Genomic DNA, 458,199 nt, shown 5'->3' on the forward strand with positions numbered 1-458,199 from the left:
ATGTCGCTGACCGCGCTCGGCATCGACTCGATGCTGCCCGCGCTGCCGGCGATCGGCGACTCGCTCGGCGTCGCGTCGGAGAACAGCCGCCAGTTCGTCGTGACCGCGTTCGTGATCGGCTTCGGCGTCGCGCAGCTCGTCCACGGTCCGCTCGCGGATCGCTTCGGGCGGCGGACGGTGCTGCTCTGGTCGCTGGTGCTCTACATCATCGCCAACGTCGCCTGCGCCACCGCGGGAAGTTTCACGTTGCTGCTGGTGGCGCGGGTATTCGGCGGCGCGGTGATCGCCGCCGCGCGCGTCGCGACGATCGCGCTGGTTCGCGACTGCTATCACGGGCGGGCGATGGCGCGGGTGATGTCGATCGCGTTCATGGTCTTCATGATCGTCCCGATCCTGGCGCCGACGTTCGGCTGGACGGTGCTCCAGTTCGGCGACTGGCGTGCGATCTTCTGGACGGTCGCGGTGCTGACGCTGGGCGTGCTGGTGTGGTTCTACCTGCGGATGCCGGAGACGCTGGCGCCCGAGAACGTCCTGCCGATCACGCCGGGACGGATCCTGAGCGACTGGCGCCAGACGCTCGTCGATCGCCACTCGCTCGGGTACACGCTCGCGTCGACCGCGTTGATGGGCGCGCTGTACGGCTATCTCAATTCGATCCAGCAGATCATGGCGGACGTGTTCCACAAGCCGACGCTGCTCGCGCTGATCTTCGCGACGACGTCGGTGACGATGGCGGCGTGCAACCTGCTCAACTCGCGGATCGTGATGCGGCTGGGGACTCGGCTGATCAGCCACGGCGCGCTGTCGGTGCTGATCCTGGTGTCGCTCGTCCACCTGTTCGCGATCGAGATCGGGTTCGAGACGCTGGTCAGCTTTGCGGTCTTCCAGGCGCTGACGCTCGGCTGTTTCGGACTGGCGACGTCGAACTTCTCGGCGATGGCGATGGAGAATACGGGGCGGATCGCCGGTACCGCGTCGAGCGTGCAGGGATTCCTGAGCGTGACCGTCGGCGCGGTGATCGGTGCGCTCATCGGCCAGGCGTTCAACGGCACGACCGTGCCGCTGGTCGCGGGGTTCCTCGGCGCAGGGTTGGCGGCATTGCTGGCGATCCTGGTCACCGAACGGGGTCGCTTGTTCCGGCCGGCGTCGACCGCGCCCAAGCGCGCTTGAAGGAACCACCGCGCACGTCCACCGTTCGCATCGGGTAAGCCCGTGACACGCGGGCGTCCTGGAACGAGGAGTGTGACCATGGGCGGACATCAGGTGCCGAGTGCCGGTTCGGGCGACGACGGTTATGACGAAGAGGGCTATGACGAGAGCCAGCGCGCCGAGATCCTCGAGGCCACGCGTAACGGGCCGAGCGACGGCATCATCCTGACCGATCTCGAACCCGACCTGGGCGAAGACGACACGGACGACGAGTCGATCGACGAGACCAAGATGGACTCCGAAGAGGCCGGCGAGACCGACGCCTCCGTCACGATGGACGAGGACGACATGGACGAGGACGACGTCCAGGACGAACTCGACGATGGCAGCATCGAAGACGACGAAGACCTGGACGATGCCGACGACGTCGCGTTGAAGCCCTGATCCGTCCGCGACGCGCTCAAGGTGAGCGCGTCGCTATCCGCCCGCGTTCGCCAGCACGGCGAGATCGCGGGCGTCGAACGCCGCGCCGGTTGCGTCGGTCGGTTGCGTGGCAGGCATTCCCGACGGTGCGTTCGTCGGCGGTTCAGGGGCATCGGTGGCTACGTCATAGGCGGTCCACAGGATCCCTGCCGACCAGAACAGCGCTGCCCAGCGGCTGCGGAAAAGACGCGAAAATCCCATTCATGCTGCATTGCACACAGAGTCTTGCCGCTCCGTGATCGGATAGGCTTAACGCAGGCCCCGGCTGCTTTTTGCCACTTTTCCGCTGTATTTTGACAGTCTGGCCGCCATGATTGACATGGTTCGTTCATCCAAATGACAGGAACCGTTGCTGTAACGCAACACCCGGGAACAGTTCCCTGAATGTGACATTTTTTGTGCAACCATGTGCCCGCCGGCCTGTTTCGACTTGCCTGGACCAAACCGACGCACCGTGCAGTCGGGGATCCACGCAACACACGAGATAAGGTCAAATTCACATGCGTAAGCTTTCCTGGCAATCGCCCTCGCCGCTGCAACGGTCGCAGTTCCCGCCTTCGCGCAGGACATGTCGGCACCGGCCCCCACCGACAACAGTGCGCAGCCCGGCGAGGCAGCTGCTCCGGACGGCTCGAAGGCATTCGGCATCGAGCCGTACTTCGGCGTCATGGGCGGTTGGGAGCAGTTCGACAACGAGCGCGGCCACGGCATCCCGCAGGCGCTGAACGCCGACAACTCGCTGCGTCGCGGCTACAAGCCCTCGGGCTCGCTGGTTCAGGGCGTCCTCGGCGTGAACGTGCCGCTCGGCCCGGTTTTCGTCGGTGCTGAAGGCAACGTCATCAAGGGCATCGAAGGCAACATCGATTGGGAATATGGCGCAGCAGGCCGTTTCGGCTTCCGCGCTGGCGACAGCGGCCTGATCTACGGCAAGGTCGGCTACCAGTGGGTGAACTTCGACAAGTTCTCGGCACGTTCGACCAACGGTGGCGACACCGGTCGTGACTACAGCGCGATCACCTACGGCATCGGCGCAGAAGTCGGTCCGCAGAGCATCGGCCTGAAGGGCATCACCGGCAACGCAGGCTTCCGCATCCGCGCCGAGGTCAACACCTTCGGCGACGCGCAGAGCTTCCGTCCGATGCTCGGCATCATCACGCACTTCTAAGCCTTTGCCTCGCAAGAGGTATAAGCTGGATGCGTAACGGGGCGGGGAGTGGCTAGGGCCATTTCCCGCCCTTCGTGTGTCTGGCGTTTGCGGCGTGTCGAGTCGGTGACGTGTCCGGAGTATGGCCGCTCGCACGGTTCCGGGCATGGGTCCCCGAGCATGGCGCCCCGAACATGGGACTGCGAGCATGGCGGTGCTTGCGGCGGGATCGATGACGGGTGCGATTTTCGGCACCGCGTCGGCCGGGATGTGCGGGAGCGGTGCCGCGGGCCGATCCGGGCCTGACCGACGCATGCAGGACAACGAGTTCGCCGTATCCGGTCGGTACTGCCCAGCATCGACCCGCTAGCTGGCTCGCGCCCGTTGGATTGGCACATGAGAGAGTGGGCAGATAGTTCGGTACTTGCCGGGCATTTGGCAGACTAACCGACCGGTTTGACGGTCCCCCGGTGTGCGCGCCTGATGTTTCGGGACGGAAAGTTTACCGCGTCTCACGGTCGGCAACTTCATCCGGCACCTGGCGAACATCGGCATCGGGTAGGCAGCGCGGAACCGTCCTCGGCCAGCTTGCGTCGGGTGAGAGATGTTCACGATGCGTTCGCCTTGTTTCCGACTCCGCTTACCGCAACCCACCCTGCGACTAGGGTGACATCGTCGCGCGCGCGCGTACGCGCGAGGGACGATGGAGTATGTGTTTGATTTCATGCGGTTGCTGAGCGGCGATCGTGCAGCCGCCCCGCGCCGCGGTGGGGCGGCGCGCCGTCCAGCGCCCGGAGTCCTGCTGCAACTCCGTCTGGTGTTCTATGGCGTGCTGCTCGGGCTGATGATGCCGGTGATCCGCCAGATCGACTGGTCCGCGCTCGTGCCGCCGGGGCTGAAGGTCGAATGGCCGACCGGGTTCGGCATCGCCTGGCCCGCCGGGCATTTCCGCGTGCCCGGAGGCTGGGGTTGGGCCGAGGATGGTGCCAAGGCGGAGGCGCCGTCCGCAGCGGCGGCTGCCGGCGCTGCGGCCAACGCCGGTGGCGCGACCGCCGCTACCGGCACTCTCGCCACCGCAGCGGGCATCGCCAGCGCGGCGTCGACCGCCGCCGCATCTGCACTATCGGGCGGCAAGCCCGTATCGGCACGCTTCACGATCTGCGGCCATGCCAAGCGGATCGACTGCATGGTCGACGGCGACACCTTCTGGATGGCCGGAACCAAGATCCGCATCGCCGACATCGACACCCCGGAAACCCACCCACCCCGCTGCGCCCGCGAAGCGCGTCTGGGCAAGGCCGCGACGCTGAAGATGCAGGCGATGCTCAACGCCGGCCCCTTCACGCTGACCCTGATCAAGCGCGACGTCGACCGCTACGGCCGCAAACCCGCATCGTCGAGAGGGGCGGCGTGTCGCTGGGCGCGGTCCTGGTCCGCCACGGCCTCGCGCGGCGCTACGGCGGCGGGAAGCGCTCGCCTTGGTGTGGATAGGGTTGGGCTTACCGGAACGCCGGTAATGCGTTATGCTCGATCCATGGCCACACACGTCGACGAGTTCGAAAAGCTGGAAGCCGATCATGGTGCGGTCGACCATGGCTATGAAAGCTGGAAACGCGCGAAGATCGAGCGTGGCCTGAGGCAGGCGCAGGATCGGTCGTCGATGATCTCGGTCGAACAGGTGCTACGCGACCTGACGATTGACGGTTAACTTCACGCCGCAAGCGCGGGATGACCTTCGCGCCATTCGTGACTGGATCGCTGAAAATGACTCCAGAGCCGCGGAGCGAGTCGTTGTCCGCATCGTCCAGACGGCGATGATGTTCGGGCAATTCCCGCTTCTGGGTCGTTCCGGGCAGGTCAGTGGAACGCGGGAGTTCTCGGTCGTCGGATTACCGTATCTGATCGTGTACGCGCTTGCCGCCGATGGCGATGTCGACGTGCTGACCGTGCTGCATGCGCGCCGGCGGTATCCTGCCGATTGAAAGAATGGGGTCTCTATAGGGGGCAGGCGGCGGAAAGGGCCTGTTCGTCTGTCAGGCCCAGTCGACGATGGAGACTGTCAGCAGACATTTCGAACCCGTTGGGCCAGGCGAGCGCGCCGCTTTCGATGAAGGCGCGGGCGAAGTAGGCGGGGTCGGAAAGAGGGCGCGTCATGACCGTGTCGCGTGCGATGAGATCGGCGGCCGACCAGAGTGCCGCAGCGCCATCCGAGAATACGAGTTGCAGGGCGTCGTCGCCTTCTACGGTTACGCGGACGAGTTTAATCATCGAGGTCTGCACCGGCGATCATCTCCAGCGGCAACAGGTTGATCCGGCATCTGGCATGGGATCACGCTGCCTTTGCGGTCAGTTTGAGACCTAGCGCCTTGAGCGTTCGGATGACTGAGTCGAGCGGAATATCGGGCCGGGGCTTGGGCTGTTCGGCGATACCGCGGACCTTAGCTACGTCGGCGAGTGCGGCGGCGATCAACGCGGGGTCGCCGTCTTCGAAGACCGCTTCGAGATAGGCGAGAATCGCGGCGTCGCTGTTGAGATGATCGGTGACGTTCCAGTCGGTGGTTTCGACGGCCATCAGTCAGACTCCTCACACGTTACGTTCAGGCTGTTCTGTTGTGCTGCTTTGACGTGTATTGAGCATTGAGTGCGGACACTGCATTCGGGAGATCGCCCGGGATGCTTGTAAGAAACGCCAATAGAAAATCACTAGCGGCGGCAAATAATCCATCAATCTGGTCGTCGGTGAAAGTGGGATCGGCTACATCGAGCTGAATATGTGAACTGAGTGGGATAAGGTCGTGGGTAAAGCTGTTTCTGCTTACGATCAAAATATCAATTAATTCAGAATTTTTCGGCGGTGCAAAGCTTGGGAAGAAGCATTGGATCATATAGATGAAGCGTGACGAGCGGGTAGGGAGTCTCGAAAAAGCTTTCTTCCCATGATCTTATGGCTTGTTTCAGATCGCCTGTTGCATCGGATCTCTTTTTGTAACCAGTCAGCGACTTGAGATCAATGCCAACAGGGTCCAAATGATCTAAGCAGCTTGCCAAAGTGATTTCCATAGCGGCTTCGACTATGTCGGCCAATACGATTACCGTACGACGTTTTGTTCTTTGGTAATCGCGAGTCGCTTCGTTGCTTGCCGAAATAAGGGTGGTTTTCACCCACTCTATCCACCTAGATAACGACTCCTTTTCTTGAACGGTAAATTCCGTCATCTTATCCTGATAAAATGACGGAATCATTTGTGCATAAGGATCAATCATGCTGATTGCCCGATAGCAAAGGGCATGATGCTCCTGCTCGTCTACAATCAACGTGATGGCCTCTCCCAGTGCTTTTTGAAGCCTGTTAAGTAGGGTTCGGCGGTTATTGTCTACAGCGTCTGTAACGTGCTCACTCCGCCGCAACCGAATCGCTGAACATGTCCCGAACTTCGCTCAGGTCCACGTTCGCAGCCGGCCCCTTCTTCGCGGTCTGGCGCTTGTCGAAGCTATCCCAGACGTCGTTCCACTGGCCCTTGGTCGCGGCCTTCGAATATTCGGTGGCGCGCTGTTCGAAGAAGTTGGCGTGCTCGACGCCGTTGAGCATCGGCGCGAGCCAGGGCAGCGGGTGCTCGTCGATCATGTAGATCGGCTTCAGGCCGAGCTGCGTCATGCGCCAGTCGGCGATGAAGCGGATGTACTTCTTGATCTCCTTGGGGGTCATGCCGTTGACCGGGCCCATCTCGAAGGCGAGGTCGATGAAATTGTCCTCGAGGCGGATCGTCGTCTGGCAGACGTCGGCGATGTCGTCCTTGATCGCCTTGGTCAGGCACTGGCGCTCCTGACAGAAGGTGTGGAACATCTTGATGATGCCCTCGCAGTGGAGGCTCTCGTCGCGGATCGACCAGGTGACGATCTGGCCCATGCCCTTCATCTTGTTGAAGCGCGGGAAGTTCATCAGCATCGCGAACGACGCGAACAGCTGGACGCCCTCGGTGAAGCCGCCAAACATGGCGAGCGTGCGGGCGATGTCCTCGTCGTTGTCGACGGTGAACTTCTGCATGTAATCATGCTTTTCCTTCATCTCGGCATATTCGAGGAAGGCGCCGTACTCGCTCTCGGGCATGCCGATGGTGTCGAGCAGATGGCTGTAGGCGGCGATGTGGACCGTCTCCATGTTGCTGAACGAGGTCAGCATCATCTTGATCTCGGTCGGCTTGAACACGCGGCCGTACTTCTCGTGGTAGCAATCCTGCACCTCGACATCGGCCTGCGTGAAGAAGCGGAAGATCTGCGTGAGCAGGTTGCGCTCGTGGTCGCTGAGCTTCTGCGCCCAATCGCGGCAATCCTCGCCCAGGGGCACTTCCTCGGGGAGCCAGTGGAGCTGCTGCTGGCGCTTCCAGAACTCGAACGCCCAGGGGTATTCGAACGGCTTGTACTGCTTGGAGGCGTGAAGGAGGGACATGGGGTAAGCCTTTCGGGAATTGGTTTTAAATCTGGAAACTGGTTGGATCAGGTCGCGTGTTTCATGTCTCGGTGCTCCATTGCCACATCGCGGCGGCGGACATGGCGAGGACGATCGCGCCCGAGGTGAGCATGATGCCGATCATGCGGAACGCGTAGGTTTGTTGCTCGGTGATGCTCGGGCTGCGCAGACGGAGCAGCATCGCGGTGCCGACGATTCCGAGCACGCCCGCGACCACGAACATGATAGCTGAACCATATGTCATGCGGCGAACTCGCATGACGTGCGTTGAGATGCCGAGCCCCGTATCGGGGAACCCACCACAGGAGAACGACCATGGTCGATGCAACCCAGATCCAGGAACATGCCGAAGTCATCGGCGCGGACGGCGTCCATGTCGGCACCGTCGACAAGGTCGAAGGCAACCGCATCAAGCTGACCAAGAAGGACTCGGGCGCCCAGGTCGTCGAGGGCAAGGGCCGCCATGAAGGGCATCATCACTTCATCTCGCTCGGGCTGGTTGCGGATATCGAGGACGGCAAGGTCCGGCTTTCCGCCAACGCCGACGTGGCGGTGACGTTCGAAGAAGAGGCCTGAACTCTTAGCGGCGCGTGTCGTACGCGCCGTCGAGACTGCCCGAACCCCGGTCCCGCTTCGCGCGGGCCGGGGTTTTGCGTCAGGCGCCCCCGGTCCGTGTTTCACGGGCCAGGGTCACGCTTGAGCGCCGGGGCGCCTTACTGGCAGGCAAGGCACTCATCGTAATCCTTCGACTCGACGTCGATCTGGCGCAGGTCGATGGTGTTGTCGGCCTCGACCCCGCCGGCAAAGCCCGCGCGCTGGACCGATTTCGAGCGGAGGTAATAGAGCGACTTGATGCCGAGCTCCCACGCGCGGAAGTGGAGCATCAGCAGGTCCCACTTCTCGACGTCCGCCGGGATGAACAGGTTCAGCGACTGCGCCTGGTCGATGTACGGCGTGCGATCCGCCGCTAGCTCGAGCAGCCAGCGCTGGTCGATCTCGAACGACGTCTTGTAGCAGTCCTTTTCCTCGGTCGAGAGGAAGTCGAGATGCTGGACCGAGCCGCCCTGTTCGAGGATCGAGTTCCAGACCGCGTCCGAGTTCTTCGACTTCTCGCTCAGCATCTTTTCAAGATACGGGTTCTTGATCGAGAAGCTGCCCGACAGCGTCTTGTGCGTGTAGATGTTCGCCGGGATCGGCTCGATGCACGCGCTGGTGCCGCCGCAGATGATCGAGATCGACGCGGTCGGGGCGATCGCCATCTTGCAGCTGAACTGCTCCATCGCGCCGACATCGGCGGCGTCGGGGCAGGGGCCGCGCTCGATCGCGAGCTGCATCGAGGCTTCGTTCGCCTGGCTGCTGATGTGCTTGAACATGCGCAGGTTCCACGACTTCGCCATCGCGCCCTCGAACGGGATGCCGCGTGCCTGGAGGAACGAGTGGAAGCCCATCACGCCGAGACCGACCGACCGCTCGCGGCCCGCGCTGTAGGCGGCGCGCTCCATGCCGGGTTCGTGGCGGTCGATGTAATCCTGCAGGACGTTGTCGAGGAAGCGCATGACGTCCTCGATCAGGCCCTTCTCGTCCTTCCACTGATCCCAGGTTTCGAGGTTCAGCGACGACAGGCAGCAGACCGCGGTCCGCTCGTTGCCGAGGTGATCCTTGCCGGTCGGCAGCGTGATCTCCGAGCACAGGTTCGAGGTCGAGACCTTGAGGCCGAGTTCGCGGTGATGCTTGGGCATTGCCTTGTTCACGTGATCGGCGAAGACGATGTACGGCTCGCCGGTCTGGAGACGAGTCTCGACGAGCTTCTGGAACAGCGAGCGCGCGTCGACGGTGGCGCGGATCGCCTGGTCCTTCGGCGAGCGGAGATGCCACTCGTCACCGTTGCGGACGGCTTCCATGAAGTCGTCGGTGATCAGCACGCCGTGGTGGAGGTTCAGCGCCTTGCGGTTGAAATCGCCCGAGGGTTTGCGGATTTCGAGGAATTCCTCGATCTCGGGGTGCGAGACGTCGAGATAGACCGCGGCCGACCCACGGCGGAGCGAGCCCTGGCTGATCGCGAGCGTGAGCGAATCCATGACGCGGACGAACGGGATGATGCCGCTGGTCTTGCCGTTGAGGCCGACCGGCTCGCCGATGCCGCGGACGTTGCCCCAATAGGTGCCGATGCCGCCGCCGCGCGAGGCGAGCCAGACATTCTCGTTCCAGGTGTCGACGATGCCGCCGAGGCTGTCGGGAACCGAGTTGAGGTAGCACGAGATCGGCAGGCCGCGGCCGGTGCCGCCGTTCGACAGAACGGGGGTGGCGGGCATGAACCAGAGCTTCGAGATGGCGTCGTACAGCCGCTGCGCGTGGCCGGCGTCGTCGGCGTAGGCGGAGGCGACGCGGACGAACAGGTCCTGATAGCTCTCGCCCGGCAGGAGGTAGCGATCCTTGAGCGTGTCCTTGCCGAATTCGGTCAGCAGCGCGTCGCGGCTGTGATCGACCTCGACCGGGTAGATCTGCGCGCGCACGGAGTGGCTGTCCTGTGCCTGGCGGGGGCCTTCGGAGCCTCGGCTTCGTTGGCTGCAGTGGTCTGTTCGATCGTGTCTGTGGTCATGTCGCTATCCCGGCTGCTGTCTCTGAAATCCATCGAAACCGCTCCTAGTGTTCTGTATTCGTTCGAATCGGTCGCCTGTTGCCATGCTACCATCGGGCGAGCGCAAACGGGAGAACAAAAAGTGACCATCGCGGCGGTGGAAGGCGCGCTTACGGTCATGTTGCATATGGTTATGCAAGGGTTGTTCTACCAGCGATTGGGTCCGCCCCCGAACGCAACCCCAAGAGATTGTGCCAAAGCGCGAAGAGACGCAAGGGGTGTGGTGGTGGTCGGGGGCTCGGTTCGTCGCGTTCGTCGCGGGGCTGGGCAAGCGGGGATTCGCGACGCGTGGACTTCTGCGGGGTTCGCGATGTGCAAGGGAACGGGGCGGGAACGAAAAATTATTTCGGGGGTCGAAGTGGCAAATGTTGCTTTGGTTTTGGGGGAGGGTGGGGGACCGTTACGATCCTCCCCCGCCAGGGGAGGTGGCGCCGAAGGTGACGGAGGGGGAGGACGCGCAACGTATGTGATCGCTTTCCTCCCCTCCGTCTGGCAAGCGCCAGCCACCTCCCTGGCGGGGAGGATCGAAATCTGGTTGGCGATTTATCGAGGCCTTGCTCGACGGTACCACCCCGGCGGAGGCCGGGGTCCAATTGGGGGACGTTGCCGACTGAGCGTGGCGCGTCGTTACTCCGACCTTGCCAACTGGGCCCGGCCTTCGCCGGGGTGGTGGCAATCGTGAGGTGGTGGTGAGCGTTGGAGTGGGACGTGGGCAGGGCCGCGCGTAGCGGGACGCTAGCCCTCGATGATCGTCCGGATCTGCGTCGCGAGGGCCTCCATCGCGAACGGCTTGGTGATCATCGACATGCCGGGCTCCAGGAAACCCGCCGCGAGCGCTGCGTTTTCCGCGTAGCCGGTCATGAACAGCACGCGGAGCCCGGGTCGCATCGCGCGGCCGGCGTCGGCAACCTGGCGGCCGTTCAACCCCGGCAGGCCGATATCGGTGACGAGCAGGTCGATCCGCTCCATCGTCCGCAGCCGTTCGAGACCGGTCGGGCCGTCATGCGCCTCGACCGCCTGATAGCCGAGCTCGCCCAGCACCTCGACGATCAGCGACCGGACGACGGCATCGTCCTCGACCACCAGCACGATCTCGCCTGCGTCGGTGACGTGGTCCTGCGTCAGTCCGGGAAGCGGCTCGTCCTGCTCCGCGTCGCCGTAATGGCGGGGAGGTACAGCTTGACCGTCGTGCCTTGGCCGACTTCGCTGTAGATCTTCGCATAGCCCTCGGACTGGCGGGCGAAGCCGTAGATCATCGACAGGCCCAGCCCGGTGCCCTGGCCGATCGGCTTGGTCGTGAAGAACGGTTCGAACGCCTTCGATATGGTGTCCGCGGACATGCCGGTGCCGGTGTCCGAGACGCAGATGCAGACATAATGGCCGGGCCGCACGTCGCGCTGGCTGGCGGCAAAGTGATCGTCGAGATGCGCGTTGCAGGTCTCGATCGTCAGCTTGCCACCGTGCGGCATCGCGTCGCGCGCGTTGATGACGAGATTGAGCAACGAGTTTTCGAGCTGGTTGGGATCGCACAGCGTCGTCCACAGGCCGGCGCCGAGCACCATCTCGAACTCTATCCGTTCGCCGATCGTGCGGCGGAGCAGATCCTCCAGCGAAGCGACCAGCGGGTTGGCCTTGACCGGGCGCGGATCGAGCGGCTGGCGGCGCGAGAAGGCGAGCAGGCGGTGGGTGAGCGAGGCGGCGCGGTTGGCTGCGGTGGTGGCGCCGGTGATGAAGCGATCGAGTTCGCCGACCCGCCCCTGCGCGACGCGGCGCTGGACGATCTCGAGGCTGCCGGTGATGCCTTGCAGCAGATTGTTGAAGTCGTGCGCAATGCCGCCGGTGAGCTGGCCGACCGCCTCCATCTTCTGCGCCTGGCGCAACGCCTCCTGCGCCTCGACCAGTTCCTGCGTGCGATCGCGGACGCGCTGTTCGAGGTCGGCATTGAGCGCCTGCAGGTCGCGCTCCAGCATCTTGCGATCGGTGACGTCGGCGCCCTCGACGAAGATCCCGACGACCGCCCCGTTCGCGTCGCGGATCGGCTGATAGACGAAATCGAGATAGCGATCGTCGACCGGGCCGCCCGGTGCGGCCTGTACCGCGTAGAGCATGCCGGACGCGGTGAACGGCTCGCCGGTCGCGTAGACATGGTCGAGCAATTCGAGAAAACCCTGTTCGACCGCATCGGGCAGGGCCTCGGCGACGGTACGGCCGAGCACGGGACGGTGGCCGACCAGCTTGTCATAGCCCGGATTGGTGAGCTCGAAGCGGTGCTCGGGCCCGCGCAGCATCGCCATGAAGGTCGGCGCCTGGGCGAACATCTGGCCCATCCGCTCACGCTCGTCACGAAGCGCGCGTTCGATCAGGACTCGCTCGGTGCTTTCGTAGGTCGAGCAGAACATGCCGGCGACCGCGCCGCTCTCGTCGCGCACCGGCGAATAGGAGAAGGTGAACCAGGTCTGCTCGTCATAGCCCTTGCGATTGGTGACCAGCGGCAGGTTTTCGAAGAACGACGCCTTGCCGGCGAGCGCGCGGTCGACCAGCGGGCCGATATCGGACCAGAGTTCCGACCATATGACATCCAGCCGACCGCCGAGCGCGGCGGGGTGCTTGTCGTAGAGGATCCGCGCGTAATGATCGTTGTAGAGGAAGCCGAGTTCGGGGCCCCAGGCGACGCACATCGCAAATTCCGAGGCGAGCATGAGCGACACGATCGAGCGTAGCGATTGCGGCCATTGCTCGATCGGGCCGAGCGGCGACGACGACCAGTCATGCGTGCGGATCATCGCCGCCATCTCGCCGCCGCCGGTGAGAAAGTCGGCTACCGCGGTCGGCTGTCCCGCCGGGGTCTTCGCGTCTGTCGTCATTTCAGAGTCCTGCCGGGTCGCACACCAGGCCGAAGTATACTCCGATATCGGGTCGATACCGGCTCGGGGCGCCATAATCCACCGCTCGCACGGCACCGGCCGCCACGGGTCGGCGGGTCATCGGCAAAGCTCGTCGGCAAGTCGGGTCAGGCTGTCGACGCTGAACTCCCAGTCCTGAGCGTCGTCGGCATCGGGTGCGCGGCGGCCGCCATATTCCAGCGGGCGGTCGACAAAGGCGGTCTGCAATCCGGCCGCGCGGGCGGCGGCGAGGTCGCTATGGTGCGCGGCGACGAGGCAGAGTTCGGCGGGGTCGACCGCGAGCATGCGCGCAGTGGCGAGGTAGGATTCGGGGAGCGGCTTGTAGACGCGGCTGACTTCGGCGCCGAGGATCGCGTCCCAGGGTAGGTGCGCGCGGCGAGCCATGTCGAGCATCAGCGCTATGTTGCCGTTGCTGAGCGTGACGATGGGGTAGCGGGCCTTGAGGCGGGTGAGGCCGTCGACCGAGTCCGGCCAGGGATCGAGGCGGTGCCAGGCGTGGGTAAGGTCGACGAGCGTGTCTTCGTCGAGTGTCGCGGGATCGATGGCCTGGTGGCGGAGCAGGTCTTCGAGCGCCTCGCGGTGGAGCGTGTCGAGGATGACGAACTGCCGCCGTCCGCTGCGGACTTGCTCCAGCGCAGGCTGATAGCGTTTGCGCCAGCCGTCGGCGAAGGCATGCGGGTCGATATCGCTGCGACCGAGCCGCGCGAGAACGGGCGCAGCGTCGCGGGCTATGCCGGAGCGCCAATCGACCACGGTGCCGAATACGTCGAAGGCGAGGGCCTTGATGGGAGTGCGCTGGGGCATGGGGGAGAGACGGTATTGGGGGGCGGTTGGTTCCGAGCGGGGGCGTAAGTGCGTCCTTATGTACCACTTCGGGCTAGCTACCACCCCAGCGGAGGCTACCACCCCGGCGGAGGCTACCACCCCGGCGGAGGCCGGGGCCCAAGTGGGGGCGGTGCATTGGCGTATGCTGCGCGCGCTTACCTGGACCTTGCCGATTGGGCCCCGGCCTTCGCCGGGGTGGTTGGTGGGGTTTGCGACCTGCTCTCTCACCGCGGCCCGCTGCCGCCGACGATTCGTCACCCAACAAAGTTCGTCACCCCAGCGAAAGCTGGGGTCTTCCGGTGGTCGCGCGTGAGCTTGCCGCACGAGACCCCAGCTTTCGCTGGGGTGACGGTAGAGGAGTGGGGATGACGGAAAGAGAGGAAAGGCATGAAAGGAAGTGGGGCGGAGGGGCGCGAACTACGTAGCCGGCACCATCCTGCACTTGGACCGGAACGACAGTCGATCGGCACTCAACACGCCCCCCGTCATCCCACCCGGCGGATGCGAGCCGCCTGGCCGGGGTTCAACCGGTCCAGATTGAACGCCTCGTGGAACTCGATCCCCGCCTTGCCGCCGCGCGCCCAGCGGACCCGGGCGGGGGTCATCTGGTTTTCGAGGAGTTCGATCTGGATCTCGACGCCGTCGGGGTTTCCGTCGATCTTCAAGCCGTCGAGCATCGCACCCGAGGTCGATATGTCGCGGATCCGGACGTCGCCGTGGATGCCGTCGAGCAGGATGCGGGCGGAGCGGAGCATCTTGTGGCGGCGGGCGCGGCTGACCTTGAAGCCGCTGGCGGTCGCCGCACCGTTCTCGACACCCAATTGTCGCAGCGCCTCTTCCGCGCGGACCGGGCGGCCATAGACATAGCCCTGGATGTGGCTGCAGCCGAGATCGCGCAACAGGTCGATCTCGTCCTGCACCTCGACCCCCTCGGCGGTCGTCTCCATCCCGAGCGTGTCGGCGAGCGTGACGATCGCCTTGATGATCGCGGCGTTGCGGTTGCCCGGCTCGGCGGCACCCTTCACGAACGACTGGTCGATCTTGATCTTGTCGAACGGCGCGTTGCGTAGATAGCCGAGCGACGAATAGCCGGTGCCGAAATCGTCGAGCGCGAGCCGCACGCCTACTCCCTTGAGCGCCCTGAACATCTGTTCGGACGAGCGGGTCTCGTCGAGGAACACGCCCTCGGTGATCTCGAGTTCGAGCCGGCCGGGGGCGATCCCCGACTGCGCCAGCGCGCTGGTGACGAGCGCGGGGAGGATCGGGTTGGCGAACTGGATCGGCGAGACGTTGACCGCAACGCGGATCGTGTCGGGCCAGCGCGCCGCCTCGCTGCACGCGGTACGCAGGACCCATTCGCCGATCGCCTCGATCAGCCCGCATTCCTCCGCCACCGGTATGAAGTCGGCGGGCGAGACCAGCCCTCGCGTCGGGTGGTTCCAGCGGATCAGCGCCTCGTAGCCGACGATCCGGACCGAGTCGGTGCTGACGACCGGCTGGTAGCAGAGGTGGAACGCGCCCTCCGACACGGCGACGCGCAGGTCGTCCTCGAGCAGCTTGCGCGTCCGCGCGCCCGCCAGCATCTCGTCCGCGAAGAACCGGTGGACGCCGCGGCCGTCGCCCTTGGCGGCGTACAGCGCGAGATCGGCGTTGCGGACCAAAGTCTCGGAATCCTCGCCGTCGTCGGGCGCGATGGCGATGCCGATCGAACAGCCGATCGTGACCGCGGTGCCGCTGATGAAATAGGGCTGCGACAGCGACGCAATCAGGTCGCGCGCCAGATCGGCCAGCGTGTCGCGATTGTCGATGCCGGGCAGCACGACCTTGAACTCGTCGCCGCCGAGCCGCCCGACCAGCCCGGTGCCGCCGACCCCGCGCTGGAGCCGTTGCGCGACCTGCTTCAGCAACGCGTCGCCGGCCTGGTGACCCAGCGTATCGTTGACCGCCTTGAACCGATCGAGGTCCATCAGGAACAGCGAGGTCGCGCGGTACGGCCCGGTGTTCTGCGCGAGCGTCTTTTCGAGCGAGATTCTGCATCCGCTGGCGGTTTGCGAGCCCGGTGAGGCCGTCGAACAGCGCCAGCCGGGTGATCTCCGCCTCAGACTTGCGCTGTTCGGTCAGGTCGCTGCCCGAGCCGATGAAGCCCTGGAACCGGCCGAGGTCGTCGACCACCGGGCGGCCTCGAGATCGACCACCAGCGGTCGCTGTCCGACGCGGCGGCGCAGACCGAATAGTCCGAGAACGACGTCCGCGACGAGATGTGGAAGGCCAGCGTGCGTTCGGTGCCGGGCGTGTCGCTGTCCATCTGGAACAGGTCGGTGAGGGACTGGCCGATCGCGCTGCCGGAGGAGACGAGATCGCGCGCGACCTTGGCCGAGAGATAGGTCACGCGGCCCTGGCGGTCGGCTTCCCAGAACCAGCCGGCGCCGTGCTGTTCGAACTCTGCGATCATCTTGACCGCGACGCAGCCTGCGTTCGAGGCCGCCGCGCGATCGAGTTCGCGCGCGTGGTCGATCCGCGCGAGGCGCAGCGTCGCTGCGATCAGGCAGCCGAGGAACAGCAAGGCGATCGCCACCGGGATGCCGGGCCCGGCGAGGACCGCCAGCGTCAGCACCAGCCCGCCGCCGAAGCCGAGCGACGCGGCGCGGACCGGGTGGAGGCTGACCGCGGTGATGCCGATCGTTCCCGCCACCGCGACCGCGTCGGTGAACCGGATCGGACCATCGGGCGCCGATGTGATGACCCACAGCAGCGCGGTCATCATGGCCGCCATCGTCGCAGCGCAGAGCGTCACGATCCGGTTGCGCTTGTACGGCGCCAGCGCGACCAGCGCCGGCAGGCGGACGGTCGCGAAGATCGACAGCGAGGCGGCGAGGAGGATCGCGGACTGCGCCGCGATCCCGATGAGGCTAACCTGCGTATCGACCTGGGCATTATCTGCGCCGAATGCGGCCAGGCCGATCAGCAACGCGCAGGCGATGCCCTGGATCGCCAGCGTGAACGGCCAGACCGCGGCGACCTGCGCGAGCTTCGGCACGAACAGATCGGTCACCTGATCGCGGTCGTCCTCGCTCAGCCCGAACAGACCGCGCAGGGCAAGGCCGTGCGGGCGGCTCTGCGCACGGCGATCGGCGGTGGGAAGCGGCGCGTACATCGGGGGTATCCTGCGGATTCGAGACGATCCGGGCATGTGCGGCGACGCAGGCCCCATGGTTGGAGCGAACGCGGTCGTGATGCCCGGTCGTCCACCAATCGACCCGAAGTGGTTTTTAAGCGTAAACAGGAAGTTTGGTTCTGGGGATAGCTATGCGCGCTGTCGCGTTGAGGGTCCGAACCCATATCTGCGAGGCATTCCCCATGAGCGTCGTTTCCAACATCACCTCCGCCCTCGGACTGGGCAAGAAGAAGGTCCGCTACGCGATCGTCGGACTTGGCGATATCTCGCAGGCATCGATGATGCCCGGCGTCGCGCATACCGGCAATTCCGAGATCACCGCGCTGGTCACCGACGATCCGGTCAAGGCGCGCGAGCTCGGCAAGGCATATGGCGTCGAGGCGACCTATCGCTATGACCAGTTCGACGAGCTGCTTGCTTCAGGGCTGATCGATGCGGTCTATCTCGGGACGCCAAACTGGCGGCATGCCGAGTTCGCGATCCCCGCGCTGAAGGCGGGCATCCACGTGCTGTCCGAAAAGCCGCTCGAGATTTCGGTTGAGAAGGCCGAGGCGATCCGCGATGCCGAGCGCGCATCGTCCGCCAAGCTGATGACCGCGTACCGGCTGCATTTCGAGCCGTCCACGCTCGACGCGATCCGGCGGATTCGCAGCGGCGAGCTAGGCGAGCTGATCGCGTTCACCTCTTGCTTCACGCAGAAGGTCGATCCGGCCAATCACCGCGTGAAGAACGGCGTGCAGGCCGGGCCGCTGTTCGACATGGGTCCGTACCCGATCAACGCGACCCGCTATCTGTTCGGGGCGGAGCCGACCGAAGTGGTCTCGGCCGTCGCTACGCGGCATCCCGAATTGGGGCTAGGAGATCTCGACGACACGTTCGCGGTGACGTTGCGGTTTCCCGGCAACCGGCTCGCGCAGTTCACCGTCTCCTATGCGGCCAACAACGTCGACAGCCTGACGATCTCGGGCACCGAGGGCAGCATCCACATGGACCCGGCCTACGGCTTCGGCGACGCGATGGAACAGCGCGTGACGATCGGCGAGAAGAAGAGCCACGAGAGCTTCAAGCCGACCGACCAGTTCGGCGGCGAGATGCGCTATTTCTCCGACTGCATCCTCGAGGATCGCGATCCCGAGCCCGATGCGGAGGAAGGACTTGCCGATCTGCGCGTGATCGAGGGTGTGCTGGAGGCGCTGAAGACACGTGGGCCAGTGACGCTGCCGCCGTTCGTGCGTTCGCGCCGGATTTCGGCGGAGCAGGAGCAGACCCTGTCGCCGATCAAGGAGCCCAAGCTCGTCCACGCCGCCAGCCCGACCGGCTGAGCGGCATGCTCGCCTTCCTCGATTTCGAAGCGTCGTCGCTGGGGAAGAAGAGCTACCCGATCGAGGTGGCGTGGGTGTTTGAGGATGGTGCGTCGGAGAGCCATCCGATCAGGCCTGCGCCCGAGTGGACCGACTGGGATCCGGCGGCGCAGGCCATCCACGGGATCGAGCGGCGTGCGTTGGAGGAGCGGGGCGAGGACCACCGGCTCGTTGCTGCGCGGATGGTCGAGGCTTTGGTCGGCCATGACCTGCTGGCCAGCGCGCCGTCCTGGGATGGGAAATGGCTGAGCACGTTGTTGCGGGCTGGCGGGCAGCCGAAGCGGGTGCTGCGGTTGCGCGATACGGACGCGGCGCAGTTGGAGGCGGCGCGGGCGTGCCTGGCGGGTGTGGAGCCGGCGGCGGTACGGGAGGCTCTTGCGCGGGAGGTGGTCGGCGAGGTGTTGCAGCGGCGTAACGGGCGCGTGCCGGATCACCGGGCGCTTGCGGATGCGGAGGCTGAGTTGGCGCAGTGGCGGGAGGTGCGAGTCGAGGCCCAGAGGCGGGCGGCGGGGTTTTTCGCTGCGGACTGACGCTCGGTGGAGCGCAACCATGGAGAGCCCTCCCGGCGGAGGCCGGGGTCCAGTTGGGAGCGGTCGATAAACACGGGTTGCGCATCGTTACTGCGACCTTTCCACCTGGGCCCCGGCCTTCGCCGGGGAGGGTGTGCTTGTGCGATGCCTAGGCTAACACACAGGAAAAGCGTGTTTCCCCGCGAAGGCGGGGACCCAGACTGGGCTCCCGCCTTCGCGGGAGAACAAGGCGACGGGAGCTGTCCGGAGCGGTGGCATGCCAACCGGTCTCCATCCGACACCCCAGCTTTCGTCGGGATGACGGTGGGCGCGTTCAGTCCGTTTCCGCGCGCGGCGCACCGCTCTGCGTCACCGGTTGCGGCCCGTTTGCGGTTGCTTCCAGCGTCGAATCCCCACCCAGCACGCGGTACAGCGTCACGCGGTTGCTGGCGCCGACCAGCTGCGTCGCCACCAGATTGCGTTGCGCGGTGTAGAGCGAGCGTTGCGCGTCGAGCGAGCTCAGGAACGTGTCGATTCCGCCGCGATAACGCGCGTCGGTGAGGCGGTACGTGTCCTGCGCCGCGGCCGAGAAGTTCTGGTTCGCCTTCAGCTGGTCGGCGATCGTGCCCTGGCGCGCGAGCGCGTCGGCGGTTTCCTGGAAAGCGGTCTGGATCGTCTTTTCGTAGGTTGCGAGCGCGGCGTCGCGTTGGGCCTTCGAATAGGCGACCCCGGCGATCCCGGCACCGGCGCGGAAGATCGGGTAGCTGACCGAGGGCGCGACCGAATAATTGAACGCGCCGCCGCTGAACAGCGAGGTCAGCGACGTGCTCGCGAACCCGAGGATCCCGGTCAGCGAGATCCGCGGGAACAGTTCCGCGCGCGCCGCGCCGATCTCGGCGTTGGTGGCGCGCAGTTCATACTCGGACTGCACGACGTCCGGACGTCGCAGGAGGATGCTGCTGTCGAGCCCCGCCGGCAGCGTGGCGACGGTCGGCAGCGCCTGCTCGATCGACTCGGGCAGAAGCGCGGCGTCGACCGGCGCACCGACGAGCAATTGCAGTGCGTTCACGTCCTGCGCGAGCGCAGTGCGTTGCTGCGCGAGGTCGGACTGCGCGGTGAACAGGATCTGCTGCGCCTGCCGGAGATCGGTGCGCGGGCGACGCCGCCGCGCAGCCGCGCGTTGGTCAGCGTGACGCTGCGCTGCGAACTGGCGACGGTATCCTGCGCGATCTTGAGCAGGCTGCGGTCGGAGGCATAGGTGAGCCACGCGTCGGCGATGTCGCCGACCAGCGTGAGGCGGGTCGCGCGGGCGGCGGCCTCGGTCGAGAAATAGCGATCGAGCGCGGCGCCGGTCAGCGAGCGGATCCGGCCGAACAGGTCGAGTTCGAACGCGGTGGTGCCGAGATCGACCGAGAAGGCACTGTTCGAGCTGGACGAACTGACCACCGATCCGGTGCCCGTTCCGACGCCGCCCGTGCCGGTCCCCGTTCCACCGGTGCCCGTACCCGTTCCGCCCGTACCGGTTCCGCCCGTACCCGTGCCGGTGTTGCCACCCGTGCCGCTCGTGACGGTATTGCGGGTGCCGTTGCCGCCGCCCGAATAGGTGTAGCGGCCGCTGGCATCGACCTGCGGCAACAGGTCGGCGCGCTGGATGCGGTACTGCGCGCGGGTCGCGGCGATGTTGGCCGCGGCGACGCGGAGATCGCGATTGTTCGCCAGTGCCTGGACGATGATCTGTTGCAGCCGCGGATCGCGGAACACGTCGCGGTAGGTGATTGCCGGCAGCGTCGCCTCGGACTGGCGCAGATACGCGTCGCCGACCGGGAGCGACGGCGGCACGGGGAGTTCGGTCCGCGCGTATTTGGGCGCGAACGAGCAACCGGCGAGCGCGGTCGACGCGGCGAGGATCAGGACTAGCGAGCGCATCATGCGGGCTCCGGCCGGTGGGGGCCCTGTGGTTCGGGCGGGCCCAACGGTTCATTGTGATCGCCGTCGTTTCCGTCATGTTCGCCACCCTGATGACCGGTCGGGCGACCGCGCAGCTTGGCGATGCCGTCGCGCGCGCCGCGGCGGACGAGGACGAAGAACAGCGGGATGTAGAAGATCGCGAGGATCGTCGCGGTCAGCATGCCGCCGACCACCGCGGTGCCGATCGCGATGCGGCTGTTCGCGCCCGCACCGGTCGACAGCGCCAGCGGCAACACGCCGAGGATAAACGCGAACGACGTCATCAGGATCGGGCGCAGACGAATCTTCGCCGCGGACATCGCCGCCTCGATGACGCGCTTGCCCTTCTTCTCTTCCTGCTCGGCGAACTCGATCATCAGGATCGCGTTCTTCGCCGCCAGCCCCATCGTCGTCAGCAGGCCGATCTGGAGATAGACGTCGTTGATGAGGCCACGCAGCGTCACCGCGAGAATCGCACCGACCAGGCCGAGCGGAATGACGAGCAGCACGGCGATCGGGATCGTCCAGCTCTCGTAGAGCGCGGCGAGGCACAGGAAGACCACGAGCAGCGACAGGCCGTAGAGGATCGGCGCCTGACCCGAGGACAGTCGCTCCTGATAGGACAACCCCGCCCATGCGATCGACGTGCCGGGAATCTGGCCGGCGAGTTCGGCGATCCTGGTCATCGCGTCGCCCGAACTGACGCCCGGCGCGCCGGCCCCTGGATCTCGTAGGACGAGATGCCGTTGAAGCGCGACAGCGTCGTCGGCGCCTGGCCCCAGCTGGTTTTGGCGAAGGACGAGAACGGCGCCATCTGGCCGTTCGAACCGCGCACGAACCACTGGCTGAGATCGGACGGCTGTGCGCGGAACTGTGCGTCGCCCTGGACATAGACGCGCTTCACGCGGCCGCGGTCGATGAAGTCGTTCACATATTGCCCGCCCCAGGCGGTCGACAGCGTCGAGTTCACGTTCGCCTGCGTCAGCCCGAGCGCGGACAGTTTCTGCTGATCCGCATCGACGCGCAACGTCGCGACGTCGGGCAGTTCGGTGAGCCGGATCGCGGTCAGCGACGGATCGGCGCGGGCGAGCGCGAGCAGCTTGTCGCGCGCGGCGTTGAATTCGGTCTGGGTGAGGCTGCCGCTGTTCTGCAACTCCATCGTGAAGCCGTTCGACGAACCGAGGCCGCGGATCGCGGGCGGAACGAGCGAATAGACCTGCGCGTCGCGGAAGCCGGCAAACGCCTGCGAGGCGCGACCGGTGATCGCGTCGGCGGTGTTTTCCTTGCCCTTGCGCTCGTCCCAGGGCGCGAACGAGATGAAGCCCTGGCCGGTGTTCTGGCCGCTCGCGCCGCCGCCGCCGCCGCCGCTGACGGTGAACATCGTGCCGACGTTCGCCTTCTCGTTGGTCAGGTAGTATTGCTCGATCTGCTTCTGCAGCGCGAAGGTGCGGCCTTGCGTGGCGCCGGCGGGAAGCTGGAACTGGACGATCCCGGTACCCTGGTCCTCGGTCGGCAGGAAGCCCGTCGGAAGGCGCAGGAACAGCACCGCCAGCAAGGCCACGGTCCCCGCGTAGATCAGCAGGAACAGCCATTTGCGGTCGATCACCGACTGCACCCCACGGGTGTATTTCTGCGTGCCCTTCTCGAACGTCGAATTGAACTTGTCGCCGGCGCGCGTGAAGAAATGCGACACCTTCGGGAATTTGCGTTCGCCCCAGCTCTTCTCGTGGTTGCCCTCCGCGTCCTTCTTTTTCTGCTTGAGCAGGGTCGCGGTGAGCGCGGGCGAGAGGATCAGCGCGACCAGCACCGACAGCACCATCGCCGACACCATCGTCAGCGAGAACTGGCGGTAGATCACGCCGGTCGAGCCGCCGAAGAACGCCATCGGCAGGAACACCGCCGACAGCACCAACGCGATCGCGACCAGCGCGACGGTGATCTCGTTCATCGATCTCGATCGTTGCCTCCCGAGGCGTCATCTCGGGATTCTCTTCCATCAGGCGTTCGACATTCTCGACCACGACGATCGCGTCATCCACGAGAAGCCCGATCGCGAGCACGAGCCCGAACAGCGTCAACGTGTTGATCGAGAATCCGGCGAGATAGAAGATACCGAACGTGCCGAGCAGCACGACGGGGACCGCGATCGTCGGGATCAGCGTCGCACGCCAGCTTTGCAGGAACACGAACATCACGATGACGACGAGGATGACCGCCTCGATCAGCGTCTCGACGACCTCGTCGATCGACAGCTTGATGAAGTTCGTGGTGTCGTTGGCATAGGCGTATTTTAGCCCGGGCGGGAAGCGCTTAGACGCGTCGGCGACATAGGCCTTGACCAGCTCGGCGGTCTTGAGCGCGTCGGCGCCGGGCGCGAGCAGCACCGCGATGCCGGCACCGGGATGCGCGTTGATGCGGCTGCGCGCGTTGTAGTTCTCGGCGCCCAGCTCGATCCGGGCGACGTCGCGCAGCTTCACGGTGGCGCCGTCGTTGGTGGTCTTCAGGATGATGTTGGCGAACTGCTCGGGCGTCTGGAGACGCGACTGCGCGGTCACGGTCGCGTTGAGCATCTGCGTGTCGGGCTGGGGCTGGCCGCCGAGTTCGCCGGCGGCGACCTCGGTGTTCTGCGCCTGGATCGCGGTCGTCACGTCGCTCGGGATCAGCTGGAAGCTCGCCAGCTTGTTCGGGTTCAGCCAGATCCGCATCGCGTACTGCGCGCCGAACACGTTGCTGTCGCCGATGCCGGGAATGCGGCCGAGCGGATCCTGCAGGTTCGAGACGAGATAGTCGGACACGTCCTGGTTGGTCAGCTTGTCGGTCTCGTCATAGACGCCGACGATCAGGAGGTTGTCCGGGTTCGACTTGCGGACGACGAGGCCTTGTTGCTGGACCTGTTGCGGCAGGCGGGAGATCGTCTGCTGGACCTGGTTCTGGACCTGGACCTGCGCGATGTCCGGATCGGTGCCCTTTTCGAACGTCACGGTGATCGACACCGAGCCGCGCGACGACGAGGACGAGCTGAAATAGATCAGCCCGTCGATCCGGTCAGCGATTGCTCGACGACCTGCGTGACGCTGTTCTGGATCGTCTGTGCGTTGGCGCCGGGGAAGCTGGCGCGGATCGAGACCTGCGGCGGCGCGACGTCCGGATATTGCGCGATCGGCAGCGCCATGATCGCACCGATGCCGCCAAGCATCACGATGATCGCGAGCACCCAGGCGAAGATCGGGCGATCGATGAAGACACGAGACAACATAAGGGCTTAGCCGGCCTTTTTCTGGCTGGATTGGCCGCCTGAGGTGTCACCCTTGGGCGCTTCGATCTTTTGCGCGGTGTTTTCAGGGACCGGCTTCACGTCTTGGTTCGGGGCGATCTTCGATAGCCCCTGGGTGATGATCTTGTCGCCGGGGTTGAGCCCGCCGGTGACCACCCAGAACGCGCCCTGCGTGCGGTCCGCCCTGATATTCTTCTGCACCGCCTTGTTGTTCGCATCGACGACATAGACCGTCGCATTGCCCTTCGCGTCGCGCGACACGCCCGCCTGCGGCACGAGGAAGGCACGCTGGTTGATCGCCTGCGCGAACTTAGCCTGGACGAACATGCCGGGCAGCAACAGCCCCTGCGGATTGGGGAAGCGCGCGCGCAGCGTCACGGTGCCGGTCTCGGTGTTGACGAGCGCCTCGGCGAACTGGACGGTGCCGGTCGCGCCATATTCGCTGCCGTCCTCAAGCGTGAGGCGGACTTCGGCGCGGGTCGCGACGATGCCGTTCCGGCCGAGCGACCGGCGCAGCGCGAGCAGGTCGCCGGAGGATTGCTGGATATCGACGAACATCGGATCGAGTCGCTGGATCTGCGCGAGCGGATCGGTCTGCGTGGCGGACACGAGCGCGCCGACCGTGAACAGCGAACGGCCGATACGCCCGGTGATCGGCGCGGGGACGGTCGTGAACTTGAGGTTGATCTGCGCGGTTTCGAGCGCAGCGCGGGTCTGCGCGACCGAGGCCGTCGCCTGGCGCGAGGTGGCGAGCGCGTTGGTGTAATCCTGCTTGCTGATCGCCTCCATCTCGGCGAGCGGCTTGTAGCGCTGGGCGAGAATATTCTGCGCCTGCTGGTTGGCGCGCGCGCTCTGGAGGTTGGCCTGCGCTTCGTTGGTGGCCGCGCGGTAGAGGCGCGGGTCGATCTCGTAGAGCGGCTGGCCCTTCTTGACGAGCGTACCCTCGGTGAAGAAGCGGCGGCGGATGATGCCGGTCACCTGGGGCCGGACGTCCGAGCTTTCGAACGCGGCGGTGCGGCCGCTGAGCTCGGTGGTCATCGCGACGCTGGTCGGCTGGACGACGACATAGCCGACGGTCGGCGTGCCCTGGCCGGGCTGGCCGCCCTTGCCCTTGCCTTGCGCCTTTTCGCCGCCGCCCGAACAGGCAGCGAGCGCCAGCGCGGGTACGAGCAGGATGGCGCGCTGCCGCGTCGAAAATCGTGTGGCTATCAAGTTTGGTATCCGCTCGCGATCGGTGGGGCAGGTGTTGGTTTGGCTAAACCACGAGGATGTACCAGAAGTATGTCAGTTGAAAAGCGGGTGTGCGAAATAGGGTAGAAAGAGTAACCTGTTTGACTGGTCGGGGTGAAACGCCCGCCAGACCAACAAGATTGTTTCCCCGCGAAGGCGGGGACCCAGACTGGACTCCCGCCTTCGCGGGAGAGCAACCCCTTCGCAGCAGAACAAGACGAGAAGCGCTCCGAGCCCATAGCTACCACCCGGCGGAGGCCGGGGCCCAGTTGGGGGACGTTGCTGATGCAGCGCAGTCCGTCGTTACTGCGACCTTTCCAACTGGGCCCCGGCCTTCGCCGGGGTGGCGGTGGTGATCCGGACCGATTTCGTGCCCTCCGTCATCCTGACGAACGTCAGGACCCAGAGCCGTGAGGGGATCGTTTGTGGCTCTGGGTCCTGACGTTCGTCAGGATGACGGACGGATGTTTTCGGGCGGTTGCGATGATCGATGACGACAAGAAGGTGGCGGCAGTCGCTGCCGTGCAAGAAGTTCATGCCGGGATGCTCGTCGGACTTGGCACCGGCTCCACCGCGGCGTTCGCGATTCATGCGCTCGGCGAGCGGGTCGCCGAGGGACTCATCATCCGCGCGGTCGTCACCTCCGAAGCGTCCGGCAACTCGCCCGCGAGGTCGGCATCGAGATCCTCGACTTCGCCACCGTCGCGCGCGTCGACCTCACGATCGACGGCGCGGACGAGGTCGACTCGCGCTGTTTCGCGATCAAGGGCGCGGGCGGGGCGATGTTGCGGGAGAAGATCGTCGCCGCAAGCTCGGCACGGATGGTCGTGATCGCGGACGGCTCCAAGCGGGTCGAGCGGATCGGCGCGGCCAAGCTGCCGGTCGAGGTGCTGCCGTTCGCCAACGCGTATGTCATGCGCGTGCTGACCGACATGGGTGCCGCCCCCATCATCCGCGACAACTACCGGACGGACCAAGGCAATCTCGTTATTGATTGCCACTTCGCCAGCCTCGAAGACCCCCGCGCAACTGCCGCCACCCTCTCCGCAATCCCCGGCATTCTCGGCCACGGGCTGTTCCTCGACGAGGTTTCCGCCGCGTATATTGCAACGAATGGCGTCGTTACGCGACTGGAACGGACGGGTGCATCCGCCTAAAGGCTCCCTATCTTGGCAACCAGATCGGATGCGCGGCGTTCGGTCACAGTCCAGAGCGAGGCTTTTCCATGACCGATACCGCAACCGCCGCCCCCAAGGCGGACCCCAATCTGCACGAGGACGGCTCCCCGAGCGTCTCGCGATCGATACCATCCGCACGCTGTCGATGGACGCGGTGCAGAAGGCCAATTCGGGCCATCCCGGCACACCGATGGCGCTGGCACCGGTCGGCTACACGCTCTGGTCGAAGTTCCTGCGTTACGATCCCAAGCATGCCGACTGGCCCAACCGCGACCGCTTCGTGCTGTCGGTCGGCCATGCGTCGATGCTGCTCTATGCGCTGATCCACCTCGCCAAGATCGAAGAGATCGGCGCGGACGGCGAGAAGAGCGGCAAGGAAGCGGTCAGCCTCGAGGACATCAAGCAGTTCCGCCAGCTATCGTCCAAGACCCCCGGCCACCCCGAATATCGCCACACCACCGGCGTCGAGACCACCACGGGTCCGCTCGGCCAGGGCTGCGGCAACTCGGTCGGCATGGCGATCGCCGAGCGCTGGCTTGCGGCGCGTTACAACAAGGACGGCTTCACGCTGTTCGACCATGACGTCTACACGCTGTGCGGCGACGGCGACATGATGGAGGGCGTCTCGGCCGAGGCGGCGAGCCTTGCCGGGCATCTGAAGCTCAGCAACCTCTGCTGGATCTACGACAGCAACCATATCTCGATCGAAGGCGCGACCGATCTCGCGTTCGACGAGGATGTCGGGCTTCGGTTCGACGCGTATGGCTGGAACGTCATCCACGTCGACGACGCCAACGACACCGCCGCGCTGACCCGCGCGATCGAGACGTTCAAGGCCACCACCGACAAGCCGACCTTCATCGTCGTGCATTCGGTGATCGGTTACGGCAGCCCCAAGGCGGGCAGCGAGAAGGCGCACGGCGAGCCGCTCGGCGACGAGAATATCCGCCTCACCAAGCAGGCTTACGGTTGGCCCGAGGACAAGTCGTTCTACGTACCCGACGGCGTGATCGAGCATTTCAACGGCGTGATCGCCGAGCGTGGCGCCAAGCTGCGCGACGAGTGGGTTGCGCTCACCGACAAGTATCGTGATGCCTATCCCGAGCTGTCGGCCGAACTTGATCTGCTACTCAAGGACGAGCTTCCCGAGGGCTGGGATGCCGACATCCCGACCTTCGAGGCGGATGCGAAGGGCGTCGCAAGCCGCGACTCCGGCGGCAAGGTCCTCAACGCGATCGCGGCGAAGGTGCCGTGGCTGATAGGTGGTTCGGCCGATCTGGCGCCGTCGACCAAGACCGACATCAAGGGCCAGCCATCGTTCGAGGGCGACAACTACGCCGGCCGGAACTTCCACTTCGGCATTCGCGAACATGGCATGGGCGCGATCGTCAACGGCATGGCGCTGTCGCACCTGCGCTCCTACGGCTCCACCTTCCTGGTGTTCGTCGATTACATGCGCGCACCGGTGCGCCTGTCGGCGATCATGGAAGTCGGCGCGATCTGGGTGTTCACGCACGACTCGATCGGCGTCGGCGAGGATGGTCCGACGCACCAGCCGATCGAGCATCTCGCCACGCTGCGCGCGATCCCTGGCCTCGACACGATCCGTCCGAGCGACGCGAACGAAGTCGTCGCTGCCTGGAAGGCAGTCCTGAAGGATGCCAGCACGCCAGCCGCGCTGATCATGTCGCGACAGGCGCTGCCGACGCTCGACCGGACCAAGTACGCGAGTGCCGACGGGCTCGAGAAGGGCGGCTATATTCTCGCGGACAGTGACGGCACGCCCGACGTGATCCTGATCGCGACCGGCAGCGAAGTGTCGCTCGCGGTCGACGCGCACGAGAAGCTGAAGGCGGACGGCGTGAAGAGCCGGGTCGTCTCGATGCCGAGCTGGTATCGCTACGAACTGCAGGACGCCGCGTACAAAGAGAGCGTGCTGCCGAAGGCAGTGCGGGCACGCGTTGCGATCGAGATGGCCGGGTCGATCGGTTGGGACCGCTATGTCGGCCTCGACGGCGCGACCGTGACGATGTCGACCTTCGGGGCCTCGGCACCGCTCGCCAAGTTGCAGGACAAGTTCGGGTTCACCGTCGACAATGTCGTCAAGGTCGCCCGCCAGGTTATGGAGACCAAGTGATGGGTGCGCTCAACGATCTCGAAGGCTTCGGCCAGGCGGTTTGGCTCGATTTCGTCGACCGGAAGTTCCTGGAGGCCGGTGGTCTCCAGAAGCTGGTCGACGAGGACGGCCTCACCGGCGTCACGTCGAACCCGTCGATCTTCGAAAAGGCGATGGGGCATGGCGACGCCTATGATCTCGACGCTGGCGAAGTACGACAAGGAGAACCCCGGCGCGGCGACGATCGACCGTTACGAGCATCTGGCCATCCAGGACATCAAGGCTGCGGCGGAGACGCTGAAGCCGGTCTACGACAAGCTCGACGCGAAGGACGGTTACGTCAGCCTGGAGGTGTCGCCGTACATTTCGGACGATACCGATGCGACGATCGCCGAGGCCAAGAAGCTGTGGGCTGCGGTCGATCGGCCGAACCTGATGATCAAGATCCCGGGGACGCTCGCGGGCGGTCCGGCGATCTCGTCGACGATCGCTAGCGGGATCAACGTCAACGTCACGCTGCTGTTCGCGCTCGACGCGTATATCCGCGTCGCCGAGGCGTATGCGGCGGGGCTCGAGGAGCGCGTCAAGCAGGGGCAGCCGATCAACAAGATCGCCAGCGTCGCCAGCTTCTTCGTCAGCCGGATCGATTCGTCGATCGACAAGGAGATCGATGCGCGTCTTGAGAAGGGCGATGCCGAGGCCGAGGCGCTGAAGGCGGTGCGCGGCAAGGTCGCGATCGCCAACGCCAAGATGGCGTATCAATGGTATCTCGATTTCCTGAAGTCGGACCGCTGGCAGGCGCTCGCGGCCAAGGGTGCGCAGCCGCAGCGCCTGTTGTGGGCGTCGACCGGCGTGAAGGACCCGAGCTATCCCGATACGCTGTATATCGACACGCTGATCGGCAAGGATACGGTCAACACGATGCCGCCAAAGACGATGGACGCGTTTCGCGACCACGGCACTGCCGCGGAGACGATCACGCAGGACGTCGATGCGGCCAAGCATGCGCTGGCGGAAGCCGAGCGGCTTGGCCTCGATCTCAACGGCGTGACCGGCAAGCTGGTCGAAGAGGGCGTCGCGTCGTTCGTGAAGGCGTTCGACGACCTGCTCGGCGCGATCGCGAAGAAGCAGCCCGCGACGGCGTAGCGTCTGCTCCTCTCCCCTGCGGGGAGAGGGTTGGGGTGAGGGCTGCCACGAGCGCCTCCGCCCGGAACTGCCCCTCACCCCGACCCTCTCCCCGGAGGGGAGAGGGAGAAGACAAGGATTTCACCATGAAGATCGGACTGATCGGCCTCGGCCGGATGGGCGGCAATATCGCGCGCCGGTTGATGAAGAACGGCCATGAGGTCGTCGCCTATGACCGCGACGCCGAGGCCGTGAAGAAGCTCGCCGCCGATGGCGCGATCGGCGCGGAGTCGCTCGACGACATGCGCGCCAAGCTCGACACGCCGGCGATCTGGTGGGTCATGGTGCCCGCGGGCGAGCCAACCGAGAGCACCGTCCAGGCGATCGCAGCGAAGGCGAACGACGGCGACATCATCATCGACGGCGGCAACAGCTTCTACAAGGACGACGTCCGCCGCGCGAAGGAACTGGCCGAGAAGGGCATCCACTATGTCGACGTCGGCACGTCCGGCGGCGTCTGGGGCTGGAGCGCGGCTATTGCATGATGATCGGCGGCGACAAGGAAACGGTCGATTACCTCGATCCGATCTTCGAGACGCTCGCACCGGGCATGGGCGACATCGTCCGCACGCCGGGTCGCGTCGAGGGCCAGGCCGATCCGCGCGCCGAGAAGGGCTATATCCACGCAGGCCCATCGGGCGCCGGGCACTTCGTCAAGATGGTGCATAACGGCATCGAATACGGCCTGATGCAGGCCTATGCCGAGGGCTTCGACATCCTCAAGGGCAAGTCGGGCGAGCATGTCGCGGAGGAGGAGCGCTTCGATATTAACCTGACCGACGTCGCCGAAGTCTGGCGCCGGGGCAGCGTGATCTCGTCATGGCTGCTCGACCTGTCGGCGATCGCGCTGGCAAAGGACGGCAAGCTCGATGCGTTCAGCGGCAGCGTCGCGGATTCTGGCGAAGGCCAGTGGACGATAGATGCGGCGATGGAGGAGAAGGTGCCCGCCAACGTGCTGACCGCCGCGCTGTATGCGCGCTATCGCAGCCGCGTCGACCATACGTTCGGCGACAAGCTGTTGTCGGCGATGCGCTATGGCTTTGGTGGCCATGTCGAGATGCCCCAGTGAGCGGTGGCATGAGTTCGGGTATCAAGCTGCTCGTCTCCGATGTCGACGGGACGCTCGTCGACAAGGAGAAGAAGGTCGCGCCCGCGACCGTCGATGCGGTCGAGCGGCTGAAGGCGGCGGGCCTCGGTTTCACGATCATCAGCGCACGGCCGCGTTCGGGGATGATGCCGATCGCCGAACTGCTGGGCATCGACGAGCCGATGGGGGCTTTCAACGGCGGGATCGTGTTCAAGCGCGACGGCACCGTGATCGAGCATCACATGATCGACGTGGACGTCGTGCGGGGCGCTATGGAGATCGTCGGCGATGCGCCCGTGGATACGTGGTTCTTCGCGGACGACGTCTGGTATGCCAGCACCGATCAGGGCGGGCATGTCGGCAGCGAGCGTAAGGCGTCGGCACAGAGATCCGGTGATCGTTTCCGACTTTTCCGATCTGCTGGCCAAGGCGGACAAGGTCACCTTCGTCAGCGATGACGAGGATCTGTTGCGCGACCTGCATGCCAAGGTTGCGGCGAAGTTCGACACCAAGGCGACGATCGTCCAGTCGCAGACCTATTATCTCGACATCACGCCCGTCGCCGGCAACAAGGGCAGCGGGATCGAGGAACTGGCGGACGCGTTCGGCATCAGCTTGACGCAGACCGCGGCGATCGGCGATCAGGCCAACGACATCGCGATGCTCAAGCGCGCGGGCCTCGCCATCGCGATGGGCAACGCGCCGCAGAATGTCCGCGACGTCGTCCATCAGATTACCAGCGCGAACGACGCCGACGGCGTCGCGCACGCGATCGACAATTTTATCCTTACTGGAGTTTCCGCATGAAAGAGTTGGTTGCCTTCGACCTCGATGGAACGCTGGCCGAGAGCAAGCAGCCCTTGCAGGAGCCGATGGGCGAGGCGCTGGCGAACCTGCTCGACGTCGCGCATGTCGCGGTGATCTCGGGCGGCGACTGGCCGCAGTTCGAGAAGCAGGTCGCGTCGCGCCTGCCCGAGCGCGCGGATCGTACCAAGCTGTGGCTGATGCCGACGACGGGTACGAAGCTGTACCGGTTCGATGGCGAATGGCGCGCGGTGTATGCCGAGTTGTTCGAGGAGGACGAGAAGCAGAAGATCCTGAAGGCGTTCGACGAGTCTCTGGAGGCGACCGGCTTCGTGCCGGAGAAGACCTGGGGCGAGCGGATCGAGGATCGTGGCAGCCAGATCACGTTCTCTGCCTTGGGTCAGGAAGCGCCGATCGATGCCAAGCACAGCTGGGATCCGGATTTCGCCAAGCGGAAAGTGATCCAGGCCGATTTGCGCAAGCGCCTGCCGGGGTTGTCGATCAACATGGGCGGCGCGACCTCGATCGACATTACGCGCGAGGGTGTCGACAAGGCGTATGGGCTGAAGAAGCTCAACGAGGCGAGCGGCATCGCGCTCGACAAGATGATGTTCATCGGCGACGCGATCTTCCCGGGCGGGAATGATTATCCGGCGGAGCAGCTTGGGCTCGACGTGGTGAAGGTCAAGAACGTCGACGGCACGCTGGCGGCGATCGCCGGGATCGTCGCATGCCTGAAGTGATCTTGTGAGCGTCGCCTTCCGTCGCGAGAGTGACGAGGAACATCTCGAACCGAAGTTCGAACAGCCGATCGCGCCGGGGCCAGATCTGGTCACGGCGCGTGGGTTGCGGCTGATCGGCGAGCGGGTCGTGGAGATCGAGGCGGCGGTTGCAGCGGAGACGGACGAGGAGGCGCGGAAGCTTCTGCTACGGGATTTGCGGTACTGGCATACGCGTCAGACGACCGCCGAGATCGCACCGTCGCCGGAAGAGGACGAGGTCGGGATCGGCTCGCGGGTTCGCGTTCGGATGAACGGGGCGGAGCGGGTGATTTCGATCGTCGGTGGTGACGAGGCCGAGCCTGGTGATGATCGGCTGGCGTTCTCGGCGCCGTTGGCGCGTGCGTTGATGGGGGCTGCCGTCGGCGAGACGGTCGCGTTTGCGGGCAAAGCGGATGCGATCGAGGTGCTGGCGATCGACAAGGATGACGGATGATGGCTGAGGCGAAATTCGAGCGGCATCGTCAGGCGTGGACGCAGGACGAGATCCAGAAGCTGCACACGCTCGCCAAGAAGGGCATGGCGCTGAAGGCGATCGCCAAGGCGCTGACACGGAGCGAGGAGTCGGTGAAGGTGCGGGCGAAGGAGGATTCGCTGAATATCGCGAAGCTGCGGTAGGTTTATGAGGCGAGAAGCCCTCTCCCCTCCGCGGAGAGGGTTGGGTGAGGGGCTGTTCCGGGTGGCGCATTGCTTGGCGGCCCCTCACCCCGGCCCTCTCCCCGGAGGGGAGAGAGTAAGCGGGCTGGCGCTCGCTACGCTATGTTCCACGATGCAGTCGGAGACTGTCGCCCCACACGCCGCCACGCAGATGCCACCACCCCGGCGAAGGCCGGGGCCCAGTTGGAAAGGTCGCTGTAACGAGGGGCAACCTGCGCCACTGCTGGCCCCCAACTGGGCCCCGGCCTTCGCCGGGGTGGGGCGACTCCGTGCGCGGCATTGGTGGACGTGTGAGCAGGTCACCACCTATGGGGCTGATCTGGAACGCGCTACAGCGGCTACCCCTTACTTGTTCTCCCGCGAAGGCGGGAGCCCAGTCTGGATCCCCGCCTTCGCGGGGAAACATTCTTGACTAGCGGCTCGTCCAAATAAGCCGCACGGAGCTACACTTGTCCGAATACGACGCGATCATCCTCGGAGCAGGCGCCGCCGGCCTCATGTGCGCCGCCGTCGCCGGCCAGCGCGGGCGTAAGATCCTGCTGGTCGATCACGCCGACCAGGCCGGCAAGAAAATCCTCATTTCCGGTGGTGGCCGCTGCAATTTCACCAACGTCCACACTGCCGCCGACCGCTACATCTCCGCCAATCCGCATTTCGCCAAGTCCGCGCTCGGCCGCTACACCGCGCAGGATTTCATCGCGCTCGTCGAGTCCTACGGCATCGCCTGGCACGAGAAGACGCTGGGACAGCTGTTTTGCGACGGCTCGGCGAAACAGATCGTCGAGATGCTGCTCGACGAATGCGACAAGGGACACGTCGACCTGTCGCTCGGACGCAGCATCACCGGAGTCGAACACGCAGACGGGCACTACCGCGTATCGCTCGACGGTCATACCGTCACCGCCCCCGCGCTGGTCATCGCGACCGGAGGCCCGTCGATCCCGAAGATGGGCGCGACCGGGTTCGCCTATGATCTCGCGCGCCAGTTCGGGTTGAAGGTCGTCGAGCCCCGCCCCGCGCTCGTGCCGCTGACGCTGGGCGGCGACGAAATCCTGTTCCGCGAATTGTCGGGCGTTGCCGCGGACGTGGTCGCGACCGCCGGCAAAACCGCGTTTCGCGAAGCCGCGCTCTTCACGCACCGCGGCTTATCGGGTCCGGCGATCCTCCAAGCATCGTCCTATTGGCGCAATGGCCAGCCCATCGGGATCGATTTCCTCCCCGATCGCGAGTCCGGCTGGCTGCCGGCCGCCAAGCGTACCACGCCGCGCGCGACTCTCCGGAAACTGCTCGGAAGCACGCTCCCGGACCGACTCGCGGAGACTTTGAGCGAGCGTTTGGGCATGACGAACGAGATTTCCACGCTCACCGACCGCAAGCTCCAGGACGCCGAACGCGCGCTAAGCTATTGGCAATTCACGCCGAATGGCTCCGAAGGCTATGCCAAGGCCGAGGTCACCGCTGGCGGAATCAGCACTGCGGATCTATCTTCGCAAACAATGCAAGCCAAACGCGTACCAATGTTGTATGCGGTCGGCGAAGCGGTCGATGTCACAGGGTGGCTCGGCGGCTACAACTTCCAATGGGCATGGGCGAGCGGGTGGGCCGCGGGCCAAGTCCTGTAGGGACCACCACGCCAGTGCTTTGCCGTAGCGTCAAGCCGGCCACCAATTAGGACGTACATGCCTTTTACAAATATTCCGTCGCTTCTTTCCGAGGCGCTCGAAGCGCGCGGCTATACCGCGCTCACCCCCGTCCAGGCTCATGTGATCGAGGACAATGCGATCGGTCGCGATCTCGTCGTGTCGGCGCAGACCGGCTCGGGCAAGACCGTCGCGTTCGGCCTGGCGATGGCCGGCGAGCTGCTCGGTGAAGCCGGCGAGGACGGCGTCCAGCGCCTGCCTTCGCCGCACAAGCCTCTCGTGCTCTGCATCGCGCCGACTCGTGAATTGGCGCTCCAGGTCAGCCGCGAGCTGATGTGGCTCTATGCCAAGGCCGGCGCGCGCATCTCGACCTGCGTCGGCGGTATGGACGCCTCGAAGGAGCGTCGTTCGCTCGCACACGGCGCGCATATCGTCGTCGGGACGCCGGGCCGTCTGCGCGATCATCTCGAGCGTGGCGCGCTCGACCTGTCGGCCTTGAAGGTCGCGGTGCTCGACGAGGCCGACGAGATGCTCGACATGGGCTTCCGCGAGGACCTCGAGCAGATCCTCGACGCGTCGCCTGAAGCGCGTCGCACTTTGCTGTTCTCGGCGACGATGCCGCGGCCGATCGTCGCGCTCGCCAAGCGCTACCAGAAGGACGCGCTGCGGATTTCCACCGTCGGCGAGGATCGCGGTCATGGCGATATCTCGTACCAGGCCGTCACCGTCTCGCCGTCCGAGATCGAGCATGCGGTGATCAACCTGCTGCGCTTCCACGAGGCGGAGACGGCGATGCTGTTCTGCGCGACTCGCGACAATGTGCGTCATCTGCACGCCAGCCTGGTCGAGCGTGGCTTTGCCGCGGTCGCGCTGTCGGGCGAGCATTCGCAGAACGAGCGTAACGCGGCTCTTCAGGCCCTGCGCGATCGTCGTGCGCGCGTCTGCGTTGCCACGGACGTTGCGGCTCGCGGGATCGATCTGCCGACGCTGTCGCTGGTCGTTCATGTCGAGCTGCCGCGCGATGCCGAGACGCTCCAGCATCGCTCGGGTCGTACCGGCCGTGCGGGCAAGAAGGGCACCGCCGTCCTGATCGTGCCGTTCCCGCGTCGCCGTCGCGTCGAGATGATGCTCCGTGGTGCCAAGATCAACGCGGAGTGGGTCAACGCCCCGACCGCGGAGGACATCCGCAAGAACGATCACGAGCGCCTGATCGGCATGCTGTTGCAGCCGGTCGAGGTCGAGGAGGAGGATCGCGCACTCGCCGTCCGCCTGATGGCCGAGAAGACGCCGGAGGATATCGCCGCCGCGCTGGTACACATGCACCGTGCGACGATGCCGCAGGCCGAGGATCTGATCGACCAGAGCAAGCAGCCGACTCAGGACGAGCGTTCGCAGGGGCCGCGCGCGGGCTTCGAGGACACGGTCTGGTTCCGGATGGACATCGGTCGTCGCCAGAACGCCGATCCGCGCTGGATCCTGCCGTTGATCTGCCGTCGCGGGCACATCACGAAGTCCGAGATCGGTGCGATCCGCATCGGCCCGAACGAGACCGCGTTCGAGATTCCCCGCGCGGTGGCGTCGCGGTTCTCGGCGGCGATCCAGCGGACGGCGCAGGCGGGCGAGGAAGAGAGCGGCGTTGCCATCGAGGCGATGCAGGGCGCGCCCGAGAGCGGTGCGCGGCATGACGGCGGCGGCGGTGGTCGCAGCAACGCGAGCGGTCCCCGCTCGACGCTGCACCGTGCGGCCCCGCGTGGCGGTCCAGCTCCGACGCGGAAGCCGCCGTATCGTGGGAATCGCGAGCGGAGCTGAGGGCTCTCGCGCCATTCTCGTGAGGGAATGGCGCATGCCCCAGGACTCCGTTTTCCTGACGAAAGTCAGGATCCAGAGTAACGAACGCCGCCCTGCTTGGTCCTGGATCCTGACTTTCGTCAGGATGACGGGAGCGGGTGGGGCGGTTTGGGATGTGTACGATGACGAACGTATCTTCCAGCACGATCCGGATCCTCGTCGACGCGGACGCGTGCCCGGTGAAAGATGAGATCTACAAGGTCGCGTGGCGTCACGAAGTCCCCGTGACGATCGTCGCCAACAGCCATTTCCGCATCCCCATCCACCCGCTGATCTCCCGCGTGGTGGTCAGCGACGGGTTCGACGCGGCCGATGACTGGATCGCCGAACAGGCCGATGCGAAGTCGGTCGTGATCACCGCCGACATTCTGCTCGCCGATCGCTGCGTGAAGGCCGGTGCGACCGTGCTCGCCAATACCGGCAAGCCCTTCACCACCAGCTCGATCGGCGGCGCCATCGCGACGCGTGCGATCATGGCGGACTTGCGCGCGGGCGGCGACATCATCGGCGGTCCGGCACCGTTTTCGAAGGCGGATCGATCGAGTTTTCTGTCGGCGCTCGATGCGGCGCTGGTGCGGTTGAAGCGCGGCTGAGATTGCGCGCCGATCCTCCCCTATGAGGGGAGGTGGCAGGCCGCAGGCCTGACGGAGGGTAGCCCGCTATCGAGGCAGGCCTGACGGAGGGGTAGCCCGCTATCGAGAACGCGATACCCCTCCGTCTGGCAAGCGCCAGCCACCTCCCCTTGCAGGGGAGGATCTAGATACGGTTTTACCGCCCGCCGAAGCACGCACGGGGTTGCCATCCTGTGCCCCGCATCGCCATAGGCGCGCGTTCATACAAGGACGACGCATGCAGATGGACGCTGGCGGCCCCGCGCTGGGGCTGGATTTCGGCACGACCAACAGCGTCGTGGCGCTCGGGACCAAAGACGGCACGCCCGAGCTGGTGACCTTCGCGGCGCCAGCAGAGACGAGCCCGGTATTCCGCTCGGCGTTATGCTTCTGGCAGGACGACAGCGGCAAGGGGCTCGCGTCGGATGCGGGGCCGTGGGCGATCGCCGAATATATGGAATATCCGCTCGACAGCCGGTTCATCCAGTCGTTCAAATCGGTCGCGGCGATGAAGACGTTCGAGCAGGCTTCGGTGTTCGACAAGCGCTATCGCTTCGAAGAGATGGGCCAGCTGTTCCTAGAAAAGCTGATCGCGCATGCGGGTGGCAAGCTCGATACGCGGCCGCACCGGATCGTCGTCGGGCGGCCGGTGGAATATGCCGGTGCGCGGCCCGACGAGGCGCTCGCCCGCACCCGCTACGACGCGATGTTCAAGGGCTTCGGCGCGGAGATTCATTACGTCTATGAGCCGCTCGGGGCGGCGTACAGCTACGCGACGCGGCTGACCGAGCCGGCGACGATCCTGGTGGCGGATTTCGGCGGCGGTACGAGCGACTTTTCGGTGGTGCGCGTCGCTGAGCCGGGCGCGGCGCGTCGGTGTACGCCGCTGGGGCATGCGGGCGTCGGGATTGCGGGGGATCGGTTCGATTACCGGATCCTCGACCGGCTGGTGTTGCCGATGCTGGGCAAGGGCGGTGCGTACAAGTCGTTCGGCAAGGAGCTTGAAATCCCGCGCGCGTATTTCGCCGACTTCGCGGACTGGTCGCGGCTGGCGCTGATGCGCAATCGTAAGACGATGACGGAGCTGGAGCGTTTACAGAAGACGGCGGTCGATCCGGACGCGATCGGGCGGATGATCGCGGTGATCGAGAATGAGCTGGGGTATCCGCTGTACGATGCGGTTGGGTCTTTGAAGCGTGCGTTGTCGAGTGGTGAGGACGCGCATTTCCACTTCGCGGGCGCGGGGCTGGAGATCGAGGCGGACGTGACGCGCGCGCAGTTCGAGGGCTGGATCGCCGACGACGTCGTGCGGATCGAGGCGGCGGTCGACCGGGCGCTCGAGGTGGCTAACGTCGGCGGTGGTGAGATCGACCGGGTGTTCCTGACCGGTGGATCGTCGCTGATTCCGCGCATCCGGCGGATCTTCGTCGAGCGGTTCGGCGAGGCGGCGATTATGAGCGGCGGCGAACTGACCTCGATCGCGCACGGCCTCGCGCTGATCGGCGAGCAGGACGATATCGCGGCGTGGTCGGCCTGATGGTGCCGCGGGTTCTATTGGGGACGGCGCAGGTGCCGGGTGGGGGTGAACTCCGCTTGCTCCAGCGTGGTGCCGAGTTCTCGATCATGCTTGGCGCGAACGAGTTGATGAACAGCCGGCTTAGTGGGTCGGAAGAGGCGCTGGCGGAGCAGGCGTGCGACCGGATCGGTGCGCGGCCCGGCGTGCGGATGCTGATCGGTGGGCTCGGGATGGGGTTCACGCTGCGCGCGGCGCTGGGGCGGCTCGGGTCCGATGCGGAGGTGGCGGTCGCGGAGATCGTGCCGGCGGTAATCGAGTGGGCGCGAGGGCCGATGGCGGCGCTCCACGGCGAGAGCCTGACCGATCCGCGGACCCGCGTCTTCGAGGGCGACGTTGCCGCGGCGATTGCCGAGGGGAGTGGGACGCGATCCTGCTTGATGTCGACAACGGTCCGGACGGGATCTCGCGGCCAGGGAACGATCGGCTTTACGGAGCCCGCGGATTGTCTTTGGCGCGGGCGGCTTTGCGGCCGGGCGGCGTGCTTGCCGTATGGTCTTCTGCGCCGAGCAAGCCGTTCGCCACACGCCTTGCTGAAGCCGGTTTTGCAGTCGACGAAGTGATCGCGCGGGCGACGCGGAAGGGCGGCGCGCGGCACACGATCTGGTTCGCTACCAGGGCATGATCTGGCGCTGGGCCGTCTTGATCGCGCTGTCGGCGGTGATTGCGGGTCTGCTGGAGGTCGTCGGGCTGCCTGCGGGGTTGCTGCTCGGGCCGATGGTAGCTGCGGTCGTACTGGCGGTGCGCGGGTGGTCGCTGACCGTGCCGACGTCGGCGTTTCGCGGCGCGCAGGCGGCGGTGGGGACGCTGATCGCGGGATCGATCACCCCGGGAATCGTCGCGACGGTGGCGGATCATTGGCCGGTGTTCCTGATGGTCAATTTCGTCACGCTCGCGGCCAGCAGCGTGCTCGGGTATCTGCTGAGCCGCTGGCAGGTGTTGCCGGGTACGGTCGCGGTGTGGGGATCGACGCCCGGTGCGGCGAGCGCGATGGTGCTGATGGCGCAGGCGTACGGCGCGGATTCGCGGCTGGTCGCGGTGATGACCTATACGCGGGTCGTGAGCGTGGCGGTGGTCGCGTCGGTGCTGGCGGCAGTGATGGTCGGCGGGGGAGCGGGCATCATGTCGCGGGGGCGTGGTTTGCACCCGTAGACCCGGTCGCCGTGCTGCGGACGATCGCGATTGCCGGTATTGGTGCGGGGGTGGGTGTCGCGTTGAAGCTTCCTGCCGGCGCCCTGCTTGGGTCGCTGATCGCGGGGGCGGCGCTCAATGTTACCGGCGTTGCGCAGCCGGTGTTGCCGCAGTGGCTGCTCGCTATCAGCTATGCGGTGGTCGGGTGGCGGATCGGGCTGTCGTTTACGCGCGATACGCTGCGGGTGGCGGGGAAGGCGATGCCGCGGATCCTGTTGTCGGTGGCGTTGCTGATTGCGTTCTGCGGGGGAATCGCGGCGGTGTTGACGCGGTGGTGGGGGATCGATCCGGTTACCGCGTATCTGGCGACGAGTCCTGGCGGGATGGACTCGGTCGCGATCATCGCCGCGTCTAGCCCGGTGGATGTGCCGTTCGTGATGGCGTTGCAGGTGCTGCGGTTTCTGGGGGTGTTGCTGATCGGGCCGCCGCTCGCGAAGTTCGTGGCGACGCGGCAAGGTGGAGTGCCTCCGCCGGTAATCCCGACTTAGCGCTGCTCGGGCCTCGCATACTGCCGTCATCCTGACGAAGTCAGGACCCAGGGTTACAGGGGATAGCGGTCGTGGCTCTGGGTCCTGACTTTCGTCAAGATGACGGGGGAGGTTTGGTCGGGCGATACGCCTCGACGTCGATCTCGTGGCGCTTGAGCTTGTCGTAGAACGTCTTGCGCGGGATGCCGAGCGCCGCCAGCGCGGAGCGGACGTCGCCGTTGACCTGTTGCAGGGTCGCGCGGATCGTGGCTTCCTCGAACTTATCGACGCGGGCGGGGAGGGGATTTCGCTGTCCTCGTCGACCGGCTCGTCGGCCTCGACGCGCAGGACGAGGCGCTTAGCGAGGTTGTCGAGTTCACGGACGTTGCCGGGCCAGTCGTGCTGGCTGAGATAGGCGAGCGTGGCGGTATCGATGGTCGGCACCAGGCGGCCGAACCGTTCTGCCGCCTGGTGCAGCAGGTGGCCGAACAGCAGCGGTATGTCGTCGCGGCGTTCCCTCAGCGGCGGGATGCGCAGGCGCACGGCGTCGAGGCGGAACAGGAGATCGGCGCGGAAGCGGCCTTCCTCGACGGCGTGGTCAAGGCCGGGTTTGGCGGCGGCGATCACGCGGAGGTCGAGTGCGCGGGGAGGTCGCCGCCGACCGGCATCACCTCGCGCTCCTCCAGCACGCGGAGCAGTTTCGCCTGGAATGCCGGCAGCGTGCTCTCGATCTCGTCGAGGAACAGCGTGCCGCGGTTCGAGGCTTCGATCCGGCCGGTGCGCGGCAGGCGCGGAGTCGCCGTCGTGGCCGAACAGTTCGATCTCCGCGACCGCCTCGGGCAATGCGGCGCAGTTGACCGCGACGAATGGGCGTGACCGCCGGTTGCTCCAGCGATGGAGGAGGACGGCGACGAGTTCCTTGCCGGTGCCGGTCTCGCCTTCGACCAGCACGTCGATGTCGGCTTGCGCGATCTGGCGCATCGTTTCGCGGAGGCGGACCATCACCGGTGTCTCGCCGATCAGGGGTTCGGCGCCGATCGTTTCCTCGGCAGCGGCGCGGGAGGCGGCGGTTGTCGAGGACCAGGCGGCGCATTTCGAGCGCACGCCTCGCCCCCGCGATGAGGTGGTCGGTCGCGAACGGCTTCGGGATGAAGTCGAACGCGCCGTTCTTTAGCGCGGCGACCGCCATCGCGACGTCGCCGTGGCCGGTCATCAGCAGCACCGGGATCTCGTGGTCGATCGCGGCGATCCGGCGGAAGAGTTCGAGGCCGTCCATCTTCGGCATACGGATGTCGGACACCACCGCGCCGTCGAACCCGGCGGTCACGCGGGCCAGCGCGACGGTCGGATCGCGCTCGGCAATCACCGCGATCCCCGCGAGTTCGAACGATTGCTCCAGCGCACCGCGCAACACGTCGTCGTCGTCGACGAGCAATACCGCTTGCTCGCTCATGCCTTCACCAGGATCATACGGAAAATCGCGCCTTCGGGAGCTGGGACGAGGTCGAGCGTGCCGCCGAACTCGGTCATGATGTCGCGCGCGATGCCGAGGCCGAGCCCGAGGCCGTCCTTCTTGCTGGTCGCGAACGGGGTGAAGAGGTGGTCGGCGATCGCCGCGTCGATGCCGGGACCGTTGTCGGCGACGGTCAGCACGACGTCGCGGCCTTTCCTGCCGACGGTGACGCTCACGCGGGCGTCGCGGCGATCAGCGACGGCGTCGAGCGCGTTCTGGAGGAGGTTGACCAGGACCTGCTCCAAGCGGACGCGGCCGGCGATGACCGTCAGCCGCGCCTCGGGCCCGGTGGGGAGGTCGAGCGTCACGCCCTTCGCGCGGAAGCGGTCGCCGATCAGCAGGCGGACGCCGTCGATCGCCTCGTCGAGCGCCACGGGGCCGATCGAGCCTGCGCCCCGTCTCGCATAACGCCTGAGCCCAGCGGTGATCGTGCCGATCCGGCTGGTGAGATCGACGATCGACTGGAGGTTGGTTGCCGCGCGCGCTGGTTCGTTGCGGGCGAGGAACGCGGCGGCATTGTCGGCGAAGGTGCAGATCGCGGCGACCGGCTGATTGATCTCGTGCGCGACGCTGGCGGTGATCGTGCCGATCGAGCCGACCCGGTTGGCGTGCGCCAGTTCCTCGCGCGCCTGGCGGAAGCGCTGGTCGGACGCCTCGCGTTGCTCGACCTCGATCTGGAGGCGGTCGGCGGTGGCGCGGAGCTCGGCGGTGCGGCGCGCGACCTCCGCCTCGAGTTCGGCGCGCGCACCCGCATTGCGCTTGCGACGTTCGTAGAGCCACCACGCGGCCAGCATCGCCGCGACCGTCGCCAATGCCGCGATCGCGGTCGCCCAGCGCGTTCGGGCGGCGGCAGTGCGCAGCGCGGCGTCAAGCGGCTCCATGTGCACCAGTCGCCAGCCCGCGATCGGCACCGGCAGCGAAACCGTCACCGCCGGCGTCCCGTCCGCAAGACGCGCGCGATCATCGTCGAGCAGCAGCGGTGCGGGCGCGAGCGAGGAGTATCCAAACTGGCGGGTGGCGATCAGCGCGGCACGGCGCGCGGGCGCAAGCGGGCGCGTGGTGCGGAATTGCAGCGCCGGGTCGCTGGAGATCAGGATGATGCCGTCCGCATCGGTGACGAAGGTCGCCATGAGATCCTGAATCCACGCCCGCGCGATCTTGCCGAACTCGACCTTGACCACGACCACGCCGAGCGGCCGTCCGTCACGGTCGATGCGTCGCGAGAGATACAGGCCGGGGCGCCCGCTGACGCTGCCGAGCGCGAAGAACTCGGTCGCGCCCGATGCCATCGCCTTGGTGAAATACTCGCGGAACCGATAGTCGTGGCCGAGGAAGCTGTCGGGCCGCGCGGCGTTCGATGCGGCGATCGTCATGCCCTGCGTGTCGAGCGCGTAGATCACCGGCGCGCCGGTCCGCTCCGCCAGCATCGCCAGCTTTTCGTTGAGCGCCGGGTCGACTTGTCCCGATGCGAGCGCGGCGCGCACCGCGGGATATTCGCCGAGCATGACCGGCAGCAGGCGATAGGTCTGCAACTCGGCTTCGAGCAGGCGGAGGTTGCTTCGCGTCTGCTGCACCGCGCGCATCCGGACGCTGGCCGTGACGTCGGCGACGGCGCGCGCACCATAGATCGAGGCGACTCCGGCGACGATCACACCGAGCGCGGCGAACGCCAGCAATACCGTCAGTGCGGTGATGAACAGGGGGATCGGAGCCGCGCCATTTGTGCGGATTATCACACACAAACGGGGTTCGCCATCACCGAAACACGGCATTTTTCACACATCTGAAAAATCGGTATGCCGACAAAGCGCGCAAAACCAACGTTTTATGCCGAATGCTGCGCGGTCTTGTAGTCCTCGGTTCGGGCCGGCATTACCGTCGCCATAAACGTCCCGTGGCAGTGGACGAGGTTTTCAGGAGGCGATGTTGACCCTACCATCCCAGACATATGGCGTCGCGGAAACGCCCGCGCGCAAGCGCTGGAGCGGCCAGTTGTATATCCAGGTGCTGATCGCGATCGCGCTCGGCGCGGCGCTCGGGCATTTCTATCCGACCTATGGCGCAGCGCTGAAGCCGCTCGGCGATGCGTTCATCAAGCTGGTGAAGATGATCATCGCACCGGTGATCTTCCTGACGCTCGTCACCGGGATCGCCGGGATGAAGGAGCTCGGTTCGGTCGGGCGCGTCGCGGGAAAGCGTTCGCGTACTTCCTGTTCTTCTCGACGCTCGCGCTGATCGTCGGGCTCATCGTCGCCAACGTCGTCCAGCCGGGTGCGGGGATGAACATCGACGCCGCCACGCTCGATACCAAGGGCATCGCCGACTACACCGTGAAGGCGCACGAGACGACGATCACCGGGTTCCTGATGAGCATCATCCCGGACACGATGGTCAGCGCGTTCACCGAAGGCAACATCCTCCAGATCCTGCTCGTCGCGATCCTGTTCGGCATCTCGCTGAGCCTGGTCGGCGAGCCTGCCAAGCCGGTGCTGAACTTCCTCGAGCGCCTCAGCCTGATCGTCTTCAAGCTGGTCGGCATCCTGATGCGCGCGGCCCCGCTGGTGCGTTCGGTGCGATCGCGTTTACGATCGGCAAATACGGGATCGGCAGCCTCGCCAATCTTGGCGCGCTGGTCGCGACCTTTTACCTGACCGCGGCGCTGTTCGTGGTCGTCATCCTCGGCACCGTCGCGCGGCTTACCGGCTTCTCTATCTTCAAGCTGATCAAGTATTTGAAGGCCGAGCTGTTGCTGGTGCTCGGCACGTCGTCGTCGGAAGCGGCATTGCCGAACCTGATCCAGAAGATGGAGGCGGCAGGCTGCGAGAAGTCGGTCGTCGGGCTGGTCGTGCCGACGGGGTATTCGTTCAATCTGGACGGCACCAACATCTACATGACGCTGGCGGCGCTGTTCATCGCGCAGGCGACAAACACGCACCTGACGCTCGGCCAGGAACTGCTGTTGCTCGTCGTGGCGATGATCTCGTCGAAGGGCGCGGCTGGCGTTACCGGAGCGGGCTTCATCACGCTGGCGGCCACGCTGTCGATCGTGCCGACCGTGCCGATCGCCGGCATGGCGCTGATCCTCGGCGTCGATCGCTTCATGAGCGAGTGCCGCAGCCTGACCAACTTCATCGGCAACGCGGTCGCGACGATCGTCGTGGCGCGCTGGGAAGGTGCCCTCGACCGCGACAAGCTCGACGCCGCCTTGTCGGGCAAGCTGCCCGAGCTGGCGCCGGCGCAGACGTCCGCGCCTATGACGGCCCCCACAACGGCTGGGCCTGCAATCGTTTAAAATGAGGGTGGCGTTTGCCCGGCAGCGGGCAGCCACCCCAGCAGTTCGAGGTGCTTTTATGATCCGTCCGTCCATCGGTGGAGCGCTGTGCGCGCTCGCCTCCTCCTTGCTCGCGTCCACCGCTATCGCCCAGACGGCTGGAGTTCAGACCGCGCCGGCAACCGATCCCGTGGCGGCGGAGCCCGCGGCCGATCCCGTCCCTCTCTCCGATGGCGTCTCCGCAGGCGCGCCCGCAACGGCCCCGCGCCAGCTGCGGGCGCGGCGCAATCCTGTTTCGAAGGACCAGTCGGCCAGCGCTGCGTCGTCGCCGATCGCCGAGAGCTATCCCAACGCCGCGATCGGCGACGGGACGACCGCGAGGTGGCTACAACCAGTCGCGCTGGGCGGAGGATTGGTCGAAGCTGCGCGATCCGGCCAAGCGCAAGGACATCGTCGACCAGCTGAAGTTCATCCCGATCGCCGCGGACGGCGAGGTGTATCTGACGCTGTCGGGTGAGGCGCGGTTGCGCGTCAACCAGACCACCAACCCCAATCTGCGCGATGCCGAAGCGCAGCGGCAGGATATCCTCCGTCTGTTCGGCGGTGCCGATCTGCATGTCGGCGAGCATTTCCGGTTCTACGGGGAATTGGCGCACGGCACGCTGGAGGGGCAAGATCTCGGCACCGCATTGCCCAATCTGCGCAACAAGCTGGCGGTGCAGCAGGCGTTCGTCGACGTGACCGGGACGGTCGCCGATGTCGATCTGGGCGTGCGCTATGGTCGCCAGACGTTCGCCGACGGGCCGAACCTGCTGGTCGTGCCGCGCGATAACAACACGCTGTATTTCGGGTTCAACGGCTTCCGCGCCTGGGCGCGAACGGCCGGAGTCCGCGCCGACGTGTTCGATTTCAAGCCGACCGCGTATGGCAATGGCGGAACACAGGACGACAATGCCGAGAGCGATCGGCGGTTCACGGGCATCTCGACCGGCGTCGTCGTGCCCGAATCGCTGTTCGGCGGATCGAAGCTGTACGTCGATCCCTTCCTCTGGCGGCTGCGCGATCGCTCGGCGACGTGGGGCACCGGCACGGCGCGCGAGGTGCGCAACTTCTATGGCCTGCACATCTGGGGCGATGCGGGGCCGGTCAACCTCGACTGGACGATCAACTATCAGGGCGGCAGTTACGACAACCGCTCGATCAAGGCGTGGCTGTTGCTGGCGGGGCAGACCTATCGGCTCGGCAAGGGCAAGAATGCGCCGCGCGTCGGCTTCCATGCGGATTATGCGAGCGGCGGCGGTGCCTATGGCACCGGCACGCTGCGCAACTCGCTCGCGCCGTTCGGCAACAACATCTATTACAGCTATCAGCTGTTCGCGACGCCGACCAATCTGATCGCGGTCGCGCCGAACTTCAGCTTCACCACGCTCGGCAAGCTGCGGCTGACCGCAGAATACCAACTGTCGTGGCGCGATACGACGAGCGATGCTGTGTACCGGGCGAACGGGTCCGCGTTCGCCGGCACGCAGAATTTCGGGGGCAAGAAGATCGCCGATACGATCCGGTTCCAGGCGGTGTATCCGATCAGCTCGCGGCTGTCGTTCACCGGGCGCTACGAGCATCTGATCGCGGGGCCGGCGCTGACGAACGCGGGGTATAAGAACTCCGACTTCCTGGCCGGGTGGATCAGCTACCGGTTCTGATGCCCTATCGATCCTCCCCTTGAGGGGAGGTGGCGCCCGCAGGGCTGACGGAGGGGTAGCGCGCCATCGAGAGCGTGACACCCCTCCGTCTGGCAAGAGCCAGCCACCTCCCTGCCAGGGGAGGATCAAGGCGCGGCGATACCGCCTGAATTAACCTGCGTCGCTCGGCACAACAAATTCCGCCGTTCGGACCATACCGGTCCTTCAATTCCGTGATCGACTGTGGCACATGGACTCCAACATCAGGAGCACATGGCCATGGATCTCAGCTTCACGCCCGAGGAAGAATCGTTCCGCGACGAAGTCCGCGCGTTCTTCCGCGACAAACTCCCCGCGCGTCTCTCGAGGCTGGTCCGCGAAGGCAAGCGCCTCCGCAAATCGGATATGGAGGAATGGCACGCGATCCTGAACGAGCGCGGCTGGCTGGCGAACCACTGGCCCGAGGAATGGGGCGGCCCAGGCTGGAGCGTGATCCAGCGCTTCATCTTCGACAATGAGTCCGCGCTCGCGCACGCGCCTCGCGTCGTCCCGTTCGGGGTGAACATGCTCGGCCCGGTGCTGATCAAATACGGCTCCGAGGAGCAGAAGAAGCACTGGCTGCCGCGTATTCTCGATGGCTCCGACTGGTGGTGCCAGGGCTATTCCGAGCCGGGCGCGGGCTCCGATCTCGCGGGTCTGAAGACGACGGCCGTTCGCAAGGGCGACGTCTATGTCGTCAACGGCCAGAAGACCTGGACGACGCTCGGCCAGCATGCCGACATGATCTTCTGCCTCGTCCGCACCGATCCGGCGGCGAAGAAGCAGGAGGGCATCTCATTCCTGCTGATCGATATGAAGTCGCCCGGCATCGAAGTCCGCCCGATCACGCTGATCGACGGCGAGCAGGAGGTGAACGAGGTGTTCTTCACTGATGTCGAGGTGCCGGTCGCCAACCTCGTCGGCGAGGAAAACCAGGGCTGGACCTACGCCAAGTACCTGCTGACCTATGAGCGCACCAATATCGCCGGCGTCGGCTTCTCGATCGCGTCGTTCGAGCGGCTGAAGGAAGTCGCGCAGATGCAGAAGAAGGGCGGGCGTGCACTCGCTGACGATCCGTTGTTCGCGGCGCGGATGGCGCGGGTCGAGATCGATCTGGCCAACATGCAGACGACCAACCTTCGCGTACTGGCGGCGGTCGCGGGCGGCGGTGCGCCGGGCGCGGAGAGTTCGATGCTCAAGATCAAGGGCACCGAGATCCGCCAGGAGATCACCTCGCTGACCCGCCGCGCGTATGGATCGTACGCGGCGCCGTACATACCCGAGGCTCTGGAAGCCGGGTGGAATGGCGAGGATGTCGGCCCGGAGGACGCGGCGATGGCGGCGCCGAGCTATTTCAACAATCGGAAACTGTCGATCTTCGGCGGGTCGAACGAGATCCAGAAGAACATCATCTCCAAAGCCATCCTGGGTCTGTGATACCATGAACTTCGAACACACCGACGACCGCCGCATGCTCGCCGACACGCTCGTTCGGGCGCTGCGCGATGGCTATGCGATCGATACGCGCAATGCGGGGGCGTATGGCGAGGCAGGGTACGACCCGGCGGTCTGGACGCAGTTGAACGAGTTGGGGATCGTCTCGGCCTTGTTCGACGAGGCGGCGGGTGGTTTCGGCGGCAGCGGGTTCGACATCATGGTGGTGTTCGAGGCGCTCGGTCGTGCGCTGGTGGTCGAGCCGTTCCTCGGTGCGCTGATGGCCGGGCGGGCGTTGGCGAAGGCCGGCGGACAGGACGAAATGCTGTCCGGGATCGTGTCAGGCGAGACGATCGCCGCTTTCGCACTCGATGACGGCGCCACGCCGGTGACCGCGACGAAGAGCGGTGATGGCTGGACGCTCAGCGGGACGAAGGCGGTCGTGCCGCAGGCCGGTGCGGCGTCGGTGTTCGTCGTGGTGGTCGAGCAGGACGGCGATCCGCTGGTGCTGGTCGTGCCCGCGGACACGGCGGGCGTGTCGGTGCGAAGCTACAACACCGTCGAGGGCGGCGCGGCCGGCGATGTGACGTTCGATGGCGTGACGCTGGAGGCTGAGGCGCTGCTTGGCGGCGACGGGCAGGGGCAGGCGATCGTGGACGCGGCGGTAGGGGCGGGGCTGCTTGCGCTGTCGGCCGAAGCGGTGGGCGCGATGGAGTTCGTCAAGGAAGCCACGCTCGGCTATCTCCGCGACCGGAAGCAGTTCGGTGTGCCGATCGGCAAGTTCCAGGCGCTCCAGCACCGCATGGCGACCGTTCTGCTCGAGATCGAACAGGCGCAGTCGGCTGTGATCAATGCGGCGTCGGCGTTCGACGGCGACGACGCGAAGGCGCGCGAACGTGCTTTGTCGGCAGCGAAATACACGATCGGGCGGACCGGGGCGCTGGTCGCCGAAGAGTCGATCCAGCTGCACGGCGGGATCGGCATGACGTGGGAATACGCCGTGTCGCACTATGCCAAGCGGCTGGTGATGATCGACCACCAACTGGGCGACGAGGATTATCACCTCCAACGATACATCGCGCTGGGCTGACGAACCCTCGACCACAACGCGTTCCCTTCCCTGAAAGGGAGGGGCTAGGGGTGGGTCGGCCGCTTGGGATACCGAGCCGTTCGCCAACCGGCCTACCCACCCCCAACCCCTCCCTTTCAGGGAGGGAGCAGGTCAGCGATCCTCTCGACCGTTCCTCACTCGCTACCGCCGACGCTTGCCGATCATCGGCCGCAGTCGGACTCCGACGCAGATCACCGTCGGCCACAGCAGCGTGTTGACGATATCGAGCGAGGTATCCTCCCACCGCCACGACCCGAAGGTCATGCGGTCCATGATCTCGTTGAACGCCTCGCCCGCGACGACGACCCACCACGGGATGAACGTGCCGAACGAGCGGCGCGTGATCAGCCGCGCGATCATCAGCAGCAGCATCCCGGCATGGATGTGCAGGATCGTGTCGGGCAGCCCGGTGCCGTCGCCGATCCAGTCGATCATCTTGTGGTAGAGGGTCGGGATCACGCTGTTCCTCCGGACGAACAGGATGTCGCCGCGGCGCGCGCTATACGGGGCTCACTGCGGCGCGGCAATCGATGGGCCGGTCGGCTTGGGAGCGGTACCCAGCATCAGCGGCTTCAACTCGCCTATGGTCGCGTCCAGCCAGGCGATGAACCGGTCGATCCGCGCGATCCGGCGGACGTCGCGGTGGACGACGAGCCAGAACGAGCGCGCGATGTCCACCGCTTCGGGCAGCACCCGCACCAGTCCCGGCACCCGGTCGCCGATGAAGCACGGCAATATCCCGCACCCCGCCCCCGCTGCGATCAGTTCGGCCTGTGCGACGATGCTCGAACTGCGGATCGACGCGTCGAGGCGGCCGTCGATCTCCGCCAGATAGCGGAGTTCGGGCGCGTAGATCATGTCGGGGACATACCCGATCAATCGGTGCCGTATCAGGTCCGCGGTGGTCGCGATCGGCCCGGTCCGCGCGAGGTGATCCGGATGCGCGTAGAGGCCGAGATGATAGTCGGTGAGTTTCCGCGTCACCAGCGGCCCGCTTTTGGGTCGTGCGAGCATCACCGCAATATCCGCCTCGCGCCGCGACGGGTTGAGGAACCCGGTCGAGGCGATCAGGTCGATCGCGATCCGCGGATGCTGGTTGGTGAACGACGCGAGGCGGGGCGCGAGGATACGGCTGCCGAAGCCTTCCGAGACGCTCAACCGGATCGGTCCCGCGAGCACGCCGGCATCGTTGCCGACGACTTCCTGGATGCCGAGGGCGGACGCTTCCATCGTCTCGGCATGCTCGAGCAGCGCCGAGCCGCGTTCGGTCAGCGCGTAACCCGCGACGGTCTGTTCGAACAACGTCGTCTGGAGTCGCCGCTCTAGCCGTTGCAGCCGTCGCGAAACCGTCGTCGCGTCCTGCCCCAGCATTTTCGCCGCGGGTCCAAGTCGGTGCGTACGCGCCAAAGCGAGGAAATACCGAACGTCGTCCCAGTCCATGAACGCTTCGTCCCATGCTGCATATCTGCAGAGCGAATCTGCAAACAGCCCCACTTGGCTGCGAAACGCTTATGGCGGACGATGCGCGTGATTAGAAGAGGATGCCCATGCGGACGATCGAGAATTTCGTGAGCGGTGCGGCCAGCAAAGCCGAGCGCTTCGGGGACGTGTTCGACCCGAATTCGGGCGACGTACAGGCGCGGGTTCGCTTGTCGGGTGCGGTCGACCTCAATGCAGCGGTCGCGGCGGCGCAGAAGGCGCAGCCGGCCTGGGCGGCGACCAATCCGCAGCGTCGCGCTCGCGTGATGTTCGAGTTCAAGCGACTCGTCGAGGCGAACATGGACGAACTCGCGCGGCTGCTGTCCTCCGAACACGGCAAGGTGATCGCGGATTCGAAGGGCGATATCCAGCGCGGGCTCGAGGTGATCGAGTTCTGCTGCGGCATCCCACACATCCTCAAAGGCGAATACACGCAGGGCGCGGGCCCGGGGATCGACGTCTATTCGATGCGCCAGCCATTAGGCATCGGTGCGGGGATCACGCCGTTCAATTTCCCGGCGATGATCCCGCTGTGGATGTCGGGCGTCGCGATCGCCACGGGCAACGCGTTCATCCTCAAGCCGTCCGAACGTGATCCGTCGGTGCCGGTGCGGCTCGGCGAGTTGTTCGTCGAGGCGGGGCTGCCCGAGGGCATCTTCCAGGTCGTCCACGGCGACAAGGAGATGGTCGACGCGATCCTCGATCATCCGGCGATCTCGGCGGTGAGCTTCGTCGGGTCGTCCGACATCGCGCATTACGTGTACCGGCGCGGCGTCGAGGCGGGCAAGCGGGTGCAGGCGATGGGTGGCGCGAAGAACCACGGCATCGTCATGCCCGACGCCGACCTCGACCAGGTCGTTGCCGACCTGTCGGGCGCGGCGTTCGGATCGGCGGGCGAGCGCTGCATGGCGCTGCCGGTGGTGGTGCCGGTCGGCGAGAAGACCGCGATTGCGTTGCGCGAGAAACTGATTCCGGCGATCGCGGCTTTGCGCGTGGGCGTGTCGACCGACAATGACGCGCATTACGGGCCGGTGGTGAACGCGGCGCATCGCACGCGGATCGAGAACTGGATCCAGACCGGCGTCGACGAGGGCGCGGAACTGGTCGTCGATGGGCGCGGGTTTGCATTGCAGGGGCATGAGAAGGGCTTCTTCATCGGCCCGTCGCTGTTCGATCACGTCACCACGGAGATGTCGGCATACAAGGAGGAGATCTTCGGGCCGGTGCTCCAGATCGTCCGCGCCGCCGATTTCGAGGAGGCGGTGCGGCTGCCGAGCGAGCATCAATACGGCAACGGCGTCGCGATCTTCACGCGCAACAGGCACGCCGCGCGCGAATTCGCGGCGCGGGTCAATGTCGGCATGGTCGGCATCAACGTGCCGATTCCGGTGCCGGTGGCGTATCATACGTTCGGCGGGTGGAAGCGCTCGGCGTTCGGCGACACCAACCAGCACGGCATGGAGGGCGTGAAGTTCTGGACCAAGGTCAAGACGATCACGCAGCGGTGGCCGGATGGGTCCGCACTGCCGGCGATGGCCGAGGATGGCGGTCCGGCGCGGAACAACGACGCGTTCGTCATTCCGACGATGGGGTGAGTGGGGTGGGCGCTCCCAATCCCGTCATCCTGACGAAAGTCAGGATCCAGGGCCACGAGCGTAAGGGCTCGTGGCTCTGGGTCCCGGGTCAAGCCCGGATGACGGCTGGGGAGCGGATCGAAGCCCCAATCCTCTGCCAGATCGCGCCAAGCAGGGTTGCCGGCCTCGATCAATTCGATCTTGCACGGCGCCAGTTCTTCAATTGCTTCTCGCGTCCGATAGCGCCCTCCATCGTGTCGGCCATCTCGAACCAGACAAGCCGTTTGACGCCGTACATTCGGGTAAACCCGCCAAAGGATCCGGCACGATGCTGAACGATCCGCGCCATCAGATCGGACGTCACGCCGATATACAGCGTTCCGTTGCGCCAGCTTGCGAGGATGTAGACAGCCGGTTGCCGATCCACGTCATTTCCCCCAATCGTCATCTTGACACACGTCAGGACCCAGAGCCACGAACACCGGCGTCCGTGGCCCTGGGTGCCGGGTCAAGCCCGGCATGACGGAGATAGGACCACGATGAACCAGTTCACCTCCAACCAGTTCGACCTCACCGACGACCAGCGCGAGATCCAGGAGCTCGCTCGCCGCTTTACCGCCGACCGGATCACGCCGCATGCGGCCGAGTGGGACGAGAAGCACATCTTTCCGCGCGACACGATCAAGGCGGCGGCCGAACTCGGCTTCGCGGCGATCTATGTCAGCGAGGAGAGCGGCGGGATCGCGCTCGGGCGGCTCGAAGCAGCGCTGATCATGGAGGCGATGTCGTATGGATGCCCTTCGACGTCCGCGTTCATCAGCATCCATAATATGGCGGCGTGGATGATCGACCGGTTCGGGTCGGCGGCGGTGAAGGACAAGTATCTCCCCGATCTGGTGACGATGGACCGGCTGGCGAGCTATTGCCTGACCGAGCCGGGCTCGGGCTCCGACGCGGCTGCGCTCAAGACGCGCGCCGTGCGCGACGGCGACGACTGGATCGTGACGGGCTCGAAGCAGTTCATTTCGGGTGCCGGCGAGAACGAGGTGTACGTCACCATGGTCCGCACCGGTGAGGACGGGCCGAAGGGCATCTCGTGCCTGGTGATCGAGAAGGACATGCCGGGCGTGTCGTTCGGGGCGAACGAGAAGAAGCTCGGCTGGCATTCGCAGCCGACCCGGCAGGTGATCTTCGACGGCGTCCGCGTACCGGCGGCGAACATGGTCGGCGGGGAGGGCGAGGGCTTTCGGATCGCGATGATGGGGCTCGACGGCGGGCGGCTGAACATCGGCGCTTGCTCGCTCGGCGGCGCGCAGCGGTGTCTCGACGAGGCGATCGCGTATACGCGGGACCGCAAGCAGTTCGGCAAGCCAATCGCGGATTTCCAGAACACGCAGTTCATGTTGGCGGACATGGCGACCGAATTGGAGGCGGCGCGCGCGCTGCTGTACATGGCGGCGGCGAAGGTGACGGCGAACGCGCCCGACAAGACCAAGTTCGCGGCGATGGCGAAGCGGCTGGCGACGGATACGGGGTCTTCGGTGGTGGATCGCGCGTTGCAGCTGCACGGCGGGTACGGGTATCTGCAGGACTACCCGATCGAACGCTTCTGGCGCGACCTGCGCGTGCATTCGATCCTCGAGGGGACGAACCAGGTCATGCGTATGATCGTCGGCCGCGAACTGACGCGGCAATGAGTCCGCGCAGCACTTTCATCCCTCATCTCTGCGTCCTCTGCGCCTCTGCGCGCAAAAATTTTTCGCGCGGAGGCGCAGAGAGCGCAGAGATTTTGCCCGAAAGGCTTGTGTCGTGACCGACCTGATCGTTGAGCGTGAAGGGCCTGTCGGCCGTATTCGTTTGAACCGGCCCAAAGCGCTGCACGCGCTCAATCTCGGCATGTGCCAAGGCGTGCTCGAAGCGCTGGAAGCTTGGCGTGGCGATGCGGCGGTCGAGGCGATCGTGGTCGATCATGCCGAGGGGCGTGGGTTCTGTGCTGGCGGTGATATCCGGATGCTCGCCGCCTCGGGGGCGACCGACGGCGTTGAAGCGCGGGCGTTTTTCATGCCGAGTATCGGATGAACCATCGGCTGTTCACCTATGCCAAGCCGATCGTCGCGTTCATGGACGGGATCACGATGGGCGGCGGCGTCGGGCTTGCCTTACCGTGCCGGTTTCGCGTCGCCACGGAGAATACGAAATTCGCGATGCCGGAGACGGGGATCGGGTTGTTCCCGGATGTCGGCGGCGGCTGGTATCTGTCGCGGTTGCCGGGACGGATCGGGCAGTATCTCGCGCTGACCGGGCATCGGCTCGATGGCGCGGAGTGTCTCGCGCTGGGGCTGGCGACGCATTTCCTGACTAGCGATACGCTTGATACCGCCAAGGCGCGGATCGCCGCGACGCCGCAGGAGATTGCCGGCGTGCTGGACGCGTTGGCGACTGCGGCTCCCGAGGCGAAGATCCTCGCGCGCAAGGACGACATCGACCGGCTGTTCGCGTCGGACGTGCTGGAGGACATCTACGCCGCGCTCGACGCCGATGGTGGCGAGTGGGCGACGCAGACGCTCGAGACTCTCAAGACCAAGTCGCCGCAGACGATGAAGGTGTCGTTGCGGCTGCTCCACGAGGGTGTGGCGATGGCGAGTTTCGCGGACGAGATGAAGCAGGAATATGCGGTCGGCGCGCATGTCGTGCAGCGGCATGACTTCATCGAGGGCGTGCGCGCGGTGATCGTCGACAAGGACAACGCGCCGCGTTGGGATCCGGCGACGCCCGAGGATGTGACCGATCATGTGATCGACCAGATCTTCCGCGCCGTTGCCCGAGCATGAGGCATGGACGCCGGGCTGATACGCCTAAATGTTCTCCCGCGAAGGCGGGAGCCCGAACTGGGTCCCCGCCTTCGCGGGGATACAAGGAGTAAGTGAATGACCTACGAAACGATCCTCGTCGAGCAGCGCGACGGCGTCACGCTCGTGACGCTGAACCGGCCTCAGGCGCTGAATGCGCTAAACTCGCAGGTGCTGGCGGACCTGATCGCCGCGTTTGCCGCGTTCGATGCGGATGCATCGCAGGGCTGCGCGGTGCTGACCGGGTCGCCCAAGGCGTTCGCGGCGGGGGCGGACATCAAGGAGATGCAGTCGCAGGGGTTCGCGGACATGTATGCGAGCAACTTCTTCGCGGGCTGGGAGAATTTCACGCGGACGCGCAAACCGGTGATCGCGGCGGTGGCGGGCTATGCGCTCGGCGGCGGGTGCGAACTGGCGATGATGTGCGACTTCATCCTCGCCGCCGATACCGCGAAGTTCGGCCAGCCCGAGATCAAGCTCGCCGTATCGCCGGGCATGGGCGGATCGCAGCGCCTCACGCGCGCAGTCGGCAAAGCGAAGGCGATGGAGATGTGCCTGACCGGGCGGATGATGGACGCCGCCGAAGCCGAGCGCGCGGGGCTCGTGTCGCGGATCGTGGCCGCCGACGATCTGGTCGAGGAGGCGGTGAAGACCGCCGCGACGATCGCGGCGATGGCGCCGCTGGCGGCGCTGGCGAACAAGGAAATGGTCAACGCCGCGTTCGAGACGGGGCTCGCGATGGGCGTGCAGTTCGAGCGGCGGCTGTTCCACGGGCTGTTCGGGACCGCGGACCAGAGCGAGGGGATGGCGGCGTTTGTGGAGAAGCGTCCAGGAGCTGGACGGGGAAGTAGCTAATTTCCTCCCGCTTGCGGGAGGGGTCAGGGAGGGGCGTGCCCGGATTGCCGACGATGTGATTGCGGCACTGCCCTCCCCAACCCCTCCCGTGAACGGGAGGGAGCAGAAGTAGGAGAGAGCATGGCACGGATCGCATTTATCGGGCTCGGCAACATGGGCGGCGGGATGGCGGCGAACCTCGCCAAGAAGGGCCACGACGTTCGTGCGTTCGACTTGAGCGCGGACGCGCTGGACAAGGCGAAGACCGCTGGCTGCCTCCCCGTCGCATCCGCTGCCGAGGCTGCGGACGGCGCCGAGGCGATCGTGACGATGCTGCCGGCGGGCAAGCATGTCGCCGAGGTCTATGATGCGCTGTTCGGCGTCGGCCCGGCGTCCGCGATCCTGATCGACTGTTCGACGATCGACGTCGCCACCGCCAAGCAGGTCGCCGAAGCCGCGCAGGCCAAGGGACTTGTCGCGGTGGATGCGCCGGTGTCGGGTGGCATCGGCGCGGCCAATGCGGGCACGCTCACCTTCATGGTCGGTGGTTCGGCCGAGGCGTTCGACCGGGCACAGGCGATCCTCGCGGACATGGGCAAGGCCGTCATCCATGCAGGGGCGAACGGCGCAGGGCAGGCGGCGAAGATCTGCAACAACATGATCCTCGGCGCGACGATGATCGCGACCTGCGAGGCGTTCGTGCTGGCGGAGAAGCTGGGGCTCGATGCGCAGGCGTTCTACGACATCGCGAGCGTGTCGTCGGGCCAGAGCTGGTCGATGACCACCTATGCGCCGCTGCCGGGGATCGGTCCCGATACGCCTGCCGATCACGACTATCAGGGCGGCTTCGCGGCGGCGCTGATGTTGAAGGACCTGCGGCTCGCGATGGCGGCGGCGAAGGATGTCGGCGCGGATACGCCGATGGGCGCGAAGGCCGCCGAGCGCTACGAGGCGTTTGCCGGCGAAGGGCAGGGAAGCCTCGACTTCTCGGCGATCATCCGCACGCTTTGAGACAAGCCGGGGCGAGGCTGACCCTCAGAGGAAGCGGATCAGCATCAGCAGCAGGCCGAGGATCGACACCATCCAGCACAGGCTGCGAATATATTTGATTCCGAACAGGTACAGCGGGATGTAGGCGATCCGCGCGCCGAACCAGAGCCACGCACCGATCGCACCGATGCCGCCGGTGCGATCGGTGACGGCCAGCCCCAGCGCGAGCGCGACGAAGACCGGGTAGGTCTCCTGGAAATTCTTCAGCGCGCGCTCGGCGCGGCCTGCCATCTCGCCGAGCGGCTTCTGCTCGCCGTCGCGCGGCCCGGCATTCCAGTCTAGCCCGCGGTCGTGCGTCGCGGTCTGGCCCTGGATCATCACATAGGCGAATAGCAGGACCGTCGACCAGCCGAGCAGCAGCAATTCGGTAGGCAGCGTCATGATCGATCTCCGCAGGGGCCAGCGGATCTCGCCAGCGGATCTTGAACGCCGCTATGCCAGCGAGGTTGCGCTGGGTTGGACGGGATTGGCAAGCTGGCGTGCATCGCGGGCGCGGTGGAACGCGCGGTCGGCATCGTCGATCGCACAGAGCAGGCTGCCGAAGCACGGCACCTCGTCGATCGGATAGACCCGCGACAGGTCGTGGCCGAGCGCGAAAACGTCGCGCTGCGTGAGCAACCCGATCGCGACGATGCGGTCTTGATCAGGCATATGTCAGGCTCCAGTGGTGTAACACACGTTAACACGTCTGAGCTGCTATGTATCAGTAATATCGGATAAAGAGGCCAAGCGAGCCTTAGCCGAGGCCAAGTCGTTCGCGCGCCTGCCACCGGGCGATCATCAGCACCGAAACCACTGCCAGTCCGGCTGCCAGCCCTGTCCAGATGCCGACCCCGCCCCAGTCGCGCCCGAACGCGAGCCATGCGCCGACACCGATGCCGATCCCCCAATAGCCGATAGCGGCGAAGATCATCGGCACCTTGGTATCGCCCAGCCCGCGCAACATGCCCGCGCCGATCACCTGCGCGCCGTCGACCACCTGGAACACCGCGGCGACCGCGAGCAGCGAGATCGCCAGCGCGACGACCGGCGCATTGGCGGGTGCATCGACGTCGAGGATGATGCCGATCAGCAGTTGCGGGGCGAGCACGAGCAAAGCCGCCGTCAGCACCATCGAATCCTTCGCCGATCGCGAACGCGGCCCAGCCTGCGCGTCCTATGCCGGCACGGTCGCCGCGTCCGAGGCGAGCCCGACGCGGACGGTTGCGGCCTGGGCGATGCCGAGCGGGACCATGAAGGTGACGCTGGCGATCTGGATCGCGATCGCATGGGCTGCGAGTGGCACCGTGCCGAGCAATCCCATCAGGAAGACGGCGGCGATGAATACGGTGGATTCGAACCCGAGCGTGATCGCGATCGGCAGGCCGAGCGTCCAGACCGCGCGGTATCGCGGCCAGTCGGCGCGCCAGAACCGGCCGAGCAGGCGATAGCGGCGGAACGGCCTTGCGTAGACGACGACGGCGGCCATCGCGACGAAGCTGAGGCCGTTGGCGATGCTGCTCGCCATCCCCGAGCCGAGCAAGCCGAGCGCGGGGAGGCCCGCGTGGCCGAAGATGAGCAGCCAGTTGAGCGCGGCGTTGACCACCAGCAGCCCGACCATCACCACCAGCGACCAACCCGGCCGCTCGAGCGCGGCGACGAACGCGCGCAGGACGAGGAACGCGAGGCTCGGCAGCATCCCCCACATCACCGCGCGCACGAACCGCGCCGCGTCGTGCGCGAGCAGCGGATCCTGATCGAGCAGGTGCACGAGGATCGCCTCGGCATTCCAGAGAATGATCCAGGACGGGAGGCAGAGCGTGGCCGCGACCCAGATCGTCTGCCGCACGGTCCGCCGGATATCGCGCACCGCATGCGGCCGCGCACCCCGCTCGCGCGCGATCATCGGGACCGCGGCGGTGGTGAGGCCCATGCCGAAGACGAGGAACACGAGGTAGAGGTTCAGCCCCAGCGTCGCCGCCGCCAGCGTGTCGGGGCCGAGCCGCCCGAGCATCGCCACGTCGGTCGCGCCGACCAGCGCCTGCGCGAGATCTCGTCGCGACCAGCGGCCAGGCGAGTTTCAGCGTGGCCGCGAATTCGGTGCGCCAGGGGCGGGGCGGGGTGGACGTCATGCGCTGGCTTTAGCCGGGTTCACGAGCAAGTCGATTATTCCTGCTCACCCTCCCTGTCTGGGGAGGTGTCGCCGCAGGCGACGGAGGGGTGACCCGCTATCGAAAGGGGCGATACCCCTCCGTCTGGCAAGAGCCAGCCACCCCCTGCCAGGGAGGATTGATGTGGCGTGAGCCGCCGAGGCAACGCACCGGGACGTCGCGCGACGGTTTCGCAACCATCCCGTGATTCCGCAACCATCCCGTGTTTTTCCAGCCACTCCGTCATCCTGACGAAAGTCAGGACCCAGAGCCACACAAGACACCGCTGTTACTCTGGGTCCTGACTTTCGTCAGGATGACGATGGGGTGTTTGGCGCGCACTCAACTCCCCACCCTCCGGCATCCTACCGCATCAATCCGGCAGCGCGGAGGGCGTTTTCGATCGTCGCCTGGATCCCCGTAGGCGCCTCGGCGCGAGGCTTCGACGCAGGCTTCGACGAGACCGGGATCGCGATCTTCGCGACGCGTTCGACCGGCGCCGGCTTGGCCGCAGTCTCCGCCTTCGCCGCCGGAACCAGCCCCCAGGACTTGGCAATAACTGCCGTACTAGAAATCCCGACGTCCAGCATGAACGGCCCAGCGGCGCCCAGTCGCTCGCCTCGCAACGGGTCGATCGGCGTCCCATGGCCCATGCCCGGCACGGTCCAGTCCTCGACGACGTCACGTCCCTCGGCATCCGACCAGATTCGGTGGACCGCGGTGCCGACCCGCTCCGTGCGTACCGCGGTCGCGTCGACGCCGTGGATGCCGCGCCATTGCCGCGCGATCGTGTCCGCATTCGCCACGCTGACCGTCGCGTCGGCGCCGCCGTGCCAGATCGCCAGCGTCGGCCAGCGCCCGTCATGCCCGCGCGAGCCGCTGCGGACCGCGTCGGCCAGCGCGACGTCGCTGGTGTCGCCATGCCCGCGCATCCGATCGAGCGCCTGCGATACGCCAGTCGCGGTGCCGTAAGCCAGCCCGCCGATCACCGCGCCGCCCGCGAACAGGTCCGGCCGCGTGGCCAGCATCGCCACCGTCATCGCGCCGCCCGCCGACAAGCCGGTGACGTACACGCGGCTGCGGTCGAGGCCGTGGCGGGCGATCATCGTCTCGGTCATCTGCGCGATCGATTCCGCCTCGCCGCCAGCCTGCGCGGTGTCCTCCGACGCGAACCAGTTGAAGCAGAGGTTGGGATTGTTCGCGCGGGTCTGCTCGGAAACAGCAGCGCGAAGCCGGCACGGTCCGCGAGCTTCGACCAGCCCGACCCGTGGTCATAGCCTGCCGCGGTCTGCGTGCAGCCGTGCAGGACGACGACCAAAGCCGCGCCCGCTGGCAGGTTCTTGGGCACGTAGCTGTGCCCAAGCAGCGCGCCGGGGTTAGTCCCGAACTCGATCAGCGGCGTCAGGCGGCTCGGCGCGATGTCGCGCGGCGTCGGTGCCCCGGCACGCGCCATGCGGGCGATGGTATCGGCGATGTTTCTCACGTGAATCGAGCCTTTCGTCGCAAGCGTACTCAGCCGCGATCCTATCTCAACGTCGCACCTACATCATTTGTTGCTGCAGTGCAGCAAGAACGTCAGCCTCAGTGTCGGATCTCATCGCACGCTTCGCCGATCGCAGCGTAGATCCGATCGAGATCGGCGTCGTCGATGCAGTAGGGCGGCATGATGTAGACGGTGTTGCCCAGCGGGCGGAGCAGCAGGTCGCGGTCGCGGAAGAAGGCGAGCAGGCGCGGCCCGATCTGCGAGAGATAGCCGTCCTCGCCGCGGAGCTCGACCGCGGTGATGGTGCCGATCTGGCGCGCATTGGCGATGCGGGGATGCCGGGCAAGCGCCTCCAGCCTTGATGCCTGGCGTGCGGCGAGATCGGCGATCCGATCGCGCACCGGTTCGTCGCGCCAGATCGCGAGGTTCGCATTGGCGGCGGCGCAGGCGATCGGGTTGGCGGTGTAGCTCGACGAGTGGAAGAACATCCGCGCGCGGTCGGTGCCGTAATGCGCCTGGTAGATCGCCTCGGTCGCCATCGTCGCTGCGAGCGGGACCGCGCCGCCGGTGAGCCCCTTCGACAGGCACAGGATGTCGGGCACCACGCCCGCCTGTTCGCAGGCGAGCAGGTGCCGGTGCGGCCCCAGCCGGTCATCACCTCGTCGGCGATGAACAGGACGTCGTAGCGGGCGCAAATGCGGCGCATCTCGGCGAGGATGTGCGCGGGATAGATGTGCATCCCGCCCGCGCCGAGCAGCAGCGGCTCGACGATGAACGCGGCGGGGTGTGCGGCGCAGGCCCTCTCCAGCGCGTCGAGTGTAACCTGTTCTTGGCCGGCGACGGGGAAGGAATCGTGCCGACGTCGAACAGCAGCGGTGAATAGGCGCGGTTGTAGACGCCGCGCGCACCGACCGACATCGCGCCGATCGTATCGCCGTGATAGCCGTGCTCCATCACCAGGATGCGATGGCGGTCCTCACCGCGATCGAGCCAATAGCCGAGCGCCATCTTCACGCGCACTCGACGCTGGTAGAGCCTGAGTCCGAGAAGAAGACTCGCGTAAGGTCCGGCGGCATGATCGCGATCAGGCCGCGCGCAAGGTCTTCGGCGGGTTGGTGCGTCCAGCCGGCGAAGATGATCTGGTCGAGCTTGCCAGCCTGTTCTGCGATCGCCGCCATGATCCTGGGGTTGGCGTGGCCATGCGTGGTGACCCACCAGGACGAGATCGCATCGACGATCCGCCGGCCGTCCGAGGTGTACAGTGCCGCGCCGTCGGCATGCGTGACGAGGGAATTGGCTCGCGCAGGCCGTGCTGCGTGAAGGGATGCCAGACGGGCGAGTCGGTCACCGGAACGGCTCCAGGTCGAAGTTCGCGGCGAACGCCTCGGCCAGCGTGGCGGCGTTGAGCAGATCGAGGCGAGGCAGGCGACCGAGCCTTCGGACCTTGCCGAGTGCGGTGATGGTCGCCTCGCTATCCTCGACCGCGTCGCCGACGAAGGCGATGCCGAGGATCGGTACGCCGCGGCTGCGCAACGCCTCGATCGACAACAGGCTGTGGTTGATCGTGCCGAGCCCGGTGCGCGCGACGAGCACGACCGGCTTGCCCCACCGTGCGAACAGGTTGGCGAAGATCAGGTCGCGCGTGACCGGCACCATCACGCCGCCCGCGCCTTCGACCACCAATGGGCCCTCGACTTGGGGCAGCGCGAGCCGGTCGGGATCGATCGTCACCCCATCAATTTCGGCGGCGAGATGCGGCGAGCACGGCGTGGTCAGCCGATACGCTTCGGGCAGGACGTGGTCTGCAGGAACACCCAGGGTCACGACCGAAGCCGCATCGCTGCCGTCCGCGAGTCCGGCCTGCACCGGCTTCCAGTAGCGCGCGCCGAGCGCCGCGGTCAGGCCCGCGGCGAACACGGTCTTGCCGATATCGGTGTCCGTTCCGGTGACCACGATCGTCATTGCAGCGCCTCTCCCAATACCGTTCCCAAAGCCTCGATATCCGCCGCAGTGGCGTTCAGCGTCAACGATATCCGCAACCGCGACGTACCGTCGGGCACGGTCGGCGGACGAATGCCACGCACGTCGAACCCGGCCCCCTGAATAGCGGCGGCGACGTGCATCGTCCGCGCGGCATCGCCGAGTATCAGCGGCAGGATCTGCGACCCGGTCGCTGCGACGCCGTACGGCGCCAGCACCCGCTCCGCCGTTGCGACGAGATCCCAGAGCCGCTCCCGCCGCCCCGGTTCGTCCGCCACGATCCGCAACGCCTCGCCAACCGCCAGCGCCATTAGTGGCGACGGCGCGGTCGAGAAGATGAACCCGCGCCCGCGATTGACGATGAATTTGCGCATGACCGCCGGCCCGCAGAGCAATGCGCCCTCGCAACCGAGCGCCTTGCCGCACGTCCGCAAGGTGATGACGTTGTCGCGTCCGTCGAGCCCTTCGGCGAGGCCACGGCCGTCGGTGCCGAACACCCCGGTCGCGTGCGCCTCGTCGATCAGCAGGATGGCGTCATGGCGGTCCGCTACCCGCGCGAGATCGGCGAGCGGCGCGCGGTCGCCATCCATGCTGTAGAGGCTCTCGACCGCGATCCACACGCGGCCCTTGCCGCCAGCCTTGCGCCAGGTGGCGATCACGTCCTCGAACGCACCGGCGTCGTTATGTGCCGCGCTCACACAGGTCGCACGTGTCAGCCGCATGCCTTCGTGCGCGCTCGCATGGATCAGCGCGTCATGCACGATCAGGTCATCGCGCTGCGGCAGCGTCGCGAACAGGATCGTGTTGGCGATGTAACCGCTGGCGAAGAACAGCGCCGCCTCGGTGCCGAAAAACCGCGCGGCATCCGCCTCCAGCGCCTCATGCTCGGGCGCATTTCCGCGCAACAACCGCGAGCCGCCCGAGCCGACTGGCACGCCGCGCGCCAAGGCCTCGATCATCGCAGCCCGCAGACGATCCGATCCGGCGAGCCCGAGATAGTCGTTCGAGGCGAAGTCGACGCCGGTACGCGGTCGGAGCGATCGGTACCGGTCGGCGGCGGCCAGCGTGGCGAGGTCTCGTTCCTGGTCGGCGAACATCATCGCGCCGCCCTAACCTCAACGCGGCACGATGACGATGGCGGGTCGATCACGAGCCCCAATCGGTCACCCGGATCGGTCACACCAATCCCTCACGCCCCAATCCGTCACCCCAGCGAAAGCTGAGGTATCCCAGTTAGCGGGCGGGCGACCCGCACCAGGAGACCCCAGCTTTCGCTGGGGTGACGAGGCGGGGTTCGTGGGATATCTGGTTGCGGTTGTGGTTGCGGTTGCGGTCCTGGCGGAGTCCCGGAAGCCCGAGAGCTTAAGAACAGCAGAGTCTCAGAGCCAGCGGCGCCCCCGACGGCCGGGGCCAGCTCTGGTAACCCTTTGATTACGCCTGCAACGCGTCGATAAATCCGCGAGCCCGTGCGCCGACGTCCGCCGCGGTCATCCCCGGCGCATACAACGCCGAGCCCAGACCGAACCCCGCCGCACCTGCCTTGCGCCACTCGGCCATGATCTCCGGCACGACGCCACCGACGGGTAGCACGCGCGTATCCTTGGGAAGGACGGCGCGCATCGCCTTCAGTACCGCTGGGCTCGCCGCCTCGGCGGGGAACAGCTTCAGCGCCGCCGCGCCCGCCTCCAGCGCCGCGAACGCCTCGGTCGGGGTCGCGATGCCGGGGAGGGCGACATAACCGCGCTCGGCCGCAGCCGCGATCACCCGTACGTTCGCGTTGGGGGCGATGATCAGCGTCCCACCCGCCGCGCCGACCGCCGCCACGTCCTCGACGCGCAGCACCGTACCCGCACCGACGACCGCGCGGCCCTTCAGTGCGCGAGCCAGCCGGGCGATGCTGTCGAGTGGGTCGGGCGAGTTCATCGGCACTTCGAGGATCGTGAAGCCCACCTCGACCAGCGCCTCGCCGATCGCCTCGACCTCATCGGGCTTCACGCCGCGCAGGATCGCGATCAGCGGACACTTTGCGAAGGCGTCGTCGAAGGCTTGGCGGTGGGTTGTGGGGGAAGTCATGCTGCAAGATCCTGGATGCGGGTGATGCCAGCCACGAATCCGGCCTGGCTGTCGATATGGTGCGAGGTGCCGCCCAGCGCATCGATCGCGCCGGCATAGAGCGCACCCAGCGCGGGATCGGCGAGGATGTGCACCGCGGCACCCGGCTCGATCCGCGCGACCGTATCCGCACCGATCAGCAGCCCGCTCGCGAACGACGCTGCGTGCGCGTCGTCGGCAATCCCGAGCACGCCGCGCGCGCGGATCGCGAACAGGCTGGCGGCGAGATCGCGCCGCGCGCCCTCGGCGACGCCTTTGAGAAACGCGGAGCCCAGTTCGACCGGGTGGCCAAGCTGTCGCGACAGCACGCCGTGCGCGCGGAGCAGCGCGAAGAGTTCGCCCGTCATCGCAGTCGTGAAGCGGGTGATCGCGCCGCCCTCGACGGTCGCCCATTTGCAATGCGTACCGGGCTGGCAGAGCATCGCGTCGGCGGGCACCAGCCCGGCAGCGACCGCGCCGAGCAACTGCACCTCCTCGCCGCGCATCACGTCGGCGTGCAGCCCGTCGCGGTACGACAGCCCCGGCACGATCGCGGTGCGGTCGTCGATCCGCTCGAGCCCCGCGGCGATCTCGGCAAGACCCGCGGGCGCCGCGACATAGGGCACGCTGCGCCAGCCGATGTTCGATCCGACCATCCCGGCGAGCAGCATCGGCAGGTCGCCGAGCCGCGCGCGGATGCCGGCGACCTCCGCCTCATAGTCTTCCGCAGCGACATTGGCCGCGCCGCGATCGTCCCGCTCGGACGCGACGACGCTGCCGTCCTCGATCCGGAACGCGCGCCTGTTGGTCGTGCCCCAATCGACTGCAATAAAATCGCTCATCTCATCACCCTCGGGCTCGTCGCCTGTGCCGCAATAGGATCGCTCGCGCGCGGTGGCGACGATCGAACTGCCCGGTTTATATGACAATTACGGAATGTTTGTCATGCACGATCGCGCAACACGTATTTTAGACCTTTTGACGGGTGACAGTATCGCACGCTTGCGTCAGAACCTTGCCGATGGCGATCGATATGACAGAAGGCGAGAGTGGTCCGACGGTAACCGCGTTGGGGCGTAACCTTACGCATGGGATGCTCGATACGCTCGGCCGTGCGATCGTCACGGGGCGGTACGAACATCGTCCGTTCCCGACCGAGGCGGAGATCGCCAAGACGCACGGGGTGAGCCGGTCGGTGACGCGCGAAGCGGTCAAGATGCTGACGGCAAAGGGCTTGGTCAGCGCGCGCCCGCGACAGGGCACCATCGTGCAGCCGGCAAGTGCGTGGAACCTGTTCGATACCGACGTCTTGCGCTGGACGCTGGAGCGGAAATTCTCGGTCGATCTGCTTCGGCATTTCAACCAGTTGCGGGTCGCGATCGAACCGGAGGCGGCGGCGTTGGCGGCACGGTTCGGCGACGCCGCCGATTTCCTGACGATCCGTGCCGGGCTGGAGCAGATGGAGGCGGGCGAGGCGGGGCTGACCGATCCGCTCGAGGCGGATATCGCGTTCCACATGGCGATCCTGCGGGCGTCGAAGAATCCCTTCTACGCGCAATTCCAGTCGGTGGTATCGACCGCGCTACGCACGTCGATCCGGTTCACCAACCGGATCAAGGGACGGTCTGCCAACATCGCCGATCATGCGGCGGTGGCCGATGCGATCATCGCGCGCGATCCGGGCGCCGCGCGGGTCGCGATGAGGCGGATCATCGGCGATGTGCTGACGCTGATCGGCGAAGAGTAGCGCCCGGCGGCGTAGCCTTTTCGGACTGTGCCGTTCATCCCCGCAATCGAACGAACATCCTGATCCAGGATAGGATCACCGGAACGTGCATCTCGGGGCTCACGTTGAGCGCCTAAAGAAGGATGCGTATCGGTGCTTCAGGTCAGTCAGCAGGTCGTCAACGAGCGTGTCATCCCTCTTGCCGCGGGACCGATAGCGGTCGCGGTCGTCGAAGGGCTGGAAAAGGGCGACGTGATCTGCGTTGCCGCCGACGATCAGCGCGCGACGGAGATTGCCGGAATCGCGGCGGCGTTCGCGCCGGACGCGCTGGTGGTGCACCTGCCGTCGAGCGACGCGTTGCCGGGGACGACGCGCCTGCATCGCCCGCCAATGTCGGCCGTCGGGTTGCAGCCCTGCGCCAGTTGCGTGCGGCGACGGAAGCCAAGGCGCATCCTATCCTGCTCGTAACGACGGCGGAGGCGACTGCGGTTCGGTATCCGGCGCCGGCAATGTTCGATGCGGCGCCGCCTCGGCTTGCGGTCGGCGACGGGATCGACGTCGATGCCTTTGCCGAAATCGCGGCGGAGATCGGGTATATCGTCGACGACCGGGTTGACGAGCCGGGCGAGATCGCGTTGCGCGGCGGTGTGATCGACGTCTTTCCGGCGGACCGCGAGCATCCCGTGCGGATCGAGTTCGCCGACGGCGTCATCACCGGGCTTCGCAACTACGACCCGGTGTCGCAGCTGGCGAGGGCGATATCGATCGCGTCGAGATCGGTAGGGCGACCGAGCCGTCGGTCGAGGATGGCGTCTCCGTTCTCGCGCATCTGCCGGATTCCGCGATCGCGTTCGACCAAGGCGCCGAGCGCCGCCGGACTCGCTTTCTGGCGATCGCCGCAGATGGCCTGCCGCGCCGCAAGGCTGCCGCCGATCTGGTCGACGACAAGACGTGGCAGGCTGCGGCGGCCGAGCGCGATGTGCTGGCGATCGAAGGCAGCGATGCGCAACCGCCGCGTTTCGTCGAGCGGCGCGATCCGGCGCGCGCATTCGCCCGGTTCGCAAAGGATAGTCTGGCCGATGGGCGGCTGTTGATCGTCGGCTCGCCGCGCGATCTCCGGTTCCTGCAACCCAGGCTCGAACGCGCGGCGAAGATCGCCTTCGTGCAGGTCGAGCGCTGGTCCGACGCGCATGCGGCAAAGCCCGGCAGCGCGATGATGCTAGCCGCCCCGATCGACCGGGGGTTCGTCGTCGGCGGCATGACCGTGGTCGCGGGCGCGGACCTGCTCGGTGGGCGTGCGCGCGCAGACGAGATCGCGGGCAGCGGCGCGGGAGCGATCGCTGCGCTGGCGAGTGAACTGCGGTGCGGCGACGTGATCGTCCATGAGGAGTTCGGCATCGGTGTCGTTCGTGGGCTGGAAATGCTGCCGGGAACGGACGGCGATGCGATTGTCCTGGAATATGCCAAGGGCGGGCGTCGTCTGGTGCCGGTCGCCGAGGCCGACCGGATCTGGCGTTACGGGGCCGAGGTGGACGCCGTGACGCTCGACGCGCTGGACGGATCGTCGTGGCAGAAGCGGCGCGGCGCGATCGATTCGGCGATAGCCGAGAGCGCGCGCGATCTCGCCGCGATCGCTGCCGAGCGCGGGGCGCTGACGACCGATCCGATCGTACCGGACCGGGCGGCGTATGAGCGTTTCGCTGCCGGGTTCGCCTTCACCGAGACGCCCGATCAGGCCCGCGCGATCACTACCACGCTTGCCGATCTGGCGAGCGGCAAGCCGATGGATCGGCTGGTGATCGGCGATGTCGGCTATGGCAAGACCGAGGTTGCGCTGCGTGCCGCCGCCGCAGCGGCGCTGGCGGGACGCCAGGTCGCGATCGCTGCGCCGACGACGGTCCTCGTCCGCCAGCATATCGAGACTTTCACGCGCCGGTTCGAGGGCAGCGGTATCGTCGTTGCCGGGCTGTCGCGTCTGTCGAGCACGGCCGAGAAGGCGCGGGTCAAGGCCGGGCTTGCCGACGGATCGATCCAGGTCGTGATCGGCACCGGGGCGATCGCCGGCAAGGGCGTCGCCTACAAGGATTTGGCGCTGGTGGTGATCGACGAGGAGCAGCGCTTCGGTGCGGCCGACAAGACGAAGCTGCATGCGCTTGGCGTGGGCCACGTCCTTACACTCAGCGCGACACCAATCCCGCGAACGTTGCAATCGGCGATGATCGGTTTGCAGGGACTGTCGGTGATCGCGACTCCGCCTGCGCGCCGCCAGCCGATCCGGACCGCGGTGGCGCATTTCGATGACGCCGCCGTCCGTGCCGCGCTGCGCCGCGAACGTGCCCGTGGCGGCCAGAGCTTCGTGGTCGTGCCGCGAATCGACGACCTAGCGCCACTCTGCGCTCGGCTTGCCAAGCTCGTTCCGGAACTCGGCCTCGTCCAGGCGCATGGCAAGATGCCCGCAGCGGAGATCGACGAGGCGATGGTCTCGTTCGCGGCGGGCGACGGCGACATCCTGCTCGCGACCAACATCATCGAGGCGGGGCTCGACGTGCCGCGCGCCAACACGATGATCGTCCACCATGCCGACCGTTTCGGCCTGTCGCAGCTTCACCAGTTGCGCGGACGGGTGGGGCGCAGCGGGCGGCGCGGGCAGGTGATGCTGCTGACCGATGGCGATGCGACGATCGGCGAGGCTACGTTGAAGCGCCTGCGGACCTTGCAGGCGTTCGATCGGCTCGGCGCGGGCTTTGCGATCAGTGCGCGCGACCTCGATCTGCGCGGTGCGGGCGATCTGGTCGGCGAGGCGCAGGCCGGCCACATGAAGCTGATCGGCATCGATCTGTACCAGCATCTGTTTGGCCGGGCATTGCGCAAGGCACGGCTCGAACGGGAGGGGATACGCTGGTCGACGACTGGATCCCGGAACTGCATCTGGAACTCGGCGGATGCCTGCCCGAGGAGTGGATCCCAGAGACCGAGGTACGACTGGCTTTGTACGCCCGGCTTGCGCGACTTGACGGTGTCGCCGCGCTCGATCAGTTCGAGGCTGAACTCGACGATCGTTTCGGCGCAATGCCCGATCAGGCGCGGCGTCTTCTCCAGGTCGCGCGGATTCGAACCTTGGCAAGGGCTGCGGATATTCGGCGGATCGATGCCGGGCCTGCCGCGATTGCGCTCACGCCCTATGACCGGCGGACTGCAAAACCCGTGGGCGACTTGGTCGAGAAGAACGGTCGCTGGATCGCCGGTGAAAGCATCGCGGATCCGATCGAACGGGCCAACCGGATCGAGGAACTGCTCGACGCGCTCGTCGCGTAGCGCCTATTCCGCGGCCTGTGCTAGCGGGGGCGACAGCGCCTCGTCGGTGAGCGCGACCAGGATGGCGCGTACCAGATCGACGACGCGGGCAAAGCCGGCGCCCGGTGCGTGGAGTTTGCGATCGAGATAGAGTGTGCGGTCGAGTTCGAGCTGGACCGCATGGATGTTCGCACCCGGACGGGCGTGCCGTTCGAGGATGTGCCCGCCGGCATAGGGGTGTTGATCGCGGTCGAGAAGCCCCGCGCGGTGCATTCGGTCTCGACCCGCGTCACGAACCGCGCCGCCGCAGCGTGACCGAATCGATCGCCCAGCACGATCCGCGTGCCGCCGGGGCCTAGTGGCGGCATCGAGTGCAGGTCGAGCAGCACCGCCACGCCGAACTGCGTCTTTGCCGCCTGAAGCGCACTGGAGATCGCCGCATGATAGGGACGATGATCCTGCGCAATGCGGGCGGTGACGTCGGCATCGGTGAACCGCCGCGCCCAGAGATCGCCCGCGCCCGACACGCGCCGTGGCACCAGCCCCAGCCCGCTGCGCAGCTTGGCGGACTGCTGTGCCGGTGCCACCGATGCGGCGCCCTCGTCGAGCAGCGGATCGCGTTCGTCCTCGCTACGGTTGAGGTCGATCCACGCGCGCGCCCGCGTCTGGACGATCGTCGTCTGGTTCGTCCGTGCGGCGCGCGCGACCGCATCGACCAGGCGGTCTTCGAGCGGCAGCAACGCTGCGAGCGGTACGCGGAGCGCGGTCTTCAGCGCCAGCGGATATTCCCGACCGGCATGCGGCACCGACAGCACCACCGGGCTGATCGGCGGCATCGCGCCGAGGCGTTCGAAGGGGAGGGGGCATCGCCCTACGCTAGGGCCGTGAGGCCATCGGGGCAATCGACCTCCCGCGCAACCCGGTCTCCCGTCGCGCTTCATGGTCAATGAACTGGAAATATTAACCGCTTTGCGCGTAGGGCGAGGGCTTAAATGTATGAGTGAAAACGGGGCGTTAGATCGATGTTGCGAATTCTGCTGGCCGAAGACGATCAGGTGATGCGCGAATATCTGACGCGTGCGCTCGAGCGCTCCGGCTACGACGTGACGGCGGTCGATCGCGGTACGGCGGCGATTCCGTTGCTCGAAACCGAAAAATTCGACCTGCTGCTGACCGATATCGTGATGCCCGAGATGGACGGGATCGAGCTGGCGCAGAAGGCTGGCGAGATGTGCGCGGACCTGCGCGTGATGTTCATCACGGGCTTTGCTGCAGTGACGCTGAAGGCGGGCCGGGCGATGCCGCACGCCCGCGTCTTGTCCAAGCCGTTCCATCTGCGCGACCTCGTCGCGGAGGTCGATCGCCTGTTCGAGATGGATAATATGACCGGCGTGCATTGAGCGCTTGCACGCCGCGATAACCGCGGCTAGTGGAGCCCTCCGGCGGGCGTGTAGCTCAGTGGTAGAGCACTGTGTTGACATCGCAGGGGTCGCAAGTTCAATCCTTGCCACGCCCACCATTGAATTGGCTCTATCCGGTCATTTTCACCTCCCGAGGGAAAATGCCGGATAGAGACAGTTCGGCGCAGTTTCGGCGCAGAGCGCCTGGCGAGCGCATCTCAATCTCCCCCAAAATGTCTTCGAGAGCCCGGAAAACGGTGTCGAATCGGCCGATCGCGTACGTCTCGGTCGAGCCGCTGACGTCGTGACCCATGAAGCCCTCGAGATCCCACTTCGCTACGCCACGGTTGCGCACGATCGTCGCAAGACTGTGGCGGAGCAGGTACGGCTTCCATTCGCGGCCCTCGGGCAGCTTCAGGTTGCGCAGCATCGTCTTCCACGCCGTGTCGACGTCGAGGACGGAGCGCCCGTAATAGTTGACCAGGTAGCCGGCACCCTTGCGGGCGGACTTGTCGAGCTTCTGGTAGTCGACCAGCTCGGCGCGAAGCCACTGCTCGAGCACAGGCAGGACCGGGATCGCCGGCCTGTATTTATTCGTCTGCGCGCGGCCGAACGGATTGAGGTCCAGCGTAGGCGAACCAGGAAACCACTGCTCGCGATCGGGGCGACGCAGATATCGACAACCGAGATCGGGGCGCGCGATCGTGCAGAGCGATGCGACGATGAAGGCGTGAAGCGACGCCCGCTTCTCATTCTGCTCTGCCGCGTAGGCGAGCATGTCCGCCAAGACCGGGACGTCGACGCGATGCCGACGCGGCCGCGAAACCTGTTTGCGCGGACGCGGCTTGTAGACCGGCCGCTTTTCCGACCGCGGAGGATCCGCGTTCACGGCGTGATTCAGCGCCGCTGCCACCTGCAGAACAGACTCTTCGGTCGTCGCGGCCGCGCGCGGCTTCGAGACCGTGATCGCGCCAGCCTTGTTCCGCCACACGACGGGTTGCTCGGCCGACCAGGCGCGAAAGGCAGCGATGAACACGTTGCCCGCCGCGGCCGCGCAGCTGGTCTCAACTCCGAACACGCCGCCCGTCCGCGAGATCCTCAGCGTCGAGGAAGTCGAGCACGTGCTTCAACCGCGCCTGGATGCTGTCGGCCGACGAGGCGAGGTCGCCCTTCTCCAGCCGGTAGTCCGCGATCGCGTCGACGAGCAGATACGCCTCGGCCGACGCGGTCGGCTGGCCGCATGCGTGACAGAATGCCGGCGCTTCGCCGCGATCGGCTAGATAGCGGCGGTCGAGGGCGACGATGGCTTCGTCGTCGACTTCCGTGCCCGTAGAGACGCTTGCTTCGCGTCGCGCGGTGGGATCGTACCAGAAGATGTACCAACGAGGCGAACGCTCGGTCCCGTCTTCCCTCCGGAGTTTGTCGAGCCAGTATTTCCCCCGGCGATAGAGTGGCGTTTCGCGACCCGGCATCTTGTCTGTTCCTCGAGAAATTCTGTTTTGGCCTGGTGCAGCAAGTCGATCAGCCCGAGGCTGACAAGAAGATCGAGGTCGGCGGCGGTCAGATCGATGCCGCGGCCGACCTCGGAGGCTCGGCTGATCTTGCGATCGATCCGAACGATGGAGGGAGGTTCGGCGGCGCGCGCACGGCCGTTCATGGCGATGCTCATGCGATCATCTCCTCTGCAGTTGAAAGGCATTCGGGCGGGAGGCCAGCGCACTCGCATCGCGTTGCGAGAAGGCAAATGCCCGCGTCGTTATGGTAGCCCTCGTGATGACCGCAGGGGCAGGCCTTCGGTCCGCGGGGGTAGCACCACGACGGCACATACGGACTATCATCCGGCGGGCCGCGGTAACTTTCGCTGATAGGACCCGGCATCACTCGACGCCCTCGAGCTGGCGCACGGCGATCGCGTACAAGTTGCCCGCTTGATGACGAACTACCTGCCAGCCTCCTGACGCGTGGACGTCCTCGACGGCGTAAGCGCCGTCGCGAGACACTGCGCGAGCTATGTAGCCTAGCAACAGGATGGCGTTGCCAGTGACGCCCATATCCTCATCGACGGATGGAGGGGCAGGCATAGCGCGGAAGTGCGTCACCTTGCCGTGCTGCATCTCCTCGATGGGGCTGTCGTGGTATTCCCCCGCTGGTTTGAGCCCACCACCACGCGCCACCGTAGTGCTCGGGGTCGTAGTAAGCTTCGCCAACAACCGGTTCGCGATCCCCGCCCGTGACCGCGACAATGACGGGATTGCTCTTGCCGGTAGGTTGCCCGTCGAATTTCGCGATAACTTGCCAGCGATCAGATGTAGATGCTTCAATCGCCAGCCGGCGCCGCGCAAAGTGCATCTGGATGCCCGTTCGCATGTATTCGGGGATCGACTGCCAATAGTCTTCCGGCAGCCAGTCCACGTCTGCAGCGGTTAACACGATATCGCGGATCATACGTTCCCCCGAGTCGTAATCATCTGGTCGACGTGCGAGATCGCCGCCTTGCGATGCGCCGGAACCTGATCGGCCGGCACGAAAATCTGCGCACTGAGCATGAAGCCCTCGACGCCGGCGATCGTCGCGGCGAACTGGCGATCGCTGTTCGCCTCGGGCCAGAAGACGCGGCCCTCGAACGGCGTTCCAGCGAACGGACCGACAGCGAGCCGGCGAGACCAACGGATGATCTCGCGCTCGCGATACGCGGCCGCGTCGCGCTCCCGATCGGCGGCGACGTCAACCAACACGGGCCGATCGATCGCGCCCTTCTGCGCGATCGGCACGAACGCGTACCGAGGATCCGCGATCAACTGGCCATCGGCATTGATGCCGACGACGACGTGCACGTTGAAGCCGTTGTTCCGAACCGTCCGCCAGAGCTTGGGATGGTCGGCCCGCTGGATCATGACGAACCCGACCGGCGGGCGCAGCTTCTCGATCGTCCCGAAGGCGTGCAGCCGCAGAGTGGGGACCTTCACATAGCCGACGATCGTTAGCGCCCATGCATCGTCCGCCTTCAGCTCCTCGAGCAAACGCATGGCCTGAAAGTCGACCATCGCATTTGCAGCCGTCTCGAGCACGAACGGCTGCGCGAGAACGCGATCCTTGCCCGGTTCGTTGAACAGGTCGTCTTCGTACGTACCGCCGTCCCGGGCGTAGATGTCGGGCCCAACGAAGCGGAACAGCGGATCGGCGGTGTCCAAGCCCTTCATCCGGAGCGAGTGGCGGATGCTTGCGGGATCGTGCGCGGTGCGGCCGCGCTTGGCCTGGTTCTCGAACACCTCGAGCTGCAGCACGGGATCCTGGCTGGTGGCGTACGCCATGGCCGCGTCCAGCGTGATCTGACGCTCGGCCAGGGCGTTGAGCACTTCCGGGACTAGCTCGGCCAAGCGCAATCGCTGTTTCACGACGCGCTCCGAAAAACCGAACCGCTTTGCCAGATCTGCCGGGGAGCTGGAGCCGCCCTCCATCAACTTGGCGAACGCGAGGAACTCGTCGACGGGGGACATCGTGCGCTGCTGCAGGTTCTCCGCGAGCGACAGCTCAACCGCCTCGTCAATGCCGCGGATCAGAACGGGCACGAGGAAGCTATCGTCGACCAGGCCGCGCTGCTTGACGATCCGAAGCGATTTCAAACGCCGGCCTCCACCCACGATCTCGACGCGTCCGCCATCCTCGTAGCCGATCAACGACTGCAGCAGGCCGTGCGCCTGGATGTCGTCGGCAAGCTGCTCGCAACCTTCCTCGATGCGCGTATGGCGAACGTTCTCCGCTGCGCGCATGAGCCGGCCGAGGGGAACAGCTGCGGAGCGGACGGAACAAGCCGGGTCACCGGCCCCGTCACCGCCTTCGCGGCCGGCTTAGTTCCTAGCGTCAGGATTTCGCGGCCGGCGCGGGGCGCTCGGGGCTTCTCAACGGTCAGTGCTTTCGTCATGGTGCATGGATCTCCGGCTTTGCGGCCGTGAGCGCATGTTTCGACGAGCGGCCTTGAGGTGCGCTCACACCGGCGGCGGGAACCGTCGGCGCGTCGTTACCGGGGAGGGGGCGCAACCCGGCGCGTCCCCGAACTGGCGGACGCGATCGCATCCTCGATATCGGTCTGGCGATCGTCGACCGGGTATTCGCCGTAGCGCACCGCCATGTAGACATCAGTCCACGTCTGATGTTTGGTCGCGTCGTGGTGTCGCGCCGCAACGCCCTGCGCATGCCCGCCGATCCACATCGGATCGCTACCGCCGCAGACGAAACACCCGGCGCGAACATCGCGGCTGGTAAACGTCGGACGGTCAGCAAAGGGCATGCGCTTGCCCATCAGCGGCGAGCCTTGACCCGCCAGTTTGCAAACGCGAACACGCCGAGGCAGAGCAAACCCGCCACGACGATCGCGATCACGAAACCGACCAAGATCCAGAACCAGGGAGCCATCAGGCCTGCACCTCGTTCGACTGGTTTCGAGCGCGGCGCGGGGTCACCGGCTACGCTCCGATTCACGCGCCGCACGGGCGGCAATGACGCGCTCTTCAGTCGCCAGATCACGGATTGTACCAGCTGCAGCTTTCAACGCGGCGACCTGAAGTTCTGGCTCGACGGCCAGGCGCTTGATCTCAGCGAGCAACGAATCCGAAATGAGACCCGGCTTTACGGACTTCAGCAGTGCAGCGACGATCGTCAGATGCGCTGCGTTCGTATCGAGTACCTTGGCGGCGACTTCGAACGCGTCGGCCTTGTTGAGCACGATTGTCGGCGGATTGTCGCGGAACTGCCTTTCCAGGCGGCGAAGGACTTCGTCCGGCATCGTCACAGCCCCACCATCGCGCCAAGTCCTGGACCGCCCGCGATAAGGTCGACCAGCCATGTGATGACAACGCCGAGGGGCAGGCTGACGGCAATCAGCATGCCCGTGTGACGCGCCTCAGCCGCAAGGGCTTCCGCTTCCTCGTCGTCGAGTTGGCCTTCGACGTCGACCAACGAATGATCGAGACGCAGCGGTGCAGGTTGAGTTGTGGGGTCGAACCCTACCCATGTCCCGCGGCGCGGCTGCGTCTCGCGGACTGTGCCGTTGATGTTCATCGACGGTCATCCTTTCGCAGATGGTGACGGAGGGCGGTGCAGGCGATCGCCACAGCGAGGCCGACGAACACGACGCCAGCAGCGGCATGCCCGGTGAGCCCGGCGCCGATCCCGGCGCCGGCCGTCATGATCGCGGCGGTCACGACGGCGATGGGACTACGCAGCATCTGTGCGCGCTCCTTCGGAATTGCTGACGGCAGCAGCCCTGATGATCGCGAGGCGATCGGCTGGCTCGTGTGTGAGGCATGCGCTGCATAGGTCGGTGTCGACCCAAGAGCATGGTCCAGCGTAGCCAACGCAGGGATCCGCCTCACTGCAGGCGCATACGACGCATAGGCGGGGAGCATCGACACCCTCCGCTGAAAGAGCGACGAGCACGCCGAGGTCGAACTTCATCACTTGGTAAAGCACAACGATCGTGTTGAACGACGCAGGCATCTGGTCGCTCTCGATCTGAGCGAGCCAGCCGCGACGTAGGTGTTGCGCCCATCGCGGAACGGTCGAGATCCGCTCTGCGACGTCAGCGATCGATAGCCCTGCCGCCTCGCGACGTTTCTTAAGGTACTGACCGGGGTGAGCGTCATGATGCGACCCGCTGATGGGCAGGCGCACCCGCGGCGACGTCGACGTAGTCGATAGCGTCAAGCAGCAGTCGCAGACCTTGCGGGATGTCGTGATCGCTAGCCAGATTCAGCGCCTGAAGCACGTGAGCCTGCTCCCGAAGGGCTTTCGATATGTTCGTGAGGGCTTCGCGTCGGTCAGGCATGAGAAGGTGTCCTGGCAGCAGAAAACCGTTCCCGGTCGCAGGATGACGCGGCAGGATCGGCAGGTTGGCAGTACGGAGCGCGGCGATCGCCGCGGGACGTCAGATCACGGCGGGGGCTCGGGAAGGGGATCGCCAGTCGCGAGAAGTGCGATCGTCGTGGTCGACTCGCGTACGACGTCCTCAAGCTCACGGATCGCGTGCGCGCGCTGAGCAGGACCAGCGGAAGGCATGCTTGCGAGGACGATCGCCTCGTTTGCCTGGGCGCCTTCGCGAATCTGAATGCATGCACGCTGGGCAAGTGCGATGCCGCCAGCAAACGCCCTTTCGCGAGCCACCTTCACCTGCAAAGCGAACGTCTCGAATAGCGGGCTGCCTTCGCCACCCTCGCTCTGATAGGCGATATCGAGGGCGATCGCGGCCGGCATTGGCATCTGCTGGTCCGGCTTGCCGTCATAGCCCCAGGCACGAACGGTAGACTCGTGCCGATCGACGATCCGCGCGAGATCCTTGTAGCCGTTCGGGAACTGACCAGCGATCCGCGCGAGTGCGGCGTCGATCGACATCGGAGCTTTGACGATCGTCATGCCGTCACCGCGAAAAGTTGGCGCCGATCGTTGGGGACGATCGGCGCCGGGACGTGCACTTCAGGGAGTAGCAGACAAAGGGCTGTCGCCTGGTCGTGTCGAATGACCAAGCGCGAGTTCCGACCGGTCTGCGAGCGGCCGAAAAGGTGGAATGGTGACGTCGACGACACTTGCGGGTGGGAATGCCGTCGACGCTCGCCGCCAAGCTGGCGGGCAAGAGAAACTGATGGACCAGCCGACGTCATCGCGCCGGCTCCAACGGTACCGAAGCATCGACAGGAGCCTGTGGCGTCGAATCGTCATGCGGGTACACATCGGGGTTAAGGAGATGACGGGATACGGCTGTCGCGGCCTCAGCCTTCAGCACGTACTTCGCCGAAAGTGGCTTTCCATGCTTCAGGCAAAGCCAGATCGTGCCTTGGGTGCAGCCTACGATACGAGCAAGCGCCGACTGGCCGCCAGCGATCTTGACCGCCCTGCGCAAAGCTTCCGTCGGAGATTCGCTGCTGCTCATTCGTATGAGCTATGAGCAAAATCGTACCTTCGCAAGAGCAAACTCCAAGAGCTAACTATTTTGCTCGTGGTAGACACCTCGCTGTGAGCACCGTCGCTGATCGCCTTAGACAGGCTATGGACCTACGAGGGGTGGATCAATCCGCCCTGGCGCGGTCCATTGGCGTGACTCAGGGGGCCATCAGTCTGATACTCCTGGGTAAGACCCGGCATTCTAAGTATCTGCCTGCCATCGCGATCGAACTGAACGTAGCATACGAATGGCTGATCGGTCGGGCGGAGGACATGGAGGGGATGCGCCCATCGAACACCTCCTAACGCCCGACGAACTTTCTATGATCGAGCAGATCCGTAACCTTCCAAGCCTCGATCGATTAGCGGTTCGGCGTGTAGTGAATGGGGTGGCTAGTCTTGCTAGCCCCGCCCATGGGAGCGCATCGCTTCCTCCGGAAGCCGCTCTTGTACAGATGTTTAAGGCGTTACTCGCGGGGATCGACCCGAAGGCGTCGCAGGACGAGCAAGCTCTGCTGCTTGCACAGCGACTTCCCATCGGGCTGTCGCAGCTGCGAGATCTGCTTCCTGACTCGGCGACCGCGATGCCACACCGCCAGGGACGACCAGCAGTCGATGCAGCTCGCGCCACGCCGCATCCCGAACCGACACGGTGACCGAACACATGATGTCGCATCGCGGGCAGTTATCGATGCATCCCGGGTTTGCTTTGAAGTATGCGGCGACCACTGTTGGCCGACTAACCCATTTCTGGGTTCGGTCGCGAATAGTTACGTTCAAAATTGATCTATCATACGTCGCGCCGGCCTGCGTCCCGCGGGCATAGGGCCGGCAATGGATAAGCTTTCGCCTCGGCAGCATGCATGCCTGAAATTGGTCTGGGAGAAGCAGGCGACCTCCAAGGAGATCGCGGCCGAACTTGGCATCTCCAAGACGACCGTGGACGGCTACGTCGCCGAGGCTGTCGCGGCGCTGGGGGCACGCGATCGGCGAGAGGCCGCGGCGATCGCCTTCGGTGAGAGGCCCCGTACAGCGTCAGGGGTGATACAGCACGGGTGGTTAGCGAGGCTGAGCTGGTGCCATCAGCGACCGCGTCGACGGAAGGGTTTCTGGCGTCACGGCCTTGGCGTTCGTCGAGCCAACCGAGGAATACGTTATCGCTTGCGCAAACGCTGGGCTGGATCGCGATCATCGCGATCGGGTCGCTCGCTGCGCTTTCGCTGGCTGCTTCGATTGGCAACGGACTGCCCCTGGTCGCGAAACCGGTGATCCATGCCGTCCGCACTCTGACACACTAGCGGGGGCCAACCCTGCGAAAAGGGGCCATATGCTGAAGCAACGTCGTGATGAAGTCTCCCGCACCGTAACTGCCGCGCTGATCGACGTCGAAAGCAACATCGACAACGCGCTCGTTTCTCACGGCCATCTGCAGATCGCGGTTATCCAGGGCCGTCGATCGGCGAACCTACCGCTCGACGCAGGGCAGCCTGGTATCGATAAGATGGCAGAAGCGGTCGGCCATCTGATTGCCGCTCGCAAGGCTATCCACGAGGCACATTACGCCTTCCGGCAGGCACGCACCGACTTGCGTATGCCCGTGACCTCGTACGGCGACTTCGGCGATACGCCGGACATGGCCACCCTTCAGGCAGAGCCCGCCGCCTTGACGCTCGTGCAGGCAGCGTGACGTGCCATGGTTGACGCACGGGGCAGGGTCGGGCGAGGGAGCGCGGCGTGAGCCTTATTCTCTTCCTAGTCTTGCTCGTGTGTTGCTGCGGCTACTCGCTCATACGGGGCGGTGCACCGGAGCGGATCGGGGCGGGCCTGCAGGTCGGCGCGTTCGCGCTCAACCTCCCGGTGCACTTCCTTCTGGACGCCAGCGGTTACCGCTCGGCCATCGTCGGTACGGCCGTAATCGACGTCTTGCTGCTGGTCGCCCTGATCGTACTGGCTTGGCGATCAACGCGCTTCTGGCCGTTATGGGTGTCGGGCTGGCAGCTCGCCGCGATCGTGGCCCATCTGGCGAAGGGGCTCGATCCTGGCATGCTCCCGGCCGGTTACGCCATCCAGGCGCAGATCTGGGCCTACCCGATGCTGTTGGCGACCGCGGCCGGTACGTTTCGGCATCGACGCCGCGTGGCGGCGGGCGATCCGGATCCGGCATGGAAGTCGATGCCGGCATAAGCAGCCGAGGAATGCGATGACGCCGGCGCACAAAGCAGCTGCCGAGTTGCTCTACACTTCCAGACGTACCCGAGACAAAGTCTTCGGCGCAGACCGTGAAGGGTTCGGCGAGCCTGGCTGGGATATGCTTCTCGCACTTGCCGCGTTCGGTCCGATGGTTGCCGTCAACCTCTTCCACCGCGCTGCCGGCCCGAACCCGGGGACGTATCTCAACTGGCTGATATCGCGCGAGCTGGTGGCTTTGACCGAACGGGACACCGTCGAGATAGCCGAGCGGGGGCGGGCGCTCCTGGTGCAGTATCTCGATCATGAAATGCCGGCGAAACCGTAGGGGTATCGCCGGGGTACATTGCGAAGCGGAGCAGCCAAAAACGGCCAATTTCCGCGCGTTTGAGAGGGCTGCGGCGGAGGGTGTATCCGCCGCGAGGTTGATCAATTCACAATCAAAGGACGGGATATTATGGCTGACGGCTTGATAGGATCGATGGAACGCCTCCGTAAATTTCGGTCGACCTTCAACGAAGGCGACATCGTTGACGAGGAAAGCGGTCTTACGGCAGATGACCTCACCGCCGTTATCGACGAGATGGCGGTCGTCACGCGCGACGTTATCCACATTCGCTCGCCAGGTACCTCAGTGCAGGACACGTCCGACACAGCAGACCTTGCCGAAGTAGTTCTTTCGCTTTCGGATGCGATGGCGCGAATGGGTTTGCTGTTCAACGCTCGCATTGCGAACGAGCCTCTAGCGATAATAAATCCGCTGATTGCAGACTGGAATGAATCTCTTGGACGTCACTTGCGCGCGCGCGAGAGCTTCACCAGACGATAACAGGAGAGGTACGAGGGGGCGGACAGCGAGCGGACCATTCTACTCACCGCTACCCTCGTGCATTTCGCCGCGATTCGCCCTATGTTCCGCCTGGGGATCTGGGGGAACGATGGAGGCATATTCAGCGGTGTTACCGGCCCGAGCGAGCAGAAAGCAGCAGGCCCTCGATTTCATTTCCCACTACATCCTCAAGCACGGCCGTAGTCCCGCAATGCGCGAGATCGCGCTGGCGCTGGACGTCAGCGACACTCGCGCGAAGGCGTTGGTCAAGAAGCTGGCATTCGAGAAGATGATCGAGCGCGCAGCCGGCGCGCAACGCGCGATCACCGTTCCCGGTTTGCTCGAGCGGCAGCTGCTCGATCGCATGCGTCAGATGGGCGTCGTCGTGAACGAGGATATCGCCAGCGCCGATCGCGTGCTGCCGTTACCACAAGGTCATCTCCCGCTCGTGGCGATCCTAGAGCATATCCCTGACGTCGACGCCGGGGATCCTCATGCCACACCTACCTACTGACGAAGCGTTCTCGCTCGCTGGATCCCTTGAGCGCGAGGGGCAACGCGTTGCGCACCTGGTGCTTGGCGAACCGCGTCCGAAACCGAAGGGCGCGAACCGGCTCAAGAAGGGCAAGACGCCGGCGATCGTCACGCTCGAGCCCGGCATCGAGGAGCGCGTCCAGTTGCGCGAGCGCTGGTCGCACAAGACGAATGGTACGGCGGAGACGCACGAGCACGCTGCGGTGCAGGCCCGACGCGAGGGTGCGCTTGCCCGCCTCGTCGCTACCGGCGCGATCGACGCGCACCAGCTTGCGGCGGCGGACCAGATCGCGGAAGCGTATCATTCGATCACGGCCGAAGTTGCGGTGCGCACTGCGAACTTGGAGCCGCGCAGTTCAGGCGGCGGTCCGCACAGCGCTTCGTACGCGCCAATCGCTGCCGTGATTCGGGAGCGCGCATACGCCCATTGGCGCGAGGCGGTGGCTCCGCATGGCGCGATGCTGCTCGCCATCATCGTCGACGACATGGCGTTGACGACGGCCGCGCGGGACTGGCGCCTTTCCAATCGGCGGGCGCGATCGATCCTGGTGTCAGCGCTGGACAGCTGGAAGCGCTGCTAGGGGTTACCTTTGGGGAACTTCCCACAAGGACACCTGCCCAAACGGTCACGTAACTCGCAAATCGACCCCGCCACAGTTGTATCCGCATGGCGCCGCTCTTCCCCCTTTGAGCGTGCGTCAGACGTGAAGGGAGATCTGGCATGCGTCACGATGGTCCCCGATCCGGTGCACGGCCTGCCCAGCCGAACTCGAACCTGGCCGATCAGCTCGAACGCATTACACCGCGGTTCGATGAGCTGACCCAACGAGCGCGGCTGGGCATTGAATCAACTGACCTCTACAACGAGCTTGAGGAATTGGCGCAAGGTATCGCGCGCGACATCGTCGCGCCCTTCCGTGGTGTTCCTAGCACCGTCGAGCGTCCGCCCTCTACGTCAGCCGCGACGGCACAAAGGCAATTTGGTGATGGCTATCCCGCGCGAGGCAATCCGGCGTGCCGTCGATGCTGGTCATCCCGACACCGCACTGATCGGCGTGCCGGTCAGCCTGATGCGCGAGATCCTGAAGTTCCTGCCGGTCGAAACGATCGTCGCCATCACCGCGCCGATCGTGTCGCAGGGGACGCCGGCATGACCACCAAGCCGCACCCCGCTGCGATCGACGTCGCCGGCAACCCGTACCTCCGGGACGCCAAAGGCAGCCTGGTCCCGCTCGCCGCGGTCAAGCCGGTCGACCTGCTCATGGACGAGACGGTGCGGGAGATCCTCACCGATGCGCGCGAACTGTCCGCCCTCATCGCCGCGTTCAAGGTCCGGACCTTCGAGCGCGTTGGTGCCTTTCAGGCGCTGCTGGCGCAGGAGTACGGCACGACCGTCGGCGGGAAGAAGGGCAATATCACGCTGCTCACCTTCGACGGGCGCGAGCGGGCTCAGGTGCAGGTCGCTGACCTTCTCGAGTTCGGGCCCGAGCTTCAGGCCGCCAAGGTCCTGATCGACGAGTGCCTCATGGGTTGGGCAGGCGGCTCGCCAGTCGAGCTGCAGGCGATCGTCAACGGCGTCTTCCAGGTAGACAAGGAAGGCCAGATCAACCGGGCCGAACTGTTCCGCCTTCTCCGCCTCGACTTCGACGACGCGCGGTGGCTGCGCGCGATGGAGGCGATCAAGGACTCGATCCGCGTCATCGGCTCGCGCACCTACGTCCGCTTCTACGACCGGCCCGCGCACGACGCACCGTGGCATCCGGTCACGATTGATCTAGCATCGGCATGACTGACCCGACCATGATCGAGGTCGAGGTCGACATGCAGCGTGAACTGCACGCCTTCATCGTCGTGGATAAGGTCACGGGCAAGCGTCGGGCGCTGATCCGGCTCTGGATCGCCTGCCATCTACTTGGCCTGGCGACGGCAATCCTCGGCAGTGGTTTGGAGATCGAGCTGAAGGTCGACGGCAAGCCCCATGGGTAAGCTGAAGGCCATCGGCAGCACGCTCACCAGGCTGAAGCCGACGATGGGCTCCCTAGCCCCCGTTGAGCGTACTGCCGACGCCGATCGCCGTCTCTTCAAGCCATGGCACAAGTGGTACAAGTCGGCGCGCTGGCGTGCCCTGCGCATCACCGTGTTCATCCGGGACCTCTACACCTGCCAGTGGCCTGGCTGCGGCTTTACGTCGGCCGACACGTCGCTCCTGGTCGCTGACCACTGCGACCCGCATCGCGGTGACGAGCGCCTGTTCTGGTTGCTGGCCAACCTGCAGACGCTCTGCAAGCGGTGCCATGATAGCCGCAAGCAGCGTGCCGAGCGTGGAGCCATGCGGTGATCGACGCGTACGCCTTCGCCGGTCCCCGTAGAGAGGGTGAGAACTCGCTAGCGCGCCACGATCGCATGATCGCGGCGCTGCCGGCGTCTGGCGGCACGATCGTCGTCGTCACCGGGCAGATCGGCCGCTACCTCATGAAGTGCCTACGTCACTCCCGCGGCTTCGCCGTGCGGAAGGCATGGCGCTTCGAGATCGTCTGTCACTGGGCTGACTGCGCTAGGCTGGAAGGTCTGCGTGGCCAGGTCATCGTGGACTGGACGGTCGTCGGCCATGCCAAGCCGCACGTGCAGGACCGTCTCAAGCAGATCGTCGCGGACGCCGCAGCCATGCACGCCTGATCGCGCGGGGGCAGGGGGTGGGTCGATCCCTGCGGGGGCCGACCCCCTGGACCCCTATGGCTCCCATGCGGAGATTATTTCCTCCTGGGCGTTCCCGGGTGCGTACTTTGGGTTGGGGGTGCTGTTCGATGGCAACCCGGAAAACCCATAAAGAGTGGTCGCGTATTCAGAGCGAATACTTGGAAGGCGAAGACTCGATCAGGGAAATAGCTGATCGGCATGAGATTTCCGAAGCGGCTATTCGTAAGCACGCGAAGGCAAAGGCTGGGAACGGCCGGTGCGCGTGCGCAAACCGGTGCGCACTTTGCTTCCGGCGCCGCGGCTGGCGATCGCCGAGCCGCTCGAGGTCCGCGAGCCGGTCGACGCCGGCACGATCGCCGAGAACGCCCGCCAGTTGGCTGCGCGAATGCTCGACGAGCTGGACGCGGTAACGAGCTTCCAGGGCGAACTCGAGGAGTCGATCGAGATCCTAACCGCCAACGACGAGAACGACCAACGGCGTGACGCGATGATGAAGGCGGTCTCGCTGCCGGCGCGGTCGCAGATCCTGAAGAACCTCGCCGCGTCGCTGAAGGTCATCAACGAGACGGCTGCACCTACGAAGGGCAAGAAGGCGCAGGCGCAGGATCGCGCAACGGCCGTCGGTCGCAAATTTGGTGCGATCGGTGCGCCGACCAGGACGATCAATTGATTGATCCGACCTGGTCGACCGCGTGCCTCGACTGGAAGCGACGGATCCGCGATCGGCGCACGCTGATCCCGTTCACGCCCCTGTTTCCCGCCTCGGCCGAGGCGAAGATGGCGGTCTTTACAGCGCTCAAGATTGCCGACCTTGGTATCAACCCCCATACCGACGAGACTTGGACGATCGGAGAGAGCGCGGACGAATGGCTGCTCGATTTCGCAGCCGCGATCTTCGGGGCCTATAACGCCGAGACGGGCGAGCAGTTGATCCGCGAGGGCCTGCTGCTGGTGTCGAAGAAGAACACCAAGTCGACGATCGCGGCCGGCATCATGCTGACCGAATTGATTTGCGGCTGGCGCCCGTCGGACGAGAACCTGATCCTGGCGCCGACGATCGAGGTGGCGGGCAACAGTTTCAAGCCGGCGTGCGACATGATCCGGGCGGACGAGGAGCTGGCGGATCTGCTCCACATCCAGGAGCATGTCCGGCTCATCACCAACCGCGACACCAAGGCGACGCTGAAGGTCGTCGCGGCCGATGCGGCGACGGTGTCGGGCAAGAAGGCCAGCCGGGTGCTCGTCGACGAGCTATGGCTCTTCGGCAAGAAGGCCAACGCGGACTCGATGCTGCGCGAGGCGGCCGGCGGTCAGGTGTCGCGTCCGGAGGGCTATACGCTCTACCTCACGACGCAATCCGACGAGCCACCCGCGGGCGTCTTCAAGGAGAAGCTGGCCTACGCTCGCGACGTCCGCGACGGGAAGGTCGTCGACAAAGAGTTTCTGCCGGTCCTGTACGAATTCCCGGAAGAGATGCTTGCCAATGACGAGCATCTCAACCCGGCAAACTTCTACATCACCAACCCGAACCTCGGCCGATCGGTCAGCCAGTCGTGGCTCGAGGCGCAGTTCCGCAAGATCGAGAACGCCGAGGACGGCACGAAGCAGGTCTTCTACGCCAAGCACCTGAACGTCGAGATCGGCGTCGGTCTGCGGCACGATGCCTGGATCGGCGCGGTCTATTGGGCCCAGGCGAAAGCCGCGGTCGAATTGTGGGACGGTTCGCTCGATCAGTTTCTCGCGCTGGTGGAGGTTGCCGTCGCCGGCATCGATGGCGGCGGTCTCGACGATCTGTTCGGCCTGGCGCTGCTCGGCCGGCTGAAGTCGGATCCGCGCACCTGGCTGATGTGGAACCGGGCTTGGGCACATCTCGACGTGTTCAATCGGCGCAAGGACATCGTCAGCAAGCTCACCGACTTCATGGCGGAGGGCACGCTGATCCGCTGTGAGGATCCGACGCAGGACCTGGTCGAAGTCGCGGATCTCCTCGAGCTGGTGAAAGACGCCGGGCTGTTTCCCGACGAGGCGGCGATCGGGCTAGATCCGCAAGGTGTCGCCGCCCTGGTCGACGAGCTATCCGGCCGTGGTTTTACGGCGGACCAGCTGGTCGCGGTACCGCAGGGCTTTCGTCTTACCGGCGCGATCAAGGGCACCGAGCGCAAGCTCAAGGACGGCACGATGAAGCATGCCGGCCAGCTGCTCATGAACTGGTGCGTCGGTAACGCGAAGGTCGAACCGCGCGGCAGCGCGATCCTGATCACGAAGCAGATGTCGGGCGTGGCGAAGATCGATCCGCTGCTGGCCGGCTTCAATGCCGTGCAGCTGATGACGCGGAACCCGCGCACCAACACCTTCGAATATACGGGGATCTGAGCATGTCGATCAGCGGATATCAGCTGTCGCCACGTGCGGCAGAAGCCGAGGCCCGTCGCCGCGGTACCACGTCAGACGATTCAGCCGCGGTAACCGTACAGGCCAGCGCTGACGGCCTGAACGATACGAGCGGCTTTACGTTCTTCAATCTGCTCGGCGGGTCGCGTGGCGGCTCGATCGGCGAGCAGGCGGCGTTGTCGTCGCCGGCGGTACTGCGCGCGCTCGAGGTCTTGACCGGGCTCTTCGCTATGGCGCCGCTGATTTATTACCGCGAGGAGGACGGCGGCAAGGTTCGGGTCGAAGACGCCCCGCCGGCGATGATGCTCCGGACGCGCACGAACGACGTCCAAAACGCCTTCCTGTTCAAAGAGCTGATGCTCGGCGATCTGATCATGACCGGTAAGTTTGCCGGCTACATTCATCGTGACGGTCTCTACCGCGCCAGCAAATTGACACGCGTCAATCCGCACGGCGTCTCGCCGGTATCGAGCTGGGACAAGGCCGACGGGCTCGAGGTGTTCTACGATACGCACTTGCCCGACGGCACGTTCGAGCGGCTGACCCGGAACGACCTTTGGTTCATTCCCGGGTTCTCGCGCGACGGCCTGGTCGGCATCGATCGGCTGAAGCTGCTGCAGGACACCCTGCAGGCAGCCGCGGCGACGTCGGCGTTTGCCGCGCGCTTCTGGGAGAACAACGCGCAGCCGTCGACGATCCTGACCTCCAAGGCGAAGATGGAGCCGGGTGACAAGACCAAGCTGAAAACGGATTGGCAGAGCCGCTTCTCTGGACCGAAGAACGCCGGAGCAGTCGCGGTTCTCGATCAGGAGATGGACGCCAAGTTCCTCGCGCACGACAACGCGAAGAGCCAATACGTCGAGGTCCGCGGCTTCTACGTTGTCGAGATCGCGCGCGCGTTCGGTGTGCCCCCGCATATCGTCTTCGAGCTTAGCCGTGCGACCTTCTCAAACATCGAGCAGCAAAGCCTCGAGCTGATCCTGTATTCGATGATGGGTCACTTCGAGCGCGTCGCTGCTGCGGCGACGCACCAGTTCGCCGAGCCCGGGCACTTCTTCGAATTCCTGCCTGACGCTCTCCTGAAGGGCGACATCAAAAGCCGGTACGAGGCGTATTCGATCGCGATCGACAAGGGCGTGCTCAATCCGAACGAGGTTCGCACTCTCGAGAACCGGAACAAGCGACCAGGCGGCGAGAAATACCGCGTCGGGTCGGGCTCGCAGATCGAAGGCGAGCAGCAGCCGGCGCCGGCACCGTCGCCCGCACCTGAAAAAGACGAGGATCCAGCATGAGCGATCGTATTCTGGCGGCCATCCGGTCCGTGCCCTGGGCGATCATGCCTGGCTATCTCGAGGCGATCGAAGCGATGGCGATGCGCGCTCTCGATCATCCGGCCGTCGCGGCGGTGAAGGAGGATGGCCATATCGAGCGCCACCTCGAGGCGGTCGCTCAGATGGGCGAGCGCGTTGCCGGCACACGCTCGGCCGCGATCCGCGACGGCGTCGGTGCACTGCCGATCTTCGGTCCGATCCTGCCGCGCGCCGCGATGATCAGCCCGTCGGGCGGCGGTGCCGTCGCGCTCGATCTGCTCGCGGCCGACTTCCGGGTGCTGCAGGCCGACCCCGCGGTGCGCAAGATCCTGCTCGCAGTCGACAGCCCGGGCGGCGTGACGACCGATATCTCGCAATTCGCGCGCCTGGTCGCGCAGTCGACGAAGCCAGTCGTCGCGCACGTAAGCGGCATGGGCTGTTCTGCTGCCTACTGGATCATTAGCCAGGTGAGCGAGATCTCGATCGACGCGACCGCGATGGTCGGCTCGATCGGCGTGATGATGGGCGGCAGCGTTCAGGAGAACCCCGACCAGGCCGGACGGCGTGACGTCGCGATCGTCAGCAAAAGCGCACCGAACAAGCGCCCGGATCTGACGACCGAGGACGGCCGCGCAGTCATCCAGGCCATGATCGATTCGATCGAGGACGTGTTCATCGGCGCAGTCGCGCGCGGCCGCGGTGTCACCGAGGCCGTCGTGCGCAGCGATTTCGGCCAGGGCGGCACGCTCGCCGGTGCCTCGGCCGTCAAAGCCCGCATGGCCGACCGCGTCGAAGCGGACGGCCTGGACGGAGCGATCCGACGCCTTGCGACCCGCAACCCCTCCACCCGGCGCACGTCCGCGGAGAACACCCTGAAGCTCGCGCACGCCCGCGCCGGCCTCTAACACCCCCAGGAGACCTACCTATGCGCATCACCGCGCTCAAGACGAGCCTTGCCGGCGTCCTCGCGGCAGCCGAGCTGATCATGACCACCGCGGCATCCGACGGCGATCGCGACCTGTCGGCTGAGGAACAGCTCGAATTCGACGCCAAGATGGCCGAGGCGACCGGCCTGCAGACGAAGATCGGCCGCGAAGAGCAGGTCCTGAAGCTGAAGGCATCGACGGCAGCTCCGATCGTCGTCGGCGCTCCCGGTGGCACGCCTGCCGGTACCGTACCGGCAACGGCTGCAGCGCAGCTTCCGGCCGGCACGATGTTCACCCGCATCACCATGTCGCTTGCAGCCTGCAACATGGACCAGCGCGCCGCGGCCGACCATGCCGAGCAGCTTTGGGGAACCGAGACCGGCCAGATCGTCGCCAACCAGGAGCAGTCGACCAACGTCAAGGGCGGCTTCCTGGTCAACCCGGTCTACAGCGCCGATTTCATCGACCTGCTTCGGCCGCGCGTCGTCGTGCGCGCACTCGGCGCGCGCTCGATCCCGATGCCGGACGGCAACCTTACCATGCGCAACAAGACGAAGGGCACGACGGCCGGCTATGTCGGCGAACGCACGCCGGCGCCTGTAACCGACGTGGAGGTCGGCCAGATGTCGATGTCCGCGAAGACGCTGCGCGCGTTGGTGCCGATCACGAACCAGCTGATCCGCCGCGCCTCGATCGGCGTGGTCCAGATGGTGCGCGACGATCTCCTCGAGGGCGTTGCTGTCAAGGAGGACGCCGTGTTCATCCGCAGCGCCGGCGACGCCGTTACGCCGAAGGGCCTTGCGGCTCTGATGCCTGTCGGCAACAAGATCGCGGTCAGCGCCGAAACCACGCTGAAGACGGTCACGGCGGATCTCGCGAAGCTTCGCCTGAAGGTCATCAATTCGAACGTGCCGATGATCAGCTGCGGCTGGATCATGACGCCGCGCTCGAAGATGTTCCTCGAGACGCTGCGCGACGGCAACGGCAACATCGCCTTCCCGGAAGTGGCATCGGGCAAGCTCTATGGCTACCCGATCGGCATGACGACGTCGGTGCCGGATAACCTTGGCGTAGGCGGCAACGAGTCGGAAATCTACTTCGGCGACTTCTCGCAGCTGCTGATCGGCGACACCGAGGCGGTGACGATCGCCAGCTCCGACACCGCGGCATACGATGACAACGGCACGATCCGTTCGGCGTTCTCGAACGACGAGACGGTGGTCCGCCTCATCGCCGAGCACGACACTGGCACGCGCTACGCCGTTGCGTTCGCCATGCTCACCGGCGTCACCTGGGCACCCGGCGACGACTAAGCCGGTCCGCGGCCAGCCGGCCGCTGATCAATCGACACCTGCAAACGGGCGGCTTCGGTCGCCCGTTTGCGCATCCGGAGACTATCATGGCCGTTAAGTTGCTCATGGCCCACACGCACGGGTCGCTGTTCGTGAAGGGCGATATCGCCAAGTTCGACGCCGAGACCGAAAAGGATCTGGTCGAGCGCAAGATCGCCGAGACCTACAAGGCGCCCGCCAAGTCGGCACCGGCCGCCTGATATGGTCGACGTAGCGGCGATCGATGGCGGCGTGCTGACGATCGCCGCTGCGCGCGACTTCCTGAAGCTCGGCGCCAGCGCTGACGCTCAGGTGTCGCCCCTCATTCCCGCGGCGATCGGCCGCATCGAGAGCTATCTCGGTCGCGAGCTGGTCGGCGACGCTGGCTGGCCATCGGCCGACAAGGTGCCGGCGATCGTCGTGCACGCCGTCAAGCTCGCGCTTTCCGACTTCTACATCAACCGCGAAGCACCCGAGCTGACCGACGCGCAGCTGATGCCGATGATCGGCCGGTACATGGCAACCTCGATCGCATGATCGTCGTACGCCCCGGCGAACTCGAGCACCTGGTGCGGCTCGAGCGCAAAGTTAAAAGCACCGAGTTCGCCAGCGCCGGTGAGGACGAGTGGGCGCTGGTCGATGAAATATGGGTCGGCATCCAGGACAAGCTCCCGAGCCGCGGCGAGCGTGACCAGGGCGGTTTCACCACCAGCACCAGGCCGGCGCGGATCCGCATGTATCATCGTGACGACGTCGACCCGGGCATGCGCCTGGTGCTCGGCAACCGGATTATGCAGATCGTCTCCGCACCCGCCGAACTCGGCCGCAAGGGCGGGCTCGAGCTGATGGTCGAAGACTACGACCCGCGGGCCGCTACCTGATGGCGACGACCCGGGGCGGTTCGGAGGTGCGCCGCTTCATTTCGCAGTTGCCCTCGAAGCTAGAAAAACAGGTCCTGCGCGGCGCCGCGCGCGCCGGCGGCAAGATCATCGAGGCGGAAGCGAAAGAGCGCTCGATCTCGAGCGACGTCGACGAGGCGATCGTCATGCGTACGAAGCTCGAGGCCGGTCGCATCACGGTCAAGATCACCGTGCGAAAGGGCTGGGGCCGCGCGATCGCCAACTGGCTCGAGTATGGCACAGACGCCCATTTCATCACGATTGCGAAGGACGAGAGCGGCGGAAAGAGCGTCGCGCGATTCAACGCAACCACGAAACGCTCGATGGTCATCGGTGGCAAGTTCGTCGGCGAGACGATCTTCCATCCGGGCGCGAAGCCGCATCCGTTCCTGCGCCCATCGCTCGACATCAAGGGCGCCGAGGCGATCGCCGCGGCACAGAGCTACATCAACGCGCACGTCACCCGTTCGGGGATCGTCGCCAGCGCCGAACCGGAAGGCGATGACGGATGACCGGTGTCGATATCATTGGCGCGCTGCTTTGCGACGATCAGGCGGTCCTGGACATGCACACGGCCGAACGGATCAAGGCCGGCGCATTGCCCGACGGCGTTGTCCTGCCGGCGTTGTTGGTTCGCCTGGTCAGCAGCGTCGAGCGTCAGTCGCTGAAGCGCGGCGGATCGGTCCGGACCGTCGACCGGATCGCGGTCACCGTTCGCGCCAAGACTTATGACCAGCAGACGACGGCCATCCGCCTCGTGCGCAAAGCATGCGCCGGCCGCACCGGCGACGTCGGCGAAGCGAAGAGCGTGTCCGTCCTGACCGCCGGCGCCGGCCCCGATGCGCGCGGCCCCGGCAACAGCTTCGAACAGACCCAAGACTTCCGCGTCAGTTTCGACGCTCCCGCCTGAAGGAGACCACCATGTCCGACACCAAGACCAAGCGCGCCAAGATCGTTCGTAACTTCAAGGACGCCGGCACCGAGACCCAGTTCACTGCCGGCGAAACCGTCGACGTGAGCGAGGGCGCGTTCGCGAATTATCACGCGGCCGGCCTGGTCGAAGAGGTTGAGGCCGAGGCCGCGCCGGCACCGACCGAGGGCGACCCCGCCAAGGTCGGCCGCACCCGCAGCTGACCCGCACTTCCGCCGATCGGCGGAGGATCCACGCCGGCCGAGCCGGCTCGCCTTCTGAGAGGTAAATTATGAAGACCATGACTGCGGCGGGCTCGACGCTCGCCATCGCTGCCGCTTCCCCGCCACGAATGACGCGGCCGGCTTTGCCGCGCTGACGCTGGTCGAGGTCGGCAACGTCGAGAAGCTCGGCACCCTCGGCGCGACGTTCGCCAAGGTGGAGTTCCAGCCGCTGAAGGGTGGCAAGCAGAAGTATAAGGGCTCGCCCGATTACGGCGCCCTGCAGCCCAGCATGGCGCTCGACACGGACGACGCCGGCCAGACCCTCATGCAGGTGTCGGCCGACGACGAGACGCAGAAGCTCTACTCGTTCAAGGTTACCTACCAGGATGGCTCGAAGCGCTACTTCCAGGGTCGCGTGTTCGGCATGCCCGAGACGGCCGACGGCGCGGACTCGATGCTGATGGCAGCGCCGACGATCGAGATCTGCACCAAGCCGGTGAAGGTCGCAGCCGCCTAACTTTTCCTCTTCCGGCGCCCGCGACGCCGGCTCCCTATGCATCAACTCGCCCCGCTATCGCGGGTGCGGGACGAGTTGATGCACCATCCTCCCGCGAAGGATAAACCATGAAGCTCAACATCGCATTGCTCGCTTGCACCGCTACCGCTGCCCTCCACGTCAAGGGGCCGGGCGGCGAGCCGCTCTTCGCCGACGACAAGCGCGAAAAGCCGGTCCTCATTCATCTGCACGGCCCGGGCAGCAAGGCATACGGCGTCGTCGAGTCCCGCCAGTCGGCACGCGCGCTGAAGCGCATGCAGGACAACGACGGCAAGATCACTGCGGCAACGCCAGAGGAGCGCGTCGCCGAGACCGCCGAGGATCTCGCCGCGATCACATCGGGTTTCGAGAACTTCGAATATCAGCCGGACGGTTCGGCCGAGCCGGTCACCGGTGAGGATCTGTTCCGCTCGGTCTATGCCAACCAGGGCCTCGGCTTCATCACGCGCCAGGTGACGAAGTTCGTCGGCGACTGGGGAAACTTCAGCGCCGTCTCGAAGGCGGCCTGACCCTCTACGTCCGGCAAATGGCGTGGCTCCATGCCACGCCAAAGCCGGACGCTCGCAGCCGGCGCGGGCGAGATGAGCCTGCCGAGACCAGGCTCAGCCGGATCGACGATCTGAAGCGGAAGAAGATCCTTCCGTCGATGCCCCCGAATCCCGCGCCGCACATCACCGACTGGCTCATCGAGATGGGCCTGACGGAAGCGGCCGGGATGGGCACGGCAGCGATCAGCTCGCGCGAGCTTGCCGCCTGGCAGGACAATACCGGCATAAGGCTCGAGCCTTGGGTCGGTCGGCTGATCCGTAAGCTATCGAAAGCATACATCGCCGAGGGTCGTCTCGCTGAAAGCGAGAACTGTCCGGCGCCATGGCGTGCGCCTGTGTCTCAGCGTGAAGTCGACATCGAGGACGCTCAGTTGCGCAAGCTGCTGGGCTGACCGGGGAGGAATTTACCCATGGACGATTCCTCCCCAGCGCTCGAAGTCGGCTTTATCATCGACACCGGCGGTTCCTTCAGCGAGTTGCTTCAGCTGCAGGCCGCGATGGGCTCAACCGAAGCCAAGGTGCACGCCGATGCCACCCGCATCGAGCGTGCCACCAAGGGCATGGTCGATGTCTCAGCCGGCACATCGAACATTATCGCCTTCGGGAACGCCACCACCCGCGAGATGGCCGCTAGCCGTCAGGCGATGGCGCAAGTCGAAAAGGCCGGCGAAGCCCTGGTGCGTTCGCTCGAGCGTGAGGCCGCGGCTTATGGCAAAACCCGCGAGCAGCTGCGCGAGGCCCGGGTCGCCGAGCTCGCGCTGGCAAATAGCAAGCAGGGCAATGCGGATCTGTCCGCCCGGCTGGTCGCCGCAGAGGCTGCGCTGTACGATAAGCGCTTCGCCGCGACGCGTAAGGCTCGTTTCGAGACCGAGGCGCTCGCCCAGGCGCAGGATCTGGCCGCCAGTCAGGCGGTAGCGGCAGCCGAACGACAGGCGCAGGCATTGCGCTCAGCCGCGTTCGCCCACGACCTTTTCGAGTCGGCTGCGCGGCGCGGCATCGCCGCCATGCGCGAAATGGAGGCCGCGGAGAAGGTCGCGGCCGCGACGGCAGAAGCAACCCGGATCCGCGAAGCTGCGCACGCATACGACCTGTTCGAGGCGGCGGCACGCAAGGGTGCCTCAGCACAACGTGAATTCGACGCAGCTCAGGCAGCTGGTGCACGCGATGACGAGGCGCAGCGCCTCCGCTCGGCCGCGTTCGCCCATAATCAATTTGAGGCCGCAGCGCGCCGCGGTGCCGAGGCGCTACGCGCGGAAGAGGCAGCTGCTGCAAGCGACGCTGCGGCGCTCGCTCGCCTGCGCGCGATGATCGATCCGGCAGCAGCCTCTCAGAACCGATTGAACGCTGAACTGGCGGAAGCCCGGCGCGTGATGACGGCGGCCGGCGCGTCGGCGGCCGAGCTGGGCCGCGCTGAAGCCGTTCTGATCGAACGTACCAATGTTGCCGCACAGCGTCATGACCAGATGGCCGAATCAGCGCGCAGGAGCGGCGGCGCGTTGAAGAACATCGCGGTCCAGCTGCCGGATATCACGCAGGGCTTGCTCACCGGTCAGAAGCCGTTTCAGGTGTTCATCCAGCAGGGTGCGCAGATCTTCCAGGTCGCGCAGATGAGCGAAGGCGGGTTACGCGGTTTCGGCAAGGAAGTCGGCGCTCTCGCCCTCCGCTTCGCGCCCCTCCTGATCGGCTTTGCGGCCGTCGGCGCGGGGTTCGCCCTATTCAATCGGTGGGTCAACGAAGGCGTAAAGTCCGACCAGCTGACGCGCGACCTCGGAAAGATCACTGGCGGCGCCAATGCGACCAAGCAGGAACTCTACAAGCTGAAGGACGAGACGGTCACTTGGGCGGACACGTCGAAGGCGCTGTTCAGTGTCGTCGGCAAGGACATCTCGGACTATTTCGTCGGTGACATGAAGGGCATGTCGAAGGGCGTGAAGGGCGTTCTCGACGACCTCACCGGCTATATGCGCCAAGCCATGGCGGGCATCTATGCCGGCGTCGCCGGCACCAAAGCCTATCTCGGCGAGATCGAGAAGGGTGGCGTCGTCGGCCTCGGCAAGATGCTGATCGGGCAGGGTGATCCGAAGCTCCTCGAGAAGACCTACGGCGCCGCATACACCGCGGCGGACCAGTATCTGACGAAGCTCGGCAAGCGCGTGAAGGTCGCCGCCATCGAAAACGCGCGCGAGCGCATCGCTAAGTCGATCGGCTATAATAACATTCCGAAGCCGACGACGGACAAGCATGCCGAGCAGCTCGCGCGCGACGCCGAGGCGACCGAGGCGCAGATCCGCAACCTCTACAAGTTGGCAGAAGCCTATGGCGTGTCCGGTGCCGCGGCGCTGATCGCCGAGGCGCGCGTGAAGGCCGAGAGCAAGGCGATCAAGCAGCAGGCCGATATCGAAGCGGCTGTGAACCGTCAGATTCGGCTCGAGATCGCTCAGCGGGTTTCCGACTCCGCGAAGTCGGCTGCCTCGATGCGTGACCAGGCGCGCGTCCAGGCTGAGGTCAATGCGCTGATCGCTGCCGGCAACGTGCCGGCAGAGCGCGCCGCTGAATTGGTTCAGGATCGTATCGCCGATCTTCCGCTCCTGGCGGCGATCGAGGTCGCGCAGCAGCGCGGATTGAAGGAAGAGGCCGACAAGGCAACCGCAGCTCTGAAGGCACAGCAAGATGCCCGCGGCGCTGTTAAAGCGGCGGAGATCGGCACATTCTACGCCGGCTCCGATCAGCAAGCCGATCGCCAGTTGGCGCTGCAGCGCGAGGAACTGCGGCTCGTCGGTGCAACGGATATGGCTCGCGCACAGGCCATGGCGAAGCTCCAAGCGGAGCAAACGCTACAGGCGAAAGGCTACGAGCTGGGCACCGCCTATGCGGACAATTACGTCGGCAAGCAGGTTGAGATTGCGACCGGTGCCGAGACCAACCGGCAGGCGCAGGACGCCTGGAACGCCTCGCTGACCGCTACGGCAGACCTGTTCGACACGATCGATCAGACCGCGCAGCGGGCAGCCCAGGGGATGGCGGACGCCTTCGGCAACGTCGGTACGGCGATCGGCGACGCGCTGAGCGTGATGACCGGTTATTACGCCGACCAGGCGAAGCTTCAGGAAGCGCACGACGCCGCGATCCGGGCGGCCGGCGAGGATCAGCAGCGGATCGATCGCGAGAACCGGCTGTTCTCGCTCCGGTCGTCGTCGCAGCAGATCGGCGCGTTTGGCGATATGGCATCGGCTGCCAAGGGCTTCTTCAAGGAAGGCTCGGAGGGATACAAAACCCTCGAGACGGCCGAGAAGGCATTCCGCCTGGTGCAGTTCGCTCTATCGGTCCGCGCGATCGCGCAGGATGCGATCGAGACGGGTACCAAGATCGCCAACAGCGTCGCGCGTATCGCGGTCGGCGCGACCGAGGCGGTGGTCAATGCCATCAAGAGCCTGCCGTTCCCGCTCAACATCGCTGCCGGCGCCGCGACCGTCGCCGCACTGGCGTCGATCGGCGTCTCGATTGCGGGCTCGTTCGGTGGCGGCAACAAGAACACGCTGGCGCCGACGAACTCCGGCACCGGTACCGTGCTCGGCGATACCGCGGCGAAGTCGGACAGCATCAAGAACGCCATCGATGCGCTGAAGGAGGTCGACACCGTGACCAATACCTTCGCGCGCGAGATGGCCGCTTCCTCAAGTCGATCGACAGCCAGATCGGTGGCGTCGCCAGCCTGGTCGTGCGCTCCGGCAACATCGACGCGTCGGCCGGCGTAACCGAGGGCTTCAAGGCGAACGCCATCGGATCCGTGTTGAGCAAGATCCCGGTCATCGGCGGGATCCTCGGCGGGCTGTTCGGGTCGAAGACCAGCGTCATCGGCAGCGGTCTGTATGGTGGCGCGCAGTCGGTCGGCGATATCCTGGGCGGCGGCTTCGATGCTTCGTACTATTCGGATATCGAAAAGAAGAAGAAGCTCTTCGGACTTACGACCAGCAAGAAATACTCGACGCAATACGGTGGCGCAGACGCTGGCCTCGAGAATCAGTTCACGCTCATCTTGAAGTCGTTCAACGACGCGATCGCGTCGGCGGCCGGTCCGCTCGGCGTTGCCACCGGTGAAGTGCAAGCGCGCCTCAATGGCTTCATCGTCGACATCGGCAAGATCGATCTGAAGGGCCTCACCGGCGCGGAGATCGAGGAGAAGCTGTCGGCCGTGTTCGGCGCCGCGGCCGACGGCATGGCTGCGGCGGCGTTTACCGGCCTCGAGCAGTTCCAGAAGGTCGGCGAGGGCGTGTTCGAGACGCTGGTGCGGGTCGCGTCCACCGTCGAAGCAGTCGGGACGTCGCTCACCCTGCTCGGCACGAACTCGCAGGCCATGGGGATCGGCGTAAAGCTCGCATTGGCGGATCAGTTCGACAGCGTCTCGGCGCTGACCGACGCGGCCGGCGCGTACTTCGACACGTTCTATTCGAAGGAAGAGCAGGCGGCCGCCAAGACCGCGCAGATGAGCGGCGTGTTCGCCAGCCTCGGTGTCTCGATGCCGGCAACGCTGTCGGCATTCCGCCAGCTCGTTGAGGCGCAGGATCTGACGACGTCGGCCGGCCAGTCGACCTATGCCACGCTGCTGAAGCTTGCGCCGGCCTTCGCCGATCTGCAGGCATCGATGGAGGGCGCAAAGAGCGCGGCCGATATCGCCAGCGAGCGGCAGGACCTCCAGCGCCAGCTGCTCGAGCTGCAGGGAGACACCGCGGCGATCCGCGCGCTCGATCTGGCAAAGCTCGATGCGAGCAACCGCGCGCTTCAGCAGCAGATCTACGCGATCCAGGATGCGCAGGCAGCTGCCACGGCCGCCAAGGCTCTGTCGGACGCATGGACGTCGGTCGGCGACAGCATCATGGACGAGGTGAAGCGGATCCGCGGCCTCACCGACGTCGCCGGCGGCAATAGCTTCGCCAGCCTGCAGGGTCAGTTCAACGCGGCGACGTCGGCCGCGCGCGGTGGCGATCAGGATGCCGCGAAGAACCTGCCGGCGCTTAGCCAGGCGCTGCTCACCGCGGCGGCCGAGCAGGCGACCAGTCGGCAGGAGCTGGCGCGCGTCCAGGCACAGACGGCCGCCAGCCTCGAGGCGACCTACGGCGTCGTCACCGCCCTCTCGAAGGGCAGCGCATCGTCCAAGGCGATCATCAGCACTGACGATCTGATCGCCTCGATCAGCGACGCGCAGACGTCGTCGACGCCGGCGGCCGCCAACGATGATCTGTTGAGCGAGATTAAGTCGCTCCGCGAAGAAGTGACCGCCATGCGGAACGAGAATAATTCCGGCCAGGCGGCGATCGCCGGCAGCGCGGCGCGCATGGATCGTCGTCTCGAGGCGGTCACTTCGGCGAGCGGCGGCGACGCGATCAGCGTGGTGAAGGCCGCATGAGGGTCGTCACGCCCACCGGCGAAGCGATCGAGCTCGGCACGGTCGAGACGTCGCCGACGATCGGCATCATCGACTATAGCCGTCGCGTCACCGATGACTTCGGTGTCACGACGGTGGTCGAACGCGGGTTCGCGCGTCGCATGTCGGTCCGCCTCGCCGTACCGTTCACCGATACAGGCGCGCTTCAGCGCCGGCTTGCCGCCCTGCGAGCAACGCCGGCGACCTGGATCGCCGACGATCGGTTCGCCAGCCTATCGGTGCGAGGGTTCTATAAGGACTTCGAGGTCGACCAGGCGGTACCGCCGCTCAGCTACTGCACGCTGACGGTCGAGGGCCTGGCCGAAACCGCGCCGATCGCGGACGCCGGCGGCGATCCGGCTATCGGCGGCAAGTCGACCTTGCAGCTGCTGCAACCGGTCATCATCACCACCCCGCAGCTGATCGCCAGCAGCGTTCCCGAGGCAGACGCGGCCGAATGGTCCGCCCAGGCAACGTATGCGCTCGGGGCGCGCGTGATGAAGGCCGCAACGCATCGCGTCTACGAGGCCGCGATCGGCGCCAACGCCGGCAATGATCCGGCGGGCGCGTCGGGCAAATGGCTCGACGTCGGGCCGACCAACCGGTGGGCGATGTTCGACCAGGCGCTCGGCTCGCTGACGTCGGCCGCAAACTCGATCGCCGTGACGCTCGATGCGCCGGCGATCCAGGCGGTCGCGCTGCTGGACGTCACCGCAGCAGCAGTGCGGCTTCAGGCGGTCGGCTATGACCGCACGGTACCGGCCGGCGCCGGCAGCATTACGTTCCTCGACCTGCCGGCCGGTACCACCCGCGTTACCGTGACGATCACCGGCAGTGCCGTGTCGGTCGGTACGCTGCTGATCGGCAAGCTGGTCGGGCTGGGCGTCACCGAAGCATCGCCGACGTCGGGCATCACCGACTATAGCCGCAAGGACGTCGACCAGTTCGGCGCGGTGACGATCGTCGAGCGCGCCTGGTCGAAGCGCATGGCGGCAAAGTCGCTGATCGATACCGCGGCGATCGACGTCGTCGCCAACCGGATCGCAGCGGTCCGCGCGACGCCGGCGTTATGGATTGGCCTCGACGGGCTCGACAGCCTCACGGTCTATGGCTTCTTCAAGGAGTTCTCGATCGAGGCCGGCGAAACGACTAGTAAGCTGTCGATCTCGATCGAGGGTCTGAGCAAAGCCGCCAATGTCGAGCCGCTCGACGAGGCGGTGAACTGGGAAGACGTTGCGGATCCTTCCGGCACCAAGCCGACGAACAACGCCGACAAGACGAGCGACAACACCGCAAAGGATACGCATGCCGTTGGCGGCAGGCCTGCTGCGGCCGTGCTCGGTCAGATCGCCGGGAACACGTACAATCACGTCGTCGCAACGGCTGAAGCTGAAGTGGCTCGCCTTCGTACCCGGGCGCTTAGCTTCCTCGGTCCTCTCGGCGAAGATAGCTATACGCTGATCCGACGCGAAACGACCGAGCGCAAGGGTGCCGATGGCGTCTTCGCCGAAACCTTCGAAATCCTTGGCGCCGTGACGCCGGACGGAACGGCTTTCGTCATCAACACGTCGACTGTGCAGATCGGGCCGGACGAGTCGATGGCGCAGAGGTTCGACGCGATCGCCGCGACGTTCGAAGACAACGCCGCCAGCATCGAGCATATCGATCAGGTCCTGGTCGGGCCCGACGGCGCGAGTGCTCGAGCATTAGTGAAGCTCGACGTCGGCGGCCGGATAATCGGCACTGCGTTGACCAATGACGGGTCCGAGGGCGCGTTCGTGGTCTCGGCAGACAACTTTCGTATCGAGGATCCTGACACCGGCAATCCGTATTTCTACGCCGACGATACTGGCAAGGTCGTGATGCACGACGTCGAGGTCGATACGCTTAAAGTCGGCGCAATGGACCCAGAGTTTCTGGCAAACCAGTCGGCGTTCGACGGCGCCGAGGGCTCTCAAATGTTGCCCGGTGGCGTCATTATGAAATGGGGAAGGTTCCGCGCCCAGATCGACACTGAGGTGCAGTTGACGACCGTGTTCGAAAAGCCATTCCCGAACGCTTGTGATTCCTTCGTCCCGACCCCGTACCTGAACACCTTCAGCAAGTTCAAGGATTTGTGGCTTCAGGTCGTCGGCGAGCCCAGCCGCCTCGGTGCAACAGTCGCGACCCAGGCGGCAACCGGGGACGACCAACGTTTAGATGGTTTCAATTGGCTGGCCTTCGGTCGGTAATCAAGGGTGCGAAGACATGGCTGATATGGAAGCGATCGCAGCGTCCCTGAACGCGCTGCTGACAACTTATGGCGTCACCCGTGACCAGCTCGCGGATTTGTTGGGTGGGTCCGCAGATGGCGGGCCGAACGGGGATGGCAGCTATCCCGTAACACTCGCGTCGGGGAGTATTGTGCTCGTGCCATCTCCCCGCCGGTTGGCAGCACTCAGCGGCGACGTAGATAGCGCGGTGGCGGCTCTCCAGCCAATACTCGATGCGGCAAAGGCTGAGGCCGCGAAGGCATTAACCGGAGCCGAGCGGTCCGAGGCTGCTGTCACCATCGTCTCGGACGCTATCGACGACGCTCGCGTCAGCGCCGAGAGCGCAGCTGCATCAGCTGCATCGATCTTCGCACTCAGGCAGAAAGCCGACCTGTTCATCGTCTTCGGGCAGTCGCTGACGATGCCCCAAACGCCGATGATGACATCGGCGAATGCGATCGTAGCCACGCTGTTCACCTTCAACGGTGGATCCGAAGCGCCATACGTAACGAGCCCGCCTCCGCTTAATCCTGACGGCATCCCGATTGACCCTGCCAACATGGCGCAGATGGTCGGCTTCATTCCATCCGGCCAAGCCGAAAGCTGGGGTCCTGGCCTCGGTTACCAATCTGCGAAAGCCGGGGTGCCCCGCGCGTTCTTTTGGGCGCCGGGCCAAGGCTCGATGTCGCTAAAGATGCTCCACGGCGCACATATCCAAAACCTGCGCCACGGGGTCCGTCGCGCAGTACTGCTCCTTCGTAACGCCGGTTACGAACCAGTTATCCGTTACATCTTCGTGCATGGTCACGCGGATGCGGATCAGCTGTCCGATGGCAATAATCCGGGCACTCCGCCCACCAGCACGGCGGACTACATACTCGGTGCTCGCAAGCTATTCGCAACGATGCGGCTCACGGCCACTCAGGCGCTCGGTTACACGTTCACCGATCCAATTTGGGTGACACCGCTGCTAACGCAGAATGCCGTTGTCTCCTACAATGCTCGCCGGGACATCGTCATGGCGCAGCTGGCGATGCCTTCTACCATTCCAGGGGTACGGCTGTTGCCCCCGCACTCACAGTTCGCCAACCTGTTCAAAACCGATCTGGTGCATCCGGGCGGGCCGGCCATTGACTACTATGCCGAACTGGCCGCGGCCTATATCTATTCAGGCCTCACACCGCCGATGATTGTGCGCATTGCCGTCGCGGACGGCAAGGTCGTCGCGACGTTCGATCGGCCCGTCAAATACATGGCCACGCCGGACGCCATCTATCCGGGCAACAGCAAGGATGGCTTCAACGTCGTCGATAACACCGGCGCCGAGGTGCCGGTCACCGCGACTACGATCAGCGGGGCCATGGTGACGCTGACAGTGGCGTCGACAGCCAACCTCACCGGCGATTGGCGGGTGCGCAACGGGCTTCAGCAGATGTCGCCGCTCGGCAACCTCGGTATCCCGGATCAGGTGATGCCCCGCACGCGGGTAGCCGGCCTCGTCGACGCTGGCGTCGCTCAGGACGGTACGCCTCTTCAGAATCTCTCCGTCACCCAGGAGTTTGGCGCATGAGCCTCGCATCACGAGCTGGTCAATTGATTAGCCACTATCGCGGTTCTGCCGACGGGTACGATGCCACCAACGGGCGCTTACTCGACCGGTCGGGCAAAGGGATGCATCTTCCGAAATTGGCAGGTGCACCGGCGTTCGCGACATACTCAGGCGCGCAGGCCCTCACCATGCGCGGAGACGTTCCCTTCGGCTGTCCGATCGTTGACACGGTGCCAGTCTACCCATTCCCGACGAGCTATACTCAGATCTTCGTGGCCTGGGCCAATCTGGTGGGCACGGATAACTACTCCCCGGTCGCCGGTATGATGCGCGATACCGCCGATACAGACCCCGCGTGGAAGACGCCCACGACAGCGTTCGAGAGCAGCGCGAGGGACGGCTTTGCTAACCGTCTGTTCTTCTCTGGCAACGGTTCATCGGTTCGCGGCGGATCGAACAACTTCGAAGCTTCGGACACCTATGTATCTGGTGCTTGGAATGTAGTGCAGTTCGTTGTGGACCCTGATGCCTGCCAATATCGGCTGCGTGTTGGCACCGGGCAGTGGCAAGTAGGTGCTATCCCCGGGGCCTATGCGGTGTCCGCTACGGATGACTTCCGGCTTGGCTATCGGCCGGTGCCAATCGATACCGCAGGCGGTCGCGACTTCGCATTCGGCCAACTGATCACGCTGGCGGGTGACCCGGCGAACGAGAACGGCGATGCGTACAACGCGCTGATCGCTTCTCTCAAGGCTGACCCAACGGCCTAACCAGGCACCTGTAGGCAGCTGGCTGCCGCCTCATTCTCAATAAGGGCTCGCCTTATGAAAAACTGCACCCTCGCGCGCCTTGGCGCCGCGGGACGGATCCTCGCGTGACCGACGCCCCGCAGCAGCGCCTAGCGCTGAAGGATATCGTGATGCTGTGTTGCGCGGTGGTCGCGCCGCTGGCTGTCGTCGGTGGCATGTTCCGCGCCGACGGCAATCGCTCGGCGCAGATCGATACCAACACTCGCCGGATCGAGGTTCTCGAGGCAGCCAACCAGGCCAAGACCGATCTGCTGACCAAGATCGACGGGCGCACGATCCGGATCGAGACCAAGCTGGAGATGATGGCGCCGGCACCGAAGATCGCCGCGCGATGATCGACGGTCCGGTCCTCATGATCCTGGTCGGGGCTGCGATCCAGGCGGTGCCTCCGGCGCTCGCCCTGCTGATCCATTTCCGACGTCGGCCGTGCGCCGCGTCGACGCTGGGCGCACCCGCCCGCATCTGATCCCGCCGGCGGCCGGCTGCCGCCTCTCACAGGAGATACCGATGAACCTCGACGCAATGCGCCGGGTCCGTAGCCTATGGCTGCGCGCCTGGCCGCTGTGGTCCGTGCGCATGTCCGCGCTCGGTGCCCTGCTCACTGGCTTTGCCGCAGCCACCCCCGACACGCTGCTTCAGATCTGGAACGCGCTACCCGACGAAGTTCGCGGCGCGTTTCCCGAATCGGTTGCGCACTTCGTACCTACGCTGTTGTTTGTCGCGACGATCGTCGTTCGCCTGATGACGCAGGCACCGGCCGGCGAACGTAAGAGCCTGTGGAAGTCGGTCAGCGGTAAGGTCGCGCCAAAGGCCGCCGGCGGCATCGCCGCGGCCGCGATCGCGATGATCGCCAGCGTAATCGCCGTCGAGGGCGGATACGTGAACCACCCGGCCGACCCCGGCGGTGAGACGAACATGGGCATCACCAAGAAGGTGGCCGTCGCGAATGGCTATGTCGGTCCGATGCGCTCGATGCCGCGCAGCGTCCCGGAAAGCATCTATTACGACCAGTACCTGGTGCGCCCGGGCTACGCGCCATTGATCTCGATCGATGCCGCGGTGACCGAGGAGCTGTTCGACACCAGCGTCAACATGGGCCCGTCGCGGCCGTCGACGTGGTTCCAGCGCTCGACCAACGCGCTGTGCGGTACCACGCTGACGATCGACGGCCGGCTTGGGCCTAGCTCGATCGCCGCGTACCGGACGTGCCAGGGAAAGATCGGTCCAGCACCGCTATGCGTCGCGACGCTCGGGATCCTCGATGCGTGGCAGAGCGGCGAGTACGCACGGCTGATCGGTGCGAACCCCAAGCTGCAGGTGTTCCAGAAGGGGTGGATTGCCAACCGCGTCGGCAACGTCGATCGCCGCAAGTGCGCCGCGGTGAAGGCATGACGCGGGTCCGCATCATCATCGCGATCGTCATCGCGCTGGCGATCGTCGCCGGCGTCGCGATGATCCGCCGCGGCGGCGAGACCGCCGGCGCGGCAAAGGTCACCGCCAAGAACGACCGGGCGCATACCGAGCACGTCGTCGAGGCGCGTGCCGACGAGCGCGCGGCCGCCACCGTCACCCAGTCGATCGCCGCGCGCACCGTCCGGATCGACGCGCAGACCGACGCCTATGTCCAAGCCACGATCGAGGATCTCCGCAATGCGCTCGCCAATGTTCCGCCTGCAGCTGCTGACGCTGCTCTGCCTGCCGCTCCTGTCGACAGCCTGCGCGACAGCCTCAACGCGGGGATCACTCGCGCGAACCGAGCGGCCGGCGATGCCGACGCTGCCGGAGGAGCTGGTCAAGACTGAGCGCCTGGCGCCGATCGCCGGCAAGACGTCGGGCGAGCTGGTGTCGATCGACAAGGGCGTGCTCGCCGAGATCGTCGAACGGTTCGCCCAGGCGGCCGGCGCGATCGAGCGCGGCAACAACCGCGCCGGCGGTGTCCGGAAGCTCTGGACGTGCGTGGACGCGATCATGCGCACCGGCGTTACGCCGGCCGGGTGCGCGACCACCTCGCGCTGATTGCGGGTTGCTTGGACGCGTGGCATAGTTCGAGCGCTGCTCCGAGCTTAGCCGCGAAGACAGCCCGCGCGCGCGGTAGCTCCCGGGTTCCGGTTCGCCGGGTGGCCCGCGGAATAGAATACCCTCCGGGAATACGCGGGGCGTAGTTCCTGGGAGCCTGCGCGGCTAACCACCCGGTCCGTCCGGACGGTCAGCCGCGCAGGGACTCTCTCTCCAGTTTTGCGATGATCATCGCACCATCCATCCCGCGGCCGACCGGCCGGGGCTCCGCCGATCGCGTCGATCGGCGGCCATCATGGCGCGCGTAGCCCGTGCCTCGTCATGAAGGTCAAACCTCTACCATGCATGCTGCTATCATCGCTCGCCCGCCCGCTCCGTACATGGGCGGCAAGCGCAACCTCGCGACGCGCCTATGCGCGCTGATCGATGCCACCCCGCACAAAGCCTATATCGAGCCGTTCGTCGGCATGGGCGGCGTCTTCCTCCGCCGATCGCGCCGGCCGGGGGTCGAGATCATCAACGACCTGTCCGGCGACGTCGCCAACCTGTTTCGCGTCGTGCGCCGTCATTACGAGCCATTCGTCCAGGAGCTGCGCTGGCTGATCGCCAGCCGAGCGGAATTCGACCGGCAGAAGGCGACCAATCCGAACACGCTCACCGATATCGAGCGCGCGGTCCGCTTCCTCTACCTTCAGCGCCTGGCGTTCGGGGGTAAGGTCGTCGGCCGCCACTTCGGCGTCGATCGCAAGTCGCCGTCGCGGTTCAACCTCGGCAAGCTGCGCGCCGAGCTGAAACTGCTCAGCCGGCGCCTCGAGCCCGTCCAGGTCGAGCAGCTCGGCTATGCCGAGGTCATCCGGCGATACGATCATGCCGATGCGCTGTTCTATCTCGACCCGCCGTATGACGAGACCAGCGGCTACGGCACCGGGTTCGGCCGCGACGACTATGTCGCGATAGCCGCGCAGCTGGCGACGATCGCCGGCCGCTTCATCATGTCGATCAACGACACCCTGTTCGTCCGCGAGGCATTCGCCGCGTTCGATATTCAGGAGGTCGAGACGACCTGGACGATCGGCACCAAAGCAACCGGTGCCGGCGCGAAGGTGACCGAGCTGATCATTCGCAGCAAGCCAGCCTGATTGCCTTCGTGCTTTCGAGTATCAATTCGCTGTTGGGGTAGGGGTATCACCTACCCCAAAGCGAGGTACACGCCGCGCTGAAACCCGCGCAAAAGCGTCATTGCGGCGGAGGACTTATCCGCCGTCAGTGAATGTCCGGAATGGGAAGGAAGGCGGACCGTCCGCTTTCGAGAAGAAGAACCTGATCTCTGTCTAACCCATGGCTTGGCTCGGCGTGCGCCCGCGAAAGCGCCAGCCTGCTGGGTCGTTCGCCGTTGTCGGTCGATGTGCGTACTACGGCGATCGGACCGAAATGACAAAGCGTTAGTAAGCGCGACGTTTCTTATCCCTTCAAGTTCAGGTAGCGGCTGTTAAAGCCCGCCGCTTGTACTAAACGTTCCCAGCTTGGAATAGTGATACTATACCTGGAGCGAGCAATAAGACCATCTCGAACAAGGCCCTTGAACGTCCTATTGATATGCACTGCAGTTAAGCCAAGAGCATCACCCAACTGATCCTGCGTCATCGGCAGTTCGTAGCTTATACCATCAGGCACGCCATTATTGTTTAGCCGCAACGCAATTTCGCACAGAAGATGCGCGACGCGTGCTCGCGCGTCGCGACGGCCAATACTCAACATCCATTCTCGAGACATGGACAATTCAACTAAGGTGGTTGCGAAAAACGCACGTGCGATAGACGGTCGTTGAGTGACTAGACGCCGCAACTCAACGTGCGATATGAATGAAATTTGACATTCGGTCAGGGCCTGAACATTATTGTCTGCCTCATCAAGGTAAAGCTGCTGAAGATTAATTACTTCACCAGGTATGCAAATTGAGACGATCTGTCGAAGCCCTTCCGCGCTGACCTTATGCCGATATGCAATCCCAGAAACCAAAATTGCGCAATCATTTTTTATCTCACCGTCACGGAGTAGGTAGGTTCCTGCCTCAAATTGCCGCGAGGAGTAGGGTAGTTCGTAGAGGGATACGCGATCTTCTGAGGAGATCGGATCATGAAGGGCGATTTTGTCAATCAACTGCTTAATTGGATTAAGGTTTGGACTATTCATTGCACCCTCTCGAATGGGATCGAAACCGGGACAGCGCCATATTTGAGCTTTTCCGTCCGATACAGTAAATCTACCATACTCACAGCTGACTAACTAAGGTTAATGTCAATCTCCTACCGGCCACCGGAATGGGCGTTTCCGGTCAGGGTACCGACAGCGGTAAATTGGGGTACGGGCAGGACGCACGCCCGCGGAAAAGCGTCACTGCGGCGGAGGGTATCTCCGCCGCTATTGACCTCTCGGCATGGCAATGTGCTGGAATAGCATGCCGTTGCTCAGACTGGTTTGCGGGTCGCGGGTTCGGATGATGAGTATTTTCTGGCTGGTGAAAGCGGCCTGCAGGATCTCTGCTTCGGACATTCGCAGCTCCGCCATCAGATGGATGATCGTCCGCTGACCAGTATCGATCGCATAGCGTCGACCAGGGCGCTCGTTGGATAGATATTTCTCGAGCAACCGCCGCTTCTTCCAGCTGCCAAACCTATACGCTGCGAAGGCCCATACCGCGACGATCGCGGTCGCGATCGCTGCAACGTGATCAAGCGTGTCCAACATTTCATATCCCCTTCGGAGGACATTATGCTGACCAACGCCGCGGTGAAAGCCGCGCGGCCGAAAGCGGCCGCCTATAAGCTGTTCGACCAGGGCGGCCTGCACCTCTACGTTGCGCCGACTGGCCGTAAGTCGTTCCGCATGAAGTACCGCCTCGGCCGCAAGGAGCAGCTGCTGACGATCGGCGCGGTACCCGAGGTGACGCTCGATGCCGCCCGGGCCCGGTGCGACCAGGTGCGCGAGCAGCTCGGCCGCGGCGAGGATCCGCGAACTTGCGAAATTGCGCAAACCGGCAAGGCACGTGCTTTCGAAAACGTCGCTCGCCAGTGGCACGCGCACATGCGCCGGCGCTGGACGGATGTGCATGCCGGCGACGTCCTCGCAAGTCTCGAGCGCGACGTGTTCCCGGCGATCGGCGCCATGCCGATCGGCGCGGTCACCGTACCTGTGATCCTGAACGCGCTGCGCGTCATCGAGGAGCGCGGCAGCCTAGTCACGGCGAGCCGCGTTCGCCAGCGGATCTCGGCCGTATTTGCCTATGCAATGGCGGAGGACCTGGTCGACCAAGATCCCGCGGCGATCGTCAGCCGCGCGCTCACCCCGCCGGCGCCGGCACAGCATCATCCCGCGCTGCTCGAGATCCAGGACGCGCGCGACCTGCTCGCGGCGGCCGAGCTGGTCGACGTCGCGGCGGTGGTGAAACGCGCTTCGCGATTCCTGGCGCTAACTGCTGTCCGCTTCGCCGCGGTACGCGGCGCGCGCTGGGAGGAGATCGAGGATCTCGACGGGGCCGCGCCGCTCTGGCGGGTACCGGCCGCGCGGATGAAGCTCGCGGCAGCGAAGAAGCTCGATGCGAAGAACGATCACCTGGTGCCGCTGTCGCGCCAGGCAGTCGCGCTGCTGCGCGAGATCCGCGCGGATATGCATCAGGACGATGCAAATTTGCATGATTTGATCTTCGATCGCGGCGCTGGCCGCGCGATCGGCGAGAAGTCGATCGGCGCGCTGTACGACCGCGCGGGTTTCGAGGGCGTCATGTGCCGCACGGTTGGCGCGCGTCGTTCTCGACGGTGATGAATGAACGGAACGCGGACGATGCCGACATCGAGCGGGCGCTGGCGCATACGCCGAAGGACAAGGTCAAGGCTGCGTACGATCGAAGCGAGCGCCTTCAGCGTCAGCGCGACCTGTTCCAGGAGTGGGCGGATCTGTTGGTCGTTCTCTGATCCAGCGCCGCATACTCGACGCAAGAAAAGAACAACGACTTTCGTTCACTCCCCCATCGACAGCCCGGGGCGGCGCAAGCCGCCGCGTTCCGACAGCCGGGTCTTGGCGGTCGGGTCCTTGGGGCATGCCGTTTCGGCCTTGGGGAGATCAAACTGGCGTCGGCTCCGCGTTCAGCGGAGACGTTCCTCATTCAATATAGATCTGGATGCTTCATACTCAGGCAAGATGTCCGTCTGAGGCAAGAAGAGAGGCGCCGAAGCCGGCAATCGTGCGGCGTAGTTCAGCGACATCCTTCGACGGAGGGGTCTGCACGGGTTGCTCAGGCTTAGCGGCGGGCTTGGGGATGCCGAACCGCAGGTGTCGGCGATCGCGCAGCTGAACAAAGCGCTGATAAACCCGCTCTGCCATTCGTTTCTTGAGGTCGAGGAAGTAGGCGCTGGACGTCTGCACTCGTTTTTCCTTCGCCGGATCGATCCGCGGCGAGTTGCGGGTGCTACGTGTGACCCAGGCCAAAAGCCCGTGGTGCTTGAGACGCTTTAGCGCTCGATCAACAGTCTTTTCGCAGCAGTTCGCTGCGCGTGCGATCTTTGCCCAAGATGGAAACCAACGCCCGGAGCCGGCGAAGTCTAAGAAATTAAATATAGCTTCATAGACCGCGACATCGGCGCGAGTGATCCCCATAGAATGCTTGGCCAGAGCGGCCGCAATTTGCTCGAGCGCGATCCGGATCGTAGCGGGGCGGCCGACTGGACGATCCGCAGGGGGCGAGCCATCAACTCGTCCAACTCGGCCGTCAGCACCTGCCGGTCCTCCTCGAGCTGTTTCTTGCTGCCGCGGCGAAACTCTGCGGCATGCTCCGCCTGAAGCTCTTTCGCGACCACAACGAGCGATTCAACCGTAGCTATGCGCTCGGCGGTCGAGGCGAACCGGTTGCGGTCCCAAGGCTGCGCCTCAGGTGCAGTTTCGTCGATGCACCCGCGGCGCACGCGGCGGTCAGGTCCTCGATCTGCGGCTTTGGCGATCTGTCCAGCGATGTGGCCGAACGTCTTTAGAGTGGGCGTAGAAGAGAAGGTATTCAGCATCGTTTCGGCCCCCGGGGCGAAGTCGATGGGACGCACGAAGCCGCCGGCTGTCCGAGGGTGGACAGCCGTGCGGCTCGCAAATGAGGTCAGCGCGATCGCGCCGGGGGCGTGGTTGGGGAGGGTGGGGTGCTTCGGCGCAGGTTCGGCGTGAGCCAGCGCGAAGCACGGTTTTCTGCGGGTCTGAAGGCGAAGGCCGGTTTCGATTAAGTCGAAAAACTGGCAGTTTTCTGCGCTAGCGCCTTCGTTGACATCGCAGGGGTCGCAAGTTCAATCCTTGCCACGCCCACCATTGAAAACCCCGCTAGCCCTTTGGCTAGCGGGGTTTTTTAACGTTATGGGGTCGGTCGCATCGCCCCGTTACCGCGCGAAGCAGCTACAGGGTCGGGGTGATTTCAGTTCGGACGAACGGCGTCCGGCATGAGGGTCCTGTGGGAACGAGGGCGCGGCGGGGCTCGGAGCTGGGCTTTATGCCGCGGTGGGAGCCGGGCGGTATCCCGATCACTCGCACGCCGCGGGCTTCGGCGCCCGCCGACTTCCCCGCGATAGGGCGGGGCGGCATTGCTGATGCGTGCCGTCCGTTTCATGCCCCAGTACCGCCAGCCGTACCGTCAGCCCGCCGCGTCGACCTGATCGAGATAGGCGGCATAGCCCTGCGCCTCCATCTCGTCGCGCGGCACGAACCGCAGCGACGCGGAGTTGATGCAGTAGCGCAAGCCCCCTGATCCTGCGGGCCGTCCTCGAACACATGGCCGAGATGGCTGTCGGCACCGGCCGAGCGGATTTCGGTGCGGACCATGCCGTGGCTGCGATCGTGCAGTTCGGTCACGTGGACCGGCGAGATCGGCCGGGTGAAGCTGGGCCAGCCGCAATGCGAGATCGAACTTGTCGGCGGACGCGAACAGCGGCTCGCCGGAGACGATATCGACGTACAGGCCAGGTTCGCGGGTGTTCAGATATTCGCCCGTTCCCGGCCGTTCGGTGCCGCTCTGCTGCGTCACGTGGAACTGCTCGGGGGTGAGCTTGGCGATCGCCTCGTCGGTCTTCTTATACTCGGTCATGGTATGTCCCATCAGCGTGAACGCAGGCCTCCACCGATATCGAACGCTCGCATCGATGGGGTTTCCGCCAATATAGGGCGTCTTGGCGCTGGCCCAATGCGCGCGGTCGCTGGCCCGTCGGCGATATATTCCCGCGCATCCTCCGTCCGGCTTTTCAGGCGAGGACAAAAGCTGTCATGCGGGGCCGATGATTCGCACCCCGCTGTCCGCGCTCGCCTGCATCCTGTTCTCCTCGGGAAGCGTCCTCGCCCAATCGACCGCGGTCCCGACCGAGCCTGCGCCCGACATCGTCGTCACCGGGCGCGGGCTGGCGGATGCGCCCGGTGATCGCGCCTATGATATCGTCACGATCGATCGAAACCGGATCCAGGCGAATGCGAGCAATCGGCTTGAGGCGTGCTCGCCGACGTCGCCGGGTTGCAGCAGTTTCGCCGGTCGGACTCGCGGAGTGCCAATCCGACCAGCCAAGGCATTTCGCTGCGCGGGATCGGCGGCAATGCCTCCAGTCGCGCGCTGCTGATCTTCGACGGGGTGCCGCAGGCGGATCCGTTCGGCGGCTGGGTCGCGTTTCCGGCCTATGCGACCGGGCGGCTTGGGCGCATCCGCGTAACGCGCGGTGGCGGCAGCGGGTATCAGGGGCCGGGTGCGCTGGCCGGAACGGTCGAGCTGGAAAGCGCGACGCCCGATCAACTGACGCCGTTCCAGGGCGGCGTCGCCTATGGCAGCCGCGATTCGGTCGATGCGCAGGGCTCGGCGGCGCTGGTACGCGGATCGGGGTTCGCCACCCTGTCGGGGGCGTACGCGCGCGGGGACGGCTTCACGCCGACCGTCGAGGAAAGCCGCGGGATCGTGGATCGCGCCGCCCCCTATGAGCAGGCTTCGGGTGCGCTGCGGACCGTCGTCGGGATCGACGCGAAGACCGAATTGCAGATGAATGCGAGCGCGTTCACCGACACGCGCGACCGCGGAAGCGACTTCACCGCCAACACAAGCGAGGGGGCCGACGCGAGCATCCGGCTGATCGGGCGGGGCGCGTGGGGCTATTCGGCGCTGGCGTATCTGCAGACGCGCGCGTTCGCGAGCAGCTTCAACAGCATCAATGCCGCGCGGACGACCGCGATCCAGTCGCTGAACCAGTATAATACGCCAGCCACCGGGCTTGGCGGGCGGATCGAGATCGCGCCGCCGCTAGGCGAGAGCATCACGCTCAGGTTGGGGGCGGATATCCGCGACGTGAGCGGCAAGACGCAGGAACTCTATACGTTCGTCAACGCAGCGCCCACGCGACGGCGCGAGGCTGGCGGGAGTACGACGACGACCGGCGTGTTCGCCGATGGGAGCCTGGTCGCGGGCGACTTCACGTTCAGTCTTGGAGGACGGGTCGACTGGTGGTCGATCGACGGCGGCTATCTGTCCGAGCGCCCGCTGGCGACCGGCGCGGCGCTGACCGACCTGCGCTATGCAGACCGCGACGGCAGCGAGACGACCGGGCGGGCGGGCGTGGCATACCAGCCGATCGAGACGATCACGCTGCGTGTCGCCGGGTATCGCGGGTGGCGCCTGCCGACGCTCAACGAACTGTACCGCCCGTTCCGGGTTGGCAACGACGCGACCGCGGCGAATGCGTTGTTGTCGCCGGAGCGGCTGACCGGGGTCGAAGGTGGCGTCACGCTGACGCCTGCGCCGGGCGTGAGCATCGCCGCGACCTATTTCTACAACCGGCTGAAGAACGCGATAGCCAACGTCACGACGACCAACCCGCCGCAGGTGCTGCCGGGGGTCGCCACCTACCGCGTCCGCCAGAATCTCGATGCGATCCGCGCGCATGGCTTCGAACTGGATGCGTCGTATCGGCCGGGTCCGCTGGGCGTGCAAGCATCGTGGTCGCACACGAACTCGAAGGTCGAGGGTTCGGGGATCACCGCCGCTTTGGACGGCTTGCGGCCGGCGCAGACCCCGCGCGACCAGGTGTCGGGAACGGTCGACTGGCGGCAGGACGCGGCGGCGCTGTCGCTGACCGTGCGGCATATCGGGCGGCAGTTCGACGACGACCAGAATACGCGGGTGCTTGGGGCCGCGACGATGCTCGATGCCTACGCGGCGCTGCCGATCATGCGCTCGTTGGTCGCGGAGGTGCGGGGGAGAACCTGTTCGACGAGCGCGTCGAGGCGGGGATCAGCGGCGCCAACATCGTCGAGCGCGCGACACCGCGGACGATCTGGGTCGGGCTGCGCTACGGCGGGCGGTGAGTCCGAACGATCCTCCCCCGCCAGGGAGAGGATCAGTAGGCCCGCGTTGACCCGTGCATGGCGCGCGACTAATGCCACCCTTGTGAAGGGTTCCCGGCGACGGGATCAAAGGGAAGTCGGTGCGCGGGCCGGGTCGTCAGGATCCAAATCCGCAAGACCGGCGCTGTACCCGCAACTGTGACCGGATAGCGGCCACCCCGATTATGCCACTGGGTTCCGGCCCGGGAAGGCGGGGTGGAGGCGGTGACCCGGAAGCCAGGAGACCTGCCTCTCACGGTCGATCCACTGCGCGGGCGGGTGTCCGGCGCGGACGAGTGCTCCGGTGCAGCCGGGTTTCCTCGAGCGAGGACGTCTGCCGTCCCCGAATGGTCGTGGGCGGTTCTGCCAGGACGTGCCCATGACGAAATTCTTCCTGCTCCTGAGCGCCGCGGTGATCGCAGTGCCGGCCTACGCGCAGGACATCCCCGATACCGACGCCCCCGAAGTCGTCGTCACCGCGAGCCGCGTCGCACAGCCAGCGAGCGAGATCGGGCAGGCGGTGACCGTGATCGACCGCGCCGAGATCGAACGCCGCCAGACCGTCGTTGTATCCGATCTGCTCGCAACCACGCCCGGCGTCACCGTCACGCGCAACGGCACGCTCGGCGCGCTGACCGGCGTGCGGATCCGCGGTGCCGAATCCGACCAGACCCTGGTCGTGATCGACGAGTACGCGTCAACGATCCCGCCTCGACTGGCGGCGGTTTCGATTTCGGTAACCTCCTATCGAGTTCGGTCGAGAGGATCGAAGTGTTGCGCGGGCCGAACTCGGTGCCATGGGGCAGCCAGGCGATCGGTGGCGTCGTCAACATCATCACCGCCGCACCGACCGAAGGCATGCAGGCGCGCGCCAACGCCGAATATGGCTATGCCGACAGCATGTTCGCGAGCGCGGGCGTGTCGGGCAAGTCCGGACCGGTGTCGGGCTCGCTGACCGGCGGCTATCTGAAGACCGACGGCATTTCGTCCGCGGCCAGCGGTACCGAGCGCGACGGCTATCGCCAATATGGCGCCACCGGACGGCTGGGTGTCGAGTTCGCGCCCGGGATCGGTCTCGATCTGCGCGGCTATTTCGCGGACAGCAAGGTCGAGATCGACGATGGTTTCAATCCGGAAACCTTCGTGGTCGCGGACAGCCTTGCCTATGGGACCACGCAGGAACTCTACGGCTATGCCGGCCTGCACGCGAACTTCGCCGACGGCCGGTTCAACAACCGCGTCGCGTTCACGATCGCCGACATCAACCGCGACAATTTCTCGCAGCCCGGCGGCGACGTGTCGTTCATCGGCCGCGGTCGCAGCGAACGCTATGAATATCAGGGCGATTTCCGTCCGCTCGACGAGGTCCGCGTCGTCGCGGGCGTCGAGCGCGAGAACAGCCGCTTCAACGACGGCTTCACCTTCGCGGATACCGGCATCACCAGCGTCTATGGCCAGCTGATCGTCAAGCCGCTCGACATCCTCACGATCACCGGCGGCGTGCGCAACGACGACCATGAGGATTTCGGCAGCCACACGACGTTCGGCGCAAATGCGGCGCTGGCGTTGCGCACCGGTACCACCATCCGCGCCAGCTATGGCGAAGGCTTCAAGGCGCCGACCTTGTACCAGCTCTTTTCCGCCTACGGGAACCGCGACCTCGATCCCGAGACCGCACGGAACTTCGATATCGGCATCGAGCAGGCGTTTCTCGGCGACCGGGTCCGCGCGGGAGTGACGTATTTCAACCGCCGCACGCGCAACCAGATCGACTTCCGCAATTGCAGCCCGACGGAGCAGGCGACGGCCGGTTCGATCTGCGTCGATCGCCCGTTCGGCGTGTACGACAATGTCGCGCGTGCCGAAGCGGACGGCGTCGAGTTTACGCTCGCGCTGCGTCCGGTCGATGCGCTGACGCTGACCGCCAACTACAGCTATATCCACACCGAGAACCGCGCGATCGGCGCCAATTTCGGCAACGACCTCGCGCGTCGCCCGAAGCAGACCGCCAGCGTCAACGCCGACTACCGGTTCGTGTTCGGGCTGTCGGTCGGTGGCACCGTGACGATGGTCGGCGACAGCTTCGACGACGCCGGCAACACCGTGCGGCTCGACGGCTATGCGCTGGCGGGCATCCGCGCCGAAATGCCGATCAACGACCGGATCGCGCTGTACGGCCGCGTCGATAACCTGACCGACGCGCGGTACGAGACGGTCGCGGGTTACGGCAATTACGGTCGCGCGGCGTATGGCGGCGTGCGGTTGCGGCTGAAGTGAGGCGCGGGTCGATCCTCTTCGCGCTCCTGCTCGGGGGCTGCGCGCAATCCCTGGCGCGGGCGGCGGCGGCGGGAGATCGTCTCGACCAATCCGTGCGTGGATTCGGTGCTGGTCCGGATCCTGCCCGCATCGCGGATCGCGGGGATCAGCCATTATTCGCAGGACCCGTCGGCGACCTCGATCCCGCTCGCCGTCGCGCGGCAGTTTCGCGGCATCGCCGGGACCGCTGAGGAGGTGATCGCGCTCCACCCCGATCTCGTCATCGCCAGCACCTACACCCCGCCTGCGACTCAGGCGGCCTACGCCCGTGCCGGCCTGAAGACGCTGCTGCTGGGCATTCCGGACTCGATCGCCGAGAGCAAGGCGCAGGTAAAGCAGATTGCCGACGCGGTCGGTGCGCCCGCGGGTGGCGCGCGGATCAACGCCGATATCGATCGTGCGGTGACGCGCTGGAGCCACAAAGATGGCGAGTCGCCCAGCGCTCTGCTCTATATCAGCGGCGATCTCGCGACCGGGGGAGCACGTTGCTGAATGAGATGATGACCCGCGTCGGCTTCCGCAACGCCGCCGCCAGCTACGGCCTTAGGCATACCGGCACGCTCTCGGCCGAGACGATCGTGACGCGGCCCCCGGCCATCGTGATCGCCCCCGAAAGTGCCAGCCGCGGCGCCGCGCTGCGCCGCCGCTTGCTGCCGACCACGCCGCAAGCCGTCTTCCCCCGCGTCCTGATCAACTGCGGCGGCCCGACCATTCCGCCCGCGCTCGAACGCCTAGCCGCGATAAGGGCGGGGCTGTGATGCGAGGTTCGAGCACTGGGGACCCTATCCCTGAACGCCACCCCGGCGGAGGCCGGGCCCAGTTGGCAAGGTCGGCGTGATGGAGTTCCGCCCACAATTACGATCGTCCCCCAACTGGGCCCCGGCCTTCGCCGGGGAAGTGGTTATGTGTAGAGCGCGCGCAGATGAGGAAATGGCGGGATGACCCGCACGCCCAAACTCATCGCCCTCGGCCTGCTCGTCATCCTTCTGTTCGGCCTGTCACTCGGCTGCGGCAAGGTCTGGGTGCCGCTCCACGCCTGGTTATCGAGCGATCCGCGCTGGTGGATCATCCTCGAACTCCGCCTGCCCCGCGCGGTGCTCGGCCTCGCGCTCGGCGCGACGCTCGGGCTGTCGGGTGCGGTCCTGCAAGGCTATCTCCGCAACCCGCTCGCCGACCCCGCGGTCGTCGGCGTGTCGTCGGTCGCAGCACTCGGCGCGGTCGCTGCGATTATCTTCGGGGCCGGTTCGGGACCCGCGATCTTCGCCGCCGCGATGCTCGGCGCAGGGGCGCGGTCGCGTTGCTCGCCGCGCTGACGTGGCGGTCCCCGAGCGCGATCACCTTCATCCTCGCCGGCACCGTGCTCGCCAGCCTCGCCGGTGCGCTGACCGCGTTCCTGATCTCGATCGCGCCGAACCCCTATGCGGTCGCCGAGGTGATCGATTGGATCATGGGCGCCCTCACCGATCGCGGCTGGGACGACATCACGCTCGCCCTGCCGCCGATGCTGCTCGGCGGTGTCCTGCTCATGCTCACCGGCCGATCGCTCGACGCGCTGTCGCTGGGCGAGGCGGCGGCGCGGTCGCTCGGCATGAGGATGGGCCGCGTCCGCTGGCTGGTCGTGCTCGGCACCGGGCTAGTGGTCGGCGCAGGCGTTGCCGTAACCGGCGTGATCGGCTTCGTCGGCCTTGTCGTGCCGCATTTGCTGCGCCCGATCTTCGGCCACCGCCCGAGCGCGCTATTGCTCCCGTCGGCGCTCGGTGGAGCCGCGCTCGTGCTCGCCGCCGACAGCCTCGTCCGCCTCGCCCCCGGCGCAGGCGAAGTCCGGCTCGGCGTCGCGATGGCGCTGATCGGCGCGCCGTTCTTCCTCGGGTTGCTGGTCAAGGAACGGGGCCGCGCATGGATCTGATCGTCGACGCGCTCAGCGTGAAGCTCGGCAAGCGTACCGTCCTCCACGACGTGTCGGCACACCTGCGCCCTGGCCGTGTCACCGCAATCCTCGGCCCCAACGGCGCCGGCAAGAGCACGCTCGTCAAGGCCGCCGCCGCGCTCGTCGATCGTAGCGCAGGCAGCGTCCGGCTCGACACGCAGGACGTCGCGACGATGGACCCGCGCGCCCGCGCCCGAGCGATCGGCTACCTGCCGCAGGACGCGACGGTCCACTGGAACATCGTCGCACGCGATGTCGTCGCGCTCGGCCGCCTGCCGCACCTCGGCGCACATGCCGCGCCGTCGCCCGAAGACCGCGCCGCCGTCGACCGCGCCATGCACGATACCGAAACCACGCACCTCGCCGATCGCCCGGTCGGCGAACTCTCCGAGGGTGAGCGCGCCCGCGTCCTGCTCGCGCGCGTGTTCGCCGGCGAACCCGCTGGCTACTCGCCGACGAACCGCTCGCCAGCCTCGACCCCTCGCACCAGATCGACCTGCTCGCCCGCCTGCGCGCCTACGCAGCCGGCGGGGCAGGGGTCGCGATCGTGCTCCACGATCTCGTCCAGGCGCAGCGCGCGGCGGACGACGCGCTGCTGATCGCCGACGGTCGGATCGTTGCGTTCGGTCCGGTCGCCGAGGTGATGACCGCGGACACGCTCGCGCGCGTGTTCGGCGTCCGCGTAGCGCCGCTCGACGATGGCGGCCGCCGGTTGCTGGTGCCGGTCGGGCGCATCAAGGTCGGCTAGACCGAGCGACACGCCCGATGGATCGGGGCCGCGCCGTGGTGAGGCGGGGGGCCGGCAGGGTGAAAGATCATCGACGCGCCGCGCCCGCGGCACTATCCCGCGCCGGGTGATCGATATTCCCGCTCCCCTCCGCCTGCGCCTAGACGGCGACGCCCTCGTCCAGAACTGGCGCACGCTCGACCGCATGAGCGGCACCGCAGCATGCGGCGCCGCGGTCAAGGCGAACGGCTACGGCCTCGGCGCGATCGAGGTCGCCCGCCGCCTCGCTGCCGCAGGGTGCCGCGATTTCTTCGTCTCGAACTGGCAGGAAGCCGCCGAACTCGCGCCTTTGGGCCTGACCGTGTCCGTCCTTCACGGCGTCCGCGAGGAGGACATGTCCGCCGCCACCGCCGGCTTCGCCCGCCCGGTCCTCAACACGCCCCCCAGGTCGCCCGCTGGAAAGCGGCGGGCGGCGGCCCCTGCGACGTGATGGTCGACACCGGCATGAACCGCCTCGGCGTGTCGGCGGACGACATCGCCGGCGGCTTGCTGGACGGCCTCGCGATCGAAACGCTGATGAGCCACTTGGCGTGCGCCGATGAAGACTCGCCGATGAACGCGGTGCAACGCGACCGCTTCGCCGCGCTGGCCGGCACGACATCCGCACGACGCCTGAGCCTAGCCAACTCTGCCGGCATCGCGCTCAAGGGCTATGCGTTCGACCTGACCCGCCCGGGCCTGGCGCTTTACGGCGGCATCCCGCGCGCGGATCTGGCTGCAGCGATCCGGCCGACGGTGACGCTCGAAGCGCAGATCCTTCAGCGTCGCCAGGTCAGCGCCGGTCAAACGGTAGGCTACAACGCAACCTGGACCGCGCCCGCCGACACCGAGGTGGCGATCGTCAACCTGGGCTATGCCGACGGCTATTTCCGCGGATTTTCGAACTGCGGAACGGCATCGGTAGGTGGCATTGCGATGCCCGTGATCGGCCGCGTATCGATGGATCTCGTGGCGATCGACGTGACCAAGATGCCGGCGGCTTCCGAAGGAGCATGGCTCACGCTCGACTTCGCCTTGCCCGAAGCGGCTGCGTTATCGGGGATGTCGCAATACGAACTGCTGACAAGTCTCGGGCGCCGCTATTCGCGCATGTGGAACTGACGCGAGGACTACGGCGCACCACGGTGCCGCTAATATCGTTATCGTATCAAGTAAAAAAGGCCGCCCCGTGAGGAGCGGCCTTTGTCAGTTGGTAGATCGCTAGATCAGAACTTGGCTTCGAAGCCTGCGTACATGAAGCGGCCGACATTCTCGTAGATGCCCTGCGCACCGGTAGTGCCAGTGATGTCGTAGGGTGGCTGGCGATCGAACACGTTGTCCATGCCGGCATAGAAGCGGAACTTGTCCGTGACGTCCGCGCCGACGCGGAGGTTGTGGTAGGTCACGTCCGGGTAGAAGGTGAACGGGAACGCATCGGGATCGCGGGCCGGGCGACCCTGGACCGAGTTCTGCGTCTCATACTCGACAGCGACCGTCTGCTTGCCGACGTAACGAAAGTTGTAGTTCAGGTCGAACACGCCGAAGTCGACATTGGCCGTGAACGAACCCGACCATTCCGGATCCCCGACTTCGAACTTCTGCTGGTCGATGAAGCTTGGGGTGTTGATGTCCGTATAGTTGTCGCGGTTGATCAGGTAGCTGACGATACCACGCAACGTTACCTTCGCACCGCCAACATTATGGCTGTAGCTCAGATCGGCATCGACACCGGATGTCTTCTGCTTGGCAAAGTTGAATGGACCCGACAGGAACGACTGTCCGGTCGCGGGGAATGAGATCTGCGCGCCACCATTGGTGACACCGGTCTGCCCGGCGAAGGTGCCGTTGGGGTTACGCGTCAATGCCGCGCAATACTGATTGTTGATGCCGCTTGGGCTGTCGTAGCACTGGTTGATGATCGTCTGTGGTGCCAGCGCGAAGATCACGTTGGTGATCTTGATGTTGTAGTAGTCGACCGACAGCGTAAGGCCCGGGATCATGCTGGGCTGCAGGATGAAACCGCCAGTAAAGCTGTCTGCGGTTTCCTCGCGCAGATTGGGATTGCTGCCGTTCAGACCGCTGATGCCGGAGGTCGGAACGTTGGTGAACGGCTCCGTGATGCCATTGAACGTCTGGGTCGTCGGAACGCCTGCGGCTGCGCAGTTAGCCGCACGGTTCGGGCCGTTGCGAATATTGTTCTGGCTGCAGGGATCGACCAGGCCGTTGAGGAAGGTCTGGCTCGGTGCCGAGAACAGATCCCCCTGCGTCGGTGCCCGAACCGAGCGGGCATAGCTGCCGCGAACGCGAATGTCGCGGACTGGCGACCAGGTCAGGCCGGCGTTGTACGAATACACCGTGCCGGTTGCGCCGATGTTGTAGTCCGAAACGCGGCCTGCACCATCGATCGTCAGTTCCTGGAAGAACGGCACGTTCTTGAGCAGCGGAATGCGGATTTCGCCGTACGCTTCCTTCACGACCTGCGCTGGCGGATCGAAGATCGGAATGGCGTTCAGGAAGGTCGCACCGCTCCGCGTCACGTCGTCGAATGCCGAATAGGAGGTCTCGCGACGATATTCGCCACCGATCGAGAACGCGATCGGACCGCCCGGTAGTTCGAACAGCTGCGAAAGATCGCCCGATACGAACGCGGTCGCATCATACTGGTCGGCCTTCTGGCGGCGGGTCGAGTTCACGACGAAATAGTTCAGCGCCGAGGCGCTCGGTGCACCCTGACCGAACAGGTTGACGGGAACGCAGCTTGCGTCGTCATTGGCCGTGCTCGCGTCGGCGTTGATGCCGCAGACGATGTTGCCACCAGCGTTGCGGACCGCATCCTGCGAATTCCTGAATTTCTGGATGTTTACGTTGCCCTGGGTCGCGTAGAACGTATCGAGGTGACCGTAGTTGAACGCGACCTCATAGCGCCAGTCGCTGTTGAATGTGCCCTCGACGCCTGCAACGATACGATAGGTTTCGCGGCGATGGTTTTCGCCACGCGCACCGAAGTCGACGTTGATGCGCTGCGCCTGGAACGTGGTCGCCCCGGGTGCCAGCGTCTGGGCGAGCACCGAGCGAGCTTGGGCATTCAGGAACGGATTGTTGACGTTGTAGATCGCGGGCAGCGTGCCCTGCAGGAAGGTCGGCTGGCCTTCCTGAATCGCGTCGACGCGGACATATTTTGCCTCGACGAACGGACGGAACGCGTCCGAGACGTCGTAATGCGCCAGGAGGTTTGCCGAATAGCGCTTGATGCCCGGCTGCAACTGGCCGGTCAGGCGCTGCGAGGACCCGAGGCCACCGATCGCATTGCCCGAACCGAACGGACGGAAGTCCTTTACGACGTTGTTCGGCACGAGGTTGCCCGAATTGTCGAACACGAACACGCGACCCAGCGGGGCGCCCGTGTTGCTGTTCTCGCCGGTGCAGTTGAAGGCACGGCGGGCAGCGACGGCAGCGTTGCCGGCCACAGCGGCCGGGCATGCCGACGTGATAGCGCCGCCTTCCGAAATGGCGATGTTGCGGACGTTGGTCAGGAAGGTCGTATCGGGAACGCCGTTGCCGATACCCGGCTCGTTCAATACGTTCTCGGTCAGGTTGAACTGGCGACGGCCGGTCGTGCTATAGCGGCTGCGATCGGTGAAATAGAGCGCGTCCGATTCACTGTATTCGACCGATGCGGCAATGTTGCCGCGACCTTCCCCGAAGTTCTTGCCGCCCGTCAGGCTGCCGAAATACGAAGGGCGATCGCCGCGCGACGTGACACCGCTCTGGCCACGAAGACGCAGGCCTTCAAAGTCACGCTTCAGGACGAAGTTCACGGCGCCTGCGACGGCATCGGAACCATAGACCGCCGAGTTGCCGCCGGTCACGACGTCGACGCGCTCGGTCAGGTCGACCGGAATCGTGTTGACATCGACACGGCTCTCACCAGGAGTCGAGGTCACGTGACGGCGGCCGTTGACTAGCACGAGCGTCCGGTTTGTACCCAGGCCGCGCAGATCGAGTGCGTTGATACCGGCCGTGCCGATGAAGCGCGTCGAGTTCGATCCGCTGAACGTCGCCCGCAGCGACGGCAGCTTGTTCAACGTATCGCCAAGCGAGACTTCGCCGGTCTGCGTCAACTCCTGGATGCTGAGGGAGGTGATCGGCGAGGGCGAATCGAGGTTCGGACGGGCAATGCGCGACCCGGTCACGACGATCGCATCGTTTTCAGCCGCAGCGGCCGCTTCTGCTGCGACTTGCGTGCCCGTCTCCATGACCGTGCCGTCAGTGGCCGAAGGCGCAGTCTGCGCAAAGGCCACCGTCGGCAGCATTACCGCGCCGGTTGCCAGGATCGTCGCGGATAGAAAGTCCCGTGTTCTAGACAATTATAGTCCCCCGTTATCGGCAATTTTGCCGTTATGGGGAACATACAGCCGTTAATAGCGGCGACTGGCAAGCCTGCGTTCAGGTCCATGCACGTCGCGGTATCGAATTATTACTCAACGTGACAAAACTGTCACAATTCGGAAAGCTCGCCATTATATGTATTATAATCCGTGACTTAACATGGGTTATCGCTCGATGCACATCGCAATCCCCATGCCGCCGCCGATGCACAGCGTCGCCAGTCCCTTCTTCGCGTCGCGCTTCTGCATCTCGTAGATGAGCGTCGTCAGGACGCGCGCGCCGCTCGCGCCGATCGGGTGACCGATCGCGATCGCGCCGCCGTTGACGTTGACCTTGCTCGCGTCCCAGCCGAGTTCCTTGCCGACCGACAGCGCCTGCGCGGCGAAGGCTTCGTTGGCTTCGATCAGGTCGAGATCGGCGAGCGTCCAGCCGGCCTTCTCCAGCGCGCGCTTGGTGGCGGGGACAGGGCCGATGCCCATCACCGACGGGTCGACGCCGGCCGAGGCCCAGCTCCTGATCGTCGCGAGGATCGGCGAGCCGCGGCGTTCGGCTTCGTCCCGGCGCATCATGACGAGCGCGGCGGCCCCGTCGTTGAGGCCGCTCGCGTTCGCCGCGGTGACCGTGCCGTCCTTCTTGAACGCCGGCTTCACGCCCGAGACGCTTTCGATCGTTGCACCGGCGCGGATGTATTCGTCGTCGGCGACGACGGTGTCGCCCTTGCGACCCTTGATCGTGACGGGTGCGATCTCGTCCTTGAAGCGCCCTGAGCCGCGCGCGGCCTCGGCCTTGTTCTGCGAGGCGACCGAGAAGGCGTCCTGTTCGCCGCGCGTGACCTGGTATTGCTCGGCGAGATTCTCGGCGGTGATGCCCATGTGATAGCCGTTGAAGACGTCAGTCAGGCCGTCGCTGACCATCGTGTCGACGAGGCTGAGATTGCCCATCTTCTGGCCGCCGCGGATCGACTGCGCGTGTGCGGAGAGCGACATCGATTCCTGGCCGCCGGCGACGACGATGGTCGCGTCGCCGGTCTGGATCGCCTGGGCTGCGAGTGCGACCGCACGTAGGCCGGAGCCGCAGACCTGGTTGACGCCCCAGGCCGGGATTTCCTTCGGTACGCCGGCCGCCATCGACGCCTGGCGCGCGGGGTTCTGGCCTTGCGCGGCGGTGAGGACCTGGCCGAGGATCACTTCGGAGACGTCTTCGCCCACGACGCCTGCCTGGGCGAGCGCGGCTTCGATCGCAATGCGGCCGAGCTCGTGCGCCGGCGTGGTGGCGAATGCGCCGAGAAAGCTGCCGACGGGGGTGCGCTTGGCAGCGGTGATGACGACGTCGGTGGGGCGGGTGGTCATGTCGGGATCCTCTATGTTTGGACCCCATGTAGGTCAGCCGAGCGCGGCGATCCAGTTGGCGAGCGGTTCCCAGAGGCGCGCGCGCGCGGAGCGGCCGACGATCATGCCGACATGACCGGCCCCGAGATCGCGGCGGTCGGCGAGCCCGATCGCGGTGGCGGCGGGGACTATTCGGTCGCTAAGCGAGACGAACTCGACGGTCGGGCAGGCGAGTGCGAGCGGGTCGACCACGGTACCGGCGATGGCCCAGCGGCCTTTGCCGGGAAGGTCGTTGGCGATGCAGTCCTCGAACAACGAGGCCGCCGCTGCGTAGGGAAGCGGCGCGCCCGCGTTCGCCCAATCCTCGAGTCGGACGAACGCGCGCGCCGCGTCGCTGTCCAGGGCGAGGTCGGCGAACGCCTCGTATTTTGCGATCGTACGCGCGGGATCGAGTTGCCAGAAGCCGGCTTGCAGGACTTCCATCGGCAGGAGGCCGAGCATCGCCGCGGCGGGCTGGACTGCTGCCCAGGTGGCGGCAAGCGCGGACCGACCCTCGCCATAGCCCGCGAAGTGCCACGGCGCGGCGATCGTCGCGACCCCCGCAACGGGGTAATCGCAGCGGCACCGAGCGCGAGCGTGCCGCCGAGGCAATAGCCGACCAGCACCGGCGGTTCGTCCAGCGCCCGTAGCAACGGCACCAGCAGCCGCTCGACATGCGCCGCGAGATCGAGGTCGCGGTCGGCGCTGCCGGGCGATCCCCAGTCGACCAGCCACGCATGGAATCCCTGCTCCGCGATCCACCGCAACAGCGAAGACTCGGGCGAATGATCGAGGATATCGGGGGATTTATCAGCGATGGAACGAACACCACGGGTCGTCCACCGCCGCCATAGTCGCGCAACGACACCCGTCCCGCACGGTGGACCGCAGGCATCGGATCCGCCCGCTGCTCTCGTGATGCACCCTGATACGCGCGCAATCCAACTAGTGCGCGGGCCATCCGTTCGGGCGATGCCGCGGTCTCGCTGCGCAGCACGCTGAGGAACAAGGGTAAGGGCCTCGGACCTTGTTGCGGTGCGTCATCAAAGACTGTAGCCTCCGTTTCAAACATAAGACGGGGGATCCATGAAGAAGCAACCGGCTGCCGACGGAATCGTCATCATCAAGAAATACGCCAATCGGCGGCTCTATAACACCGAGACGTCATCCTACATCACGCTCGATCATCTCGCGACGATGACCCGCGAGGGCCGCGACTTCAAGGTGGTCGACGCGAAGACGGATGAAGACATCACGCACAACGTCCTAACCCAGATCATCATGGAGGAGGAGAGTCGCGGCGAGACGATGATGCCGGTGAATTTCCTGCGCCAGCTGATCTCGATGTACGGCGACTCGATGCAGACGATGGTGCCGGGCTATCTCGAGGCGTCGATGGACAGCTTCCGTCGCAACCACGACCAGTTCAAGTCCGCGGTCGAGGGTGCGTTCGCCAATTCGCCGTTCGCCGATCTCGCCAAGCGCAATCTCGCGATGTTCGACGTCGCCGCGCAGGCGATGAACCCGGCCACGCCCGCACCCGCCGCCAGCAAGGACGACGAGATCGCGGCCCTGCGCACCGAACTCGCCAAATTGCAGGAAAAGGTCGAGAAGCTCGGCTGACGGATCGGGCTGAACGATGGGGCCGGTGTTGTGGAGTGCGAGCGGCGGCCTGGCCGCGTTGGCGGTCGTCGCCGGGCTCGGCGAGCGACGCCGACGACGGCGGCGCGATCCGGATTCGGTCGGCTGGGTCGACTGGCCGACCGTCCAGATGCTCGCGCTGATCGCATTGGCCGTCACGGTCGGGCTGGCGTTCAAGACCTGAGCTTCCAGCGCCGTCAGCGGGGAACGTCCGTCCGCAGGCGATAGACGCTCTGCGGCAACTCGCCGATCTTCACCGAGCCCACCAGCCGATAGCGCGCGGCGATCGCGCGAACGACCAGCGCCTGGGTCGCCAGGTTCGTGCTCGGTTTGGGCGCGCGCACGACGATCACGCCGGGACGGGCCGCGAGCAGGCGCGTGACTTCGGCGACCGGATCGATCCCCGTACCATGCGTCTCGGTCGTCTGGCCGAGATGGCTGCGAAAGATATAGGGCGTCGGCAGGCAGGATCGGGTGAGGAAGTAGAGGATCGGTTCGCTGCCATAGGCGAACATGCAGCCGCGTGGATGCTGGCCGATCAGGTGGACGAGTTGGGCTATCTGCCGTGCGTTGCCGCGCCGTCCGACACGGATGCTCGTCAGGATGGTCGCGGCGAGAGCACCGAACGCTAGTATTGCGGCAAGGCGAAATATGGTCGTGCGGACGGTCGGCCCGGCAAGTCCGGTGCCCGCAGCGACCGACAGCGGCAGCGCGAGTGGCAGCATGTAGAGCAGCTCGAACGTGTGCATGATCAGGATCGCGATCACCGCGGCGGCGACCCATCCGAGCGCGAAGCTGCCGGCCCGTCTGCCGCGCCACGCCAGCCAGGCGAGCGGCAAGCTGAGGCCGATCCCGCCAAGCAGCTTCAGGATATTGGACTGGAGCGTGTCGTCGTCCTGCTGGCCAAAGATCGAAAGGAAATTGGCGAAGACGAAGGCATCGCCGTGGCCGGCTGCGGCATAGACGGCCCAGGCGAGCGCGGTCGGCAGCAGCGCGGCGCCGATCCACAGGCCGGCGTCGGCGGCCAGCCGGCCGATCGATCGGCCATCGCGGTGTGCGGTCCACAGCAGCGTCAGGCCGAAGAAGATCCCCTCGAACATCGCGGTGTATTTGATCTGCATCGCGATGCCGATCAGCAGCATCGCCCCGGCGCCGCGCAGGCTGATATGCCGCTGGTCGCGCGTCGTATCGAGCACCACCAGCGCAGCCGCCGCCATCAGGGCGTTGCCCCATATTGCGGACTGGCCGCCCGCACCGTCGAACACGATGATCCAGACGAGATAGATCACCCCTGCGCCCAGGCTTGCGATCGGGCTGGCGCTGTCGGGGGTGAGGCGGTCGACGATCCGACCGACGAGCCATGCGGTGCCCGCGGCGACCAGCGTTGCGGCGAGCTGGTACATCAGCACGCCGTCGCCGCCGACGCTGCGGATAGCGGCAAAGATCAGGAACAGCCCGACCGGCTTGCGATCGAAGATGTCGACGAACGGCCATGCGCCCTGCAGCAGGCGATCGCCGACCAGCAGGTAGAATTGCTCGTCGCTATGGATCACCGGGTTGCCGAAGAACGGGCTGCGGATCGCGAAGGCGACGAGCAGCAGGACGAGCGCACCCGACCAGCGATGGCGCGTCATCAGTAGAAGGTCTTGAGCGTCAGGGGCCGCGTCGTTCCGTCGCACAGGCCTAGCGCGACGACGCGGCCGGGGCGCCAGCCGACCATGACGTAAGCGGGCTCGTGGGATAGTCGGCCGGGATCGGTACGCCGTCGATCGCGCAGATCATGTCGCCATCCTTCCAGCCCGAGGCTTCGGCGGGGCCGCCGCGCATGACGTGCAGGACTTTCAGCCGATCCGGTTCGGCCCCAACGAGCAGCCCGCTGGTCGAGCGGAGCGGCGGCGTGTCGGCCTTCGGGCCGCGGCTGAGCACCATGCGGCGTGCGCCGGGATCGAGCAGCACGCGGTAATTCTGTAAGAAGCCCGATCCGATCCGGCCGGCGGTGCCGATCGCCTGCGAGAAGCCGCCTGCGGGTTCGATCCGGACTTCGGTGGCGCGCGCGGTCATCGTGCCGACGCGGAGATCGGGAACGATCGCGAGGCCGCTCACCGCTGGTCCCGCGAGCCCGAACGCGATCGCGGTGGTGACGCGCACGTCTTTCAGACCGGCCGCCTGCCAGCCGGCAGCGGTGACGGTGACCGAGGACCCGTCGCCGGTATCGACGACCACGGGCGCGAGCCGCCGGTTGCCCAGCGTGAGCGCGCTTTCGTAGACGCTGCGTTCGGTGGAGACGCGCAAGGGTGCTGTCTCGCCCTTGAACGGGAGGCGGCCCGAGCGGATCAGGCGGAAGCGCTTGGCGGCATAGTCGATGTCGAGCGCATGACCGGCGAGCATGTCGGCGCCGACGAGCAGGTCGACCGCGGATGCGCTGCCGGTGGCGATCGCGGGCAGGTCGGCGACCGTCACGCCGCCGCCGGTCCGCGCGAGACCGCCAAGCGCGACGCTGCGGGTCGGCATCCAGCCTAAGGCGACCGATCCGCCGATCGCGGTCGCGCTGCCGCCGGCGACCAGCTTGGCGGTGTCGACCGCGGGGAGGCCTTGGCGAGCAACGTATAGCTGACGCCGGTATCGAGGATCGCGGTGACGTTGCGGCCGTCGATCTGCATCGTGAAGCGGATCTGGTTGCCGGGCGTCAGGTCGAACGGGATCCAGCGGGCTTCGGCGTCGGTCGCGAGATGATAGACGCCGCGGTCGCGCGCGGCAGGAGAGACGCCGTTGGAATCGGCGTTAGAATTGGCGGCGGAATCGGCTGGCGCCGGTGCAGGCGCAGGCTCGCGCGCGGAAACGAACAGGACCGCGATCAGCGGGACGAGGACGAAAAGGGCACGGCGCATGTGCGGTGGTCCCTAGCGGGTCGCGGGGGCTGTACAAGCCGGCGCGTCGCCGAACCGGGCCCGAGACCCGACGAAGATCGCCCTCAATCTTGCCCGAGGCGTGAGTTGGAGGCGGGAAGGGGCCTGTAAACAAGGGCCGTCGCTTACCGCCCCTCCCGTGGGCAAGCGCGAGCGCGCCCGCCCAAGAGGAATAGCACGATCCGATGCCCCAAGATCCGATGCCCGTCGTGTCGATCCCCAGAGACCCGCACCCACGCCGCTCTCCCGCGAACGCGGTAGTCTAGGGTTGCGGGGGTAGCGGTCGTGGCTTCTGGCCCCCGCGTTCGCGAGGGAACGGTAGGTGGGCAAGCTGGCTGAAACCCAGCCCTAGCCTGACAGCCGCTTACTCTGCTCCCGTCGCGCCCGCTACAATCACGCAGCGCCCACAAGATGCCCCACCCCGGCGAAGGCCGGGGCCCAGTTGGGGGACGGTGATACCGTCGGACGGCTCTCCGTTATTGCCACCTTTCCAACTGGGCCCCGGCCTCCGCCGGGGTGGTGGCGTTATGCATGCTGTCAACTGTTGCGAGTGAGGCCCCTACAGACACGCCTCAAGATACGCCTGATCGAACCCGAACTGCTTCGCCTTTTCCAGCGTATACGGCCTGAGCCCCATCGAGCGGTATTCGCCGAGAATCTTCCCGTCCGCGGACTCGTCCATATATTCGAACTTGAACAGCTCCTGCGTGACGATCACCGGCCCCTCCATGCCGATCACCTCGGTGATGTTGGTCACCCGTCGCGAGCCGTCGCGTAGGCGCTTCACCTGGATGATCAGTTCGACCGAATCGGCGATCTGGCGCGAGATCGCTTCCTTCGGCACCTTGATGTCGGACATCATCACCATGTTCTCCATGCGGGCCAAGGCCTCGCGCGGGGAGTTGGCGTGGAGCGTGCACATCGAGCCGTCGTGACCGGTATTCATGGCGGCGAGCATGTCGAAACACTCGGACCCGCGAATTTCGCCCAGGATGATCCGGTCCGGCCGCATACGCAGCGCGTTCTTGACGAGATCGCGGATCGAGATCTCACCCTGACCCTCCAGATTGGCCGGTCGCGTTTCGAGCGGGAGCCAGTGCGGCTGTTGCAGGCGAAGCTCGGCGGCGTCCTCGATCGTCAGGACGCGCTCGCCGGGGTCGATCATCTTCGACAGCGCGTTGAGCATCGTCGTCTTGCCCGAGCCGGTACCGCCCGAGATCACCACATTGAACCGCGACGCCCCCGCGATCTTCAGCGCAGTCGCCATCTTTGGGCTCATCGATCCGAACCCCGCCATCATGTCGAGCGTGATCGGCTTGGCGGAGAATTTACGGATCGAGATCGCGGTGCCGCGCAGCGATAGCGGCGGCACGATCACGTTGACGCGGCTGCCGTCCTTGAGGCGCGCATCGGCCAGCGGCGAGGTCTGGTCGACGCGACGGCCGACCGAGTTCACGATCCGCTGCGCGATCTGGAACAGATGCTCCTCGTCGCGGAACTGGATCGGCGCGAGCTCGAGCTTGCCCTTGCGCTCGACATAGGTCTGTTCGGGGCCGTTCACCATGATGTCAGTGATGTTCGGATCCGCCAGCAGCTCCTCGAGCGGCCCCAGCCCGAGCAGCTCGTCGACCAGCACCTTCTCCAGCGCGAACTGTTCGCGGCGGTTGAGCGTCAGCTTCAGCTCGGCGAGCACTTCGCCGATGATCGGGCGGAATTCCTCCGCGAGTTCGTCCTTGCCGAGCGTCGCCGCGGCTTCCGGATCGACGCGTTCGAGCAGGCGCGGGAGGACCTGTTCCTTGATCTTGTGGATCGACTGTTCGAAGCCCTCGACGCGGCTGTTGCCGGCCTCTCCGCTAGCATTTTGGCGGTCCGACAGGCGCTGCATCGCGTCCATCTGCGCGCCGGGCATCGTGCCGGGGCCGAAACCGTCGGTCTCGCCCGGCATCGGCAACGAGTCGATCGGGGAAACTGCGATCCGCCCTCGGGTTCGGGACGCGGCGCCGCGCTGCCCCTTGCATGGGGCCGCCTTGCATAGGCCGTGCGACGCCGAATGCGGGCCGGGCCGCTTGCCCCCGCTGATGCCATTACGACGCCCGAATGCGCTCATGCCCAAATCCCTGGATGATTGCCCAAGGGGTTAGGCACCAAGACTTGATAATTCGCTAACCAAACCGGATTGGCAGGAGTCTTCCGATAAGAGCCGAGGGTTGATCGCCGCCGCGAACTCCCCGAAGGCTGGTGCATGATCCGCCTGCTGCTCCTCCTCGCGCTGACTTTCGGGTTGGCCAGCTCCGCGTCGGCCGACGACATCGCCGCCGCCGGGCGCGGCGTGGTGCGCGTCGTGACGATCGCCGTGGTCGATGATCAGGTGGTCGGATTCGGCCATGGCAGCGGCTTCGCGATCGCGCCCAACCGGATCGTCACCAACGCGCACGTCGTCGATCTCGCCGAACGCTATCCCGACAACGTGGTCGTCGGCATCGTGCCCACCGAGGGCGACAAATCTTACCAGGGCAAGGTGATCGCGTATGATTCGCAGCGCGACCTGGCGCTGATCGAGTTCACCGGCGCGCGCCTGCCGCCGAGCCCGCTCTATACCGGCCCGATGAGCGAGGGCGATGCGGTGGTGTCGCTCGGCTTCCCCGGCAATGTCGACCTCGCGACGGCGCGGTCGGCGGCGGATTATATCCGGCCGATGACGCCGGTGCGGTCGGAGGGCGTGCTCTCGGGCCGCCGCGCGCTGAGCAACGTCGAGGTGTTGCTGCATACGGCGAGTATTGCGCGTGGTAATTCGGGTGGTCCTCTGCTCGACCGCTGCGGGCGGGTGATCGGGGTGAATTCTGCCATCACGCGTGGGGAGGAGGGCGACTCGACGTTCGGGTTCGCGATCGCGGATACGGAGCTGGCCGGGTTCCTGCGCGAGGCGAAACAGCCCTATGCGTCGATCGGGACGGGATGTACCTCGATCGAGGATCGCTTGCGGCAGGACGCCGACGCGGATGCGCGAGCGACGGCGGATGCTGCGTCAGCCAAGCGCGACGCCGCCACACAGGATGCGATGACCCGCGAGGTGGCGCTGGAGAAGGCCCGGACCGAAGCGTCGCGCAGTCGCGAGAACGTGATGGCGATCGCCGGGCTGCTGCTGGTCGCTGGCGCGCTCGTGATCGGCAGCGCGGGGCTGCTCGAATCGCGTGGCCAGCGGCGCCAGGCGATCTGGGCGGTGTCGGTCGGCGGCGTCAGCGTGCTGGTCGCCATCATCGTGTTCGTGCTGCGACCCTCGGGCGAGGTCGACGTCCCCTTGTCGGCGCTCCCGAAGACCCGCATCTCGACGCCCGACGCCGCGCTCGGCAAGCTGATCTGCACGCTGATCCCCGAACGCAGCCGGATCACGATCTCGTCCAGCGATGACGTGTCGATCGACTGGGGCGCCAAGGGCTGCGTGAACGGCAAGACGCAATATGTCGGTGCGCAAAACGGCAATGGGGGCGGCCGCTTCGACCGCGTACTCGTGCCCGACGACGAGCAGACCGTCTCCGTCCTGTCGTTCGATCCGGCAACGCGCGTCTATTCGAACACGCGCTATCTGCTGTCGGCGGCGGGGATGACCGCCGCGCGGACCGCGCGGGGTGTCGTGCCGAACGTCTGCAACATGGACGACGCCGCGCTGGGTCGGCTCGCCGGTCAGCAGGCGGCGATCCGCGCGGTGTTGCCACCGCTGCCGAACGAGAAGCTCGTCTATTCCTGCCAATCGGCAAAATGATCGGCATCGGACGGAACGGATAGATTACCGCCCCGGAATCTGCTCGGTTGCGCCAAAGAACGAAGCGTCGGCATGACGCTCGGCAAAGGGGCGTGACGATGCGTGTTTCGGGATGGGTTCGCGGTATCGCGGTGCTCGCAGCGGCGAGTGCGGCCTGCATCTCGGCCGCGTCGGAGGCCAAGTGGTTGCGGGCCACCTCGGATCATTTCGTTGTCTACTCAAGCGTCGGCGAGGCGGCATTGCGCAAGACCGCGACGCAACTCGAACAGTTCGATGGCGTGATGCGTATCCTGCACCGGGCCAACACCCCGCCCGCCGAGCCGGGCACGAACCGGGTGACCGTCTATGTCGTCAACACGGCGAGCGATGTCCGCAAATTGATGGGCAAGGGTAGCGGCAACGTCGCCGGGTTCTATGTGCCGCGCGTGAACGGATCGATCGCCTTTACGCCCCGCTCCAGCGGCGGGGATGGCGATTTGCAGCCGCAGATCGTGCTGTTCCACGAATACGCGCATCATTTCCTGCTCGGCACGTTTGCCGCCGCCTATCCCGCCTGGTTCTCCGAAGGCTATGCCGAGTTCGTCTCGACCGCACGGTTCGAAAAGGACGGTGTCATGGTCGGCGTGGCGGCGCAGCACCGGGCATACAGCCTGTTCAATACGCGTGGACTGTCGGCCGAGCGCCTGTTCGATACCGGATCGCGCCGGTTGTCAGACGAGGAGCGTGGCTCGCTCTACGCACGCGGCTGGCTGCTGACGCACTATATCATGTTCGATCCGGCACGCGGTGCGACGTTCCGGCGCTATCTCGATGCGTTGAACACGGGCGTGCCCAGCGTCACGGCGGCACGGACCGCGTTCGGCGACCTGCGCGCGCTCGATCGGTCGCTCGACGCCTATCTCGCGCAATCGAGGATCCCCGGCATCAAGATCGCCTATTCGCGACTCCCCGATCCGAAGATCACCGTCGAACCCGTGAGTGCGGGCGCCGAAGCGTTGATGGCCCTTCGCATGGAGTCCGAGCGCGGCGTGAACAACAAGACGGCGCAACCGATCTACACCCGGGCCAAGGCGATCGCGGCGACCTATCCGACCGATCCCGTGGCGCAGGGCTGGTTCGCCGAGATGGCCTATGACGCGGTTCAGGACGACGATGCCGAAGCGGCCGTGGACCGCGCACTCGCCGCCGACCCCAAGATGGCGCAGGCGCTGCTCTACAAGGCGAGGATCCACCTTCGCCGGGCAAGTGCCGCGTCCACCAAGGATGCCGACGTGTGGAAGAAAGCGCGGATCTGGGTCGTCAAGGCCAACCGCCTCGCCCCCGACGATGCCGAAGCGTTGTCGCTATATTATGACAGCTTCGGCGCGGAACGTACGCCGCCGACCAAGATTGCGATCGATGGCGTCAAGCGCGCGCTCGAACTCGTGCCGCAAGATCCCGAGTTGCGGTTCAAGGTCGCCGCGCAGGAGATACGCGACGGCGATGCGGAGGACGCCAAGCGGACCTTGCGTCCGCTCGCCTTCGACCCGCATATGCCGGCGGACAATCCCGCCGCGCGGCTGATCAGGATCCTGGAATCCGGCAAGATCGGGCCCGAGGCGTTGCGGTTGCTCGGACCGGGACAGGACGGGGTTGCCGAGACGCCTCCGGCCGGGTGACGCCTAACCCCTTTCGCGTTCGATCAACGCGCGTTTGCGGTCCAGCCCGTACGCATAACCGCCGAGCGCGCCGCCGATCCGTTGCGCGCGGTGGCAGGGGATGACTATCGACACTGGGTTCTGTCCGCACGCGGTGCCGGCGGCGCGCACTGCCGCGGGGCGGCCGGCGAGCGCGGCGAGTTCGCTATAGGTGCGGGTTTCGCCGATCGGGATGGTGCGCAACGCCTGCCAGATCGCTTCCTGGAACGCGGTGCCGCGGACATCCAGCGGGAGATCGTGGTCGCGATCGGGGGATTCGACGGCGGCGACGACCTGCGCGGCGAGGTTGGCTAGCGCTGCGTCGCCCGGTTCGATTCTGGCGTTCGGAAAGCGACGGCGGAGGTCTTCGGCATCCTCGTCGAACGACACGCGGCAGAGGCCCTTGTCGGTGGCGGCGACGAACAGTGCGCCGAGGCTCGTGTCCGCCGTGGTCCAGCGGATCGTCACGCCTTCGCCGCCGCGCGCCCAGGCGCTGGGGGCCATGCCGAGCCGTTTCGCATCCGCCTCGTAGAAGCGGCTGGGGGCGGAATAGCCGGCGTCGTAGATCGCTTCGGTCACGGTCGAGTCCTCCGATAGGGCGTTTGCCGCACGGCCGGTGCGGAGCGCGCGGGCATAGGCGGCAGGGGTGACTCCGGTGGCGCGCTTGAACAGGCGGTGGAAATGGTGCGGCGCGTAGCCGACCTTGGCCGCGACTTGGTCCAGCGAGAGTCGGTCTTCGGCTGCTTCCAGCAGGGCGATGGCGGCGGCGACAGCGATACGGTCGCGACCGACTTCGTCCGGTGTGCAGCGCAGGCAGGCGCGGAAGCCGGCGGCGCGGGCGCTGGCGGGGTCTGGGTGGAAGGTGACGTTCTCGCGTTTCGGGTGGCGCGCGGGGCAACTCGGCTTGCAGTAGATGCCGGTGGTCTTCACGCCGACGACGAACCGGCCGTCCCACGCGCGATCGCGGGCTTCGAACGCGGTCCAGGCGGTGTCGTCGTCAGGGGCAGTGCTCATTGGATCGGTATAGCCGGTCGCGACGCGTGCGCATCCCGCGGCTTGCGATCAAAGCGGACCCGAATGGACGGTCCGGCCGTTCTCTACCCATACCCCCTAACGAAAGATGTCTCATGGCCTCCGACACGCCCGTCTGGTTCATATCCGGCTGCTCGACCGGTTTCGGTCGCGAACTCGCCAAGCTCGTGCTCGCGCGCGGTTGGCGTGCAGTGGTTACCGCGCGCGATGCGAGGCGGGTGGCCGACCTTGCCAAGGGTGCCGAGGACCGTGCGCTCGCGCTGTCGCTCGACGTGACCGATCAGGCGCAGATCGACGATGCGGTCGCGCAGGCGCAGGCCAAGTTCGGGCGGATCGACGTGCTCGTGAACAATGCGGGCTATGGCTATCAGGCGTCGATCGAGGAGGGCGAGGACTCGAAATCCGTGCTCAGTTCGATGCGAACGTGTTCGGGTTGTTTGCTTTGACGCGCGCGGTGCTGCCGATCATGCGCGGGCAGAAGAGCGGGCATGTGATCAACATCACGTCGGTTGCCGGGTTGGTCGGGTTTCCGGGCTCGGGTTATTACGCCGCGTCGAAGCATGCGGTCGAGGGCTGGTCGGACTCGCTGCTCGCCGAGATGAAGCCGCTCGGGATCGCCGTGACGTGCGTCGAGCCGGGGCCGTTCCGGACGGATTGGGCGGGGCGGTCGCTGAAGCAGACGCCGGTGAAGATTGCGGACTATGCGGACACGGCGGGCAAGCGGCTCGACAGCACGCGGGATATCAGCGGGACGCAGGCCGGCGATCCGCTGCGGGCCGGCGAGGCGATGATCGCGCTGACCGAGGGGCGAACCCGCCGCGGCATCTGGTACTGGGGCGCTGGGGGTATGATGCGGTCGTCGAGAAGATGGCCGGGCGGTTGAAGGAGATCGAGGCGCATAAGGCGGATAGCTTGGGGGCGGATTTTCCGGCGGAGTGAGTAGCGCTTACTGCTCCCCGGAAGGGACGGGTTAGCGGTACTTGCTCCCTCCCTGGAAGGGAGGGGCTGGGGTGGGTTGGCCGGCTTTGGTCGCAACCGCTCGGATATGCGGAAACCGACCCACTCCCAACCCCTCCCTTTCAGGGAGGGGCGCAGAAGTAAGAGCGCTCAGCCGCCATTCGCGCGGAACAGCTCCAGCGTTCGCGCCTTCGCCAGGTCCGCACTCGGCTCGTGATAATCCTTCCGGCGGTCCGAGTTGAACCCGTGGCCAGCCTCGTAGACATACACCGTCGCGTTCGGCCAATCCTTGGCGATGACCTGCTCGACCCCTCCATCGGGATACCGTGGTCGTGGCGACCGAAGTGCAGGATCACCGGCACCTTCGGCTCCTCGTCCGCCGCGGCTGGGATCATGCTGCCGTAATAGCCGCTCGCCGCCGCGACGCCGGTGAGCTTGGTCGACGCGAACCACGCGACCGAGCCGCCATAGCAATAGCCCACCACGAACACCGGCCCGGCGGGGGCGAGCGTGTCGATGCAGGTCTGGACGTCCTTCAGCGATAGATCGAACGGGTGGAGCTGGCGCGCGAGTTCGACGCCGCGGGCGAGGCCGTCGCCCGAATAATCCGCTTCGAAGCCGGGGTGCTCGCGGTCGAACAGGGCCGGCGCGAGAACCTCATAACCGTCGGCGGCGTATTCTTCGCAGAGGTCGCGGATGTGGTCGGTCACGCCGAAGATTTCCTGCACCAGTACGAGGCCGCCGCGACGCTCGCCGGCCGGTTGCGCGTGATAGACCGCGACGGTCGCGCCGTCGGACATCGTCATCGTTTCCATCGTGCCGGTCATTCTCTCGTCCTCGTCGTGTGATCCAGTTCGTCACCATTATCGTCATTCCCGCGGAGGCGCGGAACCCATAGTGGCAGGCCGTGCGGTGAAAGCGCCGGGTCCGGAGGATATGGATCCCCGCCTTCGCGGGGATGACATGGGAAGGGTGATCGCCCCGAGGCGAATGACAAAACAGTCACAAACCCGTCCCTCCGACCGTCCGGCCGGGTTGCCAATCCGGGAACCCGATGCTACCCGCGCCGCGTCCCATGAGAGGTGCTTTCGCGCCCTCTTCCCCGTGGGGCGGCACTATTTCGGTTTCATGCGAGGATTGACAGGTCCGTGGAGACATCCGGCGGTATTCAGGCGAGCTTAGGCGGGCGTTATGCGCTGGCCCTGTTCGAACTCGCGCGTGACGCGAAGACGATCGATGCGGTCGAGTCGAGCCTGGCGAATGTGCGCGACGCGCTCGCGCAGTCCGAGGACTTCCGCAACCTGACGGTCAGCCCGATGGTGTCGCGTGGCGCCGCCGTGAAGGCGGTCTCCGCGGTCGCCGACGAACTCGGCGTCGATGCGACCACCAAGAGCTTCCTGGGGGTCCTCGCCGAGAACCACCGGCTCGGCGCGCTGCCGAAGATCATCAAGGCATTCCGGGCACTTGCCGCGCAGCATCGCGGTGAAGTCGCTGCCGAAGTCGTCTCCGCGCATCCGCTGACCGACGAGCAGGTGATCGAGCTGAAGCATCAGCTCCGCCAGCGGGTCGGCCGTGAAGTTTCCGTCGACCTCAGCGTCGACCCATCGTTGCTGGGTGGACTCGTCGTCCGCGTCGGCAGCCAGATGATCGATTCGTCGATCAAGACGCGTCTCAACACTCTCGCGCACGCGATGAAGGGCTAAGCTAATGGATATCCGCGCCGCAGAAATCTCGAAGATCATCAAGGATCAGATCGCCAATTTCGGCACCGAGGCCCAGGTCAGCGAGACCGGCCAGGTGCTGAGCGTCGGCGACGGCATCGCGCGCATCTTCGGCCTCGACAACGTCCAGGCCGGCGAGATGGTCGAATTCTCGAACGGCGTGCAGGGCATGGCGCTCAACCTCGAGGCCGATAACGTCGGCGTCGTGATCTTCGAGAGCGATTCCGAGATCAAGGAAGGCGACATCGTCAAGCGCACCGGCACGATCGTCGACGTGCCGATCGGCAAGGAGCTGCTCGGCCGCGTGGTCGACGGCCTCGGCAACCCGATCGACGGCAAGGGCCCGATCCACACGACCGAGCGCAGCCGCGTCGAGGTGAAGGCACCGGGCATCATCCCGCGCCAGTCGGTCAGCGAGCCGGTCCAGACCGGCCTCAAGGCGATCGACGCACTCGTTCCCGTCGGTCGTGGCCAGCGCGAGCTGATCATCGGCGATCGCCAGACCGGCAAGTCTGCCGTCGCGATCGACGCGTTCATCAACCAGAAGATCGCCAACGCCGGCGACGACGAGTCGAAGAAGCTGTATTGCGTCTATGTCGCGATCGGCCAGAAGCGCTCGACCGTCGCGCAGCTCGTCAAGACGCTCGAAGAGAACGGCGCGATGGAATATACCATCGTCATCGCCGCGACCGCGTCGGACCCCGCACCGCTCCAGTATCTGGCACCCTACACCGGTGTCGCGATGGGCGAGTATTTCCGCGATCGCGGCATGCACGCGCTGATCTGCTACGACGATCTGTCCAAGCAGGCGGTCGCGTATCGCCAGATGTCGCTGCTGCTTCGTCGTCCTCCGGGCCGTGAAGCGTATCCGGGCGACGTGTTCTATCTCCACAGCCGTCTGCTCGAGCGTGCGGCGAAGATGTCGGACGCGAATGGCGGCGGCTCGCTGACCGCGCTGCCGATCATCGAGACGCAGGCGGGCGACGTTTCAGCGTACATTCCGACCAACGTGATCTCGATCACCGACGGCCAGATCTTCCTGGAGACAGACCTGTTCTTCTCGGGCGTGCGTCCGGCGATCAACGTCGGCCTGTCGGTGAGTCGCGTCGGTTCGGCCGCGCAGACCAAGGCGATGAAGAAGGTGTCGGGCTCGATCAAGCTCGAGCTGGCGCAGTACCGCGAAATGGCAGCGTTCGCGCAGTTCGGGTCGGATCTCGATGCGTCGACGCAGAAGCTGCTGAATCGTGGTGCTCGTTTGACCGAGCTGCTCAAGCAGGCACAGTTCTCGCCGCTGCCGTTCGAAGAGCAGACCGTGTCGATCTTCGCCGGCACCAGCGGCTATCTCGACAAGGTGCCGGTCGCCGACGTCACGCGCTACGAGCAGGCGCTGCTGGCCGACATGCGCGCGAACCATGCCGACGTGCTGAAGCTGATCCGCGATACCCGCGACCTGGGTAACGAGGCGAAGGACAAGCTGAAGGCAGCGCTCGAAGCGTTCGCGAAGACTTTCGCCTAAGTAACTCCCTCTCCCCGCTGGGGAGAGGGTCGGGGTGAGGGTAGTACCGCGAGGTGCCGCTCCGTGGCAACCCCTCACCCCAACCCTCTCCCCGGAGGGAGAGGAGCAGGAAGAGAAGATGGCATCACTTAAGGCCCTCAAGATCCGCATCGGCTCGGTGAAGTCGACGCAGAAGATCACCAAGGCGATGAAGATGGTCGCCGCTGCGAAGCTGCGCCGTGCGCAGGACGCGGCGGTCGCCGGGCGGCCCTATGCCGAGCGTCTCGAAGCGGTGATGGCGAGCCTCGCGGGGCGCGTCGGCATCGCGCCGGGCGCATCGCCGCTGCTCGCGGGCACCGGCAAGGACCAGGTCCACCTGATCGTCATCGCGACGTCGGAGCGTGGCCTAGCGGGCGCGTTCAACACCAACATCGTCCGTGCGGCGCGTCGCAAGGCCGAGGAGCTGATCGCGGCCGGCAAGACCGTGAAGTTCTATGTCGCCGGCAAGAAGGGGCGCGTGATCAAGCGCTTCTTCCCGAACGACATCCTCGCCGATCACGAGATGGGCCAGATCAAGAAGCTCGCGTTCAGCGATGCCCAGGAAATCTCCGAGGACCTGATCAAGCGCTTCGGCGAAGGCCAGTTCGACGTCGCGCATCTGTTCTACGCGAAGTTCGTGTCGCCACTCGTGCAGCTTCCGACCGGTATCCAGATCATCCCGATTCCGCTGTCGACGATCCCGGGTGCGGAAGCAAAGCCCGGTGCGCCTGCCGAAGCCGTGGTCGAGTACGAGCCCGACGAGGAAGCGATCCTCGCCGATCTGCTGCCGCGCAACGTCGCGATCCAGATTTTCCGCGCGCTGCTCGAAAACGCGGCGTCGGAGCAGGGTTCGCGCATGAACGCGATGGACAACGCCACGCGCAACGCCGGCGACATGATCACGCGTCTGTCGATCCAGTATAACCGCACGCGTCAGGCCGCGATTACGACCGAGCTGGTCGAGATCATCTCGGGTGCCGAAGCGCTGAAATGAAGTTCGCGGTCGCCTTGACCCTGACTGTGATGCTCGCCGGCTGTGGCAAGCCGGCACCGTCCGTGCGCGAGCAGGAGGCGGCGCAGACCGCGTCCGTCGCGACGCTGTCGGGCTGGGACCGGCTGTTCGGCGCGCCGCAGGAGACGATCGGCGCGATCAACCAGGCGGGCTTTGCTCTCAGCAAGTATTCGCTAGCCAACGAAGATGATTTTTCTCCGCAAGGGCAGATTTACGTCTCAACGGGCCAGCCGCGGATGTTCTCCAATTCCAACGCGGCCAAGCCCAACACGACCTCGGTCGCTGTTACGGGCAAGACCGCCGCGGCGATCGATACCGTGGCCTATACGCTGATGCTGACCGATCCGGTCGACGCGACCACCGCACGGATGCGGCTCGCGCAGACCGTCGGCGAGTTTCTCGGCCGCTTCAAGATCAAGGCGTCGCCCGACCTCTTGCGGGCGATCCGCCTCGGCCAGCCGCTCGATGCGGCGCCCGCCAAGGTCGTTATCGTACCTTCGACCAACGGTGCGCCTCAGCGCATCGGCGTGACTTTACCCGTTCACCGGCTACCAACCCGGCCAACAACAAGACCCAAGGATAGTGTGATGGCAACCGCCGCTGAAGACATCCGCCCGACCGAGGGCAGCTCGAAGGCCACGAACAATACCGGCCGCATCTCGCAGGTGATCGGTGCCGTCGTCGACGTGCATTTCCCCGACAACCTGCCCGCCATTCTGTCGGCGCTCGAAACCGACAATAACGGCAACCGGCTCGTGCTCGAAGTCGCGCAGCATCTCGGCGAGAACACTGTTCGCACGATCGCGATGGACGCCACCGAGGGTCTGACCCGCGGCCAGACCGTCACCGATACCGGCTCGCAGATCCGCGTGCCGGTCGGCCCGAAGACGCTCGGCCGCATCCTCAACGTCATCGGCGAGCCGATCGACGAGCGTGGTCCGGTCGGCGCAGAGACGACCGCCCCGATCCACGCCTCGGCGCCGCTGTTCGTCGACCAGTCGACCGAGAGCGCGATCCTGGTCACGGGCATCAAGGTCATCGACCTGCTCGCGCCCTATGCGAAGGGCGGCAAGATCGGTCTGTTCGGTGGCGCCGGCGTCGGCAAGACCGTGCTGATCCAGGAGCTGATCAATAACATCGCCAAGGGTCACGGCGGCACCTCGGTGTTCGCAGGCGTTGGCGAGCGTACCCGCGAGGGTAACGATCTGTACCACGAGTTCCTCGACGCAGGCGTCATCGCCAAGGATGCCGACGGCAATCCGCAGTCGGAGGGCTCGAAGGTCGCGCTGGTGTTCGGCCAGATGAACGAGCCGCCAGGCGCACGTGCCCGCGTCGCGCTGTCGGGCCTGACGATCGCCGAGTATTTCCGCGACGTCGAAGGCCAGGACGTGCTGTTCTTCGTCGACAACATCTTCCGCTTCACGCAGGCGGGCGCAGAGGTGTCGGCACTGCTCGGCCGTATCCCGTCGGCGGTGGGCTATCAGCCGACGCTGTCGACCGACATGGGCGCGCTGCAGGAGCGCATCACGTCCACGAACAAGGGCTCGATCACTTCGGTGCAGGCCGTGTACGTGCCGGCCGACGATCTTACCGATCCGGCGCCGGCAACGTCGTTCGCTCACTTGGACGCCACGACCAACCTCAACCGCGCGATTTCGGAGCTGGGCATCTACCCGGCAGTCGATCCGCTCGATTCGACCTCGCGTCTGCTCGAGCCACGGGTCGTCGGCCAGGAGCATTACGACACCGCGCGTGCCGTCCAGTCGACGCTGCAGAAGTACAAGTCGCTGCAGGACATCATCGCGATTCTCGGCATGGACGAGCTGTCGGAAGAGGATAAGCTCACCGTCCAGCGTGCGCGTAAGATCCAGAAGTTCCTGAGCCAGCCGTTCCACGTCGCAGAGGTCTTCACCGGCATCAGCGGCAAGTTCGTCCAGCTCGAGGATACGGTCCGGTCGTTCAAGGCTGTGGTCGAGGGCGAGTATGATCACCTCCCCGAGGCGGCGTTCTACATGGTCGGCGGCATCGACGAAGCCGTCGCCAAGGCCGAGAAGATGGCCGCGGAAGCGTAAGCTTAGCTCCTCCCTTCAAGGGGAGGGTTGGGGTGGGGCCTGACCGCGAGCGTCGCGCCTGCCGCACTCCCCACCCCAACCCTCCCCTAAAGGGAGGGAGTGAGAAGATAGACATGCTGCATTTCGAACTCGTCACGCCAGAAAAGCTCGTCCGCTCGGAGGAGGTCTACATGGTCGTCGTCCCCGGCACCGAAGGCGATTTCGGCGTCCTGGAAGGCCACGCGCCCTTCATGTCGACGGTCCGCGACGGCGGCGTGCAGGTGTATCGCACGCAGAACGGCACCCCCGAGATCATCGCGATCAAGGGCGGTTTCGCCGAGGTCAACGCCAAGGGCCTGACGGTGCTTGCCGAGCACGCCGGCGAATAAGCGTACGAACTGACCTTGAGGTTGTGTCCCCGCGAAGGCGGGGACCCAGTCTGGGCACCCGCCTTCGCGGGTGAACAAGTCTTCTGCTGTACTAAACTTTCTACCACCCCGGCGAAGGCCGGGGCCCAGGTGGAAAGGTCGAGGTGGCGAAGCGCCACGCATATCACCCCTGCCTCCCAAGTGGGCCCCGGCCTTCGCCGGGGTGGCGATATTCGCCGAGATGGTGGTACTAGCTGCGGCGGTGGTGCGCGCTCAGGGTGAAAGCACCGCCTTTACAGGAAGTTATACGGGTCGACGTCCACCGTCACCCGCACCTTGGACGGCCAGTCCAGCTTCCCCAACCATTCCCGGATGACATCCTGCACATCCAACGCCCGCCGCGCATGGACCAATAGCCGATACCGGTGCCGCCCCCGCAACATCGCCAACGGCGCTGGCGCAGGGCCATAGACGTGCATCCCCTCGACCTCGGGTGCACTCCGCCCCACCAGCTTCGCCGTATCATGCGCGCAGGACTGGTCCTCGGACGACACCACGATCGCCGCGTATCGTCCGAACGGCGGCGCCCCCGCATCCTTCCGTGCGTCCGTCTCCGCCGCGTAGAACGCATCCGCGTCGCCGGTGATCAGCGCCTGCATCACCTGCGCGCCCGGGCTATGGGTCTGAATGAACACATGGCCCGGCTTCTCGCCACGCCCGGCGCGACCCGATACCTGCCGAATCTGCTGGAACGTGCGCTCCGCCGCTCGGAGGTCGCCGCCATCTAGACCCAGGTCCGCGTCGACCACGCCGACCAGCGTCAGGTTCGGGAAGTGATACCCTTCGTCACGAGCTGCGTACCGACGACGATGTCGATATCGCCCGCCTCCATCCGCCCGACGAACTCGGCCGCCTTGGCCGGCGACCAGATCGTGTCCGACGTGACCACGGCGGTCTTCGCCTCGGGGAACAGCGCCGTCACCTCGTCGGCGATTCGCTCGACACCCGGCCCGCAGGCAACGAGCGTGTCCTCGCCCTTGCACTCCGGACACACGCGCGGCGTCGGTTCGATGTGGCCGCAATGATGGCAGGCGAGCCTGCGCGTCAGTCGATGCTCGACCATCCACGCGGTACAATTCGGGCATTGAAACCGATGCCCGCAGGTCCGGCACAAGGTCAGCGGCGCATAGCCGCGCCGGTTGAGGAACAGCAACGACTGCTCGCGCCGCTCCAGCGTCTCCTGCATCGCCTTGACCAGACGCGGTGCCAGCCAGCGACCGCGCTCGGGCGGCTCCTTGATCAGATCGATCGGCTCGATCGTCGGCATTTCCGCCGCACCGAACCGGCCCGGCAGCTTCAGTTCCGCATAGCGTCCGGTCACGACCTGTTGCCGCGTCTCGATCGCCGGCGTCGCGGAGGCGAGGATCACCGGGCACCCTTCGAACTTGCCGCGCATCACCGCGACGTCGCGCGCATGATAATGCACGCCCTCTTCCTGCTTGAAGCTGGTCTCGTGCGCCTCGTCGACGACGATCAGGCCGAGATCGCGATAGGGCAGGAACAACGCGGACCGCGCCCCCACCGTCACCAATGCCTCGCCGCTCGCGATCGCCCGCCAGGCCCTGCGTCGCTGGGTCGAGCGCAGCCCCGAATGCCACGCGATTGGCTCGCACCCGAACCGGTCGTGGAAGCGCTTCAGGAACGGCTCGGTCAGCGCGATCTCGGGGAGCAACACCAGAGTCTGGCGCCCGTCGCGGATCGCCTGCGCCACCGCCTCGAAATACACCTCCGTCTTGCCCGATCCCGTGACCCCGTCGAGCAACGTCGGGTGGAACGCGTGCTCGGCCACCCCGCAACCAGAGCATCCGCCGCCGCCCGCTGGTCCTCGGACAAGGTCGGCTCGTGATGCGAGGATCTGGAACAGGGTAAGGGCTGTCCAGACTGACCTCGACCGCTTCGATCGCACCGACCTTCACCAGCCCACGGATCACCGCATCGCTGACATCGGCGGTCGTCGCCAACTCGCGGATGAGGCCCTGGCGATCACCGATCCGCTCCAGCGCCTGTTCGCGCTGCGGCGTGAGGCGAGGCGGCACGACGCCGGTGGACCGGTACTCGACGGCGGTCCGCGCGCCCTCCAGCGCCGAGGTCGAGGCGAGCGTCATCCGCAACACCGACGCCGGTGGCGCGAGGTAATAATCCGCAGTCCATTCGACCAGCCGGCGTAGCGGTGCCCCCAGTGGCGGTACTTCGGCGACCGCGAGCAGGTTGCGCAACCGGTTGTCGCCGACCTCCGCATCGGACGGCATCCGCTCCGCCTCCACACCACGCCGAGCAACTGCCTTGGCCCGAGCGGCGCGACCACGATCGAGCCCGGCCCCACGTCCATGCCGGCCGGCACGCGGTAGTCGAGCGGCCCGAGGGCGGCGTTAAGGATCAGGACACGGGCGCGGGACGACATCGTGTCCGTATATGGGGCCGGATCGCTCCTGCGTGAACCGCTTTACGCGGCGTCGCGCCGGTCGGACCGCCGACGTTCGCCGACGCGCCCGCGCTTCTCCTTGTAAAGGACGGTATCGGCGCGGTGGACGAAGTCGCGGACGGTGAGGCAATCGGGCTCCAACGCGGCGATCCCGACCGTCCCGGCGCTGACCATCGCCAGTCCGTTGAGCGCGATCGGGAAACGCAGCGCTTCCTGCAACCGCGCGCAGACTTGGCTCGGCACTGCGGTCAGCGCGGGATGCTCGACCAGCACCGCGAACTCGTCGCCGCCCAGCCTCGCCACGAAGCTGCCCTTGAGCCAGGGTTCGCGCAACACCCGGCCGACGCCGCGCAGCACGTCGTCGCCCGCGGTGTGGCCGAGCGTGTCGTTGATCGCCTTGAACCCGTCGAGATCGAGCAGCGCGAGCAGCAGCGGCGTCGCATCGGCCCGCGACCGTGCCATCGCCGCGTCGAGCGCGCGGTCGAACGCCGCGCGATTGGCGATCCCGGTGAGCAGATCGGTGTCGGCTGAGCGGCGCAGCGTGGTTTCGAGCGCGTGGCGTTCGGTCACGTCCTGGAACACGCCGACCAGCGCGACCGGGGTGTCGTCGACGCACTCGCGTTCGCCGAGGACACGGACCCGGCGCGGCTCGCCCTGGACGGTGGTGAAGTCGACTTCGAGGTCGAAGGGCGCGCCGCTCTCGATCGTGCGGTCGAGCGCGACGGACAGGGCGTCGCGTGCGTGCGCCGGATAGAATTCCATCGCGCCCGACATGTCGGGCAGGTCGCCGATCGGCAGGCCGTAGATGTGATAGACGCCGTCGGACCATTCGAGGTGATTGTCCTCCAGCGAGACGCGCCACGATCCGATCGCCGCCATCCGCTCGGCCTGGCGGAAGATCCGGTCCTGCCGGACGAGCGCCGCGGCCTGCCGGTCGGCGGTGGTGGCGATCGCGATCGCGCGGTTGGCGGCAGACCTTGCGGCGATGGTCGTCTCGGCCAATGTCGCGAGATGGGCCAGGGCACGGCGGCCTGCGTCGTTAAGGCTGCGTGGCACCGTATCGATGACGCATATCGTGCCGATAGCATGACGCTCACCCGAAGCATCCACCGCGCGGATCGCCGCACCCGCATAAAATCGGGCGCCCCGTTCCGCCATGACCAGCGGGTTTTGTGCGAACCGCGGATCGGCATCGAGGTCTTCGATGACGAGCGGGTCCTCGTTTTGGATCGTATAGGCGCACATCCCGATATCGCGGCTGATCTCCCCGCGTTCGCCGCCCGCCGCGGCCTTGATCCAGAGCCGATCGCTATCGACGAGGGTCATCAAGGCGGTCGGGCACCTCAGCATCTCTGCCGCCAACGCCACCAGCGCATCGAATTCGCGCTCCGGCTCGCTGTCGAGCAGTGCCAGCGCATGGAGCGCCGCCACGCGTCGGGTTTCATCGGCAAACATATCAGAGATCAAGTCAGCGGGGGACATGGCGTTCAATACCGCAAGGGGAGTTAATTTTCTTTGTCGATGGAACGCGTTACTGTCCGATTATGGAGTGTAACGAAGACCTGCCGCCGTCGATGCTTTGGGCCGACCATCTCGCGCGCGACCGTCGGCGATCGGTGCACACGGTACGCGCCTACCGCGCGGCGGCCGAGCGGCTGACCGCATTCCTGATCGGCCATTGGGGCGAGGCGATCGACCGCGCGGCGCTGGCGCGGGTGACGGCGACGGACCTGCGCGCGTATCTGGCGCAGCGTCGCGAGTCGGGACTCGGCAACGCCTCGGCCGCGCGCGAATTGTCGGCGGTGCGCGGGTTTCTCGCCTGGGCGAACGAAGCCGCCGAGCAACCGCGGATGCGGGGACCGCGCGTCAAGACCGGCGTGCCACGGCCGATCTCGCCGGCCGAGGCAGTCGCGCTGGCGGAGGAGGTGGCCGACGATGCGGCCGAGCCGTGGATCGGCGCGCGCGACTGGGCGGTACTGATGCTGTTGTACGGCGCAGGGCTGCGGATCGGCGAGGCGCTGACGTTGCGGGGCGAGATCCTGCCGCTCGGCGAGACGATCCGGGTGACGGGCAAGCGCGACAAGACCCGCGTCGTGCCGCTGTTGCCGCAGGTCCGCGCGGCGATCGAGGCTTATGTCGCGCAGACGCCGTGGCCGATCGCGCGCGACGCGCCGCTGTTCCGGGGCGCGAAGGGCGGGGCGTTGTCGCCGGTGATGATCCGGCGCGGGGTGCAGGCCGCGCGCGCACGGCTCGGGCTCGGCGACCGGACCACGCCGCACGCGCTGCGCCACAGTTTCGCGACGCATCTGCTGGGGCGGGGGGCGGATCTGCGTGCGCTACAGGAGTTGCTCGGCCATGCCAGTCTCAGTTCGACGCAGGTCTATACGCAGGTCGACGCCGCGCATCTGATGGATGTGTACCGCAATGCGCATCCGCGCGCCTGAGATCAGGCTGAGCCCTTCGGCTTCCACGTGACGACGCGCCAGACATAGCCGATGATGATGACGACGAACGTCGCGACGGCCACCGGCCCGACATAGCGGTCGAGCTCCTCGAAATGCGATCCGAGCAGGATTCCGGCATAGGCCAGCACGGTGTTCCAGATCGCACTGCCGGCCGCGGTCCAGATCACGAACTGCCAGATCGGCATGCACGTCATGCCCGCGGGCAGCGAGATGACTGTGCGGAAGGTCGGCATGAAGCGGAACACGAAGATGACCCAGCCGCCGCGCTTGACGAAGAAACGGTGGATCTTCTCGACGTCGGACCATTCCATCGTCAGCCAGCGGCCGTTGCGCGCGATGAACGGACGGAAGCGCTCGTAGCCGATGTTGCGGCCGATATAATACCAGAAATAGTTGCCGACGACCGAGCCCGCGGTGCCCCAGGCGATCAGCGGCACGACGCTCATGTTGCCGCGCGCGACCGCCATGCCGCCAAGCCCCATGATCACTTCGGACGGCACGGGCGGCACGATATTCTCGAGCGCCATCAGCAGGAAGATACCGAAATATCCGCCCCAGGCGATGAGATCGAGGATGAATTCGGTCATGGGTATGAGATACTGCCGGGACGCCGGATGGGTTCCGCGAGGCGGCTATTCCGTGATCAACTGAACAGGTGCCCTACCACCCCGGCGGAGGCCGGGGCCCAATTGGGGGACGGTTATGACGGAGGACGGCGCTCCCTTACTGCGACCTTTCCAATTGGGCCCCGGCCTTCCCCGGGGTGGTGATCTTCTGATAGTTCGGCGTACCAGCACCACCTCGCGCCGAAATTACCGCGCCGCGACCTTTGCCTCGATCGCGTCCCAGATCATGCCGGCGACATCGGTCCCGTCGAACTTCTCGATCGCGACGATCCCCGTCGGCGAGGTCACGTTGATTTCGGTCAGCCACGTGCCCCGATCACGTCGATGCCGACGAACAGCAACCCGCGCTTTTTCAGTTCCGGCCCGAGCACCGCGCAGATCTCGCGCTCCTTGTCGGTCAGTTCCGACTTCTCCGCCGAACCGCCGACCGCGAGGTTCGAGCGGATCTCGCCTTCGCCCGGCAGGCGGTTGATCGCGCCCGCTACCTCGCCGTCGATCAGCACGATCCGCTTGTCGCCCTTCGCCACGTCGGGGAGGAACGCCTGGACCATGTGCGGCTCGCGCCACGTCATGTTGAAGACCTCCATCAGCGCCGACAGGTTCGCGCCGTCCGACTCGACCTTGAAGATCGCCTTGCCGCCATTGCCGTGGAGCGGCTTGATGACGATCGCGCCGTGCTCGGCGAGGAATTTCCGGGCTTCGTCGAGCGAGCGGGTGACCAAAGTCGGCGGCATGAACTGCGGGTAATCGAGCACGAACACCTTTTCGGGCGCGTTCCGGACCTGCGCGGGATCGTTCACGACGAGCGTCTTGTCGGCGATCCGCTCGAGCAGATGTGTCGCGGTGATGTAGCCGAGATCGAACGGGGGATCCTGCCGCATGAGTACGACATCGGCCTCGTCGCCGAGATCGAGATTCACCGGCTCGCCGACGCTGAAGTGATCGCCGACGACGCGTTGCACGGTGACTGGGTGTGCCTTCGCCCAGACGCGGCCATCACGGTAGTTCAGGTCCTCGGCCGAGTAATGGAAGAGCGTATGGCCACGATCCTGCGCCGATAGCATCAGCGCGAACGTCGAATCGCCGGCGATGTTGATGCTGTCGAGCGGGTCCATCTGGACGGCGACGGTGAGGCTCATGCGTCTTCCTTCTGTTCGGTGGAGCGCATGTAGGCGCGGGGGATGCGAAGTCATCGGGTGACGTCGTTTCAATCAGCCCCGTCATCCTGACGAAAGTCAGGGCCCAGAGCCATGAAGGATGCCCTCAATTACCCTGGGTCCTGACTTTCGTCAGGATGACGGAATGTTGCGGGTTGCTACCCGATCCACGCATTCTCGATGTGCCGCAGCCGCGTACCCGGTGCGAGCAGGATGACGTCGACGCGGATGTCGTCGCCTGGCCCGGCATAGCGCGGCATCAGATATTCCGCCGCTGCCGCGACCCGGGCGAGGCGGCGTTCGTCGATCGCGAAGTCGAGTTCGGCGGCGGTGGCGCGCGTCTTGACCTCGACGAAGGCGATCAGGTTTCCTTTCGTGCGACGAGATCCACTTCGCCTGCGGGAGTCCGCACGCGGCGATCAAGGATGCTCCAGCCCTTCAGTCGTAGCCACCACCCTGCCAAGCGCTCGCCGCGACGGCCGGCCGCCTCCGCAACCTGTCGGTCCTGCGTGTTCCCCTTCCGCTTGCGGGAGGGGTTAGGAGAGGAAGGGCGGCACGTCCGTGGCATGCCCTCCCCGACCCCTCCCGCAAGCGGGAGGGAGATCAGCCCTCCGCCTTCAGTTCCAGCGCCCGCGCGTAGAGGGTCTTGCGGTCGAGGCCGAGTTTCTTCGCGACTTCGCTTGCGGCTTGGCCAGTCGACAGGCGAGTGAGCGCTTCGGTCAACGCCGTGTCGCCATCCTCCGCACTGGCCGGCGGAGCCTCGCCCGGCGGCGCGACGACGATCACGATCTCCCCACGCGGCGGCGAGTCCGCATAGCGTTCGGCCAAAGTCGAGAGCGTCCCCGTCACCGCTTCCTCGAACTTCTTGCTGATCTCCCGCGTCACCGCCGCCTCGCGGTCATCGAGCCCTTCCGCCAACGCGGCGAGGCATGCCCCCAGGCGCGGCCCCGATTCATACATCACGAGCGTCGCGCGGATCGTCGCGATCTCGGCGATCGCCTCTGCGCGCGCGTGCATCTTCGACGGGAGGAAGCCGACGAACAGGAACCGGTCGGTCGGCAGCCCCGCCAGCGTCAGTGCCGCCACCGCCGCGCACGGTCCGGGGATCGTCACCACCAGATGCCCCGCCGCGCGCGCGTCGCGCACCAGCTTGAACCCCGGATCCGAAATCAGCGGCGTCCCCGCATCCGACACCAGCGCAACCGCCTGCGTCGCCATCCGCGCGATCAGCGCCGGCCGCACGCCCTCCGCGCTGTGGTCGTGATACGGCACCATCGGCGTCTTCGTGCCGACATGGCGGAGCAGGCCGGCGGTGACGCGGCTGTCCTCGACCGCGATCACGTCGGCGCGGCGGAGGATGTCGGCGGCGCGCGGCGACAGATCGCCAAGATTGCCGATCGGGGTCGCGACGATGTAGAGGCCGGGATCGAGAAGAGATTCAGGGTTCATGGGGATGGTCATGGCAGACGCGACGACGATAGGGCAATCCGGCCCGCTTTCGATGGGCACATTCGGGCGATGGGCGACGCTTGTCGCGGCGTGCCTGCTCGGCGCGTGCCAGACGATCGTCCCGCGTGGTCCCGTCGAGCCGTCGCGACAGCGCCCGACCACGCGTCCCCTCGATCGTCCCGACATCGGCGTCGAGACCGGCATCCCGCGCGATGCCGAGCGTAACCGCGTCGCGCTGCTCGTGCCGCTGTCGGGCAGCAACGCCGGCGTCGGCACCTCGATCGCCAACGCGACGATGCTGGCGTTGCTCGATACGCAGAACCAGCGCGTCCGGATCACCAACTACGACACCGCGACCGGGGCTGCCGCCGCCGCGCAGCGCGCGATCGCCGAGGGCGCACAGCTGATCCTGGGGCCGCTGCTCGCCGACGATGTCCGTGCCGTCGCGCCGATCGCGCGCGCCGCGAACATCCCGGTACTCAGCTTCTCCAACGATCTCGGCGTGGCCGGCAACGGCGCGTACCTGATGGGCTATGTTCCAACCCAGTCGATCGCGCGTGTCGTCGATTTCGCCCGGACACGCGGCGTCAGCAATTTCGCCGGCCTCGTCCCCAATGGCCTGTACGGCGAACGCGCCTCGACCGCGTTCCTCCGCGCGGTCGAAGGCGCGGGTGGCCAGGTCGTCTCGCTCCAGACCTACGCGCGCGGTCCCGGTGGCGTTTCCGGTGCGGTCACGCGGCTCGCGGCGAAGGCGCCTTACGATGCGGTCCTGATCGCCGATGGCGGCGCGACCGCAGCCTCGGCTGCGGCGATGGTCAAGCGCGGCGGCGGCGCGTCGACGCGCATCCTCGGCACCGAACTCTGGAATTCGGACTCGGGCATTGCCGCGAAGCCTGCGCTGTCGGGTGCGTGGTACGCCAGCGTCTCGGACACCCTGTACCGTCAATACGCCGCCAAATACCGTGCTCGGTTCGGGGCGGGGCCTTACCGCCTGTCGAGCCTCGGCTATGATTCGGTCCTGCTGACCGTTCGCATCGCCCGCGATTGGAAGCCCGGCACGCCGTTCCCGGTCAACCGCCTGCGCGACGGCGACGGCTTTGCCGGCATCGACGGCGCGTTCCGCTTCGGCAAGGACAATGTTGCCGAGCGTGCGCTCGAGGTGAAGGAAATCCGTGGCGGCACGACGACGGTAGTCTCGCCCGCGCCGGCTGGGTTCGGGAAGTAGCATCTTCCCCCTCCCTGGAAGGGAGGGGTAGAGGTGGGTTGGTTTGGGGCGGGTGCATCGATAGCCAACTGGCCTACCCACTCCGACCCCTCCCTTTCAGGGAGGGGGAAGAGCGATGGCTTTGCGGGCATCGATGGCGCGTTCCGCTTCGGCAAGGACAATGTTGCCGAGCGTGCGCTCGAGGTGAAGGAAATCCGTGGCGGCACGACGACGGTAGTCTCGCCCGCGCCGGCTGGGTTCGGGAAGTAGCATCTTCGCCCCTCCCTGGAAGGGAGGGGTAGGGAGTGGGTCGGTTTGGGGCGGGTGCATCGATAGCCAACTGGCCTACCCACCTCCAACCCCTCCCTTTCAGGGAGGGGAAGAGTAAGGCAGCCGCCTAGGCGGTGACTATTTCCGGTAGGATTGCGTCGAGCAAGAGCGCGCCGGCTTCGGTGACTCGCAGACGCCCCGGCGTGTGTGCGATCAGTCCGAGGTTTTCGAGCCGCGCCACGGCCGCCAAGTCCACCGGGACCACACCCGCGTTCAGCGCGGTAATCCGGTCCAGATCGACCCCTTCGGCCAGCCGCAACCCCATCAGCAACGCCTCGGTGGCCCGCGTGGAGGGCGTCAGCGGATCCTCGACTTCCATCCCGTGGCCATTCCGCTCGATCGCCGACAGCCAGTTCTCCGGCTTCTTGCGCCGCACCGTCGCCAACCCGCCGCGCCGGCCATGCGCACCCGGCCCGATCCCGGCATAATCCTGGTACCGCCAGTAAGCGAGGTTGTGGCGGCTCTCCGACCCCGGGCGCGCGTGGTTCGACGTCTCGTATGCGGGCAAGCCGGCCGCGGCGGTGTCGGCACGCGTCGCCTCGAACAGGTCCGCCGCCGAGTCGCCGTCCGGGATCACGATCCGCCCCGCGAGCGCCTCGGTCGCGAACCGCGTGCCGGCCTCGATCGTCAGCTGATACAGCGAGAGATGTTCCGTCCCCAGGCTCAGCGCGCGGGCGAGCTCGGCACGCCAATCGTCGAGCCGCTGGCCGGGGAGCGCATAGATCAGGTCGAAACTGACGCGGGGAAAGACGCTCTGCGCGGTCGCGAGCGCGGCTTGGCCCTCGTTCACGTCATGCGCGCGGCCGAGGAACTTCAGCGCCTGATCGTCGAGGGATTGCAGCCCGAGCGACACCCGGTTCACGCCTGCGCTGGCCAGATCGGCGAACCTTGCGGCCTCGACCGAGGACGGGTTCGCCTCCAGCGTGATCTCAATCCCCTCGGCGAACCCCACGCCGTCTCCGCCGCATTCAGCACGGCCGCGACGGTCTCGGGCGGCATCAGCGACGGCGTGCCACCACCGAAGAAGATCGACTGCAACTTCCGTCCCGGCAGCACGCGCGCTTCATGGGCGAGGTCGGTCAGCAGCGCGGCGCGCCAGGCTGCCTGGTCCACCTCGTCGCGGACATGGCTGTTGAAGTCGCAATACGGGCATTTCGACACGCAGAACGGCCAATGGACGTAGAGCGCGAGATCGCCCGCTTGATGGGGGCTGGGGCTTGGTGTTTCGAAGACGGGCATTATCTCGCGCATATGGTCGCACGGGGCGGCCGAAGGAAGCGCAATGACGGCACGGATGGGTTTGGCGATCGCCGGGGCGTTGTTGCTGGCAGGTTGCGCGCAGGGGCCCGAGCGAGTCGTCGAGCCGCGCGAATCGATGGCGCCGGCCCCGCGTGGTGCGAGCCTGCTCAAGGCAGCGATGATCGACGGCCACAATGCCGCGCGCGCCGCGGTGGGCGTGGCGCCGCTAACCTGGAGCGATACGCTGGCGACCACCGCGCGCGCCTATGCCGAGGAAATGGCGCGCACGCGGAAATTCGCGCACGCCCCGCAGCCTCAGGGCATGAGCCGCGAGGGCGAGAATTTGTGGACCGGCACGCGCTATGCCTATGCCTATCCCGAGATGATCGGCCACTGGGTCGCCGAGAAGCGCGACTTCATCAACATGCCGACCCCGGGTTCAGCCGCACCGGCAAGGTCGACGACGTCGCGCACTACACGCAGATCGTCTGGCGCGGCTCGACGCAGGTTGGCTGCGCGATGGCGAGCAACAAGACCGACGATTATCTGGTGTGCCGCTATTCGCCGCCCGGCAACGTCTTCGGCGAACGCGCATATTGATCTGGAGCAAGCCGGTAGTTTCGGGACAGTGGTACTTTCTTAAGTGGTTTCCGCCTAACCTACTTTAATGAAACCAGTACCCCAACCCGATGTCCCCCGTATCGGTTGCGTCGGATGTCGTGACGGCGCCGGCCTGTCGTTCGACTTTTCGATGGCGTTCCAGCCGATCGTCGACGTCGAGACGGAGACGGTCTTCGCATACGAAGCGCTGGTGCGCGGTCCCGAGGGGCAGTCGGCGGCGAGCGTGCTGGGCCAGGTCGATGCGGCCAACCTGTATGCGTTCGACCAGCAATGCCGAGTTCGCGCGATCGAGGCGTCGGTGAAGGCCGGGCTGCTCGATACGCCCGCGCGGCTGTCGATCAACTTCCTCCCGAACGCGGTGTATTCGCCGGCGGCGTGCATCCAGTTGACGCTGAAGACCGCGGGCGCGGTGGGGATGCCGACCGACCGGCTGATCTTCGAGTTCACCGAGAACGAGGAGATGCTCGATCCCGCGCATGTCGCGAACATCATCGCCACGTATCAGAAGATGGGCTTCGGCACCGCGCTCGACGATTTCGGGGCGGGACATGCGGGATTGAACCTGCTCGCGCGGTTCCAGCCGGACATCATCAAGCTCGACATGGAGCTTATCCGCGACATCGACACGAGCCTCCCGCGGCGGATGATCGTCGAGGGGATGCTGCGGATGTGTGCGGGGTTGGGGATCTCGGTGATCGCCGAGGGGTCGAGACCGAGGGCGAGTACGACGCTCTGCGGGCGCTGGGCGTGCGGTACATCCAGGGGTATCTGCTGGCGAAACCGGCGTTCGAGGCCTTGCCGGCGGTGAATTGGCCCAGGAAGCAGCTGATCGCCGTTTGAGCGACGCTCGGGATTTTGCGATCCTCCCCTGGCGGGGAGGATCGATACAAATCAGAACACCGCGGCTTCGAGCAGCTTGAATGCCTCGTTGCGGTGGCTGATCGCGTTCTTCGTTTCGTGCGGGAGTTCGGCGTAGGTCTGGTCGTAGCCGAGCGGCACGAAGACGGGATCGTAGCCGAAGCCGACATTGCCGCGCGGCGGCCAGGTCAGCGTACCCTCGGCACGGCCCTCGAACCATTCGACGTGACCATCGGGCCATGCGAGCGCGAGCACGCTGACGAAATGCGCGCCGCGCGTTGCGTCCGGACCCTTGGCGACGACCGCGTCCTCGACCTTTTGCATCGCCATCATCCAGTCGCGACCGTTCGGGGTTTCCGCCCAATCCGCCGTGTAGACGCCCGGGTCACCACCCAGCGCATCGACGCAGAGCCCGCTATCGTCGGCGAGCGCGGGGTAGCCCGACAGGTCCGCCGCCGAGCGTGCCTTCAGTTCGGCGTTCGCGAAGAAGGTGGTGCCCGTCTCGATCGGTTCCGGCAGGTCGAGCTCGGCGGCCGAGACGACTTCGAGGCCCCGTCCTTCGAGCAACGCGGCGATCTCGCGCACCTTGCCCTTGTTGTGGCTGGCGATGACCAGCTTGCCCGGTGCGAGCTTGCGGATCGCCTGCGGCTCCTTGCCCTCGCCGCTCACTTGGCGACTGCCTTGGCCTGGGCCGCGAAGATGTCCGTGCAGCCGATCCGCGCGAGGCGGAGCAGGCGGAGCAGCGCTTCCTCGTCATACGTCGCGCCCTCGGCGGTCGCCTGTGCCTCGGCGATGTTGCCGTTCTCCAGCAAAACGAAGTTCGCATCCGCGTCCGCGCCCGAATCCTCGATATAGTCTAGGTCGAGCACCGGATTACCCTGGTAGATGCCGCAGCTGATCGCCGCGACCTTCTGCGTCAGCGGGTCGGCGGTGAGCTTGCCGCTGGCGAGCAGCCCGTCGATCGCGAGCCTGAGCGCGACCCAGCCGCCGGAGATCGACGCGGTGCGCGTGCCGCCGTCCGCCTGGATCACGTCGCAGTCGATCACGATCTGGCGCTCGCCGAGCAGCTTCAGGTCGACGACCGCGCGGAGCGACCGCCCGATCAGGCGCTGGATTTCCTGCGTGCGGCCCGACTGCTTGCCCTTGGCGGCCTCGCGGTTGTTGCGCGTGTTGGTGGCGCGCGGGAGCATGCCGTATTCGGCGGTCACCCAGCCTTCGCCCTTGCCGCGCATGAACGGCGGGACCTTCTCCTCGACGCTGGCGGTGACGAGCACTTTGGTGTCGCCGAAGCCGATCAGGACGGAGCCTTCGGCATGCTTGGTGAAGCGCGGCTCGATCGTGATCGCACGCATCTGGTCTGGGGCGCGGCCGGATGGGCGCATAGTCGGTGTCCTAACGGAAGTGAGTGGTTGCCCGCTGCCTAGCCTTTCGTTTCCGTGCTCGCCAGTCCAACCACCGCCGTCATCCTGACGAAAGTCAGGACCCAGAGCCACGCGGGACACCGTTCGGTTACCCTGGGTCCTGACTTTCGTCAGGATGACGGGTGGAGAGGGTGCATTCCCCCTTTGTCCGCCCGTCGATCCGCCCTAGATCAAAGCGATGGCCACGCCCCCCGTCACCGAACTGACCGATCGCGCGCGCGACATTTTCGTGCGGTGGTCGACAGCTATCTCGCTAGCGGCACGCCGGTCGGGTCGAAGACGATCGCGCAGCTGACCGGCCTCAGCCTTTCGCCCGCCTCGATACGCGGTGTGATGGGCGAACTCGAAGGTCTCGGCCTGCTCGCCAGCCCGCATACCAGCGCCGGCCGGATGCCGACCGACCGGGGGCTTCGACTGTTTGTCGACGGTATGATGCAGGCGATGGAGCCGTCGATCGAGGAACGCCAGACGATCGAGGCGCGCGCCGGCGTCGGTGGCCCGGTCGAGGAGGCGCTCGCCGCGACCACGCTCGCGCTGTCGGGACTCTCAGCCTGTGCGGGACTGGTGATGGTGCCCAAGCGCGAGCTGAAACTCCGCCAGATCGCGTTCGTCGCGCTGTCGCCGGAGCAGGCGCTGGCGGTGCTGGTCAGCGAGGACGGCTCGGTCGAGAATCGCGTGATCTCGCTGCCCAAGGGCATGTCGGCATCCGCGTTGATCGAGGCGGGCAATTACATGTCGGCGACACTTGGCGGCCTGACGCTGGCCGAGGCGCGGGGCCGGATCGAGCGTGAGCTGACGGACGGGCAGGCGGCACTGGACGGTGCGGCGCGGACGCTGGTCGAGCGCGGGATCGCGGTGTGGAGCGAGGATGCGGACCGTCGCCCGGTGCTGATCGTGCGCGGGCAGGGGCGGCTGATCGATGCCGCCGCCGCCGCCGATCTCGACCGGGTCCGCGACCTGCTCGACGATCTCGAGGGAAAGCAGGAAGTCGCATCGCTTCTCGACAGTGCGCGGGCGGGCGATTCGACCCGGATTTTCATCGGTGCGGAGACCAAATTGTTCGCGTTGTCAGGGTCTTCGGTGATCGCGCGACCGTTCCGCGGGCTGGACGGACGGGTGGTCGGCGTGGTCGGCGTGATCGGCCCGACGCGGTTGAACTATGCGCGCGTCGTGCCCATGGTGGATTTCACGGCTGCAACGCTCGCCCGGTTGATGGGTTGAGCCGGCCAATTTTATAGGGAAAGCAATGTCCGAGATCGACCAGAACACGCCTGCAGACCTGCGCGAAGAAACCGCTGAAGACGCGCCGGAAGTGGCCGCGAACGACCGCGTCGCCGAGCTCGAGAACCAGCTCGCCGAAGCCAAGCAGAACGTCCTGTATGCGCAGGCCGAGATCCAGAACGTCCGCCGCCGCGCCGAGAAGGAAGCGCAGGACGCGCGCGCCTATGCCGCGACGGCGTTCGCGCGCGACGTGCTGTCGGTTGCCGACAACCTCGCGCGCGGGCTGTCGGCGATCCCGGCGGAGCTGCGTTCGGACGAGAAGATGAAGGGCTCGTTACCGGCCTCGAAGCGACCGGTCGCGAGCTGGAGAGCGTGTTCCAGCGCCACGGCATCACCAAGATCGCCGCGGAGGGCCAAATGCTCGACCCGAACAAGCACCAGGCGATGATGGAAATCCCGAGCGACCAGCCGCCGGGCACGATCGTCCAGGAGATGCAGGTCGGCTACATGATCAAGGACCGCCTGCTGCGCCCGGCGATGGTCGGCGTCGCCAAGGCTGGCTGACACTGTCTCGCTCCCCTCCCTGGAAGGGAGGGGCTGAAGTGGGTCGGCCGGTTGGCTGTCGGCGTGCCCGCCCAGACCGACCCACCTCGACCCCTCCCTTCCAGGAGGGGAGAGCAGTCCATGAACCAGAACCTCACCACCGATCGCCAGACCTTCGTCACGCATCTCGAATGCTCGATCACCGGCGAGCGGTATGAGGCGGACCAGCTTCATGGGCTTTCGCGTGCGGGGCGGCCGTTGCTGGTGCGCTACGACCTCGACGCGGTGCGGTCTGCGATCTCGCGCGACACGATCGAGGCGCGGCCGACCGATCTGTGGCGGTGGCGGGAGCTGCTTCCGGTTCGGCACACGGACAACATCGTCAGCCTTGGCGAGATCGAGACGCCACTCGTGCCGCTGACCAAGTCCGGCGGCCCCAACGTGCTGGTCAAGGACGAAGGTCGCCTTCCGACCGGATCGTTCAAGGCGCGCGGGCTCGTCATGGCCGTCGCGATGGCGAAGGAACTCGGCGTCACCAAGATCGCGATGCCGACCAACGGCAATGCGGGTGCGGCGCTGGCGGCGTATGCGACGCGCTGCGGGATCGAAACGATCGTGTTCTGCCCCGACGACACCCCCGAGATCAACGTCCGCGAGATTGCGATGCAGGGCGCGCGCGTCTGGCGGGTCAACGGCCTGATCGACGATTGCGGCGCGATCGTCGGCAAGGGCGCCGCGGAAGGCCGCTGGTTCGATTTCTCGACCTTGAAGGAGCCCTATCGGATCGAGGGCAAGAAGACGATGGGGCTCGAACTCGCCGCGCAGTTCGGCTGGAAACTGCCGGACGCGATCTTCTATCCGACCGGCGGCGGCACCGGCCTGATCGGGATGTGGAAGGCGTTCGACGAACTCGAAAAGCTCGGCTGGATCGGCTCCGAGCGGCCGAAAATGTTCGCGGTGCAGGCGAGCGGCTGCGCGCCGATCGTGCGCGCGTTCGAGGCGGGCGAGGAGCATGCCGAGCGCTGGGAGGATGCGAGCACCGTCGCGGCGGGCATTCGCGTGCCGAAGGCGGTCGGCGACTTCCTGATTCTCCGCGCCGTACGCGAGAGCGGCGGGCAGGCGCTCGCGGTCGGCGATCCCGCGATCCTGAAGGCGGTCGAAGCCGCGGCCAAGCAGGACGGGCTGCTGCTGTGCCCCGAGGGCGGCGCGACTTTGGCTGCGTATCATCAGGCGCTGAACACCGGGCTGGTCGACGAGGATGACAAGGTCGTTCTTTTCAACTGCGCGACCGGACTGAAATATCCGATGCCGGAAGCACCGCAAGCGCTTGATCGGACACGACCTATCGATTTCGACGCGCTGTAAGCGACGGATTTCGGCCGACCGAGTGGATCGCGATCTACCAGATCGGTGGTTGAAATTGATCCATCTTGTCTGCAACGGGGCGCCCTTCTTTACAAAAGGCGTCTTCAATGCAGAAAATCGTTCAGGTCGTTTGCGTCGTGCTCATCGCGGCGGCGGTGATGTTCGGCGGGCGTTGGTACATGTACGTCGCACGCGGCTCGAGCCCGTATGACGAGGTCGGCATCGCGCTGAACGGCTATGCGCCGGGGCCGATGCGGGCATGGGGTTGCCACAAGATGCAGGCGCGCTTCCGGGGCAGTTGCCGCCTTACGGGTGTGGCGGAGCGGATGGCCGTAGCTGGCTTTGATTACCGTCGTCATTGGGTGACGGGTGGAGGCGGGGACGGAAGCAATCCTGGGGCGCGACCTTTATTCCTAAAAGGGGAGGTGGCAGCGCGGAGCGCTGACGGAGGGGTGATGCGCTCTCGATAGGGCGATACCCCTCCGTCGCTTCGCGCCACCTCCCCTTGCAGAGGAGGATTAACGGGCTCAGGCCAAAACCTGCGGCGTGAACGGCAGCACCGTCTCGTATTGCTCGAGCGGCGGTGCGCCTGCCACCTTCGCCCCGGCACGCAGCAGGAACGCATGCCGCACGATCTCGCCCTGTTGCTCGATCCCGTAGCGATGCAGCGCCACCCCGGCCGGAACGCATAGTCGTACCGGCACCAGGGATGCCGCGCCAACGGCAGGAACACCTCGCGTTGGTGCTGCCAGATGTGGGTCATCTCGTGGATGAACAGCCCTTGCAGCGTCAGGTGCGCATGCGCGAAATCGTCGCACCACAGGTCGCCCTTGGGATGGAAGTGGATGCAGCCGCGCGGTGCCATCACCGTGTCGCGCGGCTGGAAGAACGCCCATTTGCGCCGCGTCAGGCTGACCTGGGAATAGTCGATCGCGCTTCCGAACACCGATGCCGCCAGCGCCGTCTCCCCGCGGTCAGCGCGCGCCTTGCGTCTCTACGCGTCACTTCCCCGCCGGAATCCCCGTCGCAGTCCCCGCAGCCACGACGTTCGCGTTGTACAGGATCCGCGTCCCGTCGGCGAACGCGAAGGTCAGCATCGCCCGCGCGCCCGGCTTGATCCCCGGGTTCATGTTGAACAGCATCACGTGCCGCCCGCCCGGCGCGAACGCGACGTCGGTGTTCGCCGGGATCTCCAGGCGCGTGAATGGCGCCATCGAGGTCACGCCGTTCTTGGCCATCGTCTCGTGCATCTCGGCCTTGATCGCGACGTCGGTGGTGACCGAGATCAGCGTCGCCGGGGTCGGCCCGCCGTGCACCGTGAAATACGCCGCCGCCGGGCGTCCCGTCACCGCGCCCAGCCGGATGTAGGCGCCGTCGACCGACAACTCCTTAGGCTGCGAACACGACGCCAGTGCCATCGCGGCAACACCCAGTCCGAAAACGATACGCATAGGTTACTTTTCTCCGGGCCAGACCACTTGCGCATCCTATGACCGGTACAATCTTGCGGCAAGCGCGAGGCCACCTATATCGCGCCCATCATCAGAAAGGTTCCACTGCCGTAACGGGGTGGAACCGGTTTCGTATTTTCGTTTCAAGTGAGGGGCTAATCAGAACTCATGGCTAAAGTAATCGGTATCGATCTCGGCACGACCAACAGCTGCGTTTCCGTCATGGAAGGCGGCAAGCCCAAGGTCATCGAGAATTCCGAGGGCGCGCGCACCACGCCGTCGATCGTCGCCTTCGCCAAGGATGGCGAGCGGCTGGTCGGCCAGCCGGCCAAGCGTCAGGCAGTGACGAACGGCGACAACACCATCTTCGCGGTGAAGCGCCTGATCGGCCGTCGCTTCGACGATCCGATCACCAAGAAGGACACCGAGTTGGTCCCGTACAAGATCTCGCGCGGGCCGAACGGCGACGCATGGGTCTCGGCCGGCGGCAAGGATTACTCGCCGTCGCAGATCTCGGCGTTCACGCTGCAGAAGATGAAGGAAACCGCGGAGTCGTATCTCGGCGAGACGGTCACGCAGGCGGTCATCACCGTTCCCGCGTACTTCAACGACGCACAGCGCCAGGCGACCAAGGACGCCGGCCAGATCGCAGGCCTCGAAGTGCTGCGCATCATCAACGAGCCGACCGCGGCGGCGCTGGCCTACGGCCTCGACAAGCAGGACGGCAAGACGATCGCGGTCTACGATCTCGGCGGCGGCACGTTCGACATCTCGGTGCTGGAAATCGGCGACGGCGTGTTCGAGGTGAAGGCCACCAACGGCGACACCTTCCTCGGCGGTGAGGATTTCGACAACAAGATCGTCCAGTACCTCGCCGACGAGTTCAAGAAGGCCGAGGGCATCGACCTCGCCAAGGACAAGCTCGCGCTGCAGCGTCTGAAGGAAGCGGCCGAGAAGGCGAAGATCGAACTCAGCTCGGCACAGTCGACCGAGGTCAACCTGCCCTTCATCACCGCGGACCAGAACGGCCCGAAGCATCTGGTGAAGTCGATCACCCGCGCCGATCTGGAGCGGATGGTCGAGGACCTCGTCAAGCGTACGCTCGAGCCGTGCCGCAAGGCGCTCGCCGACGGCGGCCTGAAGCCCGAGGATATCTCGGAAGTCGTGCTTGTCGGCGGCATGACGCGCATGCCGCGCGTCCGTGAAGTCGTGAAGCAGTTCTTCGGCAAGGAGCCGCACACCGGCGTCAACCCGGACGAGGTCGTCGCGATGGGCGCTGCGATCCAGGCCGGCGTGCTGCAGGGCGACGTCAAGGACGTGCTGCTGCTCGACGTGACGCCGCTGTCGCTCGGTATTGAGACGCTGGGTGGCGTGTTCACCCGGATGATCGATCGCAACACGACGATCCCGACCAAGAAGTCGCAGACCTATTCGACCGCCGACGACAACCAGGGCGCGGTGACGATCCGCGTGTTCCAGGGCGAGCGCGAGATGGCGGCCGACAACAAGATGCTCGGCAATTTCGATCTCGTGGGCATCCCGCCCGCACCGCGCGGCGTGCCGCAGATCGAGGTCACGTTCGACATCGATGCCAACGGTCTCGTCAGCGTCTCGGCCAAGGACAAGGGCACCGGCAAGGAGCAGCAGATCCGCATCCAGGCGTCAGGTGGTCTGTCGGACAACGACATCGAGCAGATGGTCCGCGACGCAGAGACCTTCGCCGAGGAGGATAAGAAGCGTCGTGCCGGCGCCGAGGCGAAGAACAACGCCGAGTCGCTGATCCACACCACCGAGCGCCAGCTTGCCGACAATGGCGACAAGGTCGACGACGCGCTCAAGACCGAGATTCAGGCCGCGATCGACGCGACCAAGGCTGCGGTCGAGAACGGCGATGCGGACGCGATGACCGAGAAGAGCACCGCGCTCGCCCAGGTCGCGATGAAGCTCGGCCAGGCGATCTACGAGAAGCAGGCCCAGGCGGACGCCTCGCCGTCGGCTGACGGCGACGCGGCGAAGAAGGACGACGACGTCGTCGACGCTGAGTTCTCGGAAGTCGACGACAACCCGAAGGCGTAAAACTACTGCTCCCTCTCCCCTACGGGGAGAGGTCGAGGTGAGGGCAGGCGCCTCGCAGAGACGCACTCTCGGTGAGACATCGCCCTCACCCAACCCTCTCCCCGGAGGGAGAGGGCTAAGAGGCACCGCAATGGCTACCCAAACAGACTATTACGAACTGCTCGAATGCGAGCGGACCGCGGATGCGGGGACGATCAAGTCGTCCTACCGCAAGCTCGCGATGAAGTATCACCCGGACAAGAATGCCGGCTGCAAGGATTCCGAGGCGCAGTTCAAGGCGGTCAGCGAGGCATACGACTGCCTCAAGGACCCGCAAAAGCGCGCGGCCTATGACCGGTTCGGCCATGCCGCGTTCCAGAATGGCGGCGGCGGCGGTCACGGCGGCGGCGCGCAGGATTTCGGCGGCTTCAGCGACATCTTCGAGAGCGTCTTCGGCGAGTTCATGGGCGGCGCACAGCGCGGCGGTGGCCGGTCCGCGGCCCGACGCGGCGCGGATCTGCGCTACGACATGGAAGTCAGCCTGGAGGAAGCGTTCCACGGCAAGACGACCGAGATCACGATCGACGTCTCCGCGCTCTGCGATACCTGCGACGGCTCGGGTGCCAAGGTCGGAACGCGTGCGAAAACCTGCCAGCATTGCGGCGGTCACGGAAAAGTCCGTGCGCAGCAAGGCTTCTTCGTGGTCGAGCGCGCATGCCCGGTCTGCAACGGCGCCGGCGAGGTCATCGCCGACCCATGCCCCGATTGCCGCGGCGAAGGCCGTGTCGAGAAGACCAAGACGCTGTCGATCAACGTTCCCCGGGTGTCGACGAAGGCACGCGCATCCGCATGTCCGGCGAGGGCGAGGCGGGCGCACGCGGTGCGCCGGCGGGCGATCTCTACATCTTCCTGCACGTGACCAAGCACAATCTGTTCGAGCGCGAAGGCACGACGCTGTTCGCGCGCGCCCCGATCAGCTTCACGGTCGCGTCGCTCGGCGGGTCGCTGTCGATCCCCGGCCTCGACGGCCGCACGCACGAGGTGAAGATCCCGGCCGGTATCCAGTCGGGCAAGCAGCTCCGCCAGCGCGGCGCCGGCATGCCCGTGTTGCAGGGCCGCGGCTTCGGCGACCTCGTCGTCCAGATCGACGTCGAGACGCCGACGCGTCTCAGCAATCGCCAGAAAGAACTGCTCGAGATGTTCCGCGAGACGGAGACGGGTGACGAATGCCCGGCGAGCCAGGGCTTCTTCGCCAAGCTCAAGGGCGTGTTCGCGGGGGAATAAGCCAGGTACGATACCGAACAGGAGGGGTGCGCGATGTTGGCATGTTGTTTCACGATGATCGCCTGTTGGCTGGTCATGGTCGCCGCCCCCGAAACCGCGATCGGCAAGGCCATGCGGCGCATGGTGATCGATCGCCCGGCGGCTCGCCTGACGCGCTTCTCCCGCGGTGACGCCGCCGTGATGTTTCTGCTGATGCTGACGGCTGCGATGGTCACTCTCGTCGGCGAGAGCGACGGCATCCGGTTGCTCACGCTGGCCGCACCCGACGTCGCGATCTGGATCACCACCTTTGAAGTATCGGCGTATCTCGACATCGTCATGGCGCTGGCCGCTACGATCTCCAGCCTCCGTGTTCGTGGAGTGTTGGCGCGGTATCTGGGAGCCTTTGGTCGACGCCCGGCGGGAAAAGCTCACAAGCGCGCGATCCGTTCGCGGAAAGCGGGGCCGACCGCTGCCGATAACGACGATGACAGACGCCAGTTCGAGATTGCGGCCTGAGATCGCGGCCTGATCTGGGGCGGGGCGAGTTCGAGCTTGCCTGATCCGCGGCTTCCGCCAGAATGATACCGAACATCGAGGAATGACATGCGCGGACAGGTTTTAGGCGTCGATCCCCGCACTGGCGAAGGGATCGTCGCGGGGCAGGACGGACAACGCTATCGGTTTGCGCCGGAGGATTGGGCGCATCGCGGCGAACCGGCGATCGGCATCGAGGTCGATTTCGAAGCCGCCAACGATCGTGCGCTCAGCGTATTCCCGATGCCGACCGCGCCGGGCCCGCGCCGTGCGGTGCCGCCTGCTCCCGTCGCCGCGCCGGCCAACGATCGCAACAAATACGTCGCCGCGGTGATGGCGTTCGTGATCGGGACGCTCGGCATCCACCGCTTCTACCTCGGGCGGACGGGCTCGGGGATCGTCATGCTGGTGCTGAGCATCACCGTGGTGGGACTGGTCATCAGCGCACCCTGGGCGTTGATCGACATGATCCGCTATCTGATGATGTCGGACGAGGAATTCGCGGCACGCTATCCGCGGACGCGGTAAACGCCGTCGATCTCGTTTTTAGGCGAGGCGAGAGCAAGCTCCTCAGTGGCGGTCCTAAATCCTCACCCGCCAGGGGAGGTGGCCGGCTCTTGCCGGACGGAGGGGAGGTAAGCGATAATCTCGGCTCCGTGTCCTCCCCTCCGTCACCTTCGGTGACACTCCCCTTGCGGGGGAGGATCGATAGAGCCGCCGTTTGCTTGGTCGGACTGGCCGCCGCCGTCACTTGGTGCGGATGATGACGCCGCGTGCGCTCCACTCGGACCGGGTCTCGCAGATCGTCTCGGGCAGCGTCTTGTCGACTTTGCGACCCAGAATGGTGCGCGGCATGCAGACGCGGCTGGTGTCGTCCTTGAAGACGCTGGCGGGCATCGTGACGGAAATCGGCTTGTCGCCGGCGGCGAATGCGGGTGCGGAGGCGCCACCGAGCGCGACGATGCTCGCGACAAGCAGAGCGGCTGGGCGGAACGAGTGGATCTGGAACATGGAATGCCTTTCACAGAAGATGACGCTCAACTGCGCCACATCTGTGTCACTGCATTAATGATGCCAAACACCTAAGAACCTGAGATCGCAGTGTTTGACTGGAATGGCCAGGTTTTCTGACAAGGCCGGCAAGCCAAAATGCAGGGCAGGCTACCAGATATTGGCGGATCTCGCGCTGCTCCGACGGCTTAGCCGCGCCCCTCGGAAGGGGCGGGCGGGCCGATGGATCAGAAGGCGGTGACGACCACCCCGACCACCAGCGCTTGAGCCGCGATCGCCAGCATGGTGCTGGTCACGGTTTCGAACATGCGCATGGGTAGGTCTCCGATGCCAGAAAAATATCCGGCAAGGGCAATATGGCTATAGTTGCGCGTTGTCGCAATTTTGTAACACGTAATCGCAATTGCGTTGCGTGCATCTTGAGGGTCGCTGGGACACTATATTTGCCCGAACACGACGTTCTCCCTCCCTGGAAGGGAGGAGCAGGGGTGGGTCGGCTTCCGCGAGCTCCAGACGTGGTGGCTCAAGCGGGCCTACCCACTCCAACCCCTCCCTTTCAGGAGGGGAGCAACGTTTGCCCAGTCCTCAGGCCGCGCCGAAGACCCGGGCGAAGATCGTGTCGACGTGCTTCAGGTGATAGCCGAGGTCGAACTTGTCCTCCAGTTCCGCATCCGACAGCGTCACTTCCGGGTCGGCCTTCAGCAGTTCCAGCAGCGACAACGCGCCATCCGAATCCCACACCTTCATCGCGTTGCGCTGGACGAGGCGATACGCATCCTCGCGGCTCACGCCCGCCTGGGTCAGCGCCAGCAACACGCGCTGTGAGTGGACGAGCCCACCCATCTTGTTGAGGTTCTTTAACATCCGCTCGGGGTACACGACCAGCTTGTCCATCACGCCCGTCAGCCGCGCCAGCGCGAAGTCGAGCGTGATCGTCGCATCGGGGCCGATGTACCGCTCGACCGACGAGTGCGAGATGTCGCGCTCATGCCACAGCGCGACGTTCTCCATCGCGGGCGTGACGTAGCCGCGGACCATGCGCGCGAGGCCGGTGAGGTTCTCGGTCAGCACCGGATTGCGCTTGTGCGGCATTGCCGACGAGCCCTTCTGGCCGGGCGAGAAGAACTCCTCCGCTTCGAGCACTTCGGTGCGCTGCAGATGCCGGATCTCGGTCGCGAGCCGCTCGATCGAGCTGGCGATCACGCCCAGCGTCGCGAAGAACATCGCGTGGCGATCGCGCGGGATGACTTGGGTCGAGACCGGCTCGACCGACAGGCCGAGCTTGCCCGCGACATATTCCTCGACGAACGGATCGATGTTCGCGAACGTGCCGACCGCGCCCGAGATCGCACAGGTCGCGACGTCCTCGCGCGCCGCCACCAGCCGCGCGCGGTTGCGCGCGAACTCGGCATGCGCCTGCGCAAGCTTCAGCCCGAACGTGACAGGCTCGGCGTGGATGCCGTGGCTGCGGCCGATCGTCGGCGTCATCTTGTGCTCGCGCGCACGGCGTTCGAGCACCACCAGCAGCGCGTCGAGATCGGCGATCAGGATGTCGCTCGCCTTGGCCAGCTGTACCGCGAGGCAGGTGTCGAGCACGTCCGACGAGGTCATGCCCTGGTGCATGAAGCGCGCCTCGGGGCCGACATGCTCGGCGACGTTGGTCAGGAAGGCGATGACGTCGTGCTTGGTCTCGCGCTCGATCTCGTCGATCCGGTCGACCTCGAACGCACCCTTTTCCCAGATCGCGGCGGCGGCTTCCTTGGGCACGACGCCGAGTTCGGCGAGCGCGTCGGTGGCGTGCGCCTCGATCTCGAACCAGATCTTGAAGCGCGCTTCGGGCGTCCAGATCGCGACCATGTCGGGGCGGGAATAGCGGGGGACCATGGGTTTCCTCGGGGCTGGTGAATGGCACGGTTCGTCGCGTGCTCCCTCGGGAGACGCCTGCGGAGCGCCTAGCAGGCCATCGACGGGGTACAAACGGCAATGCGTTCGGCCTATATCCGCCTTCGACGGTCGGTGTGCCGCAGTATCCGCCCAGTATCCCCGGGGCTGCTGCGGTGATCGTCCAGTAACGATTTCGATTAGCCGATGGAGAATGGCAATGCTCAAATATGCTCTGCTCGCAGGCGCGATGACGATTGCTGCGCCGGCGCTCGCGCAATCCACCATGACATCGCCGCAGACTGCGCCTACGGCGACGACGGGCGCGGCCGATCCTTCGATGTCGCCCGCCCAGACCGCGCCGGGCCAGACGCCACCAACCCAGTCTGCGCCCGCCCAGTCGGCACAGACCGCACAGGCGACGCAACCCGCCAGCAGCGATCAGGTCGCGCAGGTCATCGACACCGAATTCCCGACCTACGACAAGAACGGCGACGGCAAGCTCAGCGCGGCCGAGTTCGGGGATTGGATGGTCGCGCTGAAGACCAAGACCGATCCGGCGACGAAGCCCGGCACGCCCGAGACGAAGAAGTGGGTCGCCGCAGCGTTCGCACAGGCCGATACCGACAAGAACAAGTCGCTGTCCAAGCCGGAGCTGACCAGCTTCCTCTCACAGGGCTGATCTTCCACGCTTCACGCACATGCATGGCCGTCGGGTTCGCCCGGCGGCGTTTCCCGTGATTGGCTCAGATTGCCCCGGTCTGCATGATCGACGGGACGCTCGCGTGGCTGCGCTCAGCCGGCCTTCCGCGTGGCCTGTTCCTTGTCGGCGAGCGTCTTGGACAAGATCTGGCCCTGCGCTTCGACGGCGGCTTCCAAGAGGCGGTCGGATGTCTCGACGGCGGCATCGAGGTCAGCGATACCGCAACGCCATCCGGCCCATCGACCAGAACCTGACCATGCTCGGCGGTTACGGTCGAGGCTTGGTCGTGTAGCTTGTTGTCCACATGGAATTCCTTCGACCGGACAACGAAGGCGCGGGGCAAACGTCGCGTGCTTTGACGGAACTATTGGGTTGCCTCAGATCAACCCCTGCGCGCGCAGGCTGACATGGCCACTGGTGCCCATCACGATGTGATCGTGCACGGTGATGCCCAGGCGTTTGCCCGCCTCGGCGATGGTGCGCGTGATCTCGATGTCGGCGCGGCTGGGGAGGGGTCTCCGCTCGGGTGATTGTGGACGAGGATGATCGACGCCGAGCCGAGGTCGATCGCGCGGCGGATGACTTCGCGGACATACACCGCAGCCTGGTCGATCGAGCCCTTGCTCATCACCTCGTCGCGGATCAGCATATTCTTCGTGTTGAGGTGGAGCACGCGGAACCGCTCGATCGCGTGGTGCGCCATGTCCGCGCGGAGATAATCGAGCAGCGCCTGCCAGTTGGCGAGCACCGGGCGGTCGCTGACGTGCGACTGGAGCAGGCGGATCGCGGCGGCATGCGCGATCTTGATCGCCGCGGTCGAGATTTCCCCATGCCCTTCACCCGGCCGAGCGCCTCGGCATCCGCGGTGAGGACGCCGCCGATCCCGCCGAACTCGCGCATCAGGGCCTTGGCGAGCGCCTTGGTATCGCCGCGGGGAATCGCGATCGCGAGGAGATATTCGATGAGTTCGTGATCGAGCAGCGCGTCGCTGCCGCCTTCGAACAAGCGTTTGCGGAGGCGCCCTCTATGGCCTTTAAGGTTGTCGATTGCGTCATCTGCATCGGCCATCACGCGAAGCTAGCACGAATATCCACTCCGAACGATCCTCCCCGCAAGGGGAGGTGGCTGGCACTTGCCAGACGGAGGGGAGGCAGGAGCAACCTCCGTTTCGTGTCCTCCCCTCCGTCGCCTGACGGCGCCACCTCCCCTTGCGGGGAGGATCGTAGAATGTCGATCCTTGGCACTGCGCAACCGGCTGTGCGCAATTGCGTGTCGACCCCGCACCCGCCTATGCAGGGACCAGTTGCGTGGCGGAGTAGGCGGTTGAGCGAGGCGAGCGATACAGGGGCAACCCCCGCCTTCGGCTCCCGCGGAAGGTGCGGTGGCTCGGCGGTATCGCGCTGGTTCTGCTTGCCGGGGTGATCGCGCTGTGGCTCGCGCGCAAGCCGATCGCGGAAGGGTTCATCGATCGCGAACTGGCGAAGGCCGGGGTGCCTGCGCGGTACGAGATCGCCAACCTCGCGCTGGGCGGCCAGCGGCTAACGAACGTCGTGCTGGGCGATCCGGCGCATCCGGATCTGGTCGCAGACTGGGTCGAGACGCGGACTGGAGTCGGGCTGTCGGGGCCGTATCTGGAAGGCGTGCGCGCGGGGAAGGTTCGGCTGCGCGGTCGGTTGGTCGACGGGAAAGTCTCGCTCGGCGCGATCGACAGATTGCTGCCGGCCTCGACGAGCAAGCCGTTCTCGCTGCCCGCGCTCGACGTGGCGGTCGCCGATGGTCGGATGCGGCTGGAGACTCCGCAGGGTGTCGTCGGACTGAAGCTCGCCGGATCGGGCAAGCTCGACGACGGTTTCCGTGGCACCCTGGCGGCGATCAGCGAGCGGCTCGATGTCGGCGGGTGCGCGATCGACCGGCTGGCGGCTACGGTGAAGCTGAGGATCGACGCGGCGAAACCGACGATTACCGGGCCGGTACGCGTGTCGCGACTCGCCTGCGGGACGACTCGGGCCGACCACATCGTTGCGGACCTCGACGTCGGGCTCTCGGCCGCGCTCGACCGCTGGCAGGGCACGGCGACGCTCAAGACCGGGGCGGCACGCGCACCGGGGATCGCGCTGGCCGGGGCGGGAGGCGCGATCGATTTCACCGGCAGCGCGGCCGCGACCAGCGGCAAGGCGGATATCGCCGCCGATACCGTCCGGACCGTGGAAGGCCGAGCACGACGCGTTTCGATCGCGGGCGCATATCGGATCGGCAAGCAGATCTTATTCGACGGACGCGTGCGGGCGAGCGGTGCCGCGGTGGCGCAGGCGCGGCTCGCCAGCGTCGGCGGCCTGGGCAGCGTGGCGGTGGGAACGCCGGTCGCACCCCTCGCGGTCGCCATGACTCAGGCCATTGAGCGTGCGGGCCGTGGTTTCGCGGCGGACGGCGAGGTTTCGGTGCGGCTCGCGGACGGACGCGGTTCGGCCGTGCTGTCCCGCCTCGCGCTCGCTTCGGCCAGCGGCGCGCGCGTGGCGCTTGGCGGCGGGAGCAGGGTCGCGATCGGTTGGCCGAAGGGCGGCGTGAGGCTCGACACGACTCTGGCGCTGCAGGGCGGTGGCCTGCCGGAGGCGCGTGTGTCGCTCGCGCAGGCAAAACCCGGCGCAGCGATCCGCGGCGTGGCGCGCATCGCCCCTTATGCGGCGGGCGGCGCTCGGCTGGCACTGACCCCGGTGACGTTCAGCGCGACGCCCGGCGGCGCGACGTCGATTACCACGCAGGCAACGCTCGACGGGCCGATCGCGAACGGTCGCGTGGACGGTCTGTCGATGCCGGTCGCTGCGCTTTGGGACGGTCGTGGGCGGCTCGTCGTCAACACCGGCTGCGCCCCGCTCGCGATCCGGCGGCTCGCGATATCCGGACTCGTGCTCGATCCGTCGCGGCTGACCCTGTGCCCCGTCGATGGTGCACTGGTGCAGGTCGATGGCGGGCGGATCAGCGGCGGCGCGACGATCGCTGCGGCGAAGCTGGGTGGGCGACTCGGCATTACGCCAATCACGCTCGCGACCGCCGGGGCGACCGTGCGGCTCGCCGATCGCGGCTTCCGGATCGAGGGGTGCAGACGCGGATCGGCGCGCCCGAGCGTGTTGCGCGACTCGATTTCGGCACCATCACCGGCCGCATGACGGGGCCGGGCGTGGCTGGCGCGTTCACCGACGGCTCGGGGCAGATCGCCAATGTCCCGCTGCTGCTCGGCGATGCGGCGGGCGAGTGGACGCTGGTCGGCGGCGCGCTCAACCTCACCGGCGCGATGGGCGTATCCGATGCCGCGCCGACGCCTCGGTTCAAGCCTCTCGCGGCGCGCACCGTCACGCTGGCGCTGGTGAACGGCACGATCACCGCCGCTGGCACGCTGTTCGAGCCGACCACCAGCACGAAGGTCGCCGACGTAACGCTGGACCACGCACTCGCGAGGGGACGGGCAAGGCCGACCTGAACGTGCCCGCGATCGCCTTCGCCAAGGACAGGCTGCAACCCGACGCGCTCACCCCGCTCACCTTCGGCGTGATCGCCGACGTCAACGGATCGGTCAGCGGCGAGGGCACATCGCCTGGAACCCCGACGGCGTGACGAGCAACGGCGTGTTTCGCACCGCCGGCACCGATCTCGCCGCCGCGTTTGGGCCGGTCACGGAATCGCCACCGAAATTCGTTTCACCGACCTGCTCAACCTCCAGAGCGCGCCGGGGCAGGTGGCGACGATCCGCACGCTCAATCCCGGCATCCCGGTCACCGACGGCACGATCCGCTACCAGACGCTGCCCGGTGCCCGCGTGCAGGTCGAGGGTGGCTCCTGGCCGTTCGCCGGCGGATCTTTGACGCTCGACCCGACATTGCTCGATTTCTCCGCGCCGAAAGAGCGCCGGATGACGTTCCACATCGCCAACATGGCCGCCGACCAGTTCCTGCAGCAGTTCGATTTCAAGAACCTCGACGCGACCGGGATCTTCGACGGTGTCCTGCCGATGATCTTCGACGAGAGCGGCGGACGCATCGAAGGGGCGACCTGCGCGTCCGGCCCGGTGGCGGCACGCTCGCCTATGTCGGCGATCTCAGCCAGAAGGATCTCGGCATCTGGGCGAACATCGCGTTCCAGGCGCTGAAGTCGCTCCGCTACCAGTCGCTGCGCGTCGGCATGAACGGGCCGCTCGCGGGCGAGATGGTGACCGACGTCCGCTTCGCCGGGATCAGCCAGGGCGAGGGGGCGAAGGCGAACTTCATCGTCCGCCGCCTGCAAAAGCTGCCGTTCGTGTTCAATATCCGCATCAAGGCGCCGTTCCGCGGGCTGCTCGACACCGCGCAGAGCTTCTACGATCCGAAGCGGCTGATCGAGCGCAACCTGCCCGCGCTGATCCAGCAGCAGTCGGCGCCGCCATCTCCGCCGAAACCTCCAACCATTCAGCCCACGGAAAGCAGTATCGTGCCATGACCGAAACAGGATTGAAGAAGCTGGAGCAAAGGCCGATCTTGCAGGTGATGAGGACGATCGCTTTTCTGGTGACGACCGCCGCCGCCCTGCCGGGCTGCATCAGCGTGTCGGCCCCCGACAAGCCGATCGAGATCAACCTCAACATCAATGTGACGCAGGAAGTGGTCTATCGTCTCGATGGCGAGGCGAAGTCGCTGATCCAGCAGAATCCGGGGATATTCTAAGATGAAAAAGGTCCTTGTCATGATTGCCGCAGCCGCGGTTCTCGGCGGCCTTTCGGTGGCGGCGTCCGCGCAGCGCGATCCGGCCTATGCCGCGGCGCGTGCCGGCGGCGAGGTCGGCGAGCAGCCCGACGGGTATCTGGGCCTCGTCGGCGCGGCGAGTGCGGACCTTCGCGCGCTGGTCAACAACATCAATATCCAGCGCAAGTCGGCCTACACGCAGAAGGCGCAGGCGAGCGGTGCGACGGTCGAGCAGCTGGCGTTCACCAGCGGTTGCAACCTGATCGCCGCGACGAATCCGGGCGAGAAGTACAAGACACCCAACGGTGTCTGGAAGACCCGCACAGCCGGCGCCCCCGAACGCGATTCGCGCTGCGTTTGAGGCTACTCGGCTCCCCTCCCTGACAAGGAGGGGCTAGAGTGGGTAGGCCGCTTGGGATCCGTATCGCCAGCCAACCGGCCGACCCACCCCGACCTTCCCTTCCAGGGAGGGGGAAGAATTTGGCTTTCGCCGGGATGACGAAGAGCGTGGCTGTTCCGACGTGAAATCCTCCCCCGCCAGGGGGAGGTGGCTAGCTCTTGCCAGACGGAGGGGGAGGAGGCGAAACCCCTGCTCCGTGTCCTCCCCTCCGTCACCTGCGGTGCCACCTCCCCTGGCGGGGAGGATCGCACGGCCCCATTAATGACGCGCATGTCACACCGGTTGACTTGCACCCCCTTTTCTAAACGGACCGCGCCTTGGCGGGATCGCTCGTCGCTGCTTGCTTCCTCCCCGATGCGAAATCAGGTGGAGGAACGTGCGTGGCGGAGATCGAACCCGGACAGGACCCCCAGGGTGTTGACGATCCGCGACTTTCCGCGCTCGATGAGCGATTGCGAGAGGCGCAGCATCGGGAAACGCTCGCAAAGGGGCAGAAGGGGCCGGACGCCGAGCGAGGATACTCGCAAGGCAATCGCGTCATTTCCGCTCTTATCGGGAGTCTCGTCGGCAGTGCGCTGATCGGGTGGTTGATAGACCATTGGTTCGGCACTGGCCCTTGGGGCCTGATCGTGCTGCTGTTCCTCGGGATAGCGGTCGCGTTCAGGCAGATCATTCGAATTTCAGGCGAACGCCCGGAGTAACCGGGCGTTTGTCGTATCAAGACGGCAGGGATTCCACGTGGCGGCAGAACAGGGCGGCAAGATCGATCCGATGCACCAGTTCCTGATCGAGCCGGCGTTCGGCTCGCACTGGATCGTAGGTGGCTATGACCTGTCGTTCACCAACTCCGCATTGTGGATGGTGGTGACGCTGGTCGCGCTTTGGGCGTTCATGATCGGTGGCATGAAGCGTGAGCTCGTGCCCGGTCGCTGGCAGATGGCGGTCGAGGGTTTCACCGGCTTCATCTCGGGCATGCTCGAGCAGAATGTCGGCCCAGGCGGCAAGCGCTTCGTGCCTTACGTCTTCTCGCTGTTCATGTTCATCCTGTTCGCGAACATCATCGGCCTGCTGCCGTTCGGCATCGTCCCCGGCGTGCATCCGTTCACCGTGACCAGCCACATGACCGTCACCGGCGTGCTGGCGCTGATCAGCTTCGCGATCGTGCTGCTCGTCGGCTTCGGCAAGCACGGCTTCCACTTCTTCTCGCTGTTCGTGCCGAGCGGTACGCCCGCGCTGATGATTCCGCTGATCTTCGTGGTCGAGCTGATGTCGTTCCTGGTGCGTCCGTTCTCGCTCGGTCTGCGACTGTTCGTGGCGATGACCGCGGGCCATATCCTGCTCAAGGTGCTCGCCGCGTTCGTGATCAACGGTCTGAACCTCGGCGGGATGTATATCGGTCTGGTGACCGCGCCGAGCATGCTGCTGATGATCGGCATCACGCTGCTCGAGCTGCTGGTCGCCGCGATCCAGGCATATGTGTTCGCGTTGCTGACGTCGGTCTATCTGAACGACGCGGTCAATCTTCACTAAGTTTTCCATTACCTAACTGATTTTCAAAGGGAATTTATCATGGACGTCAACGCAGCAAAGATGATCGGCGCCGGCCTCGCAGCGATCGGCATGGGCCTCGCAGCCCTCGGCGTGGGCAACGTGTTCGCACAGTTCCTCGCCGGCGCTCTCCGTAACCCGGGCGCAGCCGACAGCCAGCAGGGCCGTCTGTTCATCGGTTTCGCAGCAGCCGAGCTTCTCGGTCTGCTCGCCTTCGTCACCATGATCATCCTGGTGTTCGTCGCCTAACCACTCGGTGATTTGGCCGGGCAACCGTGCCCGGCCGGATTAACGCAGGACAGACCAATGCCCCAGATTGCCCAGATAGCCGCTACCTACGCCTCGCAGATCTTCTGGCTGCTCCTCACCTTCGGCATCCTGTATTTCGGGATCGGCAAGGGCATGGTGCCAAAGATCGTGTCCAACGTGGACTCGCGCGAAGGCCGGATCGCCGGCGATCTGGCGGCGGCGGTCGCTGCCCGTGCGCAGGCCGATACGGTCCAGGCGAACTGGCAGGCCGAAATGGACGCGGCACGTACCGCGGCGCAGGCCGAGACGGCTGCCGCTGCGAAGCGTGCGGCGACCGCGTTCGAGCAGCAGGTCCATGCGGCCGACGCCGAACTCGCCGAGCGTCTGGGTCATCATGATCTGGCGGTAGCGAACGCGAAGGCCGAGGCTCTCGCGAACCTTCAGGGTGTCGCCGCCGAGGCAGCACAGCAATTGGCCGCCAAGGTTGCCGGGCTCCAGGTTAGCCTGGACGCGGCGAGCGACGCGGTACGCAGGACGACGGCGCATGGCTAATCCAGATTCGGCCGCAAAGGTCATCCACGAAGAGGGCATGGCGCCCGAAGGTGCGATCGACAACCAGGGCATCCAGGGCCACACCACCGCACCTGGTGGGGTCGAGCATGTCGCCGATCCGACCGCGCTCGGCCTGACCTCGACCGGCTGGGTCGCGGTGGCGATGATCGTCGTGATCCTGCTGATGATCTGGAAGAAGGTTCCAGGGATGATCGGCAAGATGCTCGACGCGCGCATCGCCGGCATCCGCACGCAGCTCGACGAAGCCAAGGCGCTCCGTGCCGAAGCCGAAGCGATCCGCACCGAATACGAGGCGAAGGCCAAGACCGCGCACGTCGAAGCCGAAGCCATGAAGGCCCACGCACACCACGAAGCTGCGGCGATCATCGCCAAGGCGAAGGCTGGCGCCGAGGACCTGATGGCCCGCCGCGCGAAATGGCCGAGGACAAGATCGCCGCCGCCGAACGCGCCGCGATCGCCGAAGTCCGCGCCCGCGCTGCCGATGCTGCCGCAAAGGCCGCCGGCATCCTGATCGCCGAGAACCACGACGCCGCCGCCGACCGCGCCATGGTCGACCGCTCGATCTCGGGCCTCAGCCGCCTGAACTAAGTCTTCTCCTCTCCCCTCGGGGAGAGGAAGGGGCCCGCTGCGAAGCAGTTGGAATGTGAGGGCACGCGTCCCTCTCGCGACACATCATTATCGACGGCCGTCTCTTCCCGGGTTTCCGGCGGCCGAGTCTCAATCTGAGCCCGTTGGAGAACAACTATGTCCTGGCTCATCCTCGCCGTCGCCGTCGTTACCGAAATCTGCTGGGCGCTCAGCCTGAAATGGGCGGCCACCATCGCCACGTGGCAGGCCTCCAGCGTCCCGATCATCCTCAGCTTCGTCAACATGGGCCTGCTCGCGCTAGCCATGCGCGGCCTACCCGCCGGCACCGCCTACGCGATCTGGACCGGCGCCGGCGCGATCGGCGTCATCATCGGGGGCGTCATCCTGTTCGGCGACAAGGTCAGCGGCATCCAGGCCTGCTTCATGGCACTCACCGTGGTAGGCATCGTCGGCACCAAGGTCTTCGCCCAAGCCTGACCCTTAGCTTTCGCCCGCAGGGCGCCGAAGATTGATCCACGCGAAGGCGCAAAGCATGTCCTGAGCTTGCCGAAGGGCGCGAAGAGAAGGTTTTGTTCGCGCAGAGGCGCAGAGAGCGCGGAGGTGTCGCGGTCCGGGTAGATGTTAGGACTGCGACCGGGATCAGAAGCCTCCGGCGGTTTGAAAGCGGATGCCGGCTCCAATCGCTCCTTCTCTCAGCGTCCTCTGCGCCTCTGCGCGAAATCAATCTTCTCTTCGCGCCCCTTCGGCAAGCTCAGGACATGCTTTGCGCCTTCGCGTGAACATCGCTGCCTTCCGCTGGCATAACCCCCTCGCACTCCCTAGATTCCGCAGCGATGTCCTCCCCCAATTCCCCCGACCGGTTCAACGAAGACAAATCCACCTTCGCCGTCCGCGGCGGCGGTGAAGCGCCCGATCTCGCGGCGGGCGTGGCGGCGATCCGTAACGTGCTCGAGACGTTGCCGATCCGCCCGGGCGTCTACCGCATGCAGGACGCCCGCGGCGACGTGCTCTACGTCGGCAAGGCGCGAGCGCTGCGGAACCGTGTCGCGAACTACGTCCAGGTCGAGCGGCTGACCAAGCGCCTCCAGCGGATGGTGTCGCAGACCCGGTCGATGACGATCGTCACCACCAACAACGAAGCCGAGGCGCTGCTGCTCGAATCGCAGCTGATCAAGCGCTATCGCCCCGCCTACAACGTGCTGCTGCGCGACGATAAGAGCTTTCCGTTCATCCTCCTGCGCGACGATCACGCCTTCCCGCGCGTCCAGAAACACCGTGGCGCGCGCCGGGCGAAGGGCAATTACTACGGGCCATTCGCGAGCGCCGGGTCGGTCAACAACACGCTCAACGCGCTTCAGAAGCTGTTCCTCTTGCGCAGTTGCACCGACAGCTTCTTCAAGACCCGCGACCGGCCGTGCCTGCTCTACCAGATCAAGCGCTGCTCCGCGCCTTGCGTCGGGCGGATCGATGAAGCGGCGTACAAGGAACTGGTCGAGGATGCGAAAGCGTTCCTCGGCGGCAAGTCGACCGGCGTGCAGGCCAAGCTCGCCGCTCAGATGCAGGCTGCCGCCGAGAACATGGACTTCGAACTCGCAGCGCTGCTCCGCGACCGTCTCCGCGCGCTCACCTTCATCCAGGGTACGCAGGCGATCAACGCAGAGGGTGTGGGCGACGCCGACATCTTCGCGATGGCGTGCAAGGACGGGCTGATCGGCATCCAGGCGTTCTTCATCCGCGGCGGCCAGAACTGGGGCCATCGCAGCTTCTTCCCGCAGCACACCAACGACGTCCCCGAGGACGAGGTGCTCACCAGCTTCCTCGGCCAGTTCTACGAGGAGGTCCCGCCCCCAAGCAGATCCTGCTCGACCGCGACCTCCCCGAGGGCGCGCTGCTGGTGGAAGCGCTCGGCGAGCGCGCGGGCTACAAGGTCGCGATCCAGGTCCCGCAGCGTGGCGATCGCCGTCGCCTGATGGACCAGGCCAAGCGCAACGCGATCGAGGCGATCGAGCGGCGCCAGGCCGAGTCGACGACGCAGGCGAAACTCCTGCGCGAAGTCGCCGACCTGTTCGACCTCGCCGAGCCCCGCAGCGTATCGAGATCTACGACAACAGCCACATCCAGGGCACCGCCGCGACCGGCGCGATGGTCGTCGCCGGACCCGAGGGCTTCCGGAAAGGCCAGTATCGAAAGTTCAACATCAAGAACAAGGATACCGCCCCGGGCGACGATTTCGCGATGATGCGCGAGGTCTTCACCCGCCGCTTCTCCCGCGCGCAGGCCGAGGACCCCGACCGTGATTCAGGCGACTGGCCGGACCTCGTACTGATCGACGGCGGCAAGGGCCAGCTCAACACCGTCAAGGCCGCGCTGGAGGAGATCGGCGTCGAGGACGTGTGCCTGGTCGGGATCGCCAAGGGACCCGAACACGGCCGCGATGGCCGCGAGGTGTTCCACATGCTCGACGGCCGCGAGTTCCAGCTCCCCGTCAACGCGCCGGTCCTGTTCTACCTCCAGCGCCTGCGCGACGAGGTTCACCGGTTCGCGATCGGCGTCCACCGCGACAAGCGCAGCAAGGCGATCGGCGCCAGCCCGCTTGACGAGGTGCCCGGCATCGGTCCCGCACGCAAAAAGGCGCTGCTGATGCACTTCGGCACCGGCCGCGCGGTCCGCAATGCGAGCTTGCAGGACCTGCAACAGGCGCCGGGCGTGTCGGCCGGGGTGGCGCAACAGGTCTACGACTTCTACCATTCGCGCTGACCGGCGGGCGCTCGGCGATACGCACGGCCGGCTATCGTAAGGAAAAGAAACCCTATCTTCATTATCCTCGGATAGAGATGACGCGGTGACTACGCCCGTCTTCCTGACCATAGACACCGAGTTCGCGTGGCGGCATCACGTCGCCGGGCTCGATTGCGACGCGATCTACGCGCGGTCGCTCGAGCCGGCCGGCGTCGGGCTCGCCTATCAATTGGCCGAACTCGCACGGCACGATCTCAAGGCGTGTTTCTTCGTCGATCCGATGCCCGCCATCACCTTCGGCCCGGCCCCATTCGTCGCATGATCGAGACGATCCTCGACGCGGGGCAGGAGGTCCAACTTCACCTTCACCCCAATTGGACGACCGCCAAGGCCGGCGATCGCGGCGCCGCGCACGATCGGTTCGCGCTGTTCGACTATAGCCTCGCCGAGCAGACCGACCTGCTCATGCGCGCCACCGAATTGCTGGTCGAGGCGGGGGCGCCGCATCCGATCGCCTTCCGTGCCGGCAGCTATGCCGCCAACGACGACACGTTGACCGCGCTCGCGGCACTCGGGTTCAGCTACGACAGCAGCCACAACGGCTCGGAGGCGCCGGGGACGAGCCGCATCTCGTTGCCCGCACAGCAGATATCGCCGGTTCGACGTGCGCAGGACAAGGGCCTGATCGAGGTTCCCGTCACCGTGATCGAGGACCGGCGCGACAAGATCCGGACCTTCCAGCTCTGCGCGCTGTCGGCTGGCGAGACGTATGACGCGCTGGAGCACGCCGCGGTGTCGGGGCATGCGGTGGTGACGATCGTCAGCCACGGTTTTGAACTGGCGAACCGGAGCGGCACGCGGCCCAATGCGGTCCATGTGCGGCGCTTCACGGCGTTATGCGGGATGCTGTCGGAGATGCGCGAGGTGTTGCCGACGCATCATTTCGCGGATCGGCCGCCGCTCGCGCTCGATCGCGCGGATACGCCGCTCGCGCCCGATCAACTGCGGACCCGCTGGCGGCAGGCCGAACAGCTCTGGTCGAACTGGGTCGAGGAACGGCCGCGGTCGCGCGGGCTGTAATGGCAGATGGTGCGGTTCGCCGCCTGCCGCTGAAGTTCCAGATCGGCGCCCGGACCCTGGCGACCATTCCCCGGCAATTGGTGCGCGTGTCGTTTTCGCTCGATGCCGTGCTCGCGGCGACGGCACCGATCCTGCCGCCGCTGCCCGACGACGCCGACGGTTATCTGGTGACGTCGTTGCCCGCAACGATGCTCGCTGGTCTCGACCACCACGGCCTGCTCGCGTTCGTTCGGCAGCGCTATGTGCGGTATCATGTCGACCTGGCGGCGGGCGAGGCAGCGTGGCTCGCCGGCCTGTCCGGCAGCGCGCGGTCGGGAATCAAGCGTAAGGCCAAGAAGCTCGCCGCGGCGAACGGCGGCGTGCTCGATATCCGGCGCTATCACGATACGGCGGCGTTCGCGGATTTCCACCCGCTCGCTCGCACAGTGTCGGCGACGACCTATCAGGAGAAACTGCTGGGATCGGGGCTGCCCGACGATGTGGCTTCGGTGCGTCATCTCGAGTCGCTCGCGGGGAGGATAGGTTGCGCGCCTGGCTGGCGTTCATCGCCGGGGTGCCGGTCGCATATCTGTGCTGCACCGCCGACGGCGAGTCGTTGTGCTACACCTATGTCGGGCATGATCCTGCGCATAACGAGCTGTCGCCGGGCGCGGTCTTGCAGGTCGAGGCGATGCGCGATCTGTTCGCGGACGGGCGTTTCGCGCGGTTCGACTTCACCGAAGGGGAAGGGCAGCACAAGCGGCAATTCTCGACCGGGGGACGGCGTGCGTCGACATGCTGTTGCTGCGGCCGACGCTGGGCAACCGCGCGACAGTGGCGGCGTTGCGCGGGTTCGACAGCGCGATAGCCCTGGCAAAGCGCGCCGCGACGCATCCGGCCCTGACGAAGCTGGCAAAGAAGATCCGCCGCTGATCTGCTCCCCTCCCTGGAAGGGAGGGGCTGGAGTGGGTAGGCCAGATTGAGCCACCAGAGTTCCAATCCGCGGAACCCGACCCACCCCAACCCCTCCCTTCCAGGGAGGGGAGAAGGCACTTTACCCTCTCCCTTCGGAGGGAGAGGCGTATAGCCCCCCATGCATCTCCGCGCAGCCGCCATCGTCGTCGCCGTCCGCCAGCACGGCGAGCACGGCGCGATCGTGCGGGCGCTGACCCGGAACGACGGCGTCCAGCCCGGCTATGTCCGTGGCGGTCGGTCGCGGGCGATGCGGCCGGTGTTGCTCCAAGCGAACGTCATCCAGGGCGAATGGCGCGCGCGGACCGGCGAGCAACTCGCCTCGCTCACCGCCGAGCTGATCCACAGCCGCGCGCAGATGCACGGCGAGCCGCTTGCCGCCGGCGCGCTCGAATGGGCCACCGCGCTGACCGCCGCCGCGCTGCCCGAAGCGCAACCCTATCCGCAGATCCACGACGCGCTGGACGGGGTGCTCGGCGCGATCGAGGCGGCGCCATCGGCCCGCGGCTGGGCGGCCGCGCTGGTCCGGTACGAATTATTGGTGCTCGCCGAACTCGGCTTCGGCCTCGACCTCGACCGCTGTGTGGCGAGCGGGGCGGAGGACGACCTTGGCTTCGTCAGTCCCCGGAGTGGCGCGGCGGTCTCGCGCGGGGCGGCGTTCGGCTATGAGGCCAAGCTGCTGCGATTGCCGCCCTTCCTTCTCACCGGCGGGGAGGCTGCGTGGCCGGACATCTTCGACGGCCTGCGACTGACCGGACATTTTCTTGCCCGCGACATCCTCGTCGACCGTCGCGCCGACCCGTTGGCGGCGCGCGACCGGCTGGTCGATCGCCTCAAAGGGCGGTTGCGTGAGCGCGCACCGCCCGGCAAGGGCCGCGCAGGAGGAACGCACATGCCCTTGATCGCGATACTGGCCGGCGACGGCATCGGACCCGAAGTCACCGCGGAAGCGCGGCGGGTGCTCGATACGCTCGGCCTCGACCTCAGCTACGAAGAGGGCCTCGTCGGCGGCGCCGCGTATAAGGCCGCCGGTCATCCGCTGCCGCCCGAGACGCTCGACCTCGCCCGCCGTGCCGATGCGATCCTGTTCGGCGCGGTCGGCGATCCCGACTGCGATGCGCTCGAACGCCAGTTCCGCCCCGAGCAAGCCATTCTCGGCCTGCGCAAGGACCTCGGCCTGTTCGCCAATTTGCGCCCTGCCAAGCTGTTCGCGGGCCTCGAGGATGCCTCCGCACTCCGTCCCGAGATCGCCCGGTCGATCGACATGGTCATCGTCCGCGAGCTCACCGGCGACGTGTATTTCGGCGCAAGGGCATCCGCACCACCGCCGATGGCCTACGCGAAGGCCATGACGAGATGCGCTACGACGAAACCGAGATCGCGCGCATTGCCCGCGTCGGCTTCGAGACCGCACGCACCCGCAAGGGCAAGCTGCTCTCGGTCGACAAGGCCAATGTGCTGGAAACCTCGCAGCTCTGGCGCGACGTCGTGATCGAGGTGTCGGCCGACTATCCCGATATCGAACTCAGCCACATGTACGTCGACAACGCGGCGATGCAGATGGTGCGCAATCCCGGCCAGTTCGACGTGATCGTCACCGGCAACCTGTTCGGCGACATCCTGTCCGACGAGGCGTCGATGTGCGCGGGCTCGATCGGCATGCTCCCGTCCGCCGCGCTCAACGACTCGAACAAGGGCATGTACGAGCCGATCCACGGCAGCGCGCCCGACATCGCCGGGCAGGGCAAGGCCAATCCGTGCGCCGCGATCCTGTCCGCGGCGATGATGCTGCGGCATTCGCTCGATCTGCCCGAAGCGGCGGATCGTATCGAGGCGGCGGTCGCGGCCGCGATCCTGGGCGGCGCGCGCACGCCCGATCTCGGCGGCACGCTGTCGACCCGTGGCATGGGCGACGCTATTCTCGCCGAACTCGGCTGAGCTTGTGATCGCCGACCTTCTCGAACTCGCGGTCGTCATTCCCACATTCAACGAGAAGGCCAATGTCCCGACGCTGATCGCCAAGCTCGACCAGGCATTGGCCGGGCGCAATTGGGAGGCGATCTTCGTCGACGACGACAGTCCCGACGCCACCGCCGATGCCGCCCGCGAAATCGCCCGGCTCGACAAGCGCGTGCGCGTGATCCAGCGGATCGGCCGCCGCGGGCTGTCGTCGGCGTGCATCGAGGGGATGTGCGCCACCGCCGCGCCAGTCGTCGCGGTGATCGACGGCGATCTCCAGCACGACGAGACGCTGTTGCCGGCGATGCTTGATTTGCTGAAGAACGAAGAGATCGACGTGGTGATCGGCTCGCGCTTCGTCAGCGGCGGCTGCACCGGCGAGTGGGACAGCGACCGCGTCGCCAAGTCGGCGCTGGCGACCAGGATGTCGCGCCGTGTTCTGAAGTGCGACCTCAACGATCCGATGAGCGGCTTTTTCATGATCCGCACCGAGATCGTCCGCCGCCTCGCGCCATCGCTGTCGGCGATCGGCTTCAAGATCCTGCTCGACTTGCTGACCGCCTCGCCGACGCCGCTGCGCTTCGTCGAGGTACCCTACACCTTCCGCTGCCGCACCGAGGGCGAGAGCAAGCTCGATCACGTCGTCGCGATGGAATATCTGATCGCGATCTACGACCGGATGTTCGGGCGGGTCGTGCCGGTGCGGTTCGCGATGTTCTCGGCGATCGGCGTGCTCGGCGTCGGTATCCACATGGCGGTGCTGACCGCGCTGTTCCTCGGGATCGGCGCGAATTTCCTGGTCGGCGAGATCGTCGCGACCTTGGCCGCGCTGACCTTCAATTTCTTCCTCAACAACGCGCTGACCTATCGCGATCGGCGCTTGAAGGGGTGGCGGCAACTGGTCGACGGCTGGGTGTCGTTCGCGGTGATCTGCTCGGTCGGTGCGGTCGCCAACGTCGGCATCGCCGCGTTCCTGTACGAGATGCGCGACGGGGCGTGGGCGGCCTCGGCGCTGAGCGGCGTGCTGGTCGGCGCGGTGTGGAACTACGCGCTGTCCTCGAAATTCGCAGGGGCGGTACTAGGGGGAACCTGCTCCCCTCCCTGGAAGGGAGAGGCTGGGGTGGGTAGGCCAGCTTTTGTCGCGACCGTTCCACGATCCGGAACCCGACCCACCCCCAACCCCTCCCTTCCAGAGAGCGGCGAACGAAGGCCCCCGACACCTGCAAGGCTTGTCATCCCGGCTCCCCCGGCAAAGCGTCGCGCATGAAGCGCAAGACCGGCCAGGATCGTTCGATCACTCAGAATTGGCGTCCCGCGACGCGCGCCATCCGCGGCGGCACCGCCCGCAGCGAATATGGCGAGACGTCGGAGGCGTTGTTCCTCACCTCGGGCTATTGCTACGACAAGGCGGGCGACGCCGCGGCGCGCTTGCCGGCGAGCAGGAGGGGATGACCTATTCCCGCCTCCAGAACCCGACCGTGCAGATGCTCGAGGAGCGGATCGCCTTGCTCGAAGGCGCCGAGGCGTGCCGGACGATGGCGACCGGCATGGCGGCGATGACCGCGGCGCTGCTCTGCCAGCTCCAGACCGGCGATCACCTCGTCGGTGGCCGCGCGGCGTTCGGCTCGTGCCGCTGGCTGACCGACACGCTGCTGCCGAAGTTCGGCATCGCGACGACGATCGTCGATGCGCGCGATCCGCAGGCGTTCCTCGACGCGGTCCGGCCTGAAACAAGGTGTTCTTCTTCGAGACCCCCGCCAACCCGACAATGGACATCGCCGACCTCAAGGCGATCTGCGACATCGCGCGCGAACGCGGCATCACGACGGTGGTCGACAACGCCTTCGCGACGCCCGCCTTGCAGCGCCCGATGGAATTCGGCGCCGACGTCACGGCGTACAGCGCGACCAAGATGATGGACGGGCAGGGCCGCGTGCTCGCCGGCGCGGTCTGCGGGACCGAGGATTTCATCACCAACACGCTGTTGCCGTTCACGCGCAACACCGGCCCGACGCTGTCGCCGTTCAACGCGTGGGTGGTGCTCAAGGGCCTCGAAACGCTCGATCTGCGAGATCCATCGCCAGTCCGAGAACGCGATGAAGGTCGGTCAATTCCTGGAAGGCCGCGTACCGCGCGTGCTGCACCCTTTCCTGCCGAGCCATCCCCAGCACGAACTGGCGATGCGCCAGATGGACGCCTGCGGCCCGATCTTCGCATTCGAGGTCGAGGGGCGCGAGCAGGCGCATGCACTGCTCGACGCGCTGGAGTTGGTCGACATCTCGAACAACATCGGCGACTCGCGCTCACTGATGACGCACCCGGCATCGACCACGCACGCCAGCGTCTCGCCCGATAAGCAGATCGAGATGGGCGTGACCGAGGGCCTTCTCCGCATCAACGTAGGGCTCGAGGATGTGCAGGACGTGATCGACGACCTCGACCAGGCGCTCAGGCAGGCCGGCCTATGAAAGCGCTGTTCCCCAACGCGGCGACGACCGATGGGGTGACGGTGCGCGTGTCGGTCAGCTACCTCCCGAACAGTCCGAGCCCGAGCGCGGCCGCTGGTTCTGGGCGTATCACATCCGCCTCGAGAACGAGGGCGCGGACACCGTCCAACTGCTCACCCGCCACTGGGTGATCACCGACGGCCGCGGCGCGCGCCATTCGGTCGAGGGCGAGGGCGTGGTCGGCGAACAGCCGGTGATCGAACCGGGCGCGAGCTTCGACTATGTCTCGGGCTGCCCGCTCGCGACGCCCTCGGGCGCGATGCAGGAGCTACCAGATGGTCCGTGAAGACGGCGCGGTGTTCGCGGTCGAGATCCCCGCTTCTCGCTGTTCGCGCCCGCGGTGCTCAATTGAAGCGCACGCATCTTCCGCTCAACGGCCTGCGCGTCCTCGACGCGGCGGCGCGGCATCTGTCGTTCACCCGTGCCGCCGACGAACTAGCGGTTACGCCAGCGGCGGTCGGGCAGCAGATTCGTGCGCTGGAGGATACGCTGGGCGTCGTCCTGTTCCGGCGTACCACGCGCGGCCTCGAACTGACGCCTGAAGCAGAGGCCGGCCTCGGCGCGCTCCGCGGCGGGTTCCTTCAGTTCGAGGAAGCCGTGCGGGCGATGCAGGCAGGGCAGTCTTCCAAGTCTCTGACGATCGCCGCGCCGCGAGACCTGACCGAGAAGTGGCTGATGCCGCGCCTCGCGCAGATCGCCGAGGCCGATCCCGAATTGCGGTTCGTGCTGATCACCGCCGACGAGAATGTCGACTTCACCGAAGCCAATCTCGATCTCGCGATCCGCTGGGGCGATGGCCCGGGCGAGCATGAGGGCGAGGCGCTCGAATCCGAGGGCATGGTGACGATCGCCAAGCCCGGCACGGATAGCGACTCGGTGATCGCGTGGTCGGGTGAGGATGGCGTAGCGCTGGTCCGCGTCACCGACGCCGGGCTCGCGATCGATGCCGCAGCGGCAGGTCTCGGCCGTGCGACGGTGCCCGAACTGCTCGCCCGCCGCGATCTCGCGCAGGCCCGCGTCCGACTGATCGGCGAGTCGCAGCCGTCAAGGGGGTACTGGCTGGTCGCGCCCTTCCGCAGTGGCGCCAGAAGAAAGTCCGCGCGCTCGTGGATGCCCTGACCGCGTGAGGCAACCCGGACGCAGACCGCGGCGGGCCGGCGTATCGCCGGTGCTGAAGACGCGACGGCTGCGGTTGCGGCCGCTCGTCGAGGGCGATGCGCCCGCATTGCACCCGATGCTCGCCGATGCGGAGCTGATGGCCTATTCCGCCGATGGCCCGCTCGGCAGCGTCGATGACGTCCGCACCTACCTCGCCGAGGAGGCCGCGCCCGGCAACCAGCGCACCTGGGCGATCACCCGCGCCGGCGACGACCGTGCGATCGGCTGGGTCTCGGGGAGCGAGGCCGATGGAGCAGGGGTGACCGAGATCGGTTTCATCCTGGCGCGAGAGGCCTGGGGGCGGGGGATCGCGCGCGAGGCGGTGTCGGCGGTGATCGATCGTCTGTTCGCGGAAGGGCGCAAACGCGTGTTCGCCGACGCGGATACCGAGAATACTGCATCGATCCTGTTGCTGGAGCGGCTGGGGTTCCGCCGCGAGCGCCTGCTGCGCGACGAATGGGAAACGCATCTGGGGTTGCGCGACAGCCTGATCTACGGACTGTGCGCGGATAGCTGGCAGGCCGCCGGGCGGGCTTAGTCGCCGCTGCCGTTTCCACGGGTCCCACCACCCCGGCGAAGGCCGGGGCCCAATTGGCAAGGTGGATATAATGGAGCGGTGTCCTCCGTTAGCAGCGTTTCCCAATTGGGCCCCGGCCTTCGCCGGGTGTGCTGATCTGAGACTTAAGCCTACCGCGCCGCCAGCAGCGCCAGCGCCCGCCCCATAAGCCCCGCGAACCGCACCTCGTTCACCGCGTCATCCGCCCGGTGCCAGTTCCCGGTGGCGGCATACCAACGCCCGTCCTTCGCCTGCACCAGGTAGTTCAAGCTCAGCACCCCGGGCTCGCCGCCGCCCTTGAACCCGACATAGCCAAACCGCTTGGCGATCGCCGGATCGACCCCCGCGTTCACCGCCAGCACCGCCCGAGTCGTTGCATCAGCGCCGCGCAACCGATCCAGCAGCCCCGCCATCGCCGAGGACTCGCGAACCACTCGACGCTGTCGATCGCCACCGGCTTGCCTGCGAACACGGTCGGATCCAGCTTAGTCGTCGCGATCTTCACCGCATTGTCGACCAGCAACGCCCGCCGCTCGTCCACCGAGCCCGCGATCCACGCCTTCATCAATGCCGGATCGCCCTTCAGCGCGAACATCTCGCGGGTGGTCATCACCGGCACGCTGCCGGCCCCCGCCTCCGCCATCGCATCGACCTTCGCGCGTCCGAGCGTGGTCAGCAGCGTATCGGTCGCGGTGTTTTCGCTGATCGAAATCATCATCGTCGCCAGCGTCTGCACCGTCGCCGGCGATCCCGCGGGCCAGGTCTGCAACACGCCGGAGGAGGGACGGCGCCCCGACCTTGACGACATCCGCCCAGTGCCGCTCGTCCGCCGCCACCTGTCGCGCCAGCTCGGCCAGCACCCACAGCTTGAATGCCGACCCTAGCGGTGCGGCGACATCGGCCCGGTATTCGAGGATCGGTTCGGGCTTGCCGTTGCCAAGCGCGTAAAGCCCGAACCCGCTGGCCCCAGGCAGCGCACGAAACTCGGCTTCGAGCTTGGCCAGGCTGTCGTCACGCGGGGCGGTGCCGGTAATCAGCAACCCGGTCGCGGCATGCGGCGCGGCAGGGTCGATCACGAGGCGGACACTCGCGGTGCCGCGCGCGTACCCGACGGTCAGATCCGCCGACCATGCCGAGGTCGCGGTCAGGGTCTCGATCTTTTGCGGCGCACCCAGCGTCGCCTTCAGCGTCTCGGCGATCGCCGCGAATTGCGCCTTCGGCACCTTCTCGCGGAAGCTTGCAGCGAAATAGGCGTCATACGCGCCGCGCCCATCGAGGATCGCAATCAGCGCGTCCGCCTTCGCCCGCAACGCCGGGTCGGCCACATTCTGCGCCGAGGCCTCCACCGGCAGTAACGCCATTAGTACCGCCATCAGCCAGAGTGCGAGCCTACGCATCAGTTCTTCAGCTTCCAACCCGTCTTCAGCAGACGATAGCATAGCACGGCCAGCGCCAGATTGATCATCAGGATGACGATCCCGCCGATCATCACCGGCGAGTCGGCGATCCCCAGGAACCCGTAGCGGAAGCCGGATATGACATAGAAGAACGGGTTCGCATGGCTGAACGCGCGGAACGCCGGCGCGAGCTTGTCGACCGAATAGAACGTCCCCGACAACAGCGACAACGGCGCGATCACGAAGTTGGTGACCGCGGCGGCATGATCGAACTTGTCCGCCCAGATCGACGTCAGCACGCCGAGCAGCGCGAGGAACACAGCGCCCAGCAATCCGAACCACACGATCGCCAGCGGCGCGTTGCGGCGTCACGTGGACGCCCGGATACAGCGCCATCGCCGCCCATACCACGCACCCGACGATGATCGCGCGGGTCACCGCACCACCGACCAGCGCGGCGAGCAACTCACCGGTCGACAGCGGCGGCTGGAGATAGTCGACGATCGTCCCCGCATCTTGCCCGCGAGCAGCGAGAAGCTCGCATTGGCGAACGCCGGGCCCATCATCCCCTGCGCGATGATCAGGCCCGGCGCGATGAAATCGGCGAATGCGACGATCTGTCCGTCGACCGGCACCGGGCTTTTCGCGCCGGTCGCGATCGTGAACACGATCAGAAACAACAGCGTCGTTATCGCCGGCGCCCACACCGTCTGAAGCTGCACCTTGAAGAACCGGCGCACCTCCTTGATATAGAGGGTTCGCAGTCCCTCCCAGTTCACGCTCTTTATGACGGGAACGCCGGGGGCGGAGTGTACCGCCGAATGGATTTCACCGATTGGGGGCTGGCTGCTCATACGGGTTGCGGGTAATCGCTGCCGCTGCCGCCCGCAACCCGGCTGACGAGACTAAGGAACGAACATGTCCTGGACCGACGAGCGTATCCAGACGCTCAAGACGATGTGGGAGGCCGGCCAGACCGCCAGCCAGATCGCCGAAGCCCTGGGTGGCGTCAGCCGCAACGCCGTGATCGGCAAGGCGCACCGCCTCGAGCTGCAGGCGCGTCCGTCGCCGGTGAAGCCGAACGATCCCGAGGCGAAGGCGGCTGCTGCGGCGGAGGCGTCGGCCTCGGTCGCGACTGCGGCGCCCGAGCCGGTCGAAGTCGAAGCACCCAAGCCCGCCCCGTCGCGCCGCCCGTCGCCGCTGCGCCGAAGCCCGCCGCACCGGTCGTGGCCGAGCCGGTCGTCGACGAGCCCGAGGACGACGAAGACGAGGATGAGGTCGCTCCGGTTGCCGCGCCCGTCCGTGCGCCGCAGCCGATCCTGCGCTCGGTCGGTCCCGGAGGCTTCCTGCGCCAGGCTCCGGGCGAACAGCAGCCCCCGAGCACGCCCGCGCCACCGCGTCGCCTCGTCCCCGCCAAGCCTTCGCCCGAAATGGCGAACAAGACGAGCCTGCTCGAGCTGAACGACCGCATCTGCAAATGGCCGTTGGGTCATCCCGGCGAGCCCGACTTCCACTTCTGCGGCAAGGCGGTGAACCCCGGCTTCCCGTACTGCGTCGATCACTGCGGCCACGCGTATCGAGGCGCAGCTGCCCCGCCGCGACCGCCGTCCGACTCCGCCACTCCCGTTCGGCGGCCCGCGGCCAGGTAAGGCGCAGGGCGGTCTGCGCCAAGCTGGCGCAGGACACGCCCAGCCCGGCCGGCGCGGCTAGCCGCGGCCGACGACATGGGCTTTGCCCATGGCTAGGGTGATATGAAAAAGGCCGCTTCCTCGGGTGAGGAAGCGGCCTTTTTCAAAACTGCTACCACCTCGATTTCAAGAGGCACCACCCCGGCGAAGGCCGGGGCCTAGTGGGAAGGTCTTGGTAATCGTGCGCTTCGCTCTGTTAGCAACGTTCCCCAATTGGGCCCCGGCCTTTGCCGGGTGGTTCCTGTGTTTGCTGGCGAGCATCTTTGCCTTGTTCTCCCGCGAAGGCGGAAGCCCAGTCTGGGTCCCCGCCTTCGCGGGGAAACACGCTCAGCGGATCAGCGGCAGACCAATGTCGCGCTGGGCAGGACGGTAGCCAAGGCATCGCGAACAAGAAAAGGCCGCTCCCTTGTCCGAGGAAGCGGCCTTTTTCATATCACGCTAGCCATGGGCAAAGCCCATGTCGTCGGACGCGGCGCGCCGCGCCGCGCCGCGCCGCGCCGGCCGGGCTTGGGCGAGTCCTGCACCAGCTTGGTGCAGGCCGCCCTGCGCCTTAGAACCTGAACGCAGCCGTGGCGCGCAGGCTGTGCCAACGGAAGTCCTGCGAGTCGCGACGGAAGTCGGTGCCCGATGCGTTGCCGCGCGTGAAGGGGCCGCCAGCGGGGCCGCCGGCTGCGCGGACGCGGTAGTCGTTGTCCTGATACTGGTGATACTGGTACTCAAGACCGACCGAGAAGTTGCGACCCAGCTTCTGCTCGATGCCGCCGCCACCGACGATGCCCCATTCCTTGCTGCCACCGTTGGTAGTGAAGGTGTTGGCGGTGTTGCCGGTCGTGAAGCTGTTATCGATGTTGGCATAGCCGACGCCGAACGTGCCGTAGAACAGCGTCGTGTTCGCCGCATAGCCCAGGCGGCCGCGTGCCGATGCTTCCCATTTCAGGTCGCGCGTCATCGTGTAGAAGGCGGGCGTGGTGCTGAACGCCGAGACGCTGTCGCTGATCTCGTTCTTGCCGAACTCACCGACCACGCCGACGACGATGTTGCCGCGCTGGTAATCCGCGCCGACCCGTGCCGAATAGCCGATGCCATCCTTGTCGCTACGGCAGCCACGGCCACCAGCGGCAGGGGCGGTGTTGCTGGTCGCGCGACCGTTGCAGAAGCCCGGCGAGAACGCGTTGGCGGCGGTCGCAGTCGAGATGGTGTCGCCGAAGACGCCATCCAGATTGCGATCGAATGCGATCGACTCGCCATTGTCGTTGGGCTGCACGTCATAGCCGAAGGAACCGCCGACATAGACACCGCTGAACGGCGCATCGTCGGTCATGTCCTGGGCGGCGGCGGGTGCCGCGAACCCCAAAGCGGCAACGCCTGCTAGCGCCACCATCATCGTCTTAGTCATATTCACTCCCGGAAACTTCATGACAGGTTTTTCATAAACGGCCGATCGCGGAAAATTATGCAGTGAGCACAACAATCTGCGTCGATGTGGCTTTCTCGCAACAGGGAGAACAAACGGAGCCTGTGGCTTTGTCCAACGCGTCCGGCTACGCTCTCGCCATGGCTGAAGATCTGTTTGCGTCCCCCTCGACGCCCGGCGCCGGCAAGACCGCCGCCAATACCTATGATGCCTCCTCGATCGAGGTGCTCGAAGGCCTCGAACCCGTCCGTCGCCGCCCCGGCATGTATGTCGGCGGCACCGACGAGCGCGCGCTACATCACCTCGCCGCGGAAGTGCTCGACAATGCGATGGACGAGGCGGTTGCCGGCCACGCGACGCGGATCGAGGTCACGCTGGAGGCGAACAATCGCCTGACGATCGTCGACAACGGCCGCGGCATTCCGGTCGACCCGCATCCGAAATTCCCCGACAAGTCCGCGCTGGAGGTGATCCTCTCGACGCTCCACTCGGGCGGCAAGTTCGCGGGGAAGGCCTATGCGACGAGCGGAGGCCTGCACGGCGTCGGTATCAGTGTGGTCAACGCGCTCTCGTCCGACACCGTCGTCGAGGTCGCGCGCGATCGCCAACTCTACCGCCAGCGCTTCGCCAAGGGCCAGACACTCGGCCCGATCGAGCATCTCGGCCCGACGCCCAACCGCCGCGGGACGAGCGTCGCGTTCACGCCCGATACCGAGATCTTCGGCAGCGAACTGAACTTCAAGCCGCAGCGACTCTACAAGCTCGTCCGCTCGAAGGCGTATCTCTTCGCGGGTGTCGAGATCCGCTGGCACTGCGCACCCGAGCTGATCGGCGACGACACGCCCCCGCAGGCCGTGTTCCAATTCCCCGGCGGCCTAGCCGATCACCTGCGCGACCAGATCGCCGGCCGCGAATGCGCGACCTCCGACTTCTTCTCGGGCTCGCAGGATTTCCCGAGCGCGAACGGCGAAACGCAGGGCCGCGTCGAATGGGCGGTCGCGTGGCCGCTGTGGAGCGACGGCTCGTACAGCTGGTATTGCAACACCATCCCGACCCCCGACGGCGGCACGCATGAGCAGGGCCTGCGCCAGGCACTCGTCCGCGGCCTGCGCGCGTTCGGCGATCTCGTCGGGAACAAGAAGACCAAGGATATCAGCGCGGACGACGTCATGGTCGGCAGCGAGCTGATGCTGTCGGTCTTCATCCGCGAACCGCAATTCCAGAGCCAGACCAAGGATCGTCTGACCAGCCCCGAAGCCGCCGGCCTCGTCGAGAAGGCGGTCCGCGACCATTTCGACCATTTCCTCAGCCACAATATGGAGCGCGGCAAGGCGCTGCTGAACTATGTGCTGGAGCGGATGGACGAACGCCTGCGCCGCAAGCAGGAACGCGACGTCAAGCGCAAGACCGCCACCTCCGCGCGCAAACTGCGCCTGCCGGGCAAGCTCACCGACTGCTCCGCCAACTCGCCCGAGGGTACGGAGCTCTTCATCGTCGAAGGCGATTCGGCAGGCGGCTCGGCGAAGCAGGCGCGTGACCGAAAAACGCAGGCGATCCTTCCGATCCGCGGCAAGATCCTCAACGTCGCGTCGGCCACCAGTGCCAAGATCTTCGCCAACCAGGAAATCGCCGACCTGACGCTGGCGCTGGGCTGCGGCACCCGGAAGGACTGCACCCCGGATACGCTCCGCTACGAACGCATCGTCATCATGACCGACGCCGACGTAGACGGCGCGCACATCGCGACGCTGCTGATGACGTTCTTCTTCCAGGAGATGCCCGAACTCGTCCGCCGCGGGCACCTCTACCTCGCCCAACCGCCACTTTACCGCCTGACCGTCGGCACCAAGAGCGTCTATGCGAGGGACGACGCCCACCGCGCCGAACTCGAACGCACCGTGTTCAAGGGCAAGAAAGTCGACGTCGGCCGCTTCAAGGGCCTCGGCGAGATGAACCCGAGCCAGCTCCGAGAAACCACGATGGACCCCGCCACCCGCGGCATGCTCCGCATCACGCTGCCCCAGGAATACGAGGAGCGCGCACAGGTAAAGGACCTGGTCGACCGCCTGATGGGCAACAACCCCGCGCATCGCTTCGCCTTCATCCAGGAAAACGCCGGCCGCATGGACGAGGAAGCGATCGACGCCTAGTGCAAATCGTATTGACAATTTGAGCCGGGGGCTAGATGGAAATCGCGTTCGATCCAGAGAAAGACGCGGCGAACATCGCCAAGCACGGGCTGTCGCTCGCCGATTTCAAAGGGTTCGAGAGCGAGCCGGAAATCCGGCTGGACGATAGATACGATTATGCAGAGATCCGGTATCGCGCATATGGCCGGATCGCTGGACGAGGCTTCTGCGTGGTTTTCACGATACGGGCGGCGACCATGCGAGTGATCAGTTTTCGCAGGGCGCACGATAAGGAGATGCGGCGCTATGAGTAAAACGCCCCCACCGGCCGATTTCGACGAGAACCCCGAATGGACCGAAGAGGATTTTGCGCGCGCCCGGCCCGCGTCCGAAATGCTGCCGCCCGAGGTCGCCGCGCTACTGGTCCGTCGCCGCGGGCCGCAGGCCGCGCCTACCAAGAAGGCCGTTACCCTACGGCTCGACCTAGATGTGCTCGACAAGTTTCGCGCCACCGGTCCCGGCTGGCAGTCGCGAATGAACGAGGCGTTGCGGCAAGCTAAAGTCTGACACGATAGCGCGTCCGCCGAGGTTGACGCGTCTCCCCTGCGTCCGTATTAGGCATTCCGGGCGGCCAGTGGGTCGCCCTTCTCGTTTCGGAAAGGAAGCGCTTGTGACCATCACCCCGCTCATGCCCGTCTACCCGCGGTGTGGCGTGCGTCCGGTCCGAGGCGAGGGCGCGTACCTCTATGGCGAGGACGGCCAGCAATATCTCGATTTCGCCAGCGGCATCGCGGTCAACGCGCTCGGCCACGCGCATCCGCATCTGACCAAGGCGATCGCCGAGCAGGCCGCGACGCTGATGCACGTGTCGAACCTGTACGGGTCGCCGCAGGGCGAGCATCTTGCGCAGCGTCTCGTCGATAACACGTTCGCCGACACCGTGTTCTTCACCAATTCGGGCGCGGAAGCTGTCGAGTGCGCGATCAAGACCGCGCGGCGCTATCATTTCGCCAACGGTAATCCGCAGCGGCACACGCTGATCACGTTCGACACCGCGTTCCACGGGCGCACGCTGGGGACGATCTCGGCCACCAACCAGGCGAAGATGCGCGACGGGTTCGAGCCACTGTTGCCGGGGTTCGCCTATGCGAACTTCAACGATCTCGAAGGCGCGCTCGCGCTGATCGACGACAACACGGCGGGCTTCCTGGTCGAGCCGATCCAGGGCGAGGGCGGCATCCGCCAGGCGAGCCACGAGTTCCTGACCGGCCTGCGGAAAGCGTGCGACGAGCACGGCCTGTTGCTGGTGCTCGACGAGGTCCAGTGCGGCTACGGCAGGACCGGCAAGTTCTTCGCGCATGAGCTGTATGGCATCACGCCCGACATCATGTCGGTTGCCAAGGGTATCGGCGGCGGCTTCCCGCTGGGCGCGTGCCTCGCGACCGAGGAAGCGGCGAAGGGTATGGTCGCCGGCACGCATGGTTCCACCTATGGCGGCAATCCGCTCGGGATGGCAGCGGGCGAGGCGATCCTCGACGTGATCCTCGAGGAGGGCTTTCTGGAGCACGTCACGGCGATGGGCGACCGGTTGCGGCAGGGGCTCGAGCAGATGATCCCGAACCACGATCACCTGTTCGACAGCGTCCGCGGCACCGGGCTGATGCTCGGGCTGAAGCTAAAGAGCGACAGTCGCGCGTTCGTCGCGTTCGCGCGCGATCACCACAATCTGCTGCTGGTATCGGCGGGCGAGAACGTCATCCGCATCCTGCCGCCGCTGGTGATCGACGAGAGCCACATCGCCGAGTGCATCGACAAGCTGTCGACCGCCGCGCGGGTGTATGTGCCGGCTGCCGACGACTGACTTAAAATCCTCCCCGCAAGCGGGGAGGGGACCATGCGAAGCATGGGGGAGGGGATCGCCTCGAAGCGCAGCGCCTGTGGAGGTCCCCTCCACCATTCGCTATGCGAACGGTCCCCCTCCCCGTGCCGGAGAGGAATTATGCGCCATTTCCTGAATCTCACCGATGCCGGAGCCGATGGCATCGCCGCGATGCTCGCCGACGCACTCGACCGCAAGGCGGCACGCGCAGGCTTCTCCAAGGGCCGCGCCGACGCTGATGCGCCGCTTGCCGGCCACACCCTCGCGATGGTGTTCGAGAAGAATTCCACCCGCACGCGCTTCTCGTTCGACATGGCGATCCGCCAGCTCGGCGGCACCTCGATCGTGTCCGACGCCGGCTCGATGCAGCTCGGGCGCGGCGAGTCGATCGCCGACACCGCGCGCATCCTGTCGGGCTATGTCGACGCGATCATGATCCGCACCGACGATCACGCCAAGATCGAGGAAATGGCGCATCACGCTTCGGTCCCGGTCATCAACGGCCTGACCGACGCGTCGCATCCGTGCCAGATCATGGCCGACCTGCTGACGATCATCGAGAGCGGCAAGTCGCTGCCCGGCCTCAAGGTCGCGTGGCTGGGGGACGGCAACAACGTGCTCGCGTCGATCGTCGAGGCCGCCGGGCTGATGCAGTTCGACATCGTCGCAGCCTGCCCGCAGGGGTATATGCCGACCGACGCCGATGTGGCGCTGGGCAAGGGCCGGGCGCGTATCGTGTCGACGCCGCGCGAGGCGGTCGAGGGGCGGACATCGTCGTCACCGACACCTGGATTTCGATGGGGCAGGCGCATGCCGACACCAAGCTCGCCGCGCTGACCCCGTATCAGGTCGACGCCGCGCTGATGGCACTGGCCAAGCCCGACGCGAAGTTCCTCCACTGCCTCCCCGCGCACCGCGGCGAAGAAGTCACGCCCGAGGTGATCGACGGCCCGCAGTCGCTGATCTGGCAGGAGGCGGAGAACCGCCTGCATGCGCAGAAGTCGGTGCTGCGTTGGTGCTTCGGTCAGATCGGCTGAGGGGGCGTGTCGGTTGAAGCCACGGGTCTAGGTCCCCATTTTCGTCATTCCCGCGGAGGCGGGAACCCATAAACGCTACCGGCTCGGCTTTCACGGTCGTTTGCCATTATGGATCCCCGCCTGCGCGAGGATGACGAAGGAACGATGGTGAACGACCCCAACATGACCGATCTCGACCGCGCGCTGGCCTTCGCGATCCCCGCTCGAAGCGCGCGCGGCCGGATCGTCCGGCTCGGCACCGCGCTCGACGAAGTGCTCGCCGCGCATGCCTATCCCCCGCGATCGAGAAGCTGCTCGCCGAGGCGCTGACGCTCGCCGCGCTGATCGGCTCGACGCTCAAGGATTCGAGCGGCCAGCTGACGATGCAGACGCGCACCGACAACGGCGTCGTCCAGCTGCTCGTCTGCGACTATCGCGGCGGCGAGGTGCGCGGCTACATCGAGTACGACGCAGACAAGCTCGCCGAAGCCCCTGCCGAGCCCTCGCTGTTCGCGCTGTTCGGTGCCGGCTATCTCGCGATCACGTTCGACATGGCGAGCAGCAACGAGCGCTATCAGGGCATTGTGCCCCTCGACGGCGATACGCTGTCGCAGGCCGCGCAGAGCTATTTCACCCAGTCCGAGCAGATCCCGACGATGATCCGCACCGGCATGGCGAAGGGCCTGGACGGTCGCTGTGTCGCCGGGGGACTGTTCCTCCAGCATCTCCCCGAGGGCGAGGATGGCCGCGAACGGCTGCACACCAAGCTCGACCATCCCGAGTGGGAGCATGTGGCGACGCTCGGCAATACGATGGGTGCGGAGGAACTGACCGACGCCACCTTGCCGCTGGAGACCTTGGTATGGCGGCTGTTCAACGAGGAAGAGGACGTCCGCATCCTCGCGGATATCCCGATCGTCCGCGGGTGCCGCTGCGATCCGGACTATATCAAGGGCGTGATCTCGAAATTTCCGTTGGAGGAACGGCGCTCGATGGCGGACGAGACCGGCTTCATCGTCGTCGACTGCGCGTTCTGCGCGAAGAAATTCCCGGTGCCGGTGGAGGGTTAAAACCCTCGCCCCTCCGGGGAGAGGGAGGGGCCCGCGCGTACTTGCGCGTGGGAGGGTGAGGGGCTTGAGGCTCGGGACACCATTCCCAACTACCCCTCACCCTTCCGCAGCCAAGCGGCTGCTCCCTCCCTCTCCCCGTAGGGGAGAGGGAAAAGACGACCGTTAACTTCCTTTTCACCCCTCTTCGCTACCCCTGATCACGTGCTTTTATTCGGCACGTTTTTCTCCCTTGTGGCGCGATCTGCGCCAACCTCAGGGCCGCTCCACCGGGCGGCCCTTTCTTTGCGCGCCGCTGGCCTAGCGCACTCCGCATCATGACATCTCCTGCTCCCTTTGCGGTCGCGCTCGTTTCGGGCGGGCTCGACTCGATGGTATCCGCCGCGATGGCGCGCGAAGCCGGCCAGCGCCTGCTCGCGCTGTCGTTCGACTATAACCAGCGCCACCGCGTCGAACTCGCCGCCGCGCGCCGGATCGCCGACGCGCTCGGCGCCGAACGCCACATCGTCCTGCCGATGGACCTTTCCGCGTTCGGCGGCTCCGCGCTGACCGCCGATATCGACGTCCCCAAGGACGGCGTGGGCACCGAAGACGGGGGCGGCATCCCCGTCACCTACGTCCCCGCGCGCAACACGATCTTCCTCAGCCTCGCGCTCGGCTGGGCCGAGGCGGCGGGCGCGCGCGACATCTATATCGGTGTCAACGCGCTCGACTATTCCGGCTATCCCGATTGCCGCCCCGAGTTCATCGCCGCCTTCGAAGGGCTAGCCGAACTCGCCACCAAGGCCGGCGTCGAGGGCGATCCGTTCCGTATCCAGGCGCCGCTCCAAAACATGACCAAGGCGGATATCGTCCGCGAAGGCACGCGCCTCGGGCTCGATCTCGGGCTGAGCTGGTCGTGCTACGACCCGGCACCGGGCTCGCTCCATTGCGGCGAGTGCGACAGCTGCCGCCTGCGCGCGCGCGGTTTCGAAGAGGCGGGGATCGCCGACCCGACCCGCTACGCCGTGCCTCCGGCATCTGGGCCGGCCTGACGCCATGAGCTACGCCGTCAAGGAGATGTTCCTGACGCTGCAGGGCGAGGGCGTGAACGCCGGCCGCCGCGCGGTGTTCGTCCGGTTCGCCGGCTGCAACCTGTGGTCGGGCCGCGAACAGGATCGTGCGACCGCGGTGTGCAAGTTCTGCGATACCGAATTCGTCGGCACCGATGGGCTCGGCGGCGGCAAGTTCGCCGATGCGCGAGGCTTGGCGGCGGCGGTTGCGGGATTCTGGGGCGAAGGCTCGAGCGACCGCTTCGTCGTCCTCACCGGTGGCGAGCCGATGCTCCAGATCGACGATGCGATCGTCGACGCGCTGCATGCCGAGGGCTTCCGGATCGCGATGGAAAGTAACGGAACGATCGCCGCGCATCCCGGTATCGACTGGGTGTGCATCAGCCCGAAGGCGGGCAGCATCGTCGTCCAGCGCACCGGCGATGAACTGAAGCTGGTCTGGCCGCAGCCGGGCACCGATATCGCCGATGTCGAGACCTGGGACTTCGCGAACTTGCTGCTCCAGCCGCTCGACGATCCACAGGCGGACGCGAACCGCGAGGCGTGCGTGGAGATGGTGATGGCGCGGCCGCAATGGCGGTTGTCGTTGCAGACGCACAAGCTGCTGGGCCTGCGCTGAGCGCTTGGGGCGGGCGTTCCTCGAGGATGTCCGCTCCCCACATCCCCCGATCCGTCATCCCAGCGAAAGCTGGGATCTCCTCGTGTGGCGCCTGTTGCCCGCCTCGCGAGATACCCCAGCTTTCGCTGGGGTGACGGATCGAAGGAGGGGCTGGTGTTCGTTCTCACCGATAGCCGTCCGCTGCCAGTTGGCCTCGGACGCTACGGCAAGACGCAGTTCGGATCGGTAACGGCTTACCGCCCGGCAATCCCCACACCCGCCGGCGGCCAATTCTGCGCGCCGCACTTCTTGGCGACCCATTCGCCCTTCTTGTTCCAGCAGATCGGGTCGAGGCGTATCATCATCGGCGCCGAGCGCTCGCTGCCGATGTATCGCGGGAAGCGCTGTTCGCCCCACGGAATCAGGCTGTTGCGCAGTTCGCGCGAACGGGCCAGCGCGACCTCGGCGAAGTGGCCGCGGGGTGCGAACACCGCGTCGCGACCGATCGAGGCGGCGGTCTGGCAGAAGCCGTATTGCGCGGCGACCGTCGCGAAGCTGGAATAGGTGCGCGTCCCGAACTGGTCGAGCGCGGCCTGCCCGGCGCGCGCGCCGGCGGCCTTGTTCACGCGCAGGAAATACTTGGTCAGCGTATCGAACGCGCCCTTCAACTCTTCGCCATGATCGGCAAGGATCGAATTATAGTTGGGCACGGTCAGCAGCGTCGGCTCGAACTGGCACTGCAGCGCGGCGACGTTCAGCGCGGCGCGCATGTGCCACACGAGGGCCGCCCGCATTTCCGCCGATGTCGCGCCCGGCAGGGCTGGCCCAGATCGGCCTCTTCGCCGGTAACGGCCGCGCCTGAAAAATCGCGCGACTGCAAAAGAACTGCGCCGACGCCGACTGCGCCACAGCGAGCCCGCTCGACGCCACGCATAGCGCGAGCGCGGTACGCAACACCTTCATTCCAACCTCCCCAGGGCACACTTCAAGTCCGCAGATCTAGAGCGTTTCCGCAAAACTCCCAAGCGATTTTAACCTTTTCCGGTGATCGGCGGAACATCGTCCGCAAGCTCTCTCTCAGCTCGATCTCGCCGTGCCCGAAACGATCCCGGCACGCGGTGCAAATCCGACCTCGAACGCGCGCCCTTGAACGCCAGTATGCGCGACAACGAAAAGGCCGCCCGGTTGCCCGGGCGGCCTTTCACAACACATAATTCCAGTCGGAGGCTGCCCGCCGAGACGGGCAATCTCCGCGGAGATTACATTGCGTTGTTGGTCATCATGGTGTCGTTCGACATCATCGTGTCGTTCGCCATCATGGTGTCGTTGGCCATCATGCCACCGTTCATCGTGCCGTCGACGGCAGTCATGTTGTCGGTCATGGTGTCCATGCCCTCGGTGGCGTTCATGTCGGTGACCATCGTGTTGTCGGTGGTCGTCTCGGTCTTCGGACCGCACGCCGAAACGGCGAGTGCTGCGCTGGCGATCAGCGAACCGGTCAGGACCTTGGAAATGAGTGCACGCATGTGGAAGCTCCCTAGATAGAGGATTTGGCTGGCTGCTCGCCCTTAATACCCAAATCGTAGTGGACATTAATCCGATAACGCTTCGTCCTCAAGCCTCGTTTTCCTGAGGACAAGAAACTGTTTCAAGGAAAGCATCGACCGTCAACGCAAGGGCGGCGTCGAAAGTTGCAAGGTCGGCCGGAATGCCGAGCGATTGCAGGCTGGTAACGCCGTACTCGGGCAGGCCGCACGGGACGATACCACCGAAGTGCGACAGGTCCGGGTCGATGTTCACCGAGAAGCCGTGAAGCGTCACCCAGCGTTTTACGCGCACGCCGATCGCCCCGATCTTTGCTTCCCGTCCCCGATCGAGCGTCCAGATGCCGACCCGGCCATCGACCGCGAACGCCTCGACGCCCAGTTCGCCGAGCGCCGCGATCACCCAGGATTCGAGCGCGTGGACGTAACAGCGCACGTCGCGCCCGCGCTTGGTGAGGTCCAGCACGACATAGCCGATCCGCTGCCCGGGCCCGTGATAGGTGTATTTGCCGCCGCGGCCGGTCGGGATCACCGGAAAGCGCGCGTCGATCAGGTCGCCCGGCTCCGCGCTGGTACCCGCGGTATAGACCGGCGGGTGCTCGAGCATCCACAGCAGCTCGCGCGCCTCGCCCGCGCCGACCGCCACCGCACGCGCCTCCATCTCCGCCAGCGCGTCGGCATAGGGGGTCAGGCCGGCACTGGTGCGCCATTCGATACCCGAGGGAGGGGCGGAGGGGGCAGGGTGGTCACGATCCCCAATTGCGCACCCGCGCGCCGACTTGCAACCTGTGGTCAAGCGCGGGGGCTTGGGCTAACTCGCGCAGAGCAGGAACCGGGGGAGCAGGGCACATGGTGAAGATGGGAACGGTCTGGGATCGCACGGTCGAGGTGCTCAACGGGCGCACCGGCATGATCGCGCCGATCGCGGTGCTCGGCATCTTGTTGCCCAGCGTCGTCCGGGACGGCTTCGTCGCCTTCTCGGCCCCGGGGACGGCGATGTTCGCGCTGGTCGGCGGCGTGCTGACGATCGTGGCACTGGTGGCGATGATCTGGGCGCAGCTCGCGATCGTCGCGATCGCGACCGATCCGGCCACCGACGCACCCGCGGCCCGGCGTCAGGCCAGCGCGCGCGTCTGGCCGGCGCTCGGCATCACGGTGATCCTGATGATCGTCGCACTGCTGTTCGTGGTGCCGCCGATCGTCGTGCTGATCCAGTCGGGCTTCGACTTCACCGCCGCCGCGAACGGGTCGAGCGTGCAGATGACCCCGCCCAGCGCCGGTGCGGCCGGGTTCGTTGGGCTGTACGGCCTCGCCTACATGATCGCCGTCATCTGGATCGGCGCGCGGCTGGTGCTGCTCAACCCGGTCGTCCTCAACGAACGTCTCGGCATCGGCGCGATCCGGCGCTCTGTCCGGCTGACCAAGGGGCTGACGTGGCGGATCATCGGCGTGATGATCCTGTTCGCGATCGTGACGCTGGTCTCCACCTGGGCCGCGCAGGCGGTCACCGGGATCCTCTTCCGCCTCGCGCTCGGCGCCGACGGGATCGCCACCGCGACCTTCCTGTCGGGGATCGCCGCGACGATCGTCACTACCGCCTTCACCGCGCTCGCCGCCGTCTTCACCGCGCAGCTCTATGTCGCCGTCAGAGAGAAATCCGTCACCCCATGAAGCTCGATTTCGCGACCGTCCTTTCCGATGCCTGGACGCTCTTCAAACGCGACCGCGACCTGTTGCTGCGGATCGCCGCACCGTTCCTGTTCCTGCCCGCGTTCGCACTCGCCCTGGTCGTGCCCGATCCGCCGATGCCGGTGGCGGGGGCCGGCGACAATGAGGCGCAGGCGATGGCCTGGGCCGACGCGGTGCAGGCTTGGGCGGGCGCGCATGGCGGCTGGTACCTGCTCGCCTATGTGACGAGCTTCTTCGGCACGTCGCTGTTCTACGCGCTGTATCTCGACCGCGATCATCTCGACCTGCGGCAGGCGTTGACGCGCTGCCTGCGGATCTTCCCGCGCTTCCTGCTGGCGATGGTGATCGTCTCGCTGCCGGCGGGGGCGGGGCTGTTGCTGTACGCGATTCCCGGTCTCTACATCCTCGGCCGGACGATGCTGACCGGTCCGGCGCTGTTCGCCGAGGCACCGCTCGGTGCACTCGGCGCGATCCGCCGCAGCTTCATGCTCAGCCGTGGTTCCGGGTTGCCGCTGATGGGGCTGGCGGCGTTCAGCTACATCAGCGGCTGGATCGCCGGCGCGCCGTTCATGATGCTGGACCGTGCCCTGCGCGAGGCGGGCGAGCCGAACCCGGTGGCGCTGGCGATCGTCGATGCGGGCGCAGCGGTGGCGGCCATGGCCGCGGGTATAGCGATGGCCCTGATCGCCATCTCCGCCTATCGCCGCCTGGCGCGGTAAGGGTCGCCTCGCCCAAGAGAAAGCACCACCCCGGCGGAGGCCGGGGCCCAATTGGAAAGGTCGCGGTAATCGGCCGCCCCGCTCAGTTAGCAAAGTCCCCCAATTGGACCCCGGCCTCCGCCGGGGAGGTAGCTGAGGTCTACCCCGCGTCCCCAGATACGGAATCTGCGGCGCCGTCTCGACCGGCAGCACCCCGTCGCCCGAGGATCGGGAAACGTCTCGATCGTCCGCTTCACCGCCACGAACCCCTGCGCCCGATAAAACCCCAGCGCGCTGGGATGATCGAGCGTGCAGGTATGCAGCCAGACCCGCTCCACCCCTTCGCCCAAGCCCGCGCGCAAGCCTCGGCCATCAGCCACCGGCCATGGCCTTGTCCCGCCAACTCCGGGATCAGCCCGAAATACGAGATCTCGCACGCGCCCGCCGCGCGGAAATCGAGTTCGAGCATCCCCACCTCGATCCCCGCCGGATCGAGCACCGCATACACTGCGATGCCGGGTTCGTGGACGATCGCCGCCAGCGCATCGTCCGCCATCACCAGCCGCGAGTACCAGAGCCATGGGCTGCCTACCCGCCGGAACAGCGCGCGATATTTCTCCAGCGCCGGCCGTTCCCACCGCACCAGCCGCAACCGCGACCCCGGGCTCGGCCGAAGCGGCGGCCGCTTGCGCATCTCCAGCGTCGTGACGATCGTCGCGAGGACGTCGTCGGCAACCGGGATCAGCGCCATATCATGACCAGGTCGCACGTGGCGGCAGGCTCATCAGGATCGCATCGATGTTGCCGCCGGTCTTGAGCCCGAACAGCGTGCCCCGGTCGTAGACGAGGTTGAACTCGGCATAGCGCCCGCGCCATTCGAGCATCTGCGCCTCGTCGGCGGCAGTGAACGGCGTATCCATCCGCCGCCGCACGATCCGCGGATAGGCATCGAGGAACGCCCCCGACATCGCGCGTGAACGCGAAATTGGTCTCGAAATCGCCGTCGAGGTGATCGAAGAAAATCCCGCCCACGCCGCGGCTGACCTTCCGGTGCGGGATATAGAAATAGGTCTCCGCCCACTCCTTGAACCGCTCGTAATAGGCCGGGTCATGCGCGTCGCACGCCGCCTTCATCGTCGCGTGGAAGTCGGCGGTGTCCTCCTCGATCGGCAGCGGCGGGTTGAGATCGCCGCCACCGCCGAACCAGCGCTTGGTGGTGTTGAGGAAGCGGCAGTTCATATGCACCGCCGGCACGTGCGGGTTGGTCATGTGCGCAACCAGGCTGATCCCGGTCGCGAAGAAACGGGGATCGTCGCCCGCACCGTGGATCGACTTGGCGAACTCGCCCTCGAACGTTCCGCCGACGGTCGAGACGTTGACGCCGACCTTCTCGAAGACCTTGCCCTTCATCACCCCGCGGACCCCGCCGCCGCCGGGTTCGCCCGACGGATCGATCCGGTCCCACGGCGTGTATTCGAACGCCGCCTCCGACCCCGCCTCCCGCTCGATCGCCTCGAATTCGGCGCAGATACGGTCGCGCAAGGATCTCGAACCAGTGGCGGGCGGCGGCTTGCTGGGGGTCGAGTTCGATCATGGGGGCGTCTTACCGCCAGCAAGCGACGCATGAAAGGCGCGACACTGCTGGCTCCCTCCCTGGAAGGGAGGGGCTGGGGTGGGTCGGGTTCCGCACATCCGAACATCGGTGGCCTAAGCAGGCCGACCCACCCCGACCCTCCCTTCCAGGGAGGGGAGCAGAAGGATCAAGCCGGCCAGCCCCCTGTCTGCCGCAAAGCCTCCGCCGCCACGATCCCCGTCGCCACCGAAATATTCATCGATCGCAACCCCGGTCGCATCGGGATCAGCACGCGCACATCGGCCCGCGCATGCACCTCGTCCGGCACGCCAGCCCCCTCGCTCCCCATCAGCAGCACGTCGTCCTCGCGAAACTCCGCCACATCCAGCCGCACGGCGCCCTTCGTCGTCAGCAACACGATCCGGCCGGTCACCTGTCCCAGGAACGCGTCCCAATCGACATGCCGCACCACGTCGACCACGCCGACATAGTCCATGCCGGAGCGCGCAACGGCCTTGTCGCTCCAGGTGAATCCCATCGGTTCGATCAGGTCGACGCCGATTCCCATGCACGCGGCGGTGCGCAGGATCGCGCCGACATTTCCGGCGATATCGGGCTGGTAGAGGGCAATACGCATGCCCGATCCCCTAGCGCAGCGGAGCTTCGGGGTAACCCAAAGCAAAATGCAGTTGGCAAACCGTCGTCCCGCCGTCTATCAGATCGCAGCCTCCGTGGGGACGGTCGGGCGGAATGGGTATGTGGTTTCGCGAAACCGAAAGCCCAGTCGGCCACGAAAAAAATAACGTGCAAGGGCGAGATGAATGGCGACAGTCGACGACATGGTTCCTCCCGGCGAGATCGCCAGAGCCGTTTCACGAAGAGGCCCATGACCCTCGCCGCCGTGATTTCATCAATATCGCAGCCGTCTCGTTCGCCGGCGTCGGCGCGGTCGCGATCGTCCTGCCTCTGATCAACCAGATGAACCCGAGCGCCGACGTGCTCGCGCAGTCGACCACCGAGATCGACCTGTCGAAGATCCTCCCCGGCCAGGCGATCAAGACCAGCTTTCGCAAGCAGCCGCTGTTCGTGCGCAACCTGACGCCGAAGGAAATCTCGAAGCCGACGCGGTCGATATCGCGACGCTGCGCGATCCGCAGACGCTCGAGGAGCGTACCAAGGCGGGCAAGAAGAACTGGCTGATCACGCTGGGCGTCTGCACGCATCTCGGCTGCGTCCCGCTCGGCGCGGGCGAGGGCGAGAACAAGGGGCCGTTCGGCGGCTATTTCTGCCCGTGCCACGGTTCGGCCTACGACACTGCCGCGCGCATCCGCAAAGGCCCCGCACCGACCAACCTCCACGTGCCGGATTACGCCTTCAACTCCGACACCGTCGTCACGGTAGGCTGAGGAAAACGACATGAGCTTTCCCTGGGCCAAGCAATACGAACCGAAGCTGCCGCTGACGCGGTGGCTGGATGAGCGGCTTCCCGTTCCCCGGCTCGTCTACAATTCACTCGGCGGCGGCTATCCCGTCCCGCGCAACCTCAACTATTTCTGGAACTTCGGCGTGCTCGCTGGCGCCGCGCTGGCGATCCAGATCATCACCGGCATCGTGCTGGCGATGCACTACGCCGCCAATGGCGCGGTCGCCTTCGATTCGGTCGAGAGCATCATGCGCGACGTCAACGCGGGCTGGTTCCTGCGCTATGCGCACGCCAACGGCGCATCGATGTTCTTCATCGTCGTCTACACGCACATCTTCCGCGGGCTGTATTATGGCTCGTACAAGGCGCCGCGCGAGATGGTTTGGCTGCTCGGCGTGGTCATCTTCCTGCTGATGATGGCGACCGCGTTCATGGGCTATGTCCTTCCCTGGGGCCAGATGAGCTTCTGGGGCGCGCAGGTCATCACCGGGTTCTTCTCGGCGATCCCGCTAGTCGGCGACACCATCCGCATCTGGCTGTTGGGCGGATTCGCGCCGGACAACGCCGCGCTCAACCGCTTCTTCTCGCTGCATTACCTGCTGCCGTTCGTGATCGCGGGCGTCATCATCCTGCACATCTGGGCGTTGCACATCCGGGCTCGAACAACCCGACCGGCGTCGACGTGAAGGGCGAGCAGGACACCGTCCCGTTCCACCCCTATTACACCGCCAAGGACGGCTTCGGGCTCGGCATCTTCCTGCTGATCTTCGCCAGCCTGTTGTTCTTCTTCCCGAATTATCTTGGCCACCCGGACAATTACATCCCGGCGAACCCGCTCTCGACGCCCGCGCACATCGTCCCCGAATGGTATTTCTGGCCGTTCTACGCGATCCTGCGCGCCTTCACCGCGGACTTCATCCTGCCGGCCAAGCTGTGGGGCGTGCTGGCGATGTTCGGCTCGATCCTGCTGCTGTTCTTCCTGCCCTGGCTCGACAGCTCGCCGGTCCGTTCGATGAACTACCGTCCCAAGGCGCGGATCGCGTTCTGGGTGCTGGTCGCGGACATCCTGGTGCTCGGCTATTGCGGCGGCGCCCCGGCGAACGCGTTCTACGTGATCCTCAGCCAGATCTGCGCGGCCTATTACTTCGCGCATTTCCTGATCATCCTGCCGATCATCTCGCGCTCCGAGCGTCCGCGGCCGCTGCCCAACTCGATCACCGAGGCCGTTCTGGCCAACCACGGTGGCACCAGCCCGGCCAAGACCGCGCTCGCGACGTCCACGACGTCGCCTGCACCGCACGCCGCGCACTGATACGAACTCGAGGACACACACATGGTTCGTCTCATCGCATCCATCGTCGGCGCGGCCTTCGTGCTGGTGCTCGGCATCGCGCTCTTCGGCAGCGTCGCGGGGTCATCACCGATCCCGTCGCGCCGACCGCCGAGAGCGTCGCGCACAAGCACCCGAAGGAACTCGAGCTCGCCTCCAACGGCGTGTTCGGCAAGTTCGACCGTCGCCAGCTGCAGCGCGGGTTCCAGGTCTACAAGGAGGTCTGCGCCGCCTGCCACTCGCTGCGGCTCGTGTCGTTCCGCGACCTGCAGAAGATCGGCTATTCGGAGCCCGAGGTTAAGGCGATCGCCAACCAGTGGGTGATCGAGCAGCCGTCGATCAATCCGGAAACGGGTGAAGCGGCAACGCGCAAGAACATCCCGTCGGATCGCTTCCCGTCGCCGTTCGCGAACGAGGTCGCCGCCCGCGCCGCCAACAACAACGCGCTGCCGCCCGATCTCTCGCTGATCACCAAGGCGCGCGAGGAGGGCACTGCGTACGTCCACTCGCTGCTGACCGGCTACACGACACAGCCCGCCGCGCTGCTGAAGGAATTCCCGGACATCAAGACGCCCGAGGGTCTCCACTACAACCCGTATTTCGCGAACCTCAACATCGCGATGCCGCCGCCGCTGACTTCGGATGGTCAGGTGACCTATGCGGACGGCACCAAGCCGACGATCGACCAGATGTCGACCGACGTTTCCGCGTTCCTGACCTGGACCGCCGAGCCCAATCTGGAGGCGCGCCACGCCGCCGGATTCGCGTCGATCATCTTCATCCTGATCTTCTGCGGCCTCGCCTGGGGCGCGTACCAGAACGTCTGGCGCGACGTTAAGCATTGATGGCGGCCGGGCTCCCGCGGTAAGGGCGCACGGATAGAGGGAGCGGCGGACGGGTGATAAGCCCGATCCGCCGCTTTCGTTTCGGCCGGGGCGCAGCGTCGCGTCTCGGCCCATCCGCCGCCGTCGTGCGGAACGAAGGGAACGATCCATGTCCGATTTCGCCGAGCAGAATGCCGACCTCAAGGCCCTGATCCGCACCATCCCGGACTTCCCCAAGCCCGGCATCCAGTTCCGCGACATCACGACGCTGTTGCTCGACCCCACGGCTGGGCGACCGCGATCGAACGCATGGTCGCGGCAGTTTCCGGCCCGTCGACCTGATCGCCGGCATCGAAGCCCGCGGCTTCCTGTTCGCCGCAGCCCTCGCCGCACCGCTCAAGGCCGGCGTCCTGCTGATCCGCAAGGACGGCAAGCTTCCCGGCGCCACGATCGCCGAAGATTACGCGCTCGAATACGGCACCGACCGCATCGCGATCCACGCCGACGCCTTCGCCCCGGCGCGCGCGTCCTGCTGGTCGACGACCTGATCGCCACCGGCGGCACCGCCCGCGCCGCCGTCCGCCTGCTTCACAAGGCCGGCGCGATCGTCACGCAGGCGCAGTTCCTAGTCGATCTCCCCGAGCTAGGCGGCGCAGACGCCCTACGCTCAGACGGCATCGAGGCCTCGGCCCTGATCCACTTCCCCGGCCACTGATCGCACTCGGCGAACCCGCCGCGCGCCCATCCTCGCCGCATGCCTCCCGCCGTAAGGCAGTCGTACGCCGCCAACTAAAGCACCCCCGGCGAAGGCCGGGGCCCAGATTGGGGAACGTCGCCAACGGAGGACGCCTCGCCGTTACCTCAGCCATTCCAATTGGGCCCCGGCCTCCGCCGGGGAAGCGTACCTCCCAAACTGTTCCCCCAAACCGTTCCCCGCGGACGCGGGAGCCCAGCTAAGTACCGCGGCGCTCCGTTACCCTGGACCCCCGCGTCCGCGAGGGAACAGTAAGGAAGGGCGTGCCGGTTCCTCTCCCAGCTCCTGCCGAACTCAAAACCCCGTCAGACCCCATTCCCACCCCCGGTACGAAATCCCGTCAGACCTCGTTCATGGAACTTGCGACATAGTGTCTCCGTTGTGCGACGAATGGCGGCGCGTTGTGTCCGCCCTCCGCGTACGGGAGAATTTCCATGTTTATGAAACGCTTCGGCATTATCGGCCTGGCCCTGGGCCTCGGATTGGGCGTCGCTGGCTGCACAGACGGTTACGGCTATGGCGGCGCTGGCCTCGGCTATGCGAGCGACCCCTATTACGGTGGCGGGTATGGCGGCGGCTATTACGGCGCAGGGTATGGCGCAGGGTATGATGGGTTCGCAGGCTATGGCGGCCTGAATTCCTATTACGGCTGGAACGGCAATTATTATTATCCCGGCTCGGGCGTCTACGTCTACGATCGCAATCGTCGCCCGTATCGCTGGAACGGCGCGCAACAGCGCTATTGGCAGGGTCGTCGCGGCAACTATCGCGGTAACGGCAACTGGGGCAATTTCGCCCGCGGCAACAATCCCGCGGCGCGCGAATATCGTCAGGATCGTCGCGAAGCCAACCGCGATTTCCGCCAAGACCGCCGCCAGGATCGCGGACAGCTCCGCAACGGCCAGATCACACCGGACCAGTTCCGCGGCGAACGTCGCGAGGCGCGCCAGCAGTATCGCGGCGAGGCCCGTCAGGACCGGCGCGAATACCGCCAGAATCGCGGAACGCAGGGCCGCAGCTTCGGCGGTGGCAACCGCGGATTTCGTGGCGGCAATCCCGGCGGCGTTCGCACGCCCCGGTAACTAGCGTAGATTGGTTCACGCGAAGGAACGAGGGCGCGAAGAGACAGAAGGTTTGTTCGCGCGGAGGCGCGGAGGCGCGGAGAGTTGTAGAATAGCGAGGGGAGGGCGACCTCCTCTCAAAAGGCACCAAAGCTCACCAAGCGGCTCGGTCATACCAAATCTTCTCCGCGCCTCCGCGCCTTCGCGTGAACAAACCTTCTGTCTAGCTTTGCGCCTTTGCGCCTTCGCGTGAATCACTACTGCATGAGAGCCAGACAGTGTTCGGGCTGACGCCCACCAGTCAGCCAGCCGGCCCTTCCGTAGGGCGCGTCGCGACCAGTCCGTTCGATACGAACGTCATCACCATCACGCCGTCCTGATTGAACACCCGCATCCGGCTCTTGAAGATCCCCATCTCCGGCCGGCTTGCCGACACGCGCTTTTCCAGAACCTCGCTCTCGCAGCGCAAGGTGTCGCCCGGATACACCGGCTTGATCCACTTCAGTTCGTCGATGCCCGGCGACCCGAGCCCCGCCTGCTCGTTCTCCTTCAGATGCGCGACCAGCATCGCCATCGTCATCGCGCACGTATGCCAGCCGCTCGCCGACAACCGCCCGAAATGCGTCTGCGCCGCCGCCTCGTCGGACAAATGAAACGGCTGCGGATCGTATTTCGCGGCGAACGCGGTCACCTCCTCGCGGGTGATGGCATAGGAGCCGAACGACGCGGTCCGACCGACCTCGATATCCTCGAAATACTGCACGCGAACCTCTCCTCTTATCGTTGCATCACCTTCTGGAAGGGAGCAGCGGTTCCGTCCAGCCCGCCTCGGCCGGCAACCCGATCAGGTCGCGCAGCAAGGGCTCGATCGCGACATTGTCGAAGCTCGGGATCGTCTTGCCGCGACCGAACGCCGGCCCGTTGGCGATGAACAGCGCGCGCATCTCCGGCGCCATGTTGTCGTATCCGTGCATCCCACCGGCCGAAGCCCGGGTCGGCGCACTCGCATCCACCCGCCAGCCGACATCGGCGAGACACAGATAGCTCGGCACCCGCGGATTGCGCCCATAATGGAAGCGCGCCGGGATCTCGCTTTTTCGCCAGCATTGCAGATGATCGTGCGGCTTCAGCAACCGCGCCTCCAGCGCCGCCTCATGCCCCGGCACCGCGAACAGGGTCGCGTACGGCCCCATCTCGACGGTGCGATAGTCCGCCTTGTCCGCGATCGTATCGAGCGCCACGACGCGCGTGCTGCTGGTCGCCGCCATGCCGTGATCCGCGACGATCACCAGGTTCGCCGGCTGCCCCAGCGCGGCCAACCCGCCGACCAGCGCGCCGATGCTCGCATCGACGTCCGCGACAGCCTGAGTCACGCCCGCGCTGTCCGGCCCGCCCGCATGACCCGCGCTGTCGACCGTATCGAAATACAGCGTCACCAGCTTGGGCCGGGTCGCCGCCGGCCGCCGCATCCAGTCGAGCACCGCGTTGACGCGCTGCGTCCCCGAAACCTGCTGGTTGAACTGCTGCCAGTCCTCCGGCCGCGTGCCGCCCTCGATCGCACCGTGGCTGTTCGGTTTGGCGGTCCCCCGACCGCGACGTTCGCGCCCGGCCAGAACATCGTCGCGGTCCGGATCCCCGCCTTCTCCGCATCGACCCAGATCGGCGAACTCTCGCTCCACCAGAACGGATCGTCGGTCGCCATCGTGAACGTCTCGCCCGGCCGCGCCGGATCCTCCATCTTGTTCCCCACGATCCCGCTGCGATCGGGCCGCAGCCCCGTCACCAGCGTCCAGTGATTGGGAAAGGTGACGCTGGGAAACGACGGCCGCATGCTCGCCAACACCCCGCCCGCGCGCAGCCGGTTGAGGTTCGGACTGACGCCGCGGTCGAGATAATCCGGCCGAAACCCATCGATCGACACGAGAATCGTAACCGGCGCCCGAGCCTCGCCCGGCATCGCAGCCGCCGCGGTCGATGCAGGAGCCGGCGCAGTAATCGGCGCAAGGGCAGGGGGCGTATACGGATACGCACACCCGGCGAGTGCCAGCCCCAGCAATGCGAGCACAGTCGTCTTCATCATAACCGTTCGTCCCGAGCAGGTGCCGACGTCGCGCGATCCCTACTCGGCACGCCCGGCGAGGGAAACCCGTTCGCGTCGTGGATATGACCGCCCAATGGCGAGCACCACCCGGCGAAGGCCGGGGCCCAGTTGGGGGACATCGCCGATACGCGTTGCGCGTCGTTATTCCGACCTACCCAACTGGACCCCGGCCTCCGCCGGGAGGGGAGATTATTTGGCCAAGGACCTACAACCCCACCGCCAGCTTGCTGAACAAGGTCCAACTCACTGGCGTCTTCCCATAAGCGGCCTCCAGCGCCGCCGGCTTCGCATACGCCGCGACAGTCCCACCCAGCGCCAACCCCAACGGCCCGGCGATCGGCAAGCGGTACGCATACCCGACCTCAGCCTTCGTCACGCGAAACTTCCGATCATGCAACGGATCGTCGTGGTCGGGAAAAGCTCGTCGTTCGCCACGTTCTCGAGCCTGCCGAACACCGCATGCCGCGGCGTCAGCTCGTAATTGGCCTCCGCCAGGAACGCGCTCAGCTTCTCCCCAGGCACCCGGTCCTTGAGACTATACGCAAAGGTCGTAGCCAGCCCGCCCCGCGCATATTGCACGCTCGCGGTCGAGCGGTTCTCGTCCTCGCCCGGATGCTGCGCCTCGGGCTCCTTCAGCCGCCCATGGCTCACCTGCACCGCCCAGAACGGCGACGGCGTCCACGTCCCCCGCACGCTCCACGAATCGAGTCGCGGCGTCTCGATCCCCCAACGATGCTCGTCCGGCTCGCGTCCCTTGAACGCCGACGCCTCCAACTGGAACGCGGGCGTCGCATAGCCCGCCGTCACCACGCCGTAGGTGATATGCGTCGAGTCGAACCAGTGATGCGTGATCGGCGACATCGGCTGATACCGCGCCGACCCCGGTGCATGAACGCGCTCGGCCCCAGCGCCGGCTCGCCGACCGGCCCGCCATACAGGAACAGCGTGTTGCCGTTCCCCAGCCGGTAATCGATCTTCGCAGCAAGCTCCATGAACAGGTCGTGCGGATGCTGCCGATCGACCAGCGGCCGGTCGTTCGCCAGCTCGCCCGTCGCGAACAAGTTCGTGTAGCCCCGCGCGCCCATCAACGGCTCCAGGCTGTTCATCGCCCGCAACTGGATATGCCAGCGGTCGCCCAGGTCGCGATCCGCCATCAGCATCGCCATCGACTGCACGAACGCCTCGCTCTTCCCGCGCGGCCCCCTGGTCGGTCGCGACGCCCCATGCATAGCCATGCGCCATCAGCATCCACTCGCCCGCCTGCGTCATATACCCACGCATCGGCCCCTCGGCGGCCGGCAGCCGCGACGTCCCGCTACCTTGGCTATAGAAGCCGGCGGAAGTCCCCATCGCCATCCCGGCCATCGCCGACCCCGCGGGCATTTTCGCCACCGCCGCATCGGACGCGGCGCGATAGGCCGGGTCCACGATCATCGCGTGGCCCATCGCGCCATGATCCATGGCACCATGATCCATCGCCATCCCGGGCATCGCCGAGTGATCCATCTGCGCATGATCCATCCCCGGGATGGCGTCCGGCATCGCAGACGGCGCGGCCGAAGTCGGCGGCGCGACCGGAGCAGGGTGTCCCATCGCCGAATGGTCCATCGTCGAATGATCGACAGCACTCCCAGACTGCGACGCGCGAGCGGCCGGGGCCTTAGCCACCGGCCGCGACTTGACCTTCTTCACCGTCTTCTTGGGAGCTGCATCCGGCATCGTCATGCCCGGCATGGCCATGGAATGTTGCGCCACCGCAGCAACCGGCAGCACCGTCCCCACGACACCACCCGCAAGCAGCATCGCCCTCACGGCACCAGCCGCGAGAAACCTATATCGAGTCATTAGTATATCCTTGGAAAAGCCTGAAAATCGGGGCGCATCAGCACCCGACGATCAAGCCTCTCGCGGAGGCCGCAAAGCCGGCGCGATGCCAGCCCCAAGATCCAGCACCGCCACCCGCTCGGTCACCATGACCGGCTCCCGCAACGCCACGCCCAGAACGCGGGTGCCATTCCAGTTCGAAGGCGGCACGCACCCGATACACCCATGCAGCGCGGTCGCCTTCCGATCGGGCGCTTCGTGACCCGCTCGATGATCCGGCTCATGATCCGAAATGGCCTCCTGCGCCCCGCCCATCGCCGCCATGTCCATGACGACGGCAGGCCGCCGCGAAGCAGACGCATCATGACACGCCGCCGGCGCCACCGCAGGAAACGCAAACGCAGCAAGGAGCAAAGCCAGGATCAGGCGCGCGAGCATGTCGATAGTCTAACCCCCGCACGACCCGCCACAACCACGCAGTCTCTCCCCGACCCCGCCAAAGCCCACACAGTGCCAACCCGCAGCCTTGCCCGCAAGCCGCGAAAGGTTCAGCCTCCACCCATGAAGACCCCAACGCACCCCGAACGCACCAAGACCCCAAGCACCCCCGCCGCCAAAGTCTCGATCCGGATCGGCAAGCGCACCACCTTCGACGCCTCGGTCACCACCGCCGGCCTGCTGTCGGTAGGCGCGCTCGTATCCGGCATCCTCCTGTCCAGCGCCGTCATAGTCGCCGCTGCAGGTCGCAAGGCCGCAAGACGACCGCTGGCCTTGCCCGATCATACTAGGACCGACGGATAGCGCCCAAAAGTCGAACACGGCGACGAATTCAAGGCAGCCGGATAGCAGCCATTCGTTCAGCATGGTAATCGGTGGCTGCGGGGGATGTCGGATGCTGAGAACTTTAGGGCTTGGATGCGCCACGTATGCGGCAATTGCTGTCATATTTTATGGCGGGCTACTTCAGCCAATATTTCTAGCCACCGTTTGGTCAGATAGACTGGCGGCACCGTATTGGAGCTGGATCGTTTCTGCCTGTCTCGCGATCGGTACAGCGAGCTTCTTTTGCCGTCTCGATTAGCGTCGTTTCGTGGCCCAACTTTCGTGTTGGTCAGCTTGCTGGGTTCGCTGTTCTCGGTCGGGGCTTACGCCGACTACCTCACCTCAAAAGCGTTGCATGATTTCGGCGGAGAGCGGCATATCCAACACAGTTTCATCGAGTCAGTCCGCCATGCTCCAGCGGAGTTTCAGGTATTTTTACACGCTGCGGTCTTGAAGCGGTGTGTTCCGTTTGCTTGGAGTTACAGGTCTCTAAGCTTTTACCAAATACCACCTAACGTAGCCATAAACGTCCTGCCTATAGATTGGCTCGTTGAATGTCCCTCGATCAGGGCCGCCTCCTCAAGGCGATAGGCGGGCCGCTACGACGGCGGCTTAGGCCATCCCCATTACGAAAACAGCCGGTCTGATTACCTCTTCATAGCGGACATCGGACCTTTGCCTTCCTGGCTCTTAAGCCAGCAACCCACCGATAAGTCTTCGTCAACCACTACGCACATATAACAGCGCCATGGAGCGCTCCTTTAGCGCGGTCACGGCGGTCGCCTCGACATTGATGTTTGCTGGTGTCTGGAAAGCCACCGAACCGCAGCCGGCTGCACCCCCGGTCATCGTCGATACCAAGGCGGTGCCTCATACGCCGGTTACCGCGCCGCCGGCGCTGCAGCGTCATGTTGCCGCACCCGCCCGGTCAGCATCCGACGCCGAGCCCTATAACGTCGTTCGACCGGCATACCGATCATCGACCCCGGCTCGCCAGTCAGCCAGCGCCGGATCGGAAAGCTCGGTCTTCTACAGCGGGTGTCGCGAAGTGTGGGCGGCGGGGGCCGCGCCGCTTCACCGCGGCCAGCCGGGCTATCGTGCCGGCATGGACGGCGACGGCGACGGGATAGCCTGCGAAAACTATCGCTGACTCGCCGCCGCCAAATCCTTAGCTATGCAGGAAGTGCATCACGTCGCCGTCCTGAACGACGTACGCCTTGCCTTCCGCGCGCAGCTTGCCCGCCTCGCGCGCCTTCGATTCCCCACCCAGCGCGATGAAGTCGTCGAACGCGATCGTCTCGGCGCGGATGAAGCCCTTCTCGAAATCGCCGTGGATCTCGCCCGCTGCCTGCGAAGCGGTCGCGCCCTCGTGCACGGTCCATGCACGCGCCTCCTTCGGCCCGACCGTGAAGAACGTCAGCAGATGCAGCAACTTGTACCCCGCGGTGATGACCCGCGCGAGGCCGGTCTCTTCCAGCCCCAGTTCGCCGAGAAACTCGCCGCGATCCTCGGCCGGCATCGTCGCGATTTCCGCCTCGATCGCGGCCGACACCACGACGGCTTCCGCACCTTCGGCCTTCGCCTTTTCGAACACCCGCGCCGACAGCGCATTGCCGTTCGCCGCATCGCCCTCGTCGACGTTGCACACGTACAGGACGGGCTTAGCGGTCAGCAACTGTGCCTGCGCGAACACGCGCGCCTCGTCCTCGTCCTTCGGCACGGTCAGCCGCGCGGGCTTGCCTTCGCGGAGCAATTCGAGCGCCTGGCCGAGCACCGCCGCGCCGATCTTGGCTTCCTTGTCGCCCTGCATGCCCTTCTTGGCGAGGTTGGGGACGCGCTTCTCGAGGCTTTCGAGATCGCTCAGCATCAGCTCCGTCTCGACGGTCTCGGCATCGGCGATCGGATCGACCTTGTTGTCGACATGCGTCACGTCGCCATTCTCGAAACAGCGCAGCACATGGACGATCGCGTCGACCTCACGGATGTTGCCGAGGAACTGGTTGCCGAGCCCTTCGCCCTTCGACGCGCCACGCACGAGGCCGGCGATGTCGACGAAGCCGAGTTGAGTCTCGATGATCTTCTGCGATCCGGCGATCTTGGCGAGCGCGTCGAGCCGCTTGTCGGGCACGCCGACGTTACCGACGTTCGGCTCGATCGTGCAGAACGGATAGTTCGCCGCCTGCGCCGCGGCCGTCTCGGTCAGCGCGTTGAAGAGAGTGGACTTGCCGACGTTCGGCAGTCCCACGATGCCGCAGCGAAAACCCATGATATGCCCTTGGTATAAGAATGTGCGGGCGCTTTAGGGCAGGGCGGTCCGGAAGGCCAGTGAAGGCCGCGCGCGAGGAACGAGTTCATCCTGCTCCCATCCCTGAAAGGGAGGGGCTGGGGGTGGGTAGGCCAGCTCCAGCCGCAACCGTCCCACGATCCGGAAACCGACCCACTCCCAACCCCTCCCTTCCAGGGAGGGGAGAAGCCCGACGCCTCGTCGCAATGCCCAGCATCCTTTGATCGACCCACTCGATTGCCGCAGTGCAGCAAAATAAACATACCGACCGGTAGTTATCATATGGTCGACGCTTATATCCCGAGCCCAGCTTGAAATAGATCAGGAACTTCATGACCACGACCGCCCACGGCTACGCCGCGCAATCCCCGAAACCCCGCTCGCCCCTTCTCGTTCGAGCGTCGCGAACCCGGCAAGACCGACGTCGCGATCGACATCGCCTTCTGCGGCGTCTGCCATTCCGACCTTCACACCGCCAAGGGCGAGTGGGAAGGCACGCTCTACCCCTGCGTCCCCGGCCACGAGATCGTCGGCCGCGTCACCGCAGTCGGCAGCGACGTCACCAAGTTCAAGGTCGGCGACGTCGTCGGCGTCGGCTGCATGGTCGACAGCTGCGGCGAGTGCGCATCGTGCAAGGACGGCGAAGAGCAATATTGCGAGACGACCGGTATGGTGGGCACGTATAACGGCCCCGATCCCGTGCTGGGCGGCCACACGTTCGGTGGCTATTCGGACAAGATCGTCGTCGACGAAGGCTTCGTGCTGAAGGTCTCACATCCCGAAGCCGACCTCGCCGCGGTCGCGCCGCTGCTCTGCGCGGGCATCACGACGTACTCGCCGCTGAAGCACTGGAAGGTTGGCCCCGGCCAGAAGGTCGGCATCGTCGGTCTCGGCGGTCTCGGCCACATGGGCGTCAAGATCGCCAACGCGATGGGCGCCGAAGTCTATGTCTTCTCGACCTCGCCCAACAAGCGCGACGACGCCAAGCGTCTCGGCGCGAAGGACCTGATCGTCTCGAAGGACGAGGCCGCGATGGCCGAGCACGCCAACAGCTTCGACTTCATCCTGAACACCGTCGCGGCGAGCCACGACCTCGACACGTTCACCGCGCTGCTGAAGCGCGACGGCACGATGACTTTGGTCGGTGTGCCCGAGCACGCACATCCGTCGCCCTCGGTCGGCAATCTGATCTTCAAGCGCCGCGCGATCGCCGGCTCGCTGATCGGCGGCATCGCCGAGACGCAGGAGATGCTTGATTTCTGCAACGAGCACGGCCTGGTATCGGACATCGAGATGATCCGCATGGACGAGATCGAACCCTCGTATCAGCGGATGGTGAAGAGCGACGTGAAGTACCGCTTCGTCATCGATATGGCGACGATGAAGACGGCCTGATCGGGCAGGGGGCGGTGCTAACCAAGTGCCGCCCCAAACTCCCTCCCCTTCAGGGGAGGGTCGGGGTGGGGCAGTGCATCAAGCGCTACCATCCGCGGCCAAGCCCCACCCCAACCCTCCCCTAAAGGGGAGGGAGCAAGAAAATGCGCAAAACCCTTCATATACCACCACCCCGGCGAAGGCCGGGCCCAGTTGGGAAGGCCAGTGTGATGAAGGGCAGTCCTTCGTTAGCAACGTTTCCCAACTGGGCCCCGGCCTGCGCCGGGGTGGGGTCCTACTTCGGGGCCAACCGCGCCCCCAATCACCACCGATAATTAAAACTAATACTAATCCGCTCACCCTTGGCAGCATTCGGCACGACCTCATGCCGCAACCAGCTCTCCCACAAAAACACACTCCCCGGCTTAGGCTCGGCGTAAACAAACGTCCGCAAATCCTCCGCCGCATCCTCCAGCCGCGTCGGCGCCGCCATCATCATCGGCAACCGCGGATCCTCCAGCTTCAGCGCCCCGGCCCCCTCCGGAATCGTCACGTACATCGTCCCCGAGACGACACTATGCGGATGGATATGCCCAGAATGCGCGCCGCCCGGCTTCAGGACGTTCACCCAGAAGCTGTCGAGCTTCAACTTCCGCCCACCCAGATCGAACGCGCAATCCTTCGCAAAAACCGCAACATGCTTGTTCAACAACCGCACCAGATCCCCGAACCGCGGATCGCGCAACGGCAGGTCGTTCAGCGACGCATACGACGTGTACCCGCGATACCCATGCGCCTTCGACCAGGCGACCCCCGCGCGATCGGCCTTCGCCAGTTCGAGCGCGGCGTCCTCCAGTTCCTCGACCAGATCATCGTCGCCGAGATCGGCCTCATAGAAGCGCGTGGCAAACAGCGAGCGGGTGGTCATTGGTCCTGCATCCTCAACGCGACATCGTTCATGAAGCGGACGTCGTCGCCCTCCGCCAGCCACTTGGCCTCCGCCGCGACCGCGCCGAGCATGTCGGACAACGGCTCGATCTCGGCCTTCGCATAATTGCCGAGCACATAGCCGGTCACGCGATCCTTGTGCCCCGGATGCCCGATCCCCAGCCGCACGCGGCGAAACTCCGGCCCAAGATGCTGGTCGGTCGAGCGCAAGCCATTATGCCCCGCGGTCCCGCCGCCGGTCTTCACCTTCACGCGGAACGGCGCGATATCGAGCTCGTCGTGGAACACCGTCAGCGCCTCGACGCCGAGCTTGTAGAAGCGCAGCGCCTCGCCGATCGCGCGGCCGCTCTCGTTCATGAAGGTCGCGGGTTTCAGCAGCAGGATCCTGGTCGAACCGATCCGCCCCTCCTGCGTCCAGCCCTGGAACTGTTTCTTCACCGCGCCGAAGCCGTGCACCTCGGCGATCGCGTCGGCGACCATGAACCCGACATTGTGCCGGTGCATCGCATATTGCGCCCCCGGATTGCCGAGTCCCGCCCAGATCTGCACGTATGATTCTCCAAAAGACCGCGCCGGCCACTTAACCTTGTTCTCCTGCGAACGCAGGAGCCCAGGGTAACGGGCGATGGCGCTGCTCGATCCTGGCCCCCGCGTTCGCGAGGGAACAAGAGGGCAGGGGAAGCCCCATAAAACGAAACGGGCGGGAAAGCCCTAGCTTTCCCGCCCGCGAGATCATCCGAAGATGAAGAAGATCAGTCCTTCTTCTGCGGCGTGATCTTGTCGTCGTGGTTGTCGTCGTCGTTCGGCTCGACCGGGGTCTCTTCCTCGGCAGCAGCTTCGGCAGCCTGTGCTTCGGCGACTTCGGCCTCGAGGATCTCGTCCTCGACGGTCGGCACGGTCGGCGGCACGATCGTGGCGATCGCGAAGTCGCGGTCGTCGATCGCGGGCACAGCACCCTTGGGCAGCTTCACGTCGCTGATGTGGATCGAATCACCGATCTCCAGACCGGCGAGCGAAATCGTGATCTCGCTCGGGATGTCCGAAGCGTCGACGACCAGCTCGACCTCGTGGCGCGTGATGTTCAGAACACCCTTGCCCTTCTTGATGCCCGGCGCGTCGTCCTCGTCGGTAAACACGACAGGAACCGCGACCGTCACGGTCGAGTGCGCGCCGATGCGCAGGAAGTCGACATGGATCGGGCGGTCGGTGACCGGGTGGAACGAGACGTCCTTCGGCAGCGTGCGCACGCCGTTGACCATCACGACCGAATTCATGAAGTGGCCGGTCATCAGCGCCTTCATCAGCGCCTTTTCCTCGAGGTGAACCGAGGTGGGTTCCTTGTTCAGGCCGTAGATCACGGCAGGCACGCGGCCATCACGACGCAGCGCCCGGGAGGCTCCCTTGCCAACCCGGTCACGCGTCTCGGCTGCGAGCGTCAACTGGTCGCTCATCGATATTCTCCGAAACTCGTTTGTTGTCCTTCCCGCCCACGCCTCCAGGGATGACCATGGACCGGAAGCGCGGGCGCATAGCGGAAGTGGGAGATTTAATCAACTAAACCTGAACCCTCGCCCCTCCGGGGAGAGGAGGGGCCCGCACGCGCTTGCGTGTGGGAGGGTGAGGGGAGTGAGGCTCGGGGCATCTATCCCAACTTCCCCTCACCCTTCCGTCGCAAGGGCTCCTCCCTCCCTCTCCCCGAGAGGAGAGGGACTGCGCGACTCAATACTTCACCCGCTCGGCCTTCACCCCAAGCTTCGCCAGTTGCGCCTGAACGCTGTCCTTACCCGCCAAATGCCCAGCCCCAACCGCCACGAACACAGTCCCCGGCGACTTCATCCGGTTCGCGACCCACTCCGCCCAGCGCGCATTGCGATCCACCAGCAACACCTTCGCCACCTCGGGCGAGTCCTTCAAACTATCGTTCATCTCGCGCGCCAAAGCCTCGGGATCGCCCTTCGCCCACTCGTCGACCATCGTCGCCATCGTCGTCTCCAGCTTTGGCAACTCGTCGATCGTGCTGCCGAGAAACTGCATTTGCGCGGTCTGCGACAGTCCCCCGAAATACCCCAGCTGCTGCTCCGCCGTCTCAAGCCCGATCACCGGCTTCCCCGCAGCCTTCGCTGCCGCCGTAATCACCTGCTCCGGCCCGTTCGCCGAATCATAGCCAAGCTTCGACAAAGGCGCGATCGACAGGTTCGTCGCCGCCAGCCACGGCTTGAACCGGTCGAACGCATTCGCCGGCAGCCCGAGATCGGTCACCGCCTTCGCATACGCCGCCCGCTTGTCCGCCGGCAGCTGCTCGGTCAGCGTCGGCCCGTCCTTCGACACGCCCGTCGCCATCACCAGCGACTGCATCTTCGCCGGATCCGGCATCACCAGCTCCAGCACCACCTGTTGCGAGCGATCGAATGCGGTCTTCACCGCCTCGTCGAACCACGTCATGCCCGGCTTCAACACATGGATCGTCCCGAACAGGTAGATCGTCGTGTCCTTGTCCTTCACCACCCACAACGCCGGATCGGCATCGTTAGCGGTCTGCACGGGCTTCGGCGCAACCTGCGCACAGGCGGGCAAAGCGAACGCCATCGCCAGCGCGGACAAGGCGGATCGGAACGAGGCGATCTTCGAGAACAGCTTCAAGGGGAGGGCATCCTTACCGTGAGTTCGCCCCCATGTAGGAGCGCAGACCGCAACGCACCACTTGCCTCCCGCACCCCCATCCGCCAAAGCCCGCGCGTGACCCAGCCCGTGACCCAGCCCGTGAAAAAGCCTCTCAGCTTCCAGCGCATGATCCTCACGCTCCACGATTACTGGAGCGAGCACGGGTGTCTGATCCTGCAGCCCTACGACATGGAAATGGGCGCCGGCACCTTCCACACCGCCACGACGCTCCGCGCGCTCGGGCCGAAACCGTGGAACGCCGCGTTCGTCCAGCCCTGCCGCCGCCCGACCGACGGCCGCTACGGCGAGAACCCCAACCGGCTCCAGCATTACTACCAGTATCAGGTCATCCTGAAACCGAGCCCCGCCAATCTCCAGGAACTCTACCTCGGCAGCCTCGCCGCGATCGGCATCGACATGCTGAAGCATGACATCCGCTTCGTCGAGGACGACTGGGAAAGCCCGACGCTCGGCGCCTGGGGTCTCGGCTGGGAGGTCTGGTGCGACGGCATGGAGGTGACGCAGTTCACCTATTTCCAGCAGATGGGCGGCTTCGACATGAAGCCCGTCGCCGGCGAACTCACCTACGGGCTGGAGCGCCTCGCGATGTATATCCAGGACAAGGACTCGGTCTACGACCTCGCGTTCAACGACGCCGGCGTGACCTATGGCGACGTGTTCCTGGAGAACGAGCAGGAGATGTCCAAGTGGAACTTCGAGATCGCCGACACGGACTCGCTCTTCGACCAGTTCCGCAAGCACGTAGCCGAATGCGAGAACTCGCTGGCCGCCAAGCTCCCGATCCCGGCCTATGAACAGGCGATCAAAGCCAGCCACATCTTCAACCTGTTGCAAGCGCGCGGCGTAATCTCCGTAGCCGAACGCCAAGCCTATATGGGCCGCGTCCGAGACCTCGCGAAGGGCGCCTGCGCCGCCTGGATGGACAAGCACGGATGGGCGGCGTGATGCGCTCGGTAGAAGGTGTGTTCACGCGGAGACGCGGAGACGCGGAGCAGAAGGTAGGCGACGTGTCGCGTTTCCGCATTCTTGCTCCCAGCATCCAGCCTGGTGACGTGAGACGCCTACGGCGTCGAACAGTCGCGCGCAGCGCCCCAAACCTTTCTTCTCCCCTTCTGCTCCGCGTCTCCGCGTCTCCGCGTGAACCCAACTCCTTCTTCTTCGCGTGCGAACCCAAATGACCGACTTCCTCCTAGAACTCCGCTCCGAAGAAATTCCCGCCCGGATGCAGTCCAAGGCGCGTGAAGACCTCGCCAGGCTGTTCACCGCCGAGCTCGCCAAGGCCGGCATCGCCACCAGCGCCATCGTCACCTACGCAACCCCGCGTCGCCTGACGCTGATCGCGCGCGACCTGCCGCTCGAGACCGCCGCCGTCTCCGAGGAAGTAAAGGGCCCCAAGACCTCCGCGCCACCGCAAGCGCTCGAAGGCTTCCTCCGCAAGACCGGCCTGACCCGCGAACAACTCGTCGACCGCAACGGCACGCTGTTCGCGGTCACCGAAAGCCCGGCCGCGCCACCGCCGCCGTGCTCGCCGAGGCGATCCCCGCGATCGTCCGCGCGTTCCCGTGGCCGAAGTCGATGCGCTGGGGCGACGCCTCCGCCAGCACCGAATCGCTCCGCTGGGTCCGCCCGCTGCAAGGCATCGTCGCGCTGCTCGGCGAAGAGATCGTGCCGTTCGAGATCGCCGGGATCGCCAGCGGCGCCGCCACGCTCGGCCACCGCTTCCACCACCCGTACCAGATCACGATCGGCGGCGCGCACGACTATGTCGAGAAACTGCGCGCCTGCCACGTCATCGTCGACCACGACGAACGCGCCACGCTGATCCGCGACCACGCCCGCGAAGCCGCGATGCAGGCCGGGCTCGAACTGATCGAGGACGAGGGGCTCGTGGCGGAGAATGCCGGTCTGACGGAATGGCCGATTCCCTTGCTCGGCCAGTTCGACCCCGCGTTTCTCGACGTCCCGCCCGAGGTGATCCAGCTCACGGCCCGCGTAAACCAGAAATATTTCGTCTGCCGCGGCGCCAACGGAAAGCTCGCCAACGCGTTCGTCTGTACCGCTAACATCGACGCGAAAGACGGCGGTGCGAGCATCGTCGAGGGCAATCGGAAAGTCCTCGCCGCCCGCTTGTCGGACGCGAAGTTCTTCTACGACACCGACCTCAACGTCCCGCTCGAAGAGCAGGCCGAGAAGCTGTCGAAGATCGTCTTCCACGAAAAACTCGGCACCGTAGCCGACAAGGTCGACCGCGTCGCGAGCTGCGCGCGGTGGCTGGTAGAAGAGGGCATAGTAACTTCTGCTCCCTCTCCCTCTGGGGAGAGGGCCGGGGTGAGGGGCTGCCAAGCAGCGTCACGCCCGGAACAGCCCCTCACCCCAACCCTCTCCCCGAAGGGGAGAGGGAGCAGTTGGCCGCCCTAGCAGACCGCGCAGCCCGCCTCGCAAAAGCAGACCTCGTCACCGGCATGGTAGGCGAGTTCCCCGAGCTACAAGGCCTGATGGGCGGCTACTACGCCGCCGCGCAGGGCGAGCACCCGTCCGTCGCCACCGCCATCCGCGACCACTACAAGCCGGTCGGCCAAGGCGACGACGTCCCCACCGACCCGGTAACGGTCGCGGTAAGCTTGGCCGACAAGCTGGATACGATCGCTGGATTTTGTGGAAGAAATGCCGCCGAGCGGGTCGCGCGATCCCTTTGCGTTGAGACGTGCCGCGTTGGGTATTGTGCGCACGATACTGGTCAACGATTTACGTGTTCCGCTTTTACTTGCTACGTTTTTTGCCGCATCGAATGTGACTTTTGGCAAGCAAATAAGCCCAATCGAGCGGATCCTACCGACTATCGATGAATTGGCTCGACTTAAATCGAGCCTTGGTTGGCGGCAGGTTTTGATCCATTGATTGAAGCGGCAACCAAGCAAGCTAACGCCGACGCGGCAATCTTTACGATTCGGGCAAAAGCTGCCGCCATTGATCTGCTCGACTTCTTCGCCGACCGCCTAAAAGTCCAGCAACGCGAAGCCGGCGTCCGTCACGACCTCATCGACGCAGTATTCGCGCTTGGTGGCGAGGACGATCTCGTCCGCCTGCTTGCGCGCGTCCACGCGCTCCAGGCGTTCGTGACCACCGAGGACGGCGCGAACCTGCTCGCCGGCTACAAGCGCGCCGCCAATATCCTGAAGAAGGAAGCCTCTTCTGCTCCCTCTCCTCCGGGGAGAGGGTAGGGGTGAGGGGCCGCCAAGCAGTACAGCGCCCGGAACTGCCCCTCACCCCAACCCTCTCCCCGGAGGGGAGAGGGAGCAGGTTTCGCTGTCCTACACGCCCGAACCGGCAGAGAGTGCGCTCCACACCGCGCTCGACTCCGCCGAACCCCGCGCCACCGCCGCGATCGCGCGTGAGGACTTCGCCGGCGCGATGGCCGCGCTCGCCTCGCTGCGTGCGCCGATCGACGCGTTTTTTGATAGCGTTATCGTCAACGACGCCGATCCCGCCAAGCGCTCCGCCCGTCTCGCGCTACTTGAGCGAGTTCGCGCCGCAGTGCACAATGTGGCAGACTTTTCTCGGATCGAGGGCTGATGTGTCTTGGCCTAACCCGGCCTAACCTTCTTTCCTGATCCCCGCGCAAAACAAGCACTTAGAGGACCGACCATGACCCAATATGTGTATCGCTTCGGCGGCGGTGTTTCGGATGGCGGCAAGGGCGACAAGAACCTGCTGGGCGGCAAGGGCGCCAACCTCGCCGAGATGGCGTCGATCGGCCTCCCGGTCCCGCCGGGCTTCACGATCTCGACCGACTTCTGCGCGGTCTATTACGACGAGGGCGGCCAGTTCCCGCAGAGCCTGCGCGACGAGGTCGCCACCGGCCTCGCCCACATCGAGGGCGTCACCGGCAAGAAGTTCGGCGACCCCGCCGACCCGCTGCTCGTCTCGGTCCGCTCCGGCGCCCGCGCCTCGATGCCGGGGATGATGGACACCGTCCTCAATCTCGGCCTCAACGACCAGACCGTCGAAGGCCTCGCCGCCAAGTCCGAGGACGCGCGGTTCGCGTGGGACAGCTATCGCCGTTTCATACAGATGTACGCCGACGTCGTCCTCGAACTCGATCACGGCGCGTTCGAGGAAGCGCTGGAGGTCGCCAAGGAAGACCAGGGCTTCACGCTCGACACCGAACTCTCCGCCGACGATCTCCGGAAACTCGTCGCCGAATATAAGGGCCTCGTCGAGAAGCTCTGGGGCAAGCCCTTCCCGCAGGACGTCCACGACCAGCTCTGGGGCGCAGTCGGCGCGGTGTTCGGCTCGTGGCAGTCCGAGCGGGCGAAAGTCTATCGCCGCCTCAACGACATCCCCGGCGGCTGGGGCACCGCGGTCAACATCCAGGCGATGGTGTTCGGCAACATGGGCGACACCTCGGCGACCGGCGTCGCGTTCACGCGCGACCCGTCGAAGGGCGACCGCGCCTATTACGGCGAATTCCTGATCAATGCGCAGGGCGAGGACGTCGTCGCCGGCATCCGCACCCCGCAGTATCTGACCAAGACCGCGCGCGAAGACGCCGGCGCCAAGCCCGCCTCGATGGAAGAGGCGATGCCCGAGGTCTACACCCAACTCGCCGACGTGTTCGACACGCTCGAAAACCACTACCGCGACATGCAGGACATCGAGTTCACGGTCGAGAAGACCAAGCTTTGGATGCTCCAGACCCGCGCCGGCAAGCGCACCGCCAAAGCCGCGCTCAAGATCGCCGTCGACATGGCCAACGAAGGCCTGATCACGCGCGAGGAAGCGATCCTGCGCGTCGAGCCGATGGCACTCGACCAGCTGCTCCACCCGACGCTCGATCCGAAAGCGCACCGCGACGTCCTGACCAAGGGCCTCCCCGCCTCGCCGGGTGCAGCCTCCGGCGCGGTCGTGTTCGACGCCGATGCCGCCGAGAAGAAGGCCGCCGACGGCGTCGCCGTGATCCTCGTCCGCACCGAGACGTCGCCAGACGACATTCACGGCATGCATGCGGCCAAGGGCATCCTCACCGCACGCGGCGGGATGACGAGCCACGCCGCCGTGGTCGCACGCGGCATGGGGCGCCCCTGCGTTTCCGGCGCCGGCACGCTCTCCATCGACGCGAAGGCGAAGATCATGCGCTGCGGCGGCCGCGAGGTGAAGGAGGGCGATCTGCTCACCATCGACGGCACCACCGGCGAAGTGATGATCGGCGCGGTCGCCACGGTTCAGCCCGAACTGTCCGGCGATTTCGCGACGCTGATGGTCTGGGCCGACGAGGTCCGCCGCCTGAAGGTCCGCGCCAACGCCGAGACCCCCGAGGATTGCCGCGTCGCGCGCGAGTTCGGCGCCGAGGGTGTCGGCCTCTGCCGCACCGAGCACATGTTCTTCGAGAGCAGCCGCATCACCAACGTCCGCCAGATGATCCTGGCTTCGGACGAGAAGGGCGTCGCGCCGCCCTCGAAAAGCTGCTCCCCGAACAGCGCAAGGATTTCACGGAAATCCTCGAGGTCATGGCCGGGCTCCCGGTAACGATCCGCCTGCTCGATCCGCCGCTCCATGAATTCCTCCCCACGAGGAATCCGAATTCGCCGAAGTCGCGACCGCGGCCGGCGTTGACGTCGACACGCTCAAGCGCCGTGCGGCGGAACTGCACGAGTTCAACCCGATGCTCGGCCACCGCGGCTGCCGTCTCGGCGTGACCTATCCAGAAATCTACGAGATGCAGGCTAGGGCGATTTTCGAGGCGGCGGTAGACGTCGCGGAGAAGTCCGGCGCGGCCCCGATCCCCGAGGTCATGATCCCGCTCGTCGCCACCCGCCGCGAGCTGGAATTGATGAAGGCGGTCGTCGACAAGGCTGCCCAGGCCGTGTTCGCCGAAAAGGGCCGGACGATCGAGTATCTCGTCGGCACGATGATCGAACTCCCCGTGCAGCCCTCCGCGCCGGCGAAATCGCGGAAGTCGGCGAGTTCTTCTCGTTCGGTACCAACGACCTGACGCAGACCACGCTCGGCGTCAGCCGCGACGACGCCTCGCGCTTCCTCGGCGCGTATGTCGAGCAGGGCATCTACGCCAAGGACCCGTTCGTCAGCATCGACGTCGAGGGCGTCGGCGAACTGATCGAGATCGCCGCGGAACGTGGCCGGAAAACCCGCGAGGGCATCAAGCTCGGCATCTGCGGCGAACACGGCGGCGACCCCGCGAGCATCGCGTTCTGCGAGAAGGTCGGCCTAGATTACGTCTCCGCCAGCCCCTACCGCGTCCCGATCGCTCGCTTGGCGGCGGCGCAGGCTGCGCTGTCGAAGAAGTAACCGCTACCCTGGAGCATAGCACCACCCCGGCGAAGGCCGGGCCCAATTGGAACGTCCAGAGTAACGGAGCACTACCCCTAGTTACTAAACGCTCCCAGTTGGGCCCCGGCCTCCGCCGGGGCGGAAGAAGAAAAGAATGTTCTCCCGCGAAGGCGGGGACCCAGACTGGGCTCCCGCCTTCGCGGGAGAACAAGGGGTAGGGCTAACCTACCCCCTAAACCTCACCGACGCGGCTCGAAATCGAACCAACCACGCTTGGTCCCATCGGCATTATACGCCGGCCGAGCATAAGCCGGCCGCGCTGAAGACAGCGCCCCGGACCGCGACGTATCGACAACCGCATCACGCCCGACAACCGGCGCCCGCTCCACAACCGGAGCCGCAACCCGTGCCGCCTCGACCTCCTTCACCAACCGGGCATTCTCCCGCTCGGCCTCGACCGCCCGCTTCTCAGCCGCAGCCGCCCGAACATCGCCATCCTTCTTCACAGAAGCATGCGCGTCCCGCTCCGCCAGATAGCGCGCCTTCCACTTCTTACCCCCCGGATGGCTCGCCAATCCGAACAGCCAGCCGGCAACGAAAACCAGCGCAAGCGCCGCGAACTGCGTAGGTGTGGAAAACAACGGCATCGTAAAACCCTCCTGTTACGGGAGCCCAACGATCCGCCGCGCCAGCGGTTGCTTCAGGTCTTCATGAGCGCATCGGAGATCGAACACGCCGCCGGCCCGAGAATCACGACGAACAGCACGGGAAGGATGAACAGGATCAAAGGGATGGTCATGATCGCCGGCAACCGCGCCGCCTTCTCCTCCGCGCGCATCATCCGCTCGTTACGGAACTCGCCCGACAGCACGCGCAGCGCCGACGCCAGCGGCGTGCCGTATTTCTCGGTCTGGATCATCGTCGTGACGACCCCCTTCACCGCATCCAGCTTCACCCGCATCGCGAGATTCTCGAACGCCATCCGCCGATCCGTCAGGAACCCCAGTTCGATCGCGGTCAGCGTGAACTCCTCGCCGAGCTCCGGATATGCCCGCCCCAATTCCCGCGCGACGCGGTGGAACGCGGCATCGACGGTCAGCCCGGCCTCGGCGCAGATCACCAGCAGATCCAGCGCATCGGGCAATCCCTTGCGGATAGCATCCGAGCGCTTCTTGATCTTGTTGTCGAGATACAGGTCAGGCGCCTTGTAGCTCAGGATGAAAGTCATCGCGACGAGCCCGTATTTCTTCAACGGGCCCCAGGTCGCAAAGCCATCGGTGCCATAGACCCAGTACAGCATCGCGCCGCCCAGCACGATCGGCAGCACGAGACGCCCGAAAATGACCGCCGGCGCCCATTCCTTCGATCGGATGCCGGCCTGCATTAGCTTCAACTGGACCGCCTTCACCTGGCTGTCCTGCAGCATCTTCATCGACGACAGCATGCCGCGCATCTTGTCCGCGGTGTCGTTGCGCTGGACCAGTTTGGCGCGCCGCTTGGTCGAGGCCGTGATACCTGCCTTCAACTGTTCGCGGCGATCGTTCAGCGCCTTGACGCGCTTGGTCATCGGATCGCTCACCGTGGTCGCGGCGTAGATCGCGACCATCACCGCGAACGCGGCAATGCCCGACAGGATCGTCGCGACCGTGAGTACGTCGAAACCAAGGATGGTAGGTCCGCCGGTGGTGCCCATCATGTGCCCCTAGATCTCGAAGCTGATCATCTTGGACATGATGAAGGCGCCGATCGCCATCCACACCATGCCGCCCATGCCGATCGCCATCAGCCGCTCGTCGATGAAGAAATTCTGCATGTACGTACCGTTTATCACCCAGATCATCGCGAACACGATGAACGGCAGCGCGCCGATGATGTACGCCGACGCCTTCGACTCCGACGACATCGCCTTGATCTTGAGCTTCATCTGGCCGCGCAACCGCAGCACGTTGGACAGGTTCGCCAGGGTCTCCGCCAGATTGCCGCCGGTCTCACGCTGGATCGCGATGGTGATCACGAAGAACTGGAACTCGGGCGTGCCGAGCCGGTCCGCCGTTTCCTGCAGCGCGGCATCCATCGTCCGGCCGATCTTCATCTTGTCGCTGACCGCGCGAAACTCCTCGCCGACCGGCCCATCGACTTCCTGGCCGACGACGCCGATCGTCTCGCTGATCGGCAGGCCCGATCGGAGCCCGCGGACCAGCAGGTCGATTGCGTCGGGGAACTTGGCGGTGAACTTGCCGATCCGGCGCGCGATCGTCTTGCTCACGACGAAATGCGGCAAACCGACACCGATGAACAAGCCGACGAACAAGGCCAGCAGGATCGGCAGGCCCCTGAGGGCCATCAGCAGCGCGACGACCAGCGTAATGCCGGCGGTCGCCAGCCCATATTGGCCGACGGTCCACGTCTTGCCGGTCATCGCCAGGCGCTTGGCGAGCTGGACGGATTGGGCAGGATGCGCGTGAACGCGACATCCATCTTCGTGTTGCGGTTGGTCGCGATGCGCCGCATCTGCGCTTCGGCGACGACCAGCGCATCGCCGTGGCGCTCGCGCAGCGATGCGATCCGCCGGGACTGCGCACGGCTGGCCGACGGTCCCGCGAAGGCGAACGCCACCATCCCGAGCACCACGACGGCACCGATCATCACCAACAGCAGCGGCAACATGTCCATCGCGGCCTAACGCCTCCGTCTAGTCGTCATGCGGATCGGACGCGCGCTGCTCACTTCGTCTTCGCCGCGCGCTTGGGAAGCAATCCCTTGAGATCGCCGAACTTGCCCATCAGCGACTTGCCCTTCGCCTTCACGCCCTCGGTCGAGGCATCGGGCACGGCCGAGGCGAGCGCGGTCGCCAGCGCCAGGATCGGCGCGATCGTCTTCGAGGTCTTGCCGACCTCGACGATCGGCTTGCCGAGCTTGGCCGCCTGGGAGGCGAGCTTCTGGTCGAACGGCACCAGGTAATCGATCTTGCGCTCGATCGAGCCTTCGAAATCCTTGCGGTTGATCTCGAGCTGGCCGCCGACGTGCATCCGGTTGGCCAGCACGAATAGCTCGGTCTGCGGCGCGTTCGTCTTCATCCACGACAGGATACGGATCGTGTCGCGTGCTGCGGCCAGCGTCAGTTCGGTGACGATCACCGCAAGCCGAACCTCGCTGATCAGATGCGGATGCTGGATCAGCATCGCACGCGGCAGATCGACGACGGTGCATTCGAATGCCGACCGCATCTCCTCCTGCAGCTGATAGAAGGCTGAGCCGTCGGTGATCAGCGGCGTATTGATCGGCGCTTCGGCACTCAGCACCGACAGCTTGTCCGACGCCTTGACCATCGCGCGTTCGATGAACAGCCCGTCGATCCGGCTGGGGTTGTCGATCGCATCGGTCAGGCCGCGACCCGGTTCGAGATCGAGGCCGAGCGCGCCGGTTCCGAAATGCACGTCGAGATCGAGCAGCGCGGTGGCGCGGTCTTCCTTGTCCGCGAGCAGCCAGGCGATCGAGGTCGCGATCGTCGATGCGCCGACCCCGCCACGCGTGCCGACGACGGCGATCGCGCAATGCGGGCGATCGGGCGATACTTCGACATGCTTCGGCGCATTCAGGATCGTCTGCGCGTGACCGAAGGCCTCGCGCAGCATGTCCGGATGCAGCGGCTTCAGCAGATAGTCCTGGATCCCGCTGGCGACGAGATCGCGGTACAGGCGAACATCGTTCACCTGCCCCGCGGCGATGACGACGGTGCCGGGCTCGCACACTTCGGCAAGTGCGTTGATGTCGTTCAGCGGGTCGCCGGATTCGGCGAGATCGACGAACAGGATCTGCGGCGAGGCCGACACCGACAGCGACTGGATCGCGTTGCGCAGGCCGCCCTTGTGGATCTTCTCGACCGCCCAGCCGAGTTCGCTGGCGATCGGGCGCAGCGCCTCGGCGGTGATCTCGTCGCAGACATAGGCGGTGAAGGGCTCGCGGTGCGCGATGCCGCCCGGCTTCCAGGGTGCGTTCATCACTTGCCTCCCGTGCTGGCCGCAGCGAGGCCGGCGGCGCCGGTGGGCGCCTTTTTGCGATAGGTATCGATCGCCTTGTACGACAGCGCGGCATCGGTGGTCTCGGTACCCGGTGCGCCGCGCACGAGGTCGGCGGGATTGGCGATCATCGCCGCGAGGTTGCGATTGGTCGCGCAGCCATAGTTGGACGAGGTGTTCGCTTCGAAGTCGTTGGTCGAATCGCGCGACCAGTCGGGGCAACCCGGCACGGTCGCGCGCATCCGGCTGACGACCACGCGGATCGAACCCGGCGTCACCGGGGCAGGCGTCACGGGTGCATCGGCGCTCAGCAACAGGCCATAGCGCGAGATGACCGCGGATACGTCGTCGCGAGCGCGAAACCCTTCTGCGGCGGGATCGTCGATCGTCACCCGGTCGCCATAACCGAGCCGCATCGTCTCGACCCAGCCTGCCAGACGTTCCGTTTCGCCCGACGCGAGCGCGCCGCCCGCGACACCCAGGTCCAGGGCATAGTCGGTACGGCTGACGACGGGTTGATGGACCGATTCGAGACCGCGATTCTCGGTACCCACGCAGCCGCCGAGGAGCAGTGCGGGGACGAGAGACGCTAGGATCGATTTGTTGATCATCGGATATCCTTGGTGCGTTGCGCGGAAGCGCGGCTCAATTCGAAAAGCCGGGAGTGGGCACGACGCCCTTTTTCGACTTGGTGCCCGCCGTGGTATCGGAGCGGGGCATGGCGTCGTCCTCGGCGCGGCGGACGTCGCCGCGTGGCATCGGCAGGATCGGAGCGACCGCGCCGACCGATGGCTGGGCGTAGGTCGGCGGGGCGACCGTCGGCACCGGCCGCTTGCCGCCGCCGCTCGCGCTGAGCGTACCCAGCAGGACACGGTCGAGATCGCCCGGCGCCCGCGCACCATCGGTCGGCAATGCGATGTCGCTCGCGTTGTTGACCGGTTTCACCAGATACGGGGTGATGACGATCACCAGTTCGGTCTCGTTGCGTTGGAAGGCGTTGGAACGGAAGAGCGCGCCGATGATCGGCAGGTTCGAGAGCCCCGGCGTCTTGTCGTACGAATTGTTATGGCTGTTCGACAGCAGGCCACTGATCACCATGCTCTGGCCCGAACCGAGTTCGACGGTCGTTTCGGTCCGGCGCGTGGTGAGGCCGGGAACGCGGGTATTGTTCAGCGTCACGGCGTTCGAATAGTCGAGCTGCGACACCTCGGGGCGAACCCGCAACGAGATGCGGCCATCGGACAATACCGTCGGCGTGTAGGCCAGGCTGACACCGTATTGCTTGTATTCGACCGTGCTCGTCCCCAGTGCCTGTGCGACCGGGATCGGCACTTCGCCACCGGCCAGGAACGTACCCGTCTCACCCGACAGGGCGGTAAGGTTCGGGTTCGCCAGCGTCGTCACCTGACCAGTGGTTTCGCCGAGATCGATCGTTGCGAGCAAATCCAGTCCGAGAAGATTGCCCGCCAGGCCCAGCGTCGCTTCGCTGCGCGCCCGTCGCATAGGTCGACGTTTTCGCGCCCGTCGTGGGATTATAGGTGATCGTGCCCGGCGACCCCGTGGTGCTGCCGAACTGGATGCCCGATCCGCCACGGTCCTGCGTCAGCAGATTGACCCCGATATTCTTGATGAAGCTCCGCGTGACCTCGGCGATGCGCACCTGAAGGTTCACCTGCAACGGCGTCGCGGTCTTCAGTCGCGATAGCACCTTTGTCGAATCGCCGACGAAAGCCTGCACCAGCCGCTCGGCTTCGGCAGCGTCCTCGGGCGCCAGAACCGTGCCGGTCAGCAGGATCAGCCCGTTCATCGGCGTCGCGACGACCTGAGCCTCAGGCATCGCAAGCCCGAGCATCTGCTGGACCGGATCGAGGTTGTTGCCGACCCGGACGGTCGCCGCATAGACTACCGCGCCGCCCTTCGTGGTCGCGGAGATCGTCGTCTCGCCGGTCTTCTTGCCGAACAGATATAATTGCGTCGGCGAGCGGACTTGCACGTCGGCGATCGTATCGTCCGCCACGAACAGGTCGGTCATCGGCCGCGCGAGCGTCACCAGCCGACCGCGGCCGGTGTTGACCTGCACGATGGGCGATCCGGCCGGTGCAGCAACGGCCGTGCGGCGTTGCGCGAGAGCGGGGGCGAACGGCGCGGCGCTGGCTGCGACCAAGGCGACGGCCAGAGGCCAGCCCGGCGGCGTCATCGGAATGCGCATGTCAGTTCTTCCCCCGACCGGAACGACGGTGATTGCGTTGCCGCGCGCCACCCGCACGACCGGCCCTTGCACGGCGACCCCGGCAGCGCCGCCAGCGGCAGGTGCCGTCGGCATCATGGACATCCCCGCCTGACCGCCGCTGCTTTCGGGCGGCTTTCCGGGGACCGAACTCCGCTGATAGCGCGAGACGTCGGCACCCGTCTGATAGCTCGAAGCACCCCCTGGGGCTGGCTCGCAAGCCGCACCATCATCGCCTTTTCGGCCTTCGGATCATTGCCATCCGGCACCTTCACCGCCCCGGACGCGATCGCCTCTTCGAGTTCGGCCGAATTGTCGGCGATCGAGCGCAGCGACAGCGACAGCGTGCCGAGCGTCTGCGCGACGGCAACCTGCTCCGCCATCTTCGGCGTCGCCTCGATCGTCACGTTCGAGAAGGTCTGGACCTTGGTCTTGCCGTCCTCGCCGACCAGATTGTCGGTGCGCTGGTCGGTGGCGAGCACGCGGATGTTGCGCATGATCGTCTCGGACACCTTCAGCGGCTGGCCGTCGCCCTCGCCCGGGACCGTCTGCGTCAGGACCAGATCGATCCGATCGCCGGGAAACACGAACCCCGCGACCGCGGCCTGCGCCGACACGGGGACGGTGACCGCGCGCATGCCCGGCCCCAGCGCGGCGGCGAGGAAACCGCGGTCGCCCGGCTTCACCAACGCCCCTTGCGTCACCGGCTGCCCGGCGGTGATGATGCTGCGCACCACCGTGCCCTGCAAAGACTGGAGGTTGGTCTTGTCCCGAAGGTAATAGGCGTTGTCGACCAGCTCCTTGGGCCAGGGCTGAAACTTCAGCGCGGTCGCATCGAGGATCGTGCCGACCGGCAGCGAGCGGGTCGCGACCAGCACTTCCGGCCCGTCGACGACCGGGGCCGCCATCACGGTCGCACCGGCTTGCGGCGCAGAACTGCCGGCGATCAGCGTTCTCGCAAAGAATGCCGTGATGGCTGCGACTATCAGCGCGCCAACCAGCAATATGATCTTACGACTGTCCATGACTAGTTCGTGCCTTTCGGGCGCCGGTATTTTGCTTCGGCGTTAATCATGACTGAAACTGATTAAGGAGTGGTTCGCGCAGGGCGAGCAGGCCTGCGAACGCTATCGCAACGCCGTAGGGCACTTCGATCTCGCCTGAGGTTTTCTTGATGCCGCGCTCGATCATCATGACGATCGTCACCACCCCGCCGGCGATCGACATCACCATCAGCATCGACAGGAATGCAGGGAAGGGCAGCCACAGCGCGAGCGCGACGATCAGCTTGACGTCGCCGCCGCCCATCATCCCGAAATGGAATGCGACGAGGAAGACCGCGAACACGGCAAGCGCCACGCCGATCTGCAACGCCATGTCCGGCCACACGTCCAGCCCGTTGGCATACCACCAGACCGGCGCCATCAGCGCGACCGTGGCCGTCTTCCAGTTGGCGATCTCGCGGGTGCGCGCGTCCTGGATGCCCGCGGAGACCAACAGGCCGCCGAGCACGAGAATCAAAATTGGAAGAGCAATGTTCCACCCCATCGGCTAAGCCCTAACGGAGATGGCTTTCGAAAAAGTAACCGTCCCGACCGGTCCTGCATTCGACCCCGTGCGCCGCGCGATTCCCGCCGACGCGCAGGTCGGTCATTGGGTCGCACCCGACGGCTGGAAACTGCGCCGTTTCGACTGGCTGGCACCGAACCCGCGCGGACGGCTGCTGTTCCAGACCGGCCGCGGCGATATCTTCGAGAAGTATCTGGAGACGTTCGCGCACCTCCATGCGCAGGGCTGGTCGGTCACCGCGTTCGACTGGCGCGGGCAGGGGCGCTCGGGGCGGTTGTCGCCGGACCCGCACGTCGGCCATGTCGCCGACTACGGCCTCTACGACGCGGATCTCGCGGCATTCTGGGCGGACTGGCGTGCGGAGGGCGCGGGGCCGCGGATCGTGCTGGGACACTCGATGGGCGGCATGATGGTCGTCCGTGCGCTCGCGGCGCGGTCGATCGATCCCGACGCGGCGATTCTCGTCGCGCCGATGATCGGACTGAAATCGCCGATCGGTGCCGCCGTCGCCGCCCGCATCGCGCGCTGGATCGCCGCGTGGGGCGACCCGATGCGCGCGGCGTGGCGCGGCAACGAACGGCCGGGCGCGTTGGCGTCGCGCCGATCGCTGCTGACGCATGACGGCGACCGCTATGCCGACGAACGCTGGTGGCAGGACCGCCACCCCGACCTGGTGCTCGGACCGCCAAGCTGGACCTGGCTCGCGCACGGATTCGCCGGTGCCGCCGCGCTCGCATCGGATCCGCGGATTGAGACGATCGCGACGCCAGTGCTGATGCTGATCGCCGACGCCGACAAGCTGGTCGACCCGCGCGCCGCGTTGCGGCTCGGCGCGCGCCTGCCCGATGCGCAGATCGTCCGGTTCGGCCCCGAATCGGCGCACGAGATCCTGCGCGAGGCGGACGGCGTGCGTGACCGTGCGCTGGCGGCGATCGATCTGTTCCTCGCGGCCGTCGTGCCCGTACGTCCGTGAAGCCGGTCTACGATATAGCGATCGTCGGCGCGGGCATGGCCGGCGCCAGCCTCGCCGCCGCGATCGGATCGCGCGCCACCGTGCTGGTGCTCGAAGCGGAGGACTCACCCGGCTATCACGCCACCGGCCGCTCGGCCGCGTTCTGGTCGGAAACCTATGGCGGCCCCGATATCCAGCCCTCACCACCGCCTCGGGTCCGTTCCTCGAAGCCGGCGGGCACCTCGCGCCGCTTGGTTCGCTCCACATCGGTCGCGCCGAGGACGAGGCGGCGATGGAAGCGTTCCTCGCCGAGTTCGCCGACAGCGACGTCGTCCTCGATCGTGTCGATCCGGCCGCGTTCGTACCCGGTCTCCGCCCCGAATGGACGCTCGGGATCCAGGAAGCGAGCTGCGCCTATATCGACGTCGCCGCGCTCCACGCGCAGAGCATCGCCACCGCGCGCCGTGCCGGTGCGACCTTCGTCACCGATGCCGCGTTCGTCGGCGCGACCCGCACCGCCGGTGTTTGGACCATCGACACGAAGGCCGGCATCTTCCAGGCCCGCACGCTCGTCGATGCCGCCGGCGCCTGGGCAGACGATGTCGCGGCGCGCGCCGGAGTCCGTCCGCTCGGCCTGACCGCCTATCGCCGGACGATGGTGCAGCTTCGTACCGACCCGGGCGCACCCGAGGGCCTGCCGCATATCGCCGACATCGCCGGGCGCTTCTATTTCAAGCCCGAGCCCGGCGGTCGCCTCTGGCTCAGCCCGCACGACGAAACGCCGACCGACCCGTGCGACGCCGCACCCGAGGAGATCGACGTCGCGATCGCGGTCGACCGGTTCGAGCATGTCGTCGACTGGCGGGTCGCCGCGGTCGAGCGGAGCTGGGCGGGCCTGCGCACCTTCGCGCCCGATCGCCTGCCGATCTACGGCTTTGACCGCGACGTGCCCGGCTTCTTCTGGTGTGCAGGCCAGGGCGGCTTCGGCATCCAAACCGCCCCCGCCGCCGCGTTGCTCGCCGCCAGCCTCGTGCTCGGCACGCCTCCCGACCCGGCGGTCGCGGTGATCGACCCGGCACGCTATTCGCCCGATCGGTTTTGAGTTAGCCTGCGACCTCCTTTCACCGAGGGATAGTCGATATGGCGCACAAGTTCGTGATCGAGCAGAATAAGGCCGGCGAGTACGTCGCCAAGTTCAAGTACAACAGCGAAACGATGTTCTGGACCGAAGGCTATTCGAGCAAGGCCGGCGCCCGGAACGCGATCGAGTCGATCATCAAGAACGGGCCAGCCGCGCCGGTCGACGAAACCTGACGAAATCGTCCGAGTCGTGCGGGCGTCCTGACCGAAACAGGGCGCCCGCCGACCATTTTGCGCTCATTTCGCGTCGGATCGGCAGCCGGCGCACGCACGGATCCCGCATTTTTCGCATACCAATGTGCTGCATGAATCACATTTCATGCCGGAGAAATTCCGGATTTGTTCTGCGAAAAACCAACGGGAATGACTTAGTCTCTGAAAACTAGAGATATGTTAGTTTATTCGCTTGGTTAACGCGCCATCAACTGCGCGTCGACAGAGCAATTCCACAGCTTCCGGATACAGCATTCGGAAAAACCTGTGACGTCGACACCTCGTCGTTGTTGAGGGTGTAACGATCATGGACGAACTCTTCGTGGGAAGTGCGGTTTCTACGATCAGCGCGCGTGGCGAACTGATCCTTCCCGAGCATTTCTGCATTACGATACAGGCACGACAAGCGCGCGAGGATCTGTTCATCGGTCTTCACGCCGACGATCCCTGCATGCTGGTCTACGATCGCCGCAGCGTTGCCGACCAGCATTGTGCTCTGTCCGAGCTTGGCGGTGCGCAGGCGTGGGACAGCGGGACGCGCGACACGCTGCTGCGGCGGCGCCTCGGCTTCGTCGCGCCGGCGCAGATGGACGGCAAGGGGCGACTGCGCATCGCGTCATGGATGCGGTCGCGGCGGGGTGTGCGTCAGCGCGCGCTGCTGGTCGGCATGGGCCGTCATTTCGAAGTCTGGAACCTGGATCAGGTGCTCGAACAGGGGCCGGGCGACCTGATCGTACTGGCCGCGCTGCATCTCGATCTCGCTCACTCTGGCATCGCCCACCATCAAGGAGGATCATCATGAACCTGCTCTGTCACGCCTCGGGGCACGTCGCCGCGCCGCTCGTCCTGGAAAATCAGGGGTTCCTGTTCAGCCGCTGCCAGCGCTGCCGGCACGACCTGATCCGCTCCGCGCCATCGGTGGTCGGGTCGGCGGTCGATAGCTGGACCGGCGTTCCGGAAGGGTTGCGCGTGGCGTGGCGTTCGGCGGACGTCTCGGCGTTCGATCGGCCGTCATGGTTGCAGCAGTCCTGGGTCCGGATGCGGGACCGCGGCCAGCAATCCGCGATCGCGGTCGGCGACGCGGCGCAGGTCGCGCTGGCGGTGGTCGGCTGGCACGCCACCGACGCGGCGCGCCGTGCCAAGCAGACCACGCTCGCCGCCTACCGCTCGGGTCGCCGCGTGATCCGCCTGCCGCGTCCGGCCCGGGCGCCGCATGCGGGCATCGTCATCATCAACCTGACGATGAACCGCGACCCGTCCTGGCGGGAAACGGTGCGCTCGGACACGCAGTTCGGTGACGTGGTAGGGGCGTGACGTGCCGCAATCCTCCCCCGCCAGGGGAGGTGGCAGGCTCTCGCCTGACGGAGGGGGAGGAAAGGTAAACGCCGGCTCCGTGTCCGCCCCCTCCGTCGCCTTTGGCGCCTCCTCCCCTGGCGGGGGAGGATCGTAGCGAAGCCGAAACCGTGCGTGTCGATCGACTGGAACCGGCTTCAGCGCCGCCCGGCCGCCACCGCGGCATCGCTCGCCAGCTTGTCCGCGCGCTCGTTCTCCGGGTGGCCGGCATGGCCCTTGACCCATTGCCATTCGATCTTGTGCCGCGCCACTGCGGCCAGCAGCGCGTGCCACAGTTCGGCGTTCTTCACCGGCTTCTTGTCTGCGGTCTTCCAGCCATTCCGCTGCCAGCCCTTCACCCACTTGGTGAGGCCGTCCATCACGTATTTGCTGTCGGTATACAGCGTCACCGCGCACGGCCGCGTCAGCACGTTGAGCGCCTCGATCGCCGCGGTCATCTCCATCCGGTTGTTGGTCGTGGGCGTCTCGCCACCCGACAATTCCTTCTCGTGCGCGCCCATGCGGATCACCGCACCCCAGCCGCCCGGCCCCGGATTGCCCTTGCACGCGCCGTCGGTGAAGATCTCGACCTTGGTCATGGTCGGGGCAGCTACGTCGTCAGTCATGCGAATAGATCGTCCTTGCGATACGCCTCGAACCGCCGCCAGTACGCCAGCGGATCCTTGCGCGTCACCAGCGCATCCGCCGGCGTGTTGAGCCAATCCCACGCCCGCGTCGCCAGGAAGCGAAGGCACGCCCCTGCGCCAGCACCGGCAGCGCGGCGCGCTCGGCCGGAGAGAGCGGATGCCGATCGACATACCCGGCGACCAGCGCCTTGCCGACCCCGGCGTCATAAACCTCGCCCTGCGCATCGAACGCCCAGGCGCTGTGCAGAATCGCCAGGTCGTAGGCGCGGATATCGGTGCACGCGAAATAGAAGTCGATCAGCCCGGTCACCCTTTCGCCGAGCATCAGCACGTTGTCGGGAAACAGGTCCGCGTGAATCGCGCTGCGCGGCAGGTCGCTCGGCCACGCGGCGACGACCGCGTCCGCTGCCGCACTCACCGTATCGAACAGGCCAGGCTCGATCGCATCGAGATCGCGGCCACATTTCGAAAGCAAGGCGCGCCACCCGTAGGGCCCCAGCGTATTCGGCCGCACGCCATCGAAGCCGGCCAGGCTGACGTGCATCGCCCCCATCGCCGAGCCGGCCGCATACGCCTGCGCCTCGGTCGGATGCGACACCGACACCCCGGTCAGGAACTCGATCAGGCACGCCGGCCGCCCGCAAAGCTCGTGGATCAGCGCACCGCTGCGGTCGGGCAGAGCGCGCGGCACCGGGTTCCCGTCGACCGCGAGATGGTCGAGCATCGCCATGAAGAACGGCAGATCGTCCGCCGACACCCGCTTTTCGTACAGCGTCAGGATGAACCGCCCGGTCGTCGTATCGACCAGGTAATTGCTGTTCTCGACCCCTCGGCGATGCCCTTGGCCGAGACCAGTTCGCCGTGATCGAACTTGGCGAGGAACGCGCCCAGCGCCTCCGCCGACACCTGCGTGTAGACCGCCATGCTAGGCGGCCGCCTCCAGCCCGCGGGGCAGCTTGAACGCGATCGTCTCGCGGTTGGTCTCGACCTCGCGCTCGGTCACGGCGTAACGCTCCGACAACCGATCGACGAGTTCGCGCACCAGCAGTTCCGGTGCGGACGCGCCCGCGGTGATCCCCAGCGTGGCGACGCCGGCGAGGAAGTCCCAATCGAGCTCGCTCGCGCGCTGGATCAGCATCGCCGGCGTACCCTCGCGCTCGGCGACCTCGACCAGTCGCACCGAGTTGGACGAGTTGGGTGCACCGATCACCAGCACCGCATCGACGCTGTGCGCGATCGCCTTCACCGCGGTCTGGCGGTTTGACGTGGCATAGCAGATGTCCTCGCCACGCGGCGGCAGCATCTGCGGAAAGCGGCGCTGCAAGGTCGCCACCACCGCGGCGGTATCGTCGACCGACAGCGTCGTCTGCGTCAGGAAGGCGAGGTTCGACGGATCGGCCGGTGCGAACACCTCGGCGTCCTCTACCGTCTCGATCAGCGACATCGAGCCTTGCGGCACCTGTCCGAACGTACCGATCACTTCGGGATGCCCGGCATGGCCGATGAACACGATATGCCGCCCGGCCGCGACCAGACGCTCCGCCTGGCGGTGGACCTTCGACACCAGGGGGCAGGTCGCATCGAGATATTCCAGCCCGCGCGATTCGGCATTGGCCGGCACAGATTTGGGCACGCCGTGCGCCGAGAACACGACCGGGGCGCCATCGGGCACCTCGTCCAGTTCCTCGACGAAGATCGCGCCCTGCGCCTTCAGCGTGTCGACGACGAACTTGTTGTGGACGATCTCGTGGCGGACATAGACCGGGGCACCATGCTTCTCGATCGCCAGTTCGACGATCCGGATGGCGCGGTCGACACCTGCGCAAAAACCTCGGGGCGCTGCGATCAACAGTTCGAGCGGCGGCTTGTCGATTGGGCTCATGATGCGTCAGCCTCTACGCGATTGCTTGCCTGGACGATAGCCGGTTCCTATGGTGCGCCGCGATAGGGGCCGCTTGCGACATGCGGTGGCCCTTTCGCTCGTTCGAGAAGGTAAGCGTCGCCGTGAAAGCCCCCATCCTAGCCGTTTCGGCGTGTGCGATCCTCCTGACCGGTTGCGCCGGCAAGGGCGAAATCGATGCGACCGGCGGCATTTCCGCGGTCCGTTCGGTCTGCCCGGCGGTCGCCATCCCGGCAGCGACCGGCGACATCACCTTGTTCAATCCGGCCACCAGCCGCGACCAGTCGGCGATCGACGTCGCCGCGCTGATGACCAATGTCCGCTCGACCTGTGCCGATGCGACCGACCAGGTCGTCACCAGCGTCACCTTCGACATTCGCGCCCGCCGCAGCCGTACCGAGGGCGCACGCGACGTCACCCTGCCATATTTCATCACGGTAGTCCGCGGCGGCACCGCCGTCGTCGCCAAGCGCATCGGTCGCGTCGCACTGCATTTCGATGCGGGCCAGGCTCTCGCATCGGCTTCGGCGACCGCATCGGCGACGGTGGCGCGCTCGGCCGCAACGCTGCCGGACGAGGTGCGGAGAAGCTGACCCGCAAGCGCAAGCCCGGCGATCAGGATGCAGCGGTCGATCCGCTGAGCACCCCGGAAGTGCGTCAGGCTGTGCTGCGCGCCAGCTTCGAGGCACTGGTCGGCTTCCAGCTCACCGACGACCAGCTCGAGTATAACGCAACCCGCTAACGATCTCCTCTCCCCGGCGGGAGAGGAAGGTCGCGCGTCCGGACCGCTTACTTGTCGTCGCGGACCAGTTCGGTCGCGGCGAGATGCTCCGCCAGGAACCACACCTGCGGCTCATGGGTGCGGATGATGTTGCTCACCAGCAGGTCGTTGGTGCCGTCGTCGCCCGACTCGTCCGCTGCCTGCGCACCTTCGTGAGCCTGGCGCAGGATGATCTCATGCGCTTCGAGCAGGCGGGCAAGCTGGGTCGGGACGTCTTCGCGGCCCTTGGGCGGGCGGGGGATCGTCGTCATCTCGGCGACGTCATGCGCCATCGCGATCGAGATACCGCCTAGCGCCATGATCCGCTCCGCGACGAGATCGACGAGCGCGGCCTGCTCCTCGTAATGCTTGTCGAGCAGAAGGTGCAGTTGATAGAATGTCGCACCCGACATCTGCCAGTGATGCTTCTTGTACATGTCGCGGATCGTCATCGTGTCCGCGAGCACCTGGTTCAGCGTTGCGACGCTCTGCGCGCGGGCATTGTCCTCGAGCGCGATCGGCAGGCGCTTGAGCGTGCCATAGGGCTGGATTTCGCGATACTCGACCTTGTACTGCGGCTGCGCTTCGACCGATACGCTGGTGTTCGTCTTCGCCAGTTTTGCGGGTTTCTTCGCCATCGGGAATTCCTGTCTGTTCGGTTGAACTCGACAGGCATAACGCATGACCGGGCGGATCGACAGCGGACGAAATCATCGCTTACGGTGATCGACACAGCCGACCTGCTCTTGACGGGAGGGCCCCAGCGAAGGAAGCGGGCGCCAGCAACGCGTTGGGAGTTCAGGATGACGGAAGCACCTCTGGTCGCAGGGATCGAACTCGGCGGGACAAAATGCATTTGCATTCTTGCGCGCGGGCCCGACCAGATCGAGGAAACCGTGCGTATCCCGACCACGCGGCCCGACGAGACGCTGGCCGCGATCGAGGCGGTGCTGGATCGCTGGAGCGGGTTCGTCGCGATCGGTATCGCCAGTTTCGGACCGGTGTCGATCGATCGCCACTCGCATGAGTACGGCCATATCACGACGACGCCGAAGCCGGGCTGGGCAGGGACCGATATCGCCGGACGGCTGCAGCGGCGCTACGGCGTCCCGACCGGATTCCACAGCGACGTGGTCGGTGCGGCGCTGGCCGAGGCGCGGTGGGGCGCGGCGAAGGGCTTGCCGGATATCGCCTATGTTACGGTCGGCACCGGTGTCGGCGCCGGCATGATCGCGAACAACCGCCCGGTCGACGGGCTGACGCATTCCGAACTCGGTCATATCCGCCCCGCACGGTTCCAGGGCGACGACTGGATCGGCAACTGCCCCTTCCACGGCGCCTGCATCGAGGGTCTCGTCGCGGGTCCCGCGATCGCGGCGCGGATCGGGCATCCCGCCGACGAGGCTCCCGCCGAGCATCCGGTCTGGGACAGCGTCGCCGACGCGCTCGGCCAGCTTTGCCACACGCTCGTCCTCACCGGCATCCCGCGCCGGATCGTCATGGGCGGCGGCGTCATGGGGGCGTCGCACCTGTTTCCGCGCGTGCGCGCGGCGATGACCCGCAGCCTCGGCGGCTATATCACGCTGCCGGAGGTGGCGCTGACCGACACGTTCATCGTGCCGCCGGCGCTGGGTAACAATGCCGGGCCCCTGGGCGCGATCGTGCTGGGTGCTCAAGCACTTGGCCATCAATTGGAAACATCGTTTACGGCGTCTTAACCGTATCTGGTTACCCCTCGATAGCGAGAGTGAGGGGCAGGATACGCCATCGCCGGACGGCGACGGTCTTTCCCAACGAGGAGCGGTTTCGATGCGCATTCTGATCGTGGACGACGAACCGGCGATGCACGACAGCTACCGGCGCAGCTTCGCCGGTCCGCGGTCGAGCGGCGGCGAGGCGCTGGACGCGATGGCTGCCGAACTGTTCGGCAACGACGCGCTCGGGGGCGACGCCCTCGCCGGCCCAGATGCCAACGCCTCGGCGTTCGCGCTGACCTATTGCGACCAGGGCCTCGACGCGGTTGCCGCGGTCGAGCGTGCGCTCGCCGAGGGGGCGCCGTTCGCGGTCGCGTTCATCGACGTGCGGATGCCGCCCGGGATCGACGGTCGCGAGACCGCCAGGCGCATCCGTGCGCTCGATCCCGAGATCAACCTCGTCATCGTCACCGGGTTCTCGGACTTCTCGCCGATCGAGATCAGCAAGGTCGCCGGCCCCGCGGACAAGATCTTCTACATCGCCAAGCCGTTCGAGGTCGCCGAGATCCTGCAGACCGCGACCGCGCTCGCCCAGCGCTGGCAGAACGATCGCGATCTGGCCGCGGCGCGCGATCTGCTCGCGGCCCAGGTGCTGCAGCTCGAGGAGCAGGCCGCCGAACTGGCCGCGAACGAAAGCCGTGCGATCCACCTCGCGATGCACGATCTGCTGACCGACGCGCCCAACCGGCTCGCCTTCCTGCGTGCGCTGGCTGCCCGCACGCGGAGCGAAGGGCTGTTCGCGACGGTCATGATCGATCTCGATCGGTTCAAGTTGGTCAACGATACGCTCGGGCATCTCGCGGGTGACGCGCTGATCCGCGAGATCTGTGCGATCCTCAACCGCTCGACCCCCGACGGCGCTCTCGTCGCGCGGCTTGGCGGCGACGAATTCGGCATCCTGTTCGACACGTCGAGCGAGGCGGCGGCGGTGATGGCGTGCGAACTGATCATTGCGGCCTGCTCGGTCACCCTCCAGGTGTTCGGCAATTCGGTGCAGGGCGGCGCGTCGGCCGGCGTCGTCGTAACTGCTGGGGCTCGGGCAGGAACGGTGACCGGGGCAGCGATCCGGTCGACGTCATCCGCCGCTCCGATCTCGCCCTCAACGACGCCAAGCGCGGCGGCCGCGGTATCGTCCGGCTGTTCGACGAGAGCATGGACGAGGGCATCCGCTTTCGCCGGCGCGTTGAGGGCGGCTTGAGCCAGGCGATCGCCAGAGGCGAGCTGAGCCTCGCCTATCAGCCGATCGTCTCGCGCGATGCGATCGAGGTGGTCGGGTTCGAGGCGCTGGTGCGCTGGAATACCAGCGAATACGGACTGATGAGCCCCGCGACGTTCATCCCGATCGCGGAGGAATCGAACCTCATCCACGAGCTCGGCGACTGGGTGTTGCACGAAGCGCTCGACGTTCTGAAGCAATGGCCCGGCCAATATGTCTCGGTGAATTTTTCCCCACGCCAGTTCCGCCGCCACAACTTCGTCGGGCACATCATGAAAAGCGTCCAGCGCGCCGGCATCGCGCCCGCGCGGCTCCAGATCGAGATCACCGAGACCGCGATCTTCGACGATGCCGAACGTGCGGCCGAGACCCTCTACAAGCTGCGGCAGATGGGCTTCCGGATCGCGCTCGACGATTTCGGCACGGGCTATTCGAGCCTCTACAACATCCGCAAGTTCGCGCTCGATTGTCTCAAGATCGACAAGTCGTTCATCGATGGCATGGGCCGTGAACGCGAAAGCGCGGCGATCGTCCATTCGATCATCCACCTCGGCCGTGCGCTCGGGCTCGGAGTGATCGCCGAGGGTGTCGAGACCGAAGCCCAGGTCCAGGCGCTGCGGCTGGCAGGGGCGAGTCACCTCCAGGGATATTATTTCTCGCGACCGGTCGGCGCGGCGGACGCGCTGGCGATGGCGCAGGGGCGTACGCTCAGCGGCAAGGACGATGTCTCCACCGACGATCCGGCAACCCGGCAGACGTTCGGGCTACGCAGCTGATGCTGGCCGCGGGGATGGGCCGGTTGCCGCCGCCGTTCGGACGACAGTTCGGCCGGATGCGGACCCCATCGTCGCTCGGTGGCAAGCTGATCCTGATCATGACCGCGGTCGGGGTGGTCGCGACGATCGGGATCACGCTGCTGCTCGCCGCCGTCATCACCCCGAGCTTCGCCACGCTGGAGGACAAGGCAATCGCCGCGCACGTCGAGCGCACGCGTGCGGCATTGTCCGACTATGCGGCCGACATCGAGAGCGCGGCGCGCGATTACGGCGACGGGAACGACGGCTATTCGTATCTGGCGCAGCCCGGTGCGGCGTACGAAGGCGAGAGTCTCTCGGCGCGTGCCATGAGCAATATCGGCGTCGACGGCATGGCGTATGTGACGTCCGAGGGCCGCGTCGTCCTCGCGCGCTGGCGCGATCCGGTGACCGGCGCGGCCCGGCCCGGCACGAAGGCACAACTGATCGCGACCCTCGGCCGTACCGACATCGCGAAGGCGCTCCGCGGGCGAAGATCGGGACGCTTATATGCGCGGGTGGGAGACGGCGTCGCGGCGATCGGCGTGGCGCAGGTGCGCCGCTCCGATGGCAGCGGTGGCGCGCGAGGCTATGTGGTGCTGGCCCGGGTCGTCACCTCACGACAGATGTCCGAGCGACTCAATCGCGATGCACGGATCGACCTGACGCCGAGCGGCGATCGATATTCGGTGACGGCGAGCCCATCGAAGCTGATGATTGCGGTGCCGATTCTCGGTGCGGACGGCCACGCGGTCGCAACGACGCGGCTGAGGATCCCGCGCGACGTATCGTTGCTCGGGCGACGCGTGCTGCTGCTCGCGGTTGCCGGCTCGACCGTGCTGCTGCTGCTCGTGCTCGTCGTCCTGCGGCGGATGATCGCGCGGCTGGTGCTGCGCCCGCTGCACCGGGTCGAGAGCCATATGCAACGCGTCCGCGTGTCGGGCTCGCTCGCGCTGCTCGAAGAGGACGATCGGCGCGACGAGATCGGCTCGCTCGGACGCAGCTTCAATGCGATGCTGCGCCAGTTGAAGGACTTGCGCGAACAGATCGAGGTGCAGTCGTTCGATCTCGGCCGCAGCGAAAGCGCGGTCGCGGTCATGCACAACGTGCGCAATGCGCTGAACCCGATCAGCACGATCCTCAGCCAGGGAATCGCACAGGCCCCGCCGATCGAGCGCGCGCCAATCGACCGCGCCATCGCCGAACTCGCACGCAGCGACCTTCCCGACGCGCGCCGCGAGAAATTGGCCGTTTTCGTTGCCGCGGCGATCGAGGCGGAGGCGACCAGCCGCGGGGCGACCCGGCGCGAACTGGTGATCGGGCGCGAGGCGATGGCGCATGTGCTGGAGATCATTGGCCAGCAACAGCGGGCCGCGCACGAGCGTCCGGCGCTGGAGGTGTGCGACGTCAGCGACATCATCGCGCGCAACGCGACGATCGCGCGCTATTCGCAGGGCGCGTCGATCGCGTTCAGCTTTCCGGCGGGGCCCAATCTCGTGATGGCGAGCCGCGTCATCCTGAGCCAGGTGATCGGCAACCTGTTCGGCAACGCGGTCGAATCGATCGAGGCGCGGGGTACCGGCAGCGGGTCGATCACCGCGACGATCACGCAGTCGGGAGACCGGGTGACGATCCATATTCGCGACGACGGCGAAGGCTTCCCGCCCAATGTTGCAGGAACCTTGTTCCAACGGGGATTCTCGACGCGCGCGCACAAGTCGGGCGGACTGGGGCTGCATTGGTGCGCGAACTCGGTGAACGCGATGCAGGGCTCGCTGCGGCTGGAAAGCGACGGGCCGGGACTTGGCGCGGTCGCTATCCTGACGTTGCAAGCAGGCAAGCCGGTCGTCCCGAACGCCGCATAGGGTCCTGATTACCAGTTACAGCAAGCTCGGCTGAACCTCCTCTTCGTCGCCCATGATCCCGGACAGCGTCAGGCCGAGCAGTCGAACCCCGTCCGGCACGGGCAGTTGCGCCATCAGCAACTCCAGCCCGGCCTCCAGAAATGCCGCTTTGTCCGTCACCGCCGATACCGAAGACCGGGCGCGCGTGATCGTACGGAAATCGGCATGGCGGAGTTTCAACGTGATCGTCCGGCCGCGCGTGCCGTGTCGCTCGATCCGTACCCATGCCGCATCCGCCACCCGCTGCAGGGCAGCACGCAAGTCCTCGGCAGTGGTCAGGTTCGTCTCGAACGTCCGCTCCGCCCCGACCGATTTCGCCGCGCGATTGACCCGCACCGGACGATCGTCGATCCCGCGCGCCGCCCTGTAGAGATACTCCGCATAGCTGCCGAAATGCGCCTGGAGGAAGGCAAGGCTCTGCGCGAACAGGTCCGCTCCGGTGAGGATGCCGAGCCGCTCCATCTTCTGCGCGGTCACCGGCCCGACGCCGTGGAAGCGCTTAACCGGCAAGGATTGCACGAACGCTGCGCCACGCTTCGGCGTGATGATGCAGATTCCGTCGGGCTTGTTCTGGTCCGACGCGAGCTTGGCGATGAACTTGTTATAGCTGACCCCGGCGGATGCGGTGAGGCCGGTATCCGCCTTGATCCTGGCGCGGATTTCCTCCGCGATCGCCGCCGCCGTGCCGAGACCGCGAATATCCTCGGTGACGTCGAGATAGGCTTCGTCGAGCGACAACGGCTCGATCAGGTCGGTATAGTCGGCGAAGATCGCGCGGATCCGGTCGGACACCTCGCGGTACACGTCGAACCGCGGCGGCACGAACACCAGGTCGGGGCAGCGTCGGATCGCGGTGACCGACGGCATCGCGCTGCGCACCCCGAACGCCCGCGCCTCGTAGCTCGCCGCCGCCACCACGCCGCGGGCGCGCGACCCGCCGACCGCCACCGGCCTGCCCCTGAGCGAGGGATCGTCGCGCTGCTCGACCGAGGCGTAGAAGGCATCCATGTCGACATGGATCACCTTGCGCTGGGCGGGAGGCTGAGTAGGAGGAAGCATGAGCGCGTTAGATAGGCGCGCAAGGGGCGGCGATACAGGTGCATCCGCAACCAATCGCGCGGCCGCGGGTACTGCCGACGGGCAACGAAGGGACGCGAATGCAGGTCGGGACGGAATGCTGGCGGGTCGAACGCGCCGAACAGATGGCGGTGATCGTCGACGCAGAAAAGTATTTCCGTACTGCGCGCGTCGCCATGATGGGCGCCAAACGCCGCATCCTGTTGATCGGCTGGGATTTCGACGCCCGCATCGAGCTCGAACCCGGCGTCGATCGTCCCGGCGAGCCGAAGAAACTTGGCGAATTCATGCTGTGGCTGGTCGAGCGCGAGCCTAACCTTGAGGTGTTCGTGCTGCGCTGGGATACCGGTGCGATCAAGTCGCTGTTCCGTGGCTCGACGATCTTCACGATGATGAAGTGGATGAAGCACAAGCGCATCCACACCAAGCTCGATGGGCATCATCCGACCGCTGCGTCGCATCACCAGAAGATCGTGATCATCGACGATGCGCTGGCGTTCTGCGGCGGTATCGACATGACCGGCGATCGCTGGGACACGCGCGAGCACCGCGACGACGAACCGCACCGTATCCAGCCCTCGGGCAAGCCGTACAAGCCGTGGCACGACGCCATCAGTGCCGTGCAGGGCCCCGTCGCACATGCGCTGGGCGAGTTGTTCCGCCGCCGCTGGCATCTGGCAGGCGGCATGAAGATGGAGTCGGGCGAACCCGGCAGCACATTCTGGCCAGAGGGGCTCGAAGTCGATTTCCGCGACGTCGACGTGGCGATCGCACGCAGCGAGCCCGAGATGTCCGATCAGGAGCCGGTATACGAGAGCGAAGCGCTGTTCCTCGGCCAGATCGCGCGGGTGAAGAAGCACCTCTACATCGAAAGCCAGTATTTCGCGTCGCGCAAGATCGCCGAGGCGGTCGCGAAGCGCCTCGACGAGGCGAACGGTCCCGAGATCGTCATCATCAACCCGACTACCGCGCAGGGCTGGTTGGAGCCGATCGCGATGGATACCGCGCGTGCGCGGCTGATGGAGGCGCTGCACCGGCGCGACACCTACAACCGGCTGCGGATGTATCATCCGTTCACCGCGGGCGGCGAGGCGATCTATTGCCATGCCAAGATCCTGATCGCCGACGAGGAGGTGTTCCGGCTCGGCTCGTCGAACGTGAACAACCGCTCGCTGCGGCTCGACACCGAGTGCGACCTGGCGATCCGCGCAACCGATGCGGCGACGTCGAAAGGGATCGTCGCAATCCGCGACGGGCTGATCGCGGAGCATCTCGGCGTCGAGCCGCAAGTCGTCAGCGATCTGATCGCGGAGACAGGCTCGCTGATCAAGACGATCGAGCGCCTGCGCGGCGAGGGCAAGACGTTGCAGCCTTATGAGGTGCCGGACCTGACCTCGGTCGAGGAGTGGCTCGCCGACAACGAGGTGCTCGATCCGGAAGGCCCGCAGGAGATGTTCGAGACGTTCAGCAAGCGCGGCCTTTTCCGCCGGTTGCGGCGGAAGAAGAAGTAGACCCGCCCGCACCCGTCATCCTGACGAAAGTCAGGACCCAGGGTTCCGAACACACCGCTTGATTGCCCTGGATCCTGACTTTCGTCAGGATGACGGGGTAAACAGGAAAGGCCGCGGCACCCCCGGTACCGCGGCCTCAAGCGCTCCCGAATACAGGGGAGTTACGCGACTTGGGTTTCGAGCGCTTCGTCGGGTTCGCGCAGCACATAGCCGCGACCCCAGACGGTCTCGATGTAATTCTCGCCATCGCATGCCAGGCTGAGCTTCTTCCGCAGCTTGCAGATGAACACGTCGATGATCTTCAGTTCGGGCTCGTCCATCCCGCCATAAAGATGGTTGAGGAACATTTCCTTGGTGAGCGTGGTGCCCTTGCGGAGCGACAGAAGCTCCAGCATCGCATATTCCTTGCCCGTCAGGTGCACGCGGCTGCCACCGACCTCGACCGTCTTCGCGTCGAGGTTCACGGCCAGCTTGCCGGTCCGGATGACCGACTGGCTGTGACCCTTGGAGCGACGGACGACGGCATGGATCCGTGCGACCAGTTCCTCGCGGTGGAACGGCTTGGTGACATAGTCGTCGGCGCCGAAACCGAAGCTCCGCACCTTCGAGTCCATTTCGTTCACGCCCGACAGGATCAGCACCGGCGTCGACACGCGCGCGACCCGGAGCCGCTTGAGCACGTCGTACCCATGCATGTCCGGCAGGTTTAGATCGAGCAGGATGATGTCGTAATCATACAGCTTGCCCAGATCGAGGCCTTCTTCCCCGAGATCGGTGATGTAGACGTTGAACCCTTCGGTCGTCAGCATCAGCTCGATAGCCTTTGCCGTGGTCGGCTCGTCTTCGATCAGCAGAACCCGCATGCGTCGTCCCCTTGTCGCGAGACCGCCCGACACCCCATGTCTGCAGCTCGACTTCGATTCATTAACCACACAACATCTGAAGGCAAAAGGTTAATTTCGAGCTAAGTCTTGCCGCCCAACGCGTTTCGACACCGGCTGAGCCGCTGATTTTCTTACAATTTAACGGTTTCTATCGCGTGCTTGCGTATGAGCGCCGCGACGCAAGGCTCAGCGCCAGTTTCGATTCGTTCGTCCCGAGTAGCGCTCGCTACCCGGGACGAACAGACACTGAGACCGTGCAGCCCTTAGCTTCTACCCCTTCGCTTCTACAGCGCCAGATCGGGGCTGCGATCCGGCTTGACGCGCATCGCCGCCGGACGCGGTTGCGCCGCTACGCCTACCGTCGGCGACGGCACCGCGAGTTGCAGCGTGTCCGCGGTTGCCGCCCAATGCTCCGCCAGCACGTCCGGGTTCTCGTTCAGCATCACGCCGTAGGTCGGCACGATCTCGCGGATTTTCGCTTGCCACCCGGCGGTCGCCAGGTGGTTCGGGAAGACCGTCTTCAGCAGATTGAGCATGATCGAGGGCGCGGTAGACGCGCCCGGCGACGCGCCCAGCAGCGCGGCGATCGAGCCATCCTTCGACGCGACGATCTCGGTGCCGAGCCTCAGGACGCCGCCCTTTTCCGGATCGCGCTTGATGATCTGGACGCGCTGGCCGGCCTGCCACAACCGCCAGTCGCCATCCTTGGCACCGGGGAAATACTCCCGCAGCGCATCCATCCGGTCGCTGTCCGACATGATCAGCTGGCCTGCCAGATATTCGACCAGCTCGAACTCGTCCCAGCCGACCGCCATCATCGGCCGGAAATTATCGAGCGTGACCGACGCGGGAAGGTCGAAATACGAGCCTTCCTTGAGGAACTTGGTCGAGAAGGTCGCGAACGGGCCGAACAACAGCGCCTGCTTGCCGTCGAGGAAGCGCGTGTCGAGATGCGGCACCGACATCGGCGGCGAGCCGACCGCAGCCTTGCCATAGACCTTGGCGAGATGACGATGCGTGATCTCGGGCTTGTCCGCGACGAGGAACGAGCCGCCGACCGGGAAGCCGGCATAGTCGTCGGCCTCGGGGATGCCCGACTTTTGCAGGATCGGCAGCGCGCCGCCGCCGGCGCCTGCGAACACGAAGCGCGCCTTGATGATCCGCTTCTCGTCGGTCTTCATGTCGCGCGCGGTGACGCGCCAGCGCGCTTTCTTGCCGCCGATCGTCTCGCGTTCGAGCTCACGGACTTCATGGCCGGTGGTCAGCGTGAAGTTCTGCTGTTTGACCAGCGACGCGATGTATTGCCGCGTCACCTCGCCCCAGTCGCAATCGGTGCCGAGCGGCGAGCGCGTCGCGGCGAGCTTCGTACCGGGCGCACGGCCTTCCATCATCACCGGCACCCATTGTGCGATCTGCTTCGGGTCGGTGGTGTATTCCATGCCCGAGAACAGCGGGCTCGCCTGGAGCGCGGCGTGGCGCTTCTGCAGGAAGGCGACGTTGGCATCCCCCAGACCAGATTCATGTGCGGCGTCGAATTGATGAACGAGCGCGGATTGCCGAGGATGCCGGAATCGACCTGGTGGCTGAGGAACTGGCGGGTGACCTGGAACTGCTCGTTGATCTCGACCGCCTTGGCGATCTCGACCTTGCCGTCGGCCTTATTGACCGGCGTGTAGTTCAGCTCGCACAGCGCCGAGTGGCCGGTGCCGGCGTTGTTCCAGCCGTTGGAGCTTTCATCGGCGACCTTGTCGAGGCGTTCGACCAGTTCGATCGTCCAGGTCGGTTCGAGTTCGCGCAGCAGCACGGCGAGCGTCGCGCTCATGATGCCGCCGCCGATCAGCAGGACGTCGACCGTCCGCTCGGTGGTCGCCGCATCGGCGTGCGCGAGCGGCAGGGCTGCTGCACCGCCGGCGACGATGGCCGAGCCGAGCAGGTTGCGGCGGGTCACGCCGGTCTTGGCTGCTGGAGAAGTCTTGGCTGCTGGAGAAATCGTGTCGTTAGCGTCTGGCTGCATGGTCATGCCTTTTCGTTTCGGCATGGTCCGCTGTCCCGACACAGGCCGAAGACGACGAAAATCCATGACCGGATTATCGGGTCAGCCACGCGAAAATCACGGAAATCGATACACGTACTACCGACTGAGCGCGGCCGCTGCTCAAAGTCCTCATCCCGGTATCGGGTGTCGTTGGGATGGCGCTGCGGTCTAAACTCGAGTGCCTGTCCAGCCTCTCACATGGCATCCGGCCCGGTTTTGCGCAAGGTCGCCGCTTCAGGCTTGCCCTGCGTTCGGATCGCGGAGGCGGGCGGCGAGGAACTCGATCAGCGCCTCGACCCGGGCTGGGCGCAGCGGGCTGGGCGGCGTGAGCAGGTGGAGGCCGATCTTCGCGGGTGCCCAATCGTCGAGGATGGTGACCAGCGCGCCCGATCCGATATGCCGGTCGACGATGAAGTCGGGCAGGCGCGCGATGCCGAGGCCGGCGATCAGCGCGGGGACGATCGCCTCGCCGCTGTTGGCGGTGAGCTGGCCCTGTAGTCGCACCGAGACGTCGGCGCCGCCGGGGCCGTGGAAGCGCCACGGGCCGACGACGTTCGAATAGCCGACGAGCTGGTGTTCGCCGAGCTGGGCCGGGTGCGTCGGCGTGCCGTGCTTCGCGAGGTAGCTGGGGGCGGCGACGGTGTGCGCCTGGATGCTGCAGAGGCGGCGGGCGCGGAGCGAACTGTCGGGCAGCTCGGCGATCCGCAACGCGACGTCGAAGCCTTCGGCGACGATGTCCACGCGCGCATCGGACAGGTGGAAATCGACCTCGATACCGGGATGCGCGACGAGGAACTCGGCGAGGATCGGCGCGACGTTGGTGACGCCGAAGCTCATGGGGGCGGCGAGGCGGACGCGGCCGGTATGCGCGCTGGCGGCGTCGTGCGCGGATTCTTCGGCGGCGCGGGCTTCGGCGAGGATACGCGCGGCGTGCTCGGCGAGCGGCTTGCCGGCTTCGGTCAGCGCGAGACGGCGTGAGGTGCGGTGGAAGAGCGACTGGCCGAGATGCGCTTCGAGGCGGGTGATCGCCTTCGAGACGGTCGCCTTGCTGAGCCCGACCGCGTCGGCGGCGGCGCTGAACGAGCGGTGCTCGACGACGCTGGCGAAGATCGCCCAGGCTTCGAGATCGGGCAGGCGCATGGGGACTCCAGATCTTCCCCTCCCTTCCAGGGAGGGGAGCAAGAGTAGGAACATTACCAACCGAAACGATCGGTTTCCAGCGTTTCTATTTACGGTGTGATCGCAGCGCTTATTTTGGCTTCAACCAGTGGAGACATTTCATGACGACCACGACCCTTTCCAAAGTTGCCCTTTCCAAAGTTGCCCTTTCCAAAGTTGACCGCCGCCCCTTCGAAAGCCTCGGCCATGCCGATCACGGCTGGCTGAATGCCAGGCATCATTTCTCGTTCGCGAGCTATTACGATCCTGCCCGGATGGGTTGGGGCGCGATCCGCGTGTGGAACGACGACCAGATCGCCGCGAACTCCGGGTTCCCGCCGCATCCGCATCAGGACATGGAGATCATCACCTATGTCCGCAGCGGCGCGATCACGCATCAGGATTCACTCGGCAACAAGGGGCGCACCGAGGCTGGTGACGTTCAGGTGATGAGCGCCGGCACCGGCGTCCGTCACGCCGAGTATAACCTGGAGCCCGAGACGACGACGATCTTCCAGATCTGGATCGAGCCTTCGCGCAAAGGTGGCGCGCCGAGCTGGGGTGCCAAGCCGTTTCCCAAGGGCGAGCGCTCCGGCCAGTTCGTGACGCTCGCCAGCGGGTTCGAGGGCGACGTCGATGCATTGCCGATCCGTGCGAACGCCCGGGTGCTGGCGGCGACGCTGAAGGCCGGCGACAGCGTCGACTATGCAGTCGGCGACGGCCGCCACGTCTATCTGGTGCCCGCGACCGGCGCGATCACGATCGGCGACGACGCCTTCGGTGCGCGCGACGGAGCGGCGCTGCTGGGCGGCCAGACGGTGACGATCACGGCTCAAGACGACGCCGAGATCGTTCTGGTGGACTCGAGTAGAACTCCCTCCCGCTTGCGGGAGGGGTCGGGAGGGGCTTCCTCCCGCGATCCCGCCCGGAACTGCCCCCTAACCCCTCCCGCAAGCGGGAGGGGAACTCGAAGGAAACACTTATGACCAAGGTTCTCGTGCTCTATTACTCGTCCTACGGCCATATCGAGCAGATGGCGGATGCCGTCGCCGAGGGCGCGCGCGCCGGTGGTGCCGAGGTCGACATCCGCCGCGTCGCCGAGACCGCGCCGCAGTCGGTGATCGAGGCCGCGCATTTCAAGACCGACACCGCACATGCCGAGATCGAAGGCCCCGCCGCGCTCGAGCAGTATGACGCGATCATCGTCGGTGCGCCGACCCGCTTCGGCCGGATGCCCGCGCAGATGGCGCAGTTCTGGGACACGACCGGCGGCCAGTGGTTCTCGGGCGCGCTGATCGGCAAGGTCGGCGGTGCGTTCACCTCGACCGCGAGCCAGCATGGCGGCCAGGAAACGACCTTGTTCTCGATCATCACCAACCTGCTGCATCACGGGCTGACGATCGTCGGGCTCGACTATGGCTTCCAGGCGCAGATGGGCGTCGATGCGGTCAAGGGCGGCTCGCCTTACGGCGCGACGACGCTGTCGGACGGTGACGGCAGCCGCCAGCCGAGCAAGGACGAACTCGATGGCGCCCGCTATCAGGGCAAGCGCATTGCCGAGACCGCGGCGAAGCTGAAGGGCTGAACCGGGTCGGATTGCCGGGATCGACGCACAAGCGTCGGTCCCGGTTTTGTGTCCGGACCAGCTGCTCTCCGCGACACGCTGGACCAAATGGTCCAGCATGCCTAGCCGACTTATGGGGCGGGGCGCAGGGTGATCCGGGTCAGTTCGGAAGGTCGGCCGAGGCGCAGAGCAAAGCCCGGCCACAGGGCCGTGCCGTTGCTGACATAGAGCGTCATGCCCGCCACCTCGTAGCGCCCGGACACGAACCCGCCATTGGCTGGGGCGACCAGTTTATCCAGACCAGCGATCATCCCGCCATGCGTGTGCCCCGATAGCTGAAGCGCGATCCCCGGGCGGCGGCGCGGCGCGCATCCTTGGGCTGATGATCGAGCAATATGACGGGTACGTCGTCCGGGGATCCGGCGAGCGCCGCGGACATGTCTGGTCCGGCTTGGCCCACGCCCGGTGCCGACAGGTCGGTGACACCGGCCAGGACCAGTCGCGCATCGCCACGGGTCAGCACGGCATGGGCATTCGGCAGCATCCGGATTCCCAACCCTGCAAGGTGGCGCATCCACGCCGCGTAATCGAAGAAATACTCATGGTTGCCCGGATCGCGTAGACCCCGTCGGGTGCACGGAGACTCGGAGCGGCTCGACATCGTGGCTGCGCATGGCGACCGAGCCGTCGATGAAGTCGCCGGTCACGACGATCAGGTCGACCCCGACGCGTTCGCCCGATCGACGGTCTGGCGGGCCCAGCGCTCCGGGAACAGCCGACTGATGTGAAGGTCGGTCAGTTGCAGGATACGATACCCGTCGAACTCGGGCGGCAGGTCGCGTATCGCGACCTCGATGTCGTTGATCGGCGGCACGCGGATGGCATTGCCGACGCCGATCGCCGCGAGCAGCGCCGCCAGTCCTGCAATGGCGAAGCGCACGCCATCCGGAACATGCACCGACCGCGACCGCACGAGCATCGTTGCCAGCGTTCCGAGGTCGAGCAGAATCTGGAAGACGGCGAGCAGCACGATCGCGCCAAACGCCCAGTTGAACAGGATCACGACCGTACGGGGAAACTCAGGCGCGAACACCGATCCCGACGAAAGCCGGCTCCAGAAATGATATTGCGAGGCCATGAGCAGGAGGACTGCGATACCCCCTTGGCCCAGAACGGCAGGGCTAGCGGCCAGAGCCATCGGACGATGACGAGCAGGCACGGGGTCGCGAAGATGAGGTGAAAGATCGTCGGTCTCCGTCGAAATACGGTGGCGTGAACGCGGGTACGAGCGCCTCCCGCTCGATCTGCAACCATGTACCTCGCAGGGCAAGGATGGCATTCGTCGAGTGCGCGTCATCTGCCGAAGCATCGGGGCAGGGCAAGCGATTTTGCCGGACTCCTACATCCCCTTCGTGAACCAGCACGAAAGAACCACCCGATCGGCTCCAGATGCCCGTTCTAAACCACCAGCGAACGCTTGTCCGGCGTTGACGGTTACACGATCAGGCGACATAGGCGACCCAACGGCGATGGATTTCCGCCGGGCAATGTGGCCGAACCGCTCTGGCAAGAGCTGATGATTCCTACTTGGCGCCGACAGGCAGCAAGGAGGATTTGTGCGCGCTACCTTTCATACCCTCATCACCGATCTCGACATCGCGACCTTCGTCCGGAACCGCCACGACCATGCCGTGTCGGTCGTGCGCTGGGCGCTGATCCTCGTGCCGATGGCGGCGCTTGTCGGGACGCTGTGCGCAGCCTTTCTGTGGAGCCTCGACGCGGTGACGCGACTGCGTTTCGCGGCGCCCTGGCTGTTATACTGCCTGCCGATCGGGGGCTTCGGGGTCGGGTTGCTCTACCATCTCACGGGCCGCTCGGTGGAGGGTGGCAACAACCTGATCGTCGAGCAGATCCACGAGCCGGGCGGCGGGGTGCCGCTGCGGATGGCGCCGCTGATCTTCTTCGGCACGGTGGTGACGCATCTGTTCGGCGGCTCGGCCGGCCGCGAAGGCACCGCGGTCCAGCTTGGCGGCAGCCTCGCCAGCGGTTTCGGCCGTGCGCTCCGGCTCGATGCGGACGGCACGCGAATCCTGTTGATGACGGGGATCGCGGCTGGGTTCGGAGCGGTGTTCGGCACGCCGATCGCTGGCGCGGTGTTCGCGCTCGAGGTGCTGGCGATCGGGCGCGTCGAATATCGTGCGCTCGTGCCGTGCCTCGTCGCCGCGCTCGTCGGCGACTGGACGTGCCTCGCCTGGGGAATCCACCACGGTGTCTACCGGGTCGATGCGTTGATCGTTGTGGATGCGCTGCTCGTCGCCAAGGCGGGCCTTGCCGGGGTCGCGTTCGGATTGGTGGGTCTCGCCTTCGCCGAGGCCAACCACGCGCTCGGCGGGTGGCTCAAGCGGATCGTGCCCTATGGTCCGCTCCGCCCGCTGATCGGCGGAATCGCGGCGATCGCGCTCGTCTTCCTGTTCGGCACGCGCGACTATCTGGGGCTCGGGACGCTGGCGGCGACGCCGGACGGGCTGACCATCGCCAGCTTCTTCGGACCGGACCCGCATCCGTGGAGCTGGGCGCTCAAGTTCGTGTTCACCGTCGTCACGTTGAGTTCCGGCTTCAAGGGCGGGGAGGTGACGCCGTTGTTCTTCATCGGCGCGGCACTCGGTAGCGCGCTGGCGCCGCTGTTCGGCGTCCCGACCGGGGTGTTCGCCGCAATCGGTTTCGTCGCGCTGTTCGCGGGCGCCGCCAATACGCCGCTTGCCTGCACCTTCATGGGAATTGAGCTGTTCGGTGCGACCTATGCGGTTCCGATCGCGGTCGCATGTTTCGTGGCGTACCTCTGCTCCGGGCACAACGGTATCTACCTGTCGCAGCGTGTCGCCGTCGCGAAGACGCCTGCGGACGGCCTCGTTCCTAACGCGACGTTGCGCGAGGCGCGCGCAGAGCGTGCCGCACGCCGCCGGCATCGCTGACCGCCGAAGTCCAGTGCTTGCGTCGGATCGACCTCTAAGCGCGCCGAAGGCCCTAGCCGCGGGTTTCGCCGGACGGTCGAGGCGCTACACGGTGAGAAAAGGAAGTCTTGTTGACGCTTGAATCGTTTTGTCGGGGCATCGGCGCCGTTGCCGGGATGTCCGTCCTGGCTGCCTGCGTGCCCGCCGGACGCCAGTCCCTGCCGCCTTCGGCGGTGCCCATCACCGTGCAGACGACGGCACCGGCCCCACGATTGCCGACACGGGCGCCAGTACGACCAGCGGGCCGGCCACAGCCATCCGCCGACCTGCTCAACGCGGTGCAGGCCCTTGGGGCGGGGTTCAAGGGACAGGTCGGTATCAGCGTACGCGATATCGACGAAGGCTGGGTCGTCGCATGGGACGGCGACCGGCCACGACCGCAGCAAAGCGTGAGCAAGCTATGGGTCGCGATCACCGTCATGGATGCGGTGGATCGCGGCCGCCTGTCGCTGACCGATCCCGTGACGGTCACGCGCGCCGATCTGACCCTCTTCCACCAGCCCATCCGGGCACTGGTCGGCAAGGACGGTTACAAGGCCACCATCGGAGAGCTGCTGCGCGGCGCGATGACGCGCAGCGACAATACGTGCAACGACGTGCTCCTCTGGCGGGTCGGGGGCCCGGTCGCGGTGAACCGGATGCTCGCGGACAAGGGCGTTTCCGGCGTCAAGTTCGGCCCTGGCGAGCGGCAGTTGCAGGCGCGTACCGCAGGACTGGAATGGCGCCCGGAATGGGCGGGGGCTGGGGCTTCCTGAAAGCGCGGGCGGCGATGAGTTACGAAGCGCGCGATCGGGCTCTCAACCGGTATCTCGCAGCGCCGATCGACGGGGCGTCGGCGAACGGCATCACGCTCGGCCTGTCGCTACTGTCGCAAGGCAAGCTGCTAACCGCACGCTCGACCGCATCCCTGCTAACCCTGATGCGGTCCAGCAAAACGGGTCCGCTCCGGCTCAAGTCGGGGCTCCGGCCCGGCTGGACTCTCGCGCACAAGACCGGAACCGGGCAGGATCTCGGCAACCTGTCGACCGGTTACAACGATGTCGGACTGCTCGTCGCGCCGAACGGCCACCGCTATGCCGTCGCCGTCATGATCGCCAGTACCCGCCAGGCCATCCCGGTACGGATGCGGTTGATGGGCGACGTGACGCGCGCGATCGTCGCCTCGGAACGTCGATGACCGCGCCGCCGGAGCGCGGCTAGGCCGTCGACGGCTCGGGCCCAGCATCGACGGCGGAGTCATTCGGCTCCCTGCGAGAGGGTTTGGTCAGCGCTGCTTCTTGGTCGTGGTTGCCGTGAAATCGGGGTCCTTGTTCGCTACCCAATCGACAAACTTCCGCACGGCGGGGTCGGCGAGCAGGCCGTCCACGTCCATCCCGTGGCGTTGCAGTTCGGAATTGGTGAAATTCGCGGTGAGCGTCTGCTGGCAGATCGGATGCATCGGCACGACATCGCGCCCGCCCCGGCTCTTGGGGACCGGATGGTGCCAGACGACCGTCTTGCCCGTAGGGCGGCCGCAGAGCCAACACGCTACGATCGCGACCGGAGCCTCTTCGTCCTGCTGCAGGTCTTCATAGGGACCATGTTTCGAATGTTTACGGGCCACGCGTCGACTTCCCTGATCTGGACTGCCACCCCGGCAGCATATCGATCCGCTACACCAACCCCGGCGGGAACCCGAGCAGGAACGCGCCCGAGGACGCTGCGCTCCGCAATTTACTGGTGCCTCGACCCCGCTGAACCGCAGCTGTAAGCAGGCCGCACGCATGGCCCACCAACTTGCAGGCTGTTGGCGCGTAACGAAAGTGCTCGTGTAAAATCAGCAACATCGTCGATAAACGATGGTGACCCCTACGGAATCGAACCCGTGCTTCAGCCGTGAAAGGGCCGCGTCCTAACCGCTAGACGAAGGGGCCTGCGTGGTTGGAGGCGCCTAAAAGGAAGCCGCTACGGCGTCAACCCCTCAATCGGCCCAGGCAGCGTCTTCGACGTGCAATTCGGCTGACGGGCGCGAGGACCAGTCGTCGATCTTCGCGCGGCCGGCCAGCCACAGTTTCCGGTGGGGGCAGCGCCCAGCAGCGCCTGGCCCAGCGCGCTCTCGGCGGCGCGGAAGGCCATCGCCTTGATGCTGCGGCCGTCGTCGCCCGCGACGATCGTGCGGACATGGCCATTGCCGACGATGTCCGCCTTGATGACGCGGACCGGGCCCATCGCCACTCTTGGTGCGGGCCAGCCCATGCCATAGGGGCCGCCGGCTTCCATCGATTCGACGAGGCCGGGATTTACGCCGCCCGCCGCGAGGACTGCATCGAGCAGGAGCGCGCGGTCGCCGTTCGAGCGCTCCACCGCGGCGGCGAGGCGTTCCTCTAAGAAGTCGGTGAAGGCGGGGATTGCGGCTTCGCTGATCGTCAGGCCGGCGGCCATCGCGTGACCCCGCCCGCCACGAGCAGGCCGTGTTCGCGCGCGGCCATCACTGCCGCCCCGAGGTCCACGCCGGGGATCGAGCGGCCGGAGCCCTTGCCGATGCCGTGCTCGTCGATCGCGATGACGATCGCGGGTCGGCCGAGCTTCTCCTTCAGGCGGCCCGCGACGATGCCGATCACGCCGGGGTGCCAGCCATGTCCCGCGACCACCGCGACGGCGCGGTCTCGGCTGGAAAGGAGGTCGGCGGCCTCCTGGACGGCGGTTTCGATCGCGCGGCGTTCCTCGTTGAGGCGGTCGAGTTCGGTGGCGATCGCGCGCGCTTCGTCGGGGTCTTGCGTGGTGAGCAGGCGGACGCCGAGATCGGCGCGACCGACGCGGCCGCCGGCGTTGATGCGGGGCCCTAGCGCGAAGCCTAGGTCGGTGCAGGTCGGGTTGCGGGTCAGGCGCGAGGCCTCGATAAGGGCTGCCACGCCGATGTTCTTGCGCGCGCCCATGACTTTCAGGCCCTGCGACACGAACGCACGGTTGAGGCCGCGGAGTTGGGCGACGTCGGCGACGGTGCCGAGTGCGACGATGTCGAGCAGGTCGATCAGTTTGGGCTCGGCGCGCTCGGCGAAGAAGCGCCGCGGGCGCGGAGCGTGCGGACGAGCGCGGCGGCGGCGAGGAAGCACATGCCGACCGCGGCGAGGTGGCCGTGCGCGGCGCCTTCGGTCTCATCGAGGCGGTTGGGGTTTACGAGCGCGAGGGCGTGCGGGAGCGCGGTCGAGCATTTGTGGTGGTCGATGACGATCACGTCGACCTTCGCGTCGCGCGCCGCGTCCAGCGCCTCGAACGCCTGCGCGCCACAATCGACCGTGACGATCAGCGTGGCACCTTCGCCGGCGAGGCGGACCAGCGCTTCGCCCGACGGGCCGTATCCTTCGAGCAGGCGATCGGGGATGTAGGCGCGCGCCTTGATGCCTAGGTCGCGCAGGACCAGGACCATCAACGCTGCGGAGGTGGCGCCGTCGACGTCGTAATCGCCGAAGATGGCGACCTGTTCGCCGGCCTGAACGGCGTCGGCGAGACGCTCGGCGGCGCGGTCCATGTCGCGGAAGATCGACGGATCGGGCATGAACGCGCGGATCGAGGGTGCGGTGCGCGTCGAGCGCGTGGCGGGGGCAGCCTCGGGCGAGGAGGAGCTGGGTAACCAGGTCATCGCCCGAGCCGTTGATCCCAAAGCCGTCCCGACCGTCGGCGGCGAGCGCGCGCCAGCGCCAGGGTTGGCCGAGGATCGAAGAGGTTACGCCGAGAACTGTCATGCCTCGGACGTAGTGGTTGTGGGGGATTGTCGAGCGGACCGAGCATTGTGCGAGCGCTCGCACCATCATCCTGACGAAAGTCAGGATCCAGGATTACGGGAGTGGGCGTTCATGGCTCTGGATCCTGACTTTCGCCAGGATGACGTGAAGGGGGTGGAAAGGGGCTTGTTGGTGGGGAAGGAGAAGACGCTCCCGCCCCCGCACCCGTTCGTGCTGAGTAGCGACCGAGTAGCTTCGCAGAAGCGTATCGAGGGTACGTATCGAAGCATGGGATCCGCGCACCAACCTGTCCTTTGATACGCCGTCTCGATACGTGGCTACGCCACTACTCGACGGCTACTCAGGACGAACGGAAGGGGGAATATCGCCATTCCCAGCTTTTCTCACTTGATCCAAGGCCGCTCGCGGAACCACTTCGTCACGATATACTTCACGCCCTCCATCACCGGCATGCCCTCGTGCAAGGTCAGCCCGTTCGGCGTCCCATCCGGGTTCATATTGTTCCACGCGAGCAGCATGCCGCGTTTCGGGGCGATCTTGATGCCGGCCTGCGGGAACCACGTCGCGCCGCCTTCTGGGACGTCATTGAGGAACACCATCGCGGTCCAGGTGCGCTGGCCGCCCTGCTCCTGCATCTTCGCCCAATAGCTCTCGGACTCGTGAAAATAATCATGGTGCGCGCGGAATTGCTGGCCGGGGGCGTAGCGCTGGCCCTGCATCGTCTCGCCGTGGAGCAGGTCGATCCCGAGCAAGGTCGCGATCGCCTCGTCGGTCGGCTGCACGTCGGGGGACCAGCGATCCATGTCGCAGCTCTCGCTGGTCCGGAAATTGCTGTTCGGGCGATCGGACAGCAGCGTCGACGGCCGCCGCTTCGAATCGATCATCGCGATCAGCCGCTTGCAGGTTGCGGGATCGAGGAACTTGTCCTGATAATAGAATTGCACCGTGTCCATCGCGATGCGCTGCACCGCCGGATTGGCGTCGAGCCGCGCTGCGACCTGCGATCCGAAGGCCTGACGAAGCGCCGCGGCCGGATCGACCTTCTTGGCTTTTGAAAAGATACCCACGCCACAGGATTTGGCGAACTGGCCCCGAAAGGCAAGAGGGGAAACGCAAGAGCCCCGCGGCGATCTGGACCACCGCGGGGCTCTCCCTGTTACCTCGTGCTGGCGGGCCTCGACCTACCAGAAGATGTCGTACACCGTGTCGACCACGCGACCGCTGTCGAGATCGACCAGCAACGCGTCGTTGTAATAGCGCACCCAGCGATAGGGGCCGTACGCCTCGGGCAGGCGATAGGTGTACGGGTCCTGGATCCAGTAATTCTGATTGTAGAGGATCCGGTTCAGCGAGAAGCCGACCCCGAAGCGTCGATAGCCCGAACCCCAGCCGCTCGGCGCGTAGTAGCGTGGGAGGCGGTAGGCGCCGCGGTTGGACGCGCGGTAGTTGCTCCAGGAATAACGGTTGTCGTTGCGCCAGCCACGGTTCCACGCGCCGCCCTGGTTGTAGTGGCCCTGATTGTAGCCGCCACGGCCATAGCCCTGGACGTTGCCGTATGCGCGGTTGGGTTGGCGGTTCTGATAGCCGTCGCGGCCTCCGTTGCGCCAGTCGCCCCGATTGTCGCCTCGGCCGTCGTTGCGCCCGTCGTTACGCCAGTCGCCGCGTCCGTTGCGATCGAATTGGCCGCGATCCGCCTGCTGATTGCCGCGATCGAAGCCGGGGCGACCCTGGTCGCGGTTCCAGTCGCCGCGGTTCTGAGTGGCTTGCGAGTCGGGACGGGACTGGCCGTTCCAGCCTTGACCATTGCCGCCTTGGCCGTTCCAGCGCTGGCCGCCGCGATTCTGCCCGTTCCAGTCGGGACGACCTTGGCCATCCGGACGATCTCCGCGGAGCTGCTGCTGTGTGCCGAGATCTGCGCGTTGCGGGCGCTGGCCTTGGTCGGGTGTGGCGGGGCGGTCGGGACGTTGCTGCTGGAAGGCCTGGCCGTCCGGGCGCGGGCCACGATCGCCGCGATCGGGACGCTGGCTGCGGTCTTGACGCGGTCCGCGATCACCGCGGTCCTGGTCGACCTGTTGCGCGCTGGCGCTGGTCGCCATCATCGCGGCCGGTACCAAGGCCGATGCCGCCATCAAGAGTTTGAGAAACCTGCCCGTCATCGCCGTCGTCCTCGACTGCCGGCGCACGAGCCGGCTCCTATGATGGGTTGGGTCTAGACGGTGCGGCGTGTGGGGACGCTGAATGGGTTCGTCAGTGATTAGACAGGTTTGGGTGCGGCTCGGGTTTCAAGCGCGCTCAATCTTATATCCCGGCGGAGGCCGGGCCCAGTTGGGGGCGTCGATAATGAAGGTCGGCGCGTCATCATTGCCACCTTCCAACTGGGCCCGGCCTCCGCCGGGGAGGTGAGAGAGGGTGGTGAAGCACATAGGCCCCGGTGGTCTACGTCTCGCGAGATCCTTGTTCTCCCGCGAAGGCGGGAGCCCAGTCTGGACTCCCGCCTTCGCAGGAAACCATGCTTGGTTTTGAGCGCGCGCTCTACCGCGCCGGCGGCGGGACCAGCGCAGGCACCAATCGCGCCGAATCCGCCGGATCGATCCCCGGCCTCGGCCCCGCCGGTATTACCTCTTCCCCGCGCATCGCTCTTCCGGCCCGCTGCATCGCCTCGACCACGCGCGGATAGACCCCGCACCGGCACAAATTGGCGATCTGCTCGCGGATCACATCATCGCTTGGGTCGGCATTCCGCTTCAGCAACGCCGCGGCGGCCATGATCATGCCCGGGATGCAGAACCCACATTGCGGCACCGCCTCCGCAATGAAGGCCAGTTGCACCGGATGATTGCGTTCGCGCGACAGCCCTTCGATCGTCGTGACGTAGGCGCCTTCGATCGACCCGATCGGCACGCGGCAACTGCGCACCGCGCGCCCGTCGATATCGACCGTACACGCGCCGCAATGCCCGGTGCCGCAACCATATTTGGTCCCCGTCAGGTTCGACGCGTCGCGCAGCGCCCACAGCAGCGGCGTCTGCGGATCGAGCTTGTATTCGATCGGCTCGTTGTTGACGGTGAAGCGGCTCATGCTCGCCGTCCTAGCCCGCCGGGACGGATCGCACCACGCGGCATTGCCACGCGCTGCCGCCCCGGCTTATGTCGCGCGGAAATACCGCGAGAGGGCGCAACACGATGCACGTCGATACCAAATCCACTTCAGCGGCGGGGGCGATGCCAGCCACGGCTACGACGCGCCCGACCTGCGCGTGTTCGTGTTCGCGCTGTTCTTCATCTTCGGCGGCATCACCTCGCTGAACGACATCATCATTCCGAAGATGAAGGAGCTCTTCACGCTCGACCACGCGACCGCGATGCTGGTCCAGTCGGCGTTCTTCCTCGCCTACGCGCTGTTCTCGATTCCCGCCGCCGCGATCGTCCGGAAAGCGGGCTACATGCGCACCGCGTCGATCGGCCTCGTGACGATGACCGCGGGCTGCCTGTTGTTCATTCCCGCCGCAGGCCAGGCGAGCTTCGGCATGTTCCTGTTTGCGCTGTTCGTGCTCGGCGCCGGCATCACCGTGGTGCAGGTCGTCGCCAACCCGCTGATCTCAGCGCTCGGCCATCCCAAGTCCGCCTCGAGCCGCCTCACCTTCGCGCAGGCGTTCAACTCGCTCGGCACCACCATCTTCCCGTATGTCGGCTCGGCGCTGATCCTCGGCGGGCTGGCCACGGTCGACTCGTCGAAACTCACCGGTGCTGCGCTCGACGCGTACCGGACGGAGTCGTCGCGGACGGTCGTCCACACCTATATCGGCCTCGCGATCGCGCTGCTGATCGTCGCCGCGGTCGTGTGGACGCGTCGCAACCGACTCAACGAGGAGCAGGACCAGACCGGCAGCATCTTCCACGCCTTCACGCTGCTCAAGCGTCCGCGCTTCGCGATGGGGACGGCGTGCATCTTCCTGTACGTCGGCGCCGAAGTCGCGGTCGGCTCGCTGATCGTGAACTATCTCATGCAGCCGAGCGTGATGGGCCTGAGCGACGTCGCGGCGGGCAAGCACGTGCCGTTCTACTGGGGCGGCGCGCTGGTCGGCCGGTTCATCGGCGCATACGTGCTGAACAAGGTGTCGCCGGGCAAGGTGCTCGCGGGTGTCGCGACGGGCACGCTGGCGTTGATCCTGATCTCGGCGAACACCGAGGGCGCGATGTCGGGCTGGGCGCTGCTGGCGATCGGCCTGATGAACGCGGTGATGTTCCCGACGATCTTCTCGCTGGCCTCGGAAGGTCTCGGCAAGCGTGCGGCGGAAGGCTCGGGCGTCATCGCCACGGCGATCGTCGGCGGCGCGATCATCCCGTATCTGACCGGGATGCTGGCGGACAAGTCTGGCAGCCTGCACTTCGCGCTACTGCTCCCGGCGATCTGCTACGCACTGATTCTGGCGTACGGCCTGTACGCCCGGAAGCCGGTGGTCGAAGCGGTCGCCTAACCCACTCCGTCATCCTGGGGCCGACCCAGGATCCAGAGCTACGAACGCCAGCGCTAGTGGCTCTGGATCCTGACTTTCGTCAGGATGACGATCGGGGCAGCATCGGTGCCGCCCGACCCGTCGCCAGATCGGCATCGGAAAACCGGATCGGCGTGCGCAGTCCCGGGACCGTCGATCCATCCGGTCGCGCGGCACTGATCTGCATCCCCCGTGCGATTACCTGCGGATCCTCGAATGCCTGCGCTACCGTATTGATCGGCCCGGCCGGCACCCCGACCGCCTCCAGACGCGCGAGCAACTCGAGCTTCGGCACCTGAGACGTCGCCGCCTCGATCCCCGCGAACAGCAAATCCTTGAACGCCAGCCGTCCGGCATTGGTCGCGAACCGTGGATCGTCGCGCATCTCGGGCAAGACCATCGCGTCGCAGAACCGCCGGAATTGCCCGTCATTCCCGACCGCCAGGATGAACCACCCATCGCTCGTCGGGAAAACCGCGTACGGACACACGTTCGTGTGCGCATTCCCGACCCGCGTCGGCGACACGCCGCTCGCAAACCAGTTCATCGCCTGGTTCGCCAGCACCCCGGTCATCGTGTCGAGCAACGCCATGTCGATTTGCTGACCCCGACCCGTGCGCTCGCGCATCGCCAGCGCCGCCTGGATCGCGATCACCGAATACAGCCCGGTCATGATGTCGGCGAACGCGACGCCGATCTTCTGCGGTGCGCCATCGGGTTCGCCGGTCAGGTCCATGATCCCGCTCATGCCCTGGACGATGAAGTCGTAACCGGCGCGCGGGGCGTAGGGGCCGTCCTGGCCGAACCCCGTGATCGAGCAATACACCAGCCGCGGATTGATCGCGGCAAGCGTCGCATAGTCGAGCCCGTATTTGGCCAGCCCGCCGACCTTGAAATTCTCGATCACGACGTCGGCGTCGGCGATCAGGTCGCGGACGACGGCTTGTCCTTCGGGCGTGGTAAAGTCGGCGACGACCGATCGCTTCCCGCGATTGGCGGCGTGAAAATACGCGGCATCCCGCGTGCCATCAGGGTTGTCGATAAACGGCGGCCCCCAGGTTCGCGTGTCGTCGCCGGCCGGGCTCTCGATCTTGACCACGTCGGCACCGAGATCGGCGAGGACCTGTCCCGCCCAAGGCCCGGCCAGGATCCGTGCGAGCTCGATGACCTTCAGGCCGGTGAGGGGGAGGGTTTGCCCTCCATGATCACAGCACCACCCCGGCGGAGGCCGGGGCCCAATTGGAAAGGTTGGAGTAACAGCGCACAGCATCCGCCAAGGCGTGTCCCCCAATTGGGCCCCGGCCTTCGCCGGGGTGGTGCGACGATCTTCGCGCAGCCCTCAAAACGCAGCGATACCCGTAATCGCCCGACCCAGGATCAACGCATGCACATCATGCGCGCCCTCGTACGTATTCACCGTCTCCAGGTTCATCAGGTGGCGCATCACCTGATACTCCCCCGAAATCCCGTTGCCACCGTGCATGTCACGCGACATCCGCGCAATATCGAGCGCCTTGCCGACATTGTTGCGCTTGACGATCGAGACCATCTCCGGCGCGAACCGGCCCTCGTCCATCAACCGCCCGACGCGCAACGACGCCTGCAATCCGAGTGCGATCTCGGTCTCCATGTCCGCCAGCTTCTTCTGGAACAGCTGTCGCCCGGCGAGCGGCGTCCCGAACTGGTTACGATCCAGCCCGTACTGCCGCGCGGCATGGAAACAGAACTCGGCCGCGCCCAGCGCGCCCCAGGAAATCCCGTACCGCGCCCGATTGAGGCAGCCGAACGGCCCCTTCAGCCCCTGCACGTCGGGCAGCAGCGCGTCGTCGCCGACCTCGACCTCGTCCATCATCACCATGCCCGTGATCGACGCACGCAGCGACAGCTTGCCCTCGATCTTCGGCGTCTCCAGCCCTTTCATCCCGCGCTCGAGGATGAATCCGCGAATACCGCCGCCATGCTCGTCGGACTTCGCCCAGATCACGAACACGTCGGCGATCGGCGAATTGGAAATCCACGTCTTCGCGCCCGAGATCACATAGCCGTTCGCGGTCTTCTTCGCGCGCGTCGTCATGCTCCCCGGATCGGAGCCGGCATCGGGCTCGGTCAGCCCGAAACAGCCGATCCACTCGCCGCTCGCGAGCTTGGGCAGGAATTTCCGCTTCTGCGCCTCGGACCCGAACGCGTTGATCGGGTACATCACGAGGCTCGACTGCACCGACATCATCGAGCGATACCCTGAGTCGATCCGCTCCACCTCGCGCGCGACCAGACCGTAGGAGACGTAGGACGCGCCGACGCCGCCATATTCCTCGGGAATCGTCGGCCCGAGCAGCCCCAGCGCGCCCATCTCGCGGAAAATCGCGGGATCGGTATGCTCGTGCTGGAACGCGTCGATGATCCGCGGCGCCAGCTTGTCGTCGGCATAGGCCTTCGCGGTGTCGCGGATCATCCGCTCGTCCTCGCTCAACTGATCGTCGAGCAGGAACGGATCCGCCCAGTCGAACTTGCCCATCCCGGCCATCTGCATCTCCTTCGTTGACGTCGACTTCGTGTCTCGGGCGGCGAAAGTCCAGCCCTCTTGAACGGTTTACGCGTCGATCAGCGTCAGCACCGCGATGGTCACGTGCTCGCGGTCGTTGATCGTCGCGATGCCGTCGACGGTAAGGTCGGCGACGATATGCCTGCGCATCGCGAACTCCGCTTCGGGCAACCCGTCGATCCAGTCTCGAAGACCGGGTACGGGATCGACCGCGATCGTCAGCCGGTGCAACGTGCCGACGAAGGTGGCGCTCGCCCAGGGCGTGCAGGTGATCGTCGCGACCTGCATCGTTATGCCTGCCGCGCTCGCGTTGCTTCGGAGAGCGCGGATCAGAAGCGTACCGGCGTCGGGGCCACGGATCGCGTCCATCCTCATGCGCCGTGCCGTTCGATGAACGACTCGATCCTCGCCACCATCGGTTCGCGCGCCTGACGCCCGCGCCGCAGGTCGTGCACCAGCCGCGGATCGCCCACCGCCAGCCGTCCGAACTTGGTCATCGGCATGCCTGTCTGCCGCAGATATCGATCAATCTTCATGAGAATCGTCACCGTCGTTCCTCCCGAGTCCGTTGCTTCGTTCCTGATTTGTTCCGCCAAATCCTACTTGTCTAGGAAATTTCCTGCGCTACGGTCCGGGGTGTCGAAAATCGTAACCGATCCCGATCCAAGGACTGCGCTGGCGACGCTGGCGGCGGCGCGTGGCGACAGCTTGGCGGCGCTGTCGGCGATGCTCGGCCGCAACGCCGCGTATCTCCAGCAATATGTCCGCCGCGGATCGCCGCGGATACTTGGCGAACGCGACCGGAGACTGTTGGCGGAATATCTCGGCGTGAGCGAAGCGACGCTGGGCGCGCCCACCGGCAGAGCAGCCGGGTTTCGCATCCGCAAACTCGACATTGCGGCCTCGGCCGGGCCGGGGGCGCTGGTGGATCGCGAGATCGTCCTCGGCACCGATACGCTCGATCCGGGGCTGGCGCGCAAACTCGGGCTCACGGACGGGCAGGCGGCGATCATCCGCGTGCGAGGCAGTTCGATGGAGCCGGGGTTGTTCGACGGCGATCACATCGTCGTCGACACAGCCGACCGGACGCCGCGCGCGAGAGGCGGGCTGTATGTCATCCGGATCGACGACGCGGTGATGGTGAAGCGGGTGGCGCTCGTGCGGGGAGCGCTAGTGGCGACGAGCGACAACCCCGATGCGGCAGCAGTGCCGGACGGAGCGATCGCGGTCATTGGCAGGGTCGTCTGGCAGATGCGCGAACCGCGATAGCAGGCTGGCGTTCAATACTTGAATCCTCCCCCGCCAGGGGAGGTGGCGCCGAAGGTGACGGAGGGGGAGGACACGGAGCAATGGTCACTTGGCCCCGCCCCTCCGTCAGGCTGACGCCTGCCACCTCCCCTGGCGGGGGAGGATCGATGGACAATCGATCCGCTGTTTACCGCCCCTGCAGCTTGCTCAGGATGGTCATCGACTGTTCCGACCCCGACTGCGGGACGATCTCGCCCGTGCGGTCGATGATCGCGTCCCAGTGCGCCGCGACACCCTCGACCGAAAGATCGTCGCCCGTCAGCAGCTTGCCCTGAGTCAGCGTCACGTACGCAGCCTGGAATACGCCGGCACCGGCACCGACGATCATGTTGGTCGGCGCGTCTTCGGACACGAGGAACACCGCGGCCGGAGCGACCTTGTCGGGCGAGAACGCCTTGAACGCTTCCTGGGGAAGATGTCCTGCGTCATCCGCGTGCCCGCGGTGGGTGCGATCGTGTTGACCTTGATGTTGTTCTTTGCGCCCTCGATCGCGAGCGTCTTGGTCAGCCCCGCGAGGCCCAGCTTCGCGGCACCGTAATTCGCCTGGCCGAAATTGCCGTACAGGCCGGTCGACGACGCGGTCATCAGGATGCGGCCGTAATTTTGGGCACGCATCGTGTCCCACACCGCCTTGGTGGCGTTGGCCGAGCCGTTGAGGTGGACGTCGACGACGAACTTGAAGTCGGCGGGCTCCATCTTGGCGAAGCTCTTGTCGCGCAACACGCCGGCGTTGTTGATGAGGATGTGGACGCCGCCCCATTTCTCGGAGGCGCGGGCGACCATTTCGACCATCTGGTCGTAATCGGTGACGCTGCCGCCGTTCGACATCGCCTCGCCGCCAGCCGCCTCGATTTCCTCGACAACCTTCAGCGCGGCGTCGGAATGGCCAGTGCCGTCGCGCGATGCGCCGAGATCGTTGACGACGACCTTCGCGCCGCGACGGGCGAGTTCGAGCGCATATTCGCGGCCCAAGCCGCCGCCTGCGCCGGTGACGATGGCAACCCGGCCCTCAAAGCGAATAGACATGGAAAAGGCGCTCCTCTCTTAAGTTGGAGCGCCTTTCCTAGAACGTAAAGCCAGCTAGGCAAGCGGCAGGATCACCTGCTGCTTGCTGCGTAACTTACTTGCCGCCGCGGTTGCGGCAGCCGTCCTTGACCGTCTTCGAGCACACCGGATATTCGGCGGGCGCTGGGGTCGGCGGGGTTACCGTCGGCTGACCGAACGTCACGCCACCCGTGGGGGCAGGTGCTGCCATCGGAGCGGCGGGTGCCGCCATTGCCGGATCCGCAGGTGCTGCGGGGTCGGCAGGGCTGCCTGGTCAGCCGGTGCCGTCTGCATCGCGGGATCGGCCGGTGCGGTCTGCGCGGCGGGATCGGCCGGTGGGGTCGTCTGGGCGATCACGGGCGTCGCGAGAAGAGATGCAGCGGCGAGAAGAATGGACTTCATACGAATCTCCTAAATGGGTGCACCATTTTGGTAGCGCGACGTCTGAACGCACTAAGTCGCGCTTGGGTCCTTCGTTTCGCATCCGATTCCATTCGCCCCACCGCGGGACAGGTTCGTCAGCCGCCCGTATCGAGCGAATAGCCCGCCGAACGGACGGTGCGGATGATGTCCGGACGCTCGCCGACGTTGATCGCCTTGCGCAACCGCCGGATGTGCACGTCGACCGTCCGGCTCTCGATATCCGAGTCGTGGCCCCAGACGGCATCGAGCAGCCGCTCGCGCGAGAACACCCAGCCGGGATGCTCGAGGAAATGCTTCAGCAGCCGGAACTCGGTCGGTCCGAGCGACACGACCTCGCCGGAGCGGCGGACCTTGTGGCCGACCGTGTCCATCTCGATGTCGGCATAGCTCAGCGCTTCGCCGGCGAGGGCAGGACGAACGCGACGCAGAACCGCACCAACGCGCGCAACGAGTTCGCGCGGCGAAAATGGCTTGGTCACGTAATCGTCGGCGCCGGTCTCCAGCCCGCGAACGCGATCCTCTTCCTCACCGCGTGCGGTCAGCATGATGATCGGCACGTTCTGCGTCTCGGGTGCGCGACGCAGGCGACGACACACCTCGATCCCAGACAGTCCCTCGACCATCCAGTCGAGCAGGACGATATCGGGCACCTTTTCCTTGGCGAGCAGCAATGCCTCCTCGCCGTCGGGCGTATGCGCGATCTCGAAATCCTCGCGCTTGAAATGCCAGACCAGCAATTCGGCGAGGGCGGCGTCGTCCTCGACCAGCAGCATCTTCGCGCGTGCCATTATGCCTGCTCCTGCTTGATACCGCGTTCCCGGTCGACCATCTGCGTCCCGGTTGCGGCAAAATACACCATCTCGGCAACGTTGGTGGCGTGGTCACCGATCCGCTCAAGGTTCTTCGCGACGAACAGCAGGTGCGCGACTTGGCCGATCGTCCGCGGATTCTCGACCATGTAGGTGACGAGCGTGCGGAAGATGCTGTCGTAGAAATCGTCGAGCGCGTTGTCGCTTTCGACCACCCGCACCGCTTCTTCGGCATCGCGCGCGGCGAACGCGTCGAGCACGTCGTGGACCATCTCGCTCGCCATCCGGCCCATCGCGGGCAGGATCGAGATCGGTTCGATCCGGTGCTCGCTCTCGATCATCGGCACGCGCTTGGCGATGTTCTTGGCGTAATCGCCGATCCGCTCGACGACGCCGGCGATCTTCAGCGCGGCGACGACCTCGCGCAGGTCGACCGCCATCGGCGCGCGCAATGCGATGATCCGCACCGCCAGCCGCTCGACCTCCGCCTCGATCACGTCGATCTGCTTGTCGGCGACGCGTACCTGTTCGGCGAGCGCGAGGTCGTTGCGTTGCAGCGCCTGCATCGCCTTGTCGATCGCGTCCTCGGCAAGCCCGCCCATCTGCGAGATCAACCCGCGGAGCTCGCCGATGTCGTTGTCGAAGGCCTTGACCGTATGCGTGTTCATGCGTGGTCCTCCACTCAGCCGTACCGGCCGGTGATGTAATCCTTGGTCCGCTCTTCGCGGGATTGGTGAAGATGTCGGAGGTGTTGCCGTATTCGACCAGCGTGCCGAGGTGAAAGAACGCGGTTTTCTGGCTGACGCGCGCGGCCTGCTGCATGTTGTGCGTGACGATCACCATGGCGTAGCGGCCGCGCAGTTCGTGGATCAGTTCCTCGATCTTGGCGGTCGCGATCGGATCGAGCGCCGAACACGGCTCGTCCATCAGGATGACCTCGGGATCGACCGCGATCGCGCGCGCGATGCACAGACGCTGCTGCTGGCCGCCCGAGAGCGCCGTACCGCTGTCGGTCAGCCGGTCCTTGACCTCGTCCCACAGGCCTGCGCGGCGCAGCGACTTCTCGACGATCCGATCGAGATCCGCCTTGGCACCCGCCAGACCGTGGATGCGCGGGCCGTAGGCGACGTTCTCGTAGATCGATTTCGGGAACGGGTTCGGCTTCTGGAACACCATGCCGACGCGGGCGCGGAGCTGCACCACGTCCATGTCGGGCGAATAGATGTCCTGGCCGTCGAGCTTGATCTCGCCGGTGACGCGGGCGCTGGCGACGGTGTCGTTCATGCGGTTTAGCGTGCGCAAGAAGGTGGACTTGCCGCAGCCGGACGGGCCGATGAACGCCACCACCTCGTCCTGGTCGACGTCGATCGAGACGTTGTCGATCGCCAGCTTGCTGCCGTACGCCACGGAGACGTTCCGCGCCGTCATCTTGAGAATCGGCGTTTTCAGGTTCTTGGTCATCACCAGCGGGTCTCGAATCGGTTGCGGAGGTAGATCGCGACGCCGTTCATCGCGAGCAGGAACACGAGCAGGACGATGATCGCGGCGGAGGTCTTTTCGACGAAGCCGCGGCTGACCTGATCGGACCAGAGGAATATCTGGACGGGCAGCACGGTCGCGGGATCCTTGAGACCGGACGGCGGCGCGGCGATGAACGCGCGCATGCCGATCATCAACAGCGGCGCGGTTTCGCCCAGCGCGCGCGCCATGCCGATGATCGTGCCGGTGAGGATACCGGGCAGCGCGAGCGGCAGGACGTGGTGGAACACGACCTGGACGGGCGACGCGCCGATGCCGAGTGCCGCGTCGCGGATCGACGGCGGCACGCTCTTGATCGCGTTGCGGCCGGCGATGACGATGACCGGCATCGTCATCAGCGCGAGCGTGAGGCCACCGACGATCGGTGCCGAGCGCGGCATGCCGAACGTGCCGAGGAAGACCGCCAAGCCAAGCAACCCGAAGATGATCGAGGGGACTGCCGCGAGGTTGTTGATCGACACTTCGATCAGGTCGGTCCAGCGGTTCTTCGGCGCATATTCCTCGAGATACAGTGCCGACAGCACGCCGATCGGGAAGGCGAGCAGCAGCGTGACGACCATCGTCAGCAGTGATCCCTTGAACGCGCCCCAGATGCCGACGCGGGTGGCATCGGTGGAGTCCGCCGAGGTCAGGAAGCCGGCGTTGAACCCCGGCTCAGCGCGCCGCTCGCCTTCAACCGGGCGACGATGGCCTCCGCATCGGGTGTGCCGTTGCCCTTGGCGGCGACGTCGATCGGGCTGGAGACGGGGACTTCGAACACCGCCTTGCGCTGAAGCAGCGACGGATCGGCCTTGATCGCATCGCGCACCACCGCCCACGCGCCGTCGGACAGCAGATTTGCACCATCCTTGCCGTATCTGGTGCTTGCCGCGGCCAGCACGGTGCCTTCGAGGCCCGCACCTGCGAGCGCGAGATCGGCGCCGCGACCGACCAGGCGGGCGGGCTCGATCGGCAGTTTCGCGGCGGCGAGATCGACCGGGAGCGACACGCGCGTCTCGACGAAGCCGCTCGCGCCCTGCATCACCATCGTGATTAGCAGATAGGCGAGGAACGCGGCGGACAGCCACACCGCGGCGAGCCCGGCGAAGCGGAAGCGGCGCTCGGACGCGTAACGGCGGCGGATCCGCGACTGCATCGCCTCCGTCGTCCAGTCGGTCGGCACGCGGCGCACGGGCTCGGTGTTCGTCGTGGGGATCTGGGGCACGAGCGTGTCACTCATAGGCTTCGCGGTACCGTTTCACGACGCGCAGCGCGACGATGTTGAGGAGGAGCGTGACCACGAACAGCGTCAGGCCCAGCGCGAACGCGGCGAGCGTCTTGGGGCTGTCAAACTCCGCTTCGCCGGTCAGCAGATCGACGATCTGCTTGGTGACGGTGGTGGTGCTGGCGAACGGATTGAGCGTCAGCGTCGCGACGCCGGAGGCGGCCATGACGACGATCATGGTCTCGCCGATCGCGCGGCTGACCGCGAGCAGCACGCCGCCGACGACGCCGGGGAGGGCGGCCGGGAGCAGCACGCGGCGGATCGTCTCGGAGGATGTCGCTCCCATCGCGAGGCTGCCGTCGCGCATCGAAGAGGGAACGGCAGCGATCGAATCGTCCGCCATCGACGACACGAACGGGATGATCATGATGCCCATCACCAGGCCCGCGGCGAGCGCGCTCTCGGACGACGCCCAGCTGATCCCGATCGACACCGCGAAATCGCGCACCGCGGGGGCGACGGTCAGCGCCGCGAAATAGCCGTAGACGACGGTCGGGACGCCCGCGAGCATCTCGAGGATCGGCTTCATCCATTTGCGCGTGTTCGGCGCGGCGTATTGCGTGAGGTAGATCGCGCTCATCAGCCCGAACGGAATCGCGACGATCATCGCGATCACGGCGCCGATGAAGAACGTGCCCCAGAACAACGGCACCGCGCCGAGCGACGCGCCGGGATCGCGGCCGTCGATGACCTGCGGGCTCCAATGCGTCCCGAACAGGAAATCGGTGATCGGCACGACCGAGAAGAACCGTGCGGACTCGTACAGCAGCGACGCGACGATGCCGACCGTGGTCAGGATCGCGATCAGCGACGCGCCGAGCAGCATCAGCATCACGACCCGCTCGACCTGAGTCCGCGCGCCGAACCCGGGCTTCACGCGGGTGAACGCGAACGCGCCGCCGGCGAAGGCGAGCAACAAAGCGAGTGCGGTCGCGATCCAGTCGTAGCGGGTCTGCGCGGCGGCGTAGGAGGGGCCAGCGTCCGGGAGAGCCCGTGGAATGCGCCGAAGCTGCGTCCCTCGGCGAGACTGCGCGCTTCGGACAGGATCGATGCGCGGTCGAAGCCGGGCGGTGGGAGTTGCATCGCGGCGGGCGTCGCGAGCACGGTGTCGGTGACGAGCGCGGGTGAGGTCATCGACCAGATGACGAGGAAGATCAGCGGGGGAACGGCGGTCCACAGCGCAACGAACCAGCCGTGGTGCGACGGGAGCGAACTGAACCGCACGGTGCTGCCGGCGCGGAAGCGCGTGGCGCGGACGCGGGCGGTGAGCCAGCCGATCAGGCCTAGGCCGAGGACGAGGAAGAGAAGGGCAATGGCGGACATTATAGTTCTCGCCCGTGGCGTTTGGTCGCGCGCGCGCGCGTTATCCCACCAGCTACCACCCCGGCGGAGGCCGGGGCCCAGTTGGAAAGGTCGAGGTAACGGGGCGCAGCATCAACCAACGCGACGGTGCCCAACTGGGCCCCGGCCTTCGCCGGGGTGGTGGTCCTATTGGGTGATATCGACGCCAAAGTTCCGTTCCTCCGCGGACGCGGGGCCCAGCTAAGTTCCGGTATCGAGCTTGGCTCCTGGGCCCCCACGTTCGCGGGGGAACTAGGACGGGAGCGCGGTTGGGTGAGAAGTTCATCACGACAACACCGCCGGATCGAGCACCGTCTCATTCGCAATAATCGCCGCCGACCGTGCCTGAATTTCCGCCGGCGCCGCGATCAACCCCCGCTTCACCAACGGCCCCGTCGCCCCCAGTTGGCCGCATACAGCTTCAGCAAATTCCGCAGCCCCGGAATCGCCGTCAGATGCGCCTTCTTCACATAGATATATAGCGGCCGGGATCCCGGATATCGGTTGTCCGCGATCGACGCGTAGGTCGGCGCGACACCCGAGATCGAGACCCCGTTCACGTCGTCCTTGTTCTCTTCGAGATAGCTGTAGCCGAACACGCCGATCGCATTGGGGTTCGACTGCAACTTCTGGACGATCAGATTGTCGTTCTCGCCCGCATCGACATACACGCCGTCCTCGCGCACCCGCGTGCAGAGCGCCTTGTGCGCATCCGGATCGGACTTGGCGAGCGGCTTGGCGGTCGGGTCGCTGTCCTCGCACCCCTTGGTCAGGATCAGCTCGGCCAGCGCATCGCGCGTACCGCTCGTTGCCGGCGGGCCGTAAACCTGGATCGGCACCGCGGGCAGCGCGGGATTGACGTCGCGCCAGACCCGCGCGGTGTTCGTCTTGCCGCCCGGATTGGCGGCGAGCGCCTTGTAGAGATCGGTCGGCGTCAGCTGCATCTTGGGGCCGTTCTTCGCCTCGGCAAAGGCGATGCCGTCGATTCCGACCTGGATTTCCATCACGTCGCGCACGCCGTTCTCGGCACAGCTCTTATATTCGCTCGCCTTCATCCGCCGCGACGCGTCCTCGATATCGGGGTGCGCCGCCCCGACGCCTGCGCAGAACAGCTTCATGCCCGCGCCCGTGCCGGTCGATTCGATCACCGGCGCCTTCGCATCGGGATCGTTCGCCACAAGCTGCTCGGCGATCATCGTCGTGAACGGATAGACCGTCGACGATCCGACCGCGGTGATCTGATCGCGCGAGCCCGCGCCGCCGCCGTTCGCCTGGTCGACGCACGCGGCCAGAGCGCCCGTCGCCGCTCCCAACACTCCAAGAAGAACGAACCGCTGCACCAGAATTCCCGTCATGCACCGGCCTTAGCGGTACTTAAGACGATCCTGTGTGACAGTTGGGTTACCCTTTATGACAGCGCTTTTCGAGACCTTGGTTCCCGGCGGCAGAATCACCGAGACGGTCGTCCCGACGCCGACCTGGCTGGCGATATCGAGCCGGCCGCGGTGGCGCTCGACGATATGCTTGACGATGGCGAGCCCCAGACCCGTTCCGCCCAGCGAGCGGCTACGCCCGGCATCGGCCCGATAGAAGCGCTCGGTCAGCCGCGGAATATGCACCGCGGCGATCCCGTCGCCTTCGTCGCGGATCGAGAGCCGGATCATGCCGGCGTCGTCGCGCTTCAATTCGATCGTCACCGGCGTGCCCGCGCGGCCATATTTCATCGCGTTGCCGATCAGATTGTGGAGCATCTGCGACAGCTGGACGCGGTCGCCCGAGACCGAGGCGAGATCCGGATCGATCGTCGCGACCAGATCGCGGCCGCGATCGCCCGCCGCCTCCGCCAGCTCCTCCCGCGTGTCCTCGACGAGTTGCGCGAGATCGACCGCCTGGTCGGGCAGGCGGAACTTCTCCGCCTCGATCCGCGACAACGAGATCAGGTCCTCGACCAGTCGCTGCATCCGCCGCGCCTCGTCGTCCATCACCTTGAGGAAGCGCGCGCGAACCTCGGCATCCTCGCCCGCCTCGTCGCGCAGCGTCTCGATGAAGCCGAGGATCGACGCGAGCGGCGTGCGCAGTTCGTGGCTGGCGTTGGCGACGAAATCGATCCGCATCCGCTCGGCCGCGTAATTGCCGGTCTGGTCGATCAGGTGGACGATTCGCTGGCCGTCCGACGCTTCGCCCAGCCGCATCTCCCAGCGCTGGTCGCGGGTGCCGAGCCCGACCAGCTCGATCGGCCGCTCGCCATCGATCGGGCCCGGCGTGCCGAGCCGCTCGGCAGCGGCGGGATGGCGGATCGCGACCCGCGCATCCTCGCCAAGGATATGCGCGCCGAGCAACGTCCGCGCCGCCGTGTTCGCCAGAGTCACCCGGCCGTCCTGCACCAGCAGCACCGGCGCGACGATCGCATCGAGGACGTCGTCGAGCACGGAGGATGTCGCCGTGCTCGTATCGGTGGGGGCAGGGGCCTCGTCGCCGGTGCCTGCCGCGACCAGCGCCGCCGCGATCCCGCCGACCAGCGCCACGATCGCCCCCTGCACGTCGCGCGTGATAACGAACACCGCCACCGCCGCGACGATGACGACGACGATCGCCCAGAACGTACGCAGGCCAAATCCCGACAACATGGCATTTCCTCAGGATGGGGGCAGGGCTCGCCCGCAGACGGCGTTCCTTAAGACGGATCGGTGGACGGGGTAATCATCATTCGTCTCGATCGCGATGCCCGGTCGCCTGCTGCCGGCCCGGACGCCTGCTGCCGGGATGACGGACCGATCTTTCGCCGCGCGCCTTTCCATAGGTCTGCGGCCGCCTACATGGGCTGCGACGGATACAGGAGCGAGCGATCATGAAGCGGACCGGCAACACCATTCTCATCACCGGCGGCGGCTCGGGCATCGGCGAGGCCCTCGCGCACCGGTTCCACGATCTCGGCAACACCGTCATCATCGCCGGACGGCGGCAGGACGCGCTCGACAAGGCGATCGAAGGGCGCGCCGACATGCATGCGGTGACGCTCGACGTCGAGGACCCCGCCGCGATCACGGCCTTCGCCAAGACCGTCATCGAGCGGTTTCCCGCGCTGAACGTCCTGATCAACAACGCCGGGATCATGCGGCGCGAAACGGTCGATACCGCGCGCGATCTCGCGGATGCGGAGGCGATGATCACAACCAACGTGCTGGGGCCGATCCGGCTGATCGACGCGATGGTCGATCATCTCGTGGCGCGTCCGGATTCCGTGATCGTCAACGTCACGTCGGGGCTGAGCTTCGTACCGTTGGTCGTCGCGCCCACCTATTCCGCCACCAAGGCGGCGGTGCATTCCTACACCGTCTCGTTGCGGGAGGTGTTGAAGGGCAAGGTGGAGGTCATCGAACTGGCACCGCCGGGCGTGCAGACCGAGCTGACGCCAGGGCAGGCGACGCGCCCCGGCTATCAGCCGCTCGAGGAGTTCGCGGACGAGGTTCTCGCGCTGTTCGATGCACGACCGACCCCGCCGAGATCCTGGTCCAGCGCGTTCGCCCGCTACGCTTCGCCGAGCGCGACCAGCAGGTCGAGACGTTGCTCGCCAAGGTGAACGCCGCAGCAAACCCCGAATAACGACGTATCGCGACGCTCTCGACCGCAATCGAGAGTGTCGCCTTCCGATCAGACCCGCAGATAGCGGTAGTACCAGACCTCGTGGCCCTGCCGCCGTGCCTTGCGCTCGTACCGCGTCTCGGGCCAGTCGGCGGGGCGGGTCAGGAAGTCGTGCGGGGTCTTTGCCTGCCATTCGAAGTCGCGGCGCGCGTTCATGATCATCATCGACCAGCGGCAATAGGTCGGGTCGTCGGTGCCGAGCCGGAATTCCGCGCCGGGTTTCAGCTTGGCGGCGATCGTGTCGAGCGGGCCGTGATTGACCATGCGGCGCTTGGCGTGGCGCGCCTTCCGCCACGGATCGGGGTGCAGCAGGTACAGCCGGTCGAGGCTCGCGTCGGGCAGGCGCTCGATCACCTCCAGCGCATCGCCCATGTGCAGCCGCACGTTGGTCAGTTCGCCGTCACGGATATGCGCGAGCGCGCCGACCACGCCGTTGAGGAATGGCTCGCAGCCGATGAAGCCTACGACGGGGTTCATTGCGGCCTGTCCCGCCAGATGTTCGCCCGCGCCGAAGCCGATCTCGACGTGGAGCGGTCGGTCTTCGCCGAACAGCGTCACCGCGTCGATCGGGCCCTCTTCCGGCACGGAGAGGTCGGCGAGCGTTTCCTCGACGAGCGCGGCTTGGCCGAGGCGCAGCTTGTGGCCCTGGCGACGGCCGTAAAGGCGGCGGATAACAGAAGGATCGTTCATCGCCGCGTGCCCTAGCGGTGTGGGGCGCCGGAGCAAAGTCCCCCGACAGCCGTTGCATATCCGTAATGGCCGAACCAAACCCCTCCGCATCGCCCGATCCCACCGGATCCAAAGAGGACGACATCGACGCGCTCAAGGCCGCCGATGCCAAGGACCTCCATCAAGCCGTGCGCGAGGAGGGCGAGGACGAACTCGACCGACCGATCTCGTCGCTGTTCTTCTCCGGGCTCGCGGCCGGCATGGCGATCGCCAGTTCGCTGATCGCCGAGGGTGCGCTCCACGCGGCGATCCCCGATACGCCGTGGCGATCGATCGTCGTGTCGCTCGGCTACCCGATCGGGTTTCTGGTCGTGGTCCTCGGCCGGATGCAGCTGTTCACCGAGAGCACGATCACCGCGATGTTGCCGCTGGTGACCAAGCCTTCAGGCTGGGCATTGCGGCGGACCTTGCGACTCTGGGGCGTCGTGCTGGGCGCCAATCTCATCGGAACGGCGCTGGCCGGCGGCATGATCGCGGCGGGCCTGCTCGGCGGCGGCGAGCTTCGTACCGCGATGATCGAGGTGTCGATGGGGATCACCGAACTCTCGCCGGGCGCGACGTTCGTCAACGCGATCCCGGCCGGGTTCATGATCGCGATCCTCGCCTGGTCGCTGCCGAACGCGCGCGAACAGTCGTTCCTCGTGATCTTCGCGGTCACCTATGTCGTCGCGATCGGCGCGTTCAGCCACTCGATCGTCGGATCGGTGGAGGCGTGGCTGCTGCTGTTTGCGGGTAAGGTCGGCGTCGGCGAAGCGCTGGGAGGCCTGATGCTGCCGGCGATCCTCGGCAACTTGCTGGGCGGTGCGGGGTTGTTCGCGCTGTTGGCGCATGCACAGGTGCGCGGCGAGATGAGCAGCCACAAACCGGGCCGGGAGACACGTTGATGGGCGATATCGAACAGGCGGCGAAGTCCGTCGAGAAGGCGGATCGCGCCATGACGCACAAGGCGGCCGCGCACCGCCACAAGCCGATCGTCAAGGCGACCGGCTTCCTCGCCGAGATCGGCGACCAGCCCCAGCTCGTCGCGACCTCGCTCGGGACGGTCGTGATCGGGCTGGTCGCGCGTCGGCCCGACATGATCCGCGGCGGCGTGCGGATGTTCGCGGCGCACGCAGCGGCCACCTTCGTCAAATCGGCGATCAAGAGTTCGATCGACCGCACGCGCCCCGAAAAGGCGATCGAGGACGGCAAGTCGCGGTTCGAGGCCGGCGACAGCGACGACCACGAGCAGACCTCGTTTCCGTCCGGCCACACCGCCGGTGCGGTCGCGGTCGCGCGGGCGGCATCGCGCGATATCGACGGGGCAGGCGCACCGGCCGCGCTGGTCACCGGCGTAGTCGCGGCGGCGCAACCGCTCAACGGCAAGCATTACCTCTCCGATCTCGTCGTCGGTGCTGCGGTCGGCTGGATCGCGGAGGCATTGGTCAGCGCGGTGTTCGACCGGGTCGCGCCGGTCATCGAAAACGCTGCGGTGGAGAAACTGCCGCTGCTCGACGCTCCCGCTACCGCCTGATTAACCCGGATTTTTTCGATCGACGCGGCTGCTCATGGAACCGTTACGAGCCCGTGACGGTTTGCGACCTCGTCATAACAGGGAAGTCCGTATCATGAAGAAACTCGCCATCGCCACGCTGATCGCCGCCATCGCACTTCCGCTCGCAGCATGCGGCGGCAAGGGCGACGACAAGCTCGGCAGCCAGGTCGAGGCCGCCGGCGAGAACCGCGCCGATGCACTCGAGGCAGCCGCGGACAATCTCGAAGATCGCGCCGAAGCCGTTCGCGACAACGCCGAGCGCCAGTCGGACGCGATCGACGATGCCGATGTGAACGCGCAGGCGATGCCGCAGGCGCAGAAGGACGCGCTGGTCAACGGCAGCGAAAAGCTCCGCTGATCGTCTAGGCGCGAACTCGCGCTAGCGTCAGGGCCGCCCTTCGGTACACACCGGGGGGCGGTTTTGACGTTTTGAATGGTTGGATTCGAACGGCCCGGCTCGACCGGTCTTTACAAGAGGGACACGGCAATGATCGACAGGCGTCGACTGGAAACGGGGGCTTCATCACCTTCCTGGTGGCGATTACGATCGCTCTGTGCGTGGTCGTGTCGTCGTTCGCGGCGGCGCTGCTGTGGAGCGCGCTGGCGGCGATCCTGTTCCAGTCGCTGTATCACTGGCTGCTCAAGCGCTGGCCGGAACGCCGCAATCTCGCCGCGGCGCTGACGCTGCTGATCATTTTCGTCGCGGTGATCGTGCCGACCTTGTTCATCGGCAGCCTGGTGATCGACCAGTCCGCCTCGGTCTATGCCAAGCTGCAAAGCGGGCAGATCAACTTCGGCGCGTATTTCCAGCAGATCCACGACGCGCTGCCGAACCGGATCCAGGGCGCGCTCGACAAGGCCGGGCTGAACAGCTTCGAACAGGCGCAGTCGCGCGTGTCGACCATCCTCGGCAACAGCGTCCGTTCGATTGCCGGGCAGGCTCTCTCGATCGGCCGCAATGCCGCCGCGTTCCTGCTGTCGTTCGGCGTCGGGCTGTACGTGACCTTCTTCCTGCTCCGCGATGGCGACAAGGTCGGGCCGGCGATCCGCCGGTCGCTACCGTTCGAGCATTCGGTGGCGGAGAAACTCGTCGACAAGTTCGTCGCGGTGGTGCGTGCGACGATTAAGGGATCGGTGATCGTCGGGCTTGTCCAGGGTGCGCTCGGCGGCCTGACGTTCTGGCTCGTCGGCGTACCGGCGGCGCTGCTATGGGGCCTGCTGATGGCGCTGACGTCGCTGCTGCCCGCGCTGGGCCCCGCGATCGTGTGGGTGCCGGTCGCGGTGTACCTGCTCGCGACGGGTGCAATCTGGCAGGGCGTGGTGGTGATCGTCTCGGGCGTGGTGGTGATCGGCCTAGCCGACAACATCCTGCGTCCGATCCTGGTCGGCCGCGACACGGGATCCCGGATTACGTCGTGCTGGTGACGACGCTCGGCGGGATCGAGCTTGTCGGTCTGAGCGGCATCGTCGTCGGCCCGCTGGTCGCAGCGCTGTTCCTGACCGCGTGGCAGATCCTGACCGAGCAACGGCATGCTCAGCCGGAGGACGGGCGCTGAGCTTCGGGCGCGCCCACTCGCCCGTCCATCCCCCGTTCGTCCTGAGTAGCTGCTGAGCGTGTCGAAGCGGCGTATCGACGGGCAGTCGGAGGGATGGATCCACGCTTTCGATACGAGCCTCGTCCTCGATAACCCTCTCCCCTTGGGGAGAGGGAGGGGCCCGCACGGCAAAGCCGGGTGGGAGGGTGAGGGGAGTGGGGCTCGGGCCCTCTCTCAAAAGCCCCTCACCCTTCCGTCGCCAAGAGGCTCCTCCCTCCCTCTCCCCGACGGGGAGAAGGACTGGAAGCTCAGCTCAACAAAAAAGCCTCCCGCGGATCGGTCCGCGGGAGGCTTTTTCACAACCTCAAACCCGTCGCTATCAGGCGACGGCGGCCTTCAGCGCGTCGACCAGATCGGTCTTTTCCCAGGTGAACGTGTCACCCTGCGGCTCGCGACCGAAATGCCCGTACGCAGCAGTCTTCTTGTAGATCGGCGCGTTGAGCTTCAGATGCTCGCGGATGCCCTTCGGCGTCAGGCGAACGAGCTTCGGCAGCACTGCCTCAAGCTTGGCTTCCTGGACGGTGCCCGTACCATGCGTGTCGACATACACCGACAGCGGCTCGGCGATACCGATCGCATAGCTGAGCTGGATCGTGCAGCGACGCGCGAGGCCGGCAGCAACCACGTTCTTCGCGAGATAGCGTGCGACATACGCAGCCGAACGATCGACCTTCGTCGGATCCTTGCCCGAGAACGCGCCGCCGCCATGCGGAGCGGCGCCGCCGTAGGTGTCGACGATGATCTTACGACCCGTCACGCCGGCGTCGCCGTCGGGGCCACCGATCTCGAACTGGCCGGTCGGGTTGATGTAGATCGCGGTCTCGTCGGTGATGAAACCGTCGGGCAGCACGTCCTTGAACACGCCCATGACATAGTCGCGCAGCACCGCGTACTTGGCGGGATCGGCGTTGTCGCCCTTCTCGCAATAGCCCGGTGCATGCTGCGTCGAGACGACCAGCGCGGTCGCGCCGACCGGCACTTCGTTCTCGTACGACAGCGTGACCTGGCTCTTGGCGTCGGGCTCGAGGAACGGCGCGGCGCCCGAATGACGGTCTTCGGCCATCTTGGCGAGGATCTTGTGGCTGTAATACAGCGTCGCGGGCATCAGGCCGGGGTCTCGTCGGTCGCGTAGCCGAACATGATGCCCTGGTCGCCGGCGCCCTCGTCCTTGTTGCCGCTCTCGTCGACGCCCATCGCGATGTGCGCGGACTGGCCGTGGAGGTTGTTCTCGAAGCGGAACGTCTCCCAGTGGAAGCCGGTCTGCGCGTAGCCGATTTCCTTGACGGTGTTTCGGACGGCCGCCTCGATCTCTTCCAGGACGCCGTCGGCCCACTGGTCGTTCTCGTAGATGCCCTTGCCGCGGATTTCACCGGCGAGGACGACGAGCTGTGTGGTCGTCAGCGTCTCGCAGGCGATGCGTGCCTGCGGGTCCTTGGCGAGGAACAGGTCGACGATCGTGTCGCTGATCTGGTCGGCGACCTTGTCGGGATGGCCTTCCGAGACCGATTCGGAGGTGAAGAGAAAGGACTTGCGCATGAAACCTCTTCGCAAAGGCTCGCCCAGGAAAGTCCGGGGAGCGACATATAAGGAAAGCTTTATATGTCCTTCTAGCGTTGGCGACGGCGCAGGGCAACTGCGGTAACGAGCATCAATGCGGCCATGATCGCCGCCATCGCATTGCCGACGCGCGAGAATAGCGTGGAGGGCAGCGCGGACGGCATCGGCTGTTCGATCGCGCCGGCGGTTTCGTGCGGTACGGTCGCGACGAGGCGGCCGTCGGCGGCGATGATCGCGGAGATACCGGTCGGGGTGGCGCGGAGGATCGGCAGCCCTTCTTCGATCGCACGCATCCGGGCTTGGGCGAGATGCTGCGGCGGGCCCCATTGCCGAACCACGCGTCGTTCGAAGGATTGAACAGAATGCGGGGGCGGTGCGCGCGGTCGACGACCTCGCCCGAGAATATGATCTCGTAACAGATCTGCATGCCGATCGAACCGAAGCCGGGCAGCGTCAGGTTCGCGGGCCCTTGCCCGAGGTGAAGTCGATGTCCCCGGGCACGAGGCGCGCGAGCCCGAGCGGCTTCAGCAGCCACGGCATCGGCAGGTATTCCCCATAGGGCACAAGGTGCGCCTTGTCGTACCGCCCGCGCAAACGCGCTTGTGCGTCGAGCGCGAACACCGAATTGGCCGCGCCGGAAATCCGGTCCTTGGCGTCGAACTCGAGCGCGGTGCCGCCGATCAGCAGGATGTCCTCGGGGCCCAGCAGCCGCGCCATCCGGCGGCGGAGGTAGAGCGGGCTCGACCAGCCATAGGCGTAGAACGGATAGCCATCCTCGACGTAGTCGCGAACGACGCCCTCGGGCCAGACGACCAGGCGGGGCGTGGCGCCGCCCTGGCCAGACAGCTTCTCCAGCGCAGAAAGCACGCGCTCGCCGTCGGTTTCGCTGCGATCTTCCTGGCCGATATCGGGCTGGACCACGCGGACCAAAGGCGTGCCGGGGGCGGGGGCGGCGCGTTCGTCCAGAGCGCGGACAGTGCCGCGAGGCTCAGCGTGGGAATGGCGATCGCCGGCAGCGTCCAGCGGCGGACGGCGAGCATCAGCAGCGCGCCCGCGGCGATGATCGTCACCCCCGACAGTGCATACGTCCCGACCCAAGCCGACAGCCGCGCGACGCCGATCGCGGGCAGCCAGACGACGCTCAGCGGGTCCCAGGCGTATCCCGTGAACAGAGTCGCCCGCAGCCACTCCGTCGCGATCCACGCCGCGCCGAAGACCAGTACGAACGTCGCGTCGGGTCGGTCGGTCCGCCGTGCGATCCGCCAGGCGAGCGCGCCTGCGAGCATTGGGAACAGCGCCAGATACAGCGCGAGGCCGACCGCGGCGAAATACCCCAGCACCGGCGGCATCGCGTCTTGGAAGTCGAACGCGTGCTGGAACCAGTTGTTGTTCACGGTGAAATGCCCAAGCCCGAACACCCACCCGCGCCATAGCACGCCGCGAAGGGTCGGCGCATCGTGGACGAGCTTCATCCACACCGCGAACGCGACGAGGGTGAGTGGCCAGAGGTCAAGCGGGGCAAAGCCGGTGGCGGCGAGCGCGCCGAGGATGAGGCAGGCGAGGGCGGGGTAGCGAGTCACGCTGGCGCTATGGCGTGGCGGACGGGGTGGGGCAATGTCTTAGCCTTGGGATGATCGAGCCCGTCGGCTGCATTCATTGTGGCTTCCCCATGAGGCACCACCCCGGCGGAGGCCGGGGCCCAGTTGGAAAGGTGGTAGTAACGAAGCGCTGTCCGCCGTTAGCAACGTCCCCCAACTGGACCCCGGCCTCCGCCGGGGAGGTGCCGGGGATGGGAAAGCGTCCGATCGGCTAGAGCACGATGGGTGGTGCATGGGGGAAGGGCACCGACGCCAAACCTTGTTCTCCCGCGAAGGCGGGAGCCCAGGCTGGACTCCGCCTTCGCGGGAGAACAAGAGAGCCCACTGACTTAACGGTGGAGGAAATCCCCACCGAAAACCCCGGGTCGACGAACTCCGGACCACGACCTATTCTCACCAAATGACCCTACGCCCCTTCCACCTCGCCTTCCCCGTCCACGACCTGACCGCAGCCCGCACCTTCTACGGCGCCACGCTAGGCTGTCGCGAAGGCCGCTCCAGCGACCATTGGATCGATTTCGACCTGTTCGGCCACCAGATCGTCGCGCATCTCGACCCCTCGGCCAAACCCGTCGCGGTCGCGAATGCGGTCGATGGCCACGCCGTCCCCGTGCCGCATTTCGGCGTCGTCCTGACGATGGACGACTGGACCACGCTGTCGGAACGCGTCACCGCCGCGGGCGTAAAGTTCGGGATCGCGCCATACATCCGCTTCAAGGGCGAGCCCGGCGAGCAGGCGACGATGTTCTTTTGCGATCCCAGCGGCAACGCTCTCGAGTTCAAGGCGTTCGCCAACGACGACATGCTTTTCGCGACTTAAGGACTATTCATGGCCAACCCCATCACCGTCGACGTTCCCCATCAGCTCGGCAAGGCGGCAGTCCGCGCGCGGCTCGACGGCGGGATCGACAAGATCAGCGCTAGCATCCCCGGCGGCTCGGTGACCGATCATCGCTGGGACGGCGACACGCTGCACTTCACCATCCAGGCGATGGGCCAGACGATCGCCAGCGCGGTCACGGTGTTCGAGACCAACGTCCATGCGGTCGTCGACCTGCCCGGCATCCTCGGACTGTTCGCAAGCAAGATCCAGGACATGATCCGCAAGGAGGCGCCGAAACTCCTGCGCTGACCCCGACTAGCGGACACAGACGAGGCGCCGGGAGCGGATCAGGCCTCTGGCGCGCGCCGATACAGCGCAAACGCAGCCTTGGCGCCGGCGACCGCGTCCGCGACCCAGGCCTCGTCGGCAGGCTGCCGGTCGATCGCGGCCAGCAACGCGCGCCATTCGCCCGACAGATGTTTCGCGCCGAGATACGCCGACGGCATGTCATCGGGTACCGATCGCGACAACATGATGCCGCCGAGCCGCGAGCCCTCGACCACGTACATCGCACCCCAGCCGGCCGCTTCGCTCGGCGCCAGGTCGAAGGCCATCGGCGTCGGCATCTCCTCGCCCAGCGCGGCGAGATCGGCGGCAAGCGCCTCACTCCGAGATCGGACCGCGGCAAGACCCGGAATGCCGTCCAGCCAAGCCTCCACGGCCGGCAACGCCCTGGCATGCGCGAGCAGGAACGCGCGGTAATCGTCCGCATCGTTCAGATCATAGCGCCCGAACCCGGCATCGACCGCGTCGTGATCGCTCGCTGTCGCCGCCCGGAGGCGCGCGACGGTCGAAAGCCCCTCCGTCAACAGCAGCGCCCGCCGCCCTTGCTGCCGTACCGAGCCTCCTGCCGATCGCGGAAGAACGCGCGTTCGTCCATCGGCGCGCGGTCCGGATGGCGCTCCGCCATGTGCTGGCGATAGGCGGCGTAGGACGGCACGCCGACCATCAGCAGCGCGGTCTCGCGCGCCTTCGCATAGAGCGCGCGGATCATTCCGCGGCCACCAGTTGCGGCGGGACTTCGGTGACCGTCGGCCGGTCGATCTTCAGCGCGGCGAGACACGTGCGGATGCCGAAGAACACGATCGACAGCACCACGGCGAGGAACAGAGCGCACAGCCCGGCGTCGATCCGGTCGTTGAGCACGATCCGCTGCATCTCCGCCATCGTCTTGGCGGGCGCGAGCAACTCACCCCGCGCCGCTGCCTCTGCAAACTTCGAGGCGTGCGCGAGGAAGCCGACCTTCGGATCGCTCGCGAACAGCTTCATCAGCCCGGCGGTGATCGTGCACAGGCACAGCCACGCGGCGGGCAGAGATCGTCACCCACGCGTAACGCTGACGCTTCATGCGGAACAGTACGACCGTGGCCAGCACGAGCGCGACCGCGGCGAGCATCTGGTTCGAGATCCCGAACAGCGGCCACAGCGTATTCACGCCGCCTAGCGGATCGGTGACGCCCTGGTACAGGAAGAACCCCAGGCCATCACGCACAACGCGGTCGCGATCAGGCCCGGCACGATCGCGGAGGCATTGCGGAACGACGGTACCGCGAGCCCGATCAGGTCCTGCAACATGAACCGCCCGGCACGCGTCCCCGCATCGACCGCGGTGAGGATGAACAGCGCCTCGAACAGGATCGCGAAGTGATACCAGAACGCCTTCATCGCCTGCCCGCCGATCAGGTTGCTGAAGATCTCCGCCATCGCCACCGCCAGCGTCGGTGCGCCGCCTGTGCGGCTGACGATCGTGGTTTCGCCTACATCCTTCGCTGTCTGCGCGAGCAGTTCAGGCGTGATCGGGAAGCCCATCGCGGTGACCGCGGTGGCAGCGGACGCGAAGTCGGTCCCGACCACCGCCGCCGGGCTGTTCATCGCAAAATACACGCCGGGATCGAGGATCGACGCGCCGACCAGCGCCATGATCGCGACGAAGCTCTCCATCAGCATCGCGCCGTAACCGATGAACTGCGCGTCGCCTTCGCTGGCGATGAGTTTGGGCGTCGTGCCGCTCGCGATCAGCGCGTGGAAGCCGGAGACCGCACCGCACGCGATCGTGATGAACAGGAACGGGAAGAGCCCACCCGACCAGACCGGGCCGCTGCCGTCGATGAACAGGGTAAGTGCAGGCATCCGCAGCGGTGGGGCGACGACCGCGATGCCGATCGCGAGCGCGACGATCGCGCCGATCTTGAGGAAGGTCGAGAGGTAGTCGCGGGGGCGAGCAGCAGCCACACCGGCAGGACGGACGCGACCGCGCCGTAGCCGACCATGAGGACGCAGAGCTGCACCGGGGTCAGCGTGAACAGCGGCGCGAGCGTCGGCGAGGCGGCGACAGTGCCGCCATAGACGATCGCGGCGAGCAGGCCGATGACGCCGAGAACGGAGACTTCGCCGACCTTTCCGGGGCGGATCCAGCGCGTGTAGATGCCCATCATGAACGCCAGCGGGATCGTCGCGGCGACGGTGAAGAGGCCCCATGGGCTGCCGGCGAGCGCGCGCACGACGATCAGCGCGAGCACGGCGAGGATGATGACCATGATCGCGAACGCGCCGATCAGCGCGATCACGCCGGGGACCGCGCCCATTTCCATGCGGATCAGTTCGCCGAGCGACCGCCCGTCGCGGCGCATCGAGATGAACAGGATCATGAAATCCTGCACCGCGCCCGCGAGCACGACGCCCGCGAGGATCCAGAGCGTGCCGGGGAGGTAGCCCATCTGCGCAGCGAGCACGGGGCCGACGAGGGGACCTGCACCGGCGATCGCGGCGAAATGGTGACCGAACAGCACGTTGCGGTCGGTTGCGACATAGTCGAGGCCGTCGGCTCTGCGGAGCGCGGGGGTTGGGCGGCTCGGGTCGAGCTGCATCACGTGCCGCGCAATGTAGCGCGCGTAGAACCGGTACGCGATCAGCTGGACCGAGACCGCAGCGGTGACGATCCACAGCGCGTTGACATGCTCGCCACGCTCAAACGCGACGACCGCGAGCGCGCAGGCGCCGAGTAAGGCCAGTGCGCCCCAACCGATCTTCTCGCGTAATGTCATGCGTGCGCCCTCCCGTGCGGTCCGTACCGGCGACATCGCGTATTCGGGAGGCGAGCGCTAGCCTAGATTAGCTTAGGCACCCGCCGCACAGCCCCACCCCGGCGAAGGCCGGGGCCCAGTTGGCAAGGTGGCCGTAACGGAGCGCGGGAGTCGTCATCACCGTCCCCCAACTAGGCCCCGGCCTTCGCCGGGGTGGGGTGCTTGGTTGATGCGGTCCAAACTTCATGGTCGGCGGATCTGATATCTGGGCGGGCTCGGCGTTGTGTCACCCAGCCACCCAGCCACCCCTCTTCCGTCACCCCGGCGGAGGCCGGGCCCACCGGTCCGCATACTCCACGGACCGCGAGTATGCGGAACGGTGGATGCCGGAACGAGCCCGGCATGACGGGGCAGGGCGCGCTCGCGTGACGGGTTCCTGCTCGGACGGTCCGCACACACTTCGCTCCCCTCCCTGGAAGGAGGGGCTGGGGGTGGGTTGGCTGGTTTGAGCCACGACCGTCGGGCCTTGGGAAGCCGACCCACCTCGACCCCTCCCTTTCAGGGAGGGGGAAGAGGGCATTTCAGCCCATCAGCCGGACCTCAGCCCCGCAACTCAAACCTGCGAGTGATGCCCCTTCAGCTCATCCCCGACGATCCGCACTACGTGCAGCACGTTGGTCGACCCAGGCGTCCGGAACGGCACGCCCGCGAGCACGATCACCCGGTCGCCGGCCTTCGCGATCCCGTGCCGCAACGCCATCCGCTTCGACTTCGCGACCATGTCCTCGAACGACTCGACGTCGCGCGTGTGCACCGCGTGCGTGCCCCACAGCAGCCCGAGCCGCCGCGCGGTCTCCTGGCTCGGCGTCAGCACGAGCAGCGGCACAGACGGCCGCTCGCGCGCGATCCGGCGTGCGGTCGAGCCCGACGTCGTGAAGCAGATGATCGCCACCGCCGACACCGTCGCCGCGATGTTCTTCGCCGCCTCGGCCAGCGCGTCCGCGGTCGTCGGATCGGGCTTCATCACGGTGAAGTGCATGCGGTCGCCGTGTTCCGGGTCCGCCTCGACCGACACGCCGATCGCATCCATCATCGCCACCGATTCGACCGGCCACGCACCCGCCGCACTCTCCGCCGACAGCATGATGGCATCCGCGCCGTCATACACCGCGGTCGCGACGTCGGACACTTCCGCACGCGTCGGCGACGGCGAGGTGATCATCGATTCGAGCATCTGCGTCGCGACCACCACCGGGCGGCCCATCCGGCGCGAGACTTCGACGATACGCTTCTGCAACGGCGGCACCGCCTGCGGTGGCATCTCGACGCCGAGATCGCCGCGCGCGACCATCACGCCGTCGCACGCATCGACGATCTCATCCAGCCGTTCGATCGCGGCCGGCTTCTCGATCTTCGCCATCAGCGCCGCCTTGCCGCCGATCAGCTTGCGCGCTTCCCACAGATCTTCGGGGCGCTGGACGAACGACAGCGCGATCCAGTCGACACCCTGGTCGACCGCGAAGTCGAGGTCGCTGCGGTCCTTTGCCGTCAGCGCCGCCATCGGCAGCACGACGTCGGGGACGTTCAGCCCCTTGCTGTTCGACAGCGCGCCGCCGACCTCGACCCGCGTCGTGATCTGGCGCGGGCTATGCGACACGACGCGCAGCACGAGCTTGCCGTCGTCGAGCAGCAGGCGTGCGCCCGGCTCGATCGCCGCGAAGATCTCGTCGTGCGGCAGTTCGACACGCGTCGCGTCGCCCGGTGTCGGGTCGCGGTCGAGCAGGAAGGTGGAACCGGTTTCGAGCACGGTGCGCCCGCCCTCGAACTTGCCGACGCGCAGCTTCGGGCCCTGCAGATCGGCGAGGATCGTCGAGGGGCGACCGAATTCCTTCTCCAGCGCGCAGATCGCCTGGATCACGGCAATCTTCGACTGCTGGTCACCGTGGCTCATATTAACGCGGAACGCGTCGGCGCCGGTGCGGAATAGCGTTGCGATCATCTCGGGCGTGCTGCTGGCAGGGCCTAGCGTCGCGAGGATGCGGACTTTGCGCGAACGGGGTGCGATGGCCTTGGTCATGCGGTGCGTTTCCTGGGGAGGTCTTTGCCGCGACGGGCCTTAAACCCTATCTCCGCCGGATCAACCACGGAGCATACGAATGACCCCCGATCGCCTCGATACTTTGGACGATGCCGTAGCGGCGAAAGCGTTCCGCCGCCTGATCCGCCACCTCCGCCACCGCGAGGACGCACAGAATGTCGACCTGATGGGGCTCGCCGGTTTCTGCCGCAACTGCCTGTCCGACTGGGTCGAGCAGGCGGGCGGCCTGTCGAAGGACGACGCGCGCGCGACGGTGTACGGAATGCCGTACGCCGAGTGGAAGGCGCACCATCAGGGCGACGCTAGCCCCGAGCAGCTCGAACGGATGAAGGCGAGCGTCGCGAAGAACGCGACACTCTGAGCCTCGCCGTCGCTTGAGCCGAACACGGTAAACGCCTAGACGCGGCCCCGCACCCCGCAGCGGTCTGATTCACGACGTCATCGACGGCGGTCATCTGCGCGGGGTTTCTCGATTGGCTTTGGGCCGGCGCGTGGCGCTGGCGAGTGGGGAATTTTCGATGTCTGACGAACGGCAACACGGCATGGGCGGCGGCGCGGTCGCAGCGGACGAACTGCGCCTGCTGATCGAGCGCGCCGAGCGTCTCGAAGAAGAGAAGAAGGGTATCTCGGACGACATCAAGGACGTGATGGCCGAAGCCAAGGGCCGCGGTTACGATCCGAAGGCGATCCGCAAGATCCTGTCGATCCGGAAGAAGAAGAAGGAAGAATACCAGGAGGAGGAAGCGATCCTCGAGGTGTACCTTCAGGCGTTGGGGATGATCTGAGGATATCCCAATTTCGCGCGGTGCCTCATCCGACATGTGGTCGGTAGCGAAGGGGCACCGCGTTAACCCCTCGATGTACCGGTAGAGAATGATTCTCCCGATCTTCGCGGCGCTCGTTCTGTTCCTGATCATCAACATGATCACGGTCGCCGCGTTCGCGATCGACAAGCGGCGATCATCTTCCGACGCGCGGCGTATCCCCGAAAGCCGCTTGCTCTGGTTCGCAGCACTCGGCGGCACTCCGGGTGCGTTCTGGGCGCGCAATCGCTACTGGCACAAGACACTCAAGCAACCGTTCGTCGGGCGGCTTCAACTGATCGCGATGGTCCAGGTCGGCGTGGCCGCAGGGCTCGCGATCGCTGTTGTGATTTAATGTCGACATCCCGCAACGACATTGCTGCTTCTACACAACCGGTGTATTGCTGTTATACGACATTGCATCGGGGCTAAGCATGCGGGTATTTTTGGGCATTACGGCGGCATTGTTGGTCAGTGCTCCAGTCGCGGCGCAACCGAGCGAGACCGACGCGCAAAAACTCGGTCAGCGTGCCGAGGCCTTCCTAAACGTTCGTAACCAGTTCGATCAGGCGGCGATGATCGCGATGATGGCGCCCGAATACCAGGAAATATCTCCGGTCGGCGAAGTCGATTCCCGCGACGGCGTGATTGGGTTCTACGCTGCCGACAAGAAGAAGCCCGCGCCGCCGATGACGATCACCGAGACGGTCGCGCGACCGGCTGGGGCACTCGGCGTCGTCACGATGCGGATCGCCTATGCGGTGCCCGGCAAGGACGGACGGCTACAATCACGCGCGATGCGGGCTGGCTTCGTCGCGCGACGCATCAGGGGCGACTGGCAGTTCGTGTCGTTGCAGTTCACCCCGATCCGCGGCTGACGCTTCAAGCCGCGTCAGCCGGCAGCGTCGTCCACCCCAACCCCGGTATCGTGATCGAGCGTTTGCCGGCCAGATCGGTTCGGCACACGATCAGCTCGCGGCTTTCGATATAGCCGATCAGGCGCTTCACCCGGCCTAGCGAACTCGTCCCATACGTCGCGGCGATGCGCGCATCGGAGGGGCAGGGTTCGCCTTCGCGGGCGGCTCTTGCGACCAGCAGGAATGCGCCCAGCATGTCGTCGGGCAGGCCGCTGGCCACGTCGAGCGCGGCGGTCCACGCTTCGTCCGTCATGTCGAAGATCCCCGCGCGGGCGCAACTCAGGCGACGCACGAAGCCCGGCAGGTCGAGAGGCGGTTTTGCCAAGCCCCCATCCGGCACCGCACCTGGAAATCCTGGAACAGGACCGACGGCGGACGCAGCGTCGACTCCGGGTCCTCGACGATCGCGCGGAAGACGTCGGCGTAGACCGCCTCGACCTCGTCGTCGGTCTTCTCGGGCGGTGGCGGCGCAGCGGTGCGGGGCTCGGGCGGGCGGGCGATGCCGTCGAGCAGTTCCTCCGCCGGCACGCGACGCGGGCGCGGATCGAACATCAGGCCAAGTTCTGGGGCATCGACCACCGGCTCGGACAGCAGATCCTGCAGATCCATCGGCGCGGCGCTGGGGAGGGGTGAGCTTGGGGCTGCCACTGCGCGCGGACGTTGCGACGTCGCCGATCTTCACCGTGATCGGCCGCCGCGACACTGCGGGGCCGAGTGCCATGAAGGTGCCGCGCTGGAGATCGCGAATCGCCTCCGCCTGGCGCCGCTCCATGCCGAGCAGATCCGCGGCGCGCGCCATGTCGATGTCGAGGAAGGTGCGGCCCATCAGGAAGTTCGACGCTTCGGCCGCGACGTTCTTCGCGAGTTTCGCCAGACGCTGAGTCGCGATCACGCCGGCGAGCCCGCGCTTGCGCCCGCGGCACATCAGGTTGGTCATCGCCGCCAGCGACGCGCGGCGCACCTCTTCCGACACTTCGCCGCCCGTCACCGGCGCGAACATCTGCGCCTCATCGACCACCACCAGTACCGGATACCAATGCTCGCGCGGCGCATCGAACAGCGCGGAGAGGAACGACGCCGCACAGCGCATCTGGCCCTCGACCTCGAGCCCTTCGAGGCTCAGCACCGCCGAGGTACGATGTTCGCGAAGGCGGGTGGCGATGCGCGCGATCTCGCGTTCGCTATAGTCACCCGCCTCGATCACGACATGGCCGTGCGGGCCGGCGAGCGTCACGAAATCGCCCTCGGGATCGATCACGATCTGCTGGACGTGCCCCGCCGATCGCTCGAGCAGCCGGCGCAGCAGATGCGACTTTCCCGAGCCCGAATTGCCCTGCACCAACAGGCGCGTGGCGAGAAGTTCCTCCAGGTCGACGCCGACGGCAGTACCATTGCCGTCGGTGCCCATATTCACGCTAACCGTCATGCCGCGCGTTTGGCAGGTGCGGGCGCATCAGGGCAAGGAGTCTTTGCGGCTCGCGTCGCAAGCGGGGCTTTGCGCGCTGGCATAATCCGTAATCCTGGCTAGGGCGCGGATCATGGCCACGGATCAATCCCCGCTCGCCGATCTGTCGCAACGGTTGCTCGGCAAGGCGCCGGGCGAGCTCGACGAGGAGGAGCGCCGCGTCCTCGCCGGGATCGAGTCGGGCACTACCGTCAGTCGCGACGCCGCCGATGTGTCGGACGAGCGTGCGACCTTCGGCGAGCGGCTGTCCGACCGCGTCGCGAAGATCGGCGGGTCTTGGGCGTTCATCATCGCCTTCACGCTGGTGCTGATCGGGTGGATGCTACTGAATTCGGACATCCTCGCGCATTTTGGGCGGGCGTTCGATCCGTATCCCTACATCTTCCTCAATCTGCTGCTGTCGACCGTCGCGGCGATCCAGGCGCCGGTGATCATGATGAGCCAGAACCGGCAATCCGCGAAGGATCGCCTCGCCGCCAGCCTCGATTACGAGACCAATTTGCGCGCGGAGCTCGACATCCTGCGCATCCATCACAAGATCGATCATCTGGTGCTGGCAAGGCTGGATGCGATCGAAGCGAAGATAGACGGTCTGGCGAAAAGCGCCCTCGGAGCCTAAGAGCGGCGCATCAGGCTATTAGAGGCACCGATGGCAGGCCATTCCAAATACAAGAATATCATGTACCGCAAGGGCGCGCAGGACAAGAAGCGCTCGTCGGCGTTCAGCAAGCTCAGCCGAGAGATCACGGTCGCGGCCAAGATGGGGCTGCCCGACGTCGACATGAACCCGCGCCTGCGCGCGGCGGTGAACGCGGCCAAGGCGGCGTCGTTGCCGAAGGAAAACATCCAGCGCTCGATCGACAAGGCCAGCCGCGGCGATGCGGAGAATTACGAAGAGATCCGCTACGAGGGCTTCGGTCCCGGCGGCGTGTCGCTGATCATCGAGGCGCTGACCGATAACCGCAACCGCACCGCGACCAACGTGCGCGTCGCGGTGGGCAAGAACGGCGGCAACCTCGGCGCGGGCGGTTCGGTCAGCCACGCGTTCGACCGCGTCGGGCTGATCTCGTATCCGGCCAGCGCGGGCGATGCCGACACGGTGTTCGAAGCTGCACTCGAAGCGGGCGCGGAGGACGTCACGTCGAGCGAGGACGGCCATGAAGTCTGGACCGCGCAGGGCGACCTGCACGAGGTTGCCAAGGCGTTGGAAGCCAAGCTTGGCGAGGCCGAAGGCGCCAAGCTCGCCTGGCGTCCGCAGGTGATGGTCGCGGTCGGCGCGGACGATGCGGCAACTTTGTTCAAGCTCATCGACGCGCTTGACGAGGACGACGACGTGCAGACCGTCTGGGGCAATTACGAAATCTCCGACGAGATCATGGAATCGCTGGGTTGAGCCATTGAGATGAAGAAGGTGGGTTCACGCGGAGACGCGGAGACGCGGAGAGTTGTGCTTCGTGGCTACGTCCTCCGCGCCAGCGGTCTCGCATCGTTCGGCCAGCCCGGAGAATTGAAAGTCCCGCTTACGCGAGACGACAGTCAGGAACGCACCACCTCCGCGTCTCCGCGTCTCCGCGCGAACCAACCTTCACTCTTCGCATGATCATCCTGGGACTAGACCCCGGCCTAGGCACCACCGGCTGGGGTGTCATCCGCGCCGATGGCAACCGCCTGAGTCATGTCGCCAACGGCCAGATCAAGACCGATCCGTCGATGGCGCTCCCCGTCGACTCACCGCGCTGTACAACGCTCTGATCGACGTCATCCGCACCGAGCGCCCGGACGGCGCGGCGGTGGAGGAGGTGCTCGGCAACAGCAACGCGCAATCGACGCTCAAACTCGGCCAAGCACGTGGCGTCGTGCTGCTCGCCGCGGCGGGCGCGGGGCTGCATATCGGCGAGTATCACCCGTCGACCGTCAAAAGGGCGTCGTCGGCACCGGGGGCGCCGACAAGAAGCAGATCCAGGCAATGATGGCGGTGCTGCTGCCCGGCGCGAAGCTCGCCGGCCCCGACGCAGCCGATGCGCTGGCCGTCGCGATCACGCATGCACATCATGTCGCAAGCGCCGCGGCCTTATCGCGTCGCAGTGGTATCGGCGCCTGATCCACGCGTACCTCCGATAGTATCTGCGGGTAGAGACAAGCAAACTGGCGGATCTCCACCTTGGCGCCGTTCTGCATACTCCTACAAAACTTGGTTCGTTTTGAACTAGTTTTACCATTGCCGGTATAAAACCATTCCGGTCAGGTTTTGATAGCCAAGCCTGAAATGGTGTGGCAGCGCCGTCGTGCAATTAATTTAGATTAAAGGCTTGGCAATGCGGGCGGAAGACGTGCGGGGCGGCACGAGCAGCGGTACTGTTTCTCCCTCGGCATTTGCGATGCCCGAGGGCATGGCGATGCGCTACGATATGCCCGATCCGGCATTGTCGGACTATTTGACCGGGTACGCGATCTACGCGTCGAGCCATCGCACGCCGATGCTCAACTGGTATCTGCCCGCGCCCGCGATGATATCGGTGCTCGTCGATGCGGGCCCGCTGACCGTGTCGATCGGCAATCATCGGTTCGGCCCACTCGATCGTGCGAGCTTCTACGGGCCGACCAGCCGTGCCTTCCGAACCGAGACGCATGGCGGGATCGCCGTCGGCATCGGCCTGAGCGCGCTCGGCTGGTCGCGGCTGACCGCGCGGTCGGCAGGCGATTTCCACAACCGCGTGGCGCCGCTGAGTGGCGCCCTCGGGCCGGAGCTTTCCGCCCGCCTGATCGAAGGGCTCGATGCGCTCGACGACGATATGATGATCAAGCCGCTGCTCGACCAAGTGTTCGGCGGGCTGTTCGATCAACCGCATCCGCGCGAGGACCTGATGGGGCGTTCACCGCGTTGACGGTGACCGACGGCGTGATCGAGATGAAGGACGTCGCCGACCGGCTGGATATCCCGACTCACGAACTGCGGCGGATGGCGACGCGTCACTTCGGCATGCCGCCAAAGCTGTTGCTGCGGCGCGCGCGGTTCCTCCGCTCGTTCATCCGCCTGATCACGGCCGACGGGCTCAACGACTATTCGATGATCGACAGCAGCTATTTCGACGCGTCGCACTTCCTGCGCGATGCCGGCACGTTTCTCGGCACGACCCCGCGCCGATTCATCGCCTCCGACACGGTGTTCCTGCGGGCGAGCCTGCGCGCGCGGGCAGCGGTGATCGGCGCGCCGACCCAGGCGCTGCACGGCGTCGCGAAACCCGCCCCGACCGTGCCGAACAGATCCTCCGGCGATCCCGATCGGCTCCAACCGAGCGCGTGAGGAGCGGCGGGCTTGAGGACCGGCGCGCTTGAGGACAGGCGGCGTGCACGGTGGCGCGTTCGCCGCGGTTTTGCCGGGATGACGCCGCGCACCCTTTGTTCTACCGGCTGAACCATGATCGTGCATCTCAAAGGGCGCCTGGATTCCACGGGCATCGACTACGCGGTGATCGACGTCGGCGGAGTCGGCTATCAGGTCGGCGCGTCGGCGCGGACGCTCTCGGCACTGGGACCGATCGGCGAGGCGTGCACGGTGTTCACCGAGTTGCTCGTCGGCGAGGATTTTCAGCGGCTGGTCGGGTTCTCCAGCGCGGACGAACGCGACTGGTTCCGGCTGTTGACGGGCGTGCAGGGCGTCGGCGCGCGCGTCGCGCTCGCGATCCTGTCGGCGCTGGAGCCGGTCGATCTGAGCCGTGCGATCGCCAGCGGCGATAAGGCGATGGTTGCGCGCGCCAATGGCGTCGGGCCGAAGCTCGCCCAGCGCATCGTCATGGAATTGAAGGACAAGGTCGGCGGCATCGCGCTCGGGCTCGGGCCGGCGGTTGTGAACGCCGCACCGGGAGCGTCTGCGGATGCGGTGTCGGCGCTGCTCAACCTAGGGTTTCGCCCGAACGAGGCGAGTGTCGCGGTGGCCGCGGCGGACGAGGAACTGGGGCCGGGGGCTTCGCTCGATGCGCTGGTGCGGCTGGCGTTGCGCAAGGCGTCTAAGTCTTAGCTTTACCGCGAGTGCAAGTGGCGAACCTTTCGATCCTCCCCGCCAGGGGAGGTGGCTGACACTTGCCAGACGGAGGGGAGGAAAGGAAACCTCTGCCGCGTGTCCTCCCCCTCCGTCACCTTCGGCGCCACCCCCCCTGGCGGGGAGGATTGGAAGTGGATAACCCGGTCGGCTTAAAGCGGCGTGAGCAGGGCCTTCCCCGAAAAATGCGCGTCGAGGTTCGCAACCACCAGCGCCGCCATAGCAGCCCTGCCATCGACCGTAGCGCTGCCCTGATGTGGCGACAGGACGACCTGATCCATCGCCTTGAGCGCATCGGGAACGGACGGTTCGTCGGCAAACACATCAAGCCCTGCGCCTGCGATCGTCCCAGCCGCGAGCGCCGCGATCAGGGCGGTTTCGTCGATCAAGCTGCCACGCGCGATGTTGACCAGGATGCCGTCCTCGCCAAGCGCCGCGAGAGCAGCGGCGTCCACGATGTGCGACGTCGCGTCGCCACCGGGTGCGGCGATGACCAACACGTCGCACGCCGCCGCGAGCGAAGCGATATCGGCATGGAACACGCCCGCGAACTCCGGCTTGGCGGAGCATGCGGTATAATGGAGTTCGCGCGCAAACGGTGCGGCGCGCCTGGCGATGGCCTTGCCGATCCGGCCCAGCCCGAAGATGCCGATCCTTCGCCCGCTCGCGCGTCGAGAAAGATCGACCGACCACCCGCCGTCTCGCACCGCGCGGTCGTTCGCGACGATCCGTCGCTGCACCGCGAGCATCAGCCCGATCGCGAGATCCGCGACGTCGTCGGTCAGCACGTCGGGTGTCGTCGTCACCGCGATCCCACGCGCCCTGGTCGCGGCAAGGTCGATACCGTCATATCCGACGCCGTGGATCGCGACGATCTCCAGCGCGGGAAGGCGATCGAGCAGTGCGGTATCGATCACGCTGCTCCCGCCGCCGACGATCGCCCGCGTCGTCGCTGGCGGATCCTTGCGGTGCAGCGTGAAGCGCTCGGCGAGCGCAGCCTCCAGCGCAGGCGAAACTCCGGAGAGCAGATACAGGTCGGGCTGCGCGGTGTCGTTCGTCATCCCGCACCCATAGCCGCCTTGCCCCTTCGCCGCGAGCGCGCTATCGCAGGGCGTGACCGATACAGACCGCATCCTGACCGCCGCCAAGCGTCCCGAAGACGTCGACGCCGCGTTGCGCCCGAAGACGCTCGACGAATTCGTCGGGCAGAAGGCCGCACGCGAGAATCTGCGCATCTTCATCCAGGCGGCGAAGTCGCGCGGCGATGCGCTGGATCACGTGCTGTTTTTCGGGCCGCCGGGGCTGGGCAAGACCACGCTCGCGCAGATCGTCGCGCGCGAGATGGGGGTGGGGTTTCGCGCCACCTCGGGGCCGGTGATCGCCAAGTCGGGCGATCTCGCCGCGCTGCTAACCAATCTCGAGGATGGCGACGTGCTGTTCATCGACGAGATCCACCGGTTGCAGCCTGCGGTCGAGGAGGTGCTGTACCCGGCGATGGAGGACCGTGCGCTCGACCTGATGATCGGCGAGGGGCCGTCCGCTCGCTCGGTGCGGATCGATTTGCCGCGGTTCACGCTGATCGGTGCGACCACGCGGCAGGGGTTGCTGACCACGCCGTTGCGGGATCGCTTCGGCATCCCGGTGCGGCTGCAATTCTATACGGTCGAGGAGCTGGAGCGCGTGGTGACGCGCGCGGCGGGGCTGCTCGGGTTGGGGATCGCGAAGGACGGGGCGATGGAGATTGCGCGGCGCGCTCGGGGTACGCCGCGTATTGCCGGGCGGTTGCTGCGGCGGGTGCGCGATTTCGCCAATGTGGCGGGGCATGAGACCGTCGACGCGCGGGCGGCGGATGCGGCGCTGAACCGGCTTGAGGTCGATTCGCTCGGGCTCGATGCGATGGACCGGCGGTATCTGATGATGATCGCGGATATTTATCGTGGCGGGCCTGTGGGGGTGGAGACCTTGGCAGCGGGGTTGAGTGAGCCGCGTGATACGATCGAGGAGGTGATCGAGCCGTATCTGATTCAGCTGGGGCTGATCGCACGGACGGCGCGAGGGCGGTTCCTGAACGCAGGCGGCTGGAAGCACCTGGGCCTGAACCCGCCGGCCGGCAGCCAGGACGGCTTGTTCGACACCTGACGTCTTACCCCTCCCTGAAAGGGAGGGGCAGGAGTGGGTCGGCTTCCGCACATTCCAGACCGTGGTGGCTCAAGCGGGCCGACCTACCCCAACCCCTCCCTTCCAGGGAGGGGGAAGTGAGGAGTGTTCGACGCTATCGATCCTCGCTTGTAAGAAATCTCCGACAAAGATCGATCGAACTTGGGCGCGACACTGCTTTTGTTGCGTGGCACCCAAGCGTTTCATCTGATAGCCAACCCAAATGCCCCTTTCGGCCGCCGCCTCCGCCCGCGAAATTCTTACCAGCCTTCACGACGTGATGGCGTCGCGCACCTCCGCGCAAGCCAAGCTGAACGCCGTCGTCGGCATCATCGCCACCGCGATCGACAGCGAAGTCTGCTCGATCTACCTGTTGCGCGAAGGCGTGCTTGAGCTGTTCGCGACGCGCGGGCTGGATCAGGCGGCGGTCCACGTCACCAAACTCGCGCTCGGCGAAGGCTTGGTCGGCACGATCGCCGAGGACGTCGAGGTGCTCAACCTCGACGAAGCGGCGAGCCATCCCGATTTCGCCTACAAGCCCGAAACCGGCGAGGACCGTTTCCACAGTTTCGCGGGCGTCCCCATCATCCGCCGCGAGCGATCGGTGGGGGTCCTGGCCGTCCAGCACACCGATCGTCGCAAATATGCGGACGTCGAGATCGAGGCGCTGCAGACGGTTGCGATGGTGCTCTCCGAACTGATCGCCAATGCCGGCCTGATCGACACCATGGGTGGCGGCGCGGACCGACCGCAGTCGACCGCGGCGATGCAGAATCCCCGGACAGAAGCTGGTCGACGGGATGGGCGCCGGCTTCGCGGTCTATCACCAGCCGCGCATCCATATCGAGCACACCGTCGCCGAGGACACCGACGCCGAGCGGCACCGCGTCTATGCGGCGTTCGACAAGATGCGCGAAGGCATCGACCGGATGACGCGCGAGGCCGAATTCGGCGTCGGCGGCGAGCATGTCGAGGTGCTCCAGACCTACAAGATGTTCGCCTATGACGAGGGCTGGGCGCGGCGGATCAACGAGGCGATCGACTCCGGCCTCACCGCCGAGGCAGCGATCGAGCGCGTCCAGCAGCGCACCCGCCAGCGCATGCGCCAGATCGACGATCCGCTGCTCGCCGACCGGATGCATGACCTGGAGGACCTGTCGAACCGGCTGCTCCGGATCGTCTCGGGGCAGATGGGCACCGCGGCGCAACTCGGCCTGCGCCAGGACACGATCCTGATCGCACGCAACCTCGGGCCTGCCGAACTGCTCGAATACGACAAGCGCCGGTTGAAGGGCGTGATCCTCGAGGAGGGCTCGCTCACCGCACACGTCACGATCGTCGCGCGCGCGATGGGCGTGCCGGTGCTCGGCCGCGTCCGCGATATCCGCCGGCTGGTCGCGGAGGGCGACATGCTGTTGCTCGACAGCGCCGAGAGCAACGTCTTCGCACGACCCTCCGCGGCGATGGAGGAGGCGTTCGATGCGCGGCTCGCGATGCGGCAGAAGCGCAAGGCTGCGTTCGCGGCGTTGCGCGATGTGCCGCCGATCACGAAGGACGGCCACCGGCTGACGCTCATGGTCAATGCCGGCCTGCGTGACGACGTTGCCGCGCTCGATGTCACCGGCGCGGACGGCATCGGCCTGTTCCGCACCGAGTTCCAGTTTCTCGTTTCGGCCACTTTGCCGCAGCGCGAGCGTCAGCAGCGGCTTTACAAGGAAGTGCTCGACGCGGCGGGCGATCGCCCGGTGATCTTCCGCACCGTCGATATCGGTGGCGACAAGGCGCTGCCGTATCTGAACAAGGAAGATTCGGACGAGGAGAACCCGGCAATGGGCTGGCGCGCGCTACGCCTCGGCCTGGAGCGTGACGGGTTGATGAAGGTGCAGGCGCGGGCGTTGCTGGAGGCGGCCGCCGGTCGCACGCTCAACGTGATGTTCCCAATGGTCAGCGAGCCCTGGGAGTTCGACGAAGCACGCGCGCTGTTCGAGGCGCAGCGGACGTGGCTCGAAGGGCGTGGGCGGAAAATGCCGCTGGCGATCCGCTATGGTGCGATGCTGGAGGTGCCGGCGCTCGCCGAAATGCTCGACGTGCTGCTGCCGCGTATCGAGTTCCTGTCGATCGGCACCAACGATCTGACCCAGTTCCTGTTCGCCGCCGATCGCGCCAATCCCAAGCTCGCCGAGCGCTACGACTGGCTCAGCCCGTCGATTCTTCGCTTCATCGCGCGGCTGGTGTCGCCGACGCGCGACGCCAAGGTCGATCTCGCGGTGTGCGGCGAGATGGGCGGGCGGCCGCTGGAGGCAATGGCGCTGATCGGCCTCGGGATCGAGCGGTTGTCGATCACCCCCGCCGCGGTCGGCCCGATCAAGGCGATGACGCGCTCGCTCGATCGCGCCGCGCTTACCCGATACATGACAGGACTGCTGGCGGATCCACCTCGCGACATGCGCGGCGCGCTGACCGCATGGGCGACCGAAAACGGCGTCGAAATCGTCTGAAGGCCCGAAACCGGCGGTTCCGGGCCGCGTGCGCGTTGACACGGCTAGGGGCCTCTGAAAGACGGGGGACATGACGGGCAACGCTACGCAGCCCGCTTCGGAGACAAGAATGGACGAGGTCGAAACCGGCCAGAACGCTACGCCCGCTGTACCAGAGCGTGCTGGCGACATTCTTCGCAACAGCCGCGAGTCGCAGGGATTGAGCGTCGCGGATATCGCCGCACGTACGCGCGTGCCGCTGCGCCATCTCGAGGCGATCGAGGCATCCGACTATTCCGCGCTGCCGTCCTCCACCTACGCGGTCGGCTTCAGCCGCGCCTATGCGCGTGCGGTCGGCGTCGACGAGGTGCGGATCGCGCAGCTGGTGCGCGAAGACGTCGCCAAGCTCGGCCGCCGCACGCCCGAATACGAACCCTATGAGATGACCGATCCGTCTCGCGTGCCCTCACGCGGGATCGCGATCGTCGCGCTGGGGATCGCGATCGCGGTGCTGGTGCTGGTCGGCCTCTGGTACGGCACCGACATGTTCCGCGGTTCGAGCGAGTCCTCGACCGCGACGCCGGTTGCGCAAACTGCGCCGAACCCCGCCGCGCAGACCGCGCAACCCGTGCCTGCCCCGGCGACGCCCGCGAACGGCCAGGTCACGCTGACCGCCTCGGACGAGGTGTGGATGCGCGTCTACGATGCCGACAACAAGACGCTGTACCTCGGCACGATGAAGCCGGGTGAGAAGTTCGACGTGCCCAAGGATGCGAAGGACCCGATGATCAACATCGGTCGGGCGGACAAGCTCGCCGTGACGCTCAACGGTGCCGCCGCGCCGGCGCTCGGCACCGGTGAGCGCGCGATCAAGGACGTCCGCATCGGGGCACCGGCGATCGCGGCGCGGCTTGCCGGTGCGCCTGAGCCGCAGCCGACGCCGACCGCCGCGTCGGCCACGCCGTCCGGAACCAGCGAGCGGTCGCGTACGAGCAGCCGCCCGCGTACGCCGCGTCGTCCCCTGACCGAAACGCAGCGCGCCAATCTTGACGCTGCCGCCAACCCGCCGCCTGCTGCCACGGCGACGCCGACTCCGTGAGAACCGGCGGGCATCGCCAGGGCCTTAAGGCTGGCGACAGGATGGGTAGTGCAGCTATACCCGGACGATTAACCAATCCACCGGGGGTGTGGCCCATGCGTAAGTCTATTCTGATCGGCGTCTGCCTCGCGGCGCTGCTGCCGACCGCGATCTCCACTGGCGCCCAGGCACAAAACGTCGAGGGCCGCGTGGGCAAGCTCGAAAGCGAAATGCGCGCGGTCCAGCGGAAGGTCTTCCCCGGTGGTGCCGGCCAGATGCTTCAGCCCGAAGTGCGCGCGCCGCAGAGCGAGCAGGGCCCAGGGCCGGGCTCGCCCGCGACCAGTGCGCTCGCCGACGTGAACCAGCGCGTGACGTCGCTCGAACAGCAGATGACCTCGCTCACCGAACAGATCGAGCAGAACCAGAACCGCACGCGCCAGTTGCAGGATGCGTTCGACAATTACCGCCGCTCGAACGACGCGCGGATGAAGACGCTCGAAACCGGTCCCGCGCCGATCGCCGGAACTGGCGGTCCGACCGAGCCCGACGATCCCTCGAATGCCGGCCCCTCGAACGGCGGCTCCTCGAATACCGGCCCGTCGCGCCCGACGACCCGCCCCGAGACGGCGTCGAGGCCGGACACGCCGGCTCCGACCAGGGTTTCGGTCGAGAAGCCTGCCACCGGAGATCCGGCGGAGGACGAGTATCTGTACGGTTACCGCCTTTGGGAGGCCAAGCAATATCCGCAGGCCCAGGCGCAGCTGAAGAAGGTCGTCGTCGACTATCCGAAGAGCAAGCGCGCCAGCTATGCGCAGAACCTGCTCGGCCGCGCGTATCTCGACGAGGGCAAGCCGAGCCTCGCGTCGATGGCGTTCTACGACAATTACAAGAAGATGCCCGACGGCGAGCGGGCGCCGGACAGCCTGCTGTACCTCGGCCAGGCGCTGACCAAGCTCAACAAGCCGGCCGATGCCTGCAAGGTGTATGACGAACTGAACGACGTCTATGGGGCGAAGATGGCCTCGGCGATGAAGGGCCAGGTTGCCGCCGGGCGCAGCGCGGCGAAGTGCAAGTAAGCAGGTTCACCGATGAACACCGGCCCCTCTGAAATCCTCCCCTGCAAGGGGGTGGCAGTCCGCAGGACTGACGGAGGGGTATTGCGCCATCGAGAGCGGGTCACCCCTCCGTCTGGCAAGCGCCAGCCACCTCCCTCGAAGGGGAGGATCAGTATCCTCGAAACGGCCAACCTCGCATGACCGAAGAAGGCCGCCGCTTCGCCGCCGACTTCGCGCGGCTCGCGAGCGACATCGTCAACCCGCTGTTCGCCGTCTCCGGTGGCCCCGACAGCATGGCGATGCTCACCCTCGCGCACGAAGCGCTCCCCGGCTTCACGGTCGCCAGCATCGACCACCGCCTCCGCCCCGAAGCGGTGGAGGAATCCGCGATGGTCGCCGCGCACTGCGCAACGCTCGGCATCCCCCACGCCACGCTCGCGCCAAGCGAGCCGATCACCGGCGCCAGTATCCAGGCACAGGCCCGCACCACGCGCTATGCCCTGCTCACCGATCACGCCCGGGCGATCGGGGCAGGGGCGCTCGTCACGGGCCATCACGCCGACGACCAGGCGGAGACGTTCCTCATGCGCGCCGCCCGCGGTTCGGGTCTCGCGGGGCTCGCCGGTGTACGCGCCCGCACCGAAATTCACGGCATCACGGTCGTCCGCCCCTTACTCGACTGGCGCCGCGCCGAACTCCGCGCGATCGTCCGCCGTGCCGAAGTGCCGTTCTTCGACGATCCCTCGAACCACGACGACCGCCACGATCGCACGCGCTTCCGTCGGTTGCTTGGCGAGAATGAATGGCTCGGCACGCCCAACCTCGCCCGCGCGGCCGCGGCACTCGCCGAGACCGATACCGACGTCCGCGCGATGGTCGAGTGGATCTGGACCGAGCGCGCCAAGGTCGGTGGCGGCGAAGTGAAGCTCGCGGTCGAGAAGTTGCCCCGCGAGATTCTCCGCCGCCTCGCCCGCCGCGCGATCGGTACGGTCCGCACCGAGGCGGGCATCGTCGCGCCCGAATGGACCGAGGCCGCGAACATCGAGAAGCTGCTCGACTCGCTGCTGGCCGGCAAGCGCACCACGCAGGCCGGGATCATCGCCAGCGTCCGCGGCGACGTCTGGCGCTTCCGCGAGGCACCGCCGCGCCGGGCCTCCACGTTGGGCCCTGCCTGAACGTCGGGCCCTGCCTGAACCACGTGACGATCCGTTCACACTGATCAACGCAACTCGCGCGTTGTTCCATTGCCATTAACCTGCGCACGCTTATCTTGTGCGGTGAAAGGTATCGTGCACCCATGAGCGACAACGACAACCGCGGTCAGAAGCCCCAGGGCCCCGGAAACGGTGGCCCCGAGAACGGCGGCGGAAATCCCTGGATGAAAAGCCTGTTGATCTGGGTCGGCATCCTGCTCGCGCTGGCACTGTTCGTGACCATGTTTGACGGCCGCACCGCGGCGTCCAGCGGCAACACGATCGCCTATTCGGCGTTCCTCGACAAGGTCGACGAGGGCACCGTCAAGGACGTCAACATCTCGCGCGATATCATCTCGGGGACATTGTCCTCGGGCGAGAAGTTCAAGTCGTACCCGATCCAGGATTCGACGCTCGTGCCCCGGCTGCGCGAGAAGGGCGTCTCGATCAGCGCGAAGCCCGAAGAGGGCCCTTCGATGCTGGCACTGCTTTTGTATCAGTCGCTGCCGTTCCTGCTGTTCCTTGGCATCGCGTTCTTCGTGCTGAAGCAGATGCAGAAGAACTCGGGCTCCGGCGCGATGGGCTTCGGTAAGAGCCGCGCGAAGATGCTGACGCAGAAGGAAGGTAAGGTCACCTTCCAGGACGTCGCTGGCATCGACGAGGCCCGCGAAGAGCTGGAGGAGATCGTCGAGTTCCTCAAGGACCCGACCAAGTTCGCCCGTCTCGGCGGCAAGATTCCCAAAGGCGCCTTGCTGGTCGGCTCGCCCGGTACCGGCAAGACGCTGCTCGCCCGCGCGATTGCGGGTGAGGCCGGCGTGCCATTCTTTACGATCTCGGGTTCGGACTTCGTCGAGATGTTCGTCGGCGTCGGTGCGAGCCGTGTCCGCGACATGTTCGAGCAGGCCAAGAAGTCCGCACCGTGCATCGTCTTCATCGACGAAATCGATGCCGTCGGTCGTCATCGCGGTGCCGGCCTCGGCAACGGCAATGACGAGCGCGAGCAGACGCTGAACCAGCTGCTGGTCGAAATGGACGGCTTCGAGGCGAACGAAGGCATCATCATCATCGCCGCGACCAACCGTCCCGACGTGCTCGATCCGGCGCTGCTGCGTCCGGGCCGCTTCGATCGCCAGGTCGTCGTGCCGCGGCCGGATATCGAAGGTCGTATCAAGATCCTCGAAGTGCACATGAAGAAGGTGCCGCTCGCGCCCGACGTCGATGCGCGCGTGATCGCTCGCGGTACGCCGGGCTTCTCGGGCGCTGATCTCGCCAACCTCGTCAACGAGGCGGCGCTGCACGCGGCGCGCAAGGGCAAGCGTCTCGTGGCAATGGCCGAGTTCGAGGAAGCCAAGGACAAGGTCATGATGGGCGCCGAGCGTCGCAGCATGGTCATGACCGACGACGAGAAGCGGATGACTGCGTATCACGAGGCTGGTCATGCCGTCGTCGCGATGCACGAGGCTGCCTCGGATCCGATCCATAAGGCGACGATCATCCCGCGCGGTCGTGCGCTGGGCATGGTCATGCGGCTCCCCGAGCGTGACTCGTACAGCTATCACCGCGACAAGATGTACGCGAACCTCGCGGTGTCGATGGGCGGCCGCGTCGCCGAGGAAGTCATCTTCGGCTACGACAAGGTTTCGTCGGGCGCATCGGGCGACATCCAGTACGCTACAGGTCTGGCACGCGACATGGTCACGCGCTGGGGCATGTCGGACAAGGTCGGTCCGCTCGAATATGGCGAGCCAGAAGGCGAGTCGTTCCTTGGTTACTCGTCCAGCCGTCCGTCGCGCATGTCGAACCAGACCGCGCAACTGATCGATGACGAGATCAAGCGGATCGTCGAAGGCGGTCTCGACCGTGCCAAGCAGGTGCTGAGCGATCACGTCGACCAACTCCACACCGTCGCTGGCGCGCTGCTCGAGTTCGAGACTCTGACGGGTGACGAGATCAAGAAGCTGATCGCCGGCGAGGATCTCGATCGTCCGGATCCGGGTGCGAAGGCATCGACCGTCCCGCGCGCGGGTACGTCGATCCCGAAGACGCGGCGTCCGAACGGTCCGTTCGGTACGCCGACTCCGCTGGGGGCGTGATCCGGTTCACCCGGCAGTAACCTAAGTATCTCTATGGGCGGTCTTTTCTCGGAAAGGCCGCCCATGTCGTATGTTCGCTCCAAGGCACTGATCGCCGCGCTGACGATCGCCGGTCTGGCGATGCCGGCGAATGCCGCGATGACGGTCGGCACCTTCCTCGCCCGCGCCAACGCGCTGCGTGACCAGGGCCCGATGGTGTTGATGTCGCCCGATTTCCCCGCGCTGAAGGCCGAGGCGAAAGCCGCGACCAACCAGCTGAAAGCCGAACGCGCCGCCCGCGCCGCCGCCGGCAAGCCACCGATCGCCTGTGTTCCCGAGGGTGAGTCGGTCGGCATCATGGACATGCTCGACGGTCTCAACGAACTCCCCGCCAGCTACCGGAAACGCCCCTCAAGGACGGTTACGCCCGGGTATTGGCGAACCTGTACCCCTGCCGCTGAGCGGGCACGTGTGTTCGGGTTAGGGGCTGGGGACACCGCGCGCGGTCCGCCGCATCAGCCTTCTCCGTCGTCCAACCCGAGTCTCGTTCCCGGCGCAAGTTCGCTGCAAGTCCAGCACGCCAGCGAAGCTGGGGTATCCCCGTTGGCTGGCGACGCGACCCGCACCATAAGATCCCAGCTTTTGCTGGGATGACGGCAATTGGGGCGGTCCCGATTTTCGTTCGGCTAAATGAGCTTGGATTGCGGATCCGTTCTAAAATGACGGAACGACAGGTCTACCCCCGACCTGGCCCGACCTAATCCGTCAACCCGTGCAGCAACAGCAGCACGACAAACGCCAGCAGCACCGTGAACGCGAACGTCAGCAGCGCGACCGTCCGCCACGCCGCCGAGCGCTTGCGCAGCGAATACGCCCCACGAAGCTGCGCGAACATGTGGATCGGCGGTACCAGCATTGCCCCGACTACGATCCAGCCCTCCGCCACCCCGATCACGCCCGCGACGATCAGCACGATCGTCAACAGCATCATGAACGCCAGCGAGTAGGTCACGAAGATCGCGTGATCGTAGAGATGATGCCGGCGGCGCCACAGGAACAGGAGCGCCATGAACGGCACGGAGAGCGGAATAAGACCCCAACTGTATTTATAAGCGCTGGTCTGCAGTTTGTAGAGCATCAGCCCCGGATTGCCGTTCGCCTTCGCAATGCCGTGGTCGAGCCGTTCCCAACCGGTCTTGAAGTCGCCGAGATCGACGACCGTGCCGTAGGCGACACCGTTCTGTATATCTGCCGCTACGCCGAGTGCACGAACAGTGGTGCGAAGGGCGCCTGCCTGCTGGTCGAGGGTAGTGATCGAGTCTCCCGAATAGGTTGCACCCGCCTTCACCGCGGCCGCCCTTTGCGACTCGATCTTCTTTAACGCGACGCGAGCCTTCGCCGCCTCGTGCGCGTAATCCGACGTCTTCCCGGGGCGTTTGTCCTCGAGGAAGTCCTTCGTCATTTCGCCACCGACCGCGCCGATCGTCGCGAACATCAGGAAGACGGTGAACAGGAACAGCGCGAGCGGCGACACGAACCGAGCCCGCTCGCCGTTGACGTAGCGCCGCGTGAGCGTGCCGGGACGTAGGATCAACAGCGGCAACGTCCGCCAGATCTTGCCCTCGAAGTGGAAGACCCCGTGCGCGATCTCATGCCCGATCCCGCCGAGCGAACGGTGGACGTGCGCGGATTGCCCGCAGGCATGGCAGTGCTCGCCGAGCAACCGGGTCCCGCAATTGAGGCAGAGCGCGTCGTCCGGACCATGGCCGGCACGCGCACCAGCGGCGCCTCCGGCCTTCGGTTCGACCGCGCGTCCGACCAGGGCACCCGTGGCGATGTCCGCCGCTGCTTCGATATCTCCGGTCATGAGCCCCCTGTAATATCGGTAGCGTAACGAGTTCGCTGCGTTGGCGCGAGGGGCTTCGCATGCTACCGCGCGGACCATGGCCGATGCAGAAAATCCGACCGAATTGATCGCCGAAATGGGCCGCCGCGCGCGCTCGGCCGCGCTGGTGCTGGCGTCGATGCCGTCTGCGCGGAAGGCTGCGGCGCTGGCGTCGGCGGCGGAGTCTATCCGGGCAGCATCGGCGACGATCGTTGCGGCGAACGCGGAGGACATGACGCGTGCCGCGGACGCTGGTCTGTCGGGCGCGCTGCTGGATCGGCTGCGGCTGGACGAAGCGCGCGTTGCGGCAATGGCGGATGGGGTCGCGGCGGTCGCGGTACTCGCCGATCCGGTCGGGCAGGTGATCGACTCCAGCGAGCGCCCGAACGGCCTGAAGCTCTCGCGCGTCCGCGTGCCGATCGGCGTCATCGGCATCATCTACGAGAGCCGCCCGAACGTCACCGCCGACGCTGCGGCGTTGTGCGTGATGGCCGGCACCGCAGCGATCCTGCGCGGCGGGTCCGAAGCGGTGAACAGCAATCGCGCGATCCATGCGGCGCTGGTCGAGGGCCTGAAGGCGGGCGGGGTGCCTGCCGACGCGGTGCAACTCGTGCCGACCACCGATCGCGCGGCGGTCGGCGCGATGCTGAAGGCGGACGGGGTGATCGACCTGATCATTCCCCGCGGTGGCAAGAGCCTCGTCGCGCGCGTCCAGGCCGAAGCGCGTGTGCCCGTCCTCGCGCATCTCGACGGCATCAATCACGTCTATGTCCACGCCTCGGCGGACCCGGCCATGGCGGCGGCAGTCGTCGTCGACGCCAAGATGCGCCGCACCGGCGTCTGCGGCTCGATGGAAACGCTGCTGATCGACCGGGATTACGCCGTCGCACCGGCCCTGATCCGAGGTCTCGCGGCAACGGGTTGCGAGGTGCGCGGCGACGCGCGCGCGCGCATGCTCGTCCCCGAGATCGCCGCCGCCGACGCGGCCGACTGGGACACCGAATATCTCGACGCGATCGCCTCGGTCGCGATCGTCGATGGTCTCGACGCGGCAGTCGCGCATATCGCCCGCCACGGCTCGCACCACACCGACGCAATCGTGGCCGAAGACGCCGTCGTCGCCGAACGCTTCCTTACCTCCGTAGATAGCGCGATAGTCCTCTGGAACGCCTCCACTCAGTTCGCCGACGGCGGCGAGTTCGGCCTCGGCGCAGAGATCGGTATCGCCACTGGCCGCCTCCACGCCCGCGGCCCGGTCGCGCTCGAAGGCCTAACCACCTACAAATGGATCGGCCGCGGCACCGGCCAGGTGCGCGGTTGATTGTGAGAGGTGGAAAGCGCATGTTCGCGACATGACGAACGCATCGACCTTGATGATCGCGATCGAGCCAGGCGTTGCCGACAAACTCGCGACACTGGCGCACCGCCGCGGCGTCGACGCTAGTAGCATCGCCGCCGAAGCGATCGCGAATCGCGTCGACGAAGAACTCGAATTTCTGGACTTCATTCAGGCCGGCGAGGATTCGATTGCGCGAGGCGATTATCTGACCCAGGACGAGATGGAAGCCTGGTTTGCACAACGGCACAAGACCGCCAACGCTGCATGAGGGGCGTGAGATGGTCGCGCGACGCGCAGGCCGATCTTGCGACGATCGACGACGAGTTCGACAAGGTCGATCCGAATACCGCGAGCCGGGTTGGCACCTCGGCGGTAAACGCAGCCAGATTTTTGGTGGATTACCCGGGCGCGGGGCCAGCGGTGCCAAATACCCGACTGCGTAAATGGCGCGTCGCAGGTACGCCTTATATCTTGCTCTATCGGTTGGCGGACGGTGATTTGTTCATCGTCCGCGTCATTCACGTCGCGCGTGACTGGCAGCAATTCCTATGACCCACGTTGGCATCCTCGGCGGGTCGTTCAATCCCGCGCATCGCGGCCACCGCGGCATCACGCTATCCGCAATCGATGCGCTCGCGCTCGACGAGGCGTGGTGGCTGGTATCCCCCGGCAACCCGCTCAAGGACGCCGCGAACGACATGGCGCCGCTCACCGCGCGCCTCGCGTCCGCCCGCGTGATGGCACGCCGTGCCCCAATCCGCGCGACCGACATCGAGGCGCGGCTGCACACCCGCTACACGCTCGACACGATCCGCAAGCTTAAGCGGCGCTACCCGAAAATCCGCTTCATCTGGCTGATGGGCGCGGACAATCTCGCCGACTTCCACCGCTGGAAGAACTGGCGCCAAATCGCTCGCGAGGTTCCGATTGCGGTAATCGCGCGTCCGGGATATGACGGGCGCGCCCTCGCGGCCCCCGCGATGGGTTGGCTGCGGCGCTTCCAACGGCGCACAGACCATGCGAAGAGCTGGACGACGTGGAGATTGCCGGCCCTTGTGCTGTTGCGCTTCCGACCCGACCCGACCTCCGCAACCGGCCTGCGTGCCAAAAATCCCGACTGGGTTCAGCACGTTGCTGGCTCGGTAGTCTTACCCAGGAGCTGACTTGGCCACTTCCCCTACTGCCCCTCGCGCGACCGACCCCGAAGAGGTTGAGGCGCTGCATCGCCTGATCCTCGCGTCGCTCGACGACGACCAGGCGGTCGAGACCATCTCGATCCCGCTCGCGGGCAAGACCAGCATCGCCGACTATATGGTGATCGCCAGCGGTCGTTCGACCCGCCAGGTCGCCTCGATGGCGCAGAAGCTGGCCGAGCGGATCAAGGCCGAGTTCAAGCGCCCGGTGAAGATCGAAGGCCTGCCGACCGCCGACTGGGTGCTGATCGACGCGACCGACGTCATCGTCCACCTGTTCCGCCCCGAAGTCCGCAGCTTCTACAATCTGGAGCGGATGTGGGCGTTCGGCGATGCACCGACCCCGCCGCCCGTGCCGACCTTCACCGACGAAGACTAAGCGCGGCGGCGGCCCAAAAGCGGATCATGCTGCTCCACATCGTCGCCCGTGGTCGGATCGGGCGCTCGCCCGAGGCCGACCTCGTCGACCGCTATCTGAAGCGGATCGTCTGGCCGACCAGGGTCAGCGAGCTGCCCGACATAGGCGGCAAGATTCCGATCGTCGGCGAGCAGACCAAGCGCATCCTGCTCGACGAGAAGGGTGAGACGCTGTCGTCGACGCAGTTCGCGCATAAATTGGAGCGATGGCGCGACGACGGCGTGCGTGAGGCGCGGTTCATGATCGGCGCTGCCGACGGCTTCGACGACGCGGCGCGCGACGAGGCGGACCTGTTGTTCTCGTTCGGCCGCGCGACCTGGCCGCATCTGCTCGCCCGCGCGATGCTCGCCGAGCAACTCTTCCGCGCGACCAGCATCCTTGCCAACCATCCCTATCACCGCGAAGGGTGATGCATGAGGGCAGGGGGCGTCTTGGCGATCGCGGCGCTGTTCGCGGCGGCGGGCGTAACCGCACAGACTGACGCGCCCGAACTGGCGACCGAGCAGCAGCGCCTGGTCGCGGCCAAACGTGACGCCGCGATCGCCGCCGCGCGCGCCGCCAAGCTCGCCGCCGCTGCCACCCAGGAACGCAACGCTGCTGACAAGGCGCGCCGCGAAGAACAGGCGCTCGCCGCCCGCGTCGCTGCCGCTGAAGCCAACCTCGCCACCGCTAGTGCGCGCGTGACGTTGGTCGACCGCCTGCTCGCCGATCAGCGCGCCAGGCTCGGCCGCGCGCAGGCTCCGGTCGCGCGGCTGTTGGCCGCGCTGGAGTCGCTCGCCCGCCGCCCGACGATCGTTGCGGTCGCGCAGCCGGGATCGGTCGACGACCTCGTCCATGTCCGTGCGGTGCTGGGCAGCGCGCTCCCGGTCGTCCGCCAGCGTACCGAGGCGGTCCGCACCGAACTCGCCGAGACGCGGCGTTTGCAGGCGAGCGCGACACTCGCTGCCAAGGCGCTTTCCGATAGCCGCGCGCGTCTGGAGAACGACCGCATCGCGCTGGCCACCCTTGAGGCGCGTCATCGCCAGCGCAGCCAGGCCCTCGGTCGTGGCGCGCTCAGCGAGTCCGACCGCGCGCTGGCGCTCGGCGAACGCGCGCGCGATCTGGTCGACGGGATGGCCGCCACGACCAACGCCAAGGCGACCGCCGCCGCCCTGATCGCGCTCGCCGGCCCGGTCCCACGCCCGATCGCGCCCGGCACCACGCCACCGCCGCCCCCGCGCGGCGTGTACCGCATCCCGGTAGCGGGCAGGCTCGTCACCGGCTTCGACGAGGTTTCGGACTCCGGCGTCCGGTCGCGCGGCCTGACCTTCGCCACCGCGCCCCGCGCCCGCGTCGTCGCGCCCGCGGCCGGCACGATCCGCTACGCGCGTCGTTTCCGTGAGTACGGCGTCATCGTCATCATCGACCACGCCGATGGCTGGACCAGCCTGGTCACCGGCCTCGCCGCAACCACGGCAAGCCCCGGCGACCGCATCGCGATGGGCGCGCCGCTCGGCATCGCGCCCGGCGAGGACCCGCGGATCACCGTCGAACTCCGGCGCCGGGGTCGGCCGGTTGATGCGGCGTCACTGATAGGGCCGCGCTGATCGGCTGAGCCAGATCAATGCCTGACTTCGAGGTCGAAATTCGCCAAATCCACCCCGTCACCCCGGACTGGTTCCGGGGCCCACCGTTCCGCGAACCCAATTCTATCGAGCGTGCGGAACCGTGGATGCCGGAACGAGCCCGGCATGACGGAGCGTGGTGGAAGAGACTTGCCGCCGAAACCTGATGGACGCCGCGTTTCGATCCTCCCCCGCCAGGGGAGGTGGCTGGCGCTTGCCAGACGGAGGGGGGCAACCCCTGTTCCGTGTCCTCCCCTCCGTCACCTTCGGTGCCACCTCCCTGGCGAGGGAGGATCGATGGGGCCCCGGTCAGCCCCCGTTAACCCTCATCAGTCTTCACTCCGCGCGCGCGTTGCCGCCACCACGTCATTACGCTACGCCGTCACCACTGTACGACACGTCACTTCTCAGGTTGCAGGACCATCGATGCCCCGTCCTATTCGTGCTCCTATGCTTACCGCGACGGCGATCGTCGGCGCGCTGACGCTGATCCCGCTCGCCACCTCGGCGATGGCGGCGGTCGACACCGACACCTATCGCGAGTTCGACCAGTTCCTCGACGTCTTCAACCGCGTGAAGGCGGAATATGTCGACAAGGTCGATGACAAGACGCTGATCAAGGGCGCGATCCAGGGCATGCTCGCCAGCCTCGATCCGCACTCCAGCTATGTCGACGCGCTCGACTACGAAAACCTCCGGATCATGACGGAAGGCAATTACGGCGGTCTCGGCCTGACGGTGCAGATGGAGGACGGCGCGATCAAGGTCGTCTCCCCGCAGGAAGACTCCCCGCCGCCCGCGCCGGCGTCAAATCCGGCGACTATATCACGCATATCGACGGCAAGCTGATCTACGGCGATTCGCTCGACGAGGCGGTCGGCAAGATGCGCGGCAAGCCCGGCAGCAAGATCACATTGGGCCTCGTCCGCCCCGGCCGCGACAAGCCGCTCGACGTGACGATGATGCGCGAGATCATCGTCCAGAAGCCGGTGAAGTGGGAAGTCCGCGGCGACGTCGGCTATATCAACATCAACACCTTCAGCGAGAACACCGGCGCCGACACCCGCGCGGCGATCATGGCGATCGACAAGTCGCTCGGCCACCGCCCGCTCGGCTATGTCGTCGACCTGCGCGAGAATGGCGGCGGGCTCCTGACCCAGGCGATCGAGGTCAGCGACGCGTTCCTCGATCACGGCGAGATCGTCTCGCAGCGCGGCCGCGAGAAGACCGATATCGAGCGCTATTACGCCAAGCCCGGCGACGACGCGCACGGACTGCCGGTCGTCGTCCTGACCGATCCCGGCACCGCCTCCGCGTCCGAGATCGTCGCCGGCGCGCTCCAGGATCATCACCGCGCGCTGATCATGGGCGAGCGCAGCTTCGGCAAGGGCTCGGTCCAGACCGTGCTTCAGCTCGGGCCCGAGACCGCGCTCCGCCTGACCACCGCGCGCTACTTCACGCCGTCCGGCCGGTCGGTGCAGGAGGGCGGGATCGAGCCCGACATCAAGGTGCCGCAGCTCACCGATCCCGACTACAAGTCGCGCCCGGTGTTCCGTGAGGCCGATCTGCGCAAGCATCTGATCAACGAAGTGAAGGCCGACAACGCGGTGCTGGAGGAGGATACCAAGACCGATCCCCGCTTCTCGCAGACGCCCGATCAGTTGAAGAAACAGGGTATCGACGACTTCCAGCTCTATTACGCGCTGAAGACCGTCGCGCGTCTCGGCGGCCCCGTGCAGGTTGCCGCCGCCACCAAGCCGCGCCCGATCAAGCCCGATCCTACCGCCCCCGACGCAACCAAGGCGCCCACCAAGTGAGCGTGCGTCGTGGGCTTGGCATGACCAAGAACGAAGAGATCGCGCGCGCCATCGCACTGTTGCTGCCGGCGTTCCTGCTGCTCGGCGCGCTCGGCTCGCAATATCTCGGCGGGCTGTATCCGTGCGAGATGTGCCACTGGCAGCGCTGGCCGCATTATTCCGCGTTGCTGATCGCCGGCGCGACGTTCTTCGTGCCCGGCCGGTCATTGCGCGCATCGCTGGTCATCATCGCCGGTCTGCTGATCGGCCTCAGCGGCTTGATCGGCGTCGCGCATGCCGGTGTCGAATATCATTGGTGGAACGGCTTCACCGCCTGCACCACCACCGTCTCGATGGCCGGTACCACCGCGGCCGAAAGGCTCGCGGCGATCATGAATGCGCCGATGGTGCGTTGTGATTCGGCGCAATGGAAACTGTTCGGCATTTCGCTCGCCGGCTTCAACGCCATCTTTTCTCTGGGGGCGATCACCATATTCGCTCTCATGAGGAAGACGAGATGAGCGGCTGGAAGCCAGGAGACGCCAAACGCGCCACCGATTCGATGATCCGCGTCGATCAGGCCGGCGAATATGGTGCGATCCGCATCTATGCGGGGCAGCTTGCCGTGCTCGGCGATCGTCACCCGGCATCACGCTCGATCCACCACATGGCACAGCAGGAGGAACGCCACCGCGCGTTCTTCGACCGGATGATCGTCGAGCGCCGCGTGCGGCCCACCGTGTTGCAGCCGATCTGGAAAGTCGCCGGCTTCGCGCTCGGCGCGGTGACCGCGGCGATCAGCCCGCGGGCTGCGATGGCGTGCACCGCGGCGGTCGAGACCGAGATCGACAAGCATTACGAAGAACAGCTCGTTCAGCTTGGCGCCAGCGATCCCGAGCTATCGGCAGCCATTCTCGATTTCCAGGCCGAGGAACTCGAACACAAGGCGACCGCGATCGCGGCGGGTGCCGAGGAAACGCCGGGCTACCCGGTATTGAGCGCGGTAATCCGGCTAGGCTGTAAGGTCGCGATCGCTACCGCCAAGCGGATCTAGGCGGACGGAAACGGATCAACGGATACGGCCAAGCGATTATAACAAGCCGAACGAACGCGTGGGAGTGATGCGTATGAAGATGCTTTTTGCGGCGGCCTTGCTCGTCGCCGGCCCCGCCGTCGCACAGACCGCGCAGCCGACCCCCAATGCCAATACGGGCACTGCCAATACGGGGCCGACCCTCGCGCAGCCGCCGGCCAAGGCCCCGGCGCTGCCCGGTGCGACCGCCAAGCCCAAACCGGTCGTCGCTCCCCCGCAGGTCTCGCGCAACGCGCCGATCAACGGAGTCCTGACGCTGTTCGGCAACGAGCGCTGCCCGACCAACCAGAATGGCGAGGAAATCGTCGTCTGCGTCCGCCGCAGCGCGCAGGAGCAATACCGTGTCCCGAAAGAACTCCGCGAGTTCGTCGTGACCCCTGAGAATGCGAGCTGGGCGACCAAGGCCCAGGGCACGCTCGACGCAGGCTCGGGCGTCAACACGATCGGCAGCTGCTCCGCCGTCGGCGCTGGCGGCGCCACCGGCTGCTTCGGCCAGCGCGTGCGGGAATCCCGCCTCGAAAACAAGACCCGCGCTGCCGAAGTCCCCGTCCTCCCATAAGGCTGTCGCGAGACACCGCCCTTCCTCCCCCTCCCTGAAAGGGAGGGGTAGAGGTGGGTCGGTTTCCACGTGGTCGAACCCCAGTGGCCCAATTGGCCAACCCACCTCAACCCCTCCCTTCCAGGGAGGGAGCAGTTTCCGATCCTCTGGCAGTGGGTTTGCGCACATCCGCTCGCGCCATCGCAGCGGTATGCGCGGTATGGCGCCGACGCCTTACCTACTCGCCCAGCGCCCAAACCCCGCCACGCGGCTGCTCGCCTGACGCCGTCAGCCCCTGCTGTCCTACAAGGATCGAGCATGACATGATGCGCGAATGCCGTCAGCAGCCACCCAGAGCCCGATAGCCGAGACTGCCACCAATCGTGCGGTGGCTGGCGGCGAGAATGCTGCGCGAGCGTCTATACTTCCTATACTTCACTCGCGCGCGCGCCTTGGCCGATTCTGGATTGGCGTTATTCCCCGCGCCTTAGGCTGATCGCGGACGACGTCTCGATTCACAGCCACAAGAACCTCCCGCTAGGAATACCGGCATTACCACACCCTTGCGCATCGCCTTCCTGCTGTTCCCGAGCGTCACGCAGCTCGACCTCACCGGCCCCGCGCAGGTCCTGTCGCGGCTCGGCAACGCCCGGCTTGATCTCGTGTGGAAGACGCTCGACCCGGTCCCGACCGACGCCGGTTTCTCGATCCTGCCGACCGCGACCTTCGCCGACGTGCCGCACGCCGACATCCTCTGCGTCCCCGGCGGTTTCGGCACCAACGCCGTGATCGCCGACGACGAAGCGATGGCGTGGGTCCAGGCGATCGGCGCAACCGCGACCTGGGTGACCAGCGTCTGCACCGGTTCGCTGATCCTCGGCGCGGCGGGATTGCTCGATGGCTATCGCGCCGGTTGCCATTGGGCGCAGCGCGACATGCTGACTCTGTTCAACGCGATTCCGGTCGACGCGCGCGTTGTGGTCGATCGCAACCGCGTGACGGGCGGCGGCGTTACCGCGGGAATCGACTTTGCGCTGACGCTGACCGCGATGATTCGCGGCGAAGCGCATGCCCGGGCGGTGCAGCTCGGTCTGGAATATGACCCCGCGCCGCCCTTCGACAGTGGTTCACCCGCCAGCGCCGGTCCGGAAATCGTCGCGGCGTATCAGCGCCGCATGGACGCGCTAGTCCCTACGCGCGACGACGACCTCCGCGGGCTGGCAAGGCGCCGCGGTTACCCCGGGATACTCAAGGGTGACGCTTAAGCCCGCGCACCCGGTGCCAGATGTAGAAGGCGACCAGAGCGATCAGGACGATGCCGATCAACAGGTCTGCGCTGTGGAACGCGGCCTTGACGCGCGGATCGCTGTCCCATTTGTCGCCGAGCTTCATGCCGACCCAGGCCAACCCGAAGCACCACGGCCACGATCCGATGAAGGTGTAGAGGTGGAACGGTACCAGCTTCATCCGCGCGACGCCGGCGGGGAAGGCGATGAACGAGCGGATCACTGGCAGCAGGCGCCCGATCAGCACCGCGACCGAACCCCAGCGTGCGAAGAACCGGTCGGCCGCATCGAGCTCGCCCGGCCCGATCAGGACGAAGCGGCCCCAGCGCTCGGCCATCGGTCGACCGCCGCGCTTGCCGACCTCATAGGCGACGATCGAGCCGAGATTGCACCCGATCGCGCCGGCGGTGGCGGCGAGATACAGGTCGAACCGCCCGGTCGAAACGAGGTAGCCGGCGAACGGCATGATGATCTCGGACGGCAGCGGGATGCACGCGCTCTCGATCGCCATGAGCAGCGCGATGCCGACATAGCCACCGGACGAGATGACGCCGATCGTGAAGGTGGCCAGCACGGCCAGGATCTTTTCGAACATGGATCGGTCGATTGCGCGAACCGTGCGACGAAGGGAAGAGACATTCGGAACCGCCCGGCGAGTCGTGCGCTGGTTGCGGCATGACAAACATCACACTCAACGATGGCCGCACCATGCCCCAGCTCGGCATGGGCACGTGGCAGATTCCCGACAGCCAAGCCGCGGCGATCGTCCGCTCCGGGCTCGATATCGGCTTCCGCCTGGTCGACACCGCCGCGATCTACGAGAACGAACGCGGCGTCGGTGACGGCTACAAGGGCTCGGATGCGTTCCTGACGACCAAGCTCTGGAACGACCGACAGGGCGATGCCGAGGCGGCGATGAACGAGAGCCTCGCGCTGCTCCGTGTCGAGTCGGTCGACCTGTACCTCATGCACTGGCCGGTGCCGAAGCAAGACAAGTATGTCGACGCCTGGAACGCGATGATCGCCCTGCGCGATGCCGGAAAGGCCAAGTCGATCGGCGTATCGAACTTCCTCCCCGAGCATATCGACGCGATCGTCGCTGCGACCGGCGTGACCCCGGCAGTCAACCAGATCGAACTCCACCCCAATTTCCAGCAACGCGAGCAGCGGGCGTATCATGAGGCGCACGGCATCGTAACGCAGAGCTGGAGTCCGCTGGGGCAGGGCAAGACGCTGTTGCAGGACGAGGCCATCGTCCGCATCGCTGACAAGCACGGCCGCAGCGCCGCTCAGGTGATCCTCGCATGGCATCTGGCGAACGGCTTTTCGGTGATCCCGAAAGCGTCCGACGCCGTGCACCTGGCGGATAATTTCGCGTCGCTGGACCTGACGCTGGACGACGAAGACATCGCCGCCATCGAAGCGCTCGACGATCCGGCGGGCCGTTTGGGACCTGAGCCTAACAGCATGTGATGGGGCGTGGGGCTCTCCGACCTCCTCCGTCATTTTGACGAAAGTCAGGAATCAGGGTAACGGGCGTGGCGCTATATGGTTCTGGATCCTGACTTTCGTCAGGATGACGGAGAGGATTGCTCGTTCGGTAATCAGGCAATCCGGCCGCCGACAGTCCGCAGGTCCTCGACGAACCGCGCATATTCCTCGGCCGCCTGCGCCGCATCCGGCAGCCGCAGCAGATAGCTCGGATGCACCGTGATCCAGGCCTCGCCGCCATCCGGCAACTGCAACGCACGACCACGCTCGCGTCCGATCGTCATCACCTTGCCGAACAACGATCGCGCCGCCGTCGCCCCCAGCGCCACCGTCACCTTCGGCTTGATCAGCATCTGCTCCTGCTCGATCCACCAGCGACACGCATCGATCTCGCCCGCGCCCGGCTTGGCATGGATACGCCGCTTGCCGCGCTGCTCGAACTTGAAATGCTTGACCGCGTTGGTCACGTAGGCACGCGAGCGATCGACGCCGGCTTCGGCCATCGCCTTGTCGAACATCTGGCCCGCGGGCCCGACGAACGGTCGCCCGGCAAGATCCTCCTGGTCGCCCGGTTGCTCGCCGACGAACATCAGCGGCGCATCGACCGGACCTTCGCCGAACACGGTCTGGGTCGCAGGCTTGTAGAGCGGACACCGCGTGCACCCCGTCGCCTCATCACGCAAAGCCTCCCACGCGATCAGGCTATTGCCACCGACCGTGTCCCGCGCCTTCTGGATCATCCCGCTCTCCCGCGCCTGCGCCGCCGCCAGTAGACCCGGCACCAGCGCGGTTTCGGGCATGTTCTTCCAGTATTTCTTCGGCATTTCCTTCAGCATCGCGCCGATTTTCACGCGCGCCGGATTAAAGATGCTGGCGTAGTACGTCTTCCACACCTCCTCGGTCGGGTCGCCGTCGGGCGCGTCCGCCTTGCTCGCGCCGGGGCCTTCGCTCAGCGCCTTGCCGTCCCAGTGAATCGAGACTTCGGGCGTGAGGATCGACCAGCGCATGCTGGCGAAACGGTTCACGAAGAACGCGGCGTTGGCGCGGACGATGTGATGATCGGGCTCGAACCACGCGACGAACCGCGTGCCGTCTTCTTCCTCGACCTCGCGGAAGCGGAGGAACGCGCGCATCTTGTGGATGTCGCGGCGAACGTCCTTGGCGATCCGGTCGAGCCGGCGGACTAGCGGATCGGCGCGGTCCTCGATCAGTTTCGGCTCGCGGCGAAGGCGGGCGAGGAGCGTGTAGAGCAGTGCGAACCGCTCGGGATCGCTGCCAAGGATCGCGCTACGGGCGAGATCGAGGAACGCGCGCGGCACGGAGAAGGCGCCGGGGGCGGGAGCCGGGGCTGGTTCGGCGACGGTCGCGAACAGGTCCGCCGGTTCGTCGCCGACCTGCCACACGACGTCATCGGGCGGCACGTCTTCGGCGATCAGCTCACGCGCCGCGTCGCGCCAACCGTCGAAATCGTCGGGTTCGGACAGCGTTACGACGCGCACTTTTGCCCCCTCCCTGGAAGGGAGGGGCCGGAGTGGGTTGCTCTCGAGGAATGCTGCACGTGCCACGGGCCGACCCACCCCAACCCCTCCCTTCCAGGGAGGGGGCAGGTTGCCTCCCTTCCAGGGAGGGGGCAGGTTGCGCGAAGTCCTCACGCGAACATTTCCATTTGCTTCGGTTTTGGCGCGACGATCGGGCGGAGTTCGGCTTTGTCGGCTAGCGTTACGGGACGCCAGTCCTCGGCGACGATGAACGGGCGGATCTTCGCCACCGACACCGTCAACCTCGCCACGTCTGCCAGATGCAACCGTCGCCAACGCCGGCTCGTCAAGATGCCATTGACCGCCTTCACCCCCAGCCCTGGAACCCGCAACAGCATCTCGCGCGGCGCCCGGTTCACATCCACCGGAAAGCTCCCGCGAAACTTCAACGCCCAGGCAAGCTTCGGATCGATATCGAGCGGCAGCATGCCCGTAGCGTCGTCGGCAGCCGCCACCACCTCGTGCGGCTGGAACTCGTAGAACCGCATCAGCCAGTCCGACTGGTACAGCCGGTGCTCGCGCATCAGCGGTGGGCGTTGCAGCGGAAGGACCGCGCTCGCATCCGGGATCGGGCTGAACGCCGAATAATACACGCGTCGCAGACCGAACCGATCGTACAGGGTCGACGCCTTCCGCACGATGTCACCGTCCGTCGCCGCGTCCGCCCCGACGATCATCTGCGTCGACTGGCCGGCAGGGGCGAACTTGGGCGCCGACTTGTACTTCGCCTTCGCGTCCTTGCCGTCGATGATCGACGCCTTCACCTCCGCCATCGCGGTCTCGATCCGCACGCCGTCCTTTTCGGGCGCAAGCCGCTTCAGCCCGTTCGCCGTCGGCAGCTCGACATTGATCGACACCCGATCCGCATACAGCCCGGCCTGATGGACCAGTTCTGGATCGGCATCGGGGATCGTCTTGAGGTGGATATACCCCCGGAAATGACGATCCTCGCGCAGAGACCGCGCAACCTCGACCATCTGCTCCATCGTGTAGTTCGACGATGCGATGATGCCCGACGAGAGGAACAAACCCTCGATATAATTGCGTTTGTAGAAGGCGATGGTGAGGTCGACGACCTCCTTCGCCGTGAACCTTGCGCGGCGGACGTTCGAGCTTTTGCGGTTGATGCAATAATGACAGTCAAATATGCAGCTGTTGGTCAGCAGAATCTTCAGCAGCGAAATGCAGCGACCGTCCGGCGCATAGGCGTGGCAAATCCCCATTCCCTCGGTCGAGCCGAGCCCCTTGCCGTCCTTCGAATTGCGCTTGGTCGTACCTGACGACGCACACGACGCATCGTATTTGGCCGCATCGGCGAGAATCTCGAGCTTTTCACGGGTATCGAGCTGGGCCATCCGTTCGTCTTACGTTCCGCTATCGCAAGTGTCGATTGATCGACATCAACGATTCCCGTGATAGGCCTCAGTCGAAGACGTACCGGAACAGATCGACGAGATCCGCCAAGGCTGACGGGCAGCAGCAGCAGCACCAGCGCGTAGAACAGCAGGATCCGGCTCAGCGCCTTTTCGTGCTTGAAGGCGGGCCGGCGTGGTGGCGGCTCATCCCTGCGGGGCCATATGCTGGATTCGTCAAGGAACATGATAGCGCATTACTGCCCGATCTCGAGTAGCCGAACTAGCAACAAATGCGCGGTTTTCGATAACATTGTTTACACACTGTCGAGTTTTGCTAGTTTGACTCATAATCGGGAGGCTTCTCCATGAAGAATGGTCGTGTTCTGTTCGCTTTTGTATGTCTCGTATCGTTTCCGGTTGCAACGCTCGCACAGGTCTCGACCGATGTGACAGTGGCTCCGGCGAAGGAAAAGGAAAAGAAAACGTGCCGTCAGCTCATGCCGACCGGGACGATCATGTCCTCGCGAGTTTGCAACACGGCGGCTGGGTGGCAAAAGTTTGAAGCGAACGGTGCGGCGGGAACGGAAGATTTCCGACGGGCGACGCTGATGTCGACGACGCGCGGCAAATAGCGCTGTAATCTGCGCTGGCGCCTGGGCAGTCGCGCTTTCAGAAAGCTCCTGACCGATCACGTACACCGCGTGCCGTCCTGCTTCGGCACGGTCTGCCGCGCGATATTGTCAGCGCTTCAGGATTGTGAAAGGGCTGGGGTGTAGCAGGGGCAGCATGAGCGACGATACTCTATCCCATCACGATCTGGCCCATCACGATCCGGCCGATCACGGTTCTGGCGCTCCGTCCGCGGACGGGGCGGGGACCAGAGCCGAGGCTGTGCCGACCCGGCGTCGCGTGCTGGCGCTCGGCGCGGTGACGGCCGGTGCGGTCGTGTCGATCCGGCCCGCGCTCGCCCAGACCGTCGGTTCGGTGCTGAACTGCCAAATTCCGGTCCCCGATCCAGGTCGTGCCGGTAGCTATATCGATGCGGACGGCAGGGTCGTGCCGGCGCGCACCAAGGGTGCGTTCCCGCCGTCGACCCGCCCGTTCAAGGGCGAAGAGGTCAAGCGCGCCATGGCCAATGGCAGCACGTTGCCCGGCGTCGATTCCGAGCGCAGCCGCGCTTATGTCAAATACATCCGTCGGTTGCAGCGCGGCCAGGGCGGCTTCACCTGCTTCGCATCGTTGCAGATGCCGCGCGGCTGAGGCCGTGCACGACAGCCTCTATCGCGCTCCGCCCGAGGGGGCTGCTGGTCGCTCCGCTTGACGAGTTCACTGCGGTCTATCACCGCGCGTCGGGAATCACCCACCTGCTGACGGAGCCGGCGCCGCAGATCCTGGCGATCCTGGGAGATGGCGCGCTGTCGCTCGACGCGCTGCTCGATCGTCTCGCGCGCGACTATGAACTCACGGACGGCGATCTCACCGACGGCGATTGCACCAATGGCACGCGCGCGGCTTTGGCGGCGCGGCTTGCAGAACTGGTGGAATCCGGACTGGTCGAGCGGGCATGAGGCACGCCTTCGCCGTCCGCATCGGCCCGGTCGGCTTCCGGATCGGCTCGGACTGGCGCGCGCCGATCGCGCACCTCGAGACGCTGTATCGCGACTATCCCAAGCCGCTGGACGGCGTGCCGGATTTCGCGGTTCGGCTGTTCGCGCGTCGGCCCTGGCGGCGTTTCCTCCGCCCTCGGTCGAGATCGGTGGCGATTACATGCTGCCCGAAGCCGCACCGCTGCCGCTACGCCAGGGGCTGCTCGCCGCCGAGATGGCGATGAACCTGCAGATGGCGCTCGGCGCGCGACGGTATCTGTTGCTGCATGCATCGGCGGTCGAGCGCGACGGGCGTGCGTTGCTGATGACCGGCATTTCGGGGGCGGGGAAGTCGACGCTCGCGACATTGCTCGGTGCGAAAGGCTGGCGGTTCATGGGGGACGAGTTCGCGCTGCTCGATCCGGCAAGCGGGCTGATCCACGCGTTCCCGCGGCTGATCAGCCTGAAGAACGAAAGCGATCGCGGCAGCCGAAGCGGCGTGGCCGGATGCGCGGATGGGGCCGCTGATGCCGGCGACGCCGAAGGGCGATATCCGCCACATGGTCCCCGACGCGCGGGCGATCGCGGCGATGGACGTGCCCGCGCGCCCCGCGTTGCTGGTATTTCCGCGCTATGGTTTCGCGCCCGAAATCCGTTCGGTGCAGCCGGGCGAGGCCTTCGTGCGGATGACCCAGGCATCGACCAGCTATGTCGCGCTCGGCGAAGCGGGTTTTCGCGCGCTGACCGGGTTGATCGGGGATGTGCCTTCGGTAGCGGTGGACTATCCCGATGGCGCGAGCGCGATCGAACAGGTCGAGGCTCTATGGGCGAGGATGTGACCGACGCCCGCGTGCTGGCGCGTGCGCTCGCCGATCCGGCCAGCGTCGTCGGGCTCGATTCGGACGGCTGGACCACGCTGTTGGCGATGGCGCGGGCGGAGCAGCTGATCGGCACGCTGGCGATCCGGCTCGATGGCTTGCCGATGCCGGCTGCGGTCAAGGCGATCCTCGCCGATGCGCGCGCCGCCGCCGAACAGGGCCGCCGCGCGGCGCTGTGGGAAGCGGAAATGGCGCGGCGGGCGCTCGCTGCGATCGATTGCCCGGTTGTGCTGCTGAAGGGGACCGCGTTCGTTGCCGGGGGACTGTCGGCAGGGCAGGGGCGGTCGATCGGCGACCTCGATATCCTCGTGCCGCGCGCGTCGCTCGACGCGGTCGAGTCGGCGCTGCTCGCGGCCGGCTGGGAATGGGTGAAGCCCGACCCGTATGACGACACCTATTATCGGCGCTGGATGCACGAACTCCCGCCGTTGATCCACCGCGAGCGCGACCGGATGATCGACGTGCATCACACCATATTGCCGCTGACCGCGCGGATCACGCCCGACGCGGACGCGCTGGTCGAGGAGAGCGTGCCGCTGGCGAATGGGCTGCGGATCCTGTCGCCGAACGGGATGATCGTCCACGCCGCCGCGCATCTGTTCGCGGACGGCGACCTCGCGGGGAATGCGCAACCTGTGGGATATCCGCTGCCTGGTCGAGGAGTTCGGCACCGACGGTCTCGACGCGGCGGCGCGCCGGCATGGCCTGCACCATGAGGTGGCGCGCTCGCTACGGCTGGTCGACGCGCTGTTCGGCGCGACCGGGGCCCGCGGCGTCGACCGCCTCTACGTTCGCCGGATCGCTGCTCGGGACGGCTGGGGCAGGCCGACCCGACCGATCACGCGCCTGGCCTTCTACGTCCGCTCGCACTGGCTGCGGATGCCGCCGGCGATGCTAGCCCGGCACCTGTGGACGAAGTTCAGGAAGAACTGAGCCCGAAGGCGTTTACGGCAACCGCGCACCACGCTGACGTCGCACCGACCAGACGATCAGCAGCACGACCGTGATCGCCAGCGTATCCGCGATCCAGTCGCGGATGTCGCAATCGCGGTGCAGCGACGGGATCGACTGAAGCACCTCGATCAACGCGCCGAGAAACGAGAAGCGCTCGCCGATCCGGGACAGCTTGGCGGTCGGATAGGCAAGGGCCGCGAGCAGCGACATCGTCGCGAAGGCGAGCATGTGCTGGAACTTGTCGCCGAACTGGTCGGTCGGCATGTGCGGAGAGCTTTGGCAAAAGCGCCATCGTCACCGCGAATACCACCGCCGCGATCAACGCGACGCGAAGAAGCAGGGGCCGGTTCATGCGCCGAGCCTTTCGAGCGTCGGCAGCAACTCGGCATAGCCGTCGATCACCGCGTCGGCGCCGAGCTCGGCGACCGGCTGCATCAGGAAGCCGAAGCTGCACGCGATCGTCGGTAGCCCCGCCGCCTGTCCCGCCTGGATGTCGAAAACGGAGTCGCCGACGAACGCGGCGCGTCCGCCCCCGCCCCCGCCCCGCGTTCTCGACAAAGCCTGACCATCTCGTGGATCGGCATCGGCGATGGCTTGGACTCGGCCAGCGTATCGCCGCCGAGGATGCACGCGAACCGATCGGTCAGGTCCAGCTCGCCGAGTACGGTCCGCGCAAACCGTTCGATCTTGTTCGTGACGATGCCGAGCGTCACGCCCTTCGCCGCCAACGCATCCAGTGCCTCGATCGCACCGGGATAGGGCTTGGTCAGCACGCAGATGTTCGCCTCGTAATAGGCGAGCAGCGTGGCGTGCAACGTGTCGAGCATCGCTTCGTCATAGCCGCCGGTCGCCGTCAGGCCCTGCTTAAGCATGTGCCGCGCGCCGCCGCCGATCATCGGCTTGACCTCTTCGACGCTCAAATGGGGGCGCCCGACCGAAGCCAGCGCATGGTTGACCGCGGCGGCAAGGTCGCCGCTGGTATCGAGAAGCGTGCCGTCGAGGTCGAACCCGACGATATCGAAGAAAAATGCGTCATTACGGTGATGCCTGCCAGCGGCGCTATGGAATTGGCAAGGCTTTCGTGGCAGCGATCCTCCCATGACGACGCATTCCAACGACCAACCGTTTCCGGCGCATTCCCCGTACACCCGCCCGAAGACCCGGCCGTACGCTCTATCGCGGTCGTGATCCTCGCGGCCGGCAAGGGCACGCGGATGAAATCGGACCTCCACAAGGTGCTTCACCCGATCGCCGGGCGGCCGATGCTGCTGCATCTGATCGCGAGTGCGGCGGCGTTGCACCCTGCGAAGACGGTCGTCGTGACGGGAGCGGGGCGCGAACAGGTCGAGGCGGCGGTCGCGCCGCTCGGCATCGCCACCGCGTTGCAGGCCGAGCAGCTCGGCACCGGCCATGCGGTCGCGCAGGCGCGCGGGGCGCTGGCGGGGTTCGAGGGCGCCGGGTTCGAGGGCGACGTGCTGATCCTCTACGGCGACGTGCCGCTGGTCACAGCCGCGACGATGCAGCGGATGATCGACCGGCTGCACGCAGACGATACGCCCGCGGTCGTCGTGCTCGGCTTCCGCCCGGCCGATCCCGGCGCTTACGGCCGCGTCATCGCCGACGCTGCGGGCCGAATGGACCGGATCGTCGAATATAAGGACGCGTCGGAGGCGGAGCGCGCGGTGACGCTGTGCAACTCGGGGTTGATGGCGGTGCGCGCGACCGACCTGTTCGCGCTGCTCGACCGGCTCGGCAACGACAATGCGGCGGGCGAATATTACCTCACCGATATCGTTGGGCTGGCAGGCGCGGCCGGCCGATCGAGGGCGGTGATCGAGACCGGCGCGGACGAGGTGGCCGGCGTCAACAGCCGCGGCGAACTCGCGGGTGTCGAGGCAGCCTGGCAGGCGGAACGCCGCGCGCGAGCGATGGCCGACGGCGCGACGCTGATCGCGCCCGACACGGTCTGGTTCGCGCACGACACGGTGCTGGGCCGCGACGTGGTGATCGAACCCAACGTCGTGTTCGGCCCCGGCGCGCGCGTCGAGGACGGCGCGACGATCCACGCGTTCAGCCATGTCGAGGGCGCGAGCGTGGGGAGGAGCGCGAACGTCAGGCCTTCGCGCGCCTCCGCCCCGGTGCGGACCTCCGCTCGGACGCCAAGGTCGGCAACTTCGTCGAGGTCAAGAAAGCCGTGATCGGCGAGGGCGCGAAGGTCAGCCACCTGACCTATATCGGCGACGCGGATATCGGTGCAGGCGCGAACATCGGCGCGGGCACGATCACCTGCAACTACGACGGCTATTTCAAATACCGCACCGTCGTCGGCGAGGGCGCGTTCATCGGCTCGAACTCGGCGCTGGTCGCCCCGTCAATATCGGCGCGGGCGCGATCGTCGCCGCCGGATCGGTCGTGACGCAGGATGTCGAGGCCGATGCGCTTGCGCTGGTCCGCCCGCCGCAGATCGCCAAGCCCGGCTGGGCCGCACGCTTTCGCGAAAAGATGTTGGCGCGTAAGGCGGCCAGTGGGTTTCCACGGAGTAAGATGTAAATGTGCGGCATCGTTGGAATTTCTGAGCGGCGAAGACGTCGCCGAGCGTCTGCTCGACGGGCTGAAGCGGCTCGAATATCGCGGGTATGATTCGGCGGGGATCGCCACCGACCATGACGACGCGATCGAGCGGCGGCGTGCGTCGAGGAAGCTCGTCAACCTCGCCAACGAACTCGCCGCGCATCCGCTGCCCGGCAAGACCGGAATCGCGCATACCCGCTGGGCGACGCATGGCGGCCCGACCACCAACAACGCGCATCCGCACGCGACCGGCGAAGTCGCGGTGGTCCACAACGGGATCATCGAGAACTTCAAGCCGCTGCGTGACGAGCTGATCGCGCGCGGCCGGACGTTCACCAGCGAGACCGACACCGAAGTCGTCGCGCATCTCGTCAGCGAGAAGATCGAGGCGGGGATGGATCCGGTGTCCGCCGTCCGCGACGTGCTGCCCCGGCTGCACGGTGCGTTCGCGCTCGCGATCCTGTTCCGCCAGCATCCCGATCTGCTGATCGGTGCGCGGCTCGGTTCGCCGCTGGTCGTCGGTCACGGTGACGGCGAGATGTACCTCGGCTCGGACGCGCTTGCGCTCGCGCCGCTGACGCAGCGGATCGCGTATCTCGACGAGGGTGACTGGGTCGTGCTGACCCGCGACGGCGCGCAGGTCTACGACCGGGACAACGCACCCGTCGAGCGTGCGATCACGATCTCGGGCGTGACCGGCGACCTGATCTCGAAGGGCAACCACAAGCATTACATGCTCAAGGAGATCTACGAGCAGCCGATCGTCGTTGCGCAGACGCTGCGTTCGTATCTGAAGCGGATGGAAGGCGAGGTCTCGCTGCCGATCCCCGAGTTCGACCTGTCGAGCATCAAGCGCGTGACGATCGTCGCCTGCGGGACGAGCTTCTACGCGGGCATGGTTGCGAAATACTGGTTCGAACAGTTCGCGCGCGTGCCCGTCGATCTCGATGTCGCGTCCTGAATTCCGCTACCGCGCGCCGGTGATGGAGGATGGCGGCCTCGCCCTCTTCATCTCGCAGTCGGGCGAGACGGCGGACACGCTCGCCGCGCTGCGCCACGCCAAGGCCGAGGGCCAGAAGATCGCGGTCGTCGTCAACGTGCCGACCAGCTCGATGGCGCGCGAGGCGGACCTGTTGCTGCCGACGCATGCCGGGCCGGAGATCGGCGTAGCCTCGACCAAGGCGTTCACCTGCCAGCTCGCCGTGCTCGCTGCGCTGAGCCGCCAATCTGGCGCGAGCGAAGGGGCTGCTGACGAAGGAGCAGGAGCGCGAGATCGTCCGGCATCTGTCGGAGGCACCCGCAGCATTGAACGGCGCGCTCGCGTATGACGAGGCGATCGAGGCGATGGCGCACAACATCGCCGGCGCGCGCGACGTGCTGTATCTCGGCCGCGGGACGGATTATCCGCTGGCGCTCGAGGGCGCGCTGAAGCTGAAGGAAATCAGCTACATCCATGCCGAGGGCTATGCCGCCGGCGAGATGAAGCACGGCCCGATCGCGCTGATCGACGAGCATGTCCCGGTCATCGTCATCGCGCCGTCGGGCCCGCTGTTCGACAAGACCGTGAGCAACATGCAGGAAGTCATGGCGCGCGGCGGCAAGGTCGTTCTGATCTCGGATTACGACGGTATCCAGGCGGCGGGCGAAGGCTGCATGGCGACGATCACCATGCCCAAGGTCCACCCGCTGATCGCGCCTTTGGTCTATGCGGTGCCGGTGCAGTTGCTGGCGTATCATGTGGCGGTGCTGAAGGGCACGGACGTGGATCAGCCGCGTAACCTCGCGAAGAGCGTGACGGTCGAATAACCCGTGGCTTAGTTGGAGCTGGTACATCCAACCACCAGAGACCACCCCGGCGAAGGCCGGAGCCCAGTGGAGGACGGAGGTAACTTAGGCGCAGTCCTCCGTTACGGCGACCTTTCCAATTGGGCCCCGGCCTCCGCCGGGGTGGTGTCTTCTTCCGGGATCAAAGAGCGATTTCTCCCCAGATCCCAAACCCTCGATTGACTATAATTGTGCGCCGCGTCACAACTCGCGGCGTCGATGCCGGGCAACCGGCATGGCACCGCGCGGGAGAGCGTTTCCGGTCCTTTCAGGGCTGGCCCTTGACTGGGCACGGAACCGCCGAAGGAGCAACCACCCCGGAATCTCTCAGGCACCAGAGACCGCGCGGGGCTGATCGACACTCTGGAAAGCGTCCTGGCGTTCGCGCCGAGGGCCACCGAAGGGGTAAGCGCTGGACTTTGTTCGCGCGAAAGCTCTCAGGTCCCGTGACAGAGGGGGTTCGGATCGCAGCACCACCGGGTGCGGCGCGCCCCTTCGACGGAGACGAGCATGAGCGATTACGCCAGCATCATCGATCAGGCCGACGATTACGTCGAGCCCGAGATCCTGCCACTGCCGCTCGACGGGTGGCACCGGGCGCAGGGCGCGCGGATGGTCGAGTTCGCCGGCTACGAGATGCCGATCCAGTATGAAGGCATCATGGCCGAACACGCCTGGACGCGCGACTCGGCGGGCCTGTTCGACGTCAGCCACATGGGTCAGCTCGTCTTCTCCGGCGAAGGCGTCGCGCACGCGCTCGAAACCGTCCTGCCGGGCGACATCGCGGGCTTAAGCGAGGGCAAGATGCGCTATTCGCTGCTGCTTGCGCAGGACGGCGGCATCCTCGACGACCTGATGGCCACGCGCCTGCCCGACGACCAGCCGTCGCCCTTCTCGGCGCAGGACGTTGAGCCTGAAGCGTACGATCCGCTTCACCCGTCGCCGACCGCCAGCGGCAGCTTCTACGTCGTCGTCAACGGCGCGACCAAGTATGACGACGTCAGCTACCTGATCGAGCACCTGCCCGACGACGTCACGATCAACATCCTCGAAGACCAGGCGTTGCTCGCGGTGCAGGGTCCCAAGGCGGTCGAGGCAGTCGCGCGGATCGTCCCCGGCATCGACGCGCTCGTGTTCATGACCGCCGGCGCGTTCCACTGGAACGACGTGCCGCTGTGGATCAGCCGCTCGGGCTACACCGGTGAGGACGGCGTCGAGATCTCGCTCCCCGCCGAACACGCCGTCGCGTTCGCGGACGCGCTGCTTGCGCTCCCCGAGATCAAGCCGATCGGCTTGGGCGCACGCGACTCGTTGCGCCTCGAAGCCGGCCTGCCGCTCTACGGCCACGACCTCGATCCGAGATCACGCCGGTCATGGCCGACCTCGGTTTCGCGCTGTCGAAGCGCCGCCGCGAGGCCGCCGATTTCCCCGGCGCCGAGCGTATCCTCACCCAGCGCGAACATGGCCCCGCCACCAAGCGCGTCGGCCTGATCGTCGAGGGTCGCCAGCCCGCGCGCGAAGGCGCCGAGGTGATCGACGATACCGGCGCGACGATCGGTCGCCTGACCAGCGGCGGCTTCGCGCCGACGCTCGGGAAGCCGATCGCGATGGCCTATGTGCCGCTCGCGCTCGCGGCACCCGGTACCCGCATCGAAATCGCGCAACGCGGCAAGGTCCACACCGCCACCGTCACCGCGATGCCCTTCATTCCCCACCGCTACGTCCGCGCAGGAGCCAAGTGATATGAGCCGTTACTTCACGCAGGATCACGAATGGGTCGATGTCGACGGCGACATCGGCACCGTCGGTATCTCCGAATACGCGCAGAGCCAGCTCGGCGACGTCGTGTTCGTCGACGTCCCCGAAGCCGGCAAAACCTTGTCGAAGGGCGACGAAGCCGCGGTCGTAGAGTCGGTCAAGGCCGCGTCGGACGTGTACTCCCCGGTTTCGGGCACCGTCACCGAGGGCAACGCCGCTTTGACCGACGATTCCAGCCTGGTGAACTCGGATGCCGAAGCGGCGGGCTGGTTCTTCAAGCTGACGCTCAGCGACCCGAGCGAACTCGACAGCCTGATGGACGAAGCCGCCTACGCAGCCTTCGTCGAAGGGCTGTAAGTCGCTGCTCCCCTCCCGCTTGCGGGAGGGGTCGAGGGAGGGGCTGATACAGTCGTTCCCCGCCTCATTCCCTCCCCGACCCCTCCCGTAAACGGGAGGGGAGGAGACTAGAATGCGCTACCTTCCCTGACCCAGCCCGACCGCGAAGCGATGCTCGCCGTCATCGGCGCCTCGACGATCGACGACCTCTTCGTCGACGTCCCCGAAGCCGCCCGCCTCGACGGCCCGGTCCGCGACCTGCCGATGCACGCCTCCGAAATGGCGGTCGAACGCCACATGTCGGCGCTCGCCAAGAAGAACCTCACCGCCGGCGAAGCGCCGTTCTTCCTCGGCTGCGGCGCGTACAAGCACCACGTCCCCGCGTCGGTCGACCACCTGATCCAGCGCGGCGAGTTCCTTACCGCCTACACGCCGTACCAGCCCGAGATCGCGCAGGGCACGCTGCAGATGCTGTTCGAGTTCCAGACTCAGGTCGCCCGGCTGCTCGGCACCGACGTCGCGAACGCCTCGATGTACGACGGCTCGACCGCGTGCTGGGAAGCGATCGTGATGGCGCGCCGCATCACCAAGCGGGGTAGGGCGATCCTCTCGTCGGGCCTCCACCCGCATTACGTCTCGGTCGCGAACACGATGGCCAAGTTCACCGGCGACGTGCTCGACACGACCGCGCCCGAACTGGTCGCCGACATGGACCTCGACCAGCTGATCGCGAAGATCGACGACGACACCTCGTGCGTCGTCGTCCAGCTACCCCGACATCCTCGGCCGCATCGCCGACCTGCGCCCGCTCGCGGACGCGTGCCACGCGAAGAAGGCGCTGCTAATCGCGGTCGTCACCGAGCCGGTCGCATTGGGCGCGATCACCTCGCCCGGCGAGATGGACGCGGACATCGTCGTCGGCGAAGGCCAGTCGCTCGGCGTCGGCCTCCAGTTCGGCGGACCCTATGTCGGTCTGTTCGGCTGCAAGGACAAATACGTCCGCCAGATGCCCGGTCGCCTCTGTGGCGAGACCGTCGACGCGGACGGCCGCCGCGGTTTCGTCCTCACGCTGTCGACCCGCGAGCAGCACATCCGCCGCGAAAAGGCGACGTCGAACATCTGCACCAACTCCGGCCTCTGCGCGCTGGCCTTCTCGATCCACATGACGTTGCTCGGCGAAGCGGGCCTTCGCCAGTTGGCGGAGATCAACCACGCGGGCGCCGTATCGGCGGCCGAGCGCCTGTCGCAGATTCCCGGCGTCGAACTGGTCAACGACAGCTTCTTCAACGAATTCACGCTGAAGCTTCCCATCGAAGCCCGCCCCGTCGTCCGCACGCTCGCCGACCGCGGTATCCTCGCCGGCGTGTCGCTCGGGCGTCTCTACCCCGGCAACGACGCCCTCGCGAACGGCCTCGTCGTCGCGGTGACCGAGAACTACCACCGCGGAGGACGTCGAAACGCTTGCGTCCGCACTCCAGGAGATACCGGCATGAGCATCAACCAGAGCGGCTGGCGCCCGACCTCACCCGAGGCGAACACGGGTGGCGTCCCAGCATCGGTAACCGGCAACAAGGCGCTGATGCTGGAAGAAGCGCTGATCTTCGAGATCGGCGACACCCACACCACCGGCGTCGACTTCGCTGCTCCCTCTCCCTCCGGGGAGAGGGTCGGGGTGAGGGCAGCCAAGCAATGCTGCGTCCGGAACAGCCCCTCACCCAACCCTCTCCCCGGAGGGAGAGGCCAAGCCGTCTGGCCGGTCTCGCTCGTACCGCACCCATCGGCCTCCCCGGCCTCTCCGAGCCCGAAACCGTCCGCCACTACACGCGCCTCTCCCGCCAGAATTACGGGATCGACCTCGGCTTCTTCCCGCTCGGGTCTTGCACGATGAAGCACAACCCGCGCCTCAACGAGAAGATGGCGCGTCTGCCCGGGTTCTCCGACGTCCACCCGCTCCAGCCGGTCGACACCGTTCAGGGCGCGCTCGAAGTCATCCACCAGCTCGCGCACTGGCTCGTCACGCTCACCGGCATGACCTCGGTCGCGATGAGCCCCAAGGCGGGCGCGCACGGCGAGCTCTGCGGCATCCTCGCAATCCGCGCAGCATTGGAAGCCAAGGGGAGGGCGCGCGGAAGATCATCCTCGTCCCCGAGAGCGCGCACGGCACCAACCCCGCCACCGCCGCGTTCGCGGGTTATAGCGTCGAGGACATCCCCGCCACCGCCGAAGGCCGCGTCGACACCGCCGCGCTAAAGGCCCGGCTCGGCCCGGACGTCGCCGGCGTGATGATCACCAACCCCAACACCTGCGGGCTGTTCGAGCGCGACATGCGCGAGATCTCGGACGCGGTGCACGCGGCAGGCGGCTACGTCTATTGCGACGGCGCGAACTTCAACGCGATCGTCGGTCGCGTCCGGCCGGGCGATCTCGGCATCGACGCGATGCACATCAATCTGCACAAGACCTTCTCGACCCCGCACGGTGGCGGCGGCCCAGGCTCGGGCCCGGTGGTGTTCTCGGAGGCTTTGACCCCTACGCACCGCTCCCGTTCGTCGAAAACCAGGACGGCCAGTTCGTCCTCGTCGAAGAAGAAAATGCCGACGAACATCACGCCGGAAGCTTCGGCCGCATGGTCGCGTTCCACGGCCAGATGGGCATGTTCACGCGCGCGCTCACCTACATCCTCAGCCACGGCGCGGACGGCCTGCGCCAGGTGTCCGAAGACGCGGTGCTCAACGCGAACTACATCCTGCGCAGCCTCGACGACACGCTCGACGCCCCGTTCGGCCCTTCGGGTCCGTGCATGCACGAGGCGCTGTTCTCGGACTCGGGCCTCGCCACCGGCTTCTCGACGATCGACATCGCCAAGGGCCTGATCGACGAGGGCTTCCACCCGATGACGATGTATTTCCCGCTCGTCGTCCACGGCGCGATGCTGGTCGAACCGACCGAGACCGAGTCGAAGGCGGCCCTCGACCAGTTCATCGCCGCACTCCGCTCGGTCGCCGAACGCGCGAAAGCCGGCGACCCAAGCCTAAAGACCGCGCCGCATTTCGCCCCGCGCGCGCCTCGACGAGACGCTCGCAGCGCGGAAACCGGTGCTGGTCTGGAAGGACCCGGCTCCGCTGGCGCAGGCCGCAGAATAAATCGCGGCCCCGTTCTCCTGCGAACGCAGGAGCCCAGGAGTTACGAACGCAACCGCCCGTAACCCTGGATTCCTCGCATCCGCAGGAAAACAGATTGCCCGGGCGCCGCAACCGATCTAGCTTCCGCCCCAACGGGGTGGGGGCCAAGATCAATGCAGGCGCACGAAGTACAAGGCTGGATCAGCTACGCGATCACCGCAGTCATCATCGGCATAGTCTTCGCGGTCCGCTGGCGCCGGATGAGCGTGGCGAAACCTCTCAAGCTCGAACGCCTATGGGTTTTCCCCGTGCTCTACGCCGCCGTCGCGCTGTACATGTTCACGATGTACCCGCCGCACGGCCTCGCCTGGCTGTTCTGCGCGCTCGCCCTCGTGATGGGCGCCGCGCTCGGCTGGCAGCGCGGCAAGATGATGCGGATCACGATCGACCCCGACAGCCACGCGCTCAACACGACCTCATCGCCCGCCGCGGTCCTGTTCATCGTAGCAATTGTTGCAGTCCGCACCGGCGCCCGCGCGGTCATCGGCGACGGCCACACGCTGCACCTCGATGCGTTTGCGATCCCCGACATGCTGGTCGCGCTGGCTCTTGGCCTGTTCACCACGCAGCGCATCGAAATGTACCCGCGCGCAAAGCGGATGCTGGAGACGGCACGAGTTCGCTAACCCGCCGCTACCCTACGATCCTCCCCCGCCAGGGAGGGTGACTGGCGCTTGCCAGACGGAGGGGAGGAAAGGGTAACCTCTGTTCCGTGTCCGCCCCTCCGTCACCTTCGGCGACACCTCCCTGGCGGGGAGGATCAAGGGTGGCCTCAAGCGATCGCCCGATCAGTCTCTTCCCGCCGCCGCACATGCTCGCGCCAGACGATGTACAGCCCGCTCGCGACGATCACCGGCGCGCCGAGCCACGTCGCCTCCGCCGGCAACGTGTCGAACACCAGCCACCCCAGTAACGTCGCCCACAGCAAGCTCGAATAATCCATCGGCACCACCACCGACACCGGCCCGAGCCGCAACGACGTCGTCATCGCGATCTGCGCCAGCCCGCCGAAAATCCCGACGCTTGCCAGGCACACCCAAGCGAAGAGATCATGCGACTGCGCCGCCTGCGCATAGAACACCGACAACGGGATCAACGACAGCGCCGAGAACCAGAACACCGTCGTCAGCGCACTCTCGGTCTTGCCGATCTGCCGCAGCAGGATCGACACGCTCGCGGTCCCGAACGCCCCCGCCAGCGCACATCCCGCACCCCATAACGGAAAGTGATCGCCGCTCCCCGGTTGCGCCACGATCAGCACGCCCGCGAACCCGGCTGCGACGGCACCCCAGCGATGCCACCCGGTCGGCTCGCGCAATACCAGCGCCCCCAGGATCGTCGCGAAGATGGGAACGGTGAACCCGATCGTCGTCGCCTCCGCGAGCGGCAGCGCGACGATCCCGTTGAACGTGAACGCCATCGCCGACAGCCCCACGATCGCGCGCACGACATGCGCCGGCAACCGCTTCGTCCTCACCGAAGGCAGACCCGGACCGGCGGCGATCACCCCCGACACCAGCAGGCACGCACCGAACTGCCGAAAGAACAGGATCTCCGAAACGCTCGCGCCGTGCCGCTCGGCCAGCTTGATCGCGGTATTCATCAGCGCGAAGATCACGACCGACAGCAACCGCATGCCGATGGCGGGAAGGATGCGGTCGGTGGGCATGCCTGGTCCCTAGCGAGGGGACGGCGGGCATCCCACCCCAAACGTCGGTCGAACGCTAGTCATCCCGACACCAACACCCGTCATCCTGACGAAAGTCAGGACCCAGGATACCACTCACACCGCCCGTGGCTCTGGGTCCTGACTTTCGTCAGGATGACGGGAAGAGATGACGAACCCCCGCGCACCCGCTATCCGCACCCCATGATAAAGCGCGCACTCCCCGTCACCCGCGAGGCGGATTTCTCCGCTTGGTACCAGGCCGTCATCTCCGAGGCCGACCTCGCCGAGGAATCCGGCGTCCGCGGCTGCATGGTCATCCGCCCTTGGGGCTATGGTATCTGGGAGCGTATCCAGCGCCTGCTCGACGACCGGATCAAGGCGACCGGCCACGAGAATTGCTATTTCCCGCTCTTCATCCCGCTCTCCTATTTCGAGAAGGAGGCCGAGCATGTCGACGGGTTCGCCAAGGAAATGGCCGTGGTCACGCACCACCGCCTCAAGGCCGACGGCTATGGCCGCCTGATCCCCGATCCCGAGGCCAAGCTCGAGGAACCCCTCGTCGTCCGCCCGACGTCTGAAATGGTCATCGGCGCGGCGTTCGCGCGCTGGGTCCAGTCGTGGCGCGACCTGCCGGTGCTCATCAACCAATGGGCGAACGTCGTCCGCTGGGAGATGCGCACCCGCATGTTCCTGCGCACCAGCGAGTTCCTCTGGCAGGAAGGCCACACCGCGCATTCCACCGCCGACGAGGCCCGTGACGAGACGCTGAAGATGCTCGAAGTCTATCGTGATTTCGCGGAGGAATGCCTCGGCGTCCACGTCATCGCCGGCGAGAAGCCCGAGAACGAGCGCTTCCCCGGCGCTGTGGCGACCTATTCGATCGAGGCGATGATGCAGGACGGCAAGGCGCTGCAGGCGGGCACCTCGCACTTCCTCGGCACCAACTTCGCCTCGGCGCAGAACATCCGCTTCCAGAATGCGGGCGGCGAGTTCGAGCTGTGCAACACGACAAGCTGGGGCGTATCGACGCGGATGATCGGCGCGGTCATCATGGTCCACGGCGACGACGACGGCCTGCGCGTGCCGCCGATGATCGCGCCGTGGCAGGTCGTGATCGTCCCCATGTTGCGCGACGTCCCCGAGGACGCGGCGATCGTCGACTATTGCAAATCGCTCCAGGCGGAATTGGCGAAGCAGTCCGCGCTCGGCGAACCGGTCCGCGCGCTGCTCGACCTCAAGCCTGCCAAGGCCGCGACCAAGCGCTGGGGCTGGGTCAAGAAGGGCGCCCCGATCGTGATCGAGGTCGGCGGCCGCGACATGGCCGGCGGCAACGTCACGGTCATCCGCCGCGACCGCCTCTACCGCGAGGACGGCAAGCTCGACAGCAACGCCGTCGCGCGCGACACGTTCGTCGAGGAGGTCTCGGGCATGCTGCACGACGTCCAGGCGACGCTCCACGTCGAATCGATGAACCGCGTGAAGGGCAACATCGTCCCCGCGAACGACTTCGCCGCAGTCGAGGCGCATTTCGCGGAGGGCGTGAAGAACCCCGGCTGGGTCGACGTCCGCTGGTCCAAGCCGACCGGGCCCGCGCTCGACAAGGTCGTCGAGCGGTTGAAGGCGTTGAAACTCACCATCCGCAACGCACCGATGGGCCAGACCGGCTGCGATGACGGCGCATGCATTTTCACCGGCGAACCCGCAGTCGAACGCATCCTGATCGGCCGCGCCTACTAGGTTCGCCGATCGGCTGCGGCTGGCGCCACGTCCAGGGCTCGCCCGGAGTCGGGGGCGGGGTGCCGAAACGGCCCGGATGCTCAGTGGCAGGAGCAACCGAAACGGACCGGTCCGTCGGCTCCGTCGCGGTTCCCCGTCTGGTATCGTCGCATTGGCTTCGGCCGCTTTGCGCGCATCCAATATCCGGAAGGCAGTCCGATCGAGATTTGGCAGCCCGAGGATGTTTCGTGACGACGACAAGCGAGAAGTTGGTCTAACGAGCGGTCGGGTTCGTGATGTACCAGAACTCGACGGGCGAGCGCCAAGACTTCCCCCTCCCTGAAAGGGAGGGGCCGAGGTGGGCTGGCCCATTCAAGCCACGACAGTTCGGATGGGCGGAAGCCGACCCACCCCCAACCCCTCCCTTACAGGGAGGGGAGCAGGATGGCAGGTGTGATTCGTATGGGCTAGGGCGCGGATCGCCGGCTGAGTCATCCGCCGCGCCACTCGCCAAGCCTCCACCAAGCCCCCTCAAAACAACTCCCCTTGAGGCCCCCTCGGCGCGCGGAACAGGTCGCTCCGCAACGCAACTCGCTCGCGGTTCAACCCATGCTTCGCACACGCGATCCTGAACCGCGTCCCCAGCAAGTCCGCCCAAGGCCCTTGCCCCTGCATCCGCGTGAAGAAGTTCGGATCGTTATCCTTGCCCCCGCGCAGCGAGCGCGATCGTCGCCATCACCTTCCCCGCGCGGTCCGGAAAATGCTCGTCGAGCCAGGCCCGGAACAGCGGCGCCACCTCATGCGGCAACCTGACCGGGATGAAGAAGGCCCGCGTCGCCCCGGCCTCCGCCGCCCGCGCGATCAAATGCTCGATCTCGTGATCCGTGATCGCCGGGATCACCGGCGCGATCGAAACATACACCGGCACCCCGCATCGGCGAGCTTCCGCACCGCCGCCAGCCGCCGCTCGGGATGCGGCGCGCGCGGCTCGACGGTCGATGCCACTTTGGGATCGAGCGACGTGATCGACATCGCCACCGCCGCCAGTCCCTTTGCCGCCATCGGCGCCAGCAGGTCGAGATCGCGCACCACGCGGTCCGACTTGGTCGTGATCGTCAGCGGATGATCCGTCTCGCTGAGCACCGCGATGATCCCGCGCGTGATCCGCCAGTCGGTCTCGATCGGCTGGTACGGGTCGGTGTTCGTCCCCAGCGCCATCGGCGCGACCGCATAGCCCGGCTTCGACAATTCGGCGCGCAACAACGCCGCGGCGGAAGGCTTCGCGAACAGCTTGCTCTCGAAATCGAGCCCGGGCGACAGGTCGTGAAACGCATGGCTCGGCCGTGCGAAACAATAGATGCAGCCATGCTCGCACCCCCGATACGGATTGATCGAGCGGTCGAACGGCACGTCGGGCGATGCGTTGCGGCTGATGATCGTCCGCGGCGTCTCGACCGTCACCGTCGTGCGCAGCAGGTGCGATCCCGTCGATCCCCTCGCGCATGTCGAGCCAGTCGCCGTCAGCCTCGGTCTGCGGCAGGTTGAACCGCCGGCTCTCGTCGTTGCGCGTCGCCCCGCGAACTGGTCGAGTGGTCTTCATCGGCAGACGATACGCGCGATGCCAGAACAAATATAGAACATAATTCCCTGCCTAGCGCAGTTGCTCCGGACAGAATCTTGATCTACATTAGAGAAATAATGGCGGGTTTCTAGCGACTTGCCCGTGGTACGAATGAGCGCTCGCCGCGTGCGGCGATTGCGCGTAGGGCGAAGCGATGACGGGACAGATCACCACGGTGGAACGGGCTTTCGAACTGGCACGCTCGGGCGAGTGCGAGTCGGTCAACGCGCTGCGCCAGCGGTTGCGGCGTGAGGGGTATGACGCGGTCCACCTCCATCTTCATGGCGCGTCGATCAACAAGCAGCTCGTCGACCTGATCCACGCGGCACGCGGCGGGTCCGCGCTGGCCTGACGCGGGGGCCTGACGCGGGGGCCCGACGCGGCGGCGGTCCGGTCGAGACACGCGCACGCTTCCGACCGAACCGTGCAGCCTCACTTCTGCGCCAGCATCACCGCCTTCGGCATGTTCAGCCCGGCAGCAGACCATTCGGCGGACGTCTTGCAGATCATCCGATCGATCCGCGAACCGGTCACGGCCGGCTCGACCATGCAATATTTCTGCGTCTTGGCGTCGTACTTGAGCACCGTCTTCTGCGTCGAAGTCGAAGGTGCAGCGAAGGCCGGAACGCTGATCGCCAGCGCAGCGACGGCAACGAGGCTCTTCAGGAAGATCGGGGTCATGGCAGGCATCCTTATGTTGGTATGAGGCGCCCGGTGGGGCGGCATCCCGATCAATGCATCTGGCGTGCCAGTTGAGTAATACAGTGCTACACAGCGGTGAAGATGTTCGAGCAGCGAGGTTTTTCACCGAATAGCTAAACTGTCCGAGTAAAACCTCGATCGCAAGACACGCCACAATCTGGCGAAAATCGCAGCGAATTGGTGCGAGCCATCGTCACGCTGGCTAAAAACGTCTCTCCCTCTCCCGCCGGGGAGAGGGAAGGACCCGCGGCCACTCGGCCGTGGGAGGGGTGAGGGCACGCGCAGCTAAAGCGGGTGAAGCCACCTCGCCCGGAAGAGCCTCAGCGCTCCAGCAACCGCGGCATGAGCTCGACGAAGTTGCAGGGCCGGTGTCGGCTGTCGAGCTGGTCGCGCAGGATCCCGTCCCAGCCATCCTTCACCGCCCCGGTCGAGCCCGGCAGCGCGAAGATGTACGTGCCCTTCGACACGCACGCGCACGCGCGGGACTGCACGGTCGACGTGCCAATCGTCTGGTAGCTGAGCATGCGGAAGAGCTCGCCGAAACCGGGGATCATCTTCTCGGCGACCTGTTCGATCGCCTCGGGGTAACATCGCGGCCGGTAACGCCCGTGCCGCCGGTGGTGATGATGCAATCGACCTCCGGATCGCCGATCCACGCATGCAGCCGCGAGACGATCGTCTCGACATCGTCCTTCTCGATCCGGCGATCGGCGAGCACATGCCCCGCTTCGGTCAGCCGCGCGACCAACGTGTCGCCCGAGCGATCCTCGGCCAGCCCACGCGTGTCCGACACCGTCAGCACGGCGATCCGCACCGGCAGGAAAATCCGGCTTTCGTCGATCGGCATGAAACTCAGTCCGCGCGCGTGATGGTAGAGGATTGCGGCCCGACGCTGGCGTTCACCGCAACCGTGCTGGCGCTCGCCCGCGCGTTCGGCCGGGCGTTCATCCGTACCGCGGTCGCACCCGGCAGGCCGGGGAAGCGCGGCCACATGCCCTGCGCCAGCGCATTACGGCTGACCGAAGCCTTCTTGCCGCCCTGCGCCTCGTACATCCAGTAATTGCGCAGTACGGTGGTCACGTAGCCACGCGTTTCCCAATACGGAATGCTCTCGATATACAGCAGCGGATCGCCGTTATCGCGGACGATCGCGTTCCAGTCGCCGACCGGGCGCGGCCCCGCATTATACGCCGCGATCACCTTGGGCAGCAGCCCGCCGGTGACGCCCGCCATGTCGCGCAGCCGCTCCAGATGGCGCTGGCCGATATCCATGTTGGTCGACGGCTTGGTCAGCGCCTTCACGTCGATCGACGTGCCGCGTTCGCGCGCGAAATCGGTCGCGGCGGCCGGCATGATCTGCATCAGGCCATACGCGCCGGCCGGGCTCTTCACGGTGTTGCGGAACCGCGATTCCTCGAGCGTGTGGGCATAGACTAGCGCCTTGTCGATGTGCCAGCCGCTGTCCGGCGTCCAGTTCGGCGTCGGATAGCGTGCCTCGGCGGTCGACGTCACACCCTGCGGGCAATTATGTGCGAGCCACACGGTGGTCGCGGGCAGGCTCAATGCTTCCGCCACGCGGACCAGGTTGCCGAACTCGCGCGGGTCGCCGATCTTGGCCTGCTGGCGGATCACCGTATCGGCCAGATCGGTCTCGCCGACCTCGACCAGCGCCGCCGCGACGCGCACGTTCGGACGCTTGCCGACGACCTGCCAATCGCTGGCGACCAAGCCGCCGACCGACGTTCCCTTGTCCTTCATCGCCAGTTGCTGGCGCGCGAGCTGGCCATAGAAGCTCTCGCCGAACTGCGCCGCCGCCTTCAGCCGACCCTCGATCTTGTCGGGGCGCGAGCACACCATGTCCGCGCGCGACGCCCAATACAGCGCCGCCGCGCGCAGATCGACGTCGCCCGCGCGCGCCGCAACGCCCTCGAACCCGGACTCCGCATTCGCACAATCATTCTGACGCCATGCCGCCAGCGCGCCGACCCAGCGACCCTGCACGGCCCAGTCGCCGACGCCGTCCTGCGCCTTCGCCGCCATCACGCGCGCGTTCACGTCGTCGCCCTGCAGAAAATAGATCCACGCGATCTTCTGCTGCCACTCGGTCAGCGCCTCGGGGGTGAGCCCCGGCGTGCTCTCGAGCAGCGACTGCGCCTCACGACCCATGTCCGCCTTCACGTAAGGCTGCATCTTCAGCGCGAGATCGGCGGCGATCATGTCGCCCTGCAGGCTCTTCGCGCGCACCCGACGCGGTGCGCCGTCCTGCCAGATCAGTCGTTGCGCGGCGGGCAGGGGAGGCAGGTCGACCGCCCCGCGCACCTTGGCCAGCCGCGAAATCTGTTCGGCCTCGGGCAGCTCGGGCGCTTCGTTGAGCAACGCGACGAGCGGCTCCATCTCGATCCTGGGCGAGCCCTTCGCCGTGTACATCTCGGCGCGCGCGATCGCGTGCAGCGGGCCGGGCTTCATCGTGTCGAGCTGGATCTGCGCGTCGGTCCACTTGCCGTCGCGGATCGCCGCGAACACCGTCTTGTACGCCTCGCGCTGGCCCGCATCGAGCTGGTCCGGGATCTGTTCCAGCGTCGGTGCGCCGACCAGTTGCGTCGAACCGAGCCGCGTATCGCCACCCGGCTCGCCCGCGACGGTCGCCGCCATAGCCGGAAGGGGAGGGCGCCGAGCCCCAGAGCGATCGCCGCCCGCGATACAGACCGAATCCGAATCATCTCACGCCCTCTTGCGATATCTGTTCGCGCATCAGCATCTGCAAATCCTTCCAGGCCTCGGCCTTGGCCGCTGGCTTCTCGATTAGAAACCGCGGATGAAAGCTCGCGACCACGCTCGTCATATGCGACGCGTCACCGACCCCTGTTTGTGCGGTCTTATGGTTAAGCCCATGTAAACGCCCGCGCGCCGCCTGTAATTCCGTCCCGAGGATCGCACGGCTCGCCGCATTGCCGAGCAACAGCAACCGCTTGGGCGCGACCAAACCGATGTGATGTTTGGCGATTTCCGCAAGCCTTTCCTCGACCTCGCTTTGGATCCGCCCCGCCGTCGGGCGCTTCGCGCACACCGCTGCGAGGTGCACCTCGTCGCGGGTCAGCCCGATCGCCGCGAGCATCTTGTCGAGCAACCGACCCGATGCGCCACTCAGCAGGGCCCCGGCGTCGCCGTCGTCGCGATCGGGACAATCGACAAGCACCATGACCGTAGCGTCAGCCGGGCCGACCGCTGCCAGCGAAACCCCGCTCCAGTCCGCCTCGGGAACCTCCGCACCGCTTCGCCAGTTGAGGAATTCGGCGAGCGAAATCGGCATCGCGGACGGTGCGGCGACGGGCGCAACCGGTGCCGCATCAGGCGCGACAAGCGGTTCCGGCGCCGCGAACCAGTCGCGGGGAACGTCGTCGACCAGCGTGTCGACGCCAGCCTCGTGCCACCAGTCGAGCGCACTCGCCGCGGCGTTTCGCCAATCGATGGTTTGATCCGCCCCACAGGGTAACCTATGCTGCACGGTTGACGTGGCGGTCAACTCGCGCAATCGCCATATTGGACAAGATGGTGCCGGTCCGAGCCCGAACGAAGGGCGGAGCATCAAGCGCTTGGCCCCAAAGCTAGGCAATAAGGGGAGATCCCGGGAGACGATGATGACGACACGTGAATCGATGCCCTATGACGTTGTGATCGTCGGCGCAGGTCCGGCGGGGCTCTCGGCAGCGATCCGTCTCAAACAGCTGGCCGCCGAGAAGGACGCCGAGATCAGCGTCTGTGTGCTCGAAAAGGGCTCGGAAGTCGGCGCGCACATCCTCTCCGGCGCGGTCATCGACCCGAAGAGCCTCGACGAGCTCCTGCCGAACTGGCGCGAGGACGGCTGCCCGCTCGCCGAGGTTCCGGTCACCGAGAACCATCACTGGATCCTGAGCAAGACGAAGAAGAGCGAGATGCCGCACTTCGTCACGCCTTCGTTCATGCACAACAAGGGCACCTACACCGGCTCGCTCGGCAACCTCTGCCGCTGGCTCGCGGGCAAGGCGGAGGAACTCGGCGTCGAGATCTTCCCAGGGTTTGCCGCCGCCGAAATCCTGTTCAACGACGACGGCTCGGTGAAGGGCGTCGCGACCGGCGACATGGGTGTGGCGCGCGACGGCACGCACAAGGGCGACTACACCCTGGCCTCGAACTCCACGCGAAGTACACCTTCTTCTCGGAAGGCTGCCGCGGTCACCTGACCAAGCAACTGATCGCCAAGTTCGCGCTCGACAAGGACAGCGATCCGCAGGTCTACGGCCTCGGCATCAAGGAGCTCTGGGACATCGATCCCGAACTCCACTCGCCCGGCCGCGTGATCCACACGCAGGGCTGGCCGTTGTCCGAAACCGAAGGCTCGAACGGCGGCGGCTGGATTTATCACCAGGCGAACGGCCAGGTCTCGATCGGCTTCGTCACGTGGCTCAACTACACCAACCCGCATCTCTCGCCGTTCCACGAGATGCAGCGCTGGAAGACCCACCCAGAGATCGCCGCGCTGCTCAAGGGCGCCAAGCGGGTCAGCTACGGCGCACGCGCGATCAGCGACGGCGGGCTGCAGTCGATCCCGAAGCTCGTCATGCCCGGCGCAGCGCTGATCGGCGACAGCGCCGGCTTCCTCAACGTGCCGCGGATCAAGGGCACGCATACCGCGATGAAGTCCGGCATGATGGCCGCCGAGGCCGCGGTCGAGGCGATCGTCTCGCAGCGCGGCCATGACGAACTCGCCGCCTATCCCGAGGCGTTCGAGAAGTCGTGGGTGAAGAAGGAGCTGTCGGTCGTCCGCAACGTCGTGCCGCTGGTGAAGAAGTTCGGCGACCTGGTCGGTTCGGGCCTCGCCGGGATCACGATGTGGCTCGAGCATCTGGGGATCAAGGTCCCCTTCACGATGCACCACCATCCCGACCATGAGAGCCTGTGGCGTAAGGATCTCGTCAAGCCGATCGCCTATCCGAAGGCCGATGGTGTCCTGACGTTCGACCGCCTCTCGTCGGTGTTCATCTCGAACACCAACCACGAGGAGGACCAGCCGGTTCACCTGACGCTCAAGGACCCGGCGGTGCCGATCGAATACAACCTGCCGATGTACGACGAGCCTGCGCAACGCTATTGCCCGGCCGGCGTTTACGAGGTGGTCGGCGAGGAAACCGGCGACCCGAAGTTCGTCATCAACGCGCAGAACTGCGTCCACTGCAAGACCTGCGACATCAAGGACCCCACCCAGAATATCAACTGGGTCGTACCCGAGGGCGGCGGAGGCCCCAATTATCCCAACATGTAAGCCTGTATTGCTCGCACTCGGTCTCGTCCTGGCGGCGCCTGCCACGGCCGGGACCGGTGATCTCTCCGCCTATCTGAAGGCCCGCGCCGCCGACGCCGCGGGCAGGCCGGACCTCGCCGCCGCCAGCTATGCCAAGGTGCTGGCGGCATCGCCCGACGATCCCGTCGTCGCGATCCGCGCCTACCGCGAGGCACTTGAGGCGGGCGACATGCCGCTCGCCAACCGCGCCGTCGCCGTGCTGAACAAGGCCGGCGTTGCTCCCGCCGACGCCGCGCTTCTCCCGCTCGCCGATGCCGCGCACGCGAACGATACCAAGGCTGCCGACGCCGCGATCGGCACGCTCGCCACCGGGCCGCTGGTGGTCCTCGCACCCTCGCTCTACGCCTGGGTCGCGCACGCCGAAGGCCGCGATCCCGGCCCCGCGCTCGCCACCGCCGCGAAGGATCCGGTCGCCAATCGCTTCGCCACCGAAACCCGTGATCTGATCGCAAAGGCGCCCGCTCGGCAGCCGCTTGCGATCGGCGTCTCGCGCCTGCTCGCGCACCTCGCCAGCGATCTCGCGCTCGGCGAACCCTCGCCGCTGTCGATCGCATTGGCCCAGGCATCGCTGCGCGCCGATCCAAGCTACGATCGCGCCCGCATCCTCCTCGCCCATGCGCTGGCCCGCAATGCACTGGTCGATCGCGCGCTCGTCGTCCTCGATCAGGTCGGGCCGAAAAGCCCGTTCGCGGTCGCCGCGGCCGCCGAGCGGATCGATATTCTCGCCAATGCGGACCGCGACGGCGAAGCGCTCGCCGCCGCCAAGAACCGCGTCGACCAGCCGGGCGCGGACGCGGCGGACTGGCAACGCTATGCAGACCTGCTCCTGACCACAGGCAACGCCGCCGAAGCCGCGACATGGTACCAGCGCATCATCGCCGCGGACGGCAAGTCCGGCGGCAGCTGGGGCGCCTGGCTGCAATATGGCGGCGCGCTCGACCAGGCCGGCCGCTGGCCCGAAGCGCGCGAAGCCCTCGAAAAAGCCGTCGCCCGCGGCCCCGCGCAACCGCTCGCGCTCAACTATCTCGGCTTCGCGCAGGTCGAGCACGGCGACGACATTCCCGCCTCGATCAAGCTGCTCGAACGCGCCAGTCGCCTCGACCCGACCAACGCCTCCATCACCGACTCGCTGGGCTGGGCGTACCACCTCTCCGGCGATACGGCCCGCGCACTCCCGCTGCTCGAACGCGCCGCGCAGGCCGAACCCGCCAACACCGAGATCGGCGACCACCTCGGCGACGCCTATTGGACGGTCGGCCGCCAATACGAAGCCCGCTACGCCTGGCGCGCCGCGCTCCTAACCGCCGAACCCACCGAAACCGCACGCCTAACCGCAAAGATAGCCAACGGCCTCCCCCAAAAGCCAGACGCTGACAACTTTCACCCTCTCCCTGAAGGGAGAGGAAGGCCCGCCCGGCAGAGCCGGGTGGGAAGGGTGAGGGCACGCTGCCGATGGAACTGGACGGTCGAGACTGCCATCCCGCCGATGGAGGCCTGATCTAATCCCCGCGGCCCCCGCCACCCGTCCGCCCCCTCAACACCGTCACCCCAGCGAAAGCTGGGGTCTCCCGGGAGGCACGCACCCCTCGCCAAACACAAAGATCCCAGCGTCCGCTGGGATGACGGAGATTATTTGGCTAAGCCCAAGCGCAAAGCAGACCCCGGTCCGCCCCAAACGCCGAGACCCCCATGCGCATCACCGAACCCGCCCCCGCGAAAATCAACCTGGCGCTCCACGTCCGCCGTCGCCGCGCCGACGGCTACCACGACCTCGAAACCCTCTTCGCCTTCGCCACCGAAGGCGACCTCATCACGGTAGAAGCGGCCCCCGGGACAGCTTCAAAATAGCCGGCCCCTTCGCCGCAGCACTCCTGCCAGTCTCAAGCGCGAACGCTGCCCCCAACGACACCCGGCCCCCAACAGTACCCCGGCGAAGGCCGGGGCCCAGTTGGGAGCGAACAATGAAGACGCGTACGGCTCGCCCAACGCCACCCCAACCCACGCCCCTTGGCAAGGCAATCTGGTAACCGCCGCCGCCGACGCCTTCACCACCGCCTTCGCCCCTACCAGCCACCACGCCGTAACTTTGGAAAAGCACCTCCCCATCGCCTCGGGCATAGGCGGAGGCTCGGCCGACGCGGCCGCTACTCTCCGCGCGCTGGCCCGGCTGCACGGGATCTCAAAAACCGACCCCCGCCTCCACGAAATCGCCGCAAGGCTGGGCGCAGACGTCCCCGCCTGCCTCGCCAACCGCACCACGCTTGGCACCGGCAAGGGCGACACGCTCACCGACCTCGAAGGCCTGTCCGGCACGCCACTGCTCCTCGTAAACCCAGGCGTCGCCGTCTCGACCGCGGCAGTCTTCAAAACCTGGGACGGCAAGGACCGAGGCCCGATCCCCGACGGCACCCTCCTCGATCGCGCAAAAGCCGGCCGCAACGACCTAGAACCCCCGCGCTGACGCTGGCCCCCGAGATCGCCCAGGTCCGCGCGCTTCTCGACGCGGCGGAAGGCGTCCTCCTGTCCAGAATGTCCGGCTCCGGCGCCACCTGCTTCGCCCTGTTCGAAACCCCCAGGCCCGAGACGCAGCGGCTACCGCCGCGCAAGCCCATGGCTGGTGGACCCTCGCAACGACGCTCGCCTGATCAAACGCGGGCCCTAACAAGCCCGGCCCGGATAAAGATTGAGCGGATCTCGATCAAAAGCCGCCGTCTTCCCCGTCATTCCCGCGGAGGCGGGAACCCATACCGGCTGGTGTCGCAACAGGATCGCTAGCCTTTGAGTTTATGGATCCCCGCCTGCGCGGGGATGACGACCGGTCACATATCGATGTGGCCAAATCTTGCGGTGCCGCGAGCAGGGCCCGCGCGCCCGCAACCAAACCCAGATCTTTTCCGCGTTAACCCGTCGTTCTCTACTTGTTCTACCAGAACAAATAGAATACATGATGTTTGACGCGTTGAATGGCACGCGCGCTTGCTTTAGCGATGGGAGCTTATCAATGGCCGCTAATCTGAAAGTGATCGACACCGGCATGGCAACCGCAACCAACGACCGCCAGAAGGCGCTCGACGCCGCGCTCGCGCAGATCGACCGCGCGTTCGGCAAGGGCTCGGCGATGCGCCTCGGCTCGAAGGAAACCATGCAGGTCGAGGTCATCTCGACCGGCTCGCTCGGGCTCGACATCGCGCTCGGCGTCGGCGGCCTGCCGCGCGGCCGCGTGATCGAGATCTACGGTCCGGAAAGCTCGGGCAAGACCACGCTCGCGCTCCACGTGATCGCCGAGGCGCAGAAGGGCGGCGGCACAGCGGCGTTCGTCGATGCCGAGCACGCGCTCGATCCGGTTTATGCCAAGAAGCTCGGCGTCAACATCGACGAGTTGATCGTGTCGCAGCCCGACACCGGCGAGCAGGCGCTCGAGATCGTCGACACGCTGGTCCGCTCGAACGCGATCGACGTGCTCGTGGTCGACTCGGTCGCAGCCCTCGTGCCGCGCGCGGAAATCGAAGGCGAGATGGGCGACAGCCATGTCGGCCTCCAGGCCCGCCTGATGTCGCAGAGCTTGCGGAAACTCACCGGCTCGATCAGCCGCTCGCGCTGCATGGTGATCTTCATCAACCAGCTCCGCATGAAGATCGGCGTCATGTACGGCAACCCGGAAACGACGACCGGCGGCAACGCGCTGAAGTTCTACGCTTCGGTCCGGCTCGACATCCGCCGCATCGGCGCCATCAAGGCCGGCGAAGAGGTCACCGGCAACCAGACGCGCGTGAAAGTCGTCAAGAACAAGGTCGCCCCGCCGTTCAAGCAGGTCGAATTCGACATCATGTACGGGCAGGGCGTCTCGAAGCTCGGAGAGATCCTCGATCTCGGCGTGAAGGCGGGGCTCGTCGAGAAGTCGGGCGCGTGGTTCAGCTACGACAGCGTCCGTCTTGGCCAGGGTCGCGAGAACTCGAAGACCTTCCTCAAGGACAACCCCGAAACCGCCGACCGCCTCGAAAAGCAGATCCGCGCCCGCACCGACAAGGTCGCCGAGGAAATGATGGCCGGCCCCGACGCCGAAGACGACGTATAAGACCCTTCACCCTCTCCCTCCGGGGAGGGAGGGCCCATTGCTCTCGCAATGGGAAGGTGAGGGCACGCGGCGGATGGTGCGCGGTGGCATTGGCATCTCGGCATCGCGCTTCGGACCGACACCGGCACCGGCTTTGCACCAACATCGGCATTGGATCGCACCGCACCGCACCGCCCCAAACCCCACCCCGGCGAAGGCCGAGGCCCAATTGGAAAGGTGGCAATAACGAAGCGCAATCCTTCGTTACGATCGTCCCCCAACCGGGCCCGCCTCCGCCGGCGTGGCATCTACCGAACGCCAGCCCCACCACCTTGTTCTCCCGCGAAGGCGGGAGCCCAGTCTGGATCCCCGCCTTCGCGGGAAGCAAGCAAGTGCAGACGACCGCGCAAAGCAGCGCAACGGGCTCGGCGATGCCTCCCAATGTCCAACGCCAAACCCACAATTCCCCAACGCCAAACCCGCGCGAGCGTCTATACTTCCTATACTTCACTCCAAAACGCCGCCCCCCGATCCGACCATGAGGCACCCCAACCCATGACCACAGCCCACGATTGGACCGGCAGAATAGGCGACGTCTGGGCCGAGGAATGGCGCCGAACCGACCGCAGCTTCACTAACCTGACCCCGCATTTGAACGCAGCGATCCTCGCCGCCGCCACGCCCCAAACCCGCAAGGTCATCGACATAGGCTCCGGCGCTGGCGCGACCTCACTCGCCACCGCGCAAGCCCTCCCGAACGCGACCGTAACCGGCATCGATCTCTCGCCAACCCTGATCGAGATCGCCAGACACCGCGCCGAAACCCAGGTCAACGCTTGCTTCGAATGCGCCGACATCACCGTCGCCGCCGCGAACCACGCCCCGACAGACCTCTACGTCTCGCGCCACGGCGTCATGTTCTTCGCCGACCCCATCGCCGCCTTCGCCACGCTCGCCGAAGCCGCCGCCCCCGACGCTTCACTCGTCTTCTCTTGTTTCGCCGAACGCGCCGCCAATCGCTGGGCCACCGAGACCGTCGCTGCGACTGGCGGCGATCCCAACGCTCCTGCCAATACCGCACCCGGCCCCTTCGCGTTCGCCGATCCGAAATATGTCGCCGAAATCCTCGCGACCGCAGGCTGGAATGCCGCTCCGCCTCAGCGCCTGAATTTCGCCTACCGAGCAGGCGAGGGCGCCGATCCCGTGGCCGATGCCGTCGACTATTTCCGCTGCATAGGCCCGGCGGCCTCCGCCATCCGCGACGCGGTCCCCGAGGAACGCGAGCGCCACATCGCGCGTCTGACAGACGTCTGCGCGCGTCACAGCGACGGCGATACGGTAGAGTTTCCCGCGGTCGCCTGGATCTGGACCGCGCACAAATCAGCCATTTAGAACAACAGGCGGAGCCAGCATGATCATCGTCCACCACCTCGAAAACTCGCGATCGCAGCGCATTTTGTGGATGCTCGAGGAGCTCGGCCTCCCTTACGAAATCAAGCGCTACGAGCGGAACAAGCAGACCATGCTCGCCCCGCCAGAACTCAAGAAGGTCCATCCCCTTGGCAAGTCGCCGGTGATCGAGGATGACGGCCAAGTCGTCGCCGAAACCGGCGCGATCGTCGAATATCTGGTCGACAAGGCGGACGGAAAGCTCGGCGCCCCCGCGAACCGTACCGATGCGCTACGCTACCGCTTCTGGCTGCATTACGCAGAAGGCTCGATGATGCCGCCGCTGCTGCTGAAGCTCGTCCTCGCGCGCGTCCCGATCATGGGCAAGGTCGCGGTCAAGAAAATCCAGCCGATGATCGACGTCCACCTCGACTATGTCGAATCCGAACTGTCGCAACGCCCCTGGTTCGCCGGCGCGGACATGACCGCTGCCGACATCATGATGAGCTTCCCCTCGAAGCCGCCCGCAGCCGCGGCGGCCTGAACGAGTCCCGCCCCGCGACGATCGCCTGGCTGGCAAAAATCCACGCCCGTCCGGCGTATCAGGCGGGGCTCAAGAAGGGCGGGCCTTACGCCTACGCTTGAGGGCTGCAGATCAAGAACCGCATCGAGACTAAGAACGCGACCCACCCCTAAACACCACCACGGCGAAGGCCGGGGCCCAGTTGAAAAGGTGGTAGTAACGAGGCGCGGCGGTCACCATTAGCGTCCCCCAACTGGACCCCGGCCTTCGCCGTGGTGGTACTTCTTCAGTGATCCGCCCCCGTAAAAGGGCATCCTTGAGACGTCATCGGCTCAACATCGCCAATCGCCTCAAACCCGCCCCGGCCCGATCTTCCCGTAGCTGTCCACATTCACCTTCGGCCCATGCCCGGTCGGCGCGACGGGCGGATCGCGATCGGCCGGCTCGCGCTCGTCGAGCCCGCCCTCCCATTTCGCCACGACGGTCGCCGCCACCGCATTCCCGATCACGTTCGTCGCCGAGCGCCCCATGTCGAGGAAATGATCCACCGCCAGGATCAGCAAAATCCCCGCCTCCGGAATCTTGAACATCGACAGCGTCCCCGCGATCACGACCAGCGACGCACGCGGCACGCCCGCAATCCCCTTCGACGTCACCATCAGCACCAGCAGCATCGCGATCTGCTGCCCGATCGGCATGTGGATGCCGTAGGCCTGGGCGATGAACAGCGACGCGAACGTCATGTACATCATCGACCCGTCGAGATTGAACGAATAGCCCAGCGGCAGCACGAAGCTCGCGATCCGTGGCGGCACGCCGAATCGATCGAGCGCCTCCAGCGTCCGCGGGTACGCCGCCTCGGACGACGCCGCCGAGAAGGCGAGAATGAGCGGATCGCGGATATACCGCACCAGCAACCGCGTCCGCGGCCCGATCAGCACGAACGCGATCCCGATCAGTATCGCCCACAGCAGCGCCAGGCCGATATAGAAGGTCAGCATGAAATAGCCGAGCTGGCCGAGGATGGTCGGCCCCCGCTCGGCAAGCGTCGCGGTTACCGCCGCGAACACCGCGAACGGCGCGAACCGCATCACATAATTGGTGATCTGCAGCATCACCGCGACCAGCGCCTCGATCGCCTTGACCAGTGGCGCGGCCTTGTCGCCGACCGCGGTGATAGCGACGCCGACGAACACTGAGAACACGACGATCTGGAGGATTTCGTTGCTCGCCATCGCCGCGATCATCGAATCGGGGACGATGTGCGTAATGAACTTGGCGAGATCGAACGCCGCGCGATCGACGCCGCTCGACGCGGTGGCCGGCGGGATCGCGAGTTCGAGGCCGACGCCTGGCTGCAACACGTTGACCAGGATCATGCCCAAGGTGAGCGACAACAGACTCGCGCAGACGAACCAGCCGAGGCTGCGCAGACCGACCCGCCCAAGCGCGCCGGTGTCGCCCATATGCGCGATCCCCACGACCAGCGTCGAGAAGACCAGCGGCGCGATGATCATCTTGATCAGCCGCAGGAACAGGGACGTCACGATCGAGAAATAGCCGGCGATGTCCTTCAACCGCGCGGCGGACTCGGGCGTGCCGTCGTCGATCGACGCGTTCAGGACCCAGCCGACGACCATCCCCGCGACGAGGCCGAACAAGATGTAATAGGTTAGCCGCTTGGCCATCAATCGCTCCCGAGAAGTGCGGACAGGGAAGGGGATTGCGGCGCCCGGGTCAAGGACCCTATCGTCCGGCGATGTCGACCACACCCCGTAAATCCGCCTTCGGTCCCTCGCGCCGCGACCTGTTGAGCCTCGCGATCGCGGCGCCTTTGCTTTCGATCCCCGCGATCCTCCGCGCGGCCGAACCCGATTTGTCGGCGCTGTCCGACATCACCGGCACGACCAGGCCGATCGACGCGACGGAGCGCGCCGCGAGGCTCGCCCGCGCGCAATCGTTGATGAAGGCGGCGGGCATCGGCGCGGTGCTGATCGAGCCGGGATCGTCGATGATCTACTTCACCGGCGTCCGCTGGCACACGAGCGAGCGGCTGACGCTGGCAATCCTGCCGGTCGAGGGCGAACCGTGCATCGTCACGCCGTTCTTCGAGGAGCCGTCGGTGCGCGAGACGCTCGCCGTTCCCGCCGAGGTGCGCGTGTGGCAGGAGGACGAGAACCCGCTCGCCGTCGTCGCCGGGTTCCTGCGCGACCGGAAGCTCGCCACGCGGCCGATCGGGCTGGAGGCGGAAGTGCGCTATTTCGCCTATGCCGGCCTCCAGCGCGTGCTCCCCGAGGCGAGGATCATGTCCGCCGACCCGGTCGTCCGCGCCTGCCGCATGATCAAGACCCCCGCCGAGATCGCGCTGATGCAGGCCGCGACCGAGGTCACGCTCGCCGCGTATCGCTGGACCTATGCGCGGGTCGAGAAGGGCATGACCGGCCCCGAGATCGGCGTGCTGATGAACGCCGCGACCAAGAAACTCGGCGGCGCGCCGGAGTTCGCGCTCGCACTGATCGGCGAGGCGTCCGCCTATCCGCATGGCAGCCGCGAGATCCACCGCGTCGCCGACGGACAGGTCGTGCTGATGGACTGCGGCTGCACCGTGCAGGGCTATCAGTCCGACATCTCGCGCACCTGGGTCCACGGCGCGGCGACTGCGGACCAGCGCAAGACCTGGGACCAAGTCGCCCGCGGCCAGCAGATCGCGCTCGCCGCGGCGAAGATCGGCGCGACGGCGGACAGCGTCGACGATGCGGTGCGTCGCTATTATGAAACGCTTGGCTATGGCCCCGGCTACAAGCTCCCCGGCCTGTCGCATCGCACAGGTCACGGGATCGGTATGGACGGCCACGAACCCGTCAACCTCGTCCGCGGCGAGGGCACGAAGCTGGCCGCGGGAATGTGTTTCTCCGACGAACCGGGCATCTACATTCCCGGCAGATACGGGGTGCGGATCGAGGATTGCTTCCACATGACCGACGCCGGGCCGAAATGGTTCAGCGAGCCGCCCAGGTCGATCGATGCGCCGTTGGGGTAGGGCGAACGCCTCGGGAACGCCACTACCCCTACCAACGCCGCTACTCCAGCAACGTCACCACCCCGGCGAAGGCCGGGGCCCAATTGGGGGACTGCGATAACGAAGCGCTAAGCTCCATTATTTCCACCTTTCCAATTGGGCCCCGGCCTTCGCCGGGGTGGTGGCGGTGCGCGGTGGTGGCTCGTAGCGAACCGCAGCCCCCGCTGTCTTGTTCTCCCGCGAAGGCGGGAGCCCAGACTGGATCCCCGCCTTCGCGGGGAAACAAGCTTTCTTGGTTTCAATTGGATACGTGCAGCGCGGGCGTTCGCCGACACCCTTCTCTAGCGCACGACGCTCTCTCACACCCGACTTGAGCGAACCGCGCCGCTCGCCTAAGTCCCCGCGCATGACATCGACGAACGACATCCGCCGCGGCTTCCTCGACTATTTCGGATCGCAGGGGCACCAGATCGTGCCCAGCGCGCCGCTCGTGCCGCAGAACGACCCGACGCTGATGTTCGTCAACGCCGGGATGGTGCCGTTCAAGAACGTCTTCACCGGCCTCGAATCGCGCCCCTACACCACCGCGACCTCGTCGCAGAAATGCGTCCGTGCCGGCGGCAAGCACAATGATCTCGACAATGTCGGCTACACCGCGCGCCACCACACCTTCTTCGAAATGCTCGGCAATTTCTCGTTCGGCGATTATTTCAAGGAACAGGCAATCGTCCACGCCTGGACGCTGCTCACGCGCGAATGGGGCCTGTCACCCGACAAATTGACCGCCACCGTCTACCACACCGACGACGAGGCATTCGACCTCTGGAAGAAGATCGCCGGCCTCCCCGATCACCGCATCATCCGCATCCCGACCAAGGACAATTTCTGGTCGATGGGCGACAACGGGCCGTGCGGGCCGTGCTCGGAGATCTTCTACGACCACGGCGAGCACATCTTCGGTGGCCCTCCCGGCAGCCCCGACGAGGATGGCGACCGGTTCGTCGAAATCTGGAACCTCGTGTTCATGCAATATGAGCAGGAAAATGCCGAGATCGTCGGCAACCTGCCCAAGCCGTCGATCGACACCGGCATGGGGCTCGAGCGCATCGCCGCGGTGATGCAGGGCGTCACCGACAATTACGACACCGACACGTTCAAGGCGCTGATCGCAGCGTCGGGCGCGCTGACGCACACCGCCACAGATGGCGCCAACACCGCCAGCCACCGCGTGATCGCCGATCACCTGCGCACTGCCGGTTTCCTGATCGCGGACGGCGTGCTGCCCGCGAGCGAAGGCCGTGGCTATGTCCTGCGCCGGATCATGCGCCGCGCGATGCGCCACGCGCACATTCTCGGCGCGAAGCGGCCACTGATGCACCGGCTCGTCACCGCGCTCGTCACCGAGATGGGCGCCGCCTACCCCGAACTGTCGCGCGCCCGTCCGCTGATCGAAGCGACGTTGCAGCAGGAGGAAACCCGCTTCCGCCAGACGCTCGACAAGGGGCTGAAGCTGCTCGACGAAGCGACCGCGGACATGACCGACGGCACGCTCGCGGGCGACGTCGCGTTCAAACTCTACGACACCTACGGCTTCCCGTACGACCTGACCGAAGACGCACTGCGCGAGCGCAACATCGCGGTCGACCGCGCAGGTTTCGACACCGCGATGGCCGAGCAGAAGCGCGCCGCCCGCGCCGCCTGGAAGGGCTCGGGCGCAAAGGCCTCGGACGACATCTGGTTCGACATCGTCGAGCAGACCGGCGGCACCGAATTCCTCGGCTACGCGTCGGACACCGGAGAGGGCGAGGTCGTCGCGCTGGTCAAGGACGGCGCGCGGGTCGACCACGCAACGGCTGGCGATACCGTCGCGATCGTCGTCAACCAGACGCCCTTCTATGGCGAGAGCGGCGGGCAGGTCGGCGACGCCGGTCACATCTCCAACGATACCGGCCTCCGCGCGAACGTCACCGAGACCTCGAAGCAGCTCGGCCGCGTGTTCGTCCACCACGCGATGGTCGACTCCGGCGAGATCAAGGTCGGCGATCCGGTCAAGCTCCAGATCGACGTCGCCCGCCGCGCCCAGATCTGCGCCAACCACTCCGCGACCCACCTCCTGCACGAAGCTCTCCGCGAACGCCTCGGCACGCACGTCGCGCAGAAGGGGAGCCTCGTCGCGCCCGACCGCCTGCGCTTCGACTTCTCGCAGCCGGTCGCGATGACCCCCGCCGACATCGCGCAGGTCGAGGCCGACGTGAATGCACAGGTCCGCGGCAACGGCGCGGTAACGACGCTGCTGATGACCCCCGACGACGCGATCGCGATGGGCGCGATGGCGCTGTTCGGCGAGAAATACGGCGATGAGGTCCGCGTCGTGTCGATGGGCTCGACCGACGAGGGTAAGACCTATTCGATCGAGCTGTGCGGCGGCACGCACGTCACCGCGCTCGGCGATATCGGCCTGTTCAAGGTGGTCGGCGAAGGCGCGGTCTCCAGCGGGATCCGCCGTGTCGAAGCGCTCACCGGGGAAGCGGCCCGCGCGTACCTGACCGGTCGCGACGATCGCCTGCGCGAAGCGGCGGCGGTGTTGAAGTCGACGCCCGACGAGGTCCCGGCGCGCGTCGCGTCCCTCCTCGAAGACCGCCGCCGCCTCGAACGCGAACTCGCCGACGCGAAGAAGGCGCTGGCACTCGGCGGCGGTGGATCGGGCGAAGCGGCTGGCCCGGAGCAGGTCGGCGGCATCGCCTTCATCGGCCAGGTGCTGAACGACTTCGAGGCGAAAGGCCTGCGCGGCGCGGTCGACGAAGCGAAGCAGCGGCTCGGCTCCGGCATCGCGGTGATGGTCGCGATCAACGACGGCCGCGCTTCGGTCGCGGTCGGCGTGACCGCGGATCTGGTGGCGAGCCACAACGCGGTCGACCTGCTGAAGATCGCGGTGGCGACGCTGGGCGGGCAGGGCGGGGGCGGCCGTCCCGACATGGCGCAGGGCGGCGGCCCCGATGGCGAGAAGGCTGCGGATGCGGTGGCGGCGGTGCGGGCTAAACTCGAGGCGGTGGGCGCCTAAAGCTCGCCGGCGTCGCACGCTGACCCCGAGCAGTGTTCCCCGCGGACGCGGGGCCCAGCTAGGCATCGCTAGCGAACGGGACCCCTGGACCCCCGCGTTCGCGAGGGAACAGAAGACGGCGCCGCACAATCAACACCACCCCGGCGAAGGCCGGGACCCAATTGGCAAGGCCGATGTAACGGAGGAACGCCCACCGTTATCGCCGTCCCCCAATTGGGCCCCGGCCTCCGCCGGGGTGGTGCTCGTGGTGGGTCAATGGCTTGCGCGAAGTACGAAGCTCAGCCCCCACGCACCTTCGCCAGCGTAGTCCCAGCGGTAATCGCCTCGATATCCGTCACCAAGTGCAACATCCGCACCCCACTACGCGCCATCGCCCGGTCCAGCGCCTCCGCAAAATCCTCCGTCTTCGCAACAGTCTCCGCCCAACACCCATAAGCCCGCCCCAGCGCCGCAAAGTCCGGATTGCGCAACGCCGTCCCCGAAACCCGCCCCGGATACTCCCGCTCCTGATGCATGCGGATCGTCCCGTACCCGCCATTATCCACCACCAGCACCAGCATGTCCGCGCCATGCGCAACCGCGGTCGCGAGTTCCTGCCCGTTCATCAAAAAACACCCGTCCCCCGCCAGCGCCACGACCGTCCGCTCCGGATGCCTGAGCGACGCCGCGACCGCCGCCGGCACCCCATACCCCATCGCCCCGGCAGTCGGCGCAAGCTGCGTGCCCGGCCCGGCATACGCCCAGTACCGATGCCACCACCCCGAATAATTCCCCGCGCCGTTGCAGATAATCGTATCCGCCGGCAGCCGCTCGCGCATCGCGGTCACGCAGGGCCCAAGGTCCATCACCAGATCCCGTGGCGCCGGCGTCGACCACGTCGACCACGCCGCATGCGCCTCTTGCCCAGCAGTCCGCGGCGGCAGGTCGAGCAGCAGCAAGGCCTCCGCGAACTCCGCCATCCCCGCACACACCGCGACATCCGCGCGGTACGCCCGGTGCAGCTCGTCCGGATCGGGATGGACATGGATCAGCCGCTGCCCGGGATGATCGGGCGTGATCAGCGCATAGCCATCGGTCGTCGCCTCCCCCAGCCGCGGTCCGACGACCAGCAGCAAGTCCGCCGCTTTCACCCGCTCGACGAGCTTCGGATTGGGGCCGTACCCAAGGTTTCCCGCCCAGACCGGACAGTCGTTCGGAATAGCATCCTGCCGCCGAAACGCCGCCGCAACCGGAACACCGTTACGATCCGCCCATGTCGAGAACGCCCCCGACGCGGCCACATCCCAGCCTGCGCCCCCGACGATCGCGACCGGCCGCTCGGCGGTCGTCAGCAGATCGGCAAGCAGGTCCATCGTATCGGCATCGCAAGCCTGCGCCACCCGCTCGACGCGCGGCCGATCGACCGCCTCGACCACATCCAGCAACATGTCCTCAGGCAACGCCAGCACCACTGGCCCCGGCCGCCCAGACATCGCCGTCGCATAGGCCCGCGCGACATATTCCGGGATCCGCCGCGCATCGTCGATCCGCGCCGCCCACTTTGCGATCGGCGAAAACATCGCCTGGAAATCGATCTCCTGGAACGCCTCGCGGTCGCGCGTGCCGCGGTCGATATCGCCCACGAACAGGATCATCGGCTGCGAATCCTGCATCGCGACATGGACCCCGATCGACGCATTGGTCGCGCCGGGCCCACGCGTGACGAACGCCACGCCCGGCCGATGCGTCAGCGTCCCATCGGCGCACGCCATGAACCCGACGCCGCCCTCTTGCCGGCACACGACGAGGTCGATCGCCGGCGTATCGTGCAGCGCGTCGAGCACCGCCAGGAAGCTCTCCCCGGCACGGTGAAGATCCGGTCGCAGCCCTGTGCGACGAGTTGGTCGACCAGGATACGGCCGCCGGTGCGTGGTGTGATCATGGCAGCATCCTGCCGTTCGTTGTGCGCGAAGTCGAGAAACGGTTACGCTGGCGTCGAAGCCGGGGCAAACCCGACTCGCTCGGAGAGGTTCATGACCGAATTCACCACCGTCGCCAGTGGCTTGCGCTTCCCCGAGGGTCCAGTCGCGATGCCCGACGGCAGCATCATCCTCGTCGAGATCGAAGCCGGACGCATCACCCGCATCGCCCCCAACGGCGCCAAAACGACGGTCGCCGAACCCGGGGCGGCCCCAACGGCCTCGCGCTTGGCCCCGACGGCAAGCTATATTGCTGCAACAATGGCGGCTTCGCGTGGCGCGAGACCAACGGCTTCCTCACCCCGCACGGCCAGCCGCACGACTATTCCGGCGGCCGCATCGAGCGGATCGACATCGCCACCGGCGCGATCGAAATTCTCTACAGGAACGGCGATTTCGGCTGCTCGCTGCGAGGCCCCAACGACATCGTCTTCGATCTCGCACGGCGGCTTCTGGTTCACCGACCACGGCAAAACGCGCGACCGCGCCCGCGACATCACCGGCATCTTCTACGCGAAAGCCGACGGGACCCAGCTCAAAGAAGTGATCTTCCCCAGCGAAAACCCCAACGGCATCGGTCTCTCCCCGACGGCACGCGGCTCTACGCGGCAGAGACCTTGACCTGTCGCCTGATGGCGTTCGACATCGTCGCGCCTGGCAAGGTCGCCAGCGCCGCGGGCACGCCGCTCTACCGCCCCGCCGGCTACAAGTTCTTCGACTCGCTGGGAATCGAGGCATGCGGCAACATCTGCGTCGCGACGATCGGCGAATGCGGGATCAGCGTGATCTCGCCCGCCGGAGAGCTGGTCGAGTTCGTCGCGACCGACGACGTGTTCACGACCAATATCTGCTGGGGCGGTGCGGACGGCATGGACGCCTACATCACCTGCTCGGGCAGCGGCCGCCTAGTGAAGACCCGGTGGAAGCGCCCCGGCCTGACGCTCGCGCACTGAGTCGCCGCGAGGGGCGTTGCCGAGCGCGAGGCGCCGCCTTATGCGAGGCGAAAGACCAGAGGAGGATGCATGGCGAACAAGCGCTACACCGATGCGGCAACGGCACTCGAAGGCGTGCTGTTCGACGGCATGACGATCTGTGCGGGCGGGTTCGGGTTGTGCGGCATCCCCGAGCGGCTGATCGACGCGATCGAGGCGTCTGGGGTGAAGGACCTGACGATCGCCAGCAACAATGCCGGGATCGACGGGCAGGGGCTGGGGAAACTGCTCCGCTCGCGCCAGGTGAAGAAGATGATCTCGTCCTACGTCGGCGAAAACAAGGAATTCGAGCGGCAGTATCTGAGCGGCGAGCTCGAGGTCGAGTTCTGTCCGCAGGGCACGCTCGCCGAACGCTGCCGGGCAGGGGCGCGGGCATTCCCGGCTTCTACACCAAGACCGGCGTCGGCACGCAGGTCGCCGAGGGCAAGGAAACGAAGGTCTTCGACGGCCAGGAATACATCCTCGAACGCGGCATCCGTGCCGATCTCGCGATCATCAAGGGCTGGAAGGCGGACGAGAGCGGCAACCTCATCTTCCGCAAGACCGCGCGCAACTTCAACCAGCCGATGGCAACGGCGGGGAAGATCTGCGTCGCCGAAGTCGAGGAGATCGTCCCGGTCGGCAGCCTCGATCCCGACACGATCCACCTGCCGGGCATCTACGTAAAGCGCATGATCGTCGGCGCGCCCTACGACAAGCAGATCGAATTCCGCACCGTCCGCGAGCGCGCGACGGCATGACGCGAAGCGCACCGGTGTATCGCAAGCACCCCCGTTCTCCTGCGCACGCAGGAGTCCAGGGTCACGGGCGCTGCGGCTGGTATCCTGGACCCCTGCGTTCGCAGGGGCACTGGCGCTCCAGGGATGCATCAGCGTCTCCGCGCCAACGTCGGTATCGCCCGCGACCGCCGCGGTCCCCGTGACGGTGAACGGCATCCCCGCCGGCATGCAATATCTCTACGCCTCGGGCGAAGCCGCCGCTGTCAGCATCCAGGCCTGGAACGCGCTCGTCGGCTACGTCCGCGCGCAACGCACGCCAACCTCCGTCGTCCTCGCCCAAGGCGCCACGCTCGCCGCGCCCACCTGGACCACCTGCGGCACCAAGCCGAAAGCCGCAGTGTTCGACGTCGACGAGACAATCCTCCTCAACCTCGGCTTCGAATACGACGCGGCGTCCGGCCAACCCTGGTCCGATGCCCGCTGGCAGGACTGGGAACGCACCGGCATCAAGCAGGTCGCCGCCGTCCCCGGCGCCCGCGAAGCGCTCACCGCCCTGCGCGCCATCGGCGTCACCGTGATCTTCAACACCAACCGCTCCGCCGCCAACGCCGCACAGACAGAGGCCACGATCGAAGCCGCCGGCCTCGGCCACGCGCGCCACGGCGAGACGCTGTTCCTGTCGGGTGACGACGCGACCGGTTCCAAGAAGGACGGCCGCCGCGCGACGATCGCCGCGAAATACTGCGTCGTCGCAATGGGCGGCGACCAGATCGGCGACTTCAGCGACCTGTTCAACGCCGGCCAGACCCTCGCCGCGCGCCGCGCCGTGGTGCAGTCACCCGCGATCGCCGCGAAATGGGGCGCAGGCTGGTTCGTCCTCCCCAACCCGGTCTACGGCACCGCGCTGAAGGGCAGCCGCGACGAGGTATTCCCGCCCGCATTGCGCTGGGCCCCGACCGGAGGCGTCAAGCAATGACCGACCACCCGAACGCGATCGCACTCGACAACGGCGCGCAACTCACCGCCGACTCGGTCGAAGTCGCGCGCATCTGGATCACCGACGGCGCGGGCAGCAACGTGCTGATCGACGCGGGCATCCTCGAGGATCCGACCGTGTTCGGCTACCTCCTCGCCGACACGATCCGCCACGCCGCGCGCGCCTATGTGGGCACCTGGGGCCTTGCCGAGGACACCGCGTTGCAGGCGATCGTCGACGGCGTCGGCACCGAACTCCGCGAACAGTTCACGACCATCACCACCATCCAGGAAGGAATGCACTGATGCCCTGGGACCGTAACCAGATGGCCGCGCGCGCGGCGCAGGAACTCAAGGACGGATACTACGTCAACCTGGGCATCGGCATCCCGACGCTGGTCGCGAACAACATTCCCGAGGGCATGACCGTCACGCTCCAGTCGGAAAACGGCATGCTCGGGATCGGGCCGTTCCCGTACGCGGGCGAGGAGGACGCCGACCTGATCAACGCGGGCAAGCAGACGATCAGCGAACTCCCCTCGTCGGTGTATTTCAGTTCGTCGGACAGCTTCGCGATGATCCGCGGCGGCCATATCGACCTGACGGTACTTGGCGCGATGGAGGTCAGCGAGGACGGCGACATCGCCAACTGGATGATCCCGGGGAAAATGATCAAGGGTATGGGCGGCGCGATGGACCTCGTCGCGGGCGTCAAGCAGATCATCGTCGTGATGGACCACAATGCTAAGGATGGGACGCCAAAGTTCATCCCGTCCTGCACGCTGCCGCTGACCGGCAAGAACGTCGTCGACATGATCGTCACGGACTTGGCGGTATTCCAGCGCCCTGATCACGACAGCCCGTTCCAGCTGGTCGAACTCGCCCTCGGCGTGACCGCGGACGAGGTCGCGGCGAAGACGACGGCGCACTACACCGCCTAATGAAGCGCGCCGCCATCGTCATCGCGCTGATCGTGATCCTGATTGCGGGCGCGGCGTTCACGGCCGGGCCCGCCACGCTCAGCGTCCTCGACGGCGTGATGGGCGGCGGGCGCGGCACGGCGCGGGTGAGGAAGGTGTCCCGTTCGGCACGCACGGCCAGAAGCTCGACGTCTGGCGTCCATCCGGTGGCGCGAAGACCGGCCTGCCGGTGCTGATCTTCTGGTACGGCGGCGGTTGGGTCCACGGCTCGCGCGACGCCTACGCGTTCGCGGCGCGCGCCTATGCAAAGGCGGGCTACGTCGTCGTCATGCCCGACTACCGCAAGGTTCCCGACGTCCGCTTCCCCGCCTTCGTCCAGGACGGCGCCGAAGCGGTGAAGTGGACCCGCGACCACATCGCGCAGTCGGGCGGAGACCCGAACCGGATCGCCGTCGCCGGCCATTCCGCGGGCGCCTACACCGTCGCGATGCTGACGCTCGACCAGCGCTGGCTGAAAGCGGAAGGCGTCGACCCGCACATCATCAAGGCCGCGGTCGGCCTGTGCGGGCCCTATGATTTCTACCCCTTCACCGCCAAGCGCGCGATCGACGCGATGCAGGGCGCCGCCGATCCGGTGATGACCCAGCCGATCCACTTCGCGCGGGCGGACACGCCGCCGATGCTGCTAATTACGGCGGGCGACGACACGCAGGTAAAGCCGCACAACGCCATCAACCTCACCGCGCGGTTGAAGGCGCTCGGCGCACCGGTCACGCACATCGACTATCCCGGCCTCAGCCACGAAAACGTGGCGATGGCGCTGTCGAAGCCGTTCCGCGGGAAAGCGCCGGTGCTGGCCGACAGCGTCGCGTTCCTGAACCGGGCGATGCCTCCTCCCGTCATCCTGACGAAAGTCAGGACCCAGAGCCACGAAAGTTGCGCGTGGTAGCCTAGGTCCTGACTTTCGTCAGGATGACGTAGTCTATGTCGATCCCCTCGCCGTTTTCCCCGCGGAGGCAGGGACCCAGTCTGGACTCCCGCCTTCGCGGGAGAACATCTTCTCGCGATCGCTCTACGCACACGGTTCAGCGACCGAAAATTACATCGAACCTTGGCGCGGCAGCCTATTTCGGTTAACGCGCGCCCCATCATGGCCACTCCACAAACGCTGTACGAAAAGATTTGGGCGGCGCACGTCGTCGAACGCCGCGACGACGGCACCTGCCTAATCTATATCGACCGCCACCTCGTCCACGAAGTCACCAGCCCGCAGGCCTTCGAAGGTCTCCGCGTGGCGGGCCGCAAGGTACGCCGCCCCGACCTGACGCTCGCCGTCCCCGATCACAATTTGCCGACCACCGCGCGGAAAGACGCCGCCGGCCGCGTCCTGCCGATCGCCGACCCCGAGAGCGCGCAACAGCTCGACGCGCTCCGCCGCAATACGACCGAGTTCGGCATCGACTATATCGATGCAATGGCCGTCGAGCAGGGCATCGTTCACGTCGTCGGTCCGGAACAGGGCTTCACGCTCCCCGGCACCACGCTGGTCTGCGGCGACAGCCACACCTCCGCGCACGGCGCACTCGGTGCTTTGGCGTTCGGGATCGGCACTAGCGAAGTCGAGCATGTCCTCGCCACGCAGACGCTGTTGTTGTCGCAGGCCAAGACGATGGAAGTCCGCGTCGATGGCAAACTCGGCTTCGGCGTCAGCCCGAAGGACGTCATTCTCGCGATCATCGGCAAGATCGGCGCGGCCGGCGGTACCGGCCACGTCATCGAATTCACCGGCAGCGTGATCCGCAACATGTCGATTGAGGGTCGCCTGACGATCGCCAACATGTCGATCGAGGCGGGCGCCCGCGCCGGCCTGATCGCGCCCGACGACACCACATTCGCCTACCTCAAGGGTCGCCCGATGGCGCCGACCGGCGAGAACTGGGATCGCGCCGTCGCGTGGTGGCGTCGCCTCGCCACCGATCCCGGCGCGAAGTACGATAAGTCCGTCGTGCTCGACGCCGCCGATATCGCCCCCGGCCTGACCTGGGGCACCAGCCCCGAGGACGTCGTGCCGATCACCGGCGTCGTCCCCGAACCGTCGAGCTTCGCCGATCCCGCCAAGCAGGCGGCCGCACGAAAGTCGCTCGAGTATATGGGGCTCACCGCCGGCACCGCGATGCGCGACGTGACCATCCAGCACGTCTTCATCGGCAGTTGCACCAACAGCCGTATCGAGGATCTCCGTGCCGCCGCGGCGATCGCCGACGGCCGCCACGTCGCGACCGGCGTCCGCGCTCTCGTCGTCCCTGGTTCGGGCCTCGTGAAGCGGCAGGCCGAAGCTGAAGGGCTCGACAAGATCTTCATCGACGCCGGTTTCGAATGGCGCGAGCCGGGCTGTTCGATGTGCCTCGCGATGAACCCGGACAAAGTCCCTGCGGGGAGCGTTGCGCTTCCACGTCGAACCGTAATTTCGTCGGCCGACAGGGTCCCGGAGCCCGCACGCATCTGGTATCACCTGCGATGGCGGCAGCGGCGGCGGTGACCGGTAAGCTGAGCGACGTCAGAGAGTTGATGGGGGAACGAGCATGAAGAAGGTTTTCGTATTGCTGGCGGCTGGCGCAATGATCAGCGGCGTCGCGGCCTATGTCGCATCGGCGCGCACCACCCCGGAGCGCACGGAACAGCGATGACCCCCGTCACGACCGTCTCGGGCCGCGCCTATCCCTGGGGCGCGAAGAACATCGACACCGACGTCATCATCCCGGCGCACTGGCTGAAGACGATCACGCGCACCGGCCTCGGCCGCGGCGCGTTCGAAACGGTCCGCGCGCAGCCCGGCAACATATTCGACGACCCGCGCTATGCCGGCGCGCCGATACTCATTGCCGGCGATAATTTCGGCTGCGGCTCCAGCCGCGAGCATGCCGCCTGGGCGCTCGCCGACATGGGCATCACCGCGGTGATCGCGCCGAGCTTCTCGGACATCTTCTCGGGTAACGCATTCAAAAACGGCATCGTCCCCGTCGTCCTCCCGCAAGAGGCGATCGACCGCCTCCTCGAGGTCGCCAAGGATCAGGTCGTCACCGTCGATCTCGAGACGATGACCGTCACCACCCCGTTCCAGGACCGCTTCACCTTCGAACTCGACGCATTCCGCCGGCAATGCCTGATGGAAGGGCTGGACGAAGTCGGTCTGACACTGGCAAGGGATACCCAGATTTCAAATTTCGAGGAGGCGGTCGCATCGAGATCGCCCCTGGATGGCGGTGGAGAGCGGGTATGCGGGCATTGGTATCGAAGGCGATCGGCGGACCTGAAACTCTGGAAATGGTCGAGCTGCCCGATCTGGTGGCCGGCCCCGGAGAGGTCGTCGTCGCGGTTAAGGCCTGCGCGATCAACTTCCCCGACGTCCTGATCATCGAGGACAAATACCAGTTCAAACCGCAGCGCCCGTTCGCACCGGGCGGCGAGATCGCCGGCACGATCGCTTCGATCGGCGAAGGCGTGACGGGCTGGGAGATCGGCGACCGCGTGATCGCGATGCTCGGCCACGGCGGCCTGTGCGAGCAGGTCATCGCCGACCCCGCCAAGCTCTATCGCCTCCCCGAAGGCCGCAGCTTCGCAGAGGGTGCCTCGCTGATCCTCACTTACGGCACGACGATCCACGCGCTGCTGGACCGCGGCCACATCCAGGCGGGGCAGACCTTGCTCGTCCTCGGCGCAGCCGGCGGGGTAGGCCTCGCCGCGATCGAACTCGGCAAGGCGTTCGGCGCAAAGGTCGTCGCCGCGGTCTCGTCCGAGGAAAAAGCCGCCGCCGCCAAATCCGCCGGTGCCGACGAAACGCTGATCTACGCCCGCACGCCGTTCGACAAAGACCAGTCGAAGGCGCTCGCCGAACAGTTCAAGGCCGCGGTCGGTCGCGACGGCGCGCACGTGATCTACGATCCGGTCGGCGGCGATTATGCCGAGCCGGCGCTGCGATCGATCGCGTGGGAGGGCAAGTACCTCGTAGTCGGCTTCCCGCCGGCATTCCCAAGCTGCCCCTCAACCTGACGCTACTAAAGAGCTGCGACGTTTGCGGCGTATTCTGGGGCGCGTTTGCCGCCCGCGATCCGAAGGCGAACCAGGCGCATATCGAAACGCTTTTCGCCCTATGGGCCGAGGGAAAGATTGCGCCACGCGTGACCGAAGTCTTCGCGTTCGAAGACGGCGGCAAGGCGATCGCCAAGATGGCGGCGCGCGGCGCTATCGGAAAACTCGTGGTGGAGGTCGGCTGACGCCGGCCGTCCCGCGCCTTGTTCGGCTCAACCCATTCAGCTTGTCGGGTTGAGCCGTTGAGACGAAGCCGTTCAGACGAAGTTGTAGACGACAGCCCCGATGGCGGCCCACATCATGACGGATGCCAGCACGCCGTACGCCAAGCCATGCACGACTGGCGGTGCCGTCCGCATAGGAGTGGTAGGGGCAGGTGCCGAAAAACCGATCATGATCACTCTCCTGCTCGCGCATATTGTCACGTAGCCGTCTTATATATCGGTCATTTCGTCGCTCTACGCTAGTAGGATCTCTACTGCGTTTCGTCGATTGTTGCGTAGCGGCGGTCGGCGACCTATCTCGGGCTCGACGACGAGACTGAACGGGGACCCGCGATATGACCATTTTCGAAGATCGCGAACGCGCCAGCGAAGCTCATTTCGCGCGCGAAGAGGAGATGGCGTTCCGGATTACCGCGCGCCGCAACCGCCTGCTCGGGGGATGGGCCGCGCACGAGATGAAGCTCACGCCCGAGGAGACCGACGCGTACGCGACCGCTCTTGTCCATGCCGACATGGAGGGTGGCGGCGACGACGACGTCGTGCGCAAGCTCGTCGGCGATCTGACCGCAGCCGGCCTCGACCATGACGAAGCGACCGTCCGCCGCGCGCTCGCGCAGCAGATGATCGAGGCGCGTCGCCAATTGCTGGAGTCGCGCTGACATGCCAATGGCTGCCGACGACATCGCGACCATGATCCGCGACGCAATTCCCGATGCCAAGGTCGAGATCACCGATCTCGCCGGCGACGGCGATCACTATGCCGCCAAGGTGACCGCGGCGAGCTTTGCGGGGATGAGCCGCGTGAAGCAGCATCAGGCCGTCTACGCCGCGCTCGGCGGACGGATGGGCGGCGTCCTGCACGCCCTGCAACTTACGACCGCAATTTCCTGAGGACCGACACATGACCGACGATTCCAACGCCCGCATCGATGCCCTGGTCAAAGCCAGCCCGGTAGTGTTGTTCATGAAGGGCAGCCCGCTCTTCCCGCAGTGCGGCTTTTCCAGCCGGGCGATCGCGATCCTCAACCATCTCGAGGTCGAGTTCGAGAGCGTCGACGTGCTGCAGGACCAGGGCATCCGTCAGGGCATCAAGGCCTATTCGGACTGGCCCACCATTCCGCAGCTCTATGTCGACGGTGAATTCGTCGGCGGCTCCGACATCATGATGGAAATGTACGAAAGCGGCGAACTGAAGCAGTTGTTCGAGACACAAAAGGCGAACTGAGGCGCCAGGCATCGGCTGACTTGAGAATGACACCGGGGAGGGTGGATCGACGCGAGACCGGACGGTAGCGGTCGATCCACCCTACATGAACGCGGATGCGCTCGGTGACGTCGTAAGCGATGCACTCACCATGCCAATTTGCCCGCGCCCGCAATTTGCGCGGTCTTCGATAGTTAACGCCATCCTCGCCGACGGCCGACATGTAAAGAACGCCGACGATCGACTGTAACACGCAGGTCTTGCCATCGCCGCACGGACCCGCCATCTCGCACCCATGGCTGAGCATCCGACCGGTATCCCGATCCAGCTCGAGCCGCTCGTGCTCCGCGTGCTCGCGCCCAATCCGTCGCCCTACACCTATACCGGCACGCAGACGCACATCGTCGGCACCACCGACCTTGCCGTGATAGATCCCGGCCCCGACGATCCCGCGCATATCGAAGCCTTGATCCGCGCGATCGATGGCCGCCCGGTCAACGCGATCGTCGTCACGCACCATCATCGCGACCACAGCCCCGCCACGCGTCCGCTGCGAGCGATCACCGGCGCCCTGATCGTCGGTGCGGCACCTTTCGACCTCGACGACGCGGGCGCGCGGGCGGACGCGTCGTTCGACCCCGCCTATGCCCCCGACCAGATTCTCGCCGAGGGCGACACCGTCGACGGCGATGGCTGGACGCTCCAGGCGATCGCAACGCCGGGCCACACCTCTAACCACCTCGCCTTCGCGCTGCCCGAGACGAAGGCGCTGTTCTCCGGCGATCACGTGATGGGCTGGTCGACCACGATCGTATCGCCTCCCGATGGCAACATGACGGCGTACATGGCGAGCCTCGAAAAGCTGATGGGGCGCGACGACAGCGTCTATTATCCCGGCCACGGCGAGGCGATCGAAAAGCCGCAACGCCTCGTCCGCGGCATGCTCGGCCACCGCAAGCAGCGCGAGGGCCAGATCCTCCGCCTGCTCCGCGACGGTGCACGGCTGATCCCGGCGATGGTCGAGCGCATGTATGTCGGTCTCGACCCGCGGCTCGTGCCGGCCGCCGAGCGATCGGTGCTGGCGCATCTCTACGATTTGCAAACCCGCGGACTGGTAATCGAGGAAGGCGAGACATGGCAGACGATAACCTGAGCCCCGACCCGACCCCCGTGCGTAGCGGCGGCGTCAGCGCATTCCTGGCCAAGGCGGTCGGCGTGATCGTCATACTCGTGCTTGCAGGGTTGCTCGCGCTGTGGGGCGTGCAGCGCTATGTCAGCGACCGGCTGACGCCCGATCCGACGACGATCGCCAGTGCCAGCCTGGCGGGTCTGCGCGAGCAGAATCGCCTGTCCGCCTTCGCCGCGCGCTATGTCGCGGTCGTCACCTCGAAACAGACGCAACTGGGCTTCACCACCGAGAAGACGCTGATCATGCCCGGCATGGTCCGCTACGAGGTCGACATGGCCAAGCTGACCCAGGCGGATGTCGCCTGGGACGGCACCGCCAAGACGTTGTCGGTGCGCCTGCCCGCGGTCGAGGCGGACGGCCCGCAGGTCGATCTGAACGCGGTCCGCGAATATGGCTCGGGCGGCGTGCTGACCACCTTCACCGATGCCGAGAAGCGCCTTGACGCCGCCAACCGTCGCGCCGGCCAGATCGAACTGATCCGCCAGGCGCGCGAACCCGCCATGATCAAGCTCGCGCGGGACGCCACGCGCAGGGCGGTGGAACGCAGTTTCGCGATGCCGCTGCGCGCCGCCGGGATCGACGCGACCGTCGCGGTTCGCTTTGCCGACGAACCGGTCGCGAATACGGAGCGCTGGGACACCTCGCGCTCGCTGCAGGACGTGCTAGGGAATGCACGTTAAACTCGGGATACGACCATGGAATTGAACCAGAACTTCGCCGGCATCGACATCCGCGCCGAGATCGAGCGCCTCCGCAAGGAGAAGAACGCCGTCATCCTCGCGCATTACTACCAGAAGCCCGAGTTGCAGGATCTCGCCGATTTCGTCGGCGACAGCCTCGATCTGTCGCGCAAGGCGGCGGCGACCGACGCCGACGTCATCGCGTTCTGCGGCGTGCGGTTCATGGCCGAGACCGCCAAGATCCTGTCGCCCGACAAGATCGTCGTGCTGCCCGACATGGACGCCGGGTGCAGCCTGGAGGACAGCTGCCCGCCCGAGCAGTTCGCGGCCTTCCGCGCCAAGCATCCCGATCACATCGCGCTGACCTACATCAACTGCTCGACCGAGGTGAAGGCGCTGTCCGATATCATCGTCACGAGTTCGTCGGCGGATACGATCCTCGCGCAGATCCCGCTCGACCAGAAGATCATCTTCGGCCCGGACCGCAACCTCGGCGGCTATCTCGCGCGCAAGACGGGTCGCGACATGCTGCTGTGGCCGGGGGTGTGCATCGTCCACGAGGCTTTCAGCGAAACCGAACTGATGAAGCTCAAGGCGCAGCATCCCGGTGCGCCCGTCGTAGCGCACCCCGAATGCCCGCCGATCATCCTCGATCACGCGGATTATGTCGGCTCGACGCGCGGCATTCTCGATTATGCGCTGGCGATGTCGGGCGACACGCTGATCGTCGCGACCGAACCGCACATCATCCATCAGATGGAAAAGGCGCTGCCGAACAAGCGCTTCATCGGTGCACCCGGCGCGGACGGCAACTGCAACTGCAACATCTGCCCGTACATGGCGCTCAACACGCTGGAAAAACTCTATGTCGCGCTACGCGATCTGAGCCCGCGCATCGAGATCGAGGAGGGGCTTCGACTTCAGGCCAAGAAGAGCCTCGACGCGATGTTGTCGATGGCCTCGAACACGGTCGGCAAGGGTGATCTCGGGCCCCAATGACCCCCGGGGCCGTGGATCGGGCGGGGTGTCCCCGCCCGATGGCGTCAGGCCGCCGAAGCGTTTGCGTTGATCTGGGCAAGCGCCTGGTCGATATGAATCGCCGCGATCGGCAACTGAAGCGCATCGGCTAGCGCAAGCGCTTCGTCGAGCAACGCGTTCAGGCGTGCAGTATCGGCTAACGTCTTCGTAGGCATGGCAATTCCCCAGGGCTCGATCGTGCAACTCGGACAATTCGATTTGGTTCCGGGTTGCTCGAAATAATTTCGTCGCTCGGCGGCGGCGTAAGTTCGCTGTCCCCGCGCACAGTTTTTGGCACCGGCGCTGGCATCGCCGGCCGGCAATTTCTGGGAGAGTTTAGGTGAACGCAGCATTGCCCGAAACCTTCGACATTCCTGCGTTCGTCGCGGCGACGCTGGCCGAGGATCTCGGCACGATCGGCGACATCACGTCCGCCGCGGTGATCCCTGCGAACGCACGGTTCACCGGCGTGATGGACAGTCGCGATCCGATCGTCGTCGCCGGGCTCGACCTCGCCGAAGCGTTCTTCCGCGCACTCGATCCGGATGTGCGGATCGAACGCCTCGTCCAGGACGGCCAGCAGGTCGCGGCGGGCACCGAATTGCTGCGGCTCGAAGGGGCGGGGCGGGCGCTGCTCACCGCCGAGCGATCCGCGCTCAACACCGTCCAGCATCTGTCGGGCATCGCGACGATGACGCGCCGCTATGTCGATGCGATGGCGGGCACCGGCGCGATCCTGCTCGACACGCGCAAGACCATTCCCGGCCTGCGCGTGCTGGAGAAATACGCGACCCGGATGGGCGGCGCGCAGAACCACCGGATGGGGCTGTGGGATGCGGCGATGATCAAGGACAATCACGTCGCGGTCGCCGGCGGCGTCGCCGAAGCGGTGCGGCGCGCAAAGGCCGCGGGGATCGCGCACATCATCGTCGAGGTCGACCGGATCGACCAGATCGAGCCCGCGCTCGCGGCCGGAGCGACGCACCTGCTGCTCGACAACATGGCGCCCGCCACCTTGCGCAAGGCGGTGACGCTGGTCGCCGGCCGCGTGCCGACCGAGGCCTCGGGCGGCGTCAATCTCGATACGATCCGCGCGATCGCCGAGAGCGGCGTCACCTATGTCTCGGTCGGCCGCTTGACGCAGTCGGCACCGGCGGCGGATATAGGCCTGGACTTCGCGACCGCCTGACGACCGCGCCGATCGCGGCGTGAACCGGGCGCGACACAGCAAGACAGGGAACGACAAGCATGGTCAGGCCGATATCGATCGTGCGCTACGAAAGGCTGTATCTCGCCTCGTTCGTGCTCGGCTTGATCGTTTCCGCGATGAGCTGGTCGCAGCGCGCCGCGCTGGTCGCGGCCAACCCGGTCCTGGCGCAGGTCGGCTGGATCCTGCCGGCGTTTCAGGTCGCGGGCATCGCGATCACGCTGCTGCTCTGGTATTTTACCGCGCGCTCGCCCAGCGTGGCGGCTAAGTGGGTCGTCCTGGTACTGGCGGTGCTGTCGATCGTTGGCGTCGGCCTGTCGCTGGCAAGCGTGGCGCGAGGGCAGACGACGATCGGCACGATCTCGATCGTCTCGTTCGCCGCCGATGCCCTGTACGTCGCCGCGGCGCTCCTTTTATTCAAGGCGGATGCAAAGCGCTGGCTCGGCGAACTGCCCGATCCCGACGAGTCGGACACTTTCGAGGAGATGTCGCATGATCGCTAGAGTGATGCTCGCCGCCGTGGCACTGGCCTTGCCGGGCGTGGTCCAGGCACAGGCCTATCAATGCTCGGCCCCGGCGTCGGTCGAGCGCGTCCGCCCCGATCTGCCCTCGGCGAGCCAGCCGAAGCGCGACATCCCGATCGGCAGCTATACGCTCGCGATCACCTGGGCGCCGCAATATTGCCGGGACAATGGCGATCGTGCGGGATCGACCTTCCAGTGCGGCGCGGGCAACCGGTTCGGCTTCACGCTGCACGGGCTCTGGCCGGACGGCGTCGGCAAGGACTGGCCGCAATATTGCCACGCCGCCGGCCTCGTCCCGCCGCCGGTGATCCGCGCGCATCTCTGCACCACGCCGTCCGCGCAGTTACTTCAGCACGAATGGGCGAAGCACGGCACCTGCATGCCCGGCTATCGTCCGGCGAAGTATTTCAACCAGTCGGCCGGACTGTACGGCAAGCTCCGCTATCCGGACATGAACGCGTTATCGCGGACTCAGATGACCGCAGGACGGTTCGCGGCGGCGATGGCAGGCGCGAACCCCGGCTTGAAGCCGGACATGATGCGGGTGACGGCGACGAGGCAGGGTTGGCTCGACGAGGTCTGGATCTGCCTGGACCGACGTTTTCGCTATCGTCGCTGCCCGGTGCACCAAGGTGGACTGGCTCCGACGGCGCCGTTGCAGATCTGGCGGGGTGGCCGGTAGAGGGGCATGATCGAGGGGTGATCAAGGTTTTGTGACCGGTGTCGGTCTCGGTGCGCGTGCCGGTGTCGGTAATACTCGCGTTCGACGATCCCCTTGATCCTCCCCCGCCAGGGGAGGTGGCGCGCAGCGACGGAGGGAGAGGGCGATAACGTCGGTTTCGTGCCCTCCCCTCCGTCAGGCAAGCCTGCCACCTCCCCTGGCGGGGGAGGATCGTGAGGACTGGTTATTTGGTTCTGGCGCCGCGCTCGAACCGCGGAAAACGGCCGACGGGAGCGCCTAGCGGCGGTCCTTCAACCAGACCAGCACCGCCGCCGCTACGCCGACTCCGGTCCCGACTAGAAACCCCGGCGTCGCTTGCCCGATCGCGAAGCCCACGCCGGCGCCGCCCAGCATGCCGAGCGCGACGAGGAAGCCGCCCGCGGCGCTGGGGTCCTTGTGGGGGGAGGGTGTCGCGGGAAGTCGGGTCGGCCATCGGCATGTCCTGCCACGCTGAGCGGCGGGATACCAGCCGCGCGCCGCCCGCGATTCGTCGCCCGGACGAAACGTGGCGGAAATACGGCGTTACATACTGTTCCGGAACGACAAGCCCGGCTAGGAGCCGAACATGGTGTTCCGCGTCGGGCGAGCCGGGCCGGCCGCCGTCTTTTTCGTTCTGACGACCGCCGGGGCAGCCGTTTCCGGTGCGGATGCACAAACCACGCCTGCTCAGGTGCCGACTGCGCCCGGTTCGCGTTCGAGTCCATCGGCGAGCCCATCGTCAATTCCGGCGGCAAGAACTCCCGCCGAAACCCCGATATCGCTCGACCCCAATTCCCCGCTGGCCGCGCTGCCCGATATCGGCGTCGGCTGGCCCGATCTCGCCGCGTCGCCGATGGATCCGGCCGCGGCGATCGCCGCGGTGGATGCCAATGCCGAGAGCCGCTATGCCTGGCGGATCGACGGGATCGACGGCATCAACGACACGCTGCTGCGCCAGCGGTTCGCCCAACTCTCGACGCTCGACGCGAACGATCACCAGGCTGCCAACGCCGCGCAGCTCGATCGGCGGGCGCGCGAGGATGCCGACCTGCTCAACAGCCTGTTGCGCGCGGAGGGCTATTACGACGCCAACGTCGTCACCCGGGTCGAACCCGGCGCGAAGCCGATGGTGGTGCTGTCGGCCACCCCCGGCACGCTCTATAAATTCAAGGGCGTGACGATCGACGGGATCGCCGCGGCGGGCGACAAGGCGCCCGGCCTCGTCACCGCGTTCGGCGTGAAGCCCGAGGATCCGGTCAATTCCGATGCGATCGTCGCCGGGCAGGCCAAGCTAACGACGCAGATCGGCCGCGAGGGCTTCCCCTTCGCCAAGGTCGGCGATCCGGCGATCGTCGTCGACCACGCCACGCGCACCGCGACACTCGACCTGTCGGTGCAGCCCGGCGGCGCGCGCAAATTCGGGCAGATCGTCGCACTCCCCGGCAACCGGGTGTTCGGTGCCGATCATGTCGCGGAGATCGCGCGCTTTTCGCCGGGCGACCTATATGACGCGGCCAAGATCGACGATCTCCGCCGCGCGCTGATCCAGACCAGCCTCGTATCCGCGGTCGACATCAAGCCCGTGCAGGGCGCGACGCCCGACACCGTCGATGTCGCGGTGAAGCTCGATCGGGCGCCGCCGCACACCGTCGCGGGCGAACTCGGCTATGGCACCGGCGAAGGCGCGCGCGCGGAGATCAGCTGGACGCACCGCAATCTGTTCCCGCCCGAGGGCGCGCTGACGTTGCGCAGCGTGCTGGGGACGCAGGAGCAGCTCGGCTCGATCGTGTTCCGGCGCAACAATTTCCAGGCGCGCGACCGCGTGCTGACGCTGCAGGCCTCCGCGGTGCACACCAATCGCGATGCGTATGACGCGAAGACCTTCACGCTCGCGGGCACGCTGGAGCGGCAGACCAATATCTTCTTCCAGAAGACCTGGACGTGGTCGATCGGTTCCGAACTGATCGCGTCGGACGAGCGCGACGTCATCCTGTCGACCGGCGATCCGCGGCGGCGGACGTTCTTCATCGGCGCGCTGCCGACCAGTCTCAACTACGACGGCTCCGACGACCTGCTGAACCCGACCAAGGGCTTTCGACTGGGCGGACGGCTCAGCCCCGAAGTGTCGTTGCAGGGGGCGGTGTTCGGCTACACGCGGACGCAGTTCGACGGCAGCGTGTATCAGCCGATCGGCGGCAGCGTGGTGCTCGCGGCGCGGACGCGGCTCGGCACGATCGTCGGTGCGCCGCGCGATCAGGTGGCGCCGTCACGGCGGTTCTACGCCGGCGGCGGCGCGTCGGTGCGCGGCTATGGCTATCAGTCGATCGGCCCGCGCGACCCCAACAACGACCCGATCGGCGGGCGCAGCCTGACCGAATTTTCGATAGAAGCCCGCGTGCGTGTGTTCGGCAATTTCGGCGTCGTGCCGTTCCTCGACGCGGGCAACATCTATACCTCGCCGCTGCCGAAATTCACCGGGCTGCAATATGGCACCGGGATCGGCGTGCGCTATTATTCGAACTTCGGGCCGATCCGCCTCGACGTCGGCACGCCGATCAACCCGCAGCCGGGCGACAGCCGCATCGCCGTGTACGTATCGCTGGGGCAGGCGTTTTGAGCGAGGATTTCCTGCGCGGGGACACCGGTCTTCAGACGCCGCCGCCGAAGCGCCGCATTGCGTGGTGGCGGTGGATCGTCAGCGCGGTCATGGCGCTGCTGGTGATCCTCGGCACGGCGTTGCTGATCGTCGATACCGGCATCGGCCACCGCTTCGTCGCCGACCGGATCGCGGCGATCAGGACCGCCAACGGGTTGCGCTTCACGGTCGGGCGGATCGAGGGTTCGTTGTACGGCGATACGCGTCTGGTCGATCTGCGCGTGTACGACCTGGAAGGGCTCGTCTTCCAGGCGCCGAACGTGTCCCTGGACTGGTCGCCGTTCGACTGGTTCTCGGGCCGGCTGGAGATACAGCGGCTGATCGTCGATCGCGCGATCCTGACGCACACGCCGCGCACCCGACCGTCGAAGACTCGCGGGCCCATCTTGCCTGATTTCGACATCCATATCGGCGAATTGTCGGTCGGCCGGCTGACGCTGGCGAAACGCGTGCTGGGAACGAAGCGGATCGCGCGGCTTGCTGGCCGTGCGGACATTCGTGCAGGCCGAGCGCTGGTCGACCTGAAGGCGCGGGTTGCCGGCAGCGATGATTTGAAGCTGCGGATCGACGCCGAACCGGCGCGCGATCGCTTCGATATCGACGTGGCGGCGCGCGGCGCGGCAAGCGGCGTGCTCGCGCGGATGGTCAAGGCGAAGGCGCCGGTCGCGCTGGCGGTGACCGGCGACGGCAGCTGGGCGAAGTGGAACGGTCGCGCGAACGGCATGATCGGGACGACGCGGGTGGTCGATCTCGCGCTGGCGCAGCTCGCCGGGCGCTATACGCTGTCCGGCACGCTCGCGCCGTCGTCGCTGCTCAAGGGGCGGCTGCAAAAGCTGACCGCGCCGCGCGTGCTCGTCAACGGCAGTGCGGGGTTCGCCAACCGCCGGCTGGACGGGCAACTCTCGTTGCGCACGCCGGCGCTGGCGGTGGACACGACCGGCATCATCGATCTCGGCGCCAACGCGTACCGCGACGTGCGGATCAAGGCGCGGCTGCTGCGTCCGCCCGCGCTGTTCGCCAATATGACGGGCAACATGGTCGAACTGCGCGCGATCCTTGACGGGCCGTTCGCGACCGCGGCGTTCGACTACCGGATCGACGCCGGCCGCTTCGCCTTCGACCAGACCGGGTTCGAGAACGCGCACGCCGCGGGCAAGGGCGGCTGTCCGCTGCGCCGGTGACGGTGCCGATCCGCTTCACCGCCGCCCGCGTCACCGGCGTCGGCACGGTGGCGGGCGGGATCCTGCGCAACCTGTCGGTCGACGGGCTGCTCCGCGTGACCCCGACGCTGCTGACCGGCGACGCGCTGAAGCTCCGGTCCGACAAGCTCACCGGCAGCATCAATCTGGTCGTCGACCTGCGCAATGGGCAGTTCGAGGTCGGCATTAATGGCGGGCTTGGGCGCTATCTGATCCCCGGGCTCGGCATCGTCGACGTGAAGTCCACGCTTCGGGTGGTCCCCGGCCCGAACCGCAAGGGTACGCGGGTGATCGGGCAGGGAAGCGCGCAGATGGTGCGGCTCGACAATGCGTTCTTCCGCAGCCTGGCGGGCGGATTGCCGCGGATCACGACCAACCTCGAACGCACCACCGACGGCGTGCTGCACTTCACCAACCTCGTGCTGACCGCGCCGCAGATCCGGCTGACCGGCAACGGTTACCGGCGTCGGGATGGGACCTTCCATTTCGAGGGCGGCGGGCGCCAGCAGACCTATGGCCCGGTGACGCTGAAACTCGACGGGCAGATCGAGAAGCCGACGCTCGACCTCGTCTTCGCGAGCCCCAACGCTACGCTCGGCCTGTCGAACGTCCGCGCGCATCTCGATCCGACGGCGCAGGGGTTCGCGTTCACCGCGGCGGGCGGATCGCGGCTCGGGCCGTTCACCACCAACGGCGCGATCCTGTTGCCGCCGGGCCAGGGCGCGACGATCGCGATCGCCGCGTTGAACGTCGCCGGCACCAAAGCGAGCGGCAATATCGCGGTCGTCGATGGCGGCTTCAACGGTGCGCTCGCGGTCGCGGGCGGCGGTATCTCGGGTGAACTCCTGTTCCGTCCGGTCGGCCAGATCCAGCGCATTGAAGGCCATCTCGCTGCAAAAGCCGCGACGCTCGACACCGTTGCACTTCGCCAGGGCAAGCTCGATTTCGTCACGCTGCTCGATCCCGCCGGCACCTCGATCGAGGCGACCGCGACGGGCCTTGGCCTGCGCCGCGGCGCGCTCAGCCTCGCGCGGTTCAACGGTTCGGCCTCGCTGCGCGGTGGCATAGGCACGATCAAGGCATCGATCGCCGGCTCGCGCGGTCGTGCGTTCGATATCCAGAGCGTCACGCAGGTCACCGCGAACAGCTATGCGATCTCCGCGCAAGGGACGCTCGACGGTCGCCCCCTGAAACTCCTCACGCCAGCCGTCGTCACCCAGGCCGAAGACGGCTGGCACCTCGCCCCGACTAAGCTCAGCTTCGGCGGCGGCGAGGCGCAGATCGAGGGGCTCTTCACCGCGACCAGCACTGCGATCGACGCCAGCCTGACGCGCATGCCGCTCGCCCTGCTCGACATCGGCTATCCGGGCCTCGGCCTGAGCGGTTCGGCATCGGGGCGTTTCAACTTCGCTACGACGAATGGCGCTGCGCCGACCGGCAAGGCCGACCTCACGATCCGCGGCCTCGCCCGCGCCGGTCTCGTCCTGTCGTCGCGACCGATCGACGTCGGCGTGGCGGCGGTGCTCTCGCCCGACAAGCTCGGCCTGCGCGCGGTGATCGCGTCGGGCGGCAAGACGATCGGCCGCGCCCAGGCGCAACTCGCGCCACTCGGGCAGGGCGATCTGGCAAGCCGAATCACCAACGCCCGCCTGTTCGGGCAACTCCGCTACAGCGGCCCGGCCGACACACTCTGGCGCCTCACCGGCGTCGAGCTTTTCGACCTGTCGGGCCCGGTCGCGATCGGGGCGGACGTCGTCGGCACGCTCGCCAACCCGACCCTGCGCGGCGTCGTCCAGGCGAACGGCGCGCGGATCGAAGCGCGACCACCGGCACCGTCCTGACCGACGTCCAGGCGACCGGCCGCTTCGGCGGCTCGCGGCTCGTGATCGACCGGTTCGGCGCGGACGCGGGCAAGGGCGGGCGCGTCACCGGCACCGGCCAGTTCGAATTCGCCGCCGCCGCCGGGATCGGCCTCGACCTCACGCTGCAGGCCGACAAGGCGGTGATGATCAACCGCGACGACATCGGCGCCACCGTCTCCGGGCCGCTGACGTTCAAGTCGAACGGCTCGGGCGGCACGATCGCGGGCGACGTCCTGCTCGACAAGAGCCGCTATCGTCTCGGCCAGGCGACCGCCGCCAGCGCGGTGCCGCAGCTCAACATCCGCGAGATCAACCTGCCCGAGGGCGGGGAAGAGACCGCGAAACGGACCACGCCCTGGACGCTGGCGATCAAGGCGCGTGCCCCCAACCAGGTGATGGTCAGCGGCCTCGGGCTGACCAGCGAATGGTCCGCCAACCTCCAGATCGCGGGCGCGCCCGATAACCCGGCGATCACCGGTCGCGCGACGCTGGTCCGCGGCGATTACGAGTTCGCCGGCCGCCAGTTCGAACTCGCGCGCGGCGTGATCCGGTTCGACGGCGGGGTGCCCGCCAACCCGGCGCTCGATATCGAGGCGAACGCGGATTCGACCGGGCTCAGCGCGTCGATCCGGGTGACCGGCTATGCGCGGAAGCCCGAGATCGGCTTCACCAGCACGCCCGCTTTGCCCGAAGACGAACTGCTCTCGCGGCTGTTGTTCGGCACCTCGATCACCAATCTGTCCGCGCCCGAGGCGTTGCAGCTGGCGGCGGCGGTGGCGGCATTGCAGGGCGGTGGCAGCGGTCTGAACCCGATCAACGCGGTGCGTCGCGCGGCCGGTCTCGATCGCCTGCGCATCCTCCCCGCCGATCCGCAGACCGGGCAGGGGACGTCGATCGCGGCGGGCAAATACGTCACGCGGCGGCTGTATGCGGAGATCGTCACCGACGGTCAGGGCTATTCGGCGACGCAGGTCGAGTTCCAGGTCACCCGCTGGCTGTCGTTGCTGTCGAGCATCTCGACGCTAGGGCGCCAGAGCGCGAACGTGCGCGTGTCGAGGGATTATTGAATGATCGCGCGCGCCGGTCTCGCTAGGAAGAGTGCATGAAGCCCGTCATCTTCGGCCTGTCCGGCCCCGTCATCACCCCCGCCGAACGCGCGTTCTTCGCCGAGTGCGAACCCGCCGGCTACATCCTGTTCAAGCGCAACATCGTCGATCGTACGCAGGTGAGGGCGCTGACGGACTCGCTCCGCGAACTGGCCGGCCGTGACGACTTGGCGATCCTGATCGATCAGGAAGGTGGCCGCGTCGCGCGAATGGGGCCCCCGGAATGGCCCGCATTCCCAGCCGGCCCGGTGTTCGATGCAGCCTACGAACGCGCTCCAATGACCGCGATCCAGGCGGCGCGGGCAAACGGGCAGGCGCTCGGCGTAATGCTCAGCGAGGTCGGGATAACCGTCGATTGCGCGCCGCTGCTCGACGTGGCGCAACCCGATACGACCGAGGCGGTGTCCTGTCGCACGTTCGGCTCCGACCCGATGCGGGTGGCGGCGCTCGGCCGGGCGACGTTGGAGGGACTGGCCGAGGGCGGCGTCGTCGGCGTGGTGAAGCATATGCCCGGCCACGGTCGCGCCAAGCTCGACACGCACCACCACCTGCCGACCGTCACCGCGACCGACGCCGAACTCAAGGTCGACCTCGAACCCTTCCGCACGCTCAATCAAGCGCCGATGGGGATGACGTCGCACATCGTGTTCGAGGCGTGGGACGCCGAACGCCCCGCGACTTTGTCGCCAACCGTCATCGAACGCATAATCCGCGAGCGGATCGGCTTCGACGGACTGCTGATGACCGACGACATCGACATGAAGGCGCTGTCGGGCACCGCCGGCGACAAGGCGGCGGGGGCGATCGCGGCAGGGTGCGACGTAGTGCTCGATTGCTGGGCGCGGATGGACGAGATGGTCGAGATCGCCGGGCGCTTGGGCGAGATATCGGAGATATCGTGCGCGCGGCTCGATCGGGCGATGGCGTCGGTCGGCACGGGCAAGGGTGATTTCGCGGAGTTGATCGCGACGCGGGATGCCTTGCTGGCGCGGGTTTGAGGTGAGCCACTAGGCGACCTTCCCGGCGAAGGCCGGGGCCCAGTTGGAAAGGTCGCAGTAACGAAGCGCAGCGGCAGTCGGTACCGTCCCCCAACTGGGCCCCGGCCTTCGCCGGGGTGGTGCCCAAACCGGGGTGATGCCCAAAGCAGTCGGCGGCGCTCTATCCTGCAATGCTCCAATGCTCCAATGCTCGGGAAGGATTAAACCACCCCCGTTCGTACCCCCCGTTCGTCCTGAGTAGCTGCTGAGCTTGTCGAAGCGGCGTATCGAAGGACAGGTTGGCGGGTGGAACCCCTGCTTCGATACGCGCCTTCGATACGGCTCTGGCGAGCCTACTCAGTCGCTACTCAGCACGAACGGAATGGGCTGCGAACGGCCAAGCGCTCCCGCCATCACCCCCATCACGCCAGCCCCCGCGCCCGCTCGTCCCCCGCAACGTCAGCACCTCGACCCCGTCCCGGGTCACCGCCACGGTATGCTCGAACTGCGCCGAAAGCTTGCCGTCGTCGGTCACCACCGTCCACCCGTCCTCCTCGGTCGACACCTCGCGCGTGCCCTGGTTGATCATCGGCTCGATCGTGAACACCATCCCCTCGCGCAGCGTCATGCCGGTCCCCGCACGCCCGAAATGGAGCACCTGCGGCTCCTCATGCATCTCGCGACCGATGCCGTGCCCGCAATAGTCGCGCACCACCGCATAGCCGTTCTTCTTCGCGTGACGCTCGATCGCGAAGCCGATGTCGCCGAGATGCGCGCCCGCGCGGACCTGGCGGATGCCCTGCCACATCGCCTCTTGCGCGACCTTCACCAGGCGCTTTGCAGCGGGTGGCGCATTGCCAACGACATAGGTCTTGCTCGAATCGGCGATGAAGCCGTCCTTCTCCAGCGTGATATCGAGATTGACGATATCACCGTCGCGGATGATGTCTTTCGCGTTCGGCACGCCGTGGCAGACGACGTGGTTGATCGAACTGTTCAGCACATATTCGAAGCCATATTGCCCCTTGCTCGCGGGCCGGGCGGCGAGATCATCGGTGATGAACCGGTCGACCATGTCGTTGACCTGCAACGTCGACAGCCCCGCCAGATTCTGCGCGTCGAGCATCTCAAATACCGACGCCAGCAACGCCCCCGATACGCGCATCAGCGCCAGCTCGTCCGGCATCTTCACCATGTCAGGCAGCCGTTTTATCGGCGACGCGTACCGATGCCGCAGCCAATTGCGCGGTGACAATATCGTTGAACGACAGCGTCGGATTGGCCTCGGCGAGCATGCCGATCTTCATCCAGAACTCCGCCTGCGCATTGATCGAGCGGCATAAGACCTGGCTCGCGCGCCGCGCATCCTCATGCAGTATGTCGTCGATCTTCACGATACCCATGACTGCCGCTCCGCTCATTCGACCATACGAATCGTATATGGTTCATAGGGCGAGCCGTCAACGCGAACACTGGATGCGGAGCGGTGCGCGCTGTAGCGTCCGGCGATGGACGACGCCCAACTGACGCTGGATCTCGACGGGTGGGAGGGGCCGCTCGATCTGCTGCTGTCGCTCGCGCGGGGGCAGAAGGTCGATCTGCGCAAGATTTCGATCCTTGCGCTGGTCGAGCAGTATCTGGCGTATGTCGATTCCGCGCGCGCTGAAGCTGGAACTGGCGGCGGACTATCTCGTGATGGCGGCGTGGCTGGCGTATCTGAAGTCCGCCTTGCTGTTGCCGCGCGATCCGCTTGCCGAACCGGACCCCGACGAACTCGCGCTGCGGCTGCAACTGCGGCTCGAACGGCTGAGTGCGATGCGCGAGGCCGGCGCGCGGCTGATGGCGCGCGATCGGACCGGGCGCGACGTGTTCCTGCGGGGCGCGCCGGAGGGACTGCGGACGGTGCGGAAGGCGGCGTGGCAGGCGGAGATCTTCGACCTGATCGCCGCCTATGGCCGGATTTCCGCACGGACGCGGCCGGTGATGCATGTCGTCGCCGACCGCGAGGTGATGACGCTCGAGGCGGCGCTGGAACGCGTGTCGATGCTGGTCGGCGAACGGATCGACTGGAGCGTGATCGAGAGTTTTCTGCCCCCAGCCGGCGAACGGTTGCGGCGATCGGCGCTGGCGTCGAGCTTCGTCGCGGCACTCGAACTCGCGCGACAGGGGAAGATCGACCTGCGCCAGGCCTCGCCGTTCGCGCCACTCTATTTGAGGGCGCGCGCGTGACGCCGCCGGATGGTTTCGTGCGCGCGGTCGAGGCGGTGCTGTTCGCGGCCGAGACCCCGCTGACGATCGATTCGATCCGTGCGCATGTCGGGGCGGGCGATGTCCGCGTGGCGCTGGACCGGCTCACCGCCGACTATGCCGGGCGCGGTATCCAGATCGTCCGCCGCGGCGAGCGGTGGCAGTTCCAGACCGCGCCGGACATGGCGCACATGCTCCGCCGCGACCGCGAGGAACCGCGCCAGCTCAGTCGCGCAGGCATCGAGACGCTGGCGATCATCGCCTATCACGAACCGGTCACGCGCGCGGAAATCGAGGCGATCTCGCGGGGTACAGATCTCGAAGGGGACGCTCGACGTGCTGATGGAGGCGGGCTGGGTGAAACCGGCGGGGCGGCGCGAGGTGCCCGGGCGGCCGCTGATGTTCGCGACCAGCCCCGAGTTTCTCGTCCATTTCGGGCTGGCCAGCCGCCGCGATCTGCCGGGGATCGACGATCTGCGCGCCGCCGGGCTGCTCGATCCGGTCGATCTCGCCTTCGATCGGCTCGAAGATAGCGAAGATGGCGGTGGGGATGGCGCAATCTCTGGCATTGAGGCGGGATGAGCCTTAGATAGGGTTCAGTTTTCAGGAGAATGGCCATGGGCGGTTTTAGCCCGATTCACTTGCTCGTCCTCGCGGTCGTCGCGATCCTCCTTCTTGGCGGCGGTCGTTTTTCCAGCCTGATGGGCGACGTCGCCAAGGGCGTGAAGAACTTCAAGAAGGGCATGGCCGAGCCCGACGACGAGACGCCGGCCAAGCCATCGGCGCGGATCGAAGCGCAGAAGTCGGCCGATCCCGCGTTCGATCGCGACGGCAATCGCGTCCGCGACGACCGTCCTGCCTGAAGCGATCGTGCTTGAAGTTGGCAGAGTTGAAGACCCTAGATAGGCGCGGCTGAATGTTCGATATCGCGCCCTCCGAGTTCCTGCTCGTGGCATTCGTCGCGCTCGTCGTGATCGGTCCGAAGGATCTCCCCAAGGCGATGCGCGTGGTCGGCTATTGGGTCGGCAAGGCGCGCGGTGTCGCGCGGCAATTCCGCTCGGGCTTCGATCTCGATGGTCCGCGAGGCCGAACTCGAAGAGATGGAAAAGCGCTGGGCGTCGGAAAACGAACGCATCATGCGCGAGCATCCGCAGACGGGTACGGACGGCGCGGCCGATACTGCACAGGTCGTGCATTCGCCGGAGACCGAAGAGTATCGCCGCGACTATCGGTCCGGTGATCATACGCCTGATCATACGGCCGAAGATCAGGCGGCTGGCGACCATACGGACGAGCCTGTGATGGTCGAGAAGCCGGTGGTCGCTGCCGCTCCGCCGACGGTATCGTCGGCGCCTGTCGACCAGGAGCACAAGCCGGTCGGCCATCGTGCCCCGGACCTGTTCGATGTCCCGTTGGATACGCCGGTCACGACCGCGCCTCACCCCGACGACAAGACCGGCAAGTCCGACGTGGCGCCATCATGAGCGGACCCGTCGTGATCGCCGCACATAACGCCGAAAGCAGAACATGAGCGAGATCGACGCAAGCCGGGCGCCGTTGCTCGACCATCTGATCGAGCTGCGGCGGCGGCTGCTATATTGCATTGCCGCACTGATCGTGACGTTCGGGATCGCGATGTATTTCGCCGAGGACATCTTCGGCTTCCTGGTCCACCCGCTGCTCGCGGCGGGGCAGAACAAGGTCATTTATACCGAGATCTTCGAGGCGTTCTTCGTCCAGATCAAGGTAGCGTTCTTTGCGGCGATGATGCTGTCCTTCCCGGTGATCGCGAACCAGCTTTGGCAGTTCGTCGCGCCCGGCCTCTACAAGAAGGAAAAGCGCGCGCTTCTGCCCTTCATCCTCGCGACGCCGGTGCTGTTCCTGACCGGCGCGGCGATGGCCTATTACATCGCGATCCCGATGGCGCTGCACTTCCTGCTCGGGTTCGACGGCATGGTCGGCGGCATCCACCGCGAGGCGCTGCCGGCGATCGGCAATTACCTGTCGTTCACCATGCAGTTCCTGTTCGGCTTCGGGATCTCGTTCCTGCTGCCGGTGCTGCTGATGCTGCTGGAGCGGGCGGGGATCGTCACGCGGAAACAGCTGATCGGCGCGCGGCGTTATGCGATCGTCGCGGCGTTCGCGATCGCCGCGGTGCTGACGCCGCCGGATATCGGCTCTCAGCTGTTGCTCGCGATCCCGCTGGTCATCCTGTACGAACTCGCGCTGATCGGGATCTGGTTCACCGAGCGCAGCCGGGCGAAGGCTAAGGCGGTCGAGGGCGAGTCCACCGACATCGTCGAGAGTTAAGGTCGAGAGTTAAGAGCGTAGAACGCCGATACGAAAACGGGGCCCGGTGCATGTGCACCGGGCCCCGTTCCATACCAGAAGCGCAAGGGCTTACTTGGCGCCGTCTGCGGTCTTCGCGACGGTCTTGCCTGCCGATGCGACGTCCTTGCCTGCACCCTCGACGGTGTTGCATGCCGAAACCATGAGCGCGCCTGCGACGACGGCCAGTCCAACCAACTTACGCATGATACTTCCTCCAAGAAGGGCTTGAATGCCACCGGAGGTGAAATGTTCGGGCGCCGCATTCGTTCCGATGCCGAAACCAGAAGGCGTGCGATTTGTGGCGCTTAAGGGGGGCACACATCTAAGCGAAGCTGCCGCTCTTCCGAACGATAAAGGCCCGGAAGCATCACCGGGGGGGAAGGGTGATGCTACCGGGCCTGTGTTCTGGATAGCGAGAGCGGGGGCATAAATTCGCTATCCGAAGTGTAGAACGGCGACCGCCGAAGTCGGTTCCCGCGTTTTTCGAGAATCTCGATTAAAAATCCGAGTTTAATTTGAATTGGTTAACGTCGCGGCATGAAACACCGCAATACTTCCCCGGTCAGTCGCGACCGGTGATGGCGACGGCGATCTCATAGGCCCCGACCAGCGGATCATGGTGGAGTGGCGAGCGCAACTGGCGCGACAGGCCTTCCATCACGCGTCCGTAGCGCGAGGCGGCCTCGCGCAGAGCATCGCTCTCGACCAGGGCTCGCGACACGACCCGCAACAGTGCGCGATCGGGTTTGTCGGTGAGCTTGTCGGCAGGCTTCACGACGATCCGGATCTGCGCGGCGGGATCGCACGTCATCGCCAGCTCGATCGTCTCGGTCACGAGGAAGGCGATCGCGACCGCGACGTCCTGGTTGACCAGATACGGATCGACATCGAGCGTGATGCCCAGCCCGTGCGACCGATCGGACGCCGTCGCGCGGATGTTGGCGGAGAGTTCGCCGATCATCGTCCGCAGGTTGAGCCCGCGGTTTTCCTCGAGTTCGGCGAAGTGATTGCGGTGGACGACGGCGAGCGCATCGACGCGGCGCTGGATCGAGGAATAGGCCGCGGTCGCATCGGCACTCGGCGCGCTGCGGGCGTGGAAGTTGATCAGGCTGGAGATGACCTGGAGGTTGTTCTTCACGCGGTGGTGAACTTCTCGGGTCAGCTTGGTCTGGCGGACCAATCCTTCGGCGAGCCCGGCCTCGTGCAGCGCGACGGTGCGGCTGATCGCCTGGAACGTCTCGCCCAGCTCGCGGATCTCCTGCGCGGGCAGGGTATGGACGGTACCGAAGTCGAGTTCCTCTCCGGGCGTGAACGCGGCGACCGCACCGCGCAGGCGGCGGAGAGGGCGGATCAGCAGGCGGTCGACGACGAACCACGCGATGCTCGCCGCGGCGATCCACATCAGCAACGGCAGCAGCATTGCGACGATCAGCGACGACGTGACGGGCGCGCTGCGGATGCTGGTGCGCAGGGCAAGGCCCGCGACGCCGAGCTCGGTCCGCATCGTCTCCATGCGATCGAGCGGGCGTTCGTCCGGAATCGTCTCCAGATGCAGCGAGATCCTCGTCGAGGACGATCGCGCTGCTGAACGCCGATGCGCGGGTCGATGGCTGCCCGATCTTCTCGAGGAAGGGCCGCGGGAAATAGGCGCGGGCGGAGGTATCGCCGCCGGGGCCGGAGATCGCGAGCAGCAGGCCGTTGTCAGGGACGATCGCGGCGGCGATGGGCATGTCGTCCTGCCGCAGCGTGACCGGATTGGGCAACGGGACGCCGCACAGGACGTTGCCCTTGCGATCGGTGATGATGAAGCGGGTGCCGGCCGAGGATTGCTGGGCGAACACGCCCTGCGCGCGGGCGCAGCTGGGGGCGTCGGCGGGATCGGTGCCGAGCGCATTCACCGCGACCCGCAAGGCCGTCATGTCGCCGACGAGTTCGATCGCGATCGCGCGCGCACTCTCGTTCGCCGTGACCCGCAGGCGTGCGCGTGCCTCGGCATCCGCGAGGCGGGTGGTCTGCAAGGTCGCGAAGACCGCGATCAGCGCCAGCGGCAGGAGCGCAGCGCTGATGATCAGGAAAAGCTTGGCACCGGTCGGCAGGCGACCCATCGCCGAGATGAAACGGCGTTCGGCCACGGTGTCTGCCTGCAGTGTCGGGTTCGTATCGGGTGGCGAGGCCATGCGGCCCGCCGTCAGTCTAGCTTACCGAGGAGATCGAGCAGGTCGTCGGGGATAACCTCGTCGACGGTCTTCTGATAAACCGAGCGCAGCGCCGAGCCCATTTGCTGATCCTTGTTCTGGATCTTCGGGGGCTTCGTTGCAGGCACTGTCTTCTCCGTGTCGTGGCCCAAACTCAAAACTTCCCCTGCACGACGCAAACCAATCAGATGACGATGAGTATGGCTGGACCCTCGGGCATCAGGCTGCACACTCGCGAAAAGATGCTCGTGAAACCAAATAGCATCTCGATAGTTCCACGTTCGACCGAAAAATCCGCATTCCCGTGTCATTCCGTTCGCTCGCCGGGCAATGATGCACCCGGAACGGACGGACCGGTAGCATTTTCGACCGATGCCATTGCAATGACGCGAGCCGCCCGACACATGAGGGGCCGCACAGGATCAGGGAGTATTCGTTACCCATGTCTTTAGGACAGCAACTCGCACCGCACCTTCCCTTTTTGCGGCGCTATGGCCGGGCCCTGACCGGCAGCCAGATGCATGGCGACAAATATGTGCGCGCTACCTTGGAGGCGATCGTCGCCGCACCGGAAGAATTTCCGCGCGACGTCGATCCGCGTCTCGGCCTGTACCGGATGTTCCAGGCGATCTGGAACTCGGCGAATTTCGACGAGGTCGGCGACGAGGGTTTCGGCGAGGCCGAGGGCCATGAAGCCGTGGCTCGCGCGCGTCTCGCACGGATGACGCCGCTGTCGCGTCAGGCCCTGTTGCTGACCGCGATGGAGGGCTTCACGCCCGAGGACGCGGCATACCTGATCGAAGTCGACGCGAGCGAAGTCGACGACCTCGTCGCCGATGCACTGTCGGAAATCGAGAACCAGACCCGCGCCAAGGTCCTGATCATCGAGGACGAGCCGATCATCGCGATGGATATCGAGACGATCGTCCGCGATCTCGGCCACGACGTCACGGGCGTTGCGGTCACCCGCGACGAAGCGGTCGCGCTGGCGATGGAAACGCGGCCGGGCCTCGTGCTCGCCGACATCCAGCTCGCCGATGACAGCTCGGGCATCGACGCGGTCAAGGACATCCTGGCCGAGTTCGAGGTCCCGGTGATCTTCATCACCGCGTTCCCCGAGCGCCTGCTGACCGGCGAGCGGCCCGAGCCGACGTTCCTGATCACCAAGCCGTTCCAGCGTTCGACCGTCAAGGCTGCCATCAGCCAGGCGTTGTTCTTCGACCAGGCAACTGTTCCGACTGCCTGATCGTCACCGAGTATCGGGTCCGTTTTCGCCAGACGGTTACGGACCCAAAACGGTTCTCGATGGTTTAGGGGTCATGGCTGATCCAAACGAACCGATCCATATCGAGACCGATGACGCGAGAGCGGGATCCACCCCTCACATGACCCGATATATACTGGCGATCTCGCTGGTTTTGGTCATTGTGATCTTCGGATTTCTCGTTCTCCGCTAATCTGAATTTTGCGTAGGTCACTGGCAATGCTGGTAACCTGCGTCTATGTCTGTCGCTCCGCTCGGCAGTTTTATCGGGATTGATTGGATTACCATGACCCAGCCTGCGCCGCGTGCAGACACCGATGATGAGATCGACGAGGTCGTCGTACCGGTCGAGCACGTCTCGCTGTCGGATGCCGAGTTCAAGGTTCAGCTTGCCCAGGTGATCCCGCATCTCCGTGCGTTCGGCCGCTCGCTGTCGGGCAGCCGCGATCTCGCGGACGATCTGGTGCAGGAGACGCTGTTGAAGGCATGGGCCGCGCGTCTGCGCTTCCAGGCCGGCACCAACATGCGTGCATGGACCTTCATCATCCTGCGCAACCTGTATCTCTCGCAGATGCGTCGTGCGCGCTTCAAGGGCGAGTGGGACGATCTGGTCGCGGATCGCATTCTTGCTGCCCCGGCGAGCCAGGATCGTCATGTCGAACTGGGCGACATGCAGCGTGCACTCATGCATCTGCCGCAACCGCAGCGCGAGGCGCTGATCCTCGTCGGTGCCGGTGGTTTCGCATATGAAGAGGCAGCGGAGATTTGCAACGTGGCAGTCGGCACGATCAAGAGCCGGGTTGCACGTGGCCGTGTCGCGCTGGAAACGATCCTGACCGACGGCTCGTTGCCGTCACGGCGCGATCACGAAACCGATACGAGCAAGACTGCGCTCGACTCGATCATGGGCGATGTCGAGGAACTCAGCCGGGGTCGTTGATCCCGGTTCGGATTATCCCATTCAATCTGTCGGCGCGATCAGTGCCGAACGCGGTCCATCTGTTGCAGCATCCGCACCATATCGTCCGGCAGGCCGCGCGGCTCATCGAATGCGCCACGGAGTGCATAGCCTATAACGTCGGTCACACGAGGCCCGCGAACGGTCTGTCGCCCGTTCTTGTCACCGCAAATCATGTGTAGTGCGTAAGTCATGCACGTTAGAACGGTCGATTGCGGGTTTCGTTGCTTCCCCATGTCAAGACATCGTTACTTTCTATAGTAGCGAAGCATGCACGATTTCGAATCTGAACATGCGATAAACGACGCGCTGGGCCGAGCACGTCTTTGGTCGCCCTTTCTCGCCATGATTCTAGACCGCGAGCCCGTCCTTGCGCAGGCGCTTGCGCAAGGACAGCTCGATCTGTGCGCATCCAGCGCGACCCCAGACATGCCGGTTGCAAAACGGCTCAGGCTCGAGCGGCGGGCGATGGCGCTGAACGTCGCGATCGGCGATCTCGCAGGGGTGCTCGATCTGACCGCGGTGACGGGCGCGCTGACCCGGTTCGCCGACCATGCGCTCGACACCGCCATCCGTACCGCGATCGAGGAGCGGACGCCCGGCGCCGAGCCGCTCGGCTTCACCGCGATCGCGCTCGGCAAGCAGGGCAGCGGCGAACTCAATTATTCGTCGGACATCGATCCGATCCTGCTGTTCGATCCGGCGACCCTGCCCCTGAAACCGCGCGAGGAGCCCGAGCAGGCGGCGGTGCGGATCGGCAAGCGCGTCGTCGAGCTGCTCCAGGCGCGCGACGGCGACGGCTATGTCCTGCGGGTCGATCTGCGCTTGCGACCCTCGCCCGAGATCACGCCGATCGTCCTGCCGGTGGAGGCGGCGATCGGCTATTACGAGGCGCAGGCGCTGCCGTGGGAGCGCGCCGCGTTCATTCGCGCCCGCGCGGCGGCGGGCGATATCGCGCTCGGCCAGCGGTTTCTCGATGCGATCCGGCCGTTCGTGTGGCGGCGCGCGCTCGATTTCGGCGCCATCGGCGAGATACGCGGCATCTCCGCGCGGATCCGGGATCACCATTCGCAGGGGCAGGCGTTCGGTCCCGGCTATGACCTGAAGCGTGGCCGTGGCGGCATCCGCGAGGCGGAGTTCTTCGCGCAGATCCACCAATTGATCCACGGCGGGCGCGATCGCAGCGTCCGCGCGCCGGCGACCCGCGACGCGCTCGCGCGACTGGCGGACGCCGGCTGGATCGGCACCGACGAGTCGCGGGCGCTGATCGACGGCTACACGCTGCTGCGGACGATCGAACACCGCGTGCAGATGATCGACGATCGCCAGACGCACGCGCTGCCGACCGGGAGGCGCTCGACCGCGTGGCCAAGCTGCACGGGCTGGAGGATGCCGGCGCGCTGTTGGCGTTGCTCGCCCCGCGGGTGGCGGCGACCGGCCGGATCTACGATGCGCTCGACGACACCGCGCGCCCCGCTTTCTCGCACGACGCGGTGACGCTCGAGACCGATCTCGCCGCTGCCGGGTTCGACGAGCCCGAGCCAGCACGCCGCCGGATCGAGGCGTGGCGGGGCGGGGCGTATCCGGCGCTGCGCAGTCCGGCTGCGCGCGAGGCGCTGGAGGCGGTGCTGCCGACTCTCGTCACGGCGTTCGCGACCGCGCCGGTGCCTCAGGCGGCGTTGCTCAGGCTAGATGCGCTACTCGAACGCCTGCCGAGCGCGATCAACATCTTCCGCCTGCTGGAGGCGCGGCCGGGGCTGGCGACGTTGCTTGCCGCGATCCTCAGCCATGCGCCGACGCTTGCCGACGATCTCGGTCGGCGCCCGGATCTGCTCGACGGGCTGATCGACGCGACCGCGTTCGAACCGGTCGGCGATATCGCGGCGCTGGAGGCGGCGATGCGCGCGGGCGAGGTCGGGGGCGACTACCAGGCGCGGCTCGATCATGTCCGCCGGGTCGTCGGCGAGCTGCGGTTCGCGCTCGGGGCGCAAATCGTCGCAGGCGCGTCCGATCCGCTGCACGTCGCCGCGGGCTATGCGCGGGTTGCGGAGGCGGCGATCGGCGTGCTCGCGCGCGCGACGATCGACGAGTTCGCTAAGGCGCACGGGATCGTGCCGGGCAGCGAACTCGTCATCCTCGCGCTCGGGCGGATGGGCGGCGCGATGCTTACGCACGCGTCCGATCTCGACCTGATCTATCTGTTTACGGGCGACTTCGCGGCAGAGTCGGATGGCCCGAAGCCGCTCGGCGCGACCCTGTACTACAACCGCCTCGCGCAGCGCGTGACGGCGGCGCTGTCGGTCGCGACGGCCGCAGGCCCGCTCTACCAGATCGACACGCGGTTGCGGCCGTCGGGCGGGCAGGGGCCGCTGGTCGTCACGCTCGACAGTTTCGCCCGCTACCAGCGCGAGGATGCGTGGACGTGGGAGCATATGGCGCTCACCCGGGCGCGGCCGGTGTTCGGGTCGCCGGACGCGCGCGCCGCGGTGACTGACATCGTGCGCGGCGTGCTCGAAGGCGATCGCCCGACCCGCGACGTGGTCGCCGAGGCGAAGTCGATGCGTGCGGACATGGCGGCGCACAAGCCGCCCAAGGGACCGCTCGATGCCAAGCTCCTCCCCGGCGGCCTCGTCGACCTGGAGTTCGCAGTGCACGTCGTTCAGCTCGTCAACCGCGCCGGCTTCGACCCCAATCTCGGTACCGCGATCGATCGGCTGGCGACCGAAGGCCTCGTCCCGCCCACGTTGCGCGCCGCGCACGACGTGCTGACCCGGTTGCTGGTCACGCTCCGCCTCGTCGCGCCCGATGCCGCGCCGCCGGGCCACGCCACCGAAGCGCTGATCGCGCGCGCGATCGGGGTCGCGGATTGGCCGGCGGTGGTTGCCACGCTCGAATCGACGCGGCAGGAAGTCCGCCGGTTCTGGGCGCAAGTGACGGGAGAGCAGGATGGATGAAGGGTCGAAGATTCCGGACGTGACGGTCACGATTGACGATGCGGGCAACGAGGCAGCCGTGTCGCTGGCCAGTCTCGGCACGCCGCTCGTGGTGTATTTCTATCCGAAGGACGACACGTCGGGCTGCACCACCGAGGCGAAGGACTTTTCCGCGCTCGCCGACGCGTTCGACGCGGCGGGGGTGAAGGTCGTCGGCATCTCGAAGGATACGCCCGCCTCCCACGCGAAATTCAGCGCCAAGCACGCGCTTACCGTACGACTCGCCAGCGATGTCGACGGAGTCGCCTGCGAGGCATTTGGCGTCTGGGTCGAGAAAGCGATGTACGGCAAGAAATACATGGGGATCGAGCGCGCGACGTTCCTGTTCGGCGCCGACGGCACGCTGGTGAAAGCGTGGCGCAAGGTCCGCGTGCCGGGCCATGCCGAGGCCGTGCTGGCAGCCGCAAAGGCGCTCTGAACTGCTGACGGTAACGGGCGGAGATTCGCGGATATTCCGTTGGCCATCGGCGACGTTCCGCGATCGTTCCCTGCGCCAGGCGGGTGATTCCATCAACTCGCCGTATCAGCCTGCCGCTCCGCCGCGCGAACGGGGTCGCGCTCTTGCCCGTCGCGGCGGTATCCGGCCTAACTCCACTCGTCTGGTGCGCGGAGGGGCTGCGAGTCAGGACAGAGTTTCGGAGCCGTCCGTCTTGGGCGAACGGCCCTGCATTTTTTGTCGGGGACCAATGGTCGATTTTACCGCTGCCGCCATCGTGACACGCCTCAAGGCCGTGTTCGCGGTGCGTAAATTCTCTTCGATCGGGCAATATGCGATCGCCGCGACGATGGGTGTCGCCGGGTTCGCTTCGACCGCAGCAGCGCAGGCCGGGGGCCCGCCAAGACGGTCGTAAGCCAGGCGCACGATGTCCGCGCTGCGACGGGTGGTCCGATGATCGCCGCCAACACCGAGGAAGCCACCGCCGATCTCCGCGCCGACGCGCAGTTCCGCACGCTGTTCCAGACCTGGAAGAAGCTCGACGCCACGCAGCAGGGCGTGATCGCGATCCCGTCGGTCCAGCCGGTCCACTCGCTCTCGTTCACCAGCAATTTCGGCATCCGCTCGGATCCGTTCCGCGGGACCGCGGCGATGCATGCAGGCGTCGATATCCCGGGCCCGGTCGGCACGCCGATCTACGCCACCGCCGACGGTGTCGTCTCGCACGCCGGTCGCCAGGGCGGCTACGGCAATCTGGTCGAGCTGAACCACGGCAAGGGTATCGCCACCCGCTACGGTCACCTTTCGAAGATCCTGGTCGCCGACAATACCCGCGTGACCCGCGGCCAGCTGATCGCGCTGATGGGCTCGACCGGTCGCTCGACCGGCCCGCATCTTCACTATGAAGTCCGTATTGACGGCCACGCCGTAAACCCGATCCCCTTCCTGACCACCGCGGATTATCTGCTGGCGGCACAGGACCGCTCGGTCAAAGCGATCCCCGTTTCGACGGGCGGCCCCGCCGCGCAGGACTGGAGCTGCAGCGCTGGGCTGACTGGGACACGAGGCTCCCCTCCCTGAAAGGGAGGGGCTGGGAGTGGGTAGGCCAGCCTTGACGCAACCTTTCGCCGATACGGAAGCTGACCCACCCCGCCCCCCTTCCAGGGAGGGGAGAAGAACCAACCGATACCCCAACGATCTATCCGGTTTCAGATCTACCCGGTCAAAAGAGCACCGCCGGCTTCCCAGATCCCGCAAACCGCGAGGTTGCCGCAAGTTACTCGACCCCTATCTCCAAACCATGGCAACGCTGGCTCCCGACATCATCCTCACCCCCTCCGCTGCGGCGCGCGTCGCGGCGATCGCCGTGAAACAGGGGAAGCCGGCCATCCTCCGGCTCTCGGTCGATGGCGGTGGCTGTTCCGGGTTCCAGTATAAATTCGGGTTCGCCGACACGGTCGAGTCCGACGACGTCATCGCCGAGCATGACGGCGTAAAGCTCGTCGTTGACAGCATCAGCATCGATCTCGTCCGCGGTTGTGCGGTCGATTACGTCGAATCGCTCGCCGGCGCCGCATTCAAGGTCGAGAATCCCAATGCCGCGTCGGGTTGCGGCTGCGGCTCCAGCTTCTCGGTCTGATCCGCCCCATGAAAATCGTCACGTACAACGTCAACGGCATCAAAGCGCGGTTGCCGCGGCTGATCGAGTATCTCGTCGAAGAACAACCCGACATCGTCTGCCTCCAGGAGCTCAAGTCGAGCGACGACACCTTCCCGATCGCGGACATAGAAGCGGTCGGCTACGGCGCGGTCTGGCACGGCCAGAAGGCGTGGAACGGCGTCGCGATCCTCGCAAAGAGCGGCACGCCTGTCGTCCGCCAGCGCGGTCTCGAAGGCGAACCCGAGGACGAGCACAGCCGTTACATCGAGGCGGAAATCGACGGCCTGATCGTCGCTGCGCTGTATCTCCCCAACGGCAATCCGCAGCCGGGCCCGAAATTCGACTATAAACTGCGCTGGATGGACCGTCTCGCCGAGCGCGCACGCATGCTGCTGGCCGAGGAAAAGCCGGCGATCCTCGCAGGCGACTACAACGTCATCGCCAATGACGACGACACCTACTCGGTCCGCGCGATGCAGGACGATGCGCTGATGCAGCCCGAAAGCCGCGAGCATTACCGCGCACTCGTCGCGCAGGGCTGGACCGACGCATTGCGCACGCAATTCCCGAAGGGTGGCGTCTGGACGTTCTGGGATTACCAGGCCGGCGCATGGCAGCGCGATGCCGGGTTCCGTATCGATCATCTGCTGCTCAGCCCGCAGGCCGCCGACCGGATGGTCGATGCGGGCGTCGACAAGGCATATCGCGGCCGTGAAAAGGCCAGCGACCACGCGCCGACCTGGGTTCGGTTACGGTGAAGCGACTGCTGCTGGGCATCGCACTTTCCGGTCTTTCCCTAGCTAGTCTTCTCCGGGGCCGCGGCAGCGCAGGAACGCGAATATTGCCCGGATCGGCCGGGTCTCGATACGCCCGCCTGTACGATCGCACCGGGGCGTATTTCCGTCGAGACGTCGCTGGCCGACTGGACGCGCGACGACCAGCCGGGCTCGCGCGAGGACAACATCCTGTTAGGCGACACGCTGGTCCGCGTCGGCGTCAGCGACACGATCGAGGCGCGGATCGGCTGGACGCCGTTAGGGCACGACCGGATGCGCGACTCGACCGGGGTCGATTCTGGTGAACGGCGTTGGCGACGTTTCGCTCGGGATGAAGGCGAACCTCCACCACCCGGACGGCTCTGACCTGTCGGTATCGGTGCTGCCGTTCGTGACGCTGCCGGTCGGCCGGTCGTCGATCGGCGCGGGCGACTGGGGCGCGGGGTTTCTCGTGCCGTTGACCTACGAACTGTCGGACGCGGTATCGCTCGACCTGACGCCGGAGATCGATGCGGCGGTCGACCAGGACGGCAATGGCCGGCATCTGGCGTATAGTTCGACAGCCGGCCTGTCGGTCGCGGTGTCGAAGGCCGTCACGCTGACCGGTGAGTTGCAGGCGTTGCGCGACAACGATCCGGACAAGCATACGTCGCAGGCGCTCGCCGCGCTGTCGCTGGCGTGGATGGCGAGCGACGATCTCCAGTTCGACATGCTCGGCGCGGCGGGGCTGAACGATGATACCCCGATGCCCGGGTGTATGCGGGGGTATCGCGGAGGTTCTAGATGCTGGTCGGCCTGCTCCTGCTGCAAGCGGTAGCCGGGCCGCCGCTCCCGCCGGAACTGCGCAAGCGCGTGGCGCGCGCGACGATGCCGTGTCCGGTGCAGGCTGATCCCGATGGCGAGATCGTCGTCTGCGTACGACCGACCGACCGGCGACTTGGGACACTTGCCGAGCCGGTCCAGCCTGCACGCGGCGATCCACTGTCGTTTCGATTGCCTGGGGGCGGCACGGGGAATGTGCACGCCATTCGTACCGAACTGCCTGGCGCAAGCGGACAGGGCGGCGCGGTTACGCTGAAGATGCCGTTTGGTGGGGGGAAGCGGGAGTAGGGGGTATAATTGATGCCGCTCCCGCCACCTTGTTCTCCCGCGAAGGCGGGAGCCCAGTCTGGATCCCCGCCTTCGCGGGGAAACACGCTGTTGTTGGGTATCAAGGTGTGGATTTCGCCAAGGATCCGGCCAGTCGAGAAGGCCGATCGGGCTGGATGCAGGCCGACATTCCCCCTCCCTGGAAGGGAGGGGTTGGGGTGGGTCGGTGTCCGCGCACTCCAGACGGCAGTGGCTCAAGCGGGCCGATCCACCCCAGGCCCCTCCCTTCCAGGGAGGGAAGTAAGCTCTCCAACGAAGTCGCTCCCCTAAGAAGTTGGATCCGCTAAGACGTCAGCCCCCGAGGAAGTCAGGTCCTAAGAGTGCGCGCCTACAGCGTCCGCTCGTACACCTGATACACTTTGTTAACCCGGCTCTCGATCGTCTCGGCGATCGACCGCATCCCCTGGTTGTCGTCCAGGATCCAGCCGATCTCCGCGCGCTTCGCATCATAATGCTCGACCGAGGAGCGGCGGATGTATTCGATCATCATGAAGGCCAGCTGGCTCGCCATCCGCGATGCCTGCAACTCTTTCACCACTCCCATCAGCGGCACGCGCACCGTCCGCACCTTGGGCTTGCGCAGCCACCACAACAGCTTGGCCCAGCCGAACGGGAGCAGGCTGCCGTTCAGCGGCTTGATCGCTTCGTTCAGGTCGGGAAGCGTGATCATGAACGCGACCGGCTTGCCGTCAAGCTCGGCGATCCGGATCAGGTCGTTGAAGACGATCGGCTTCAGCTTGACGCCGACGTCCTTGATCTCCGGAGGGGTCAGCGGCACGAACCCCCAATTGTCGCGCCACGCGTCGTTGAGGATCGACAGGATGATCGCCGCCTCTTCCTCGAACTTGGTCTTGTCGACATTGCGGACGGTGATCCGTGCGTTCTTCTCGCCCGACTTGATGATGCGCTGGACGATCGGCGGGAACTGCTTCGTGACGTCGACCTCGTACGTCATCAGCTGCTTGATCGGGCGATACTGCGCCCATTCGATCCAGCCGCGATATTCGCGCTTGGCGTGGCCCATCATGATCGTCGGCGGGTGATCGTAACCGTCGATCAGCAGGCCCGGCTCCTCCCAGATAGACATGCTGATCGGCCCGAGCGCGCGCGTCATGCCCTGTTCGCGCAGCCAGTCCTCCGCGCGCGCGAGCAGCGCCTGGAAGATGTCCTGCCGCTCGGCCTCCATCAGCCCCCATTGGCCGACGCCGGGACCGAAGCCCTGCTCGGCCGGCATCGTCAACGCGAGCGTATCGATGTGCGCGGAGATGCGACCGACGACCCGGCCGTCCTCCTCGGCGAGGAACAGCTGTGCCTTGGCATGGCTGAACCAGCCGTTCTTCTCGGGCGTGATCAGCCCGAGCGCCTCGGACTTCAGCGGCGGCACCCAGTTGGGATCGTCGGCGTAAAGTCGGAACGGAAGATCGATGAAGATTTTCCGGTCCTTCTTCGTCTCGACCGGACGGATCGTAAGCTTAGCCATGTGTCGTTCCCGAAAACGCAGTCGCGCGTGTCTAGCCAGCGTCCGGCGTAAAGGCGAGTGACACGTGCGTCATCGCGGCAGCCGGTCAGAGTGATCGGGTTTCCTCGCGCGGGGACAAGCGTGCAACCTGTAAATGCCACGCTGCGGCCACTATCTTCGGGCAATGGACATGCCCATGGATACCTCGCTCAGCCTCACTCGCGGCACGGCCGCTCCAGCCCCAGCAACACCCGGCGCGGGTGTCGTGCGTATCGCCGACGACAAGGCGATGTTGCGCGCTGCGGCCGACCTGACGCGCGACCTCGTGAAGCCGCGGCCGGCAGTGTATTGGGGCGACCTGATCGCGTCGATGGTGCTGGGCTATGGTGCGCTGTTCGTGGCGGCGACGAGCGACTCGACGGCAGTGGCGGTGATTGCGGCGATCGCGTCGGTGCTCGGGTTGTATCGTGGGCTGAGCTTCATCCACGAAGTCAGCCACATGAAGCATGCCTCGGTGCCGAACTTCCGACTCGGCTGGAACATTTTCGTCGGCGTGCCGATGCTGACGCCGTCGTTCATGTATGAAGGCGTTCACAACCTCCACCATGCCAAGACGCGCTATGGCACGGTCGAGGATCCCGAATATCTGCCGCTGGCGCTGATGAAGCCGTGGACGTTGCCGCTGTTCATCGTTGTGTCGGCTCTGGCGCCGATCGCGCTGATCATCCGATTCGCGATTCTGTCACCGCTGTCGCTGCTCTCGCCGAAGCTGCGGACGATGGTGGTCGAGCGCTATTCGGCGCTGGCGATCAACCCGCAATTCCGCCGTCGTGCGCCCGAGGGTGAGGCGAAGGCCTATTGGAACCGCCTCGAGATCGCGGCGAGCCTGTGGGCGATCACGCTGATCGCGATCACGGTGACGGGCGTGCTGCCGCTGCGTGCGTTCCTGACGATCCTTGGCGTGGCGTCGGCGTTCGCGGTGCTCAACCAAGTCCGCACGCTCGTCGCGCATCTGTGGGAGAATGACGGCGAGACGATGACGGTGACCGCGCAGTATCTCGACACGGTCAACGTGCCGCCGCCGGCGTTGCTGCCCGCGCTATGGGCACCGGTCGGGCTGCGCTATCACGCGCTGCATCACCTGCTGCCGGGGCTGCCCTATCATGCGCTGGGCGAGGCGCATCGTCGGATTTCGGCCGAGCTGGACGCGATGTCGCCGTATCACAAGGCGAGCTATCCGGGGTTGCCAGGGCTGGTGAGCAAGATTGCCCGCAGCACGATGGTAAGGCGCTAATACGTCATGCCGGGCTTGTTCCGGCATCCACCCGTCCGCGAAATGGATCGTATAGGGTCTGCGGAACCGTGGACCCCGGAACAAGTCCGGGGTGATGGAGCGCTCTATTCCTCGGACCGGATCAGCACCGCTTCCCCGATCAGGAAGAACAGCAGGAACGGTGCCCAAGCGGCGAGAAACGGCGGGTAAGCGCCGAGATTGCCCATCGCCAACGCGAAGTTATCCGCGACGAAGAACGCGAACCCCAGGCCCATCCCGATCACCGCGCGCACGAACAGCTTGCCCGATCGCGCAATACCGAACGCCGCGACCGCGCCCAGCAGCGGCATGAGAACCGACGACAGCGGCCCCGAAAGCTTGTGCCACAACGACCCCTCGAGCGCCTTGGTCGGGCGCCCCGCATCGGACAGGTCGCCGATCGCGGCCTTCAGCGCACCGAACGACAGCCCGTCCGCATCGACGCTCGCCAGCGTGAACTGATCCGGCCGCACGTCCTTCGCGATCACCACCGAGCCGAGATTGGTGACCGAACCACGCGCTACGTCGAACCGCGTTGCCGGCTCGATCAGCCAGCCGCCACCGGGAGCACGCTTGCCGTGATCGGCGCGCAGGATCGCGACCAGGTTACCGCCCGTGCGATCGTACAAGGTAATCCCGCCCAACCGTGTCGCATCGCCGCGCCCGCGGATCTGCGCCACCTCGATCAGGTCGTCGCCGTCGCGCACCCAAACGTTCGCGCGGTCGCCGCGATCGATCGGCAGCTTGCCGTAATTCACCTTCTGCCACTGGTTCAGCGTCGCGGTGGAGCGCGCCACGACCCGGTCATTGAACACGAAACTGATCACCGCCACGCCGAGGCTCGCCACCAGCAGCGGCGCGAGCACCTGGTGCGCGGAGAGCCCCGAGCCCTTCAGCGCGACGATCTCGCTGTTCTGGTTCATCGTGATCAGTGTCAGGATCGTTCCCAGCAGCACTGAGAAGGGCAGGAACCGCGACACGATCTGCGGCACGCGCAGCGCGACATATTGCCAGATCTGCGCGTCGCCATTGCCGGGATAGGCAAGGATGTCGCCCGACTCGCTCAGCAGGTCGAGCGCCTGAAGCACCAGCACGAGCGCGGCCAACACGGCGAACGTCCGCACCAGGAACATCCGACCCATGTAGATCGCGACCGTGCGCGACGGGAAGAAGCTGACGGTTTTCATGCGGTCTTGCTCGCCTGCGACTTAGGCCGGAAGCCCGGAATGCGCTTGGTGATGGCCTTGAACGTCTTCGAGAAGACACGTTCCAGCGCGCCGATCGGCTGCCCGCCGGGGACGTAGGCGATGGTGTAATACATCCACAGGATCAGCCCGGCGAAGATCGTGAACGGCACCCACAGCGCGATGATCGGATCGATCCGGCCGAGTTCGCCGACGTCCGCCGCGTACTGGTTCACCTTGTGATAGGTGACGATCATCACGATCGACAGGAACACGCCGAGCGCGGACGAGGATCGCTTCGGTGGCACGCCGAGTGCGAGCGCGAGCAGCGGCAACAGGAACATCGTCGCGACTTCGGCAAGGCGGAAGTGGAACTCCGACCGGCTGCCGTCACGCTGCTCCAGCGTCGCGCCGCGCTGACCCTGCTTGGCCAGTTCGGGCAGCGTATATTCCAGGTTGCGGCCGCCGCGGACGCGGAAACTCTCGAACTTGGGCAGATTGATCGGTAGGTCGTGGCTGGTGAAGGTCAACACGCGCGGCGTTTTGAACTCGGGCTTGTTGTGGACCAGCGTGCCGTTCGCCAGCCTGAAGGTGATGACGTTGGGATCGTCGGTCGCGAGAAACTTGCCCCTCTCCGCGGTGACGCCCAGCCAGTCGCCATTCTGGCTCGAAGCATGGACGAAGATGCCCGACAACTCGCGCCCCTTGTCCTTGCTCTCCTCGATCCGCAGCGTCATCCGCGAGCCGAGATTGGTGAACTCGCCGACCTTGATCGACGCGCCGAGCGCCCCGTGCGCAGCTCGAACCGCAGACCCTCGTAATAATAGCGCGCGATCGGCTGGACGTATCCGACGATCGCCAAGTTCAGCAGCGCCAGCGCGATCGTGTACATGTACGGCACGCGCAGCGACCGGTTGTAGCTCATGCCGACGCCGCGCAGCACGTCGAGCTCGGACGAGGTCGAAAGCCGGCGGAACGCGAGCAGGATGCCGAGCATCAGCCCGATCGGAATGCCCAAGCCCAGATATTCGGGAAGCAGATTGGCGAGCATCCGCCACACGACGCTGATCGGGCCACCCTGCGTCGCGACGAAATTGAACAGCCCAAGCATGCGATCGAGCACGAACAGCATGACGGCGATCAGCAGCGTCGAGAACAGCGGCACCGCGATCAGCCGGGCCATGTAACGGTCGATGGATTTCATGCGCGGGTTCGGCTCGGTATGCTGGGTCGCCGGGGTATAGAGGGGCAGGGGCGAAGCGTCATCCCCTATCGCCGCATCAGTGAACGATCATTCCGCGGCGATCGGATCGCGCTGAGCGGTGGCCGTTGAGGTGGTGCGATCCGCGGCCATTGCCGTCGCGACGGCGCGCTCCAGGCCGTTCAGCGTGAAGGGTTTGCGCAGCACGTCGTGACCACCGAACTGCGCGACGTTCACCTCGCCCGCAAAGCCCGTGACGAACAGCACGGCGATGTGCGGATAGAGCGGGAAAGCGCGGCGATCATCTCGGGACCCGTCTGGCGCGGCATCAGCACGTCGGAGATAATCAGCCCGACCGCCGGGTTGGCCGCGAGCAACGCCGGGGCGGCGAGCGGATCGTCGCACGGGATCGCGCGGTGGCCGATCTCCTCGAGCGCGCCGATCGTCGCGCTCAACACGCGCGGATCGTCCTCGACGACGAGGATGTCGAGCATCGCGGGCGGCGGCGGTGCAGCGGGTGGGATCTCGGACGGCAGTAAAGGCACGATGGCGGGCCCGACGTCCGCCGTGCGCGGTAGATAAAGCGTGACGGCGGTGCCTTCGCCCGGCGCCGAGACGATGCCCACCTCGCCCTGCAACTGCTGCACCAGTGCGAAAATCTGGCTAAGGCCGAGGCCGGTGCCCTTGCCGACATCCTTGGTGGTGAAGAACGGCTCGAACACGCGGTCGGCGACGTCGGGCGTCATCCCGCAGCCGTCGTCGGCGACCATGATCGTCACGTAATCGCCCGCCGCGCACCGGCCGATCTGCTCCGCTGCCAGCGTCGTGGCGCCGGTGACGATCGTCAGCGTGCCGCGGCCGTTCATCGCATCGCGCGCGTTGACAGCGAGGTTGAGGACCGCGTTTTCCAGCTGGACGCGGTCGGCGCGCACGCAACAGCCGGCAGCCTCGTCGCGCGCCACCAGCGTGATCGCATCGCCCAGCGTCCGGTCGAGCAGGTCGGACATGCCCGCGACCAGTGCGGCCGCGTCGATCGGCTCGGGCTTCAGCGAGTCCTCGCGGCTGAAGGCGAGCAGGCGACGGGTGAGCGCGGCCGCCCGGTTCGCGCCTTCGGTGGCGCTGTCGATGTGCCGCCGTGCGGTCATTGGGTCGGCGGCGACGCTGCGCCGGGCAAGCTCCAGCCCGCCCAGCACCACGGCGAGCATGTTGTTGAAGTCGTGCGCGATGCCGCCGGTCAGCTGGCCGACCGCCTCCATCTTCTGGATCTGGCGCAGCTTGGCCTCCTGCACGCGCAGTTCGGCGGTGGCGGTGGCGACGGCGGCGGTCAGCTCGTCGGCGCGCTCGCGTTCCAGCTCGGCGTCGGCCAGCGCCGTGGCCCGCTCGCCGACCGCGCGGATCGTGAACCAGCCGAGCAGGATCGCGCCCAGCACGATCAGCACGCCGAACACCGCGAGCACGCCCGCGACCCAGCTCGATCGCTCGACCGATCCCATCGCCGCCGCCGTCCGCTGGTCGAGCAGCGCGCGCTCGCCGGCGATCAGCGTGTCGAGCGTCTTGTTGATCTCGATGAGCGTCGGCGCCTTCCGCGCCTGGTAATAGCGCGCGAGCGCCTGGCCGTTCTTGCCGTAGCTCGTGTTGAGCGCGGTCATCGACAGTTCGCGCCCGCGTGCGTCATACGCGACACGAAGCCGATCGATCCGCGGTTGCTGTTCGGGATTGTCGTTGGTGATCCGGTCGAGCCGCTCGATCTGCGTGCCGGCCAGCAGCCATTCGTCGAAATAGAGCTGCCCGAGCTGCTTGTCGCCGCTGATGACGTAGCGCCCTAGCGACGCCTCCGACCGGGCGATCGTACCCGACAGCGTCCGCGCCAGGATCATCACGTCATAGCTGTGCGCCTGCAGTTCGAGCGCGCGGTCGCGCTGGCGATTGGCGTTGCCGAGCGTCACGATCAGGGCGACGAGCACCGCCGCGCCGAGCAGCCCCATCACGACCAGCGTGACGGTCCGCCAGGTCGCTCCGCCCCCAGGGCCGCGGTCTGGGCCTCGCTTCGCATCACCCGGTCATCCTAGCGCGCCGTTGCCCCCGCGCAATGATTTCGATTTTTGGCGAGGCGGTCCTTTCGATCCTCCCCCGCCAGGGAGGTGGCACCGAAGGTGACGGAGGGAGGACGCGGAACAGAGGTTACCCTTTCCGCCCCCTCCGTCTGGCAAGAGCCAGCCACCTCCCTTGCGGGGAGGATCGAGGATCAGCTAATCACCCCGACCGCACGGCCAGCGGCCCCGAACATCCCCAAAATCGTCGTGATCTGCTCGTCGGTATGCTCCGCGCACAGCGAGCACCGCAGCAGGAACGTCCCCGCCGGCGTCGCGGGTGGCCGCGCCATATTCACGTACAGCCCGCCCTCGAGCAGCGACTGCCAGATCGCGATCGCCTGTTGCTGGTCGGTCAGGATAACCGCGATGATCGCCGAGTCCGACGTCTCCGTGCCGAGCTTGAAGCCCATCGCCTTCAGCCCGCCGTGCAGCCGGCGCGCGTTCTTCCACAGCTGCGCGCGCTTGTCGTGCGCGGTCATCAGCTTGCGGATCGACGTCGCGGCGGTGGCTACCACCGAGGGCGGCAGCGAGGCGGTGAAGATGTACGGGCGGCAGGCGAAGCGCACCATCTCGAACTTCGGGTGGTTCGACACGACGAACCCGCCGACCGTGCCGACCGACTTCGAGAAGGTGCCGACGACGAAATCGACCTCGTCGGTCAGCCCCATCTCCTCGTATACGCCGCGGCCATTGGGTCCGAAGAAACCCATCGAATGCGCCTCGTCGACCAGCACCATGCAGCCATGCTTCTTGGCGACCGCGACCATCTCCTTCAGCGGGGCGATGTCGCCGAGCATCGAATAGACGCCCTCCAACACCACCAGCTTGCCGGCCTCCTTGGGCAGGCGGCCGAGGCGCTTGTCGAGATCGGTGACGTCGTTGTGACGGAAGCGTACGATCTCGGCATTGCCCTGCTTGCAGCCGTCGTAGATCGAGGCGTGGCTGTCGGCGTCCAGGATGACGTATTCGCCCTTGCCGGCGAGCGTCGAGATGATCCCGAGATTGGCCATGTACCCGGTCGAGAACACGATCGCGCCGGTCATGTCGTAGAATTCGCGGAGCGCCTGTTCGACGTCGATATGATCGTGGAACGTGCCGTTGAGCATCCGGCTGCCGTTGGTGCCCGACCCGAACGCGTCGAGCGCGTCCTTGCCCGCCTGGATGACATCGGGGTCGAACGTCATGCCCATGTAGTTGTAGGTCCCGAGCAGGATCGTGTCCTTGCCGCGGATCACCGCCTGCGTCGGGCCCTTCACCTCGTCCATCACGATCGCGAACGGATTGCGCACGCCACTGGCGATCAGCGCCTCGCGTTCGGCGATCAGTGCGTCGAATTTCGACATGAGATCGCGTTCCGGCGCGAACTCCGGAGCGTCGACGGGCAGGGCGTGGGCAGTGGTGGCGGCTTCGGTCATTCTATCGATTCCATGAAGTTGGAATGTGTATCCCAACCGTTCGTCCCGAGTAGCCGTCGAGCTTGTCGAGATGGCGTATCGAAGGACATGTACCTTGATACGGGCTCTCGGCTACGCTCGATCCCTAATCGGCACGAACGGCAAGGGGGTCAGGCCTTCAACTTCGCGACCGCGTCGACCAGCTGGCCGACCGTCTCGATCTCGGCCTGCATGTTCATCGTGATGATGATGTCGAATTCGTCCTCGATCGCGGCGACGAAATCCATGACCGTGAGGCTGTCCCACTCCAGGTCGCCCTGGAACGTCGTCGCATCGGTCAGCGCGACGCCCTTTTTATTGAAGGGCTCGATCTGCGCGGTGACGGTGTCGTAGATCTGCTGACGGTCGCTCATTATAATCCTTCCGGGTGTCGCCACGCAGTCCTGACAGGGAATTGCGGCGGCTTTTCGGCGCTATAGCAGCCCCGCCGCGCGATACCATGCGGCGGTTTGCGCGAGCGCCTGTGGGGTCGGGACCGAGGGCGTCCATAGCGCGGGCGGCGGCGGCTTGTGCGAGACCCAGTCGGGGTGGCAGAAATAGCTGACCCGGTCGCGCGTGAGCTTGGCCTTGCGGCGCCGGACGAGGCGGTCGACGGCGGATGCGAGCTTCAGGAGAGGGCGGGGCGTGGAGAACACCCGGACCGACTTGCCGACCGCCCCGTTCACCGCCGTGCCGATCGCGCGCGCGAAATCGCGGTTGTCCCAGCCGTTCGGCACGCCGTCGTCGGGCTCCATGATGAGACGGCGCGTCGCCAATCTCGGCGAGCGCGAGCAATAGCGCGGTCAGGTCCTCGACATAAAGCAGCGAGACGCGCGTGCCGGCGGGGGCATCGGTATGTAGCCCGACCGTGCCGCCTTGAAGACATCGAGCAGTTCGTGATCGCGCGGGCCGAAGATCGCGGGTGGGCGGACGATCGTCCAGTCCAGCCCGGATATCTGAACGCGCGTCTCCGCCTCGGCCTTCGACCAGCCATAGTTCGACAGCGCCGGCTCGCGCGCGGCGAGCGAGGAGACGTGGACGAAGCGGCGGATACCGGCGTGCTTCGTTGCCTGGATGATGCCTTCGGTGCCGGCGATATTGCCCTTGCCGAAGCCTGCGCGGTCCGTTGCGTTGACGACGCCGGCGACGTGGATCACCGCGTCCGAGCCTTCGACCAGCGCGGCGAGGCTCTTGGGCCGATCGAGCGCGCCCTCGACCCAGGTCACGCCGATCCGCTTGGCCTGCGGTTTGCGGGCGAGCGCGCGGACGATGTGACCCATCTCCAGCGCGTGATCGATCAGGTGGCTGCCGACGAACCCGGTGCCGCCGGTGATGGCCAGGATCATGACAGCGTTCCCGAGATCGAAGAATGTTCACCCGCGAAGGCGGGTGTCCAGACTGGGCACCCGCCTTCGCGGGTGAACAAGGCTTGGCCGGTCATACGAGCGCCAAATGATTGCGGTGCACCAGCGCGGATCTCGGAGCGTAACCAAGGATCGCCGCATGTTCGTCGCTATGCCGGCCGAGCAGGCGTGCCGTGTCGGCCGCGTCATATTCCGCGAGTCCGCGCGCGACGGTGCCGGCGGGCCCTTCGATCGTCACCAGATCGCCGCGCATGAAGCCGCCATCGATCCGAGTCGCGCCCGTGGCGAGCAAGCTCCGACCCTGGCCGAGCGCCGCCGCGGCTCCGCATCGACATAGATCGCACCCTTCGCGGTCAGGCCGCCCGCCAGCCAAGCCTTCCGCGCGGACGCGGTGCGTTCGGCGGTAAAGATCGTGTGGCGGGCAGGGGTGGAGAGCGGATGCTCGATCCGACCCGACGCAATCGCCAATGGAATACCCGCACCGGTCGCGATCCGCGCCGCGGCGATCTTCGAGGCCATCCCGCCCGAGCCCATGCCGGAACCCGACCCGTCGTCCGCCATCCCCGCGACCGCGTCGATCCGGGGTACGCTGGCGATATGAGTCGCGGATGGATCGGTGTGGGGGTTGGCGGTGTAGAGCCCGTCGACGTCGGAGAGCAGGATGACGCCCTGCGCGCCGGCCGCCTGCGCGACGCGTGCGGCGAGACGATCATTGTCGCCGAAGCGAATTTCCTCGGTCGCGACGCTGTCGTTCTCGTTGATGACCGGGACGACTTTCAGCGACAACAGCCGGTTGAGCGTCGCGGCGGCGTTGAGATAGCGGCGGCGGTCTTCGAGATCGTCGAGCGTCACGAGCATCTGCGCCGCGTTCAGGCCCTGCGCGGCGAGCAGCTCGGCCCAGACTTGGCTCAGCGCGATCTGGCCGGTGGCGGCTGCGGCCTGCGCGTCTTCGAGACTCGCCCGGCCGCCCTTGGGGAGACCTAGACGCCGAGCGCCGAGCGCGATCGCGCCGGATGACACGATCGCGACCTGCTGGCCCTCGCCAGTCCGAGTGGCAATGTCGGCGACGAGGCCAGCCAGCCACTCCCGCCGGACGCTCCCGTCAGGATCGACGAGCAACGCCGACCCGATCTTAACGATCAGCCGCGTGGAAGACGACGGTGGAAACATCACGCATTCCCCTCCCGCTTGCGGGAGGGGTTAGAGAGGGCGGGCGTGACCTGTCGGCAAGAAAGCCCTCCCCGACCCCTCCCGCAAGCGGGAGGAGAAATCTGGAACCGTCCCTCTCCCCGGAGGGGAGAGGGCTAAGCCAGCGCCTACAGCGGCGACCATGCGACCGGCACTTCGCCTTCTTCCAGTTCCTTCGCCGCGCCCGGAGCCGGGCCGATCGCCTCGATCAGTTGGTCCAGCACCGCCTCGATCCCAGCGCCGCTCGCGCCCGAAATCGCCATCACCTCGGCACCACTGGCGTCCGCCAGTTCCGCCGACAACGCCGCGATCAGTTCCGGATCGAGCATGTCGATCTTGTTCAGCGCGACGATCACCTTCTTGTCGGTGAGCCCCTCGCCGTAATTCTCCAGCTCGTCGCACACGATCCGGTACGATTCGGCCACGTCGCGGTCGTTCGCATCGACCAGATGCAGCAGCACCCGGCACCGCTCGATATGCCCTAGGAACCGATCGCCGATCCCCGCGCCTTCGGCCGCACCCTGGATGAGCCCGGGAATATCCGCGACCACGAACTCGCGCTGCTTGTGGCGCACCACGCCCAGCTGCGGCCGCGTGGTCGTGAAGGCGTATTCACCGACCTTCGCCTGCGCGTTCGTCACCTGATTGATGAAGGTCGACTTGCCCGCATTCGGCAAGCCCACGAGGCCCGCGTCCGCAAGCAGCTTCAGCCGCAGCCAGACCCACGCCTCGCCGAACGGCCAGCCGGTGCCGTGCTGGCGCGGCGTGCGGTTGGTCGAGGTCTTGTAGCTCGCGTTACCGCGCCCGCCGTCGCCGCCACGGAACAGCACTTCGCGCTGGCCGACCTCGGTGAAGTCGATCAGCACCTCTTCCTTGTCCTCCGACAGCACCTGCGTGCCGAGCGGAACGCGGATGACGAGGTCCTTGCCGCCCGCGCCGGTGCGGTTCGAGCCCGACCCGCCGGAGCCGCGTGGCGCGCGGAAATGCTGCGTGTAGCGGAAGTCGATCAGCGTGTTCAGGCCGGCGATGCATTCGAACACGATGTCGCCGCCCTTGCCGCCATTGCCGCCATCGGGGCCGCCATATTCGATATATTTCTCGCGGCGGAAGCTGACGGCACCGGGGCCGCCCTCACCCGAACGTACGTAGATCTTGGCTTGGTCTAGAAAATGCATCGCCGCCCCATAGCGAAATTGGCGAAAATCTCCACCCTCTGCGATTCTGCCAAGACTTGCGCGCGTTAGCAGGGCGTCGGTGCGCCAGCATCCTTGCTCGCGAGCAGCGCGTCGAGCGCGAGTTCGCGCGCCTTGCCAACCGGCAGTCCCAGCGCCCGCGCCATCGGCGTCCCCATCAGCGCATCGCCGAGCGCCATCAGCACCAGCGTCAACGTCTGTTCGTGGATCGGCCGCGTGCCGGGCAGTTCGCCGCCCGCGAGTTCATCGACGAGGTCGTGGATCGCCGCCATGATAGGATCGAGCGCATCGGTGTTGCCCGACAGGATCATCCAGCTCGCGAGCGCGCCCGCGCCGCCTTTGCCGAATGCGTCGAAGGTCATCTCGACGACCTCGCGCGGGTCGAGCTCACCGGCCCGCACGCGCAGCACCGCGGCGCCAATCGTGCCGACGATGTCGGCCGCCATCCGCGTGATCAGCGCAGTATGCAGCGCTTCGGCCGAGCCGAAATGGTGGAGCAGATTGGCGTGTGTGCGCCCGATCCTGCCTGCGACCGCCTTCAGCGTGACTGCGCTGGGGCCGCTCTCGACGAGCAGCGCGCGCAGCCTCGACGGCGGCTTCACGCGATTCGGTAGGGGAGAGTCGCTTGCGCGGTGTTGACGTCACGGACCGGGGAACCTATTTACATCAATGTAAGTAACGAGTGTTCATTCCTGTTTGGAGGTTTCCGTGGCGAAAGCAACCACGCCTGCCGATCTGACGATCACCCCGCGCGACCGCCGCTTCGGTCGTGGCGCCGCGATTCGCCGCTGGTGGCTCAACGACGATCCGATCGCGACCGCCTTCTACAACGCGCTGTCGGTGACGTTTCCGAAGGGCGAGGGCTATTTCGTCGACAGCGTGCGGAAGTTCCGCGAGGGCACGCCGCCGAAACTCCACGCCGAGATCAACGCCTTCATCAAGCAGGAGGTGATCCACACCCGCGAGCACGTCGCCTTCAACCGCCACGTGACCGACCAGGGCTACGACGTCGCGCCATTGATCGTGGACGTCGACGCTGCCCTGGCGCTGACCAAGGGGCGCCCGGAGATTGCCGAGTCTGGCGGCGACGACCGCCCTCGAGCATTTCACCGCGATGCTGGCGCACGAACTGATCGCGAACCCGAATCATCTGCGCGGTGGTGACGAGCAGGCGGCGGCGCTGTGGCTGTGGCATGCGGCGGAGGAGATCGAGCACAAGGGTGTCGCCTACGACACGTGGCTGCACGCGACTCGCGACTGGCCGCGCTTCACGCGCTGGCGGGTGAAGTCGCTGGTGATGCTGATCACGACGTGGCGCTTCTTCACCGGGCGGGCGCGGGGCATGGCGGAACTGCTGCGACAAGACGGGCTGACCGGACCGAAGGTGTGGGCGCGGATGGCGTGGTACGCGTTCGGCAATCCGGGCATGGCGCGGAAAGTCGCAGGCGTCTGGGCCGCGTATTTCCTGCCGGGGTTCCATCCGTGGAAGCACGACGACCGCGCGCTGATCGGCTTGGCGGAGAGCGAGTATGAGGCGGCGGTGCTGCCGGTTGCGAAGCGGGGAGTGGCGGTGGCCTGATCCTCAGGCTCGTCCCTCCCTTCCTAGTTTTCCCGCGAAGGCGGGAGCCCAGGATACCAAACGACACCGCCCGTGATTCCTGGACCCCCGCGTTCGCGAGGGAACGGCTAAAGGGGTCTTACTATCAGCTAGGCCACCACCCCGGCGAAGGCCGGGGCCCAGTTGGAAAGGTCGCAGTAACGGAGCGCTGTCCTCCGCCAGCAACGTCCCCCAACTGGGCCCCGGCCTTCGCCGGGGTGGGGCTATCCTCTTACTGCAGGATCGCGCGACTCACGCCGCAAGCGGCATCGGCGCACATCGATCATCATCCAGATCCAGCTCGAACATCACCGCCGGCGCCTCACCTCCACGCCCCCGCGACGTCCGCGGCTCGACCCTTCCCGTCGGCCGAAACCCGAGCTTCGCCAGCACGCGCCCCGACGCCGGGTTATCGACGAAATGAAAGGCATCCAGCCGCCGCAAGCCCAGCGCATGCCGCGCCATCGCCACCACGGCCTCGCCAGCCTCGGTCGCATAGCCGCGACCCCAGGCATCGGGCGTCAACCAATAGCCGAGTTCATGGCCACGACCCGCAGCCCGAAGCCCGATACCGCCGACGAGTCGCGGCGTGCCCGCTTCCATCGTCTCGATCAGGAAATGCGGGTCATGGGCGCCGCGCGGGGCTGCCAGAAATGCCTCGGCATCCCCCAGCGTATAGGGCCAGGGCGCCCGCGCCAGCTTGGCGATCACCGTCTCATACCCGATCGCCCGCGCCAGTGCAGGCGCATCCTCCGGCCAACCCGGCCGCAATGTCAGATCTCTTGGTGCGCGCGAACACGGCTCTCTCCTATCGCGTCATTGGCTGCGCGCATGCCACGTCGGGATGACGGGACCGCGACAGCCGCGTGGAGGGAGCAATAAAAAGGGAGCCGGGGTGACCCGTCTCCCTTGTTCAGGTTCGCTTTCGCGACCCGGGTCACCCTGGTGGGCAACCCGGATGGTTACCCGATGTTATTCGGCTGCTGCTGCCATGTCGGCAGTGTCGTTCGCGGCCAGCTCGACCGAGCAGAATTTGCGCCCGAGTTTGCCCTGGCTGAACACGACGCGGCCATCGACCAGCGCGAACAGCGTGTGGTCCGTGCCGATGCCGACGTTCGTACCCGGGTAGAACTTCGTCCCGCGCTGACGCACGAGGATGTTGCCGGCGACGCACGCCTGGCCACCGAACTTCTTGACGCCGAGACGACGACCGGCCGAGATCGCGACCGTTGCGCGAAGAGCCGCCTGCTTTCTTATGTGCCATCTGAAGCTACTCCTTATGCCTGAGCGGCCGGGGCGGTGTCGCCCTCGTTGCTCTTTGCAGTCTGGCCGCCGACCGACACGATCTTCAGGATCGTATGCTGCTGGCGATGGCCGTTCTTACGACGATAGTTATGACGACGACGCTTCTTGAAGACGATGACCTTGTCCGCCTTCGCCTGCGCGATGATCTCTGCAGCGACGACGAAGCCCTCGACGGACCGCAGCTCCGAGCCTTCGCCCGCCAGCAGAACGTCACCAAGCGTCACCGACGCACCTGCATCGCCCTCGATCTTCTCGATGACGATCTTATCTCCGGCGGCGACGCGATACTGCTTGCCGCCCGTGCGCACGACTGCGAACATGGCCCTTGTCACTTTCCAAATACATGTGCCCCACGAACGCAGGGTCCGCCGGGAGAAGCCGGGCAGCTAAGCGAGGGGGGCGAGTTGTCAACCGCGAAGGGGCAGCGGAAGGGCGGTTTTAGCGTGGGGGCGACCGCAGTCATTCCGTGACTTCTCTCGTCACCCCGGACTTGTTCCGGGGTCCACCGTGCCGCGAGATCAATCGCGGATGATCAAGCGGAAGGTTGGATGCCGGAACGAGCCCGGCATGACGGAGATTCGATTCGCCTCAGTGCCGATGAACCTGGCGCAACGCATACCGGCCATCCGCATAGTCGCTGAACAACCCCGAGATCGCCGGATGGTCGACCGGCTCGTCGCTATCGTCGGGCACCAGATTCTGCTGGCTGACATACGCGACGTAGCTCGACTCCATGTTCTCGGCGAGCAGATGGTAGAACGGCTGGTCCTTGCGCGGACGGATATCCTCCGGAATCGCCGCATACCATTCGTCGCTGTTCGCGAAGACCGGATCGACGTCGAAGATCACCCCGCGGAAATCGAACAACCGGTGCCGCACAACGTCGCCGATCGAGAAGTTCGCGTGCGAGATCGGCGGCGCGACCACCTCGGCGGGGATAAGCGGGCTCGTGATGTCGTGAGCGATACTGTCGTGTCGGGGCATATCCGCCAATTTAGGGTCTGTTTTGCGCCGCACAAGGAAAACGCGCTGGACGGTGCCCGCAAGCTCGAAATCCGCTTGCGTCCCCAGGGGCACTTCATTAGAGGCCGCGCTTCGACCGATCGGAGGGACTGTTCGCAGCGCCTTGGATGACCTGCGGAGAGGTGGCAGAGTGGTCGAATGTACCGCACTCGAAATGCGGCGTACCCGCGAGGGTACCGTGGGTTCAGAATCCCACCCTCTCCGCCAAATTCTTATACCAGCCGGTCTCATACTGTCTCGCAAGGGGCAGATTTGCCTCGCTTTTCCTTGTGCGGTAGTCTCCCATCGTCCCATTGTGTCTCAGCCAAGCGCACGCTTGTTGGGGGTATTCTGGGGGTACGCTGAAGACGTTCTGGGGGTATCGAGTGCTGACCGAATTACGCTGCCGACAGGCCAGGGCGGCAGAGAAGAGCTACAAGCTGTCCGATGCCCGGGGGCTTCATCTGTTCGTGACGACCACGGGCTTTCGTTCCTGGCGCTGGAAGTATCGAGATCGCCGGCAAAGAAAAGCTGCTTGTGCTGGGCAGCTATCCAGAGGTCAGTCTGGCGCTCGCGCGCGAGCACCGGGACGTGGCGTCACGACTCTTGAAGGCCGGGACCGATCCGAGCGTCGACCGCAAGCAAGCCGCAGCGGTTCGGCATATCGAGCATGCAACGACGTTCGAGGCGGTAGCGCGGGAATGGCATGCCCAGCAGCTGTCGAGCTGGGTCGCTGTGCATGCGGCGGATGTCTTGAACAGCCTCGAGAAGGATGTCTTTCCGTATATCGGCTCGACGCCAATCGCAGCGGTGACCTCGCCGATGGTGCTGCAACTGGTACGCCGGATCGAGGAGCGGCCATCGGTAGAGACCGCCCGTCGCGTTCGGCAGCGCATCTCGGCTGTGTACGGCTTTGCGATAGCGTCGGGATACGCGACGAGCGATCCGGCTGTATCGATTCGTGGAGCGATGAAGCCGCTTATCAAGAAACGGCAGCCGGCTCTCGGATCGCTCGAGGAAGCCCGTGCGCTACTGATGGCAGCCGAGGCATCGGCAGCGCATCCCATGACCAAGCTCGCGTCGCGACTTCTCGCGCTGACGGCACTACGGCCGGGGACGCTTCGGACGACGAGTTGGGCCGAACTGGGGCCGTTGAACGAGGATCCGCCGGTGTGGCGCATCCCGGCGGACCGCATGAAATTGAAAGTCGCGCGCAAGCAGGACGACCGCTTCGACTTTCTGGTACCGCTGTCCAGACAGGCGATGGATGTGCTCCGGGCAGCGCGTGCCTTCGCACCGCGCGGCCCGCTGGTTTTTCCGAGCCAGCGCCACGCTCACAAGCCGATCAGCGAGAATGCGATCGGGTATTTCTACAATCGCTTGGCGGTCCGAGCCCGGCATGTGCCGCACGGCTGGCGGTCGACATTCTCGACCGTGATGAACGAGCGCGCGCAGGCGCTCGACAGACCGGGCGATCGCGCGATCATCGATCTCATGCTCGCGCATATTCCAGATGGCGTCGAGGCGACCTACAACCGCGCTGCGTACCTGCCGCGTCGTATCGAGATCGCGCAGGAGTGGGCCGACCTCCTGCTCGATGGGTTTGCGCCAGCAGCGGAGCTACTCGAAGGACCGCGCCGCTAGGTGTTGGCGCCGAGGGAGCGATGGCATGATCGCGCGCTCGCTCCACGAGATCATTGCCGGCAAGGCCAGCCAGTACGGCAGCTCGCGTAACCGCGTCCGGCGCGACAGCTTTCCCAAGGGCTCCTGCGAGGCCCGATTCTGGCGCCCGCTCAGCAAGCGTCAGATGGGGCCGGCGATGATCGCGGCAGAAGGGTATGACCGGCAGCACAAGCAGCCTGGCAAGCGTAACGGACCACTAGGTCACGTTGGGCTAGAAGTCCTCCGCGCGCTGTATCGCATCGTGTGTCACCGGTCAGGCCGGCTTGAGCCGTCGATCGACTATCTCATGGGAAAGTTGCGGCGGTCGCGTGACGCTATCGTGCGGGCGTTGAAAGCGCTTAGGGACCACGGCTTTCTGGATTGGATCCGCAGGACAGAACCGATTCCGGAGGCGGAAGGTGCCGGGCCCAGAATCCGCCAGATCAGCAACGCGTACCGGCTCTGCATTCCGGCGTTTGCCCGCGTGATTGTGGAGCGTATCGTTGGTCCCGCGCCAATGCCTGCCGACATGGTCCAACATCTTGAGCAAGCCCGCACCGAGCAGGCGGAGATGGTGGCTGAGCTGCCGTTACGCGAAGCGGTGGGCTTTCGTGTCCGGAACAATGCGCTGGCGGCTGCCCTCGCCCGACTTGCGGACGCGCTGGACGAGAATGAGCGCGAGTCCGCCTAGCGGCCTGAAACCAGCACCATTCATTTATAGAGATGAAAGATCGCCGATCGATGAAGGTGACAGGTTCTTTAGATGACCCGATGTTGGGGCATCGGCGGCGGGTCGCGTCCAGCGGTGCTCGGTCGTACTCTAGGACGGTGCGGTCGGCGCCGACCCGCGGCGATAGGAGTCGAGCCGTTTGGCGTGTTTGAACGTCCTACATCGACTTGCTGCATGCGGTTTCGCTCAGGTGGCCGTTGGTGCACCGAGACGCACCCTCGATGCTGCCGTGATATGTGGCCAAAAGCGGCGGAATACCGTGGGACTGGCTGTTGCCTGTTAACGCACCGAAACCGACACGAAAAGCTTGCGGGCGAGGCGGGGGAATAGCGTGTAATTCGGGCGCGCAGGATTGGGGGCGGGGAACTGGGCCTCCCGCTCCAGCGGGGTCAGAAGCGATCGAGGGGCGGCGGTATAGCTGATCGCGTGGATCGTTAGCTTGCCATCACGGGGGCTGCTGTCCGCATGGAGGTGCAGCAAACTGCATCCAGCTGGAGTGCTTAATGCCGCTATTTAAGGTTAGATTTTGGCGGGTCTGCAGCAGGCCAGCCACTGCATCCAAACCCACGTAAAAAGCTCGCGGGCGAGGCGGGGGTTCTTGCGCAGTATTTGGGTATCCAACTTGGAACCGAGTGGTGGATAGCTGCCAGGCGCGCTCTCGTGCGGTGATCGTCATAAACGGGCGTTCGTTCAGGGGGCGTGGCACTGGCCCGAAGGGCCGCCTTCTGGTGGAAAGCGGCTCGGCTGCTTTCGGGCAGCGATTGGCGTAAGTGGACGCTCGTTCAGGCTGTGGGGCAGGGGACCAACCAGCCGCTTTCTGGTGCTCTCCGATCAAACGCTATGCGCTTGACCAATATTGCGCTTTCGCTCGTCGCCCGCATGCTGATAGTAACCGATCGAACACGACGGCGACGGAAAGCTCCACGGCATTGACGGTCAAAAGGCGGCATATCGCCATCATCGCGCCGCCAACGGCGGGCCATATCAATCCACTAGCAGCATTGGGAACGTCGCTCGTCGAAGCGGGACATAGAGTCACGATAATCCACTTGGCCGACGTCGCGTCGCTGGTGCCCGACTGCGGCGTTGGGTTTGCGGCGCTCGATCACCCCGCGGACGGCCAAGGCTTGCTGGCAGAGTACTACCGTAAGCTGGCGCAGCCGTCGGGGCCTGTCGGACTACCCCGCATGATCCGCGGTACCGCTTCGCTAACGGAACTGCTTCTGAGGGCTCTTCCGACGGCGCTGTCGAGGCTAGAGGTCGATGCGATCGTCGCCGACTCTGTCGAGCCAGCCGGAGCACTGGTAGCACGACATCTCCGACTGCCGTTCGTGACCGCCGTTACCGGATTGCCCTTGCTCAGGGAGCCAACGGTACCGCCACCCTTTCTCGGGTGGGCATATCGTCCCGATGCGGTGGGGCGGAATCGCAACAATGGTGGGTACGCAGTCAGCGATCTGTTGATGCGGCCGATCACAACGATGGTGGCGACGTATGCGCGGCGTTGGGGGCTCGATCCCGACCCCCGATATCAATGGTCCGAACGATTGCAGATCGCGCAATGCCCAAAAGGCCTAGACTTTCCTCGCTTGGCCTTGCCGGAGAGCTTTCGATACGGTGGGCCATGGCGGGGGACGAGCCGGGGGAAACCTTCCGGACGACGACGGTCGACCGCTTGTATTCTGTTCGCTGGGGTCGTTGCAGGGTGCGCGCCGATCGCTGTTCGCGGCGATGACGGCTGCCTGTTCCGCGGTGGGTGCCCGTGCGGTGGTGGCGCATGGCGGCGGGCTGAGCGATCGCGAAGCCCGCTCGCTACCTGGAAACCCGGTGGTGAGGGCATTCTGGTCGCAGACCCGCATCCTGCCCCTATGTTCTGCCGCGATCCTGCATGGCGGGTTCAATACGGTGCTGGACGCGCTGGCAGCCGGTCTTCCGATCGTTGCCGTGCCGTTGGCATTCGAACAACCAGCAACGGCGGCGCGTCTAAAGCGGATCGGGGCTGCACGCGTCGTCTCTGCTGCGGAAGCAGGCAAGGGAGGCCTCGAACCGGCGTTGCGGCAGGTGCTGAGCGATCCGGGATACCGTCGTGCGGCAAGGAGGATGGCGACAGATATGGCGGCGGCCGGGGGCGCAGCCGAGGCGGCAGCGATGGTCGACGCGGCGCTCTGCGGCGAGACCGATGTCAGGCCGCCAGGGCTGAATCCATCCGATGGAAAGGCTGCCTGCGCCGCGTGAGGTAGCGGGCTGCAAGGAGGGCGGGCGGCGCGAGGACAAGCCCCATAATGACGTCCACCCCATAGTGACCGCCGAAGACCGGCGTCGCGACGATCGTCAGTATGGCCCATGCCCGGCCCGGTAGGGCAACCCGCGGCATCGCGCCGAATGCCCAGATGAAAATGGTGGCGAGCGTCGCGTGAAAACTCGGAAAGCTGACGATCCCCATGAGCATGGTAAGGTCGAGCACGCGTAGTGATCCGTCGCGAAGCCCAGATATCAGTTCCTGTTCCAGCCAGGCTATCGATGGCCAAAGATGCGCGTAGCGGAGGGATCGAACAGATTGCCCATCGCTGGGGTAAGGCCTGAAATCAATATGGTGATGAAACCGGACAGGACGGCGGCGCAAACCATTATTCTCAGCGTGTCGAATTTCCCCATGGCGCTCAACGCGACGATGACCACGATCATCTGCAAGGTAAGGCTGTGATACGCCAATCCGAGTAGCCAGATCACAGGAGGACATGTGTCCAGCAAGGCGAGCACAACCGGCCAGTCGAAGCGGATTGCACGGTCGGCGGCGGCCAGTCGCGCGTCCCACAATTGTCCGGCATTCGCCGCCAACGCATACGCCAGCACGACGCCTAATAGAGTAAAGAGCGTCATCTGAAGGAACGCGGTCGCGCCAGCCGCAAGGCGCGGTCGCGCAGTGTACCTGCCGATAGCCAGCGCGCTGCCGAGCGCCATCAGTAAGGCTATCGCGGGGGCCGCGCGGATCGGATCCACCGAGAAGCGGTGATGATATTGGGCCGCTAGAAAACTCATCAGCATGGCTGCGATCAACAACCAGGAGGAAGTGTCCCGGTCGTCGGCGCGTAAGACTCGGGCGATCATCGCGGTCAAACGCCGCTTCTCACTCTCCGGTGCCACGGTGACGGCATTTTACCGGGGCATCTCGTCGCGATGCCCGTTACACCGTTCTGTAAAAGGCGACGAGAAAGGGCCGGCCGCAGCCGTCACTGACACGAGATTTTGTGGCGGGTCGCCCTCGCATCGAACGCCGGTAACCGTTATGTATGCATCATGTTGAATTCGTTGCACCCGGCCATCGTCATTTCGTGCGATCGAGCAAAGTGACCTGGTTCGAAAAACTCGCGATCGTCGTCTTCATGGTGTTGTTCATGGAGTGCTTCGCGTGGGCAGCGCATCGCTACGTCATGCACGGTTGGGGCTGGGGCTGGCACAAGTCGCATCATGAAGATCATAATGGTTGGTTCGAAAAGAACGACCTCTACGCAATCGTGTTCGCGATCGTGCCCATCGTGTTGTTCGTCGTCGGGCTCTGGTGGGAACCGCTGTGGTGGGCAGCGCTTGGCATTACGGTGTACGGCGGCATCTATGCCTTTGTGCACGACATGCTGGTGCACCAGCGCGGCGGTTTTCGCTGGGTACCCAAGCAGGGGTATTTCAAGCGCCTGTTGCAAGCGCACCGCCTGCACCACGCGGTCGAGGGCAAGGACGGTACCGTCAGCCACGGCTTCCTGTTCGCGCGCAAGCCGTCGGTGCTGAAGGCGCAGTTGCGCGCGAACGCCGATCCGCAGCTGCGGGCGGCACGTTCCGATAAAGCTGGAAACCTCACCTCGGCAGCCGCGAAGAAGTGAGCGGGACGGTTCGCCAATCGGAGGCACTGAGGCACCAGACGCGTGTCGGGGTTTCGTTGTCCGCCGCGATCGTCGTGGCGTGGCTGGCTATCCATGTAACCGGCATCTTCTTCTGGCGTTGGGGCTTGAGTACAATTCCCTTGGCCATCGTGATAGTCATCGTCCAGACTTGGTTGAGTACCGGATTGTTCATCGTCGCGCATGACTCAATGCACGGCGCGCTGGCGCCCTATCGACCACGCCTGAACCGAGCGATCGGCGCGACCTGCCTATCGCTCTATGCCTGCCTGTCCTATGCATCACTATTGCCGCAGCATCATCTGCATCACAAGGAAACCGGAAGAGCGGGGGACCCCGATTTTCACGGTGGCGATCCAAGTCTCGGCGGCTGGTTCCTGCAGTTTTTCAAGACCTATTATTCCCACGGGCAGATCATCCGGATAACCGTGGTGGCGCTGATCTATACGCTGCTGCTCGGGGCACCGCTTGGCAACATCGTCGTCTTCTGGGCTCTACCGGCCTTAGGTGCGGTGGCGCAATTGTTCGTGTTCGGAACGTGGCTGCCGCACCGAGAGCGCGAGACACCCTACGCGGACTCGCACCGCGCGCACAGTATCGACGTGGGCCCGATATTGTCGCTGCTGACCTGCTTCCACTTCGGCGGGTATCATCACGAGCACCACCTTTCGCCGGGAACGCCGTGGTGGGGACTTCCGTCACGGCGCCGCGCGCTTGCCGTGCGAGCTGCCGATCGCAGGGCCGTCGAGGATGAAGCATGACGCTTGCCATCATCCTCTCCGCCGTCGCGATGACCGTCATCGTCGGCGTTCGCTATCTCCTCGTGTCGGGCGCGTTCGCCTGCATCACGGTCCGCAAGCATCCGGGGCTGTACCTCGGGCTGAACCCGCAGGTCCGTCGCGAAATCATCTGGAGCCTGGCGTCCGCAGCACTCTATGGGATTCCGGCTGGCGTCGTCGCGTGGGGATGGCAGCATCATGGCTGGACGCAGGTGTACTCTGACATCCAGGCCTATCCGCTCTGGTACCTGCCGGTTTCGGTTTTCCTGTATCTGCTGTCGCACGATGCCTGGTTCTACTGGACGCACCGCTGGATGCATCGCCCGAAACCGTTCAAGCTGGCGCACGCGCTGCATCATGCCAGCCGGCCTCCGACGGCATGGGCCGCGATGGCATTTCATCCTATCGAGGCATTAACCGGCGCGGTTGTCATCCCGTTGCTGGTGTTCCTTGTTCCAATCCATATCGCCGGTCTGGGCATCGTACTGACGATCATGACGGTGATGGGGGTCACGAACCACATGGGATGGGAGATCTTTCCGCGTTTCATGTGGTCGGGCCCGCTGGGAGGATGGCTGATCACGGCCAGCCATCATCAGCGGCACCACGAACTCTACGGCTGCAACTACGGCCTGTATTTCCGCCATTGGGACCGGTTTTGCCACACCGACCGCGGCGTTGGCGATTTCACGCGGGAGCATGCCCGCGCCGCACGTCGGGCCGAAGCGGCGAACTCCTAGCACTATTGCTGGGCGTGCGCCTAAGCACCCGTTCGTTGATCAGTTGATCGGTACGCCGCCAGTGACCGCGATCACCGCACCGGTCATGTAGCTTCCCTCCTTCGACGCCAGCAGGACATAGGCCGGAGCAAGTTCGGCAGGCTGACCGGCGCGACCCAAAGGCGTATCCTGGCCGAGTTTTTCCAGTTCCTCCTCGGACTTCGCGATTGGCTGGATTGGCGTCCAGATCGGGCCCGGTGCCACCGCGTTAACGCGAATTCCCTTAGCAACGAGCAAATTTGACAGCCCGACCGTCAGGCTGGAGATCGCGCCTTTAGTAGCGGCGTAGACGATCATGCTTTTGGTCGCGACCTTGGCCTGCTCGCTGGTGGTGTTCACGATCGCCGACCCCGGCTTCATGTGCGGCGCCGCGGCCTTTGCGAGACGGATCATTGCAAACACATTGGCGGCAAACGCTCCCTGCATCACGTCATCGTCGACGGTGTCCAGATCTTCGTTCATCGTCTGTGCGGCGGCGTTATTGACCAGTATATCGATCCCGCCAAGGTCACTGACGGTGCGCTCCACCAGCGTGACGCAGTGATCGCGATCGCGAATGTCGCCCGGCAGCAATAGGCATCGGCGTCCCGCCTTTTCGACCCAGGCTTGTGTATCTTCGGCATCCTCCTGCTCGACGGCTAGGTACGAGAGTGCGATGTCCGCGCCTTCACGCGCGTAGGCAATTGCGATGGCCTTCCCAATGCCGGAATCACCACCGGTGATAAGCGCGACCTTCCCCGTCAGCAGGTCCTTGCCGACATAGCTTTCCTCGCCGTGGTCGGGCTTGGTTTTCATGTTGGCGACAAGCCCCGGGCGTGGCTGCTGCGGTTCGCCGGGAAAGCTCGTCGGATGGCGGGTACGCGGATCATCGGTCATGGAAAGCGTCCTGCTGTTCGGGTCGCTACAGGAACGGTCCTCCGATCGTTAAGTGCCGCATACATAAAAGTCCGTTACCGATGACGATCTATCGTCGAGGCCGGTGTACTCAGCGGATATCGGCGCGGCGGGTGGGGGCGTGAAAGTCCGCAGGCTTGTCGGCAATCCAGTGCAGGAAGCGACTGATATCCGGTCGTGCTTTCAAGACATCGAGATCCGCAAACGTCGTCGCGAGATCCTGATTTGAGACGCTGGCATGGATGATACGGTGACAGATCGGATGAACCGGGATGACCTCCGTCCCACCCTGGCTTTTCGGAATTCTGTGATGCCATTCCACCCTTCGTCCCAAGGGCCGCTCGCACAGCCCGCATCGCCCAGCGTCTTCGGCAGCGATCGTTCGCGCCTCCGCCTCCAACAATCCTGCCATCCGCTTCACACGTCCGCCCATCGTTCGGATATGGTGTATCGTGGGGAAAGAACAGCAGGCGCAGTGGCTTATCACAGGAAACGTGACGTGCTTCGCCGGAGCACCGCCACCAGAAGTAGGCGAAGCCCCGGGACCTATGGCGCCGCAATTGGTTCGAAACAACCACGCCTAAATCGGTCCCTAGCGATCAATAGCGAGCCTCCAGGGCTACGCGCAGTCGTTCTGCATCCGCCAACGATGCTGGGTTGTAGATGATCATACCGAGTTCGGGCCGCCCTTCGACCGCGAACGAGGAAAACTCCATAGCGAGCATTCCGGCAACTGGGTGGTGGATCCGCTTCACCCCTCGGTGTGCGCGACCACGTCGTTGTCTCGCCACAGTGCTTCGAACTCCGGGCTGATCCGGGATAGTTCGGCGACCAGGTCAGCTGTCGCCGTGCTGTTGTTCGCGCCCGCCCGCGCGACGTCGGCCCGGAAGGCACCGACGACGTAGCGGGCGATTCCGCCCCAATCGTCGTTCCGGGCACGGACATGGTCACTGCCGAACATCAGGCGAAGGATGTTCCGCCCTTCACGCGGCAGCTTGGCATAGTCGGTCAGCAACAGCGCCGCCGCCCGGTTCCAGCCGACGACGTCCCACATCGCAGTCTTGATGATCGCAGGGCTCAGCACCATTCCGTCGAGCACGCGCTGAAGCCGGGGACTGATTCCGTCGACCGGTTGGTAGCGCGCCTCGGGGAGACGGCCGAGGCCGAGCATGTAGATGTGCTCGCGTTCCGGCTCGGTGAGCATCAGGCCCTTGGCGATGCGGTCGAGCACGTCGGCCGATGGCGCGCCACCACGCCCCTGCTCCAGCCAAGTATACCATGTCGGGCTGATGTTGGCGCGGCTTGCCACTTCTTCGCGGCGGAGCCCCGGGGTACGCCGCCGGCCGCCGCCGAACCCGAATGCCACTGGGTCGAGCCGGGTTCGGCGATCGCGAAGGTATGTTCCGAGTCGGTTTGGCGCCTCACCGGTCATGGTCGATCCTGTTACACGTTATACCACGATAAGATCACTACTTTAACACGGTGTGACGGTCGCGATACGGTGCCTTGGCAACAAGGAGACTTCCCATGCGCGTGTTTTTAACCGGTGCGACCGGCTTTATCGGCTCGCACGTTATCCCCGAACTCCTCGCTCAAGGGCATGAGGTACTTGGCCTCACCCGCTCCGACGCGGGTGCACATCGCCTCGAAGCGGCCGGAGTCGACGTCCATCGCGGCGACCTGGATAAGCCCGAAACGCTTGCGATTGGCGCTGCGGCGGCCGACGCGGTGATCCACTGTGCGTTCGACCATAATTTCGAGACCTTCTTCGCGAACACCAAGAAGGACGAACGCAACATCGCTGCCATGGGGGAGGCGCTGGCGGGGACGCATAAGCCGATCCTGATCACCTCGGGCGTCGGCATCGGCACGCCGCTCAATGGTGGCCCCGCGACCGAGGACGTTCTCAACCCGCGCCACGCCAATCCGCGCATCGCGACCGAACTCGCGGGCGCGGCACTGATCGCCAAGCGCGTCGACGTACGCACGATTCGGCTGCCACAGGTGCACGACACCACCAAGGCCGGGTTGATCACGCCGCTGATCGCGGAGGCGCGCCGTGCCGGAGCGATGGCGTATGTACGCGAGGGCACTACACGCTGGGCTGCTGCACACGTCAGCGACGTCGCGAAGCTTTACGTTCTGGCATTGGAGAAGGGCGAGCCGGGTGCCCGTTACAATGCGTCCGTTGAGGAAGGCGTGACGGCACGCGCGATAGCTGAAGCGATCGGAAGGGGATCGGGGTTGCCTGTCCGTTCGGTCGGAGACGACGAAGTCGAGCACTATTTTGGCTGGATGGCGCCGTTCGCCGCGCTCGACATGATCGCTTCGAGTGGCTGGACGCGGGCGCGTCTTGGATGGGAGCCGACGGGGGCTGATCTGCTCACGGACCTCGCCGCGATGGACTTTTCGGCGCTCGCTGACGCTTGATCAACCACCGTCGCTCGCTCGCTGCCCAGAGCGCCGATGGACGTTGGATGCCGTTTCCGGCTTGATAGGATTGCACATGCCGATCCGAGTGGTGACGCCTGTGAGCTACCGCTATTAACGGATGTCCGTTCTTGGGTCCGTGCGGCCCTCCCAAACCCCGCTGTCTGGGAACGCTGAACATTCCCATATCTCCGTCTTCTTTCCGCAATTTAGGGAAAGAGCAATTGGGAACGGATTTTGGGAAACAGGCCTCAAGGCCTCCCTCGGTATGATCGCCGCGGACGCATTCGCAATTCGAGTTCGTTTGCGAGAAAGAGGGAGGGCGGACTAAGGCGTAATGCGCAGGTGACGGTGTTACGGCCGACCTGCGGCCCGGCAACCATGACGAGTATCGCAACGGCATGAGCGACCAGAAAAGCGGCGTAATGGTTCAAGGCCGTCTGATCCCCTTTCCTTCGTCTATCAGCCCGGAGGCGCGTACCAGTCTCGAACAATTGGTGAATGACGAAGGCGTCCCGCTGAACGCCCTCTACACGATGCCGTTGCCGGACGATCATGCGGGCTGGATGAAGATCAAGGCAGCGGCGGATGGACAATATGCGTCGGCGGTGAAAGGCCTCGCCGGCACGCTGCGGGCAAGCGTCGAGACGGTTCGAACCGGTGAGGCCACTATCCACGTCGCGACGCCGGAAACCACGGTCAATCCAGAGTGCGCCTATGTAGACTTCCATGGTGGCGCACTGGTGTTCGGTGGCGGAGAGGCGTGCCGCGCACAGGCGCGGATGCAGGCGGATCAGCACCGGGTGCTCTGCTACGGCATCGACTATAGGATGCCGCCCGAGCATCCATATCCTGCGGCCCTAAACGACGCGATGGCAGCCTATCGCTATGTGCTGGAACTGCACGCGCCAACGCGCATCATCGTTGGCGGCCGATCAGCTGGTGGTAATCTGGCGGTAGCCATGCTCCTCCGCGCTAAGGATGAAGGCCTCCCGTTGCCCGCAGGGTTGGTCCTGCTTTCCCCGGAGGTCGATCTGACCGAATCCGGCGACAGCTTTCAAGTCAACCAAACGGTCGATGTAATGCTGCCGGGCTCGCTGATGCGGAACAACGTACTGTATGCCGGCGGGGCGGACTTGGCGCACCCCTACCTATCACCCTTGTTTGGTGACCTTGAGGACCTTCCGCCCACCTTCCTCCAGTCGGGCACGCGTGACCTCTTCCTGTCGAATACGGTACGGATGCACCGTGCGTTGCGCCGGGCGAAAGTGGAAGCAGAGTTGCACATCTTCGAGGCGATGCCGCACGGTGGATTTCGGGGAAACACGCCGGAGGATCACGACTTGGCGGACGAAGTATCCCGGTTTGTCAAAGGCCGTTGGGGGTAACGGTGTGTCCCGAAATTCAATCCTCAATCGGGAAAGCCGGCGCCGGCTGGACAGTGGCGGTAGAAGGTAGGGCGCCGATCGATCGTTGGTCTAGGCCATCGGTTCGGGCCCTCGTCCCTGACGTCAGGCGTTGAAGCTAGTGGAGCGCTATGGTTCGAATAGCGTTTCCTTCGCGCAGGATGAAGAACGTGCGGTATTGGTGGGTGCCGCTGGCGATCCCTACCAGAACTGCATCCAGAGCATTGGGCGCGTGTCCTCTTCTATGAGGACGTCGACCTAGGCAGCACGCGGTGTATAGCTGCGCCTCTAAGTCTCCGGGAGATTGTTCAATGGTCCTGGTGGCCCTGTTGCTTTTGCCGTTCGCTGCTGCCGTGGCCTTGGCGCTGTGCGCCCGTGCGTCGCGCGGCGTTCACGTCGCCATCGCAGCGAGCGCGAGTGCTGCAGGTCTTTTCTTGATTTTCGGCGCTGCGCGGGGCGTGATCACCGGCACACCGATCGAGACGCGTGTCAGCTGGATCCCCGCGCTCCACTTGGACCTGAGCCTGCGGCTCGATCCACTGGCGTTGCTGTTCGCCGGCCTGATCCTCGGCATCGGCTTGCTCGTCGTGATCTATGCGCAAGCCTATTTGGCCAAGAGCGAGCCCACGGGGCGGTTTCTTTCGTTTTTGATGCTGTTTCAGGGGGCGATGGTTGGGATCGCGCTATCGAGCAACATCCTGCTGATGCTCGTTTTCTGGGAGCTGACGAGCCTGTCATCCTTCCTGCTGATCGGGTTCTGGCGCGACCGGGCCGCTGCGCGTCAGGGCGCGCGGATGGCACTGGCCGTAACTGGAGGCGGCGGGCTCGCGCTGATCGGGGGAATGCTGTTACTCGGCCAAGCGGCGGGTTCCTATGAACTGGTGACGATTCTCGGTCGCGTTGATCTGGTTCAGGCCTCGCCGCTCTATCCCGCGATCCTCGTCCTCGTCCTCCTCGGCGCGTTCACCAAGTCGGCGCAATTTCCGTTTCACTTCTGGCTGCCGCACGCGATGTCGGCGCCGACTCCGGTTAGCGCCTATCTCCATTCGGCGACGATGGTGAAGGCCGGCGTCTTCCTTCTCGCGCGGCTCTGGCCGGTTCTCGCCGGGACCGATATGTGGTTCTACCTCGTGGCGTCCACTGGCCTGGTCACGATGATCTTCGGTGCTGGCGTCGCACTGTTCCGCGACGATCTGAAGGCGATCCTGGCCTATTCGACGATCAGCCAGCTCGGACTGATGGTGATGCTGCTCGGCTTCGGGACGCCAGCCGCTGCGACCGCCGCGGTCTTCCACATCCTCAACCATGCCGCGTTCAAGGCGGCGCTGTTCATGATCGCGGGCATCGTCGATCACGAAACCGGCACGCGCGACATCCGCAGGCTAGGGGGCTGGCCGCGCTGATGCCGATCACCGCAACCCTGGGAACGCTGGCGGTCGCGGCGATGGCGGGGCTACCGCCGCTCGGTGGGTTCATTTCGAAGGAGATGATGCTCGAGCAAAGCGTGCATACCGTCTTTGCGGGGCAGGCCTTGCTCGTGCCGCTGCTCGCGACGATCGCGGCGATCCTGTCGGTCGCCTATTCTCTGCGCTTTGCGACCGGGCTGTTCTTCGGCGCGCGGCGTACGGGGACGTCGCGGCGCCGCACGACCCGGGCAAGGCGATGCTCGCCCCGCCTGCCATACTGGTGGTGATGGCGCTGGCGTTTGGTCTGTTGCCGATGACGGTGGCGGGGCCGCTCGTGGCTGCCGCGACGGGCGCAGTGATCGGCGCCGCGCCGCCCGAATTGCACCTTGCGCTGTGGCACGGGATCAATCCTGCTCTCGCAATGAGCATGGCCGCGGTGGCGATCGGCGCGGTGTTGGTGTGGCGGCGCGCACCGGTCGCGGCGTGGTTGGCCGGGCGTCGCGGACTCGACGCAAAGCATGCCTTTGACACCGCGATGGACGCAGTCGTCGACGGCACGCGCCGCGTGTCGCTCGCGGTCCATGCCGGATCGCTCCAACGCTATCTCTTCGCGCTGTTCGCGGCGGCGATCCTGCTCGGGATCGACGCAGCTTCGACGACGGGGGCTTGCCGCCGGTGCAAGGGCGACGCTGCCCGCGTCGCCGGTTGCGATCACCGCCTGGTTCGCGCTGGTCGTCGCCACGCTCGTCGTGGTCGCCCGGCAACGCCAGCGGTTCCTGGCGCTGGTGTTCATCAGCGTAATCGGCCTCGTCATCGCGCTCGCCTTCGTCCATTTGTCCGCGCCCGACCTCGCGCTGACCCAGGTTGCGGTCGAGGTCGTCACGATCCTGCTCCTGCTACTGGCGCTCCATCTCCTGCCGAAGACGCCGCCGAGCCTGTCGAGCACGCCCCGCAGACTCCGCGACGCTGCGCTCGGGGTGGCCGCGGGGGTCGGAACCGGCTGGGCGGCCTGGGCGGTGATGACGCGCGAGACGCGCGATGTGGTGTCGTCCTATCACTGGGCGAACAGCTATTCGGGCGGTGGCGGCACGAACGTCGTCAACGTGACGCTGGTCGACTTCCGCGCCTTCGACACGCTGGGCGAGATCATCGTGCTGGGCATTGCCGGGCTCGCAATCTACGCCTTGCTCGAGCCCGCCGCGCGCGGCGTGGCAGGGCGGCGATTGCGCGAATGGCGTGAGGACATGCCGCACTCGCCCGAGCGTCACCCGATGATGTTCGTCATGGCGGCACGGCTGCTCATGCCGCTCGCGCTGCTGGTAGGCATCTACATCTTCCTGCGGGGGCACAACCAGCCGGGTGGCGGTTTCATTGCCGCGCTGGTGTTTGCGATCGCGATCCTGCTCCAGTATCTCGCCTCGGGCTTCGACTGGACCGACGATCGTCGTCGGATCGGCGAGCATCCACTGATCGCGTTCGGCGTCCTGATCGCCGCTGCCACCGGGCTCGGGTCGCTGGTCTTCGGCGCGCCGTTCCTGTCGAGCAGCTTCGGATATTTTTACGTGCCCTTGATCGGCGAAGTCGAACTGGCGACGGCCACGCTGTTCGACACCGGCGTGGCATGCGTCGTGGTGGGAGCGGTGATGATGGCGTTGGCGCAACTCAGCCATGTCGCGCAGCGGCCACCCGGCATGCAGAGGCCAATGACGGGCCGGACGCGACCAATGGGGAGGCTGTACGATGAGCCTGGAATTTCTCGTCGCCAGCGCGATCGCTGTGCTGACCGCGGGCGGAGTCTACCTGTCGCTTCGCGGCCGCACCTTCCAGGTCGTGCTCGGGATGACGATGCTGTCCTATGCGGTGAACCTGTTCCTGTTCGCGATCGGCCGACTGGTGGTCGATCTTCCCCGCTGTTCGCCAAGGGCGTGACCGACCATGCCGATCCTCTGCCGCAGGCGTTGGTGCTGACCGCGATCGTCATCACCTTCGGCATGACCGCGCTCGTCGTCATTCTTTCGCTGCGCAGCTTCCTGGAAAGTGGATCGGACCAGGTAGACGGCATCGCCGACCCGTCCGATGACACGGCTGACGAAACGGGCGCACCCCATCCGGAGCCGTTCCTTCCGGGCCCACCGCGCAAGGGAGGCCCGACAGTGATCGCGCTCGATCATCTGGTCATCGCGCCGGTCGTGATCCCCTCCGTCGTCGCGCCGCTCGCGCTGCTGGCGATGCGACGGCGTCGGCACGTCGGCGTGGCGATCTCGATGGCGGGATGCGTCGCGATGCTCGTCGCCGCGCTTTGGCTGTTCGGGATCGCGCAGGACGATGCGATCCGCGCCTATCCGCTCGGCAGTTGGCCGGCGCCGTTCGGCATCGTGCTGGTGCTCGATCGGCTGTCGGCGATGATGCTGGTGCTGGCGGCGGTCCTCGCACTGGTCGTGATGATTCATGCGGTCGTGACTGCGGTCGACCGCAAGGGGTGGCATTTTCACCCGATGTTTCATTTCCAGCTGCTAGGTCTGAACGGTGCGTTCCTGACGGGCGACCTGTTCAACTTGTTCGTCTTCTTCGAAGTGTTGCTGATTGCCTCCTACGGGCTGATGCTTCACGGCCAGGGGTCCGCGCGGCTGAAGGCCGGGGTCGCGTACGTCATCGTCAACATCGTCGGGTCGGCACTGTTCCTGATTGCGCTGGGGCTGCTCTACGGGCTGACGGGCACGCTCAACATGGCCGATCTGGCGCGCCGGGTCGCCGCGCTCGGATCGCAGGACCAGGGCCTGGTCCGGCTCGCAGGCCTGTTGCTGCTCACCGTCTTCGCACTCAAGGCCGCGGTGGTGCCACTCCATCTGTGGTTGCCGCGCACCTATGCGGCGACCGCGCCAGTGGTCGCGGCGCTGTTCGCGATCATGACGAAGGTCGGCGTCTATGCGATGATTCGCACCGTGCCGCTGATCTTCGGCGATGCCGCCGGGGCTGCGGCGTGGGTGCCGGCACCCTGGCTGCTGCCGGCTGCGGTGCTGACGGCGATAGTCGGCTTTGCCGGCGTGCTCGCGGCACGCGCGATGCGCGAGCAGGCGGCGTTCGCCATTCTCGGATCGACCGGCACGCTGTTGCTGGCGGTCTCGTGCTGGACGCAGGCGACGACCGCGGCGTCGCTCTTTTATTTAGCCCATGCCACGCTCGCGGGGCGGCACTCTTCCTCGTCGCCGACGCAACGCTGCGCCGGCGCGGCCAATACGGCGACGCGACCGTGCCGAGCCCGCGCTTTGCCGGGCAAGAAGCGTTGGGACTGCTGTTCATGGCCGCGACGATCGCTGCCGTCGGGCTGCCGCCGTTGTCGGGCTTTGTCGGGAAGCTCTTCATCCTGCAGACGACGTTTGCTACCCCTGAGGGGTGGTGGTCTGGGCGACGATCCTCGGTACCACGCTGGTCGGCATCATCGGCTTCGCGCGCAGCGGCAGCACGCTTTTCTGGAAGACCGCGGCGGCAGACGCGGATGCGATCGCCTGTACGGAACGGTCGGGCCCGGAACTGGCGATGCCCGCAGCGCTGATCGCATTGCTTGGCCTGCTCACCCTGGGCGGAGGTTGGGCAACGGCGCAGGCGCAGGCGACCGCGGCGCAGATCTTCGCGCCACAGCGTTATATCGAAGCCGTATTGGGGGAGGAGGCCCGATGATGAAGCGCATCCTGCCGCATCCCGCGTTGTCGATCATGCTGCTGATCGTCTGGCTGCTGATGGCGAACGACATCACCGTCGGCGGCGTCCTGCTGGGCGCGCTCCTGGGGCTGGTCCTCCCAAAATTCACCGAGCCGTTCTGGCCGGATCGCCCGCGTGTCCGCTTCGGTCGCGCGCTGCTTGGCTATTGCCTCGTAGTCCTGGCCGATATCGTCATCGCCAACTTTCAGGTCGCGTGGCTGATCCTGTTTAGGCGCAACCGCGATCTGCGGTCGCGCTGGCTGGTCGTTCCTGTTGCGCTCACGACGCCCGAGGCGATCACGGTCTTGGCGGCGACCATCAGCCTGACGCCGGGTACGGTGTCGTCCGACGTCTCCGCCGACGGTCGATCGCTCCTCGTCCACGCGCTCGACGTTGGTGACGAAACAGCCGAAATCGCGCGGCTCAAGAGCCGCTACGAAGCGCGTCTGCAAAGGATTTTCGCATGATCGGCATCGCCCTTCAGATCGCCATGGCGTGCGTTGCTTTGGCGCTGCTGTTCAATGGCTGGCGCCTGCTCAAGGGGCCCGCGCTTGGCGACCGCATCGTTGCGCTCGACACCATGGTCATCAACGCGATCGCGCTGATCGTGCTGGTCGGCATGATCGGGGGCACCGCGACCTTTTTCGAAGTGGCGTTGCTGCTGGCGATGGTCGGGTTCGTCAGCACGATCGCTTACTGCAAGTTCATCCTTCGCGGGGATATCGTCGAATGAGCATGGTCGTCGATATCGTCATCTCGGCGCTGATCCTGCTTGGTGCGGCATTCGTCCTGATCGGAAGCTGGGGGCTTGTACGTCTGCCGTCGACGATGGAGCGGCTGCACGGTCCGACCAAGGCCACTACGCTGGGCCTCGGCTCGCTACTGCTAGCCTCGGTCGTCTATTTCCAGGCGCGATTGGGAATATGGACCGCGCACGAGCTGCTGATCTCGCTCTTCCTGTTCATCACCGCGCCGATCTCGGCGAACATGATCGCCAAAGTCCACCTCCACCGCGTGCGGATCGGCGCGATCGAGGAGCCCGACAGCGTCGCAGGCCCCCTCCGCGGCCAGCTGACGAGGGCGACTGGGCGACCTTCGAGGCACCGAAGCGGGATACGCCGGCCTCGACCGCCAACACCTGATTCCCCGCAGCCGCCATGCCCATCCCGCCCGATGAAAGATTGCAGACTGTCAGCATGAGCAGCGACGACGCCGATAGCACGCGCTACCATCTGCGCCGAGCAAGTCGGACGCCGGTATGGCTCGCGTTGTCCTGGCGCGCGCTCCTGGCGCTGGCGCTGATTGGCATCGCTCTGGCAGTTCACTGGTTCGATCGCGACGGTCTGCGGCAGAATTCGGGAGAGCCGGTCACCTTCGCCGACATCCTCTATTTCACGATGATCACGGTGACGACCGTCGGTTACGGCGATATCGTGCCCGTGACCCAGCAAGCCCGTATGTTCGATACCTTCGTGGTGACGCCGATCCGGCTGTTCGTGTGGCTGATCTTCCTCGGCACCGCGTATAATTTTCTGTTGAAACGCGTCTGGGAGAAGTGGCGAATGAACGTAATTCAGCGCCATCTCGAGAACCATGTCATCGTGGCCGGCTACGGCACGAGTGGGTCGGAGGCGATGAGTGAACTCGTGCGACGTGGCGCTGAACCGAATATGGTAGTGGTGGTTGACGAGAATGTCGGTGCCTTGCGAGCAGCCGAGGCCTGCGGGGCGACCGTTATGGAGGGCAATGCGACGCGCAACGCCGCGCTTCAGGCGGCTCGGGTCGAAAGCGCCCGAGCGCTTATCGTATCGGCGGGACGCGACGACACATCGATCTTGATCGTGCTGACCGCTCGCCGGCTTGCGCGCGATATCCCGATCAGCGTCGTGATCCGATCGCAGGACAATGAAGCAATTGCGCATCAGGCGGGGGCGAACACAGTTATCAATCCGGCAAGTTTTGCAGGACTGCTGCTAGCGGGATCGACGCATGGCGCGCATACGGCCGACTACCTGGCAGACCTTGCCGCGTCCGGTGGGCGCGTCGCGTTGCGCGAACGTAGTGTAGCCCAGGACGAAGTCGGCAAGCCGCTTGCCGATCTCCAAACCGGTCTTGGTCATCGTATCTATCGTGGCCAGAAAATCTTTGGTTTCTGGGAGCCTGAAGCCAAGCGTTTGGAAGCAGGCGATCTGATTGTCGAAGTCGTTCCACGCAGAGAATCAAGATAGATCTAGCGCCATGGCACCATAGCTGAGCCCTGCCGTCAGTGATCTCCGTGCCGCGAGAGTTGCGTCGGGCCGTTTTCGATAAAGGAATATTTGTTGCGTAGTAATATTTTGCCGGCACCGATACGGGCTATCCCTTGGTCGATGCTAGCGACGGTATTAGCTATAACTGGGATGGGTTTGGCGACGCTGTATTCCGCAGCGGGAGGGAATTTTGCGCCATGGGCCAGCAACCAGGCGGCCCGTTTTGCGGTTCTTTTTATCGGTATGCTCGTGTTGTCGCGCATACCCATCGGCGTGTGGAAGCGCCACGCCTACACCTTTTACGCGATTACGCTAGGGCTGCTTCTGGTCGTCGAACTGTTCGGCAAGATCGGCATGGGCGCACAACGCTGGATTGATCTTGGCATTATCCGATTGCAGCCATCGGAGTTCATGAAACTCGCTTCGGTTATGGCTCTCGCAAAATTCTATGACGGCGTGCCGGCAGGCTTCATCAGCCAGCCCCAGGTGCTGGCAATCCCGATTGCGATGGTGGCGGTTCCTGCCGCTCTCGTCATGCTACAACCGGATCTTGGCACAGCGATGATGATCACGCTTGCTGGAACTGCTGTGATCTTTCTTGCCGGTACCGCTTTGCGCTGGTTTCTCGGTGCTGGCATGATCATCGGCGCGCTGCTGCCTGTCGCTTGGGGGTTGCTACACGATTACCAGAAAAACCGGGTGCTGATCTTCATGAACCCCGAAAGCGATCCGCTCGGGACCGGCTATCACTTATCGCAATCGAAAATCGCGATCGGGTCGGGCGGTCCGTTCGGGAAAGGGTTCTTGAACGGAACCCAAAGCCACCTGCAATATCTTCCCGAAACTCACACCGACTTTATTTTCGCGACAATGACAGAAGAGTGGGGCCTTGTTGGCGGAATCGTTGTGTTGCTGGCGTATGGTTATCTGATCAAATGGGCAATGGGCCGGGGCTTCGAGGCGCCCTCTACCTTCGCTCGCCTTACAGCAACGGGTCTAGCCTTTACCTTGTTTCTTTATGTCAGCATCAACATGGCAATGGTCATGGGTTTGGCGCCGGTCGTTGGGATTCCACTGCCCCTGCTGTCTTATGGGGGCTCGGCGATGATGACGGTTCTGATTTTGCTCGGGATCCTAATGTCTATTCATCGCGAAGAAGGTCATGCGGGCCGTAATACCATTCAATGAACTGGCGCGCTTGGACAGGTGTCCAGCCGTTGCCGGCCATGCCCCGGCGGTGCGCGTTTTTTCCAGTTCTACCGGAAGGTTATGAGAAATCCGTGATGGTCGGAAAGTTTTGGATTGCCGACGTGATCCCCGTCTTTCGTCCAATTGCCCAGAGACCGTGCGTCGTTTTGAAGGTCGAGCAGACCGATGATTGGCCATCCTTGCCTGCCGGCGTTAAATGGCCGAAATGATGAAGAGCCAAATCAATCCGCGCGTGTTCTGGGGCGCCTCCGCTATCATTGCCTTGCTCTTGGCGACGACGCTCGCGATGCCCGGTACCGCAGACGCCGCTTTCAAGGCGGCGCAAAGCTGGGCGATCGACACCTTTGGGTGGTTCTACATCGCGTCGGTGGCCGTGTTCCTGGTGGTGGTGCTGACGCTGGGCTTCGGGCCGGCGGGCAAACTGAAGCTCGGACCGGAGGACTCGAACCCGATTTCCCCTATTTGTCGTGGCTTGCGATGCTCTTCGCCGCTGGCATGGGCATTGGACTCATGTATTTCGCCGTTGCCGAACCTATTCAGCATTACATCTCGCCGCCAGAGGCCAAGAGCGGCACCATCCTTGCCGCGCGCGAGGCGATGGCGATCACGTTCCACCATTACGGCGTACACGCCTGGGCGATCTATGCGCTGGTGGGGCTGAGTCTGGCCTATTTCACCTATCGCAAGGGCATGCCGCTGACGTTGCGGTCGGGCCTATCGCCGATCCTGGGCAAGCGCATCAACGGTCCGTTGGGCGACGCGATAGACATCTTTGCGGTATGCGGAACGGTCTTCGGCGTCTCCACTTCCCTCGGCTTCGGTGTCTCGCAGATGACTGCAGGCCTCGCTTATAATTACGGCCTGCCCGATACGATCACGACCAAGGTCATCGTGATTGTGCTCGTAATGGGCGCTGCCACGATGTCGGTGCTAAGTGGAGCAGACCGCGGCATTCGGCGCCTTTCGGAGCTGAATCTGACAGTCGCCGTGCTGCTGATGCTGTTCGTAATGGCGGTTGGCCCGACGCTGTTTCTGCTGCGCGCGCTGGTCCAGAATTTTGGCCTGTACCTCAATCATTTCGTGATGCGGACCTTCACCCTTTATGCCTACGAACCACGGGCATGGATGGCGGACTGGACATTGTTCTACTGGGCGTGGTGGATCGCATGGTCACCATTCGTCGGCATGTTCATCGCCCGTATTTCGCGCGGGCGGACGATCCGTGAGTTCGTCATAGGTGTTCTGTTCGTCCCAACCGCCTTCACCTTCCTTTGGATGACAGTTTTCGGCAACACCGCCATTTCACTGGATTTGGGCCCCGCGGCAGGCGGGATCGCGGATGCTGTGCAGGCGGACCTGTCCACGGCCTTGTTCAAGTTTCTGGAATATCTGCCGGCCGCAGGTGTTACCTCCACACTCGCGATCGCACTGGTTGCAATCTTTTTCATCACCTCGGCGGATTCGGGCGCACTCGTGATCGACACGCTGGCATCCGGGGAGCTGAGGAAACGCCGCGCTGGCAGCGAGTCTATTGGTGCGTGCTACTCGGTACCACGGCCACGTTGTTGCTGGTGGCGGGGGACTTGGTGCGCTGCAAGCCGCGACGCTGCTCGCAGCGTTGCCCTTCTGCTTCATCATGCTGATGCTGGCGATCGGTTTGGTGCGCCAGACCAACGCCGATCTAGCTGGCATAACGCTTGCGGACGACGGGCCCGCAGTCAACGAACGGATCAAGCGATTGCTTGTCCCGGCCCGTCGAACCGACATCATCCAGCAAATGACGCATAACGCCGAGCCTGCGCTCCGCTTGGTCTATGATGCCATGCAAGCAGAAGGCTGGACGACCAACGAGCTCACGGTCGAGGAGGGCCTCATCGTGCTAACAGTCGGCAGTGGTGGCGAGAGTTCCTTCGTCTACCGGCTGGCGCCACGGGCCCGACCGCTTGCAGCCTACACCGCATTGGAGGCGCCGGAAGCCCGTCGCAGCATGGCTTGGACATTGGCAGCGCAGGCGAACAGCGAAAGCAGGTTTCGCGACCTGACTGACTTCTCTGCTGATCAGATTGCCAGCGACGTGCTGACCCAACTCGAACGATGGCGCCTTGCTGGAGTCTTGGGTGCTGCTAACGGCGCAGGTAGCTAAAGTTCTAAGTTTCGCACCGCAGCCGCAAGCCCGTTCGCTGGACAGCTTAACTGTCGAAGATGTCAGATGCGATAGTTAGCGGCTTCGATGCACATCCGCGACACCCAATACCTGACCCTCCGCTATGACCGGCTGGAGTTTTACCGCAATGAAGCCGGAAACGAGGATCTTCGGTTAAACAGTGGCGGGCATGATAGAGATCAACGAACGGCTGGTTTCGGCGAACTGCCAATCAGTCGGGAATGGCCAAAAATGGGTCCTTTCGGAGTTTGCAGCCGTACCCTACTGGCGAGCGACTGAGATATTGGCGAGCCCTCTGACGTAAGCGTGCCGATAGCCCCGGAGGATGATTTACCGTCCTCCTGCGGAGCGATACGATATTCGGGCGCGTCAAATGGACGGCAGAATAGTTCATTTTGATTGCAGTTTTGGCGCTTGCTGCCCCTCAGATAGAATTTCGTTAACTATATGCGGCCAAAACTTTCTGTTTCAGATGGACAATGATCTTGTAAATTTGCGACAATAGAATGTAGCTAGCATACAAATAGTAGGCGGGGCGTAAATGACTACAGGATCGGCCAGACGGACGACGGGCGGATCTTCTCGCCGGTCTGCTAGATGGGGCGCTGCGGTTATCAGCGTCGTTCTGCTATCCACGGCTGCAACGGCACAGGTTTCATCGCCCGCCGATCAGGAACAAGCCCGTATCCGCGCGCAGCAGCAGGCGGCGGAACGGGCGGCGCGGGAGGCAGCGCCGGTCGCGACGATCGAGCGCGCTGCGCCAGCGCCGCTGGGGCCTTTCCCGGCGGAGGCCAGCTGCTTCACGGTGCGCGATATCGTCGTCGAGAATGCCGTACGCGCGAAGCTGCGCTGGGTGCCGGGTTTCGTCGCGCAGTATCGTGGGCGGTGCGTCGGGACGGCTGGTCTCGATTACATCATCCGCAGCCTGCAGGGCGCGTTCATCGAGCGTGGTCTGGTGACGACGCGCGCGGGCCTGCCCGAACAGGATCTGGCCAGCGGCACGCTGCGCATCGTCGTGGTGCCAGGCGTCGTCGAGGATATCCAGGTCAACAAGACAGGCAGAACCAAGGTTTGGGGCCGTGCGACGCCGGTCGGACGCGGCGACCTGCTCGATCTGCGTGCGCTCGAACAGGGGCTGGAGCAGATGCGCAGCGTTCCCGGTAGAGCCGTCGCGGTCGACATCGTGCCGGGGGATGCGCCGGGCCAGTCGGTTCTCGACGTCACGGTAGACCAGGCGCGGCCGATCGCCGGATCGCTGTCGATCAACAACTTCGCCGGCGAGCGGGTCGGTCGCTATCAGGGCTCGGCGCAGATTGCCGAACTCGGGCAGTTGGGCTTTTCTGAGGTCATCAGCGCCTATTACAACCGTCGGACGGATTCGCCGGGCGTGCCCGCCGACAGCCGCGGCATCGGCGGCTCGATCTCGGTGCCGGCCGGGTGGTGGACGTTCAACGCGAGCGGCTCGGCCAATCGCTATAGTCAGACCGTCAACGGTGAAGTCAGCAGCTTCGGGACACGTGGCACGCTCGACCGAGTCGCGATCGGTGCCGAGCGGGTGTTCTACCGCGACCAGACGACCAAGGACTCGATCAGCGTCGGGCTAGCGCGGCGATGGGGTCGCAACTTCATCAACGACGTTGAGATCGGTATCCAGCGGCAGGATCTCACCGATCTCGAAGTGCGGCTGATCGATCGCCGCACGTTCGGCGCGGCGCGCTTCGACGGGTCGGTGGGCGTCCGGTTCGGTCTCGGGATCCTCGGGGCGCAGAAGCAGCCGGACGATCGGCCCGATGCGCTGCCGAGTGCACGCTACCGGATCGTCAGTGCCGACTTCGGACTGTTCGTGCCCTTGGGGCAGGGCTTCATCGACGGATACCGTGCCGAGTTTCACGGGCAGGTCAGTGACCAGAATCTGTTCGGCTCGGACCTTATCCAGATCGGCGGCCCCTACACGATCCGCGGCTTGGATACCGACACGGCGGAACTGGGGCGTGACGGCTTCTACCTCCGCCAGGAGCTGGGGGCCAAAATCACCGATGGGTTCCGTCCGTATGTCCTGTTCGACATGGGCGAGGTCCGCAAGGGGACTGGCGCGCGCGGCGGCGCCGGCCTCGGGCTGAGGGCGCGGCGTGGGCCGTTCTTCGTCGACGTATTCGGGGCGCGTCCTGTGTTCGGGCGCCAGATTCCCAATCGCAACCGCGTTCGGTTCGGCCTTTCCGCCGGTGTAGGATTTTGAGCATGACCAAGCTGACCTTCGCCGTGCTGCGTCGCCGGATGCGTTCGGCCAGCGCGCTGTCTCCGCTCGGCGGCGGCGCGGGGCTCGCGGCGCTGCTGCTGGTCGCGACCGTGCCGGCACGGGGCCAGGACGGCGGTGCGCCTAATCCCGTTGTCCCGGTCCCCGGTGGCGCGACGCATCTCGATTACGGCGCGAACGGCGTGCCAGTGGTCAAGATCGCAGCGCCGGACGCCAGAGGGACCAGCTACAACCGCTACCAGGCGTTTAACGTCGATGCGCGCGGCGTGGTGCTCAACAACAGCGACAAGATCGTCCAGAGCCGACTCGCGGGCTATATCGACGGCAACGCGCAGCTGAAGGCATCGGGCGGGGCGTCGCTGATCGTCAACGAGGTGGTGGCCGCCAATCCGTCGAGCCTGCGCGGCTATATCGAGGTCGCCGGCAAGACCGCCGATCTGGTGCTCGCCAATCCCTACGGCATCGCGTGCAACGGTTGCGGCTTCGTCAACGCGCCGCGCGTGACGCTGGCGGCGGCCCAACCGTTGGTTGACGGCGTTGGCGCGCTCAGCGGATTCCGGACGGCGACGGGTACGATCGACGTGTCCGGCAGCGGGCTCGACGCGACGAACGCGCGGCTCGACCTCTTCGCGCGCGCCGTCTCGATCAACGCCGGCCTGTATGCGGATACCGTGACCGCCAGCCTCGGCGCGGGCGACATCACGCGCGACGGCGACATCGTCGTGGTCGGGCAACGCACGGCAGCGCAGCCGAACCAGCCCGCTTTCGCGCTCGACGTCGCGGCGCTCGGCGGGATGTATGCGCGGTCGATCAAGCTGATCGGCACCGAGCGCGGGCTCGGCGTCAACGTCGCAGGCGATCTCGCCGGGCTCGAACAGGGCGTGACGCTGTCGTTCGACGGCAGGATATCGGTGCCCGGCGCGATCACGGCGAAGACGGCGGTCGCGATCGAGACCGCCGGTGCGCTCGACGTCGCCGGCCAGATCTACGGCGAAGGCACGACTACGCTGAAAGGCGCCAGCCTGGCGGGCAACGGCCTGATCGGCAGTGGTGGCGACCTCACGGTCACGACCGGCGCGCTGAGCAGCGGTGGCACGCTCGCCGCTGGTCTGACCCGTGACGGGCGTGTCACGCAGGCTGGCACGTTGCGCCTCGATGTCGGCGGGACGGCGGCGCTGACGGGGCGGGTGCTGGCGCGCGATGCCGTGTCGCTGACGGCGGGCAGCATCGTGAACCAGGGACTCGCGAGCGGCGGGACGCTGACGTTGCGCACCGCGACGCTCGACAATAGCGGCGGCACGATCGACGCGCTGACGGCGCTCGACGCGCAGGCGGGCGCGGTCGGCAATATCGGCGGCGTGATCCAGTCCGGCGGCGCGCTGGCACTCACCGGCAGCAGCTTGGCGAACGATCGTGGCGCGGTGCTGGCGCTCGGCAGCGATACACTGACGCTGGGCTTCACCGGCGTGATCAGTGGCAGCAATGGGCAGATCGGCGGCAATGGCGATGTGTCGCTCAGGGCGCGCGCGCTCGGCATCGACGGCGTGGCGGGCAGCATCACGGCGAGCAAGGCGCTCGATCTCAATGTCGACGGCGATTTCACGATTACCGGCAAGGGTCTGGTCGCGGGCGGCGGTGCGACGACGGCCAATGTCGGCGCGCTCCGCGTTATTGAAGGCGGCTTGCAAGGCGGCAGTGCACTGACCGTGCGCGCCGGCTCGGTCACGATCGGCAGCGGTGGCCAGGTTAGCGGTGGCAGCGTGACCGCTGACACGGTCGGTACGATAACGAACGCCGGCCTGGTGGCGAGCGCAGGACGGGTTGACCTAACCGTAGCGACGCTGACGAACACCGGCACGATTTCGGGCAATGGCGGCACGAGCCTGAAAGCTGCGGGGCTGGTCGCGCAGGACGGTCTGGTCGCGTCCGACGGCGCTATCGACATAAACGCAGGAGCTTTCAGCTCGCGTGGCGGCACGGTCGAAGCGGGTGGGGCGCTCGGCGTTTCGGCGGGATCGGTGGCGCTCGATCGCGCCAGCCTGACCGCGCTAGGATCGGGCACGCTGACGCTGGCGAGCCGGGGCGCCTTGACCGCAGCGGGAACGCGCATCGGCAGCAACGGCAACCTGGCGATCGGCGCCACGACGCTGGCGTTCACCGACAGCCGGATTACCGCGCTTGGCGCGCTCGCGCTCAATGCTACGACGGGCGACCTTGCGTTCGGTAGCGGCGCGACGATCGAGAATGGCGGCGACCTAACGCTGACCGCAACGGGCACACTAAGCCACGCCGCCGACATCGTCGGTCGCGGACAGAATCTGACGCTGCGCGCGGCGACGATCGATAACCGTGGGGGTGCGATCCTGCATCTCGGCACCGGCACGCTCGCGCTGTCGGGCAGCGATGCGATCGCCAACAGCGGCGGTCGGATCGCGACCAATGGCGCGCTGTCGCTGATCGCCGGCACGTTCGCCAACACCGGTGGCACGCTCACCTCGGCCGGCGGCGCCGGACTTACGATCGCCAGCGATCTGGCGAACGAGAATGGCCTGATCGCAACGGGCGGCGGCATCACGCTGCGGGCCGGTGCGACCCGTAACGCTGGAGGATCGTTCGAAGCCGCCGGCCCGCTGGACGCGCGTCTTACCGCGCTCGACGGCGGTACGTTTGTCGCGACCGGTTCGGCGGGAACGCTGACGCTCGACGTCCGCGATGCGATCAGCGGTTCGGTCCTGGTCGGCGCCACCACCGACGGCACCGTCACCGCGAGCTCGCTCAACCTTGCCAGCGGGTCGCGCCTGACGGCGGGCGGGATGCTAACGGTCGGCGCGCGCGACGGGGACATCGCGCTGGCGGGGGCACGCTCGATGCGGCAAAACTCAAGCTGACCGCCGCGCGTGCCATCCTCACGGGCAGTGGCGGGCTGATCCAGTCGACCGGCGTGACGACGATCGCGGCGGACTCGCTGACCACGAGTGGCGGGCGGGTTGTCGCGGGCGGCACGCTCGACGTGACCGCGAGCACGCTGGATAATCGCAACGGCTTGCTGGCGTCGGGCGCCGATGGCGCGACCGTCACCGTCAATACGCTGGCCAACGACCGCGGGACGCTCGGCGGCGACGGGTCGGTCGCCGTGGCGGCGACGAGCGTCGACAATGGCGCGGGCACGCTTGCTGCAGGCGGCGACCTGACGCTGTCGACCGCAAGCCTGGTCAACGCCACCGGCGGGCAGGTCTGGGCGGACCGCGATGCGCGGGTGACCGCAACGGGGACGCTCGTCAACCGCGGGAGCATCGCCGCCGCACGCGACTTGATCGCGAACGCGGGCACGCTCGATGGCGGCAGCGGAGTCGGCGCGGGCACGCTCGCCGGCGGCCGACTGCTCGACATCACGTCGGGCGGCGGCACGTTCGGACGGCTGGTCGCACCGACCGCGTTGACGCTCGGCATAGCCGGCGATCTGATCAACGCCGCCGGCGAGACGATCGCGACGCCGGGCGCGCTGACGCTCAACATCGGCGGCAGCTTCACCAACGCGGGCACGGTGCAGGGCGGCACCGCTATCGGGATCGCCACGGGGGATCGATCGCCAACCAGGCCGGCGGCACGATCGTCGCGCCGACGCTGACGCTGACGGCCGGCACGACGCTGGAGAACCAAGGGCTTATCAACGGCGGTGTGGTGACCATGAGCGCCGCACAGATCGCCAACGGTGGCGCGATCTTCGGCGACAGCGTCGCGCTGTCCGGCACGGGCGGCATCGTCAACGCGGGCGACAGCGCGGTGATCGCGACGCGGGGCGGACTCCTGGCGCTCTCGAGCGGCGGCGACATCGTCAACCGCGACGGCGCGCTGCTCTACAGTCTCGGCAATCTGGTCGTCACCGGCGTCGGCGGCACTGGCCGGGCAGGCTCGCTCCAGAACCTGTCCTCGGACATCCAGGCGCAGGGCGGCATCGCGATCGCCGCTACCCGCCTGCTCAACGATCGCAGCGTGTTCACGACCGAAGAGGCGCTCGTCTCCCGTCGAGACGTCGAGACGATCGACAACCGCAATCGGCGCAACCGGACCATAACCCAGTATCTGGAGACGATCACCGACACGAAGATCCTTGCCGACAGCGGGCAGGCGCGGATCATCGGCACCAATGTCACGATCGATGCCGACAGTGTCACCAACCGCCTGTCCACGATCAGCGCGGCGGGGGATCTCGGGGTCGGCGCCGCAGCCGTGACGAACACCGCATTTACCGGGTATTACACGACCAAGCAGGATGGCGTGATTCTGGGCCAGACGCGCAGCTGCCCATTCCTGTTTGGCTGCGGCAATTGGCGGACGCGAACGACGACGCCGCTCAATACCGTCGATGCGCAGGCGACCTTCACGACCCCGTCGACGATCACCGCGGGGGCACGCTGACGATCGATGCCGTCACGATCGACAACCTCGTCCTGACCCCGGATGGGAGCACCGCGGACATCTTTGCGGCGAGCGCGCGGCCCGGCAGCGTCACCGCGGGTGGCGCCGTCGCCGCCGTGACCACGGGAGCGGTCGTCGCACCCGGCAGCGCGCCTGGCGTGATCGCCGGCACCGCGATCGACCCGACCTTCGGCTTCGCGGTCAAGCCGCCGACCGACCGCGCGAGCGGCGGTGCGGGCAGCGCGACACTCGATCTGGGCGGACTGTTCCAGTTCGCGGGGGCGAGTTCGCAGGTGCTGGTCCAGGCGGATCCCCGGTTCAACAACTACGACACCTTCCTGTCGAGCGACTATTTTCTCGACAAGCTCGGCTATGATCCGTCGCGCGTGCAGCGCCGGCTCGGCGACGGGCTTTACGAGCAGCAGCTGATCGCGAACCAGCTCGTTGCGCTGGTCGGCGCGCAGCGACTGGTCGGCTATGGTGACAACCAGGGCCAGTATCGCGCGCTGCTCGATGCGGGCGCCACCTTCGCAAAGACCTATAATCTCGCGCTCGGCGTCTCGCTCTCGCCGACGCAGATGGCGACGCTGACCAGCGACATCGTGCTGCTCGTGGAAACTACGGTGCAGACCCCGTCGGGACCGCAGACGGTGCTCGCACCGCGCGTCTACCTGACCAAGGCGGCGGTCGGCGATCTCACCAGCGGCGGCGCGATCATCGCCGGGCGCGATATCCAGTTGCGCGCATCGGACTCGCTGACCAATGCGGGCGTCATCCGTGCTAGCGCCAGTGGCACGCTGGTCGGCGGCACGATCGTCAACAGCGGTCGGCTCGATCTAGGCAACCGCGGCATCGTCTCCGCGGCCGGCGACCTGATCGACCGGGGCGGTGCGATCACCGGTGGCGACCTGACGCTGGCGGCGGGCCGCGATCTGACGCTCGCCCCAGTCGCGATGACCCGCACCGTCGCTACGCGCTATTATGCCGGGCGTTCAGACCAGCAGGTCTCGCTGACGACGACCACCACCAATCGCGGCAGCGATATCGCGGCGACCGGGAACCTTGATCTGCTCGCGGGGCGGACGCTGTCGGTCACCGGCGCGAGCGCGGCGGCGGGCGGCAATCTGGTCGCCTCGGCGGGTCAGACCATTGCGATCGGTAGCGCGACCGACAGCGGCACATCGTTTGCGGTCGGCCGCGAAGGCAAGACGCTTTTCACGCAAACCCAGACCGAACGCAGCAATGTCCTGTCGGATCTGCGCGCGGGCGGCAATGTCACCTTGGCGACGCCAGGCGCGCTCGTGGTGAACGGCGGTACGGTCACTGCAGGCCGTGCGCTCGCCGTCGACGCGGGGAGCATCGGCGTGACCGGCGTGGTCGACAGCACGCAGCTGCAGCGCGACACGCAGAAGACCTCCGCGGCTTCCTGTCCTCGACCAAGACCACCACGGCCTATACCGGCACCGATCAGAGCGTCGTCGCCTCGACGCTGTCGGGCGACACGGTCGCGCTACGCAGCACCGGCGACACGCGGATCGCCGGGTCCAACGTGGTGGCAGACAACGGCGTATCGATCGCCGCGGGCGGCGCGATCGACATCGGCACGCTGACCGCGACCGACACCGAGACGCAATCGACGCGCGTCAAGAAGAGCGGACTGTCGATCGGCGGCGGCGGGCTGTTCCTCGGCGTCGCAAAGAACCGCAACGACGTCGACACCACCAGCATCACCAACACCGGCTCGCTGATCGGATCGACCGCGGGCGACGTGACGCTCGATGCCGGTCGCGCGCTGACCGTGACCGGCAGCCAAGTGACCGGCACCGGTCTTACCCGGCTGAGCGGCGAGAGCGTCGCGATCCGCAATGCGACCGACGTGACGACCACCGACACGCTCAACAAATCGTCGAGCATCGGCATCAGCGTCGGCGCGCAGAGCCCCGTGCTCAGCGGGTTGCAGGGCGTGCGCGATTCCGGGCGCATCCTTGGCAACGCCAATACGAACGCCCGGACCAGCGCAGTGGCCGGACTTGCTGGCGGGTTGGCCGCCTACAACGCCGCCGATGCGCTCAAGGGCGGCGTCACCAATCTCGCGGCGGTCGGCGTCAGCTTCGGCGTGTCGAGCAGCAAGGCGACCTCGAACACGCGCGACGAGACCAATGTCGCCAGCCGGATCGCCGGCAACGACGTGGCGATCGCGGCACGCGGTGCCGGCGCAGCCTCGACGATCGCGGTGCAGGGCAGTGAGGTCACCGCGGCGCGCAACCTGTCGCTGACCGCGCCGGGTGCGATCACGCTCACGTCAGGCTCCGAGACCGACACGCTTGAGCAACAGAACAAGTCCTCCGGTTTCTCGATCGGCGTCCAGCTCGGCTTGTCCGGTGGCGTCACCCCGAATGCGTCGTTCAATGCAGGCAAGGGAGCGCGAGCGGCACCGACGTGCGCCACGTCGAGAGCGTCCTCAGTGCCGGCAACGCGGTCTCGATCGCGACACCCGACGCGCTCACGCTGCGCGGCGCGCAGGTGATAGGCAACCGCGTCGACGTGAACGTGGGTTCGCTCGCGATCGTCAGCGAGCAGGACCGCGCAACCTACGCCGAGCGCCAGCGTAGTCTGGGACTGTCGGTCAGTCCCGGCACCGTCGCGGGCAACCTGACCTCTGGCCGCCAGACCGGCGACTTCGCCAGCGTGCGCGAACAGTCGGGCATCTATGCGGGGCAAGGTGGCTACGGCATCACCGTGGCCGGGAACACCAACCTTGTCGGCGGCGTGATCGCGAGCGACGCGGCAGCGGCACAGAATCGGCTCACGACGGGCACGCTGACCGCCAGCGATCTGGCCAACCGCGAACAATACAAAGCGAGCTCGCTCACCATCGGGGGCGGCATCGGCGGCGTCGGCAAGAACGCGAACGGCGAGGCGAAGGCGCCCGGCACGCCGGGAAGCGCCTTGCCGGGCATTCGCACGGGCATCGGCACGATAAGCGCGACACCACCGGTCGCGTTGGGGGCATCGGGCAAGCAGTCTGGCACCACCTATGCGGCGATAGCGCCGGGCACGATCGATATCACTTCCGGCGACACCGCCAGCCGCGCCGTGTCAGCGACGATCGGGCGTGACACGACAGGCGCAAATGCCGGTGCACTGACCCAGCAATACGACGCGAACAAGCGCGAGGAGATTTCTCTTGGCTTCGCCGCGGCCACTCAGTTGGCAAACCAGACCGGCACCTTCTTCGCCAATCGAGCGCGGGAGGAGGAGAGCCTGCGCGAGCAGGCCAAACGGGCTACCGATCCGGCGGACGCGACGCAGTTCACCAAGCGTGCGGACGCTCTGCGCGACACTTACGGAGCCGGTAGTGCCGTCCGACTGGTAGCAACGGCTCTCAATGGTGCGGCGGGCAGCAATGTTACAGGATCAATCGGCGCATTCGCGCAGGCGAGCGCGATCAACGTGCTGCAGGGGTTGGCGACGAGCGAAGTGAAACGCGTCGCCGACAACCTGGCCGGCAGCGGCGCACAGAGGAAACGGCGCGTGCCGCTTTGCAGGCCGTCGTCGGCTGCGTCGGCAGTTCGGCGGGTGGATCGGGCAGTTGTGGTGCGGCGGCACTGGGCGCCTCGGCTAGCGTGGTGCTCAACAACCTGCTCGACGCGGTAGCCGAACCGCCGCTCAGCGATCGCGACGGTGACGGCAGGATCGACCCGATCGATCTCCGCAACCAGCAGGCGCGCGCGGCCCTGGTCGGGACGCTGGTCACCGCGATTGCGAACGGAGCCGGGCTCAATACGCCCGCCGCCACCTTGGCGGCGACGATCGAAACGGAGAACAACCGCGACCTCGTCAGCAACGGCGTGCGGATCATCGACACGGTCGTGAAGCCTGGAGCGACCACTGCGGACTTCCTCCAATCCGTGTCTGCATTCCGACAGGCCGACCGCAAACACTGGAACGAGGCGCTGGCGCTGTTCGGGGTAACGAAGCCGAACTACTTGGCTTCCTGGCCGCCCCGGAGGGCGGCACCATCAATGACGCGGCGATCGCATACCGGGCGGAGTCGCTGGATATCGTGGCTCGTGGAAATGCGGACCTGCGCGCGTCGATCGAGGCAGGCCTTCGGACAGGCGCGATCGGTCTTGACGACTTGACGCGGCAGCGCAACGTCGCGGTCGCGTTCGACCGACTGCCGGACGAGACGAAGGCATATATCCGAGCAGACGTCGCTTCGGAGAGCAGTCGGGATCCGAACTTCCTTACGCGCCTGGGCGTGAAGCTTGTCGGATCCACAATGAGCGAGGATCAACTGCTCGACGCCGCTTTGGTTATCTACAGTGCTCGTTCCACATACGGCAACGCCGCTGGCGGGGCAGCCGATAGCATCGGCACGGCGTTGGCGCCGATTGGCGCATTCCTCAGCGACGCGGCGCTGATTGGCTCGGCAGTCGACGAGAACGGACAGCTTACGCCCTACGCGCAATCCGTCGATGGGCAGAGGTCTATCGCGGATGCCAACCGACGCATGGCGCTGCGAGGTGATACCGTCACAGGCATACTGGGCGGCGCCGTCAGCGCAACTGCCGACTTCGCCGCCGCATTCTCTCCGGCGCCGAACATCGATCCCGCAACGGGCATTCCATTCCGTTCACTAACCAAAGCGGAAGCTGCCTACGAAGCGCGCAAGTCGGCGCTTCAGACCGAGTATCTCGACACAGCGGTTCGAACGGTTCGGGATATCCCGGCGACGCTCGCCGGCTCTGCCGCCCCCTTCGTCGACGCATGTCTCCTCGGGTTGGGTGACAACCGGACTTGCGGGGCCGCGGGTGCGAACCTAGGCATGAGCATAGCGGTCGGCGTCTCGAGCGATGGGCTCGGGATCGCGGGCCGTGGTCTCGGGGCCGCAGAAGCTGCCGCGATCAATCGCACCGCCATCGACGCACTGTCGCCTTCTAGCGCGAAGCTCGTCACGACGGCTACGGGCGCTGTGGACAGTGGAACGGCGGCGGCCGCGGAAGCAGTAGGAAACGTGAGCACCAAGCCTAAGTGGCTTCAGGATCTCGATGCAGGTAACGATTTCAACAGGGTTCAAGCGCCGAACTATCCATACAATGAGGTATATCTGAACAGGCCGGACGGTAAAGGTTATTACCGGCTTGACTCCTATAATCCAAATCTTGGTGAAATTGTCTCTCGTAAGTATACTCAGCTATCCGAGGTTCAAGAAAAGACTGCTGTTGCATATATTAATGAAATAGAAGCAAAATATCCGGTCGGGGCAACGGTTGCTTCAGTTCCATCGAGCAAGACTCTAGGGGTGTTACCTTGCAAGGTCAGTATATATTGGAGGTTCCAATTCAGTCTAAGCCCATTCCCCAAGGTGTGCTTGACGCGGCGCGAAAGGCAGGTGTATCGATCCGTGATATTTCTGGACACGTGTACCCATGAAAAAACCCGTAACATATTGTAAGTCTTGGTTCCGTGCGATGAAGCAGCCGACGGAGGTCTGGTCCGAGAAAGATGCAAATTCAGCGCATGACAACAAGACATTATACGGGGTAGTAGTTGGACCCGTCGATCATCCATTTTGCTTTATCGAAGTGAACAGGGGTTTTGTCGGGGTGGGATTTCTCGATGAGCTTTCTAGGGAAACACTGTATTACGCGTTCAAGGAGGTGAGGGAAGGAACCCTGTTCCTCGGAATGGCAACCTACCGAGATTATGTCGGTAATACGGACAAGGTGGCAAGCGGGACAACGTATATATTTGACGAGAGTGGCGCCGTTAGCATCCAGAAACAGACCTTCAATCCCTTAAAGACCGAAAGCTCAGCTTCATCTTGCGACGTGGCCAAGAACTACGCGACTTGGCCCGAGTTTGGCCGCTACGATGATTTGATAAAGGTCGAACGCGGTTGAGTCGCGTTTTGTTGGCATCTCCGGCGCCATACGACGAATGCATCCCATCAAGACAAATCTAAGTCTGGTCGATTGATGACATTACCGGACTGTAGCGAAACCACGCAATCCTATCGGCTGGCAACGACCTTAAGTGTTTCTATCGCCTCGATCGGTGATAATCGTCCGAGGGTTGCATGAAAGGGCGGCTTTGATTGACCGTTAAGGGCCGGGGAAGGCCTTGCGGGCTAGACTTCGCTCAACAGTGGCATGGGGTCACACGCCCGGAGCAAGCGACTTGTCTGCAACTTACGCTGAAGGCGCTGGCGATCGTGTTGCTCTACGGGGAG

Annotated in this window: 373 protein-coding genes, 3 tRNA genes, 122 pseudogenes and 4 riboswitches (1 of these 502 running past the window's edge); of the genes and pseudogenes, 310 read left to right on the forward strand and 188 right to left on the reverse strand. The window is 66.0% G+C overall.

Going from position 1 to position 458,199, the window contains the following annotated elements; genetic code table 11:
* On the forward strand, positions 1–1,170 hold the 3' portion of the coding sequence (locus tag AC0IX7_RS17690; RefSeq protein WP_471813144.1) for a multidrug effflux MFS transporter. The gene continues 90 nt to the left of window position 1, outside the view; the window shows 1,170 of its 1,260 coding nt (coding positions 91–1,260); its start codon lies beyond the left edge, outside the window; the stop codon is at positions 1,168–1,170.
* 78 nt (positions 1,171–1,248) lie between these two features.
* Positions 1,249–1,593 carry a DNA primase gene (locus tag AC0IX7_RS17695; RefSeq protein ID WP_471813146.1) on the forward strand — a complete coding sequence of 115 codons (345 nt, stop codon included), beginning with the start codon at positions 1,249–1,251 and terminating at the stop codon, positions 1,591–1,593.
* Positions 1,594–1,626: 33 nt separating this feature from the next.
* Here the strand turns inward: AC0IX7_RS17695 and AC0IX7_RS17700 are convergent, their stop codons facing one another.
* Positions 1,627–1,833 (reverse strand): hypothetical protein, encoded by a 207-nt coding sequence (locus tag AC0IX7_RS17700; protein ID WP_471813147.1) that lies wholly within the window; start codon positions 1,831–1,833, stop codon positions 1,627–1,629.
* Between the two features lie 367 nt (positions 1,834–2,200).
* On the opposite strand from AC0IX7_RS17700, the gene AC0IX7_RS17705 reads away from it, so the two are divergent.
* The 3 genes from AC0IX7_RS17705 (at position 2,201) to AC0IX7_RS17715 (ending at position 4,758) form a co-directional block, all read left to right on the forward strand.
* The gene (locus AC0IX7_RS17705) at positions 2,201–2,797 is read left to right on the forward strand and encodes an outer membrane protein (protein ID WP_471813148.1); all 597 of its coding nucleotides are present in this window, start codon (positions 2,201–2,203) and stop codon (positions 2,795–2,797) included.
* Between the two features lie 682 nt (positions 2,798–3,479).
* On the forward strand, positions 3,480–4,484 hold the full coding sequence (locus AC0IX7_RS17710; RefSeq protein WP_471813149.1) for a thermonuclease family protein: 1,005 nt from the start codon (positions 3,480–3,482) through the stop codon (positions 4,482–4,484).
* Positions 4,474–4,758, forward strand: a complete 285-nt coding sequence (locus tag AC0IX7_RS17715) for a type II toxin-antitoxin system RelE/ParE family toxin (protein ID WP_471813150.1) — start codon at positions 4,474–4,476, stop codon at positions 4,756–4,758. Before AC0IX7_RS17710 ends, AC0IX7_RS17715 begins: the two co-directional genes overlap by 11 nt.
* A 13-nt stretch (positions 4,759–4,771) precedes the next feature.
* Here AC0IX7_RS17715 and AC0IX7_RS17720 read toward each other — a convergent pair whose 3' ends face one another.
* The 6 genes from AC0IX7_RS17720 to AC0IX7_RS17745 form a co-directional block, all read right to left on the reverse strand.
* Complete coding sequence (locus tag AC0IX7_RS17720; RefSeq protein ID WP_471813152.1) at positions 4,772–5,044, reverse strand: DUF2442 domain-containing protein; 273 nt, start codon at positions 5,042–5,044, stop codon at positions 4,772–4,774.
* 61 nt (positions 5,045–5,105) lie between these two features.
* Positions 5,106–5,348: a helix-turn-helix domain-containing transcriptional regulator gene (locus AC0IX7_RS17725; protein WP_471813154.1), complete on the reverse strand. Its 243-nt coding sequence runs from the start codon at positions 5,346–5,348 to the stop codon at positions 5,106–5,108.
* 25 nt (positions 5,349–5,373) lie between these two features.
* Positions 5,374–5,661: a hypothetical protein gene (locus AC0IX7_RS17730; RefSeq protein WP_471813155.1), complete on the reverse strand. Its 288-nt coding sequence runs from the start codon at positions 5,659–5,661 to the stop codon at positions 5,374–5,376.
* Positions 5,615–6,091 carry a hypothetical protein gene (locus tag AC0IX7_RS17735; RefSeq protein WP_471813157.1) on the reverse strand — a complete coding sequence of 159 codons (477 nt, stop codon included), beginning with the start codon at positions 6,089–6,091 and terminating at the stop codon, positions 5,615–5,617. Before AC0IX7_RS17735 ends, AC0IX7_RS17730 begins: the two co-directional genes overlap by 47 nt.
* Positions 6,092–6,170: 79 nt before the next feature.
* The gene (locus tag AC0IX7_RS17740) at positions 6,171–7,223 is read right to left on the reverse strand and encodes a ribonucleotide-diphosphate reductase subunit beta (protein WP_471813158.1); all 1,053 of its coding nucleotides are present in this window, start codon (positions 7,221–7,223) and stop codon (positions 6,171–6,173) included.
* 61 nt (positions 7,224–7,284) lie between these two features.
* Positions 7,285–7,488 carry a hypothetical protein gene (locus tag AC0IX7_RS17745; protein ID WP_132736349.1) on the reverse strand — a complete coding sequence of 68 codons (204 nt, stop codon included), beginning with the start codon at positions 7,486–7,488 and terminating at the stop codon, positions 7,285–7,287.
* 71 nt (positions 7,489–7,559) lie between these two features.
* Between AC0IX7_RS17745 and AC0IX7_RS17750 the strand changes: the two genes are divergently transcribed.
* Positions 7,560–7,820, forward strand: coding sequence for a DUF2171 domain-containing protein (locus AC0IX7_RS17750; protein WP_187502156.1), 261 nt, complete (start codon positions 7,560–7,562; stop codon positions 7,818–7,820).
* Positions 7,821–7,957: 137 nt separating this feature from the next.
* Here AC0IX7_RS17750 and AC0IX7_RS17755 read toward each other — a convergent pair whose 3' ends face one another.
* The 6 genes and pseudogenes from AC0IX7_RS17755 to AC0IX7_RS17780 form a co-directional block, all read right to left on the reverse strand.
* Positions 7,958–9,757: a ribonucleoside-diphosphate reductase subunit alpha gene (locus tag AC0IX7_RS17755; protein WP_471813160.1), complete on the reverse strand. Its 1,800-nt coding sequence runs from the start codon at positions 9,755–9,757 to the stop codon at positions 7,958–7,960.
* A gap of 860 nt (positions 9,758–10,617) precedes the next feature.
* A pseudogene (locus AC0IX7_RS17760) lies at positions 10,618–12,281 on the reverse strand (ATP-binding protein).
* Positions 12,258–12,821, reverse strand: a pseudogene (locus tag AC0IX7_RS17765) (PAS domain-containing protein); the annotation flags it as partial. The pseudogenes AC0IX7_RS17760 and AC0IX7_RS17765, both read right to left, overlap by 24 nt.
* Positions 12,822–12,863: 42 nt before the next feature.
* Complete coding sequence (locus AC0IX7_RS17770; protein WP_471813162.1) at positions 12,864–13,589, reverse strand: haloacid dehalogenase type II; 726 nt, start codon at positions 13,587–13,589, stop codon at positions 12,864–12,866.
* Between the two features lie 506 nt (positions 13,590–14,095).
* A complete protein-coding gene (locus AC0IX7_RS17775) occupies positions 14,096–15,577 on the reverse strand; it encodes an EAL domain-containing protein (protein WP_471813164.1) in 1,482 nt (493 codons plus the stop codon).
* A gap of 131 nt (positions 15,578–15,708) precedes the next feature.
* Positions 15,709–16,764, reverse strand: a complete 1,056-nt coding sequence (locus tag AC0IX7_RS17780; RefSeq protein WP_471813166.1) for a hypothetical protein — start codon at positions 16,762–16,764, stop codon at positions 15,709–15,711.
* Between the two features lie 203 nt (positions 16,765–16,967).
* On the opposite strand from AC0IX7_RS17780, the gene AC0IX7_RS17785 reads away from it, so the two are divergent.
* Positions 16,968–18,107 carry a Gfo/Idh/MocA family protein gene (locus AC0IX7_RS17785; RefSeq protein ID WP_471813167.1) on the forward strand — a complete coding sequence of 380 codons (1,140 nt, stop codon included), beginning with the start codon at positions 16,968–16,970 and terminating at the stop codon, positions 18,105–18,107.
* Positions 18,108–18,112: 5 nt separating this feature from the next.
* Positions 18,113–18,676, forward strand: a complete 564-nt coding sequence (locus AC0IX7_RS17790; protein ID WP_471813169.1) for a transcriptional regulator — start codon at positions 18,113–18,115, stop codon at positions 18,674–18,676.
* 313 nt (positions 18,677–18,989) lie between these two features.
* On the opposite strand, the pseudogene AC0IX7_RS17795 reads toward AC0IX7_RS17790, so the two are convergent.
* The 4 genes and pseudogenes from AC0IX7_RS17795 to AC0IX7_RS17810 all read right to left on the reverse strand — a co-directional run bounded on the left by AC0IX7_RS17795 (position 18,990) and on the right by AC0IX7_RS17810 (position 25,697).
* A pseudogene (locus AC0IX7_RS17795) lies at positions 18,990–20,584 on the reverse strand (efflux transporter outer membrane subunit).
* Positions 20,581–23,858, reverse strand: a pseudogene (locus AC0IX7_RS17800) (multidrug efflux RND transporter permease subunit). Before AC0IX7_RS17800 ends, AC0IX7_RS17795 begins: the two co-directional pseudogenes overlap by 4 nt.
* 6 nt (positions 23,859–23,864) lie before the next feature.
* A complete protein-coding gene (locus tag AC0IX7_RS17805) occupies positions 23,865–25,085 on the reverse strand; it encodes an efflux RND transporter periplasmic adaptor subunit (protein WP_471813941.1) in 1,221 nt (406 codons plus the stop codon).
* Between the two features lie 324 nt (positions 25,086–25,409).
* Positions 25,410–25,697, reverse strand: coding sequence for a hypothetical protein (locus AC0IX7_RS17810; protein WP_471814001.1), 288 nt, complete (start codon positions 25,695–25,697; stop codon positions 25,410–25,412).
* On the opposite strand from AC0IX7_RS17810, the pseudogene rpiA reads away from it, so the two are divergent.
* The 16 genes and pseudogenes from rpiA to AC0IX7_RS17890 all read left to right on the forward strand — a co-directional run bounded on the left by rpiA (position 25,590) and on the right by AC0IX7_RS17890 (position 40,263).
* Positions 25,590–26,263: pseudogene (gene rpiA / locus AC0IX7_RS17815) on the forward strand (ribose-5-phosphate isomerase RpiA). The gene AC0IX7_RS17810 and the pseudogene rpiA overlap by 108 nt on opposite strands.
* Before the next feature lie 68 nt (positions 26,264–26,331).
* Positions 26,332–28,421, forward strand: a pseudogene (gene tkt, locus AC0IX7_RS17820) (transketolase).
* A pseudogene (gene tal / locus AC0IX7_RS17825) lies at positions 28,421–29,546 on the forward strand (transaldolase). The pseudogenes tkt and tal overlap by 1 nt, the downstream one beginning before the upstream one ends.
* Positions 29,547–29,671: 125 nt before the next feature.
* Positions 29,672–30,654: pseudogene (gene gnd / locus AC0IX7_RS17830) on the forward strand (phosphogluconate dehydrogenase (NAD(+)-dependent, decarboxylating)).
* A complete protein-coding gene (locus AC0IX7_RS17835; RefSeq protein WP_471813171.1) occupies positions 30,651–31,130 on the forward strand; it encodes an HAD family hydrolase in 480 nt (159 codons plus the stop codon). The pseudogene gnd and the gene AC0IX7_RS17835 overlap by 4 nt, the downstream one beginning before the upstream one ends.
* A complete protein-coding gene (locus AC0IX7_RS17840) occupies positions 31,066–31,479 on the forward strand; it encodes an HAD hydrolase family protein (RefSeq protein ID WP_471813172.1) in 414 nt (137 codons plus the stop codon). Before AC0IX7_RS17835 ends, AC0IX7_RS17840 begins: the two co-directional genes overlap by 65 nt.
* Positions 31,476–32,219, forward strand: a complete 744-nt coding sequence (locus tag AC0IX7_RS17845; protein WP_332742442.1) for an HAD-IIB family hydrolase — start codon at positions 31,476–31,478, stop codon at positions 32,217–32,219. Before AC0IX7_RS17840 ends, AC0IX7_RS17845 begins: the two co-directional genes overlap by 4 nt.
* 4 nt (positions 32,220–32,223) lie before the next feature.
* On the forward strand, positions 32,224–32,691 hold the full coding sequence (locus tag AC0IX7_RS17850; protein WP_471813174.1) for a GreA/GreB family elongation factor: 468 nt from the start codon (positions 32,224–32,226) through the stop codon (positions 32,689–32,691).
* Positions 32,691–32,873 (forward strand): hypothetical protein, encoded by a 183-nt coding sequence (locus AC0IX7_RS17855; RefSeq protein WP_055881387.1) that lies wholly within the window; start codon positions 32,691–32,693, stop codon positions 32,871–32,873. Before AC0IX7_RS17850 ends, AC0IX7_RS17855 begins: the two co-directional genes overlap by 1 nt.
* A 488-nt stretch (positions 32,874–33,361) precedes the next feature.
* On the forward strand, positions 33,362–34,534 hold the full coding sequence (locus AC0IX7_RS17860) for a BaiN/RdsA family NAD(P)/FAD-dependent oxidoreductase (RefSeq protein ID WP_471813176.1): 1,173 nt from the start codon (positions 33,362–33,364) through the stop codon (positions 34,532–34,534).
* A 57-nt stretch (positions 34,535–34,591) separates the two neighbouring features.
* On the forward strand, positions 34,592–36,361 hold the full coding sequence (locus AC0IX7_RS17865; protein WP_471813178.1) for a DEAD/DEAH box helicase: 1,770 nt from the start codon (positions 34,592–34,594) through the stop codon (positions 36,359–36,361).
* A 161-nt stretch (positions 36,362–36,522) separates the two neighbouring features.
* Entirely contained in the window at positions 36,523–36,993 is a 471-nt protein-coding gene (locus AC0IX7_RS17870) for a YaiI/YqxD family protein (protein ID WP_471813180.1), read from the forward strand.
* A 256-nt stretch (positions 36,994–37,249) separates the two neighbouring features.
* Positions 37,250–38,548, forward strand: coding sequence for an Hsp70 family protein (locus tag AC0IX7_RS17875; protein WP_471813182.1), 1,299 nt, complete (start codon positions 37,250–37,252; stop codon positions 38,546–38,548).
* Positions 38,548–39,209, forward strand: a pseudogene (locus AC0IX7_RS17880) (spermidine synthase). Before AC0IX7_RS17875 ends, AC0IX7_RS17880 begins: the two are co-directional and overlap by 1 nt.
* On the forward strand, positions 39,206–39,736 hold the full coding sequence (locus tag AC0IX7_RS17885) for an AbrB family transcriptional regulator (protein ID WP_471813184.1): 531 nt from the start codon (positions 39,206–39,208) through the stop codon (positions 39,734–39,736). The pseudogene AC0IX7_RS17880 and the gene AC0IX7_RS17885 overlap by 4 nt, the downstream one beginning before the upstream one ends.
* Before the next feature lie 11 nt (positions 39,737–39,747).
* On the forward strand, positions 39,748–40,263 hold the full coding sequence (locus tag AC0IX7_RS17890; protein ID WP_471813186.1) for an AbrB family transcriptional regulator: 516 nt from the start codon (positions 39,748–39,750) through the stop codon (positions 40,261–40,263).
* A 94-nt stretch (positions 40,264–40,357) separates the two neighbouring features.
* Here AC0IX7_RS17890 and AC0IX7_RS17895 read toward each other — a convergent pair.
* The 5 genes and pseudogenes from AC0IX7_RS17895 to AC0IX7_RS17915 all read right to left on the reverse strand — a co-directional run.
* Positions 40,358–40,516 (reverse strand): annotated as a pseudogene (locus tag AC0IX7_RS17895) (hypothetical protein); the annotation flags it as partial.
* A gap of 122 nt (positions 40,517–40,638) precedes the next feature.
* A pseudogene (locus tag AC0IX7_RS17900) lies at positions 40,639–41,138 on the reverse strand (sigma 54-interacting transcriptional regulator); the annotation flags it as partial.
* Positions 41,098–41,244 (reverse strand): annotated as a pseudogene (locus AC0IX7_RS17905) (sigma 54-interacting transcriptional regulator); the annotation flags it as partial. The pseudogenes AC0IX7_RS17905 and AC0IX7_RS17900, both read right to left, overlap by 41 nt.
* Before the next feature lie 172 nt (positions 41,245–41,416).
* Positions 41,417–41,695, reverse strand: a pseudogene (locus AC0IX7_RS17910) (response regulator); the annotation flags it as partial.
* Positions 41,692–43,491, reverse strand: coding sequence for a sensor histidine kinase (locus tag AC0IX7_RS17915; protein WP_471813188.1), 1,800 nt, complete (start codon positions 43,489–43,491; stop codon positions 41,692–41,694). The gene AC0IX7_RS17915 and the pseudogene AC0IX7_RS17910, both read right to left, overlap by 4 nt.
* A 187-nt stretch (positions 43,492–43,678) precedes the next feature.
* Here AC0IX7_RS17915 and AC0IX7_RS17920 point away from each other — a divergent pair.
* The 4 genes and pseudogenes from AC0IX7_RS17920 (at position 43,679) to AC0IX7_RS17935 (ending at position 49,271) form a co-directional block, all read left to right on the forward strand.
* Positions 43,679–45,047: pseudogene (locus tag AC0IX7_RS17920) on the forward strand (dicarboxylate/amino acid:cation symporter).
* Between the two features lie 209 nt (positions 45,048–45,256).
* A complete protein-coding gene (locus AC0IX7_RS17925; protein WP_471813190.1) occupies positions 45,257–46,729 on the forward strand; it encodes an alginate export family protein in 1,473 nt (490 codons plus the stop codon).
* 258 nt (positions 46,730–46,987) lie between these two features.
* Positions 46,988–48,184 (forward strand): acyl-CoA dehydrogenase family protein, encoded by a 1,197-nt coding sequence (locus AC0IX7_RS17930; RefSeq protein ID WP_471813192.1) that lies wholly within the window; start codon positions 46,988–46,990, stop codon positions 48,182–48,184.
* Positions 48,185–48,188: 4 nt separating this feature from the next.
* Complete coding sequence (locus AC0IX7_RS17935) at positions 48,189–49,271, forward strand: acyl-CoA dehydrogenase family protein (protein WP_471813194.1); 1,083 nt, start codon at positions 48,189–48,191, stop codon at positions 49,269–49,271.
* A gap of 162 nt (positions 49,272–49,433) precedes the next feature.
* On the opposite strand, the gene AC0IX7_RS17940 is transcribed toward AC0IX7_RS17935, so the two are convergent.
* Both AC0IX7_RS17940 and AC0IX7_RS17945 read right to left on the reverse strand, forming a co-directional pair.
* Entirely contained in the window at positions 49,434–49,751 is a 318-nt protein-coding gene (locus tag AC0IX7_RS17940; protein WP_187504458.1) for a hypothetical protein, read from the reverse strand.
* A gap of 51 nt (positions 49,752–49,802) precedes the next feature.
* Positions 49,803–50,732 carry a LysR family transcriptional regulator gene (locus AC0IX7_RS17945; protein WP_471813196.1) on the reverse strand — a complete coding sequence of 310 codons (930 nt, stop codon included), beginning with the start codon at positions 50,730–50,732 and terminating at the stop codon, positions 49,803–49,805.
* A 107-nt stretch (positions 50,733–50,839) separates the two neighbouring features.
* Here AC0IX7_RS17945 and AC0IX7_RS17950 point away from each other — a divergent pair, with 107 nt between their 5' ends.
* Positions 50,840–52,366, forward strand: a complete 1,527-nt coding sequence (locus tag AC0IX7_RS17950; RefSeq protein ID WP_471813198.1) for a CoA-acylating methylmalonate-semialdehyde dehydrogenase — start codon at positions 50,840–50,842, stop codon at positions 52,364–52,366.
* A 107-nt stretch (positions 52,367–52,473) separates the two neighbouring features.
* On the opposite strand, the pseudogene AC0IX7_RS17955 reads toward AC0IX7_RS17950, so the two are convergent.
* A pseudogene (locus tag AC0IX7_RS17955) lies at positions 52,474–52,793 on the reverse strand (GIY-YIG nuclease family protein); the annotation flags it as partial.
* 91 nt (positions 52,794–52,884) lie between these two features.
* Here AC0IX7_RS17955 and AC0IX7_RS17960 point away from each other — a divergent pair.
* The 4 genes and pseudogenes from AC0IX7_RS17960 to mmsB all read left to right on the forward strand — a co-directional run bounded on the left by AC0IX7_RS17960 (position 52,885) and on the right by mmsB (position 57,039).
* Complete coding sequence (locus tag AC0IX7_RS17960) at positions 52,885–54,042, forward strand: acyl-CoA dehydrogenase family protein (RefSeq protein WP_471813200.1); 1,158 nt, start codon at positions 52,885–52,887, stop codon at positions 54,040–54,042.
* A gap of 112 nt (positions 54,043–54,154) precedes the next feature.
* Positions 54,155–55,195 (forward strand): annotated as a pseudogene (locus AC0IX7_RS17965) (enoyl-CoA hydratase/isomerase family protein).
* A gap of 77 nt (positions 55,196–55,272) precedes the next feature.
* Positions 55,273–56,045 (forward strand): annotated as a pseudogene (locus tag AC0IX7_RS17970) (enoyl-CoA hydratase).
* 124 nt (positions 56,046–56,169) lie between these two features.
* A complete protein-coding gene (gene mmsB / locus AC0IX7_RS17975; protein ID WP_471813202.1) occupies positions 56,170–57,039 on the forward strand; it encodes a 3-hydroxyisobutyrate dehydrogenase in 870 nt (289 codons plus the stop codon).
* Positions 57,040–57,063: 24 nt separating this feature from the next.
* Here the strand turns inward: mmsB and AC0IX7_RS17980 are convergent, their stop codons facing one another.
* The 9 genes and pseudogenes from AC0IX7_RS17980 to AC0IX7_RS18020 form a co-directional block, all read right to left on the reverse strand.
* The gene (locus AC0IX7_RS17980) at positions 57,064–57,459 is read right to left on the reverse strand and encodes an MAPEG family protein (protein ID WP_471813204.1); all 396 of its coding nucleotides are present in this window, start codon (positions 57,457–57,459) and stop codon (positions 57,064–57,066) included.
* Between the two features lie 51 nt (positions 57,460–57,510).
* On the reverse strand, positions 57,511–57,729 hold the full coding sequence (locus tag AC0IX7_RS17985; RefSeq protein ID WP_187504449.1) for a hypothetical protein: 219 nt from the start codon (positions 57,727–57,729) through the stop codon (positions 57,511–57,513).
* 85 nt (positions 57,730–57,814) lie between these two features.
* Positions 57,815–59,071, reverse strand: a pseudogene (locus tag AC0IX7_RS17990) (MATE family efflux transporter).
* 501 nt (positions 59,072–59,572) lie between these two features.
* Positions 59,573–60,660: pseudogene (locus AC0IX7_RS17995) on the reverse strand (extracellular catalytic domain type 1 short-chain-length polyhydroxyalkanoate depolymerase).
* Positions 60,661–60,788: 128 nt separating this feature from the next.
* Positions 60,789–62,038: pseudogene (locus AC0IX7_RS18000) on the reverse strand (adenosylmethionine--8-amino-7-oxononanoate transaminase).
* Positions 62,035–62,652 (reverse strand): dethiobiotin synthase, encoded by a 618-nt coding sequence (bioD, locus tag AC0IX7_RS18005; protein ID WP_471813206.1) that lies wholly within the window; start codon positions 62,650–62,652, stop codon positions 62,035–62,037. Before bioD ends, AC0IX7_RS18000 begins: the two are co-directional and overlap by 4 nt.
* Positions 62,649–63,770: an 8-amino-7-oxononanoate synthase gene (locus tag AC0IX7_RS18010; protein WP_471813208.1), complete on the reverse strand. Its 1,122-nt coding sequence runs from the start codon at positions 63,768–63,770 to the stop codon at positions 62,649–62,651. Before AC0IX7_RS18010 ends, bioD begins: the two co-directional genes overlap by 4 nt.
* Before the next feature lie 331 nt (positions 63,771–64,101).
* Entirely contained in the window at positions 64,102–64,743 is a 642-nt protein-coding gene (locus AC0IX7_RS18015) for a 2-dehydro-3-deoxy-6-phosphogalactonate aldolase (RefSeq protein ID WP_471813210.1), read from the reverse strand.
* Positions 64,740–65,603 carry a 2-dehydro-3-deoxygalactonokinase gene (locus AC0IX7_RS18020; RefSeq protein WP_471813942.1) on the reverse strand — a complete coding sequence of 288 codons (864 nt, stop codon included), beginning with the start codon at positions 65,601–65,603 and terminating at the stop codon, positions 64,740–64,742. The genes AC0IX7_RS18015 and AC0IX7_RS18020 overlap by 4 nt, the downstream gene beginning before the upstream one ends.
* Before the next feature lie 251 nt (positions 65,604–65,854).
* On the opposite strand from AC0IX7_RS18020, the gene AC0IX7_RS18025 reads away from it, so the two are divergent.
* From AC0IX7_RS18025 to AC0IX7_RS18045, 5 genes and pseudogenes are all read left to right on the forward strand, one after another.
* Positions 65,855–66,508: a FadR/GntR family transcriptional regulator gene (locus tag AC0IX7_RS18025; protein ID WP_471813212.1), complete on the forward strand. Its 654-nt coding sequence runs from the start codon at positions 65,855–65,857 to the stop codon at positions 66,506–66,508.
* Positions 66,509–66,640: 132 nt separating this feature from the next.
* A complete protein-coding gene (locus AC0IX7_RS18030) occupies positions 66,641–66,955 on the forward strand; it encodes a hypothetical protein (RefSeq protein ID WP_471813214.1) in 315 nt (104 codons plus the stop codon).
* Positions 66,910–67,581: a hypothetical protein gene (locus AC0IX7_RS18035; RefSeq protein ID WP_471813216.1), complete on the forward strand. Its 672-nt coding sequence runs from the start codon at positions 66,910–66,912 to the stop codon at positions 67,579–67,581. The genes AC0IX7_RS18030 and AC0IX7_RS18035 overlap by 46 nt, the downstream gene beginning before the upstream one ends.
* Before the next feature lie 326 nt (positions 67,582–67,907).
* Positions 67,908–69,065 (forward strand): annotated as a pseudogene (locus AC0IX7_RS18040) (DEAD/DEAH box helicase); the annotation flags it as partial.
* A gap of 410 nt (positions 69,066–69,475) precedes the next feature.
* Positions 69,476–69,802, forward strand: a complete 327-nt coding sequence (locus AC0IX7_RS18045) for a TRCF domain-containing protein (protein ID WP_471813943.1) — start codon at positions 69,476–69,478, stop codon at positions 69,800–69,802.
* Between the two features lie 3 nt (positions 69,803–69,805).
* Here AC0IX7_RS18045 and AC0IX7_RS18050 read toward each other — a convergent pair.
* Positions 69,806–70,722 (reverse strand): annotated as a pseudogene (locus AC0IX7_RS18050) (N-formylglutamate amidohydrolase).
* A gap of 81 nt (positions 70,723–70,803) precedes the next feature.
* Here AC0IX7_RS18050 and cpdR point away from each other — a divergent pair.
* Both cpdR and AC0IX7_RS18060 read left to right on the forward strand, forming a co-directional pair.
* Positions 70,804–71,181, forward strand: a complete 378-nt coding sequence (cpdR, locus tag AC0IX7_RS18055; protein ID WP_471813217.1) for a cell cycle two-component system response regulator CpdR — start codon at positions 70,804–70,806, stop codon at positions 71,179–71,181.
* Between the two features lie 44 nt (positions 71,182–71,225).
* Positions 71,226–71,300: transfer RNA gene (locus AC0IX7_RS18060), tRNA-Val, on the forward strand.
* 11 nt (positions 71,301–71,311) lie between these two features.
* On the opposite strand, the gene AC0IX7_RS18065 is transcribed toward AC0IX7_RS18060, so the two are convergent.
* Entirely contained in the window at positions 71,312–72,217 is a 906-nt protein-coding gene (locus AC0IX7_RS18065) for a site-specific integrase (protein ID WP_471813219.1), read from the reverse strand.
* 28 nt (positions 72,218–72,245) lie between these two features.
* Positions 72,246–72,653 (reverse strand): hypothetical protein, encoded by a 408-nt coding sequence (locus tag AC0IX7_RS18070; protein ID WP_471813221.1) that lies wholly within the window; start codon positions 72,651–72,653, stop codon positions 72,246–72,248.
* Here AC0IX7_RS18070 and AC0IX7_RS18075 point away from each other — a divergent pair.
* Positions 72,632–72,946: a hypothetical protein gene (locus tag AC0IX7_RS18075; protein ID WP_471813223.1), complete on the forward strand. Its 315-nt coding sequence runs from the start codon at positions 72,632–72,634 to the stop codon at positions 72,944–72,946. The two genes, AC0IX7_RS18070 and AC0IX7_RS18075, sit on opposite strands and share 22 nt — an antisense overlap.
* A gap of 290 nt (positions 72,947–73,236) precedes the next feature.
* Here the strand turns inward: AC0IX7_RS18075 and AC0IX7_RS18080 are convergent, their stop codons facing one another.
* From AC0IX7_RS18080 to AC0IX7_RS18115, 8 genes are all read right to left on the reverse strand, one after another.
* On the reverse strand, positions 73,237–73,626 hold the full coding sequence (locus AC0IX7_RS18080) for a hypothetical protein (protein ID WP_471813225.1): 390 nt from the start codon (positions 73,624–73,626) through the stop codon (positions 73,237–73,239).
* A complete protein-coding gene (locus AC0IX7_RS18085) occupies positions 73,623–74,951 on the reverse strand; it encodes a ParB/RepB/Spo0J family partition protein (RefSeq protein WP_471813226.1) in 1,329 nt (442 codons plus the stop codon). Before AC0IX7_RS18085 ends, AC0IX7_RS18080 begins: the two co-directional genes overlap by 4 nt.
* Positions 74,952–75,199: 248 nt before the next feature.
* On the reverse strand, positions 75,200–75,469 hold the full coding sequence (locus AC0IX7_RS18090) for a hypothetical protein (RefSeq protein ID WP_471813228.1): 270 nt from the start codon (positions 75,467–75,469) through the stop codon (positions 75,200–75,202).
* A gap of 168 nt (positions 75,470–75,637) precedes the next feature.
* Complete coding sequence (locus AC0IX7_RS18095; RefSeq protein ID WP_471813230.1) at positions 75,638–75,964, reverse strand: hypothetical protein; 327 nt, start codon at positions 75,962–75,964, stop codon at positions 75,638–75,640.
* 2 nt (positions 75,965–75,966) lie between these two features.
* On the reverse strand, positions 75,967–76,239 hold the full coding sequence (locus AC0IX7_RS18100; protein ID WP_471813232.1) for a hypothetical protein: 273 nt from the start codon (positions 76,237–76,239) through the stop codon (positions 75,967–75,969).
* Positions 76,236–76,406 (reverse strand): hypothetical protein, encoded by a 171-nt coding sequence (locus AC0IX7_RS18105; RefSeq protein WP_471813233.1) that lies wholly within the window; start codon positions 76,404–76,406, stop codon positions 76,236–76,238. The genes AC0IX7_RS18100 and AC0IX7_RS18105 overlap by 4 nt, the downstream gene beginning before the upstream one ends.
* Before the next feature lie 703 nt (positions 76,407–77,109).
* Positions 77,110–77,589, reverse strand: a complete 480-nt coding sequence (locus AC0IX7_RS18110) for a hypothetical protein (RefSeq protein ID WP_471813235.1) — start codon at positions 77,587–77,589, stop codon at positions 77,110–77,112.
* A 241-nt stretch (positions 77,590–77,830) separates the two neighbouring features.
* Complete coding sequence (locus AC0IX7_RS18115; protein ID WP_471813237.1) at positions 77,831–78,103, reverse strand: YdaS family helix-turn-helix protein; 273 nt, start codon at positions 78,101–78,103, stop codon at positions 77,831–77,833.
* Between the two features lie 845 nt (positions 78,104–78,948).
* Between AC0IX7_RS18115 and AC0IX7_RS18120 the strand changes: the two genes are divergently transcribed.
* From AC0IX7_RS18120 to AC0IX7_RS18300, 37 genes are all read left to right on the forward strand, one after another.
* The gene (locus tag AC0IX7_RS18120) at positions 78,949–79,383 is read left to right on the forward strand and encodes a helix-turn-helix domain-containing protein (protein ID WP_471813239.1); all 435 of its coding nucleotides are present in this window, start codon (positions 78,949–78,951) and stop codon (positions 79,381–79,383) included.
* A gap of 58 nt (positions 79,384–79,441) precedes the next feature.
* A complete protein-coding gene (locus AC0IX7_RS18125) occupies positions 79,442–79,801 on the forward strand; it encodes a hypothetical protein (protein ID WP_471813241.1) in 360 nt (119 codons plus the stop codon).
* A 47-nt stretch (positions 79,802–79,848) separates the two neighbouring features.
* A complete protein-coding gene (locus AC0IX7_RS18130; RefSeq protein WP_471813243.1) occupies positions 79,849–80,298 on the forward strand; it encodes a hypothetical protein in 450 nt (149 codons plus the stop codon).
* A 16-nt stretch (positions 80,299–80,314) separates the two neighbouring features.
* Positions 80,315–80,629 carry a hypothetical protein gene (locus AC0IX7_RS18135; RefSeq protein ID WP_471813245.1) on the forward strand — a complete coding sequence of 105 codons (315 nt, stop codon included), beginning with the start codon at positions 80,315–80,317 and terminating at the stop codon, positions 80,627–80,629.
* Positions 80,630–80,758: 129 nt separating this feature from the next.
* Positions 80,759–81,130 (forward strand): hypothetical protein, encoded by a 372-nt coding sequence (locus AC0IX7_RS18140; protein WP_471813246.1) that lies wholly within the window; start codon positions 80,759–80,761, stop codon positions 81,128–81,130.
* A gap of 211 nt (positions 81,131–81,341) precedes the next feature.
* Positions 81,342–81,644 (forward strand): hypothetical protein, encoded by a 303-nt coding sequence (locus tag AC0IX7_RS18145; RefSeq protein ID WP_471813247.1) that lies wholly within the window; start codon positions 81,342–81,344, stop codon positions 81,642–81,644.
* 58 nt (positions 81,645–81,702) lie between these two features.
* Positions 81,703–82,245 carry a hypothetical protein gene (locus AC0IX7_RS18150; RefSeq protein WP_471813248.1) on the forward strand — a complete coding sequence of 181 codons (543 nt, stop codon included), beginning with the start codon at positions 81,703–81,705 and terminating at the stop codon, positions 82,243–82,245.
* Between the two features lie 405 nt (positions 82,246–82,650).
* Positions 82,651–82,818, forward strand: coding sequence for a hypothetical protein (locus tag AC0IX7_RS18155; RefSeq protein WP_471813249.1), 168 nt, complete (start codon positions 82,651–82,653; stop codon positions 82,816–82,818).
* Positions 82,815–83,453: a DUF3164 family protein gene (locus AC0IX7_RS18160; RefSeq protein ID WP_133019031.1), complete on the forward strand. Its 639-nt coding sequence runs from the start codon at positions 82,815–82,817 to the stop codon at positions 83,451–83,453. The genes AC0IX7_RS18155 and AC0IX7_RS18160 overlap by 4 nt, the downstream gene beginning before the upstream one ends.
* The gene (locus tag AC0IX7_RS18165) at positions 83,450–83,650 is read left to right on the forward strand and encodes a hypothetical protein (RefSeq protein ID WP_471813251.1); all 201 of its coding nucleotides are present in this window, start codon (positions 83,450–83,452) and stop codon (positions 83,648–83,650) included. Before AC0IX7_RS18160 ends, AC0IX7_RS18165 begins: the two co-directional genes overlap by 4 nt.
* Positions 83,643–84,002, forward strand: coding sequence for an HNH endonuclease (locus AC0IX7_RS18170; protein WP_471813253.1), 360 nt, complete (start codon positions 83,643–83,645; stop codon positions 84,000–84,002). The genes AC0IX7_RS18165 and AC0IX7_RS18170 overlap by 8 nt, the downstream gene beginning before the upstream one ends.
* Positions 83,999–84,340, forward strand: coding sequence for a hypothetical protein (locus tag AC0IX7_RS18175; protein ID WP_471813254.1), 342 nt, complete (start codon positions 83,999–84,001; stop codon positions 84,338–84,340). Before AC0IX7_RS18170 ends, AC0IX7_RS18175 begins: the two co-directional genes overlap by 4 nt.
* A 277-nt stretch (positions 84,341–84,617) precedes the next feature.
* The gene (locus AC0IX7_RS18180; protein ID WP_471813255.1) at positions 84,618–85,031 is read left to right on the forward strand and encodes a hypothetical protein; all 414 of its coding nucleotides are present in this window, start codon (positions 84,618–84,620) and stop codon (positions 85,029–85,031) included.
* On the forward strand, positions 85,028–86,734 hold the full coding sequence (locus AC0IX7_RS18185) for a terminase large subunit (protein WP_471813256.1): 1,707 nt from the start codon (positions 85,028–85,030) through the stop codon (positions 86,732–86,734). The genes AC0IX7_RS18180 and AC0IX7_RS18185 overlap by 4 nt, the downstream gene beginning before the upstream one ends.
* A gap of 2 nt (positions 86,735–86,736) precedes the next feature.
* Positions 86,737–88,044: a phage portal protein gene (locus AC0IX7_RS18190; protein WP_471813258.1), complete on the forward strand. Its 1,308-nt coding sequence runs from the start codon at positions 86,737–86,739 to the stop codon at positions 88,042–88,044.
* 80 nt (positions 88,045–88,124) lie between these two features.
* Positions 88,125–88,967, forward strand: coding sequence for a S49 family peptidase (locus AC0IX7_RS18195; RefSeq protein WP_471813260.1), 843 nt, complete (start codon positions 88,125–88,127; stop codon positions 88,965–88,967).
* A 20-nt stretch (positions 88,968–88,987) separates the two neighbouring features.
* A complete protein-coding gene (locus tag AC0IX7_RS18200; protein WP_471813262.1) occupies positions 88,988–90,301 on the forward strand; it encodes a phage major capsid protein in 1,314 nt (437 codons plus the stop codon).
* 86 nt (positions 90,302–90,387) lie between these two features.
* Positions 90,388–90,540: a hypothetical protein gene (locus tag AC0IX7_RS18205; RefSeq protein WP_471813263.1), complete on the forward strand. Its 153-nt coding sequence runs from the start codon at positions 90,388–90,390 to the stop codon at positions 90,538–90,540.
* A 1-nt stretch (position 90,541) separates the two neighbouring features.
* Positions 90,542–90,856 carry a head-tail connector protein gene (locus AC0IX7_RS18210; protein WP_471813264.1) on the forward strand — a complete coding sequence of 105 codons (315 nt, stop codon included), beginning with the start codon at positions 90,542–90,544 and terminating at the stop codon, positions 90,854–90,856.
* Positions 90,853–91,200: a phage head completion protein gene (locus tag AC0IX7_RS18215; protein ID WP_471813265.1), complete on the forward strand. Its 348-nt coding sequence runs from the start codon at positions 90,853–90,855 to the stop codon at positions 91,198–91,200. The genes AC0IX7_RS18210 and AC0IX7_RS18215 overlap by 4 nt, the downstream gene beginning before the upstream one ends.
* On the forward strand, positions 91,200–91,730 hold the full coding sequence (locus AC0IX7_RS18220; RefSeq protein ID WP_471813266.1) for an HK97 gp10 family phage protein: 531 nt from the start codon (positions 91,200–91,202) through the stop codon (positions 91,728–91,730). Before AC0IX7_RS18215 ends, AC0IX7_RS18220 begins: the two co-directional genes overlap by 1 nt.
* Positions 91,727–92,128 (forward strand): hypothetical protein, encoded by a 402-nt coding sequence (locus AC0IX7_RS18225; RefSeq protein WP_471813267.1) that lies wholly within the window; start codon positions 91,727–91,729, stop codon positions 92,126–92,128. Before AC0IX7_RS18220 ends, AC0IX7_RS18225 begins: the two co-directional genes overlap by 4 nt.
* 11 nt (positions 92,129–92,139) lie before the next feature.
* Positions 92,140–92,352: a hypothetical protein gene (locus AC0IX7_RS18230; RefSeq protein ID WP_471813268.1), complete on the forward strand. Its 213-nt coding sequence runs from the start codon at positions 92,140–92,142 to the stop codon at positions 92,350–92,352.
* A gap of 214 nt (positions 92,353–92,566) precedes the next feature.
* A complete protein-coding gene (locus AC0IX7_RS18235) occupies positions 92,567–92,869 on the forward strand; it encodes a hypothetical protein (RefSeq protein ID WP_471813269.1) in 303 nt (100 codons plus the stop codon).
* A gap of 107 nt (positions 92,870–92,976) precedes the next feature.
* Positions 92,977–93,417: a hypothetical protein gene (locus AC0IX7_RS18240; RefSeq protein WP_471813271.1), complete on the forward strand. Its 441-nt coding sequence runs from the start codon at positions 92,977–92,979 to the stop codon at positions 93,415–93,417.
* A 137-nt stretch (positions 93,418–93,554) separates the two neighbouring features.
* Entirely contained in the window at positions 93,555–93,848 is a 294-nt protein-coding gene (locus tag AC0IX7_RS18245; protein WP_471813273.1) for a phage tail assembly chaperone, read from the forward strand.
* An 18-nt stretch (positions 93,849–93,866) separates the two neighbouring features.
* Complete coding sequence (locus tag AC0IX7_RS18250) at positions 93,867–97,211, forward strand: phage tail length tape measure family protein (RefSeq protein ID WP_471813275.1); 3,345 nt, start codon at positions 93,867–93,869, stop codon at positions 97,209–97,211.
* Positions 97,175–98,860 carry a hypothetical protein gene (locus AC0IX7_RS18255; protein WP_471813276.1) on the forward strand — a complete coding sequence of 562 codons (1,686 nt, stop codon included), beginning with the start codon at positions 97,175–97,177 and terminating at the stop codon, positions 98,858–98,860. Before AC0IX7_RS18250 ends, AC0IX7_RS18255 begins: the two co-directional genes overlap by 37 nt.
* The gene (locus tag AC0IX7_RS18260; RefSeq protein WP_471813278.1) at positions 98,857–101,109 is read left to right on the forward strand and encodes a gp53-like domain-containing protein; all 2,253 of its coding nucleotides are present in this window, start codon (positions 98,857–98,859) and stop codon (positions 101,107–101,109) included. The genes AC0IX7_RS18255 and AC0IX7_RS18260 overlap by 4 nt, the downstream gene beginning before the upstream one ends.
* Positions 101,110–101,125: 16 nt before the next feature.
* Positions 101,126–102,700, forward strand: coding sequence for a hypothetical protein (locus AC0IX7_RS18265; protein ID WP_471813280.1), 1,575 nt, complete (start codon positions 101,126–101,128; stop codon positions 102,698–102,700).
* The gene (locus AC0IX7_RS18270; RefSeq protein WP_471813282.1) at positions 102,697–103,449 is read left to right on the forward strand and encodes a hypothetical protein; all 753 of its coding nucleotides are present in this window, start codon (positions 102,697–102,699) and stop codon (positions 103,447–103,449) included. Before AC0IX7_RS18265 ends, AC0IX7_RS18270 begins: the two co-directional genes overlap by 4 nt.
* Positions 103,450–103,553: 104 nt before the next feature.
* Positions 103,554–103,823, forward strand: a complete 270-nt coding sequence (locus AC0IX7_RS18275) for a hypothetical protein (RefSeq protein WP_471813284.1) — start codon at positions 103,554–103,556, stop codon at positions 103,821–103,823.
* Complete coding sequence (locus AC0IX7_RS18280; RefSeq protein ID WP_471813286.1) at positions 103,820–103,954, forward strand: hypothetical protein; 135 nt, start codon at positions 103,820–103,822, stop codon at positions 103,952–103,954. Before AC0IX7_RS18275 ends, AC0IX7_RS18280 begins: the two co-directional genes overlap by 4 nt.
* Positions 103,955–103,995: 41 nt before the next feature.
* Entirely contained in the window at positions 103,996–104,880 is an 885-nt protein-coding gene (locus AC0IX7_RS18285; RefSeq protein ID WP_471813287.1) for a glycoside hydrolase family 108 protein, read from the forward strand.
* Positions 104,877–105,290, forward strand: a complete 414-nt coding sequence (locus tag AC0IX7_RS18290) for a hypothetical protein (RefSeq protein WP_471813289.1) — start codon at positions 104,877–104,879, stop codon at positions 105,288–105,290. The genes AC0IX7_RS18285 and AC0IX7_RS18290 overlap by 4 nt, the downstream gene beginning before the upstream one ends.
* Complete coding sequence (locus AC0IX7_RS18295; RefSeq protein WP_471813290.1) at positions 105,256–105,504, forward strand: hypothetical protein; 249 nt, start codon at positions 105,256–105,258, stop codon at positions 105,502–105,504. Before AC0IX7_RS18290 ends, AC0IX7_RS18295 begins: the two co-directional genes overlap by 35 nt.
* Positions 105,505–105,845: 341 nt before the next feature.
* A complete protein-coding gene (locus AC0IX7_RS18300; protein ID WP_471813291.1) occupies positions 105,846–106,643 on the forward strand; it encodes a DNA adenine methylase in 798 nt (265 codons plus the stop codon).
* Between the two features lie 322 nt (positions 106,644–106,965).
* Here the strand turns inward: AC0IX7_RS18300 and AC0IX7_RS18305 are convergent, their stop codons facing one another.
* A complete protein-coding gene (locus AC0IX7_RS18305; protein WP_471813292.1) occupies positions 106,966–107,697 on the reverse strand; it encodes a Crp/Fnr family transcriptional regulator in 732 nt (243 codons plus the stop codon).
* Between the two features lie 228 nt (positions 107,698–107,925).
* Positions 107,926–108,252: a hypothetical protein gene (locus AC0IX7_RS18310; protein WP_471813293.1), complete on the reverse strand. Its 327-nt coding sequence runs from the start codon at positions 108,250–108,252 to the stop codon at positions 107,926–107,928.
* A 24-nt stretch (positions 108,253–108,276) separates the two neighbouring features.
* Between AC0IX7_RS18310 and AC0IX7_RS18315 the strand changes: the two genes are divergently transcribed.
* Positions 108,277–109,323 carry a tyrosine-type recombinase/integrase gene (locus AC0IX7_RS18315; protein ID WP_471813295.1) on the forward strand — a complete coding sequence of 349 codons (1,047 nt, stop codon included), beginning with the start codon at positions 108,277–108,279 and terminating at the stop codon, positions 109,321–109,323.
* On the forward strand, positions 109,320–109,475 hold the full coding sequence (locus AC0IX7_RS18320; RefSeq protein WP_471813297.1) for a hypothetical protein: 156 nt from the start codon (positions 109,320–109,322) through the stop codon (positions 109,473–109,475). Before AC0IX7_RS18315 ends, AC0IX7_RS18320 begins: the two co-directional genes overlap by 4 nt.
* Before the next feature lie 217 nt (positions 109,476–109,692).
* Here AC0IX7_RS18320 and AC0IX7_RS18325 read toward each other — a convergent pair whose 3' ends face one another.
* The 3 genes and pseudogenes from AC0IX7_RS18325 to msrB form a co-directional block, all read right to left on the reverse strand.
* Positions 109,693–110,157 (reverse strand): helix-turn-helix domain-containing protein, encoded by a 465-nt coding sequence (locus tag AC0IX7_RS18325; RefSeq protein WP_471813299.1) that lies wholly within the window; start codon positions 110,155–110,157, stop codon positions 109,693–109,695.
* The gene (locus AC0IX7_RS18330) at positions 110,103–110,558 is read right to left on the reverse strand and encodes a hypothetical protein (RefSeq protein WP_471813301.1); all 456 of its coding nucleotides are present in this window, start codon (positions 110,556–110,558) and stop codon (positions 110,103–110,105) included. Before AC0IX7_RS18330 ends, AC0IX7_RS18325 begins: the two co-directional genes overlap by 55 nt.
* Before the next feature lie 608 nt (positions 110,559–111,166).
* Positions 111,167–111,616 (reverse strand): annotated as a pseudogene (gene msrB / locus AC0IX7_RS18335) (peptide-methionine (R)-S-oxide reductase MsrB).
* Positions 111,617–111,803: 187 nt separating this feature from the next.
* On the opposite strand from msrB, the gene AC0IX7_RS18340 reads away from it, so the two are divergent.
* The 10 genes and pseudogenes from AC0IX7_RS18340 to alr all read left to right on the forward strand — a co-directional run bounded on the left by AC0IX7_RS18340 (position 111,804) and on the right by alr (position 120,014).
* The gene (locus AC0IX7_RS18340; protein ID WP_471813303.1) at positions 111,804–112,136 is read left to right on the forward strand and encodes a hypothetical protein; all 333 of its coding nucleotides are present in this window, start codon (positions 111,804–111,806) and stop codon (positions 112,134–112,136) included.
* Positions 112,034–113,662: pseudogene (locus tag AC0IX7_RS18345) on the forward strand (TonB-dependent receptor); the annotation flags it as partial. The gene AC0IX7_RS18340 and the pseudogene AC0IX7_RS18345, both read left to right, overlap by 103 nt.
* Before the next feature lie 273 nt (positions 113,663–113,935).
* Positions 113,936–114,151, forward strand: a riboswitch (cobalamin riboswitch).
* A 111-nt stretch (positions 114,152–114,262) separates the two neighbouring features.
* Positions 114,263–114,648: pseudogene (locus AC0IX7_RS18350) on the forward strand (TonB-dependent receptor); the annotation flags it as partial.
* A gap of 9 nt (positions 114,649–114,657) precedes the next feature.
* A complete protein-coding gene (locus AC0IX7_RS18355; protein ID WP_471813944.1) occupies positions 114,658–116,160 on the forward strand; it encodes a TonB-dependent receptor plug domain-containing protein in 1,503 nt (500 codons plus the stop codon).
* Positions 116,161–116,265: 105 nt separating this feature from the next.
* Positions 116,266–116,691, forward strand: a complete 426-nt coding sequence (locus AC0IX7_RS18360) for an ABC transporter substrate-binding protein (protein ID WP_471813305.1) — start codon at positions 116,266–116,268, stop codon at positions 116,689–116,691.
* A complete protein-coding gene (locus AC0IX7_RS18365) occupies positions 116,685–116,957 on the forward strand; it encodes a hypothetical protein (protein ID WP_471813306.1) in 273 nt (90 codons plus the stop codon). Before AC0IX7_RS18360 ends, AC0IX7_RS18365 begins: the two co-directional genes overlap by 7 nt.
* 180 nt (positions 116,958–117,137) lie before the next feature.
* Positions 117,138–118,105: pseudogene (locus AC0IX7_RS18370) on the forward strand (FecCD family ABC transporter permease).
* Positions 118,096–118,725: an ABC transporter ATP-binding protein gene (locus AC0IX7_RS18375; RefSeq protein WP_471813308.1), complete on the forward strand. Its 630-nt coding sequence runs from the start codon at positions 118,096–118,098 to the stop codon at positions 118,723–118,725. Before AC0IX7_RS18370 ends, AC0IX7_RS18375 begins: the two are co-directional and overlap by 10 nt.
* On the forward strand, positions 118,674–118,874 hold the full coding sequence (locus AC0IX7_RS18380; protein WP_471813310.1) for a hypothetical protein: 201 nt from the start codon (positions 118,674–118,676) through the stop codon (positions 118,872–118,874). The genes AC0IX7_RS18375 and AC0IX7_RS18380 overlap by 52 nt, the downstream gene beginning before the upstream one ends.
* Before the next feature lie 115 nt (positions 118,875–118,989).
* Positions 118,990–120,014 (forward strand): annotated as a pseudogene (alr, locus tag AC0IX7_RS18385) (alanine racemase).
* 104 nt (positions 120,015–120,118) lie between these two features.
* Here the strand turns inward: alr and AC0IX7_RS18390 are convergent.
* The 3 genes and pseudogenes from AC0IX7_RS18390 to AC0IX7_RS18400 all read right to left on the reverse strand — a co-directional run bounded on the left by AC0IX7_RS18390 (position 120,119) and on the right by AC0IX7_RS18400 (position 125,609).
* Positions 120,119–123,205: a TonB-dependent receptor domain-containing protein gene (locus tag AC0IX7_RS18390; RefSeq protein WP_471813312.1), complete on the reverse strand. Its 3,087-nt coding sequence runs from the start codon at positions 123,203–123,205 to the stop codon at positions 120,119–120,121.
* A 240-nt stretch (positions 123,206–123,445) separates the two neighbouring features.
* Positions 123,446–124,630, reverse strand: coding sequence for an acetyl-CoA C-acetyltransferase (locus tag AC0IX7_RS18395; protein ID WP_471813313.1), 1,185 nt, complete (start codon positions 124,628–124,630; stop codon positions 123,446–123,448).
* Between the two features lie 33 nt (positions 124,631–124,663).
* A pseudogene (locus AC0IX7_RS18400) lies at positions 124,664–125,609 on the reverse strand (alpha/beta fold hydrolase).
* Between the two features lie 125 nt (positions 125,610–125,734).
* Here AC0IX7_RS18400 and phaR point away from each other — a divergent pair.
* Both phaR and AC0IX7_RS18410 read left to right on the forward strand, forming a co-directional pair.
* Entirely contained in the window at positions 125,735–126,271 is a 537-nt protein-coding gene (phaR, locus tag AC0IX7_RS18405; RefSeq protein ID WP_248523342.1) for a polyhydroxyalkanoate synthesis repressor PhaR, read from the forward strand.
* Between the two features lie 16 nt (positions 126,272–126,287).
* Positions 126,288–126,473: a hypothetical protein gene (locus AC0IX7_RS18410; protein ID WP_248523340.1), complete on the forward strand. Its 186-nt coding sequence runs from the start codon at positions 126,288–126,290 to the stop codon at positions 126,471–126,473.
* 13 nt (positions 126,474–126,486) lie between these two features.
* Here the strand turns inward: AC0IX7_RS18410 and AC0IX7_RS18415 are convergent, their stop codons facing one another.
* From AC0IX7_RS18415 to AC0IX7_RS18430, 4 genes and pseudogenes are all read right to left on the reverse strand, one after another.
* Positions 126,487–127,923: a hypothetical protein gene (locus tag AC0IX7_RS18415; RefSeq protein ID WP_471813314.1), complete on the reverse strand. Its 1,437-nt coding sequence runs from the start codon at positions 127,921–127,923 to the stop codon at positions 126,487–126,489.
* A 49-nt stretch (positions 127,924–127,972) separates the two neighbouring features.
* On the reverse strand, positions 127,973–128,800 hold the full coding sequence (locus AC0IX7_RS18420) for a hypothetical protein (RefSeq protein ID WP_471813315.1): 828 nt from the start codon (positions 128,798–128,800) through the stop codon (positions 127,973–127,975).
* Positions 128,801–128,805: 5 nt separating this feature from the next.
* Positions 128,806–129,177 carry a hypothetical protein gene (locus AC0IX7_RS18425; protein ID WP_471813316.1) on the reverse strand — a complete coding sequence of 124 codons (372 nt, stop codon included), beginning with the start codon at positions 129,175–129,177 and terminating at the stop codon, positions 128,806–128,808.
* 577 nt (positions 129,178–129,754) lie between these two features.
* A pseudogene (locus tag AC0IX7_RS18430) lies at positions 129,755–131,302 on the reverse strand (CpaF family protein).
* Positions 131,303–131,437: 135 nt separating this feature from the next.
* Between AC0IX7_RS18430 and AC0IX7_RS18435 the strand changes: the two are divergent.
* Both AC0IX7_RS18435 and AC0IX7_RS18440 read left to right on the forward strand, forming a co-directional pair.
* Entirely contained in the window at positions 131,438–132,955 is a 1,518-nt protein-coding gene (locus AC0IX7_RS18435; protein ID WP_471813317.1) for a S1C family serine protease, read from the forward strand.
* Positions 132,956–133,053: 98 nt separating this feature from the next.
* Positions 133,054–134,613 (forward strand): tetratricopeptide repeat protein, encoded by a 1,560-nt coding sequence (locus tag AC0IX7_RS18440; RefSeq protein ID WP_471813318.1) that lies wholly within the window; start codon positions 133,054–133,056, stop codon positions 134,611–134,613.
* 3 nt (positions 134,614–134,616) lie between these two features.
* On the opposite strand, the gene ada is transcribed toward AC0IX7_RS18440, so the two are convergent.
* The gene (gene ada, locus AC0IX7_RS18445) at positions 134,617–135,645 is read right to left on the reverse strand and encodes a bifunctional DNA-binding transcriptional regulator/O6-methylguanine-DNA methyltransferase Ada (RefSeq protein ID WP_471813319.1); all 1,029 of its coding nucleotides are present in this window, start codon (positions 135,643–135,645) and stop codon (positions 134,617–134,619) included.
* Between the two features lie 113 nt (positions 135,646–135,758).
* Between ada and AC0IX7_RS18450 the strand changes: the two are divergent.
* Positions 135,759–136,546 (forward strand): annotated as a pseudogene (locus AC0IX7_RS18450) (oxidoreductase).
* A gap of 224 nt (positions 136,547–136,770) precedes the next feature.
* Here AC0IX7_RS18450 and AC0IX7_RS18455 read toward each other — a convergent pair.
* Positions 136,771–137,073 (reverse strand): dienelactone hydrolase family protein, encoded by a 303-nt coding sequence (locus AC0IX7_RS18455; RefSeq protein WP_471813946.1) that lies wholly within the window; start codon positions 137,071–137,073, stop codon positions 136,771–136,773.
* A pseudogene (locus AC0IX7_RS18460) lies at positions 136,992–137,447 on the reverse strand (dienelactone hydrolase family protein); the annotation flags it as partial. The pseudogene AC0IX7_RS18460 and the gene AC0IX7_RS18455, both read right to left, overlap by 82 nt.
* Positions 137,448–137,768: 321 nt before the next feature.
* Between AC0IX7_RS18460 and AC0IX7_RS18465 the strand changes: the two are divergent.
* The 5 genes from AC0IX7_RS18465 to AC0IX7_RS18485 all read left to right on the forward strand — a co-directional run bounded on the left by AC0IX7_RS18465 (position 137,769) and on the right by AC0IX7_RS18485 (position 143,327).
* Entirely contained in the window at positions 137,769–138,323 is a 555-nt protein-coding gene (locus tag AC0IX7_RS18465; RefSeq protein ID WP_471813321.1) for a F0F1 ATP synthase subunit delta, read from the forward strand.
* A gap of 4 nt (positions 138,324–138,327) precedes the next feature.
* A complete protein-coding gene (gene atpA, locus AC0IX7_RS18470; RefSeq protein WP_471813323.1) occupies positions 138,328–139,857 on the forward strand; it encodes a F0F1 ATP synthase subunit alpha in 1,530 nt (509 codons plus the stop codon).
* A gap of 118 nt (positions 139,858–139,975) precedes the next feature.
* Positions 139,976–140,869: a F0F1 ATP synthase subunit gamma gene (locus tag AC0IX7_RS18475; RefSeq protein ID WP_471813325.1), complete on the forward strand. Its 894-nt coding sequence runs from the start codon at positions 139,976–139,978 to the stop codon at positions 140,867–140,869.
* A gap of 605 nt (positions 140,870–141,474) precedes the next feature.
* Entirely contained in the window at positions 141,475–142,959 is a 1,485-nt protein-coding gene (atpD, locus tag AC0IX7_RS18480; RefSeq protein ID WP_055873598.1) for a F0F1 ATP synthase subunit beta, read from the forward strand.
* Positions 142,960–143,072: 113 nt separating this feature from the next.
* Positions 143,073–143,327: an ATP synthase F1 subunit epsilon gene (locus AC0IX7_RS18485; RefSeq protein ID WP_093399766.1), complete on the forward strand. Its 255-nt coding sequence runs from the start codon at positions 143,073–143,075 to the stop codon at positions 143,325–143,327.
* Between the two features lie 272 nt (positions 143,328–143,599).
* On the opposite strand, the pseudogene AC0IX7_RS18490 reads toward AC0IX7_RS18485, so the two are convergent.
* Together AC0IX7_RS18490 and AC0IX7_RS18495 are read right to left on the reverse strand one after the other, a co-directional pair.
* Positions 143,600–145,767 (reverse strand): annotated as a pseudogene (locus AC0IX7_RS18490) (primosomal protein N').
* Positions 145,768–145,809: 42 nt separating this feature from the next.
* Positions 145,810–147,219 (reverse strand): diguanylate cyclase domain-containing protein, encoded by a 1,410-nt coding sequence (locus tag AC0IX7_RS18495; RefSeq protein WP_471813327.1) that lies wholly within the window; start codon positions 147,217–147,219, stop codon positions 145,810–145,812.
* Positions 147,220–147,362: 143 nt separating this feature from the next.
* On the opposite strand from AC0IX7_RS18495, the gene AC0IX7_RS18500 reads away from it, so the two are divergent.
* Positions 147,363–148,232, forward strand: a complete 870-nt coding sequence (locus AC0IX7_RS18500; protein ID WP_471813329.1) for a tyrosine recombinase XerC — start codon at positions 147,363–147,365, stop codon at positions 148,230–148,232.
* A gap of 2 nt (positions 148,233–148,234) precedes the next feature.
* Here AC0IX7_RS18500 and AC0IX7_RS18505 read toward each other — a convergent pair whose 3' ends face one another.
* The 4 genes and pseudogenes from AC0IX7_RS18505 to rsmI form a co-directional block, all read right to left on the reverse strand.
* Positions 148,235–148,840 (reverse strand): DedA family protein, encoded by a 606-nt coding sequence (locus AC0IX7_RS18505; RefSeq protein WP_471813330.1) that lies wholly within the window; start codon positions 148,838–148,840, stop codon positions 148,235–148,237.
* Positions 148,841–149,065: 225 nt separating this feature from the next.
* Positions 149,066–150,018, reverse strand: a pseudogene (gene gshB / locus AC0IX7_RS18510) (glutathione synthase).
* Between the two features lie 176 nt (positions 150,019–150,194).
* Positions 150,195–150,604 (reverse strand): annotated as a pseudogene (locus tag AC0IX7_RS18515) (YraN family protein).
* A gap of 35 nt (positions 150,605–150,639) precedes the next feature.
* Positions 150,640–151,485: a 16S rRNA (cytidine(1402)-2'-O)-methyltransferase gene (rsmI, locus tag AC0IX7_RS18520; protein ID WP_471813331.1), complete on the reverse strand. Its 846-nt coding sequence runs from the start codon at positions 151,483–151,485 to the stop codon at positions 150,640–150,642.
* Positions 151,486–151,537: 52 nt separating this feature from the next.
* Between rsmI and AC0IX7_RS18525 the strand changes: the two genes are divergently transcribed.
* Positions 151,538–152,710, forward strand: a complete 1,173-nt coding sequence (locus AC0IX7_RS18525) for a penicillin-binding protein activator (protein WP_471813948.1) — start codon at positions 151,538–151,540, stop codon at positions 152,708–152,710.
* Between the two features lie 376 nt (positions 152,711–153,086).
* Here AC0IX7_RS18525 and AC0IX7_RS18530 read toward each other — a convergent pair whose 3' ends face one another.
* Both AC0IX7_RS18530 and AC0IX7_RS18535 read right to left on the reverse strand, forming a co-directional pair.
* Positions 153,087–153,338, reverse strand: coding sequence for a hypothetical protein (locus tag AC0IX7_RS18530; protein WP_471813949.1), 252 nt, complete (start codon positions 153,336–153,338; stop codon positions 153,087–153,089).
* A 426-nt stretch (positions 153,339–153,764) separates the two neighbouring features.
* Positions 153,765–154,270, reverse strand: a pseudogene (locus AC0IX7_RS18535) (radical SAM protein); the annotation flags it as partial.
* A 166-nt stretch (positions 154,271–154,436) separates the two neighbouring features.
* On the opposite strand from AC0IX7_RS18535, the pseudogene AC0IX7_RS18540 reads away from it, so the two are divergent.
* From AC0IX7_RS18540 to AC0IX7_RS18550, 3 genes and pseudogenes are all read left to right on the forward strand, one after another.
* A pseudogene (locus AC0IX7_RS18540) lies at positions 154,437–154,607 on the forward strand (CAP domain-containing protein); the annotation flags it as partial.
* A complete protein-coding gene (locus AC0IX7_RS18545) occupies positions 154,604–154,858 on the forward strand; it encodes a CAP domain-containing protein (protein WP_471813951.1) in 255 nt (84 codons plus the stop codon). The pseudogene AC0IX7_RS18540 and the gene AC0IX7_RS18545, both read left to right, overlap by 4 nt.
* Positions 154,859–155,009: 151 nt before the next feature.
* On the forward strand, positions 155,010–155,687 hold the full coding sequence (locus AC0IX7_RS18550; protein WP_471813333.1) for an EAL domain-containing protein: 678 nt from the start codon (positions 155,010–155,012) through the stop codon (positions 155,685–155,687).
* An 83-nt stretch (positions 155,688–155,770) separates the two neighbouring features.
* Here the strand turns inward: AC0IX7_RS18550 and rdgB are convergent, their stop codons facing one another.
* On the reverse strand, positions 155,771–156,406 hold the full coding sequence (gene rdgB / locus AC0IX7_RS18555) for an RdgB/HAM1 family non-canonical purine NTP pyrophosphatase (protein ID WP_471813335.1): 636 nt from the start codon (positions 156,404–156,406) through the stop codon (positions 155,771–155,773).
* The gene (gene rph, locus AC0IX7_RS18560) at positions 156,403–157,119 is read right to left on the reverse strand and encodes a ribonuclease PH (protein WP_056055360.1); all 717 of its coding nucleotides are present in this window, start codon (positions 157,117–157,119) and stop codon (positions 156,403–156,405) included. Before rph ends, rdgB begins: the two co-directional genes overlap by 4 nt.
* A 217-nt stretch (positions 157,120–157,336) precedes the next feature.
* On the opposite strand from rph, the pseudogene hrcA reads away from it, so the two are divergent.
* From hrcA to AC0IX7_RS18575, 3 genes and pseudogenes are all read left to right on the forward strand, one after another.
* Positions 157,337–158,379: pseudogene (gene hrcA / locus AC0IX7_RS18565) on the forward strand (heat-inducible transcriptional repressor HrcA).
* A 25-nt stretch (positions 158,380–158,404) separates the two neighbouring features.
* A pseudogene (gene grpE / locus AC0IX7_RS18570) lies at positions 158,405–158,943 on the forward strand (nucleotide exchange factor GrpE).
* 120 nt (positions 158,944–159,063) lie between these two features.
* Positions 159,064–160,287 carry a threonine synthase gene (locus tag AC0IX7_RS18575; protein WP_471813336.1) on the forward strand — a complete coding sequence of 408 codons (1,224 nt, stop codon included), beginning with the start codon at positions 159,064–159,066 and terminating at the stop codon, positions 160,285–160,287.
* Between the two features lie 527 nt (positions 160,288–160,814).
* Here the strand turns inward: AC0IX7_RS18575 and AC0IX7_RS18580 are convergent.
* Together AC0IX7_RS18580 and AC0IX7_RS18585 are read right to left on the reverse strand one after the other, a co-directional pair.
* Positions 160,815–161,245: pseudogene (locus AC0IX7_RS18580) on the reverse strand (vgr related protein).
* Between the two features lie 43 nt (positions 161,246–161,288).
* Positions 161,289–161,738, reverse strand: a complete 450-nt coding sequence (locus tag AC0IX7_RS18585; RefSeq protein WP_471813338.1) for a copper chaperone PCu(A)C — start codon at positions 161,736–161,738, stop codon at positions 161,289–161,291.
* A gap of 168 nt (positions 161,739–161,906) precedes the next feature.
* Here AC0IX7_RS18585 and dnaK point away from each other — a divergent pair, with 168 nt between their 5' ends.
* The 4 genes and pseudogenes from dnaK (at position 161,907) to AC0IX7_RS18605 (ending at position 166,121) form a co-directional block, all read left to right on the forward strand.
* Entirely contained in the window at positions 161,907–163,814 is a 1,908-nt protein-coding gene (gene dnaK / locus AC0IX7_RS18590) for a molecular chaperone DnaK (RefSeq protein WP_471813339.1), read from the forward strand.
* A gap of 130 nt (positions 163,815–163,944) precedes the next feature.
* A pseudogene (dnaJ, locus tag AC0IX7_RS18595) lies at positions 163,945–165,077 on the forward strand (molecular chaperone DnaJ).
* A 33-nt stretch (positions 165,078–165,110) separates the two neighbouring features.
* Complete coding sequence (locus AC0IX7_RS18600; RefSeq protein ID WP_471813341.1) at positions 165,111–165,575, forward strand: hypothetical protein; 465 nt, start codon at positions 165,111–165,113, stop codon at positions 165,573–165,575.
* Positions 165,576–165,662: 87 nt separating this feature from the next.
* Complete coding sequence (locus tag AC0IX7_RS18605; protein ID WP_398457304.1) at positions 165,663–166,121, forward strand: TM2 domain-containing protein; 459 nt, start codon at positions 165,663–165,665, stop codon at positions 166,119–166,121.
* Between the two features lie 219 nt (positions 166,122–166,340).
* On the opposite strand, the gene AC0IX7_RS18610 is transcribed toward AC0IX7_RS18605, so the two are convergent.
* Both AC0IX7_RS18610 and purB read right to left on the reverse strand, forming a co-directional pair.
* The gene (locus tag AC0IX7_RS18610) at positions 166,341–166,604 is read right to left on the reverse strand and encodes a hypothetical protein (protein WP_254686482.1); all 264 of its coding nucleotides are present in this window, start codon (positions 166,602–166,604) and stop codon (positions 166,341–166,343) included.
* A 585-nt stretch (positions 166,605–167,189) separates the two neighbouring features.
* Complete coding sequence (purB, locus tag AC0IX7_RS18615) at positions 167,190–168,488, reverse strand: adenylosuccinate lyase (protein WP_187504805.1); 1,299 nt, start codon at positions 168,486–168,488, stop codon at positions 167,190–167,192.
* 217 nt (positions 168,489–168,705) lie between these two features.
* Here purB and AC0IX7_RS18620 point away from each other — a divergent pair, with 217 nt between their 5' ends.
* On the forward strand, positions 168,706–169,167 hold the full coding sequence (locus AC0IX7_RS18620) for an EF-hand domain-containing protein (RefSeq protein ID WP_471813343.1): 462 nt from the start codon (positions 168,706–168,708) through the stop codon (positions 169,165–169,167).
* 83 nt (positions 169,168–169,250) lie between these two features.
* Positions 169,251–169,442 carry a hypothetical protein gene (locus tag AC0IX7_RS18625; protein WP_471813344.1) on the forward strand — a complete coding sequence of 64 codons (192 nt, stop codon included), beginning with the start codon at positions 169,251–169,253 and terminating at the stop codon, positions 169,440–169,442.
* Between the two features lie 123 nt (positions 169,443–169,565).
* On the opposite strand, the pseudogene radC reads toward AC0IX7_RS18625, so the two are convergent.
* Positions 169,566–170,256: pseudogene (gene radC / locus AC0IX7_RS18630) on the reverse strand (RadC family protein).
* Between the two features lie 308 nt (positions 170,257–170,564).
* Here radC and AC0IX7_RS18635 point away from each other — a divergent pair.
* The 15 genes and pseudogenes from AC0IX7_RS18635 to AC0IX7_RS18705 all read left to right on the forward strand — a co-directional run bounded on the left by AC0IX7_RS18635 (position 170,565) and on the right by AC0IX7_RS18705 (position 181,074).
* Complete coding sequence (locus AC0IX7_RS18635; RefSeq protein WP_471813346.1) at positions 170,565–172,352, forward strand: intermembrane phospholipid transport protein YdbH family protein; 1,788 nt, start codon at positions 170,565–170,567, stop codon at positions 172,350–172,352.
* Positions 172,349–172,663 (forward strand): hypothetical protein, encoded by a 315-nt coding sequence (locus AC0IX7_RS18640; protein WP_471813348.1) that lies wholly within the window; start codon positions 172,349–172,351, stop codon positions 172,661–172,663. Before AC0IX7_RS18635 ends, AC0IX7_RS18640 begins: the two co-directional genes overlap by 4 nt.
* A gap of 2 nt (positions 172,664–172,665) precedes the next feature.
* The gene (locus tag AC0IX7_RS18645) at positions 172,666–172,797 is read left to right on the forward strand and encodes a hypothetical protein (RefSeq protein ID WP_471813349.1); all 132 of its coding nucleotides are present in this window, start codon (positions 172,666–172,668) and stop codon (positions 172,795–172,797) included.
* Between the two features lie 91 nt (positions 172,798–172,888).
* Positions 172,889–173,655 (forward strand): annotated as a pseudogene (locus AC0IX7_RS18650) (intermembrane phospholipid transport YdbH family protein).
* Positions 173,656–173,702: 47 nt separating this feature from the next.
* Positions 173,703–173,879 (forward strand): YnbE family lipoprotein, encoded by a 177-nt coding sequence (locus AC0IX7_RS18655; RefSeq protein WP_128455299.1) that lies wholly within the window; start codon positions 173,703–173,705, stop codon positions 173,877–173,879.
* Position 173,880: 1 nt separating this feature from the next.
* Positions 173,881–174,258, forward strand: a complete 378-nt coding sequence (locus AC0IX7_RS18660) for a YdbL family probable chaperone protein (RefSeq protein ID WP_248522784.1) — start codon at positions 173,881–173,883, stop codon at positions 174,256–174,258.
* Positions 174,259–174,677: 419 nt separating this feature from the next.
* Positions 174,678–174,998, forward strand: coding sequence for an AtpZ/AtpI family protein (locus AC0IX7_RS18665; RefSeq protein WP_187504811.1), 321 nt, complete (start codon positions 174,678–174,680; stop codon positions 174,996–174,998).
* A gap of 70 nt (positions 174,999–175,068) precedes the next feature.
* Positions 175,069–175,827 (forward strand): F0F1 ATP synthase subunit A, encoded by a 759-nt coding sequence (locus AC0IX7_RS18670; RefSeq protein ID WP_060527334.1) that lies wholly within the window; start codon positions 175,069–175,071, stop codon positions 175,825–175,827.
* Positions 175,828–175,866: 39 nt separating this feature from the next.
* Positions 175,867–176,094 (forward strand): F0F1 ATP synthase subunit C, encoded by a 228-nt coding sequence (locus AC0IX7_RS18675; protein ID WP_031394300.1) that lies wholly within the window; start codon positions 175,867–175,869, stop codon positions 176,092–176,094.
* Between the two features lie 57 nt (positions 176,095–176,151).
* Complete coding sequence (locus tag AC0IX7_RS18680; RefSeq protein WP_471813351.1) at positions 176,152–176,646, forward strand: F0F1 ATP synthase subunit B family protein; 495 nt, start codon at positions 176,152–176,154, stop codon at positions 176,644–176,646.
* 37 nt (positions 176,647–176,683) lie between these two features.
* Positions 176,684–177,255 (forward strand): annotated as a pseudogene (locus AC0IX7_RS18685) (F0F1 ATP synthase subunit B family protein).
* 156 nt (positions 177,256–177,411) lie between these two features.
* On the forward strand, positions 177,412–177,732 hold the full coding sequence (locus AC0IX7_RS18690; protein WP_332755543.1) for a DMT family transporter: 321 nt from the start codon (positions 177,412–177,414) through the stop codon (positions 177,730–177,732).
* Positions 177,733–178,088: 356 nt separating this feature from the next.
* Positions 178,089–180,012 (forward strand): annotated as a pseudogene (gene uvrC, locus AC0IX7_RS18695) (excinuclease ABC subunit UvrC).
* A gap of 85 nt (positions 180,013–180,097) precedes the next feature.
* On the forward strand, positions 180,098–180,316 hold the full coding sequence (locus tag AC0IX7_RS18700) for a hypothetical protein (RefSeq protein WP_471813353.1): 219 nt from the start codon (positions 180,098–180,100) through the stop codon (positions 180,314–180,316).
* Complete coding sequence (locus AC0IX7_RS18705; RefSeq protein WP_471813355.1) at positions 180,313–181,074, forward strand: polysaccharide deacetylase family protein; 762 nt, start codon at positions 180,313–180,315, stop codon at positions 181,072–181,074. The genes AC0IX7_RS18700 and AC0IX7_RS18705 overlap by 4 nt, the downstream gene beginning before the upstream one ends.
* On the opposite strand, the gene AC0IX7_RS18710 is transcribed toward AC0IX7_RS18705, so the two are convergent.
* Positions 180,993–181,457, reverse strand: coding sequence for a hypothetical protein (locus AC0IX7_RS18710; RefSeq protein WP_471813357.1), 465 nt, complete (start codon positions 181,455–181,457; stop codon positions 180,993–180,995). The genes AC0IX7_RS18705 and AC0IX7_RS18710 overlap by 82 nt on opposite strands.
* 170 nt (positions 181,458–181,627) lie before the next feature.
* Between AC0IX7_RS18710 and AC0IX7_RS18715 the strand changes: the two genes are divergently transcribed.
* From AC0IX7_RS18715 to AC0IX7_RS18750, 8 genes and pseudogenes are all read left to right on the forward strand, one after another.
* The gene (locus AC0IX7_RS18715) at positions 181,628–181,921 is read left to right on the forward strand and encodes a GNAT family N-acetyltransferase (RefSeq protein WP_471813953.1); all 294 of its coding nucleotides are present in this window, start codon (positions 181,628–181,630) and stop codon (positions 181,919–181,921) included.
* A 225-nt stretch (positions 181,922–182,146) separates the two neighbouring features.
* A pseudogene (gene recO, locus AC0IX7_RS18720) lies at positions 182,147–182,863 on the forward strand (DNA repair protein RecO); the annotation flags it as partial.
* Positions 182,864–182,917: 54 nt separating this feature from the next.
* Positions 182,918–183,963 (forward strand): annotated as a pseudogene (gene leuB / locus AC0IX7_RS18725) (3-isopropylmalate dehydrogenase).
* 7 nt (positions 183,964–183,970) lie between these two features.
* Positions 183,971–185,050 (forward strand): annotated as a pseudogene (locus AC0IX7_RS18730) (glycosyltransferase family 2 protein); the annotation flags it as partial.
* A gap of 197 nt (positions 185,051–185,247) precedes the next feature.
* Positions 185,248–186,452: pseudogene (locus tag AC0IX7_RS18735) on the forward strand (trans-sulfuration enzyme family protein).
* Positions 186,449–186,843, forward strand: a pseudogene (gene apaG / locus AC0IX7_RS18740) (Co2+/Mg2+ efflux protein ApaG). Before AC0IX7_RS18735 ends, apaG begins: the two co-directional pseudogenes overlap by 4 nt.
* Positions 186,840–187,618: pseudogene (locus tag AC0IX7_RS18745) on the forward strand (LysR family transcriptional regulator). Before apaG ends, AC0IX7_RS18745 begins: the two co-directional pseudogenes overlap by 4 nt.
* Before the next feature lie 41 nt (positions 187,619–187,659).
* On the forward strand, positions 187,660–188,187 hold the full coding sequence (locus AC0IX7_RS18750; protein ID WP_471813359.1) for a GNAT family N-acetyltransferase: 528 nt from the start codon (positions 187,660–187,662) through the stop codon (positions 188,185–188,187).
* Between the two features lie 149 nt (positions 188,188–188,336).
* On the opposite strand, the gene AC0IX7_RS18755 is transcribed toward AC0IX7_RS18750, so the two are convergent.
* Complete coding sequence (locus AC0IX7_RS18755; RefSeq protein WP_471814002.1) at positions 188,337–188,618, reverse strand: hypothetical protein; 282 nt, start codon at positions 188,616–188,618, stop codon at positions 188,337–188,339.
* A complete protein-coding gene (locus tag AC0IX7_RS18760; RefSeq protein ID WP_471813361.1) occupies positions 188,555–189,013 on the reverse strand; it encodes a serine hydrolase in 459 nt (152 codons plus the stop codon). The genes AC0IX7_RS18755 and AC0IX7_RS18760 overlap by 64 nt, the downstream gene beginning before the upstream one ends.
* Positions 189,014–189,228: 215 nt before the next feature.
* On the opposite strand from AC0IX7_RS18760, the gene AC0IX7_RS18765 reads away from it, so the two are divergent.
* Complete coding sequence (locus AC0IX7_RS18765; RefSeq protein ID WP_471813363.1) at positions 189,229–189,456, forward strand: hypothetical protein; 228 nt, start codon at positions 189,229–189,231, stop codon at positions 189,454–189,456.
* 145 nt (positions 189,457–189,601) lie between these two features.
* Here the strand turns inward: AC0IX7_RS18765 and AC0IX7_RS18770 are convergent.
* Positions 189,602–190,456, reverse strand: a pseudogene (locus AC0IX7_RS18770) (ABC transporter permease).
* A gap of 64 nt (positions 190,457–190,520) precedes the next feature.
* Between AC0IX7_RS18770 and AC0IX7_RS18775 the strand changes: the two are divergent.
* A pseudogene (locus AC0IX7_RS18775) lies at positions 190,521–191,243 on the forward strand (GcrA family cell cycle regulator); the annotation flags it as partial.
* Positions 191,244–191,840: 597 nt separating this feature from the next.
* On the opposite strand, the gene AC0IX7_RS18780 reads toward AC0IX7_RS18775, so the two are convergent.
* Positions 191,841–192,686 (reverse strand): outer membrane protein, encoded by an 846-nt coding sequence (locus AC0IX7_RS18780; protein WP_471813364.1) that lies wholly within the window; start codon positions 192,684–192,686, stop codon positions 191,841–191,843.
* A 158-nt stretch (positions 192,687–192,844) separates the two neighbouring features.
* On the opposite strand from AC0IX7_RS18780, the gene parE reads away from it, so the two are divergent.
* The 8 genes and pseudogenes from parE to queE all read left to right on the forward strand — a co-directional run bounded on the left by parE (position 192,845) and on the right by queE (position 200,466).
* Positions 192,845–194,854, forward strand: coding sequence for a DNA topoisomerase IV subunit B (gene parE, locus AC0IX7_RS18785; protein WP_471813366.1), 2,010 nt, complete (start codon positions 192,845–192,847; stop codon positions 194,852–194,854).
* Between the two features lie 35 nt (positions 194,855–194,889).
* Positions 194,890–195,147, forward strand: a complete 258-nt coding sequence (locus AC0IX7_RS18790) for a BrnT family toxin (RefSeq protein WP_471813368.1) — start codon at positions 194,890–194,892, stop codon at positions 195,145–195,147.
* Positions 195,140–195,400 (forward strand): BrnA antitoxin family protein, encoded by a 261-nt coding sequence (locus tag AC0IX7_RS18795; protein WP_471813370.1) that lies wholly within the window; start codon positions 195,140–195,142, stop codon positions 195,398–195,400. The genes AC0IX7_RS18790 and AC0IX7_RS18795 overlap by 8 nt, the downstream gene beginning before the upstream one ends.
* A gap of 103 nt (positions 195,401–195,503) precedes the next feature.
* Positions 195,504–196,694 carry an acetylornithine transaminase gene (locus tag AC0IX7_RS18800; RefSeq protein WP_471813372.1) on the forward strand — a complete coding sequence of 397 codons (1,191 nt, stop codon included), beginning with the start codon at positions 195,504–195,506 and terminating at the stop codon, positions 196,692–196,694.
* A gap of 138 nt (positions 196,695–196,832) precedes the next feature.
* Positions 196,833–197,749 (forward strand): annotated as a pseudogene (gene argF, locus AC0IX7_RS18805) (ornithine carbamoyltransferase).
* A 144-nt stretch (positions 197,750–197,893) separates the two neighbouring features.
* Positions 197,894–198,798, forward strand: a pseudogene (gene hslO / locus AC0IX7_RS18810) (Hsp33 family molecular chaperone HslO).
* A gap of 314 nt (positions 198,799–199,112) precedes the next feature.
* Positions 199,113–199,829, forward strand: a complete 717-nt coding sequence (queC, locus tag AC0IX7_RS18815) for a 7-cyano-7-deazaguanine synthase QueC (protein WP_187505240.1) — start codon at positions 199,113–199,115, stop codon at positions 199,827–199,829.
* Positions 199,830–199,833: 4 nt separating this feature from the next.
* Positions 199,834–200,466, forward strand: coding sequence for a 7-carboxy-7-deazaguanine synthase (queE, locus tag AC0IX7_RS18820; RefSeq protein ID WP_471813373.1), 633 nt, complete (start codon positions 199,834–199,836; stop codon positions 200,464–200,466).
* Between the two features lie 233 nt (positions 200,467–200,699).
* Here queE and AC0IX7_RS18825 read toward each other — a convergent pair whose 3' ends face one another.
* The 3 genes from AC0IX7_RS18825 to lipB all read right to left on the reverse strand — a co-directional run bounded on the left by AC0IX7_RS18825 (position 200,700) and on the right by lipB (position 202,749).
* Positions 200,700–201,239: a hypothetical protein gene (locus AC0IX7_RS18825; RefSeq protein ID WP_471813375.1), complete on the reverse strand. Its 540-nt coding sequence runs from the start codon at positions 201,237–201,239 to the stop codon at positions 200,700–200,702.
* Between the two features lie 465 nt (positions 201,240–201,704).
* Complete coding sequence (locus AC0IX7_RS18830; protein ID WP_128455324.1) at positions 201,705–201,971, reverse strand: hypothetical protein; 267 nt, start codon at positions 201,969–201,971, stop codon at positions 201,705–201,707.
* Between the two features lie 88 nt (positions 201,972–202,059).
* Entirely contained in the window at positions 202,060–202,749 is a 690-nt protein-coding gene (lipB, locus tag AC0IX7_RS18835) for a lipoyl(octanoyl) transferase LipB (RefSeq protein WP_471813955.1), read from the reverse strand.
* 89 nt (positions 202,750–202,838) lie between these two features.
* Between lipB and AC0IX7_RS18840 the strand changes: the two genes are divergently transcribed.
* Positions 202,839–203,660, forward strand: a complete 822-nt coding sequence (locus tag AC0IX7_RS18840; protein ID WP_187505236.1) for a hypothetical protein — start codon at positions 202,839–202,841, stop codon at positions 203,658–203,660.
* Positions 203,657–204,397 (forward strand): hypothetical protein, encoded by a 741-nt coding sequence (locus tag AC0IX7_RS18845; protein ID WP_471814003.1) that lies wholly within the window; start codon positions 203,657–203,659, stop codon positions 204,395–204,397. The genes AC0IX7_RS18840 and AC0IX7_RS18845 overlap by 4 nt, the downstream gene beginning before the upstream one ends.
* Before the next feature lie 150 nt (positions 204,398–204,547).
* Here AC0IX7_RS18845 and AC0IX7_RS18850 read toward each other — a convergent pair.
* From AC0IX7_RS18850 to AC0IX7_RS18860, 3 genes and pseudogenes are all read right to left on the reverse strand, one after another.
* Positions 204,548–205,127, reverse strand: a pseudogene (locus tag AC0IX7_RS18850) (GNAT family N-acetyltransferase); the annotation flags it as partial.
* 1 nt (position 205,128) lies between these two features.
* Positions 205,129–205,970: pseudogene (gene hemF, locus AC0IX7_RS18855) on the reverse strand (oxygen-dependent coproporphyrinogen oxidase).
* A 166-nt stretch (positions 205,971–206,136) separates the two neighbouring features.
* Positions 206,137–206,586, reverse strand: coding sequence for a tRNA (cytidine(34)-2'-O)-methyltransferase (locus AC0IX7_RS18860; protein WP_254688713.1), 450 nt, complete (start codon positions 206,584–206,586; stop codon positions 206,137–206,139).
* A 272-nt stretch (positions 206,587–206,858) separates the two neighbouring features.
* On the opposite strand from AC0IX7_RS18860, the pseudogene petA reads away from it, so the two are divergent.
* From petA to AC0IX7_RS18885, 5 genes and pseudogenes are all read left to right on the forward strand, one after another.
* Positions 206,859–207,355 (forward strand): annotated as a pseudogene (gene petA / locus AC0IX7_RS18865) (ubiquinol-cytochrome c reductase iron-sulfur subunit).
* Between the two features lie 10 nt (positions 207,356–207,365).
* Positions 207,366–208,684, forward strand: a pseudogene (locus AC0IX7_RS18870) (cytochrome b).
* A 21-nt stretch (positions 208,685–208,705) separates the two neighbouring features.
* Positions 208,706–209,547: pseudogene (locus AC0IX7_RS18875) on the forward strand (cytochrome c1).
* Positions 209,548–209,695: 148 nt separating this feature from the next.
* A complete protein-coding gene (locus AC0IX7_RS18880; RefSeq protein WP_471813376.1) occupies positions 209,696–210,241 on the forward strand; it encodes a phosphoribosyltransferase family protein in 546 nt (181 codons plus the stop codon).
* Between the two features lie 473 nt (positions 210,242–210,714).
* Complete coding sequence (locus tag AC0IX7_RS18885; protein ID WP_471813377.1) at positions 210,715–211,362, forward strand: hypothetical protein; 648 nt, start codon at positions 210,715–210,717, stop codon at positions 211,360–211,362.
* Positions 211,363–211,642: 280 nt separating this feature from the next.
* On the opposite strand, the gene AC0IX7_RS18890 is transcribed toward AC0IX7_RS18885, so the two are convergent.
* From AC0IX7_RS18890 to AC0IX7_RS18920, 7 genes and pseudogenes are all read right to left on the reverse strand, one after another.
* On the reverse strand, positions 211,643–212,104 hold the full coding sequence (locus AC0IX7_RS18890) for a MaoC family dehydratase (protein WP_471813378.1): 462 nt from the start codon (positions 212,102–212,104) through the stop codon (positions 211,643–211,645).
* A gap of 25 nt (positions 212,105–212,129) precedes the next feature.
* Positions 212,130–213,020, reverse strand: a complete 891-nt coding sequence (locus AC0IX7_RS18895) for an alkaline phosphatase family protein (RefSeq protein ID WP_471813379.1) — start codon at positions 213,018–213,020, stop codon at positions 212,130–212,132.
* Positions 212,972–213,421, reverse strand: a pseudogene (locus AC0IX7_RS18900) (alkaline phosphatase family protein); the annotation flags it as partial. The gene AC0IX7_RS18895 and the pseudogene AC0IX7_RS18900, both read right to left, overlap by 49 nt.
* 226 nt (positions 213,422–213,647) lie before the next feature.
* Positions 213,648–213,818 (reverse strand): hypothetical protein, encoded by a 171-nt coding sequence (locus AC0IX7_RS18905; RefSeq protein WP_471813381.1) that lies wholly within the window; start codon positions 213,816–213,818, stop codon positions 213,648–213,650.
* Positions 213,815–214,303, reverse strand: coding sequence for a hypothetical protein (locus AC0IX7_RS18910; RefSeq protein ID WP_471813383.1), 489 nt, complete (start codon positions 214,301–214,303; stop codon positions 213,815–213,817). The genes AC0IX7_RS18905 and AC0IX7_RS18910 overlap by 4 nt, the downstream gene beginning before the upstream one ends.
* Positions 214,246–214,677 carry a hypothetical protein gene (locus AC0IX7_RS18915; protein ID WP_471813385.1) on the reverse strand — a complete coding sequence of 144 codons (432 nt, stop codon included), beginning with the start codon at positions 214,675–214,677 and terminating at the stop codon, positions 214,246–214,248. Before AC0IX7_RS18915 ends, AC0IX7_RS18910 begins: the two co-directional genes overlap by 58 nt.
* 661 nt (positions 214,678–215,338) lie before the next feature.
* Positions 215,339–215,704 (reverse strand): hypothetical protein, encoded by a 366-nt coding sequence (locus tag AC0IX7_RS18920; RefSeq protein WP_471813386.1) that lies wholly within the window; start codon positions 215,702–215,704, stop codon positions 215,339–215,341.
* A 123-nt stretch (positions 215,705–215,827) separates the two neighbouring features.
* Here AC0IX7_RS18920 and AC0IX7_RS18925 point away from each other — a divergent pair, with 123 nt between their 5' ends.
* Both AC0IX7_RS18925 and AC0IX7_RS18930 read left to right on the forward strand, forming a co-directional pair.
* The gene (locus AC0IX7_RS18925) at positions 215,828–216,067 is read left to right on the forward strand and encodes a hypothetical protein (protein WP_471813388.1); all 240 of its coding nucleotides are present in this window, start codon (positions 215,828–215,830) and stop codon (positions 216,065–216,067) included.
* A gap of 769 nt (positions 216,068–216,836) precedes the next feature.
* Positions 216,837–217,238: an excalibur calcium-binding domain-containing protein gene (locus tag AC0IX7_RS18930; RefSeq protein ID WP_471813389.1), complete on the forward strand. Its 402-nt coding sequence runs from the start codon at positions 216,837–216,839 to the stop codon at positions 217,236–217,238.
* A gap of 18 nt (positions 217,239–217,256) precedes the next feature.
* Here AC0IX7_RS18930 and ychF read toward each other — a convergent pair whose 3' ends face one another.
* Positions 217,257–218,354 carry a redox-regulated ATPase YchF gene (gene ychF, locus AC0IX7_RS18935; protein WP_471813390.1) on the reverse strand — a complete coding sequence of 366 codons (1,098 nt, stop codon included), beginning with the start codon at positions 218,352–218,354 and terminating at the stop codon, positions 217,257–217,259.
* Between the two features lie 350 nt (positions 218,355–218,704).
* On the opposite strand from ychF, the pseudogene AC0IX7_RS18940 reads away from it, so the two are divergent.
* Positions 218,705–219,767: pseudogene (locus AC0IX7_RS18940) on the forward strand (NAD(P)-dependent alcohol dehydrogenase).
* A gap of 301 nt (positions 219,768–220,068) precedes the next feature.
* Here AC0IX7_RS18940 and AC0IX7_RS18945 read toward each other — a convergent pair.
* From AC0IX7_RS18945 to AC0IX7_RS18960, 4 genes are all read right to left on the reverse strand, one after another.
* Positions 220,069–220,674 carry a TIGR02466 family protein gene (locus AC0IX7_RS18945; protein ID WP_471813392.1) on the reverse strand — a complete coding sequence of 202 codons (606 nt, stop codon included), beginning with the start codon at positions 220,672–220,674 and terminating at the stop codon, positions 220,069–220,071.
* Positions 220,671–221,243 (reverse strand): aminoacyl-tRNA hydrolase, encoded by a 573-nt coding sequence (pth, locus tag AC0IX7_RS18950; RefSeq protein WP_471813394.1) that lies wholly within the window; start codon positions 221,241–221,243, stop codon positions 220,671–220,673. The genes AC0IX7_RS18945 and pth overlap by 4 nt, the downstream gene beginning before the upstream one ends.
* Positions 221,244–221,446: 203 nt before the next feature.
* The gene (locus AC0IX7_RS18955; RefSeq protein ID WP_471813395.1) at positions 221,447–222,145 is read right to left on the reverse strand and encodes a 50S ribosomal protein L25/general stress protein Ctc; all 699 of its coding nucleotides are present in this window, start codon (positions 222,143–222,145) and stop codon (positions 221,447–221,449) included.
* Positions 222,146–222,413: 268 nt separating this feature from the next.
* Positions 222,414–223,280 (reverse strand): TraB/GumN family protein, encoded by an 867-nt coding sequence (locus tag AC0IX7_RS18960; RefSeq protein WP_471813956.1) that lies wholly within the window; start codon positions 223,278–223,280, stop codon positions 222,414–222,416.
* Between the two features lie 201 nt (positions 223,281–223,481).
* On the opposite strand from AC0IX7_RS18960, the gene AC0IX7_RS18965 reads away from it, so the two are divergent.
* The 4 genes and pseudogenes from AC0IX7_RS18965 (at position 223,482) to ppdK (ending at position 229,682) form a co-directional block, all read left to right on the forward strand.
* Positions 223,482–224,321, forward strand: coding sequence for a glycine--tRNA ligase subunit alpha (locus AC0IX7_RS18965; RefSeq protein WP_093398883.1), 840 nt, complete (start codon positions 223,482–223,484; stop codon positions 224,319–224,321).
* Positions 224,322–224,598: 277 nt separating this feature from the next.
* Positions 224,599–225,794, forward strand: a pseudogene (glyS, locus tag AC0IX7_RS18970) (glycine--tRNA ligase subunit beta).
* Positions 225,794–226,949 (forward strand): annotated as a pseudogene (locus AC0IX7_RS18975) (glycine--tRNA ligase subunit beta); the annotation flags it as partial. The pseudogenes glyS and AC0IX7_RS18975, both read left to right, overlap by 1 nt.
* A gap of 72 nt (positions 226,950–227,021) precedes the next feature.
* Positions 227,022–229,682: pseudogene (gene ppdK, locus AC0IX7_RS18980) on the forward strand (pyruvate, phosphate dikinase).
* A 221-nt stretch (positions 229,683–229,903) separates the two neighbouring features.
* Here ppdK and AC0IX7_RS18985 read toward each other — a convergent pair.
* The 8 genes and pseudogenes from AC0IX7_RS18985 to AC0IX7_RS19020 all read right to left on the reverse strand — a co-directional run bounded on the left by AC0IX7_RS18985 (position 229,904) and on the right by AC0IX7_RS19020 (position 237,458).
* Positions 229,904–230,311, reverse strand: a complete 408-nt coding sequence (locus tag AC0IX7_RS18985) for a hypothetical protein (protein ID WP_471813397.1) — start codon at positions 230,309–230,311, stop codon at positions 229,904–229,906.
* A 53-nt stretch (positions 230,312–230,364) separates the two neighbouring features.
* A complete protein-coding gene (locus tag AC0IX7_RS18990) occupies positions 230,365–231,357 on the reverse strand; it encodes a type II secretion system F family protein (RefSeq protein ID WP_471813399.1) in 993 nt (330 codons plus the stop codon).
* A gap of 9 nt (positions 231,358–231,366) precedes the next feature.
* Positions 231,367–232,337: pseudogene (locus AC0IX7_RS18995) on the reverse strand (type II secretion system F family protein).
* A 50-nt stretch (positions 232,338–232,387) separates the two neighbouring features.
* Positions 232,388–233,665 carry an AAA family ATPase gene (locus tag AC0IX7_RS19000; protein WP_471813401.1) on the reverse strand — a complete coding sequence of 426 codons (1,278 nt, stop codon included), beginning with the start codon at positions 233,663–233,665 and terminating at the stop codon, positions 232,388–232,390.
* Positions 233,665–234,294: a CpaD family pilus assembly protein gene (locus AC0IX7_RS19005; protein WP_471813403.1), complete on the reverse strand. Its 630-nt coding sequence runs from the start codon at positions 234,292–234,294 to the stop codon at positions 233,665–233,667. Before AC0IX7_RS19005 ends, AC0IX7_RS19000 begins: the two co-directional genes overlap by 1 nt.
* Before the next feature lie 34 nt (positions 234,295–234,328).
* A pseudogene (locus AC0IX7_RS19010) lies at positions 234,329–235,892 on the reverse strand (type II and III secretion system protein family protein).
* A gap of 6 nt (positions 235,893–235,898) precedes the next feature.
* A pseudogene (gene cpaB, locus AC0IX7_RS19015) lies at positions 235,899–236,935 on the reverse strand (Flp pilus assembly protein CpaB); the annotation flags it as partial.
* A gap of 46 nt (positions 236,936–236,981) precedes the next feature.
* Positions 236,982–237,458 carry an A24 family peptidase gene (locus AC0IX7_RS19020; RefSeq protein WP_471813405.1) on the reverse strand — a complete coding sequence of 159 codons (477 nt, stop codon included), beginning with the start codon at positions 237,456–237,458 and terminating at the stop codon, positions 236,982–236,984.
* 19 nt (positions 237,459–237,477) lie between these two features.
* Here AC0IX7_RS19020 and AC0IX7_RS19025 point away from each other — a divergent pair, with 19 nt between their 5' ends.
* The 5 genes and pseudogenes from AC0IX7_RS19025 (at position 237,478) to AC0IX7_RS19045 (ending at position 241,098) form a co-directional block, all read left to right on the forward strand.
* On the forward strand, positions 237,478–238,452 hold the full coding sequence (locus AC0IX7_RS19025; RefSeq protein ID WP_471813407.1) for an alpha/beta fold hydrolase: 975 nt from the start codon (positions 237,478–237,480) through the stop codon (positions 238,450–238,452).
* A gap of 35 nt (positions 238,453–238,487) precedes the next feature.
* Positions 238,488–239,533: pseudogene (locus tag AC0IX7_RS19030) on the forward strand (NAD(P)/FAD-dependent oxidoreductase).
* Between the two features lie 38 nt (positions 239,534–239,571).
* Positions 239,572–239,745 (forward strand): YegP family protein, encoded by a 174-nt coding sequence (locus AC0IX7_RS19035; RefSeq protein ID WP_187504940.1) that lies wholly within the window; start codon positions 239,572–239,574, stop codon positions 239,743–239,745.
* 346 nt (positions 239,746–240,091) lie between these two features.
* Positions 240,092–240,586, forward strand: a complete 495-nt coding sequence (locus tag AC0IX7_RS19040) for a hypothetical protein (protein WP_471813409.1) — start codon at positions 240,092–240,094, stop codon at positions 240,584–240,586.
* A complete protein-coding gene (locus AC0IX7_RS19045) occupies positions 240,583–241,098 on the forward strand; it encodes a hypothetical protein (protein ID WP_471813411.1) in 516 nt (171 codons plus the stop codon). The genes AC0IX7_RS19040 and AC0IX7_RS19045 overlap by 4 nt, the downstream gene beginning before the upstream one ends.
* Before the next feature lie 176 nt (positions 241,099–241,274).
* On the opposite strand, the gene rnhA is transcribed toward AC0IX7_RS19045, so the two are convergent.
* From rnhA to ispH, 3 genes and pseudogenes are all read right to left on the reverse strand, one after another.
* Positions 241,275–241,742, reverse strand: a complete 468-nt coding sequence (rnhA, locus tag AC0IX7_RS19050; RefSeq protein ID WP_128455367.1) for a ribonuclease HI — start codon at positions 241,740–241,742, stop codon at positions 241,275–241,277.
* Positions 241,739–242,687: pseudogene (thrB, locus tag AC0IX7_RS19055) on the reverse strand (homoserine kinase). Before thrB ends, rnhA begins: the two are co-directional and overlap by 4 nt.
* Position 242,688: 1 nt before the next feature.
* On the reverse strand, positions 242,689–243,645 hold the full coding sequence (gene ispH / locus AC0IX7_RS19060) for a 4-hydroxy-3-methylbut-2-enyl diphosphate reductase (protein ID WP_332744057.1): 957 nt from the start codon (positions 243,643–243,645) through the stop codon (positions 242,689–242,691).
* Positions 243,646–243,725: 80 nt separating this feature from the next.
* Here ispH and AC0IX7_RS19065 point away from each other — a divergent pair.
* Positions 243,726–244,405 (forward strand): annotated as a pseudogene (locus AC0IX7_RS19065) (hypothetical protein).
* 47 nt (positions 244,406–244,452) lie between these two features.
* On the opposite strand, the gene AC0IX7_RS19070 reads toward AC0IX7_RS19065, so the two are convergent.
* Positions 244,453–245,061, reverse strand: coding sequence for a Dps family protein (locus tag AC0IX7_RS19070; protein WP_471813413.1), 609 nt, complete (start codon positions 245,059–245,061; stop codon positions 244,453–244,455).
* Between the two features lie 165 nt (positions 245,062–245,226).
* Between AC0IX7_RS19070 and AC0IX7_RS19075 the strand changes: the two genes are divergently transcribed.
* The 4 genes from AC0IX7_RS19075 (at position 245,227) to AC0IX7_RS19090 (ending at position 250,052) form a co-directional block, all read left to right on the forward strand.
* Positions 245,227–246,141 carry an ROK family protein gene (locus AC0IX7_RS19075; RefSeq protein ID WP_471813415.1) on the forward strand — a complete coding sequence of 305 codons (915 nt, stop codon included), beginning with the start codon at positions 245,227–245,229 and terminating at the stop codon, positions 246,139–246,141.
* A gap of 91 nt (positions 246,142–246,232) precedes the next feature.
* On the forward strand, positions 246,233–247,375 hold the full coding sequence (locus AC0IX7_RS19080) for a diguanylate cyclase domain-containing protein (RefSeq protein ID WP_471813417.1): 1,143 nt from the start codon (positions 246,233–246,235) through the stop codon (positions 247,373–247,375).
* Positions 247,372–248,169, forward strand: coding sequence for a putative bifunctional diguanylate cyclase/phosphodiesterase (locus AC0IX7_RS19085; RefSeq protein ID WP_471813418.1), 798 nt, complete (start codon positions 247,372–247,374; stop codon positions 248,167–248,169). The genes AC0IX7_RS19080 and AC0IX7_RS19085 overlap by 4 nt, the downstream gene beginning before the upstream one ends.
* A complete protein-coding gene (locus AC0IX7_RS19090) occupies positions 248,169–250,052 on the forward strand; it encodes an ATP-binding protein (RefSeq protein WP_471813420.1) in 1,884 nt (627 codons plus the stop codon). The genes AC0IX7_RS19085 and AC0IX7_RS19090 overlap by 1 nt, the downstream gene beginning before the upstream one ends.
* A 15-nt stretch (positions 250,053–250,067) precedes the next feature.
* Here the strand turns inward: AC0IX7_RS19090 and dinB are convergent, their stop codons facing one another.
* A complete protein-coding gene (gene dinB / locus AC0IX7_RS19095; RefSeq protein WP_471813421.1) occupies positions 250,068–251,150 on the reverse strand; it encodes a DNA polymerase IV in 1,083 nt (360 codons plus the stop codon).
* A 98-nt stretch (positions 251,151–251,248) separates the two neighbouring features.
* Between dinB and AC0IX7_RS19100 the strand changes: the two genes are divergently transcribed.
* On the forward strand, positions 251,249–252,679 hold the full coding sequence (locus AC0IX7_RS19100) for a phospholipase D-like domain-containing protein (RefSeq protein ID WP_471813422.1): 1,431 nt from the start codon (positions 251,249–251,251) through the stop codon (positions 252,677–252,679).
* 161 nt (positions 252,680–252,840) lie between these two features.
* Here AC0IX7_RS19100 and ctrA read toward each other — a convergent pair whose 3' ends face one another.
* From ctrA to AC0IX7_RS19115, 3 genes and pseudogenes are all read right to left on the reverse strand, one after another.
* A complete protein-coding gene (ctrA, locus tag AC0IX7_RS19105; protein ID WP_248522879.1) occupies positions 252,841–253,542 on the reverse strand; it encodes a response regulator transcription factor CtrA in 702 nt (233 codons plus the stop codon).
* A gap of 305 nt (positions 253,543–253,847) precedes the next feature.
* Positions 253,848–255,643, reverse strand: a pseudogene (gene mqo, locus AC0IX7_RS19110) (malate dehydrogenase (quinone)).
* Between the two features lie 189 nt (positions 255,644–255,832).
* A complete protein-coding gene (locus AC0IX7_RS19115) occupies positions 255,833–256,738 on the reverse strand; it encodes a LysR family transcriptional regulator (RefSeq protein WP_398457474.1) in 906 nt (301 codons plus the stop codon).
* Between the two features lie 140 nt (positions 256,739–256,878).
* Here AC0IX7_RS19115 and AC0IX7_RS19120 point away from each other — a divergent pair.
* Together AC0IX7_RS19120 and wrbA are read left to right on the forward strand one after the other, a co-directional pair.
* Positions 256,879–257,622: pseudogene (locus AC0IX7_RS19120) on the forward strand (pirin family protein); the annotation flags it as partial.
* Positions 257,623–257,738: 116 nt separating this feature from the next.
* Positions 257,739–258,341 (forward strand): NAD(P)H:quinone oxidoreductase, encoded by a 603-nt coding sequence (wrbA, locus tag AC0IX7_RS19125; RefSeq protein WP_471813424.1) that lies wholly within the window; start codon positions 257,739–257,741, stop codon positions 258,339–258,341.
* 110 nt (positions 258,342–258,451) lie between these two features.
* On the opposite strand, the gene AC0IX7_RS19130 is transcribed toward wrbA, so the two are convergent.
* The 3 genes from AC0IX7_RS19130 to AC0IX7_RS19140 all read right to left on the reverse strand — a co-directional run bounded on the left by AC0IX7_RS19130 (position 258,452) and on the right by AC0IX7_RS19140 (position 259,458).
* Positions 258,452–258,631 (reverse strand): hypothetical protein, encoded by a 180-nt coding sequence (locus tag AC0IX7_RS19130; protein ID WP_471813426.1) that lies wholly within the window; start codon positions 258,629–258,631, stop codon positions 258,452–258,454.
* Entirely contained in the window at positions 258,628–258,864 is a 237-nt protein-coding gene (locus tag AC0IX7_RS19135; RefSeq protein WP_471813427.1) for a hypothetical protein, read from the reverse strand. Before AC0IX7_RS19135 ends, AC0IX7_RS19130 begins: the two co-directional genes overlap by 4 nt.
* Positions 258,865–259,032: 168 nt before the next feature.
* Positions 259,033–259,458, reverse strand: a complete 426-nt coding sequence (locus AC0IX7_RS19140; RefSeq protein ID WP_471813429.1) for a hypothetical protein — start codon at positions 259,456–259,458, stop codon at positions 259,033–259,035.
* A 378-nt stretch (positions 259,459–259,836) separates the two neighbouring features.
* Positions 259,837–259,913: riboswitch (Fluoride riboswitch) on the forward strand.
* Between the two features lie 23 nt (positions 259,914–259,936).
* Here AC0IX7_RS19140 and AC0IX7_RS19145 point away from each other — a divergent pair.
* From AC0IX7_RS19145 to AC0IX7_RS19155, 3 genes are all read left to right on the forward strand, one after another.
* Positions 259,937–261,292 (forward strand): voltage-gated chloride channel family protein, encoded by a 1,356-nt coding sequence (locus AC0IX7_RS19145; RefSeq protein WP_471813431.1) that lies wholly within the window; start codon positions 259,937–259,939, stop codon positions 261,290–261,292.
* 155 nt (positions 261,293–261,447) lie between these two features.
* Positions 261,448–262,086 (forward strand): serine hydrolase, encoded by a 639-nt coding sequence (locus tag AC0IX7_RS19150; RefSeq protein ID WP_471813433.1) that lies wholly within the window; start codon positions 261,448–261,450, stop codon positions 262,084–262,086.
* Entirely contained in the window at positions 262,062–262,508 is a 447-nt protein-coding gene (locus AC0IX7_RS19155) for a serine hydrolase (protein ID WP_471813434.1), read from the forward strand. The genes AC0IX7_RS19150 and AC0IX7_RS19155 overlap by 25 nt, the downstream gene beginning before the upstream one ends.
* Before the next feature lie 87 nt (positions 262,509–262,595).
* On the opposite strand, the gene AC0IX7_RS19160 is transcribed toward AC0IX7_RS19155, so the two are convergent.
* The 6 genes and pseudogenes from AC0IX7_RS19160 to AC0IX7_RS19185 all read right to left on the reverse strand — a co-directional run bounded on the left by AC0IX7_RS19160 (position 262,596) and on the right by AC0IX7_RS19185 (position 268,131).
* A complete protein-coding gene (locus tag AC0IX7_RS19160) occupies positions 262,596–262,934 on the reverse strand; it encodes a hypothetical protein (protein ID WP_471813436.1) in 339 nt (112 codons plus the stop codon).
* A 236-nt stretch (positions 262,935–263,170) separates the two neighbouring features.
* Positions 263,171–263,244: transfer RNA gene (locus tag AC0IX7_RS19165), tRNA-Glu, on the reverse strand.
* A 47-nt stretch (positions 263,245–263,291) separates the two neighbouring features.
* Positions 263,292–265,053 (reverse strand): annotated as a pseudogene (recJ, locus tag AC0IX7_RS19170) (single-stranded-DNA-specific exonuclease RecJ).
* Positions 265,054–265,436: 383 nt separating this feature from the next.
* Positions 265,437–266,120, reverse strand: a complete 684-nt coding sequence (locus AC0IX7_RS19175; protein ID WP_471813437.1) for a prolyl hydroxylase family protein — start codon at positions 266,118–266,120, stop codon at positions 265,437–265,439.
* A gap of 114 nt (positions 266,121–266,234) precedes the next feature.
* The gene (locus tag AC0IX7_RS19180; protein WP_471813439.1) at positions 266,235–267,236 is read right to left on the reverse strand and encodes an RcnB family protein; all 1,002 of its coding nucleotides are present in this window, start codon (positions 267,234–267,236) and stop codon (positions 266,235–266,237) included.
* Positions 267,237–267,585: 349 nt separating this feature from the next.
* The gene (locus tag AC0IX7_RS19185) at positions 267,586–268,131 is read right to left on the reverse strand and encodes a (2Fe-2S)-binding protein (RefSeq protein ID WP_471813440.1); all 546 of its coding nucleotides are present in this window, start codon (positions 268,129–268,131) and stop codon (positions 267,586–267,588) included.
* Here AC0IX7_RS19185 and AC0IX7_RS19190 point away from each other — a divergent pair.
* On the forward strand, positions 268,130–269,530 hold the full coding sequence (locus AC0IX7_RS19190; protein ID WP_471813441.1) for a sugar MFS transporter: 1,401 nt from the start codon (positions 268,130–268,132) through the stop codon (positions 269,528–269,530). The two genes, AC0IX7_RS19185 and AC0IX7_RS19190, sit on opposite strands and share 2 nt — an antisense overlap.
* Before the next feature lie 79 nt (positions 269,531–269,609).
* On the opposite strand, the gene AC0IX7_RS19195 is transcribed toward AC0IX7_RS19190, so the two are convergent.
* The 4 genes from AC0IX7_RS19195 to AC0IX7_RS19210 form a co-directional block, all read right to left on the reverse strand.
* Entirely contained in the window at positions 269,610–270,818 is a 1,209-nt protein-coding gene (locus AC0IX7_RS19195; RefSeq protein ID WP_471813443.1) for a CaiB/BaiF CoA transferase family protein, read from the reverse strand.
* Between the two features lie 69 nt (positions 270,819–270,887).
* The gene (locus AC0IX7_RS19200) at positions 270,888–272,072 is read right to left on the reverse strand and encodes an acyl-CoA dehydrogenase (protein WP_471813445.1); all 1,185 of its coding nucleotides are present in this window, start codon (positions 272,070–272,072) and stop codon (positions 270,888–270,890) included.
* 66 nt (positions 272,073–272,138) lie between these two features.
* Positions 272,139–272,459, reverse strand: coding sequence for a hypothetical protein (locus tag AC0IX7_RS19205; protein ID WP_471813446.1), 321 nt, complete (start codon positions 272,457–272,459; stop codon positions 272,139–272,141).
* A gap of 2 nt (positions 272,460–272,461) precedes the next feature.
* On the reverse strand, positions 272,462–272,638 hold the full coding sequence (locus AC0IX7_RS19210) for a hypothetical protein (RefSeq protein ID WP_471813448.1): 177 nt from the start codon (positions 272,636–272,638) through the stop codon (positions 272,462–272,464).
* 88 nt (positions 272,639–272,726) lie between these two features.
* Here AC0IX7_RS19210 and AC0IX7_RS19215 point away from each other — a divergent pair, with 88 nt between their 5' ends.
* Positions 272,727–273,359: a S24 family peptidase gene (locus AC0IX7_RS19215; RefSeq protein WP_471813449.1), complete on the forward strand. Its 633-nt coding sequence runs from the start codon at positions 272,727–272,729 to the stop codon at positions 273,357–273,359.
* Positions 273,360–273,525: 166 nt separating this feature from the next.
* On the opposite strand, the pseudogene AC0IX7_RS19220 reads toward AC0IX7_RS19215, so the two are convergent.
* From AC0IX7_RS19220 to AC0IX7_RS19260, 9 genes and pseudogenes are all read right to left on the reverse strand, one after another.
* A pseudogene (locus AC0IX7_RS19220) lies at positions 273,526–274,424 on the reverse strand (SDR family NAD(P)-dependent oxidoreductase).
* 198 nt (positions 274,425–274,622) lie between these two features.
* Positions 274,623–274,844 carry a hypothetical protein gene (locus AC0IX7_RS19225; protein WP_471813450.1) on the reverse strand — a complete coding sequence of 74 codons (222 nt, stop codon included), beginning with the start codon at positions 274,842–274,844 and terminating at the stop codon, positions 274,623–274,625.
* Positions 274,845–274,960: 116 nt separating this feature from the next.
* Complete coding sequence (gene phoB / locus AC0IX7_RS19230; RefSeq protein ID WP_055873047.1) at positions 274,961–275,653, reverse strand: phosphate regulon transcriptional regulator PhoB; 693 nt, start codon at positions 275,651–275,653, stop codon at positions 274,961–274,963.
* On the reverse strand, positions 275,653–276,342 hold the full coding sequence (gene phoU, locus AC0IX7_RS19235; protein ID WP_254686794.1) for a phosphate signaling complex protein PhoU: 690 nt from the start codon (positions 276,340–276,342) through the stop codon (positions 275,653–275,655). The genes phoB and phoU overlap by 1 nt, the downstream gene beginning before the upstream one ends.
* Before the next feature lie 14 nt (positions 276,343–276,356).
* A pseudogene (pstB, locus tag AC0IX7_RS19240) lies at positions 276,357–277,135 on the reverse strand (phosphate ABC transporter ATP-binding protein PstB).
* Positions 277,135–278,432: pseudogene (gene pstA / locus AC0IX7_RS19245) on the reverse strand (phosphate ABC transporter permease PstA). Before pstA ends, pstB begins: the two co-directional pseudogenes overlap by 1 nt.
* Positions 278,425–279,800: pseudogene (pstC, locus tag AC0IX7_RS19250) on the reverse strand (phosphate ABC transporter permease subunit PstC). The pseudogenes pstA and pstC overlap by 8 nt, the downstream one beginning before the upstream one ends.
* Positions 279,801–280,103: 303 nt before the next feature.
* Positions 280,104–281,173 (reverse strand): annotated as a pseudogene (locus AC0IX7_RS19255) (substrate-binding domain-containing protein).
* A 9-nt stretch (positions 281,174–281,182) separates the two neighbouring features.
* Positions 281,183–282,445 (reverse strand): ATP-binding protein, encoded by a 1,263-nt coding sequence (locus AC0IX7_RS19260; RefSeq protein WP_471813451.1) that lies wholly within the window; start codon positions 282,443–282,445, stop codon positions 281,183–281,185.
* A gap of 221 nt (positions 282,446–282,666) precedes the next feature.
* Between AC0IX7_RS19260 and AC0IX7_RS19265 the strand changes: the two are divergent.
* A pseudogene (locus AC0IX7_RS19265) lies at positions 282,667–283,421 on the forward strand (SDR family oxidoreductase).
* A gap of 48 nt (positions 283,422–283,469) precedes the next feature.
* On the opposite strand, the gene trmB reads toward AC0IX7_RS19265, so the two are convergent.
* Entirely contained in the window at positions 283,470–284,150 is a 681-nt protein-coding gene (gene trmB / locus AC0IX7_RS19270) for a tRNA (guanine(46)-N(7))-methyltransferase TrmB (protein WP_471813453.1), read from the reverse strand.
* Positions 284,151–284,215: 65 nt separating this feature from the next.
* On the opposite strand from trmB, the gene AC0IX7_RS19275 reads away from it, so the two are divergent.
* From AC0IX7_RS19275 to AC0IX7_RS19295, 5 genes are all read left to right on the forward strand, one after another.
* The gene (locus AC0IX7_RS19275; protein WP_471813454.1) at positions 284,216–285,073 is read left to right on the forward strand and encodes a formate/nitrite transporter family protein; all 858 of its coding nucleotides are present in this window, start codon (positions 284,216–284,218) and stop codon (positions 285,071–285,073) included.
* The gene (locus AC0IX7_RS19280) at positions 285,073–285,702 is read left to right on the forward strand and encodes a phosphatase PAP2 family protein (RefSeq protein WP_471813455.1); all 630 of its coding nucleotides are present in this window, start codon (positions 285,073–285,075) and stop codon (positions 285,700–285,702) included. The genes AC0IX7_RS19275 and AC0IX7_RS19280 overlap by 1 nt, the downstream gene beginning before the upstream one ends.
* 94 nt (positions 285,703–285,796) lie before the next feature.
* Complete coding sequence (locus tag AC0IX7_RS19285) at positions 285,797–286,081, forward strand: hypothetical protein (protein WP_254686466.1); 285 nt, start codon at positions 285,797–285,799, stop codon at positions 286,079–286,081.
* Between the two features lie 176 nt (positions 286,082–286,257).
* Positions 286,258–287,148: an AI-2E family transporter gene (locus AC0IX7_RS19290; protein WP_471813457.1), complete on the forward strand. Its 891-nt coding sequence runs from the start codon at positions 286,258–286,260 to the stop codon at positions 287,146–287,148.
* On the forward strand, positions 287,139–287,279 hold the full coding sequence (locus tag AC0IX7_RS19295; RefSeq protein ID WP_471813458.1) for a hypothetical protein: 141 nt from the start codon (positions 287,139–287,141) through the stop codon (positions 287,277–287,279). Before AC0IX7_RS19290 ends, AC0IX7_RS19295 begins: the two co-directional genes overlap by 10 nt.
* Positions 287,280–287,637: 358 nt before the next feature.
* On the opposite strand, the pseudogene metK reads toward AC0IX7_RS19295, so the two are convergent.
* From metK to AC0IX7_RS19315, 4 genes and pseudogenes are all read right to left on the reverse strand, one after another.
* Positions 287,638–288,854, reverse strand: a pseudogene (gene metK / locus AC0IX7_RS19300) (methionine adenosyltransferase).
* A 71-nt stretch (positions 288,855–288,925) separates the two neighbouring features.
* Positions 288,926–289,213 (reverse strand): nitrilase-related carbon-nitrogen hydrolase, encoded by a 288-nt coding sequence (locus AC0IX7_RS19305; protein WP_471813460.1) that lies wholly within the window; start codon positions 289,211–289,213, stop codon positions 288,926–288,928.
* 115 nt (positions 289,214–289,328) lie between these two features.
* Complete coding sequence (locus AC0IX7_RS19310; protein ID WP_471813461.1) at positions 289,329–289,796, reverse strand: nitrilase-related carbon-nitrogen hydrolase; 468 nt, start codon at positions 289,794–289,796, stop codon at positions 289,329–289,331.
* Between the two features lie 140 nt (positions 289,797–289,936).
* Positions 289,937–290,455, reverse strand: a pseudogene (locus tag AC0IX7_RS19315) (apolipoprotein N-acyltransferase); the annotation flags it as partial.
* A gap of 418 nt (positions 290,456–290,873) precedes the next feature.
* On the opposite strand from AC0IX7_RS19315, the gene AC0IX7_RS19320 reads away from it, so the two are divergent.
* Positions 290,874–291,293: a VOC family protein gene (locus tag AC0IX7_RS19320; RefSeq protein ID WP_471813462.1), complete on the forward strand. Its 420-nt coding sequence runs from the start codon at positions 290,874–290,876 to the stop codon at positions 291,291–291,293.
* A gap of 9 nt (positions 291,294–291,302) precedes the next feature.
* A complete protein-coding gene (locus AC0IX7_RS19325) occupies positions 291,303–291,605 on the forward strand; it encodes a polyhydroxyalkanoic acid system family protein (protein ID WP_056411856.1) in 303 nt (100 codons plus the stop codon).
* 38 nt (positions 291,606–291,643) lie between these two features.
* Here the strand turns inward: AC0IX7_RS19325 and AC0IX7_RS19330 are convergent, their stop codons facing one another.
* The 4 genes and pseudogenes from AC0IX7_RS19330 to pyk form a co-directional block, all read right to left on the reverse strand.
* On the reverse strand, positions 291,644–292,165 hold the full coding sequence (locus tag AC0IX7_RS19330; RefSeq protein WP_471813464.1) for a biliverdin-producing heme oxygenase: 522 nt from the start codon (positions 292,163–292,165) through the stop codon (positions 291,644–291,646).
* Positions 292,162–292,350, reverse strand: coding sequence for a YbdD/YjiX family protein (locus AC0IX7_RS19335; RefSeq protein ID WP_471813465.1), 189 nt, complete (start codon positions 292,348–292,350; stop codon positions 292,162–292,164). The genes AC0IX7_RS19330 and AC0IX7_RS19335 overlap by 4 nt, the downstream gene beginning before the upstream one ends.
* Positions 292,347–294,400: pseudogene (locus AC0IX7_RS19340) on the reverse strand (carbon starvation CstA family protein). The gene AC0IX7_RS19335 and the pseudogene AC0IX7_RS19340 overlap by 4 nt, the downstream one beginning before the upstream one ends.
* Before the next feature lie 592 nt (positions 294,401–294,992).
* Positions 294,993–296,456, reverse strand: coding sequence for a pyruvate kinase (gene pyk / locus AC0IX7_RS19345; protein ID WP_471813466.1), 1,464 nt, complete (start codon positions 296,454–296,456; stop codon positions 294,993–294,995).
* A 79-nt stretch (positions 296,457–296,535) separates the two neighbouring features.
* On the opposite strand from pyk, the gene AC0IX7_RS19350 reads away from it, so the two are divergent.
* The 4 genes from AC0IX7_RS19350 (at position 296,536) to AC0IX7_RS19365 (ending at position 298,158) form a co-directional block, all read left to right on the forward strand.
* On the forward strand, positions 296,536–296,838 hold the full coding sequence (locus tag AC0IX7_RS19350; protein ID WP_471813468.1) for a DUF1244 domain-containing protein: 303 nt from the start codon (positions 296,536–296,538) through the stop codon (positions 296,836–296,838).
* Positions 296,839–297,019: 181 nt separating this feature from the next.
* Positions 297,020–297,262 carry a DUF2312 domain-containing protein gene (locus AC0IX7_RS19355; RefSeq protein WP_197942503.1) on the forward strand — a complete coding sequence of 81 codons (243 nt, stop codon included), beginning with the start codon at positions 297,020–297,022 and terminating at the stop codon, positions 297,260–297,262.
* Between the two features lie 88 nt (positions 297,263–297,350).
* Complete coding sequence (locus AC0IX7_RS19360) at positions 297,351–297,635, forward strand: DUF1294 domain-containing protein (protein ID WP_471813470.1); 285 nt, start codon at positions 297,351–297,353, stop codon at positions 297,633–297,635.
* A gap of 79 nt (positions 297,636–297,714) precedes the next feature.
* A complete protein-coding gene (locus AC0IX7_RS19365; protein WP_471813472.1) occupies positions 297,715–298,158 on the forward strand; it encodes a nuclear transport factor 2 family protein in 444 nt (147 codons plus the stop codon).
* Between the two features lie 4 nt (positions 298,159–298,162).
* Here the strand turns inward: AC0IX7_RS19365 and AC0IX7_RS19370 are convergent.
* A pseudogene (locus tag AC0IX7_RS19370) lies at positions 298,163–299,623 on the reverse strand (helicase HerA domain-containing protein).
* A gap of 112 nt (positions 299,624–299,735) precedes the next feature.
* Here AC0IX7_RS19370 and AC0IX7_RS19375 point away from each other — a divergent pair.
* The 7 genes and pseudogenes from AC0IX7_RS19375 to ruvA all read left to right on the forward strand — a co-directional run bounded on the left by AC0IX7_RS19375 (position 299,736) and on the right by ruvA (position 303,680).
* Entirely contained in the window at positions 299,736–300,281 is a 546-nt protein-coding gene (locus tag AC0IX7_RS19375) for a DUF1003 domain-containing protein (protein WP_471813474.1), read from the forward strand.
* Positions 300,282–300,311: 30 nt separating this feature from the next.
* Positions 300,312–301,055, forward strand: coding sequence for a YebC/PmpR family DNA-binding transcriptional regulator (locus AC0IX7_RS19380; protein ID WP_254686452.1), 744 nt, complete (start codon positions 300,312–300,314; stop codon positions 301,053–301,055).
* 203 nt (positions 301,056–301,258) lie between these two features.
* On the forward strand, positions 301,259–301,414 hold the full coding sequence (locus AC0IX7_RS19385) for a crossover junction endodeoxyribonuclease RuvC (protein WP_471813475.1): 156 nt from the start codon (positions 301,259–301,261) through the stop codon (positions 301,412–301,414).
* A gap of 8 nt (positions 301,415–301,422) precedes the next feature.
* Positions 301,423–301,763, forward strand: a pseudogene (locus tag AC0IX7_RS19390) (crossover junction endodeoxyribonuclease RuvC).
* Between the two features lie 208 nt (positions 301,764–301,971).
* A complete protein-coding gene (locus AC0IX7_RS19395) occupies positions 301,972–302,547 on the forward strand; it encodes a hypothetical protein (protein ID WP_471813477.1) in 576 nt (191 codons plus the stop codon).
* Entirely contained in the window at positions 302,544–302,966 is a 423-nt protein-coding gene (locus tag AC0IX7_RS19400) for a hypothetical protein (RefSeq protein ID WP_471813478.1), read from the forward strand. Before AC0IX7_RS19395 ends, AC0IX7_RS19400 begins: the two co-directional genes overlap by 4 nt.
* A gap of 114 nt (positions 302,967–303,080) precedes the next feature.
* Positions 303,081–303,680, forward strand: a complete 600-nt coding sequence (gene ruvA / locus AC0IX7_RS19405) for a Holliday junction branch migration protein RuvA (protein ID WP_471813480.1) — start codon at positions 303,081–303,083, stop codon at positions 303,678–303,680.
* A 173-nt stretch (positions 303,681–303,853) separates the two neighbouring features.
* Here ruvA and AC0IX7_RS19410 read toward each other — a convergent pair whose 3' ends face one another.
* Positions 303,854–304,762, reverse strand: coding sequence for a 2-hydroxyacid dehydrogenase (locus tag AC0IX7_RS19410; RefSeq protein ID WP_471813482.1), 909 nt, complete (start codon positions 304,760–304,762; stop codon positions 303,854–303,856).
* 52 nt (positions 304,763–304,814) lie between these two features.
* Between AC0IX7_RS19410 and ruvB the strand changes: the two genes are divergently transcribed.
* The 7 genes and pseudogenes from ruvB (at position 304,815) to AC0IX7_RS19445 (ending at position 314,387) form a co-directional block, all read left to right on the forward strand.
* Positions 304,815–305,840, forward strand: a complete 1,026-nt coding sequence (gene ruvB, locus AC0IX7_RS19415) for a Holliday junction branch migration DNA helicase RuvB (protein WP_120299517.1) — start codon at positions 304,815–304,817, stop codon at positions 305,838–305,840.
* Between the two features lie 241 nt (positions 305,841–306,081).
* Positions 306,082–308,356, forward strand: a pseudogene (gene ptsP, locus AC0IX7_RS19420) (phosphoenolpyruvate--protein phosphotransferase).
* A 109-nt stretch (positions 308,357–308,465) separates the two neighbouring features.
* Positions 308,466–309,434 (forward strand): RodZ domain-containing protein, encoded by a 969-nt coding sequence (locus AC0IX7_RS19425; RefSeq protein ID WP_471813484.1) that lies wholly within the window; start codon positions 308,466–308,468, stop codon positions 309,432–309,434.
* A 95-nt stretch (positions 309,435–309,529) separates the two neighbouring features.
* Positions 309,530–310,489: a tetratricopeptide repeat protein gene (locus tag AC0IX7_RS19430; protein WP_471813486.1), complete on the forward strand. Its 960-nt coding sequence runs from the start codon at positions 309,530–309,532 to the stop codon at positions 310,487–310,489.
* Positions 310,490–310,665: 176 nt separating this feature from the next.
* Complete coding sequence (gene tilS, locus AC0IX7_RS19435) at positions 310,666–311,643, forward strand: tRNA lysidine(34) synthetase TilS (RefSeq protein ID WP_471813488.1); 978 nt, start codon at positions 310,666–310,668, stop codon at positions 311,641–311,643.
* Between the two features lie 122 nt (positions 311,644–311,765).
* Positions 311,766–313,754: an ATP-dependent zinc metalloprotease FtsH gene (ftsH, locus tag AC0IX7_RS19440; protein ID WP_187504788.1), complete on the forward strand. Its 1,989-nt coding sequence runs from the start codon at positions 311,766–311,768 to the stop codon at positions 313,752–313,754.
* Between the two features lie 63 nt (positions 313,755–313,817).
* Positions 313,818–314,387 (forward strand): hypothetical protein, encoded by a 570-nt coding sequence (locus tag AC0IX7_RS19445; protein WP_471813490.1) that lies wholly within the window; start codon positions 313,818–313,820, stop codon positions 314,385–314,387.
* 103 nt (positions 314,388–314,490) lie between these two features.
* On the opposite strand, the gene AC0IX7_RS19450 is transcribed toward AC0IX7_RS19445, so the two are convergent.
* Positions 314,491–315,600: a DUF3667 domain-containing protein gene (locus AC0IX7_RS19450; RefSeq protein ID WP_471813492.1), complete on the reverse strand. Its 1,110-nt coding sequence runs from the start codon at positions 315,598–315,600 to the stop codon at positions 314,491–314,493.
* Positions 315,601–315,676: 76 nt separating this feature from the next.
* On the opposite strand from AC0IX7_RS19450, the gene AC0IX7_RS19455 reads away from it, so the two are divergent.
* The 12 genes and pseudogenes from AC0IX7_RS19455 (at position 315,677) to AC0IX7_RS19510 (ending at position 324,864) form a co-directional block, all read left to right on the forward strand.
* The gene (locus AC0IX7_RS19455; protein WP_471813494.1) at positions 315,677–316,939 is read left to right on the forward strand and encodes a glutamate-5-semialdehyde dehydrogenase; all 1,263 of its coding nucleotides are present in this window, start codon (positions 315,677–315,679) and stop codon (positions 316,937–316,939) included.
* 52 nt (positions 316,940–316,991) lie between these two features.
* Positions 316,992–317,225 (forward strand): hypothetical protein, encoded by a 234-nt coding sequence (locus AC0IX7_RS19460; protein WP_471813496.1) that lies wholly within the window; start codon positions 316,992–316,994, stop codon positions 317,223–317,225.
* On the forward strand, positions 317,222–317,509 hold the full coding sequence (locus AC0IX7_RS19465; protein ID WP_471813497.1) for a type II toxin-antitoxin system RelE/ParE family toxin: 288 nt from the start codon (positions 317,222–317,224) through the stop codon (positions 317,507–317,509). The genes AC0IX7_RS19460 and AC0IX7_RS19465 overlap by 4 nt, the downstream gene beginning before the upstream one ends.
* Positions 317,506–318,120, forward strand: coding sequence for a nicotinate-nucleotide adenylyltransferase (locus AC0IX7_RS19470; RefSeq protein WP_471813499.1), 615 nt, complete (start codon positions 317,506–317,508; stop codon positions 318,118–318,120). Before AC0IX7_RS19465 ends, AC0IX7_RS19470 begins: the two co-directional genes overlap by 4 nt.
* A 1-nt stretch (position 318,121) precedes the next feature.
* Entirely contained in the window at positions 318,122–318,529 is a 408-nt protein-coding gene (rsfS, locus tag AC0IX7_RS19475; protein WP_131583613.1) for a ribosome silencing factor, read from the forward strand.
* A gap of 26 nt (positions 318,530–318,555) precedes the next feature.
* Positions 318,556–318,978 (forward strand): 23S rRNA (pseudouridine(1915)-N(3))-methyltransferase RlmH, encoded by a 423-nt coding sequence (locus tag AC0IX7_RS19480; protein ID WP_471813501.1) that lies wholly within the window; start codon positions 318,556–318,558, stop codon positions 318,976–318,978.
* Positions 318,979–318,981: 3 nt separating this feature from the next.
* Positions 318,982–320,154 (forward strand): murein hydrolase activator EnvC family protein, encoded by a 1,173-nt coding sequence (locus tag AC0IX7_RS19485; RefSeq protein WP_471813503.1) that lies wholly within the window; start codon positions 318,982–318,984, stop codon positions 320,152–320,154.
* Between the two features lie 468 nt (positions 320,155–320,622).
* Positions 320,623–321,989: pseudogene (locus tag AC0IX7_RS19490) on the forward strand (S41 family peptidase).
* 20 nt (positions 321,990–322,009) lie between these two features.
* On the forward strand, positions 322,010–322,489 hold the full coding sequence (locus AC0IX7_RS19495; protein WP_471813504.1) for a disulfide bond formation protein B: 480 nt from the start codon (positions 322,010–322,012) through the stop codon (positions 322,487–322,489).
* Positions 322,486–323,022, forward strand: a complete 537-nt coding sequence (locus AC0IX7_RS19500) for a demethoxyubiquinone hydroxylase family protein (RefSeq protein WP_471813506.1) — start codon at positions 322,486–322,488, stop codon at positions 323,020–323,022. Before AC0IX7_RS19495 ends, AC0IX7_RS19500 begins: the two co-directional genes overlap by 4 nt.
* A 73-nt stretch (positions 323,023–323,095) precedes the next feature.
* Positions 323,096–323,620: a hypothetical protein gene (locus tag AC0IX7_RS19505; protein WP_187504799.1), complete on the forward strand. Its 525-nt coding sequence runs from the start codon at positions 323,096–323,098 to the stop codon at positions 323,618–323,620.
* 542 nt (positions 323,621–324,162) lie between these two features.
* Positions 324,163–324,864, forward strand: a complete 702-nt coding sequence (locus tag AC0IX7_RS19510) for a DJ-1/PfpI family protein (protein ID WP_471813508.1) — start codon at positions 324,163–324,165, stop codon at positions 324,862–324,864.
* On the opposite strand, the gene AC0IX7_RS19515 is transcribed toward AC0IX7_RS19510, so the two are convergent.
* Positions 324,848–325,480 carry a DedA family protein gene (locus tag AC0IX7_RS19515; RefSeq protein WP_471813510.1) on the reverse strand — a complete coding sequence of 211 codons (633 nt, stop codon included), beginning with the start codon at positions 325,478–325,480 and terminating at the stop codon, positions 324,848–324,850. The two genes, AC0IX7_RS19510 and AC0IX7_RS19515, sit on opposite strands and share 17 nt — an antisense overlap.
* Positions 325,481–325,560: 80 nt before the next feature.
* Here AC0IX7_RS19515 and AC0IX7_RS19520 point away from each other — a divergent pair, with 80 nt between their 5' ends.
* Complete coding sequence (locus tag AC0IX7_RS19520) at positions 325,561–326,358, forward strand: aldo/keto reductase (RefSeq protein WP_471813512.1); 798 nt, start codon at positions 325,561–325,563, stop codon at positions 326,356–326,358.
* Positions 326,359–326,489: 131 nt separating this feature from the next.
* Here the strand turns inward: AC0IX7_RS19520 and AC0IX7_RS19525 are convergent, their stop codons facing one another.
* Together AC0IX7_RS19525 and AC0IX7_RS19530 are read right to left on the reverse strand one after the other, a co-directional pair.
* Complete coding sequence (locus AC0IX7_RS19525; protein WP_471813514.1) at positions 326,490–327,875, reverse strand: UdgX family uracil-DNA binding protein; 1,386 nt, start codon at positions 327,873–327,875, stop codon at positions 326,490–326,492.
* 149 nt (positions 327,876–328,024) lie between these two features.
* A complete protein-coding gene (locus tag AC0IX7_RS19530; protein WP_471813515.1) occupies positions 328,025–329,269 on the reverse strand; it encodes a putative DNA modification/repair radical SAM protein in 1,245 nt (414 codons plus the stop codon).
* Positions 329,270–329,634: 365 nt separating this feature from the next.
* Between AC0IX7_RS19530 and AC0IX7_RS19535 the strand changes: the two genes are divergently transcribed.
* The 5 genes and pseudogenes from AC0IX7_RS19535 (at position 329,635) to AC0IX7_RS19555 (ending at position 332,666) form a co-directional block, all read left to right on the forward strand.
* Positions 329,635–329,901 carry a hypothetical protein gene (locus tag AC0IX7_RS19535; protein ID WP_471813517.1) on the forward strand — a complete coding sequence of 89 codons (267 nt, stop codon included), beginning with the start codon at positions 329,635–329,637 and terminating at the stop codon, positions 329,899–329,901.
* Between the two features lie 154 nt (positions 329,902–330,055).
* Positions 330,056–330,529: a hypothetical protein gene (locus AC0IX7_RS19540; protein WP_471813518.1), complete on the forward strand. Its 474-nt coding sequence runs from the start codon at positions 330,056–330,058 to the stop codon at positions 330,527–330,529.
* Positions 330,530–330,636: 107 nt separating this feature from the next.
* Entirely contained in the window at positions 330,637–330,837 is a 201-nt protein-coding gene (locus tag AC0IX7_RS19545) for a hypothetical protein (protein ID WP_471813958.1), read from the forward strand.
* Positions 330,834–331,694: pseudogene (locus AC0IX7_RS19550) on the forward strand (HprK-related kinase A). Before AC0IX7_RS19545 ends, AC0IX7_RS19550 begins: the two are co-directional and overlap by 4 nt.
* A pseudogene (locus tag AC0IX7_RS19555) lies at positions 331,679–332,666 on the forward strand (nucleotidyltransferase domain-containing protein). The pseudogenes AC0IX7_RS19550 and AC0IX7_RS19555 overlap by 16 nt, the downstream one beginning before the upstream one ends.
* A 12-nt stretch (positions 332,667–332,678) precedes the next feature.
* On the opposite strand, the gene AC0IX7_RS19560 reads toward AC0IX7_RS19555, so the two are convergent.
* Entirely contained in the window at positions 332,679–332,951 is a 273-nt protein-coding gene (locus AC0IX7_RS19560) for a VanZ family protein (protein WP_471813520.1), read from the reverse strand.
* An 84-nt stretch (positions 332,952–333,035) separates the two neighbouring features.
* Positions 333,036–333,703, reverse strand: a pseudogene (locus AC0IX7_RS19565) (HAD hydrolase-like protein).
* 198 nt (positions 333,704–333,901) lie between these two features.
* Between AC0IX7_RS19565 and glmU the strand changes: the two are divergent.
* From glmU to AC0IX7_RS19600, 7 genes and pseudogenes are all read left to right on the forward strand, one after another.
* A pseudogene (glmU, locus tag AC0IX7_RS19570) lies at positions 333,902–335,237 on the forward strand (bifunctional UDP-N-acetylglucosamine diphosphorylase/glucosamine-1-phosphate N-acetyltransferase GlmU).
* Positions 335,238–337,064: pseudogene (gene glmS, locus AC0IX7_RS19575) on the forward strand (glutamine--fructose-6-phosphate transaminase (isomerizing)).
* A gap of 254 nt (positions 337,065–337,318) precedes the next feature.
* Positions 337,319–337,436, forward strand: a riboswitch (glycine riboswitch).
* A 1-nt stretch (position 337,437) separates the two neighbouring features.
* A riboswitch (glycine riboswitch) is annotated at positions 337,438–337,545 on the forward strand.
* 47 nt (positions 337,546–337,592) lie between these two features.
* Positions 337,593–338,824, forward strand: a pseudogene (gene gcvT / locus AC0IX7_RS19580) (glycine cleavage system aminomethyltransferase GcvT).
* A 1-nt stretch (position 338,825) separates the two neighbouring features.
* Positions 338,826–339,197, forward strand: coding sequence for a glycine cleavage system protein GcvH (gene gcvH / locus AC0IX7_RS19585; RefSeq protein ID WP_060526638.1), 372 nt, complete (start codon positions 338,826–338,828; stop codon positions 339,195–339,197).
* 112 nt (positions 339,198–339,309) lie between these two features.
* A pseudogene (gcvPA, locus tag AC0IX7_RS19590) lies at positions 339,310–340,669 on the forward strand (aminomethyl-transferring glycine dehydrogenase subunit GcvPA).
* Positions 340,666–342,319: pseudogene (gene gcvPB / locus AC0IX7_RS19595) on the forward strand (aminomethyl-transferring glycine dehydrogenase subunit GcvPB). Before gcvPA ends, gcvPB begins: the two co-directional pseudogenes overlap by 4 nt.
* Positions 342,320–342,471: 152 nt before the next feature.
* A complete protein-coding gene (locus AC0IX7_RS19600) occupies positions 342,472–342,984 on the forward strand; it encodes a CcdC protein domain-containing protein (RefSeq protein WP_471813521.1) in 513 nt (170 codons plus the stop codon).
* A 146-nt stretch (positions 342,985–343,130) separates the two neighbouring features.
* Here the strand turns inward: AC0IX7_RS19600 and AC0IX7_RS19605 are convergent, their stop codons facing one another.
* Positions 343,131–344,027 carry a DMT family transporter gene (locus AC0IX7_RS19605; RefSeq protein WP_471813523.1) on the reverse strand — a complete coding sequence of 299 codons (897 nt, stop codon included), beginning with the start codon at positions 344,025–344,027 and terminating at the stop codon, positions 343,131–343,133.
* A gap of 201 nt (positions 344,028–344,228) precedes the next feature.
* On the opposite strand from AC0IX7_RS19605, the gene AC0IX7_RS19610 reads away from it, so the two are divergent.
* Positions 344,229–345,764, forward strand: a complete 1,536-nt coding sequence (locus tag AC0IX7_RS19610) for an aminoacyl--tRNA ligase-related protein (RefSeq protein WP_471813525.1) — start codon at positions 344,229–344,231, stop codon at positions 345,762–345,764.
* A gap of 510 nt (positions 345,765–346,274) precedes the next feature.
* On the opposite strand, the pseudogene AC0IX7_RS19615 reads toward AC0IX7_RS19610, so the two are convergent.
* Positions 346,275–347,343, reverse strand: a pseudogene (locus AC0IX7_RS19615) (PA0069 family radical SAM protein).
* 175 nt (positions 347,344–347,518) lie between these two features.
* Here AC0IX7_RS19615 and AC0IX7_RS19620 point away from each other — a divergent pair.
* On the forward strand, positions 347,519–347,716 hold the full coding sequence (locus AC0IX7_RS19620) for a hypothetical protein (protein ID WP_082445022.1): 198 nt from the start codon (positions 347,519–347,521) through the stop codon (positions 347,714–347,716).
* A gap of 80 nt (positions 347,717–347,796) precedes the next feature.
* Here the strand turns inward: AC0IX7_RS19620 and AC0IX7_RS19625 are convergent, their stop codons facing one another.
* The 4 genes and pseudogenes from AC0IX7_RS19625 to AC0IX7_RS19640 all read right to left on the reverse strand — a co-directional run bounded on the left by AC0IX7_RS19625 (position 347,797) and on the right by AC0IX7_RS19640 (position 351,589).
* Entirely contained in the window at positions 347,797–348,045 is a 249-nt protein-coding gene (locus AC0IX7_RS19625; RefSeq protein WP_471813526.1) for a hypothetical protein, read from the reverse strand.
* Between the two features lie 341 nt (positions 348,046–348,386).
* Positions 348,387–348,913, reverse strand: a pseudogene (moaB, locus tag AC0IX7_RS19630) (molybdenum cofactor biosynthesis protein B).
* Between the two features lie 5 nt (positions 348,914–348,918).
* Positions 348,919–350,718 (reverse strand): lytic transglycosylase domain-containing protein, encoded by a 1,800-nt coding sequence (locus AC0IX7_RS19635; protein WP_471813528.1) that lies wholly within the window; start codon positions 350,716–350,718, stop codon positions 348,919–348,921.
* A 64-nt stretch (positions 350,719–350,782) separates the two neighbouring features.
* Entirely contained in the window at positions 350,783–351,589 is an 807-nt protein-coding gene (locus AC0IX7_RS19640) for a uracil-DNA glycosylase (protein ID WP_471813529.1), read from the reverse strand.
* A 115-nt stretch (positions 351,590–351,704) separates the two neighbouring features.
* On the opposite strand from AC0IX7_RS19640, the pseudogene AC0IX7_RS19645 reads away from it, so the two are divergent.
* The 8 genes and pseudogenes from AC0IX7_RS19645 to AC0IX7_RS19680 all read left to right on the forward strand — a co-directional run bounded on the left by AC0IX7_RS19645 (position 351,705) and on the right by AC0IX7_RS19680 (position 359,492).
* Positions 351,705–353,365, forward strand: a pseudogene (locus AC0IX7_RS19645) (electron transfer flavoprotein-ubiquinone oxidoreductase).
* 7 nt (positions 353,366–353,372) lie between these two features.
* Positions 353,373–354,902 carry a tetratricopeptide repeat protein gene (locus AC0IX7_RS19650; protein WP_471813530.1) on the forward strand — a complete coding sequence of 510 codons (1,530 nt, stop codon included), beginning with the start codon at positions 353,373–353,375 and terminating at the stop codon, positions 354,900–354,902.
* Positions 354,903–355,093: 191 nt separating this feature from the next.
* Positions 355,094–355,275: pseudogene (locus AC0IX7_RS19655) on the forward strand (4-(cytidine 5'-diphospho)-2-C-methyl-D-erythritol kinase); the annotation flags it as partial.
* A 77-nt stretch (positions 355,276–355,352) separates the two neighbouring features.
* The gene (locus AC0IX7_RS19660; protein ID WP_471813531.1) at positions 355,353–355,865 is read left to right on the forward strand and encodes a GHMP family kinase ATP-binding protein; all 513 of its coding nucleotides are present in this window, start codon (positions 355,353–355,355) and stop codon (positions 355,863–355,865) included.
* 14 nt (positions 355,866–355,879) lie between these two features.
* Positions 355,880–356,179, forward strand: a complete 300-nt coding sequence (locus AC0IX7_RS19665) for a hypothetical protein (protein WP_471813959.1) — start codon at positions 355,880–355,882, stop codon at positions 356,177–356,179.
* Positions 356,180–356,405: 226 nt separating this feature from the next.
* On the forward strand, positions 356,406–357,479 hold the full coding sequence (gene recA, locus AC0IX7_RS19670; protein WP_132739051.1) for a recombinase RecA: 1,074 nt from the start codon (positions 356,406–356,408) through the stop codon (positions 357,477–357,479).
* A 534-nt stretch (positions 357,480–358,013) separates the two neighbouring features.
* Positions 358,014–358,850, forward strand: a complete 837-nt coding sequence (locus AC0IX7_RS19675) for a class I SAM-dependent methyltransferase (protein ID WP_471813532.1) — start codon at positions 358,014–358,016, stop codon at positions 358,848–358,850.
* A gap of 19 nt (positions 358,851–358,869) precedes the next feature.
* Positions 358,870–359,492 (forward strand): annotated as a pseudogene (locus AC0IX7_RS19680) (glutathione S-transferase family protein).
* A gap of 228 nt (positions 359,493–359,720) precedes the next feature.
* Here the strand turns inward: AC0IX7_RS19680 and AC0IX7_RS19685 are convergent.
* Positions 359,721–361,058 carry a dicarboxylate/amino acid:cation symporter gene (locus tag AC0IX7_RS19685; protein ID WP_471813533.1) on the reverse strand — a complete coding sequence of 446 codons (1,338 nt, stop codon included), beginning with the start codon at positions 361,056–361,058 and terminating at the stop codon, positions 359,721–359,723.
* Positions 361,059–361,129: 71 nt separating this feature from the next.
* Between AC0IX7_RS19685 and AC0IX7_RS19690 the strand changes: the two genes are divergently transcribed.
* Together AC0IX7_RS19690 and alaS are read left to right on the forward strand one after the other, a co-directional pair.
* Positions 361,130–362,410, forward strand: coding sequence for a M24 family metallopeptidase (locus tag AC0IX7_RS19690; RefSeq protein WP_471813534.1), 1,281 nt, complete (start codon positions 361,130–361,132; stop codon positions 362,408–362,410).
* A 385-nt stretch (positions 362,411–362,795) separates the two neighbouring features.
* Positions 362,796–365,450 (forward strand): alanine--tRNA ligase, encoded by a 2,655-nt coding sequence (gene alaS / locus AC0IX7_RS19695; RefSeq protein ID WP_471813536.1) that lies wholly within the window; start codon positions 362,796–362,798, stop codon positions 365,448–365,450.
* 278 nt (positions 365,451–365,728) lie between these two features.
* Here the strand turns inward: alaS and AC0IX7_RS19700 are convergent.
* Positions 365,729–367,371, reverse strand: a pseudogene (locus AC0IX7_RS19700) (thiamine pyrophosphate-binding protein).
* Between the two features lie 91 nt (positions 367,372–367,462).
* Between AC0IX7_RS19700 and AC0IX7_RS19705 the strand changes: the two are divergent.
* From AC0IX7_RS19705 to AC0IX7_RS19755, 11 genes and pseudogenes are all read left to right on the forward strand, one after another.
* The gene (locus AC0IX7_RS19705) at positions 367,463–368,029 is read left to right on the forward strand and encodes an SMP-30/gluconolactonase/LRE family protein (protein WP_471813537.1); all 567 of its coding nucleotides are present in this window, start codon (positions 367,463–367,465) and stop codon (positions 368,027–368,029) included.
* Positions 368,026–368,361 carry an SMP-30/gluconolactonase/LRE family protein gene (locus AC0IX7_RS19710; protein WP_471813539.1) on the forward strand — a complete coding sequence of 112 codons (336 nt, stop codon included), beginning with the start codon at positions 368,026–368,028 and terminating at the stop codon, positions 368,359–368,361. The genes AC0IX7_RS19705 and AC0IX7_RS19710 overlap by 4 nt, the downstream gene beginning before the upstream one ends.
* Before the next feature lie 69 nt (positions 368,362–368,430).
* Positions 368,431–369,140 (forward strand): annotated as a pseudogene (locus tag AC0IX7_RS19715) (CoA transferase subunit A).
* A 178-nt stretch (positions 369,141–369,318) separates the two neighbouring features.
* Positions 369,319–370,095, forward strand: a complete 777-nt coding sequence (locus AC0IX7_RS19720) for an HAD family acid phosphatase (protein ID WP_471813540.1) — start codon at positions 369,319–369,321, stop codon at positions 370,093–370,095.
* A complete protein-coding gene (locus tag AC0IX7_RS19725; RefSeq protein WP_471813541.1) occupies positions 370,092–370,400 on the forward strand; it encodes a DUF5076 domain-containing protein in 309 nt (102 codons plus the stop codon). Before AC0IX7_RS19720 ends, AC0IX7_RS19725 begins: the two co-directional genes overlap by 4 nt.
* Entirely contained in the window at positions 370,400–371,035 is a 636-nt protein-coding gene (locus AC0IX7_RS19730) for a 3-oxoacid CoA-transferase subunit B (RefSeq protein WP_471813543.1), read from the forward strand. Before AC0IX7_RS19725 ends, AC0IX7_RS19730 begins: the two co-directional genes overlap by 1 nt.
* Positions 371,035–371,250, forward strand: coding sequence for a hypothetical protein (locus AC0IX7_RS19735; protein WP_471813544.1), 216 nt, complete (start codon positions 371,035–371,037; stop codon positions 371,248–371,250). Before AC0IX7_RS19730 ends, AC0IX7_RS19735 begins: the two co-directional genes overlap by 1 nt.
* Positions 371,244–371,963, forward strand: a complete 720-nt coding sequence (locus AC0IX7_RS19740) for an alpha/beta hydrolase (RefSeq protein ID WP_471813546.1) — start codon at positions 371,244–371,246, stop codon at positions 371,961–371,963. The genes AC0IX7_RS19735 and AC0IX7_RS19740 overlap by 7 nt, the downstream gene beginning before the upstream one ends.
* Before the next feature lie 201 nt (positions 371,964–372,164).
* Positions 372,165–373,600, forward strand: a pseudogene (leuC, locus tag AC0IX7_RS19745) (3-isopropylmalate dehydratase large subunit).
* 97 nt (positions 373,601–373,697) lie between these two features.
* Positions 373,698–374,328, forward strand: a pseudogene (leuD, locus tag AC0IX7_RS19750) (3-isopropylmalate dehydratase small subunit).
* A pseudogene (locus tag AC0IX7_RS19755) lies at positions 374,291–375,288 on the forward strand (NADPH:quinone oxidoreductase family protein). The pseudogenes leuD and AC0IX7_RS19755 overlap by 38 nt, the downstream one beginning before the upstream one ends.
* Positions 375,289–375,360: 72 nt before the next feature.
* Here AC0IX7_RS19755 and AC0IX7_RS19760 read toward each other — a convergent pair.
* Complete coding sequence (locus tag AC0IX7_RS19760; protein WP_471813548.1) at positions 375,361–375,498, reverse strand: hypothetical protein; 138 nt, start codon at positions 375,496–375,498, stop codon at positions 375,361–375,363.
* Between the two features lie 164 nt (positions 375,499–375,662).
* On the opposite strand from AC0IX7_RS19760, the gene AC0IX7_RS19765 reads away from it, so the two are divergent.
* From AC0IX7_RS19765 to nadA, 6 genes are all read left to right on the forward strand, one after another.
* Positions 375,663–375,986, forward strand: a complete 324-nt coding sequence (locus AC0IX7_RS19765; protein ID WP_187505126.1) for a DUF1476 domain-containing protein — start codon at positions 375,663–375,665, stop codon at positions 375,984–375,986.
* Between the two features lies 1 nt (position 375,987).
* Positions 375,988–376,218, forward strand: coding sequence for a BolA/IbaG family iron-sulfur metabolism protein (locus AC0IX7_RS19770; protein ID WP_187505125.1), 231 nt, complete (start codon positions 375,988–375,990; stop codon positions 376,216–376,218).
* Positions 376,219–376,228: 10 nt separating this feature from the next.
* Positions 376,229–376,552, forward strand: a complete 324-nt coding sequence (gene grxD / locus AC0IX7_RS19775; RefSeq protein WP_187505124.1) for a Grx4 family monothiol glutaredoxin — start codon at positions 376,229–376,231, stop codon at positions 376,550–376,552.
* 274 nt (positions 376,553–376,826) lie between these two features.
* Positions 376,827–377,684, forward strand: coding sequence for an MBL fold metallo-hydrolase (locus AC0IX7_RS19780; RefSeq protein WP_471813550.1), 858 nt, complete (start codon positions 376,827–376,829; stop codon positions 377,682–377,684).
* On the forward strand, positions 377,666–378,400 hold the full coding sequence (locus AC0IX7_RS19785) for a DUF4230 domain-containing protein (RefSeq protein ID WP_471813552.1): 735 nt from the start codon (positions 377,666–377,668) through the stop codon (positions 378,398–378,400). Before AC0IX7_RS19780 ends, AC0IX7_RS19785 begins: the two co-directional genes overlap by 19 nt.
* A 15-nt stretch (positions 378,401–378,415) precedes the next feature.
* Positions 378,416–379,399: a quinolinate synthase NadA gene (gene nadA / locus AC0IX7_RS19790; protein ID WP_471813554.1), complete on the forward strand. Its 984-nt coding sequence runs from the start codon at positions 378,416–378,418 to the stop codon at positions 379,397–379,399.
* Positions 379,400–379,443: 44 nt separating this feature from the next.
* Here the strand turns inward: nadA and AC0IX7_RS19795 are convergent, their stop codons facing one another.
* A complete protein-coding gene (locus tag AC0IX7_RS19795) occupies positions 379,444–379,770 on the reverse strand; it encodes a hypothetical protein (RefSeq protein ID WP_471813555.1) in 327 nt (108 codons plus the stop codon).
* Between AC0IX7_RS19795 and nadC the strand changes: the two genes are divergently transcribed.
* From nadC to AC0IX7_RS19825, 6 genes and pseudogenes are all read left to right on the forward strand, one after another.
* Complete coding sequence (nadC, locus tag AC0IX7_RS19800; protein ID WP_471813557.1) at positions 379,758–380,606, forward strand: carboxylating nicotinate-nucleotide diphosphorylase; 849 nt, start codon at positions 379,758–379,760, stop codon at positions 380,604–380,606. The genes AC0IX7_RS19795 and nadC overlap by 13 nt on opposite strands.
* Before the next feature lie 59 nt (positions 380,607–380,665).
* The gene (locus AC0IX7_RS19805) at positions 380,666–381,127 is read left to right on the forward strand and encodes a hypothetical protein (protein WP_471813559.1); all 462 of its coding nucleotides are present in this window, start codon (positions 380,666–380,668) and stop codon (positions 381,125–381,127) included.
* Positions 381,117–381,830 (forward strand): ribonuclease T2 family protein, encoded by a 714-nt coding sequence (locus AC0IX7_RS19810; RefSeq protein WP_471813561.1) that lies wholly within the window; start codon positions 381,117–381,119, stop codon positions 381,828–381,830. Before AC0IX7_RS19805 ends, AC0IX7_RS19810 begins: the two co-directional genes overlap by 11 nt.
* Positions 381,831–382,434: 604 nt before the next feature.
* On the forward strand, positions 382,435–384,465 hold the full coding sequence (locus AC0IX7_RS19815; RefSeq protein ID WP_471813563.1) for an autotransporter assembly complex protein TamA: 2,031 nt from the start codon (positions 382,435–382,437) through the stop codon (positions 384,463–384,465).
* Positions 384,466–384,554: 89 nt separating this feature from the next.
* A pseudogene (locus AC0IX7_RS19820) lies at positions 384,555–388,632 on the forward strand (translocation/assembly module TamB domain-containing protein).
* A gap of 35 nt (positions 388,633–388,667) precedes the next feature.
* The gene (locus tag AC0IX7_RS19825; RefSeq protein ID WP_471813565.1) at positions 388,668–389,669 is read left to right on the forward strand and encodes a glycoside hydrolase family 3 N-terminal domain-containing protein; all 1,002 of its coding nucleotides are present in this window, start codon (positions 388,668–388,670) and stop codon (positions 389,667–389,669) included.
* A gap of 343 nt (positions 389,670–390,012) precedes the next feature.
* Here AC0IX7_RS19825 and map read toward each other — a convergent pair whose 3' ends face one another.
* Positions 390,013–390,843: a type I methionyl aminopeptidase gene (gene map, locus AC0IX7_RS19830; RefSeq protein ID WP_471813567.1), complete on the reverse strand. Its 831-nt coding sequence runs from the start codon at positions 390,841–390,843 to the stop codon at positions 390,013–390,015.
* Position 390,844: 1 nt separating this feature from the next.
* The gene (locus AC0IX7_RS19835; RefSeq protein WP_471813569.1) at positions 390,845–391,051 is read right to left on the reverse strand and encodes a ParD-like family protein; all 207 of its coding nucleotides are present in this window, start codon (positions 391,049–391,051) and stop codon (positions 390,845–390,847) included.
* Positions 391,052–391,156: 105 nt separating this feature from the next.
* Between AC0IX7_RS19835 and AC0IX7_RS19840 the strand changes: the two are divergent.
* The 5 genes and pseudogenes from AC0IX7_RS19840 (at position 391,157) to tatC (ending at position 394,205) form a co-directional block, all read left to right on the forward strand.
* Positions 391,157–391,877, forward strand: a pseudogene (locus AC0IX7_RS19840) (segregation and condensation protein A).
* Positions 391,874–392,477 (forward strand): annotated as a pseudogene (gene scpB, locus AC0IX7_RS19845) (SMC-Scp complex subunit ScpB). Before AC0IX7_RS19840 ends, scpB begins: the two co-directional pseudogenes overlap by 4 nt.
* Positions 392,478–392,512: 35 nt before the next feature.
* The gene (locus AC0IX7_RS19850) at positions 392,513–392,758 is read left to right on the forward strand and encodes a twin-arginine translocase TatA/TatE family subunit (protein WP_187504890.1); all 246 of its coding nucleotides are present in this window, start codon (positions 392,513–392,515) and stop codon (positions 392,756–392,758) included.
* 53 nt (positions 392,759–392,811) lie between these two features.
* Positions 392,812–393,023, forward strand: a pseudogene (tatB, locus tag AC0IX7_RS19855) (Sec-independent protein translocase protein TatB); the annotation flags it as partial.
* Positions 393,024–393,422: 399 nt separating this feature from the next.
* Positions 393,423–394,205 carry a twin-arginine translocase subunit TatC gene (gene tatC / locus AC0IX7_RS19860; protein WP_055880910.1) on the forward strand — a complete coding sequence of 261 codons (783 nt, stop codon included), beginning with the start codon at positions 393,423–393,425 and terminating at the stop codon, positions 394,203–394,205.
* Positions 394,206–394,295: 90 nt separating this feature from the next.
* Here the strand turns inward: tatC and AC0IX7_RS19865 are convergent, their stop codons facing one another.
* Together AC0IX7_RS19865 and AC0IX7_RS19870 are read right to left on the reverse strand one after the other, a co-directional pair.
* On the reverse strand, positions 394,296–394,430 hold the full coding sequence (locus AC0IX7_RS19865) for an entericidin A/B family lipoprotein (RefSeq protein ID WP_214655136.1): 135 nt from the start codon (positions 394,428–394,430) through the stop codon (positions 394,296–394,298).
* 358 nt (positions 394,431–394,788) lie between these two features.
* On the reverse strand, positions 394,789–395,730 hold the full coding sequence (locus AC0IX7_RS19870) for a sensor histidine kinase (protein WP_471813571.1): 942 nt from the start codon (positions 395,728–395,730) through the stop codon (positions 394,789–394,791).
* Positions 395,731–395,924: 194 nt separating this feature from the next.
* Here AC0IX7_RS19870 and AC0IX7_RS19875 point away from each other — a divergent pair, with 194 nt between their 5' ends.
* On the forward strand, positions 395,925–396,458 hold the full coding sequence (locus AC0IX7_RS19875; protein ID WP_471813573.1) for a hypothetical protein: 534 nt from the start codon (positions 395,925–395,927) through the stop codon (positions 396,456–396,458).
* On the opposite strand, the gene AC0IX7_RS19880 is transcribed toward AC0IX7_RS19875, so the two are convergent.
* Entirely contained in the window at positions 396,415–396,732 is a 318-nt protein-coding gene (locus AC0IX7_RS19880) for a NepR family anti-sigma factor (RefSeq protein ID WP_471813575.1), read from the reverse strand. The two genes, AC0IX7_RS19875 and AC0IX7_RS19880, sit on opposite strands and share 44 nt — an antisense overlap.
* Positions 396,733–396,863: 131 nt before the next feature.
* On the opposite strand from AC0IX7_RS19880, the gene AC0IX7_RS19885 reads away from it, so the two are divergent.
* The 10 genes and pseudogenes from AC0IX7_RS19885 (at position 396,864) to AC0IX7_RS19930 (ending at position 405,618) form a co-directional block, all read left to right on the forward strand.
* A complete protein-coding gene (locus AC0IX7_RS19885) occupies positions 396,864–397,667 on the forward strand; it encodes a response regulator (RefSeq protein ID WP_187504893.1) in 804 nt (267 codons plus the stop codon).
* Between the two features lie 304 nt (positions 397,668–397,971).
* On the forward strand, positions 397,972–398,625 hold the full coding sequence (locus tag AC0IX7_RS19890; protein WP_187504894.1) for a sigma-70 family RNA polymerase sigma factor: 654 nt from the start codon (positions 397,972–397,974) through the stop codon (positions 398,623–398,625).
* A gap of 288 nt (positions 398,626–398,913) precedes the next feature.
* A pseudogene (locus AC0IX7_RS19895) lies at positions 398,914–401,597 on the forward strand (bifunctional [glutamine synthetase] adenylyltransferase/[glutamine synthetase]-adenylyl-L-tyrosine phosphorylase).
* Complete coding sequence (locus AC0IX7_RS19900) at positions 401,590–402,054, forward strand: peroxiredoxin (RefSeq protein ID WP_471813577.1); 465 nt, start codon at positions 401,590–401,592, stop codon at positions 402,052–402,054. Before AC0IX7_RS19895 ends, AC0IX7_RS19900 begins: the two are co-directional and overlap by 8 nt.
* Positions 402,055–402,322: 268 nt before the next feature.
* Positions 402,323–402,487, forward strand: coding sequence for a hypothetical protein (locus AC0IX7_RS19905; RefSeq protein WP_471813579.1), 165 nt, complete (start codon positions 402,323–402,325; stop codon positions 402,485–402,487).
* Positions 402,488–402,510: 23 nt separating this feature from the next.
* Positions 402,511–403,152: pseudogene (locus tag AC0IX7_RS19910) on the forward strand (M23 family metallopeptidase); the annotation flags it as partial.
* A gap of 220 nt (positions 403,153–403,372) precedes the next feature.
* Positions 403,373–403,711, forward strand: a complete 339-nt coding sequence (gene erpA / locus AC0IX7_RS19915) for an iron-sulfur cluster insertion protein ErpA (protein WP_471813581.1) — start codon at positions 403,373–403,375, stop codon at positions 403,709–403,711.
* An 8-nt stretch (positions 403,712–403,719) separates the two neighbouring features.
* Positions 403,720–404,490: an exodeoxyribonuclease III gene (gene xth, locus AC0IX7_RS19920; RefSeq protein ID WP_471813583.1), complete on the forward strand. Its 771-nt coding sequence runs from the start codon at positions 403,720–403,722 to the stop codon at positions 404,488–404,490.
* Between the two features lie 319 nt (positions 404,491–404,809).
* A complete protein-coding gene (locus AC0IX7_RS19925) occupies positions 404,810–405,325 on the forward strand; it encodes a transporter (protein ID WP_471813585.1) in 516 nt (171 codons plus the stop codon).
* Positions 405,292–405,618, forward strand: coding sequence for a hypothetical protein (locus tag AC0IX7_RS19930; RefSeq protein ID WP_471813587.1), 327 nt, complete (start codon positions 405,292–405,294; stop codon positions 405,616–405,618). Before AC0IX7_RS19925 ends, AC0IX7_RS19930 begins: the two co-directional genes overlap by 34 nt.
* 367 nt (positions 405,619–405,985) lie before the next feature.
* On the opposite strand, the gene AC0IX7_RS19935 is transcribed toward AC0IX7_RS19930, so the two are convergent.
* Complete coding sequence (locus tag AC0IX7_RS19935; RefSeq protein ID WP_471813589.1) at positions 405,986–407,137, reverse strand: GNAT family protein; 1,152 nt, start codon at positions 407,135–407,137, stop codon at positions 405,986–405,988.
* A 163-nt stretch (positions 407,138–407,300) separates the two neighbouring features.
* On the opposite strand from AC0IX7_RS19935, the gene AC0IX7_RS19940 reads away from it, so the two are divergent.
* Entirely contained in the window at positions 407,301–408,410 is a 1,110-nt protein-coding gene (locus tag AC0IX7_RS19940) for a fatty acid desaturase family protein (RefSeq protein ID WP_471813591.1), read from the forward strand.
* A 104-nt stretch (positions 408,411–408,514) separates the two neighbouring features.
* On the opposite strand, the gene lptG is transcribed toward AC0IX7_RS19940, so the two are convergent.
* From lptG to AC0IX7_RS19990, 10 genes and pseudogenes are all read right to left on the reverse strand, one after another.
* Positions 408,515–409,615, reverse strand: a complete 1,101-nt coding sequence (lptG, locus tag AC0IX7_RS19945; protein ID WP_471813593.1) for an LPS export ABC transporter permease LptG — start codon at positions 409,613–409,615, stop codon at positions 408,515–408,517.
* A pseudogene (lptF, locus tag AC0IX7_RS19950) lies at positions 409,612–410,816 on the reverse strand (LPS export ABC transporter permease LptF). The gene lptG and the pseudogene lptF overlap by 4 nt, the downstream one beginning before the upstream one ends.
* Before the next feature lie 87 nt (positions 410,817–410,903).
* Positions 410,904–411,080, reverse strand: coding sequence for a hypothetical protein (locus tag AC0IX7_RS19955; protein ID WP_471813595.1), 177 nt, complete (start codon positions 411,078–411,080; stop codon positions 410,904–410,906).
* Positions 411,047–412,798 (reverse strand): ATP-binding protein, encoded by a 1,752-nt coding sequence (locus tag AC0IX7_RS19960; RefSeq protein WP_471813597.1) that lies wholly within the window; start codon positions 412,796–412,798, stop codon positions 411,047–411,049. The genes AC0IX7_RS19955 and AC0IX7_RS19960 overlap by 34 nt, the downstream gene beginning before the upstream one ends.
* 260 nt (positions 412,799–413,058) lie before the next feature.
* Complete coding sequence (gene spt / locus AC0IX7_RS19965; RefSeq protein WP_471813599.1) at positions 413,059–414,321, reverse strand: serine palmitoyltransferase; 1,263 nt, start codon at positions 414,319–414,321, stop codon at positions 413,059–413,061.
* Positions 414,322–414,470: 149 nt separating this feature from the next.
* Positions 414,471–414,713 (reverse strand): acyl carrier protein, encoded by a 243-nt coding sequence (locus AC0IX7_RS19970; RefSeq protein ID WP_056021671.1) that lies wholly within the window; start codon positions 414,711–414,713, stop codon positions 414,471–414,473.
* Between the two features lie 60 nt (positions 414,714–414,773).
* Positions 414,774–415,685: pseudogene (locus AC0IX7_RS19975) on the reverse strand (NAD-dependent epimerase/dehydratase family protein).
* Between the two features lie 91 nt (positions 415,686–415,776).
* Positions 415,777–416,873, reverse strand: a pseudogene (gene proB, locus AC0IX7_RS19980) (glutamate 5-kinase).
* Between the two features lie 146 nt (positions 416,874–417,019).
* A complete protein-coding gene (gene obgE / locus AC0IX7_RS19985; RefSeq protein WP_471813601.1) occupies positions 417,020–418,066 on the reverse strand; it encodes a GTPase ObgE in 1,047 nt (348 codons plus the stop codon).
* Positions 418,067–418,131: 65 nt separating this feature from the next.
* A pseudogene (locus AC0IX7_RS19990) lies at positions 418,132–418,729 on the reverse strand (TetR/AcrR family transcriptional regulator).
* 63 nt (positions 418,730–418,792) lie between these two features.
* Here AC0IX7_RS19990 and AC0IX7_RS19995 point away from each other — a divergent pair.
* Positions 418,793–419,663: pseudogene (locus AC0IX7_RS19995) on the forward strand (metal-dependent hydrolase).
* Between the two features lie 270 nt (positions 419,664–419,933).
* On the opposite strand, the gene AC0IX7_RS20000 reads toward AC0IX7_RS19995, so the two are convergent.
* The 4 genes and pseudogenes from AC0IX7_RS20000 to hspQ form a co-directional block, all read right to left on the reverse strand.
* The gene (locus AC0IX7_RS20000) at positions 419,934–420,452 is read right to left on the reverse strand and encodes a GNAT family N-acetyltransferase (RefSeq protein ID WP_471813603.1); all 519 of its coding nucleotides are present in this window, start codon (positions 420,450–420,452) and stop codon (positions 419,934–419,936) included.
* Between the two features lie 201 nt (positions 420,453–420,653).
* Positions 420,654–420,945 (reverse strand): annotated as a pseudogene (gene rpmA / locus AC0IX7_RS20005) (50S ribosomal protein L27).
* Between the two features lie 13 nt (positions 420,946–420,958).
* Entirely contained in the window at positions 420,959–421,306 is a 348-nt protein-coding gene (gene rplU / locus AC0IX7_RS20010; RefSeq protein WP_107963253.1) for a 50S ribosomal protein L21, read from the reverse strand.
* Between the two features lie 268 nt (positions 421,307–421,574).
* Complete coding sequence (gene hspQ / locus AC0IX7_RS20015; protein WP_447794327.1) at positions 421,575–421,970, reverse strand: heat shock protein HspQ; 396 nt, start codon at positions 421,968–421,970, stop codon at positions 421,575–421,577.
* A gap of 155 nt (positions 421,971–422,125) precedes the next feature.
* Here hspQ and AC0IX7_RS20020 point away from each other — a divergent pair.
* From AC0IX7_RS20020 to AC0IX7_RS20045, 6 genes and pseudogenes are all read left to right on the forward strand, one after another.
* Positions 422,126–422,216, forward strand: a tRNA-Ser gene (locus AC0IX7_RS20020).
* A gap of 158 nt (positions 422,217–422,374) precedes the next feature.
* Positions 422,375–422,446, forward strand: a pseudogene (locus tag AC0IX7_RS20025) (hypothetical protein); the annotation flags it as partial.
* Positions 422,447–422,525: 79 nt separating this feature from the next.
* Positions 422,526–422,576, forward strand: a pseudogene (locus AC0IX7_RS20030) (hypothetical protein); the annotation flags it as partial.
* A gap of 3 nt (positions 422,577–422,579) precedes the next feature.
* A complete protein-coding gene (locus AC0IX7_RS20035) occupies positions 422,580–423,632 on the forward strand; it encodes a tyrosine-type recombinase/integrase (protein WP_471813961.1) in 1,053 nt (350 codons plus the stop codon).
* Positions 423,633–423,657: 25 nt separating this feature from the next.
* Positions 423,658–424,341, forward strand: coding sequence for a replication protein A (locus AC0IX7_RS20040; protein WP_471813605.1), 684 nt, complete (start codon positions 423,658–423,660; stop codon positions 424,339–424,341).
* Positions 424,342–426,078: 1,737 nt separating this feature from the next.
* A complete protein-coding gene (locus tag AC0IX7_RS20045; RefSeq protein ID WP_471813607.1) occupies positions 426,079–426,615 on the forward strand; it encodes a glycosyltransferase in 537 nt (178 codons plus the stop codon).
* Here AC0IX7_RS20045 and AC0IX7_RS20050 read toward each other — a convergent pair.
* Both AC0IX7_RS20050 and AC0IX7_RS20055 read right to left on the reverse strand, forming a co-directional pair.
* Positions 426,563–427,003 carry a phosphatase PAP2 family protein gene (locus AC0IX7_RS20050; protein ID WP_471813609.1) on the reverse strand — a complete coding sequence of 147 codons (441 nt, stop codon included), beginning with the start codon at positions 427,001–427,003 and terminating at the stop codon, positions 426,563–426,565. The two genes, AC0IX7_RS20045 and AC0IX7_RS20050, sit on opposite strands and share 53 nt — an antisense overlap.
* Entirely contained in the window at positions 426,895–427,488 is a 594-nt protein-coding gene (locus tag AC0IX7_RS20055) for a phosphatase PAP2 family protein (RefSeq protein WP_471813963.1), read from the reverse strand. Before AC0IX7_RS20055 ends, AC0IX7_RS20050 begins: the two co-directional genes overlap by 109 nt.
* Before the next feature lie 239 nt (positions 427,489–427,727).
* Between AC0IX7_RS20055 and AC0IX7_RS20060 the strand changes: the two genes are divergently transcribed.
* From AC0IX7_RS20060 to AC0IX7_RS20070, 3 genes are read left to right on the forward strand one after another with little or no spacing between them, the layout of a single operon-like run.
* Complete coding sequence (locus AC0IX7_RS20060; protein WP_471813611.1) at positions 427,728–428,255, forward strand: sterol desaturase family protein; 528 nt, start codon at positions 427,728–427,730, stop codon at positions 428,253–428,255.
* A gap of 56 nt (positions 428,256–428,311) precedes the next feature.
* The gene (locus tag AC0IX7_RS20065) at positions 428,312–429,034 is read left to right on the forward strand and encodes a fatty acid desaturase (protein ID WP_471813613.1); all 723 of its coding nucleotides are present in this window, start codon (positions 428,312–428,314) and stop codon (positions 429,032–429,034) included.
* Positions 429,031–429,792, forward strand: a complete 762-nt coding sequence (locus tag AC0IX7_RS20070) for a sterol desaturase family protein (RefSeq protein WP_471813615.1) — start codon at positions 429,031–429,033, stop codon at positions 429,790–429,792. Before AC0IX7_RS20065 ends, AC0IX7_RS20070 begins: the two co-directional genes overlap by 4 nt.
* Before the next feature lie 39 nt (positions 429,793–429,831).
* On the opposite strand, the gene AC0IX7_RS20075 is transcribed toward AC0IX7_RS20070, so the two are convergent.
* The 3 genes and pseudogenes from AC0IX7_RS20075 to AC0IX7_RS20085 form a co-directional block, all read right to left on the reverse strand.
* On the reverse strand, positions 429,832–430,707 hold the full coding sequence (locus tag AC0IX7_RS20075) for an SDR family oxidoreductase (protein ID WP_471813617.1): 876 nt from the start codon (positions 430,705–430,707) through the stop codon (positions 429,832–429,834).
* A gap of 109 nt (positions 430,708–430,816) precedes the next feature.
* A complete protein-coding gene (locus AC0IX7_RS20080) occupies positions 430,817–431,137 on the reverse strand; it encodes an HNH endonuclease (RefSeq protein ID WP_471813965.1) in 321 nt (106 codons plus the stop codon).
* 187 nt (positions 431,138–431,324) lie between these two features.
* A pseudogene (locus AC0IX7_RS20085) lies at positions 431,325–432,157 on the reverse strand (helix-turn-helix transcriptional regulator).
* A 95-nt stretch (positions 432,158–432,252) separates the two neighbouring features.
* Here AC0IX7_RS20085 and AC0IX7_RS20090 point away from each other — a divergent pair.
* The 18 genes and pseudogenes from AC0IX7_RS20090 (at position 432,253) to AC0IX7_RS20175 (ending at position 457,870) form a co-directional block, all read left to right on the forward strand.
* A complete protein-coding gene (locus AC0IX7_RS20090) occupies positions 432,253–433,155 on the forward strand; it encodes an SDR family oxidoreductase (protein ID WP_471813619.1) in 903 nt (300 codons plus the stop codon).
* A 401-nt stretch (positions 433,156–433,556) separates the two neighbouring features.
* Positions 433,557–434,543, forward strand: a complete 987-nt coding sequence (locus tag AC0IX7_RS20095; protein WP_471813621.1) for an alpha/beta hydrolase — start codon at positions 433,557–433,559, stop codon at positions 434,541–434,543.
* Between the two features lie 329 nt (positions 434,544–434,872).
* Positions 434,873–436,254, forward strand: a pseudogene (locus AC0IX7_RS20100) (proton-conducting transporter transmembrane domain-containing protein).
* A 294-nt stretch (positions 436,255–436,548) separates the two neighbouring features.
* On the forward strand, positions 436,549–440,133 hold the full coding sequence (locus AC0IX7_RS20105) for a Na+/H+ antiporter subunit E (RefSeq protein WP_471813623.1): 3,585 nt from the start codon (positions 436,549–436,551) through the stop codon (positions 440,131–440,133).
* Positions 440,130–440,399 carry a K+/H+ antiporter subunit F gene (locus AC0IX7_RS20110; protein ID WP_471813624.1) on the forward strand — a complete coding sequence of 90 codons (270 nt, stop codon included), beginning with the start codon at positions 440,130–440,132 and terminating at the stop codon, positions 440,397–440,399. Before AC0IX7_RS20105 ends, AC0IX7_RS20110 begins: the two co-directional genes overlap by 4 nt.
* Positions 440,396–440,866 carry a Na+/H+ antiporter subunit G gene (locus tag AC0IX7_RS20115; RefSeq protein WP_471813626.1) on the forward strand — a complete coding sequence of 157 codons (471 nt, stop codon included), beginning with the start codon at positions 440,396–440,398 and terminating at the stop codon, positions 440,864–440,866. Before AC0IX7_RS20110 ends, AC0IX7_RS20115 begins: the two co-directional genes overlap by 4 nt.
* A complete protein-coding gene (locus AC0IX7_RS20120) occupies positions 440,863–441,894 on the forward strand; it encodes a potassium channel family protein (protein WP_471813627.1) in 1,032 nt (343 codons plus the stop codon). The genes AC0IX7_RS20115 and AC0IX7_RS20120 overlap by 4 nt, the downstream gene beginning before the upstream one ends.
* Before the next feature lie 141 nt (positions 441,895–442,035).
* The gene (gene rodA / locus AC0IX7_RS20125) at positions 442,036–443,103 is read left to right on the forward strand and encodes a rod shape-determining protein RodA (RefSeq protein WP_471813628.1); all 1,068 of its coding nucleotides are present in this window, start codon (positions 442,036–442,038) and stop codon (positions 443,101–443,103) included.
* Positions 443,104–443,410: 307 nt separating this feature from the next.
* Positions 443,411–444,912, forward strand: a pseudogene (locus AC0IX7_RS20130) (BCCT family transporter).
* Between the two features lie 19 nt (positions 444,913–444,931).
* Positions 444,932–445,267 (forward strand): hypothetical protein, encoded by a 336-nt coding sequence (locus tag AC0IX7_RS20135; RefSeq protein ID WP_471813630.1) that lies wholly within the window; start codon positions 444,932–444,934, stop codon positions 445,265–445,267.
* A 562-nt stretch (positions 445,268–445,829) separates the two neighbouring features.
* Positions 445,830–447,524 (forward strand): ShlB/FhaC/HecB family hemolysin secretion/activation protein, encoded by a 1,695-nt coding sequence (locus AC0IX7_RS20140; RefSeq protein WP_471813632.1) that lies wholly within the window; start codon positions 445,830–445,832, stop codon positions 447,522–447,524.
* Positions 447,525–447,526: 2 nt separating this feature from the next.
* Positions 447,527–450,430: a two-partner secretion domain-containing protein gene (locus AC0IX7_RS20145; protein ID WP_471813634.1), complete on the forward strand. Its 2,904-nt coding sequence runs from the start codon at positions 447,527–447,529 to the stop codon at positions 450,428–450,430.
* Positions 450,431–450,483: 53 nt separating this feature from the next.
* Entirely contained in the window at positions 450,484–451,170 is a 687-nt protein-coding gene (locus tag AC0IX7_RS20150; RefSeq protein ID WP_471813636.1) for a hypothetical protein, read from the forward strand.
* Between the two features lie 59 nt (positions 451,171–451,229).
* Entirely contained in the window at positions 451,230–451,961 is a 732-nt protein-coding gene (locus AC0IX7_RS20155; RefSeq protein ID WP_471813638.1) for a hypothetical protein, read from the forward strand.
* Positions 451,962–453,450: 1,489 nt separating this feature from the next.
* Positions 453,451–455,618 (forward strand): annotated as a pseudogene (locus tag AC0IX7_RS20160) (hemagglutinin repeat-containing protein).
* Positions 455,588–456,106 carry a hypothetical protein gene (locus AC0IX7_RS20165; protein ID WP_471813639.1) on the forward strand — a complete coding sequence of 173 codons (519 nt, stop codon included), beginning with the start codon at positions 455,588–455,590 and terminating at the stop codon, positions 456,104–456,106. Before AC0IX7_RS20160 ends, AC0IX7_RS20165 begins: the two are co-directional and overlap by 31 nt.
* Positions 456,103–457,422, forward strand: a complete 1,320-nt coding sequence (locus tag AC0IX7_RS20170) for a hypothetical protein (RefSeq protein WP_471813641.1) — start codon at positions 456,103–456,105, stop codon at positions 457,420–457,422. The genes AC0IX7_RS20165 and AC0IX7_RS20170 overlap by 4 nt, the downstream gene beginning before the upstream one ends.
* A gap of 16 nt (positions 457,423–457,438) precedes the next feature.
* Positions 457,439–457,870 carry a hypothetical protein gene (locus AC0IX7_RS20175; RefSeq protein WP_471813642.1) on the forward strand — a complete coding sequence of 144 codons (432 nt, stop codon included), beginning with the start codon at positions 457,439–457,441 and terminating at the stop codon, positions 457,868–457,870.
* The last annotated feature ends 329 nt before the right edge of the window (positions 457,871–458,199 follow it).

The organism is Sphingomonas sp. AC411 (assembly GCF_979253035.1).

Excerpts from the sequence above, each read along its gene's own strand:
- AC0IX7_RS17695 (WP_471813146.1), top strand. The coding sequence starts at position 1,249 with ATGGGCGGACATCAGGTGCCGAGTGCCGGTTCGGGCGACGACGGTTAT.
- AC0IX7_RS17700 (WP_471813147.1), bottom strand. The coding sequence starts at position 1,833 with ATGGGATTTTCGCGTCTTTTCCGCAGCCGCTGGGCAGCGCTGTTCTGG.
- AC0IX7_RS17705 (WP_471813148.1), top strand. The coding sequence starts at position 2,201 with ATGTCGGCACCGGCCCCCACCGACAACAGTGCGCAGCCCGGCGAGGCA.
- AC0IX7_RS17710 (WP_471813149.1), top strand. The coding sequence starts at position 3,480 with ATGGAGTATGTGTTTGATTTCATGCGGTTGCTGAGCGGCGATCGTGCA.
- AC0IX7_RS17720 (WP_471813152.1), bottom strand. The coding sequence starts at position 5,044 with ATGATTAAACTCGTCCGCGTAACCGTAGAAGGCGACGACGCCCTGCAA.
- AC0IX7_RS17725 (WP_471813154.1), bottom strand. The coding sequence starts at position 5,348 with ATGGCCGTCGAAACCACCGACTGGAACGTCACCGATCATCTCAACAGC.
- AC0IX7_RS17730 (WP_471813155.1), bottom strand. The coding sequence starts at position 5,661 with ATGATCCAATGCTTCTTCCCAAGCTTTGCACCGCCGAAAAATTCTGAA.
- AC0IX7_RS17740 (WP_471813158.1), bottom strand. The coding sequence starts at position 7,223 with ATGTCCCTCCTTCACGCCTCCAAGCAGTACAAGCCGTTCGAATACCCC.
- AC0IX7_RS17745 (WP_132736349.1), bottom strand. The coding sequence starts at position 7,488 with ATGACATATGGTTCAGCTATCATGTTCGTGGTCGCGGGCGTGCTCGGA.
- AC0IX7_RS17750 (WP_187502156.1), top strand. The coding sequence starts at position 7,560 with ATGGTCGATGCAACCCAGATCCAGGAACATGCCGAAGTCATCGGCGCG.
- AC0IX7_RS17770 (WP_471813162.1), bottom strand. The coding sequence starts at position 13,589 with ATGCCCCAGCGCACTCCCATCAAGGCCCTCGCCTTCGACGTATTCGGC.
- AC0IX7_RS17775 (WP_471813164.1), bottom strand. The coding sequence starts at position 15,577 with ATGGACCTCGATCGGTTCAAGGCGGTCAACGATACGCTGGGTCACCAG.
- AC0IX7_RS17780 (WP_471813166.1), bottom strand. The coding sequence starts at position 16,764 with ATGTACGCGCCGCTTCCCACCGCCGATCGCCGTGCGCAGAGCCGCCCG.
- AC0IX7_RS17785 (WP_471813167.1), top strand. The coding sequence starts at position 16,968 with ATGAGCGTCGTTTCCAACATCACCTCCGCCCTCGGACTGGGCAAGAAG.
- AC0IX7_RS17790 (WP_471813169.1), top strand. The coding sequence starts at position 18,113 with ATGCTCGCCTTCCTCGATTTCGAAGCGTCGTCGCTGGGGAAGAAGAGC.
- AC0IX7_RS17810 (WP_471814001.1), bottom strand. The coding sequence starts at position 25,697 with ATGAATCGCGAACGCCGCGGTGGAGCCGGTGCCAAGTCCGACGAGCAT.
- AC0IX7_RS17845 (WP_332742442.1), top strand. The coding sequence starts at position 31,476 with ATGAAAGAGTTGGTTGCCTTCGACCTCGATGGAACGCTGGCCGAGAGC.
- AC0IX7_RS17855 (WP_055881387.1), top strand. The coding sequence starts at position 32,691 with ATGGCTGAGGCGAAATTCGAGCGGCATCGTCAGGCGTGGACGCAGGAC.
- AC0IX7_RS17865 (WP_471813178.1), top strand. The coding sequence starts at position 34,592 with ATGCCTTTTACAAATATTCCGTCGCTTCTTTCCGAGGCGCTCGAAGCG.
- AC0IX7_RS17870 (WP_471813180.1), top strand. The coding sequence starts at position 36,523 with ATGACGAACGTATCTTCCAGCACGATCCGGATCCTCGTCGACGCGGAC.
- AC0IX7_RS17875 (WP_471813182.1), top strand. The coding sequence starts at position 37,250 with ATGCAGATGGACGCTGGCGGCCCCGCGCTGGGGCTGGATTTCGGCACG.
- AC0IX7_RS17885 (WP_471813184.1), top strand. The coding sequence starts at position 39,206 with ATGATCTGGCGCTGGGCCGTCTTGATCGCGCTGTCGGCGGTGATTGCG.
- AC0IX7_RS17925 (WP_471813190.1), top strand. The coding sequence starts at position 45,257 with ATGGCGTCTCCGCAGGCGCGCCCGCAACGGCCCCGCGCCAGCTGCGGG.
- AC0IX7_RS17930 (WP_471813192.1), top strand. The coding sequence starts at position 46,988 with ATGGATCTCAGCTTCACGCCCGAGGAAGAATCGTTCCGCGACGAAGTC.
- AC0IX7_RS17935 (WP_471813194.1), top strand. The coding sequence starts at position 48,189 with ATGAACTTCGAACACACCGACGACCGCCGCATGCTCGCCGACACGCTC.
- AC0IX7_RS17945 (WP_471813196.1), bottom strand. The coding sequence starts at position 50,732 with ATGGACTGGGACGACGTTCGGTATTTCCTCGCTTTGGCGCGTACGCAC.
- AC0IX7_RS17950 (WP_471813198.1), top strand. The coding sequence starts at position 50,840 with ATGCGGACGATCGAGAATTTCGTGAGCGGTGCGGCCAGCAAAGCCGAG.
- AC0IX7_RS17960 (WP_471813200.1), top strand. The coding sequence starts at position 52,885 with ATGAACCAGTTCACCTCCAACCAGTTCGACCTCACCGACGACCAGCGC.
- mmsB (WP_471813202.1), top strand. The coding sequence starts at position 56,170 with ATGGCACGGATCGCATTTATCGGGCTCGGCAACATGGGCGGCGGGATG.
- AC0IX7_RS17980 (WP_471813204.1), bottom strand. The coding sequence starts at position 57,459 with ATGACGCTGCCTACCGAATTGCTGCTGCTCGGCTGGTCGACGGTCCTG.
- AC0IX7_RS17985 (WP_187504449.1), bottom strand. The coding sequence starts at position 57,729 with ATGCCTGATCAAGACCGCATCGTCGCGATCGGGTTGCTCACGCAGCGC.
- bioD (WP_471813206.1), bottom strand. The coding sequence starts at position 62,652 with ATGACGATCGTGGTCACCGGAACGGACACCGATATCGGCAAGACCGTG.
- AC0IX7_RS18010 (WP_471813208.1), bottom strand. The coding sequence starts at position 63,770 with ATGATGTTCGCCGACCAGGAACGAGACCTCGCCACGCTGGCCGCCGCC.
- AC0IX7_RS18015 (WP_471813210.1), bottom strand. The coding sequence starts at position 64,743 with ATGACTTCCCCCACAACCCACCGCCAAGCCTTCGACGACGCCTTCGCA.
- AC0IX7_RS18020 (WP_471813942.1), bottom strand. The coding sequence starts at position 65,603 with ATGAGCGATTTTATTGCAGTCGATTGGGGCACGACCAACAGGCGCGCG.
- AC0IX7_RS18025 (WP_471813212.1), top strand. The coding sequence starts at position 65,855 with ATGCTCGATACGCTCGGCCGTGCGATCGTCACGGGGCGGTACGAACAT.
- cpdR (WP_471813217.1), top strand. The coding sequence starts at position 70,804 with ATGTTGCGAATTCTGCTGGCCGAAGACGATCAGGTGATGCGCGAATAT.
- AC0IX7_RS18070 (WP_471813221.1), bottom strand. The coding sequence starts at position 72,653 with ATGCCGGGTCGCGAAACGCCACTCTATCGCCGGGGGAAATACTGGCTC.
- AC0IX7_RS18080 (WP_471813225.1), bottom strand. The coding sequence starts at position 73,626 with ATGATCCGCGATATCGTGTTAACCGCTGCAGACGTGGACTGGCTGCCG.
- AC0IX7_RS18085 (WP_471813226.1), bottom strand. The coding sequence starts at position 74,951 with ATGCGCGCAGCGGAGAACGTTCGCCATACGCGCATCGAGGAAGGTTGC.
- AC0IX7_RS18090 (WP_471813228.1), bottom strand. The coding sequence starts at position 75,469 with ATGCCCTTTGCTGACCGTCCGACGTTTACCAGCCGCGATGTTCGCGCC.
- AC0IX7_RS18095 (WP_471813230.1), bottom strand. The coding sequence starts at position 75,964 with ATGCCGGACGAAGTCCTTCGCCGCCTGGAAAGGCAGTTCCGCGACAAT.
- AC0IX7_RS18100 (WP_471813232.1), bottom strand. The coding sequence starts at position 76,239 with ATGAACATCAACGGCACAGTCCGCGAGACGCAGCCGCGCCGCGGGACA.
- AC0IX7_RS18105 (WP_471813233.1), bottom strand. The coding sequence starts at position 76,406 with ATGCTGCGTAGTCCCATCGCCGTCGTGACCGCCGCGATCATGACGGCC.
- AC0IX7_RS18110 (WP_471813235.1), bottom strand. The coding sequence starts at position 77,589 with ATGACGATCGTCAAAGCTCCGATGTCGATCGACGCCGCACTCGCGCGG.
- AC0IX7_RS18115 (WP_471813237.1), bottom strand. The coding sequence starts at position 78,103 with ATGAGCAGCAGCGAATCTCCGACGGAAGCTTTGCGCAGGGCGGTCAAG.
- AC0IX7_RS18120 (WP_471813239.1), top strand. The coding sequence starts at position 78,949 with ATGGATAAGCTTTCGCCTCGGCAGCATGCATGCCTGAAATTGGTCTGG.
- AC0IX7_RS18125 (WP_471813241.1), top strand. The coding sequence starts at position 79,442 with ATGCTGAAGCAACGTCGTGATGAAGTCTCCCGCACCGTAACTGCCGCG.
- AC0IX7_RS18135 (WP_471813245.1), top strand. The coding sequence starts at position 80,315 with ATGACGCCGGCGCACAAAGCAGCTGCCGAGTTGCTCTACACTTCCAGA.
- AC0IX7_RS18140 (WP_471813246.1), top strand. The coding sequence starts at position 80,759 with ATGGCTGACGGCTTGATAGGATCGATGGAACGCCTCCGTAAATTTCGG.
- AC0IX7_RS18145 (WP_471813247.1), top strand. The coding sequence starts at position 81,342 with ATGCGCGAGATCGCGCTGGCGCTGGACGTCAGCGACACTCGCGCGAAG.
- AC0IX7_RS18155 (WP_471813249.1), top strand. The coding sequence starts at position 82,651 with ATGGCTATCCCGCGCGAGGCAATCCGGCGTGCCGTCGATGCTGGTCAT.
- AC0IX7_RS18160 (WP_133019031.1), top strand. The coding sequence starts at position 82,815 with ATGACCACCAAGCCGCACCCCGCTGCGATCGACGTCGCCGGCAACCCG.
- AC0IX7_RS18165 (WP_471813251.1), top strand. The coding sequence starts at position 83,450 with ATGACTGACCCGACCATGATCGAGGTCGAGGTCGACATGCAGCGTGAA.
- AC0IX7_RS18170 (WP_471813253.1), top strand. The coding sequence starts at position 83,643 with ATGGGTAAGCTGAAGGCCATCGGCAGCACGCTCACCAGGCTGAAGCCG.
- AC0IX7_RS18190 (WP_471813258.1), top strand. The coding sequence starts at position 86,737 with ATGTCGATCAGCGGATATCAGCTGTCGCCACGTGCGGCAGAAGCCGAG.
- AC0IX7_RS18195 (WP_471813260.1), top strand. The coding sequence starts at position 88,125 with ATGCGCGCTCTCGATCATCCGGCCGTCGCGGCGGTGAAGGAGGATGGC.
- AC0IX7_RS18200 (WP_471813262.1), top strand. The coding sequence starts at position 88,988 with ATGCGCATCACCGCGCTCAAGACGAGCCTTGCCGGCGTCCTCGCGGCA.
- AC0IX7_RS18205 (WP_471813263.1), top strand. The coding sequence starts at position 90,388 with ATGGCCGTTAAGTTGCTCATGGCCCACACGCACGGGTCGCTGTTCGTG.
- AC0IX7_RS18210 (WP_471813264.1), top strand. The coding sequence starts at position 90,542 with ATGGTCGACGTAGCGGCGATCGATGGCGGCGTGCTGACGATCGCCGCT.
- AC0IX7_RS18215 (WP_471813265.1), top strand. The coding sequence starts at position 90,853 with ATGATCGTCGTACGCCCCGGCGAACTCGAGCACCTGGTGCGGCTCGAG.
- AC0IX7_RS18220 (WP_471813266.1), top strand. The coding sequence starts at position 91,200 with ATGGCGACGACCCGGGGCGGTTCGGAGGTGCGCCGCTTCATTTCGCAG.
- AC0IX7_RS18225 (WP_471813267.1), top strand. The coding sequence starts at position 91,727 with ATGACCGGTGTCGATATCATTGGCGCGCTGCTTTGCGACGATCAGGCG.
- AC0IX7_RS18230 (WP_471813268.1), top strand. The coding sequence starts at position 92,140 with ATGTCCGACACCAAGACCAAGCGCGCCAAGATCGTTCGTAACTTCAAG.
- AC0IX7_RS18240 (WP_471813271.1), top strand. The coding sequence starts at position 92,977 with ATGAAGCTCAACATCGCATTGCTCGCTTGCACCGCTACCGCTGCCCTC.
- AC0IX7_RS18245 (WP_471813273.1), top strand. The coding sequence starts at position 93,555 with ATGCCCCCGAATCCCGCGCCGCACATCACCGACTGGCTCATCGAGATG.
- AC0IX7_RS18250 (WP_471813275.1), top strand. The coding sequence starts at position 93,867 with ATGGACGATTCCTCCCCAGCGCTCGAAGTCGGCTTTATCATCGACACC.
- AC0IX7_RS18260 (WP_471813278.1), top strand. The coding sequence starts at position 98,857 with ATGAGGGTCGTCACGCCCACCGGCGAAGCGATCGAGCTCGGCACGGTC.
- AC0IX7_RS18265 (WP_471813280.1), top strand. The coding sequence starts at position 101,126 with ATGGCTGATATGGAAGCGATCGCAGCGTCCCTGAACGCGCTGCTGACA.
- AC0IX7_RS18270 (WP_471813282.1), top strand. The coding sequence starts at position 102,697 with ATGAGCCTCGCATCACGAGCTGGTCAATTGATTAGCCACTATCGCGGT.
- AC0IX7_RS18280 (WP_471813286.1), top strand. The coding sequence starts at position 103,820 with ATGATCGACGGTCCGGTCCTCATGATCCTGGTCGGGGCTGCGATCCAG.
- AC0IX7_RS18285 (WP_471813287.1), top strand. The coding sequence starts at position 103,996 with ATGAACCTCGACGCAATGCGCCGGGTCCGTAGCCTATGGCTGCGCGCC.
- AC0IX7_RS18290 (WP_471813289.1), top strand. The coding sequence starts at position 104,877 with ATGACGCGGGTCCGCATCATCATCGCGATCGTCATCGCGCTGGCGATC.
- AC0IX7_RS18295 (WP_471813290.1), top strand. The coding sequence starts at position 105,256 with ATGCCGACGCTGCCGGAGGAGCTGGTCAAGACTGAGCGCCTGGCGCCG.
- AC0IX7_RS18300 (WP_471813291.1), top strand. The coding sequence starts at position 105,846 with ATGCATGCTGCTATCATCGCTCGCCCGCCCGCTCCGTACATGGGCGGC.
- AC0IX7_RS18305 (WP_471813292.1), bottom strand. The coding sequence starts at position 107,697 with ATGAATAGTCCAAACCTTAATCCAATTAAGCAGTTGATTGACAAAATC.
- AC0IX7_RS18310 (WP_471813293.1), bottom strand. The coding sequence starts at position 108,252 with ATGTTGGACACGCTTGATCACGTTGCAGCGATCGCGACCGCGATCGTC.
- AC0IX7_RS18315 (WP_471813295.1), top strand. The coding sequence starts at position 108,277 with ATGCTGACCAACGCCGCGGTGAAAGCCGCGCGGCCGAAAGCGGCCGCC.
- AC0IX7_RS18325 (WP_471813299.1), bottom strand. The coding sequence starts at position 110,157 with ATGGGGATCACTCGCGCCGATGTCGCGGTCTATGAAGCTATATTTAAT.
- AC0IX7_RS18330 (WP_471813301.1), bottom strand. The coding sequence starts at position 110,558 with ATGCTGAATACCTTCTCTTCTACGCCCACTCTAAAGACGTTCGGCCAC.
- AC0IX7_RS18340 (WP_471813303.1), top strand. The coding sequence starts at position 111,804 with ATGATTCGCACCCCGCTGTCCGCGCTCGCCTGCATCCTGTTCTCCTCG.
- AC0IX7_RS18375 (WP_471813308.1), top strand. The coding sequence starts at position 118,096 with ATGGATCTGATCGTCGACGCGCTCAGCGTGAAGCTCGGCAAGCGTACC.
- AC0IX7_RS18390 (WP_471813312.1), bottom strand. The coding sequence starts at position 123,205 with ATGCTGCCGACGGTGGCCTTTGCGCAGACTGCGCCTTCGGCCACTGAC.
- AC0IX7_RS18395 (WP_471813313.1), bottom strand. The coding sequence starts at position 124,630 with ATGACCACCCGCCCCACCGACGTCGTCATCACCGCTGCCAAGCGCACC.
- phaR (WP_248523342.1), top strand. The coding sequence starts at position 125,735 with ATGAAGAAGCAACCGGCTGCCGACGGAATCGTCATCATCAAGAAATAC.
- AC0IX7_RS18410 (WP_248523340.1), top strand. The coding sequence starts at position 126,288 with ATGGGGCCGGTGTTGTGGAGTGCGAGCGGCGGCCTGGCCGCGTTGGCG.
- AC0IX7_RS18415 (WP_471813314.1), bottom strand. The coding sequence starts at position 127,923 with ATGACGCGCCATCGCTGGTCGGGTGCGCTCGTCCTGCTGCTCGTCGCC.
- AC0IX7_RS18420 (WP_471813315.1), bottom strand. The coding sequence starts at position 128,800 with ATGCCGACCCGCAGCGTCGCGCTTGGCGGTCTCGCGCGGACCGGCGGC.
- AC0IX7_RS18425 (WP_471813316.1), bottom strand. The coding sequence starts at position 129,177 with ATGCGCCGTGCCCTTTTCGTCCTCGTCCCGCTGATCGCGGTCCTGTTC.
- AC0IX7_RS18435 (WP_471813317.1), top strand. The coding sequence starts at position 131,438 with ATGATCCGCCTGCTGCTCCTCCTCGCGCTGACTTTCGGGTTGGCCAGC.
- AC0IX7_RS18440 (WP_471813318.1), top strand. The coding sequence starts at position 133,054 with ATGCGTGTTTCGGGATGGGTTCGCGGTATCGCGGTGCTCGCAGCGGCG.
- ada (WP_471813319.1), bottom strand. The coding sequence starts at position 135,645 with ATGAGCACTGCCCCTGACGACGACACCGCCTGGACCGCGTTCGAAGCC.
- atpA (WP_471813323.1), top strand. The coding sequence starts at position 138,328 with ATGGATATCCGCGCCGCAGAAATCTCGAAGATCATCAAGGATCAGATC.
- AC0IX7_RS18475 (WP_471813325.1), top strand. The coding sequence starts at position 139,976 with ATGGCATCACTTAAGGCCCTCAAGATCCGCATCGGCTCGGTGAAGTCG.
- atpD (WP_055873598.1), top strand. The coding sequence starts at position 141,475 with ATGGCAACCGCCGCTGAAGACATCCGCCCGACCGAGGGCAGCTCGAAG.
- AC0IX7_RS18485 (WP_093399766.1), top strand. The coding sequence starts at position 143,073 with ATGCTGCATTTCGAACTCGTCACGCCAGAAAAGCTCGTCCGCTCGGAG.
- AC0IX7_RS18500 (WP_471813329.1), top strand. The coding sequence starts at position 147,363 with ATGCTTTGGGCCGACCATCTCGCGCGCGACCGTCGGCGATCGGTGCAC.
- AC0IX7_RS18505 (WP_471813330.1), bottom strand. The coding sequence starts at position 148,840 with ATGACCGAATTCATCCTCGATCTCATCGCCTGGGGCGGATATTTCGGT.
- rsmI (WP_471813331.1), bottom strand. The coding sequence starts at position 151,485 with ATGAACCCTGAATCTCTTCTCGATCCCGGCCTCTACATCGTCGCGACC.
- AC0IX7_RS18525 (WP_471813948.1), top strand. The coding sequence starts at position 151,538 with ATGGGCACATTCGGGCGATGGGCGACGCTTGTCGCGGCGTGCCTGCTC.
- AC0IX7_RS18530 (WP_471813949.1), bottom strand. The coding sequence starts at position 153,338 with ATGGAAGTCGAGGATCCGCTGACGCCCTCCACGCGGGCCACCGAGGCG.
- AC0IX7_RS18550 (WP_471813333.1), top strand. The coding sequence starts at position 155,010 with ATGGCGTTCCAGCCGATCGTCGACGTCGAGACGGAGACGGTCTTCGCA.
- rph (WP_056055360.1), bottom strand. The coding sequence starts at position 157,119 with ATGCGCCCATCCGGCCGCGCCCCAGACCAGATGCGTGCGATCACGATC.
- AC0IX7_RS18575 (WP_471813336.1), top strand. The coding sequence starts at position 159,064 with ATGAACCAGAACCTCACCACCGATCGCCAGACCTTCGTCACGCATCTC.
- AC0IX7_RS18585 (WP_471813338.1), bottom strand. The coding sequence starts at position 161,738 with ATGCGTATCGTTTTCGGACTGGGTGTTGCCGCGATGGCACTGGCGTCG.
- dnaK (WP_471813339.1), top strand. The coding sequence starts at position 161,907 with ATGGCTAAAGTAATCGGTATCGATCTCGGCACGACCAACAGCTGCGTT.
- AC0IX7_RS18600 (WP_471813341.1), top strand. The coding sequence starts at position 165,111 with ATGTTGGCATGTTGTTTCACGATGATCGCCTGTTGGCTGGTCATGGTC.
- AC0IX7_RS18605 (WP_398457304.1), top strand. The coding sequence starts at position 165,663 with ATGCGCGGACAGGTTTTAGGCGTCGATCCCCGCACTGGCGAAGGGATC.
- AC0IX7_RS18610 (WP_254686482.1), bottom strand. The coding sequence starts at position 166,604 with ATGTTCCAGATCCACTCGTTCCGCCCAGCCGCTCTGCTTGTCGCGAGC.
- purB (WP_187504805.1), bottom strand. The coding sequence starts at position 168,488 with ATGGTCCCCCGCTATTCCCGCCCCGACATGGTCGCGATCTGGACGCCC.
- AC0IX7_RS18620 (WP_471813343.1), top strand. The coding sequence starts at position 168,706 with ATGCTCAAATATGCTCTGCTCGCAGGCGCGATGACGATTGCTGCGCCG.
- AC0IX7_RS18625 (WP_471813344.1), top strand. The coding sequence starts at position 169,251 with ATGATCGACGGGACGCTCGCGTGGCTGCGCTCAGCCGGCCTTCCGCGT.
- AC0IX7_RS18640 (WP_471813348.1), top strand. The coding sequence starts at position 172,349 with ATGACGGGGCCGGGCGTGGCTGGCGCGTTCACCGACGGCTCGGGGCAG.
- AC0IX7_RS18655 (WP_128455299.1), top strand. The coding sequence starts at position 173,703 with ATGAGGACGATCGCTTTTCTGGTGACGACCGCCGCCGCCCTGCCGGGC.
- AC0IX7_RS18660 (WP_248522784.1), top strand. The coding sequence starts at position 173,881 with ATGAAAAAGGTCCTTGTCATGATTGCCGCAGCCGCGGTTCTCGGCGGC.
- AC0IX7_RS18670 (WP_060527334.1), top strand. The coding sequence starts at position 175,069 with ATGCACCAGTTCCTGATCGAGCCGGCGTTCGGCTCGCACTGGATCGTA.
- AC0IX7_RS18675 (WP_031394300.1), top strand. The coding sequence starts at position 175,867 with ATGGACGTCAACGCAGCAAAGATGATCGGCGCCGGCCTCGCAGCGATC.
- AC0IX7_RS18680 (WP_471813351.1), top strand. The coding sequence starts at position 176,152 with ATGCCCCAGATTGCCCAGATAGCCGCTACCTACGCCTCGCAGATCTTC.
- AC0IX7_RS18690 (WP_332755543.1), top strand. The coding sequence starts at position 177,412 with ATGTCCTGGCTCATCCTCGCCGTCGCCGTCGTTACCGAAATCTGCTGG.
- AC0IX7_RS18705 (WP_471813355.1), top strand. The coding sequence starts at position 180,313 with ATGATCGAGACGATCCTCGACGCGGGGCAGGAGGTCCAACTTCACCTT.
- AC0IX7_RS18755 (WP_471814002.1), bottom strand. The coding sequence starts at position 188,618 with ATGGCGGGGCTGCTGGATCGGTTGCGCGGCGCTGATGCAACGACTCGG.
- AC0IX7_RS18760 (WP_471813361.1), bottom strand. The coding sequence starts at position 189,013 with ATGTCGTCAAGGTCGGGGCGCCGTCCCTCCTCCGGCGTGTTGCAGACC.
- AC0IX7_RS18780 (WP_471813364.1), bottom strand. The coding sequence starts at position 192,686 with ATGACTAAGACGATGATGGTGGCGCTAGCAGGCGTTGCCGCTTTGGGG.
- parE (WP_471813366.1), top strand. The coding sequence starts at position 192,845 with ATGGCTGAAGATCTGTTTGCGTCCCCCTCGACGCCCGGCGCCGGCAAG.
- AC0IX7_RS18790 (WP_471813368.1), top strand. The coding sequence starts at position 194,890 with ATGGAAATCGCGTTCGATCCAGAGAAAGACGCGGCGAACATCGCCAAG.
- AC0IX7_RS18795 (WP_471813370.1), top strand. The coding sequence starts at position 195,140 with ATGAGTAAAACGCCCCCACCGGCCGATTTCGACGAGAACCCCGAATGG.
- queC (WP_187505240.1), top strand. The coding sequence starts at position 199,113 with ATGACATCTCCTGCTCCCTTTGCGGTCGCGCTCGTTTCGGGCGGGCTC.
- queE (WP_471813373.1), top strand. The coding sequence starts at position 199,834 with ATGAGCTACGCCGTCAAGGAGATGTTCCTGACGCTGCAGGGCGAGGGC.
- AC0IX7_RS18825 (WP_471813375.1), bottom strand. The coding sequence starts at position 201,239 with ATGCGGGCGGCCCTCGTGTGGCACATGCGCGCCGCGCTGAACGTCGCC.
- AC0IX7_RS18830 (WP_128455324.1), bottom strand. The coding sequence starts at position 201,971 with ATGCGTGCACTCATTTCCAAGGTCCTGACCGGTTCGCTGATCGCCAGC.
- AC0IX7_RS18840 (WP_187505236.1), top strand. The coding sequence starts at position 202,839 with ATGGTGAAGATGGGAACGGTCTGGGATCGCACGGTCGAGGTGCTCAAC.
- AC0IX7_RS18845 (WP_471814003.1), top strand. The coding sequence starts at position 203,657 with ATGAAGCTCGATTTCGCGACCGTCCTTTCCGATGCCTGGACGCTCTTC.
- AC0IX7_RS18860 (WP_254688713.1), bottom strand. The coding sequence starts at position 206,586 with ATGCGTATTGCCCTCTACCAGCCCGATATCGCCGGAAATGTCGGCGCG.
- AC0IX7_RS18880 (WP_471813376.1), top strand. The coding sequence starts at position 209,696 with ATGTCCGATTTCGCCGAGCAGAATGCCGACCTCAAGGCCCTGATCCGC.
- AC0IX7_RS18885 (WP_471813377.1), top strand. The coding sequence starts at position 210,715 with ATGTTTATGAAACGCTTCGGCATTATCGGCCTGGCCCTGGGCCTCGGA.
- AC0IX7_RS18910 (WP_471813383.1), bottom strand. The coding sequence starts at position 214,303 with ATGTCGCCGATCACGCATCACTGGTTCGACTCGACGCATATCACCTAC.
- AC0IX7_RS18915 (WP_471813385.1), bottom strand. The coding sequence starts at position 214,677 with ATGGCTATGCATGGGGCGTCGCGACCGACCAGGGGGCCGCGCGGGAAG.
- AC0IX7_RS18920 (WP_471813386.1), bottom strand. The coding sequence starts at position 215,704 with ATGCTCGCGCGCCTGATCCTGGCTTTGCTCCTTGCTGCGTTTGCGTTT.
- AC0IX7_RS18925 (WP_471813388.1), top strand. The coding sequence starts at position 215,828 with ATGAAGACCCCAACGCACCCCGAACGCACCAAGACCCCAAGCACCCCC.
- AC0IX7_RS18930 (WP_471813389.1), top strand. The coding sequence starts at position 216,837 with ATGGAGCGCTCCTTTAGCGCGGTCACGGCGGTCGCCTCGACATTGATG.
- ychF (WP_471813390.1), bottom strand. The coding sequence starts at position 218,354 with ATGGGTTTTCGCTGCGGCATCGTGGGACTGCCGAACGTCGGCAAGTCC.
- AC0IX7_RS18945 (WP_471813392.1), bottom strand. The coding sequence starts at position 220,674 with ATGACCACCCGCTCGCTGTTTGCCACGCGCTTCTATGAGGCCGATCTC.
- AC0IX7_RS18955 (WP_471813395.1), bottom strand. The coding sequence starts at position 222,145 with ATGAGCGACCAGTTGACGCTCGCAGCCGAGACGCGTGACCGGGTTGGC.
- AC0IX7_RS18960 (WP_471813956.1), bottom strand. The coding sequence starts at position 223,280 with ATGGCGTTCGCTTTGCCCGCCTGTGCGCAGGTTGCGCCGAAGCCCGTG.
- AC0IX7_RS18965 (WP_093398883.1), top strand. The coding sequence starts at position 223,482 with ATGATCCTCACGCTCCACGATTACTGGAGCGAGCACGGGTGTCTGATC.
- AC0IX7_RS18985 (WP_471813397.1), bottom strand. The coding sequence starts at position 230,311 with ATGCCGTTGTTTTCCACACCTACGCAGTTCGCGGCGCTTGCGCTGGTT.
- AC0IX7_RS18990 (WP_471813399.1), bottom strand. The coding sequence starts at position 231,357 with ATGGGCACCACCGGCGGACCTACCATCCTTGGTTTCGACGTACTCACG.
- AC0IX7_RS19000 (WP_471813401.1), bottom strand. The coding sequence starts at position 233,665 with ATGAACGCACCCTGGAAGCCGGGCGGCATCGCGCACCGCGAGCCCTTC.
- AC0IX7_RS19005 (WP_471813403.1), bottom strand. The coding sequence starts at position 234,294 with ATGATCAACAAATCGATCCTAGCGTCTCTCGTCCCCGCACTGCTCCTC.
- AC0IX7_RS19020 (WP_471813405.1), bottom strand. The coding sequence starts at position 237,458 with ATGGGGTGGAACATTGCTCTTCCAATTTTGATTCTCGTGCTCGGCGGC.
- AC0IX7_RS19025 (WP_471813407.1), top strand. The coding sequence starts at position 237,478 with ATGGCTTTCGAAAAAGTAACCGTCCCGACCGGTCCTGCATTCGACCCC.
- AC0IX7_RS19035 (WP_187504940.1), top strand. The coding sequence starts at position 239,572 with ATGGCGCACAAGTTCGTGATCGAGCAGAATAAGGCCGGCGAGTACGTC.
- AC0IX7_RS19040 (WP_471813409.1), top strand. The coding sequence starts at position 240,092 with ATGGACGAACTCTTCGTGGGAAGTGCGGTTTCTACGATCAGCGCGCGT.
- AC0IX7_RS19045 (WP_471813411.1), top strand. The coding sequence starts at position 240,583 with ATGAACCTGCTCTGTCACGCCTCGGGGCACGTCGCCGCGCCGCTCGTC.
- rnhA (WP_128455367.1), bottom strand. The coding sequence starts at position 241,742 with ATGACTGACGACGTAGCTGCCCCGACCATGACCAAGGTCGAGATCTTC.
- ispH (WP_332744057.1), bottom strand. The coding sequence starts at position 243,645 with ATGAGCCCAATCGACAAGCCGCCGCTCGAACTGTTGATCGCAGCGCCC.
- AC0IX7_RS19070 (WP_471813413.1), bottom strand. The coding sequence starts at position 245,061 with ATGGCGAAGAAACCCGCAAAACTGGCGAAGACGAACACCAGCGTATCG.
- AC0IX7_RS19075 (WP_471813415.1), top strand. The coding sequence starts at position 245,227 with ATGACGGAAGCACCTCTGGTCGCAGGGATCGAACTCGGCGGGACAAAA.
- AC0IX7_RS19080 (WP_471813417.1), top strand. The coding sequence starts at position 246,233 with ATGCGCATTCTGATCGTGGACGACGAACCGGCGATGCACGACAGCTAC.
- AC0IX7_RS19090 (WP_471813420.1), top strand. The coding sequence starts at position 248,169 with ATGCTGGCCGCGGGGATGGGCCGGTTGCCGCCGCCGTTCGGACGACAG.
- dinB (WP_471813421.1), bottom strand. The coding sequence starts at position 251,150 with ATGCTTCCTCCTACTCAGCCTCCCGCCCAGCGCAAGGTGATCCATGTC.
- AC0IX7_RS19100 (WP_471813422.1), top strand. The coding sequence starts at position 251,249 with ATGCAGGTCGGGACGGAATGCTGGCGGGTCGAACGCGCCGAACAGATG.
- ctrA (WP_248522879.1), bottom strand. The coding sequence starts at position 253,542 with ATGCGGGTTCTGCTGATCGAAGACGAGCCGACCACGGCAAAGGCTATC.
- AC0IX7_RS19115 (WP_398457474.1), bottom strand. The coding sequence starts at position 256,738 with ATGCGCCTGCCCGATCTCGAAGCCTGGGCGATCTTCGCCAGCGTCGTC.
- wrbA (WP_471813424.1), top strand. The coding sequence starts at position 257,739 with ATGACCAAGGTTCTCGTGCTCTATTACTCGTCCTACGGCCATATCGAG.
- AC0IX7_RS19130 (WP_471813426.1), bottom strand. The coding sequence starts at position 258,631 with ATGATCGCTGGTCTGGATAAACTGGTCGCCCCAGCCAATGGCGGGTTC.
- AC0IX7_RS19135 (WP_471813427.1), bottom strand. The coding sequence starts at position 258,864 with ATGCTGCCGAATGCCCATGCCGTGCTGACCCGTGGCGATGCGCGACTG.
- AC0IX7_RS19140 (WP_471813429.1), bottom strand. The coding sequence starts at position 259,458 with ATGGCCTCGCAATATCATTTCTGGAGCCGGCTTTCGTCGGGATCGGTG.
- AC0IX7_RS19150 (WP_471813433.1), top strand. The coding sequence starts at position 261,448 with ATGTCCGTCCTGGCTGCCTGCGTGCCCGCCGGACGCCAGTCCCTGCCG.
- AC0IX7_RS19155 (WP_471813434.1), top strand. The coding sequence starts at position 262,062 with ATGGGCGGGGGCTGGGGCTTCCTGAAAGCGCGGGCGGCGATGAGTTAC.
- AC0IX7_RS19190 (WP_471813441.1), top strand. The coding sequence starts at position 268,130 with ATGCTCGCCGTCCTAGCCCGCCGGGACGGATCGCACCACGCGGCATTG.
- AC0IX7_RS19185 (WP_471813440.1), bottom strand. The coding sequence starts at position 268,131 with ATGAGCCGCTTCACCGTCAACAACGAGCCGATCGAATACAAGCTCGAT.
- AC0IX7_RS19195 (WP_471813443.1), bottom strand. The coding sequence starts at position 270,818 with ATGCTGTGCGCTGTTACTCCAACCTTTCCAATTGGGCCCCGGCCTCCG.
- AC0IX7_RS19200 (WP_471813445.1), bottom strand. The coding sequence starts at position 272,072 with ATGGCCGGGATGGGCAAGTTCGACTGGGCGGATCCGTTCCTGCTCGAC.
- AC0IX7_RS19205 (WP_471813446.1), bottom strand. The coding sequence starts at position 272,459 with ATGGACGCGATCCGTGGCCCCGACGCCGGTACGCTTCTGATCCGCGCT.
- AC0IX7_RS19225 (WP_471813450.1), bottom strand. The coding sequence starts at position 274,844 with ATGAAGTCCATTCTTCTCGCCGCTGCATCTCTTCTCGCGACGCCCGTG.
- phoB (WP_055873047.1), bottom strand. The coding sequence starts at position 275,653 with ATGGCACGCGCGAAGATGCTGCTGGTCGAGGACGACGCCGCCCTCGCC.
- phoU (WP_254686794.1), bottom strand. The coding sequence starts at position 276,342 with ATGAACACGCATACGGTCAAGGCCTTCGACAACGACATCGGCGAGCTC.
- AC0IX7_RS19260 (WP_471813451.1), bottom strand. The coding sequence starts at position 282,445 with ATGTTGTCGGGATTTGGCCTGCGTACGTTCTGGGCGATCGTCGTCGTC.
- trmB (WP_471813453.1), bottom strand. The coding sequence starts at position 284,150 with ATGAACGATCCTTCTGTTATCCGCCGCCTTTACGGCCGTCGCCAGGGC.
- AC0IX7_RS19275 (WP_471813454.1), top strand. The coding sequence starts at position 284,216 with ATGGCCGAACCAAACCCCTCCGCATCGCCCGATCCCACCGGATCCAAA.
- AC0IX7_RS19280 (WP_471813455.1), top strand. The coding sequence starts at position 285,073 with ATGGGCGATATCGAACAGGCGGCGAAGTCCGTCGAGAAGGCGGATCGC.
- AC0IX7_RS19285 (WP_254686466.1), top strand. The coding sequence starts at position 285,797 with ATGAAGAAACTCGCCATCGCCACGCTGATCGCCGCCATCGCACTTCCG.
- AC0IX7_RS19320 (WP_471813462.1), top strand. The coding sequence starts at position 290,874 with ATGACCCTACGCCCCTTCCACCTCGCCTTCCCCGTCCACGACCTGACC.
- AC0IX7_RS19325 (WP_056411856.1), top strand. The coding sequence starts at position 291,303 with ATGGCCAACCCCATCACCGTCGACGTTCCCCATCAGCTCGGCAAGGCG.
- AC0IX7_RS19335 (WP_471813465.1), bottom strand. The coding sequence starts at position 292,350 with ATGATCCGCGCGCTCTATGCGAAGGCGCGCGAGACCGCGCTGCTGATG.
- pyk (WP_471813466.1), bottom strand. The coding sequence starts at position 296,456 with ATGACCAAGGCCATCGCACCCCGTTCGCGCAAAGTCCGCATCCTCGCG.
- AC0IX7_RS19350 (WP_471813468.1), top strand. The coding sequence starts at position 296,536 with ATGACCCCCGATCGCCTCGATACTTTGGACGATGCCGTAGCGGCGAAA.
- AC0IX7_RS19355 (WP_197942503.1), top strand. The coding sequence starts at position 297,020 with ATGGGCGGCGGCGCGGTCGCAGCGGACGAACTGCGCCTGCTGATCGAG.
- AC0IX7_RS19360 (WP_471813470.1), top strand. The coding sequence starts at position 297,351 with ATGATTCTCCCGATCTTCGCGGCGCTCGTTCTGTTCCTGATCATCAAC.
- AC0IX7_RS19365 (WP_471813472.1), top strand. The coding sequence starts at position 297,715 with ATGCGGGTATTTTTGGGCATTACGGCGGCATTGTTGGTCAGTGCTCCA.
- AC0IX7_RS19375 (WP_471813474.1), top strand. The coding sequence starts at position 299,736 with ATGGCCACGGATCAATCCCCGCTCGCCGATCTGTCGCAACGGTTGCTC.
- AC0IX7_RS19380 (WP_254686452.1), top strand. The coding sequence starts at position 300,312 with ATGGCAGGCCATTCCAAATACAAGAATATCATGTACCGCAAGGGCGCG.
- AC0IX7_RS19385 (WP_471813475.1), top strand. The coding sequence starts at position 301,259 with ATGATCATCCTGGGACTAGACCCCGGCCTAGGCACCACCGGCTGGGGT.
- ruvA (WP_471813480.1), top strand. The coding sequence starts at position 303,081 with ATGATCGTGCATCTCAAAGGGCGCCTGGATTCCACGGGCATCGACTAC.
- AC0IX7_RS19410 (WP_471813482.1), bottom strand. The coding sequence starts at position 304,762 with ATGACGAACGACACCGCGCAGCCCGACCTGTATCTGCTCTCCGGAGTT.
- AC0IX7_RS19425 (WP_471813484.1), top strand. The coding sequence starts at position 308,466 with ATGGACGAGGTCGAAACCGGCCAGAACGCTACGCCCGCTGTACCAGAG.
- AC0IX7_RS19430 (WP_471813486.1), top strand. The coding sequence starts at position 309,530 with ATGCGTAAGTCTATTCTGATCGGCGTCTGCCTCGCGGCGCTGCTGCCG.
- tilS (WP_471813488.1), top strand. The coding sequence starts at position 310,666 with ATGACCGAAGAAGGCCGCCGCTTCGCCGCCGACTTCGCGCGGCTCGCG.
- ftsH (WP_187504788.1), top strand. The coding sequence starts at position 311,766 with ATGAGCGACAACGACAACCGCGGTCAGAAGCCCCAGGGCCCCGGAAAC.
- AC0IX7_RS19445 (WP_471813490.1), top strand. The coding sequence starts at position 313,818 with ATGTCGTATGTTCGCTCCAAGGCACTGATCGCCGCGCTGACGATCGCC.
- AC0IX7_RS19450 (WP_471813492.1), bottom strand. The coding sequence starts at position 315,600 with ATGACCGGAGATATCGAAGCAGCGGCGGACATCGCCACGGGTGCCCTG.
- AC0IX7_RS19455 (WP_471813494.1), top strand. The coding sequence starts at position 315,677 with ATGGCCGATGCAGAAAATCCGACCGAATTGATCGCCGAAATGGGCCGC.
- AC0IX7_RS19460 (WP_471813496.1), top strand. The coding sequence starts at position 316,992 with ATGATCGCGATCGAGCCAGGCGTTGCCGACAAACTCGCGACACTGGCG.
- AC0IX7_RS19465 (WP_471813497.1), top strand. The coding sequence starts at position 317,222 with ATGAGGGGCGTGAGATGGTCGCGCGACGCGCAGGCCGATCTTGCGACG.
- AC0IX7_RS19470 (WP_471813499.1), top strand. The coding sequence starts at position 317,506 with ATGACCCACGTTGGCATCCTCGGCGGGTCGTTCAATCCCGCGCATCGC.
- AC0IX7_RS19480 (WP_471813501.1), top strand. The coding sequence starts at position 318,556 with ATGCTGCTCCACATCGTCGCCCGTGGTCGGATCGGGCGCTCGCCCGAG.
- AC0IX7_RS19485 (WP_471813503.1), top strand. The coding sequence starts at position 318,982 with ATGAGGGCAGGGGGCGTCTTGGCGATCGCGGCGCTGTTCGCGGCGGCG.
- AC0IX7_RS19495 (WP_471813504.1), top strand. The coding sequence starts at position 322,010 with ATGACCAAGAACGAAGAGATCGCGCGCGCCATCGCACTGTTGCTGCCG.
- AC0IX7_RS19500 (WP_471813506.1), top strand. The coding sequence starts at position 322,486 with ATGAGCGGCTGGAAGCCAGGAGACGCCAAACGCGCCACCGATTCGATG.
- AC0IX7_RS19505 (WP_187504799.1), top strand. The coding sequence starts at position 323,096 with ATGAAGATGCTTTTTGCGGCGGCCTTGCTCGTCGCCGGCCCCGCCGTC.
- AC0IX7_RS19515 (WP_471813510.1), bottom strand. The coding sequence starts at position 325,480 with ATGTTCGAAAAGATCCTGGCCGTGCTGGCCACCTTCACGATCGGCGTC.
- AC0IX7_RS19520 (WP_471813512.1), top strand. The coding sequence starts at position 325,561 with ATGACAAACATCACACTCAACGATGGCCGCACCATGCCCCAGCTCGGC.
- AC0IX7_RS19530 (WP_471813515.1), bottom strand. The coding sequence starts at position 329,269 with ATGGCCCAGCTCGATACCCGTGAAAAGCTCGAGATTCTCGCCGATGCG.
- AC0IX7_RS19535 (WP_471813517.1), top strand. The coding sequence starts at position 329,635 with ATGAAGAATGGTCGTGTTCTGTTCGCTTTTGTATGTCTCGTATCGTTT.
- AC0IX7_RS19540 (WP_471813518.1), top strand. The coding sequence starts at position 330,056 with ATGAGCGACGATACTCTATCCCATCACGATCTGGCCCATCACGATCCG.
- AC0IX7_RS19560 (WP_471813520.1), bottom strand. The coding sequence starts at position 332,951 with ATGCCGACCGACCAGTTCGGCGACAAGTTCCAGCACATGCTCGCCTTC.
- gcvH (WP_060526638.1), top strand. The coding sequence starts at position 338,826 with ATGAGCCGTTACTTCACGCAGGATCACGAATGGGTCGATGTCGACGGC.
- AC0IX7_RS19600 (WP_471813521.1), top strand. The coding sequence starts at position 342,472 with ATGCAGGCGCACGAAGTACAAGGCTGGATCAGCTACGCGATCACCGCA.
- AC0IX7_RS19605 (WP_471813523.1), bottom strand. The coding sequence starts at position 344,027 with ATGCCCACCGACCGCATCCTTCCCGCCATCGGCATGCGGTTGCTGTCG.
- AC0IX7_RS19610 (WP_471813525.1), top strand. The coding sequence starts at position 344,229 with ATGATAAAGCGCGCACTCCCCGTCACCCGCGAGGCGGATTTCTCCGCT.
- AC0IX7_RS19620 (WP_082445022.1), top strand. The coding sequence starts at position 347,519 with ATGACGGGACAGATCACCACGGTGGAACGGGCTTTCGAACTGGCACGC.
- AC0IX7_RS19625 (WP_471813526.1), bottom strand. The coding sequence starts at position 348,045 with ATGACCCCGATCTTCCTGAAGAGCCTCGTTGCCGTCGCTGCGCTGGCG.
- AC0IX7_RS19635 (WP_471813528.1), bottom strand. The coding sequence starts at position 350,718 with ATGGCGGCGACCGTCGCGGGCGAGCCGGGTGGCGATACGCGGCTCGGT.
- recA (WP_132739051.1), top strand. The coding sequence starts at position 356,406 with ATGGCCGCTAATCTGAAAGTGATCGACACCGGCATGGCAACCGCAACC.
- AC0IX7_RS19675 (WP_471813532.1), top strand. The coding sequence starts at position 358,014 with ATGACCACAGCCCACGATTGGACCGGCAGAATAGGCGACGTCTGGGCC.
- AC0IX7_RS19685 (WP_471813533.1), bottom strand. The coding sequence starts at position 361,058 with ATGGCCAAGCGGCTAACCTATTACATCTTGTTCGGCCTCGTCGCGGGG.
- AC0IX7_RS19690 (WP_471813534.1), top strand. The coding sequence starts at position 361,130 with ATGTCGACCACACCCCGTAAATCCGCCTTCGGTCCCTCGCGCCGCGAC.
- alaS (WP_471813536.1), top strand. The coding sequence starts at position 362,796 with ATGACATCGACGAACGACATCCGCCGCGGCTTCCTCGACTATTTCGGA.
- AC0IX7_RS19705 (WP_471813537.1), top strand. The coding sequence starts at position 367,463 with ATGACCGAATTCACCACCGTCGCCAGTGGCTTGCGCTTCCCCGAGGGT.
- AC0IX7_RS19725 (WP_471813541.1), top strand. The coding sequence starts at position 370,092 with ATGACCGACCACCCGAACGCGATCGCACTCGACAACGGCGCGCAACTC.
- AC0IX7_RS19730 (WP_471813543.1), top strand. The coding sequence starts at position 370,400 with ATGCCCTGGGACCGTAACCAGATGGCCGCGCGCGCGGCGCAGGAACTC.
- AC0IX7_RS19735 (WP_471813544.1), top strand. The coding sequence starts at position 371,035 with ATGAAGCGCGCCGCCATCGTCATCGCGCTGATCGTGATCCTGATTGCG.
- AC0IX7_RS19760 (WP_471813548.1), bottom strand. The coding sequence starts at position 375,498 with ATGATCGGTTTTTCGGCACCTGCCCCTACCACTCCTATGCGGACGGCA.
- AC0IX7_RS19765 (WP_187505126.1), top strand. The coding sequence starts at position 375,663 with ATGACCATTTTCGAAGATCGCGAACGCGCCAGCGAAGCTCATTTCGCG.
- AC0IX7_RS19770 (WP_187505125.1), top strand. The coding sequence starts at position 375,988 with ATGCCAATGGCTGCCGACGACATCGCGACCATGATCCGCGACGCAATT.
- grxD (WP_187505124.1), top strand. The coding sequence starts at position 376,229 with ATGACCGACGATTCCAACGCCCGCATCGATGCCCTGGTCAAAGCCAGC.
- AC0IX7_RS19780 (WP_471813550.1), top strand. The coding sequence starts at position 376,827 with ATGGCTGAGCATCCGACCGGTATCCCGATCCAGCTCGAGCCGCTCGTG.
- AC0IX7_RS19785 (WP_471813552.1), top strand. The coding sequence starts at position 377,666 with ATGGCAGACGATAACCTGAGCCCCGACCCGACCCCCGTGCGTAGCGGC.
- nadA (WP_471813554.1), top strand. The coding sequence starts at position 378,416 with ATGGAATTGAACCAGAACTTCGCCGGCATCGACATCCGCGCCGAGATC.
- AC0IX7_RS19795 (WP_471813555.1), bottom strand. The coding sequence starts at position 379,770 with ATGCTGCGTTCACCTAAACTCTCCCAGAAATTGCCGGCCGGCGATGCC.
- AC0IX7_RS19805 (WP_471813559.1), top strand. The coding sequence starts at position 380,666 with ATGGTCAGGCCGATATCGATCGTGCGCTACGAAAGGCTGTATCTCGCC.
- AC0IX7_RS19810 (WP_471813561.1), top strand. The coding sequence starts at position 381,117 with ATGATCGCTAGAGTGATGCTCGCCGCCGTGGCACTGGCCTTGCCGGGC.
- AC0IX7_RS19815 (WP_471813563.1), top strand. The coding sequence starts at position 382,435 with ATGGTGTTCCGCGTCGGGCGAGCCGGGCCGGCCGCCGTCTTTTTCGTT.
- AC0IX7_RS19825 (WP_471813565.1), top strand. The coding sequence starts at position 388,668 with ATGAAGCCCGTCATCTTCGGCCTGTCCGGCCCCGTCATCACCCCCGCC.
- map (WP_471813567.1), bottom strand. The coding sequence starts at position 390,843 with ATGGTGAAGATGCCGGACGAGCTGGCGCTGATGCGCGTATCGGGGGCG.
- AC0IX7_RS19835 (WP_471813569.1), bottom strand. The coding sequence starts at position 391,051 with ATGGGTATCGTGAAGATCGACGACATACTGCATGAGGATGCGCGGCGC.
- AC0IX7_RS19850 (WP_187504890.1), top strand. The coding sequence starts at position 392,513 with ATGGGCGGTTTTAGCCCGATTCACTTGCTCGTCCTCGCGGTCGTCGCG.
- tatC (WP_055880910.1), top strand. The coding sequence starts at position 393,423 with ATGAGCGAGATCGACGCAAGCCGGGCGCCGTTGCTCGACCATCTGATC.
- AC0IX7_RS19865 (WP_214655136.1), bottom strand. The coding sequence starts at position 394,430 with ATGCGTAAGTTGGTTGGACTGGCCGTCGTCGCAGGCGCGCTCATGGTT.
- AC0IX7_RS19870 (WP_471813571.1), bottom strand. The coding sequence starts at position 395,730 with ATGCGGACCGAGCTCGGCGTCGCGGGCCTTGCCCTGCGCACCAGCATC.
- AC0IX7_RS19880 (WP_471813575.1), bottom strand. The coding sequence starts at position 396,732 with ATGACACGGGAATGCGGATTTTTCGGTCGAACGTGGAACTATCGAGAT.
- AC0IX7_RS19885 (WP_187504893.1), top strand. The coding sequence starts at position 396,864 with ATGTCTTTAGGACAGCAACTCGCACCGCACCTTCCCTTTTTGCGGCGC.
- AC0IX7_RS19890 (WP_187504894.1), top strand. The coding sequence starts at position 397,972 with ATGACCCAGCCTGCGCCGCGTGCAGACACCGATGATGAGATCGACGAG.
- AC0IX7_RS19900 (WP_471813577.1), top strand. The coding sequence starts at position 401,590 with ATGGATGAAGGGTCGAAGATTCCGGACGTGACGGTCACGATTGACGAT.
- AC0IX7_RS19905 (WP_471813579.1), top strand. The coding sequence starts at position 402,323 with ATGGTCGATTTTACCGCTGCCGCCATCGTGACACGCCTCAAGGCCGTG.
- erpA (WP_471813581.1), top strand. The coding sequence starts at position 403,373 with ATGGCAACGCTGGCTCCCGACATCATCCTCACCCCCTCCGCTGCGGCG.
- xth (WP_471813583.1), top strand. The coding sequence starts at position 403,720 with ATGAAAATCGTCACGTACAACGTCAACGGCATCAAAGCGCGGTTGCCG.
- AC0IX7_RS19930 (WP_471813587.1), top strand. The coding sequence starts at position 405,292 with ATGCTGGTCGGCCTGCTCCTGCTGCAAGCGGTAGCCGGGCCGCCGCTC.
- AC0IX7_RS19935 (WP_471813589.1), bottom strand. The coding sequence starts at position 407,137 with ATGGCTAAGCTTACGATCCGTCCGGTCGAGACGAAGAAGGACCGGAAA.
- AC0IX7_RS19940 (WP_471813591.1), top strand. The coding sequence starts at position 407,301 with ATGGACATGCCCATGGATACCTCGCTCAGCCTCACTCGCGGCACGGCC.
- lptG (WP_471813593.1), bottom strand. The coding sequence starts at position 409,615 with ATGAAAACCGTCAGCTTCTTCCCGTCGCGCACGGTCGCGATCTACATG.
- AC0IX7_RS19960 (WP_471813597.1), bottom strand. The coding sequence starts at position 412,798 with ATGGGGCTGCTCGGCGCGGCGGTGCTCGTCGCCCTGATCGTGACGCTC.
- spt (WP_471813599.1), bottom strand. The coding sequence starts at position 414,321 with ATGACCGAAGCCGCCACCACTGCCCACGCCCTGCCCGTCGACGCTCCG.
- AC0IX7_RS19970 (WP_056021671.1), bottom strand. The coding sequence starts at position 414,713 with ATGAGCGACCGTCAGCAGATCTACGACACCGTCACCGCGCAGATCGAG.
- obgE (WP_471813601.1), bottom strand. The coding sequence starts at position 418,066 with ATGCATTTTCTAGACCAAGCCAAGATCTACGTACGTTCGGGTGAGGGC.
- rplU (WP_107963253.1), bottom strand. The coding sequence starts at position 421,306 with ATGTTCGCAGTCGTGCGCACGGGCGGCAAGCAGTATCGCGTCGCCGCC.
- hspQ (WP_447794327.1), bottom strand. The coding sequence starts at position 421,970 with ATGCCCCGACACGACAGTATCGCTCACGACATCACGAGCCCGCTTATC.
- AC0IX7_RS20040 (WP_471813605.1), top strand. The coding sequence starts at position 423,658 with ATGATCGCGCGCTCGCTCCACGAGATCATTGCCGGCAAGGCCAGCCAG.
- AC0IX7_RS20055 (WP_471813963.1), bottom strand. The coding sequence starts at position 427,488 with ATGATCGCCCGAGTCTTACGCGCCGACGACCGGGACACTTCCTCCTGG.
- AC0IX7_RS20070 (WP_471813615.1), top strand. The coding sequence starts at position 429,031 with ATGACGCTTGCCATCATCCTCTCCGCCGTCGCGATGACCGTCATCGTC.
- AC0IX7_RS20075 (WP_471813617.1), bottom strand. The coding sequence starts at position 430,707 with ATGACCGATGATCCGCGTACCCGCCATCCGACGAGCTTTCCCGGCGAA.
- AC0IX7_RS20080 (WP_471813965.1), bottom strand. The coding sequence starts at position 431,137 with ATGGCAGGATTGTTGGAGGCGGAGGCGCGAACGATCGCTGCCGAAGAC.
- AC0IX7_RS20090 (WP_471813619.1), top strand. The coding sequence starts at position 432,253 with ATGCGCGTGTTTTTAACCGGTGCGACCGGCTTTATCGGCTCGCACGTT.
- AC0IX7_RS20095 (WP_471813621.1), top strand. The coding sequence starts at position 433,557 with ATGAGCGACCAGAAAAGCGGCGTAATGGTTCAAGGCCGTCTGATCCCC.
- AC0IX7_RS20105 (WP_471813623.1), top strand. The coding sequence starts at position 436,549 with ATGCCGGATCGCTCCAACGCTATCTCTTCGCGCTGTTCGCGGCGGCGA.
- AC0IX7_RS20110 (WP_471813624.1), top strand. The coding sequence starts at position 440,130 with ATGATCGGCATCGCCCTTCAGATCGCCATGGCGTGCGTTGCTTTGGCG.
- AC0IX7_RS20115 (WP_471813626.1), top strand. The coding sequence starts at position 440,396 with ATGAGCATGGTCGTCGATATCGTCATCTCGGCGCTGATCCTGCTTGGT.
- AC0IX7_RS20120 (WP_471813627.1), top strand. The coding sequence starts at position 440,863 with ATGAGCAGCGACGACGCCGATAGCACGCGCTACCATCTGCGCCGAGCA.
- rodA (WP_471813628.1), top strand. The coding sequence starts at position 442,036 with ATGCTAGCGACGGTATTAGCTATAACTGGGATGGGTTTGGCGACGCTG.
- AC0IX7_RS20140 (WP_471813632.1), top strand. The coding sequence starts at position 445,830 with ATGACTACAGGATCGGCCAGACGGACGACGGGCGGATCTTCTCGCCGG.
- AC0IX7_RS20145 (WP_471813634.1), top strand. The coding sequence starts at position 447,527 with ATGACCAAGCTGACCTTCGCCGTGCTGCGTCGCCGGATGCGTTCGGCC.
- AC0IX7_RS20155 (WP_471813638.1), top strand. The coding sequence starts at position 451,230 with ATGAGCGCCGCACAGATCGCCAACGGTGGCGCGATCTTCGGCGACAGC.
- AC0IX7_RS20175 (WP_471813642.1), top strand. The coding sequence starts at position 457,439 with ATGAAGCAGCCGACGGAGGTCTGGTCCGAGAAAGATGCAAATTCAGCG.